Annotated in this window: 435 protein-coding genes, 4 tRNA genes, 5 pseudogenes and 1 riboswitch (2 of these 445 only partly in view); of the genes and pseudogenes, 262 read left to right on the top strand and 182 right to left on the bottom strand. The window is 61.1% G+C overall.

Annotated elements, in window-relative coordinates; all coding sequences use genetic code 11:
• The 4 genes from lon to GFU70_RS05130 all read right to left on the bottom strand — a co-directional run.
• On the bottom strand, window positions 1–3 hold the 5' portion of the coding sequence (gene lon / locus GFU70_RS05115) for an endopeptidase La (RefSeq protein ID WP_058542690.1). The gene continues 2,412 nt to the left of window position 1, outside the view; 3 of the gene's 2,415 nt are visible here — the first part of the coding sequence; it begins with the start codon at window positions 1–3; its stop codon lies off the left edge, out of view.
• Between the two features lie 210 nt (window positions 4–213).
• Window positions 214–1,527: an MFS transporter gene (locus tag GFU70_RS05120; protein WP_058542689.1), complete on the bottom strand. Its 1,314-nt coding sequence runs from the start codon at window positions 1,525–1,527 to the stop codon at window positions 214–216.
• Between the two features lie 465 nt (window positions 1,528–1,992).
• Complete coding sequence (locus GFU70_RS05125; RefSeq protein ID WP_116643108.1) at window positions 1,993–3,234, bottom strand: HlyC/CorC family transporter; 1,242 nt, start codon at window positions 3,232–3,234, stop codon at window positions 1,993–1,995.
• A gap of 12 nt (window positions 3,235–3,246) precedes the next feature.
• Entirely contained in the window at window positions 3,247–4,059 is an 813-nt protein-coding gene (locus GFU70_RS05130) for an inner membrane protein YpjD (protein ID WP_058544502.1), read from the bottom strand.
• Between the two features lie 206 nt (window positions 4,060–4,265).
• On the opposite strand from GFU70_RS05130, the gene ffh reads away from it, so the two are divergent.
• The 12 genes from ffh to GFU70_RS05190 all read left to right on the top strand — a co-directional run bounded on the left by ffh (window position 4,266) and on the right by GFU70_RS05190 (window position 16,701).
• Complete coding sequence (ffh, locus tag GFU70_RS05135; RefSeq protein ID WP_003198085.1) at window positions 4,266–5,642, top strand: signal recognition particle protein; 1,377 nt, start codon at window positions 4,266–4,268, stop codon at window positions 5,640–5,642.
• Window positions 5,643–5,893: 251 nt separating this feature from the next.
• Window positions 5,894–6,145 carry a 30S ribosomal protein S16 gene (gene rpsP, locus GFU70_RS05140; RefSeq protein ID WP_003198088.1) on the top strand — a complete coding sequence of 84 codons (252 nt, stop codon included), beginning with the start codon at window positions 5,894–5,896 and terminating at the stop codon, window positions 6,143–6,145.
• A gap of 5 nt (window positions 6,146–6,150) precedes the next feature.
• Window positions 6,151–6,687, top strand: coding sequence for a ribosome maturation factor RimM (gene rimM / locus GFU70_RS05145; RefSeq protein WP_058544503.1), 537 nt, complete (start codon window positions 6,151–6,153; stop codon window positions 6,685–6,687).
• The gene (gene trmD / locus GFU70_RS05150; RefSeq protein WP_170845966.1) at window positions 6,669–7,442 is read left to right on the top strand and encodes a tRNA (guanosine(37)-N1)-methyltransferase TrmD; all 774 of its coding nucleotides are present in this window, start codon (window positions 6,669–6,671) and stop codon (window positions 7,440–7,442) included. Before rimM ends, trmD begins: the two co-directional genes overlap by 19 nt.
• 45 nt (window positions 7,443–7,487) lie before the next feature.
• Window positions 7,488–7,838: a 50S ribosomal protein L19 gene (rplS, locus tag GFU70_RS05155; RefSeq protein ID WP_003175895.1), complete on the top strand. Its 351-nt coding sequence runs from the start codon at window positions 7,488–7,490 to the stop codon at window positions 7,836–7,838.
• Window positions 7,839–8,411: 573 nt separating this feature from the next.
• Window positions 8,412–9,737, top strand: a complete 1,326-nt coding sequence (ltrA, locus tag GFU70_RS05160) for a group II intron reverse transcriptase/maturase (RefSeq protein WP_116641219.1) — start codon at window positions 8,412–8,414, stop codon at window positions 9,735–9,737.
• Window positions 9,738–9,891: 154 nt separating this feature from the next.
• A complete protein-coding gene (gene xerD, locus GFU70_RS05165) occupies window positions 9,892–10,788 on the top strand; it encodes a site-specific tyrosine recombinase XerD (protein ID WP_003198093.1) in 897 nt (298 codons plus the stop codon).
• Between the two features lie 277 nt (window positions 10,789–11,065).
• Window positions 11,066–11,797: a bifunctional protein-disulfide isomerase/oxidoreductase DsbC gene (gene dsbC / locus GFU70_RS05170; protein WP_153387700.1), complete on the top strand. Its 732-nt coding sequence runs from the start codon at window positions 11,066–11,068 to the stop codon at window positions 11,795–11,797.
• Window positions 11,798–11,929: 132 nt separating this feature from the next.
• The gene (locus GFU70_RS05175; protein ID WP_058544705.1) at window positions 11,930–13,234 is read left to right on the top strand and encodes a homoserine dehydrogenase; all 1,305 of its coding nucleotides are present in this window, start codon (window positions 11,930–11,932) and stop codon (window positions 13,232–13,234) included.
• A 105-nt stretch (window positions 13,235–13,339) separates the two neighbouring features.
• Complete coding sequence (thrC, locus tag GFU70_RS05180) at window positions 13,340–14,749, top strand: threonine synthase (protein ID WP_013692359.1); 1,410 nt, start codon at window positions 13,340–13,342, stop codon at window positions 14,747–14,749.
• Window positions 14,750–14,869: 120 nt separating this feature from the next.
• Complete coding sequence (locus GFU70_RS05185; RefSeq protein ID WP_153387701.1) at window positions 14,870–16,228, top strand: transporter substrate-binding domain-containing protein; 1,359 nt, start codon at window positions 14,870–14,872, stop codon at window positions 16,226–16,228.
• Between the two features lie 185 nt (window positions 16,229–16,413).
• Window positions 16,414–16,701, top strand: coding sequence for a DUF3509 domain-containing protein (locus GFU70_RS05190; RefSeq protein WP_058544707.1), 288 nt, complete (start codon window positions 16,414–16,416; stop codon window positions 16,699–16,701).
• Window positions 16,702–16,997: 296 nt separating this feature from the next.
• On the opposite strand, the gene GFU70_RS05195 is transcribed toward GFU70_RS05190, so the two are convergent.
• Complete coding sequence (locus tag GFU70_RS05195; protein ID WP_153387702.1) at window positions 16,998–18,197, bottom strand: CaiB/BaiF CoA transferase family protein; 1,200 nt, start codon at window positions 18,195–18,197, stop codon at window positions 16,998–17,000.
• Between the two features lie 147 nt (window positions 18,198–18,344).
• On the opposite strand from GFU70_RS05195, the gene GFU70_RS05200 reads away from it, so the two are divergent.
• The 3 genes from GFU70_RS05200 to GFU70_RS05210 all read left to right on the top strand — a co-directional run bounded on the left by GFU70_RS05200 (window position 18,345) and on the right by GFU70_RS05210 (window position 22,434).
• Window positions 18,345–18,887 carry a YaeQ family protein gene (locus GFU70_RS05200; RefSeq protein ID WP_058544709.1) on the top strand — a complete coding sequence of 181 codons (543 nt, stop codon included), beginning with the start codon at window positions 18,345–18,347 and terminating at the stop codon, window positions 18,885–18,887.
• Between the two features lie 274 nt (window positions 18,888–19,161).
• Window positions 19,162–20,871: a single-stranded-DNA-specific exonuclease RecJ gene (recJ, locus tag GFU70_RS05205; protein ID WP_153387703.1), complete on the top strand. Its 1,710-nt coding sequence runs from the start codon at window positions 19,162–19,164 to the stop codon at window positions 20,869–20,871.
• Between the two features lie 456 nt (window positions 20,872–21,327).
• Entirely contained in the window at window positions 21,328–22,434 is a 1,107-nt protein-coding gene (locus tag GFU70_RS05210; RefSeq protein WP_058544711.1) for an NADH:flavin oxidoreductase/NADH oxidase, read from the top strand.
• Between the two features lie 183 nt (window positions 22,435–22,617).
• On the opposite strand, the gene GFU70_RS05215 is transcribed toward GFU70_RS05210, so the two are convergent.
• Complete coding sequence (locus tag GFU70_RS05215; protein ID WP_116643105.1) at window positions 22,618–24,246, bottom strand: glucan biosynthesis protein D; 1,629 nt, start codon at window positions 24,244–24,246, stop codon at window positions 22,618–22,620.
• Between the two features lie 361 nt (window positions 24,247–24,607).
• Between GFU70_RS05215 and GFU70_RS05220 the strand changes: the two genes are divergently transcribed.
• From GFU70_RS05220 to GFU70_RS05230, 3 genes are all read left to right on the top strand, one after another.
• Entirely contained in the window at window positions 24,608–24,793 is a 186-nt protein-coding gene (locus GFU70_RS05220; protein ID WP_058545463.1) for a hypothetical protein, read from the top strand.
• Between the two features lie 160 nt (window positions 24,794–24,953).
• Complete coding sequence (locus GFU70_RS05225; protein ID WP_058545464.1) at window positions 24,954–25,199, top strand: AbrB/MazE/SpoVT family DNA-binding domain-containing protein; 246 nt, start codon at window positions 24,954–24,956, stop codon at window positions 25,197–25,199.
• Window positions 25,199–25,600 carry a type II toxin-antitoxin system VapC family toxin gene (locus tag GFU70_RS05230; RefSeq protein WP_058545465.1) on the top strand — a complete coding sequence of 134 codons (402 nt, stop codon included), beginning with the start codon at window positions 25,199–25,201 and terminating at the stop codon, window positions 25,598–25,600. The genes GFU70_RS05225 and GFU70_RS05230 overlap by 1 nt, the downstream gene beginning before the upstream one ends.
• A 63-nt stretch (window positions 25,601–25,663) precedes the next feature.
• Here GFU70_RS05230 and GFU70_RS05235 read toward each other — a convergent pair whose 3' ends face one another.
• The 7 genes from GFU70_RS05235 to GFU70_RS05265 form a co-directional block, all read right to left on the bottom strand.
• Window positions 25,664–27,088, bottom strand: coding sequence for a gamma-aminobutyraldehyde dehydrogenase (locus GFU70_RS05235; protein WP_058545466.1), 1,425 nt, complete (start codon window positions 27,086–27,088; stop codon window positions 25,664–25,666).
• A gap of 72 nt (window positions 27,089–27,160) precedes the next feature.
• Window positions 27,161–27,979 carry an ABC transporter permease gene (locus tag GFU70_RS05240; protein WP_058545467.1) on the bottom strand — a complete coding sequence of 273 codons (819 nt, stop codon included), beginning with the start codon at window positions 27,977–27,979 and terminating at the stop codon, window positions 27,161–27,163.
• On the bottom strand, window positions 27,969–28,916 hold the full coding sequence (locus GFU70_RS05245; RefSeq protein ID WP_058545468.1) for an ABC transporter permease: 948 nt from the start codon (window positions 28,914–28,916) through the stop codon (window positions 27,969–27,971). Before GFU70_RS05245 ends, GFU70_RS05240 begins: the two co-directional genes overlap by 11 nt.
• Before the next feature lies 1 nt (window position 28,917).
• Window positions 28,918–29,955, bottom strand: coding sequence for an ABC transporter ATP-binding protein (locus tag GFU70_RS05250; RefSeq protein ID WP_058545469.1), 1,038 nt, complete (start codon window positions 29,953–29,955; stop codon window positions 28,918–28,920).
• A 236-nt stretch (window positions 29,956–30,191) separates the two neighbouring features.
• Window positions 30,192–31,343, bottom strand: coding sequence for a putative ABC transporter substrate-binding protein YdcS (gene ydcS, locus GFU70_RS05255; RefSeq protein ID WP_116643103.1), 1,152 nt, complete (start codon window positions 31,341–31,343; stop codon window positions 30,192–30,194).
• Window positions 31,344–31,433: 90 nt separating this feature from the next.
• Entirely contained in the window at window positions 31,434–32,891 is a 1,458-nt protein-coding gene (locus GFU70_RS05260) for a gamma-aminobutyraldehyde dehydrogenase (protein ID WP_058542947.1), read from the bottom strand.
• Window positions 32,892–33,021: 130 nt separating this feature from the next.
• The gene (locus GFU70_RS05265) at window positions 33,022–33,936 is read right to left on the bottom strand and encodes a LysR family transcriptional regulator (RefSeq protein WP_058542948.1); all 915 of its coding nucleotides are present in this window, start codon (window positions 33,934–33,936) and stop codon (window positions 33,022–33,024) included.
• Between the two features lie 182 nt (window positions 33,937–34,118).
• Here GFU70_RS05265 and GFU70_RS05270 point away from each other — a divergent pair, with 182 nt between their 5' ends.
• The 15 genes from GFU70_RS05270 (at window position 34,119) to GFU70_RS05340 (ending at window position 50,642) form a co-directional block, all read left to right on the top strand.
• Window positions 34,119–34,826, top strand: coding sequence for a tellurite resistance TerB family protein (locus GFU70_RS05270; protein ID WP_153387704.1), 708 nt, complete (start codon window positions 34,119–34,121; stop codon window positions 34,824–34,826).
• 295 nt (window positions 34,827–35,121) lie between these two features.
• Window positions 35,122–36,684 (top strand): methyl-accepting chemotaxis protein, encoded by a 1,563-nt coding sequence (locus tag GFU70_RS05275; protein ID WP_254704440.1) that lies wholly within the window; start codon window positions 35,122–35,124, stop codon window positions 36,682–36,684.
• The gene (locus GFU70_RS05280) at window positions 36,684–37,220 is read left to right on the top strand and encodes a chemotaxis protein CheW (protein ID WP_116643102.1); all 537 of its coding nucleotides are present in this window, start codon (window positions 36,684–36,686) and stop codon (window positions 37,218–37,220) included. Before GFU70_RS05275 ends, GFU70_RS05280 begins: the two co-directional genes overlap by 1 nt.
• Window positions 37,217–38,482 (top strand): CheR family methyltransferase, encoded by a 1,266-nt coding sequence (locus GFU70_RS05285; RefSeq protein ID WP_116643101.1) that lies wholly within the window; start codon window positions 37,217–37,219, stop codon window positions 38,480–38,482. Before GFU70_RS05280 ends, GFU70_RS05285 begins: the two co-directional genes overlap by 4 nt.
• Window positions 38,479–39,150 (top strand): chemotaxis protein CheW, encoded by a 672-nt coding sequence (locus tag GFU70_RS05290; protein WP_116643100.1) that lies wholly within the window; start codon window positions 38,479–38,481, stop codon window positions 39,148–39,150. Before GFU70_RS05285 ends, GFU70_RS05290 begins: the two co-directional genes overlap by 4 nt.
• Window positions 39,147–41,411, top strand: a complete 2,265-nt coding sequence (locus GFU70_RS05295) for a hybrid sensor histidine kinase/response regulator (protein WP_153387705.1) — start codon at window positions 39,147–39,149, stop codon at window positions 41,409–41,411. The genes GFU70_RS05290 and GFU70_RS05295 overlap by 4 nt, the downstream gene beginning before the upstream one ends.
• Complete coding sequence (locus GFU70_RS05300) at window positions 41,408–42,418, top strand: chemotaxis response regulator protein-glutamate methylesterase (RefSeq protein WP_058545987.1); 1,011 nt, start codon at window positions 41,408–41,410, stop codon at window positions 42,416–42,418. Before GFU70_RS05295 ends, GFU70_RS05300 begins: the two co-directional genes overlap by 4 nt.
• A 45-nt stretch (window positions 42,419–42,463) precedes the next feature.
• Window positions 42,464–43,465 carry a diguanylate cyclase domain-containing protein gene (locus GFU70_RS05305; protein WP_116643098.1) on the top strand — a complete coding sequence of 334 codons (1,002 nt, stop codon included), beginning with the start codon at window positions 42,464–42,466 and terminating at the stop codon, window positions 43,463–43,465.
• A gap of 308 nt (window positions 43,466–43,773) precedes the next feature.
• Window positions 43,774–44,869, top strand: a protein-coding gene (gene prfB / locus GFU70_RS05310; RefSeq protein WP_095963568.1) for a peptide chain release factor 2 whose coding sequence is annotated in 2 segments (ribosomal slippage) — window positions 43,774–43,845 and window positions 43,847–44,869 — 1,095 coding nt in all. Because the reading frame shifts where the segments join, the coding sequence is not laid out codon by codon here.
• 110 nt (window positions 44,870–44,979) lie between these two features.
• Window positions 44,980–46,482 (top strand): lysine--tRNA ligase, encoded by a 1,503-nt coding sequence (gene lysS, locus GFU70_RS05315; RefSeq protein ID WP_153387706.1) that lies wholly within the window; start codon window positions 44,980–44,982, stop codon window positions 46,480–46,482.
• Window positions 46,483–46,583: 101 nt separating this feature from the next.
• Complete coding sequence (locus GFU70_RS05320; RefSeq protein WP_153387707.1) at window positions 46,584–47,300, top strand: TetR/AcrR family transcriptional regulator; 717 nt, start codon at window positions 46,584–46,586, stop codon at window positions 47,298–47,300.
• Between the two features lie 98 nt (window positions 47,301–47,398).
• Window positions 47,399–47,953, top strand: a complete 555-nt coding sequence (locus GFU70_RS05325; RefSeq protein ID WP_058545984.1) for a hypothetical protein — start codon at window positions 47,399–47,401, stop codon at window positions 47,951–47,953.
• Between the two features lie 36 nt (window positions 47,954–47,989).
• Window positions 47,990–49,267, top strand: a complete 1,278-nt coding sequence (locus GFU70_RS05330) for a flavohemoglobin expression-modulating QEGLA motif protein (protein WP_058545983.1) — start codon at window positions 47,990–47,992, stop codon at window positions 49,265–49,267.
• 143 nt (window positions 49,268–49,410) lie between these two features.
• Window positions 49,411–50,316, top strand: coding sequence for an alpha/beta hydrolase (locus GFU70_RS05335; RefSeq protein WP_058545982.1), 906 nt, complete (start codon window positions 49,411–49,413; stop codon window positions 50,314–50,316).
• Complete coding sequence (locus tag GFU70_RS05340; protein WP_058545981.1) at window positions 50,313–50,642, top strand: hypothetical protein; 330 nt, start codon at window positions 50,313–50,315, stop codon at window positions 50,640–50,642. Before GFU70_RS05335 ends, GFU70_RS05340 begins: the two co-directional genes overlap by 4 nt.
• A gap of 136 nt (window positions 50,643–50,778) precedes the next feature.
• Here the strand turns inward: GFU70_RS05340 and GFU70_RS05345 are convergent, their stop codons facing one another.
• The 3 genes from GFU70_RS05345 to GFU70_RS05355 all read right to left on the bottom strand — a co-directional run bounded on the left by GFU70_RS05345 (window position 50,779) and on the right by GFU70_RS05355 (window position 52,755).
• Window positions 50,779–51,567, bottom strand: a complete 789-nt coding sequence (locus tag GFU70_RS05345; RefSeq protein ID WP_058545990.1) for an OmpA family protein — start codon at window positions 51,565–51,567, stop codon at window positions 50,779–50,781.
• Window positions 51,568–51,618: 51 nt separating this feature from the next.
• Window positions 51,619–52,032 (bottom strand): DUF4398 domain-containing protein, encoded by a 414-nt coding sequence (locus tag GFU70_RS05350; protein WP_058545980.1) that lies wholly within the window; start codon window positions 52,030–52,032, stop codon window positions 51,619–51,621.
• A 378-nt stretch (window positions 52,033–52,410) separates the two neighbouring features.
• A complete protein-coding gene (locus tag GFU70_RS05355; protein WP_058545979.1) occupies window positions 52,411–52,755 on the bottom strand; it encodes a hypothetical protein in 345 nt (114 codons plus the stop codon).
• A 180-nt stretch (window positions 52,756–52,935) separates the two neighbouring features.
• Here GFU70_RS05355 and ppc point away from each other — a divergent pair, with 180 nt between their 5' ends.
• From ppc to GFU70_RS05390, 7 genes are all read left to right on the top strand, one after another.
• Entirely contained in the window at window positions 52,936–55,566 is a 2,631-nt protein-coding gene (gene ppc, locus GFU70_RS05360) for a phosphoenolpyruvate carboxylase (protein WP_153387708.1), read from the top strand.
• 291 nt (window positions 55,567–55,857) lie between these two features.
• Window positions 55,858–56,505 (top strand): adenylate kinase, encoded by a 648-nt coding sequence (adk, locus tag GFU70_RS05365; protein WP_058545978.1) that lies wholly within the window; start codon window positions 55,858–55,860, stop codon window positions 56,503–56,505.
• Window positions 56,506–56,598: 93 nt separating this feature from the next.
• Window positions 56,599–57,276, top strand: a complete 678-nt coding sequence (gene tsaB / locus GFU70_RS05370; protein WP_153387709.1) for a tRNA (adenosine(37)-N6)-threonylcarbamoyltransferase complex dimerization subunit type 1 TsaB — start codon at window positions 56,599–56,601, stop codon at window positions 57,274–57,276.
• Window positions 57,277–57,610: 334 nt separating this feature from the next.
• Window positions 57,611–57,919: a hypothetical protein gene (locus tag GFU70_RS05375; protein WP_058545976.1), complete on the top strand. Its 309-nt coding sequence runs from the start codon at window positions 57,611–57,613 to the stop codon at window positions 57,917–57,919.
• Entirely contained in the window at window positions 57,919–58,779 is an 861-nt protein-coding gene (locus GFU70_RS05380) for a DUF72 domain-containing protein (protein WP_153387710.1), read from the top strand. Before GFU70_RS05375 ends, GFU70_RS05380 begins: the two co-directional genes overlap by 1 nt.
• A gap of 33 nt (window positions 58,780–58,812) precedes the next feature.
• Complete coding sequence (locus GFU70_RS05385) at window positions 58,813–59,634, top strand: isocitrate lyase/PEP mutase family protein (RefSeq protein ID WP_058545974.1); 822 nt, start codon at window positions 58,813–58,815, stop codon at window positions 59,632–59,634.
• A 16-nt stretch (window positions 59,635–59,650) separates the two neighbouring features.
• A complete protein-coding gene (locus GFU70_RS05390; protein WP_058545973.1) occupies window positions 59,651–60,349 on the top strand; it encodes an extensin family protein in 699 nt (232 codons plus the stop codon).
• Between the two features lie 13 nt (window positions 60,350–60,362).
• On the opposite strand, the gene GFU70_RS05395 is transcribed toward GFU70_RS05390, so the two are convergent.
• Window positions 60,363–60,983, bottom strand: a complete 621-nt coding sequence (locus GFU70_RS05395) for a hypothetical protein (RefSeq protein ID WP_058545972.1) — start codon at window positions 60,981–60,983, stop codon at window positions 60,363–60,365.
• 92 nt (window positions 60,984–61,075) lie between these two features.
• Here GFU70_RS05395 and GFU70_RS05400 point away from each other — a divergent pair, with 92 nt between their 5' ends.
• The gene (locus tag GFU70_RS05400) at window positions 61,076–61,858 is read left to right on the top strand and encodes a class I SAM-dependent methyltransferase (RefSeq protein ID WP_116643092.1); all 783 of its coding nucleotides are present in this window, start codon (window positions 61,076–61,078) and stop codon (window positions 61,856–61,858) included.
• A gap of 194 nt (window positions 61,859–62,052) precedes the next feature.
• Here the strand turns inward: GFU70_RS05400 and GFU70_RS05405 are convergent, their stop codons facing one another.
• Window positions 62,053–62,688 carry a TetR/AcrR family transcriptional regulator gene (locus GFU70_RS05405; RefSeq protein WP_058545970.1) on the bottom strand — a complete coding sequence of 212 codons (636 nt, stop codon included), beginning with the start codon at window positions 62,686–62,688 and terminating at the stop codon, window positions 62,053–62,055.
• A 94-nt stretch (window positions 62,689–62,782) separates the two neighbouring features.
• Here GFU70_RS05405 and GFU70_RS05410 point away from each other — a divergent pair, with 94 nt between their 5' ends.
• Window positions 62,783–63,883 (top strand): efflux RND transporter periplasmic adaptor subunit, encoded by a 1,101-nt coding sequence (locus tag GFU70_RS05410; RefSeq protein WP_058545969.1) that lies wholly within the window; start codon window positions 62,783–62,785, stop codon window positions 63,881–63,883.
• Window positions 63,884–63,889: 6 nt separating this feature from the next.
• On the top strand, window positions 63,890–66,955 hold the full coding sequence (locus GFU70_RS05415; RefSeq protein ID WP_064107099.1) for an efflux RND transporter permease subunit: 3,066 nt from the start codon (window positions 63,890–63,892) through the stop codon (window positions 66,953–66,955).
• Window positions 66,956–67,089: 134 nt separating this feature from the next.
• Here GFU70_RS05415 and GFU70_RS05420 read toward each other — a convergent pair whose 3' ends face one another.
• From GFU70_RS05420 to plsB, 4 genes are all read right to left on the bottom strand, one after another.
• Window positions 67,090–67,779 carry a DUF4197 domain-containing protein gene (locus tag GFU70_RS05420; protein ID WP_058543204.1) on the bottom strand — a complete coding sequence of 230 codons (690 nt, stop codon included), beginning with the start codon at window positions 67,777–67,779 and terminating at the stop codon, window positions 67,090–67,092.
• Between the two features lie 33 nt (window positions 67,780–67,812).
• Window positions 67,813–68,217, bottom strand: a complete 405-nt coding sequence (locus GFU70_RS05425) for a YbaY family lipoprotein (protein ID WP_058543203.1) — start codon at window positions 68,215–68,217, stop codon at window positions 67,813–67,815.
• A gap of 93 nt (window positions 68,218–68,310) precedes the next feature.
• Window positions 68,311–68,685, bottom strand: a complete 375-nt coding sequence (locus tag GFU70_RS05430; protein ID WP_058543202.1) for a hypothetical protein — start codon at window positions 68,683–68,685, stop codon at window positions 68,311–68,313.
• Window positions 68,686–68,874: 189 nt separating this feature from the next.
• Window positions 68,875–71,373: a glycerol-3-phosphate 1-O-acyltransferase PlsB gene (gene plsB, locus GFU70_RS05435; protein ID WP_058543201.1), complete on the bottom strand. Its 2,499-nt coding sequence runs from the start codon at window positions 71,371–71,373 to the stop codon at window positions 68,875–68,877.
• A gap of 241 nt (window positions 71,374–71,614) precedes the next feature.
• Here plsB and GFU70_RS05440 point away from each other — a divergent pair, with 241 nt between their 5' ends.
• Window positions 71,615–71,824: a cold shock domain-containing protein gene (locus GFU70_RS05440; RefSeq protein ID WP_058543200.1), complete on the top strand. Its 210-nt coding sequence runs from the start codon at window positions 71,615–71,617 to the stop codon at window positions 71,822–71,824.
• Between the two features lie 164 nt (window positions 71,825–71,988).
• Here GFU70_RS05440 and GFU70_RS05445 read toward each other — a convergent pair whose 3' ends face one another.
• The 3 genes from GFU70_RS05445 to dapE form a co-directional block, all read right to left on the bottom strand.
• The gene (locus GFU70_RS05445) at window positions 71,989–72,366 is read right to left on the bottom strand and encodes a hypothetical protein (RefSeq protein ID WP_053182357.1); all 378 of its coding nucleotides are present in this window, start codon (window positions 72,364–72,366) and stop codon (window positions 71,989–71,991) included.
• Window positions 72,367–72,448: 82 nt separating this feature from the next.
• Complete coding sequence (locus tag GFU70_RS05450) at window positions 72,449–73,258, bottom strand: putative RNA methyltransferase (RefSeq protein ID WP_153387711.1); 810 nt, start codon at window positions 73,256–73,258, stop codon at window positions 72,449–72,451.
• Window positions 73,258–74,409, bottom strand: a complete 1,152-nt coding sequence (gene dapE, locus GFU70_RS05455) for a succinyl-diaminopimelate desuccinylase (RefSeq protein ID WP_058543198.1) — start codon at window positions 74,407–74,409, stop codon at window positions 73,258–73,260. The genes GFU70_RS05450 and dapE overlap by 1 nt, the downstream gene beginning before the upstream one ends.
• A 301-nt stretch (window positions 74,410–74,710) precedes the next feature.
• Between dapE and tcdA the strand changes: the two genes are divergently transcribed.
• Window positions 74,711–75,529: a tRNA cyclic N6-threonylcarbamoyladenosine(37) synthase TcdA gene (tcdA, locus tag GFU70_RS05460; protein WP_025212102.1), complete on the top strand. Its 819-nt coding sequence runs from the start codon at window positions 74,711–74,713 to the stop codon at window positions 75,527–75,529.
• A gap of 187 nt (window positions 75,530–75,716) precedes the next feature.
• Here tcdA and GFU70_RS05465 read toward each other — a convergent pair whose 3' ends face one another.
• From GFU70_RS05465 to GFU70_RS05480, 4 genes are all read right to left on the bottom strand, one after another.
• Entirely contained in the window at window positions 75,717–76,121 is a 405-nt protein-coding gene (locus tag GFU70_RS05465; RefSeq protein WP_116643088.1) for a SufE family protein, read from the bottom strand.
• Window positions 76,118–77,323, bottom strand: coding sequence for an aminotransferase class V-fold PLP-dependent enzyme (locus GFU70_RS05470; protein WP_116643087.1), 1,206 nt, complete (start codon window positions 77,321–77,323; stop codon window positions 76,118–76,120). The genes GFU70_RS05465 and GFU70_RS05470 overlap by 4 nt, the downstream gene beginning before the upstream one ends.
• Before the next feature lie 73 nt (window positions 77,324–77,396).
• Window positions 77,397–78,431 carry a 2,3,4,5-tetrahydropyridine-2,6-dicarboxylate N-succinyltransferase gene (dapD, locus tag GFU70_RS05475; RefSeq protein WP_058543194.1) on the bottom strand — a complete coding sequence of 345 codons (1,035 nt, stop codon included), beginning with the start codon at window positions 78,429–78,431 and terminating at the stop codon, window positions 77,397–77,399.
• A 32-nt stretch (window positions 78,432–78,463) separates the two neighbouring features.
• Window positions 78,464–78,826, bottom strand: a complete 363-nt coding sequence (locus GFU70_RS05480; RefSeq protein ID WP_153387712.1) for an ArsC family reductase — start codon at window positions 78,824–78,826, stop codon at window positions 78,464–78,466.
• Between the two features lie 321 nt (window positions 78,827–79,147).
• Between GFU70_RS05480 and GFU70_RS05485 the strand changes: the two genes are divergently transcribed.
• Entirely contained in the window at window positions 79,148–80,794 is a 1,647-nt protein-coding gene (locus tag GFU70_RS05485) for a Na+/H+ antiporter (RefSeq protein WP_153387713.1), read from the top strand.
• Window positions 80,795–80,802: 8 nt separating this feature from the next.
• Here GFU70_RS05485 and GFU70_RS05490 read toward each other — a convergent pair whose 3' ends face one another.
• A complete protein-coding gene (locus GFU70_RS05490) occupies window positions 80,803–81,198 on the bottom strand; it encodes a type II toxin-antitoxin system PemK/MazF family toxin (protein ID WP_058543422.1) in 396 nt (131 codons plus the stop codon).
• Between the two features lie 482 nt (window positions 81,199–81,680).
• Between GFU70_RS05490 and GFU70_RS05495 the strand changes: the two genes are divergently transcribed.
• Entirely contained in the window at window positions 81,681–82,040 is a 360-nt protein-coding gene (locus GFU70_RS05495; RefSeq protein WP_116643084.1) for a DUF6124 family protein, read from the top strand.
• Window positions 82,041–82,354: 314 nt separating this feature from the next.
• On the opposite strand, the pseudogene GFU70_RS05500 reads toward GFU70_RS05495, so the two are convergent.
• The 4 genes and pseudogenes from GFU70_RS05500 to map form a co-directional block, all read right to left on the bottom strand.
• Window positions 82,355–82,495: pseudogene (locus GFU70_RS05500) on the bottom strand (Fis family transcriptional regulator); the annotation flags it as partial.
• 319 nt (window positions 82,496–82,814) lie between these two features.
• On the bottom strand, window positions 82,815–84,014 hold the full coding sequence (gene dapC / locus GFU70_RS05505; RefSeq protein WP_003198225.1) for a succinyldiaminopimelate transaminase: 1,200 nt from the start codon (window positions 84,012–84,014) through the stop codon (window positions 82,815–82,817).
• A gap of 137 nt (window positions 84,015–84,151) precedes the next feature.
• Entirely contained in the window at window positions 84,152–86,854 is a 2,703-nt protein-coding gene (locus tag GFU70_RS05510) for a [protein-PII] uridylyltransferase (protein ID WP_153387714.1), read from the bottom strand.
• Window positions 86,855–86,898: 44 nt separating this feature from the next.
• Window positions 86,899–87,681 (bottom strand): type I methionyl aminopeptidase, encoded by a 783-nt coding sequence (gene map / locus GFU70_RS05515; protein ID WP_003198229.1) that lies wholly within the window; start codon window positions 87,679–87,681, stop codon window positions 86,899–86,901.
• A gap of 532 nt (window positions 87,682–88,213) precedes the next feature.
• Here map and rpsB point away from each other — a divergent pair.
• The 23 genes from rpsB (at window position 88,214) to ispD (ending at window position 114,572) form a co-directional block, all read left to right on the top strand.
• Window positions 88,214–88,951, top strand: a complete 738-nt coding sequence (gene rpsB / locus GFU70_RS05520; RefSeq protein WP_003198231.1) for a 30S ribosomal protein S2 — start codon at window positions 88,214–88,216, stop codon at window positions 88,949–88,951.
• A 194-nt stretch (window positions 88,952–89,145) separates the two neighbouring features.
• Window positions 89,146–90,012, top strand: coding sequence for a translation elongation factor Ts (tsf, locus tag GFU70_RS05525; protein ID WP_058543419.1), 867 nt, complete (start codon window positions 89,146–89,148; stop codon window positions 90,010–90,012).
• 213 nt (window positions 90,013–90,225) lie between these two features.
• Window positions 90,226–90,969: a UMP kinase gene (pyrH, locus tag GFU70_RS05530; protein WP_003198235.1), complete on the top strand. Its 744-nt coding sequence runs from the start codon at window positions 90,226–90,228 to the stop codon at window positions 90,967–90,969.
• Entirely contained in the window at window positions 90,966–91,523 is a 558-nt protein-coding gene (gene frr, locus GFU70_RS05535; RefSeq protein WP_058543418.1) for a ribosome recycling factor, read from the top strand. Before pyrH ends, frr begins: the two co-directional genes overlap by 4 nt.
• 13 nt (window positions 91,524–91,536) lie before the next feature.
• The gene (gene uppS / locus GFU70_RS05540) at window positions 91,537–92,292 is read left to right on the top strand and encodes a polyprenyl diphosphate synthase (RefSeq protein WP_058543417.1); all 756 of its coding nucleotides are present in this window, start codon (window positions 91,537–91,539) and stop codon (window positions 92,290–92,292) included.
• Complete coding sequence (locus tag GFU70_RS05545; RefSeq protein WP_058543416.1) at window positions 92,292–93,098, top strand: phosphatidate cytidylyltransferase; 807 nt, start codon at window positions 92,292–92,294, stop codon at window positions 93,096–93,098. Before uppS ends, GFU70_RS05545 begins: the two co-directional genes overlap by 1 nt.
• Complete coding sequence (gene ispC / locus GFU70_RS05550; RefSeq protein WP_058543423.1) at window positions 93,095–94,285, top strand: 1-deoxy-D-xylulose-5-phosphate reductoisomerase; 1,191 nt, start codon at window positions 93,095–93,097, stop codon at window positions 94,283–94,285. Before GFU70_RS05545 ends, ispC begins: the two co-directional genes overlap by 4 nt.
• Before the next feature lie 52 nt (window positions 94,286–94,337).
• On the top strand, window positions 94,338–95,690 hold the full coding sequence (gene rseP / locus GFU70_RS05555; protein ID WP_116643083.1) for an RIP metalloprotease RseP: 1,353 nt from the start codon (window positions 94,338–94,340) through the stop codon (window positions 95,688–95,690).
• A 74-nt stretch (window positions 95,691–95,764) separates the two neighbouring features.
• Window positions 95,765–98,140 (top strand): outer membrane protein assembly factor BamA, encoded by a 2,376-nt coding sequence (bamA, locus tag GFU70_RS05560; protein ID WP_153387715.1) that lies wholly within the window; start codon window positions 95,765–95,767, stop codon window positions 98,138–98,140.
• Window positions 98,141–98,185: 45 nt separating this feature from the next.
• Entirely contained in the window at window positions 98,186–98,689 is a 504-nt protein-coding gene (locus GFU70_RS05565; protein ID WP_058545768.1) for an OmpH family outer membrane protein, read from the top strand.
• Between the two features lie 3 nt (window positions 98,690–98,692).
• A complete protein-coding gene (lpxD, locus tag GFU70_RS05570; RefSeq protein WP_116643081.1) occupies window positions 98,693–99,748 on the top strand; it encodes a UDP-3-O-(3-hydroxymyristoyl)glucosamine N-acyltransferase in 1,056 nt (351 codons plus the stop codon).
• A 105-nt stretch (window positions 99,749–99,853) separates the two neighbouring features.
• Window positions 99,854–100,294 carry a 3-hydroxyacyl-ACP dehydratase FabZ gene (gene fabZ, locus GFU70_RS05575; protein WP_003184897.1) on the top strand — a complete coding sequence of 147 codons (441 nt, stop codon included), beginning with the start codon at window positions 99,854–99,856 and terminating at the stop codon, window positions 100,292–100,294.
• Window positions 100,291–101,067 (top strand): acyl-ACP--UDP-N-acetylglucosamine O-acyltransferase, encoded by a 777-nt coding sequence (gene lpxA / locus GFU70_RS05580; RefSeq protein WP_053118863.1) that lies wholly within the window; start codon window positions 100,291–100,293, stop codon window positions 101,065–101,067. The genes fabZ and lpxA overlap by 4 nt, the downstream gene beginning before the upstream one ends.
• A 2-nt stretch (window positions 101,068–101,069) precedes the next feature.
• On the top strand, window positions 101,070–102,200 hold the full coding sequence (gene lpxB, locus GFU70_RS05585) for a lipid-A-disaccharide synthase (protein WP_064107119.1): 1,131 nt from the start codon (window positions 101,070–101,072) through the stop codon (window positions 102,198–102,200).
• A complete protein-coding gene (gene rnhB / locus GFU70_RS05590) occupies window positions 102,197–102,841 on the top strand; it encodes a ribonuclease HII (RefSeq protein ID WP_165826048.1) in 645 nt (214 codons plus the stop codon). The genes lpxB and rnhB overlap by 4 nt, the downstream gene beginning before the upstream one ends.
• Before the next feature lie 183 nt (window positions 102,842–103,024).
• Window positions 103,025–106,546 (top strand): DNA polymerase III subunit alpha, encoded by a 3,522-nt coding sequence (gene dnaE, locus GFU70_RS05595; protein ID WP_116643078.1) that lies wholly within the window; start codon window positions 103,025–103,027, stop codon window positions 106,544–106,546.
• Between the two features lie 150 nt (window positions 106,547–106,696).
• Complete coding sequence (locus GFU70_RS05600) at window positions 106,697–107,644, top strand: acetyl-CoA carboxylase carboxyltransferase subunit alpha (protein ID WP_003198261.1); 948 nt, start codon at window positions 106,697–106,699, stop codon at window positions 107,642–107,644.
• A gap of 150 nt (window positions 107,645–107,794) precedes the next feature.
• Window positions 107,795–109,120, top strand: coding sequence for a tRNA lysidine(34) synthetase TilS (tilS, locus tag GFU70_RS05605; RefSeq protein ID WP_116643077.1), 1,326 nt, complete (start codon window positions 107,795–107,797; stop codon window positions 109,118–109,120).
• 274 nt (window positions 109,121–109,394) lie between these two features.
• A complete protein-coding gene (locus GFU70_RS05610; RefSeq protein ID WP_058542194.1) occupies window positions 109,395–111,026 on the top strand; it encodes a CTP synthase in 1,632 nt (543 codons plus the stop codon).
• 4 nt (window positions 111,027–111,030) lie between these two features.
• Window positions 111,031–111,876, top strand: a complete 846-nt coding sequence (gene kdsA, locus GFU70_RS05615) for a 3-deoxy-8-phosphooctulonate synthase (protein ID WP_047227577.1) — start codon at window positions 111,031–111,033, stop codon at window positions 111,874–111,876.
• A 252-nt stretch (window positions 111,877–112,128) separates the two neighbouring features.
• Window positions 112,129–113,418 (top strand): phosphopyruvate hydratase, encoded by a 1,290-nt coding sequence (gene eno, locus GFU70_RS05620; RefSeq protein WP_058542192.1) that lies wholly within the window; start codon window positions 112,129–112,131, stop codon window positions 113,416–113,418.
• A 171-nt stretch (window positions 113,419–113,589) separates the two neighbouring features.
• Window positions 113,590–113,868, top strand: coding sequence for a cell division protein FtsB (ftsB, locus tag GFU70_RS05625; RefSeq protein WP_003184873.1), 279 nt, complete (start codon window positions 113,590–113,592; stop codon window positions 113,866–113,868).
• Window positions 113,865–114,572 carry a 2-C-methyl-D-erythritol 4-phosphate cytidylyltransferase gene (gene ispD, locus GFU70_RS05630; RefSeq protein WP_058542191.1) on the top strand — a complete coding sequence of 236 codons (708 nt, stop codon included), beginning with the start codon at window positions 113,865–113,867 and terminating at the stop codon, window positions 114,570–114,572. Before ftsB ends, ispD begins: the two co-directional genes overlap by 4 nt.
• A gap of 96 nt (window positions 114,573–114,668) precedes the next feature.
• Here the strand turns inward: ispD and GFU70_RS05635 are convergent, their stop codons facing one another.
• Window positions 114,669–115,565 (bottom strand): LysR substrate-binding domain-containing protein, encoded by an 897-nt coding sequence (locus GFU70_RS05635; RefSeq protein WP_058542190.1) that lies wholly within the window; start codon window positions 115,563–115,565, stop codon window positions 114,669–114,671.
• 107 nt (window positions 115,566–115,672) lie between these two features.
• Between GFU70_RS05635 and GFU70_RS05640 the strand changes: the two genes are divergently transcribed.
• The 8 genes from GFU70_RS05640 (at window position 115,673) to rpoS (ending at window position 122,796) form a co-directional block, all read left to right on the top strand.
• Complete coding sequence (locus GFU70_RS05640; RefSeq protein WP_058542189.1) at window positions 115,673–116,785, top strand: S-(hydroxymethyl)glutathione dehydrogenase/class III alcohol dehydrogenase; 1,113 nt, start codon at window positions 115,673–115,675, stop codon at window positions 116,783–116,785.
• Window positions 116,786–116,793: 8 nt separating this feature from the next.
• Entirely contained in the window at window positions 116,794–117,639 is an 846-nt protein-coding gene (fghA, locus tag GFU70_RS05645) for an S-formylglutathione hydrolase (protein ID WP_153387716.1), read from the top strand.
• A gap of 43 nt (window positions 117,640–117,682) precedes the next feature.
• On the top strand, window positions 117,683–118,156 hold the full coding sequence (gene ispF, locus GFU70_RS05650; RefSeq protein WP_003184863.1) for a 2-C-methyl-D-erythritol 2,4-cyclodiphosphate synthase: 474 nt from the start codon (window positions 117,683–117,685) through the stop codon (window positions 118,154–118,156).
• Window positions 118,153–119,211: a tRNA pseudouridine(13) synthase TruD gene (gene truD, locus GFU70_RS05655; protein ID WP_058542187.1), complete on the top strand. Its 1,059-nt coding sequence runs from the start codon at window positions 118,153–118,155 to the stop codon at window positions 119,209–119,211. The genes ispF and truD overlap by 4 nt, the downstream gene beginning before the upstream one ends.
• On the top strand, window positions 119,199–119,948 hold the full coding sequence (surE, locus tag GFU70_RS05660) for a 5'/3'-nucleotidase SurE (RefSeq protein ID WP_058542186.1): 750 nt from the start codon (window positions 119,199–119,201) through the stop codon (window positions 119,946–119,948). The genes truD and surE overlap by 13 nt, the downstream gene beginning before the upstream one ends.
• 41 nt (window positions 119,949–119,989) lie before the next feature.
• Window positions 119,990–120,625: a protein-L-isoaspartate(D-aspartate) O-methyltransferase gene (locus GFU70_RS05665; RefSeq protein ID WP_170862085.1), complete on the top strand. Its 636-nt coding sequence runs from the start codon at window positions 119,990–119,992 to the stop codon at window positions 120,623–120,625.
• Window positions 120,626–120,836: 211 nt separating this feature from the next.
• Window positions 120,837–121,682: a peptidoglycan DD-metalloendopeptidase family protein gene (locus GFU70_RS05670; RefSeq protein WP_116643075.1), complete on the top strand. Its 846-nt coding sequence runs from the start codon at window positions 120,837–120,839 to the stop codon at window positions 121,680–121,682.
• 106 nt (window positions 121,683–121,788) lie between these two features.
• On the top strand, window positions 121,789–122,796 hold the full coding sequence (gene rpoS, locus GFU70_RS05675) for an RNA polymerase sigma factor RpoS (protein ID WP_058542184.1): 1,008 nt from the start codon (window positions 121,789–121,791) through the stop codon (window positions 122,794–122,796).
• A gap of 449 nt (window positions 122,797–123,245) precedes the next feature.
• Here the strand turns inward: rpoS and GFU70_RS05680 are convergent, their stop codons facing one another.
• The 4 genes from GFU70_RS05680 to GFU70_RS05695 form a co-directional block, all read right to left on the bottom strand.
• The gene (locus GFU70_RS05680; protein WP_116641313.1) at window positions 123,246–124,676 is read right to left on the bottom strand and encodes an IS1182 family transposase; all 1,431 of its coding nucleotides are present in this window, start codon (window positions 124,674–124,676) and stop codon (window positions 123,246–123,248) included.
• Between the two features lie 829 nt (window positions 124,677–125,505).
• The gene (fdxA, locus tag GFU70_RS05685; protein ID WP_003198291.1) at window positions 125,506–125,829 is read right to left on the bottom strand and encodes a ferredoxin FdxA; all 324 of its coding nucleotides are present in this window, start codon (window positions 125,827–125,829) and stop codon (window positions 125,506–125,508) included.
• A 142-nt stretch (window positions 125,830–125,971) separates the two neighbouring features.
• Window positions 125,972–128,539, bottom strand: coding sequence for a DNA mismatch repair protein MutS (gene mutS, locus GFU70_RS05690; RefSeq protein ID WP_193034299.1), 2,568 nt, complete (start codon window positions 128,537–128,539; stop codon window positions 125,972–125,974).
• A 583-nt stretch (window positions 128,540–129,122) separates the two neighbouring features.
• Window positions 129,123–129,476: a DUF6124 family protein gene (locus tag GFU70_RS05695; RefSeq protein WP_153387718.1), complete on the bottom strand. Its 354-nt coding sequence runs from the start codon at window positions 129,474–129,476 to the stop codon at window positions 129,123–129,125.
• A 572-nt stretch (window positions 129,477–130,048) separates the two neighbouring features.
• On the opposite strand from GFU70_RS05695, the gene GFU70_RS05700 reads away from it, so the two are divergent.
• The 40 genes from GFU70_RS05700 to recX all read left to right on the top strand — a co-directional run bounded on the left by GFU70_RS05700 (window position 130,049) and on the right by recX (window position 161,479).
• A complete protein-coding gene (locus GFU70_RS05700; protein ID WP_058542523.1) occupies window positions 130,049–130,783 on the top strand; it encodes a helix-turn-helix transcriptional regulator in 735 nt (244 codons plus the stop codon).
• Between the two features lie 554 nt (window positions 130,784–131,337).
• A complete protein-coding gene (locus tag GFU70_RS05705) occupies window positions 131,338–131,688 on the top strand; it encodes a phage holin family protein (protein ID WP_058542520.1) in 351 nt (116 codons plus the stop codon).
• Window positions 131,689–131,724: 36 nt separating this feature from the next.
• Window positions 131,725–132,237 carry a hypothetical protein gene (locus GFU70_RS05710; RefSeq protein WP_116643073.1) on the top strand — a complete coding sequence of 171 codons (513 nt, stop codon included), beginning with the start codon at window positions 131,725–131,727 and terminating at the stop codon, window positions 132,235–132,237.
• Between the two features lie 3 nt (window positions 132,238–132,240).
• Window positions 132,241–132,852, top strand: coding sequence for a phage baseplate assembly protein V (locus GFU70_RS05715; RefSeq protein WP_116643072.1), 612 nt, complete (start codon window positions 132,241–132,243; stop codon window positions 132,850–132,852).
• Window positions 132,853–132,863: 11 nt separating this feature from the next.
• On the top strand, window positions 132,864–133,196 hold the full coding sequence (locus tag GFU70_RS05720) for a phage baseplate protein (protein WP_116643071.1): 333 nt from the start codon (window positions 132,864–132,866) through the stop codon (window positions 133,194–133,196).
• Window positions 133,193–134,188 (top strand): baseplate J/gp47 family protein, encoded by a 996-nt coding sequence (locus GFU70_RS05725; protein ID WP_058542516.1) that lies wholly within the window; start codon window positions 133,193–133,195, stop codon window positions 134,186–134,188. Before GFU70_RS05720 ends, GFU70_RS05725 begins: the two co-directional genes overlap by 4 nt.
• Window positions 134,185–134,820, top strand: a complete 636-nt coding sequence (locus GFU70_RS05730; protein ID WP_153387719.1) for a phage tail protein I — start codon at window positions 134,185–134,187, stop codon at window positions 134,818–134,820. Before GFU70_RS05725 ends, GFU70_RS05730 begins: the two co-directional genes overlap by 4 nt.
• Entirely contained in the window at window positions 134,821–136,710 is a 1,890-nt protein-coding gene (locus GFU70_RS28660; protein ID WP_226921044.1) for a phage tail protein, read from the top strand. It abuts the gene before it with no gap.
• A gap of 8 nt (window positions 136,711–136,718) precedes the next feature.
• On the top strand, window positions 136,719–137,141 hold the full coding sequence (locus GFU70_RS05740; RefSeq protein WP_193034277.1) for a phage tail protein: 423 nt from the start codon (window positions 136,719–136,721) through the stop codon (window positions 137,139–137,141).
• Window positions 137,142–137,242: 101 nt separating this feature from the next.
• Complete coding sequence (locus tag GFU70_RS05745) at window positions 137,243–137,452, top strand: hypothetical protein (RefSeq protein ID WP_153387720.1); 210 nt, start codon at window positions 137,243–137,245, stop codon at window positions 137,450–137,452.
• Window positions 137,453–137,454: 2 nt separating this feature from the next.
• Complete coding sequence (locus tag GFU70_RS05750; RefSeq protein ID WP_058542794.1) at window positions 137,455–138,621, top strand: hypothetical protein; 1,167 nt, start codon at window positions 137,455–137,457, stop codon at window positions 138,619–138,621.
• Entirely contained in the window at window positions 138,621–139,127 is a 507-nt protein-coding gene (locus GFU70_RS05755; RefSeq protein WP_058542795.1) for a phage major tail tube protein, read from the top strand. Before GFU70_RS05750 ends, GFU70_RS05755 begins: the two co-directional genes overlap by 1 nt.
• A 139-nt stretch (window positions 139,128–139,266) precedes the next feature.
• Complete coding sequence (locus GFU70_RS05760) at window positions 139,267–139,833, top strand: phage tail assembly protein (protein WP_058542796.1); 567 nt, start codon at window positions 139,267–139,269, stop codon at window positions 139,831–139,833.
• Between the two features lie 128 nt (window positions 139,834–139,961).
• A complete protein-coding gene (locus GFU70_RS05765; RefSeq protein ID WP_153387721.1) occupies window positions 139,962–142,013 on the top strand; it encodes a phage tail tape measure protein in 2,052 nt (683 codons plus the stop codon).
• Entirely contained in the window at window positions 142,013–142,396 is a 384-nt protein-coding gene (locus GFU70_RS05770) for a phage tail protein (protein WP_038857206.1), read from the top strand. The genes GFU70_RS05765 and GFU70_RS05770 overlap by 1 nt, the downstream gene beginning before the upstream one ends.
• On the top strand, window positions 142,389–142,601 hold the full coding sequence (locus GFU70_RS05775; RefSeq protein WP_058542798.1) for a tail protein X: 213 nt from the start codon (window positions 142,389–142,391) through the stop codon (window positions 142,599–142,601). The genes GFU70_RS05770 and GFU70_RS05775 overlap by 8 nt, the downstream gene beginning before the upstream one ends.
• A gap of 9 nt (window positions 142,602–142,610) precedes the next feature.
• The gene (locus GFU70_RS05780) at window positions 142,611–143,627 is read left to right on the top strand and encodes a contractile injection system protein, VgrG/Pvc8 family (protein ID WP_153387722.1); all 1,017 of its coding nucleotides are present in this window, start codon (window positions 142,611–142,613) and stop codon (window positions 143,625–143,627) included.
• 137 nt (window positions 143,628–143,764) lie between these two features.
• Window positions 143,765–144,349 carry a hypothetical protein gene (locus GFU70_RS05785; RefSeq protein ID WP_153387723.1) on the top strand — a complete coding sequence of 195 codons (585 nt, stop codon included), beginning with the start codon at window positions 143,765–143,767 and terminating at the stop codon, window positions 144,347–144,349.
• A complete protein-coding gene (locus GFU70_RS05790; protein ID WP_003198311.1) occupies window positions 144,346–144,528 on the top strand; it encodes a DUF2635 domain-containing protein in 183 nt (60 codons plus the stop codon). Before GFU70_RS05785 ends, GFU70_RS05790 begins: the two co-directional genes overlap by 4 nt.
• Window positions 144,528–146,024, top strand: coding sequence for a phage tail sheath subtilisin-like domain-containing protein (locus GFU70_RS05795; protein ID WP_116643060.1), 1,497 nt, complete (start codon window positions 144,528–144,530; stop codon window positions 146,022–146,024). Before GFU70_RS05790 ends, GFU70_RS05795 begins: the two co-directional genes overlap by 1 nt.
• Before the next feature lie 66 nt (window positions 146,025–146,090).
• Entirely contained in the window at window positions 146,091–146,438 is a 348-nt protein-coding gene (locus tag GFU70_RS05800; protein WP_003198314.1) for a phage tail tube protein, read from the top strand.
• Window positions 146,435–146,731, top strand: coding sequence for a phage tail assembly protein (locus tag GFU70_RS05805; RefSeq protein ID WP_003198316.1), 297 nt, complete (start codon window positions 146,435–146,437; stop codon window positions 146,729–146,731). The genes GFU70_RS05800 and GFU70_RS05805 overlap by 4 nt, the downstream gene beginning before the upstream one ends.
• Window positions 146,732–146,861: 130 nt before the next feature.
• Window positions 146,862–148,436 (top strand): phage tail protein, encoded by a 1,575-nt coding sequence (locus tag GFU70_RS05810; RefSeq protein ID WP_153387724.1) that lies wholly within the window; start codon window positions 146,862–146,864, stop codon window positions 148,434–148,436.
• Entirely contained in the window at window positions 148,423–149,661 is a 1,239-nt protein-coding gene (locus GFU70_RS05815; protein ID WP_116643057.1) for a DNA circularization protein, read from the top strand. The genes GFU70_RS05810 and GFU70_RS05815 overlap by 14 nt, the downstream gene beginning before the upstream one ends.
• A gap of 3 nt (window positions 149,662–149,664) precedes the next feature.
• Window positions 149,665–150,705, top strand: a complete 1,041-nt coding sequence (locus GFU70_RS05820) for a phage baseplate assembly protein (RefSeq protein ID WP_058543732.1) — start codon at window positions 149,665–149,667, stop codon at window positions 150,703–150,705.
• 130 nt (window positions 150,706–150,835) lie between these two features.
• Window positions 150,836–151,345, top strand: a complete 510-nt coding sequence (locus GFU70_RS05825) for a phage baseplate assembly protein V (RefSeq protein WP_058543733.1) — start codon at window positions 150,836–150,838, stop codon at window positions 151,343–151,345.
• Entirely contained in the window at window positions 151,345–151,743 is a 399-nt protein-coding gene (locus GFU70_RS05830; protein ID WP_153387725.1) for a phage GP46 family protein, read from the top strand. Before GFU70_RS05825 ends, GFU70_RS05830 begins: the two co-directional genes overlap by 1 nt.
• Window positions 151,733–152,773, top strand: a complete 1,041-nt coding sequence (locus GFU70_RS05835) for a baseplate J/gp47 family protein (protein WP_058543735.1) — start codon at window positions 151,733–151,735, stop codon at window positions 152,771–152,773. The genes GFU70_RS05830 and GFU70_RS05835 overlap by 11 nt, the downstream gene beginning before the upstream one ends.
• Window positions 152,761–153,360, top strand: a complete 600-nt coding sequence (locus GFU70_RS05840) for a YmfQ family protein (RefSeq protein ID WP_024617650.1) — start codon at window positions 152,761–152,763, stop codon at window positions 153,358–153,360. The genes GFU70_RS05835 and GFU70_RS05840 overlap by 13 nt, the downstream gene beginning before the upstream one ends.
• An 11-nt stretch (window positions 153,361–153,371) precedes the next feature.
• Window positions 153,372–154,526: a phage tail protein gene (locus GFU70_RS05845; protein ID WP_153387726.1), complete on the top strand. Its 1,155-nt coding sequence runs from the start codon at window positions 153,372–153,374 to the stop codon at window positions 154,524–154,526.
• Window positions 154,523–155,032, top strand: coding sequence for a hypothetical protein (locus GFU70_RS05850; RefSeq protein WP_058543737.1), 510 nt, complete (start codon window positions 154,523–154,525; stop codon window positions 155,030–155,032). Before GFU70_RS05845 ends, GFU70_RS05850 begins: the two co-directional genes overlap by 4 nt.
• Window positions 155,033–155,059: 27 nt before the next feature.
• On the top strand, window positions 155,060–156,154 hold the full coding sequence (locus tag GFU70_RS05855) for a phage tail protein (protein WP_153387727.1): 1,095 nt from the start codon (window positions 155,060–155,062) through the stop codon (window positions 156,152–156,154).
• Window positions 156,155–156,161: 7 nt separating this feature from the next.
• Window positions 156,162–156,722 (top strand): tail fiber assembly protein, encoded by a 561-nt coding sequence (locus GFU70_RS05860; protein WP_153387728.1) that lies wholly within the window; start codon window positions 156,162–156,164, stop codon window positions 156,720–156,722.
• A gap of 111 nt (window positions 156,723–156,833) precedes the next feature.
• Window positions 156,834–157,745, top strand: coding sequence for a phage tail protein (locus GFU70_RS05865; protein ID WP_153387729.1), 912 nt, complete (start codon window positions 156,834–156,836; stop codon window positions 157,743–157,745).
• Window positions 157,746–157,758: 13 nt separating this feature from the next.
• Window positions 157,759–158,190, top strand: coding sequence for a phage tail assembly chaperone (locus GFU70_RS05870; protein ID WP_058543741.1), 432 nt, complete (start codon window positions 157,759–157,761; stop codon window positions 158,188–158,190).
• 24 nt (window positions 158,191–158,214) lie between these two features.
• Window positions 158,215–158,778, top strand: a complete 564-nt coding sequence (locus tag GFU70_RS05875; protein ID WP_153387730.1) for a glycoside hydrolase family 19 protein — start codon at window positions 158,215–158,217, stop codon at window positions 158,776–158,778.
• A complete protein-coding gene (locus tag GFU70_RS05880; protein WP_153387731.1) occupies window positions 158,760–159,296 on the top strand; it encodes a lysis system i-spanin subunit Rz in 537 nt (178 codons plus the stop codon). Before GFU70_RS05875 ends, GFU70_RS05880 begins: the two co-directional genes overlap by 19 nt.
• A gap of 70 nt (window positions 159,297–159,366) precedes the next feature.
• Window positions 159,367–159,867: a CinA family protein gene (locus GFU70_RS05885; RefSeq protein ID WP_116643051.1), complete on the top strand. Its 501-nt coding sequence runs from the start codon at window positions 159,367–159,369 to the stop codon at window positions 159,865–159,867.
• Between the two features lie 83 nt (window positions 159,868–159,950).
• A complete protein-coding gene (gene recA / locus GFU70_RS05890; RefSeq protein ID WP_003198351.1) occupies window positions 159,951–161,003 on the top strand; it encodes a recombinase RecA in 1,053 nt (350 codons plus the stop codon).
• An 8-nt stretch (window positions 161,004–161,011) separates the two neighbouring features.
• On the top strand, window positions 161,012–161,479 hold the full coding sequence (recX, locus tag GFU70_RS05895) for a recombination regulator RecX (protein ID WP_058546690.1): 468 nt from the start codon (window positions 161,012–161,014) through the stop codon (window positions 161,477–161,479).
• A gap of 46 nt (window positions 161,480–161,525) precedes the next feature.
• Here recX and GFU70_RS05900 read toward each other — a convergent pair whose 3' ends face one another.
• Window positions 161,526–162,644, bottom strand: coding sequence for a TIGR00730 family Rossman fold protein (locus GFU70_RS05900; protein WP_058546691.1), 1,119 nt, complete (start codon window positions 162,642–162,644; stop codon window positions 161,526–161,528).
• Window positions 162,645–163,109: 465 nt separating this feature from the next.
• On the opposite strand from GFU70_RS05900, the gene GFU70_RS05905 reads away from it, so the two are divergent.
• Window positions 163,110–163,304, top strand: a complete 195-nt coding sequence (locus GFU70_RS05905) for a hypothetical protein (RefSeq protein WP_058546692.1) — start codon at window positions 163,110–163,112, stop codon at window positions 163,302–163,304.
• Here GFU70_RS05905 and GFU70_RS05910 read toward each other — a convergent pair whose 3' ends face one another.
• A complete protein-coding gene (locus tag GFU70_RS05910; protein ID WP_153387732.1) occupies window positions 163,305–163,727 on the bottom strand; it encodes a quorum-sensing-regulated virulence factor family protein in 423 nt (140 codons plus the stop codon).
• A gap of 184 nt (window positions 163,728–163,911) precedes the next feature.
• On the opposite strand from GFU70_RS05910, the gene GFU70_RS05915 reads away from it, so the two are divergent.
• From GFU70_RS05915 to GFU70_RS05925, 3 genes are all read left to right on the top strand, one after another.
• Complete coding sequence (locus tag GFU70_RS05915) at window positions 163,912–164,658, top strand: tRNA-uridine aminocarboxypropyltransferase (RefSeq protein ID WP_058546694.1); 747 nt, start codon at window positions 163,912–163,914, stop codon at window positions 164,656–164,658.
• Between the two features lie 213 nt (window positions 164,659–164,871).
• Entirely contained in the window at window positions 164,872–165,525 is a 654-nt protein-coding gene (gene erdR / locus GFU70_RS05920; protein WP_058546695.1) for a response regulator transcription factor ErdR, read from the top strand.
• A gap of 72 nt (window positions 165,526–165,597) precedes the next feature.
• A complete protein-coding gene (locus GFU70_RS05925) occupies window positions 165,598–165,960 on the top strand; it encodes a diacylglycerol kinase (protein ID WP_003184792.1) in 363 nt (120 codons plus the stop codon).
• 4 nt (window positions 165,961–165,964) lie between these two features.
• Here the strand turns inward: GFU70_RS05925 and GFU70_RS05930 are convergent, their stop codons facing one another.
• Window positions 165,965–166,891 (bottom strand): LysR family transcriptional regulator, encoded by a 927-nt coding sequence (locus GFU70_RS05930; RefSeq protein WP_058546697.1) that lies wholly within the window; start codon window positions 166,889–166,891, stop codon window positions 165,965–165,967.
• 121 nt (window positions 166,892–167,012) lie between these two features.
• Between GFU70_RS05930 and fpr the strand changes: the two genes are divergently transcribed.
• On the top strand, window positions 167,013–167,792 hold the full coding sequence (gene fpr, locus GFU70_RS05935) for a ferredoxin-NADP reductase (protein ID WP_003198368.1): 780 nt from the start codon (window positions 167,013–167,015) through the stop codon (window positions 167,790–167,792).
• Window positions 167,793–167,891: 99 nt separating this feature from the next.
• Here the strand turns inward: fpr and tsaA are convergent, their stop codons facing one another.
• The 5 genes from tsaA to rimO form a co-directional block, all read right to left on the bottom strand.
• Entirely contained in the window at window positions 167,892–168,590 is a 699-nt protein-coding gene (gene tsaA, locus GFU70_RS05940; RefSeq protein ID WP_153387733.1) for a tRNA (N6-threonylcarbamoyladenosine(37)-N6)-methyltransferase TrmO, read from the bottom strand.
• A gap of 33 nt (window positions 168,591–168,623) precedes the next feature.
• Window positions 168,624–169,085, bottom strand: coding sequence for a DUF1456 family protein (locus tag GFU70_RS05945; RefSeq protein WP_053182473.1), 462 nt, complete (start codon window positions 169,083–169,085; stop codon window positions 168,624–168,626).
• Between the two features lie 57 nt (window positions 169,086–169,142).
• Window positions 169,143–169,853 (bottom strand): rRNA pseudouridine synthase, encoded by a 711-nt coding sequence (locus GFU70_RS05950; protein WP_024617635.1) that lies wholly within the window; start codon window positions 169,851–169,853, stop codon window positions 169,143–169,145.
• Window positions 169,854–169,936: 83 nt separating this feature from the next.
• Window positions 169,937–170,410 (bottom strand): GNAT family N-acetyltransferase, encoded by a 474-nt coding sequence (locus GFU70_RS05955; RefSeq protein WP_058546700.1) that lies wholly within the window; start codon window positions 170,408–170,410, stop codon window positions 169,937–169,939.
• 228 nt (window positions 170,411–170,638) lie between these two features.
• Window positions 170,639–171,979 (bottom strand): 30S ribosomal protein S12 methylthiotransferase RimO, encoded by a 1,341-nt coding sequence (gene rimO / locus GFU70_RS05960; RefSeq protein WP_014336847.1) that lies wholly within the window; start codon window positions 171,977–171,979, stop codon window positions 170,639–170,641.
• Window positions 171,980–172,311: 332 nt separating this feature from the next.
• On the opposite strand from rimO, the gene GFU70_RS05965 reads away from it, so the two are divergent.
• Window positions 172,312–174,153, top strand: a complete 1,842-nt coding sequence (locus tag GFU70_RS05965; RefSeq protein WP_413468851.1) for a potassium transporter Kup — start codon at window positions 172,312–172,314, stop codon at window positions 174,151–174,153.
• Between the two features lie 62 nt (window positions 174,154–174,215).
• On the opposite strand, the gene GFU70_RS05970 is transcribed toward GFU70_RS05965, so the two are convergent.
• The 4 genes from GFU70_RS05970 to GFU70_RS05985 all read right to left on the bottom strand — a co-directional run bounded on the left by GFU70_RS05970 (window position 174,216) and on the right by GFU70_RS05985 (window position 178,684).
• Entirely contained in the window at window positions 174,216–175,505 is a 1,290-nt protein-coding gene (locus GFU70_RS05970; protein WP_058546702.1) for a virulence factor family protein, read from the bottom strand.
• A complete protein-coding gene (mprF, locus tag GFU70_RS05975; RefSeq protein ID WP_116643048.1) occupies window positions 175,505–178,147 on the bottom strand; it encodes a bifunctional lysylphosphatidylglycerol flippase/synthetase MprF in 2,643 nt (880 codons plus the stop codon). The genes GFU70_RS05970 and mprF overlap by 1 nt, the downstream gene beginning before the upstream one ends.
• A 152-nt stretch (window positions 178,148–178,299) precedes the next feature.
• Window positions 178,300–178,376 (bottom strand) — tRNA-Met (locus GFU70_RS05980).
• Window positions 178,377–178,607: 231 nt separating this feature from the next.
• Window positions 178,608–178,684 (bottom strand) — tRNA-Met (locus GFU70_RS05985).
• A gap of 286 nt (window positions 178,685–178,970) precedes the next feature.
• On the opposite strand from GFU70_RS05985, the gene dinB reads away from it, so the two are divergent.
• On the top strand, window positions 178,971–180,032 hold the full coding sequence (gene dinB, locus GFU70_RS05990; RefSeq protein WP_058546704.1) for a DNA polymerase IV: 1,062 nt from the start codon (window positions 178,971–178,973) through the stop codon (window positions 180,030–180,032).
• A gap of 180 nt (window positions 180,033–180,212) precedes the next feature.
• Here dinB and GFU70_RS05995 read toward each other — a convergent pair whose 3' ends face one another.
• The 4 genes from GFU70_RS05995 to GFU70_RS06010 all read right to left on the bottom strand — a co-directional run bounded on the left by GFU70_RS05995 (window position 180,213) and on the right by GFU70_RS06010 (window position 184,986).
• Window positions 180,213–181,166: a hypothetical protein gene (locus GFU70_RS05995; RefSeq protein ID WP_058546705.1), complete on the bottom strand. Its 954-nt coding sequence runs from the start codon at window positions 181,164–181,166 to the stop codon at window positions 180,213–180,215.
• 17 nt (window positions 181,167–181,183) lie between these two features.
• Window positions 181,184–182,899 (bottom strand): proline--tRNA ligase, encoded by a 1,716-nt coding sequence (locus tag GFU70_RS06000; protein ID WP_058546706.1) that lies wholly within the window; start codon window positions 182,897–182,899, stop codon window positions 181,184–181,186.
• A 129-nt stretch (window positions 182,900–183,028) separates the two neighbouring features.
• The gene (locus GFU70_RS06005; RefSeq protein WP_058546707.1) at window positions 183,029–184,588 is read right to left on the bottom strand and encodes an AmpG family muropeptide MFS transporter; all 1,560 of its coding nucleotides are present in this window, start codon (window positions 184,586–184,588) and stop codon (window positions 183,029–183,031) included.
• A gap of 44 nt (window positions 184,589–184,632) precedes the next feature.
• A complete protein-coding gene (locus GFU70_RS06010) occupies window positions 184,633–184,986 on the bottom strand; it encodes an MGMT family protein (protein ID WP_058546708.1) in 354 nt (117 codons plus the stop codon).
• Window positions 184,987–185,153: 167 nt separating this feature from the next.
• Here GFU70_RS06010 and GFU70_RS06015 point away from each other — a divergent pair, with 167 nt between their 5' ends.
• Window positions 185,154–186,161 carry a DUF481 domain-containing protein gene (locus GFU70_RS06015; RefSeq protein WP_058546709.1) on the top strand — a complete coding sequence of 336 codons (1,008 nt, stop codon included), beginning with the start codon at window positions 185,154–185,156 and terminating at the stop codon, window positions 186,159–186,161.
• Window positions 186,162–186,346: 185 nt separating this feature from the next.
• Here the strand turns inward: GFU70_RS06015 and GFU70_RS06020 are convergent, their stop codons facing one another.
• Window positions 186,347–187,795 (bottom strand): toxin-antitoxin system YwqK family antitoxin, encoded by a 1,449-nt coding sequence (locus GFU70_RS06020; protein ID WP_153387734.1) that lies wholly within the window; start codon window positions 187,793–187,795, stop codon window positions 186,347–186,349.
• Between the two features lie 131 nt (window positions 187,796–187,926).
• Window positions 187,927–188,136: a cold-shock protein gene (locus tag GFU70_RS06025; RefSeq protein WP_002554837.1), complete on the bottom strand. Its 210-nt coding sequence runs from the start codon at window positions 188,134–188,136 to the stop codon at window positions 187,927–187,929.
• 354 nt (window positions 188,137–188,490) lie between these two features.
• On the opposite strand from GFU70_RS06025, the gene dcd reads away from it, so the two are divergent.
• Window positions 188,491–189,057 carry a dCTP deaminase gene (gene dcd, locus GFU70_RS06030; protein WP_003184751.1) on the top strand — a complete coding sequence of 189 codons (567 nt, stop codon included), beginning with the start codon at window positions 188,491–188,493 and terminating at the stop codon, window positions 189,055–189,057.
• A 98-nt stretch (window positions 189,058–189,155) separates the two neighbouring features.
• Window positions 189,156–189,362 carry a hypothetical protein gene (locus GFU70_RS06035; protein WP_003184748.1) on the top strand — a complete coding sequence of 69 codons (207 nt, stop codon included), beginning with the start codon at window positions 189,156–189,158 and terminating at the stop codon, window positions 189,360–189,362.
• A gap of 36 nt (window positions 189,363–189,398) precedes the next feature.
• Here the strand turns inward: GFU70_RS06035 and pdeM are convergent, their stop codons facing one another.
• From pdeM to GFU70_RS06085, 10 genes are all read right to left on the bottom strand, one after another.
• The gene (gene pdeM / locus GFU70_RS06040) at window positions 189,399–190,055 is read right to left on the bottom strand and encodes a ligase-associated DNA damage response endonuclease PdeM (RefSeq protein WP_058546711.1); all 657 of its coding nucleotides are present in this window, start codon (window positions 190,053–190,055) and stop codon (window positions 189,399–189,401) included.
• Window positions 190,055–192,541, bottom strand: coding sequence for a ligase-associated DNA damage response DEXH box helicase (locus GFU70_RS06045; protein ID WP_153387735.1), 2,487 nt, complete (start codon window positions 192,539–192,541; stop codon window positions 190,055–190,057). The genes pdeM and GFU70_RS06045 overlap by 1 nt, the downstream gene beginning before the upstream one ends.
• A gap of 351 nt (window positions 192,542–192,892) precedes the next feature.
• Window positions 192,893–193,657: an ABC transporter ATP-binding protein gene (locus GFU70_RS06050; RefSeq protein WP_116643044.1), complete on the bottom strand. Its 765-nt coding sequence runs from the start codon at window positions 193,655–193,657 to the stop codon at window positions 192,893–192,895.
• Between the two features lie 13 nt (window positions 193,658–193,670).
• On the bottom strand, window positions 193,671–194,789 hold the full coding sequence (locus GFU70_RS06055) for a succinylglutamate desuccinylase/aspartoacylase family protein (RefSeq protein WP_116643043.1): 1,119 nt from the start codon (window positions 194,787–194,789) through the stop codon (window positions 193,671–193,673).
• Window positions 194,790–194,816: 27 nt separating this feature from the next.
• Window positions 194,817–195,527, bottom strand: coding sequence for an ABC transporter permease (locus GFU70_RS06060; protein WP_058546715.1), 711 nt, complete (start codon window positions 195,525–195,527; stop codon window positions 194,817–194,819).
• A complete protein-coding gene (locus tag GFU70_RS06065; RefSeq protein ID WP_058546717.1) occupies window positions 195,524–196,252 on the bottom strand; it encodes an ABC transporter permease in 729 nt (242 codons plus the stop codon). Before GFU70_RS06065 ends, GFU70_RS06060 begins: the two co-directional genes overlap by 4 nt.
• 57 nt (window positions 196,253–196,309) lie before the next feature.
• Window positions 196,310–197,092 carry a transporter substrate-binding domain-containing protein gene (locus tag GFU70_RS06070; protein WP_058546716.1) on the bottom strand — a complete coding sequence of 261 codons (783 nt, stop codon included), beginning with the start codon at window positions 197,090–197,092 and terminating at the stop codon, window positions 196,310–196,312.
• 360 nt (window positions 197,093–197,452) lie between these two features.
• Complete coding sequence (locus GFU70_RS06075) at window positions 197,453–199,141, bottom strand: ATP-dependent DNA ligase (protein WP_058546178.1); 1,689 nt, start codon at window positions 199,139–199,141, stop codon at window positions 197,453–197,455.
• Window positions 199,138–200,169: a ligase-associated DNA damage response exonuclease gene (locus GFU70_RS06080; RefSeq protein ID WP_153387736.1), complete on the bottom strand. Its 1,032-nt coding sequence runs from the start codon at window positions 200,167–200,169 to the stop codon at window positions 199,138–199,140. The genes GFU70_RS06075 and GFU70_RS06080 overlap by 4 nt, the downstream gene beginning before the upstream one ends.
• A 356-nt stretch (window positions 200,170–200,525) precedes the next feature.
• On the bottom strand, window positions 200,526–202,976 hold the full coding sequence (locus GFU70_RS06085; protein ID WP_153387737.1) for a penicillin acylase family protein: 2,451 nt from the start codon (window positions 202,974–202,976) through the stop codon (window positions 200,526–200,528).
• 206 nt (window positions 202,977–203,182) lie between these two features.
• On the opposite strand from GFU70_RS06085, the gene GFU70_RS06090 reads away from it, so the two are divergent.
• Window positions 203,183–203,740, top strand: coding sequence for a cysteine hydrolase family protein (locus GFU70_RS06090; RefSeq protein WP_153389150.1), 558 nt, complete (start codon window positions 203,183–203,185; stop codon window positions 203,738–203,740).
• Window positions 203,741–204,015: 275 nt separating this feature from the next.
• Here GFU70_RS06090 and GFU70_RS06095 read toward each other — a convergent pair whose 3' ends face one another.
• From GFU70_RS06095 to GFU70_RS06110, 4 genes are all read right to left on the bottom strand, one after another.
• Window positions 204,016–204,219 carry an SEC-C metal-binding domain-containing protein gene (locus GFU70_RS06095; RefSeq protein WP_034154967.1) on the bottom strand — a complete coding sequence of 68 codons (204 nt, stop codon included), beginning with the start codon at window positions 204,217–204,219 and terminating at the stop codon, window positions 204,016–204,018.
• A gap of 5 nt (window positions 204,220–204,224) precedes the next feature.
• Window positions 204,225–204,710 (bottom strand): LEA type 2 family protein, encoded by a 486-nt coding sequence (locus tag GFU70_RS06100; RefSeq protein WP_058542236.1) that lies wholly within the window; start codon window positions 204,708–204,710, stop codon window positions 204,225–204,227.
• Between the two features lie 70 nt (window positions 204,711–204,780).
• Window positions 204,781–205,269, bottom strand: a complete 489-nt coding sequence (locus GFU70_RS06105) for a YchJ family protein (RefSeq protein WP_175360611.1) — start codon at window positions 205,267–205,269, stop codon at window positions 204,781–204,783.
• A gap of 2 nt (window positions 205,270–205,271) precedes the next feature.
• Complete coding sequence (locus GFU70_RS06110) at window positions 205,272–205,769, bottom strand: DUF6231 family protein (protein ID WP_058542237.1); 498 nt, start codon at window positions 205,767–205,769, stop codon at window positions 205,272–205,274.
• 191 nt (window positions 205,770–205,960) lie between these two features.
• Between GFU70_RS06110 and GFU70_RS06115 the strand changes: the two genes are divergently transcribed.
• From GFU70_RS06115 to GFU70_RS06130, 4 genes are all read left to right on the top strand, one after another.
• On the top strand, window positions 205,961–206,656 hold the full coding sequence (locus GFU70_RS06115; RefSeq protein ID WP_058542238.1) for an OmpA family protein: 696 nt from the start codon (window positions 205,961–205,963) through the stop codon (window positions 206,654–206,656).
• 90 nt (window positions 206,657–206,746) lie between these two features.
• Window positions 206,747–207,472, top strand: a complete 726-nt coding sequence (locus tag GFU70_RS06120; protein ID WP_153387738.1) for an OmpA family protein — start codon at window positions 206,747–206,749, stop codon at window positions 207,470–207,472.
• Between the two features lie 144 nt (window positions 207,473–207,616).
• Complete coding sequence (locus tag GFU70_RS06125) at window positions 207,617–207,889, top strand: DUF1145 domain-containing protein (RefSeq protein WP_058542240.1); 273 nt, start codon at window positions 207,617–207,619, stop codon at window positions 207,887–207,889.
• Window positions 207,882–208,640 carry a collagen-like protein gene (locus GFU70_RS06130; RefSeq protein ID WP_116643039.1) on the top strand — a complete coding sequence of 253 codons (759 nt, stop codon included), beginning with the start codon at window positions 207,882–207,884 and terminating at the stop codon, window positions 208,638–208,640. Before GFU70_RS06125 ends, GFU70_RS06130 begins: the two co-directional genes overlap by 8 nt.
• A 62-nt stretch (window positions 208,641–208,702) precedes the next feature.
• Here GFU70_RS06130 and GFU70_RS06135 read toward each other — a convergent pair whose 3' ends face one another.
• The gene (locus GFU70_RS06135; RefSeq protein WP_153387739.1) at window positions 208,703–209,167 is read right to left on the bottom strand and encodes a CopD family protein; all 465 of its coding nucleotides are present in this window, start codon (window positions 209,165–209,167) and stop codon (window positions 208,703–208,705) included.
• Between the two features lie 99 nt (window positions 209,168–209,266).
• Between GFU70_RS06135 and dinG the strand changes: the two genes are divergently transcribed.
• The 4 genes from dinG (at window position 209,267) to pdxH (ending at window position 214,734) form a co-directional block, all read left to right on the top strand.
• Window positions 209,267–211,411 carry an ATP-dependent DNA helicase DinG gene (dinG, locus tag GFU70_RS06140; RefSeq protein WP_116643038.1) on the top strand — a complete coding sequence of 715 codons (2,145 nt, stop codon included), beginning with the start codon at window positions 209,267–209,269 and terminating at the stop codon, window positions 211,409–211,411.
• A 274-nt stretch (window positions 211,412–211,685) separates the two neighbouring features.
• Window positions 211,686–212,831 (top strand): serine hydrolase domain-containing protein, encoded by a 1,146-nt coding sequence (locus GFU70_RS06145; protein WP_058544241.1) that lies wholly within the window; start codon window positions 211,686–211,688, stop codon window positions 212,829–212,831.
• Window positions 212,832–212,949: 118 nt separating this feature from the next.
• Entirely contained in the window at window positions 212,950–214,062 is a 1,113-nt protein-coding gene (locus GFU70_RS06150; RefSeq protein ID WP_058544240.1) for an OmpA family protein, read from the top strand.
• 24 nt (window positions 214,063–214,086) lie between these two features.
• Window positions 214,087–214,734, top strand: coding sequence for a pyridoxamine 5'-phosphate oxidase (gene pdxH, locus GFU70_RS06155; RefSeq protein ID WP_116643036.1), 648 nt, complete (start codon window positions 214,087–214,089; stop codon window positions 214,732–214,734).
• Here pdxH and GFU70_RS06160 read toward each other — a convergent pair.
• Complete coding sequence (locus tag GFU70_RS06160) at window positions 214,682–214,966, bottom strand: hypothetical protein (protein ID WP_058544238.1); 285 nt, start codon at window positions 214,964–214,966, stop codon at window positions 214,682–214,684. The genes pdxH and GFU70_RS06160 overlap by 53 nt on opposite strands.
• A 170-nt stretch (window positions 214,967–215,136) precedes the next feature.
• Here GFU70_RS06160 and GFU70_RS06165 point away from each other — a divergent pair, with 170 nt between their 5' ends.
• Window positions 215,137–215,601: a glycine zipper 2TM domain-containing protein gene (locus GFU70_RS06165; protein WP_047228399.1), complete on the top strand. Its 465-nt coding sequence runs from the start codon at window positions 215,137–215,139 to the stop codon at window positions 215,599–215,601.
• Window positions 215,602–215,784: 183 nt separating this feature from the next.
• On the opposite strand, the gene nhaA is transcribed toward GFU70_RS06165, so the two are convergent.
• The gene (nhaA, locus tag GFU70_RS06170; protein ID WP_058544237.1) at window positions 215,785–216,972 is read right to left on the bottom strand and encodes a Na+/H+ antiporter NhaA; all 1,188 of its coding nucleotides are present in this window, start codon (window positions 216,970–216,972) and stop codon (window positions 215,785–215,787) included.
• Window positions 216,973–217,237: 265 nt separating this feature from the next.
• Between nhaA and GFU70_RS06175 the strand changes: the two genes are divergently transcribed.
• Window positions 217,238–218,332: a PLP-dependent cysteine synthase family protein gene (locus tag GFU70_RS06175; protein WP_153387740.1), complete on the top strand. Its 1,095-nt coding sequence runs from the start codon at window positions 217,238–217,240 to the stop codon at window positions 218,330–218,332.
• Window positions 218,333–218,485: 153 nt separating this feature from the next.
• Here GFU70_RS06175 and GFU70_RS06180 read toward each other — a convergent pair whose 3' ends face one another.
• The 3 genes from GFU70_RS06180 to GFU70_RS06190 all read right to left on the bottom strand — a co-directional run bounded on the left by GFU70_RS06180 (window position 218,486) and on the right by GFU70_RS06190 (window position 221,673).
• Entirely contained in the window at window positions 218,486–220,099 is a 1,614-nt protein-coding gene (locus tag GFU70_RS06180) for an NAD(P)/FAD-dependent oxidoreductase (protein WP_003198458.1), read from the bottom strand.
• Window positions 220,100–220,172: 73 nt separating this feature from the next.
• Entirely contained in the window at window positions 220,173–220,847 is a 675-nt protein-coding gene (locus tag GFU70_RS06185) for a COG3650 family protein (protein WP_058544242.1), read from the bottom strand.
• Between the two features lie 226 nt (window positions 220,848–221,073).
• The gene (locus GFU70_RS06190; protein ID WP_153387741.1) at window positions 221,074–221,673 is read right to left on the bottom strand and encodes a short chain dehydrogenase; all 600 of its coding nucleotides are present in this window, start codon (window positions 221,671–221,673) and stop codon (window positions 221,074–221,076) included.
• Between the two features lie 104 nt (window positions 221,674–221,777).
• On the opposite strand from GFU70_RS06190, the gene GFU70_RS06195 reads away from it, so the two are divergent.
• The gene (locus GFU70_RS06195) at window positions 221,778–222,692 is read left to right on the top strand and encodes a LysR family transcriptional regulator (protein WP_153387742.1); all 915 of its coding nucleotides are present in this window, start codon (window positions 221,778–221,780) and stop codon (window positions 222,690–222,692) included.
• Between the two features lie 37 nt (window positions 222,693–222,729).
• On the opposite strand, the gene GFU70_RS06200 is transcribed toward GFU70_RS06195, so the two are convergent.
• From GFU70_RS06200 to GFU70_RS06240, 9 genes are all read right to left on the bottom strand, one after another.
• Window positions 222,730–223,206 (bottom strand): DoxX family protein, encoded by a 477-nt coding sequence (locus tag GFU70_RS06200; RefSeq protein ID WP_058544232.1) that lies wholly within the window; start codon window positions 223,204–223,206, stop codon window positions 222,730–222,732.
• A complete protein-coding gene (locus GFU70_RS06205; protein ID WP_153387743.1) occupies window positions 223,203–223,961 on the bottom strand; it encodes a DUF2063 domain-containing protein in 759 nt (252 codons plus the stop codon). The genes GFU70_RS06200 and GFU70_RS06205 overlap by 4 nt, the downstream gene beginning before the upstream one ends.
• On the bottom strand, window positions 223,958–224,827 hold the full coding sequence (locus tag GFU70_RS06210) for a DUF692 domain-containing protein (protein WP_058544230.1): 870 nt from the start codon (window positions 224,825–224,827) through the stop codon (window positions 223,958–223,960). Before GFU70_RS06210 ends, GFU70_RS06205 begins: the two co-directional genes overlap by 4 nt.
• 25 nt (window positions 224,828–224,852) lie before the next feature.
• Window positions 224,853–225,158 (bottom strand): DUF2282 domain-containing protein, encoded by a 306-nt coding sequence (locus tag GFU70_RS06215; protein WP_058544229.1) that lies wholly within the window; start codon window positions 225,156–225,158, stop codon window positions 224,853–224,855.
• 314 nt (window positions 225,159–225,472) lie between these two features.
• Window positions 225,473–226,174, bottom strand: coding sequence for an ABC transporter ATP-binding protein (locus tag GFU70_RS06220; RefSeq protein ID WP_003198474.1), 702 nt, complete (start codon window positions 226,172–226,174; stop codon window positions 225,473–225,475).
• Window positions 226,175–226,942 (bottom strand): high-affinity branched-chain amino acid ABC transporter ATP-binding protein LivG, encoded by a 768-nt coding sequence (livG, locus tag GFU70_RS06225; protein ID WP_058544228.1) that lies wholly within the window; start codon window positions 226,940–226,942, stop codon window positions 226,175–226,177.
• Entirely contained in the window at window positions 226,939–228,195 is a 1,257-nt protein-coding gene (locus tag GFU70_RS06230) for a high-affinity branched-chain amino acid ABC transporter permease LivM (protein ID WP_058544227.1), read from the bottom strand. The genes livG and GFU70_RS06230 overlap by 4 nt, the downstream gene beginning before the upstream one ends.
• Window positions 228,192–229,115, bottom strand: a complete 924-nt coding sequence (livH, locus tag GFU70_RS06235; protein WP_058544226.1) for a high-affinity branched-chain amino acid ABC transporter permease LivH — start codon at window positions 229,113–229,115, stop codon at window positions 228,192–228,194. The genes GFU70_RS06230 and livH overlap by 4 nt, the downstream gene beginning before the upstream one ends.
• A gap of 230 nt (window positions 229,116–229,345) precedes the next feature.
• The gene (locus tag GFU70_RS06240; RefSeq protein ID WP_153387744.1) at window positions 229,346–230,473 is read right to left on the bottom strand and encodes a branched-chain amino acid ABC transporter substrate-binding protein; all 1,128 of its coding nucleotides are present in this window, start codon (window positions 230,471–230,473) and stop codon (window positions 229,346–229,348) included.
• Window positions 230,474–230,813: 340 nt separating this feature from the next.
• Here GFU70_RS06240 and GFU70_RS06245 point away from each other — a divergent pair, with 340 nt between their 5' ends.
• Window positions 230,814–231,119: a DUF2288 domain-containing protein gene (locus tag GFU70_RS06245; protein WP_046065429.1), complete on the top strand. Its 306-nt coding sequence runs from the start codon at window positions 230,814–230,816 to the stop codon at window positions 231,117–231,119.
• Between the two features lie 297 nt (window positions 231,120–231,416).
• On the opposite strand, the gene GFU70_RS06250 is transcribed toward GFU70_RS06245, so the two are convergent.
• Window positions 231,417–233,594: a hypothetical protein gene (locus GFU70_RS06250; RefSeq protein WP_058544224.1), complete on the bottom strand. Its 2,178-nt coding sequence runs from the start codon at window positions 233,592–233,594 to the stop codon at window positions 231,417–231,419.
• Between the two features lie 359 nt (window positions 233,595–233,953).
• On the opposite strand from GFU70_RS06250, the gene GFU70_RS06255 reads away from it, so the two are divergent.
• Window positions 233,954–235,303 (top strand): spinster family MFS transporter, encoded by a 1,350-nt coding sequence (locus GFU70_RS06255; RefSeq protein ID WP_058544223.1) that lies wholly within the window; start codon window positions 233,954–233,956, stop codon window positions 235,301–235,303.
• 184 nt (window positions 235,304–235,487) lie between these two features.
• Here the strand turns inward: GFU70_RS06255 and GFU70_RS06260 are convergent, their stop codons facing one another.
• Together GFU70_RS06260 and pobA are read right to left on the bottom strand one after the other, a co-directional pair.
• Complete coding sequence (locus GFU70_RS06260; RefSeq protein WP_153387745.1) at window positions 235,488–237,023, bottom strand: MDR family MFS transporter; 1,536 nt, start codon at window positions 237,021–237,023, stop codon at window positions 235,488–235,490.
• A 52-nt stretch (window positions 237,024–237,075) separates the two neighbouring features.
• A complete protein-coding gene (gene pobA / locus GFU70_RS06265) occupies window positions 237,076–238,266 on the bottom strand; it encodes a 4-hydroxybenzoate 3-monooxygenase (protein WP_153387746.1) in 1,191 nt (396 codons plus the stop codon).
• Between the two features lie 175 nt (window positions 238,267–238,441).
• Between pobA and GFU70_RS06270 the strand changes: the two genes are divergently transcribed.
• Window positions 238,442–239,335, top strand: a complete 894-nt coding sequence (locus GFU70_RS06270) for a helix-turn-helix domain-containing protein (protein ID WP_003198494.1) — start codon at window positions 238,442–238,444, stop codon at window positions 239,333–239,335.
• A gap of 7 nt (window positions 239,336–239,342) precedes the next feature.
• Here the strand turns inward: GFU70_RS06270 and GFU70_RS06275 are convergent, their stop codons facing one another.
• The 10 genes and pseudogenes from GFU70_RS06275 to gap all read right to left on the bottom strand — a co-directional run bounded on the left by GFU70_RS06275 (window position 239,343) and on the right by gap (window position 248,657).
• On the bottom strand, window positions 239,343–239,519 hold the full coding sequence (locus GFU70_RS06275) for a hypothetical protein (RefSeq protein WP_165826046.1): 177 nt from the start codon (window positions 239,517–239,519) through the stop codon (window positions 239,343–239,345).
• A gap of 130 nt (window positions 239,520–239,649) precedes the next feature.
• Entirely contained in the window at window positions 239,650–240,009 is a 360-nt protein-coding gene (locus tag GFU70_RS06280) for a DUF5064 family protein (protein WP_058543973.1), read from the bottom strand.
• Between the two features lie 65 nt (window positions 240,010–240,074).
• A pseudogene (locus tag GFU70_RS06285) lies at window positions 240,075–240,587 on the bottom strand (carbamate kinase); the annotation flags it as partial.
• Window positions 240,571–241,917, bottom strand: a complete 1,347-nt coding sequence (locus GFU70_RS06290; protein WP_153387747.1) for a CoA transferase — start codon at window positions 241,915–241,917, stop codon at window positions 240,571–240,573. The pseudogene GFU70_RS06285 and the gene GFU70_RS06290, both read right to left, overlap by 17 nt.
• 34 nt (window positions 241,918–241,951) lie before the next feature.
• Window positions 241,952–242,377: a YbaN family protein gene (locus tag GFU70_RS06295; protein WP_153387748.1), complete on the bottom strand. Its 426-nt coding sequence runs from the start codon at window positions 242,375–242,377 to the stop codon at window positions 241,952–241,954.
• 46 nt (window positions 242,378–242,423) lie between these two features.
• Window positions 242,424–243,014 (bottom strand): biliverdin-producing heme oxygenase, encoded by a 591-nt coding sequence (locus GFU70_RS06300; protein WP_058543976.1) that lies wholly within the window; start codon window positions 243,012–243,014, stop codon window positions 242,424–242,426.
• A gap of 168 nt (window positions 243,015–243,182) precedes the next feature.
• Window positions 243,183–245,777 (bottom strand): TonB-dependent receptor, encoded by a 2,595-nt coding sequence (locus GFU70_RS06305; RefSeq protein WP_116643028.1) that lies wholly within the window; start codon window positions 245,775–245,777, stop codon window positions 243,183–243,185.
• 119 nt (window positions 245,778–245,896) lie between these two features.
• A complete protein-coding gene (locus GFU70_RS06310; RefSeq protein ID WP_058543978.1) occupies window positions 245,897–246,859 on the bottom strand; it encodes a FecR family protein in 963 nt (320 codons plus the stop codon).
• Between the two features lie 98 nt (window positions 246,860–246,957).
• Entirely contained in the window at window positions 246,958–247,479 is a 522-nt protein-coding gene (locus GFU70_RS06315) for an RNA polymerase sigma factor (RefSeq protein ID WP_116643027.1), read from the bottom strand.
• 176 nt (window positions 247,480–247,655) lie between these two features.
• On the bottom strand, window positions 247,656–248,657 hold the full coding sequence (gene gap, locus GFU70_RS06320) for a type I glyceraldehyde-3-phosphate dehydrogenase (protein WP_003184623.1): 1,002 nt from the start codon (window positions 248,655–248,657) through the stop codon (window positions 247,656–247,658).
• Between the two features lie 230 nt (window positions 248,658–248,887).
• On the opposite strand from gap, the gene edd reads away from it, so the two are divergent.
• From edd to GFU70_RS06375, 11 genes are all read left to right on the top strand, one after another.
• Window positions 248,888–250,714, top strand: a complete 1,827-nt coding sequence (gene edd / locus GFU70_RS06325) for a phosphogluconate dehydratase (RefSeq protein WP_058543980.1) — start codon at window positions 248,888–248,890, stop codon at window positions 250,712–250,714.
• A complete protein-coding gene (locus tag GFU70_RS06330; RefSeq protein ID WP_058543981.1) occupies window positions 250,711–251,661 on the top strand; it encodes a glucokinase in 951 nt (316 codons plus the stop codon). Before edd ends, GFU70_RS06330 begins: the two co-directional genes overlap by 4 nt.
• A gap of 169 nt (window positions 251,662–251,830) precedes the next feature.
• On the top strand, window positions 251,831–252,562 hold the full coding sequence (locus GFU70_RS06335; RefSeq protein ID WP_058543982.1) for a response regulator: 732 nt from the start codon (window positions 251,831–251,833) through the stop codon (window positions 252,560–252,562).
• Window positions 252,552–254,021 carry an ATP-binding protein gene (locus tag GFU70_RS06340; RefSeq protein ID WP_064107044.1) on the top strand — a complete coding sequence of 490 codons (1,470 nt, stop codon included), beginning with the start codon at window positions 252,552–252,554 and terminating at the stop codon, window positions 254,019–254,021. Before GFU70_RS06335 ends, GFU70_RS06340 begins: the two co-directional genes overlap by 11 nt.
• Before the next feature lie 228 nt (window positions 254,022–254,249).
• Complete coding sequence (locus GFU70_RS06345; RefSeq protein WP_153387749.1) at window positions 254,250–255,509, top strand: AGE family epimerase/isomerase; 1,260 nt, start codon at window positions 254,250–254,252, stop codon at window positions 255,507–255,509.
• Between the two features lie 116 nt (window positions 255,510–255,625).
• Window positions 255,626–256,927, top strand: coding sequence for an ABC transporter substrate-binding protein (locus GFU70_RS06350; protein WP_058545749.1), 1,302 nt, complete (start codon window positions 255,626–255,628; stop codon window positions 256,925–256,927).
• 181 nt (window positions 256,928–257,108) lie between these two features.
• Window positions 257,109–258,017 (top strand): carbohydrate ABC transporter permease, encoded by a 909-nt coding sequence (locus GFU70_RS06355; protein ID WP_058545748.1) that lies wholly within the window; start codon window positions 257,109–257,111, stop codon window positions 258,015–258,017.
• A complete protein-coding gene (locus GFU70_RS06360) occupies window positions 258,010–258,855 on the top strand; it encodes a carbohydrate ABC transporter permease (protein WP_003198539.1) in 846 nt (281 codons plus the stop codon). The genes GFU70_RS06355 and GFU70_RS06360 overlap by 8 nt, the downstream gene beginning before the upstream one ends.
• 2 nt (window positions 258,856–258,857) lie before the next feature.
• Window positions 258,858–260,018 (top strand): ABC transporter ATP-binding protein, encoded by a 1,161-nt coding sequence (locus GFU70_RS06365; RefSeq protein WP_058545747.1) that lies wholly within the window; start codon window positions 258,858–258,860, stop codon window positions 260,016–260,018.
• 128 nt (window positions 260,019–260,146) lie between these two features.
• Window positions 260,147–261,493, top strand: a complete 1,347-nt coding sequence (locus tag GFU70_RS06370) for a carbohydrate porin (RefSeq protein WP_116643024.1) — start codon at window positions 260,147–260,149, stop codon at window positions 261,491–261,493.
• 261 nt (window positions 261,494–261,754) lie between these two features.
• Window positions 261,755–262,609 (top strand): D-hexose-6-phosphate mutarotase, encoded by an 855-nt coding sequence (locus GFU70_RS06375; protein ID WP_058545745.1) that lies wholly within the window; start codon window positions 261,755–261,757, stop codon window positions 262,607–262,609.
• A 47-nt stretch (window positions 262,610–262,656) separates the two neighbouring features.
• On the opposite strand, the gene GFU70_RS06380 is transcribed toward GFU70_RS06375, so the two are convergent.
• Window positions 262,657–263,517 (bottom strand): MurR/RpiR family transcriptional regulator, encoded by an 861-nt coding sequence (locus GFU70_RS06380; protein WP_175360356.1) that lies wholly within the window; start codon window positions 263,515–263,517, stop codon window positions 262,657–262,659.
• Window positions 263,518–263,713: 196 nt separating this feature from the next.
• Between GFU70_RS06380 and zwf the strand changes: the two genes are divergently transcribed.
• The 3 genes from zwf to GFU70_RS06395 are packed head-to-tail and all read left to right on the top strand — an operon-like array spanning window position 263,714 to window position 266,566.
• Window positions 263,714–265,183 (top strand): glucose-6-phosphate dehydrogenase, encoded by a 1,470-nt coding sequence (gene zwf / locus GFU70_RS06385; protein WP_058545743.1) that lies wholly within the window; start codon window positions 263,714–263,716, stop codon window positions 265,181–265,183.
• Window positions 265,170–265,883 (top strand): 6-phosphogluconolactonase, encoded by a 714-nt coding sequence (gene pgl / locus GFU70_RS06390; protein WP_058545742.1) that lies wholly within the window; start codon window positions 265,170–265,172, stop codon window positions 265,881–265,883. Before zwf ends, pgl begins: the two co-directional genes overlap by 14 nt.
• 17 nt (window positions 265,884–265,900) lie before the next feature.
• Window positions 265,901–266,566, top strand: coding sequence for a bifunctional 4-hydroxy-2-oxoglutarate aldolase/2-dehydro-3-deoxy-phosphogluconate aldolase (locus GFU70_RS06395; protein ID WP_058545741.1), 666 nt, complete (start codon window positions 265,901–265,903; stop codon window positions 266,564–266,566).
• A gap of 294 nt (window positions 266,567–266,860) precedes the next feature.
• On the opposite strand, the gene GFU70_RS06400 is transcribed toward GFU70_RS06395, so the two are convergent.
• The gene (locus tag GFU70_RS06400; protein WP_153387750.1) at window positions 266,861–268,048 is read right to left on the bottom strand and encodes an aminotransferase class V-fold PLP-dependent enzyme; all 1,188 of its coding nucleotides are present in this window, start codon (window positions 268,046–268,048) and stop codon (window positions 266,861–266,863) included.
• Window positions 268,049–268,065: 17 nt separating this feature from the next.
• Entirely contained in the window at window positions 268,066–268,302 is a 237-nt protein-coding gene (locus GFU70_RS06405) for a DUF3820 family protein (protein WP_058545751.1), read from the bottom strand.
• Between the two features lie 204 nt (window positions 268,303–268,506).
• Between GFU70_RS06405 and GFU70_RS06410 the strand changes: the two genes are divergently transcribed.
• The 4 genes from GFU70_RS06410 (at window position 268,507) to GFU70_RS06425 (ending at window position 272,436) form a co-directional block, all read left to right on the top strand.
• Entirely contained in the window at window positions 268,507–268,974 is a 468-nt protein-coding gene (locus tag GFU70_RS06410) for a PA2169 family four-helix-bundle protein (protein WP_058545739.1), read from the top strand.
• Between the two features lie 395 nt (window positions 268,975–269,369).
• Window positions 269,370–271,370, top strand: a complete 2,001-nt coding sequence (locus tag GFU70_RS06415; protein WP_153387751.1) for an FUSC family protein — start codon at window positions 269,370–269,372, stop codon at window positions 271,368–271,370.
• Window positions 271,357–271,563 (top strand): DUF1656 domain-containing protein, encoded by a 207-nt coding sequence (locus GFU70_RS06420; protein WP_003198565.1) that lies wholly within the window; start codon window positions 271,357–271,359, stop codon window positions 271,561–271,563. Before GFU70_RS06415 ends, GFU70_RS06420 begins: the two co-directional genes overlap by 14 nt.
• A 9-nt stretch (window positions 271,564–271,572) precedes the next feature.
• The gene (locus GFU70_RS06425) at window positions 271,573–272,436 is read left to right on the top strand and encodes an HlyD family secretion protein (protein WP_058545737.1); all 864 of its coding nucleotides are present in this window, start codon (window positions 271,573–271,575) and stop codon (window positions 272,434–272,436) included.
• A 131-nt stretch (window positions 272,437–272,567) separates the two neighbouring features.
• Here GFU70_RS06425 and GFU70_RS06430 read toward each other — a convergent pair whose 3' ends face one another.
• Both GFU70_RS06430 and GFU70_RS06435 read right to left on the bottom strand, forming a co-directional pair.
• On the bottom strand, window positions 272,568–273,038 hold the full coding sequence (locus tag GFU70_RS06430; RefSeq protein ID WP_153387752.1) for a MaoC family dehydratase: 471 nt from the start codon (window positions 273,036–273,038) through the stop codon (window positions 272,568–272,570).
• A gap of 44 nt (window positions 273,039–273,082) precedes the next feature.
• Entirely contained in the window at window positions 273,083–274,027 is a 945-nt protein-coding gene (locus GFU70_RS06435) for an alpha/beta hydrolase (RefSeq protein ID WP_058545736.1), read from the bottom strand.
• Window positions 274,028–274,251: 224 nt separating this feature from the next.
• Here GFU70_RS06435 and fadD2 point away from each other — a divergent pair, with 224 nt between their 5' ends.
• The gene (fadD2, locus tag GFU70_RS06440) at window positions 274,252–275,940 is read left to right on the top strand and encodes a long-chain-fatty-acid--CoA ligase FadD2 (RefSeq protein ID WP_058545735.1); all 1,689 of its coding nucleotides are present in this window, start codon (window positions 274,252–274,254) and stop codon (window positions 275,938–275,940) included.
• Between the two features lie 369 nt (window positions 275,941–276,309).
• Complete coding sequence (gene fadD1, locus GFU70_RS06445) at window positions 276,310–278,001, top strand: long-chain-fatty-acid--CoA ligase FadD1 (protein WP_058545734.1); 1,692 nt, start codon at window positions 276,310–276,312, stop codon at window positions 277,999–278,001.
• A gap of 261 nt (window positions 278,002–278,262) precedes the next feature.
• On the opposite strand, the gene GFU70_RS06450 is transcribed toward fadD1, so the two are convergent.
• The gene (locus GFU70_RS06450) at window positions 278,263–278,640 is read right to left on the bottom strand and encodes a hypothetical protein (protein WP_030139341.1); all 378 of its coding nucleotides are present in this window, start codon (window positions 278,638–278,640) and stop codon (window positions 278,263–278,265) included.
• Between the two features lie 196 nt (window positions 278,641–278,836).
• Between GFU70_RS06450 and GFU70_RS06455 the strand changes: the two genes are divergently transcribed.
• The 3 genes from GFU70_RS06455 to def all read left to right on the top strand — a co-directional run bounded on the left by GFU70_RS06455 (window position 278,837) and on the right by def (window position 280,691).
• Complete coding sequence (locus GFU70_RS06455) at window positions 278,837–279,028, top strand: CsbD family protein (protein WP_058545733.1); 192 nt, start codon at window positions 278,837–278,839, stop codon at window positions 279,026–279,028.
• 176 nt (window positions 279,029–279,204) lie between these two features.
• Window positions 279,205–280,155, top strand: a complete 951-nt coding sequence (locus tag GFU70_RS06460; RefSeq protein ID WP_058545732.1) for a YihY/virulence factor BrkB family protein — start codon at window positions 279,205–279,207, stop codon at window positions 280,153–280,155.
• Complete coding sequence (def, locus tag GFU70_RS06465; protein WP_058545731.1) at window positions 280,152–280,691, top strand: peptide deformylase; 540 nt, start codon at window positions 280,152–280,154, stop codon at window positions 280,689–280,691. Before GFU70_RS06460 ends, def begins: the two co-directional genes overlap by 4 nt.
• A gap of 39 nt (window positions 280,692–280,730) precedes the next feature.
• On the opposite strand, the gene GFU70_RS06470 is transcribed toward def, so the two are convergent.
• The 3 genes from GFU70_RS06470 to GFU70_RS06480 all read right to left on the bottom strand — a co-directional run bounded on the left by GFU70_RS06470 (window position 280,731) and on the right by GFU70_RS06480 (window position 283,191).
• The gene (locus GFU70_RS06470) at window positions 280,731–281,150 is read right to left on the bottom strand and encodes a GNAT family N-acetyltransferase (RefSeq protein ID WP_153387753.1); all 420 of its coding nucleotides are present in this window, start codon (window positions 281,148–281,150) and stop codon (window positions 280,731–280,733) included.
• A 292-nt stretch (window positions 281,151–281,442) separates the two neighbouring features.
• Window positions 281,443–281,997, bottom strand: coding sequence for a hypothetical protein (locus GFU70_RS06475; protein WP_058545729.1), 555 nt, complete (start codon window positions 281,995–281,997; stop codon window positions 281,443–281,445).
• 162 nt (window positions 281,998–282,159) lie between these two features.
• Window positions 282,160–283,191, bottom strand: coding sequence for a LacI family DNA-binding transcriptional regulator (locus GFU70_RS06480; RefSeq protein WP_153387754.1), 1,032 nt, complete (start codon window positions 283,189–283,191; stop codon window positions 282,160–282,162).
• 215 nt (window positions 283,192–283,406) lie between these two features.
• Here GFU70_RS06480 and GFU70_RS06485 point away from each other — a divergent pair, with 215 nt between their 5' ends.
• Entirely contained in the window at window positions 283,407–283,940 is a 534-nt protein-coding gene (locus tag GFU70_RS06485; RefSeq protein WP_058545727.1) for a gluconokinase, read from the top strand.
• 92 nt (window positions 283,941–284,032) lie between these two features.
• On the top strand, window positions 284,033–285,385 hold the full coding sequence (locus GFU70_RS06490) for a GntP family permease (protein WP_058545726.1): 1,353 nt from the start codon (window positions 284,033–284,035) through the stop codon (window positions 285,383–285,385).
• Between the two features lie 152 nt (window positions 285,386–285,537).
• Here GFU70_RS06490 and alaC read toward each other — a convergent pair whose 3' ends face one another.
• Window positions 285,538–286,755, bottom strand: a complete 1,218-nt coding sequence (gene alaC / locus GFU70_RS06495; RefSeq protein ID WP_153387755.1) for an alanine transaminase — start codon at window positions 286,753–286,755, stop codon at window positions 285,538–285,540.
• Between the two features lie 207 nt (window positions 286,756–286,962).
• Between alaC and GFU70_RS06500 the strand changes: the two genes are divergently transcribed.
• Window positions 286,963–287,625 carry a LysE family translocator gene (locus GFU70_RS06500; RefSeq protein WP_116643018.1) on the top strand — a complete coding sequence of 221 codons (663 nt, stop codon included), beginning with the start codon at window positions 286,963–286,965 and terminating at the stop codon, window positions 287,623–287,625.
• A 79-nt stretch (window positions 287,626–287,704) separates the two neighbouring features.
• Window positions 287,705–288,193: a GyrI-like domain-containing protein gene (locus tag GFU70_RS06505; RefSeq protein WP_116643017.1), complete on the top strand. Its 489-nt coding sequence runs from the start codon at window positions 287,705–287,707 to the stop codon at window positions 288,191–288,193.
• 11 nt (window positions 288,194–288,204) lie between these two features.
• Here the strand turns inward: GFU70_RS06505 and GFU70_RS06510 are convergent, their stop codons facing one another.
• Together GFU70_RS06510 and GFU70_RS06515 are read right to left on the bottom strand one after the other, a co-directional pair.
• A complete protein-coding gene (locus tag GFU70_RS06510; RefSeq protein ID WP_116643804.1) occupies window positions 288,205–288,810 on the bottom strand; it encodes a pyridoxamine 5'-phosphate oxidase family protein in 606 nt (201 codons plus the stop codon).
• Window positions 288,811–288,845: 35 nt separating this feature from the next.
• Complete coding sequence (locus GFU70_RS06515) at window positions 288,846–289,331, bottom strand: GNAT family N-acetyltransferase (RefSeq protein ID WP_058545722.1); 486 nt, start codon at window positions 289,329–289,331, stop codon at window positions 288,846–288,848.
• Between the two features lie 142 nt (window positions 289,332–289,473).
• On the opposite strand from GFU70_RS06515, the gene GFU70_RS06520 reads away from it, so the two are divergent.
• From GFU70_RS06520 to GFU70_RS28890, 4 genes are all read left to right on the top strand, one after another.
• Window positions 289,474–289,908, top strand: a complete 435-nt coding sequence (locus tag GFU70_RS06520) for a YybH family protein (RefSeq protein WP_058545721.1) — start codon at window positions 289,474–289,476, stop codon at window positions 289,906–289,908.
• A gap of 67 nt (window positions 289,909–289,975) precedes the next feature.
• Window positions 289,976–290,320: a YciI family protein gene (locus GFU70_RS06525; protein ID WP_058545720.1), complete on the top strand. Its 345-nt coding sequence runs from the start codon at window positions 289,976–289,978 to the stop codon at window positions 290,318–290,320.
• A 27-nt stretch (window positions 290,321–290,347) separates the two neighbouring features.
• The gene (locus GFU70_RS06530) at window positions 290,348–290,824 is read left to right on the top strand and encodes an SRPBCC family protein (protein WP_058545719.1); all 477 of its coding nucleotides are present in this window, start codon (window positions 290,348–290,350) and stop codon (window positions 290,822–290,824) included.
• The gene (locus GFU70_RS28890; protein ID WP_058545718.1) at window positions 290,824–292,059 is read left to right on the top strand and encodes an RNA polymerase sigma factor; all 1,236 of its coding nucleotides are present in this window, start codon (window positions 290,824–290,826) and stop codon (window positions 292,057–292,059) included. Before GFU70_RS06530 ends, GFU70_RS28890 begins: the two co-directional genes overlap by 1 nt.
• Before the next feature lie 238 nt (window positions 292,060–292,297).
• Here the strand turns inward: GFU70_RS28890 and GFU70_RS06540 are convergent, their stop codons facing one another.
• From GFU70_RS06540 to GFU70_RS06555, 4 genes are all read right to left on the bottom strand, one after another.
• Window positions 292,298–293,641 (bottom strand): imelysin family protein, encoded by a 1,344-nt coding sequence (locus GFU70_RS06540; RefSeq protein ID WP_153387756.1) that lies wholly within the window; start codon window positions 293,639–293,641, stop codon window positions 292,298–292,300.
• A 269-nt stretch (window positions 293,642–293,910) separates the two neighbouring features.
• The gene (locus tag GFU70_RS06545; protein WP_058545716.1) at window positions 293,911–295,962 is read right to left on the bottom strand and encodes a putative bifunctional diguanylate cyclase/phosphodiesterase; all 2,052 of its coding nucleotides are present in this window, start codon (window positions 295,960–295,962) and stop codon (window positions 293,911–293,913) included.
• Window positions 295,963–296,255: 293 nt separating this feature from the next.
• Complete coding sequence (locus GFU70_RS06550) at window positions 296,256–296,852, bottom strand: superoxide dismutase (RefSeq protein ID WP_058545715.1); 597 nt, start codon at window positions 296,850–296,852, stop codon at window positions 296,256–296,258.
• 175 nt (window positions 296,853–297,027) lie between these two features.
• Entirely contained in the window at window positions 297,028–297,630 is a 603-nt protein-coding gene (locus GFU70_RS06555; protein ID WP_058545714.1) for a LysE/ArgO family amino acid transporter, read from the bottom strand.
• A 97-nt stretch (window positions 297,631–297,727) separates the two neighbouring features.
• On the opposite strand from GFU70_RS06555, the gene GFU70_RS06560 reads away from it, so the two are divergent.
• From GFU70_RS06560 to GFU70_RS06575, 4 genes are all read left to right on the top strand, one after another.
• A complete protein-coding gene (locus GFU70_RS06560) occupies window positions 297,728–298,627 on the top strand; it encodes a LysR family transcriptional regulator ArgP (RefSeq protein WP_058545713.1) in 900 nt (299 codons plus the stop codon).
• Between the two features lie 85 nt (window positions 298,628–298,712).
• Window positions 298,713–299,705 (top strand): NAD-dependent epimerase/dehydratase family protein, encoded by a 993-nt coding sequence (locus tag GFU70_RS06565; protein ID WP_058545712.1) that lies wholly within the window; start codon window positions 298,713–298,715, stop codon window positions 299,703–299,705.
• A gap of 159 nt (window positions 299,706–299,864) precedes the next feature.
• The gene (locus GFU70_RS06570; RefSeq protein WP_153387757.1) at window positions 299,865–300,737 is read left to right on the top strand and encodes an ATPase; all 873 of its coding nucleotides are present in this window, start codon (window positions 299,865–299,867) and stop codon (window positions 300,735–300,737) included.
• Window positions 300,738–300,925: 188 nt separating this feature from the next.
• On the top strand, window positions 300,926–301,768 hold the full coding sequence (locus tag GFU70_RS06575) for a cache domain-containing protein (protein ID WP_058545710.1): 843 nt from the start codon (window positions 300,926–300,928) through the stop codon (window positions 301,766–301,768).
• Between the two features lie 97 nt (window positions 301,769–301,865).
• On the opposite strand, the gene rapA is transcribed toward GFU70_RS06575, so the two are convergent.
• Window positions 301,866–304,712, bottom strand: a complete 2,847-nt coding sequence (gene rapA, locus GFU70_RS06580) for an RNA polymerase-associated protein RapA (protein ID WP_058545709.1) — start codon at window positions 304,710–304,712, stop codon at window positions 301,866–301,868.
• 228 nt (window positions 304,713–304,940) lie between these two features.
• Between rapA and GFU70_RS06585 the strand changes: the two genes are divergently transcribed.
• The 3 genes from GFU70_RS06585 to ccoM all read left to right on the top strand — a co-directional run bounded on the left by GFU70_RS06585 (window position 304,941) and on the right by ccoM (window position 305,800).
• On the top strand, window positions 304,941–305,282 hold the full coding sequence (locus GFU70_RS06585; protein ID WP_058545708.1) for a hypothetical protein: 342 nt from the start codon (window positions 304,941–304,943) through the stop codon (window positions 305,280–305,282).
• 94 nt (window positions 305,283–305,376) lie between these two features.
• Complete coding sequence (locus GFU70_RS06590; RefSeq protein ID WP_165826045.1) at window positions 305,377–305,538, top strand: hypothetical protein; 162 nt, start codon at window positions 305,377–305,379, stop codon at window positions 305,536–305,538.
• 145 nt (window positions 305,539–305,683) lie between these two features.
• Complete coding sequence (gene ccoM / locus GFU70_RS28925; protein ID WP_058545707.1) at window positions 305,684–305,800, top strand: cytochrome c oxidase subunit CcoM; 117 nt, start codon at window positions 305,684–305,686, stop codon at window positions 305,798–305,800.
• 159 nt (window positions 305,801–305,959) lie between these two features.
• On the opposite strand, the gene GFU70_RS06595 is transcribed toward ccoM, so the two are convergent.
• Both GFU70_RS06595 and GFU70_RS06600 read right to left on the bottom strand, forming a co-directional pair.
• Window positions 305,960–307,435, bottom strand: coding sequence for an inorganic phosphate transporter (locus GFU70_RS06595; RefSeq protein WP_058545706.1), 1,476 nt, complete (start codon window positions 307,433–307,435; stop codon window positions 305,960–305,962).
• A gap of 362 nt (window positions 307,436–307,797) precedes the next feature.
• Entirely contained in the window at window positions 307,798–307,998 is a 201-nt protein-coding gene (locus GFU70_RS06600; RefSeq protein ID WP_003198635.1) for a hypothetical protein, read from the bottom strand.
• A gap of 577 nt (window positions 307,999–308,575) precedes the next feature.
• On the opposite strand from GFU70_RS06600, the gene pcaR reads away from it, so the two are divergent.
• The 11 genes from pcaR (at window position 308,576) to pcaC (ending at window position 319,671) form a co-directional block, all read left to right on the top strand.
• Window positions 308,576–309,418 carry a pca regulon transcriptional regulator PcaR gene (gene pcaR, locus GFU70_RS06605; protein WP_116643015.1) on the top strand — a complete coding sequence of 281 codons (843 nt, stop codon included), beginning with the start codon at window positions 308,576–308,578 and terminating at the stop codon, window positions 309,416–309,418.
• Between the two features lie 140 nt (window positions 309,419–309,558).
• The gene (locus GFU70_RS06610; RefSeq protein WP_058545705.1) at window positions 309,559–310,905 is read left to right on the top strand and encodes an MFS transporter; all 1,347 of its coding nucleotides are present in this window, start codon (window positions 309,559–309,561) and stop codon (window positions 310,903–310,905) included.
• Between the two features lie 248 nt (window positions 310,906–311,153).
• On the top strand, window positions 311,154–312,014 hold the full coding sequence (locus GFU70_RS06615; RefSeq protein WP_003198638.1) for a CoA transferase subunit A: 861 nt from the start codon (window positions 311,154–311,156) through the stop codon (window positions 312,012–312,014).
• Window positions 312,011–312,790 carry a CoA-transferase subunit beta gene (locus GFU70_RS06620; protein WP_053178376.1) on the top strand — a complete coding sequence of 260 codons (780 nt, stop codon included), beginning with the start codon at window positions 312,011–312,013 and terminating at the stop codon, window positions 312,788–312,790. Before GFU70_RS06615 ends, GFU70_RS06620 begins: the two co-directional genes overlap by 4 nt.
• On the top strand, window positions 312,787–313,992 hold the full coding sequence (pcaF, locus tag GFU70_RS06625) for a 3-oxoadipyl-CoA thiolase (protein ID WP_193034300.1): 1,206 nt from the start codon (window positions 312,787–312,789) through the stop codon (window positions 313,990–313,992). The genes GFU70_RS06620 and pcaF overlap by 4 nt, the downstream gene beginning before the upstream one ends.
• A gap of 37 nt (window positions 313,993–314,029) precedes the next feature.
• Window positions 314,030–314,734 carry a protocatechuate 3,4-dioxygenase subunit beta gene (gene pcaH, locus GFU70_RS06630; RefSeq protein ID WP_153387759.1) on the top strand — a complete coding sequence of 235 codons (705 nt, stop codon included), beginning with the start codon at window positions 314,030–314,032 and terminating at the stop codon, window positions 314,732–314,734.
• A 1-nt stretch (window position 314,735) separates the two neighbouring features.
• Window positions 314,736–315,302, top strand: a complete 567-nt coding sequence (gene pcaG, locus GFU70_RS06635) for a protocatechuate 3,4-dioxygenase subunit alpha (protein WP_058545702.1) — start codon at window positions 314,736–314,738, stop codon at window positions 315,300–315,302.
• Between the two features lie 246 nt (window positions 315,303–315,548).
• The gene (locus GFU70_RS06640; RefSeq protein WP_058545701.1) at window positions 315,549–316,844 is read left to right on the top strand and encodes an MFS family transporter; all 1,296 of its coding nucleotides are present in this window, start codon (window positions 315,549–315,551) and stop codon (window positions 316,842–316,844) included.
• A 246-nt stretch (window positions 316,845–317,090) separates the two neighbouring features.
• Window positions 317,091–318,455 carry a 3-carboxy-cis,cis-muconate cycloisomerase gene (locus GFU70_RS06645; RefSeq protein WP_058545700.1) on the top strand — a complete coding sequence of 455 codons (1,365 nt, stop codon included), beginning with the start codon at window positions 317,091–317,093 and terminating at the stop codon, window positions 318,453–318,455.
• 12 nt (window positions 318,456–318,467) lie between these two features.
• Entirely contained in the window at window positions 318,468–319,268 is an 801-nt protein-coding gene (gene pcaD, locus GFU70_RS06650) for a 3-oxoadipate enol-lactonase (protein WP_153387760.1), read from the top strand.
• 10 nt (window positions 319,269–319,278) lie between these two features.
• Window positions 319,279–319,671: a 4-carboxymuconolactone decarboxylase gene (gene pcaC, locus GFU70_RS06655; RefSeq protein WP_025212299.1), complete on the top strand. Its 393-nt coding sequence runs from the start codon at window positions 319,279–319,281 to the stop codon at window positions 319,669–319,671.
• 203 nt (window positions 319,672–319,874) lie between these two features.
• Here the strand turns inward: pcaC and GFU70_RS06660 are convergent, their stop codons facing one another.
• On the bottom strand, window positions 319,875–321,128 hold the full coding sequence (locus GFU70_RS06660; RefSeq protein WP_116643011.1) for an OprD family porin: 1,254 nt from the start codon (window positions 321,126–321,128) through the stop codon (window positions 319,875–319,877).
• A gap of 394 nt (window positions 321,129–321,522) precedes the next feature.
• Between GFU70_RS06660 and GFU70_RS06665 the strand changes: the two genes are divergently transcribed.
• Window positions 321,523–321,723, top strand: a complete 201-nt coding sequence (locus tag GFU70_RS06665; protein WP_153387761.1) for a nucleoid-structuring protein H-NS — start codon at window positions 321,523–321,525, stop codon at window positions 321,721–321,723.
• Window positions 321,724–322,519: 796 nt separating this feature from the next.
• Complete coding sequence (locus GFU70_RS06670) at window positions 322,520–322,870, top strand: DUF6124 family protein (RefSeq protein ID WP_058545934.1); 351 nt, start codon at window positions 322,520–322,522, stop codon at window positions 322,868–322,870.
• Window positions 322,871–323,081: 211 nt separating this feature from the next.
• Here GFU70_RS06670 and adeC read toward each other — a convergent pair whose 3' ends face one another.
• From adeC to GFU70_RS06685, 3 genes are read right to left on the bottom strand one after another with little or no spacing between them, the layout of a single operon-like run.
• On the bottom strand, window positions 323,082–324,539 hold the full coding sequence (gene adeC / locus GFU70_RS06675; protein ID WP_153387762.1) for an AdeC/AdeK/OprM family multidrug efflux complex outer membrane factor: 1,458 nt from the start codon (window positions 324,537–324,539) through the stop codon (window positions 323,082–323,084).
• Complete coding sequence (gene emhB / locus GFU70_RS06680; protein ID WP_058545935.1) at window positions 324,536–327,700, bottom strand: efflux RND transporter permease subunit EmhB; 3,165 nt, start codon at window positions 327,698–327,700, stop codon at window positions 324,536–324,538. The genes adeC and emhB overlap by 4 nt, the downstream gene beginning before the upstream one ends.
• A 3-nt stretch (window positions 327,701–327,703) precedes the next feature.
• Entirely contained in the window at window positions 327,704–328,861 is a 1,158-nt protein-coding gene (locus GFU70_RS06685) for an efflux RND transporter periplasmic adaptor subunit (protein WP_058545936.1), read from the bottom strand.
• A 264-nt stretch (window positions 328,862–329,125) separates the two neighbouring features.
• Here GFU70_RS06685 and GFU70_RS06690 point away from each other — a divergent pair, with 264 nt between their 5' ends.
• The gene (locus tag GFU70_RS06690; RefSeq protein WP_058545937.1) at window positions 329,126–329,758 is read left to right on the top strand and encodes a TetR family transcriptional regulator; all 633 of its coding nucleotides are present in this window, start codon (window positions 329,126–329,128) and stop codon (window positions 329,756–329,758) included.
• A gap of 191 nt (window positions 329,759–329,949) precedes the next feature.
• On the opposite strand, the gene GFU70_RS06695 is transcribed toward GFU70_RS06690, so the two are convergent.
• The 4 genes from GFU70_RS06695 to GFU70_RS06710 form a co-directional block, all read right to left on the bottom strand.
• Complete coding sequence (locus GFU70_RS06695) at window positions 329,950–330,456, bottom strand: hypothetical protein (protein ID WP_116643009.1); 507 nt, start codon at window positions 330,454–330,456, stop codon at window positions 329,950–329,952.
• A 289-nt stretch (window positions 330,457–330,745) separates the two neighbouring features.
• Entirely contained in the window at window positions 330,746–331,795 is a 1,050-nt protein-coding gene (locus tag GFU70_RS06700; protein WP_058545939.1) for an alkene reductase, read from the bottom strand.
• Window positions 331,796–331,828: 33 nt separating this feature from the next.
• A complete protein-coding gene (locus tag GFU70_RS06705) occupies window positions 331,829–332,995 on the bottom strand; it encodes an MFS transporter (protein WP_153387763.1) in 1,167 nt (388 codons plus the stop codon).
• A gap of 17 nt (window positions 332,996–333,012) precedes the next feature.
• Window positions 333,013–333,315 carry an ArsR/SmtB family transcription factor gene (locus GFU70_RS06710; RefSeq protein ID WP_014336977.1) on the bottom strand — a complete coding sequence of 101 codons (303 nt, stop codon included), beginning with the start codon at window positions 333,313–333,315 and terminating at the stop codon, window positions 333,013–333,015.
• A 154-nt stretch (window positions 333,316–333,469) separates the two neighbouring features.
• On the opposite strand from GFU70_RS06710, the gene GFU70_RS06715 reads away from it, so the two are divergent.
• Window positions 333,470–334,054: an ACP phosphodiesterase gene (locus GFU70_RS06715; RefSeq protein ID WP_153387764.1), complete on the top strand. Its 585-nt coding sequence runs from the start codon at window positions 333,470–333,472 to the stop codon at window positions 334,052–334,054.
• A gap of 52 nt (window positions 334,055–334,106) precedes the next feature.
• Here GFU70_RS06715 and GFU70_RS06720 read toward each other — a convergent pair whose 3' ends face one another.
• Window positions 334,107–334,901, bottom strand: a complete 795-nt coding sequence (locus tag GFU70_RS06720; RefSeq protein ID WP_058545941.1) for a lysophospholipid acyltransferase family protein — start codon at window positions 334,899–334,901, stop codon at window positions 334,107–334,109.
• Entirely contained in the window at window positions 334,901–335,656 is a 756-nt protein-coding gene (gene olsB, locus GFU70_RS06725) for an L-ornithine N(alpha)-acyltransferase (RefSeq protein ID WP_153387765.1), read from the bottom strand. Before olsB ends, GFU70_RS06720 begins: the two co-directional genes overlap by 1 nt.
• 153 nt (window positions 335,657–335,809) lie before the next feature.
• Here olsB and GFU70_RS06730 point away from each other — a divergent pair, with 153 nt between their 5' ends.
• The 5 genes from GFU70_RS06730 to GFU70_RS06750 all read left to right on the top strand — a co-directional run bounded on the left by GFU70_RS06730 (window position 335,810) and on the right by GFU70_RS06750 (window position 340,649).
• Complete coding sequence (locus GFU70_RS06730; protein ID WP_116643008.1) at window positions 335,810–336,694, top strand: acyl-CoA dehydrogenase; 885 nt, start codon at window positions 335,810–335,812, stop codon at window positions 336,692–336,694.
• A 580-nt stretch (window positions 336,695–337,274) separates the two neighbouring features.
• Window positions 337,275–338,369 carry a serine hydrolase domain-containing protein gene (locus GFU70_RS06735; RefSeq protein ID WP_058544295.1) on the top strand — a complete coding sequence of 365 codons (1,095 nt, stop codon included), beginning with the start codon at window positions 337,275–337,277 and terminating at the stop codon, window positions 338,367–338,369.
• Entirely contained in the window at window positions 338,366–338,677 is a 312-nt protein-coding gene (locus tag GFU70_RS06740; protein WP_058544296.1) for a hypothetical protein, read from the top strand. Before GFU70_RS06735 ends, GFU70_RS06740 begins: the two co-directional genes overlap by 4 nt.
• A 222-nt stretch (window positions 338,678–338,899) precedes the next feature.
• Window positions 338,900–339,490: a YceI family protein gene (locus tag GFU70_RS06745; protein ID WP_058544297.1), complete on the top strand. Its 591-nt coding sequence runs from the start codon at window positions 338,900–338,902 to the stop codon at window positions 339,488–339,490.
• Between the two features lies 1 nt (window position 339,491).
• Window positions 339,492–340,649, top strand: coding sequence for a phospholipase D-like domain-containing protein (locus GFU70_RS06750; RefSeq protein WP_058544298.1), 1,158 nt, complete (start codon window positions 339,492–339,494; stop codon window positions 340,647–340,649).
• 122 nt (window positions 340,650–340,771) lie between these two features.
• On the opposite strand, the gene bglX is transcribed toward GFU70_RS06750, so the two are convergent.
• The gene (gene bglX / locus GFU70_RS06755) at window positions 340,772–343,063 is read right to left on the bottom strand and encodes a beta-glucosidase BglX (protein ID WP_153387766.1); all 2,292 of its coding nucleotides are present in this window, start codon (window positions 343,061–343,063) and stop codon (window positions 340,772–340,774) included.
• A 250-nt stretch (window positions 343,064–343,313) separates the two neighbouring features.
• On the opposite strand from bglX, the gene GFU70_RS06760 reads away from it, so the two are divergent.
• The 6 genes from GFU70_RS06760 (at window position 343,314) to GFU70_RS06785 (ending at window position 347,971) form a co-directional block, all read left to right on the top strand.
• Window positions 343,314–343,922 (top strand): LemA family protein, encoded by a 609-nt coding sequence (locus tag GFU70_RS06760; RefSeq protein ID WP_153387767.1) that lies wholly within the window; start codon window positions 343,314–343,316, stop codon window positions 343,920–343,922.
• 41 nt (window positions 343,923–343,963) lie between these two features.
• Window positions 343,964–344,722 carry a TPM domain-containing protein gene (locus tag GFU70_RS06765; RefSeq protein ID WP_058544301.1) on the top strand — a complete coding sequence of 253 codons (759 nt, stop codon included), beginning with the start codon at window positions 343,964–343,966 and terminating at the stop codon, window positions 344,720–344,722.
• A gap of 28 nt (window positions 344,723–344,750) precedes the next feature.
• Window positions 344,751–345,368, top strand: a complete 618-nt coding sequence (locus tag GFU70_RS06770) for a TPM domain-containing protein (protein WP_058544302.1) — start codon at window positions 344,751–344,753, stop codon at window positions 345,366–345,368.
• A gap of 211 nt (window positions 345,369–345,579) precedes the next feature.
• Entirely contained in the window at window positions 345,580–346,797 is a 1,218-nt protein-coding gene (locus tag GFU70_RS06775; RefSeq protein ID WP_116643006.1) for a class I SAM-dependent methyltransferase, read from the top strand.
• A gap of 165 nt (window positions 346,798–346,962) precedes the next feature.
• Window positions 346,963–347,544: a DJ-1/PfpI family protein gene (locus GFU70_RS06780; RefSeq protein WP_064107051.1), complete on the top strand. Its 582-nt coding sequence runs from the start codon at window positions 346,963–346,965 to the stop codon at window positions 347,542–347,544.
• An 82-nt stretch (window positions 347,545–347,626) separates the two neighbouring features.
• Window positions 347,627–347,971, top strand: coding sequence for a YegP family protein (locus GFU70_RS06785; RefSeq protein ID WP_153387768.1), 345 nt, complete (start codon window positions 347,627–347,629; stop codon window positions 347,969–347,971).
• 169 nt (window positions 347,972–348,140) lie between these two features.
• Here the strand turns inward: GFU70_RS06785 and GFU70_RS06790 are convergent, their stop codons facing one another.
• The gene (locus GFU70_RS06790) at window positions 348,141–349,160 is read right to left on the bottom strand and encodes a DUF4917 family protein (protein ID WP_058543068.1); all 1,020 of its coding nucleotides are present in this window, start codon (window positions 349,158–349,160) and stop codon (window positions 348,141–348,143) included.
• A 140-nt stretch (window positions 349,161–349,300) separates the two neighbouring features.
• Here GFU70_RS06790 and yiaY point away from each other — a divergent pair, with 140 nt between their 5' ends.
• A complete protein-coding gene (yiaY, locus tag GFU70_RS06795) occupies window positions 349,301–350,449 on the top strand; it encodes an L-threonine dehydrogenase (RefSeq protein WP_058543067.1) in 1,149 nt (382 codons plus the stop codon).
• Here the strand turns inward: yiaY and GFU70_RS06800 are convergent.
• Together GFU70_RS06800 and GFU70_RS06805 are read right to left on the bottom strand one after the other, a co-directional pair.
• Window positions 350,446–351,609: an MFS transporter gene (locus GFU70_RS06800; RefSeq protein WP_058543066.1), complete on the bottom strand. Its 1,164-nt coding sequence runs from the start codon at window positions 351,607–351,609 to the stop codon at window positions 350,446–350,448. The two genes, yiaY and GFU70_RS06800, sit on opposite strands and share 4 nt — an antisense overlap.
• 13 nt (window positions 351,610–351,622) lie before the next feature.
• Window positions 351,623–352,858, bottom strand: a complete 1,236-nt coding sequence (locus GFU70_RS06805; RefSeq protein WP_058543065.1) for an aminotransferase class I/II-fold pyridoxal phosphate-dependent enzyme — start codon at window positions 352,856–352,858, stop codon at window positions 351,623–351,625.
• Window positions 352,859–353,115: 257 nt separating this feature from the next.
• Here GFU70_RS06805 and fos point away from each other — a divergent pair, with 257 nt between their 5' ends.
• The 3 genes from fos (at window position 353,116) to GFU70_RS06820 (ending at window position 355,850) form a co-directional block, all read left to right on the top strand.
• Window positions 353,116–353,532: a fosfomycin resistance glutathione transferase gene (fos, locus tag GFU70_RS06810; RefSeq protein ID WP_058543064.1), complete on the top strand. Its 417-nt coding sequence runs from the start codon at window positions 353,116–353,118 to the stop codon at window positions 353,530–353,532.
• 176 nt (window positions 353,533–353,708) lie between these two features.
• The gene (locus tag GFU70_RS06815) at window positions 353,709–355,061 is read left to right on the top strand and encodes a GGDEF domain-containing protein (RefSeq protein ID WP_058543063.1); all 1,353 of its coding nucleotides are present in this window, start codon (window positions 353,709–353,711) and stop codon (window positions 355,059–355,061) included.
• 285 nt (window positions 355,062–355,346) lie between these two features.
• Window positions 355,347–355,850, top strand: a complete 504-nt coding sequence (locus tag GFU70_RS06820) for a DUF4142 domain-containing protein (RefSeq protein WP_058543062.1) — start codon at window positions 355,347–355,349, stop codon at window positions 355,848–355,850.
• 89 nt (window positions 355,851–355,939) lie between these two features.
• Here the strand turns inward: GFU70_RS06820 and GFU70_RS06825 are convergent, their stop codons facing one another.
• Window positions 355,940–356,344, bottom strand: a complete 405-nt coding sequence (locus tag GFU70_RS06825) for a low affinity iron permease family protein (protein WP_057449713.1) — start codon at window positions 356,342–356,344, stop codon at window positions 355,940–355,942.
• A gap of 176 nt (window positions 356,345–356,520) precedes the next feature.
• Here GFU70_RS06825 and GFU70_RS06830 point away from each other — a divergent pair, with 176 nt between their 5' ends.
• Window positions 356,521–356,667, top strand: coding sequence for a hypothetical protein (locus tag GFU70_RS06830; protein ID WP_165826044.1), 147 nt, complete (start codon window positions 356,521–356,523; stop codon window positions 356,665–356,667).
• Between the two features lie 116 nt (window positions 356,668–356,783).
• On the opposite strand, the gene GFU70_RS06835 is transcribed toward GFU70_RS06830, so the two are convergent.
• The 3 genes and pseudogenes from GFU70_RS06835 to GFU70_RS06845 form a co-directional block, all read right to left on the bottom strand.
• The gene (locus GFU70_RS06835) at window positions 356,784–357,194 is read right to left on the bottom strand and encodes a type II toxin-antitoxin system HicB family antitoxin (protein WP_058543061.1); all 411 of its coding nucleotides are present in this window, start codon (window positions 357,192–357,194) and stop codon (window positions 356,784–356,786) included.
• A 40-nt stretch (window positions 357,195–357,234) separates the two neighbouring features.
• A pseudogene (locus GFU70_RS06840) lies at window positions 357,235–357,411 on the bottom strand (type II toxin-antitoxin system HicA family toxin); the annotation flags it as partial.
• Window positions 357,412–357,690: 279 nt separating this feature from the next.
• Window positions 357,691–358,320 carry a LysE family translocator gene (locus GFU70_RS06845; protein ID WP_153387769.1) on the bottom strand — a complete coding sequence of 210 codons (630 nt, stop codon included), beginning with the start codon at window positions 358,318–358,320 and terminating at the stop codon, window positions 357,691–357,693.
• A gap of 144 nt (window positions 358,321–358,464) precedes the next feature.
• Between GFU70_RS06845 and GFU70_RS06850 the strand changes: the two genes are divergently transcribed.
• Complete coding sequence (locus tag GFU70_RS06850; protein ID WP_003198732.1) at window positions 358,465–358,944, top strand: Lrp/AsnC family transcriptional regulator; 480 nt, start codon at window positions 358,465–358,467, stop codon at window positions 358,942–358,944.
• A gap of 16 nt (window positions 358,945–358,960) precedes the next feature.
• Here the strand turns inward: GFU70_RS06850 and GFU70_RS06855 are convergent, their stop codons facing one another.
• The 17 genes and pseudogenes from GFU70_RS06855 to GFU70_RS06935 all read right to left on the bottom strand — a co-directional run bounded on the left by GFU70_RS06855 (window position 358,961) and on the right by GFU70_RS06935 (window position 375,131).
• A complete protein-coding gene (locus tag GFU70_RS06855) occupies window positions 358,961–359,128 on the bottom strand; it encodes a type II toxin-antitoxin system ParD family antitoxin (RefSeq protein ID WP_116643002.1) in 168 nt (55 codons plus the stop codon).
• Window positions 359,129–359,243: 115 nt separating this feature from the next.
• The gene (locus GFU70_RS06860) at window positions 359,244–359,543 is read right to left on the bottom strand and encodes a DUF3077 domain-containing protein (RefSeq protein ID WP_014337003.1); all 300 of its coding nucleotides are present in this window, start codon (window positions 359,541–359,543) and stop codon (window positions 359,244–359,246) included.
• A 727-nt stretch (window positions 359,544–360,270) separates the two neighbouring features.
• Window positions 360,271–360,438, bottom strand: coding sequence for a hypothetical protein (locus GFU70_RS06865; RefSeq protein ID WP_165826043.1), 168 nt, complete (start codon window positions 360,436–360,438; stop codon window positions 360,271–360,273).
• Window positions 360,426–361,160: a zeta toxin family protein gene (locus tag GFU70_RS06870; RefSeq protein ID WP_058543059.1), complete on the bottom strand. Its 735-nt coding sequence runs from the start codon at window positions 361,158–361,160 to the stop codon at window positions 360,426–360,428. Before GFU70_RS06870 ends, GFU70_RS06865 begins: the two co-directional genes overlap by 13 nt.
• Before the next feature lie 315 nt (window positions 361,161–361,475).
• Complete coding sequence (locus GFU70_RS06875) at window positions 361,476–362,036, bottom strand: hypothetical protein (RefSeq protein ID WP_058543070.1); 561 nt, start codon at window positions 362,034–362,036, stop codon at window positions 361,476–361,478.
• A gap of 128 nt (window positions 362,037–362,164) precedes the next feature.
• A tRNA-Gly gene (locus tag GFU70_RS06880) sits at window positions 362,165–362,238 on the bottom strand.
• A gap of 160 nt (window positions 362,239–362,398) precedes the next feature.
• The gene (locus GFU70_RS06885; protein ID WP_058543058.1) at window positions 362,399–363,283 is read right to left on the bottom strand and encodes an alpha/beta fold hydrolase; all 885 of its coding nucleotides are present in this window, start codon (window positions 363,281–363,283) and stop codon (window positions 362,399–362,401) included.
• Between the two features lie 311 nt (window positions 363,284–363,594).
• Window positions 363,595–364,287, bottom strand: a complete 693-nt coding sequence (locus GFU70_RS06890) for a pseudouridine synthase (RefSeq protein ID WP_153387770.1) — start codon at window positions 364,285–364,287, stop codon at window positions 363,595–363,597.
• Between the two features lie 35 nt (window positions 364,288–364,322).
• The gene (locus GFU70_RS06895; protein ID WP_153387771.1) at window positions 364,323–364,541 is read right to left on the bottom strand and encodes a cysteine-rich CWC family protein; all 219 of its coding nucleotides are present in this window, start codon (window positions 364,539–364,541) and stop codon (window positions 364,323–364,325) included.
• A pseudogene (locus GFU70_RS06900) lies at window positions 364,534–365,142 on the bottom strand (GGDEF domain-containing protein); the annotation flags it as partial. The gene GFU70_RS06895 and the pseudogene GFU70_RS06900, both read right to left, overlap by 8 nt.
• Window positions 365,143–365,402: 260 nt before the next feature.
• A complete protein-coding gene (gene atzF, locus GFU70_RS06905; protein WP_153387773.1) occupies window positions 365,403–367,181 on the bottom strand; it encodes an allophanate hydrolase in 1,779 nt (592 codons plus the stop codon).
• A gap of 22 nt (window positions 367,182–367,203) precedes the next feature.
• A complete protein-coding gene (gene uca / locus GFU70_RS06910) occupies window positions 367,204–370,845 on the bottom strand; it encodes an urea carboxylase (protein WP_153387774.1) in 3,642 nt (1,213 codons plus the stop codon).
• Between the two features lie 209 nt (window positions 370,846–371,054).
• A complete protein-coding gene (locus GFU70_RS06915; RefSeq protein ID WP_058543863.1) occupies window positions 371,055–371,696 on the bottom strand; it encodes an urea amidolyase associated protein UAAP2 in 642 nt (213 codons plus the stop codon).
• 11 nt (window positions 371,697–371,707) lie between these two features.
• Window positions 371,708–372,433: an urea amidolyase associated protein UAAP1 gene (locus tag GFU70_RS06920; protein ID WP_058543862.1), complete on the bottom strand. Its 726-nt coding sequence runs from the start codon at window positions 372,431–372,433 to the stop codon at window positions 371,708–371,710.
• A gap of 14 nt (window positions 372,434–372,447) precedes the next feature.
• Entirely contained in the window at window positions 372,448–373,236 is a 789-nt protein-coding gene (locus GFU70_RS06925; protein ID WP_058543861.1) for an ABC transporter ATP-binding protein, read from the bottom strand.
• The gene (locus GFU70_RS06930; protein WP_153387775.1) at window positions 373,233–374,048 is read right to left on the bottom strand and encodes an ABC transporter permease; all 816 of its coding nucleotides are present in this window, start codon (window positions 374,046–374,048) and stop codon (window positions 373,233–373,235) included. The genes GFU70_RS06925 and GFU70_RS06930 overlap by 4 nt, the downstream gene beginning before the upstream one ends.
• Before the next feature lie 15 nt (window positions 374,049–374,063).
• Complete coding sequence (locus GFU70_RS06935) at window positions 374,064–375,131, bottom strand: putative urea ABC transporter substrate-binding protein (protein ID WP_116642991.1); 1,068 nt, start codon at window positions 375,129–375,131, stop codon at window positions 374,064–374,066.
• Between the two features lie 60 nt (window positions 375,132–375,191).
• A riboswitch (guanidine-I (ykkC/yxkD leader) is annotated at window positions 375,192–375,293 on the bottom strand.
• 305 nt (window positions 375,294–375,598) lie between these two features.
• On the opposite strand from GFU70_RS06935, the gene GFU70_RS06940 reads away from it, so the two are divergent.
• Window positions 375,599–376,012 (top strand): hypothetical protein, encoded by a 414-nt coding sequence (locus GFU70_RS06940; RefSeq protein ID WP_081264505.1) that lies wholly within the window; start codon window positions 375,599–375,601, stop codon window positions 376,010–376,012.
• Window positions 376,013–376,226: 214 nt separating this feature from the next.
• Here the strand turns inward: GFU70_RS06940 and GFU70_RS06945 are convergent, their stop codons facing one another.
• Window positions 376,227–377,339, bottom strand: coding sequence for an enoyl-CoA hydratase/isomerase family protein (locus tag GFU70_RS06945; protein ID WP_058543858.1), 1,113 nt, complete (start codon window positions 377,337–377,339; stop codon window positions 376,227–376,229).
• Window positions 377,340–377,470: 131 nt separating this feature from the next.
• Between GFU70_RS06945 and ung the strand changes: the two genes are divergently transcribed.
• Complete coding sequence (gene ung, locus GFU70_RS06950; protein WP_058543857.1) at window positions 377,471–378,163, top strand: uracil-DNA glycosylase; 693 nt, start codon at window positions 377,471–377,473, stop codon at window positions 378,161–378,163.
• A gap of 86 nt (window positions 378,164–378,249) precedes the next feature.
• Here ung and GFU70_RS06955 read toward each other — a convergent pair whose 3' ends face one another.
• Genes GFU70_RS06955 through GFU70_RS06970 form a run of 4 tightly spaced genes read right to left on the bottom strand, consistent with a single transcriptional unit; the run spans window position 378,250 to window position 382,290 of the window.
• The gene (locus GFU70_RS06955; protein WP_153387776.1) at window positions 378,250–379,272 is read right to left on the bottom strand and encodes an AbrB family transcriptional regulator; all 1,023 of its coding nucleotides are present in this window, start codon (window positions 379,270–379,272) and stop codon (window positions 378,250–378,252) included.
• The gene (locus tag GFU70_RS06960) at window positions 379,265–380,779 is read right to left on the bottom strand and encodes a tripartite tricarboxylate transporter permease (protein ID WP_058543855.1); all 1,515 of its coding nucleotides are present in this window, start codon (window positions 380,777–380,779) and stop codon (window positions 379,265–379,267) included. The genes GFU70_RS06955 and GFU70_RS06960 overlap by 8 nt, the downstream gene beginning before the upstream one ends.
• A 1-nt stretch (window position 380,780) precedes the next feature.
• Window positions 380,781–381,242, bottom strand: a complete 462-nt coding sequence (locus tag GFU70_RS06965; protein WP_058543854.1) for a tripartite tricarboxylate transporter TctB family protein — start codon at window positions 381,240–381,242, stop codon at window positions 380,781–380,783.
• A 55-nt stretch (window positions 381,243–381,297) separates the two neighbouring features.
• Window positions 381,298–382,290: a Bug family tripartite tricarboxylate transporter substrate binding protein gene (locus tag GFU70_RS06970; RefSeq protein ID WP_058543853.1), complete on the bottom strand. Its 993-nt coding sequence runs from the start codon at window positions 382,288–382,290 to the stop codon at window positions 381,298–381,300.
• Window positions 382,291–382,717: 427 nt separating this feature from the next.
• Here GFU70_RS06970 and GFU70_RS06975 point away from each other — a divergent pair, with 427 nt between their 5' ends.
• Both GFU70_RS06975 and GFU70_RS06980 read left to right on the top strand, forming a co-directional pair.
• On the top strand, window positions 382,718–383,389 hold the full coding sequence (locus GFU70_RS06975; protein ID WP_003198779.1) for a response regulator: 672 nt from the start codon (window positions 382,718–382,720) through the stop codon (window positions 383,387–383,389).
• Window positions 383,382–384,773, top strand: a complete 1,392-nt coding sequence (locus GFU70_RS06980) for a sensor histidine kinase (protein WP_153387777.1) — start codon at window positions 383,382–383,384, stop codon at window positions 384,771–384,773. Before GFU70_RS06975 ends, GFU70_RS06980 begins: the two co-directional genes overlap by 8 nt.
• Before the next feature lie 174 nt (window positions 384,774–384,947).
• Here GFU70_RS06980 and GFU70_RS06985 read toward each other — a convergent pair whose 3' ends face one another.
• Both GFU70_RS06985 and GFU70_RS06990 read right to left on the bottom strand, forming a co-directional pair.
• Window positions 384,948–385,769: an HDOD domain-containing protein gene (locus tag GFU70_RS06985; protein WP_058543851.1), complete on the bottom strand. Its 822-nt coding sequence runs from the start codon at window positions 385,767–385,769 to the stop codon at window positions 384,948–384,950.
• Between the two features lie 35 nt (window positions 385,770–385,804).
• Complete coding sequence (locus GFU70_RS06990; protein WP_153387778.1) at window positions 385,805–386,746, bottom strand: YgfZ/GcvT domain-containing protein; 942 nt, start codon at window positions 386,744–386,746, stop codon at window positions 385,805–385,807.
• A gap of 149 nt (window positions 386,747–386,895) precedes the next feature.
• On the opposite strand from GFU70_RS06990, the gene GFU70_RS06995 reads away from it, so the two are divergent.
• Window positions 386,896–387,150, top strand: a complete 255-nt coding sequence (locus GFU70_RS06995; protein ID WP_003184348.1) for a succinate dehydrogenase assembly factor 2 — start codon at window positions 386,896–386,898, stop codon at window positions 387,148–387,150.
• Window positions 387,134–387,586 carry a protein YgfX gene (locus GFU70_RS07000; RefSeq protein WP_153387779.1) on the top strand — a complete coding sequence of 151 codons (453 nt, stop codon included), beginning with the start codon at window positions 387,134–387,136 and terminating at the stop codon, window positions 387,584–387,586. The genes GFU70_RS06995 and GFU70_RS07000 overlap by 17 nt, the downstream gene beginning before the upstream one ends.
• Here the strand turns inward: GFU70_RS07000 and nadB are convergent.
• Window positions 387,555–389,171, bottom strand: a complete 1,617-nt coding sequence (nadB, locus tag GFU70_RS07005) for an L-aspartate oxidase (protein ID WP_153387780.1) — start codon at window positions 389,169–389,171, stop codon at window positions 387,555–387,557. The genes GFU70_RS07000 and nadB overlap by 32 nt on opposite strands.
• Before the next feature lie 558 nt (window positions 389,172–389,729).
• Between nadB and rpoE the strand changes: the two genes are divergently transcribed.
• The 4 genes from rpoE to GFU70_RS07025 all read left to right on the top strand — a co-directional run bounded on the left by rpoE (window position 389,730) and on the right by GFU70_RS07025 (window position 393,556).
• Window positions 389,730–390,311 (top strand): RNA polymerase sigma factor RpoE, encoded by a 582-nt coding sequence (gene rpoE / locus GFU70_RS07010; RefSeq protein ID WP_003172477.1) that lies wholly within the window; start codon window positions 389,730–389,732, stop codon window positions 390,309–390,311.
• A 31-nt stretch (window positions 390,312–390,342) separates the two neighbouring features.
• Window positions 390,343–390,930: a sigma-E factor negative regulatory protein gene (locus GFU70_RS07015; protein ID WP_058543847.1), complete on the top strand. Its 588-nt coding sequence runs from the start codon at window positions 390,343–390,345 to the stop codon at window positions 390,928–390,930.
• Between the two features lie 12 nt (window positions 390,931–390,942).
• A complete protein-coding gene (locus GFU70_RS07020; protein ID WP_116642986.1) occupies window positions 390,943–391,890 on the top strand; it encodes a MucB/RseB C-terminal domain-containing protein in 948 nt (315 codons plus the stop codon).
• Between the two features lie 235 nt (window positions 391,891–392,125).
• A complete protein-coding gene (locus tag GFU70_RS07025; protein ID WP_058543845.1) occupies window positions 392,126–393,556 on the top strand; it encodes a DegQ family serine endoprotease in 1,431 nt (476 codons plus the stop codon).
• Window positions 393,557–393,618: 62 nt separating this feature from the next.
• Here GFU70_RS07025 and GFU70_RS07030 read toward each other — a convergent pair whose 3' ends face one another.
• Window positions 393,619–395,052 carry a M48 family metalloprotease gene (locus GFU70_RS07030; protein ID WP_153387781.1) on the bottom strand — a complete coding sequence of 478 codons (1,434 nt, stop codon included), beginning with the start codon at window positions 395,050–395,052 and terminating at the stop codon, window positions 393,619–393,621.
• Between the two features lie 98 nt (window positions 395,053–395,150).
• Between GFU70_RS07030 and GFU70_RS07035 the strand changes: the two genes are divergently transcribed.
• Together GFU70_RS07035 and GFU70_RS07040 are read left to right on the top strand one after the other, a co-directional pair.
• Window positions 395,151–395,390 (top strand): sulfurtransferase TusA family protein, encoded by a 240-nt coding sequence (locus tag GFU70_RS07035; protein ID WP_014337032.1) that lies wholly within the window; start codon window positions 395,151–395,153, stop codon window positions 395,388–395,390.
• A 29-nt stretch (window positions 395,391–395,419) separates the two neighbouring features.
• A complete protein-coding gene (locus GFU70_RS07040) occupies window positions 395,420–396,490 on the top strand; it encodes an AI-2E family transporter (protein WP_058543843.1) in 1,071 nt (356 codons plus the stop codon).
• Between the two features lie 138 nt (window positions 396,491–396,628).
• On the opposite strand, the gene GFU70_RS07045 is transcribed toward GFU70_RS07040, so the two are convergent.
• Window positions 396,629–397,102: a peroxiredoxin gene (locus GFU70_RS07045; RefSeq protein WP_014337034.1), complete on the bottom strand. Its 474-nt coding sequence runs from the start codon at window positions 397,100–397,102 to the stop codon at window positions 396,629–396,631.
• A 10-nt stretch (window positions 397,103–397,112) separates the two neighbouring features.
• The gene (locus GFU70_RS07050) at window positions 397,113–397,673 is read right to left on the bottom strand and encodes a glycine cleavage system protein R (protein ID WP_003184325.1); all 561 of its coding nucleotides are present in this window, start codon (window positions 397,671–397,673) and stop codon (window positions 397,113–397,115) included.
• A 315-nt stretch (window positions 397,674–397,988) separates the two neighbouring features.
• Here GFU70_RS07050 and dapA point away from each other — a divergent pair, with 315 nt between their 5' ends.
• From dapA to GFU70_RS07085, 7 genes are all read left to right on the top strand, one after another.
• The gene (dapA, locus tag GFU70_RS07055) at window positions 397,989–398,867 is read left to right on the top strand and encodes a 4-hydroxy-tetrahydrodipicolinate synthase (protein ID WP_058543842.1); all 879 of its coding nucleotides are present in this window, start codon (window positions 397,989–397,991) and stop codon (window positions 398,865–398,867) included.
• A 17-nt stretch (window positions 398,868–398,884) separates the two neighbouring features.
• Window positions 398,885–400,000 (top strand): outer membrane protein assembly factor BamC, encoded by a 1,116-nt coding sequence (bamC, locus tag GFU70_RS07060; RefSeq protein ID WP_058543841.1) that lies wholly within the window; start codon window positions 398,885–398,887, stop codon window positions 399,998–400,000.
• 4 nt (window positions 400,001–400,004) lie between these two features.
• On the top strand, window positions 400,005–400,763 hold the full coding sequence (locus tag GFU70_RS07065) for an MBL fold metallo-hydrolase (protein ID WP_003198811.1): 759 nt from the start codon (window positions 400,005–400,007) through the stop codon (window positions 400,761–400,763).
• 27 nt (window positions 400,764–400,790) lie between these two features.
• A complete protein-coding gene (gene purC / locus GFU70_RS07070; protein WP_058543840.1) occupies window positions 400,791–401,504 on the top strand; it encodes a phosphoribosylaminoimidazolesuccinocarboxamide synthase in 714 nt (237 codons plus the stop codon).
• An 83-nt stretch (window positions 401,505–401,587) separates the two neighbouring features.
• Window positions 401,588–401,677, top strand: a tRNA-Ser gene (locus tag GFU70_RS07075).
• Between the two features lie 219 nt (window positions 401,678–401,896).
• Window positions 401,897–402,946 (top strand): AAA family ATPase, encoded by a 1,050-nt coding sequence (locus GFU70_RS07080; RefSeq protein ID WP_193034278.1) that lies wholly within the window; start codon window positions 401,897–401,899, stop codon window positions 402,944–402,946.
• Complete coding sequence (locus tag GFU70_RS07085) at window positions 402,939–403,538, top strand: HEPN domain-containing protein (RefSeq protein WP_153387783.1); 600 nt, start codon at window positions 402,939–402,941, stop codon at window positions 403,536–403,538. Before GFU70_RS07080 ends, GFU70_RS07085 begins: the two co-directional genes overlap by 8 nt.
• Window positions 403,539–404,213: 675 nt before the next feature.
• Here GFU70_RS07085 and GFU70_RS07090 read toward each other — a convergent pair.
• Window positions 404,214–404,480, bottom strand: coding sequence for a hypothetical protein (locus GFU70_RS07090; RefSeq protein WP_013692484.1), 267 nt, complete (start codon window positions 404,478–404,480; stop codon window positions 404,214–404,216).
• 340 nt (window positions 404,481–404,820) lie between these two features.
• On the opposite strand from GFU70_RS07090, the pseudogene GFU70_RS29025 reads away from it, so the two are divergent.
• From GFU70_RS29025 to GFU70_RS07100, 3 genes and pseudogenes are all read left to right on the top strand, one after another.
• A pseudogene (locus GFU70_RS29025) lies at window positions 404,821–405,597 on the top strand (MCP four helix bundle domain-containing protein); the annotation flags it as partial.
• A 78-nt stretch (window positions 405,598–405,675) separates the two neighbouring features.
• Window positions 405,676–406,455, top strand: a complete 780-nt coding sequence (locus tag GFU70_RS29030; RefSeq protein ID WP_373419643.1) for a methyl-accepting chemotaxis protein — start codon at window positions 405,676–405,678, stop codon at window positions 406,453–406,455.
• A 13-nt stretch (window positions 406,456–406,468) separates the two neighbouring features.
• Window positions 406,469–407,215 (top strand): phytanoyl-CoA dioxygenase family protein, encoded by a 747-nt coding sequence (locus GFU70_RS07100; protein ID WP_153387785.1) that lies wholly within the window; start codon window positions 406,469–406,471, stop codon window positions 407,213–407,215.
• Window positions 407,216–407,226: 11 nt separating this feature from the next.
• Here the strand turns inward: GFU70_RS07100 and GFU70_RS07105 are convergent, their stop codons facing one another.
• The 3 genes from GFU70_RS07105 to GFU70_RS07115 all read right to left on the bottom strand — a co-directional run bounded on the left by GFU70_RS07105 (window position 407,227) and on the right by GFU70_RS07115 (window position 408,866).
• Window positions 407,227–407,595 (bottom strand): cupin domain-containing protein, encoded by a 369-nt coding sequence (locus GFU70_RS07105; RefSeq protein WP_058543836.1) that lies wholly within the window; start codon window positions 407,593–407,595, stop codon window positions 407,227–407,229.
• A 102-nt stretch (window positions 407,596–407,697) separates the two neighbouring features.
• Window positions 407,698–408,504 (bottom strand): AraC family transcriptional regulator, encoded by an 807-nt coding sequence (locus tag GFU70_RS07110; protein ID WP_116642977.1) that lies wholly within the window; start codon window positions 408,502–408,504, stop codon window positions 407,698–407,700.
• A 170-nt stretch (window positions 408,505–408,674) separates the two neighbouring features.
• A complete protein-coding gene (locus tag GFU70_RS07115) occupies window positions 408,675–408,866 on the bottom strand; it encodes a YegP family protein (protein WP_058543834.1) in 192 nt (63 codons plus the stop codon).
• A gap of 284 nt (window positions 408,867–409,150) precedes the next feature.
• Here GFU70_RS07115 and GFU70_RS07120 point away from each other — a divergent pair, with 284 nt between their 5' ends.
• Together GFU70_RS07120 and GFU70_RS07125 are read left to right on the top strand one after the other, a co-directional pair.
• Entirely contained in the window at window positions 409,151–410,074 is a 924-nt protein-coding gene (locus GFU70_RS07120) for a LysR family transcriptional regulator (protein WP_058543833.1), read from the top strand.
• 103 nt (window positions 410,075–410,177) lie between these two features.
• Window positions 410,178–410,543 (top strand): 5-carboxymethyl-2-hydroxymuconate Delta-isomerase, encoded by a 366-nt coding sequence (locus GFU70_RS07125; RefSeq protein ID WP_058543832.1) that lies wholly within the window; start codon window positions 410,178–410,180, stop codon window positions 410,541–410,543.
• Between the two features lie 3 nt (window positions 410,544–410,546).
• Here GFU70_RS07125 and GFU70_RS07130 read toward each other — a convergent pair whose 3' ends face one another.
• Window positions 410,547–411,479 carry a LysR family transcriptional regulator gene (locus GFU70_RS07130; RefSeq protein ID WP_058543831.1) on the bottom strand — a complete coding sequence of 311 codons (933 nt, stop codon included), beginning with the start codon at window positions 411,477–411,479 and terminating at the stop codon, window positions 410,547–410,549.
• Between the two features lie 521 nt (window positions 411,480–412,000).
• Here GFU70_RS07130 and GFU70_RS07135 point away from each other — a divergent pair.
• The 6 genes from GFU70_RS07135 to GFU70_RS07160 all read left to right on the top strand — a co-directional run bounded on the left by GFU70_RS07135 (window position 412,001) and on the right by GFU70_RS07160 (window position 418,513).
• Window positions 412,001–413,383 carry a glutamine synthetase family protein gene (locus GFU70_RS07135; protein ID WP_116642975.1) on the top strand — a complete coding sequence of 461 codons (1,383 nt, stop codon included), beginning with the start codon at window positions 412,001–412,003 and terminating at the stop codon, window positions 413,381–413,383.
• 166 nt (window positions 413,384–413,549) lie between these two features.
• Window positions 413,550–415,199 (top strand): phosphoethanolamine transferase, encoded by a 1,650-nt coding sequence (locus tag GFU70_RS07140; protein WP_058543829.1) that lies wholly within the window; start codon window positions 413,550–413,552, stop codon window positions 415,197–415,199.
• A 66-nt stretch (window positions 415,200–415,265) separates the two neighbouring features.
• Complete coding sequence (locus GFU70_RS07145; RefSeq protein ID WP_116642974.1) at window positions 415,266–415,907, top strand: class I SAM-dependent methyltransferase; 642 nt, start codon at window positions 415,266–415,268, stop codon at window positions 415,905–415,907.
• Between the two features lie 121 nt (window positions 415,908–416,028).
• Window positions 416,029–417,162, top strand: coding sequence for a ribonuclease D (gene rnd / locus GFU70_RS07150; protein WP_058543827.1), 1,134 nt, complete (start codon window positions 416,029–416,031; stop codon window positions 417,160–417,162).
• On the top strand, window positions 417,159–417,452 hold the full coding sequence (locus GFU70_RS07155; RefSeq protein WP_003198853.1) for a YcgL domain-containing protein: 294 nt from the start codon (window positions 417,159–417,161) through the stop codon (window positions 417,450–417,452). Before rnd ends, GFU70_RS07155 begins: the two co-directional genes overlap by 4 nt.
• Window positions 417,453–417,580: 128 nt before the next feature.
• Complete coding sequence (locus GFU70_RS07160) at window positions 417,581–418,513, top strand: D-2-hydroxyacid dehydrogenase (protein ID WP_116642972.1); 933 nt, start codon at window positions 417,581–417,583, stop codon at window positions 418,511–418,513.
• A gap of 247 nt (window positions 418,514–418,760) precedes the next feature.
• Here the strand turns inward: GFU70_RS07160 and GFU70_RS07165 are convergent, their stop codons facing one another.
• Window positions 418,761–419,354, bottom strand: coding sequence for a nitroreductase family protein (locus tag GFU70_RS07165; protein WP_153387786.1), 594 nt, complete (start codon window positions 419,352–419,354; stop codon window positions 418,761–418,763).
• 160 nt (window positions 419,355–419,514) lie between these two features.
• Between GFU70_RS07165 and GFU70_RS07170 the strand changes: the two genes are divergently transcribed.
• Together GFU70_RS07170 and GFU70_RS07175 are read left to right on the top strand one after the other, a co-directional pair.
• Complete coding sequence (locus GFU70_RS07170) at window positions 419,515–419,964, top strand: YcgN family cysteine cluster protein (RefSeq protein ID WP_018607524.1); 450 nt, start codon at window positions 419,515–419,517, stop codon at window positions 419,962–419,964.
• Window positions 419,965–419,995: 31 nt separating this feature from the next.
• Entirely contained in the window at window positions 419,996–421,225 is a 1,230-nt protein-coding gene (locus tag GFU70_RS07175) for a hypothetical protein (RefSeq protein ID WP_058543824.1), read from the top strand.
• Window positions 421,226–421,349: 124 nt separating this feature from the next.
• On the opposite strand, the gene GFU70_RS07180 is transcribed toward GFU70_RS07175, so the two are convergent.
• The 6 genes from GFU70_RS07180 to GFU70_RS07205 all read right to left on the bottom strand — a co-directional run bounded on the left by GFU70_RS07180 (window position 421,350) and on the right by GFU70_RS07205 (window position 426,112).
• A complete protein-coding gene (locus GFU70_RS07180; RefSeq protein WP_003198860.1) occupies window positions 421,350–421,727 on the bottom strand; it encodes a DUF2892 domain-containing protein in 378 nt (125 codons plus the stop codon).
• 77 nt (window positions 421,728–421,804) lie between these two features.
• Entirely contained in the window at window positions 421,805–422,275 is a 471-nt protein-coding gene (locus GFU70_RS07185) for an RNA methyltransferase (RefSeq protein ID WP_003198862.1), read from the bottom strand.
• Between the two features lie 132 nt (window positions 422,276–422,407).
• Window positions 422,408–424,513 (bottom strand): copper-transporting P-type ATPase, encoded by a 2,106-nt coding sequence (locus GFU70_RS07190; protein ID WP_226921052.1) that lies wholly within the window; start codon window positions 424,511–424,513, stop codon window positions 422,408–422,410.
• Complete coding sequence (locus tag GFU70_RS07195; protein ID WP_058543822.1) at window positions 424,503–424,712, bottom strand: DUF2933 domain-containing protein; 210 nt, start codon at window positions 424,710–424,712, stop codon at window positions 424,503–424,505. Before GFU70_RS07195 ends, GFU70_RS07190 begins: the two co-directional genes overlap by 11 nt.
• Before the next feature lie 290 nt (window positions 424,713–425,002).
• Window positions 425,003–425,377 carry a YajD family HNH nuclease gene (locus tag GFU70_RS07200; RefSeq protein ID WP_003184246.1) on the bottom strand — a complete coding sequence of 125 codons (375 nt, stop codon included), beginning with the start codon at window positions 425,375–425,377 and terminating at the stop codon, window positions 425,003–425,005.
• A 48-nt stretch (window positions 425,378–425,425) separates the two neighbouring features.
• Window positions 425,426–426,112, bottom strand: a complete 687-nt coding sequence (locus GFU70_RS07205; protein WP_064107057.1) for a spermidine synthase — start codon at window positions 426,110–426,112, stop codon at window positions 425,426–425,428.
• Between the two features lie 75 nt (window positions 426,113–426,187).
• Between GFU70_RS07205 and GFU70_RS07210 the strand changes: the two genes are divergently transcribed.
• Window positions 426,188–426,475, top strand: a complete 288-nt coding sequence (locus tag GFU70_RS07210; protein ID WP_153387788.1) for a hypothetical protein — start codon at window positions 426,188–426,190, stop codon at window positions 426,473–426,475.
• Window positions 426,476–426,659: 184 nt separating this feature from the next.
• On the opposite strand, the gene GFU70_RS07215 is transcribed toward GFU70_RS07210, so the two are convergent.
• Window positions 426,660–427,133: a cyclic nucleotide-binding domain-containing protein gene (locus tag GFU70_RS07215; RefSeq protein WP_003184242.1), complete on the bottom strand. Its 474-nt coding sequence runs from the start codon at window positions 427,131–427,133 to the stop codon at window positions 426,660–426,662.
• Window positions 427,134–427,296: 163 nt separating this feature from the next.
• Window positions 427,297–429,351, bottom strand: coding sequence for a S9 family peptidase (locus GFU70_RS07220; protein WP_116642970.1), 2,055 nt, complete (start codon window positions 429,349–429,351; stop codon window positions 427,297–427,299).
• Window positions 429,352–429,486: 135 nt separating this feature from the next.
• Between GFU70_RS07220 and GFU70_RS07225 the strand changes: the two genes are divergently transcribed.
• From GFU70_RS07225 to GFU70_RS07255, 7 genes are all read left to right on the top strand, one after another.
• Window positions 429,487–429,984, top strand: coding sequence for a hypothetical protein (locus GFU70_RS07225; RefSeq protein ID WP_058545956.1), 498 nt, complete (start codon window positions 429,487–429,489; stop codon window positions 429,982–429,984).
• Between the two features lie 32 nt (window positions 429,985–430,016).
• Window positions 430,017–430,793: a class II glutamine amidotransferase gene (locus tag GFU70_RS07230; RefSeq protein WP_058545957.1), complete on the top strand. Its 777-nt coding sequence runs from the start codon at window positions 430,017–430,019 to the stop codon at window positions 430,791–430,793.
• Window positions 430,794–430,805: 12 nt separating this feature from the next.
• On the top strand, window positions 430,806–431,348 hold the full coding sequence (locus GFU70_RS07235; RefSeq protein WP_057449800.1) for a DUF2937 family protein: 543 nt from the start codon (window positions 430,806–430,808) through the stop codon (window positions 431,346–431,348).
• A gap of 467 nt (window positions 431,349–431,815) precedes the next feature.
• Window positions 431,816–433,102: an MFS transporter gene (locus GFU70_RS07240; RefSeq protein WP_058545958.1), complete on the top strand. Its 1,287-nt coding sequence runs from the start codon at window positions 431,816–431,818 to the stop codon at window positions 433,100–433,102.
• Between the two features lie 60 nt (window positions 433,103–433,162).
• On the top strand, window positions 433,163–433,915 hold the full coding sequence (locus GFU70_RS07245) for a 5-oxoprolinase subunit PxpA (RefSeq protein ID WP_153387789.1): 753 nt from the start codon (window positions 433,163–433,165) through the stop codon (window positions 433,913–433,915).
• Window positions 433,912–434,616, top strand: coding sequence for a 5-oxoprolinase subunit PxpB (gene pxpB / locus GFU70_RS07250; RefSeq protein ID WP_058545959.1), 705 nt, complete (start codon window positions 433,912–433,914; stop codon window positions 434,614–434,616). Before GFU70_RS07245 ends, pxpB begins: the two co-directional genes overlap by 4 nt.
• Complete coding sequence (locus GFU70_RS07255) at window positions 434,613–435,533, top strand: biotin-dependent carboxyltransferase family protein (RefSeq protein WP_153387790.1); 921 nt, start codon at window positions 434,613–434,615, stop codon at window positions 435,531–435,533. Before pxpB ends, GFU70_RS07255 begins: the two co-directional genes overlap by 4 nt.
• Window positions 435,534–435,625: 92 nt before the next feature.
• Here the strand turns inward: GFU70_RS07255 and GFU70_RS07260 are convergent, their stop codons facing one another.
• The 3 genes from GFU70_RS07260 to GFU70_RS07270 form a co-directional block, all read right to left on the bottom strand.
• Complete coding sequence (locus tag GFU70_RS07260) at window positions 435,626–436,804, bottom strand: vWA domain-containing protein (protein WP_047701733.1); 1,179 nt, start codon at window positions 436,802–436,804, stop codon at window positions 435,626–435,628.
• Between the two features lie 34 nt (window positions 436,805–436,838).
• Window positions 436,839–437,684, bottom strand: coding sequence for an AAA family ATPase (locus GFU70_RS07265; protein ID WP_153387791.1), 846 nt, complete (start codon window positions 437,682–437,684; stop codon window positions 436,839–436,841).
• 286 nt (window positions 437,685–437,970) lie between these two features.
• A complete protein-coding gene (locus GFU70_RS07270) occupies window positions 437,971–439,047 on the bottom strand; it encodes a DUF748 domain-containing protein (protein WP_058545961.1) in 1,077 nt (358 codons plus the stop codon).
• Window positions 439,048–439,194: 147 nt separating this feature from the next.
• Here GFU70_RS07270 and cysK point away from each other — a divergent pair, with 147 nt between their 5' ends.
• The 3 genes from cysK (at window position 439,195) to GFU70_RS07285 (ending at window position 442,789) form a co-directional block, all read left to right on the top strand.
• A complete protein-coding gene (cysK, locus tag GFU70_RS07275) occupies window positions 439,195–440,169 on the top strand; it encodes a cysteine synthase A (protein ID WP_058545962.1) in 975 nt (324 codons plus the stop codon).
• A gap of 478 nt (window positions 440,170–440,647) precedes the next feature.
• On the top strand, window positions 440,648–441,586 hold the full coding sequence (locus GFU70_RS07280; RefSeq protein ID WP_058546181.1) for an aspartyl/asparaginyl beta-hydroxylase domain-containing protein: 939 nt from the start codon (window positions 440,648–440,650) through the stop codon (window positions 441,584–441,586).
• A 339-nt stretch (window positions 441,587–441,925) separates the two neighbouring features.
• On the top strand, window positions 441,926–442,789 hold the full coding sequence (locus GFU70_RS07285; RefSeq protein WP_058546182.1) for a DMT family transporter: 864 nt from the start codon (window positions 441,926–441,928) through the stop codon (window positions 442,787–442,789).
• Window positions 442,790–442,976: 187 nt separating this feature from the next.
• On the opposite strand, the gene GFU70_RS07290 is transcribed toward GFU70_RS07285, so the two are convergent.
• Window positions 442,977–443,885 carry a DMT family transporter gene (locus tag GFU70_RS07290; RefSeq protein WP_153387792.1) on the bottom strand — a complete coding sequence of 303 codons (909 nt, stop codon included), beginning with the start codon at window positions 443,883–443,885 and terminating at the stop codon, window positions 442,977–442,979.
• 130 nt (window positions 443,886–444,015) lie between these two features.
• On the opposite strand from GFU70_RS07290, the gene aceK reads away from it, so the two are divergent.
• The 6 genes from aceK to GFU70_RS07320 all read left to right on the top strand — a co-directional run.
• Window positions 444,016–445,737: a bifunctional isocitrate dehydrogenase kinase/phosphatase gene (gene aceK / locus GFU70_RS07295; protein ID WP_058546184.1), complete on the top strand. Its 1,722-nt coding sequence runs from the start codon at window positions 444,016–444,018 to the stop codon at window positions 445,735–445,737.
• A 168-nt stretch (window positions 445,738–445,905) separates the two neighbouring features.
• Window positions 445,906–449,817: an ATP-dependent RNA helicase HrpA gene (gene hrpA / locus GFU70_RS07300; protein ID WP_116642967.1), complete on the top strand. Its 3,912-nt coding sequence runs from the start codon at window positions 445,906–445,908 to the stop codon at window positions 449,815–449,817.
• A 327-nt stretch (window positions 449,818–450,144) separates the two neighbouring features.
• Window positions 450,145–451,266, top strand: coding sequence for a beta-ketoacyl-ACP synthase III (locus tag GFU70_RS07305; RefSeq protein ID WP_116642966.1), 1,122 nt, complete (start codon window positions 450,145–450,147; stop codon window positions 451,264–451,266).
• A gap of 232 nt (window positions 451,267–451,498) precedes the next feature.
• Window positions 451,499–452,110 carry an RNA polymerase sigma factor gene (locus GFU70_RS07310; RefSeq protein WP_058546187.1) on the top strand — a complete coding sequence of 204 codons (612 nt, stop codon included), beginning with the start codon at window positions 451,499–451,501 and terminating at the stop codon, window positions 452,108–452,110.
• Window positions 452,104–452,340, top strand: coding sequence for an anti-sigma factor family protein (locus tag GFU70_RS07315; RefSeq protein ID WP_116642965.1), 237 nt, complete (start codon window positions 452,104–452,106; stop codon window positions 452,338–452,340). The genes GFU70_RS07310 and GFU70_RS07315 overlap by 7 nt, the downstream gene beginning before the upstream one ends.
• 277 nt (window positions 452,341–452,617) lie before the next feature.
• Window positions 452,618–452,896, top strand: partial view of an OprO/OprP family phosphate-selective porin gene (locus GFU70_RS07320; RefSeq protein WP_058546189.1) — the 5' portion only. The gene runs 1,032 nt beyond the window's last position; the window shows 279 of its 1,311 coding nt (coding positions 1–279); it begins with the start codon at window positions 452,618–452,620; its stop codon lies beyond the right edge, outside the window.

The raw sequence follows: 452,896 nt of genomic DNA on the forward strand, positions 1-452,896 counted from the left end.
CATGGGGCACCTGCGCAATGGGGTATGGGTCTTAGATGGGGCAGGTGGGGGGCGGTTTCAATGGCGGGTGATTGTTAGCGGCTATTTCATTGGCCGGTTTTGCCCCTGTAGGAGCTGCCGAGCGAAGCGAGGCTGCGATCTTACCCCTGACGCTTGAGTCTCAAGTGAAAGATCAAAAGATCGCAGCCTCCGGCAGCTCCTACGGGAGGCGCGTCAGGCAACCCGGTTCAAGTCGTTATGACGCGTTTCTTTCAGGCACAGTACGGCGATCACGCTGAGCAGCGCGGCCGCTGACACATAGCCCCCGACATAACTCAAACCACCCATCGCCACCAATTTCTGGGCGAAGAACGGCGCGGCCGAGGCGCCGACGATGCCGCCCAGGTTGTAAGCCGCCGAGGCGCCGGTATAGCGCACGTGGGTCGGGAACAGTTCCGGCAGCAAGGCACCCATGGGAGCGAAGGTCACCCCCATCAGGAACAGCTCGATGCACAGGAACAGCGCCACGCCGCCGGTCGAGCCGTGGGTCAGCAGCGGTTCCATGAGGAAACCCGAGGCAATTGCCAGCACACCGCCGACGATCAGCACCGGCTTGCGGCCGTAGCGGTCGCTGGCCCAGGCCGACAGGGGCGTAGCGGCGGCCATGAACAGCACGGCAACGCACAGCAGGCCCAGGAAGGTCTCGCGGCTGTAGCCCAGGGTGGACACGCCGTAGCTCAGGGAGAACACCGTCGAGATATAGAACAGCGCGTAACACACCACCATCGCCGCGGCGCCCAGCAAGGTTGGCGCCCAGTACTGGCTGAACAGCTCGACCAACGGCACCTTCACCCGCTCCTGGCGGGCCATGGCATTGGCGAACACCGGGGTTTCATGGAGCTTGAGCCGAACATAGAGACCAACGATCACCAGCACGGCGCTGAGCAGGAACGGAATCCGCCAGCCCCAGGCGCGAAATTGCTCATCGTCCAGGCTCATGGCCAGGGTCAGGAACAGCCCGTTGGCTGCCAGGAAGCCGATAGAGGGCCCCAGTTGGGGGAACATGCCGAACCAGGCACGTTTGCCTTTAGGCGCGTTCTCGGTGGCAAGCAGCGCCGCGCCGCCCCATTCACCGCCCAACCCCAGGCCCTGGCCGAAGCGCAGCACGCACAGCAGGATCGGCGCCCAGGCGCCGATGCTGGCGTAGCCGGGCAGCACGCCGATGAGGGTGGTGCACACGCCCATCAGCAGCAGGGACGCCACCAGCGTCGACTTGCGCCCGATCCGGTCGCCGAAATGGCCGAACAGCGCAGAGCCCAGCGGACGGGCAAGGAAGGCGATGCCGAACGTCAGGAAGGACGACAGCATCTGTGCCGTGCCTGAGGTTTGCGGGAAGAACACCGGCCCGATCACCAGGGCCGCAGCCGTGGCGTAGACGTAGAAGTCGTAGAACTCGATGGCGGTGCCGATGAAACTCGCGGTGGCCACGCGGGTGGTCGAGTTTGTCGGCCGGGTCGGCACAGCCTCGTTGCAGGTAGCGGTCGTCATGCAGTTATCCCTGACAGTCATGGGCTCCGTTGGAGCGAATTATTATGGTCGAACACCCAGGGATGTGGGCGGGTATCCTTTCGCTGTTTCGGGTAGGAACAGTCGCAGGGCTGATGCGGATTTTGCCGATGGTCGGGCCGGAACCGGCTGGGTGCGGGTAAGCACCGGGTTCGGGCGGGGCTGGGTAAGCGGGTTGAGTATAGGAAGGAGGCTAACGATTCAACAAGGTAGCTTGCACACAATATCGGAGCGTGTGATGAGCTTTTGTGGCGAGGGGATTTATCCCCGCTGAACGGCGCTGCAGGAGCCGTGTAGGAGCTGTGTAGGAGCTGTCGAGTGCAACGAGGCTGCGATCTTGTTCCAGACAATTGAGTCACAAGTGAAAGATCAAAATCAAAAGATCGCAGCCTTCGGCAGCTCCTGCAGCGCCGTTCAGCGAGAGCCAAGCTCCCTTTCCAGGGGATGTCAGGAAACGGCAGGCACCGAACTGTTATGCCACGCCAGCACCTGGCTGACACGGTTGTCCACGGTTTCGATGATTTCCAGTCGGTAACGGCCAATCTTCAGGCACACCGGGCTTTCGGGGATGGTTTCCAGGGCTTCGGTCACCAGCCCGTTGAGGGTCTTGGGACCGTCGCAAGGCAGATGCCAGCCCAGGGTCCTGTTCAACTCGCGGATCGACGCGGCGCCATCGATCATCAGGCGACCATCAGGTTGGGGATGGACGTGGGGGTTGTCGAGGCTGTGCTCGCTTTCGAATTCGCCGACGATTTCTTCGAGGATGTCTTCCAGGGTGACGATGCCCAGCACTTCGCCGTATTCGTCCACCACCATGCCCAGGCGCCGCTGCTGCTTGTGGAAATTCAGCAGTTGCAGTTGCAGTGGCGTGCTTTCGGGGACGAAGTAAGGCTCGTGGGAGGCGGCCAGCAGCGCTTCCTGGGTCAGGCTCGCATCCGCCAGCAAATGACGGATCTGGCGCGTGTTGAGCACCGCTTCGACCTGGTTGATGTCGCTGTGGAACACCGGCAGGCGGGTGCGACGGTTCAGGCGCAGTTGTTCGATGATTTCGCCGATGGGGTCGTCGAGATTGATCCCGTCGACCTCGCTGCGGGGCACGAGGATATCGTTGACGGTGATGTTGTCCAGGGCGTGGATGCCGGAAACCGGGTGCAATCGGCCGCTGCTGTGCTCAGGTTCATGCTCGCTGCGCGGTGGCGCGGGCATTTCGTCGTCGCTCTGTTGCACCATGCTGGCCTTGCGCGCGAATGGACGCAGCAAGAACTGGCTGGTGCCATTCAACAGCCAGGCAAGCGGATAGAGGATCTTCAACGGTATGCCAAGCAAGGCGTTGCCCAGCGCCAGCACCGCGTCGGGCTGGCGGGTGGCCAAGGTGCGCGGCAGGTAGTCGGCGAACACCAGCAGGGCGGCGCTGGTGCCGAGCCAGGCCACCCAAGGGCCGTTTTCCAGCCAGGTAAAAATCGCCAGCAAGGTGCCGATGACCACGGCCAGGGTGCGACAGAGGGTATTGCACAGGATCAGGCTGGCCAGCGGGAATGTCAGCGTTGCCAGCGGTTTGTCACTGGCGCGCGAGGCTGTGCGCTGGGCCAGCAAATGCTGCTGGGCGGCTTCGATGGCGGTGAACAGGGCCGACCAGAGGATCAGCACCACCAGCACGGCAAACAGCGGCGCCACGGGCAACGTATCCATCAGGGCCTTCCGTCACACATGCAGGATGTATTCGCGGACCAGCTTGCTGCCGAAGTACGCGAGCATCAGCAGGCAGAAACCGGCCAGGGTCCAGCGAATCGCCTTGTGGCCGCGCCAGCCGAGGCGGTTGCGCCCCCACAGCAGCACGCTGAAGACGATCCACGCCAGGCAGGCCAGCAGGGTCTTGTGCACCAGGTGCTGGGCGAACAGGTTCTCGACGAACAACCAGCCGGAGATCAGCGACAGCGACAGCAGGCTCCAGCCAGCCCAGAGGAAGCCGAACAACAGGCTCTCCATGGTTTGCAGTGGCGGGAAGTTGCGGATCAGCCCGGACGGGTGCTTGTGCTTGAGCTGGTGGTCCTGCACCAGTAGCAGCAAGGCCTGGAACACCGCGATGGTGAACAGGCCATAGGCGAGGACCGACAGCAGGATGTGGGCAAGGATGCCCGGCTCTTCGTCGATGATCTGCACCGTGCCCGACGGCGCGAACTGCGCCAGCAGCACCGTGGCCAGCCCCAGCGGGAACAGCAGCACCAGCAGGTTTTCCACCGGGATGCGCGAGCAGGCCAGCAGCGTCAGGGCGATCACGGCGACGGCGATCAGGCTGGCGGCGTTGAAAAAATCCAGGCCCAGGCCGATCGGCGTCATCAGGTGGGTATAAAGGCTGGCCGCGTGGCCGAGCACCGCCAGCACGCCAAGCGTGACCAGCAGGCGTTTGTTCGCCTTGGCGCCGTTGGCCAGGCGGGTGCCTTGATAGAGGGTCGCAGCGGCATAAAGGCAAGCGGCGGCGAGCGTGGCAAGCAAGCTGGGTGACAAGGGGAGCATAAATCCTGTTAGGCAAGCCCGAAAGGCGCTGAGTTTGGCATAGAACCCCCTCCGCACGAAAGACCACAGCAACTGACAGCAAGGTGTACGTTGCCCGCTTCTTCGCTATAATCCGCGACCTGCCCACGCCGCAGGCTCGCCGAGCACATTTTTCACGGTCTGGGCCGCCATTATCCCGGTCTCATCTGGGCCTGAAAGGATCGCGCATGTTTGAAAACCTAACCGACCGTCTCTCGCAGACGCTGCGCCATGTCACCGGCAAGGCGAAACTGACCGAGGACAACATCAAAGACACCCTGCGCGAAGTGCGCATGGCGTTGCTCGAAGCCGACGTCGCCCTGCCGGTGGTCAAGGACTTCGTCAATTCGGTCAAGGAACGTGCCGTCGGCACCGAGGTGTCGCGCAGCCTGACACCGGGCCAGGCGTTCGTGAAGATCGTCCAGGCTGAACTCGAAAGCCTGATGGGCGCCGCCAACGAAGACCTGAACCTGAGCGCCGTACCGCCAGCTGTGGTGCTGATGGCTGGTCTGCAAGGCGCGGGCAAGACCACGACGGCCGGCAAGCTGGCGCGCTTCCTTAAAGAGCGCAAGAAAAAGTCGGTGATGGTGGTCTCGGCGGACATCTACCGTCCGGCGGCTATCAAGCAACTGGAAACCCTGGCCAACGACATCGGCGTGACGTTCTTCCCGTCCGACCTGAGCCAGAAGCCGGTGGACATCGCCCAAGCGGCTATTAAAGAAGCAAAACTGAAATTCATCGACGTGGTCATCGTCGATACCGCCGGTCGCCTGCACATCGATGAAGAGATGATGGGCGAGATCAAGGCGCTGCATGCCGCGATCAACCCGGTGGAAACCCTGTTCGTGGTCGATGCCATGACCGGCCAGGACGCGGCCAACACCGCCAAGGCGTTCGGTGATGCACTGCCGCTGACCGGCGTGATCCTGACCAAGGTCGACGGTGACGCCCGTGGCGGTGCCGCGCTGTCGGTACGCGCCATCACCGGCAAACCGATCAAGTTCATCGGTATGGGCGAGAAGAGCGAAGCGCTCGAGCCGTTCCACCCCGAGCGTATCGCTTCGCGCATCCTCGGCATGGGCGACGTGCTCAGCCTGATCGAGCAGGCCGAACAGACCCTCGACAAGGACAAGGCCGACAAACTGGCCAAGAAGCTGAAGAAGGGCAAGGGCTTCGACCTCGAAGACTTCCGCGACCAGCTGCAACAGATGAAAAACATGGGCGGCCTGGGCGGCCTCATGGACAAGCTGCCGAACATCGGTGGTGTGAACCTGGCGCAGATGGGCAATGCCCAGGGCGCGGCTGAAAAGCAATTCAAGCAGATGGAAGCCATCATCAACTCCATGACTCCGGCCGAGCGCCGCGACCCTGAGCTGATCAGCGGTTCGCGCAAACGCCGCATCGCCATGGGTTCCGGCACCCAGGTGCAGGACATCGGTCGCTTGATCAAGCAGCACAAGCAGATGCAGAAGATGATGAAGAAATTCTCCGCCAAGGGCGGGATGGCCAAGATGATGCGCGGCATGGGCGGTATGTTGCCCGGCGGCGGCATGCCGAAAATGTAAAGAATCTGCGCCGGCTGTCATGTCGGCGTTGCCCCGCACGGATGCGGGGATCTCCAGCAAACCCGCGCTACGCGGGAGCTGACTTGCCGTTTTTCATGACGGCTCTATGGCAAATCTTGATCGCATGGCGCCAGGCGCCGGAAAAAGACATTTGCAAAAGTCCGGATATTCCTTAGAATATGCGGCCTTTCGGGCACCTATGCCCGCTGTGCATTTAGATTTGCAGCACCGACTACAGGAACGATGTTCACATGCTAACAATCCGTCTTGCCCTTGGCGGCTCCAAAAAGCGCCCGTTTTACCACCTGACCGTAACCGACAGCCGCAACCCGCGTGACGGTTCCCACAAGGAGCAGGTTGGTTTCTTCAACCCTGTTGCCCGTGGTCAGGAAGTTCGTCTGTCCGTGAACCAAGAGCGCGTAGCCTACTGGCTGAGCGTTGGTGCACAACCTTCTGAGCGCGTTGCTCAGTTGTTGAAGGAATCGGCTAAGGCTGCGGCCTGAGCAATATGAACGCGACGCCAAAAGATGCTGATGATTTGATCGTTGTCGGCAAGATCTATTCTGTACATGGCGTTCGCGGCGAAGTGAAGGTGTATTCCTTTACTGATCCGATCAAGAACCTGTTGGACTACAAAACCTGGACGCTCAAGCGCGAAGGTAGCGTGAAACAGGTGGAGCTGGTCAGCGGACGTGGGAACGACAAGTTCCTGGTCGCAAAGCTCAAGGGTCTCGATGATCGTGAAGAAGCGCGTCTTCTGGCCGGTTATGAGATCTGCGTGCCGCGCAACCTGTTCCCTGAACTGACCGACGGCGAGTACTACTGGTACCAGCTGGTGGGTCTGAAGGTCATCGACCACCTCGGGCAATTGCTCGGGAAAATCGATCACCTGCTCGAGACCGGTTCGAACGATGTCATGGTGGTCAAGCCTTGCGTCGGCAGCCTGGATGATCGCGAACGCCTGTTGCCCTATACCGAGCAATGCGTGTTGGCCGTCGACCTTGCGGCAGGCGAGATGAAGGTGGAATGGGATGCGGATTTCTAAACGTGGCTAACTTGCGCGTTGAAGTCATCACATTGTTTCCCGAGATGTTTTCCGCCATCAGCGAGTACGGCATAACCAGCCGCGCGGTGAAACAGGAGCTGTTGCAGCTCACCTGTTGGAATCCGCGGGACTACACCACGGATCGACATCACACTGTGGACGATCGCCCGTTTGGTGGTGGTCCGGGCATGGTGATGAAGATCAAGCCCCTGGAAGATGCGCTGGTTCAGGCCAGGACGGCAGCCGGGGAGGGTGCGAAGGTGATCTACCTGTCGCCCCAAGGCCGCCAGCTGACTCAGTCGGCGGTACGCGAGCTGGCGAATTCGGATGCATTGATCCTGATTGCCGGCCGTTATGAAGGCATTGACGAGCGTTTCATTGAAGCTCATGTCGATGAAGAGTGGTCGATTGGCGACTATGTACTGTCTGGCGGCGAGCTGCCGGCGATGGTCCTGATCGATGCGGTTACACGACTGCTGCCTGGAGCTTTAGGGCATGCAGATTCCGCTGAGGAAGATTCCTTTACGGATGGTCTGCTGGATTGCCCGCACTACACCCGACCGGAGGTGTATGCGGATCAGCGTGTTCCCGACGTGTTGCTAAGTGGCAACCACGCGCACATCCGGCGTTGGCGTTTACAGCAGTCCCTTGGTCGGACCTATGAACGACGCGCCGATCTTCTGGAAAGCCGCTCGCTTTCTGGAGAAGAGAAGAAGCTGCTCGAGGAATACATCCGCGAGCGGGACGATAGTTAACAACGTATCGATGGTGAGTCCGACGACTCGCCTTAGGAGCACAGCATGACTAACAAAATCATCCTTGCACTCGAAGCAGAGCAGATGACCAAAGAAATCCCTACCTTTGCCCCAGGCGACACCATTGTCGTTCAGGTGAAAGTGAAGGAAGGCGACCGTTCCCGTCTGCAAGCGTTCGAAGGCGTCGTTATCGCCAAGCGTAACCGTGGCGTGAACAGTGCATTCACCGTTCGTAAAATCTCCAACGGTGTCGGCGTAGAGCGTACTTTCCAGACCTACAGCCCGCAAATCGACAGCATGGCTGTCAAGCGTCGCGGTGACGTGCGTAAAGCCAAGCTGTACTACCTGCGTGACCTGTCGGGTAAAGCAGCTCGCATCAAGGAAAAACTGGCTTAAGTCCAGCTTCCGATGCAAAAAAAGCAGCCTGCGGGCTGCTTTTTTGTTGGTGCGCCAGGCATGGCGCGTTGCGCGTAAGCGCAACCAGCTTGGCTGTGGTGGCCACGCTGGTGACTTGGAGGTGCAAGTCCTCTACACACCCGGCAAGGGGAAGTGTTAGCCAGAGGCAAGGGTGTCGCGGGTGACTGCGAATCTGAAGGAAGCCCGAGGCAAAAATGCTGGCCTGACGAACAGGAAGCGGATAGAGGCGGCGCAGCGGGGGTAAGAAGGCCAACATCTTCAAAGCCCAATACTTGCACGGAACGCTGTGACGTAGATCCGACAGGCATAAGCAGGAAGGTCGCGCGAATTACCCTGGGAGATCTGCAGGCTTGCCACTGTGCTACCGAGCGTCGAGAGGCGACGGGATGAGCGTGCAGAAGTCAGCTGAAGCCGTAGTAATCGCCGAAACCGGGGCGATGAAGGGCCGAACAGGTTATGCCGCCAGTAGGCGTCAGAGTCTCGTCGAATGTTGAAGTGTGGAATATTCTCTAAGAGAAGACTGCTACCCCAAGCTCCGGACGGTATCCGAGGGTGACGACTGGCAGGGCACAAACATCGGCGGCGTCTGTGACGTGGACGAACGCGGAGCCGGACACGCTGATGGAGCGGGTGCTTGCGCCCGCCAACCTGCGGCGTGCGTACCAACGCGTGGTCAGCAACAAGGGCGCACCGGGTGCCGATGGCATGACGGTGGAGCAATTGGCGGACTACACGAATCAGTATTGGCCGATCCTCAAGGCTCGGCTGCTGGCCGGCGAGTATCACCCGCAAGGTGTGCGCGCCGTCGAAATCCCCAAACCCAAAGGTGGAACACGGCAGTTGGGCATTCCCAACGTCGTGGATCGTCTGATCCAACAGGCCTTGCTGCAACAGCTCACGCCGATTTTCGACCCTCTGTTCTCGGACTACAGCTACGGCTTTCGCCCGGGCAGAAGCGCTCATCAAGCCATCGAAACAGCCCGCACCCATGTGGCGGCGGGCCACCGCTGGTGCGTGGAGCTCGATCTGGAGAAGTTCTTTGATCGGGTCAACCACGATGTCTTGATGGCCTACGTCGAGCGTCAAGTCGAAGACAAGCGGGTGCTCAGGCTGATCCGTCGTTACCTCGAAGCTGGAGTCATGTCGGGTGGGGTCGTCAGCCGCCGGCAGGAGGGGGCGCCGCAAGGCGGCCCGCTCTCGCCGCTGCTGTCGAACATCCTGCTCAACGAACTCGACCGCGAATTGGAACGGCGGGGCCATCGCTTCGTGCGTTATGCCGATGATGCGAACATTTATGTGCGCAGTCGTCGTGCTGGCGAACGGGTGTTGGCCGGGGTTGAGCGCTTCCTGAGCCGGCGACTGAAACTAGCGCTGAATCGGGAAAAGAGCCGTGTGGCGCGGCCCTGGGTCTGTGACTACCTGGGTTATGGGATGAGTTGGCATAAACAGCCGAAGCTGAAAGTGGCGACGCTGAGCCTAGGGCGCTTGCGCGACCGGCTCAGAGCGCTGTTGCGTGGGGCACGTGGTCACAAGATGGCGGATGTCATTGACCGGATAAACCCCGTGCTGCTTGGCTGGGCGGGCTACTTCAAGCGCAGTCAGAACAAGCGAGCCCTTGAGGAACTGGACGGTTGGGTACGACGTAAGCTTCGATGTGTCATCTGGCGCCAATGGAAGCAGCCCTCGACGAGGGCGCGCAACCTGATACGCCTAGGCCTTAGCGAAGCGCGAGCCTGTACATCAGCATTCAACGGGCGAGGCCCATGGTGGAACTCGGGAGCGTCACATATGAATCAGGCGCTACCGAAGAAACTGTGGAATCAGCTCGGATTGCTCTCGATACTGGATACGATAAACCGGCTTAGCCGTGTAACCTGAACCGCCGTATACGGAACCGTACGTACGGTGGTGTGAGAGGACGGCGGCTGTAAGGCCGCCTCCTACTCGATCCTGCGATTTGCGCTTTGAGCACCCTGCATAGCTTCATTTGCCATTTCGATGCCGTGTGTGCCCGCATCCTTCAAGAGTTCTTATGCCAGCCATCGATCATCCGCTGATAGACCAGTTTCTCGATGCCCTGTGGCTGGAGAAGGGCCTGTCCGATAACACCCGCGACGCCTATCGCAGTGACCTGGCGCTGTTCAACGGTTGGTTGCAGGAAAACCACCTGGAACTGATCAACGCCGGCCGGGAATTGATCCTCGATCACTTGGCGTGGCGCCTGGAGCAGAACTACAAACCGCGCTCGACCGCGCGGTTTCTCTCTGGCTTGCGTGGGTTCTATCGCTATTTGCTCCGGGAAAAGCTGATTGCGGTGGACCCGACCTTGCGCGTGGAAATGCCGCAATTGGGGCGGCCATTGCCCAAGTCCCTCTCGGAAGCCGATGTGGAGGCGCTGCTGGCGGCACCCGACCTCAGCGAAGCCATCGGCCAGCGCGACCGGGCGATGCTGGAGGTCTTGTACGCCTGCGGCCTGCGTGTCACCGAGTTGATCAGCTTGACGCTGGAGCAGGTCAACTTGCGCCAGGGCGTGCTGCGGGTGATGGGTAAAGGCAGCAAGGAGCGCCTGGTGCCGATGGGCGAAGAGGCTATCGTCTGGGTCGAGCGCTACATGCGCGATGCCCGCCATGAACTGCTGGGCGGGCGCCCCAGCGACGTGCTGTTCCCCAGCCTGCGCGGCGAGCAGATGACCCGCCAGACCTTCTGGCACCGCATCAAGCACCAGGCCAAGGTGGCCGGGATCAACAAATCCCTCTCGCCCCATACTTTGCGCCATGCCTTCGCCACACACCTGCTCAACCACGGCGCCGACTTGCGGGTGGTGCAGATGCTGCTCGGCCACAGCGACCTGTCCACCACCCAGATCTACACCCACGTCGCCCGGGCGCGGTTGCAGGACCTGCATGCCAAACACCATCCTCGTGGCTGAATTAAGCCCCTTGTGGGAGCAAGCTTGTGGGAGCAAGGCTTGCCCGCGATGAACGATAACGCGGTTCAGTTGTTACACCGCGGCGCGGCCATCGCGGGCAAGCCTTGCTCCCACAAGCCCGCTAACCACAGGAAAGCCTCCATCAACGTCTTGCGTCAGCGGCATTCGGTCACGCGGGCCTTATGTGGTAGGCTTTGCCGGTTTGCACAGTGGGCGGTTGGAACCCGAATCTGCGGGTCGGCGTTTCCCGTCTCATTTGTTCGCCTCAGGAGTCCCCATGCGTTTGATCCAGATGTTCACCGCCGCCGCCATCGCGCTGGCCAGTACCTTTGCCATCGCCGACGACGCGGCTGACAAGGCTATCCGCAAGAGTCTGGAAAACCTTCAGCTCGAAGTGCCGATCGAAACCATCTCGGCCAGTCCCATGGCCGGCCTGTATGAGGTCAAGCTCAAGGGCAGCCGCGTGCTTTACGCCAGCGCCGACGGTCAGTACATCGTCCAGGGCAACCTGTTCGAGCTCAAGGGCGGCAAGCCGGTCAATCTCACCGAGCTGACCGAGCGCCAGGGCATTTCCAAGTTGATCAACGGTATTCCAGTCGCTGAAACCGTGGTTTATCCGGCGATTGGCGAAACCAAGTCCCACATCACCGTGTTCACCGACACCACCTGCCCGTACTGCCACAAGCTGCACGCCGAAGTGCCGGAGCTGAACAAGCGCGGCATCGAAGTGCGCTATGTTGCGTTCCCGCGCCAGGGCCTTGGCTCGCCGGGCGACGAGCAGTTGCAGGCGGTCTGGTGCTCCAAGGACAAGAAAGCGGCCATGGACAAGATGGTCGATGGCAAGGAAATCAAGGCCGCCAAGTGCGAGAACCCGGTTTCCAAGCAGTTCGCCCTTGGCCAGTCCATTGGTGTGAACGGCACGCCGGCCATCGTTTTGGCTGACGGCCAGGTGATTCCGGGCTACCAGCCGGCGCCACAAGTCGCCAAACTGGCCCTGGGCGCGAAATGATCACGGGCGATCCGCTTCTGAAGATCACGGCTCGGCGAAAACCTTCGTCGGGCCGTTAAACACAAAGTCGCGTTGCTGCGCGGCTGTATTTCACGGCCGACCTTGCGTCGGCCGTTTCATGGGGAGTCAAGAGTGAATCCGGTCAAAGTAGGCATCTGTGGGTTAGGTACCGTCGGTGGCGGCACCTTCAACGTACTTCAGCGCAACGCCGAGGAAATTGCTCGTCGTGCCGGGCGTGGGATCGAAGTGGCACAAATTGCCACGCGCACGCCAAAGCCTCAGTTCCAGACGACCGGTATTGCGATTACCAACGATGTCTTCGAAGTGGCCACGAACCCTGAGATCGACATCGTCATAGAGCTGGTCGGCGGCTACACCGTTGCCCGTGAGCTGGTACTCAAGGCCATCGAGAATGGCAAGCATGTGGTCACCGCGAACAAGGCGCTTATCGCTGTTCACGGTAATGAGATTTTCGCCAAGGCCCGCGAGAAGGGCGTGATCGTGGCGTTCGAAGCCGCCGTGGCCGGTGGTATCCCGGTGATCAAGGCGATCCGCGAGGGCCTGTCGGCCAACCGCATCAACTGGGTCGCGGGGATCATCAACGGCACCGGCAACTTCATCCTCACCGAGATGCGCGAGAAGGGTCGCACCTTCGAAGACGTGCTCGCCGAAGCCCAGGCCCTGGGTTACGCAGAGGCTGATCCGACGTTCGACGTGGAAGGCATCGACGCAGCGCACAAGCTGACGATCCTGGCCTCCATTGCATTCGGCATTCCGTTGCAGTTCGACAAGGCCTACACCGAAGGCATCACCAAGCTGACCACCGCTGATGTGAACTACGCCGAAGCCTTGGGCTATCGCATCAAGCACCTGGGCGTGGCGCGTAGCACTGCCAACGGCATCGAGCTGCGCGTGCACCCGACCTTGATCCCGGCCGACCGCCTGATCGCCAACGTCAACGGCGTGATGAACGCGGTGATGGTCAACGGCGACGCCTCCGGCTCGACGCTGTTCTACGGCGCCGGTGCGGGCATGGAACCGACGGCCTCTTCGGTAATTGCCGACCTGGTGGACGTGGTTCGTGCCATGACCTCGGACCCGGAAAACCGTGTGCCGCACCTGGCCTTCCAGCCAGACTCGCTGTCGGCTCACCCGATTCTTCCGATCGAGGCCTGCGAAAGCGCCTACTACCTACGCATCCAGGCCAAGGACCATCCGGGTGTGCTGGCCCAAGTGGCGAGTATCCTCTCGGAACGCGGCATCAACATCGAGTCGATCATGCAGAAGGAAGTCGAGGAACACGACGGCCTGGTGCCGATGATCCTGCTGACCCATCGTGTGGTCGAGCAGCGCATCAACGACGCGATTGCGGCGTTGGAAGCGCTCCAGGGTGTCGTTGGCCCGGTGGTCCGTATCCGCGTCGAACATTTGAATTAATTTAGCGGCAAGCGGTAAGTTGCAGGCTGCGAACGAAGGCAAACTGGCCTTTGAATGTGTCGCTTGCAGCTTCAACGCTTGAAGCCCAAACCGAAGGTTTGCCCCATGCGCTATATCAGTACCCGCGGCCAGGCACCGGCCCTGAATTTCGAAGATGTCCTCCTGGCCGGCCTGGCCACGGACGGCGGTCTCTATGTGCCGGAAAACCTGCCGCGCTTCACCCAGGAAGAAATCGCTTCCTGGGCCGGCCTGCCGTATCACGAGCTGGCGTTCCGGGTCATGCGCCCGTTCGTCACCGGCAGCATCCCGGACGCCGATTTCAAGAAAATCCTGGAAGAGACCTATGGCGTCTTTTCTCACAACGCCATCGCACCGCTGCGTCAGCTCAACGGTAACGAATGGGTCATGGAGCTGTTCCACGGCCCCACCCTGGCGTTCAAGGACTTCGCCCTGCAATTGCTCGGTCGCCTGCTGGACTACGTGCTGCAAAAGCGTGGCGAGCGCGTGGTGATCGTCGGTGCTACCTCTGGCGACACCGGTTCGGCGGCCATCGAAGGCTGCAAGCACTGCGAGAACGTCGACATTTTCATCCTGCACCCGCACAACCGGGTTTCGGAAGTGCAGCGTCGGCAGATGACGACGATTTTCGGCGATAACATCCACAACATCGCCATCGAAGGCAACTTCGATGACTGCCAGGAGATGGTCAAGGCCAGTTTCGCCGACCAGAGCTTCCTCAAGGGCACGCGGCTGGTGGCGGTGAACTCGATCAACTGGGCGCGGATCATGGCCCAGATCGTTTATTACTTCCACGCGGCCCTGCAATTGGGCGGCCCGGCCCGCTCGGTGTCGTTCTCGGTGCCGACCGGCAACTTCGGCGATATCTTCGCCGGCTACCTGGCGCGCAACATGGGCCTGCCGATCAATCAATTGATCGTCGCCACCAACCGCAACGACATCCTGCACCGCTTCATGAGCGGCAACCAGTACGTCAAGGAAACCCTGCACGCCACGCTGTCGCCTTCGATGGACATCATGGTGTCGTCGAACTTCGAACGCCTGCTGTTCGACCTGCATGGTCGCAACGGTGCGGCGATTGCCGGGCTGATGGACAGCTTCCGCCAGGGTGGCGGTTTCAGCGTCGAGCCTGAGCGCTGGACCGAAGCCCGCAAGTTGTTCGACTCACTGGCCGTGGACGATGAGCAGACTTGCGAAACCATCGCCGAGGTGTTCGAGCAGAGCGGTGAGTTGCTCGATCCGCACACGGCCATCGGCGTCAGGGCCGCTCGCGAGTGCCGTCGCAGCCTGGATATCCCGATGGTGATCCTGGGCACGGCACACCCGGTCAAGTTCCCGGAAGCCGTGGAGAAAGCCGGTGTAGGAAAAGCGCTCGAACTGCCTGCGCATCTTTCTGATTTGTTTGAGCGAGATGAGCGTTGCACCGTGTTGCCCAACGACTTGAAAGCCGTGCAGGCCTTTGTCAGTCAGCATGGCAACCGCGGCAAGCCGCTCTGACCGCGTAGACCTGTCACATTTTGAAGCCCGTCTCCTGACGGGCTTTCTTGTTTCTGCATGCCAAACTGGTCGGGTTTTCGCCCTTGGAGGGACGGGCGAGTCATCTCGAAGGAAATGCAGATGTCGTTTTTTATCAAAGGCAAGCCAGCCCTGGGCTGGGTCATGGGGCTGGCCCTGATGTACTGGGCGCAGGGGGGCAGTGCGGCGCAGTTGGCGGCTTTCGAAACGCCGCCGTTCAATCCTGGCGTACGGGTGGTGCTGGATGCGCAGGAACTGAAGTGGATCAAGGAGAACCCCCGAGTCATCGTGGCCACGATGCAGTTTCCGTTGTACCTGTTCAAGAATGAATTGGGGCAGTGGAACGGCCTGAACCACGACATTCTCCAGCGCATTGCGCAAATGACGGGCCTTGAGTTCGTGCATCGCGAATCGTTCTCCCCCGGCGAGATGCTGACGATGCTGGAGAACAGCGAAGCTGACATGACAACCCTCTTGGCGATGAATGACGAACGTAAGGATTTCCTGAGTTTCAGCCATGCATTTGGTGGCTCGGGCTGGGTATTTGTTGGCCGTGATGGAGAGTCGATCCTCCATTCGCTGGAACAGTTGGAAGGCAAGGTCCTGGCGTTGCCGGCGCGGCATGCATTGGAGGCGGAGATCAGGCGCGACTACCCGGCCATCAAATTGCACACGACCAAGACCTATGGCGAGGCGCGGGCGTTGGTCGAGAGCCGGGAAGCCTATGCCACCATCGAAAATGAAACCGGGGTGCACCTTTATCCGGCGGGACAATTGCAGGTAGGCAGGGGCCTTGAGGGCAAGTGGGAACCCGACTACCTGGCGGTACGCCAAGACCTGAGCGTGCTGCTGAGTATCTTGAATAAAGCCCTGGAAGCCTTCCCGGCCGAGGACATGCGCGCGCTGCGTTCCAAATGGATGGCCGGCACCACTCCCCTCCAGGCGCCATCGATCTGGGAGCGGGTGTCCCGCTGGGGGTACTGGTGCGTGACCGTGGTCGTGGGTTTCGGCCTCCTGTCCCTGCTGTGGAACCGTCGCCTGCAGATACAGATCGACCAGCGCCTCAAGGCCGAGGCGATCCTCAAGGACCAACTGATGCTCCAACGGGCCTTGATGGATGCCATTCCCGACCCGATTTTCATCCGGGACCTGGAAGGGCGCCTGATCATGTGCAACAAAAGCTTCGAAGACCAGGTTGCGACCCGCTTCGAAAAGCTGCGGGGCACGCGGTTGACGGATTCGGCGGCATTCCCGCCGGCCACCGCCGAGTTGCTCCATGGGGAGGTGATGGAGCAATTGCGCACCGGCCAGTCTCGGTTCGTCGACCGACAATTGATGTTCAGCAGCGGATTGCGGGAAATCTATCATTGGTCGGTGCCCTTCTATGGGGCCGACGGGCAGTTGCGCGGCATTCTGGGAGGCTGGACCGATGCCGGGCGTTGCGACAGGTTGATGGCCTGACGCCGACCGTCACCACGCCAAAGGCTTCAAGAGCAGGCTGTTGTTTGCCTGTCATATTGGGCGCGCATGCTCGGTTGAACAGGTTGAAGGCGTGCCGGTTCGGTGCGCTGACGAACTTTCTGCTGCTGCCCACGGTCACTTACTGTGAACATGCAGTTGTTTTCGGACTATTGAAGGGTGAGCGAATGGAAAGTATCAGCCTATTGCTGGGTGAGGCTTTGAGCCCGTATCAAGTCACGCTGACTCCCTCCGGCGCCAAGGGCGAATGCCTGGTGACGCTGAAGAATGCCTCCGGGGCCATCATGGTCGAGCGAGTGTTCAATCGGGCCCAATTGACCGACAAGCGTCAGTTGACGGATGTGGTCGATGGTCTGCATCGCGATGTGCTGATTGCCGAGGGCCGCCTGGAGCCCTGCGTGATTGCGGCGCTGCGCAATCTGGCGCGCGACAAGGTCATGGTCGCGGCGAATTGACTGGGGTTTTGTGGGAACCTTCCTACACTTTGGTGAGTCAGATTCTTTACCAACAAGAGCGAGCATTGTGCTCCGGTGCTTGTCGCTTGTTGTACGGACCTTGAAGGGTCACGTTTAACCCCGAGTTGTCTCCCCACTTCTCGGGGTTTCTTTTTGCCTGGCTTTTACGTTTTTAGCGCGTTCTGTCAGGCGCTGGCGCCGTTGTGGGAGCAAAGCTTGCTCGCGAGGCGGCCTTACAGCCGGCCTGGTTCTCCCGCTCCCACAGTTTGATCTTCAGTGACTGCCCCTGTGGCGCGTCAAATGGCCCCGTCGGCGCGCAGCTCGGCGATCTGCTGCGCATCGTAGCCAAGCTCGCCGAGCACTTGTGCGTTGTGTTCACCCAGCGCCGGCCCGACCCATTCGGATGTGCCCGGGGTGTCGGAGAGTTTCGGCACGATCCCTGGCATCTTGAACGCCTTGCCGTCCGGCAGCTTGGCCTGCAGGAACATTTCTCGGGCCAGGAATTGCGGATCGCTGAACATATCCTCAGCGCTGAAGATCCGACTGGCCGGCACTCCGGCCTGGTTCAATTGGTCGATAACGCTATCGAGCGGCAGCGAGTTGACCCAGCGATCGATGACGCCGTACAGCTCGTCGCGGCGGCTGTCACGGCCATCGTTGCTGGCCAGTTGCGGGTCATTGGCCAAGTCGTCACGGCCGATGATCTGCATGAAGCGCTTGAAGATCGCGTCGCCGTTGGCACCAATCTGCACGTGTTTGCCGTCAGCGCTGGTGTGGATGGACGAGGGGGTGATGCCGGGCATGATGTTGCCGGTGCGCTCGCGGATGAACCCGAACACGTCGAACTCCGGCACCATGCTTTCCATCATGGCGAAAATCGCCTCGTACAAGGCCACATCCACCACTTGCCCGGTTCCGCCATTGATCTCGCGGTGACGCAGGGCCATCAATGCGCCAATCACGCCCCAGAGGGCGGCGATGGAGTCGCCGATGGAAATCCCGGTGCGCACCGGCGGACGGTCCTCGAACCCGGTGATGTATCGCAGCCCGCCCATGGACTCGCCCACGGCGCCAAACCCTGGCTGATCTTTCATCGGCCCGGTCTGGCCGAAGCCCGAAAGTCGCACCATCACCAGTTTCGGGTTCAGTGCGTGCAGGATATCCCAGCCCAGGCCGAGCTTTTCCAGTACGCCGGGGCGAAAATTCTCGATCAGGATATCGGCTTCGCCAATCAGTTTTTTCAGGATCGTCAGTCCTTCAGGGTGCTTGAGGTTCAAGGTCAGGGACTTCTTGTTGCGTGCCTGGACGAACCACCACAGCGAGGTGCCTTCGTACAGCTTGCGCCACTTGCGCAGGGGGTCACCGCCGTCGGGCGATTCGACCTTGATGACCTCGGCACCGAATTCGCCGCAGATGCGTGAGGCGAAGGGCCCGGCGATCAAGGTGCCGAGTTCGATGACTTTGACGCCGGCAAGGGGTTTGGCAGTAAGCGACATGACAGATCCTGTAGGACAAAGGCAGAACGAATAGAGCGTTTTATCATAGGCCAAGGTCAGTCGCCGCAGGTTGATGGTCGGCAATTCGTGGATTGCCCGCGTCATCGGTTAGACTTGCCGCCTTTCCTCGTATCAAGAAGCCCGTTCATGGCCCAGCCGTCCACGACCTATAAGTTTGAACTGAACCTCACCGACCTCGACCGCAATGTGTACGAGAATGTGAAGCAGACCATCGCCCGCCACCCTTCGGAAACCGAAGAGCGCATGACCGTGCGCCTGCTGGCCTACGCGTTCTGGTACAACGAGCTGCTGGCGTTTGGTCGTGGTCTGTCAGACGTCGACGAGCCTGCACTGTGGGAAAAAAGCCTGGATGACCGTGTGCTGCACTGGATCGAAGTCGGCCAGCCGGATGCCGATCGCCTGACCTGGTGCTCGCGCCGGACCGAGCGCACCAGCCTGCTGGCCTACGGCAGCCTGCGGGTCTGGGAAAACAAGGTGATCCCGGCGGTCAAGAACCTGAAAAACGTCAACATCGCCGCCGTGCCCCAGGACGTGCTCGAAACCCTGGCCCAAGACATGCCCCGGGTGATCAAGTGGGACGTGATGATCAGCGAGGGCACGATTTTCGTGACCGACGACCGTGGCCAGCATGAAGTCCAGCTGCAATGGTTGCTGGGCGAGCGTGGTTGAGCCCGCCGGGCCCTGTAGGAGCTGTGTAGGAGCTGTCGAGTGCAACGAGGCTGCGATCTTTCCCCTGACGCTTGAGTCTCAAGCGAAAGATCAAAAGATCAAAAGATCAAAAGATCAAAAGATCAAAAGATCAAAAGATCAAAAGATCAAAAGATCAAAAGATCAAAAGATCAAAAGATCGCAGCCTTCGGCAGCTCCTACAGTGCAACCCAAGCGGGAGCAAGCTCCCTCGCCACCCGGATTTTCACCATTAAAGAGAAGTTTTCGTCCCCCCATGCGTATAGAACCCCGCCAACTGCCCGCCACCCTGCCATTTCTCGGTGACCTGCCGCCCCTGTTGACCCGCCTCTACGCAGCGCGTGGCGTGCAGTCCGAGGCTGAACTGGACAAGAGCCTGGCGCGCTTGATTCCCTTCCAGCAGCTCAAGGGGATCGACGCCGCGGTGGATCTGCTGGTGACGGCGCTGGAGCAACGCCAGCGCATCCTGGTCGTGGGCGACTTCGATGCCGATGGCGCGACCGCCAGCACCGTGGGCATGCTGGGGTTGCGCCTGCTCGGTGCGGCCCATGTCGATTACCTGGTGCCCAATCGCTTCGAATATGGCTACGGGCTGACCCCGGAAATCGTCGAAGTCGCCCTGGCTCGCGAACCGCAGTTGCTGATCACCGTGGATAACGGTATTTCGAGCGTGGAAGGTGTGGCGGCGGCGAAAGCGGCGGGGCTCAAGGTGCTGGTCACCGACCACCACTTGCCCGGCCTCGAACTGCCGGCGGCCGATGCCATCGTCAATCCGAACCAGCCGGGCTGCGAGTTTCCGAGCAAGGCCCTGGCCGGTGTCGGCGTCATTTTTTATGTGCTGATGGCGCTGCGGGCGCGTCTGCGCAGCTTGGGGTGGTATGCCAGTACACCCCAGCCGAACATCGGTGAATTGCTCGACCTGGTGGCCTTGGGCAGCGTGGCCGACGTGGTGCCGCTGGACGCGAATAACCGGATCCTGGTGCACCAGGGCCTGGAGCGGATTCGCGCCGGACGCGCCCGGCCCGGCATCAAGGCCATCCTGGAAGTGGCCAAGCGCGATGCTTCACGGATTACCTCCACCGACCTCGGCTTTATCCTCGGGCCGCGTCTGAACGCGGCGGGGCGCCTGGATGACATGAGCCTGGGCATCGAATGCCTGCTCACCGACGACCCGGCCCTGGCACGGGAGATGGCGGCGCAACTGGACGGCATGAACCAGGACCGCAAGTCCATCGAGCAGGGCATGCAGCGTGAAGCCCTGGCCCAACTCAAGGACCTGCCGGTGGAGTCGATGCCATTCGGTTTGTGCCTGTTCGATCCGCAGTGGCACCAAGGGGTCATCGGCATCCTCGCCTCGCGGATGAAAGAACGCTATTTCCGTCCGACCATCGCCTTTGCCGATGCTGGGGACGGCTTGCTCAAGGGCTCGGGTCGCTCGGTGCCGGGCTTTCACATTCGCGATGCGCTGAGCGTGGTGGCGGCGCAGCATCCTACCCTGATCAGCAAGTACGGCGGTCACGCCATGGCGGCGGGGCTGACGCTGCCGGAGGCGAATTTTCCGTTGTTTGCCGAGGCGTTCGATGCGGAGGTGCGCCGGCAGTTGCGCGAAGAAGACCTGACCGGCCGGCTGCTGTCGGACGGCACCCTGGCGGTGGAGGAGTTCCACCTGGAACTGGCCCGGGCACTGCGCCACGCCGGTCCTTGGGGCCAGCATTTTCCCGAGCCGATGTTCCATGGCGTGTTCCAATTGGTCGAACAGCGCGTGGTGGGCGAACGGCACCTGAAGGTCATCCTCAAGAGCGAATGCGGCTCGGTGAAACTCGATGGCATCGCCTTTGGCATCGACCGCGAGATCTGGCCCAACCCTACGGTGCGCTGGGTGGAACTGGCCTACAAACTCGACCTCAACGAGTTCCGCGGTCAGGAAACGGTGCAGTTGATGATTGCCCATATCGAGCCGCGGTAGGCACAGCCCTTATCTGGCGCCCGGGCGCTGGGTTCTGTAGGAGCTGGCGAAGCCTGCGATCTTTTGATCTTTTGATCTTTTGGTCTTTGATCTTTTGATCTTTCGCTTGAGACTCTGGTGGGTGGGGAAAGATCGCAGCCTCGTTGCACTCGACAGCTCCTACACAGCTCCTACACAGCTCCTACACAGCTCCTACACCGCTACACCGCTACACCGTTCAGAGTCGAACGGGATTTGGGTTCGCCTTGAGTGGAGAGCATTGCGCCACACCGTCGGTTTTTAAGTTCTGAACCCTCCGTCCTTGCAGGTTGTCGACTAGGCTCTAAGCACTGCTTGATAGCCCTTGTGACGTCTTGTCGAATTTTTTGCCCGCGGGGGCGGGTGTTGCACCTTTTGTCACTCGTCGACTTTTCAAACAGAACCCTGGAGCCTGCCCACTGATTCGAGAGGTGCCCCATGAGTCTGCTGCTGGAACCCTATACCCTTCGCCAATTGACCCTGCCCAATCGCATCGCGGTATCGCCAATGTGCCAGTATTCGAGCACCGATGGCCTGGCCAACGATTGGCACCTGGTGCATTTGGGCAGCCGTGCCGTGGGCGGTGCCGGCCTGGTGTTCACCGAAGCCACCGCCGTCACCGCCGAAGGTCGTATCACTGCCCAGGATTTGGGGCTGTGGAATGATGAACAGATCGAACCCTTGCAACGCATCACCCGTTTCATCACCGCCCAAGGGGCCGTGCCAGGCATACAACTGGCCCATGCCGGACGCAAGGCCAGCACCTGGCGACCCTGGCTGGGCAAGCATGGCAGCGTAAAACCGGCGGATGGCGGCTGGGTTCCAGTCGGCCCGTCACCGATTGCCTTCGATCCGCAACACACCCAGCCGGTGCAATTGGATGAAGGGCAAATCGCCGGCGTGATCCAGGCCTTCGTGGATTCGGCCAAGCGCGCGCTCACGGCCGGCTTCAAAGTGGTCGAGGTCCACGCGGCCCATGGTTATCTGCTGCATCAATTCCTGTCGCCCTTGAGCAATCAGCGACGTGATCAATACGGCGGCTCGTTCGAGAACCGCATCCGCTTGGTGCTGCAAGTCACTGAGGCGATCCGGGCCGTATGGCCTGAAGAGTTGCCGGTATTCGTTCGTGTCTCTGCCACCGATTGGGTCGAGGACGGTTGGAACCCGGATGAAACCGTGGAACTGGCGCGGCGATTCAGGGCCCTGGGGGTGGACTTGATCGATGTCTCATCGGGCGGCACCGCAGCCAATGCGGAAATTCCCACCGGCCCGGGTTACCAGACACGCTTTGCCGAGCGGGTGCGCAAGGAGTCGGAAATCGCCACCGGTACAGTCGGCATGATCACCGAACCGGCCCAGGCCGAACACATCCTGCGCACCTGCCAGGCCGACATCATCTTCCTGGCCCGCGAATTGTTGCGCGATCCGTACTGGGCCCTGCATGCCGATGATGACCTGGGCGGCCGCAAGGCCACGTGGCCGGCGCAGTACCAGCGGGCTACGCATCGGGACCAGCCGATTCATGAGTCGGATCTGCGCGATTGAGTGCTTGGTAAAACAAAAAGCCCCGGTCGTCATTGGCCGGGGCTTTTTGCTTATCTGGAGTCGTGGATGTTTGTACTGCCGTCTTCGCGAGCAAGCTCGCTCCCACAGGGGCTGTGTGAACAACACAAAGCTACTGTGGGAGCGGGCTTGCTCGCGAAGGCGTCATTCCTGACGCTGCCAGGCTCAGGGATACTTGCGCTTATCCGGCGCCGGCGGGAAGTACTGGTATAACCAGGTCTCGCTCAAGGTGCGGTCCTTGGTGCGAATGAACAGACGCATCTGCACCGGTTCCACACTGTCGTCGGTCGGGTACCAGTCGAAGGTGATGCGGTAGCCCTTGATTGCATCTATCACCAGCACGTTGAAGTCCTTCACTTCACCATGGGAGCAGGTCACCACCGGTTCGATGCCGGTGCCTGGCGGCAGTTGGTCGAGGCCGCCGCCGCTGAAGTCCACGGCAAAGCGACGGGCCCAGACGGTCGGGTAATGCTCGCCCGGAGCCCAGCCTTCGATGAAGCCGCCCATGCCTGAGCGGGTCGCGTCGACGCGGGCCAGGTCCGTGCTCACCGGCGGCAGCGCGCTCCAGTAGAGTTTGTAGCCATAGTTCAGAGAGTCACCGGCGGCCACCGGTTTTTTCGGTGTCCAGAACGCAACAATGTTGTCCAGGGTTTCGCCAGTGGTAGGAATCTCCAGCAAGTCGACCGAGCCTTCGCCCCAGGCCGTCGTCGGCTCGACCCACAGGCTTGGGCGCTTGCTGTACCAGTCCACGGTGTCCTGGTAGCTGGCAAAGTCGTGGTCGGTCTGCACCAGGCCGAAGCCTTTGGGGTCCTTGTCGGCGAAGGCGTTGAATTGCAGGGTGGCAGGGTTGTTCAGCGGACGGCACACCCACTCGCCGTTGCCGCGCCACATGGCCAGCCGGTCGGAGTCGTGGATTTGCGGGTGAATGGTGTCGCACATGCGCCGTTCGACGGTGCCACAGCTGAACATGCTGGTCATCGGCGCGATCCCCAGTTGCTCGATGGCGGTTCGGGCATTGATGTGCGCGTCGATCTCCATCACCACCCGGGTCGGTTGGCAATCGATATCAAACCGATAGGCACCGGTGGCGCTGGGTGAGTCGAGCAGGGCGTAGACCACGAACCGGGTGCTGTTCTTTTCCGGGGTTTCGAACCAGAACTTGGTGAAGTCCGGGAACTCCTCACGCTTCTTCGCATAGGTGTCGATGGCCAGGCCGCGGGCCGACAGCCCGTACTGGCCGCTGGCGTCCACGGCGCGGAAGTAGCTGGCCCCCAGAAACGAAACGATGTCGTGCCGGTCCAGCTCCGGTGCCTTGAAGACGCGAAAGCCGGCGAAGCCCAGGTCACCCTTCAGTTGCGCGGTGTTGACCGTGGTTTTCTCATAGTTGAACAGTTCCGGGCGAAAGTGCACCTCACGGGCCATACGCGTCTTCGGATCGACGCTGTACATGCGCACCGGCTGCTTGAAGCCCATGCCGACGTGGAAGAACTGCGCGTCCAGTTGCCGCCCGTCCAAGTCATTCCACAGGGAGTGGTTGGCGTCGTACTGGATGGCGTTGAACTGCAGCGGCGACATCAGGGCCAGGGTTTCTGGCAGCACCTGCTTGGTGTCGACGTAGCGGCTCTTGGCCAGCTGTCGGGCCTGATCCTTCAATCCGTTGAAATCGAAGGGACGGGCTTGGCCGTCGGCAGTCTGATCGCCGGCCCAGGCGCGTGCGGCCATGAGCCCGGAGGCCGACAGCCCGGTGTAGGCGGCGAAGGCCATGGAGGCCTTGAGCAGATTCCTGCGGTGCATAAATACAACCTTTCTCGAAACAATCCCGAGCCGATCCTGGCAACAGAGACTGATAAGGGAGTTCGGACATGCCTTTGGCCAAACGCGACGAACGTTAGAACAGATGCCTGAGAGCTGGATCGGTTCACCGAGGCGAAAAATCATAGGGGAAATGCGGGCTTCGAGAGAAAAGAAAGCGTGGCTTGGTCAAACTTTCTTACAGTTATTTCTTTTTTTATGTCGATTTCGACTTTTTTTGACTAATTACTCTAATTCCCCCTTTCCACGCTTTGAATCCTCCCTATTCTTTAGCGTGAAGACGATCTAACCCGGATCCAGACGGTGCTATCAGGTCAAACCTCGACGTAAAGAAGGACAGTTCATGACAAAAATACAGGGCATTGCCGAAATGCTGGGGATCTTTCCAGGCCTGACCAACCCGCGCAAAACACGCCGGCTCAGCCTGGAAGAGTTAAGGCTGGTGGAGCGCTATCGGGAGTTGTCGGAAAACGACCGCATCGCCATGCGCTATCTGGTGGATGCGATGCGCAGTGTTTCGCGGTTTTGACCAGAGACCCTGCAGTCTTTAAATGGCCTCTCAGTTTTCCTACCAGCGAGTGGGAGTTTTCAAACGAGGCCAAGCACATCGGCCTACCGTCAGCGGCGGTTGCAGGCCTGGGCGCGAAGTATTACTTTTCTATGCAAAGTAATACTTCGAGGAGAATACAATGCCGACGACGATGACCAGTAAAGGACAAGTCACCATTCCCAAACCCATCCGCGACGCGCTGCACTTGATTCCTGGCTGTGCGGTAGAGTTCAGCATCAATGCACAGGGCGAGGTAGTGCTGCATGCAGGTAAATCTGGAACAGCCGAGGCTGCCATTAGTGATCGTTTTGAAGCTGTCCGTGGCAGGGCGGATATCAAATGGCGCACAGACGATCTTATGGCCCTGTTGCGTGGTGAAGACTGATGATATTGGTCGATACCAACGTGTTGATCGATGTGCTGGAGGATGATCCGGTTTGGGCTGATTGGTCCATCGAGCAGATGCGTGCCCAATCCAAAATTCACAATTTGGTAATCAATCCAGTTATTTATGCTGAACTGTCCCAGACATTTTCTACCTTCGAAGCGTTGGATGAGGTTGTCGAAGAGATGGGGCTGCTAATGCAGGAGGTACCTCGTCCGGCGTTGTTTTTGGCAGGGAAGGCTTTTGTGCGTTATCGAAAGGTAGGCGGTGGCAAAAATAATGTGCTTGCCGATTTTTTCATCGGTGCCCATGCGGCTGTCAAGCGTCTTCCTTTGCTTACACGTGACCCGAAGCGCTACCGAAATTATTTTCCTTCGGTGCAGTTGGTGGTGCCATCGTGAGGTGCGCTTCACCACGACCAATATCGTCCCCTTGGTCGTGGTGTAATCGCAATTGGCATTGGCTCAATGCTTGAACATCACATGCCGCACCACCGTGTAATCCTCCAGCCCATACATGGACATGTCCTTGCCGTAGCCGGAACGTTTCTGACCGCCATGGGGCATTTCGCTGACGAGCATGAAGTGGGTGTTCACCCAGGTGCAGCCGTATTGCAGGCGTGCCGATAGGCGATGGGCGCGGCCGATGTCGGCGGTCCACACCGATGAGGCCAGGCCGTAGTCCGAATCGTTGGCCCAGGCCAGCACTTGTGCTTCGTCGACGAAGGGCGTGACGGACACCACCGGGCCGAAGACTTCCCGACGGACGATTTCGTCGTCCTGCTGGGCGTCGGCCAATACTGTCGGTTCGAAGAAGAACCCGTTGCCCTCCACCGCCTTGCCACCGGTGATCAGGCGGATATGCGGCTGGGCGATGGCCCGTTCGACGAATCCGGCCACGCGGTCGCGGTGCTGGGCGGTGATCAGCGGGCCCATCTCGGTGTCTGGCGCCGTTTGCAGGCCATACATGATGCTGCTCACCGCAGCGCCGAGCTTCTCGACAAACTGCTCGTAGATGCCTTGCTGGGCATAGATGCGGCAGGCGGCGGTGCAGTCCTGGCCGGCGTTGTAGAAACCGAAGGTGCGGATGCCTTCCACGGCCGCGTCAATGTCGGCGTCGTCGAAAATGATCACCGGGGCCTTGCCGCCCAGTTCCATGTGCATGCGCTTGACGCTGTCGGCGGTGCTGGAAATGATGTTCGAACCGGTGGCGATGGAGCCGGTCAGCGACACCATGCGCACTTTCGGGTGAGTGACCAGCGGGTTGCCGACTGTTTGCCCACGACCAAAGATCACGTTGAGCACGCCGGCCGGGAAAATCTCCGACGCCAGCTCTGCCAGGCGCAACGCGGTCAGTGGGGTCTGCTCTGACGGCTTGAGCACCACGGTATTACCGGCGGCCAGGGCCGGGGCGATTTTCCAGGCGACCATCATCAGCGGGTAGTTCCACGGCGCGATGGAGGCGATGACGCCCACCGGGTCGCGGCGGATCATCGAGGTGTGTCCCGGCAGGTATTCGCCGCCCGCCGAACCACTCATGCAGCGGCTGGCGCCGGCAAAGAAGCGGAACACGTCGGCAATCGCCGGGATCTCGTCATTCAGCGCGGCGCTCAAGGGCTTGCCGCAGTTGTCCGACTCCAGTTTTGCCAGTTCTTCGCCGTGGGCTTCGATGGCGTCGGCCAGCTTGAGCAGCAACAGGGAACGGTCCTTGGGCGGTACTTGCGACCAGGACTCGAAGGCCGCGTCGGCGGCGCGCACGGCGGCATCGACCTGGGCCTCGCTGGCTTCATTGATCTCCACCAGCACCCGGCCCAGCGCCGGGTTGAACACAGCCTGGCCAGGGCCTTCGCCGTTCACCAGGTGGCCGTTGATCAGCAGTTTGGTTTGCATAGCATTGTCCTCATCGAAACAGTTCTGTGTCTGCTGGAACCGATCCCACAAAAAACTCTGTGGGAAAAGGGCTTACTTCCCGCCGCTCCCGGCCACGCTCTCACCACCGCGGGTCAGGTAATACGCGCCCAATATCGGCAACATCGTGACCATCATCACCAGCATTGCCACCACGTTGGTCACCGGCACATCGCGCGGGCGGCTGAGTTGGTTGAGCAGCCACAGCGGCAAGGTGCGTTCGTGGCCGGCGGTAAAGGTGGTGACGATGATTTCGTCGAACGACAGCGCGAAGGCCAGCATCCCGCCGGCCAGCAGTGCCGACCCCAGGTTAGGCAAGATGATGTAGCGAAAGGTCTGCCAGCCGTCGGCGCCCAGGTCCATCGACGCCTCGATCAGGCTGTGGGAGGTGCGGCGCAGGCGGGCGATGACGTTGTTGTAGACGATCACCACGCAAAAGGTGGCATGGCCGACGACGATGGTGAACATGCCCGGCTCGATACCCAGGGTCTTGAAGGTCGCCAGCAGCGCAATGCCGGTGATGATGCCCGGCAAGGCAATCGGCAGGATCAGCATCAGCGAAATGCCCTGTTTGCCGAAGAAATCGCGCCGGTACAGCGCCGCCGAGGCCAGGGTGCCGAGCACCATGGCGATCAGCGTGGCGATGGCCGCGACCTGCAACGACAGCTTGATCGCCTCCAGCACATCCGGGCGCGAGAAAGCGATGCTGAACCACTTCAGGGTCAGGCCCTTGGGCGGAAAGCTGAACGCTGCGTCCTCGGTATTGAAGGCGTAGAGGAAGATGATCAGGATCGGGAAATGCAGGAACACCAGCCCGCCCCACGCCGCGATCCGCAAGCCCCACGAGGCCCGGTCTTGAGAGTCAGAGTGCATCGAATGCTCCCAGTCGCTTGACGATGGATAAGTAGAGGGCGATCAGCACGATGGGCACCAGGGTGAACGCCGCGGCCATGGGCATGTTGCCGATGGCGCCTTGCTGGGCGTAGACCATGCTGCCGACGAAGTAGCCCGGCGGGCCCACCAGTTGCGGCACGATGAAATCCCCCAGGGTCAGTGAGAAAGTGAAGATCGAACCGGCGGCAATGCCCGGGATCGACAGCGGCAGGATCACCTGCATGAACGTCTGGTGTGGCCTGGCGCCCAGGTCGGCCGAGGCTTGCAGCAGCGACGGCGGCAGACGCTCCAGGGACGCCTGGATCGGCAGGATCATGAACGGCAGCCAGATGTAGACGAATACCAGAAAACGCCCCAGGTGAGAGGTGGACAAGGTACTGCCGCCTACGCCCGGGATCCCCAGCACGAACTGCAACACCGGCCCCAGGCCCAGGTGCTGGACGAACCACTGCGCCACGCCACCCTTGGCCAGCAGCAGCGTCCAGGCATAGGCCTTGACGATATAGCTGGCCCACATCGGCAGCATCACCGCGATGTAGAAGAACGCCTTGGTCTTGCCGCGAGTGTAGCGCGCCATGTAGTAGGCGATCGGGAACGCGACGATGGCGCTGGCGATGGACACCGCTATCGCCATGCTCAGGGTGCGCAAAATGATGTCGAAATTGGAGGGTTGGAACAGCGCCGCGAAATTCGTCAGGGTCAGGTCCGGCGTGACCGTCATGGTGAAGTCGTCGAAGGTATAGAAACCCTGCCACAGCAAGGTCAGCAGCGAGCCCAGGTAGATCGCGCCGAACCAGATCAGCGGCGGCACCAGCAACATCGACAGGTACAGGTTGGGCCGTCGGTACAGCAGGTTGGAAAACCGTCGCAACGGTGAGCCGGACGTGGGCTTTGGAGTGATGGCCAAGCTGCTCATCTCACACCTCGCCACTGACGGTGTCGTGCAGTGCGACCATCGCCTCCCGCGCCCAGCGTACGCTCAGGTGCTGGCCGGTCTGGTGCTGGGCCGTGTCGTCGAGCCACTGGGTGTTGGCCTGGCTGAGGTTCAGGGTCTGGCCGTTGGCAAGTTTCAACTCGTAGCGCGTGGCGCTGCCCTGGTACTGGATGTCGTGCAGCAGGCCGTGGACTTCGATCTCACCACTGGCCAACGGGCCCTCGGCGAAACGCACATGTTCCGGGCGGATCGAGAACGGTTGTGGATGACCGCTCAGTTCTCGGGCCAGCTCGCCACGAATCACGTTGGAGGTGCCGACGAATTCGGCGACGAAGGTGGTTGCCGGTTTCATGTACAAGTTGCGTGGGGTGTCGACTTGTTCGATACGGCCCTTGTTGAACACGGCCACGCGGTCGGACATCGACAGTGCTTCGGTCTGGTCGTGGGTGACGAAAATGAAGGTAATGCCTAGCTGGCGTTGCAGCTTTTTCAATTCGCCCTGCATCTGTTCGCGCAGCTTCAGGTCGAGGGCGCCCAGGGGTTCATCGAGCAGCAATACCCGTGGACGATTGACCAGCGCTCGGGCCAGGGCCACGCGTTGGCGCTGGCCGCCGGAGAGCTGCACCGGCTTGCGTTCGCCGTAGCCGCCCAGGGCGACCATCTCCAGCGCTTCGTCGGCGCGCTGGATGCGCTCGGACTTGGCGACACCTTTGACTTTCAGGCCGTAGGCCACGTTGTCGCGCACGTTCATATGGGGGAAGAGGGCGTAATCCTGGAACACTGTGTTGACGTCCCGCTGGTACGGCGCAAGCCCGGTGGCCTCTTCGCCGTGGATGCGGATCGAGCCGGCACTGGGTTGCTCGAACCCGGCGATCAGCCGCAGGCAGGTGGTCTTGCCCGAGCCGGACGGGCCCAGCATGGAAAAGAACTCGCCGTCCTGAATGTCGATGCAAACCCGGTCAACGGCCTTCACATCGCCGAACTGACGGGATACCTGGATGAATTGGACTGCAAGCGTCATGGTGCGGGGCTCCAAAAAGCGCGACTTCTATTGGATGGAGGGTGGGTGGGTGGGGCACCAAACTGTGGCGAGGGGATTTATCCCCGCTGGGGCGCGAAGCGCCCCCAAACTGAAGACTCTGACTATCAGGCAGATTGAGTCGCCTGTTTTGGGGCTGCTTCGCAGCCCAGCGGGGATAAATCCCCTCGCCACAAGAGCAGATTTTCATCTGCTGTGTTCATGCCGGCTGATTGGCCTTAACGCCCGCCCATGATCGCAATGTAGTCCTGGGTCCAGCGGCTGTACGGCACGAACTTGCCGCCCTCGGCCTGTGGGGTTTTCCAGAAGGCGATCTTGTCGAACTGATCGAAACCGTTGGTCTTGCAGCCCTCGGCGCCCAGCAGTTCGCTGGCCTTGCACGCCGCCGGTACCGCCGGCAACGAGCCGAACCACGCGGCGACGTCACCCTGGACTTTCGGTTGCAGCGACCAGTCCATCCACTTGTAGGCGCAGTTGGGGTGCTTGGCTTCGGCGTGCAACATCGTGGTGTCGGCCCAGCCGGTGGCGCCTTCTTTTGGAATGGTCGAGGCGATCGGTTGCTTCTCGTTCATCAACCCGTTGACCTGATACGGCCAGGCGCCGGAGGCCACCACGCCTTCGTTCTTGAAGTCGCTCATCTGCACGGTGGTGTCGTGCCAGTAGCGGTGGATCAGCGGTTGCTGGGCCCGCAGCAGTTCCAGCACGGCCTTGTACTGGGCTTCGTCGAGTTGGTAGGGGTCCTTGATGCCCAGCTCAGGCTTGGCGGTCTTGAGGTACAGCGCCGCGTCGGCGATGTAGATCGGGCCATCGTAGGCTTGCACGCGGCCTTTGTTCGGCTTGCCGTCGGGCAGGTTCTGGGCGCTGAACAGCACGCTCCAACTGGTAGGCGCCTGCTTGAACACCTCGGTGTTGTACATCAGCACGTTCGGGCCCCACTGGTATGGGGTGCCGTAGGTCTGCTGGTTGACCACGTACCACGGTGCATCCTTGAGACGCGGGTCGAGGCTTTTCCAGTTGGGGATCAGCGCGGTGTTGATCGGCTGTACGCGCTTGCCGGCAATCAGCCGTAGCGAGGCGTCGCCCGAGGCGGTGACCAGGTCGTAGCCACCCTTGGCCATCAGGCTGACCATTTCGTCGGACGTCGCGGCGGTTTTCACATTGACCTTGCAACCGGTTTCCTTCTCGAAACCCGTGACCCAATCGTAGGCCTTGTCGCTTTCGCCGCGTTCGATGTAACCCGGCCAGGCGACGATATCCAGTTGGCCCTCACCGGCGCCGACGGCCTTGAGCGGTTCGGCGGCCTGGAGGCTGACGCTGGTCAGCAGCGCCGTGGTGATTGCACTGAGCAATACGGTCTTGTGCGCGTACATGGAAATCCCTCTTGCTTTAATTATGGTCGGGGCAGTGTTCGAACAGGGTGAAGCGCCATGGATGGCCTGTTATTAGAGTAGTGCTGTTATCTACAGATGCTGGCCGTGGCGAGCCATGATGTGGCGCACCACGCTGTAGTCCTGTAGCGAATCGCTGGACAGGTCCTTCCCATAGCCCGAACGTTTCAGGCCGCCGTGGGGCATTTCGCTGACCAGCATGAAATGACTGTTGATCCAGGTGCAGCCGTATTGCAGCCGCGCCGCCACTTGCATGGCCTTGTCCAGGTTCTGGGTCCATACCGAGGACGCCAGGCCGTATTCGGAATCGTTGGCCCAGTCCACCGCCTGGCTGAGTTCGTCGAAGCGGGTCACGGTGACGACCGGGCCGAACACTTCGCGCTGGACGATTTCATCGCTTTGCTTGCAGCCGGCCAGCAGCGTGGGCTGGTAGTAGAAACCGGCGCCGGAATGCACCGCTGCGCCGGTAATGCGTTCGATGTGTGGCTGGCCGAGGGCGCGCTCGACGAAACTGGCGACCCGGTCGCGCTGGCGAGTGCTGATCAGCGGGCCGATCTCATTGTCGGCGTCGCGCTTGCCGGCAAAGCGCAGGCTGCTGACCGCCGCGCCGAGTTCGGCCACCAGGCGGTCGTGGATCCCGTCCTGGGCGTAGATCCGGCAGGCCGCGGTGCAATCCTGCCCCGCGTTGTAATAACCGTAGGTGCGCACGCCTTCGACCACGGCCTGGATGTCGGCGTCGTTGCACACGATTACGGGCGCCTTGCCACCCAGCTCCAGGTGCGTGCGCTTGAGGGTTTTGGCCGCAGCCTGGAGGATCTTCTGCCCCGTGACGATATCGCCGGTCAGCGAGACCATGCGCACTTTGGGATGGCTGACCAGATGGCTGCCCACACCTTCGCCGCCTCCGCAGAGGATGTTGATCACGCCCCGTGGCAGGAGCTGGGCCAGCGTCGGCGCCAAGGCCAGGATCGACAGCGGTGTGTGTTCCGACGGCTTGAACACCAGCGTATTGCCGGCGGCCAGGGCCGGGGCGATTTTCCAGGCGGCCATCATGATCGGGTAGTTCCACGGCGCAATGGACGCCACCACGCCGATCGGGTCGCGACGCACCATGCTGGTGTAGCCGGGCAGGTATTCGCCACTGAGCTGGCCGGTCTGGCAGCGCACCGCGCCGGCGAAGAAACGGAATACATCCACCGTGGCGCTGAGGTCATCCTGGCGCGCCAGGTGCAGCGGCTTGCCGCAGTTCAAGGATTCGAGGCGCGCCAGCTCATCGGCGTTCTTTTCGATGGCGCTGGCGATGTCCAGCAGCAGGTTCGAGCGTTGTTGTGGCGTGGTGCGCGACCAGCCGTCGAAGGCCTGATGGGCGGCGAGGATCGCGGCTTCGACCTGCTCGGCACTGGCCTCGGCGATGTGAGCCAGCACTTCGCCGCTGGCCGGGTTGAGGATCGGCTCGACAATGCCTTCGCCGGGAACCAGTTCCCCGTCGATTAGCAACGCGGTGCACAACGGGGCTTGCGTACCAGCCATGTTCGCCTTCTCTTTTAAGGGTGATGACTACTGCCAGTTAAAAAAAGAACCCACAGCAAGAGAGTGGTGCAGTCAGATTAGTGCTCGGATCCGAGGACAACAAATTCGAAATACTCAAGGCTGCGTTCGATTAAATAGATAGCCTGCGCCCGCCATGGGGCTGTTCCCGGGCGACGGCCAGGAACGGGTCGACCGACGCCGGGCGCGCCGTGCCCCGGCGCCAAGCCAGGCCGACGTCGAGGGTCTGGTTGAGGTCGGCAATCGGTCGCGCTTCGATGATGTCGCCTTCCAGCGACCATGGGCGGTACGTCATGTCCGGTTGGATCGACACCCCCAAACCTGCCGCCACCAGGCTGCGCACCGCTTCGGTCGAGGCAGTACGCAGGGTGATCCTCGGTTGCAGGCCGGCACCGCGCCACAAGCGTTGGGCGTTGCGGTCCATTTCATCGACGTTCAGCTGAATCAGCGGCTCGCGGGCCACGTCGGCCAGGCTGATGCTGTCGTGTTCCAGCAGCGGGTGCTGCGCCGGCAGCCACAAACGGTGTGGCGAATGCGTCAGGACTTCGGTCTGCAAGGCGTGACGGTCTTCCAGGTTGGACAGGATCAACACCCCGACGTCGATTTCGCCGCTGACCAGCAAATGCTCGATATACGGCCGCTCGTCCTCCATTACGCGGATGTCCACGTTGGGATAGGCGCGCTGGAAACGGGTCAGCAGGTCCGCCAGGTAATACCCTGCGACCAGGCTGGTGACGCCAATGGTGACTTGGCCGGCGATCTGGTCGGTGCTCTGTTGCAGGCTGCGCTTGGCGTTGTCGACGGTGGCCAGGATCAGGTGGGCCTGGCGCAGGAATTGATGCCCCTGGTGTGTCAGGGTCATGCCCTTGGCGTGGCGGTTGAACAGGCTGACGCCGATTTCCTGCTCCAGTTGCTGGATGGCCAGGGTCAAGGTGGACTGGGAAATGAATGCCGTTTGCGCAGCGGCAGAGATGGAGCCGGTTTCGGCCACGGCGATGAAATGGCGGATCTGACGCAGGGTCATCATGGTCGAATACCCGATGGGCGGTTTTATCGATGTGCTTGAGTGTATATCGTTTTTTTAGAAGGGCAGGTGAGCGCTTCGCTGAAAACGTCAGGCAACATCTGGAAGCAATCTCGCCCGAGGCGCCGGGGCACTTTCGATCTAGGCTGGTGGCCTCAAGTTGACCCAATAGGTGGAGGCAACAAATGAACACCCGTGGATTGCTCGATCAGCTTCTCAAGTCCGGCCAGCAAATGTTGCAGAACAAGGCTGGCTCCCAGGGCAAGTCGTCCGGCGGCCTGGGCGGGTTGCTCGGCGGCTCCGGCAACCTGGGCGGGATGCTTTCCGGCGCGGGCGGCGGAGCGCTGGCCGCCGGGGCCATGGGCCTGTTGCTGGGCAACAAGAAAGCCCGCAGCTTCGGCGGCAAGGCCCTGGCCTATGGTGGCCTCGCGGCCTTGGGCGTGATCGCCTACAAGGCCTACGGCAACTGGCAGGCCCAGCAGGGCGGCGCGCCGAAAACCGAACCGCAGACCCTCGACCGCGTGCCCCCGGCTCAGGTCGAGCAGCATAGCCAGGCGATCCTCAAGGCGCTGGTGGCGGCGGCCAAGGCCGACGGCCATGTGGACGAGCGCGAGCGGCAGTTGATCGAAGGTGAATTCACCAAGCTGGACAACGACCAGGAACTGCAACACTGGCTGCACGCCGAGCTCAACAAGCCCCTGGACCCCACCGACGTCGCCCGCGCCGCCAGCACCCCGGAAATGGCGGCGGAAATGTACATCGCCAGCGTGATGCTGGTGGACGAGGAAAACTTCATGGAGAAGTCCTACCTCGATGAACTGGCGCGCCAACTCAAGCTTGAGCCGGGGCTGAAGGCTGAACTGGAAAAGCAGGTGCGCCAGGCGACTGTATAGAACACTCCCAACCTATCCCTGTGGGAGCGAGCTTGCTCGCGATGGGGCCCAGTCAGTTATAGCTTCGTTGCCTGACGCCCCGCTATCGCGAGCAAGCTCGCTCCCACAGAGGCATTGCTCATCTTGAGAAAACTACAAGCCTCGCCTTCGTCAAAATCCCCTCATACCGCCATACAGGCCCGACGCCGCCCTCGGCTATACTCCCCAGCATTTTCAAGTGCCCCGAGGTTTGACTGTGAAGAATTGGACATTGCGCCAACGCATCCTGGCGAGTTTTGCAGTGATCATCGCCATCATGCTGTTGATGGTGGTTGTCTCCTATTCACGGTTGTTGAAGATCCAGGACAGTGAAGAAAACGTCCGGGTCGATGCGGTGCCAGGGGTGTATTACAGCTCCATGATTCGCGGTGGCTGGGTCGACAGCTACGTCTTGACCCAACAGATCGTCGGCCTTTCAGGTAACCGGGAAGTCACCGCCGAGGACAAGGCCCGTTACCAGGGCTTCGAGCGGCACCTGCGCGAAGAAATACAGAACTATCAAAAACTGATCCAGAACCCGGCCGACCAAGCCTCTTTCGACGAATTCGAGGCCAATCACCTGGCGTTCAACCAGGCCATGGCCAAGGTCCTGGACTTGTACCAGCGCAAGGATTACGAAGGTGCGCGGCAGGCCTTGGACAAAGAGCTGACGCCAGCATGGATCGGCGGCCGTGGGCATTTGGATCACATCATCGAGCGCAATCGCGAGCTGGCGGAAAACGCCACCCAGACCATTGGTGATGCGGTGACGGCAGCCAAGGTCGCCATGGGCCTGTCGTTACTGGTCGCGCTGATCGTCGCCGCACTCTGTGGCCTGTTGCTGATGCGGGCGATCATGGGGCCGATGAACCGCATCGTCGAAATCCTCGAGATCATGCGCAGCGGCGACCTGAGCGGGCGCTTGAACCTGGCGCGCAAAGACGAATTCGGCGCCGTGGAAACCGGCTTCAACGACATGATGGCCGAGCTGACCTCACTGGTGTCCCAGGCCCAACGCTCTTCGGTGCAGGTCACCACTTCGGTGACCGAGATCGCCGCCACCTCGCGCCAGCAACAGGCCACGGCCACCGAAACTGCCGCCACCACCACCGAGATCGGCGCGACGTCCCGGGAAATCGCCGCCACCTCCCGAGACCTGGTGCGCACCATGACCGAAGTGTCCAGCGCCGCCGACCAGGCCTCGGTGGCCGCCGGCTCCGGCCAGCAAGGCCTGGCGCGCATGGAGGAAACCATGCATTCGGTGATGGGCGCCGCCGACCTGGTGAACGCCAAGCTGGCGATCCTCAACGAGAAGGCCGGCAACATCAACCAGGTGGTGGTGACCATCGTCAAAGTGGCCGACCAGACCAACCTGTTGTCCCTCAACGCGGCCATCGAGGCCGAAAAGGCTGGCGAGTACGGTCGCGGGTTTGCCGTGGTTGCCACTGAAGTACGACGCCTGGCTGACCAGACTGCCGTGGCGACCTATGACATCGAGCAGATGGTGCGCGAGATCCAGTCCGCGGTGTCGGCCGGGGTGATGGGCATGGACAAGTTCTCCGAAGAGGTGCGCCGGGGCATGGCCGAGGTGCAGCAGGTCGGTGAGCAACTGTCGCAGATCATTCATCAGGTCCAGGCCCTGGCGCCGCGGGTGTTGATGGTCAACGAAGGCATGCAGGCCCAGGCCACCGGTGCCGAGCAGATCAACCACGCCCTGGTGCAACTGGGCGATGCCAGCAGCCAGACGGTGGAGTCCCTGCGCCAGGCCAGTTCCGCCATCGACGAACTGAGCCAGGTAGCCGTAGGGCTGCGCAGCGGCGTCTCGCGTTTCAAAGTCTGATGGGCGAACTCGAGACCCGGCGTGGCACCGCGCCGACGGCCCGCCAGACGTTGTTCCTGGTGTTCTGCATCGGCCACGAACGCTACGCCCTGCAGGCCATCGATGTGGTGGAAGTGCTGCCGCGCCTGCCCCTCAAGCCGATCGCCCAGGCGCCGTCCTGGGTGGCGGGGGTGTTTGCCTGGCGTGGCACGGTAGTGCCGGTGATCGACCTGTGCGCCCTGACCTTTGGCCACAGCGCCAAGGCCCGGACCAGTACGCGACTGGTGCTGGTGCGCTATCAGGGCGACACGCAACAAACGGGACAGGTGCTGGGCCTGATCCTGGAACAGGCGACCGACACCGTGCGCTGTGACCCGGCCGATTTCAAACCCTATGGGCTGGACAACCGGCAGGCGCCGTACCTCGGCCCGGTGCGCGAAGATGCCAAGGGGTTACTGCAATGGGTGCGGGTCAATGACCTGCTCGATGAATCCGTTCGGGCGCTGCTGTTTCCTGCGCCGCCGCTGAACCTCGACGACCTCGAGACAACGCCATGAATAACGACCAGCGTTTTTTCGATTTCCTCAAGGAGCGCATCGGCCTGGATGTGACCTCCGTCGGCACCGCGATCATCGAGCGGGCCGTGCGCCAGCGCATCGGTGCCGTGCCCGGGCGAACCGCCGATGAATATTGGCAGGGCCTGCAGCATTCGTCCCCGGAGCAGCAGGCGCTGATCGAAGCGGTGATCGTTCCGGAGACCTGGTTCTTCCGCTACCCCGAATCCTTCGCGACCCTCGCCAGGCTGGCCGTCAAGCGCCTGGCCGAGATCAAGCACCTGCGCGCGCTGCGCATCCTCAGCTTGCCGTGTTCCACCGGCGAAGAACCTTATTCCATTGCCATGGCCTTGCTCGACGCAGGCCTGGGGCCACATCAGTTCAAGGTGGACGGCCTGGACGTCAGCCCGCTGTCGGTGGCGCGGGCCAAGGAGGCGCGCTACGGCAGGAATTCCTTCCGTGGCGCAGAGTTGGGTTTTCGCGAGCGGCACTTCGACGCCGAAGCCGAAGGCTACCGCCTCAGCGAGCGGGTGCGCGAGCAGGTGCGCTTGCAGGTGGGCAACCTGCTGGATCCGGCCTTGCTGGTAAACGAGGCTCCTTACGACTTTGTGTTCTGTCGCAACCTGTTGATCTATTTCGATCAGCCGACCCAGCAGCAGGTGTTCGAGGTGCTCAAGCGCCTGACCCATCAGGACGGTGTGCTGTTTATCGGTCCCGCCGAGGGCAGCTTGTTGGGGCGGCTGGGCATGCGCTCGATCGGGATCGCCCAATCGTTCGCCTTCAGCCGCCAGGGGGCTGCCGAGCCCCAACCGCTGCCGGCCTTGATGCCGACCCCGCTGCCGGTTCGTCAACCTGCGCCTCGCGTTGTCCCGCCGCTGATTCGGCCGCGGCCGTTTGCGGCGAACGTGACGCCGATTGTCGAGCCCAAAAGCAGCGACGCCACGACCTTGCTGGCCAATATCGCCGCCCTGGCCAACGGTGGCAAAAGCGCCGAGGCCCGCGTGGCTTGCGAAGCCTACTTGCGCAGCCACGCGCCAAACGCCCAGGTGTTCTATTGGTTGGGCCTGCTCAGCGACATGGCTGGCAGCGCGCTTGAGGCCCAGGGTTTTTATCGCAAGGCGCTTTATCTTGAACCGCAACACGCCGAGGCCCTGGTGCATCTGGCGGCGCTGCTGGCTTCCCAGGGAGACGCGGCCGGAGCCCGTCGATTGCAGGAACGCGCCGCCCGTAGCGGGCGCGCAGCAGACAGTGAGCACAAACGATGAGCGGTTCGGCTTCTTACACCGTTACCCATGACGATGCCCAGGCAATCGACGACTGCTGGAATCGCATCGGGGTGCATGGCGACAAATCCTGTCCGTTGTTGGTCGAGCATATCCACTGCCGCAATTGCTCGGTGTATTCGGCGGCCGCCACCCGGCTGCTCGATCGTTATGCCTTGCCCCAGGATCAGCGGGATCTGTCCCTGGCCCCCGCAGACACCGAGGTGGTCACGCGCTCGCTGCTGATGTTCCGCCTCGGCGAGGAATGGCTGGGCCTGACGACGCGCAGCCTGGTGGAAGTGGCGCCGTTGCAGCCGATCCATTCCTTGCCCCACCAGCGCTCACGGGCCTTGCTGGGCGTGGCGAATGTACGCGGGGCGCTGGTGGCCTGTCTGTCGCTGGTGGAGCTGTTGGACCTGGAGCCCGGCGTGGCGGCGGTTTCCGGCGCACGGGTCATGCCGCGCATGTTGATTGTCGCGGCCAAGGGCGGGCCGGTGGTGGTGCCGGTGGATGAAGTGGACGGCATCCATGCCATCGATGAGCGCATCCTGACGAGTGCTTCGCAATCGGCGGGCAAATATACCCGTGGCGTTCTGCCCTTTAAGGGCCGCAGCCTGCGCTGGCTGGATGAAGAACAGTTGCTGTCCGCCGTGGCTCGGAGCCTGTCATGACCCCAGATCAGATGCGCGACGCCTCGTTGCTGGAGCTGTTCAGCCTGGAAGCCGAAGCCCAGGTCCAGGTGCTGAGCGCCGGTTTGCTGGCCCTGGAGCGCGATCCGACCCAGGCCGATTATCTGGAATCGTGCATGCGCGCGGCGCATTCGCTCAAGGGCGCGGCGCGCATTGTCGGGGTGGACGCTGGCGTCAGCGTGGCTCACGTGATGGAAGATTGCCTGGTCAGCGCCCAGGCGCGGCGCCTGGTGTTGGGCGCCGAGCACATCGATGCCTTGCTGCAAGGCACAGACCTGCTGACGCGCATCGCCACCCCCGGCAATAGCGTCGGTGCCCCGGACATCGACGCCTATGTGGCGTTGATGGGGCGGCTGCTTGATCCCAACGCGCCACAGGCTCCGGCAGCGGCGTTGCCGAGCATCGAGACGCCGATCGAGCCGCTACGCGTCGAGCTGCCGCAAGTGCAACCGGCCGCGGCAGCGGAGCCGGCCCCCAAGCGCAAACGGGTCACCGAAGGCGGCGAGCGGGTCTTGCGGGTCACGGCCGAACGCCTCAACAGCTTGCTTGATCTGTCGAGCAAGTCCCTGGTGGAGACCCAGCGCCTCAAGCCCTGGCTGGCGACGCTACAACGGCTCAAGCGCCAGCAAAGCACCGGCCTGCGCGCCCTTGAAGAACTGAATGTGCACCTCAAGGACCACGCCCTGAGCCTGCAAGCCCAGGAAGCCCTTGGCGATGCTCGGCGCTTGCTCGCCGAAACCCAGCAATTGCTGGCGCAGAAAACCGCCGAGCTGGATGAATTCGCCTGGCAGGCCAGTCAGCGGGCGCAGGTGCTGTACGACACGGCGCTGGCCTGCCGCATGCGGCCGTTCGCCGATGTGCTTTCGGGCCAGGCGCGAATGGTCCGTGACCTGGGTCGCAGCCTGGGCAAACAGGTGCGCCTGGAGATTGAAGGCGAGAAAACCCAGGTCGACCGCGATGTGCTGGAACAGCTCGAAGCGCCGTTGACCCATTTGCTGCGCAACGCCGTGGACCATGGCATCGAGCCCCCGGAGCAACGAGTACTGGCCGGCAAGCCCGCCGAAGGCCTGATCCGCCTGCGGGCTTCCCATCAGGCCGGTCTGCTGGTGTTGGAGCTGGCGGACGACGGCGCCGGGGTGGACCTGGAACGGGTGCGCCGCAGCATCGTCGAGCGCGGCCTTTCCCCTGAGCAAACCGCCGCCAGCCTGAGCGAAGAGGAGCTGCTGACCTTCCTGTTCCTGCCCGGTTTCAGCCTGCGCGACAAGGTCACCGAAGTGTCCGGACGCGGCGTCGGCCTGGACGCGGTCCAGCACATGGTCCGGCAACTGCGCGGCGCGGTGGTGCTGGAGCAGACGGCGGGCCAGGGCAGTCGTTTCCATCTTGAGGTGCCGCTGACGCTGTCGGTGGTGCGCAGCCTGGTGGTGGAAGTCGGCGATGAAGCCTACGCCTTTCCCCTGGCCCACATTGAACGCATGTGCGACCTGGCGCCGGAGGACATCGTCCAGGTCGAAGGCCGCCAGCATTTCTGGCACGAAGGCCGGCATATCGGGTTGGTGGCCGCCAGCCAATTGCTCAATCGCCCGGCGCCGCAAAACAGTAGCCAGACCCTCAAGGTCGTGGTGATCCGCGAGCGCGAGACGATCTACGGCGTGGCGGTGGAGCGCTTCATTGGCGAGCGGACCCTGGTGGTGCTGCCCCTGGACGAACGCCTGGGCAAGGTCCAGGACATTTCTGCCGGGGCCTTGCTCGACGATGGCTCAGTGGTGTTGATTGTCGATGTCGAAGACCTGCTGCGTTCGGTGGACAAGTTGCTCGATACCGGACGCTTGGAGCGTATCGCCCGGCAGAACCAGGCCCAGGCCCCGCGCAAGCGGATCCTGGTGGTGGACGATTCCCTGACCGTGCGCGAGCTGCAACGCAAGTTGTTGCTCAATCGCGGCTACGACGTGGCAGTAGCCGTGGACGGGATGGACGGCTGGAACGCCCTGCGCTCGGAGGATTTCGACCTGCTGATCACCGACATCGACATGCCGCGCATGGACGGCATCGAGTTGGTGTCGCTGTTGCGGCGCGACAACCGCTTGCAATCGCTGCCGGTGATGGTGGTGTCCTACAAGGACCGCGAAGAGGATCGCCGCCGTGGCCTGGACGCCGGCGCCGACTATTATCTGGCCAAGGCGAGTTTCCACGACGACGCCTTGCTCGATGCCGTGGTCGAATTGATCGGAGGGGCGCGCGCTTGAAGATCGCCATCGTCAATGACATGCCCCTGGCAGTCGAAGCGCTGCGCCGTGCCCTGGCGTTCGAGCCGGCGCATCAACTGGTCTGGGTGGCCGCCAACGGGGCCGAGGCGGTGCAGCGTTGTGCCGAATACACCCCCGACCTGATCCTCATGGACTTGCTCATGCCGGTCATGGACGGCGTGGAGGCCACTCGGCGGATCATGGCCGGCAGCCCCTGCGCTATCGTGATCGTTACCGGTGATAGCCAGCAGAACGTCCACCGGGTGTTCGAGGCCATGGGCCATGGCGCGCTGGATGTGGTCGATACCCCGGCCTTGGGCGTCGGTAACCCGGCAGATGCGGCGGCGCCGCTGCTGCGCAAGATCACCAACATCGGCTGGCTGATTGGTGAGCGCAACAAGCGTGAACGACCGGCACCGGCGGCGCAGCGTGCGGCGGTGTCGCCCAAGAGCCTGGTGGCCATCGGGTCGTCGGCGGGCGGGCCGGCGGCGCTGGAGGTGCTGCTCAAGGCGCTGCCGCGCAACTTTACCCCGGCCATCGTGCTGGTCCAACATGTGGACGAGGTGTTCGCCGCCGGCATGGCCCAGTGGCTGGGCAGTGTCTCGGGCCACACGGTGCGCCTGGCCCGGGCCGGCGAGACGCCGCAAAGTGGCACGGTGTTGCTGGCCGGGACCAACCATCATCTGCGTTTGTTGAAAGACGGCACCCTGGCCTACACCGCCGAGCCAGTGAACGAGATCTACCGGCCCTCCATCGACGTGTTTTTTGAAAGTGTCGCCCAGTACTGGAGCGGCGACGCGGTGGGCGTATTGCTCACCGGCATGGGCCGCGATGGTGCACAAGGGCTTAAACTCATGCGCCAACAGGGCTATGTGACCATTGCTCAGGACCAGCGCAGCAGTGCGGTGTACGGGATGCCCAAAGCGGCGGCCGCCATCGACGCCGCCGCCCATATTCTCGCCCTGGACGCTATCGCGCCACGGCTGTTGGAGCTTTTTACCCCATGAACAACCCCGCCAGCGTTACCCCAGGCCGTACTCAGGTAAGTCACCATGAATGATCTGCAACTCGACGATTTCAAGCGCGATGAGAACGCCGCCATGGTCTTGCTCATCGACGACCAGGCGATGATCGGCGAGGCGGTGCGGCGCGGGCTGTCGAACGAAGACAACATCGACTTCCACTTCTGCTCCGATCCTCACCAGGCCATCGCCCAGGCTGTTCGCATCAAGCCGACAGTCATTCTCCAGGATTTGGTGATGCCCGGCCTGGATGGCCTGAGCCTGGTGCGCGAGTACCGTAACCATCCCGCCACCCGCGATATCCCGATCATTGTCCTGTCCACCAAGGAGGACCCGCTGGTCAAGAGCGCGGCGTTCGCCGCCGGGGCCAACGACTACCTGGTCAAGTTGCCGGACAACATCGAACTGGTGGCGCGCATCCGCTATCACTCGCGCTCCTACATGATGCTGTTGCAGCGCGACGCGGCCTATCGGGCACTGCGGGTCAGCCAGCAGCAACTGCTCGACGCCAACCTGGTGCTGCAACGCTTGATGAACTCCGATGGCCTGACCGGCCTGTCCAATCGCCGGCATTTCGACGAGTACCTGGAGCTGGAATGGCGCAGGGCGATGCGTGACCAGAGTCAACTGTCGCTGCTGATGATCGATGTGGACTACTTCAAGGCCTACAACGACAACTTCGGCCACCTGGAGGGCGACGAAGCCCTGCGCAAGGTCGCCACGGCGATCCGCGAGGCGTGCAGTCGTCCGTCCGATTTGCCGGCCCGCTACGGCGGCGAGGAGTTCGCCCTGGTCCTGCCCGGTACCTCGCCGGGCGGTGCCCGGCTGATGGCCGAGAAACTGCGCCAGGGCGTCGTCGCCCTGAAAATCCCCCACACCATGCCTGACAGTGGCGGGAACCTGACCGTCAGCATCGGCGTCTCGACCTTCACCCCCCAGCAGGGTAGCGACAGCCGGCAACTGATCTCGGCGGCGGACAAGGGGTTGTACATGGCCAAGCACAATGGGCGTAATCGGGTGGGTGTTGAATAGGCCCTGGACAGGGCGCTTGCTTCCGCCGGACTGTGTCTGTAGGCGCTATCTAGGAACTGCGTAGGCGCTGCGTAGGAGCTGCGTAGGAGCTGTCGAGTGCAACGAGGCTGCGATCTTTCCCCAGACAATTGAGCCCTGAGCGAAAGATCAAGATCAAAAGATCGCAGGCTTCGCCAGCTCCTACAGGGCCAGCGCGAGCTGGCATATAAGGAATTGGTGTTCCTAAAGCCGCCAGGCGGGCTGCCGCTGGCGCTTGATTACGTTATACTCGCCGGCTTTCAAAAGTTCGCCAACGAGTGCTGCCCGCCATGGAAATCAACCCGATCCTTAACACCATCAAGGACCTGTCCGAGCGCTCCGAAACTATTCGGGGGTATCTTTGACTACGATCAAAAGCATGAGCGTCTGACCGAAGTCAATCGCGAGCTTGAAGATCCGAATGTCTGGAACAACCCTTCGTACGCCCAGGAGCTGGGCCGCGAGCGTTCTGCGCTGGCGCAGATCGTCGAGACCCTGGACGAGTTGTCCAGCGGCCTGGCCGATTGCCGCGACCTGCTGGACATGGCTGTCGAGGAAAACGATGAAGGCGCGGTCGGCGATGTCGTCGCCGAGCTGACACGCCTGGACGAGAACCTCGCCAAGCTGGAATTCCGTCGCATGTTCAGCGGCGAGATGGACATGAACAACGCCTACCTGGACATCCAGGCCGGTTCCGGCGGCACCGAAGCCCAGGACTGGGCCAACATCCTGCTGCGCATGTACCTGCGCTGGGCCGACAAACGCGGTTTCGACGCCACCATCATGGAACTGTCGGCCGGTGAAGTCGCCGGGATCAAGGGCGCCACCGTGCACATCAAGGGCGAATACGCCTTTGGCTGGCTACGGACCGAGATCGGCGTGCACCGCCTGGTGCGCAAGAGCCCGTTCGACTCCGGCAACCGCCGCCACACCTCGTTCTCGGCCGTGTTCGTCTCGCCGGAAATCGATGACAACATCGAGATCGAGATCAACCCGGCGGACTTGCGCATCGACACCTACCGTTCCTCCGGGGCCGGTGGCCAGCACGTCAACACCACCGACTCGGCCGTACGGATTACCCACGTACCGACCAACACCGTGGTCAGTTGCCAGAACGAGCGCTCCCAGCACGCCAACAAAGACACCGCGATGAAGATGCTCCGGGCCCGCCTGTACGAGCAGGAAGTGCAGAAGCGCAACGCGGCGTCCCAGGCACTGGAAGACACCAAGTCGGATATCGGCTGGGGTCACCAGATCCGTTCGTACGTGCTCGACGCCTCGCGGATCAAGGATCTGCGGACCAGCATCGAACGCAGCGATTGCGACAAGGTGCTCGATGGCGATATCGATGAATACCTGATCGCCAGCCTCAAACAAGGGCTGTAACGCGACACCCATGCGGCGGGCCGGCCACGCTTGCGCCAAGGAGCGCGACTGGCCCGCAAACTCCGGCCCGGGGCCGGGGGCAACGAACCTGTGATGGAATCCTTAAAGACATGAGCGACCTAGAACTCGACCCGCAAGCCCTGCAACAGGAAGAAAACTCCCTGATCGCCCTGCGCAAGGAAAAGCTTGCTGCCGAGCGCGTCAAGGGCCAGGCCTTCCCCAACGACTTCCGCCGCGACGCCTACTGCGACGTCTTGCAGAAGCAGTATGCGGACAAGACCAAGGAAGAGCTGGCCGAGGCAGCGATTCCAGTCAAGGTGGCCGGTCGTATCATGCTCGATCGTGGTTCGTTCATGGTGATCCAGGACATGACCGGGCGTATCCAGGTCTACGTCAACCGCAAGACCCTGCCGGAAGAAACCCTGGCCGCCGTCAAGACCTGGGACCTGGGCGACATCATTGCCGCCGAAGGCACCCTGGCCCGTTCCGGCAAGGGCGACCTGTATGTCGAGATGACCAGCGTGCGCCTGCTGACCAAGTCCCTGCGCCCGCTGCCGGACAAGCACCACGGCCTGACCGACACCGAGCAACGCTATCGCCAGCGCTACGTCGACCTGATCGTCAACGAAGACGTGCGCCAGACGTTCCGCGTGCGCTCGCAAGTCATCGCCCACATCCGCAGCTTCCTGATGAAGCGTGACTTCCTGGAAGTCGAGACGCCGATGCTGCAGACCATCCCCGGCGGTGCGGCGGCCAAGCCGTTCGAAACCCACCACAACGCCCTGGACATGGAAATGTTCTTGCGCATTGCGCCGGAGCTGTACCTCAAGCGGCTTGTTGTGGGTGGGTTTGAAAAAGTGTTCGAGATCAACCGCAACTTCCGTAACGAAGGCGTTTCGACTCGGCACAACCCCGAGTTCACCATGCTCGAGTTCTACCAGGCCTACGCCGACTACGAAGACAACATGGACCTGACCGAGGAACTGTTCCGCGAACTGGCGCAGCTTGTTCTCGGGACTACCGACGTGCCGTACGGCGACAAGGTGTTCCACTTCGGCGAGCCGTTCGTGCGCCTGTCGGTGTTCGACTCGATCCTCAAGTACAACCCTGAACTGACGGCCGATGACCTGAACGACATCGAGAAGGCCCGCGCCATCGCCAAGAAGGCCGGTGCCAAGGTGCTCGGCTTCGAAGGCCTGGGCAAGCTGCAAGTGATGATTTTCGAAGAGCTGGTCGAGCACAAGCTGGAACAGCCGCACTTCATCACCCAGTACCCGTTCGAAGTGTCGCCGCTGGCCCGTCGCAACGACGAGAACCCAAGCGTGACCGACCGTTTCGAGCTGTTCATCGGTGGCCGTGAAATCGCCAACGCCTACTCCGAGCTCAACGATGCAGAAGACCAGGCCGAGCGTTTCATGGCCCAGGTGGCTGACAAGGACGCCGGCGACGACGAAGCCATGCACTACGATGCCGACTTCGTGCGAGCCCTGGAGTACGGCATGCCGCCGACCGCTGGCGAAGGCATCGGCATCGATCGCCTGGTGATGTTGCTGACCAACTCACCGTCGATCCGGGACGTGATTCTTTTCCCGCACATGCGGCCTCAAGCGTAAGTGTTTCAACTAAAAAGCCGCCTGGAAGGGCGGCTTTTTATTGCCTGTCTGGTACAAACGTATCAATTGGTTACTTTTGAGAACAAGAGGGAAGACCTGTCGTGAATCGTGCAATGGCTTCAGAAGGTGCAGCGGGCGTCGCCACGGCTGTCGCTGAAAGTGTTCAGTACCAGGGCCGCAAGGCCAGCCGACAGGGCAGTGAGCAGCGTCGCCAGGATATTCTCGACGCGGCGATGCGCATTGTGGTGCGTGATGGCGTGCGCGCCGTGCGTCACCGCGCCGTGGCCGCCGAAGCGGGCGTGCCGCTGTCGGCCACCACGTATTATTTCAAGGACATCGATGACTTGCTCACCGATACCTTCGCCCAGTATGTGGAACGCAGCGCGGCGTTCATGGCCAAGCTGTGGGCCAACAACGAAGGCCTGCTGCGGGAAATGGTCGCTTACGGTGACGGCAGCGCCCAATCGCGCTCGCAACTGGCGGACGACATTGCCCGGATGACCGCCGACTACGTGCAGCACCAGTTGGACAGTCGCCGCGAATACCTGATGGCCGAGCAGGCCTTTCGCCAGGAAGCGCTGCTCAACCCGCGCCTGGCGGTGTTGGTACGTTCCCACCAGCAGATTTTGCTGCACGGCACCTGTCAGTTTTTCCAGGTATTGGGCTCCCGCGAGCCGCAACAGGATGCCAAAGTGTTGACGGCGATTATCGGACGGATGGAATATCAGGGCTTGCTCAATGGCGCCGAGCCGGTAGCCGATGAAGATATGCTCGGCATCCTGACTCGCTACATGCACTTGGTACTGGCGTCGGTGTAACCCCTTATGGGAGTAGGCTATGTGGGAGCAAGCTTTGCTCCCACACACACACCTGCTCCCATATGTAGGGACGAGGCGCCGTGCCATAGGGAGTTCAAATGAAAGCCTGGCGTGCCGTTGTACTGGCCGTGTCGTTGCTGCTGCTCAGTGGCTGCCTGGTGTCGTTCAAGACGCCGTTGCCTGACAGCGAAGCCGCGCCTAAGGGCCTGCTCGGTCACTGGACCAGCACCAATGCCTGGGGCGAACCGTTGAACCTGGAGCTGACGAAGGTCGGCAAGCACCGCTACCAGGCCATCAGCTACTTCAGGGCCAGGCCCCATGAGCGCGAAGCCATCCCGCTGACTGTTTCCCGTCATGGCAGCCGCTGGTACGTGTCGGCCAAGGTGCCGGCGCGGTTTGGCGGCCACTATTTGATCGCCGGTTTCGAGTTGACCGACAAGCAAGAGCTGGTGGTCTACAACCTGGACCTGGATCAGATCAGCCAGGCCATCGGCCAACAGATTCTCAGCGGCCAACCGAACCAGAGCGAGGAAGGTGACGGGGTGCTGGTGGACAGCGACATGGACAAGGTTTTCCGCTACCTCGACGACCCGGCCAATTCCGATGTGTTCTCGGAGGCCGTGCGCTACCAACGGCTGGTCAAATCCCAATAACAGCAACAAGCGGACGTTTTTTCACAGGAGTTCCGGGTGGACGATTACCAGCAGACGATACGCACCTTGTCCGATCGCATTGTGCTGGCGCAAACGCCGATTCGCATCCTTGACGCGGTGAAGTGGGACGAGAGCATCCGCAAGGGGTTTCTCAAGGCCAAGGGCAAGGAAATGCCCGCGGTGGATCGCGACTATTACCTCAACCGGCCACTGTCCTTCGATTCGAGCAAGGTGAAGCTGGAGTTCCAGAACATCGAGCGTGACATCACTCGCCAGCTCGGACAGTTCAACCCGGTTGGCCAGATCATGCGCCGCATGTGCAAGGAATACCGCATGGTGGTACGCATGCTCGAGGCGCGTGGCACCGAGGATTTCGGGCTGATCTCCCAGGAGCTCTATGGCGCCGCCTCCGATGCCTTCCACGCCGGCGACCCGACCCTGGCCGACCTGGGCCTGATGCTCTCCGATTACCTGAACAACATCGATGGCCGTGGCGACCTCAAGGACGAGCCCAAGACGCTGGTCGCCAAGGAGGCCGTCAGCCTGCTGCAACACCGCCTCAACCGAGTGTTCGGCGAAGCCGAGGAAACCATCCGGGTGTTCGAGTCCGATGGTATCGTGGCCGACGCGGCGGCGGGTGCGGACTACATCAAGATCCGCGCCGATGCGATGTTCAACGAGCGTGACGTGCGAGCCTTGGAGGTCCACGAAGGCCTGGTGCACGTCGGCACCACGCTCAACGGCCTCAACCAGCCGATCTGCACCTTCCTGTCCAAGGGCCCGCCCTCGTCCACGGTGACCCAGGAAGGCCTGGCGATCCTGATGGAAATCATTACCTTTGCGTCCTACCCCAGTCGCTTGCGCAAACTGACCAACCGTACCCGAGCCATTCACATGGTGGAGGAGGGGGCCGATTTCCTGCAGATCTTCGAGTTCTTCCGCGAGCAGGGCTTTGAAATGGCCGAGAGCTACGGCAACGCCAGTCGGGTTTTTCGTGGGTCGGTGCCGACGGGTCTGCCATTCACCAAAGACTTGTCCTACCTCAAAGGCTTCATCATGGTTTACAACTACATTCAGTTGGCCGTGCGCAAGGGCAAGCTGGAACAGGTGCCGCTGCTGTTCTGCGGCAAGACCACCCTCGAGGACATGCGCACGTTGCGGCAACTGGTGGACGAAGGCCTAGTCGTACCGCCCAAGTACCTGCCCGAGCAGTTCCGCGACATGAACGCCCTGTCGGCCTGGATGTGTTTCTCCAACTTCCTGAACCACCTGAGCCTGGACCGGATCGAAGCGGATTATTCCAATATTCTTTAATCGCACCACTAATCCCTGTGAGCGAGCTTGCTCGCGATAGCGTCAGCACAGTCAGTACGGCTGTGACTGACCCGCCGCTATCGCGAGCAAGCTCGCTCCCACAGGGGGGCTGCGTTTACTTCTGACTTGCGAGGTTTCACCGGATGCGAACCCTCGGCATCATTTGCCTGTTGCTGGCCCTGAGCGGTTGCAGTTCCCTGTTGTTCTACCCCGAGCACGGCCTGCCGTTCACCCCGGAGCGAGCCAGGCTCGAATACCGCGACGTCACCCTGACCACCGCCGACGGTCTCAAGCTCCACGGCTGGTGGCTACCCGTCAAACCGGGTGTGCAGGTCAAGGGCACGGTGCTGCATTTGCACGGCAACGGCGGCAACCTGGCCTGGCACCTGGGCGGGAGCTGGTGGTTGCCGGAACAGGGTTACCAGGTGTTGATGGTCGACTACCGGGGTTATGGCCTGTCCGAAGGCGAGCCGAGCCTGCCGGCGATCTATCAGGACATCGATGCTGCGTTCCAATGGCTCGACCAGGCGCCCGAGGTGCAGGGCAAGCCGCTGGTGCTGCTCGGCCAGAGCCTGGGCGGCGCGCTGGCGGTGCATTACCTGGTCGAGCACCCGCAGCGCCAACGGCAGCTCAAGGCCCTGGTGCTCGATGGTGTGCCCGCCAGTTACCGCGACGTCGGCCGTTTTGCCCTGAGTACGTCCTGGCTGACCTGGCCGTTCCAGGTGCCGTTGTCCTGGTTGGTACCGGACGGTGACAGCGCGATCAGTTCCGTGGCGCAATTGAATGGCGTGCCGAAATTGATCTACCACAGCCTGGACGACCCCATCGTGCCCCTTTCCAACGGCATCCGGCTGTATCAAGCTGCGCCGCCGCCCCGGGTCTTGCAACTGACCCGTGGCGGACATGTGCAGACGTTCGCCGACCCAACCTGGCGCACCGTGATGCTGCGCTACCTCGAAGACCCCCAGCATTTTGACGGCCTGCGCCGCCTGGGCGAGGTCCCGAATTACCCTAAATCACCCGTTGAATCACCAGAGAGTCCGCAATGAGCGAAGAACGTAACGCCATCCCCCTGATCATCACCGGTATCTGCAGCATCCTCGGCACCGTCGGGGTGCTCTGGTATTACGGCTACCTGCACTTCGCCAAGCCTGAGGACGCGTTGCTGCTCAACCAATTCACCATGCTCAAGACCGTGCCCGGCGAGGACTACAAGGTTTCCCTGGAACCGGCCCCCCAGGTCGCCCAATGCATCGACGGCGTACTGGTGCTGTTCGACACCGAGCAGAAAGGCCTGACCGGCGTGCTGATCAACGAAAAGAAACGCGCGGTGCGCTGCATGGGCCAGGACACGCCGCAGAAGCTTCAGCCGTAATCTCCTTAGCGACACCACAACTCCGCTGTGGGAGCAATCTCGCTCCCACAGGGATTGTGTACAGCCAAACCTCTTTGGCAATAAAAAGCCCCGCCTGACGAAATCAGGCGGGGCTTTTTCAGTTGCACTCAGCCGATCAATTGGCGCTCATGGTCGAACGCGGGGCCACTGGCTGGTTGTCGTTGGAAATGGTCACTTCCACGCGACGGTTCATGGCACGGCCCGAGACGCTGTTGTTATCGGCCACCGGGAATTCCTTGCCGTAGCCTTGGGTCACGATGCGGGCCGGGTCCACGCCCATTTTCACCAGGGCGGTGCGCACCGAGCTGGCACGGCGTTCGGAGAGCGACTGGTTGTAGGAGTCTGAGCCGGTGCTGTCGGTGTAGCCTTCGATGATCACCTTGCGGTCCGGGTTTTCCTGGAGGAACTGCGCCAGTTTGCCCACATTGGTCATGCCGCTGGCGCGCAGGTCGGACTTGTTGGTGGCGAACAGCACGTCGCCAAAGGTCACCAGCGTACCGCGTTCGGTCTGCTTGGCGTTGAGGCTGTCCTGCAGCTGCTTGATCTGTGCGTTGCGCGCTTCGAGCAAGGCACGAGCACGTTCGTCACCGGCATTTTTCAGCTCGGCCTCGGCCTTGCGCAGGGCGATGGTCTGCTTGGCCACTTCAACGCGTTGGTTGGTCAGGTAAGCCAACTGGTCGACCTTGGCTTCGTCTTCCTTGTCCATATAGGCCTTGTCAGCCTTGGCCAGGAAGTCGGCGGCATCCTTGGTTTCCAATGCAGCCACTTTGGTCGCCGCCGGGTCAGCCTGCAGGCCGTTGTAGTTGGTCCGCGCCTGTTCCAGGTTCGCGTTTGGATCGTGGGAGCAAGCGGCCAGGGCTACGCAGGCAGCGAGCAGGGCGGGCATCATCAAGTGTTTGTGCATCATAGTCTGTCGTCCTTTTATCAATGAGAAGTACGTCGTGGCGTGAACGGCTTACTGAACCTTCTTCATGCCTTCCTGACGCAGTTCCTGAACCCCTTTCTGAGAATCCTTGAGTGCTTGTTCGGCCTTGGCGGCCTGGGCCTTGCGCTCGGCGACGCGGGCATCCCACTCGGCCTGTTCGGCCAGTCGCTTGGCTTCTTCGTAGTTCTTGTCATGCATGGCGATTTCGGCCTGCTTGAGCTTGTCCTGGGCCGACTTCATTTCCACAGCAGCGAATTCGGTACCGCCGGCGCTGACAGCGCTGTTGACCGCCGATTCGGTCACCGCGTACTGCTCCGAAGGTGGATTACCGGCGCAACCGGCGAGAATGAAGCTGCTACCGATCGCCAGGGCAGCCAACTTCAAGCCGCGCAGGCCAGTGGATGAGGGTTTGGCAGTGCAGGTATTCATAGGCTTCAACTCCATTGGAAAACTCCTGAAAAAACTACAAATCCATGCTGGAACCGAGGCCGTGACGTCTGATTTGGCGCTAGCGCCAAGGCGCGGTTATTTAAACGACCGTTCCAGTATGGTTACTCGGTGTGACCCGAGGCGTTTTTCAAAAGTTCAGCGAAGATGGCCATTCGCCAAAAGAATTGCTGACTGATCGGTCAGTGGTAGAAAAGCTGAACTTTCAAGGCGCGCAGCGGTATTCCCGGTGTAGGGAGCGTGTGTTTTTTGTGGCGGGCGCGCGTGTAGGAGCTGCCGAAGGCTGCGATCTTTTGATCTTTTGATCTTTCGCTTGGGACTCAAGCGTCAGGGGAAAGATCGCAGCCTCGCTTCGCTCGTCAGCTCCTACAGGAGTCAGTGCTTGGATTTATCGTTCTGCGAGGAAAGTTCGTGCAGATGCCGACGGGACAACGCGAGAAATCGCGGGGTCGGGCCTACGTCTTCATAAAGCGGGTCGCCTTCTTCATCGGTGGCGACGACTTGCGTGCCCTTGATGTAGGGGAAGCTTGCTTCCAGCTCCTCCAGTGCCGCCCCGATCAGTTCGCCCAGCAGCTCCTCGGGATGGCGCTTGGGGTACATGTCGCAGATCGCTGCCAGCCGGGCGGCGGCTTCCACGTCCAGATGAATCGTGTAGCCAGTCTGGGTCAGACGGCCCTTGGCGTTTTCTTCCCAATGCTGGGCAAGCTCACGAATTTTCATGATGACCTCAATAAGCCTGCTCGTGGCAGGCGCGGTGAGTGACAAGCCGTTGTGTGGCTTAATCATGAGACTAGCTTTGTCCCACAAGGTTTAAAGTCCCTTCGTCGCTTGTCAGAAACGGTGGGCATCGGCACTCTCTAATCCAAGAGCTGTCCGGACTTTTTTGCTGGAGAAATGCTGATGACCGATATCGATGCACGCTTGCGCGAAGACGTTCACCTGCTCGGTGAGCTATTGGGCAACACCATCCGCGAACAATACGGGGACACGTTTCTCGACAAGATCGAGCAGATCCGCAAGGGCGCCAAGGCTGACCGACGCGGCTCCGTGGACGCCGAACTCAGCGCCAGCCTCAATCAATTGAGCGAGGACGAACTGCTGCCAGTGGCGCGGGCGTTCAACCAGTTCCTCAACCTGGCCAACATCGCCGAGCAATACCAACTTATCCACCGCCGCGAAGAGTCGGAGCCGGAACCCTTCGAGGCGCGGGTATTGCCCGAGCTGCTCGCCCGGCTGCGGGCCGAGGGCCATGGCGCCGAGTCCCTGGCCCGGCAATTGGGGCGGTTGGAGATCGAACTGGTCCTCACCGCTCACCCCACGGAAGTGGCTCGCCGTACCCTGATCCAGAAATACGACGCCATCGCCGCGCAACTGGCCGCCCAGGATCACCGCGACCTGACCCGCGCCGAGCGCGCACAGATTCACGAACGCCTGCAACGGTTGATCGCCGAAGCCTGGCACACCGAAGAAATCCGCCGCACCCGGCCGACCCCAGTGGACGAGGCCAAGTGGGGTTTTGCGGTGATCGAGCACTCGTTGTGGCAGGCCATTCCCAATTACCTGCGCAAGGCCGACCAGGCCCTGCATGCCGCCACCGGCTTGCGCCTGCCGCTGGAGGCCGCGCCAATCCGTTTTGCCTCGTGGATGGGCGGCGACCGTGACGGCAACCCGAATGTTACCGCCACAGTGACCCGCGAGGTGCTGTTGCTCGCGCGGTGGATGGCGGCGGACCTGTACCTGCGCGACATCGATCAACTGGCCGCCGAGCTGTCGATGCAACACGCCAGCGAGGCTTTGCGTGCCCAGGCCGGCGAGAGCGCCGAACCTTATCGCGCCGTGCTCAAGCAACTGCGCGAACGCTTGCGTGCCACCCGCAACTGGGCCCACGCCTCCCTGAGCGCCGCCACGCCGCCAAGCGCCGAGGTGTTGCAGCACAACCGCGAGCTGCTGGACCCCTTGGAGCTGTGCTATCACTCCCTGCATGAGTGCGGCATGGGCGTGATTGCCGACGGGCCGCTGCTCGATTGCCTGCGCCGGGCGGTGACCTTCGGCCTGTTCCTGGTGCGCCTCGATGTACGCCAGGACTCGACGCGCCATACCGCCGCCATGACGGAGATAACCGACTACCTGGGCCTGGGTCGCTACGAAGACTGGAACGAGGAGCAACGCATCAGCTTCTTGCTGGCGGAACTGAGCAACCGGCGTCCGCTGCTGCCGGCCCATTTCAAACCGTCGGCCGACACGGCGGAGGTGTTGGCGACGTGCCGGGAAGTGGCCGCGGCACCGGCGGCGTCCCTGGGTTCCTACGTCATCTCCATGGCCGGGGCGGCGTCCGATGTCCTCGCCGTGCAGCTGTTATTGAAGGACGCTGGCGTGTTGCGACCGATGCGCGTGGTGCCGCTGTTCGAGACCCTGGCCGACCTGGACAACGCCGGGCCGGTGATCGAGCGGCTGTTGCTGTTGCCCGGTTATCGCTCGCGGTTGCAAGGTCCCCAGGAAGTGATGATCGGCTATTCCGATTCGGCCAAGGACGCCGGGACCACGGCGGCGGCCTGGGCGCAGTATCGGGCCCAGGAACGGCTGGTGGACATCTGCCGCGAGCAGCAAGTCGAATTGCTGTTGTTCCACGGTCGCGGCGGCACCGTGGGCCGTGGTGGTGGTCCGGCGCACGCGGCGATCCTGTCCCAGCCGCCAGGTTCGGTGGCCGGGCGTTTCCGCACCACAGAGCAAGGCGAAATGATTCGTTTCAAATTCGGCCTGCCGGACATCGCCGAACAGAACCTCAACCTTTATCTCGCCGCAGTGCTTGAAGCGACGCTGCTGCCACCGCCGCCGCCCACGCCGCAGTGGCGACACCTGATGGACGAACTGGCGGCCGATGGCGTCAGGGCCTACCGCGCCGTGGTGCGGGAAAACCCGCAATTCGTCGAGTACTTCCGCCAGTCCACCCCCGAACAGGAATTGGGGCGCCTGCCCCTGGGCAGCCGTCCGGCCAAGCGTCGGGCCGGCGGCATCGAAAGCCTGCGGGCGATCCCGTGGATCTTCGGCTGGACCCAGACCCGCCTGATGCTGCCGGCCTGGCTCGGCTGGGAAACCGCACTGAGCAAGGCCCTGGAGCGTGGCGAAGGAGAGTTGCTGGGACAGATGCGTGAGCAATGGCCGTTCTTCCGGACCCGCATCGATATGCTGGAGATGGTGCTGGCCAAGGCCGATGCCGATATCGCCCGCTCTTACGACGAGCGTTTGGTGGAACCTGGGCTGCTGCCTTTGGGTGCGCATTTACGCGACCTATTGTCGCAGGCCTGCTCGGTGGTCCTTGGGTTGACCGGTCAGTCGCAGCTACTGGCACATAGCCCAGCCACGCTGGAATTCATTCGCCTGCGCAACACGTACCTCGACCCGCTGCACCTGTTGCAGGCCGAACTGTTGGCGCGCTCGCGGCGGCAGGATGTGGCCCAGGGCAGCCCCGTGGAACAGGCGTTGCTGGTGTCTGTGGCGGGGATTGCCGCCGGTTTGCGCAATACCGGCTAAGATCAGGCAGCGCACCGAAACGGCTCGCCCGGCGTTCCCGGGCGTTGTCCGTCGACGGAGGAAACAGGTCGATCAGGCGACAGTTCGTTGCCCGGTTGCGACGATCGCCACCCCCTCCGAAGGTCGTATCGGGCGCGGGTTCCTCCGACTTTCGGCGGCTTGTGTGGGTCGGGCCTGCTGTGTATCTTGATCAGCCTTTGGCCGTTTGGGCGGTCACGATCCTGTTTTTCGAAGATTGGCCCCACGAGGCGAATCCGAGCGTTTTACATAAAAAAATTGAGGAGCACATCGATGCGCGTCATTCTGCTGGGAGCTCCCGGGGCCGGTAAAGGTACTCAGGCAAAGTTCATCACCGAAAAATTCGGTATCCCGCAAATTTCCACTGGCGACATGCTGCGTGCCGCAGTCAAGGCGGGCACCGAGCTGGGCATCAAGGCCAAGAGCATCATGGATGCCGGCGGCCTGGTGTCGGATGACCTGATCATCGCCCTGGTCAAGGATCGTATCGCTCAAGCCGACTGCGCCAATGGCTTCCTGTTCGACGGCTTCCCACGCACCATTCCCCAGGCCGAAGCCTTGGTGACTGCGGGTGTCGAGCTGGATGCGGTCGTTGAAATTGCCGTCGAGGACGAGGAAATCGTCCAACGCATTGCCGGTCGACGCGTTCATGAGCCTTCCGGTCGCGTTTACCATACCGTCTACAATCCTCCGAAAACCGAAGGCAAGGACGACGTGACGGGTGAAGACCTGGTGCAACGCAAGGACGACACCGAAGAAACCGTGCGTCATCGCCTGTCGGTCTACCATTCCCAGACCAAGCCGCTGGTGGATTTCTACCAGAAGCTGTCGGCGGCCAATGGCAAGCCGAAGTACAGCCATATCGAAGGCGTCGGCTCGGTTGAAGCGATCACTGCCAAGGTGCTTGCAGCCTTGAGCTGAAAAGTCTGATCAGTTGCATCATCTACGGCCCGCTTGCGGGTCGTAGTTGTTTATACTGGCGCACTTTTTTCCACCTGATCTACGGACACATCGATGAGCACCTTGCTGGCCCTGGACACCGCGACTGAAGCTTGCTCCGTTGCCTTGCTGCACGACGGCAAGGTCACGAGCCATTACGAGGTGATCCCGCGCCTGCATGCGCAGAAACTCTTGCCGATGATCCAGAAACTGCTGAGCGATGCCGGGACGACCTTGCAGGCAGTGGACGCGATTGCCTTTGGCCGTGGGCCGGGGGCTTTTACGGGGGTGCGCATCGCCATCGGCGTCGTACAAGGGCTGGCCTTTGCCCTGGAGCGGCCGGTGTTGCCGGTGTCGAACCTGGCGGTGCTGGCCCAGCGTGCCTTGCGCGAACAGGGCGCCCGCCAAGTCGCAGCGGCCATCGATGCGCGCATGGACGAGGTGTATTGGGGCTGCTATCGCGAAACCGACGGCGAGATGCGCCTGGTCGGTGCTGAAGCGGTGTTGCCGCCCGAAGCGGCGGCATTGCCAAGTGACGCCAGCGGCGATTGGTTCGGTGCCGGCACCGGTTGGGGTTACGGCGAGCGCATCGCCGTCAGCCCGAGCGGCCAGAACGCCACCCTGCTGCCTCACGCCGAAGACCTGCTGGCCCTGGCACGCTTCGCCTGGGCCCGTGGTGAAGCCATTCCAGCCGATGATGCCCAGCCGGTGTACTTGCGGGACAAGGTCGCCACGCCCAAGTCCGAGCGCTGAAAAACATCACGTCATTCTCAAGCGGGCACCGTTGTAGGAGCTGCCGAAGGCTGCGATCTTTCCAGCGACACTTGAATCCCAAGTGAAAAAGTCAAAGATCAAAAGATCGCAGGCTTCGCCAGCTCCTACACCCAGCGGGGATAAATCCCCTCGCCACAAAATCACAGCACAAAGCCATTCCCCCACCCAAAAGTCACCCCCGACATTGCCAGTCGTCACTTTTTCGGCCCGTTTTTAAACCTTTTTGACTTTATGTGCTCTAGTTATCACTTGCGCATTTGCGCGGCTGCGAAAGTGCCGCTAAATTGCCATCATTGATACCGAGCATTCTGTTATGCGTATAGACGGCGTTTCATCCCAGTCCTATCCCATCAAGCGCAAGCCTCGTCCAGGCAAAATCGCTGAGCAAGAGTCCTTCGATGACATCGATGGCGACCTGGAATTTCCGTCTGAAGAGCAATTGGCTGCCCGTGCCGCCAAAGCCTCCGCGCAACGCCTGAGCAATCTCCCTGCCCGTCAGCAAGACATGCTTTACCACCGTGCGATGAGCCGCAGTGTCGCCACGGCCCTGGCGAGCTACCTGAGCACCGCCGGTTTCGTCGATTGGGATATGGAAGTGCTGGGACTCGATCTCTACATCTGATGGTCTTGCCTTACTACCTGGGCTGCCCCTCCTGGAGCGAAAACGCCTGGCGCGATTACCTTTATCCCCAGGACGCCAAAAGCACCGACTTCCTGAAGCTCTATTCCCAAGTCTTCAATGCCGTGGAAGGCAATACGACCTTCTATGCCAGCCCCTCTGCTGCCACGGTCCAGCGCTGGGCCGAAATCATGCCCGAGCACTTTCGCTTCACCGCCAAGTTTCCCGGTGACATCAGTCACAATGGCGACTTGCGCGAGCGCCTGACGGCCACCGAAACCTTCCTGCAATTGCTCAGCCCCCTGGGCGGGCGTGTCGCGCCGTACTGGCTGCAACTGTCCAAGGCCTTCACCCCGAATCGGTTGCCGGAGCTGGCGGGGTTCATCGACGCCTTGCAGCGCCCCTTGGCCGTGGAGGTTCGTCACGATGAGTTCTTTGCCAAGGGCGACGCTGAAAGGCGCCTCAATCGCCTGTTGCTCGATCGCGGCGTCGAACGTATCTGCCTCGATCCTCGGGCGCTGTTCAGTTGCACCTGGCTTGATCCTGCCGTGCTTCACGCGCAATCGAAAAAGCCCCGCGTGCCGCCCCGGCCTGCGGCGTTCACCCAATGTCCGCAAGTGCGCTTCATCGGTCACCCGGTACTGGAAGCCAACGAGCCGTTCCTGACGCCGTGGGTGGAGAAAATCGCCGGCTGGATCGAAGAGGGGCGCACGCCCTATATCTTCCTGCACACCGCCGACAACCTGCTGGCGGCCAAACTCGCGCAACGTTTCCACACTCGCCTGATGAGTCGTTTGCCTGGCTTGCCGGCCCTGCCTGAGCTATATAGAGAGCCCGCCGCCGAGCAACTGGGTTTGCTCTGAGGCCCACTCCCTCTCTGCTCAGGAGCGAACTACATGGATGCGCAAATTCGTCGAGCCCAGGCGTTCAAGGCCTTGCACGAACGTGAAGGGGCTTTTGTCATTCCCAACCCGTGGGATGCCGGTTCGGCCAAGATGCTGGCCAGCCTCGGCTTTGAAGCCCTGGCGACCACCAGTGCCGGCCACGCTTTTTCCTTGGGCCGGCCCGATGGCGCGCTGGGCCTGGAGGACACACTGGCCAATGTGCGGGCGATTGTGGCGGCCACCGACCTGCCCGTGGCCGTGGACCTGGAAAACGGTTTTGCCGACGCCCCCGACGAGTGCGCGCGTAACCTGCTCCGTGCGGCGCAGGCCGGTGCGGTGGGTGGTTCGATCGAGGACGCCACGGGGCGTGAAGACAGCCCGATCTATTGCTTCGACCATGCCGTGGCGCGGGTCAAGGCGGCCGCCGACGCGGTGCGTAGCCTGCCGTATCCCTTCCTGCTGACGGCCCGGGCGGAGAACTTCCTGCACGGCAATCCGGATCTGGACGACACCATCCGCCGCTTGAAGGCTTTCGCAGACGCAGGTGCCGACGTGTTGTACGCCCCGGGGCTGAGCAGCGCCGAGCAAGTGCTTGCGGTGGTGCGGGCCGTGGCGCCGAAACCGGTGAACGTGCTGATGTCCGGGGCGCTGGACCTGACCGTCGCGCAGTTGAGCGAGTTGGGCGTCAAGCGCATCAGCGTCGGATCGGCGTTGGCCCTGGCCGCGCTTGGCGAGTTCTTCCGCGCCGCCGAAGAAATCCAGCAGCAGGGCACGTTCACCTTCACGCGCCGCTCGATGCCGTTCAAGCAGGCCAACCAATTATTCAAGGGTTGATGCCCGAGGCAACGTCGTGCGGTTTTTGAAAGTTCTTGCCGTCGTGGCACTGCTCGTTGGCGTCGCAGTGCTGGGGGTATGGCGTGGCTGGGTGGCGTTGCCGCCCCAATGGAATCCCTGGGCGCCCCTGGACGTCAACCGTGCGCCCAACCTGCTGACCCGCTTCAAGCTCATGGCCCTGCGCAACGACCCGCAGCTGTGCGACCAGGCCCTCGCCACCTCGGGCCTGCGCACCGCGCGCCAGGCGGACAGCGGTGTCAATTCGACGTGCCCGCTGACCAATGTGCTCAGGGTGCAGGGCGGTGAAGTGGCGCTGAGCAGCAGTTTCCTCGCCAGTTGCCCGCTGGCCGTGGCCTTCGCCCTGTTCGAGCGTCATGCGTTGCAGCCGGCGGCAGCGGCGGTCTACGGGCAGAAAGTGACGCGGGTCGATCACCTCGGCAGTTTTGCCTGTCGCAACATGTACGGTCGTGAGAGCGGGTCGCGCAGTCAGCACGCCACTGCCAGTGCGCTGGACATCGCCGGATTTCGCCTGGCCGATGGGCGCACGGTCAGCGTGCTCAAGGACTGGCCCAAGGACAATGCCGACGCGCAGTTCCTGCGCCAGGTGCGCGACGGTTCCTGTGACATGTTCAGTGTGGTCTTGAGCCCGGACTACAACGCAGCGCACCGCAACCATTTTCATCTGGACGTGGGGCCTTGGTGGATCTGTCGCTAAGGTCCGGAGAGGGTCAGGCGGCGATACGCAGGTTCTGCAGCACGATCGGACGTGCCCAGCGGACGTCGAAATCCAGTTGTTTCTGCTGCGCCACCAGTTCCTCTTCCGGGAAGGGCGGGAACGGCTTGTCCAGCAAATCGAGTTCGAACTCGGCGATCGGCAGGTGCAATGGGCGCGGTTGCGGTGCCGGGCCGGGCTCCGGCAGCGGTTGGCCGGCGGTGAGGACGAGCGGGCGAACCCAGTTGCTTTCGAAGGTCTGTTGTTTTTGCTGGGCAGCGATTTCTTCGGCTGGGAAGGGCGGGAAGGGCTTGTCCAGCAGGTCGAGTTCGAATTCGGCGATCGGCAGGAACAACGGTTCAGGCGGCTTGACCGGTGTTTCGGTCACTTCGCAGGTGCGCTGGCTGACGATGTGCTCCAGCAACTCGGCGCCGAGGGTCGGTTCGACCGCTTCATCGAGGGCCACTGGCTGGTAGCTGCCAGGTGCCGGTGCGTTATCACCCAGTTGATCGGCCAGGGCCCGGGCAAAAAAATCCTGCCACAGGTGACTGACGCCGCTCAGTGCTTGGGTGTTACGCAGGCTGTAATCGCCGTAAGGGGAGATAACGCCTATCGATGTGGATTGAATGTCTGACATTTTTCTCGGTCGACGCTCAGCTCTGGCAAAATGCCGTTCACCGTTGTTATCGGCCGTTTTTGCCGATCCTTAATTTTTTGGGCGTGTTTTCCATGAGTGAGCAACCTGCGGCCTGCCGCATCCATGTCGAGGCCCTGGCCCCGGCCTTCCAACCGCAGGCCGAGCACTGGGCCGAGCGGCTTGGCCTGCCTTTGCAAGTGGACGATGGCGAGTTTGCCTTGCAGGTCGGCGAGCAGGGGTTGCAGTTGCAGCAACTGGGCCCGGACGCGCCAGGACCGGTGCGGGTGGACTTCGTCGAGGGCGGCGCGGCCCATCGGCGCTTGTACGGCGGTGGCAGCGGCCAGATGATCGCCAAGGCGGTCGGCATTGCCCAAGGTGTGCGTCCGCGGGTGCTGGATGCCACGGCCGGGTTGGGCAAGGATGCGTTTGTGTTGGCCAGCCTGGGCTGCGAAATGAGCCTGATCGAGCGTCAACCGCTGATTGGGGCTCTGCTGGAGGATGGCCTGGCTCGCGCGGCGCAGGACTTCGACGTGGCGCCGATCGTGGCGCGCATGCGTTTGCTCAAGGGCAACTCCATCGAGGTGATGCGCGGCTGGGAAGGCGAGCCACCCCAGGTGATCTACCTCGACCCGATGTTTCCCCATCGGGAGAAAACCGCCCTGGTGAAGAAGGAAATGCGCCTGTTCCGCCCCCTGGTGGGCGATGACCCGGACGCCCCGGCGCTGCTCGCCGCCGCCCTGGCCCTGGCGACTCACCGAGTGGTGGTCAAGCGCCCGCGCAAGGCACCGTGTATCGAAGGGCCGAAGCCGAGCCATGGGCTCGACGGCAAATCCAGTCGCTACGATATCTACCCCAAGAAAGCGCTCAAGCCCTGATCTGTGGGAAAAGGTGTTCTGTCGCAGAAGAATGATCTGTGGGAGCAAAGCTTGCTCGCGACGAACGATGACGCGGTCTTCTGAGAGATCGCGCCGCCGCCATCGCGAGCAAGCTTTGCTCCCACAGGTCCACCTCAGTCAGCGAAACCTTTGCTCCCACAGGCCCACCCCAGTCAGAAAAAACTTTGGCAGGCCTAAGGCCGATAAGCCCGCACGAACAACCCCACCACTTCCTGCACATGGGCCTCGGCCGCTTGAGGTTCCAGTGGCGCGCCGCAGCCGTACAACAGGCGGAAGTTCGCCGCGCCCTTGATCAGGCAGAAGAAATGCTCGGCGGCGTTGCGCGGTTTGTCGATGCTCAGGGCACCGCTCTGGTTGACCTTGGTCAGCAGGCGTTCCATGCCTGAGAGCATCCGCTGCGGGCCGGCTTCGAAGAAAATCGACGAGAGCTTCGGATCCTGACTGCCCAGGGCCATGATCACCCGATGCAGGTTCACCGATTCCTCGCTGCTGATGAGTTGGTGAAAGCCACGGGCGATGTTCAGCAGCACGTGCTCGATCGCAACGCCCTCCGGCCATTCGAAAAACAGCGGCGGCACCTGCTCTTCGCATTTGGCGATCACCGCCGCGGAGAACAGCGTCTCCTTGTCGTTGAAGTGGCTGTAGACCGTCAGCTTGGAGACCCCAGCCTCGGTAGCGACGGCGTCCATGCTGGTACTGGCATAACCCATGCTCACGAACAGGCGCTTCGCCGCGTCGAGAATGGCCTGGCGCTTGGCCAAGTCCTTGGGACGGCCGGGGCCGGAGGGGATTGGAGGATTGTTCGACATTTCTTCGCTTTAATACTGGACTGGTGAGTTTGCTATTAATAACATACTCGCCAGTATAATTATTCCAAGCACCATTAGCGAAAGGTCACTCGCCATGTTCCGCTATGCCTTGCCCCTCGCCGTGCCAGTCACCCTGGCTTTTTTATTGTCTGCGTGCGGTCATGACGAGCCGGTGCCCGCCGCCGTGCGCCCCGCCATGGTGGTCAAACCACGGCCTTCAGCCCAGGCGATGGACAGTTATCCCGGTGAAGTGCGAGCACGGTTCGAACCTGACCTGGCCTTTCGCATTGGCGGCAAGGTGAGCCGACGACTGGTCGAAGAGGGCCAGCGGGTCAAGGCCAATCAACCCTTGGCCGAACTCGATCCCGAAGATGTGCGCCTGCAACTGGAAGCGACCCGTGCCCAGGTCGCCGCCGCCGAGGCCAACCTGAACCTGGTGCGCGCCGAGCGTGACCGCTACAAGACCTTGATGGAACGGCAGATGGTCAGCCGCTCCCAATACGACAACGCCGAGAACCTTTACCGCTCCGGCGCCGCGCGACTCAAGCAGATCAAGGCCGAGTTCGATGTCGCCAACAACCAGGCCAGCTATTCGGTGCTGCGTGCGCCCCAGGATGGCGTGGTTGCCCGGCGATCGGTGGAAGTCGGGCAGGTGGTGTCAGCCGGGCAGACCGTCTTCACCCTGGCCACCGACGGCGAGCGTGAAGTGCTGATCAGCCTGCCGGAACAAGGTTTTGGCCGGTTCAAGATTGGCCAGCCGGTTTCGGTCGAACTGTGGAGCCAGCCTGGCCAGCGTTTCAGTGGACGCATTCGCGAACTGTCGCCGGCCGCCGACCCCAAGTCCCGCACCTTTGCCGCCCGTGTGGCCTTCACCGCCGGCAGCGTGCCGGCCGAACTGGGCCAGAGCGCCCGGGTGTTTATCCAGACCGCCGAAAAGGTGCCGCTGTCGGTGCCCTTGTCGGCCCTGACGGCTGAAAACGGTGCGACGTACGTCTGGGTGGTCAACGCCAACAACACCCTGAAAAAAGTCCCGGTGCGGGTCGGCGCCTTCGGTGAAAAGACCGTTCCGGTGCTCGAAGGCCTCAGCCCCGATGACTGGGTGGTGGCGGCCGGCGTGCATGTGCTCCTCGACGGCCAGCAAGTGCGGCCGGTGGATCGCTCCAACCGCGTGGTCAACCTGACGGCCAAGGAGTAATCCCCGATGGGTTTCAATCTTTCCGAATGGGCGCTGCGCAACCGCCAGATCGTACTGTTCCTGATGCTGTTGCTGGCCATCGTCGGCGCACTTTCCTACACCAAGCTCGGCCAGAGTGAGGACCCGCCGTTCACCTTCAAGGCCATGGTCATCCGCACCAACTGGCCGGGCGCCACGGCCGAGGAAGTCTCGCGACAGGTCACTGAACGCATCGAAAAGAAGCTGATGGAAACCGGCGATTACGAAAGAATCGTCTCGTTCTCCCGTCCGGGCGAGTCCCAGGTGACCTTCGTGGCCCGCGACTCCCTGCATTCGGTGCAGATCCCCGAGCTGTGGTACCAGATCCGCAAGAAGATCAGTGACATCCGCCACACTTTGCCGCCGGGTATTCAAGGGCCATTTTTCAACGATGAATTCGGCACCACCTTCGGCAATATTTATGCGCTGACCGGTGACGGCTTCGACTACGCGGTGCTCAAGGACTACGCCGACCGCATCCAGATCCAGCTGCAACGGGTCAAGGACGTGGGCAAGGTCGAACTGCTCGGTTTACAAGACGAGAAGATCTGGATCGAGCTGTCCAACGTGAAGCTGGCGACTCTAGGCTTGCCCTTGGCGGCGGTCCAGCAGGCCCTTGAGGAGCAGAACGCGGTATCGACCGCCGGCTTCTTCGAAACCGGCAGCGAGCGGGTGCAGCTACGGGTGTCCGGTAATTTCCAGAGCGTGGACGAGATCCGCAACTTCCCGATCCGGGTCGCCGATCGTACGTTCCGTATCAGTGATGTGGCGGATGTGCGCCGTGGTTTCAACGATCCACCGGCGCCACGCATGCGTTTCATGGGCGAAGACGCCATCGGCCTGGCTGTGGCGATGAAGGACGGCGGAGACATCCTGGTACTGGGCAAGGCCCTTGAGATCGAGTTTGCCCGTATCCAGAACACGCTCCCGGCCGGCATGCAATTGCGCAAGGTGTCGGACCAGCCAGCGGCGGTGAAGACCGGAGTGGGTGAGTTCGTCCAGGTGCTGGTGGAAGCGCTGACGATTGTGTTGCTGGTGAGCTTCTTTTCCTTGGGGCTGCGCACCGGGATGGTGGTGGCCCTGGCGATCCCGCTGGTGTTGGCGATGACCTTCGCCGCGATGTACTACCTGGGCATCGGCCTGCACAAGATTTCCCTCGGCGCGCTGGTATTGGCGCTGGGGTTGCTGGTGGACGACGCGATCATCGCGGTGGAGATGATGGCGATCAAGATGGAGCAGGGCTTCGACCGGATCAAGGCCGCCAGTTTTGCGTGGACCAGCACGGCGTTCCCGATGCTCACCGGTACGTTGATCACCGCGGCCGGCTTCCTGCCGATCGCCACCGCGCAATCGGGCACCGGCGAATACACCCGTTCGATTTTCCAGGTCGTGACCCTGGCGTTGCTGGCGTCCTGGGTGGCTGCCGTGGTGTTTGTGCCGTACCTGGGGGAAAAGCTCCTGCCGGACCTGGCGAAAATTCACGCGGCCAAACATGGCACGGCCGACGGCCAGACCGACCCTTACGGCACGCCGTTTTATCAGCGTGTCCGGCGGATGGTGGAGTGGTGCGTGCGTCGCCGCAAAACCGTCATCATCCTGACCGTGCTGTTGTTCGTCGGCTCGGTGGTGTTGTTCCGTTTCGTGCCGCAGCAGTTCTTCCCGGCATCGGGGCGGCTGGAACTGATGGTCGACCTGAAGCTGCAGGAAGGCGCCTCCCTGAGCAACACCGCCGAGCAGGTCAAGCGCCTTGAAGCGCTGCTCAAGGACCACGCCGGCATCGACAATTACGTGGCCTACGTTGGCACCGGCTCACCGCGGTTCTACTTGCCGCTGGATCAACAATTGCCGGCGTCCAGCTTCGCCCAGTTCGTGGTGCTGGCCAAGACCATCGAAGACCGCGAGCCTTTGCGCAGTTGGTTGATCGCGACCCTGAACGAACAGTTCCCAACCCTGCGCTCGCGGGTCACCCGCCTGGAAAACGGCCCGCCGGTCGGCTACCCGGTGCAGTTCCGCGTCACGGGCGAGCACATCGAAGAGGTCCGCGCCCTGGCGCGCAAAGTGGCGGCGAAAGTTCGCGAAAATCCCTACGTGACCAATGTGCACCTGGACTGGGAAGAGCCGAGCAAGGTGGTGTACCTGAACGTCGACCAGGACCGTGCTCGAGCCCTGGGCGTGAGCACCGCCAACCTGGCGAGTTTCCTGCGCAGCTCCCTCACGGGCTCCAGCGTCAGCCAGTATCGGGAAGACAACGAACTGATCGAAATCCTGCTGCGCGGCACGGTGCATGAGCGCACCGAGTTGTCGTTGCTGCCGAGCCTGGCGGTGCCGACCGACAATGGCAGGAGCGTTGCCCTGTCGCAGATCGCAACCCTGGAATACGGCTTCGAAGAGGGCGTGATCTGGCACCGCAACCGCCTGCCGAGCGTGACCGTACGGGCCGATATCTATGGCAAGGAGCAACCGGCGACCCTGGTGCAGCAGATCTTCCCGACCCTGGAACCCATTCGTGCGCAACTGCCGGACGGTTACCTGCTGGAGGTGGGTGGTACGGTGGAGGATTCGGCTCGCGGCCAGAAATCGGTGAATGCCGGTGTGCCGTTGTTCATCGTCGTGGTGTTGACGCTGCTGATGCTGCAACTGCGCAGTTTCTCACGCACGGTCATGGTGTTTCTCACCGCGCCGCTGGGGTTGATCGGTGTCACCCTGTTCTTGCTGGTGTTCCGCCAGCCGTTTGGTTTCGTCGCCATGCTCGGTACGATCGCGCTGTCGGGGATGATCATGCGCAACTCGGTGATCCTGGTGGACCAGATCGAACAGGACATCAAGGCGGGGCTGGCCCCGTGGCAGGCGATCATCGAAGCGACAGTACGCCGCTTCCGTCCGATTGTGCTCACTGCACTGGCGGCGGTGCTGGCGATGATCCCGCTGTCGCGCAGCCTGTTCTTCGGACCGATGGCCGTGGCGATCATGGGCGGCTTGATCGTGGCGACGGCGTTGACACTGTTGTTCCTGCCTGCGTTGTATGCGGCGTGGTTCAGGGTCAAGAAGACCTGAGCCGTTCAGAGACCAGAACAGATCCAATGTGGGAGCGAGCTTGCTCGCGATAGCGGTGTAACAGTCAACGAAGATGTTGAAGCCAATACCGCCATCGCGAGCAAGCTCGCTCCCACAGTTGTTTTGGATTGGGGCTAGAGAGTGCCGAAAACCTTCTTCGCCAAACTGGTCGCCGCAGCCGCCGGGTTCTGGCGAATGGTGGCTTCCTGCTTGCCGATCATCTCGAACAACCCATCCAGCGCCTGCTCGGTCACGTAGTTTTCGATGTTGGCGCTCTTGGCGTCCAGCACGCCAAAGGTCGCGGCCTGGCCGGCGAAAGCGTTGTATTTCTGCGCCAGGCCGACCTTGTCGGTGGCTTGCTTGACGATGGGCAGGAACTTGGCGCGGATCTGCTCGCGGCTGCTCTTGTTCAGGTATTGCGTGGCCGAGTCGTTGCCGCCGCTCAAGATCCCCTTGGCATCACTCACGCTCATGTTCTTCACGGCGTTGACCAGGATCGGCTGGGCCTGGACCACCGCGGCTTCGGCGGCCTGGTTCATGCTGGTTTCCAGTTGTTCGACCTGCTCCCCCATGCCGAAGGCTTTCATCTTGCTGGCGACTTTGCCGAGCTTGCCTGGCAGTTCGATCTTCACATCCGGGTTGTTGCTGAAGCCGCCGGGTGTGCCCAGTTGCTTGACCGCCACCTGCGCACCTTGGATCAAGGCGTCCTTGAGACCGCCCGTGGCATCCTTTTGCGACAGGTCGCCCAAGGACAGGGCCATGGCATTGGCACAGATCAGCAGGCCTGCGCACAGGCCGGTGAAACGGAGGGTTGAGCGAAGCATGATGGGGTCCTTGAAGAAAGTTTGAAAAAGCAATCAGCGTGCGGCGTTGACGCGGATCTTCAACGGCTGCGGATCCTTGCCATCGAGTTGCACGGCGTGTTGTTCAGTGGTGATGAACATCAACTGGCCGTCCACTTCGATGCGGGCGCTCACGGCATAACGATGGCCGGGCTTGACCTGGGCCGGATCATAACTGAGGTGGAACGGCAGCGGGACCTGGCCTTTGACCGGGCCGCTCTGTTGATCGAGTACCACGGCAGGGGCGTCGGCCAGGGAAACGTCTTGCAGGCTCACGCTCAAGGTAGCGTTGGGCGGCAGGGCGATGCGTTGCAGATAGAAGACTTCGCCATCGAGGCTCGCGACGGAGGCGGCGGGTGGCGTTGATGATTGGCACGCGGCCAGCAGTGAAGTGAATGCAAGCAGAAGAAATTTTTTCATGTGGAAGTACCTTTCCTTTGACGCCAGCAACACGCTGGCGCCAAAGAGAATCTGGAGGATTCGGCACCAAAAATCCAGCCGGAACGTAACGACTCAGACGTTGGGTGCGATCAGATGATCAGTTTCAATGGCCGACGATGGCGCGAGGTTCAGATCAATGTCTACATCTTGATCGCCTCCATTCCAAATGAAGGCGTGTTCGTTATCTGCTAGAAGGTCAGTGCCTTCATGGTTGATTTGCATCTTCACCGAAAACTCGTCCCCTGCGACAGCCGGGTCGAAATCGGGAACGATGTGGAAGGAAAAGACCAGGGGTGATCCCACCGGAAGTACGTTGGAGCTGATGCCAGGATAGGAGCCTGGCAGGCCGGTAGTTTTTTCGATGGAAATTGCATAATCACCTGCGCCTGTTTGTGGAACTTGATAATCATCTGGCAGACGCAGTGTTACGTTGATTGCGTGTTTCATGAATGAATTCCTTTTCAATACGTCGACATTGACGTGGGCTCATCCTAGAGGCCTGGCCCAAGTTTCTCTGTAGGTCTTTTCTTGGTTTGACGCCGCCTTAGCCGCTGCGCAGCGTCAGAGTAAGCTGGTCGATTGTCCCATCAACTCACCGCAAGCGTTCCATGCTTCTCGGTGAGTGATCGACAACCTTCAACTGTCGGGGCTGATGGCGACTTCCGCGGCATCTTCACTGCGATGCAGCGCCACCTGGCGGATCGACAGGCGAATTTCCGCCGGCAGCACCCGCTTGGCCGCGCCTTCGGCCAGTTCGCCCAGCAGCTCGTGGTAGCTGAGTTTGCCAGCCTCGTCGCGGCGCAGTACGTCGAGGTCCAGCATGGTCTGGATGAAGTGGCGGAACAGGCTTTTGTCGAAGAACTCCGGCGCATTCAGGCCATGCAGGATCGACAGGCGTTGGGCCATGACGGTGCAGAGGTCTTCCAGTTCTTCGGCGCTGATGGTGTTCTGGCCGCTGTTGAGCAGCAGCGAAACGGTCATGTAGAAGCGCTGCAAGGTCTGGGCGATGCTTTTTGACAGCAAGGTCAGCAGCACGAAATGCCGCGAACTCGGCGCCGGACGCAGGTACAGGTCATTTTCGAAACGCAGCAGGCCCTGTTCGACGAATGCTTCGAGCCACTGGTCGACTACCCCGTCCAACTCTTCCAGCGACCAGCGAATGAACAGCTCCGATTGCAGGTACGGGTACAGCGCATGGGTGTAGCGCAGGATCTGCTCGCGGCTCATGCGCGAGCTGCTCTGGAAGAAGCTCGCCAGCAACGCCGGCAGGGCGAAGATGTGCAGGACGTTGTTGCGGTAGTAGGTCATCAGTACCGCGTTCTGCTCATCCAGGTACAGAATCTTGCCCAGGGCATCGCTCTGTTCCGACAGCAGGTCCATGCCTTTCACATGTTCGATCAGCGCTCGACCATCGCCTTCGGGCAGCGTGGTGTGGGGCGAGTACGGGACTTTGCGCAACAACGCCAGGTACAGGTCGAGCACCCGGGCCATGGCGCGGTCGTCCAGGGCCAGGCGGCTGGTGGACAGCAGCGCCAGGGCGACGAGGTTGACCGGGTTGATCGCCGCGGCTTCGTTCAGGTGACGGGCCACGCGTTCGCCGAGGCGGTGGGTGGTCGCGTTGAGCCAGGCCGGTTTGAATTGCGGGCCCAGTTCCTGTTGGCGCCAGCCTGGCTGTTCGCCGTCGAGGAATTCCGCCAGTTTGATCGGTTCGCCGAAATTCACCGCCACCTGGCCGAAGCGTTGCTTGAGGGCGCCGATGACTTTGAAGATGTCGAAGATCGATTCTTTTTTCTTGCTGGCCCCGCGCAATTCGCCCAAGTAGGTGCGGCCTTCCAGTACCCGCTCATAACCGATGTAGACCGGCACGAACACGATGGGCATGCGCGACGAGCGCAGGAAGCTGCGCAGGGTGATGGCGAGCATGCCGGTCTTGGGTTGCAGCATGCGCCCGGTGCGCGAACGTCCGCCTTCGACGAAGTACTCCACCGGAAAACCTTTGGTGAACAGCGTATGCAGGTATTCGTTGAACACGGCGGTGTAGAGCGGGTTGCCCTTGAAGGTGCGACGCATGAAGAACGCCCCGCCACGGCGCAGCAGCCCGCCGATCACCGGCATGTTGAGGTTGATGCCGGCAGCGATGTGCGGTGGCGTCAGGCCGTTGCGAAACAGCAGGTACGACAGCAGCAGGTAGTCGATGTGGCTGCGGTGGCACGGCACGTAGATGACTTCGTGGCCCTGGGCGACGTTCTGCACGCCTTCGATATGGTTGACCTTGATGCCGTCGTAGATCTTGTTCCAGAACCAGCTCAGCACCACTTCCAGGAAACGGATCGCGGTGTAGGTGTAGTCCGAGGCAATCTCGTTGCCGTAGCGCAGGGCCTGGGCCTTGGCTTTTTCCGGGGAGATTTTTTCCCGCTCGGCCTCGTCGGCAATCGCCTGTTTGACCAGCGGCTGGTTCAACAGGCCCTTGACCAGGTTGCGTCGGTGGGAGATGTCGGGGCCGATGACCGCTGCTTTCAAATTGCGGAAGTGCACCCGCAGGATCCGCTGGGCCATGCGCACGGTGCGTTCGTGGCCCTTGTCGTGTTCGATCAGCTCGCGCAGGTGGATCGGCGCGGAGAATTGCACGCGGGTCTTGCGCCCCAGGATCATGATGCTCAACAGGCGGCGCAGGCGCCCGGTGACGGCCCAACTGTCGGCGAACAACAGCTTCCAGGGGCTGGATTCGCTGTCGGGCGACTGCCCCCAGAACACGCTGACCGGAATGATCTGGGCGTCTTCGGCGGCATCGTGGGTCAGGGCGTCGACCAGTCGCGTCAGGGTCGGCGGCGCACCGCGCTTGTCCTGGCGGCCGAGCCAGTCCGGCGCTGGCGTCAGGTAGAAAAACGCCGCCGGCTCCAAAAGGTTGCCCACCGAGACCGGCAGCACCGGACGAGGCAGGCCGGCCTTGGTGCATTCGGTGTCGAGCACCGCCAGGTCAGTAAGTGAAGGATCTTGCAGGACGTAGAACACCGGACGACTGCGGTCGAGGTTGAGGGTGAAGGACGACTGGTTGATCGTCTCGGAGCGAACCCAGAGGTACAACAGTCGGCGCAGGGTGCCAAACACAAGACGGCGGAACGGGGAGCGGGTCATACGGCTTCTGCATGAGTGAATGGAATAGAGCGGGCGCCAGTGTGCCGGATTCGCCGAAAATCGGCAAAAAAGCGCCGAAGTAAAGTCAGTTGAGAGTTTTCTCGGGTGTCATATACTCGGCCAGTGACTGCCGCGGCCTCCCTTGTGGAGAGCCGGATGGTGGCTAAAGTTCGTACGGCTTTGCCTTTTGTGGTTGGGCGGGAAAAGCCGACTCAAAAAAATAAAAATGGGAGTGAGCATCATGGCAGTACGGGAAACCGGCAGTGTGAAGTGGTTCAACGACGCGAAGGGCTACGGCTTCATCCAGCGTGAAGGCGGGGCGGATGTGTTCGTGCATTACCGCGCCATCCGCGGCGAAGGCCACCGTTCACTGACCGAAGGCCAGCAGGTCGAGTACGCGGTCGTGGAAGGGCAGAAGGGCTTGCAGGCTGAGGATGTGGTGGGGTTGTAACCCCACTCTTGAAGCCGTGGTAGATCCCTGTGGGAGCAAAGCTTGCTCGCGATCGTGGTAGGTCAGCCTGCATCGATGTTGAATGTACCTTCGCCATCGCGAGCAAGCTTTGCTCCCACAGCGCTCCCGCATTGGGATCTGCTTTCACATGGGGGTTGGCTGTATCACGCGGTCTTCCAGGTAATCTCTTCTTCCCCATCGGCGCTGATACGTATCCAGCGATCGGCCGACTCTTCACCTTCTTCTTCCACCCACGAGCCAGGCGCGCAGCGCACTTCGACGTTCAGCGCGGCAAAGGCTGCGCGGGCGCAGGCGATGTCGTCTTCCCACGGGGTCTGGTCACTTTCCAGGTACAGGCTGTTCCATTTGCCCACGGCCTTGGGCAGCCAGGTCACGGGGATGCTGCCGGCCTTGCACTTGTAGGTCTGGCCTTTCTGGACCCAGTCGCTGCACGGGCCCAGGGCCTGGCCGAGCCAGGCGGCGATGGCCTTGTGGTCGACGTCGGCGTCTTTGAGGTAAATCTCGATATCGGGTTGGCGCATGGATGTCCTCGCTGCGGTCTTGAAAAATCCATTCGCGGATTTAACGGGGCCCGAGCGGTTGCCCGGGACCGGAATCAAAAGGTTATTGAAGAACGAAATAATCGTAGCGCATCGACACCGTGACCTGGAACGGCTCGGCCTGTTCGATCACGCTGGCACGGCGTTCGGCACTGGCGCGCCAGCCGTGGGGCGTCATGGCCAGCAGGTTGGCGCGGTCCTGGCCGTTGTCGAGGGTCAGCTTGAATTCGAGGGTTTCGCTGTGATCCAGCACCATGCCCGGCGGCACCAGGGCCAGGTGCTTGTCGTCGGTGTATTCGCGCACTTCGTCGTACAGGCGCTCGCGCAACTCCATCAGGTGGCCGGCGGTGGGGCCGACTTTCATCAGGCCGCCGCCGGGGCTGAGCAAGCGCTTGGCCTCCTGCCAGTCCAGGGGGCTGAACACGCTGGCCAGGAACTGGCAGCAGCCGTCCGCCAACGGCACCCGGGCCATGCTGGCGATCAACCAGGTCAGCTGCGGGTTGCGTTTGCAGGCGCGCTTGACGGCCTCGCGGGAAATGTCCAGGGCATAACCATCAGCGTTGGGCAACGCCTCGGCGATCTGCGCGGTGTAGTAACCCTCGCCACAGCCGATGTCCAGCCAGCGCCCGGGCGTGCGTTCGGCAGCCAGTTCCGCCAGGCGCCGGGCGACCGGGGCGTAATGCCCGGCGTTGAGGAAGTCGCGCCGGGCTTCGACCATTGCCTGGTTGTCACCGGGTTCGCGGCTGTTCTTGTGCTGCACCGGCAACAGGTTCAGGTAACCCTGCCGCGCGCGGTCGAAGCGGTGGCCGGCCGGGCACACCACACCGTTGTCCACCGCGTTCAGCGGTTCACTGCAGATCGGGCAGGCGAGCATCAGGCGAGCAACCTGATCAGCGTCTTGTAGTAGATCTCGGTCAGCACATCGAGATCGGCCGCCAGCACGCGTTCGTTGACCTGGTGGATGGTCGCGTTGACCGGCCCCAGTTCCACCACTTGCGTACCCATGGTGGCGATGAAGCGACCGTCGGACGTGCCGCCGCTGGTGGACGCCTGGGTTTCGCGCCCGGTGACGTCCTTGATGCTCGATGAGACCGCGTCGAGCAGCGCGCCTGGTTCGGTGAGGAACGGCAGGCCGGACAGCGCCCAGTCGATGTGCCAGTCCAGTTGATGCTTGTCGAGAATGTCGGCGACGCGCTGTTGCAGGCCTTCGACGGTGGATTCGGTGGAGAAGCGGAAGTTGAACACCGCCACCAGGTCACCCGGAATCACATTGGTCGCGCCGGTGCCGGCGTTGAGGTTGGAGATCTGGAAACTGGTCGGCGGGAAGAAGTCATTGCCGTGGTCCCAATGCTCGGCGGCCAATTCGGCCAACGCCGGGGCAGCCAGGTGGATCGGGTTCTTCGCCAGGTGTGGATAAGCCACGTGGCCTTGCTTGCCGCGCACGGTCAACTTCGCGCCGAGGGAACCGCGCCGGCCATTCTTGACCACATCGCCCACCAAGGTGGTGCTCGACGGCTCGCCGACGATGCACCAGTCCAGTCGTTCCTGGCGGGCCTTGAGGCGTTCGACCACGGCTTTGGTGCCGTGGTGGGCCGGGCCTTCTTCATCGCTGGTGATCAGGAAGGTCAGCGAGCCCTTGTGGTCCGGGTAGTCGGCAACGAACCGTTCGGCCGCCACGACCATCGCCGCCAGGCTGCCTTTCATGTCCGCCGCGCCACGGCCGCAGAGCATGCCCTGTTCATCGATGACCGCATCGAACGGGTCGAGCTGCCAGGCCTGCACCGGACCGGTCGGCACCACATCGGTGTGCCCGGCGAAGCACAGCACCGGACCGTCATGCTTGCCATGGCTGGCCCAGAAGTTATCCACATCCTCGATGCGCATCGGCTCGAGCGTAAAGCCTGCGTTGCCCAGGCGCTGCATCATCAGTTTCTGGCAATCGGCATCCACTGGCGTCACGGACGGACGGCGGATCAGGTCGCAGGCGAGTTGCAGGGTCGGCGAGAGGTCGGCGTGGGCCGTCATGAAAGCTCCGGGAATATAGTGTGAACGCAAGGCTTGTGCAGGCGCGGGCTGGCTCGCGCAAAATGGCGGTTATCTTATAGCAAAACGACCATCATGGGCCCCTGGTGCGGGACAGGTGGAACACAAAACCTGTGGGAGCGAGCCTGCTCGCGATGGCGTCGTATCTGCCGCATCAATGTTGACTGAGGCATCGCTATCGCGAGCAGGCTCGCTCCCACAAGGAGGATTTGGTGGGATTCAATTCGCGAACGGCTCGAATTGCCACGGCAAAGCCCTATAATGCGCGCCGGTTTTTGGGGTAATGGTCATGAGTACAGAAGATCCACGGTTTGCCGGCATCGCCCGTTTGTATGGCATCGACGGCCTGGAGCGCCTGCGGGCGGCCCATGTGGCGATTGTCGGCGTCGGTGGTGTCGGTTCCTGGGCGGCGGAAGCCATCGCCCGTTGCGGCGTGGGCGAAATCTCGTTGTTCGACCTGGACGATGTTTGCGTCAGCAACGCCAACCGTCAGTTGCACGCCCTGGACAGCACCGTCGGCAAACCCAAGGTCGAGGTGATGGCCGAGCGGCTGCGTGGGATCAACCCCGACTGCACCGTGCACGCGGTGGCCGACTTCGTCACCCGCGACACCATGGCCGAGTACATCACGCCGAACATCGACTGTGTGATCGACTGCATTGACAGCGTCAACGCCAAGGCTGCGCTGATCGCCTGGTGCAAGCGCCGCAAGATCCAGATCATCACCACCGGCGGCGCAGGCGGGCAGATCGACCCGACGCTGATCCAGGTCTGCGACTTGAACCGCACGTTCAACGACCCACTGGCCTCCAAGGTGCGCTCCACCTTGCGCCGCGACTACGGTTTTTCCCGCACCGTGACCCGCCACTACAGCGTGCCTTGCGTGTTCTCCACCGAACAACTGCGCTATCCGAAACCGGACGGCAGCATTTGCTTGCAGAAGAGTTTTGTCGGCGACGGCGTCAAGCTCGACTGCGCCGGTGGGTTCGGCGCGGTGATGATGGTGACGGCGACGTTCGGCATGGTCGCGGCGACCAAGGCTGTGGATAAGATCGTGGCGGGTGTGCGGCGGCCGGCAGACAGGGTCAAGCCCGGACAGTGACCGCTCTTGTGGTGAGGGCGCTTGCTCGCGCTGGGCTCTGTAGGAGCTGCCGAAGGCTGCGATCTTTTGATTTTGATCTTTGGCTTGAGATTCAAGTGTCAGGGGAAAAGATCGCAGCCTCGTTGCACTCGACAGCTACACAGCTCCTACGGGCGCAGTCCAGCGGGAGCAAGCTCCCTCGCCACGGTTACTGCGTCAATTCGCGCATCCGCTGTAGTACCGCATTCAACCCATTGCTACGCGACGGCGACAACTGCCGCGACAATCCCAACTGATTGAACCAGTCCGGCAAGTCCACCTGTTGTAGCTCAACGGCGGACAGCCCATTGACCCGCGCCAACAACAACGCCACCAGCCCACGGATCAACCGCGCATCGCTGCTGGCGCAAAACTGCCAGTGCCCATCGTGCAACTGTCCCACCAGCCACACCTGACTTTCACAACCGTGGACCAGATTGGCCTCGCACTTGTCCTCGTCGCTCAGCGGCGGTAGGCGCTCGCCCCATTGCATCAGCAGTCGGGCGCGTTGCTCCCAACCTGACGCGTCCTGGAAAATCTGCAGCGCTGCGGCGGCCTCGGCGGGCAGGTTCATCGCAGCATCTCCAGGGCCTGGTCCAGGGCTTCGAAGAAGCGTTCGATGTCGGCGGAGTCGTTGTACAGCGCCAGCGACACCCGGATCGCCCCGGACAGCTGCAAATGCTTGAACAACGGCATCGCGCAATGATGCCCGGCGCGCACGGCGATGCCTTGCTCGGTCAGCAGGTGGGCCAGGTCGGCGTTGTGGATGCCTTCGACCACGAAGCTGACCAAGGCCAGGCGCGGGTTGCCCACCAGGCGCACGCCGTTGCGGGCCCGCAGGCCATGGAGCAGGTAGTCGTGCAGCGCCGCCTCGTGGTCGATGATCGCCTGCGGATCGAGGTCGGACAGGTAATCCAGGGTTGCCCCCAGGCCGATCACGCTGGCAATCGGCGGCGTGCCGGCTTCGAAGCCCAGCGGCGCCGGACGGAAGGTGGCGCTGTGGTAATCGGCCTGTTGCACCATTTCGCCGCCGAACTGCCAATGACGCAGGTTGCCAAGGGCCTCGGTACGGCCAAACAGCACGCCCAGCCCGTCGGGGCCGTAGAGTTTGTGGCTGGAAAATACATAAAAGTCGCAGCCCAGCGCCTCCACGTCATGGCGACCATGGACCACGCCTTGGGCGCCGTCGATCACCGTCAACGCGCCTTGGGCCTTGGCCAGCGCCAGCAGCGCCGGCACCGGCTGCCAGGCCCCCAGCACATTGGATAACTGGCTCACCGCCAGCAAGCGCGTACGCGGGCCGATCAGTTCAGCGGCTGCGCCAGAATCGATCACCCCGTCGACATCCAGCGGCAACACCACCAGTGTCAACGAACGACGCTCGGCCAGTTGCTGCCACGGCAGCAGGTTGGCGTGGTGTTCCAGGGCGCTGATGACGATCTCGTCGCCCGGGTTGAATAAATGTTCCAGCCCATAGGCCAGTAGGTTCAGCGCCGAAGTGGCGCCGTGGGTGAAGACGACTTGCCCGCAGTTTCCGGCATTGAGCCATTGCGAGACCTTGAGGCGGCTGTCCTCGAACGCCTGGGTGGCATGGGCCCCCGGCAAATGCTGTGCACGGTGCACGTTGGCCGCGCCATTGGCGTAGTAATGCGCCAGGGCGTCCAGCAGTGCTTGGGGTTTTTGCGTGGTGGCGGCGCTGTCCAGATAGGTCTGGCCTTGCCGTTGCAGGGCGGCGATGGCCGGGAAGTCGGTGCGCCAGGGGGAGGGAATCAACATGCTTTCGGGCCCTGCTGGAATGACGCCGGACCCTGTGGGAGCAAGGGCGCTCCCACAGGTGATGGTGTGAAGCTTAGTTGTGAGCGTGCAGTGCTTCGTTCAGCTCGATGGCCGACTTATGCGTCTTGCATTCCACCGCGCCGGTCTCGGAATTGCGGCGGAACAACAGGTCGGGCTGGCCGGCCAGGTCGCGGGCCTTGACCACTTTGACCAGTTGGTTGTTTTCGTCCAGCAGCTTCACTTTGGTGCCGGCGGTCACGTACAGGCCCGACTCCACGGTGTTGCGGTCGCCCAGCGGGATACCGATGCCGGCGTTGGCGCCGATCAGGCAACCTTCGCCGACCTTGATCACGATGTTGCCGCCGCCCGACAGGGTGCCCATGGTCGAGCATCCGCCGCCCAGGTCCGAACCCTTGCCGACGAACACGCCCGCCGAGACACGGCCTTCGATCATGCCTGGGCCTTCGGTGCCGGCGTTGAAGTTGACGAAACCTTCGTGCATCACGGTGGTGCCTTCGCCCACATAGGCGCCCAGGCGGATCCGCGCGGCATCGGCGATACGCACACCGGCCGGGACCACGTAGTCGGTCATTTTCGGGAACTTGTCCACCGAGAACACTTCCAGCAGCTCGCCACGCAGGCGGGCTTCGAGCTGGTGCTCGGCCAGTTCGGCCAGGTCGATCGCGCCCTGGCTGGTCCAGGCCACGTTCGGCAGCAGGGGGAAGATGCCGGCCAGGTTCAGGCCGTGGGGCTTGACCAGGCGATGGGACAGCAGGTGCAGCTTGAGGTAAGCCTCAGGGGTGGAGCTCAGTTGGGCATCTTCGGCCAGCAGCGTGGCGACCAGCGGCTTGTGGCTTTCGGCCAGGCGGGTCAGCAGCGCGGCTTGGGCGCTATCGACGCCACGGAGTGCGTCTGCCAGTTGCGAAGCCTGGGCGGTGGTGAAGGTGATGGCCTGGTTGCCCTCGCTGTAGCCGAGAATCGGCGCGATGGCAGCAACGATCTCAGCCGACGGCTTGAGCAGCGGTTGGGCGTAGAACACTTCCAGCCAGGCGCCTTCACGGTTTTGAGTGCCGACACCAAAGGCCAGGCTGAACAGGGTAGTGGACATGGAATTACCTCTACAAAATGGACTGGGCAGGATTACTTGATCGCTGCCGCATAAATATCTGGCTTGAAGCCAATCAGGGTTCGGTCACCGAGATCGAGCACCGGGCGCTTGATCATCGAGGGTTGGGCGAGCATCAGTTCGATGGCTTTCGTCTGGTCGAGATCGGCTTTGCGTTCGTCGTCGAGTTTGCGAAAGGTCGTACCCGCACGGTTCAACACCACTTGCCAGCCATGCTCGTTGCACCATTGGGTCAGGTGCTCACGGTCGATGCCGGCAGTTTTGTAATCGTGATAGTCGTAGTGCACAGCGTGATCATCGAGCCAGGTACGCGCTTTTTTCATCGTATCGCAGGCTTTGATGCCGAAAAGGTGCAACGTTTTGCTTGAATCGGTCAAGGAACTGCCCCCTTTGCAGGTGCTGAAAGTAAAAGGTGAAGGATTATGCCATGACCGGACGGTTTCGCGGCGGCCCAGATCGGCTTGCCTCCAAACCCGTGGGCGAGCCTGTGGGAGCTTAGCTTGCTCGCGATACAGGCGACACGGTTCAACTGCAAGACTGCGCCATCGTTCATCGCGAGCAAGCTAAGTTCCCACAGGCTCATTCCACAGGGCGGACTGCGACATTGGTACAACGGCCAGACCCATGCTAAGCGGCTAATATGGCACTTCAACGGCAAGCTGTTGCCGGATGTGTATCGCTGTAGTTGGAAAACCGTCATGCAAAGCGCCTATACCGTCCTGATCCTGTTGATGCTGGTGGGCGTTTCGCGCCTGATCGGGCGGTTGATCCCGCTGCCGTTGCCCCTGGTGCAGATCGGCGCCGGTGCCTTACTGGCCTGGCCGTCCCTGGGCCTGCATGTGGTGCTCAATCCCGAGTTGTTCCTGTTTCTCTTCTTGCCACCTTTGCTGTTCTCCGATGGCTGGCGCATGCCCAAGCGCGAATTGTGGCGCCTGCGCGGACCGATCCTGACGCTGGCGGTGGGTTTGGTGTTGTTCACGGTGGTGGGCGCCGGCTATTTCATTCACTGGCTCTTGCCGAGCATCCCACTGGCTGTGGCTTTCGCCTTGGCAGCAGTGTTGTCGCCGACCGACGCGGTGGCGGTGTCGGCGATAGCCCGTGACCGCCTGCCGGCGCCGTTGATGCACATGCTCCAGGGCGAGGCGCTGATGAATGATGCGTCGGGTCTGGTGACCTTCAAGTTCGCCTTGGCAGCGGCGATCACCGGCGTGTTTTCCCTGGCGAATGCCAGCCTGACCTTCGTCCTGGTGGCGGTTGGCGGCCTGTTGGTGGGCGTGGGCTTGAGTTGGCTGGTGGGGCGTCTGCGGGCCTGGATGATTGCCCGGGGCTGGGACGATCCGGCCACCCACGTGGTGTTCATGTTGCTGCTGCCGTTCGCGGCCTATGTGTTGGCCGAACGCTTGGGCGCCTCGGGCATTCTCTCGGCGGTGGCGGCGGGGATGATGCAGAGCTGGCTTGACCTGCTGCCGCGCCAGACCGGCACGCGGCTGCTCAATCGCAGTGTCTGGTCGCTGTTGGAATTCGCCTTCAACGGCTTGATCTTCCTGCTGCTGGGCCTGCAATTGCCGGACATCATCAAGGCGGTGGCCAGCCACGAAGCCACGCTTTGGCCGACGTTGCTCTACCGTTGCCTGGATTTGGTGGCGATTTTCCTGGTGTTGCTGGTGCTGCGGTTTGTCTGGGTGCAAAGCATCTGGCGCTTGTCCGGGCTGCTGCGGCGCTGGCGCGGCAAGGGCGAGTTGACCTTGGTGCCGGACGCGCGCTCCTGCTGGCTGCTCACCTTTGGCGGCGTGCGCGGGGCGGTAACACTGGCGGGCGTACTGTCGGTGCCATTGTTGTTGGCCGCAGGCGAGCCGTTTCCCGAGCGAGATCTGCTGATCTTCATTGCTGCTGGGGTGATTCTGTTGTCGTTGATAGCGGCCTGCATCGCCTTGCCATTGCTGCTGCGGGGCATCGAGAGGAGCCCCGACGACAAACGTCGTACCGAAGTGCGTGATGCCTGGCGCAAAACCGCTGAAGCGGCGATTCATGCGCTGGAAGTGGAGGAGCCGGCTGAAACGACCAGTACGCCGGATGCGGCCCAGGCGGCACTGGCGACCGAGGTCAAGGCGCGGCTGATGTCTGAGTATCGCCATCAGTTGGAGGTGTTCAACGACTCCGCCGAAGCCCAGGCGTTGGCGTTGGAGATGGACCTGCTGGAACGCCGGCTGCGCTTGAAGGCCTACCGGGCGCAGCGGTTGGAGTTGTATCGCCTCAGCCGCCATCACCAGATTGGCGATGACGTGTTGCGTGAGGTGCTGGGGGAGTTGGATTTGGCGGAGGCTAATTTGGGGTTGGGTAAATAACGGCAGGGTCAGAGCGGAAGGTAGGCCTTCACACCGGCGATCACGCCTTGCATGTCTTCAGAGCCCAGGCGAGGAACGAAGTACTCTCGACCCTTGGATCGAGTCTTTCTGTGCAGCTTGTCCAGACGTTCAAAACTCACGGTATAGATCATGTCGCACTTTACCCACAGTTCTTTGTAGCCATCGGACTGGAGGGGATTGGTGCGGAGCAGGTGGTGCCAGTCCTGCTGAGTCTGTGGCGTTGTGGAGGAGATCGGCACCACGGTACAGAGCTTGCGACTGTGTGTGGCAGTAGGGGAGATCACCACCACCTTGCGGATCTTCAGCATTTCAGGCGCAACAAAGCCCCGCGTGAAGTCACAAAGAAGAACATCGCCTTGCTTGGGATGGTAATAAAGAGGCATTCCTTATCCTCATAAAAAAGCAAAGCCGCCCGAAGGCGGCTTCAATCGACACGCAGTTGAGCTTGCTTCGCCCTTTCTGCGCCGCTGGGTCAACCCCGAGAGGGACCCAGACTCCTGCCAGCTTTCGCTGGTGACAGGGTCGATTATGGCTACCGGCGATAGCGAATTCAAGCCAGCTTGAACCCTCGTAACAGGGTTGAATGAGATATGTCGGTGTACAAAGTAAGCGAAATCAATGGTTTGGCGTTCGCGGTATGTTTTATGTCTTTTCTTGTCTGAGTAGACAGATCGTGGTCTGTCAGACGCACCGAAGTTTCCGACAAGTTTTTAAGGTTGTCCGTCGGAAGCGAGGGCTCTAGCCTCTGGGTGTCGCTGCCAATTCAGCGACCGGACGTGAGAATCCGAACATCTCTAGGAGCACGGGCTTCTGCACAATCCAAGTGCAGGGTTTACATCTTCAGCTCTAGGGAGCAAGCAATTCGATGATTAAAGAACCCCAAAATCCACCAAAACCTGCCTCCACTTTCCCCTACGGCGACTACGCCCCGGAAAAGCTGCAAGAGGCCGCTGACCGTGTGCTGGATCAATACCTCAAACCTGACGACAGCAAGTCAGAACCCAAGCCCTCAGTGCAGTTATTCACTGTGGCTGACGGTATCGACACCGAAGTGTTGCTGGCCAACCTCAGTGAAACCCTGGCTTCGGCCAATGCAATGCTCAACGACCTTGCCTTCGATCAGGACGGCTCGCGACGACATGTAGCGTTGGGAGTGGCCCAGATGATTGAGTTGGGGATGTTGTTGGCGAACAAGTGCCTGGATCGGGTAGAGCTTCGGGTGTGAGGTAATAAGTGCTGGCCTCATCGCGAGCAAGCTTTGCTCCCACAAGATCTGGTGTCGATCACAAGCTCTGTGAACGACACCAAACCACTGTGGGAGCAAAGCTTGCTCGCGATGAATCGAAAGGCAATTACAAAAATACCAGTGAAGCACTGAACCTGTGGCGAGGGGATTTATCCCCGCAGGGGCGCGAAGCGGCCCCAAAACCAGGCGACGCGGTTCTATCAGGCAAATTGAGTTGACTTGCTGGGGGCTGCTTCGCAGTCCAACGGGGCGGTGCGACGTTTCGCTAAATCCCCTCGCCACAACAGCGCCTCTGCGTGAGCCTCTTCCTGCTCAGGCACCAACCGTACTTCCACCCTCTGACCCAATGCACGTGCTGCGCTGGCAAGCGTCGCCAGCGTCATTCCCGCATCGTTCTGATCCAACGCACGATCAACAGCAGTGCGACTGGTGTGAGGCAATAAGTGCCGGCCTCATCGCGAGCAAGCTTTGCTCCCACAAGATCTGGTGTCGATCACAGGTTTTGTGAGCCACACAAATCCACTGTGGGAGCAAAGCTTGCTCGCGATAAATCGAAAGGCAAATACACAAATACCTGTGAAGCACTGAACCTGTGGCGAGGGGATTTATCCCCGCAGGGCGCGAAGCGGCCCTGAAACCGGACAACGCGATACGTCAGGCAGATTGAGTTGACTGCTTTGGGGCCGCTGCGCAGCCCAGCGGGAGCAAGCTCCCTCGCCACAACAGCGGTCCGCTTCAGCGCGATACAGCCAATTAACCCCGACGCTGGATGAACGCGCGAATCCGCTCCGCCGCTTCCACGCATTCGGCCAATGGCGCAACCAGGGCCATGCGCACGCGCCCGGCGCCCGGGTTGACGCCATCCACATCGCGGGACAGGTACGAGCCTGGGACGACCGTCACGTGTTCCTGTTCGAACAGGTCCCGGCAGAACGCCGCGTCATCGCCCGCTACGTTCGGCCACAGGTAGAAGCTGCCATCGGGGCGCTGTACATCCAGCACCGGGCTGAGGATCTCCAGCACCGCGTCGAATTTCTCCCGGTACAGCGCGCGGTTGGCGCGTACGTGCACTTCGTCGTTCCACGCCGCGATGCTCGCCAGTTGGGTCTGAACCGGCATCGCGCAGCCGTGGTAGGTGCGGTACAGCAGGAAACCCTTGAGGATGTCCGCGTCGCCAGCGACGAAACCGGAGCGCAGGCCGGGCAGGTTGGAGCGTTTGGACAGGCTGTGGAACACTACGCAGCGCTTGAAATCCTTGCGACCGAGTTCGACGCAGGCGCTGAGCAGCCCCGGCGGCGGGGTTTGTTCGTCGAAGTACAGTTCGCTGTAGCACTCGTCGGCGGCGATGACGAAGTCATATTCGTCAGCCAGCGCGATGAGTTTCTTCAGCACGTCCACCGGGATCAGTGCGCCGGTCGGGTTGCCAGGGGAGCACAGGAACAGGATCTGGCAGCGTTTCCAGATGTCCGGCGAGACGGCATCGAAATCCGGGTTGAAGCCGTTCGCGTCCAGGCACGGCAGGTAGTGCGGCTTGGCCCCGGCCAGGAACGCCGCGCCTTCGTAGATCTGATAGAACGGGTTCGGGCTGACCACCAGGGCGTCATCGCCACGGTTGACCACCGTCTGGGTGAAGGCGAACAGGGCTTCGCGGGTGCCATTGACCGGCAGCACATGGCGCGCTGGGTCCAACCAGCCGTTCGGCACGTTGAAACGGCGCTCGCACCAGCCGGTAATGGCTTCACGCAACTCCGGAATGCCGAGAGTGGTCGGGTACACCGCCATCTTTTCCAGATTGCTGGCCAGGGCTTCAGCCACGAAGCTGGGCGAGCGATGCTTGGGTTCGCCGATGGACAGGGCGATCGGGCGTTTGTCCGGGTTGGGTGTGACGCTGCCAAGCAAGGCGCGGAGCTTTTCGAACGGGTAGGGCTGGAGCTGGTTCAGAGCGTTGTTCATCGAGGGCCTCGTCAATGTGGGCGCGGTCCTTGTGGGAGCCGAGCTTGCTCGCGATGGCGGTGAGTCAGGCAACATCAATGCTGGATGTTCCGTCGCTATCGCGAGCAAGCTCGCTCCCACAGAGGGGGATTGTTCGTTCAGATGCTGATACGTGTCAGGTGAGCATCGGGTTCCTGGTTGACGCTCAAGTGCTGCACGATCGCTTCCTGCAGGCGGCTGCACAGCTGCGGATCGGACAGCGGCTGGTTATGCGCGTCGGTGATGAAGAAGACGTCTTCCACCCGTTCGCCGAGGGTGGCGATCTTGGCGTTTTGCAGCGACAGGTCGAACTCCAGGAAGATATGACCGATCCGCGCCAGCAGGCCCGGGCGGTCCGGGGCGCTGAGTTCCAGTACGGTGACCTGGCGCTGGGCGTCGTTGTGGATCGTCACCTGGGGCGCGAAGGCGAAATGCTTGAGCTGGCGCGGCACCCGGCGCTGGATGATGGTCGGGTAGTCCGCCGGGTTGCGCAGGGCTTCGGTCAGGCCGTCGCGAATCTGCTTGACCCGCGCCGGGTTGTCGCCAATCGAGTCGCCATCGGTGTCGAGCACGATGTAGGTGTCGAGGGTGAACTGGCTGCTGGAGGTAATGACCCGTGCGTCATGGATGTTGAGGTTGAGCTGGTCCATCGCTGCCACGGTCACGGCGAAGAAGTCGTGCTGGTCCGGGGCGTAGATGAAAATCTGCGTGCCACCCTCGAACTCGCGCTGGGTGGTTTCCTTGATCAGCACCAACGGCCCGCCATCGGCCGGTTGCTGCAGGATCGCATCGCTGTGCCAGGCCACGTCGCCGGCGGTGTGCCGCAGGAAATAGTCATCGCCCAATTGCGACCAGAGCTGCTCGACGTCGTCCGGGTCGGTGCCACCGCGCACCAGGATGTCCAGGGCGGCACTTTGGGTGCGGCGGATCTGCTCTTCGCGGTCCACCGGGTTTTCCAGGCCACGGCGCAAGGCGCGCTTGGTCTCGGTGTAGAGCTGGCGCAACAGGCTGGCGCGCCAGGAGTTCCACAGGGTCGGGTTGGTCGCGTTGATGTCGGCCACGGTCAGCACGTAGAGGTAATCCAGGCGCGTTTCATCGCCGACGATCTGGGCGAAGTCGTGGATCACCTGCGGGTCGGACAAGTCCTTGCGCTGGGCGGTGGTGGACATGACCAGGTGGTTCTGCACCAGCCAGACGATCAGCCGGCTGTCCCAGAGGGGCAGTTGATGGCGCTGGCAGAATGCCTCGGCATCCACCGCGCCGATCTCGGAGTGGTCGCCCTGGCGGCCCTTGCCGATGTCGTGATACAGCCCGGCCATGTAGATCAGTTCAGGCTTGGGCAACTTGCCCATGAGCTTGCTGGCCAGCGGGAATTTCTCCGACACCTGGGTGTACTGGAGCTTACGCAGGTGCTTGATCAGGTTCAGGGTGTGGGCATCGACCGTATAGATGTGGAACAGGTCGTGCTGCATTTGCCCGACGATGAAACCGAACTCCGGCAGATAGCGCCCGAGGATCCCGTAGCGGTTCATGCGCCGCAGGTTGCGGTGCACGCCGATCTTGCACTTGAACAACTCGATGAACAGGCTGGTGTTGCGGATGTCGTGGCGGAAATCGTCATCGATCAGGTGACGGTTTTCCCGCAGCAGGCGAATGGTATCGGCACGTACACCCTTGATTTCCGGCTGCTGGGCCATGAGTACGAAGATTTCCAGCATGGCGAAGGGCGTGCGGCGGAACACATTGGCGTTGCGCGCCTCGATGTAGCCATCGTGCAGTTGGAAACGAGAGTTGACCGGCTGCGGCGGTTCTTCGTCTTCGGGGGCGAGGATGACTTCCTCGAAGTGCTGGATGATCAGTTCGCTGAGCTGGGCGATGCTCATCACCACGCGGTAGTACTGCTGCATGAAGTTTTCGATGGATTGCTTGGCGTCCTGGCCCTCGAAACCCAACAGGCTCGCAATGGAGCGCTGGTGATCGAACAGCAGGCGGTCCTCGGCGCGCCCGGCCAGCATGTGCAGGGCGTAGCGGACCTTCCACAGGAATTCCTGGGACGAGGCCAGCAAGGCGTTTTCGCTTTCCACCAGGAAACCTTCGCCGGCCAGGGCGCGCAGGTTCAGCGTGCCGTACTGGCGCCGGGCGACCCAGAGGATCGTCTGGATGTCCCGCAGCCCGCCGGGCGAGCCCTTGACGTTGGGCTCCAGGTTGTATTCGGTGTCGTTGTACTTGTGGTGGCGGGCCTTCTGCTCGGCGCGCTTGGCCAGGAAAAAGTCCTTGCTGGGCCACATGTGCTCTGTGCTGGTGACATCGAGCATGCGCTGGCGCAGGTGCTCGGGGCCGGCGATGGTACGGCTTTCCATCATGTTGGTGATCACCGTCAGGTCGGCGCGGGCCTCGTCGGCGCATTCCTGCACCGAGCGCACGCTCTGGCCGACTTCCAGGCCAATGTCCCACAACAGCGTCAGGAACCGCTCGATGGAGTCGCGAAAAACCTCGTGATCGGCGCTGTCCAGCAGGATCAACAGGTCGATGTCGGAGTAGGGGTGCAGCTCGCCGCGCCCATAACCGCCCACCGCCACCAGGGCGATGTCGGCATCTTCGCTCCAGTCGAACTGCTCCCAGGCCTTTTGCAGGATGTTATCGACGAACCAGGCACGGTCCTCGATCAGCCGCCGAATGTCCCGGCCATTGCGAAAACGCTGGTCGAGCACTTCGTGGGCCTGGCGGATCGCCTTCTTGAACGCCGAGATGGGGCTTGCCTTCAAGGCCAGTTCAGCCTGGAACTGGCCGCGGTCGAAGAGTTCGGGATCCACCTGCGGCATTGAATGGCTTTCCTTTCTATCTATAGCTATAGGCTGGGTTCGGATCAGGCGGAAACGCGAGGGATGGTGTCATCGCTGCGCAGGGTGAAGATCTCGTATCCGGTCTCGGTGACCAGCAAGGTATGTTCCCACTGGGCCGACAGCTTGCGATCCTTGGTGATGGCAGTCCAGCCGTCGCCCAGCACCTTGGTGTCGGCGCGGCCCTGGTTGATCATCGGCTCGATGGTGAAGGTCATGCCCGCCTGCAGCTCCATGCCCGTGCCGGCACGACCGTAGTGCAGGATCTGCGGTTCTTCGTGGAACACCTTGCCGATGCCATGGCCGCAGAACTCACGCACCACCGAGAAGCCGTTCTTTTGCGCGTGCTTCTGGATCACCTCGCCGATGTCTCCCAGGCGGCAGCCGGGCTTCACCAGTTCGATGGCCATGTACATGCATTCCTGGGTGACCTTGGACAGGCGCTGGGCCCACTCCGGTACGTTGCCGACATGGAACATGCGGCTGGTGTCGCCGTGAAAGCCGTCCTTGATGACGGTGACGTCGATGTTCAGGGTGTCGCCATCCTTCAACGGTTTTTCGTTGGGGATACCGTGGCAGACCACGTGGTTGATCGAGGTGCAGATCGACTTCGGGAAGCCTTTGTAGTTGAGCGGGGCCGGGATGGCCTTCTGCTCGTTGACGATGTAGTCGTGGCAGATGCGGTCCAGCTCTTCGGTGGTCACGCCAGGCTTGACGTAGTCGGCGATCATCTCCAGCACATCGGCGGCGAGCTTGCCGGCGACACGCATTTTGGCGATGTCCTCGGGGGTCTTGAGGGTAACGGTCATACAGGCTCTCTCTGCGCCCGACGGCGCTGTTCAAAGCGAAATGGGCGGCGGATGATGATTCACGTGGCCCTGTAAAGAGCCGATTCTAACAGACGATCGGCACAAAGAGCTCCCCAGCCCGAACTCTGTGGCAAGGGGAACCCCGCTGGCACGCGCCCGCAGATCCCCGTAAGAGCTGTGTAGGAGCTGTGTAGGAGCTGTGTAGGAGCTGTCGAGTGCAACGAGGCTGCGATCTTTCCCCAGGCACTTGAGTCTCAAGCGAAAGATCAAAAGATCGCAGGCTTCGCCAGCTCCTACAAAGTCCAGCGGGCGGTGCGACGTTTCGCTAAACCCCCTCGCCACAGAGGATTTCAGAATCCGTGTTCCGTTTTCGCCCTTGCTGTGGTATAAAATGCGCCGCTTTCCGGGGATGACCCCGTAAGCTTAAATCCACACACGTGTCGACACGATGACCTGGGTGCCTTTGGCTATATAGCCGCTGGTTGGTCATTGGGATACGTGGAGGCCAAACCCGACTTATCAAGGAACTATCATGTCCCAAGTCAATATGCGCGATATGCTGAAGGCCGGTGTGCACTTCGGTCACCAGACCCGTTACTGGAACCCGAAAATGGGCAAGTACATTTTCGGCGCGCGTAACAAGATCCACATCATCAACCTTGAAAAAACCCTGCCGATGTTCAACGAAGCACTGACCTTCGTAGAGCGCCTGGCCCAGGGCAAAAACAAGATTCTGTTCGTCGGCACCAAGCGTTCCGCTGGCAAGATCGTTGCTGAAGAAGCAGCACGTTGCGGTTCGCCGTACGTCGATCACCGCTGGTTGGGCGGCATGCTGACCAACTTCAAGACCATTCGCGCTTCCATCAAGCGTCTGCGTGACCTTGAAGTCCAGTCCGAAGACGGTACTTTCGCCAAGCTGACCAAGAAAGAAGCGCTGATGCGCACTCGCGATCTTGAGAAGCTGGACCGCTCCCTGGGCGGTATCAAGGACATGGGCGGTCTGCCTGACGCACTGTTCGTGATCGACGTTGACCACGAGCGCATCGCGATCACCGAAGCCAACAAGCTGGGTATCCCGGTCATCGGCGTTGTCGATACCAACAGCAGCCCGGAAGGCGTTGACTACATCATCCCAGGCAACGATGACGCCATCCGCGCCATCCAGCTGTACATGGGTTCGATGGCTGACGCTGTTATCCGTGGTCGCAACAACGTGAATGGCGGCACCGAAGTCTTCGCTGAAGAAGCTCCGGCAGCAGCCGCTGAGTAATTGACGCCCTGGCGTTGACTCAGTAAGCAAAAAGGGGGCTTGGCCCCCTTTTTGCCACCTCGAAAACCATTTGCCGCCAGCGCAGTGATTTGTTTGTAACCTGCCGCGGCCTATAAGCAGTGGTTTTCCAGGAAGAATTGATCGCCCGTTCGATCGGGTGGAATGGTTGAAAACCTATCCAAGAGGATTTTGAAATGGCAGAGATTACTGCAGCGTTGGTCAAAGAACTGCGCGAGCGTACCGGCGAAGGCATGATGGACTGCAAGAAAGCCTTGACCAAGGCTGGCGGCGACATCGAAAAAGCCATTGATGACATGCGTGCTTCGGGCGCCATCAAGGCTGCCAAGAAAGCGGGCAACGTCGCCGCTGAAGGCGCCATCGCCATCAAGGACGACGGCAAGGCTGCCGTCCTGCTGGAAGTTAACTCCCAGACCGACTTCCTGGCTCTGCAGGATGACTTCAAGGCATTCGTCGCTGCCAGCGTCGACAAAGCCTTCGCTGACAAACTGACCGACGCAGCTCCGCTGATCGAAGCTCAGGAAGAAGCGCGCCTGGTCCTGGTTGGCAAGACCGGCGAGAACGTCAACATCCGCCGTCTGGTTCGCGTTGAAGGCGACGTGGTCGGTACTTACCTGCACGGCAACAAGATCGGTGTTGCGGTTGTCCTGAAGGGCGGCGATACCGACCTGGCGAAAGACATCGCCATGCACGTGGCTGCAACCAACCCTGAGTTCCTGCTGCCTTCGGACGTTTCGGCTGAAGCGATCGAGCGCGAGAAGGGCGTCTTCCTGCAGTTGAACGAAGAGAAGCTCAAAGGCAAGCCTGCTGAAATCGCAGAAAAAATGGTCAGCGGCCGTATCGCCAAGTTCCTGGCCGAAGCCAGCCTGGTTGAGCAGGCTTTCGTCAAGAACCCGGAAGTCAAAGTTGGCGACCTGGCGAAGAAAGCCGGTGCTGAAATCGTTTCTTTCACCTACTTCAAAGTGGGCGAAGGTATCGAGAAGCCGGTCGACAACTTCGCTGAAGAAGTTGCTGCCCAGGTAGCTGCTGCCAGCAAGCAATAAGACGGTTTCACGACTGTCGCCCAGAAGAGGCTGCCCGCTTAACGCGCGCAGCCTCTTTTTGGATGGGGATGCCGATTTATATTGGTTTCCTGTCGGAACTGGCTTACAAAGCCGTGTTCCGATGACGCTGTGTCAGCGTCAAGCTAGAGTGAACGCAGGCTGCAAACAGCTGCAGAGAATTTTTTGACAAATACGCCGCAGGAGAGATTCGCAATGGCTCAGCAGGGCAGTGGTTATCAGGCTCGCTATAAACGCATTCTACTCAAGCTTAGCGGCGAGGCCCTGATGGGCTCGGAAGAGTTCGGGATCGATCCGAAAGTGCTGGATCGAATGGCCCTGGAAGTCGGCCAGTTGGTCGGGATCGGCGTTCAGGTCGGCCTGGTCATAGGCGGCGGCAACCTGTTCCGCGGCGCAGCGCTGAGCGCGGCCGGCATGGATCGGGTCACGGGCGACCACATGGGCATGCTGGCCACTGTGATGAACGCCCTGGCTATGCGTGACGCGCTGGAGCGTGCCAATATCTCGGCCATCGTGATGTCGGCCATTTCCATGGTTGGCGTAACCGATCACTACGACCGCCGCAAAGCCATGCGCCACCTCAATTCCAAGGAAGTGGTGATTTTTGCCGCCGGTACCGGTAATCCGTTCTTCACCACGGATTCGGCCGCCTGCCTGCGAGCGATCGAGATCGATGCCGATGTCGTGCTCAAGGCAACCAAGGTCGATGGCGTGTATACCGCTGACCCGTTCAAGGACCCGCATGCCGAGAAGTTCGATCATCTGACCTACGATGAAGTGCTGGATCGCAAGCTGGGTGTCATGGACCTGACGGCTATCTGCCTGTGCCGCGACCACAAGATGCCGCTGCGCGTCTTTAACATGAACAAGCCCGGTGCCCTGCTCAATATCGTCCATGGCGGCGCCGAAGGAACACTGATCGAGGAAGTTCAACAATGATCAACGAAATCAAGAAAGACGCCGAACAGCGCATGCAGAAATCCGTGGAATCGCTGGCGCACAACTTCGGTCGCATCCGTACCGGCCAGGCGCACCCAAGCATCCTCGAAGGTGTGATGGTGCCGTACTACGGCTCCGATACCCCGATCAAGCAAGTGGCCAACATCACCGTCAAGGACGCGCGTACCCTGCAGGTCGTGGCCTTCGAGCGCAACATGCTGGCCGCGGTCGACAAGGCTATCGGCAGTGCCGGTCTGAACCTGAACCCGACCAACCTGGGTGAACTGCTGCTGATCTCCATGCCGGCCCTGACCGAGGAAACCCGCAAGGGCTTCACCAAGCAGGCCCGTGATGTGGCTGAAGACGCCCGTGTTGCCGTGCGCAACATCCGTCGCGATGCCAACAGTCAGCTCAAGGACTTGGTCAAGGAAAAGGAAATCAGCGAAGACGAAGAGCGTCGTGCCACTGGCGAGATCGACGAGTTGACCAAGAAGTACGTGGCACAGATCGACGCGAATCTGGCGCAGAAAGAAAAAGACCTGATGGCCGTATAAGGGTCTCGTTTTCATGGAAAAGACCAAGCAGGCTGTGCCGTTCGCGGTGCCGCGCCACGTGGCGATCATCATGGACGGCAACAACCGCTGGGCCAAGAAACGCTTTATGCCTGGCGTCGCCGGGCACAAGGCGGGGGTTGATGCGGTTCGTGCGGTCATCGAGGTGTGCGCCGAGGCCGGGGTCGAAGTGCTGACCCTGTTCGCCTTCTCCAGCGAGAACTGGCAGCGTCCGGCCGATGAAGTCAGTGCCTTGATGGACTTGTTCCTCAAGGCCCTGCGTCGCGAGGCCAAGCGCCTCAACGAAAACAGGATCAGCCTGCGGATCATCGGTGATCGCTCGCGTTTCCATCCTGAGTTGCAGGCTGCGATGCGCGAGGCCGAGGCCGCGACGACGGGCGCCGATCGGTTTGTCCTGCAGATCGCCGCCAACTATGGCGGCCAGTGGGACATCGCCCAGGCTGCCCAGCGGCTGGCGCGAGAAGTCCAGGCCGGGCATTTGCGCCCGGAAGACATCACGCCGGAACTGCTGCAGACCTGCCTGGCGACCGGCGACCTGCCGTTGCCGGACCTGTGCATCCGTACCGGTGGCGAACATCGCATCAGCAACTTCCTGCTCTGGCAGTTGGCTTATGCCGAGTTGTACTTCTCCGACCTGTTCTGGCCGGACTTCAAACACGAAGCCATGCGCACCGCACTGGCCGATTTCGCTTCCCGTCAGCGTCGCTTCGGTAAAACGAGCGAGCAGATCGAAGCTGGAGCCCGGGTTTAATGCTTAAACAACGAATCATCACCGCCTTGATCCTGTTGCCCATCGCCCTGGGTGGTTTCTTCCTGCTCGAAGGCGCCAGTTTTGCGCTGTTCATTGGGCTGGTCGTGACCTTGGGGGCGTGGGAGTGGGCGCGGCTGGCGGGTTTTCCTGCGCAGTCGGCGCGGGTGGCCTACGCAGCGGCCGTGGCGGCCATGCTGTTGATCATGTACGTGGTACCCGGCCTCGCGCCTTGGGTGCTGGGTGCCGCGGTGCTGTGGTGGGCGACAGCGACCTTCCTGGTCCTGACCTATCCGCAGACTACCCATCATTGGGCCAACGCGGCGACCAAGCTGGTGATCGGCCTGTTGATCCTGCTGCCGGCCTGGCAGGGGCTGATCTGGATCAAGCAAGGCCCGCTGGGCAACTGGCAGATCATGGCCGTGATGGTGCTGGTCTGGGGCGCCGACGTCGGCGCCTATTTTTCCGGCAAGGCCTTCGGCAAGCGCAAGCTGGCGCCGAAGGTCAGCCCGGGCAAGAGCTGGGAAGGGGTCTATGGTGGCCTGGCCTTGAGCCTGGTGATCACCACTGTGGTCGGCTTCGTGCGGGACTGGACCGTCGCGCAGCTGTTGATGGGCCTTATTGGTGCCGCCCTGATCGTATTTGTGTCCGTGGTCGGCGACCTGACCGAAAGCATGTTCAAGCGTCAATCGGGGATCAAGGACAGCAGTAACCTGCTGCCCGGTCACGGTGGCGTGCTCGATCGCATCGACAGCCTTACCGCCGCGATTCCAGTCTTTGCCGTGCTGTTGTGGGTGGCGGCATCGTGAGTCGCCCCCAGCAGATTACAGTCCTTGGCGCGACCGGTTCGATCGGCCTGAGTACGCTCGATGTCATCGGCCGGCACCCGGAGCGGTACCAGGTGTTCGCCCTCAGTGGCTTCACGCGCTTGAGTGAATTGCTGGCATTGTGCATACGCCACACGCCGAGGTTTGCCGTGGTGCCTGAGGCCGATGCGGCGCGGGCATTGCAGGACGATCTGCGCGCCGCTGGCCTGCAAACCCGTGTGCTGGTGGGGGAGGAGGGGCTCTGCCAAGTGGCGTCCGACCCCGAGGTCGACGCCGTGATGGCGGCAATTGTCGGTGCGGCAGGCTTGCGTCCGACGCTGGCGGCGGTGGAGGCCGGCAAGAAGATCCTGCTGGCCAACAAAGAAGCGCTGGTGATGTCCGGCGCGCTCTTCATGCAGGCTGTGCGTAAAAGTGGCTCGGTGTTGCTGCCCATCGACAGCGAGCACAATGCGATTTTTCAATGCATGCCGCAGGATTTTTCCCGAGGCCTCGGCGCGGTAGGGGTTCGGCGGATTTTGCTGACAGCCTCCGGTGGTCCGTTCCGGCAGACACCGCTGGAAGAATTGGTGCATGTTTCACCCGAGCAGGCCTGTGCGCACCCGAACTGGTCCATGGGGCGCAAGATTTCCGTGGATTCGGCCAGCATGATGAACAAGGGGTTGGAGCTGATCGAGGCCTGCTGGCTGTTCGATGCCAAGCCATCCCAGGTCGAGGTGGTGATTCATCCCCAGAGCGTGATTCACTCCCTGGTGGACTACGTCGACGGTTCGGTGCTGGCCCAGTTGGGCAATCCGGACATGCGCACGCCGATCGCCAATGCCCTGGCCTGGCCGGAGCGCATCGATTCGGGCGTTGCGCCGCTGGACCTGTTCGCCATCGCTCGCCTGGATTTCCAGGCGCCCGATGAGCAGCGCTTCCCCTGCCTGCGCCTGGCGCGCCAGGCGGCCGAGGCGGGCAACAGTGCCCCGGCCATGCTTAACGCCGCCAACGAAGTGGCGGTTGCAGCGTTTCTCGATGGACGTGTCCGTTACCTCGAGATCGCGAGTATCATCGAGGAAGTCTTGAATCTCGAGGCCGTGGTTTCGGTCAATGACCTCGATACGGTGTTTACGGCCGATGCCAGGGCTCGTGAGTTGGCGGGCCAATGGCTGCAGCGCCACGGGCGTTGAAGCTGCGATACGTTAGCCAGGGTTGCCCTGGACAGGATTGCGGAGAAAACAGATGAGCGCGCTCTATATGATTGTCGGCACCCTGGTTGCCTTGGGGGTGTTGGTCACATTTCACGAATTCGGTCATTTCTGGGTCGCGCGTCGCTGTGGCGTCAAGGTCCTGCGTTTTTCCGTGGGCTTTGGCATGCCATTGCTGCGCTGGCACGACAAGAAAGGCACCGAGTTCGTCGTAGCGGCCATCCCGCTGGGCGGCTACGTCAAGATGCTCGACGAGCGCGAAGGCGAAGTCCCGGCCGATCAGCTCGATCAATCCTTCAATCGCAAGACCGTCCGTCAGCGTATCGCCATCGTCGCGGCGGGGCCAATCGCCAACTTCCTGCTGGCCATGGTGTTTTTCTGGGGCCTGGCGATGCTGGGCAGCGAGCAGGTGCGTCCGGTCATCGGTGCGGTGGAATCGGGTAGCATTGCCGCCCGTGCCGGGCTGGGTGCCGGGCAGGAAATCGTGGCGATCGATGGAGAGCCGACGACGGGCTGGGCGGCGGTCAATCTGCAACTGGTGCGTCGCCTGGGTGAGAGCGGCTCGTTGCAATTGATGGTGCGCGAGCAGGGCTCCACGGTGGATTCACCTCGCGAACTGGCCTTGGACAACTGGCTCAAGGGCGCCGACGAGCCGGATCCGATCCGGTCCCTGGGGATCCGGCCATGGCGTCCGGCGATGCCGCCAATACTTGCCGAGCTCGATCCGAAAGGCCCGGCCCATGCTGCCGGCCTGAAGACCGGCGATCGGTTGCTGGCACTCGACGGCCAGCCGGTCGGTGACTGGCAACAGGTGGTCGATTCAGTTCGCGTACGTCCCGATAGCAAGATTGTGCTGCGCGTCGAGCGCGACGGTGCTCCAATCGATGTCCCGGTGACCCTGGCCGCCCGTGGCGAGAGCAAGGCGCCGACCGGTTACCTGGGGGCGGGCGTCAAGGCAGTGGACTGGCCGCCGGAAATGATTCGCGAGGTCAGTTTCGGCCCCGTGGCGGCGATTGGCGAGGGTGCGCGTCGTACCTGGACCATGAGTGTCCTGACGCTGGACTCGCTCAAGAAAATGTTGTTCGGCGAGCTCTCGGTAAAAAACTTGAGTGGACCGATAACCATTGCTAAAGTGGCGGGCGCTTCTGCCCAGTCGGGCGTCGCTGATTTCCTGAATTTCCTTGCTTATCTGAGCATTAGCCTGGGGGTTCTGAATTTGCTGCCCATCCCGGTACTGGATGGGGGGCATCTGCTGTTTTATCTGATCGAGTGGGCGCGTGGTCGTCCCTTGTCGGATCGGGTGCAGGGTTGGGGGATACAGATCGGTATCAGCTTGGTGGTCGGGGTCATGTTGCTTGCCCTCGTCAACGATCTGGGCCGTCTGTAACGCTTCGCTGAATTGCGAATCTGCCGCATTTTGCGGCAGTTTGTTTATTGCCAGTTGGAATAAGAAAGGACTTCATGAAACGTCTGCTGCTAACTGCGGTTCTCACCGTATTGATGATCGCCGAAGTTCACGCCGAGTCCTTCACTATCTCTGATATTCGCGTCAATGGCCTCCAGCGGGTCTCCGCGGGTAGCGTCTTTGGTGCCTTGCCGTTGAACGTCGGCGAGCAGGCGGATGATCGGCGCCTGGTGGAATCCACGCGTGCGCTGTTCAAGACCGGCTTCTTTCAAGATATCCAACTGGGCCGTGACGGCAATGTCCTGGTCATCACCGTGGTCGAGCGTCCGTCGGTCGCCAGTATCGAGATCGAAGGCAACAAGGCGATCTCCACCGAAGACCTGATGAAGGGCCTCAAGCAATCCGGCCTGGCCGAAGGCGAGATCTTCCAGCGCGCCACCCTCGAGGGTGTGCGTAACGAACTGCAACGCCAGTACGTTGCCCAGGGCCGCTACTCGGCCACCGTCGACACCGAAGTGGTGCCGCAACCGCGCAACCGCGTCGGCCTGAAGGTCAATATCAACGAAGGCACCGTGGCGGCCATCCAGCACATCAACGTGGTGGGCAACACGGTTTTCCCTGACGAAGACCTGATGGACCTGTTCGAGCTCAAGACCACCAACTGGCTGTCGTTCTTCAAGAACGACGACAAGTACGCCCGTGAAAAACTCTCCGGTGACCTGGAGCGCCTGCGTTCCTACTACCTGGACCGTGGCTACATCAACATGGACATCGCCTCGACCCAGGTGTCCATCACTCCGGACAAGAAGCACGTCTACATCACCGTCAACGTCAACGAAGGCGAGAAATACACCGTCGGTGACGTCAAGCTCAGCGGTGACCTGAAAGTGCCTGAAGACCAGGTCAAGTCGCTGCTGCTGGTGCAGAAGGGCCAGGTGTTCTCGCGCAAGCTGATGACCACCACGTCCGAGCTGATCACCCGTCGCCTGGGTAACGAGGGCTACACCTTCGCCAACGTCAACGGCGTGCCACAGCCGCACGATGAAGACCATACCGTCGACATCACCTTCGCCGTCGACCCGGGCAAGCGCGCCTACGTCAACCGCATCAACTTCCGTGGCAACACCAAGTCCGAAGACGAAGTGCTGCGCCGGGAAATGCGCCAGATGGAAGGTGGCTGGGCCTCGACCTACCTGATCGACCAGTCCAAGACCCGCCTGGAGCGCCTGGGCTTCTTCAAGGAAGTCAACGTCGAGACCCCGGCCGTGCCGGGCGTCGATGACCAGGTCGATGTGAACTACAGCGTCGAAGAGCAGGCTTCCGGCTCGATCACCGCCAGTGTCGGTTTTGCCCAGAGCGCCGGTTTGATCCTCGGTGGTTCGATCACCCAGAACAACTTCCTGGGTACCGGTAACAGGGTCAGCGTCGGCTTGACCCGCAGCGAGTACCAGACCCGCTACAACTTCGGTTATGTGGACCCGTACTGGACCGCTGATGGTGTGAGCCTGGGCTACAACGCCTTCTATCGCACCACCGACTATGACGAGCTCGATTCCGATATCTCCAGCTATGCTGTGGACAGCTACGGTGTCGGTGCCAACGTGGGTTACCCGATCAGCGAGACTTCGCGCCTGACCTTCGGCCTCACCGCCCAACAGGACAAGATCAACACGGGCAAGTACACCGTTGACGAGATCTTTGACTTCGTTAACAAGGAAGGTGATAGCTACCTGAACTTCAAGGCGTCTGCCGGTTGGTCCGAGTCGACCCTGAACAAGGGCGTACTAGCGACCCGTGGTCATTCCCAGAGCCTGGTTCTGGAAACGACTACGCCAGGCAGTGACCTGTCGTTCTTCAAACTTGACTATCGTGGCCAGCTGTTCCAGCCGTTGACCGACAACTACACCATGCGCCTGCACACCGAACTGGGCTATGGCGACGGCTACGGTTCGACCGATGGCCTGCCGTTCTACGAGAACTACTACGCCGGTGGTTTCAACTCGGTGCGTGGCTTCAAGGACAGTACCTTGGGCCCGCGCAGTACGCCGAGCCGGGGCACCAACCCGGGGACCATTGAAGACCCGGACCAGGATCCACTGCCATTCGGTGGCAACGTCCTCATCCAGGGCGGTGCCGAGATCCTGTTCCCGATGCCGTTCGTCAAGGATCAACGCTCCCTGCGTACCTCGGTATTCTGGGACGTGGGTAACGTTTTCGACTCCAGTTGCAGCGACACCACCAACGCCAACGGCACCAAGTCCAACACAAAGTGCAACGACATCAGCCTGAGCAACCTGGCCAGTTCCGTGGGTGTGGGCGTGACCTGGGTCACCGCACTGGGCCCCTTGAGCTTCGCATTGGCGATGCCGATCAAGAAACCGGATGACGCTGAAACCCAAGTGTTCCAATTCTCCCTCGGCCAGACGTTCTAAGCGTCTGACCCAAGATAACGACAATGGATTTTGTAGGAGTACATCGTGCGTAAGTTGACTCAATTGGTTCTCCTGGCGACCTTACTGGTCGCAGGTCCGGCTTTTGCCGACATGAAGATCGCCGTGCTGAATTATCAGATGGCCCTGCTGGAATCCGACGCGGCGAAGAAATATGCCGTGGATGCGGAGAAGAAATTCGGCCCGCAACTGACCAAGCTCAAGGGCCTGGAAAGCAGCGCCAAGGGCATTCAGGATCGTCTGGTAGCCGGTGGCGACAAGATGGCCCAGGGTGAGCGCGAGCGTCTGGAGCTTGAATTCAAGCAAAAGGCCCGTGACTTCCAGTTCCAGTCCAAGGAGCTGAACGAAGCGAAAGCTGTTGCCGACCGCGAGATGCTCAAGCAACTCAAGCCTAAACTCGACCGAGCCGTGGAAGAAGTCATCAAGAAAGGTGGTTTTGACCTGGTGTTCGAGCGTGGCGCTGTGATCGATGTCAAGCCTCAATACGACATCACGCGCCAGGTGATCGAGCGCATGAATCAGCTGAAGTAATCCATGACAGCGACTATCAAGCTCGGCCAGTTGGCCGAGTTCCTCGGCGCCACCCTGCGTGGCGACCCGGAGAAGGCAATTACTGGGCTAGCCACTTTGCAAGAGGCTGGCCCAGCTCAGTTGAGCTTTCTGGCAAATCCTCAATACCGCAAATACCTGGCCGACAGCCGGGCAGCCGCGCTATTGCTCAAGGCCGCTGACGCCGATGGGTTTGCCGGCGATGCCCTGATCGTGCCCGATCCGTACCTGGCGTATGCCCGCGTTTCCCATCTGTTCGATCCCAAGCCGAAATCGGTTGCCGGTATTCACCCCAGCGCAGTGATCGCGGCAGATGCCGTGGTTGACCCCACGGCCAGCGTCGGCCCGTTCGTGGTCATCGAAAGCGCGGCACGAATCGGTGCCGGCGTCACGCTGGGTGCCCATTGTGTCATTGGTGCGCGCAGCGAGATCGGCGAAGGTGGCTGGCTGGCACCACGGGTCACCCTGTATCACGATGTGCGCGTCGGCAAGCGGGTCGTGATTCAGTCCGGCGCAGTGCTGGGCGGCGAAGGGTTCGGTTTTGCCAACGAGAAAGGCATCTGGCAGAAAATTGCCCAGGTCGGCGGCGTCACCATTGGCGATGACGTGGAGATTGGCGTCAACACCGCGATCGACCGCGGTGCCCTGGCCGACACGGTCATCGGCAATGGCGTCAAGCTCGACAACCAGATCCAGATCGCCCACAACGTCCAGGTCGGTGACCACACCGCCATGGCCGCCTGCGTGGGCATCTCCGGCAGCACCAAGATCGGCAAGCACTGCATGCTCGCCGGTGGCGTGGGGCTGGTGGGTCATATCGATATCTGTGACAACGTGTTCCTGACCGGGATGACCATGGTGACTCACTCGATTACCGAGCCGGGTGCCTATTCTTCCGGTACGGCGATGCAGCCAGCAGCCGAATGGCGCAAGAGCGCGGCCCGTATCCGTCAGCTCGACGACATCGCGCGACGTCTGAAGCAGGTGGAAAAGCGTGTAGGGGACGTGACCCCTGGCGGTAATGCTTCATCAGATGGCTGATACCATTTCCATATCAAGTGTGCACAGCCGTTAGGGCTTCTTGATTTGCTAGCGGAGTGCGCGTCACTCGTGCGCTTCCAATCTTTACATAGGCTTCCCCCCGAAATGATGGACATCAACGAGATTCGCGAATACCTGCCTCACCGTTACCCGTTCCTGCTGGTGGATCGGGTGGTGGACCTGGACGTTGAAGGCAAGCGCATTCGCGCCTACAAGAATGTCAGCATCAACGAGCCGTTCTTCAATGGTCACTTCCCCGCGCATCCAATCATGCCGGGCGTATTGATCATCGAGGCGATGGCTCAGGCTGCCGGGATCCTTGGTTTCAAAATGCTCGACGTAAAGCCTGCCGACGGCACGCTCTATTACTTCGTCGGTTCCGACAAACTGCGCTTCCGTCAACCGGTCACCCCGGGCGATCAGTTGATCCTCGAAGCCAAGTTCATCAGTTGCAAGCGCCAGATCTGGAAGTTCGAATGCCAGGCTTCGGTCGACGGCAAGCCAGTCTGCTCCGCTGAAATCATCTGTGCGGAACGCAAGCTATGAGTTTGATTGACCCTCGCGCAATCATCGATCCGACGGCCGTTTTGGCCGCCGATGTCGAGGTCGGCCCGTGGTCGATTGTCGGCGCAGGTGTGGAAATCGGCGAGGGTACGGTGATCGGTCCCCACGTAATTCTCAAGGGACCGACCCGGATTGGTCGGCACAATCGCATCTACCAGTTTTCTTCGGTAGGCGAGGACACGCCCGATCTCAAGTACAAAGGTGAAGAAACCCGTTTGGTCATCGGCGATCACAACGTGATCCGCGAAGGTGTGACGATTCACCGTGGCACCGTTCAGGATCGTTCCGAAACGACCCTGGGCGACCACAACCTGATCATGGCCTATGCGCACATCGGCCATGACAGCGTGATTGGCAACCATTGCATCCTGGTCAACAACACTGCGCTGGCCGGCCATGTGCATGTGGATGATTGGGCGATCCTGTCCGGGTTCACCCTGGTGCACCAGTATTGCCATATCGGCGCCCATAGCTTCTCTGGCATGGGCACTGCCATCGGCAAGGACGTCCCGGCCTATGTCACGGTGTTCGGCAACCCGGCCGAAGCCCGCAGCATGAACTTCGAAGGCATGCGCCGTCGTGGTTTCAGCGAAGAGGCGATTACGGCGCTGCGTCGTGCCTACAAGGTCGTGTATCGCCAGGGCCTGACGGTCGAGCAAGCACTCGCCGAACTGGCCGAGGCTTCGGCGCAATACCCGGAAGTCGCGATCTTCCGCGACTCCATCCAGTCTTCGACCCGCGGCATCACTCGCTGACCATGGCTAACTTGCGTATTGCACTGGTGGCGGGAGAGGCTTCCGGTGACATTCTGGGCGCCGGTTTGATGCGCGCGCTCAAGGCGCAGCATCCCGCTGTCGAATTCATTGGCGTTGGCGGGCCGTTGATGGAGGCCGAGGGCCTGACGTCCTACTTCCCGATGGAACGCCTGTCGGTGATGGGCCTGGTGGAAGTGCTCGGTCGTCTGCGCGAGCTGCTGGCCCGGCGCAAGAAACTGATCCAGACCCTGATCGACGAAAAACCGGATGTGTTCATCGGCATCGATGCGCCGGATTTCACCCTCAATATCGAACTCAAGTTGCGTCAGGCCGGTATCAAGACCGTGCATTACGTCAGCCCGTCGGTCTGGGCCTGGCGGCAGAAGCGGGTGCTGAAGATTCGCGAAGGTTGCGACCTGATGCTGACGCTGCTGCCGTTCGAAGCCCGGTTCTACGAAGAGAAGGGTGTGCCGGTGCGGTTTGTCGGTCACACCCTGGCCGATACTATTCCCCTGGAAGCCGACCGCGACGCGGCCCGCCAGGCGTTGGGCTTGCCCGAGGGACCGCTGGTGGCCTTGATGCCCGGCAGCCGGGGCGGCGAAGTGAGTCGCCTGGGCGGCCTGTTTTTCGACGCCGCCGAGCGACTTCGGGCGCTGCGCCCCGGTGTACGTTTTGTCCTGCCGTGTGCCAGCGCGCAGCGTCGCGCCCAGTTGGAAGCGTTGCTGGTCGGTCGCGATTTGCCGGTGACGCTGCTCGACGGTCGTTCCCATGAGGCGTTGGCGGCTTGCGATGCCGTGTTGATTGCCTCCGGCACTGCTACCCTTGAAGCGCTGTTGTATAAACGCCCGATGGTGGTCGCCTATCGCCTGGCACCGCTGACGTTCTGGATTCTCAAGCGCATGGTCAAGAGTCCCTACGTGTCGTTGCCGAACCTGTTGGCCCAGCGCTTGTTGGTGCCGGAACTGCTGCAGGACGAGGCGAGCGCCGATGCGCTGGCCACCACGCTGTTGCCCTTGATTGATGGCGGCGAGGAACAGACCCGGGGCTTTGACGAAATCCACCGTACCTTGCGTCGTGATGCTTCCAACCAGGCAGCTGACGCGGTACTGACCCTGATTGGCGCAAAACCATGAGCAACCCAAAGCTACAGATGGGCCTGGATTTCAACCTGGTCGCCGAAGTGGAAGAACTGGTGGCCGGTGTCGATGAAGTGGGGCGTGGCCCGTTGTGCGGCGCGGTGGTGACGGCGGCGGTGATTCTCGACCCGAAGCGGCCGATCCTGGGCCTCAACGATTCGAAGAAGCTCACTGAAGCCCGTCGCGAAAAGCTCTACGACGAGATCTGCGAGAAAGCCCTGAGCTGGTGCATCGCCCGGGCCGAAGTCGAAGAAATCGATGAACTCAATATCCTGCACGCCACCATGCTTGCCATGCAGCGTGCCGTGCAGGGCCTGCACATCACGCCGAAATTGGCGATGATCGATGGCAATCGCTGCCCGAAATTGTCGATGCGCGCCGAAGCGGTGATCCAGGGCGACGGCAAGGTGCCAGCGATCGCAGCAGCCTCGATTCTGGCGAAGGTCAGCCGTGACCGGGAAATGAGCGCCTTCGAGTTGATCTACCCGGGCTATGGCATCGGCAGCCACAAGGGCTACCCGACTCCCGTTCATCTGGAGGCCCTGGCGCGCCTTGGGCCAACGCCGATCCATAGGCGTTCGTTCGCCCCGGTGCGGCTGGCTTATGAAGCCCGTGATGGCTTGATCGAAAGGATATGACGAAAGCGTCGCAATGCCCTGCCATGCCCTGTAGGAGCTGTCGAGCGAAGCGAGGCTGCGATCTTTCCGCTGCCGATTGAGTCGAGAGTGAAAGATCGCAGGCTTCGACAGCTCCTACATGTTTTACCCAAGGCCCGGTACAATCCGGGCCTTGTTGTTTTCATGACTTAACGCAGGATCACTATGCCGGCTTCATTCGTTCATCTACGCCTGCACACTGAATACTCCCTGGTCGACGGTCTGGTGCGGATCAAGCCCCTGGTCAAGACCCTGGTGGGCATGAACATGCCTGCCGTGGCGGTCACCGACCAGAACAACATGTGTTCGCTGGTCAAGTTCTACAAGGCCGCCATGGGCGCCGGGATCAAGCCGATCTGTGGCGCCGACCTGTGGCTGTCGAACAAGGACCCGGACGCCCCGCTGAGCCGTATCAGCCTGTTGGTGATGAACGCCCTGGGCTATCGCAACCTCACCGAACTGATCTCCCGTGGTTTTATCGACGGCCAGCGCAACGGCTCGATCATCATCGAGCGCGAGTGGGTGGCCGAGGCCAGCGAAGGGCTGATCATGCTGTCGGCGGCCAAGGAGGGTGAAATCGGCCTGGCCCTGCTCAGCGGCAACCCTGAAGAAGCCGAGACGCTGGCCCGCGACTGGATGGCGGTGTTCCCGGATCGCTTCTACATCGAAGTGCAGCGCACCAACCGTCCCAATGACGAAGAGCACCTGCACGCCGCCGTCGCCCTGGCCGACAGGATCGGCGCGCCGCTGGTGGCGACCAACGATGTGCGCTTCATCAAGCAGGAAGATTTCGAAGCCCACGAGACCCGCGTCTGCATCGGTGAGGGCCGGGCCCTCGATGACCCGCGCCGTTCGAAGAACTACAGCGACCAGCAATACCTCAAGAGCGCCGAGGAAATGGCCGAGCTGTTCAGCGACCTGCCCGAGGCGCTGGAAAACACGGTCGAGATCGCCAAGCGCTGCAACATCGAAGTGAAACTGGGCAAACACTTCCTGCCCAACTTCCCGATTCCCGATGGCATGACCATCGACGAGTATTTCCGCAAGGTGTCCTTCGACGGCCTTGAGGATCGCCTCAGTGTCCTGCTGCCCAAGGACACCACCGAAGATTACGAAGCCAAGCGCCAGGTCTATGTCGATCGGTTGAATTTCGAGCTGGATATCATCATCCAGATGGGCTTCCCCGGTTACTTCCTGATCGTGATGGACTTTATCCAGTGGGCCAAGAACAACGGCGTGCCGGTGGGCCCTGGCCGTGGATCGGGTGCCGGGTCGCTGGTGGCCTACGTGCAGAAGATCACCGACCTCGACCCGTTGGAATACGACCTGCTGTTCGAACGTTTCCTCAACCCGGAACGGGTGTCGATGCCCGACTTCGACGTCGACTTCTGCATGGACGGTCGCGACCGGGTGATTGACTACGTGGCCGAGAAATATGGCCGCAACGCGGTGAGCCAGATCATCACGTTCGGTTCCATGGCCGCCAAGGCGGTGGTACGCGACGTGGCGCGGGTGCAGGGCAAGTCCTACGGTTTGGCGGATCGTCTGTCGAAGATGATTCCGTTCGAAGTCGGCATGACCCTGGAAAAAGCCTACGAGCAGGAAGAAATCCTGCGGGACTTCATCAAGGTCGACGAAGAAGCCGCAGAGATCTGGGAAATGGCCCGCAAGCTCGAAGGCGTGGTGCGTAACGTCGGCAAGCACGCCGGGGGCGTGGTAATCGCACCGACCAAGCTGACTGACTTCTCGCCGATCTATTGCGATGAAGAGGGCGACGGCCTGGTGACCCAGTTCGACAAGGATGACGTCGAGGCGGCGGGGCTGGTGAAGTTCGACTTCCTCGGTCTGCGGACCCTGACCATCATCGACTGGGCGCTGAAAACCATCAACCGTGACCGGGCCAAGGTCGGCGAAGCACCGCTGGACATTGCCTTCATCCCGCTGGATGACAAACCGACTTACAACCTGCTGCAAAAAGCCGAAACCACGGCGGTGTTCCAGCTTGAATCCCGGGGCATGAAGGAGCTGATCAAAAAGCTCAAGCCCGACTGCCTGGAAGACCTGATCGCATTGGTGGCCCTGTTCCGTCCGGGCCCTTTGCAATCGGGCATGGTGGATGACTTCATCAACCGTAAGCACGGTCGCGCCGAGCTGGCATACCCGCACTCCGATTATCAGTACGAAGGCTTGAAACCGGTGCTGGCACCGACCTACGGCATCATCCTGTATCAGGAACAGGTGATGCAGATTGCCCAGGTCATGGCCGGTTATACCCTCGGCGGTGCGGACATGCTGCGCCGGGCCATGGGTAAGAAAAAGCCCGAGGAGATGGCCAAGCAACGCGGCGGTTTCATTGAGGGGTGCGCCACCAACGGCATCGACCCTGACCTGGCCGGTAACATTTTCGACCTGGTGGAAAAGTTCGCCGGCTACGGCTTCAACAAATCCCACTCCGCCGCCTATGGCCTGGTGTCGTACCAGACCGCCTGGCTGAAGGCGCACTACCCGGCGCCGTTCATGGCTGCCGTGCTGTCGGCGGATATGCACAACACCGACAAGGTCGTGACCTTGATCGAAGAAGTGCGGACCATGAAGTTGCGCCTCGACGCACCGGACGTGAACGCTTCGGAGTTCAAGTTCACGGTGAACGACGAAGGCCGCATCATCTATGGCCTGGGCGCGATCAAGGGCGTGGGCGAGGGGCCGGTGGAGGCCATTACCGAAGCGCGCCAGGACGGGCCGTTCAAGGACCTGTTCGATTTCTGCGCCCGGGTTGACCTCAAGCGCATCAACAAGCGCACCCTCGACGGTTTGATCCGCAGTGGCGCGTTGGACCGCTTGGGCCCTTACTTCCAGGATGAGCCCAAGGCCTACCAGGCCAACATCGACCGCAACCGCGCGGTGTTGCTGGCGGCGATGGAGGAGGCGATCAAGGCCGCCGAACAGACTGCCCGCACCCATGACAGCGGCCACGCCGACCTGTTTGGCGGGCTGTTCGTCGAGGAAGACGCCGATGTCTACGGCAACCATCGCAAGGCCAAGGAACTGACCCTCAAGGAACGCCTCAAGGGTGAGAAAGACACCTTGGGCCTGTACCTCACCGGTCACCCGATCGACGAATACGAAGGCGAGATCCGCCGCTTCGCTCGCCAGCGCATCATCGACCTCAAGCCGGCGCGCGACACCCAAACCGTCGCCGGCATGATCATCGCCCTGCGGGTGATGAAGAACAAAAAGGGCGACAAGATGGGCTTCATCACCCTCGACGACCGCTCCGGGCGCATCGAGGCCTCATTGTTCGCCGATGCGTTCCACTCGGCGCAGTCGCTGTTGCAGACCGACGCGATGGTGGTGGTGGAAGGCGAGGTCAGCAACGATGACTTTTCCGGTGGCCTGCGCCTGCGGGTCAAGCGGGTGATGAGCATGGAGGATGCCCGTACCAACCTGGCCGAAAGCCTGCGCCTGAAGTTGCAGACCCAGGACCTCAAGGGTGATCAGCTACGCTGGTTGGGCGAATTGTTCAAGCGCCATCGCGGTGCTTGCCCAATCACCATGGAGTACGTGCGCCCCGACGCCAAGGCTGTGCTGCAGTTCGGCGAAGGCTGGCGGATCGATCCGGCGGACGCGTTGATTCAAGCCTTGCGTGACCAGTTCGGCAAAGACAACGTCTTCCTCCAATACCGTTGACGGCCAGGGGCCATTCTTGAAACCGGAATGCCTCCTGATCTCGACCCGAATTTTTAATCTCGACCTGAACGCGCCTCTCCCTTAAGGTAGGCGCGAATAGACAACCGGCCGGCCCAAGCTCTCTTGGACGTCGACCCAAGACGGACGCCTATGAACCCGAATTTTCTAGATTTCGAACAGCCGATCGCCGACCTGCAAGCCAAGATCGAAGAGTTGCGCTTGGTCGGTAATGACAATTCGCTGAATATCGGCGATGAAATCTCTCGTCTGCAGGACAAAAGCCGCACGCTGACCGAAGACATCTTCGGCAAGCTGACCAGTTGGCAGATCGCCCGCCTGGCGCGTCATCCACGTCGTCCCTATACCCTGGACTACATCGACCACATCTTCACCGAGTTCGATGAGCTGCATGGCGACCGTCACTTCTCCGACGACGCCGCGATCGTCGGCGGTGTCGCCCGCCTGGACGACCAGCCGGTGATGGTTATCGGCCACCAGAAAGGCCGCGAAGTGCGCGAGAAGGTGCGCCGCAACTTCGGCATGCCGCGTCCGGAAGGCTACCGCAAGGCATGCCGCCTGATGGAAATGGCCGAGCGCTTCAAGATGCCGATCCTGACCTTCATCGACACGCCGGGCGCCTACCCGGGCATCGACGCCGAAGAGCGCAACCAGAGCGAAGCGATTGCCTGGAACCTGCGCGTCATGGCGCGCCTGAAAACCCCGATCATCGCCACTGTAATTGGCGAAGGTGGTTCCGGCGGTGCGCTGGCCATCGGTGTCTGCGACCAGTTGAACATGCTGCAATATTCCACCTATGCCGTGATCTCGCCGGAAGGCTGCGCCTCGATCCTGTGGAAAACCGCCGAGAAGGCGCCGGATGCCGCTGAGGCCATGGGCATTACCGCCGAGCGTCTCAAAGGCCTGGGCATCGTGGACAAAGTGATTAACGAGCCAGTCGGCGGCGCTCACCGCGACCCGGCTGCGGCAGCGGCGCTGATTCGTGCCGAGCTGAGCTCGCAACTGTCGATGCTCAAGAAGTTCGACAACGAAGCGCTGCTGGCTCGTCGCTACGAGCGGTTGATGAGCTACGGTCTCTGATCTGACCAGGCTTCCAGCTGTTGTGGGGAGCCAATGTGGGAGCGGGCTTGCTCGCGAAAGCGGTTTAACATTCAACCCATGTGTTGACTGATTCACCGCCTTCGCGAGCAAGCCCGCTCCCACATTTGATTTGTGCCAAGGCTGAAACCCATGAACACAAGCAACGATCTGCCCGCCCGCCTGCTCACCCAACTCTCTCCCTGGCGCAACGCCGTCACCTGGCGCATCGCCTTCTCCGGCGGCCTCGACTCCACCGTCCTGCTGCACCTGCTCGCAACCCTTGCGAAAACCCATCCCCTGCCAGCGCTAAGCGCCCTCCACATCCATCATGGCCTTCAGGCTGTGGCTGATGCATGGCCGGACCATTGTCGCTCGGTCTGCGAGGGCCTTGGGGTGCCGTTGCAAGTGATTAATGTGCAAGTCCGGCCCGGTGCCAGCGTCGAACGTGCCGCCCGGGAGGCGCGCTATGAAGCCTTTGTGGCGGCACTGCACGGCAATGAAGTGCTGCTCACGGCCCAGCACCGCGACGATCAGGCCGAAACCCTGCTGTTTCGCCTGCTAAGGGGGGCAGGGGTGAGGGGGTTGGCGGCGATGCCGCGCCAGCGTCCTTTGGGCCTGGGGCATTTGCTGCGACCCTTGCTCGATGTGTCCCGTGCCGAGCTGGAGGCCTATGCGACACAACAGGGCTTGCGCTGGATCGAAGACCCGTCCAACGACGACCACCGCTACGCGCGCAACTACCTGCGCCAGCGGGTTTTGCCAGTGCTGGCCGAGCAATGGCCCCAAGCCTCGACGACCTTGGCGCGCAGCGCTGCGCACATGGGGCAAGCCCAAGGTTTGCTGGACGATTTGGCACGAATCGACCTGGCCCAGGCCGCGACTCCGGGCGCGTTCGACTGGCTCGGGCTGCAATCCCTGGCGCTGGCGCCTCTGCGGGCGTTGTCGCCGGCCCGTCAGCGCAATGCCTTGAGCCACTGGTTGGCACCGATGACCCTGCTGCCCGACACCGATCACTGGTCGGGCTGGGACGCGTTGCGCGATGCCGCCGACGATGCCCGGCCGATCTGGCGCCTGGCCGGTGGCGAGCTGCACCGGGCCGCCGGGCGGGTCTGGTGGTTATCCGACCACTGGCTATGTTCGCTGCCAGGCGCCGTCGACTGGGCCGATCCGGCGGTTGCATTGCGCTTGCCGGACAATGGCCGGGTGGTGCTCGACGGCACGCCGCCTGCGGGGCCGCTTAGCGTGCGCTATCGTCAAGGCGGCGAGGTGATGGCGTTAGCGGGGCGTGGTCACCGTGACCTCAAGCGTTTGCTCAATGAAAAGGCGGTGCCGGCGTTCGTTCGCGGTCGATTGCCGCTGCTCTATCAGGGCGAGCAATTGCTGGCGGTGGCCAACCTGGCTGGGCTCGATGCACAGGCTGATGGCAGTTGGCAATTGATCTGGACGCCAGGAAGCCAAGATCTGGGTTTGAGCTGAAAGGGGCTTTCCGGTAGACTACGCTCCCTTCTTGATACAACTTCTGTGGATTCGCCTGAATTGCAGGAGTTGCCGATTACCAAGCAGTCTTTGCTGGGCGATTCCAAAAAATGTGTAGCGAGCAACGTACCGGTGATTTCACTTCCGGTCTGTCCCAACGCGGCGGTTTTTTTGAAAGGTGCACTGTGATTAATGCAGGTGATCGGGGGCTTCGGCCTTCCTTCGCTTTCCCCGGCGGCTCGGACCGCTTTAACGCAGACTTCTAGGGTTTTTCATGACGCGCTACATATTCGTCACGGGCGGTGTTGTTTCTTCATTGGGGAAAGGCATTGCCTCGGCTTCATTGGCGGCCATCCTGGAGGCGCGGGGACTTAAGGTCACCATGCTCAAGCTGGACCCGTACATCAACGTTGACCCGGGCACCATGAGCCCGTTCCAGCACGGTGAAGTGTTCGTCACCCACGACGGCGCCGAGACCGACCTGGACCTGGGCCACTACGAGCGGTTCATCCGCACGACCATGACCCAGAACAACAACTTCACCACCGGCCGTGTCTACGAACACGTGCTGCGCAAGGAGCGTCGCGGTGACTACCTGGGCGCGACCATCCAGGTCATCCCGCACATCACCGACGAAATCAAGCGCCGCATCATCAAGGGTGCTGGCGATGCCGACGTGGCGATGGTCGAAATCGGCGGTACCGTGGGCGACATCGAGTCCCAACCGTTCCTCGAGGCGATCCGCCAGTTGCGTTTCGAAATCGGCGCCAAGCGCGCGATGCTGATGCACCTGACACTGGTGCCGTACATCGCCACCGCCGGTGAAACCAAGACCAAGCCCACCCAGCACTCGGTCAAGGAACTGCGCTCCATCGGCCTGCAGCCAGACGTGCTGATCTGCCGCTCCGATCACCCGATCGACATCTCGTCGCGTCGCAAGATCGCCCAGTTCACCAACGTTGAAGAGCGCGCGGTCATCGGCCTGGAAGACGCCGACACCATCTACAAGATCCCGGGCATCCTGCACTCCCAGGGCCTGGACGACTTCGTCGTCGAGCGCTTCGGCCTGCAATGCGCCAGTGCCGACCTGTCCGAGTGGGACGCCGTGGTCGATGCCAAGCTCAACCCGGAGCACGAAGTCACCATCGCCATGGTCGGCAAGTACATGGAACTGCTGGACGCCTACAAGTCGCTGATCGAGGCGATGAGTCACGCCGGCATCAGCAACCGCACCAAGGTCAACCTGCGCTACATCGATTCCGAAGACATCGAGAACCAGGGCACCGGCCTGCTCGAAGGCGCCGATGCGATCCTCGTGCCGGGCGGCTTCGGCCTGCGGGGCGTGGAAGGCAAGATCACTGCCGTGCAATACGCTCGCGAAAACAAGGTGCCTTACCTGGGTATCTGCCTGGGCATGCAGGTGGCGGTCATCGAGTTCGCTCGTAACGTGCTGGGCTGGAAAGACGCCAACTCCACCGAGTTCGATCGCGCCAGCGGCCATCCGGTCGTGGGTCTGATCACCGAGTGGGAAGATGCCACCGGCGCGGTGGAAGTGCGTACCGAAAGTTCGGACCTGGGCGGCACCATGCGTCTCGGTGCCCAGGAGTGCCTGCTGGAAGCCGGCTCCAAGGTGCACGATTGCTACGCCAAGGATGTGATCGTCGAGCGTCACCGTCATCGCTATGAAGTGAACAACAACCTGCTGCCGCAGTTGATCGAAGCCGGCCTGAAAATCTCCGGTCGTTCCGGTGACGGCGCGCTGGTCGAAGTGGTCGAGTCCCCGGATCACCCATGGTTCGTCGCTTGCCAATTCCACCCCGAGTTCACCTCGACGCCACGGGACGGTCATCCGCTGTTCAGCGGTTTCGTGAAGGCCGCTTTGGCTCAACACCAGAAAAAGGCATAAGACGATGGCCCAGAAGATCATTCGTGTCGGCGACATCGAGATTGCCAACGACAAGCCCATGGTGCTGTTTGGCGGCATGAACGTGCTGGAAAGCCGCGACATGGCGATGCAGGTCTGCGAAGAGTACGTGAAGGTCACCCAGAAGCTGGGGATTCCTTACGTGTTCAAGGCCAGCTTCGACAAGGCCAACCGTTCGTCCGTGACCTCCTACCGTGGCCCGGGCCTGGAAGAAGGCATGCGGATCTTCCAGGACATCAAGCAAGCCTTTGGCGTGCCGATCATCACCGACGTCCACGAGCCTGCCCAGGCCGCGGTCGTCGCCGAGGTCTGCGACATCATCCAGTTGCCGGCCTTCCTGTCGCGCCAGACCGACCTGGTGGTCGCGATGGCCAAGACCGGTGCGGTGATCAACATCAAGAAAGCCCAGTTCCTCGCGCCCCAGGAAATGAAACACATCCTGAGCAAGTGCGAAGAGGCTGGAAATGACCAGTTGATCCTCTGCGAGCGTGGTTCGAGCTTCGGCTACAACAACCTGGTGGTGGACATGCTCGGCTTCGGCATCATGAAGCAGTTCGAATACCCGGTGTTCTTCGACGTGACCCACGCCTTGCAGATGCCCGGTGGTCGTTCCGACTCCGCCGGCGGTCGTCGCGCCCAGGTCACCGATCTGGCCAAGGCGGGCATGAGCCAGTCCCTGGCCGGTCTGTTCCTCGAGGCCCACCCCGATCCAGACAACGCCAAGTGCGATGGCCCTTGTGCCTTGCGTTTGAACAAGCTGGAACCCTTCCTGTCTCAGCTCAAGGCGTTGGACGAACTGGTCAAGAGTTTTCCGACGATAGAAACCGCGTAACGCGGTTTTCTCCGGTAAAGTATCGCTCGATTATCGCTCTGGCCCGCTGGCCGCACTGCTCTTGCGGGAGCATGGCTTGCCAGCGATGGCGTCCTTGAGGGCCCCATCGCCGGCAAGCCGTGCTCTTGTGGCGAGGGAGCTTGCTCCCGCTGGCGTGCGAAGCGCTCCCATTCGGTCTCTTTTGGCTGAATCGCAGCTGAGGGTGAGCAAGTTTTCTGCAACGTTCTAGTCAACTTTGGAGTGTTTACAACAATGGCAAAAATCGTCGACATCAAAGGTCGTGAAGTTCTCGACTCCCGTGGCAACCCCACTGTTGAAGCGGACGTGCTTCTCGACAACGGTATCATCGGCAGCGCCTGCGCGCCGTCCGGTGCTTCCACTGGCTCGCGCGAAGCGCTGGAGCTGCGTGATGGCGACAAGAGCCGTTACCTGGGCAAGGGCGTGCTCAAAGCCGTCGCCAATATCAACGGTCCGATCCGCGACCTGTTGCTGGGCAAGGATCCTGCCGACCAGAAAGCCCTCGATCACGCGATGATCAAGCTCGACGGTACCGAAAACAAAGCCACCCTGGGCGCCAACGCGATCCTCGCCGTGTCCCTGGCCGCTGCCAAGGCTGCCGCCCAGGACCAGGACCTGCCGCTGTACGCCCACATCGCCAACCTCAACGGTACCCCGGGTGTCTACTCGATGCCGGTGCCGATGATGAACATCATCAACGGCGGCGAGCACGCCGATAACAACGTCGACATCCAGGAATTCATGGTGCAGCCGGTTGGCGCCAAGACCTTCTCCGAAGGCCTGCGCATGGGCACCGAGATTTTCCATCACCTCAAAGCCGTGTTGAAGGCTCGTGGCCTGAGCACCGCGGTTGGCGACGAAGGCGGTTTCGCACCGAACCTGGCGTCCAACGAAGATGCGCTGAAAGTGATCTCCGAAGCCGTGGCCAACGCCGGTTACACGCTGGGCACCGATGTGACCCTGGCCCTGGACTGCGCCGCCAGTGAGTTCTATGAAGACGGCAAGTACAACCTGTCCGGCGAAGGCCAGGTGTTCACCGCCGAAGGTTTCGCCGACTACCTCAAGGGCCTGACCGAACGCTATCCGATCATCTCCATCGAAGACGGCCTGGACGAGTCCGACTGGGCCGGCTGGAAAATCCTCACCGACAAGATCGGCGAGAAAACCCAGTTGGTGGGTGACGACCTGTTCGTGACCAACACCAAGATCCTGAAAGAAGGCATCGACAAGAAGATCGCCAACTCGATCCTGATCAAGTTCAACCAGATCGGCACCCTGACCGAAACCCTGGAAGCCATCCAGATGGCCAAGGCTGCCGGCTACACCGCCGTGATCTCCCACCGCTCCGGCGAAACCGAAGATTCGACCATCGCCGACCTGGCCGTGGGCACTGCGGCGGGCCAGATCAAGACCGGTTCACTGTGCCGTTCCGACCGTGTTTCCAAGTACAACCAACTGCTGCGTATCGAAGAGCAATTGAATGGCAAGGCCAAGTACAACGGTCGCGCCGAGTTTCGTGGTTAAGCGGTAAATGGTAAAAAGACAGCGGATTAGGTCGCAAAAGTCGCCATGGCGACGGTTTTGCCTCTAATCTGATGCCTTATCAAGCACAAGCCTGGGTTTTCCAGGCTTCGTGCTATCAGACGCTTCAAAGTTTGGCATGGCGGTCTTTTTTCACTGGATACCTGATATTCGATGCGCAGTCCCAATTGGTTGTTTCTTGTCTTGCTCCTGTTGCTGGCCGGCCTGCAGTACCGCCTGTGGGTGGGCAATGGTAGCTTGGCGCAAGTGGCCGACCTGACTCAGCAGATTGCCGACCAACACGCCGAAAACGAGGCGCTGCTGGAGCGTAATCGGGTGATGGACGCCGAAGTGACAGAACTGAAAAAAGGCATGGAGACCGTTGAAGAGCGGGCTCGACATGAGCTGGGCATGGTCAAGGAGGGCGAAACCCTCTACCAGTTGGCCCAATGAGTATCCGTTTGCCGGCCTTCTGGGCCGTGATTCCTGCCGCGGGCGTTGGCGCCCGTATGGCCGCGGACCGTCCCAAGCAATACCTGCAGTTGGGCGGACGCACAATTCTTGAACACAGCCTCGGCTGTTTCCTCGATCATCCCACCGTCAAGGGCGTGGTGGTCAGCCTTGCACACGATGATCCTTACTGGCCGACCCTGGCCTGCGCCAGTGACACCCGCATCCAGCGCGTCGACGGCGGCGAGCAACGTTCGGATTCAGTGCTCAATGCCTTGCTGTACCTGCACGAACAAGGCGCCGACGATCATGACTGGGTGCTGGTGCATGACGCTGCCCGGCCCAACCTGGCCCGTGACGACCTGGACACACTGCTCCGCGAGTTGGCGACCGATCCGGTCGGCGGGCTGCTGGCTGTCCCGGCGCGCGACACCCTCAAGCGTGTCGACAAACACGGCCGCGTGCTGGAAACCGTTGACCGCAGTGTGATCTGGCAAGCCTACACACCACAGATGTTCCGTCTCGGCGCCTTGCATCGGGCCTTGGCCGACAGCCTGGTAGCAGACGCGGTGATTACCGACGAAGCGTCCGCCATGGAGTGGGCCGGGCAGGCACCGCGGTTGATTGAAGGGCGAGCGGATAACATCAAGGTCACCCGGCCGGAAGACCTGGAGTGGTTGCGCCAGCGGTGGGCGAATCGGCATTAAACCGGATCTGTTTCCTCGTTAGATCGTCATCGTCTGGGCCGGCGCCATCGCGAGCAAGCTCGCGATGGCGTCACCCCAGACGACAAAAAACCGCTGTCACCCCCGATACTCCGGCCGCCCAGCCAACCCCTCCTTCAAGTAATCCACCAACTTGCGCACTTTCGGCGACAGGTGCCGCTGCTGCGGGTACAACGCCCACACCGCCGTATTCGGCGGCTGATGAGCCTCCAGCAGCGAGATCAATGCACCACTGTGCAAATGTTCCAGCACGTAGTAATCCGGTAACTGACACAACCCCACCCCTTGCAACGCCGCATCAAGCACCGCTTGCCCACTGTTGCAGCGCCAGTTTCCCTGTACCCGCTGGGAAAATTCCCGCCCGTTCTGCTCCAGTTGCCAGATGTCGGAGCTGCCGATCAGGCAATTGTGGCGGCTCAGTTCCGACAAACTATGGGGCCGTCCGTAGCGTTCCAGGTAAGAGGGTGAAGCGCACAGGTACATGCGCCGCGGTGCCAGGCGCGTGGCGACCAGGCGGGAGTCTTGCAAGCGACCCAGGCGAATCGCCAGGTCGAGGCCGTCGTGCACCAGGTCCAGAGGGCGATTGCTCAGCTCGATGTCCACCCGCAATTGCGGGTAAAGCCCCATGAATCGCGTCACCAGCGGCACGATAAATCGCTCGCCATAGGCCACGGCGCAGGTCATGCGCAGCATGCCCTTGGGTTCGCTGGCCAGGTCGCCGACGGCTCGCAGTGCTTCCTCGCGTCCGTCCTGCAGGCGCTGGCAATGCTGCAAAAAGGTTTGTCCGGCTTCGGTCAGTGTTACCCGGCGGGTACTGCGGTACAGCAAGCGTGTCTGTAGGCGCTCTTCAAGCCGTACGATTTGTCGACTGATATGGGAAGACGAAACCCCGAGACGTTCGGCAGCAGCGGTGAATTGGCTACATTCGGCCACGGCCACAAACTCATCGATACCTTCCCAGCGGTTCTCAGGCATGAAGGATTATCCCTGTGCAGCAATAATGTTTTGCTTTTGGTTGGATTATTCATTGTTCGGCGGAGGATTACACTCCCGGTCTTGTTTTTATTTGCTGGAGAATCCGGATGATCAAGTCGCGCGCTGCCGTTGCCTTCGAGGCCAAGAAACCCCTGGAAATCGTTGAAGTCGACGTCGCCATGCCCAAGGCGGGCGAAGTGCTGTTGCGCGTGGTGGCTTCCGGTGTCTGCCACACTGACGCCTACACCTTGTCGGGCGCCGACCCGGAAGGGATCTTCCCGTCGATCCTGGGCCATGAAGGCGGCGCCATTGTCGAAGCCATCGGCGAAGGCGTGACCTCTGTCGCGGTGGGTGACCATGTGATCCCGCTGTACACGCCGGAGTGCGGCCAGTGCAAATTCTGTAAGTCGGGCAAGACCAACCTCTGCCAGGCGATTCGCGCCACCCAGGGCAAAGGCCTGATGCCGGATGGCACTTCGCGCTTTTCCTACAAGGGCGAGACGATTTTCCACTACATGGGTACCTCGACGTTCTCTGAGTACACCGTGCTGCCGGAAATCTCCGTCGCGAAGATTCAAAAAGAAGCCCCGCTGGAAAAAGTCTGCCTGCTGGGTTGCGGCGTCACTACCGGTATCGGCGCGGTACTCAACACCGCCAAGGTCAAGCCGGGTGACACCGTGGCGATCTTCGGCCTGGGCGGCATCGGCCTGTCGGCGGTGATTGGTGCGGTGAAGGCCAAGGCCTCGCGCATCATTGCCATCGACATCAACCCGGCCAAGTTCGAAATCGCCAAGCAACTGGGCGCCACCGATTGCGTCAACCCGAAAGACTTCGACCGCCCGATCCAGGAAGTCATCGTGGACATGACTGACGGCGGAGTGGACTTTTCCTTCGAGTGCATCGGCAATGTCCAGTTGATGCGTGCCGCGCTGGAGTGCTGCCACAAGGGTTGGGGCGAATCGGTGATCATCGGCGTGGCCGGCGCCGGCCAGGAAATCGCCACCCGTCCTTTCCAATTGGTCACCGGGCGCGTCTGGCGCGGTTCGGCCTTTGGCGGCGTGCGCGGTCGCAGCGAATTGCCAAGCTACGTGGAAATGGCCGAGAAGGGCGAAATCCCGCTGGATACCTTCATCACCCACACCATGGGCCTGGAAGATATCAACAAGGCGTTCGACCTGATGCATGAAGGCAAGAGCATCCGCACCGTTATCCATTTCTGAGGTCGGTCATGAGTCTGGAAAACATCTCCTGCCAGAAAAGCTTCGGCGGCTGGCACAAACGTTACCGGCACCGTTCCGACGTGCTCGGTTGTGACATGGTGTTTGCCGTGTACCTGCCGCCGCAAGCCGAGCAGGGCGGCAAATTGCCTGTGCTGTACTGGTTGTCCGGGCTGACCTGCACCGACGAGAATTTCATGCAAAAGGCCGGTGCCCAGCGCATGGCCGCCGAGCTGGGCTTGATCATCGTTGCGCCGGACACCAGCCCCCGTGGCGCCGATGTGCCGGGCGATCCGGACGGTGCCTGGGACTTCGGCCTGGGGGCGGGCTTTTATCTGAACGCCACGCAGGATCCATGGGCGCGGCACTATCGGATGCATGACTACGTGGTGCAGGAATTGCCGACACTCGTCGAAGCGCATTTCCCTGCCTCGGACAGGCGCGGCATCAGTGGTCACTCCATGGGCGGCCATGGCGCGCTGGTCTGCGCCTTGCGCAACCCGGGGCGTTACCGCTCGGTGTCGGCGTTTTCGCCAATCAACAATCCGATGGATTGCCCATGGGGCCAGAAGGCTTTCTCTCGTTACCTGGGAGAGGACCGCTCGAAATGGCGGGAATGGGATGCCTGTGCATTGATTGCCGAGGCGCAGGAGAAGCTGCCACTGCTGGTGGACCAAGGCGATCGCGATGATTTCCTGGCCAACCAGCTCAAGCCCGAAGCCTTGCAACAGGCGACCAAGGCTGCCGACCATCCGTTGGAATTGCGTCTGCAGCCGGGCTACGACCACAGCTATTTCTTCATCGCCAGCTTCATTGACGACCACTTGCAGCATCATGCGCGCGCTCTAAACGACTAATGCAGGTAGAATCACGCCCTGACAAAAATCGGGGCGTTTTTTTATGCGTATTGGCCACGGCTACGATGTTCACCGTTTCGCTGAAGGCGACTTCATTACTCTGGGCGGCGTGCGGATCGCACACGGCTTCGGGCTGCTCGCGCATTCTGACGGTGATGTCCTGCTGCACGCCTTGAGCGATGCACTGCTCGGCGCGGCTGCCCTGGGTGACATCGGCAAGCACTTCCCCGACACCGATCCGCAATTCAAGGGCGCCGACAGCCGCGTGTTGCTGCGTCATGTGGTCTCGCTGATCCACGCCAAGGGCTGGAAAGTCGGCAATGTCGACAACACCATCGTTGCCCAGGCCCCCAAGATGGCGCCGCATATCGAAGCGATGCGCCAATTGATTGCCGAGGATCTTCAAGTTGAGTTGGACCAAGTGAACGTGAAAGCCACCACCACCGAGAAGCTGGGCTTCGTCGGTCGCGAAGAGGGCATTGCCGTCCACTCCGTTGCGTTGTTGCTGCGCCCATGACCGAACTGGAACTGTTGGGGCCGCGGGCCTACGGCGAGTCGTTGGGCAGCGCGGTACTCAAGGCCAGCGCTGAAGATTTCCAGGTCGATGAAGTGCTCGACATTCCGTTGACCGGCGATGGCGAGCATTTGTGGATCTGGGTTGAAAAACGTGGCTTGAACACCGAAGAAGCCGCGCGGCGAATCGCCAAGGCTGCCGGCGTGCCGTTGCGCACCGTCAGCTACGCCGGGCTCAAGGATCGTCAGGCCCTGACCCGCCAGTGGTTCAGCGTCCAATTGCCGGGCAAGGCCGATCCGGACTTGTCGGCGGCAGAGAACGACACGCTGAAGATCCTCAAGACCGCACGCCACAGGCGCAAGCTGCAACGCGGCGCGCACTCGGCCAATGGCTTTACCTTGCGCCTGACCCAATTCAAGGGTGACACGGCGGCGATCGATGCGCGCCTGCAAGAGATTGTCCGCCAAGGCATCCCCAACTATTTTGGCGCCCAGCGTTTCGGCCATGACGGCGGCAATGTCGTCGATGCCCGGTCCTGGGCGGCACGCAAGGCCTTGCCGGAACAGCGCAATGTGCGCTCACGGCTGTTGTCCACCGCCCGCAGCTTTCTGTTCAACCGGGTGCTGGCGGCGCGGGTCGCCGACGGTACCTGGCAGAAAGCACAGGTGGGCGATTTGCTCGCCTTCACCGACAGCCGCAGTTTTTTCCCGGCCGGCGAGGCTGAGTGCAGCGACCCGCGCCTGGCCATTCTCGACTTGCACCCGACCGGGCCGCAGTGGGGCGAGGGACCTTCGCCCGCCGCCGGCGCGACGTTCGAGCTCGAACAAGCCATCGCTGCGGGCGAGGCCGATTTGCGGGACTGGTTGATAAACGCGGGAATGAGTCACGAACGTCGCATCCTGCGACTGCCCATTGGCGGGCTGTCGTGGCATTATCCCGAGTCTGACATTCTGCAACTGGAATTCGTCCTGCCGGCCGGATGTTTCGCCACTGTCTTGGTGCGCGAACTCGTCGATCTGGTGCCGGTGGGGCAGACGGACAGCCCATGCGTATTCTGATTTCTAACGACGACGGGGTGACTGCACCCGGTCTTGCCGCGCTTTATGCTGCGCTGGCGGATTTTGCCGAGTGCGTGGTCATCGCCCCGGACCAGGACAAAAGCGGCGCCAGCAGCTCGCTGACGCTCGACCGTCCGTTGCACCCCTGCTATCTGGATAACGGTTTCATCAGCCTCAATGGCACCCCGACCGATTGCGTGCACCTGGGCCTCAACGGCTTGCTGGAGCGTGAGCCGGACATGGTGGCGTCGGGTATCAACCTGGGGGCCAACCTGGGGGACGATGTGTTGTATTCCGGCACGGTTGCCGCCGCCTTGGAAGGTCGCTTCCTGGAAAAGCCATCGTTTGCCTTTTCGTTCGTTTCACGGCAGGTCGATAACTTGCCGACCGCCGCCTATTTCGCCCGCAAACTGATCGAAGCCCATGGCGAGCTGGACCTGCCGCCACGCACGGTGCTGAACGTGAATATCCCCAACCTGCCGCTCGACCACATCCGTGGCATCCAACTGACTCGCCTGGGCCACCGGGCCCGCGCGGCCAAGCCGATGCATGTCGTCGACCCGCGCGGCAAGGCCGGTTACTGGATCGCCGCTGCCGGTGATGCCGAGGACGGCGGGCCGGGCACTGACTTCCATGCGGTGATGCAAGGTTATGTCTCGATCACGCCGTTGCAACTGGACCGCACCTTCAACGACGCCTTTCGGACGCTCGATGGCTGGCTGGAGGGTCTGCGCTGATGGCTCGTGAGCAAGACGATATGCTACGCCGCGGAATCGGCATGACCTCCCAGCGCACCCGTGAACGACTGATCCAGCGCCTCTACGAAGAAGGCCTGTCCAATGCCCAGGTGCTGGAGGTGATTCGCCGCACGCCGCGCCATTTGTTCGTCGATGAAGCCCTGGCCCATCGCGCTTATGAAGACACGGCGTTGCCGATCGGCCACAACCAGACCATTTCCCAGCCTTACATGGTGGCCCGCATGAGCGAGTTGCTGCTGGAGGCGGGGCCGCTGGACAAGGTGATGGAGATCGGTACTGGCTCGGGTTACCAGACGGCGGTGTTGTCGCAACTGGTCGAGCGGGTGTTTTCCGTAGAGCGGATCAAGGTTTTGCAGGATCGCGCCAAGGAACGCCTGGTGGAGTTGAACCTGCGCAACGTGGTGTTTCGCTGGGGTGATGGCTGGGAAGGTTGGCCGGCCCTGGCGCCGTACAACGGTATCATTGTGACCGCGGTGGCTACCGATGTACCCCAGGCCCTGCTGGATCAGCTCGCCCCCGGTGGACGACTGGTCATTCCGGTGGGCGCCGGTGAAGTCCAGCAACTGATGCTGATCGTGCGTGAAGAACACGGCTTTTCACGACACGTCCTGGGGGCGGTGCGGTTCGTGCCGTTACTCAATGGGCCGTTGGCCTGAGCATTTATAAACAGACGCTGAATTCCGTGGCCGGGCCTGTGTCTTACAGCAGCACCGATTTGCTGAACAGAGTCCAACGGCGTCGAGCAAACGTGTGCGGCGACACATTGCGCTTCATTAATAGAGGGGCAATCGTTGCCAGCTATATTTGTATGAGTTCTGCCTGGACAGGCAGTTTCCAATTTTTCAGCCACCACAAAGGGAGCGGCGGGTGAGTCTCACAGTCATTGCGCAGCGTATGGGTATCACAAGCTTTCAGCGCCTGGTGACTGGCCTTGTCTTGAGCACTTTGCTGGTCGGATGTTCCAGTACGCCTTCGGGTAATGTCCGGGTTGTCGATCGCAACAGTGCGGCGCCTCACCGTCCTACAGTTACGACCGGCCAATATGTAGTCCGTCGCGGCGATACGCTGTATTCCATCGCTTTTCGCTACGGCTGGGACTACAAAGCCCTCGCGGCGCGCAACAACATTCCTGCGCCTTATACGATTCACCCCGGTCAGACGATTCGCTTCGATGGCCGTAGCGGTTCAACGCCTACGGCAGTGGTGACGCGGTCGGGTTCGACGGCTTCTTCGTCGAGTAAAACCACGGTTATTCGCCGGCCGACGGGGGCACGGACGGCGACAGTACCGTCCGTCGCGAGCAAATCGACACCCGCTCCGACGCCTTCCGCAGGCCCTGCCCCGACAGGCTGGGGATGGCCTTCTAATGGCGTTCTCATTGGAAAATTCTCTTCAAACGGTAGTTTGAATAAAGGAATTGATATCGCCGGGGATTTGGGACAGCCTGTTTTAGCCGCGTCTGATGGCACGGTTGTGTACGCCGGGAGTGGTTTGAGGGGCTACGGCGAACTCGTGATCATCAAACACAGCGATACCTACGTCAGTGCCTACGGTCACAACCGCAGGCTGTTGGTTCGGGAGGGGCAGCAGGTCAAAGTCGGACAGACAATTGCCGAAATGGGATCAACGGGAACGGACCGGGTGAAACTGCATTTTGAGATTCGCCGGCAAGGTAAACCAGTCGATCCGCTGCAATTCCTGCCACGACGTTGATTTGATTGTCAGCCTGTTCCGTCACGTAGAGGGAACAGGCTCCAGCGTTGCCAAGGATAAAGGCGTCGCTTGAGCTTGAGGTCGAACTCACCAAAGGACTATAACAATGGCTCTCAGTAAAGAAGTGCCGGAGTTTGACATCGACGATGAGGTTCTCCTTATGGAGACCGGCATCGCTACGGATTCGATGTCGAATGATGAAGGGGCGACTCCACCTTCCGTTCGTGCCAAATCCAGACACTCCGCTTCGCTTAAACAACATAAGTACATCGATTACACCCGGGCGCTGGACGCCACTCAGCTGTACCTCAACGAAATCGGTTTCTCGCCACTGCTCTCCCCCGAGGAAGAAGTTCATTTTGCGCGGCTGTCGCAAAGTGGCGACCCGGCCGGCCGAAAACGCATGATTGAAAGCAACCTGCGCCTGGTGGTGAAAATCGCCCGACGTTATGTCAATCGTGGGCTTTCGCTGCTGGACCTGATCGAAGAGGGCAACCTGGGCCTGATTCGCGCTGTCGAGAAATTCGACCCTGAGCGCGGCTTCCGTTTCTCGACCTATGCCACCTGGTGGATCCGCCAGACCATCGAACGGGCGATCATGAACCAGACCCGGACTATCCGGTTGCCGATTCATGTGGTCAAGGAACTGAACGTCTACCTGCGGGCTGCCCGTGAGTTGACTCAGAAACTCGATCATGAACCTTCACCTGAAGAAATCGCCAACCTGTTGGAAAAACCGGTAGGTGAGGTCAAGCGCATGCTTGGGCTCAACGAGCGGGTTTCCTCGGTGGACGTTTCCCTGGGGCCGGACTCGGATAAAACCTTGCTCGACACCCTCACCGATGATCGTCCGACCGATCCGTGCGAGTTGCTCCAGGACGATGACTTGTCCCAGAGCATTGACCAGTGGCTTTCGGAGCTGACCGACAAGCAACGGGAAGTGGTGATTCGCCGCTTCGGCTTGCGCGGCCATGAAAGCAGCACGCTTGAAGATGTAGGCTTGGAGATTGGTTTGACCCGTGAGCGGGTGAGGCAGATCCAGGTTGAAGGTCTCAAGCGTTTGCGAGAGATCCTGGAGAAGAACGGCTTGTCGAGCGAGTCGTTGTTTCAATAACACCAGTGCAGCAGCGAATGCCTCCGCATCAGGGGTAATGCTGTTTACTTAGAGAAAATGGCGCTTCTTTCAGAAATGGGAAGTGCCGTTTTTTTTGGCTTGGGTTTGGGTGTATATCCGTTTCTTCGGTCACGGCTACTTATGGTTCCGCCCCAACGGCGGGTCACTTTTGGAGAGAGAGCGCCAAAAGTAACCAAAAACGCTCTGCCCCACCACTCGGCACCTCGCCTAGGCTCGGTGTACCCTCACTCCGGCATTGCTCCGTGGGCCGCCGCGAAGGGCCATCCATGGCCCAGAGTGTGTAAAAACAAATAAAACATCGTCGGCACGTAGTGCCGACAGGTGTTGGCCAATTGATTAAAACCTAAAGCGCTCTTGTAGCTCCAAACGGCCCCTACAAGCGCTAGCAAGGCTCCGTAGGCTTGATTAACGGGGCAAAACGGCAGGCTTCAGGCCGCCAGCGCTTTCATCAGACCCTGCGCACCAAGGATTTTCATCACCCTTTTCCAATTGTAAGCGAGCACATTCAAGCTCATTTCGGTGCTCACCCCAGCCAGCCGCCGCGTCAAAAAATGCGTCGCCCCCATCCATTGCTTCAGCGTCCCGAAGGGGTGTTCGACCGTTCGCTTGCGGATGCTCATCATCTGCGGCTCATTGTTCAGGCGGACCTGCATTTCCTCCAGTACCGCCTCATGTTCCCAGCGCCGAATCTTTCGCTCTCTGGCCGGCGTGCATTGCGCCTTTATCGAACAGGCCTGGCAGTTGGAGTGCCAGTAAACGTCCAGCTTCTTGCCCTTGTCGACATAAGAGTTGCGCCAGATCAGCACTTGCTTGGCGGGGCAGACGTACACATTTTTGTCCGCGTCGTAAATAAACTCGTCATTACCGAAACGGCCATCAAATTTGGCCCGCGAACTCAGCGTTTTCGGCACATAAGCGGTGATCCCTGCCTCGTGACAGGCCAGGATTTCTCTGCTTTTGTAATACCCTCGGTCCGCTACCACCGACAACGATTCGATTTGCATCGCCTCACGGGCCTGCTGGGCCATCGAGCTAAGCTGATCACGGTCGTGACCGACATTGGTCACCTCGTGCGCGACAATCAAATGGTGTTTGGTATCGACTGCTGTCTGCACGTTGTAGCCCACGATGCCATGACCGCTCGTCATCATCATCGAGCGCGCGTCCGGGTCGGTCAGCGAGATCTGTTTGTCCGGCGATGCTTCAAGCTGTATTTCAATCGCCTGGAGCGCCTTCATCTGCTCCTTCAATTTGGCGATCTTCTCTTCCAGGCCGCCTTTGGGCCCTGAAGACTTGGGCTCTTGCCGATCAGCCTCATCCAGCGCCTTCAGATAACGGGCAATGCTTGATTCGATCTCTTCCATCCGGCGCTTCAGCTTGGCGCTGGTGAAGTTGCGGTCGCGGTGGTTCACCGCCTTGAATTTACTGCCATCGATGGCAACGAAATGTTCCGAGAAAAGCCCCAGTTGTTGACACAGCACGACGAACTGCCGACAGACTCCTCGAATGGCCTTTGAGTTGTCTTTGCGGAAGTTGGCGATGGTCTTGAAATCCGGCATCAGGCGACCGGTCAGCCACATCAACTCGACGTTGCGCTGCGCCTCGCACTCAAGACGCCGGCTTGACTGGATACGGTTGAGATAGCCGTAGATGTAGATTTTCAGCATGACTGCAGGGTGATAAGCCGGTCGGCCCGTTTTAGCGGGGACAGCGCTTTCAAAACCCAAGGTGATCAGGTCGAGTTCATCCACGAAGACATCGACAACGCGCACCGGATTGGTATCGCTGACGTAGTCGTCCAAGCTCTCGGGGAGCAAGGTAGTTTGATCTCGATGTTCACCTTGGATGAAGCGTTTCATGGGCAGCCCTTGCAATGAAGTCCTGGGGAAATCATAGCAAGGGTTGGCTTCAGGGTTTTGACACACTCTGGGCCCAGCGCGGCTACCTCGGCATCCATGCCGAGGTGCCCACTGCGCAATGCCTACGTTCGGCCATCGTGGTTAACGGGGCGCCCCAGATCAGAAGCAAAAACGAGGCGGCCTCACGGAGCAATGCCTTCGTTCAGGCACACCGAGCCTAGGCGAGGTGCCGAGTGGTGGGGCATGAGCGTTTTGCTTACTGTTGCGCTTGTCAAAAGTGAGCCGCTGTAGAGCGGAACCATAAGCCGCCGTTACGCCAAAAACGGATATACACACCACCCCTGAACCCCCCACCCGTGAACGATAGAACATCACGACTGGTTCAAAGCTTTCCGAAGGGGCGTTTCCCCAGTTCCGCTCTATTTGTAGGTTCAGCTTGTAAGCCTTTGCCTAGTCTTACGTAAGCGATCAGTTCCTAATCGGCGGGATAGACCGCTATAAACGCCGTGATATTTTTGTATTGCGCTGATTTATAACGAAAATTTGTTGATGAACGTAGTGTGACAGAGCAAGCCACCTGTATCAGTCGCGTTGCACTCGCCTGGGAAAATACTAATATCAGTCCTGTGTCGACGGACAGACACACCTGTCACGGACGATGGGAAGGAAGGATATCGCAGGACGCGATTCATCAGGATGATGAAAAGGATTAAAGGGATTAGGGAAAAAATGTGGGCGGGTCAAACCGCCCCTTTTTTTTGCCTGCGATTTCTTGGTCCGAAAAAGCAAAAAGGCCCGCAAGGGGCCTTTTTCACGGAAGCAGCAACGATCAGCGTTCCAGATCCTTGAGCTTGCCTTCCTTGCCATCCCACTCTTCAGCGTCCGGCAGCGCATCTTTCTTCTCGGTAATGTTCGGCCAGATGTCCGCCAGTTCGGCGTTCAGCTCGATGAAGTTCTCCATGCCGGCCGGCACTTCGTCTTCCGAGAAAATGGCATTCGCCGGGCATTCCGGTTCACACAGGGCGCAGTCGATGCACTCGTCCGGGTGAATGACCAGGAAATTCGGCCCTTCGTAAAAGCAGTCCACCGGACACACTTCTACGCAGTCGGTGTACTTGCACTTGATGCAGTTGTCGGTGACGACGAAGGTCATTTCTAATTCTCTCCTCAGGCGGCGGCAGCGAAGCCCCTTCACGGTGGGGTCGCCAGGTTCGGGAGCGATAGTCTGCGAACCAGGCTAATAGTTCGCAGCATCCCAAACCGCGCGCGATTCTAACAGCTTGAAAGCCTGTGTGTTAGATCCGTGTCTTCAATGTATAGAGTAAATCCAGTGCCCGACGTGGTGTCAGGTCGTCCAGATCGAGCTTGGCCAGTTCATCGAGTACCGGATGCGGCAGGCTGGCGAACAGGTCGCTTTGCTGAGGTGCGGCCGGTTTGCCTTTGGTCGGGCGCGGTGTTTCATGAGGCAGGCTGGTGGTTTCCAGGCGGCTCAGGTGCTCGCGAGCACGGGTAATGACCTCACTTGGCACGCCGGCCAGTTGTGCGACTGCCAAGCCGTAGCTCTGGCTGGCCGGGCCGGGCAGCACGTGGTGCAGGAACACGATGCGTTCATTGTGCTCGGTGGCATTGAGGTGGACATTCGCCACCAAAGGCTGGCTTTCCGGCAACACGGTGAGTTCGAAGTAATGGGTGGCGAACAGCGTGTAGGCCCGCAGGTGCGCGAGGCGCTCGGCCGCTGCCCAGGCCAGGGACAAACCGTCGAAGGTGCTGGTACCGCGTCCGACTTCGTCCATCAGCACCAGACTGCGTTCGGTGGCGTTGTGCAGGATGTTCGCGGTTTCGCTCATTTCCACCATGAACGTCGAACGTCCACCGGCCAGGTCGTCGCTGGAGCCGATGCGGGTGAAGATCCGGTCCACCAGGGACAATTCGCAACTGGCCGCCGGAACGAAACTGCCAATGTGGGCCAGCAGCACGATCAACGCGGTTTGGCGCATGTAGGTGGATTTACCGCCCATGTTCGGGCCGGTGATTACCAACATGCGGGTGTTGTCGTCCAGGCTCAGGTCGTTGGCCACGAACGGCGTGGTCAGTACTTGCTCGACCACTGGGTGACGACCCTGGCTGATGCGCATGCACGGCTCGCTGACGAAGCGCGGGCAGTTGAGGTCCAGGTTCAGTGCGCGTTCGGCCAGGTTGCTCAGCACGTCCAGTTCCGCCAAGGCGCCGGCAGTGTCCTGTAACGGCGGCAATTGGCTGATCAGGTCTTCGAGCAACGCTTCATAGAGCATCTTTTCCCGGGCGAGGGCGCGGCTCTTGGCCGACAGCGCCTTGTCTTCGAACGCCTTGAGTTCCGGGGTGATGAAACGCTCGGCGCCCTTGAGGGTCTGGCGGCGGATGTAGTCGGCCGGGGCCTGTTCGGCCTGCTTGCTTGGCAATTCGATGAAATAACCGTGGATGCGGTTGTAGCCGACTTTGAGGTTGGCCAACCCCGTACGGGCTTTTTCCCGGGCTTCGAGGTCGATCAGGAACTGGCCGGCGTTCTCGCTCAGCGATTGCAGCTCGTCGAGTTCGGCATCGTAGCCGGTCTTCAGCACGCCACCGTCACGGATCACCGCCGGCGGGTTATCGATAATGGCTTTTTCCAGCAGCGCGGCCAGCTCAGGGTAGGTGCTGGTGGTGCGCGCCAGTTGCTGCAGGTGCGGCGCTTCGAGGTCGGTCATCGCCACTTGCAGTTCGGGCAAGGCGCCGAGGGCATCGCGCAGGCGCGCCAGGTCGCGGGGACGGGCGTTGCGCAAGCCGATACGGGCGAGGATTCGCTCGATGTCGCCGATTTCCTTGAGCTGCGGTTGCAACTGCTCGAAGCGATAACGATCCAGCAGGCAGGTAATGGAGGTTTGACGCGCCAGCAGCACGGTCAGGTCTCGCAGCGGACGGTTCAACCAGCGGGTCAGCAGGCGGCTGCCCATGGCGGTCTGGCAGCGATCGACCACCGATTGCAGGGTATTGTCGCGCCCGCCGGCGAGGTTGGTGTCCAGCTCCAGGTTGCGACGACTTGCGCCGTCCAGTACCACGGTGTCATCCAGGCGTTCGTGCCGCAGGCTGCGCAAGTGGGGCAGGGCGGTGCGCTGGGTTTCCTTGGCGTAGGCCAGCAGGCACCCGGCAGCGCCGATGGCCAGGGTCAGGTTTTCGCAACCGAAGCCCTTGAGGTCTTGGGTGGAAAACTGCTGGCAGAGACTTTTCAGCGCCGAATCACGCTCAAAATCCCACGGCGCTCGGCGCCGCACGCCACGGCGTTTTTCTGCCGGCAGGTCTTTGGGCCAGTCATCCGGGATCAACAGCTCCACCGGATTGACTCGCTCCAGTTCTGCCAGCAGGTTTTCCCAGCCCTTGATTTCCAGCACCGAGAAGTTACCGCTGGTGATGTCCAGCACCGCCAGGCCGAACAGGCGTTCATCGCCCAGCACGGCGGCGATCAGGTTGTCCCGGCGTTCATCCAGCAAGGCTTCGTCACTGACCGTGCCTGGGGTGATGATCCGTACGACTTGGCGTTCCACCGGCCCTTTGCTGGTGGCCGGGTCGCCGACTTGCTCGCAGATCACCACGGACTCGCCGAGTTTGACCAGCTTGGCCAGGTAACCTTCTGCCGCGTGGTAAGGAATCCCACACATCGGAATGGCCATGCCCGCCGATTGCCCACGTGCCGTCAGGGTGATGTCCAACAGCTTGGCGGCCTTCTTCGCGTCCTCGTAGAAGATCTCGTAGAAGTCGCCCATGCGATAGAACATCAGCTGATCGGGGTGCTGGTTCTTCAGGCGCCAGTATTGCTGCATCATCGGCGTGTGGCTGGAGAGGTCGTTCACGGCGGTATTCATGGGTGTCAGGCAAGCTCGTTGAAAGGTGTAGGGCAAAAGGAGGGGCATTGGCCCGGCTTTTCCGCGATGGGCGCAAGGTTAACATGGGTGGTCGGGGGGGACCCAGGCGTGAGTGGTTTTTGGGATTGGGGGCTTATCCGTTTTTTCGGTAACGGCTGCTTAGGGTTCCGCCCTGACGGCGGCTCACTTTTGAAGAGCCCGGAAGCCGGCCCAGTCAAAAGTAAGCAAAACGCTTTTGCCCCACCACTCGGTGCCTCGCCTAGGCTCGGCATGCCTGAACGAAGGCATCGTGGTTAACGGGGCGCCCCAGATCAAAAACAAAATCGAGGCGGCCTAATAGCCGACCTGGTTCTCCCGGTCGTACACCCATCATATCTGTGGGAGCAAAGCTTGCTCGCGAGGCGGCCTGACAGCCGACCTATCTCTCAGGCTGTACCCCGATCCAATGTGGGAGCTTGCTCGCGATGACGGCAGCCAATACAACTTAGTTGTAACTGAACTACCGCTATCGCGAGCAAGCTCACAGTGATTACTCGGGCTTCTCTTAGGTCTCGGCTTGCATCATGGATGGCTACCTCACCTCGACCACATCCAACGCCCGATTCGCCAGCAACTGGCTCAGCTCGATCATTTGCTGGACCCCTAGCGCGATATTCCGTCGCGAGCCCTTCAGGTCGAATGCCAGGTCGCTGACCATGGCGTTGGCCGAGGCCAGGGTTTCGCTGAGGTTGGCGAGCAGGCATTCGGCGTCGATGTTAGGCGCGATGATGAAAAGGGTGTCGGGTGTGTCGGCGGTGTCTTTGTCGGCTTTCGGCTTGAGGTAATAGTCCAGGGCGCGAGTGGCCGCGTCGTCGAGTTTCTTGGCGTTGGCCGATTGGCTGCGGGAGACGTGATCGTCTGGGGGATTTGGAGTGTTCTTCGGCATTCTATGGATCCTTGAAGTTGAGCCACCGCTCACTCGCGACTAAACGAGGGGCGGCAGCTGTACGCAGGTTAGTCGACCGGGGATCCAAGGAACCGGCGCGCCCGAGGGCGCCCTGCGCACAGCTACCATCAAGTGCAGGAATAAAAGTACCTGACTGAATGGAACAATGAGCACCTTGGAATACCGAGCGACTAAACCCGATCACTGATGGGCAGTGACAGGATCAAAAGTACCGACGGGCCCCAAGGCGCACAAGCCGGCGGATTCTGGCGTAGTTGTAGGCAGAGGCGCAAGGAAACGTAGCCTTGCGTCACACATTTGAAGGACGGGTTTGGAGTCTTTTCTTGGGGACGTGTAGGGCAAATCCCGGGTGGGAGAGTTTGGCTTTTGTAGGAGCTGGCGAAGCCTGCGATCTTTTGATCTTTTGATCTTTTGATCTTTTGATCTTTCGCTTGAGATTCAAGTGTCTGGGGAAAGATCGCAGCCTCGTTGCACTCGACAGCTCCTACACATTGCATATTTATGCGAAACAGCATTTGTCTTCTGCGAAAAGAACAAGCACTATGCGCGTTATGCAAAAACGCAACGTTTCTACCGTATTAAGAGCATTGCTCGATCAGCACGGGATCTCCCCCACGGAGCTTCACCGGCGTACCGGCGTGCCTCAGTCCACCCTCTCGCGGATCCTCAGCGGCAAGATCGTCGACCCTTCGGATAAACACATCTCGAAGATCGCCGAATATTTTGCCGTGAGCACCGATCAGTTGCGCGGGCGCGCGGACGTTGTGCCCGCTGGCAATACTCGCCGTGACGAGCCGCATTCCGAACTCAAGGACATAAGCCTGTGGGACGACGAAACACCCGTCGAAGAAGACGAAGTGTCGGTCCCTTTTCTGCGCGAGGTTGAATTGGCTGCTGGATCAGGAAGATTCGTCATCGAGGAAAGCGAGCGCTCAAGCCTGCGCTTCGGCAAGCGCAGCCTGCGCCACAACGGCGTGCAGTTCGACCAGGCCAAGTGCGTGACGGTGCGCGGCAATAGCATGTTGCCGGTGCTGCGCGACGGGGCCACGGTTGGGGTGAACGCAGGCAAGTGTGGGATCGGCGACATCGTCGACGGCGACCTCTACGCCATCAACCACAACGGCCAACTGCGGGTGAAGCAGCTTTATCGCCTACCCACCGGCATCCGTCTGCGCAGCTTCAACCGCGATGAACATCCGGACGAGGACTACACCTTCCAGGAAATGCAGGACGAGCAAATCGTCATCCTTGGCCACGTCTTCTGGTGGGGCATGTACGCCCGTTAACCCCTGCGCTGTCAGATAAAACCCGCCGCCGTGCGGGTTTTTTTTCGCCTCCTGAAAACCCGCAACCCCCGTGTTCCCAAGGGCTTCATGCATTTGCGCATTCTTCATGCATAAATAAATGCATTTACGCATTGACTGTATATGCATCCATGCATATTCTGTGTCCAAGCCGCTCGACAAAGCGGCTGGCAACGAAGCTCTTTAGTTCCACCAACAGGCAGCGATGAACCGGCCTTAACGGTTCAGAGGGTTGGCAACTGACCCGGGTGTGCAGCGTAAAGCACCAGAAGCAGTTATCCGGCGGGCAGGGACCGCGGCCGGAGGAACAATTTGAATGGATCCGTACCGCGCCAGTCGCGCCGAAAGATCAAGCGCATTACTGAAAAGCCTGGGCGACCGGGCTTTTTGGAATGCCTGTGCCGTGAGGTACTTCAAACCGCTGTCAAGGGAGAGGTCGCCAAAGGTATTTAGCCAATGACTTGGCGCCATCCCATCTTCTTATCCGGAAAAGATCCCGGTCCTACCCATTCATCAATCACCCCAGGAGGCGTGACATGACAAACGAGCAACAAGCGTTGCTGGACATGCCGATCTGGCTGGTCATCGTGCTCGCCCTGGTGGGCGGGGTGTCCGGCGAGATGTGGCGCGCCGACAAGGAGGGCGCCCGTGGCTGGCCGTTGCTGCGCCGCGTGGTTCTGCGCTCCGGTGCCTGCGTGGTCTGCGGCGTATCGGCAACCATGCTGTTGTACGCCCTCGGCATGTCGATCTGGAGCGCCTGCGCCTTGGGTTGTCTGACCGCCATGGCCGGTGCCGATGTGGCGATCGGTCTTTACGAGCGCTGGGTCGCCAAGCGGATCGGCGTCTGCGACGTGCCACCGCGGGACCTTCCTCCCGACCAGCACTGAGTCGGCAGCGCTGATTCATACAAAAGGAGGCGATCAATGCCAGCCCTCATCGAAAAACCGTCGCAGTTGTTCTCGGCCATTGCCCAGACATTGCGCGCTACTTATCCCGCCCTGAAAGTCGGCAGCCCCCAGGAGTTCGATGGCACCGACGACCAACCCTGGGTGCTGATTGCTCTTGAGCGTGATGCGCCCGGCCACCGCGCCAACGACGGGCGCATCGCTCATCTCCTGACGGTTTCCCTGCAAGTGGTCATGGCCGTGCCGGGGTGGGAGGCCTGCGACTTGGCCGCTGAGCTGAAACACCTGGTCATGGATAACCGTTGGGGGCTGTCGGGCGATCAATGCGACCTGCCCACGGAGCTCGATGGCCTGCCGTCCACGTTCATCAACCCGGCACGGCAATACACCGCCTGGACCCTTTCCTTCAACCAAACCCTGTACCTCGGCCCGACGCTGCTTGAGGACCCGCTGGGCATCCCGAAGTTTGCCCGTACCTGGGAAGTGTCGAACATCGACGACCCGGACCAATACACCGCACTCGAGGGCTGAGCCATGTTTGATGCGCTGTTACGGATGCATCTGGGGCCGATCATCGAGCGTCTGGCGCAGATGGAAACCGAGCTGGAAGACTTGCACCGGCGAGCGGAGAGTTTCTGCCGCATCGGCGTTTGCCAGGAAGTCGATGCGGCCCGCAACACCTGCAAGGTCAGTCATGGCGGACTGCTGACCCCAGCGATCCGTTTTTTCAACCCGAGCGCCGGCGCCCAGAGCGAGTCGCGGATTCCGTCCGTGGGCGAGCAATGCCTGTTGCTGAACCATGGCGGCGGCGAAGGCGGCGGGCAGGCGGTGGCGTTGTTTGGTCTCAACGGCGGTCAGTTCCCGCCCGTCTCGACCCAGGCCTCGTTGACCCGACGCCTCTATCAGGACGGTACGGAAAACGGCTACGACCATGCCAGCCATGTCCTGCACTGGCAAAACGGCCCCGCGGCGTTCAGCGGTTCTCGTGATGCCCTGCAGTTGAACATTGGCCCGTCGCGGCTGGCGATGACGCCCGAGACCATCGAATTGCAAGTCGGCGCCGTCGGCATTCGTCTCGACGCCTCCGGCGTGCACCTGAGCGGCCCGGTGGTGGATCACCAGGGACGCGTCATCAGTACCGCATAAGAGATTTCCTCATGATTGGAATCGATCGAAACACCGGCGCCACGGTCGACGACTGGCTGCAGTTTGTGCAGCGCGCCACCCGTGCACTGACCACGCCGTTGGGCACTCGCCAGAAGCGTCCGTTGTATGGCTGCGCACTCACGCAGCTGCTGGGGCAGAACCTCGGTGACGACCTGCTGATCCTTGCCCAGAGCCACGCGGCCCAAGCGTTCTACAACCCGGACAACGGCATCGATGATTTCGAGCCAGGGGTCATTGTCGCCAGCCGACAGGGTGCCGGCTTGTTGTTGCGTTTTGCCGGCACCTGGAAAAACCGCAAACAGACTTTCGAGGTGGTGACATGAGCATGCTGATACCCGGCCAGAACCAACTGGCCGAACCGGCCATCGTCACCGTCGAAGCGTTCGAGGACTTGCTCGCAGAGTTCAAGACCTTCGTGGTCGAGTATGTCGGCGCACGCTCTTCCGCCAGCGCGGCGAAGCTGGTGGACAGCCTCGAAAACGAAAGCGAACTGCTGACCCTGGCCCTCGAGGCGTTCTGTGTCCGGCTGCAAACCCACGAACGCAAATACAACGCCCGCATCAAGCAGATGTTGGCGTGGTGGGCCACGGGCACCAATCTCGACGCTCGCCTCGCGGACATGGGCCTTGAACGCCAGTTGCTCGATCCGGGCGACCCGGCGGCCTTCCCGCCCATTCCTCCGGTCTACGAGAGCGATGACGATGCCCGGTTACGCTATTACCTGGCGCCCCATGCCCCGGCGGCAGGCTCGCGTATGCAGTATCGGCGGGAGATCTTCACCCTTGGCGAACGGCCAGCGGTGAAGGTGGAAAACGCCTCGGCGGGCGTGGTGACCGTCACCTACACCTTCGACCCCGACGGTCATGCGGCGCAGGTCAAGGACGGCAACGGACGCCGCACCGCGCCGGGCGAAGTCACGGTCACGGTGCTGTCCCGTGACGGCGACGGCACGCCGACCGAGGCACTGCTCGACGGTGTTCGCCAACATTTCGCCCGGCCTGATGTACGACCGGAAACGGACTTGGTCATCGTGCAGGCCGCGCAGATCAAACCCTACAAAATCCGCGTCGTGGCGAAGATCAATGCCGGCCCGGATTCAGGGCTGACCCAGGTTGCCGCCGAGCAGCAGTTACAGGCATACGCCGAGGCGTGTCATCGCCTGGAAGGGCGGGTGGATCCGAGCTGGATCGACTACACGCTGCACAGCGCCGGCGCGGTTCAGCTGCAGATTCTCGAACCGCTTGCACCGATTGTGACAACGGCTTTCCAAGCCCCGTACTGCACGGGCATCGAGGTCGAGGTGGATACGTTATGAGTGACGACACACCTCGCCCGAGCTTGCTGCCGGCCAACAGTTCACCGTTGGAAAGGGCACTGGATCTGGGGTTCGCTCGGCTGCTCGAACGCATCGATCCGCCGTTTCCCGAGCTGATGAACCCTGCGACCACGCCCTTGGCGTTCCTGCCGTATCTCGCGGCGGATCGTGGGGTCAACGAGTGGAGCTCCGCGGCGCCCGAAGCTGAAAAGCGCCTGACCGTTGAACTCGCCTGGCCCACCACCCGGCAGGCCGGGACGCGAAAGGCGCTGGAAAATGCCGCCAAAGGTTTGCAACTGATGCCTGAAGTGCGCGCCTGGTATGAGCAAACACCGCCTGGCCCGCCCTACAGTTTTTCCGTCAGGGCATTTACCGAGCAGCCCTACAGCGAAGAAATCGACGCCCGTCTCGACCGCCGCCTGGCCGATGCCAAAAGCGAGCGCGACACCTTGAGGGTGTCTGTCGGCTTGAGTGCATTCGGCCGTCACGTCATCGGCGCCGCCACGTTGTGCGGCGAGCTGACCACGGTTTATCCGATTGTCATCGAAGGGCTGGAAGCCTCGGGCCAGGCCTTCATGGCCGCCGGGCTCTACACCGTCGAAACCTCCACTATTTATCCACAGGGGTCCTAAATGGCCGACTACTACACCCTGCTCACCGATGCGGGGATCGCCTACGAAACTGCCTGCAAGGCGGCGGGCACACCGATCAAGCTGTCGCAGATTTCCGTCGGTGACGGCGGCGGCACGCAATACAACCCGGCCGCAACCGCGACGGCACTCAAGCGTGAAGTCTGGCGCGGGCCGCTCAATGCGCTGTTCCAGGATGAAAACAACCCGAGCTGGCTGCTGGCCGAGGTCACCATTCCGTCCGACGTGGGCGGTTGGTATGTGCGTGAGGCCGGGATCTGGACCGATACCGGGATTCTGTACGCGATTGTCAAATACCCGGAGTCGTTCAAGCCGGTGTTGGCGACGTCCGGCTCGGGCAAAGAGTTCTACATCCGGTCGATTTTCGAGACCAGCAATGCTGAGTTGGTGACGCTGCTGATTGATGACACGGTGGTCAAGGCGACGCGGGCTTGGGTTGCAAGTTACGTCGCTGATGAGCTTGCCAAGCTCGACAGGAAGCAGTCGGTCCGAGTGGCGACGACAGCCAACATTGTCTTGAGTGGCGCGCAGGCGATCGATGGTGTTGCGGTGATCGCCGGGAATCGGGTCCTGGTCAAGTCCCAGACCTTGGCGAAAGACAACGGTATTTACGTGGCCGCGAACGGCGCTTGGGTTCGGGCAAAGGATGCCGATGCGAGTGTCGAAGTGACTTCGGGATTGATTGTCTCGGTGGAGGAGGGCGCGACGCTTGCCAACACGATCTGGCAGTTGATTACCGATGGTGCGATTGTGCTGGGCACTACGGGGTTGGCGTTTCAGAACGTGACGCAAGGGTTTGCGGCGATTAACTCGCCGGTGCTGGTTAATCCGACGGCAAATACGCCACCGATTTTCGATAGCAGCAAGTTGCTGGCCACTACCGAGTTTGTAGAGCGCGCGAAAGGGAACTATCGAGGATTCCTTAAAGCAACATCCAATACGACGCTGGTAGCTTCTACGGCGTTCGGTTCTATGGTGTCCTGCCTTGGGACGTTTAACGTCACTCTACCTGCTGCCAACAGCGGCGGTGCAGGCGGAACGGTAAGCCTTCGAAACCGGGGGACGGGGGTAGTAACCATTCTTTGTCCAGGTTCAGACAACATTAAGTCGGGCAGTCTTACTAAGACGACGATGGTTATGCCCGCGGGTTCCACGCTGGATCTTACTACTGACGGCGCCAGCGGGTGGTGGGCATCAGGCTCTGCCCAAATTGTGGATTCGACAGCCATCAACTCCTTAATTGGCAATTATTCGGGCATAAAGATCATTACTGCGTCGACTGCGCTGACGGTAAACGATACTGGATGTCTAATTATCGGATCTGTTGGGTTGGCTGGTTTAGATGTCACGTTGCCAAAACTATCAACGACAACACCCGGCCAATCAATCATTATTTCCGCAGGCGCAGGAAGTTTCAATTTGCAAGCCTTTGCGGACGATCTGATATCTATCGGATTATCTGTTCTCTCCGCTGTTCCTATTGATGTCTTCGAAAGCATCATATTGGTTTCCCATCATGGTGGATGGAGGGTGGTTTCGGGGACCGTATTGACTAAATATTCCAAGATGTTTGCCGCAGTTCTTGGATATGACTCCAGCCAGGCTTTACCCAGCGGGTGGCTATGTAAAACCGGGCACGGCTCGACCAATGGCACTGCTGGAGTAGTGTCGATCACGTTTCCCGTCGCATTTCCTACTGCGTGCATGGCTGTGGTAGCCAATTATGGCGGTGCCTCTTCAGCACAAAACCCTTCACTTTGTCAGATCGGAAACCCTACCCGTACGGGCTTCACGGGATATCTCACGAGTGTGATCAGCAATGCCGGTGCGGTGACAACGGGTGGTTTTAATTGGGTGGCGATCGGGTACTAGGGGGAAATATGTACGCTAAATGGATTGAAGAAGATGGTCGTTTTGCCTTCGAACGCGTTGATAACGGAGGTATTGTGATTACAGATGATGAACACGGGGCGCTTTTTGAGCCGGACAGGGGATCTAAAGTCATCGTGCTTGGGTCTGATGGTCGTCCAGCGTTGCAGGAACCGCCGTTGCCCACATCGGATGAGCTTGCGCTTGTTGAGCGCACGTGGAGAGACAAGCAGCTCGCAGTGACTGACGGGGTTGTTACACGCCATCGCGACGAAATAGAGGACGGTATCGTAACTACACTGACCTCCGATCAATACGGGGCGTTGCAGACCTACCGACGTGCCTTGCGCAATTGGCCGGAGGCCGGCGAATTTCCGCTGATTGACCATCGGCCGCCAGCGCCCGATTGGCTAGCTATGCAACACCCTCAATAAACGCCCCGCACCGACGGGGCGTTTTCTTTCCCGCAACACATCACAAAAACCTGACAACGGCCCCGCATACACGGGGCTTTTTCATATCTGGAGAAACACAAATGGCACCACGCCAAACCTACACCGTGCTCCTCCCATTCCCCACCGGGGGTGGTCACTGGTCGAGCGTCGGCCAGGAACTTGACCTGCTCGACGTCGAGGCCAATGCCTTGCGCAGCGCCGGTCGCCTGGCACTGAAAAAAACCGAAGTCGTCGAACCGGCTTCTGCATCCACCCCGGCCAAAAAGGCCACCACCAAAAAGGCTGAATAACCATGGCTGAGGTTTTGAACTTCGAGCACAACGGCATTACCGTCAATGCCACTGAATCTCCCGAGGCCATGGGTGGCCTGGGGGACAACGTCATCGGGCTGGTCGGCACCGCGCCGAATGCCAACGCGCTGATTCCGAAAAACACCCCGTTCCGCATCAACAGCTTCACCACCCAGGCCCAGTTGGACCCGAGTGGAGCCGAGGCGGGGACGTTGTTCCACGCCGTCTACCAGATCCTCAAAGTGGTCAAGGTGCCGGTGTACGTGGTCATCGTCGAAGAGGGCGCGACGCTGGCCGACACGCAGAATAATGTGATCGGCGGTATCGAAGCGCAGACCGGCCGTAAGCTGGGCCTGGCCGCGTTGAGTGGGGTTGCCGAAGACCTGACCATCATCGGCGCGCCGGGCTTCACCGGCACCAAGGCGGTGGCCAGCGAGTTCGCTTCGTTCGGCAAACGCATCAAGGCCCGTGTGGTGCTCGATGGCAAGGACGCCTCGGTCGCCGATCAAGTGACCTACAGCCAGGAACTGGGCGGCGCGGACCTCGGGTTCGACCGTTGCCTGGTGGTGCACAACATGCCGGCGGTGTACTCCAAGGCCGCGAAGAAAAACGTTTTCCTGGCCCCGTCGAGCCTGGCCATCGCCGCCCTCGCCAAGGTCAAGCAATGGGAGAGCCCGGGCAACCAGGTGACCTACGCCGAAGACGTCTCGCGCACCGTCGAATACAACATCCTCGACACCTCCACCGAAGGCGATCTGCTCAACCGCTACGGCGTCAGCTATTACGCCCGGACCATCCTCGGCGGCTTCTCGCTGCTGGGCAACCGTTCCATCACCGGCAAGTTCATCAGCTACGTCGGCCTGGAAGATGCCATCAGCCGCAAGCTGGTGAAGGCCGGCCAGAAGGCCATGGCCAAGAACCTGACCAAGTCGTTCATGGACCAGGAGGTCAAGCGCATCAACGACTGGCTGCAAACCCTGGTCGCCGACGAAACCATCCCTGGCGGCAGCGTGTACCTGCACCCGGAATTGAACAGCGTCGAGAAGTACAAGAACGGCACCTGGTACGTGGTCATCGACTACGGCCGCTACGCGCCGAACGAACACATGATTTATCAACTCAATGCCCGCGATGAAATCATCGAGCAGTTCCTGGAGGACGTTCTCTAATGTTTACCAACCGCGTAAGACAGGCCATCGCGGCCACCCTGCAAGGCTTGCCGTTGTCGGCGACCGTGGAAGATTTCACCCCGCCGAAAATCGAATTCGAAATGGAAGAGATGCGCGGCGGCCGTTTCATTGGCGAGGAAATGGCCAAGGGCGGCAAAGTGCTGACGGCCAAGCTGACGCTGCAAGGTCTCGGCCCGGAAGTCATGCTGGCGCTGGGCGTGAGCGTGGGCGACGACATTCTGCTGAACGTGCGTGAAGCCGGCCAGGACCAGGACGGCAACACTTGGTTCACCTACCACACGGTGGGCGGCAAGTTGAAATCCCTTGAGGAAACCGCCCTGAAAATGAACGAGAAGCCCAAGACCATCCTCGACCTGTCCTGCCGCACCTACAACCGCCTGGAAAACGGCGTCCCGGTGATCGACATCGACGTGCGCACCCAGAAATTCGTGCTCAACGGCGTCGACATTCTCGGTGATGCCCGCCGTGCGGTGTTGTTGCCTTAAAGGTGCAGTCCCTGTGGGAGCGGGCTTGCTCGCGAAGAGGCCATCAGCTTCAACATGAATTTGACTGACCCACCGCTTTCGCGAGCAAGCCCGCTCCCACAGGGTGCTCGTTCTCCCTGTTCATCAAGGAATTCACTTCATGCCCTGGACACCTCCCGTTCACGTATTGCTGTCGCCGATCATTGGTGACGACGATTCGCAGATCGAACAGCTCCCACTCAAACCCCTCTTCTACGCCGCGCAGAAAGAAGCCCTGGCCCGCGCCGGTGATGACGAAGACGACCAGTTCTTCGAGCTGGCCAAACTGGCCACCGGCCTGTCGGTCAAGGAGCTGGATCAGCTCAAGCGCCCGGACTACGTCAGCATTGCCCAGTACGTGCACGAAATGTCCACGCGCCCGGCGTCGTATTTTCTGGAGGAGCCACAGGCCGATCCCGACCAAGTGCAACTGCTGCAACCGCTCGACGTCGCGGGCCGTAGCCTGACTGCGCTGACCCTGGAAATGCCGGTGCTGCGTGCCACCAAGGCGATGAAAAAACTGAAGACGGCCAAGGAACGCGCCGAGTTCATCACCGCCCATTGCACCGGCCTGATGATTCCCGATCTCGATCGGCTGACCGTGCCCGACTGGACACAACTGCAGGTACGCATCGACGATTTTTTAAACAAACCGGCGGACTTCTTTCGGAGCGCGACATCGAAGTGATCCTCGATGTGGTGCCGCTCATTTACTCGGTAAGTGAGGCGGAAATCCTGGAGTGGGACGCCGGCAAGGCCTTGCGCCGATACGACATCGCGATCACTCGCCTTGGCGTGAAACAGGAGTAGAGCGGGATGGCAGACAGCAAGTATTCGCTGTCCGGTGCAGCGAGCATTGGCAGCGTATCTGAAACGTCGGGTCTGAACCTTGCATTGACCACAGCCAGTCTCGACATCCGTCTGCTGGTATCGGAGCAGGTCAAACTGCGGGAAACGCTAACATTGTTGAACGTTGCCCTGTCACAGCAGCAGTCGCTGCTCAAGACAAATGGCTCGACGGCGGCTTCAGGCAGTGAACCGAAGTCCAAGCTAAAGGCCGAGGTTGAACAAAGCGTACCACCTGATCGACGCAAGTCTTCCATGGCCCTGGAGTTGGCGATGGTTGAGCTCAATCTGGTGGCGAACCTGAGCAAGGATCAGCTCTCCGGCATGGCGATTGCCAATCTGAAGATGGCCAGCGAAAGGCAGGTGGCCCCCAGTGGGGCGACTGCCGTGCAGTTGACTCAGGTCGAACTGGCAGCGGCTAAAGCGGGTATCGGAAGCGGCCTCGACCCAGCCAAAAAACAGGACGAGTTGCTGAACTTCGCCCGCGATAGCGCGGTAATGGCGTCGGCGTTCAATCTCGATGTCAAGGCCGCCAGCGAGATGTTGTTGGGCTGGCGCACCGGGTTGGAGCTGGACCGGGCACAAAGCCTGCGCCTGGCGGATGCGACCAACCACCTTGGCAACAGCGGCTTGAATGTCAAAGCGGCCGATATTGGCTCAGTAGTGCAACGCGGTGGCGAGGCTGGCATTGCCGCGGGAATGACCCCGGAGCAAGTGGCGGCCCTCGCGGCGGCGTTCCTGAACAGCGGCGTGGACAAGGCTGGTGCCGGTGAGGCTTTGAAAGGTTTCACCACGGTGTTGGCCAAGGGGGACGCGGCTTCACCGCAGCAGCGTCAGGCTTGGACGGCGCTGGACCCCGGATTCAATCCAGCGATGCTAGCCGACGGCCTTCGTACGGACGCACCGGGGACCATCAATCTGGTGCTTGAAGCACTGAAGAAAAAACCTGCCGAAGAACAGCAGTCGCTGACCAAGGTTCTGTTTGGCGATAACACGGCGATTCTTGAGCTGCTGAAAAAACCGCAAGACACCCAGAAGGCGTTTCTGCTGGTGTCCGAGCGGACCACCGACGGGGCGTTGCCGAAATACGACGGCTCCGTAGCCAAAACCGCTGAAACGCTTGGGGGGACCTCACAAGGACGGTGGAATGCTCATGATGCGAGTCAGACCCGTCTGTCTTCGGCTGTTGGCAATGCGCTAATGCCGGTGAATGACGGTTTGACGGCCTCCCTCGATACGGTGACGGGAGGTTTGAGTTCGCTGGCAGAAGACTCCCCGAAGGCCGCGGCGGGAGTTGCGCTTGCAGTCGCGGCCGTCGGATCTCTACTGACCCTGCTTGGCAGCGCCGTGTTGTCGGAGGGGCTTTCGAGAGTGGGCAAGAAAGTCCTTGATCAGACGGCCGCGCGCCTGCCCGATAGTGTGGGGGATGTGATTGCCGATGTTGATGAGGGTGCCCGCAAGGGTAAGAACGGCAAACAAGGAAACCACCGTGCAACCAGAGCCAAACCTGCAGGCGTGGCGAGTCGTTTGATGGGGGCCGTGGCCAAGGCCGAACCTTTGGTCAGTAAAGCGGCGGCACCGCTGATGGTGCTTAGTGCCGGATACGATGCATACAAAGGATTGCGCGACGGGGACGACAAGGCTGTTGGAGGTGCAGTCGGCGAGATGACCGGAACGGTCGTGGGGGCAGCGATCGGGTCGTTTTTACTGCCGGGTATTGGTACGGCAATCGGCGGTCTTGTTGGTGGCATGGCCGGTTCGTGGTTGGGTGAGCAACTGGCATCTCCTTCCGATCAGCTCATGGCTCCGGAGGCGGTGACTAAAGACCTGGCTAGCGCCCAGACAACCACGCAACAGAACACCATGACCGCCAACATCTACATCAACGGCCAGGACCAGGCCAGCGCGAGTCAGTTGGCCAACCTGGTCGTGCAGCAGCTCTCGGGCCAATTCGGCTTAACGACCATGCCCAACTCACTCGCCATGCGCAGTGACGCGGCGCTGACCGACGGAGGTACGTGATGCGTCAGCAAATGGCACTCGGCAGTTTCATTTTCGGTCTGTCGAGAAACTTTGCGTACCACAGCCTGGTACGCACCTCGGACGGTGGCTGGAAGAGCATCGACATCCTCACCAGCAAACCCAAGTCCAGCCAGGTCGGCCAAGGCCTGCAAGGGCTGACGATCACCGGCAAGTCGATGTACGCGACCGCCATGGATCGCCTCGATGAGTTGCGCGCCTTGCAGGCGCAGCGCGTGCCTGTGCCGTTGGTCGATGGCATCGGCCGCAACTGGGGCCTGTGGCAGATCAACAAGGTGACGGAAACCCAGACCGAGATCATTGATGACGGTACGGCGATGGTGGTCGGCTGGGTGGTTGAATTGACGGAGTTCGCCAATGCGTAGGGTTCGAAGTATCGCCGGTGATTCGGTGAATCTGTTGCTGTACCGCGAGCTTGAGCGTTGTGACGATATCGTCGAGGAGGCGCTCTGGCTGCTCAATCCGGGCTTGGCTGAATGGGGCCCGGTATTGCCTGCAGGCGTATGGGTGGTCTTGCCGGAAGTGGACCTCAAGCCCGTGGCAACCCCACCGGTTTCGGCCTGGGATTAAGGAGGCAACATGTCACTGGGTTTCACGCCTGCGGTGGAAATTTATGGTGCGAACGCTGCACTGCTCAACGAACGCCTGCTCAAGTGGGAGCATGTCGACGCGGCGGGCATCGAGTCCGATCAGCTGACGCTCACCATTAGCCTGGACGGGCTCGAAGGGTTGCCCAGCCTTGGCGGCAAGATTGGCCTGCGGGTCGGTTATCTGGAGTCGGGGCTGGTGGATAAAGGCGAGTTCGTCATCACCCGGCGCACGCCGTTCCTGTTTCCCCTGCAACTCGTGCTGGTGGCCATGGCCGCACCCTTCAGTGCCGCGGACCAGACCGGGTTCAAGCAACGCCGATCCGTCAGTTATGGCCCGACCACCCTGGGGACGCTGTTTCGGCAATTGACCTCCAGGCACGGTTTTTCCCCGCGGGTGGCGCCGGACCTGTCGCTGATCAAAATCGAGCATGTCGACCAGACCAACGAAACCGACATGGGTTTCCTCACGCGTCTGGCCCACCGTTATGACGCTGTCGCCAAGCCGATCAACGAGTTGTATGTGCTGGCTCGGCGCGGTCAGGCGAAGTCATTGTCGGGCAAGGTCTTGCCCGAGATGAAACTCTCGGTGACCACCAACAACCGCCCGGGCGACCACGCTTTTACCTCGGCCAAGCTGGATGAAACCGCCCGGGCGAAATATCAGGGCTGCAAGACCCGTTGGTGGGATGCGGCGGCCGGCAAACTGCAGGTCGAGGAGAGCGGCCTCGCGCCGTTCAAGACCCTGCGCCAACGTTTCCAGAGCGCAGACGATGCCCGCGCCGCCGGTGAAGGCGAGGTGCGCCGGATGATGCGCGAAGCCCTCAAGGTGAGCATCGAATGCCCCGGCAACCCGGGACTCTCCGCCGAGGGCATCGTACTGCTGGACCCGACCTGGCCGGATTTCATGCGCGGTCGCTGGTCGATCGACAAGGTCACCGCCAGTGGTGATCGGGAAAAAAGCTATCGCTGCTTGATTCATGCAACCTGCCTGGATGCCAAGGCCTGACCCCAATCCCCTGTGGGAGCGAGCTTGCTCGCGAAGACGCCAGCACATCCAACATCAGAGTTGCCTGACCTACCGCTTTCGCGAGCAAGCCCGCTCCCACAGGGTTGACTCGCACCTTCAGATACTGGAGTCCCCCCATGAAGATCACACCGATCCTCACGCAGTTGCGTGAGCAATGTCCGACGCTCGCCCAGCGCGTGGCCGCAGGCTTCGACCTCGCCACGCTGCAAGCCGAGACCCCGCTGCAAACACCCTGTGCCTATGTCCTGCCAACCGCCGACATTGCCAGCAAGAACGCGGCTCAGAACGTCACGCTGCAAGCGGTACGTGATCGCTTCGATGCCGTGCTGGTGCTCGACGCCACTGACCCGACAAAAGCGCTGGATCTGTTGCACGACCTGCGGGCCGAACTGTGGCGCGCGCTGGTGGGGTTCAAGCCGGGCGCCGAGTACACCGGCATTGAATACGACGGCAGCGAACTGGTTTCCATCAACAGCAGCCGCGTGTTGTACCGGCTGCGCTTTTTCGCCGAGTTCCAGCTGGGCCGCAATCTGGCGAGCCAGCCTGCCGAAAGCTGGCACGAGCGTGAACTGGACGGCTTGTCGTCCTTTACCGGGGCCACCGTGCGGGTCGATGCCATCGACCCGGCGGACCCCAACCTGAAACGTCCCGGCCCCGACGGGCGCGTGGAACTGACTTTCTCTGGAGACGTAACCCCATGAGCAAACGCATCACCGTGCTGCCGGCCCCGGGCCGTGCCGTACCGGACCCGGAAGCGGGCGATCTGTTGCCCCTCGAAGGCCGTGAAGTGCCGGACAACGCCTGGTGGCGTCGACGTCTGGCCGATGGCGATATCACTACCAAAGCCGTGAAAGCGGCAAAACCACAGGGAGCCAAATAATGGCGATCGGATTCAGCAACATTCCCGCGGACATTCGTGTACCGCTGTTTTACGCCGAAATGGACAACTCGGCCGCCAATAGCGCGTCATCGGCCATGCGCCGGTTGATCGTCGCCCAGGTCAACGACAACGTCGCCCCGGCCGAGGTCGGCAAACTGGTGCTGGTGTCCAGCGTCGCGCTGGCCAAGAACATCGGCGGGCAGGGCTCGATGCTCGCCTCGATGTACGAGACCTGGCGCAAGACCGACCCACTCGGTGAAATCTGGTGCCTGCCGCTGCACAACGTCGAAGGCGCCATCGCCCAGGGCGTGCTGACCCTCACCGGCGCCGCGACTGAAAGCGGTGTGCTCAACCTGTACGTCGGCGGTGTGCGCGTCCAGGCCGCCATCGTCAACGGTGCCACGGCGGCGCAGGCCGCCACTGCGCTGGCCTTGAAAATCAACGCAGCCGCCGACCTGCCGGTGACCGCTGCGGCCGCCGAAGGTGTGGTGACCCTCAGCGCCAAATGGACCGGTGACAGCGGCAACGACATCAGCCTGCAATTCAATCGCCTGGGCAAGAGCAATGGCGAAAACACCCCGGCGGGGCTGACCACCGCCATCACCACGATGACCGGCGGCGCCGGTGTGCCGGACCAGACCGCTGCGGTCGCGGCCCTGGGCGACGAGCCGTTCGAGTTCATCGCCATGCCCTGGTCCGATGTGGCGAGCCTCAACACCTGGCAAGCGGTCATGGACGACAGCACTGGTCGCTGGTCCTGGGCCAAGCAGTTGTTCGGCCACGTCTATAGCGCCAAGCGCGGCACCCTCGGCACCCTGGTCGCCGCCGGTCAGGCGCGCAACGACCAGCACATGACCATCCAGGCCCTGGAGCTGGGCGTACCGCAACCGTTCTGGGTCCAGGCCGCTGCGTTGGCTGCGCGCACGGCGGTGTTCATCTCCGCCGACGCCAGCCGTCCGACCCAGAGCGGCAGCTTGCCAGGCCTGGACCCGGCACCGGCCAGCGAACGTTTCACCCTGACCGAGCGCCAGTCGCTGCTCAATTACGGCATCGCGACCGCGTATTACGAAGGTGGCTACGTGCGCATCCAGCGTTCCATCACCACGTATCAGAAGAATGCCTTCGGCCAGGCTGACAACTCCTACCTGGACAGCGAAACCATGCACCAGTCGGCGTTCATCGTCCGTCGCCTGCAAAGCGTGATCACCAGCAAGTACGGTCGCCACAAACTGGCCGCCGACGGCACCCGTTTCGGCGCCGGCCAGCCCATCGTGACTCCGAGCACGATTCGCGGTGAGTTGATCGCCCAGTACGCCAAGCTCGAACTGGAAGGCCACGTGGAAAACGCCGAGCTGTTCGCCGAGCACCTTGTTGTCGAGCGTGACAGTCAGGACCCGAGCCGGGTCAATGTGCTGTTCCCGCCGGATTACATCAATGGCCTGCGGGTGTTCGCGCTGCTCAACCAGTTCCGCCTGCAATACGACGCCGCCGCCTGAAGGTCGCGTTCAATCGCATGAATTCAGCCCACCTCGCGTGGGCTTTTTATTGAAGGGAGAAACACCATGGGTCAACTGATTGCGGGCACCTGCTACGTCAAAGTGGACGGCGCTCAACTGACCATCAACGGTGGCTGCGAAGCGCCACTGATGTTCACCAAACGCGAAACCGTCGTACCGGGTTTCTACAAGGAAACCGACATTGCCCCGTCCTTCAAGGTGACGGCGCTGCACACCGCGGACTTCCCGCTCAAGCAACTGGTTGCCGGCACCGACATGACCGTCACCTGCGAATTCAACAACGGCAAGGTCTACGTGCTGGCCGGCGCCTACCTGGTGGAAGAGCCTGTGTCCAAGGGTGACGACGCCACCATCGAGCTGAAATTCGAAGGCATCAAGGGGACCTGGCAATGAGCGATGTCGTGACGCTGCGCGTGGCCATCGAGGCCCACGGCGAGCCTGTGAGCGAACTGACCCTGCGCCGTCCGACGGTGCAGGAAGTCCGGGCGATCAAGGCGCTGCCGTACAAGATCGACAAGAGTGAGGAGGTGAGCCTGGACATGGACGTCGCGGCCAAATACATCGCGGTGTGCGCCGGCATCCCGCCGTCGTCGGTCAACCAGTTGGACCTGGCTGATCTCAACGCGCTGAGCTGGGCTGTCGCGAGTTTTTTCATGAGTGCGGCGTCGCAACCATCGGCGACCTGATCGCCGCCGCCTATGACCTGGCCTGGTTCTGGAAGGTTGATCCCGAACAGATGATGGCCAGGCCACTGGATGTGCTCCGCGAATCCCTGGAGCACGCGCAACGGATCAATGCGATGCAGCAGGTGCAGTGATGGCAGACACACAAACGGTAGAGAAAAAAGCGGTGCTGCTGACCGGCATCGATGAGCTGTCACCCAAGCTCGCCGGGCTTCGTGCGAAGGTCGCGAGTTTCAAGCAGAACCTCGACGCCACGGGCCTGGGCAGCCTGGATATTTCCGGTCTGCTGCCCAGCGGCGGCCTGGCCCAACCATTTATGGACGGGCTCAAGTCGGCGCTGGCTTTCAAGGACGAAGCGGGCGCAGCGAGCTCGGCGGCCAGCGCCGTCCAGGCGCCTGAAGCGCCTCGTGTAGCGGCACAGAACCTGGATGGATTGAAGACTTCCATCAGCAACGTGTCGGTGCAGTTCGGCTCGGCCTTGGGGCCTGCGGTCAATGCGGTGGCGGTCAGTTTGCAGCCCATGGTCAGCGGCGTGGCCCAGGTGCTGCAGGACAACCCGCAACTGGTACAGGGCCTGGCGAATAGCGTCGTGGCGTTCAACGCGATCCAGACGGCGGTCAGTGGCGCGAGCCAGGCAATGGAAGTGGTCAACCTGGCCTTGAAGATGAATCCAATCGGCTTGATTGCCATGGGCATCGCCTTGGCGGCAGGGATGATCATTGCCTACTGGACGCCGATTTCGGCGTTCTTCGCCGGACTCTGGCAGCGGCTTGCGCCGATCGTCTTGCCGATGGTCGAGTTCTTCAAGACGATGTTCGCCTTCACCCCGATGGGGCTGGTGATCAGCAACTGGGGCCCGATCAGCAGCTTTTTTGGCGCGCTCTGGAATGTAATCGTGGCGGCGGCAACGCCGGTCATCGGTTTCATGCAGACGCTGTTCGCCTGGTCACCCCTGGGTTTGATCGTTGCCAATTGGACGCCCCTGACCGGGTTATTCGCGGCGATCTGGGATCTGCTCAAGGCCTTGACCGTGCCGGTGATGGATGCCCTGAAAGGCCTGTTCGATTGGACGCCCTTGGGACTGATCATGGCCAACTGGGGCACGATCGGAGAAGTCTTCGCCGGGATCTGGGAGGGCGTGCGCAACCAGGCGTCGATCATGCTGGCGGTATTGAGCGGCCTGTTCGACTGGTCACCCATCGAGGGCCTCACCCAACAGTGGGGGCCGGTGGGCGAGTGGTTCAGCCAGTGGTGGGACAAGCTGCAGGGCGTGATTGCACCGATCAAGGCGTTTTTCAATGGCGGCTTCGGTGAACTCATCACCACGTTCACCGGCAAGGTCGAAGGCCTGACCGAGGCGCAGCGACAGACCAACGCCGAAGGCAAGGGTGAGCTGGCGCCGGCGTTTTTTGGTGGGGCCAGCGAACAGCCTCCGGGGCTGTCTTCGAGCCTGGCGCCGGCGTCCGCCAACGTGCCAGCCAAAACCGCGCTGGCACCGGGTGCGTTGCCGCAAACCTCCAGTGCCTTGGTGCAACAAAGCGCCGCCAACAACCGCACGCAACTCGAAGGCGGCCTGACCGTGCGCTTCGAAAACGCGCCGGCCGGGTTGCGCGCCGATCCGCCACAGACCAATCAACCGGCCCTGGCGGTGAGTTCGCGCATTGGCTATCGCTCACTTTCCACAGGAGGTTCCAATGAGCTGGCGTGATCGTTTGTTGCCGGCGTCGTTTCGTGGCGTCGGGTTCTGGGTCGATCAGGCGAAAACCCCGGTCGGCCACAAGGGCCAGCTGCATGAATATCCCCAACGCGACCAGCCGTTTTTCGAAGGGCTTGGCCAGCAGGCGAAGATTCATGAGCTGACCGCGTTCATCGTCGGCCCTGACTGCCTGGAGCAGCGTGACAAGCTGCTCAAGGCTTTGGAACAGGGCAGCGGCGAGCTGGTGCATCCATGGCTGGGACGCATGCAGGTCAAGGTCGGCGAATGCGACATGACCCAGACCCGCCAGGACGGCGGGCTGGTGACGTTCGCCCTGAAGTTCTACCCCGACCAGCCGCTGCAATTTCCCTCGGCCACGATCAACAGCCAGAAACTGCTGCTGGTCTCGGCCGACAGCTTCCTCGGTTCGACGGTGCGGCGCTTCGAAGACGCCATGGCCGTGATCAAAGCTGCACGGATCGGCATCGCGGACCTGCGCAACAGCCTCAAGGATGTCTACGCGGTGATCGAGCAGGAGCTCAAGCCGTTGATCGAGACCTATCGGCAACTCAGCGACCTGGTCAAGGCGGTGAAAGCGTTGCCCAAGGACGTGGTGGCCGAGTTCAAGGGATTGCTGGGCGACATCCGCGAGCTGAAGGACTTTGCCCGTGACGGCTATCGCGGCGTGATTGCCAGCGTGTCGCAACAGGTGGAAGCCATTCGCAAGGCCGACGCGCCCAAACTCACCACCGGCAAGGACACCACGGCCGCTGCCCAGGCCGTGGCCGATCTGGTGCAGGACACACTGCTGGTGCAGGCCGCGCAATGGATTGCGGCGATGCCGGTGGCAGCGCCTGTGGTCAAGTTGGACGCCACGCCGTCGGTGGCGCAACAGGCCGTGCAACCGGTCCAGCGCCGGGACGTACCGGTGGCCGACGATGTGTTGGCCCTGCGCGACGCGCTTAACGATGCGATCTGGCAGGCTTCCCTCAAGGCTGATCCGGAGCACTACCAGGCGATGAATAACCTGCGCCAGCAAATGGCCGCGCACCTGACGGCAGTGGCGTCGTCGGGTGTCAGGCTGATCAACCTGTCGTTCAAGCAAAGCCTGCCGGCGCTGGTGGTGGCGTATCAGCAATTTGCCGATGCCACCCGGGTGACTGAAGTGACCCAGCGTAACGGCGTAGCCCATCCTGGTTTCCTGCCGCCCAATGACCTGAAAGTCTCGGGGGAGTAAGTCATGAACGAGCTCGACAACGCTGTCTCGCTTACCGTCGGTGGGTTGGATTACGGCGGCTGGAAAAGTGTGGAAATCAGTGCGGACCTGGAGCGCCAGTTTCGCACCTTCAAACTCGACATTACCTGGCAATGGCCGGGGCAGACCCAAGCAGTGCCGATCCGCCCGGGCGATGAATGCCAAGTGCGCATTGGTGCCGACCTGGTCCTCAGCGGTTATGTGTTCAAGGCGCCGGTCAGCTATGACGGTCGGCAGATCAGCCTGAGCATTGAAGGCGGTTCCAAGACCCAGGATCTGGTGGACTGCGCGGCGATCAACCGTCCGACTCAATGGCGCGGGCAAACGGTGTTGAGCATCGTCCAGGCCCTGGCCTCGCAATACGGCGTGGCGGTCATCAGTGAGATTCCTGAAACCGCGCGGTTGAGCGAACACAGCATCGTGCCGGGGGAAACGGTCTTTCAATCCATCGACCGTTTGCTGACGTTGTTCCGGGTGTTTTCCACCGATGACGCGCAAGGCCGCGTGCTACTGGCCAAACCCGGCAGTGGCGGACGGGCCAGTGACGCGTTGGAGTTGGGCAAGAACATCTTGTCGGGCAATGCACCGATGGACTACAGCCAGGTGTTCTCTGAATACCGGGTCATCGGCCAGCACAAGGGCAGTGATCAGCAGAGCGGGGCGGCGGTGAGCGAAGTCTCTGGCTCCGCCGCCGACTTGAGCTTCAAGCGCAAGCGGGTGACGGTGATCAGCGAGAGCGCGCAGTTGACCTTCGAACTGGCCCAGCAACGGGCCGATTGGGAAAGCGCCATCCGCACCGGCAAGGCCCTGACCACCACTTACCGCGTGCAGGGCTGGCGCCAGGCCAATGGCGACTTGTGGCGGCACAACACCTTGGTACGGGTGATCGATCCGGTGCTGGGGTTCGACGGTGACATGCTGATTTCCAAAGTCACGTACTCGCTGTCGGCACAAGGCTCCGTCACCACCCTGCAAGTCGCACCGCCGCATACCTTTGACGCGAACCCGGTGCCGCCCAAAACCTGAGCCCGGCGCCGATGCCTGCTCACCACCGACCCCCTGTGGGAGCGAGCTTGCTCGCGATGACGACAGCCCAGCCAATAGAGATGTAGATCCGAACACCGCGTTCAAGTCCACGATTCTCAAGGAAACTTCAATGAGCCTACTGACCCGCCTTCTGGCGCGCGGCACTGTCGTGCTCGCCAATTCGGCCACCAAGCTGCAGTCGCTGCAAATGCGCCTCACCGCTGGCGAAGTGAACGACGACATGGAGCACTTCGAACCCTACGGCTTCACCAGCAACCCGTTGGCCGGTGCCGAGGGCATTGCCACGTTCCTGGGGGGTGACCGTTCCCATGCCGTGGTCCTGGTGGTCGCCGATCGCCGCTTCCGCCTCCAGGCCCTGGCCCCTGGCGAAGTGGCGCTCTACACCGACGAAGGCGACAAGCTCCACTTCAAGCGTGGTCGTGTCATCGACATCCAGACCGCGACCCTGAACATCCGCGCCAGCAGCGCGGTAAACATTGACAGCCCGGTCATCAACCACACCGGCAAGATCGTTTCCCAGGGCGACCAGATCGCCAGTGGCATCAGCCAGATCAAACACGTGCATGTCGGTGTACAGGCCGGCAACGGCCAGACCGGTGCACCAGCGGGAGGCCAGTGATGTTCATCAGCCAGAACTTGCACGCCGCGCTGACGCGCTCGGTGCTGATCAGCCTGTTCACCTGGCGCCGCGCTGCCGATGACGATGCCGTCGATGACGAGGAACGTTTCGGCTGGTGGGGCGACACCTTTCCGACCGTGGCCGACGACCGCATCGGCTCGCGGCTGTGGCTGTTGCGACGGGTCAAGTTGACTCGCCAGACCCAGATCGACGCCGAATTTTATGCCCGCGAAGCCTTGCAATGGCTGATCGACGACGGCCATTGCAAGGCCATCGACATCATCAGCGAACGCCTCGACGCCCAGCGCCTGAACCTGCGCACGGTCCTGACCCTGGCCGACGGCGAGCGCCTGGACATCAACCCCGATAACTGTTGGCAGGTGACCTATGCCGTTTGAAACCCCTTCGCTGCCGGTGCTGATCAAGCGCGCCCAAAGCGACCTGGCCAGCGATTCGCTGCGCCAGTCCGATGCCCAAGTGCTGGCCCGCACCCTCGGTGGCGCTGCCTATGGCCTGTATGGCTACCTGGACTGGATCGCCGAGCAGATCCTGCCGGACAAGGCCGATGAATCCACCCTGGAACGCATCGCTGCCCTGCGCCTGAACCAGGCGCGCAAAGCGGCTCAAGTGGCCAGCGGCAGTGTCAGTTTCACTGCCACCGCTGGCGCGGTACTGGATGTCGACACGCTGTTGCAATCCACCGATGGCCGCACATTCAAAGTGACCACCGCCCGCACCACCAGCAATGGCCTGAACACCGCCGCCATCGCCGCGTTGGACGCCGGCAGCCTGGGCAACGCCGACGCCGGCCTGGTGTTGACGCCAGTCCAACCGATCCTCGGCATTGGCAGCAGCTTCACGGTGCTGGCGCCGGGGCTGACTGGCGGCGTTGCTCGGGAAAGCCTCGAATCCCTGCGAGCGCGGGTGATCCGCTCCTACCGCATCATCCCCCACGGTGGCTCGGCCCAGGACTATGAAACCTGGGCCCTGGAGTGCCCTGGCATTACCCGCGCGTGGTGTCGTGGCAGCTACCTGGGACCGGGCACTGTCGGCCTTTTCGTGATGCGGGACGACGATCCTCAACCGATCCCCAACGCCGAGCAATTGGAAGAGGTGCGGACCTACATCGAGCCCTTGCGTCCGGTGACCGCCGAGCTGCACGTACTGGCGCCGACGCAGGTGCCGGTGACCTACCGGCTGCGCATCACCCCGGATACCAGCGCCGTGCGTGCGGCCATCGAGGCGCAACTGCGCGACCTGCACAACCGCGAAGCCGGCCTCGGCGAAACCCTGCTGCTGACCCACATCGCCGAAGCCATCAGCAGCGCCACGGGCGAAACCGACCACAAGCTCACTGCGCCGAGCGCCGATGTGGTGGCGGCCAGCAATCAGTTGCTGACGTTCGGAGGCTGCGTATGGCAGGCATAAGAACCGCTGAACAGTACCAGGCCCAACTGCGCAGCCTGCTGCCCAGCGGTCCGGCGTGGGACCCGGAGCGCGTGCCGGAACTGGACGAAGTGCTGCAAGGCATCGCCCAGGAACTGGCTCGCCTCGACGCCCGTGCCGCCGACTTGCTCAATGAGATGGACCCGGCGGGCGTGAGTGAGCTGGTGCCGGATTGGGAGCGGGTGATGAACCTGCCTGATCCGTGTTTGGGGGCTACGCCGTTGTATGACGATCGTCGCTTGGCGGTGCGTCGACGGTTGTTGGCAGTGGGCAGCCAGGCCATTGCCTATTACGTGGAAATCGCCAAGAGCCAGGGCTATCCCAACGCCACCATCACCGAACTCAAGGCGCCGCGCATGGGCCGCGCACGGTTCGGCGAGGCTCACTTTGGCACCTGGCAGGCGCAGTTCATGTGGACCCTCAACACCGGCGGCCGGTTGCTGCTGGGGCGGCGTTTCGGTGCGAGCTATTGGGGGGAGCGGTTTGGCGTCAATCCGGGGTCGGCTCTGGAGTGCCTGATTCATCGCAGTGCGCCGGCGCATACCAAGGTTCACATCAATTATGACTAGGGAGTAAACGGATGGATTATCCGAAGAGTGTGCCCAGCGCCGGCTTGGTGAATGGGAAGTTCGTGGATGAAAATCCACTGACCGGGACGCCGGGGTCGTTGATTCCGGCAGCTTGGGGAAATGGAGTCACGCAAGAGATTGTGAATGTCATCAAGGCGGGGAATCTGACGCCAGATGAAACTCAAAACGATCAACTGCTCGAGGCCATTCAGTCTGTCAGCGCCAAGGGCTGGAACCAGGATCTCGCGCTTCCGATCGCCGCTTTGCCGTTGCCAACGATTGCAACGGCAGACGCCCGTTTGGCAGTCACTTCAACGCCACTATCAACCAGCGGCGGTCGCGTCTCGATTCCGGCGGGTGTGTACATCAGCATTGGACAGGAGGTAGTGAGTGGGCGGTTGGGGCGATCGCGTACTTACGTGACGACGGCCTGGAGCAGCGCCGATTTGTTGCCCAGCGCCAGCTATTTTCTTAGAGCGCAGGTCATAGGCGGCGCGCTGACGTTCTATATGCAGCGTGGAAGCCTGTATGACCTCTCGCCGGAATCCTTGAAGGGGACTGTCAACGGAGCGTCCGGCGGCGGCTTTGCGTCCACTCCCCTGGACATATGCCTGGCCTGGGTGACGACCGGGGCGCCGGGCTCCTTGCCGACGATTCGAACGATCTACAACCGTGCTCAATTGACCTGGACCCAAACTGTGAATGGCACGGGGGTGGTTTATCTACCGCTGGATCCGCATGCGCGTGCGGCGCGGCTTGTGGCGGGCAATCCAACACCCTCTCCGAGTGCCGTGACTTCGCTGGCGTTTGTTCAGACCGGGTGGGTTGGGGGCAACTACAGCTACCTGTCGCCCGCCTTACAAAGTATCGGTAACCAAGCGGGGGGCTGGAGCAGCCCATACATGTGTGTGCTGTTCTCTAATAACGTTGTCAACGACGTAACGGTTTCTACTGTCACAGCCAGTTTTGATCATTCTCAATCTCGCTCGCTTTGGCAGTGCTTTCAGGCGGAGCACACATTGGGGTCGACCAATGCTGAGAGTGATGAACTGTTGCTGAGCATGGGTATCAAGGGGCACCAGGCTCTGACTGACTACAGCGTGGGTATCGCCGTCAACTTTACCAATGCGATCAATGTTCACCTGTCCTGGGAGCTGATCCGATGAAAGTCATTCAAGAACTGCACCAGTACGAAGATGGACTTCGCCCGCCTTCACCTTCTTCCGCCCATACCTGGGAGGACGGTACATGGGTCCTCACAGAAGAGAATGCTGCTGAGCTGTTGCGCCAGGAAGCCGAACGCTTGTGCACCAAGGTCGATGCCGCTGCCGACAGCGTCCGTCGTACGTTGGCCGGTGACCCACTACGTGCCCTGGAATACCAACAAGCCGCCCTGGAGGCGCAGGCCTTCAAGGATCAGGGCTACCCGAAAAAAGCCGTTCCACTGGCCGTTTCGGCGTGGGTTGTCAAAGGGCGCACAGCCAGGCAGGCGGCGGATCAGATTCTCGCCAAGGCCGCCGAGTTTGAAGCAAACCTGCTGGCGCTTCGCGAACTGCGCCTCAAGGCCAAGACACAGATTCGTGCGCACATCGCCAAAGGCAAGGCGGATCTTGCGACTCAAACCGCTGATGACGTGCTCGCAGCCCTCCGGGCGCTACCTCTTCACGCTTGAGTCCCGCCTCACAGAGAGAAATAAAACATGGATTATCCAAAAAGTGTTCCCAGCGTCGGGCTGGTGAACGGTCGGTTTGTGGATGAAAACCCGCTGGCGGGTACGCCTGGGTCGTTGATCCCGGCGGTATGGGGAAACAGTGTCACTCAGGAAATCCTGGGTGTGATTTCTGGCGCCGATATGGCGCCCTCCGAAGCGGACACCGATCAGCTTTTCAAGGCCGTTCAGAAAATTATTGGTACGACCACCCCTGTGCGTTCGGTCATCACGCGACTGGCCTTTTCGAAAGTGCTAACGGCAAATGAGCTTGGTCTCGTATTGATTGATGCCAATGCTGGCGCCACCACGATCGGGTTGCCCTCATCCAACGTCGGGCTGGGTGTTCGAGACGTCATTATCCGGCGCCTGGACAATAGTGGTAATCGTCTTGTGGTTCAGGCCGCCGGCGCGGATCGAATCAAGTTCCACACCCATCTCTCAGCTGTCGGCTATCCGTTTCTCGTATTGATGGGCAGTGGTGACTGGTGGCATTTGCGCAGTGACGGTGCCGGTAGTTGGTGGCCCATGGGAAGGTTTGACAACACGCCTTTAGGTCGCCCGTTTTTTGAGACGACTATCCAACTGAGCCCGGGAGGTTACGGTGCGCTAAATGGCACAGTCATGAAGCGTATTGAATGGCCTTGGCTCTGGGATCACGCCCAACAGTCTGGAATGCTCGGCACCGAGGCGACTCGGGAGGGCAATGAAGGTAAATGGAGTTCCGGTGATGGTGCACTCACTTTTCGTGCGCCGGAAGGAAGGGGAGAGTTCCTGCGAGTCTTGGACGAAGGGCGCTCTGTGGATCCCGGACGGGCAATGGGGAGCTTTCAACCCGGCACCGTTCACTCCCATGCGCTAGGGGCTCAAGGGGCTGGTGCGGTTGGATCAAGGTGGTCCGATAGTCTTACCGGATTCGGTGCCAATACCCGCGAAGAAATCAAAATCATCGGAGACTTGGTAAATGGCGGCCCGACTTTCCCTGCCGGAACCACTTACCAGATGGATGCGGCCAATACGCTGCTCTACTCCTTCAAGTCCCGCCCACGCAACGTCGCCTATCCTGCGCGTATAAAACTGATCTGAGGTGTCTGTGTTTTATTATCTATTCGATAAAGCCGGCGCATTGTCCGGGCCTGTGGAGTTTTCCGTAACGCCAGGTATTGGTGTTCAGATCCCCAGTAATGCTGTTGAAATTTCCTTTGAACTCCCCCCGCCTGAAAAGGGCCGTACGTGGGCACTGGTGAATGATGTTCCTCGAGAGGTGGTTGATCATCGCGGTTTGGTTTATCGCAAGGAGGATGGCGGCCAGCAGATATGGAGTGAACTTGGGGAGTTGCCGGCAGCATTCACAATTGAACCCTGGCCGGGTAATTACCATATCTGGAGAAACAATACCTGGCAGTTTGACGCTGAGTCACAGCTGAGCGACCTCAAGGCCCAGGTTTTGGTTCAGCGGGATGCTCTTCTTCGTGAGGCAGTTCTGCGTATAGCCCCCCTGCAATACGCTGAAGACATCGGCGACGCCAGCGACCAGGAACAACTGGCGCTGATGGAGTGGAAACTCTATAGCGTTGAATTGAATCGCATCCAGCATCAGATCGGTTTTCCTACCGACATCAACTGGCCTGTGATGCCTGAGCCGGCAGCTTAAGCAACCCACGGCAGAACATCAAAACTTCCTTAATTTATCGTGCCACTGCGCATTAACGGTGAGGCTTTATATCGCCTTCATTTTGATCGCTGGTCAGTCAGGAGCGAAAAAATGGACTATCCAAAAAGTGTGCCCAGTGCAGGTCTGTCGAACGGCAGGTTCGTGGATGAGGATCCGTTGGCGGGTACGCCGGGTTCCTTGATTCCCGCCAGTTGGGGCAATGGTGTGACGCAGGAATTACTCAACGTCATTCAAGCGGCGGGGATAGCGCCGTCTGAAGCCCTCTATAACCAATTGCTCACAGCCTTGCGTGGCAGCGGATTGTTTCTTACCGCGCCGCTATTCGATAACAGCAGGGCCGTTGCAACGACTGAATACGTACTCCGCAGCGGGATGCAGTATGGCGGATTCGATGTTTACAGCACCGGGGCGACATTGACCCTATCGGATGTTGGCGGAGTTGTCAGTTTCGCCAGTAATACACCGGTTGCCGCGAGGCTGCCGGCTACAGCCGAAATCATACATGCCGCCACAGTAACAATTGTCAACGCGGGATCGGGCATCGTTACCGTTTCGACGGCATCCGCTGTTGATGTGCTGTGCGCTTCGAATGGTGCGCAGGGAACAATCACTATCGGTCTGGGCGAAACGGCGGAGTTCATTAAGCTCAATAATCAATGGCGTCTTATTGGCGGTACGGTGGCGTTGAAATATACGGCTATGTCCACTTCGTCATTGCAGCCCAATGGCTGGAAGCGGACGCCTGATACAACGAGTCCGACGGGATATGTTATTGAGCAGTGGGGTGTTTCTTCCAGCGGTGTGGATGCCAACGGCGTTATCGTAACGTTTCCTATGTCCTTCCCTAACGCTGTTAGAAACATCGTAGTGACCGATGGAGGCTCCACCTGTGCGTCTTTTGGAGTCTCCACAGGCTCGCTGAGCCAGTTCAGACTTTATGGGCGGGATTACAATGGTGCCTATTCAAATTGGACTGGACTATGGCGAGCGATAGGTTATTGAAGGGGAGGTAAATATGTTGATTTATTACGCTCAATCCACAGGCGGGTTCTACAACTCTATCGATCACTCGGGCAATCTTCCTGAAGACGCGATCAAGATCACCGATGAAGAATATCGAACCTTATTTGCCGCCCCCTTCCTGAACAAACGTATCGAGTCGGACGCCAAAGGTCGTCCGGTGCTCCTGGAGCAGTCCGTTAATGAACTCACGGTACGAATGGCCAGTGAAAAGAATTGGCGTGATGCATCGCTCACAGCAACCGACTGCCTCATAGCAAGGGATCGCGACGAAATGGACGACGGCGGCGGTACGACGCTGGACCAAACACAGTACACACAGCTTCAGGCTTATCGCCGGGCTCTGAGGGATTGGCCGCAGGATGAGCACTTTCCAGCCACTGAATATCGTCCGGTTGCGCCGTCCTGGCTGGCCGGACATCTTTGATCATGCACTTGCGATGACCTGAACATGGACCTTACGCAGCAGCAACTCATCAACATCATGCCCAACGCCCGCACCCAAGCGGGCGTTTTTATTTTCGCGCTGAACACCGCCATGCCCCACTATCGTATCGACACGCCCAAACGCATGGCCGCGTTCCTGGCCCAGGTCGGTCATGAGTCGGGCCAACTGCGTTATGTGCGCGAGCTAGGCAGCGAGCAATACCTGAGCAAATACGATACCGGAACCCTGGCCGTTCGCCTGGGCAACTCGCCCCAGGCCGACGGTGACGGCCAGAAGTATCGCGGCCGAGGGCTGATCCAGATTACCGGTCGTGACAATTACCGTCGTTGCAGTCAGGGGCTGTTCGGCGACGAACGCCTGCTGGCCTTGCCTGAGCTTCTTGAGCAACCGCAATGGGCCGCCGAGTCCGCTGCGTGGTTCTGGGAGCAGAACGGCTTGAACGAACTGGCCGACCGCGATCAGTTCAACAACATTACCCGCCGTATCAACGGCGGTTTGAACGGCTTGGAGGAGCGCCTGCAGCTCTGGGCTCGGGCGAGGGCGGTGTTATGCAAACCTTCGGCCTGATGCCTTTTTCGTCTCGCGCCCTGGGCGTTGTTGTGTTGCTCGCGCTGCTGGCCGGCGGCTCGGCGATGCTCGCGTGGCGGTTCCAGGACTGGCGTTACGGACAGCAGTTGGCCCGACTCGCACAGTCCCAGGCCGAGACGCTTAATCAAATGACCCAAGCGGCCGCGACGCAGCAAAAGGCCGAGCAAGACAAACGCCTGGCCCTGGAGCAGCAGCTCGCCGCCAGCGAACAAACCCATTACCGAGCCTTGAGCGATGCCCAACGTGATCAGGATCGCCTGCGCGATCGCCTTGCTACTGCCGATGTCCGGCTGTCAGTCCTCCTCGACGCCGACGATGTTGCCGCCGGTTGTGCAGTGCCTGCCGCCACCGGCGCCGGCGGCGTGGATCATGGCGCCCCACGCGCCCGACTTGACCCGGCGCATGCTCAACGAATTATCGCCATCACCGACGCCGGTGATCGCGGACTGATTGCCTTGCAGGCCTGTCAGGCCTATATCAGAGCGCTGGGTCGGTAATCCGACGAGCCTTGCATGCTTCGAACGCTCGTGTACGGTAGGCCTCATTGCGTCGAATCAGGAGAGCATCATGGACGACATTACCGAACTGGCTGCTGAACTGGGCCGGCGCCTGCAGTTGCTCAATGCCCACGTCACCACGGCCGAGTCCTGCACTGGCGGCGGGATTGCCGAAGCGATCACCCGGATTCCCGGGAGTTCGGCCTGGTTCGAAGCCGGTTTTGTCACCTATTCCAATCGCCAGAAGACCCAGCAGTTGGATGTCCCGACCGAGTTGTTCGAGAAGGTGGGGGCGGTCAGCCGCGAGGTGGTCGAAGCCATGGTTCGAGGCGCGCAGCAAAAAAGCCTAGCGCGTTTCGCCGTGGCGGTCAGCGGCGTGGCCGGGCCGGACGGGGGCTCGCCGAGCAAGCCGGTGGGCACGGTATGGCTGGCCTGGGGCGTTGGCGAGGCGGTGATCAGCGAGCAGCGATTCTTTGCGGGCAACCGTGACGAGGTCCGCCGACAAACGGTGAAGGCCGCGCTAGAGGGGCTGTTGCAACATGCCGCTGTAGAAATCTCAAATCAGGGGTAGGCGATCCTCAATCGCTGTGGAATAATACTGGCTACTTATACAGGTGTTGGCCGTCAGGCCTTATTGATTACGTGAGGACTTTAATGGACGACAACAAGAAGAAAGCCTTGGCTGCGGCCTTGGGTCAGATCGAACGTCAATTCGGCAAGGGTGCCGTAATGCGTATGGGCGATCAGGACCGTCAGGCTATTCCTTCCATCTCCACCGGCTCCCTGGGCCTGGACATTGCGCTTGGCATCGGCGGTCTGCCAAAAGGCCGAATCGTTGAAATCTACGGTCCTGAATCTTCCGGTAAAACCACGCTGACCCTGTCCGTGATCGCCCAGGCCCAAAAAGCCGGCGCGACCTGTGCCTTCGTCGACGCTGAACACGCCCTGGACCCGGAATACGCCGGCAAACTGGGGGTCAACGTCGACGACCTGCTGGTTTCCCAGCCGGATACCGGTGAGCAGGCCCTGGAAATCACCGACATGCTGGTGCGTTCCAACGCGGTTGACGTGATCATCGTCGACTCCGTGGCGGCACTGGTACCAAAGGCTGAAATCGAAGGTGAAATGGGCGACATGCACGTGGGCCTCCAGGCTCGCCTGATGTCCCAGGCGCTGCGCAAGATCACCGGTAACATCAAGAACGCCAACTGCCTGGTGATTTTCATCAACCAGATCCGCATGAAGATCGGCGTGATGTTCGGCAGCCCGGAAACCACCACCGGTGGTAACGCGCTGAAGTTCTACGCCTCGGTCCGCCTGGACATCCGTCGTACCGGTGCGGTGAAAGAAGGTGATGAGGTTGTCGGCAGCGAAACCCGCGTCAAGGTCGTGAAGAACAAGGTGGCTTCGCCGTTCCGTCAGGCCGAGTTCCAGATTCTTTACGGCAAGGGCATCTACCTCAACGGCGAGATGATCGACCTGGGTGTATTGCACGGTTTCGTCGAGAAGTCGGGTGCCTGGTATGCCTACAACGGCACCAAGATCGGTCAGGGCAAGGCCAACTCGGCCAAGTTCCTGGCTGACAACCCGGAAGTCGCCGCCGCCCTTGAGAAGCAACTGCGTGACAAGCTGCTGAGCCCGGTTGCAGACGTCAAGTCCGTGGCTAATCGCGAGACCGCTGACGACCTGGCTGACGCTGACATCTGATCGATCCGATGACCGTCGTACTCGATACTCTCGTCGCGGTGCGGCGAACCGCGATGGACCTGCTCGCCAGGCGCGAGCACGGTCGCGTCGAGCTGACGCGTAAATTGCGTCAGCGCGGTGCTCCCGATGAGTTGATCGACACGGCCCTCGACCGTTTGACCGAAGAGGGTCTGCTGTCGGAGTCCCGTTATCTGGAAAGCTTTGTCTCTTATCGCGCTCGCTCCGGTTATGGTCCTTTGCGAATTCGTGAGGAACTGGGCCAGCGTGGTTTGCAACGCCCGGATATCGAACTTGCCTTGCGCGAAAGTGGTATCGATTGGCAGGAGCAACTGACGGACACCTGGCGCCGAAAGTTTTCAGGACATTTGCCCATCGATGCACGGGAACGAGCCAAACAAGGGCGTTTCCTGGCGTATCGAGGCTACTCCATGGAAATGATCAACCGCTTGTTCAGCGGTCGCGGTACGGATGACTAAACAAAAACGGCCTGCTATTTCGATAGCGGGCCGTTTTTTTATGGGCTCAGGTTACCTTGATGGGTTCCCAGGTGAGGGAATGGGGTTTTTGGGCGGGCTGGGCCCAGTTTTCCGGCAGGTTGATGTAATCCACCAGTTCCCTCAAGCGACCGTGATCCCGGGCGTTAAAGGTAAACGCCAGTCGCGTCAGATGGCTGAACTGGGCTTCGTCTTGCTCTTCACCGCTGTAGTCATGTTGATGAAAACAGTCGTTCAGGCACAAATCGGCGAATTCTCCCTGCATCTGCTGCAGCGCCTGTTCGTTTAGCTTGTGATTCATGCGGATCACGAACTGATGCTTGAGCCAGCGGCTGGAGTGGAAGTTGCGGTAGAACTGGTTGATCTCTTCCACGGCCTCGTCGGCGTTGTACACCAGGCGCATCAGCTTCATGTCGGTGGGCAGGATGTAGCGGTTTTCCTCCAATTGCTCGCGGATGAAGTCCAGGGCACCTTGCCAGAACTTGCCTCCCGGGACATCCAGCAGGACCACCGGCACCAGCGGGCTCTTGCCTGTCTGCACCAGTGTCAGGACTTCCAGCGCTTCATCAAGCGTGCCGAAACCGCCGGGGCAGAGCACCAGTGCATCGGCCTCTTTGACGAAAAACAGTTTACGGGTGAAGAAAAAGTGGAACGGCAGCAGGTTCGGCGTGCCTTCAACGGTCGGGTTTGCATGCTGCTCGAAAGGCAGGGTGATATTGAATCCCAGGCTGTGTTCGCGCCCTGCACCTTCATGGGCTGCGGCCATGATGCCACCGCCGGCGCCTGTGATGACCATCATGTCTGAACGGGCCAATGCAGCCCCCAGTTCTCGGGCCAGGCCATACAACGGATGTTCGATGGGGGTTCGGGCCGAGCCGAAGACCGTGACCTTGCGCCGGCCCTTGAACTGTTCGAGTGTACGGAAGGCGTGTTCCAGTTCCCTCAGGGCTTGCAGCGTGATCTTGGCATTCCAGCGGTTGTGATCCTCCTGGGCCATGCGCAGCACGGTCAGGATCATGTCTCGGTAAATGGGGAGGTTGGGGCTGTTGGGGGATACCAGGTTGAGTTGCTCGTCAACCTTGCGGGTGAGGTCGTGGCCGTGGTTCTCAAAATGACGACTGAGCAGGTCATTCGGTTTGTAAGGCATTCAGCTTCTCCTTCTTAACAGAACCCCGGCCCGGACGAGAGATTCATCGGGGCCACGACACTCCGTGTGTCGTTGTCAGCCCAGGCATCGGCCTGGAGGGTGACCTGGCTTGACGCGGTCTGCAGCAAGGCGACCAAGCCATCCAGCGGTTCTGCTTTTCCCTTTGATAAAAAACAGTCGCACGCGAAGGTGTTAGCCGGGCAGCCTCTTTCTGCCCGATGAAAATACTATGGATACTTCTGAATCTAGACCGTCATGCCGATTTTTGCTGCTCTGATCATGGCGCGCAAAAGTGACCGTTGGCAACCGCTGATGCATGCGCTGAACGATCGCGCCGCTCGTCAGATTGCCGGCCGGGTGCGTGCCGCTCTGATTTACTGATAATAAGCGTGCCTATGTAATTTGACGCCCAAGGTTGGGTGCCACGTGATGGATTGAAGCGGATCGGGCATGGAGGCAGGAGAAATGACCAGGGTCACTCTGGAACTCGACAGGCAGTTGTACTTGATGTTGTTGGAATCGGCACAGGCCAATCGGGTGAGTCTTGAGGAAGAATGCTGTCGTCGGCTGGGAGGGCGAGCGTGGCGCTCGCGTTACTTGCAGGCACTGGTGGCGGAGTTGCGCGCCGACGATGAGCAGCGGCGCGCAAGCACAGGTTGATTACTTCTTCGTCTTGGCGGGTTTCGGGCAATCCGATTCCTGGAAGCGCTCGGTCGCGACCGGACGGTTGGTCTTAATCTCGGTGAACTCGTAGCGCATTGTTGCGCCCTTGGCCATCAACTTGCGCAAACCCGGATTGGTACACACTGTAGAGCCCAACTGGAAATACACGGCCTTGGGATCTGCGCGCATTTTCTGGGCGTGGCTGCTTTGCACGCTGAGATGGTTGATCAGCTCGGTGCCTTCGACAGTATAGCCCTGGTCGAGAATGTCGTCGTTGATCGCCCGCGGCGTACCGACGCTACTTTCCTTGGCGACGTTCTGCAGCATCTTGTTCAGTTCGAGTTCTTTCAGCGAAGCAGCCTGAGCGCTGAAGGACGTCGCCAGCAGAACGGCAACGGTAGGGACGATAAGGCGCAGCATGAAACTCTCCTGGTTCAGTGACTGGTGGTTCGACCGATCACATGACTGTGCGTTCAGTGGCCGGGAATTATAGGGGAGCCTGGGTGGACGGTACAGGCGCGTGCGCTCTGGTAGACTGCCGGCCTTTATTGCCCTGCTGAGTGTCGTTCGTGTCGAGTTTTCCTGTCTGCCGGCGTTGCCCACGATGATTCACGCCCCTAACGCCGTAGCCCGTCTGCGCGACCAGCGCATCGATGAAGGGATCAGGCCGATTCAGGCCCGTGGCTGGCGCGCGCCCCGTTGCAGCGCCTGCCGAGTGATCGAGAGCCATTGTCTATGCGCCTGGCGTCCGAGTGTCGAGACCCGATCCGGGGTCTGCCTGATCATGACCAGCAAGGAAGTGTTCAAACCGAGCAACACCGGTTGGCTGATTGCCGATGTGGTGCGCGACAATCACGCGTTCATCTGGTCGCGCACCGACGTCGACGAGCAGCTGCTGGCGCTGCTGAACGATCCGCAATGGCAACCATACCTGGTATTTCCGGGCGAATACGTCGAGCCATCGCGCGTTACCCACACGGTTGACTTCGATCATTCCAAGCGCCCGCTGTTCATTCTGCTGGATGCGACCTGGACCGAGGCGCGGAAGATTTTTCGTAAGAGTCCGTATTTCGACCGACTGCCGATCCTGAGCCTGCTGCCCGACAGACTGTCGCGTTACCGCCTGCGCCGTTCGACCCGCAGCGAGCACCTGTGCACCGCCGAAGTGGCGGCATTGTGCCTGGAACTGGCGGGGGACAGCGATGCCGCTTCGGCCCTGGACGCCTATTTCGATGTGTTCAGCCAGCATTACCTGGGCGCCAAGGGCCAACAGGAAGTGAACGTATCTACCCCGGCCCACGCCGAGTTGCAAGCCTTTATCCGTACGACGCAAGCAGTATTGGCCCAATAGTGGCCCATACTGGACACTGTGGCGGCCGTGCTGCTTGACCACCCCGGCTTCGCTGGGCATGCTTGGCGCCGACCAGGGCGCCGCCAAACTTTGAAACGCCGTGTTTGGCGTTGCATGTGCCCCTGTAGATGCCGCTGCATGGCGGTGTCTTGAGTTGTCTTGGCGAGGCGCGAATGCATCGGGCCTGCCATTAAAAACAGGATCATTTGAAAAATGGCCACATACGAAATCCTGATTGCCGATGATCACCCGCTCTTTCGCAGCGCGTTGCATCAGGCTGTGACCCTGGGCCTTGGCCCGGCTGTCCGGTTGACGGAGGTGGCCAGTATCGCGGAACTGGAGGTCCAGTTGACGGCGAAGGCCGATTGGGACCTGGTGTTGCTGGACCTGAACATGCCCGGCGCCTATGGTTTTTCAGGGCTGGTGCTGTTGCGGGGCCAATACCCGCAGATCCCCGTGGTCATGGTCTCGGCCCAGGAAGAAGCCTCGGTGATGGTCAAGGCCCGGGAGTTCGGCGCCAGCGGATTCATACCCAAGTCCAGTTCCCTTGAGATGATTCAGAAGGCCGTGAAGGCGGTCCTGGACGGCGATGTCTGCTGGCCGCCCCAGGCGTTCGAAGCGGTGAGCGTGTCTGAGGAAGCCAAGGCCGCCAGCGAGGGGCTGGCCAGTCTCACGCCGCAGCAGTTCCGGGTGTTGACCATGGTCTGCGAAGGCTTGTTGAACAAGCAGATTGCCTACGAACTGAACGTTTCGGAAGCCACCATCAAGGCCCACGTCACGGCGATCTTTCGTAAACTGAACGTGCGCACCCGGACCCAGGCGGCCTTGCTGCTGCAACAACTTGAGTCAATTTCGCCGCAGTCATAGTGTTCCAGTTCACGCTTTTTTGACCGGGTATGAATTAGCTTCTCCACTCCTTTTCGATCAGTTGCCCACACTATGTCACCTTTTAAAGGCCAGACCGGCCTGAAACGCATCCTCAACGCCTCTGGCTATTCCTTGGACGGGCTGCGTGCGGCTTTTGTCGGCGAAGCGGCTTTCCGTCAGTTGGTGCTGCTCAACGTCGTGTTGATTCCGTTGTCATTCTTCCTGAACGTCAGTCGTGTCGAGCAGGCGCTGCTGATTGCCGTGTGCCTGTTGGCATTGATCGTGGAATTGCTCAACTCGGCGGTGGAGGCGGCCATCGACCGCATCTCCCTGGAGCTGCACCCGTTGTCAAAAAACGCCAAGGACATGGGCAGCGCTGCCCAGTTCGTTGCCCTGACGATGATCGCGTTGGTGTGGGGCGTGGTGCTGCTGTAACGGCTCAGGCAATGGTCGGCAACACGATTTCGTCGCTGCGCTGGGCCCCGGCGGTGAAAGCCCGGCACAGCTCGAGGAATTCGCGCATGGCCGAGGTCTGGTACTTCTGTTTATGCCAGATGAAATAGAACTGCCGCGCCAGGTCCATGTCCGGGGTTTCCACTGCGACGAGACTGCCGCGGCGGAAGGCATCGCGCAGGGCCAGGCGTGATATGCAGCCAATGCCCAGGCCGGACTCCACGGCGCGCTTGATCGCTTCGGTGTGTTCCAGTTCCAGGCGGATATTCAGCGCGCTACGGTGGTGACGCATGGCCTGGTCGAAGGTCAAGCGTGTGCCGGAACCCTGTTCCCGTAGAATCCACGCTTCATGGGTCAGTTCCTCCATGGTCGCCAGGCCGCGCTTGGCCAGCGGGTGTTGAGGTGCGCAGAACACCACCAGTTCGTCCTCGACCCAGCTCTGTACCTCGATGTCCGGATGGCTGCAGTCGCCTTCGATTAGACCCAGATCAATTTCATAGTGAGCAACCTGGTGCACGATATTGGCAGTGTTCTGCACATGCAGCTTCACCTGGCTTTCTGGATGGCGTTGCATGAATCCGCCGATCAGCAAGGTCGCCAGGTAATTGCCGATGGTCAGCGTGGCACCGACCGCCAGTGAGCCAAAACCGGACTTGCCGTTGAGCAGGTCTTCGATTTCCTTGGCCTGGTCCAGCAGCGCCACTGCCTGGGGCAGCAGTTGTTTGCCCAGGGCGTTGAGGCTCAGGCGCTTGCCGGCACGGTCGAACAATTGGCAGCTCGATTGCCGCTCCAGTTCGGTGATGGAGGTGCTGGCCGCCGACTGCGACAAATTGAGTTGGCCCGCAGCGCGAGACACGCTTTCCTGCTGGGCGACGGCGACGAAGACTTGAAGTTGACGGAGAGTAAATCGCATATCTATATAACCGATAACCCTTATCTTAATAATCCATTTAACAGATATTGTCGCCGCCATTAGAATGCGATGCAATTGCGCAGATTATCGGCGCAGGCATTATTCCCAGGAGTCCCCGTACATGAGCAACATGAACCACGAGCGTGTCCTCAGTGTTCATCACTGGAACGACACTCTGTTCAGCTTCAAGTGCACCCGCGATCCGGGCCTGCGCTTCGAGAACGGTCAGTTCGTGATGATCGGCCTGCAACAGCCCAATGGCCGCCCGCTTATGCGCGCTTACTCGATTGCCAGCCCGAACTGGGAAGAGCATCTCGAATTCTTCAGCATCAAGGTGCCTGATGGTCCACTGACCTCCCAGTTGCAGCACCTGAAGGAAGGCGACGAGATCATCATCAGCAAGAAACCCACCGGCACCCTCGTGCTGGACGATCTCAAGCCTGGCAAGCATTTGTACCTGCTCAGCACCGGTACTGGTCTGGCGCCGTTCATGAGCGTCATCCAGGATCCGGAAACCTATGAGCGTTTCGAAAAAGTGATCCTGTGCCACGGCGTGCGTTACGTCAATGAAGTCGCTTACCGCGAGTTCATCACCGAACATTTGCCGCAGAACGAGTTCTTCGGCGAAGCGCTGCGTGAAAAGCTGATCTACTACCCGACCGTGACGCGCGAGCCGTTCGAGAACGAAGGCCGCCTGACCGACCTGATGCGCAGCGGCAAGCTGTTCCGCGACATCGGCCTGCCACCGATCAACCCGCAGGACGACCGTGCCATGTTGTGCGGCAGCCCGAGCATGCTCGACGAGACCAGCGAAGTGCTCAACAGCTTTGGCCTGACCGTTTCGCCGCGCATGCGCGAGCCGGGTGATTACCTGATCGAGCGGGCGTTTGTAGAGAAGTAACCCTCGGTTTATACGGTGGCAGCGACTCGATCTAACAGTTGCCCACAAAAAAGCCCGCGTCGCCTGATGAAGGCAGCGCGGGCTTTTTCGTTCTGGTGGTTACGGTTTCGCTGGAATCACTTCCAGTACCCGAATCAACCCCGCCTGCGGATAATGCCAGCGAACGTCCAGGTCCCAGAACTGCGCGCCATATTCCCGTTCGGCGGTAGGAACCTGGTACGCCGGGCGTGGGTCTTGGGCCAGGCACTGTTCAATGAGCGCCACCAAGGGCTCTCCCAGGCGCGTGGCATGTTCGCGGGCTTGAAGCAGGGCAGTGTCCGCCCATTGCACCGGAATCAATTCAGGCGCTGCGCTGGCGATGCTGTTGGAGGCCGAGTCGATGATGTCGGCGTAGGGCATGTAGGGCTTGATGTCGAGCACTGGCGTGCCGTCCAGCAAGTCGATACCCGAGATCCACAGGCGCCCGGCTTCGACCCGATCCAGCTTCACCACCGACTGGCCGATGCCGTTGGGGCGGTGGGTGGCGCGGGTGGCGAATACACCCATGGACTTGTTACCGCCCAGGCGCGGCGGACGGACCTTCAACCGTGGCTTGTCTTCCAGGGACTGATGAAACAGGAACAACAGCCAGACATGGCTGACCTGCTCCAGCCCCTGCACCGCCTCGCCCTGATCGAACGGCGCCACCAGCTCCAGCACACCACGCGCGGCCGGGGCCAGTTGCGGCTGGCGGGGGATGGCGAACTTCTCCTTGAAGCAGGAGCGGACGAAGCCGATGGGGGAGACGCTGTAAGTCATGGGTTGGGAACGATCAGGGCGACCATGGGGGTGTCAGCCGCGCACGCGCAGGGTCAGGCCCTTGAGGAAGTTGCGCAGCAGCTGGTCGCCACACGGACGGTAGTTGGTGTGGCCGAACTTGCGGAACAGCGCGCTCAGTTCCGGCTTGGACACCGGGAACTCGGCGGCCTTGAGGATCGCGTGCATGTCGTCTTCCTTCAGCTCGAAGGCCACTCGCAGTTTCTTGAGGATGATGTTGTTGGTCACCGGCACTTCGATCGGCTGTGGTGGACGGCTTTCGTCCTTGCCACGCTTGAAGATCACCAGGCCATCGAGAAAATGCGCCATGACCTCGTCAGGGCAGAACACGAAGCCTTCTTCCTCGTCTTTCTTGAGGTAGCCCGCCAGGTCCGCCAGGGAGACGTCCAGGCCGCCCAGCTTGATGATCTCGATGACTTTCTTGTCGCTGATGTCGAGCATGTAGCGCACGCTGCGCAGTACGTCGTTGTGAATCATGTGTGCAGTCCTGATCAATCGGCAGTGGGCGCCCCGGTTCGGTGCGGCGCCGGAAAGTTAGAATTTCTCTTTGGCAGACAGGTAGCGCCACTGGCCCAGCGGCACCTTGCCGATGGACACGCCGCCGATGCGAATGCGGCGAATGGCGACGACCTTGAGCCCAACCGCCTGGCAAAACAGAGCGATCACGCCGGGCTGCGGGTTCTTCATGGCAAAGCGCAGGCGGTTCTCGTTCTGCCAGCTGGCCTTGACCGCCGGCAGCTCTTTGCCCTTGTAGGTCAAGCCATGGTTCAGGCGATTGAGGCCATGGGCGACCATCTCGCCTTCGACTTCCACCACGTATTCCTGCTCGATCTTGGCGGCGTCGGCGGTGAGCTTGCGCAAGATCTTCCAGTCCTGGGTGAACACCAGCAGCCCGCTGGCGTTGGCCTGCAGGTCGGCGCTGGCGGTCAGGCGCAGGAAATGACCCTTGAGCGGCCGCTTGCCGAAGCGATGTTCTTCACTCAGGGTTTGCGGTCCAAGGGAAGCCATGGCGGTGTCTACATCCATGCCAGCAGGCGCATTCAGCAGGAGCGTTACGGGCTCCGGCGCGGTGGCCTTGGCCTCGGGGTCGAGTTCGACCTTCTGGGTGGTGACCTTGAACTGCGGCTCATCGATCACTTCGCCATCCACGGTGACCCAGCCGCCCTCGATGAACAACTCAGCCTCCCGACGGGAACAGCCGACGAGTTCGATGAGGCGTTTGGAGAGACGAATCGGGTCAGTCATGACGGGGGCCGTAACAAAAAGAGGGTGGGCATTGTACCTGCCTGGCGCCGGTTAATCGCGGGTCCATTTGCCTCATGCCGTTTTTAGCCGCGCCCAGCCTTCAGGTCGGGTTGCTTGTAGCGCATGTGCAGCAGTGGGTAGGGCTGGTTCATGCCATCTTTTGCCGAGCGCCCGACCACCTCGAAACCTTGCTTGAGATAAAAGCCCAGGGCTTGCGGGTTCTGCTCGTTGACGTCCAGTTGATCGGCATTCAGGTGTTCCATGGCGTAGCGCAGCAGCTGCTTGCCCAAGCCTTGGCCTCGGTGTTGCGGGGCAATGAAGAGCATCTCGATCTTGCCCGCCGCGACGCCGGCGAAACCGGTGATCCGCTGGCGCGCGTCCCGGGTGCAAATGAGCATCACCGCATCCAGGTAACGGGTGAGCACCAGGTTCTTCAGCAGCTCGATGTAGCTGTCCGGCAGGAAGTCGTGGGTGGCGCGTACCGAAGCCTCCCACACCTGGGTCAGTTCCTGGTAATCGCTCGGTTTGGGTGTGTGGATGACCGAATGCTGACGCATGCCCGCCTGTTCCTTGCGCTGGATATCTCCATACGATAGCTGCAAAAAAGCCCCGTATCTTGTGGCAAGAGCGGGGCTTTTCAATTTTTTACCGAGTTTCGCAAGAGCCTGTGGGAGCACAGCTTGCTCGCGATGGCGGAGCATCAGTCAACATTTGCAGTGGCTGACACTGGGCTATCGCGAGCAAGCTTTGCTCCCGCAGGCCAACCGATCTGCTCAGTTCACAAATCAACCGATCTGCTCAGCCCACAAATCATACTCATCGGCGTCGGTCACCTTGCACCAGACCTTGTCGCCCGGCTTGAGGTTGCTGCCATTGTCGATGAAGACGTTGCCGTCGATTTCCGGGGCGTCGAAGAAGCAGCGGCCCACGGCGCCTTGTTCGTCCACTTCATCTACCAGCACTTCGATTTCACGGCCGATGCGCATTTGCAGGCGCGCCGAGCTGATGGCCTGCTGGTGCGCCATGAAGCGCTCCCAACGGTCCTGCTTGACGTCGTCCGGCACCACGTCCAGGTCCAGGTCGTTGGCCGGTGCGCCTTCGACAGGGGAATACTGGAAGCAGCCGACGCGGTCGAGCTGGGCTTCGGTCAGCCAGTCCAAGAGGTACTGGAAGTCTTCTTCGGTTTCACCGGGGAAGCCGACGATGAAGGTCGAACGGATGATCAGGTCCGGGCAGATTTCGCGCCAGTTCTTGATGCGGGCCAGGGTCTTGTCTTCGAACGCCGGGCGCTTCATGGCCTTGAGGACTTTCGGGCTGGCGTGCTGGAACGGGATGTCCAGGTACGGCAGGATCTTGCCGGCCGCCATCAGTGGGATCAGTTCGTCGACGTGCGGATACGGGTAGACGTAGTGCAGGCGGACCCAGACGCCGAGAGTGCTGAGGGCTTCGCACAGTTCGGTCATGCGGGTTTTCACCGGGGCGCCATTCCAGAAACCGGTGCGGTATTTCACGTCGACACCGTAGGCGCTGGTGTCCTGGGAGATCACCAGCAGTTCCTTGACGCCGGCCTTGACCAGGCGCTGGGCCTCGTCGAGCACATCGCCCACCGGACGGCTCACCAGCTTGCCGCGCATCGACGGGATGATGCAGAAGCTGCAGCTGTGGTTGCAGCCTTCGGAAATCTTCAGGTAGGCGTAGTGGCGCGGGGTCAGCTTGATCCCTTGTGGCGGCACCAGGTCGATCAGCGGGTTGTGGTCCTGGCGCGGTGGTACCACTTCGTGCACGGCGTTGACCACTTGCTCGTATTGCTGTGGACCGGTCACGGACAAGACGCTTGGGTGCACGTTGCGGATGTTGCCTTCTTCCACGCCCATGCAGCCGGTGACGATGACCTTGCCGTTTTCCTTGATGGCTTCGCCGATCACTTCCAGGGATTCAGCCTTGGCCGAGTCGATGAAGCCGCAGGTGTTGACCACGACCACGTCGGCGTCCTGATACGTAGACACAACATCATAGCCTTCCATGCGCAGCTGGGTCAGGATGCGCTCGGAGTCGACCAGAGCCTTCGGGCAACCCAGGGATACGAAGCCAACCTTCGGATTGGCTGGCGCGGTAGTGGTGGACATGTCTAACCTCGGTGTAAGGGGGATCGTCTCTTGCCGAGACAGGGCGCCTGGCGCGCCTCTGATCAAAAAGTGCGCAATTCTATCTGTGGCCGGGCTGCTTGACCAGCTTTATACCGGGAAATGCGACGAGTGCTGCGCTATGCTTCGCGCCTTTGCTACCCGGTGAATCTTTACCGTTAAGCGATTGGTTGTAGCGGCAGTTACAGGAGTGCCGGCTGGGATAAGCCTTGTGCTTCTTATTAGAACGGTGGATCAGGCAGTAGGGGTATTGAATGGCGCATGCAAACAGCCAAACGGCAACAACTGGGCATTCAACTGCCAAACCGGTGAGCATGCTAGTGGCGGCGGCAGGGGTGGTTTATGGCGATATCGGTACCAGTCCGCTTTACACCATCAAGGAGGTCTTCTCCGGTCAATATGGCGTGCAGGTTAGCCATGACGGCGTACTGGGTATCCTGGCATTGATTTTCTGGTCGCTGGTCTGGGTCGTTTCGATCAAATACGTGCTGTTCATTCTGCGAGCGGATAACCAGGGTGAGGGGGGCATTATGTCGTTGACGGCATTGGCCCGTCGCGCATCGGCGCCTTATCCCAAGTTACGCACGGTGTTGGTGACGCTCGGGCTGATCGGTGCCTCCCTGTTTTACGGCGATAGCATGATCACCCCGGCGATTTCCGTGTTATCTGCCGTGGAAGGTCTGGAGGTGGCCTTCAACGGCTTGGAGCACTGGGTAGTGCCTATGGCGCTGGTGATCCTGATTGCACTGTTTTTGATCCAGAAACACGGCACCGATCGGATCGGTAAATTGTTCGGCCCGGTCATGGTGCTGTGGTTTGTGGTCCTCGGTGGGCTGGGTATTCATGGCATCGTTCAGCAACCGCAAGTGCTTGAGGCGTTGAACCCGGCATGGGGGGTGCGATTTTTCATGGTTCATCCAGGCGTTGGCCTGGCAATCCTTGGTGCTGTGGTGCTGGCGCTGACCGGTGCCGAGGCCTTGTACGCCGACATGGGGCATTTCGGCCGTAAACCAATTGCCCGTGCCTGGTTTCTCCTGGTATTGCCGGGATTGGTGCTCAATTACTTCGGTCAGGGGGCCTTGCTGCTGGAGAACCCGGAAGCTGCACGCAACCCGTTCTATTTGTTGGCTCCGGGATGGGCCCTGGTGCCATTGGTGGTGCTCTCGACGCTGGCCACTGTCATTGCCTCGCAAGCGGTGATTTCCGGTGCATTCTCGCTGACTCGCCAGGCTATCCAGCTCGGTTATATCCCGCGCATGCATATCCAGCATACCTCCAGTGCCGAGCAAGGGCAGATATACATTGGTGCTGTGAACTGGGCACTGATGGTGGGCGTGATTCTGCTGGTGCTGGGCTTCGAGTCGTCGGGAGCGCTGGCATCGGCCTACGGCGTAGCCGTGACGGGGACCATGTTGATCACCAGTATTCTGGTTTCGGCGGTGGCTCTGCTGCTGTGGAAGTGGCCGCCGCTGTTCACCGTACCATTGCTGCTCGGTTTCCTCGTGGTAGACGGCCTGTACTTTGCGGCTAACGTTCCAAAGATCGTTCAGGGGGGGGCATTTCCGGTGCTGGCGGGGATCGTGCTGTTTATCCTCATGACGACGTGGAAGCGCGGCAAGGAGTTGCTCGTCGGGCGCATTGATGAAAGCGGATTACCGCTGCCGATTTTCATCAGCAGCATCCGCGTACAACCGCCCCACCGGGTGCGGGGAACTGCGGTGTTCCTCTCGGCACGCCCGGACGCCGTGCCCCATGCGCTATTGCACAACCTGCTGCACAACCAGGTGTTGCATGAACAAGTGGTGCTGCTGACGGTGGTCTACGAAGACATCCCCCGTGTACCGCCGCAGCGGCGCTTCGAGGTCGATGCCTACGGCGAAGGGTTCTTTCGGGTGATCCTGCACTTCGGCTTCACCGACGAGCCGGACGTCCCGCAGGCGCTCAAGCTCTGTCATCTCGATGACCTGGACTTCAGTCCGATGCGCACCACCTACTTCCTCAGCCGCGAGACCGTCATTGCTTCCAAGCTCGAGGGCATGGCTCGCTGGCGCGAGGCGTTGTTCGCCTTCATGTTGAAGAACGCCAATGGCAATCTGCGCTTCTTCAATCTGCCGTTGAACCGGGTGATTGAACTGGGGACGCAGGTCGAGATGTAAGCCCACAAAAAAGCCCCTGCAGCCGTAACGCAGCAGGGGCTGGGTGTCATGCGTGTTTCAGATCACTGCTCGACTGTCTTGTTCTGCCGCTTGTTGATCTCATCGATCAAGCGCTTGGCCAGGGCCGGGTAATTTTCGTCGAAGTGGTGGCCGCCAGGCAGCTTGATGACTTCGCCCACGACGGTTTTGTCGGTGCAGCCGCTTTCATCGGCTTCTTCAGCGCCGTAGATGCACACCACCTTGTCGGCTGGCAGCTTGGCCATTTCCGGGCCGGTGGCGGCTTCGGTGCCGGCGTTGCCGAGCCAACCTTCGACTTCGATCTCGAAGCTGCCGGTGCGGGCAAAAGCCAGCAGTATGATCGCATCGACCCGCTGCTGTTCGGTGGCCGGCAGGCGATTGTAGATGGCTGGCAACACGTCGGCGCCGAAGGAGTAGCCGGTCAGGATGAAGCGCTTGGTGCCCCAGATCTGGCGGTAGTGCTGCATCAGTTCACTCAGATCCGCCGCGCTTTGCTCCGGGCTCTTGTGCTGCCAGTAGTAGCGCAGGGTGTCGATGCCGACCACGGGGTAGCCAATCTTGGCCATTTCATCGGCCACGTCGCGGTCCAGGTCACGCCAGCCGCCGTCCCCGGAGAGAAACAGGGTCACGGTATCCCGCGCCTGGCTGGCTGGGACTTCCACCACCGGGATGCTCAGTCCGCCCTTGGCCTTGTCGGTGCCCACCAGGATCTTGCGCAGCTCGTTGTTCAGTACCTGCGGCAGGTTGATGTCGTAGTCGCTGATGCTGGTTTCGGCATTCGGCTGATCGCGTACGAAACCGGCACTGGTGTCGTCGGGGTTATCGTTCCAGGCCACCAGCCAGTGGCCATGGGCTGCGCTTTTGGGCAGCAAGTGCGTGCAGCCGGGTTTTTCCAGGGCCAGGTCCACCGAAACGGCCTTGGCCTTGTCATCCTTCTGCTCAGCCAGCCAGCGCCAGGCCAGCACGGCGCCCGGACCGATGCCGCTGACCAGTGTGGCAGGCCCCTGGAGCTGGCGCAGGCCAGCCTGCAGGGCGCGACCTTGCAACATGCAGTCCTTGGGCAGGATCACTTGGACGATCTGCGCCGAGCCGCTGCCGCTGAGGGTCGTCAGCTGTGTGTCGCTGAGCTTCTGCTCTTCATTGACCGCCACCAGCACCTGGGCGCGCGGCTTGGTGCCGGGGATGACCCGGGTCATCGCTACGCCATCGGCGGGCGCGAGCTGTTCCAGGGTGGGTTGTGGGGCCGGGCGGTTCCAGTACCAATAACCGCCACCGAGAATCACCGCCAGCACCAGCAGGGCGGCCACTACGTATCGCCAGGAGCGTTGCATCATCAGCGTTTCACCAATCCAGTCAGGCCGCCTGCTATCAGGGCGGCGGTATCAGCCAGTGCCACCAGCGGATCGAGTCCGGCGGGCACGGCCATGTAACGAGGTTCCCAGTCAGGCTGGAATTTATCTTTGAAGCGGCGCAGCCCCTGGAAATTGTAGAGCTGCTCGCCACGGCGAAACACCATCGAGCCCAGGCGTTGGGTCAAGGGTGCGCCGCGACGCGGTTGCAGGCCCGACAGCGGGACCATGCCGAGGCTGAAGCGGGCGTAGTCATGGTTTTTATAATGCTGGATGAGGCCGACCATCATGAATTCCATGGTCAGTTTCGGGGCCTCGGGGTGGGCGCGCATCAGGTCGAGGCTGGCCAGTTCGTGGCTGTGGGTTTCCAGCAGGTTGGCGAACGCCACCGGCCGGCCCTCGAAACGAATCACCGCGATGCGGAAATGCTTGAGGTAGTCATCGCTGAAACGGCCCAGGGAGAAACCTTTCTCACGCACGCTCTTGCCGGTCAGCCAGGCGTCGGAAATGACCTTGAGCTCATCCATCGGTGCCTGGCCCGGTTCGTGGATCTCCAGCGACAGGCCGTCACGGGTGCCGCGGTTCCAGGTGTAGCGCAAGTCCTTCATCTCTTTGCCCTTGGCTTCGAGATCGAAACGCTTGAGGTCGACCCGTGCTTCCTCGCCCAGCTTGATGGCTGTCAGGCCGATGTCCATGTAGTACGGCAGGTTCTCGGCACGTACCTGATAGAACACGGGGCGGGCATGGTGGGTGTCACACAGGTCGCGGAACTGCCAGATCATTTCAGCCCGCTGCAGGGGCGGCCCGATCGGGTCGTACAACGCCACCAGGCTGCGGCCGCGGCGGGCGTACATCAGGAACGCCTCGTCGTTGGGGTGAAACAGCAATGCCTTGTCACCGGTCAAGGCCAGGCCACCGTCGGGTTGCGACGAGGTCATGAGGATCGTCTTGGCTCGCTCCAGTTCTTCGGCCGTCGGCAGATGGATCACCGGCCGTGCGGTGCGCAGCAACCAGGTCAGGGACACCACCATCAGCAGCACCGCGGCCCCCAGCAGGGAGCGCAGGCCGCGAGGAGCGTCGGCATCGAGGGTGAACTGCCACCACAGTTGATGGCTGTAGGGCACGTCCTGGTAGGCAAACAGCAGCAGCCAGGTCGACGCACCGAGCACGCAGAGGCTGGCGATCAGGAACAACGGGGAAAAGGGCAGTTCCGTCAGGCGGCTTGGACGATAAAAGGAGCGTCGGAATATCGCCAGCAGGGCGGCCGTCAGGGTCAGCAGCGTGGCTTCTTCCCAGTCGAAACCCTTGAGCAGCGAGAGCAGGGCGCCCACCAGGAGCAGAACCGTGGTCAGCATCCAGGCGGCTGACAGGCGACGGCGCAAGCCTTGGGCGAGCAACAGGCACAGCACGCCCACCAGGCTGGCGCCCAAGTGCGAAGCGTCGACCAGCCGATGAGGGATCAGGAAGCCGATGTGCTCCAGGCGGGTGTCGATTTCCGGTGTCACTCCGGAAAACAACAGCACCACACCCGAGAGGAACACCAGCACCGCCAGGATCGGCGCGGCGAAACCCGATGCCGCCCGCAGGGTCTGGCGCGTCTGGAACAGTCGTTGTGCCTCATTGATCAGCAGCAGTACGCAGGCCATCAGCATCGGCAGCAGGACGTAGATCAAGCGATACAGCAACAGTGCGGCGGCCAGCGGTGCGGCGCCGAGCTTGTCGGCAAACGCGGCCAGCAGGATCGCCTCGAATACCCCGACGCCGCCCGGTACATGGCTGAGCACCCCAGCGGCCAGCGCCAGCAGGTACACCAGCAGGAAAGCACCGAATGGCGGTGCCTCAGGCAGCAATAGATACAACACGGTCGCGGCGGCGGCGACATCCAGCGCGGTGATCACCAGTTGCAGGAGTGTCAGGCGTCGGCCTGGCAGGCGCAGCGTGCGGCGCCCGACTTTTACCAGGAGGCTGTCCCGATGAGGCTGTTCCGGCAGGCGTCGGCGGTAAATACCGATGGCCAACACGCTGGCGAGCAGCAGCACCACCACGGAAATTGCCCCTAGCAAAGTCGCAGGCAGGTGCAGCGCGGCGGATGCGGCGGGCAGGTCGCTGAGCGTCGCCAGGGCCGCCAACGGCGGCAATGCGCAGCCCAGGGACAGGCTGGCGAACAACGTCATGCGGGCGACATCCGGTGCCCCCAGGCCATGACGTGCATACAGGCGGTAGCGAACCGAGCCGCCCGACAGCAGTGACAGGCCAATGGCATTGCCGATGGCGAACGCGGTGAACCCGCCCAGGACCATGGTTTGTGGCGGCAGCGTCACTCCGGCATAACGGCTGGCGGACCATTCGTAGCCCAAAAGAATGATGAAGCCGGCTACCGTGGCAGCGATCGCGCCAAGCAGGGCTGGCTGGGGCACCTCCAGAATCGAGTCGTGCAGGGCGTACAGATCGAGTTCGCTCAGCAGGTGGCGGCAGGCAATCAATGCAATCGCAAACAGCAGCAGCGTGACAGCAAGGCCAATAGGCTGGCGGTACTGGCTGATCCGATCCAGCCAACGCAGTCGCTGGGCCTTGATCGGTTGTGTCGCAGTAACGGAGTCTTGCGGGTCAGACGAGTGGGCGCGCATCAATCACCTCTTGAGCTATGCGCGACAGGATGGGGGTATGCAGCCAAGTTACCAATCCCCGCGGTAAAAAATAATTACAAAATATTTGTAATGAGACCTTTTTTCACCAGACACAAAAAAGGCCACTCTTTCGAGTAGCCTTTCTTGATATTTGGTTGCGGGAGCCGGATTTGAACCGACGACCTTCGGGTTATGAGCCCGACGAGCTACCAGACTGCTCCATCCCGCGTCTGTGTGGCGGCATTCTACAGGCGAATGCCTGAGTGTCAACCGTTAAAAGGCAATGGGCTCAAATAAACGGTCGATCCGCCCCTTGCCTTCCTAAACGCTCGGAATTTAAAGGAAATTGTCCTACAAGTGGTTGCCTGTAGGGTGTCGCAGGCGGTGACGCTCTGATCAGACGGTCAAAAAACGGCACGCACAAAAAAGGCCACTCTTTCGAGTAGCCTTTTTTGATGTTTGGTTGCGGGAGCCGGATTTGAACCGACGACCTTCGGGTTATGAGCCCGACGAGCTACCAGACTGCTCCATCCCGCGTCTGTGTGGCGGCATTCTACAGAGGATCGCGCTGTTGTCAACCCTGGCTTCATAAAAACCTGTTCCGCTTCAAGTGCTTAGCCTTGGGGAAAGGCATTGTGACAGCGCTGTGACGCAGGCCTGGCAAGGGCTGAAGCTCTATTGGAGGGGGTGTTGCGATTGAAGAAGTAAATTTGTGTAGGCTCTTTCGGGCCTCAACGAAGGATCTTTCAAACTACTGGTGCTATATACAGGTGCCGGTGCGATACTGGTGGCCCGATTCGTCGCACACTCTGCTTCTTTATTTATGACGCAACGTAAGATCATCCACGTCGACTGTGACTGTTTCTATGCCGCCATCGAGATGCGCGATGACCCGCGGCTAGCCGGCAAGCCCTTGGCGGTGGGAGGCTCGGCGGATCGGCGGGGCGTGATTGCCACCTGTAACTACGAAGCGCGTGCCTACGGGGTGCGCTCGGCCATGTCCTCCGGCCACGCCTTGAAGCTTTGCCCGGACCTCACCATCGTCAAACCACGGATGGATGCCTACCGGGAAGCGTCGAAGGAAATTCATACGATTTTCAGCGATTACACGGACCTGATCGAGCCGCTGTCGCTGGACGAGGCCTACCTGGATGTCTCCGCCAGCGCCCATTTCGGTGGCAGCGCCACCCGCATCGCCCAGGACATTCGCCGACGGGTTTCCAACCAGTTGCACATCACCGTGTCCGCCGGCGTCGCGCCGAACAAGTTCCTGGCCAAGATCGCCAGTGACTGGAAAAAGCCCAACGGGCTGTTCGTCATCACCCCCGACCAGGTCGATGATTTTGTCTCGGCCCTGCCGGTCAGCAAGCTCCACGGTGTTGGAAAGGTCACCGCCGATAAGCTGAGCCGGCTCGGCATCGTCGATTGCCTGCAGTTGCGTCAATGGGACAAGTTGGCACTGGTGCGCGAATTCGGCAGTTTTGGTGAGCGGCTCTGGAGCCTGGCCCGTGGGATTGATGAGCGGCTGGTGCACAACGACAGCCGACGGCAGTCCATCAGTGTGGAGAACACCTACGATGTCGACCTGCCCGACCTGGTGAGCTGCCTCGACAAACTGCCGGAACTGATGGAAACCCTCAACGGGCGCATGGCACGGATCGACAGCAGTTATCGACCGGGCAAGCCGTTCGTCAAAGTGAAGTTCCATGATTTCACCCAGACCACGCTGGAGCAGGCCGGGGCAGGGCGGGACTTGGGCAGCTACCAGTTGCTGTTGACCCAGGCGTTCAATCGGGGCGGCAAGCCGGTGCGGTTATTAGGGATAGGGGTGCGGCTGGAGGATTTGCGCGGTGGGTTCGAGCAGTTGGAGTTGTTTGAGCGGTGAGTGCGCGACGCGGTCCATGTGGCGAGGGGATTTATCCCCGTTGGGCTGCGAAGCAGCCCCAAAAGCCGATAATTCAATTTGCCTGACACCGCGCGTTGTCAGGTTCTAGGGCTGCTACGCAGCCCAGCGGGGATAAATCCCCTCGCCACAGAGGGTGCGATAAGACTCGCAAGTCTTATTTCAATTCGCGCCAGGATCCGCCACCAAGCGTCCGCCATCCTTGGTCAGCGCTTTCATGAACTCGCTCTGCAACTCCGGATCATTGCGCGTCAGTTCGATCAGGCTCTGTTCCAGTTCGCTGGCCTCTTCTTCTAGTCCCAGCTCCGACAGGCGCTTGACTCGATGCACCCACTGGCTCACCTCGTCGTCTTCCAAGTCGTCGTAAATCAACGCGTGGGCTTCCAGCAGCTTGCTGCGCAAGGTGCTGCTGATGCTCAGGGATGAGTCGGTGTGCACTTCGTCCAGGGCATCCGTCACGCTGATCTGCAATTTGCCGAATTGGCTCAGGTCCTGCTCGGCGAACGGGCTTTCCAGCAGGTTCAAGCGCAGCACGCCGTTACGGTCGGTGCTCAGCTCGAAGGTCTGCCGGGCGGCCTTGACTTCCACCGGGCGTTCGCTCCAGGGCAGGCTCGAGTGTTCCGTGCGCTTGTCGCGCTGGACTTCGTCAATGCCCGCCAGGTTCTGCTGGGCACGGCCATGGGAAGGGACGTTCATGAACGGGTTGAGCCCGGCGAAACCGTAGCTGATCCAGTCACGGGTCACGGTGTCCGGCAGGTTGCCGAGGGCGAACACATTGACCACGTTCGCGCCGACACCGGCCACCACGGCCACCGCGCCCAAGGGGATCTCGTAAATCTCCCGCCAGGGTTGGTATGGCGTGTAGCGATCGTAATGGCGAGTGACCTCGAATTCAGTGACTTCGAAGGTCTTCTGCTCATTGATCCGCACCCGACGCTGCGGCAGGTCGAGCACCTTGGGTTCGCCTACGTCGATCTGCAGGCTGTGGTCGAGCAATTTTCGCTCGACCCGCTCTTCGTGCTCGCTGCGCTGCGACATTTGGTTGGCACAGCCGCTGACCAGCAGGGCGCCGCACAGGGCGGCGCCACCGAGGCCTAAGGTGTTTCGCTTGAACATGACGTCTCTATCTGGTGTCAGCGGCGGATACGGGCCTGGAGGAACGACAGCACGTCGGCGACCGGCAGCGCTTGCGGCTCGGCCTCGGTGCGGCTCTTGTATTCCAGGTTGCCTTCGGCCAGGCCACGGTCACTGACGACGATCCGATGCGGGATGCCGATCAGTTCCATGTCCGCGAACTTGATGCCGGGGCTGGTTTTCTTGTCGCGGTCGTCCAGCAGCACTTCGAAGCCGGCGGCCGTCAATTCGGCGTAGAGCTTGTCGGTGGCTTCGCGCACCAGGTCGGTTTCATAGCGCAGCGGCACCAGGGCGATCTGGAAAGGCGCCAGTGTGTCGCTCCAGATGATCCCCTTCTCGTCGTTATTCTGCTCGATGGCGGCAGCCACCACGCGGGAAACGCCGATGCCGTAGCAACCCATTTCCAGGGTAACCGGCTTGCCGTTCTCACCCAGCACTTCGCACTTCATCGCCTTGCTGTACTTGTTGCCCAGCTGGAAAATGTGCCCGACTTCGATGCCCCGCTTGATTTCCAGGGTGCCCTTGCCGTCCGGGCTCGGATCGCCGGCCACGACGTTGCGCAGGTCCGCGACGGTTGGAACCGGCAGGTCGCGTTCCCAGTTCACGCCGAAATAGTGCTTGTCGTCGAGGTTGGCGCCGATGGCGAAATCGCTCATCAACTCCACCGAGCGGTCGATAATGATCGGCAGTGGCAGGTTCAACGGGCCGAGGGAGCCGGCACCGGCGCCGATGGCGTCGCGCAGTTCGGCTTCGGTAGCCATGACCAGCGGGCTGGCGACGCCTGGCTGGTTGGCGGCCTTGATTTCATTGAGTTCGTGGTCGCCACGGACGATCAGGGCGATCAGCTTGCCGGCTTCTTCTGCATGCACGATCAGGGTCTTGATGGTGCGCTCGATCGGCAGGTTGTAGCCCTCCACCAACTGGGCAATGGTCTTGGCGTTTGGCGTGTCCACCAGGCGCAACTCTTCAGTCGGCGCGGCGCGGGAGGTTTCCCGTGGCACGGCTTCGGCTTTCTCGATGTTGGCGGCGTAGTCGGAGCCATTGCTGAAGACGATGTCGTCTTCGCCGGACTCGGCCAGGACGTGGAATTCGTGGGAGCCGGCGCCGCCGATAGAGCCGTTGTCGGCTTCAACCGGACGGAATTTCAGGCCCAGGCGGGTGAACACGTTGCAATACGCCTGGTGCATGCGGTCGTAGGTGACTTGCAGCGAGGCCAGGTCGGTGTGGAACGAGTAGGCGTCCTTCATGATGAATTCGCGACCGCGCATCAGGCCGAAGCGTGGACGGATTTCGTCACGGAATTTGGTCTGGATCTGATACAGGTTGATCGGCAGCTGCTTGTAGCTGCTCAACTCGTTGCGCATGAGGTCGGTGATCACTTCTTCGTGAGTCGGGCCTGCACAGAAGTCGCGACCGTGACGGTCTTTGATGCGCAGCAGCTCAGGGCCGTATTCTTCCCAGCGCCCCGATTCCTGCCACAGCTCGGCCGGTTGGGTGCTCGGCATCAACACTTCCAGGGAGCCGGCAGCGTCCATCTCTTCGCGAACGATGGCTTCCACCTTGCGCATGACCCGCAGGCCCATCGGCAGCCAGGTGTACAGGCCCGAGGCGAGTTTGCGGATCATGCCGGCACGCAGCATCAACTGATGGCTGATCACGACGGCGTCGGAAGGCGTTTCTTTCTGTGTGGCGAGCAAATATTGACTGGTGCGCATGGTTGGCCGTTGTCGGTTGCTGATGACGAGAAGTGACGGAGCATTGTACGGGCGAGATGCCCTGGCGTACAGGCGCGTGGCCGGTCGCCCGGTGCGAACGCCGGTTTCCCCGGCGTTTTCTGAAGTTTCCTACGATTCTTCCGCGGGCCGGGTGGCCGTCGGTTCCTCGGTGGGCATCGAGCCCTGGCGACGGTTCTCCTGGAACCAGTGCAAGGCGATCAGCAGCAGGGTTGGAACGCCCAGCAGCGCGGTGATCAGGAAAAAGTCGTGATAGCCGAATTTCTCCACCATCACGCCCGAATAGCCACCGATCAGGCGCGGCAGCAACAGCATGATCGAGCTGAGCAGGGCGTATTGGGTGGCGGAGAACTTCAGGTTGGTCAGGCTCGATAGATAGGCGACGAAGGCCGAAGTGGCCAGGCCGGAGCTGAAGTTGTCCAGGGAAATGGTGACAATCAACATCTGCAGATTGGCGCCCATGTCGGCGAGCATCAGGAAGAGGATATTGGTGCCGGCCGAGGCGACACCGCCGATGAACAGGATGGGCAGGATGCCGAAACGTACGATCAGCAGGCCGCCCATGCCGGCCCCGACGAGGGTCATGATCAACCCGAAAATCTTGCTGACGCTGGCGATCTGGTCCTTGGTGAAGCCCTGGTCGATGTAGAACACGTTGGCCATGACCCCCATGACCGTGTCGGACATCCGATAGGTCGCGATCAGCCCGAGCAGCAGGAGGGCCTGCCAGCGGTAACGCAGGATGAAATCGTTGACCGGCGTCAGCACCGGCGCCAACCCGCGGCGACCCACGGCCGAGAGGCACAGGGCGGTCAGGATGATATAGAGGATGGCCCGCAGGAACGCGCGGTCTTCGAGCAGCAGGTCGAGCAGGCTGACGCCCTCGAACAACACGCTGGCGAAGTCGGTGTTGTAGAGCTGGGTGAACATCGCCGGGACAGACACCAGCAGCACGATCAGTACGAACACCGACGCCAGTTGATGGGCGAACGAGTAGCGCCCGGCCTGCAATTGGGTGCGCAGCGGCACCGGTGGTTCGCGCATGAACAGTGAGGTGAGTAGCGCCGGGACCATCAATACGCCGAACAGCAGGTAAGTGCCGGCCCAGGCCGAGTGTTTGTAGCTGAAGCCGGTGGAGCCAAACCCTTCGGCGAAGAACAGGGCGCCAGCGGTAGCCAGCAGTGCGGCGATGCGGTAGCCGGACATGTAGCTGGCGGCGAGGGCGGCCTGGCGGGTGTCGTCGGCGATTTCCAGGCGATAGGCGTCGACGGCGATGTCCTGCGTCGCAGAGGCGAAGGCTACGATGACGGCGATGGCGATCAACCATGACAGGTGTTTCTGTGGGTCGCAGAAACCCATGCCGATCAGGCCGAGGATCACCAGGCCCTGGGAGAGCACCAGCCATGAACGTCGACGCCCGAGCTTACCCAGCAGTGGCAGGCGCCATTGGTCGAGCAGCGGCGACCAGACCCATTTGAAGGCATACGCCAGGCCGATCAGGCTCGCGTAGCCGATGGTTTCGCGGGCCACACCGGCTTCGCGCAACCAGACCGAAAGCGTGGAGAACACCAGCATGTACGGCAAGCCGGCGGCGAAGCCAAGCAGCAACAGCACGAGCGTCGAGGGACTGGCATAGGCGGCGAGGGCGGCGCGCCAGGTTTTACGGGGCATGGGCTGGAGTCTGCCTCAAAAATTGCGAAAACAAAGCGCGCACTCTAACCGCTGTGCTCTACCGGGCGCCAGCCATGGCGCTGAATATCAACACGATTGTTCAGGACACTGATCCCTTCCATGCGCAGGCGTGCGCGCTGTTCATCCCCTGAGGCGCTGCCCGCGGGCAGGCTGATCCGACCGCCGGCACCCAATACCCGATGCCAGGGCAGTTTCGTGTCGTTCGGCAACTGGCTGAGGGTCCGCCCGACCCAGCGTGCGGCACGGCCCAGGCCGGCCATTTCAGCGAGTTGGCCATAGGTGACCACCTTGCCCGCTGGCACCTGTGCCAGGGTCAGGTAAAGGGTGGTACGGCGGATTTGGGCGGCATTCTCGGTATTCAGGGATGCATCAGTCACGTTCAGGCGTCCGAAATAAAGAGGGTGTATGGCCGTTTGTAGGTTAAGTCCTGTAAAGCTGGTTGAGAAATGAACTCATTACAAATACGTTGGTCAGTCCTTGCTGAGGTGTCGTCCCGGGGGATAATGCCGCCTTTTCACCGCGAACTTGAGCTCTTTATACGCTTATGTTGTCTAGAACCCTGCTTTGCCTGGCTGTTGCCAGTGCCTCCATGCCCTTGCTTGCCGACACAGTCTGGTTGAAGAATGGGGACAAACTCAGTGGCAAGATTACCGTTTTCGATGGCGGCAAGTTACTGATCCAGACCGACTACGCCGGTGCGATTCCCATCGACTGGAAGCAGGTCAAGACCCTGGAGAGTGACCAGCAGCTCTTGGTCAAGCAGGACGCCTATACCGGTGAGAAAGCCAAGGCGCTGCAGGCGGCCGAGGATGGCAAGGTCACCTTGGCCAACGGTGATGCGCCCAAGACCGTTGAGCTGGCCAGTATCCAGCAGATCCTCAAGCCCAAGCCGGTGGTCGAGGACTTGGTGTGGAAGGGCAACATCGATGCCGCGCTGGATTACCAGCGTGCGGAAAAAGACACCGACGATTACGACGTCGACTTCAAGACCTCGGCACGTCATGGCAGATGGCGGCACACTGCCGAAGGCGAATACAACCGTGAATTCCAGGATGACGTGGTTTCCACCGATAACTGGCGCCTGGAATATTCCCTCGACCGGTTCTTGACGGACAAATGGTTCTGGCAAGGCCGCCTGAATTACAAGCGTGACAAAGTCGAAGATCTGGCGCGCCAGCGTGTGGTCGGTACCGGTCCGGGTTATCAGTTCTGGGATGATGAGCTGGGCGCGTTCTCGCTGGGTTCGCTGTTGAACCGCACCGATTATGAATACCGCGACGGCGGCAAGGACAACTTCTACTCCGTCGCCATGAAGTGGGACTACAACCGCTACCTGATTGGCAAGCGCGTCGAGTTCTTCACCAACGGCGAAGTGGGCAAGCCGCTGTCCGGCGTGGCGGAGTACGCCTATGACGCCGAAATGGGGCTGCGCTACAAGGTCACCGACTGGGCCTCGCTCAACCTCAAGGCCGAGAAGGATGTCATCGAGGGCACCGAAGACAGCGACTTGAGCAAGACGCGCTACACGGCTGGGTTTGGCGTGACCTGGTAATCCCGGCTAACCAAAAAACCAATGTGGGGGCAACTGTCTTGGATGGTTTATTTAGCCATCCTTTCCAGGGACAGCAAGACTCCCACAGTTTTTTGTGCGCGGGTAAAACTGGGACTCGTTATCAAAAATGCCCTGTCGGCTGATTCGGTTACAGAGCTTTTTGGTAAGCAATGATGATGGGCGGTTCAGTTAGTCGGGCTGGGTCTTTGTCCGCGTTGACATTCCTGCTCGCGTACACCATCGGTGTATTTGCAGTCTTCCACTAGCTTTCCATCGTCAGTCCAGTATTGGCTGGTGCCGTGGCGTTTGTTATCCCGATAGTGAATGGATGAGCGCAGCTGACCGTTTTTCGCCCAGTTTTTGACGTGACTCTGAAGCTGCCCATCTTTGTAAATTTTGTGCTCCTTGAGTTGGCCATTTTCATGCCATTGCTTGAAATCTCCCTGCTCGCGCTTATATTCGTCCCACTGCCATTCGATTGTTTGGGTACCCTGCTCGTTCCAGAGAGCGTAGCTGCGCTGAGTCCCGCGCTGATGGGACTCCTTTCTTTTGGTCTTGCCATTGGGAAAGTATTCGACCACCCAGCCATCAGGCTTACCGTTGAGCAAGTTCCGAGACAGCTGGAGCGCGCCATTTTCAAAATAGATGGGGCTGAAGCCTTGAGCTTTGCCACGAACGAAGAATGTGCGGCTTCTTAGCTTACCGTTCGGGTAGTAAGCCAGGGCAGGCCCGTCCCACACGCCAGCCTTATAGCTGGTTCGGCCAATCACCCTTTGGTTTTCGCCATATTCAAGATACTCACCGTCCTCCAGCGTGCCTTGATGCCACTTGAAGGATTCAGCGATGTTGCCGTTGTCGTGATAGGTGGTTTGCCAACCGTCCAGCTCATTGTTCAGGTGATTTTGTCGCTGGATGATCACGCCATCTTGGGAGTAGGTCAGCGACTCTCCCTGGCGTAGGCCATCCCCATCATTTTGGTAGAGATGGTGTAGCTGCCCGTTTGGATAATAGGCTTTGGCTTCGAATACGGGGCGGCTTGAAGCGAAATCTTCCGCATTTACGAAGTAGTCGTAGCGCAGAGCTCGGGAGTTGACGTAAAAAACTTTCGCCCGCCATGCCTGGCGTTTGCTGTCGTAAGGCATAGGCATTTCCAGGTAATAAGCCGCGAGACTTTTTCCCGTTGGTTTATAGTCCTTGTCCAGAAAAAGTTTTCCGTCGACCAGCGTAGCGGTCAACTCGCCGCATTCTTCGGGGGTACAGGGGCGGACTTTTTCAAGAAAAGCGCGTTTGCGTTCGCAGTTTGAAAGCGTCAAGAGAAGAGGGATTTTCTGGTCTATCAGATCCTGAACTTCGCCAAGTGCTCGCCGAAACGATTCATCTGGCACCCCTATGGATTCAGGGGTGAGGTAAACCTCGTTGCTCCCGCAGGAGTGAGGTGTAGAGAGGGTCAGGCGTGCTGCGGCTCTTAACTGTATTGCGGAGTGGCCGTTAACCTCTGGACCTTTCGCCAGGTACGTGGCGCGAGGATTCATCGCTGTTATGACCGAAGGGTGATCAGGTCGTGATTCTGCATTGAGGGGAGGGGCAAAAACGAGTAGTGCTGCGTGGAGCGCCTTCCAGGAAATGAACTGCATCCTGCTTCTTCCATGTGATTTTCAGGGTGCGAATCATATAGAGCGGAAGCGGGGCTGAGGGCTGGTAAAACACACGGACACAAAAAAGCCCCGCTTTTGAGGGCGGGGCTTTTTACTAAAGCAAGGACAAGTTAGATAACTTGAACTTCTTCAGCTTGCATGCCTTTCTGACCGCGGGTAGCGATGAAAGAAACCTGTTGGCCTTCTTTCAGGCTTTTGAAGCCGTCGGATTGGATAGCTTTGAAGTGAACGAACAGGTCGTCACCGGATTGTGGGGTGATGAAGCCGAAGCCTTTTTCATCGTTGAACCACTTAACGGTACCGGTTTGGCGATTAGACATGGTGTAACTCCTTGAACAAAGATAACTGCGACTCAGGAAGAACCCTGGCCGAGACTGAGTGCAAAGAGCAGGAAAAATTCTTGTAGATGGTTGGATCGAAATTCAACATATCGTGTAGAGATTCTCAGTGACACAAGCAACACAGTGGCGCCACCTTAACCCTTTTTCCAGAATGTGCCAATGGTCTTTGCGAAGGTTTCTCTTATTTGGTGACTGACGGCGCGGGCGATGGCCGGCAGGACCCGGAAATCAAGGCGGATCGGCGAGATTTGCGTACCGCGCTTTGAACCCGGCCCCGCGCCCCGGTAAGATGCCGGACGTATTTTTTCCACCTCGCTATTTCAGGAAACCGCCATGAGCATCAAATCGGACAAGTGGATTCGCCGCATGGCGCAAGAGCACGGCATGATCGAGCCCTTCGTCGAACGCCAGATGCGTGGCGAAGGCGCCGACCGGCTGATCTCCTTCGGTGTCTCCAGCTACGGCTACGACGTGCGCTGCGCCGACGAATTCAAGGTGTTCACCAATATCAATTCGGCCACCGTCGACCCGAAGAACTTCGACGAGAAGAGCTTCGTCGACGTCAAGAGCGACGTTTGCATCATCCCGCCGAACTCCTTCGCCCTGGCCCGCACTGTCGAGTACTTCCGCATTCCGCGCAATGTACTGACCATCTGCCTGGGCAAGAGCACCTACGCCCGTTGCGGCATCATCGTCAACGTCACGCCGCTGGAACCCGAGTGGGAAGGCCACGTGACCCTGGAATTCTCCAACACCACGACCCTGCCGGCGAAAATCTACGCCAACGAGGGTGTGGCGCAGATGCTGTTCCTGGAATCCGATGAAGAGTGCGAAGTTTCCTACAAGGATCGTGGCGGCAAGTACCAGGGCCAGCGCGGTGTAACGCTACCGCGCACCTGATTCTGACGAACAGTTGGAATTCCTGGGCGGGCAGACACTCTATTGCGTGTACTGCCCGTTTTTGCGTCAGCGCAACGGGCTTCGCCCAGGAGTGCTCTATGAAGATCGATCCGCGAATCAGTGCCGAACTGGCAAGGCTTGAGCCCAATCAGATCGGCGTCATGGCCTGGTCATTGCTGGCCCATCCTGTCGAAGCGGCGGGCGGCATCCCTGGCCAGCCCGATCCCGATACCCCCAACGAACAACCCACCGAACCCGGCGAACCCACCCTGCCGGACGAGCCGCCTCCTGCGCCTGTTGCCTGACGAGACGATGGCCCGCCTGCGATAGCACAGCGTGCTTCAACTGACGGGCCATACTTCGTTATCGCCGATGACAAAAATTTTGCAATCGTTGTCCTGCCCGACCCGGTAGCCGCCCGTGAACGCACCGAAGGCCGGTAGCAGGCTGATGTCACTGCCCAGCCGGAAGCAAGCCAGGCGCAGGTGTTGCCGGCCCTTGCCGCTCAGGTGATAGACCGGGTGCACGTGACCGGCCAACACATGGCGGCTGGGATGTGGGGCAGGCTCGTGTTGCACGGCGAAAGGGCCCAGAAGCAACGGCTCCGGTACGACGCGAATGTTCAGCGCTGGCGGTGGGTCACCGGCGCGTTTGTCGTGGTTGCCACGAATCAGCGTCATGGCCAGGAGCGAATGTCGCTCACGCCAATCGGAAAGTGCCCGCAAGGTGCCGGGCGCATGAGAACCGGGGCCGTGGAGAAAATCCCCGAGAAAAATCAACTGTCGGCACGGCAGGCTTTCCAATAATGCATCCAGTACGGCGATGTTGCTGGCGGTGGTGCCGTGGGGCACCGGTTGCCCGAGGCTGCGGTAGGCGGCGGCCTTGCCGAAATGAACATCGGCCACCATCAGGGTTTCCTGGGCGGGCCAGTACAAGGCTTTTTCCGGGAGCAACCAGAGTTCTTCGCCGGCCAGGCTGACGGGATAAGGCGCTGGCATCAGGCGTCACCGCGATCGGCAGTTTTTTCCAGTTCGCTGACCATCCGTCGGATGCGGTCGGCGAGCTTTTCCGAGCTCATGCTTTCCCGGAACCGCTCCACCAGCAGCGGAAACCCGAGCGGGGTGGGGCGCTTGATCATGTGCAGGTCCAGTTTCAGGGTATTGAGACGTTGCAAGGTCTGCTCCAGTCGACGGATATCCAATTCTTCACGCAAGACTTCCTCCCCGGCCTGGGCCAGCAAGAGATTGTCGGCGTCGTATTGCTTGAACACCTGGAAGAACAACCCGCTGGACGCCTGTACTTGCCGGGTGCTTTTCGGCGCACCGGGATAGCCGGCGAAGACCAGCCCGGCGATCCGGGCGATTTCGCGAAAGCGCCTGAGGGCCAATTCCCCGGCGTTCAGGCTCGCGAGCACGTCGGTCAGCAGGTGATCGACGCTCAGCAGGCCCGGGGTCAGGTATTGCGACCAGTCCACTGCCGTGGCACTGAGCAGTTCCAGGCCGTAGTCGTTGACCGCAATGGAAAACGTCAGCGGCTGTTGCCGGCTGACACGCCAAGCCAGCAGGCTGGCCAGGCCCAGATGAACCTGGCGTCCGGCAAACGGGTAGAGGAATAGGTGCCAACCTTCCCGGGACTTGAGGGCTTCGGCCAGCAATGTGTTTTGCGTGGGCAAACCGGACCAGCGTTGTTGGGTAGACAGCAGGGGGTGGACAGCGTGCATCTCCGGGCCCTCGAAGTGGCCCGCGGCGGCTTCGCTCAAACGGGCCACGACGGCGGCGGCCAGTTCGCTGGAGAGCGGCATGCGTCCGCCGTTCCAGCGCGGCACAGCGGCCTTCTTGGCCTGGCTGCGTCGCACGTAGGCGGTCATGTCTTCGACCCGGACCAATTCCAGCAACCGCCCGGCGAACAGGAAACCGTCACCGGGACGCAGGCGGGCGATGAAGCCTTCCTCTACGCTGCCCAGGGTCTTGCCGCCGCCGCCCTTGCTCCAGAACTTCAATTGCAGGCTGGCATCGCTGACGATGGTGCCGATGCTCATGCGGTGACGCCGGGCCAAGCGTGCGTCAGGCACTCGCCAGATCCCGTGTTCGTCCGGTTCGACGCGTCGGTAATCGGGGTAGGCGGTCAATGACAGGCCGCCATGGCGCACAAAAGCCAGGGCCCAGGCCCATTCGGCCGGGTTGAGGTCGCGGTAGGCCCAGGCACTGCGCACTTGCTCGAACAGTTGCTCGGGAACGAAGCCGCCACCCAGGGCCATGCTCACCAAGTGCTGCACCAGGACATCCAGCGGCTTGTGGGGCGATTCGCGCGGTTCGATGCGCCGTTGGGCCACGGCGTCCTGCGCGGCGGCAGCCTCGACCAACTCCAGGCTGTGGGTCGGCACCAGCGTCACCCGCGAGGCCCGGCCCGGTGCGTGGCCGGAGCGCCCGGCGCGTTGCATCAGCCGTGCTACGCCCTTGGCCGAGCCGATCTGCAGCACTCGCTCCACCGGCAGGAAATCCACCCCCAGGTCCAGGCTGGACGTGCAGACCACCGCTTTGAGCTGGCCGTTCTTCAATGCCTGTTCCACCCAATCCCGGGTGTCACGCGAGAGCGAGCTATGGTGCAGGGCGATCAGCCCGGCCCAATCGGGCCTTGCCTCAAGAAGCGCCTGATACCAGATTTCCGATTGTGCCCGGGTATTGGTGAACACCAGGCAACTGCTGCTGGCGTCGATTTCGGCAACGACCTGGGGCAACATCTTCAGGCCGATGTGCCCGGCCCATGGGAAACGTTCAAGGGCCGGGGGTAATAGCGTGTCGACCCGCAGTGCCTTGCCATCGGCCCCCTGCACGCTGATCCCGTCGCCTTGCGGGATCAATACCTGCTCGGCGTGGGCCTGGTTGCCCAGGGTCGCGGACACGCCCCAGACGATGAGGTCGGGATGCCAGTGCCGCAAGCGCGCCAGGGCCAGTTGCAATTGCACGCCACGTTTGTTGCCGAGTAACTCGTGCCATTCATCCACCACGACCATGCGCAGGGTCGAGACGGCGGTGTGCGCATCGGCCCGGGCGAGGATCAGGGTCAGGCTTTCGGGGGTGGTGATCAGCGCAGTAGGCAGGCGTCGGCCCTGGCGGGCGCGTTCGCTGGCGCTGGTATCGCCGGTGCGCAGGCCGACGCTCCACGGCAGGTGCAGGTCTGTCAGGGGCGCTTCGAGGGCTTTGCCGGTGTCTGCAGCCAGTGCGCGCATCGGCGTGATCCACAGGACGGTCAGCGGTTCGGCCGACGGCTTGCGTTTGCGCGGTTTATCCGGCGCCGGTGCTGGCCGGGCGAAACGGTTGAGGGCGGCAAACCAGACGGCGTAGGTCTTGCCGGCACCGGTACTGGCATGCAACAGCCCGGACTCCCCTCGCTTGACCGCGGCCCATACTTGCTTCTGAAAGGCGAACGGCTTCCAGCCGCGGGCATCGAACCACTGTTTCGCGAAATTGTTGGATGTCGCCATGCCTGTCGCGTGCGCCCTGAACGTCTTCTTTCAGTGACCACGGCGAGAGATGAAAGGTTTAATGAACAACATCGCGGCGAGGGCGCATGCTCTCGCGGGTCGTAGGAGCTGCCGAAGGCTGCGATCTCTTGATCTTGATCTTGATCTTGATCTTGATCTTGATCTTGATCTTGATCTTGATCTTGATCTTGATCTTGATCTTGATCTTGATCTTGATCTTTCGCTTGAGATTCAAGTGTCTGGGGAAAGATCGCAGCCTCGTTGCACTCGACAGCTCCTACACAGCTACAACGTACCCCTGCGCGAACTTGTTCCCTCGCTACAAAAAGCAGGCTGTCAGGTATGCCGGGCTTATTTCAGGTTGCCGCTGAGAAACTGCTTGAGCCGTTCACTCGTAGGATTGCCCAGCACGTCTTCCGGCCTGCCTTCTTCTTCCACCAAGCCCTGGTGCAGGAACAATACCTGGTTCGAGACTTTGCGAGCGAAGCTCATTTCGTGGGTCACCATGATCATGGTCCGGCCTTCCTCGGCCAGCCCCTGTATCACCTTCAGCACTTCGCCCACCAGCTCCGGGTCCAGGGCCGAGGTGGGTTCGTCGAACAGCATCACCTCCGGCTCCATCGCCAGGGCGCGGGCAATGGCCACGCGTTGTTGCTGGCCGCCGGAGAGAAACGCCGGGTATTGCTCGGCGACCCGTGCCGGCAGGCCGACCTTGTCGAGATAGCGACGGGCGCGGTCGTCGGCTTCCTGCTTGCTGACCCCCAGCACCCGGCGCGGCGCCATGGTGATGTTTTCCAGCACGGTCATGTGGCTCCACAGGTTGAAATGCTGGAACACCATGGCCAGGCGCGTGCGGATGCGTTGCAGTTCGTCGGCATCGGCCACGTGCATGCCGTGGTGGTCCTTGATCATCTGGATCGGCTGGCCGTCCAGGCTCATGGCGCCGTCGTTGGGTTGTTCCAGGAAGTTGATGCAGCGCAAAAAGGTACTTTTGCCTGAGCCGCTGGCGCCGATGAGGCTGATGACGTCGCCGGTCTTGGCCTTGAGCGAAACGCCCCTGAGTACTTTATGTTCGCCATAGCTTTTGTGCAGGCCTTCGATGGTCAGTTTGTACATGGAGCTTGCATCCTCAAGGCGAAAGTAGGTAGCCGCTGCGATAGGCTTCGGTGCCGGCGACATGGGCGATCACCATGCCGGCCGTGGCCATGCGGCGCAGCGAACGGGCGTATAGCAGCCCGGCGTTACGGCAATGAACAGGGGTGACGGTGTCGTTGACCGGGTCGATGACTTCTGCGATCAGTTGCCCCGCCTCCAGGTATTCGCCGGGCAGGGCGCTGAAGACCAGCAGCCCACCCACGGGCGTGGTCACCGGCTCGACAGCGGCCAGTGGCGTGGCCGGGTAGGGCAGCTTGGGCATTGGCATCGGTTCGCCGTCGATGGCGCCGAAGCGGATCAGGTAGTTGATCAAGGCTTGGCAGTCGAGGCTCGCCAGCCCGTGGTTGACGTCACCCTGGCCACGCAATTCCACGGTGACCGAAAAGCTGCCCAGGGGAATCTCGAAGCGGTCGCCGAAGCGTTCCTTGAGTTGCCACCAGAGCAGGGTGAAGCATTCGTCGAACGACTGGCCGCCCGAATCGGTCGCCAGCAGGCTGGCTCCGGCACCGATGTAGCGTGCCAGCGGTTCGACCTGCGGCCAGGCTTCGGGTGTGGTGTAGAGGTGGGCGACGGCTTCGAAGTCGCAATGCAGGTCCAGCACCATGTCGGCGTCGCAGGCCAGCCGTTGCAGGGCCAGGCGCAGGGATTGCAATTGCGTGCCTGGGGTCTGCCGGGCAAGGGCGTCGCGCAGGCTGGTGCGGATCAGCATCAGGTTGTGCTGCGGATCGTCGGTGAGCAGGTCCTGGATTTCGTTGCCGATCTCTTCGCTCAGGTCGAGGAAGCGGCGGTTGAAGTTCTGCCCGCTCTCGGTTTCGTAGCGACCCAGGGGCACGTCCATCAGCACTTGTTCGAGGCCGATAGGATTGGCGACGGGCACCAGTACGATCTCGTGCCGCAGGCGGCCCGACGCTTCGAGTTCGGCCAGGCGCTGCTTGAGGTGCCAGGCGACCAGCATGCCGGGCAGTTCATCGGCGTGCAGGGACGACTGGATATAGATTTTGCCAACGGCGTTTTCCGGGCCGAAGTGGAAGCTGTGAATCTTGCGTGCGGTCCCCGGTACCGGGGACCGCAGGTCATGGATCTGGTGGCGCATTTGCGTGTGTGTCCTGGAACAAAAGCCCTAGTGGGTCGGCCCGAGAAAGGCCAGCCAGCGGCGTTCGGCGAGGCGGAAGAGGCCCACCAGTGCAAAGGTGACGGTCAGGTAGATCAGTGCGGCGATCCCGAACGACTGAAACGTCAGGAACGTCGCCGAGTTGGCGTCCCGGGCGACTTTCAGCACGTCTGGAACGGTAGCGGTGAACGCCACGGTCGTCGAGTGCAGCATCAAGATGACTTCGTTGCTGTAATACGGCAGCGAGCGTCGCAGCGCCGAGGGCATGATCACGTAGGTGTACAGCTTCCAACCGGTCAAGCCGTAGGCCTTGGCCGCTTCGACTTCGCCATGGTTCATGCTGCGAATCGCCCCGGCGAAAATTTCCGTGGTGTAGGCGCAGGTGTTCAAGGCGAAGGCCAGGATCGTGCAGTTCATCGCGTCGCGAAAGAAACTGTCGAGTATGGGTTGGGCGCGCACCGCCTCGATGCTGTAGATGCCGGTGTAGCAGATCAGCAACTGGATATAGAGCGGCGTGCCACGGAACAGGTAGGTGTAGAACTGCACCGGCCAGCGGACGTAGACCTTGGGCGACACCCGGGCGATGGACAGCGGAATGGATACCACAAAGCCGATCAGCAGCGAGGCGCTGAGCAGCCACAGGGTCATGGCCAGGCCCGTGACGTTGACGCCATCGCTGTAGAGGAACGGTCGCCAGTATTCTTGCAGAAGTTCGATCATCGCACCGCCTCCCGTGCTCCGGCGGCGTACCGGCGTTCAAGCCAGCGCAGGATGATATTGGAGGCGCTGGTGATCAGCAGATAGATCAATGCCGCCAGCACCAGGAAGTAAAACAGCTGGTAGGTGCTCTTGCCCGCATCCTGGGCTGCCTTGACCAGGTCGGCCAGGCCGATGATCGACACCAGCGCGGTGGCCTTGAGCATCACCATCCAGTTGTTGCCGATACCCGGCAGGGCAAAGCGCATCATTTGTGGAAACACCACGAAGCGGAAGCGCTGGCCACGCTTGAGGCCATAGGCCGTGGCGGCTTCGACCTGGCCCCGGGGAACCGCGAGGATCGCGCCGCGAAAGGTTTCGGTGAAGTACGCGCCATAGATGAAGCCCAGGGTGATCACCCCGGCGCCGAATGGGTTGATCTCGATGTATTCCCATTCCATGAAGTCGGTAAACGAGGTCAGCCAGGTTTGCAGGCTGTAGAAGATCAGCAGCATCAGCACCAGGTCGGGCACGCCGCGGATCAGCGTGGTGTAGAGCTGGGCAGGGATTCGTAGCAGCTTGACGCTGGACAGCTTGGCGCTGGCGCCCAACAGGCCGAGCAAGACGCTCAACAACAGGGACAGGGCCGACAGCTTGATGGTCATCCAGGTGCCTTGCATCAGCAGCGGGCCAAAGCCCTGCAGGCTGAAGGCGGAGAGCCCCAGATTTTGTAGGAGTTGTTCGAACATGAAAGAGGCCTTTGGCAGAAAAAAAGCGCCCATCCGAGACCGGATGGGCGCCGCGCATTATTTGCCGCTGTACAGATTCAGATCGCCAAAGTGTTTTTTCTGGATTTCGGCGTACTTGCCGTCGTCGTGTAACGCTTTGATACCTTTATCCAAAAGTGCCTTCAGCTCTTTGTTACCTTTCTTGATACCGATCGCAGTCTTGGATGGCAGCAGTTCGCTGTCCACCGGTTTGCTGACTTCGTAGCCTTCGCCTTTTGGCGACTTCAGGAAGCCCAGCTCTGCCTGGAGCATGTCCTGGATCGCGGCATCGAGGCGGCCGGAGGTCAGGTCGGCATAAACCTGGTCCTGGTTCTGGTAGGCCTGGGTCTTGACGCCGGCCTTGTCCAGCACGGCCTTGGCGTAGGCTTCCTGGATGGTGCCTTGCTCGTAGCCGACGGTCTTGCCTTTGAGCGAAGCAACGTCTTCGCTCAGGCCCGAGCCCTTCTTGAAGACATAGGCCGTTGGGCCGGAGAACAGCTCGCTGGAGAAGTCGATGGCTTTTTCGCGGGCCGGGGTCACGGTCATGGAGGAGATCACGCCGTCGAACTTATTAGCCTTGAGGCCCGGGATCATGCCGTCGAAATCGCTTTCGACCCACCTGCATTTAACTTTCAGTTCCGCGCAGATCGCATTGCCCAGGTCGATGTCGAAACCGACCAGGCTGCCATCGGCGGCCTTGGATTCAAACGGGGCGTAGGACGGGTCGACACCAAAACGCAGTTCCTTGTATTCCTTGGCCGTGGCGACGCCAGCAGCCATGCACAACGCCAGTGCAGAAAGGGTCAGCAGTGCTTTTTTCATTATTCAATCCCTAAAACCAATATGAGCGCGTATGGCGCGTAAGTATTGTTACCGGTGAAGGTGAGAACGGTCTGACGGCATAAAGGTAGCAATTTCCGAACCAGAGTGCCGAACAAGTGTTTTAAAAGCTTCGGCGGCAGGTAACGGAATGCGATGGTGCGCGGGGATGAGCGTACATCAAAAGTTGCACCAGGATGGAGCGAACTCCTGTTGGGCTCTGTAGGAGCTGCCGAAGGTTGCGATCCTTTGATCTTGATCTTTTGCTCTCGATTTAATCGCCTTGGAAAGATCGCAGCCTCGCTTCGCTCGACAGCTACACAGCTCCTACACAGCTCCTGCAACGCGCCCGGCGGGAGCAAGTTATTTCAGCAGATCCTGCAGCGTCGCCAGTGTGTCGGCCTCGTCGACGTGCTTGTCCTGGCGCCAGCGCAACATCCGTGGAAAGCGTACGGCGATCCCGCTCTTGTGGCGATTGGACAGGGCGATGCCTTCGAACCCCAGTTCGAACACCAGGGTGGGCGTGACGCTGCTCACCGGGCCGAACTTCTCCACGGTGGTCTTGCGCACGATGCTGTCGACCTGGCGCATCTCAGCATCGGTCAACCCTGAATAAGCCTTGGCAAACGGCACCAGTGTGCGCTCGCGACTGTCCGGCGGGTTGTCCCACACAGCGAAGGTGTAGTCGCTGTACAGGCTGGCGCGCCGGCCGTGGCCGCGCTGGGCATAGATCAGCACCGCGTCGACGCTGAAGGGGTCGATCTTCCATTTCCACCACACGCCCATGTCCTTGGTGCGACCGACGCCGTACAGCGCATTGCGGGCCTTGAGCATCATGCCTTCGACACCGAGGCGACGAGAGTCTTCGCGTTGCCGGGCGAGGTCGAACCAGTCCTGGCCGGTAATTGTCGGCGACGGCAACAGCACCGGGCTGTGAACTCGGGCTATCAGCGCCTCCAGCCGTTCGCGGCGTTCGGCCTGAGGGCGGCTGCGCCAGTCCTCGCCTTGCCATTCCAACAGGTCATAGGCCATCACCACCACCGGGGCATCATCGAGGATTTTCTTGCCCAGGGTCTTGCGACCGATGCGCTGCTGCAACAGCGCGAAGGGTTGCACCGCTGGTTGCAGCGGCGTGTCCGGGTCGAAGGCATCATCGGTCACCGGCCGGGCGGTTTTCCACACTACGATTTCGCCATCGATCACGGTACCGTCAGGCAATACCTGCGCCAGGGCGTGCAGTTCGGGGAAGCGCTCAGTGACCAGTTCTTCGCCTCGGGACCAGACCCATAAATGGCCATCGCGCTTGATCACCTGGGAACGGATGCCGTCCCATTTCCATTCCACCTGCCAGTCGCTGGCCGGCCCCAGCAGGGCGTCGAATTGCTCCACCGGGGCAGACAAGGCATGGGCCAGGAAAAACGGATAAGGCTGGCCGCCGCGCTGGGCATGTTCATCGTCGGTTTCGGCCGCGATCAGCTTGAGGTAACTGGCAGCCGTCGGACGATGGGACAGGTCGGTGTAGCCCACCAGGCGCTGGGCCACCCGCTTGCTGTCCAGGTTGGCCATGCCGGCCAGGGCCCGGGTTACCAGCAGTTTGGACACGCCGACGCGAAAGCTGCCGGTGATGAGCTTGATGCACAGCATCAGGCTCGGCCGGTCCAGTTGTGCCCACAGCGTTGGTAATCGCAGCGCCAGCACCTCGGGCGATTCGCCACGCAATGGCAGCAATTTTTCCTCGATCCACAGCGCCAGGCCCTCGTCGGAGCGGTGGGGCGACTCCGGCAGCACCAACGAGATGGTTTCGGCCAAATCGCCCACGGCCTGGTAGCTCTCTTCGAACAGCCACGCAGACAGCCCGGACACCTGCACGGCCAACTCCCGCAGGATTTTTACCGGCACCAGTTGCCGTGGACGCCCGCCGGACAGGAAATACACGGCCCATGCCGCGTCCTGGGGCGGGGCCTTGGTGAAATAAGCCTGCATGGCGGCAAGCTTGGCATTGCTGGAGGTGGTGGCGTCCAGTTCGGCGTACAGCTCGGCGAAGGCTTTCATGGCGCCTCCTCACCGCTGTCGGTGGCCGTGGCGAGGTCTTCTTCGTTGTCGCCGTATTCGGTGCTGAACCCTTGGGCATCGAGGCCTTGCTCGCAGAGGTGGCGCACCAGCACGCTTACCGAACCGTGGGTGACCATCACCCGCTCGGCGCCGGTCTGTTCGATGGCCCAGAGCAGGCCTGGCCAATCGGCGTGGTCGGACAGCACAAAGCCCCGGTCCACGCCGCGCCGCCGCCGCGTACCGCGCAGGCGCATCCAGCCGCTGGCGAAGGCGTCGCTGTAGTCGCCGAAGCGACGCATCCAACTGCTGCCCCCGGCAGAGGGCGGGGCGATCACCAGCGCCTGGCCCATGATCGGGTCGTTCTTGTTGATGTCGCTGGCATAAATTGTCGGCGGCAGGTGAACGCCGGCCTCACGATAGACCCGGTTCAGCGGCTCCACCGCACCGTGGGCCAGGATCGGGCCGAGGCTTTCATCGATGCCGTGAAGAATCCGCTGGGCCTTGCCGAAGGAATAGCAGAACAACACGCTGGCTCGGCCGGCGGCGATGTTTGCGCGCCACCACTGGTTGATCTCGTCGAAGACCTGCGCCTGGGGCTGCCAGCGGTAGATGGGCAGGCCGAAGGTCGATTCGGTGATGAAGGTATGGCATTTCACCGGCTCGAACGGGGTGCAGGTGCCGTCAGGCTCGACTTTGTAATCCCCCGACGCCACCCAGACCTCACCCTGGTATTCCAGCCGCACCTGGGCCGAGCCCAGCACATGGCCGGCGGGGTGAAAGCTCAAGGTTACGCCATGGTGCGACAGGCGTTCGCCGTAGGACAGGGTTTGCAGGTTGATGTCCTGGCCCAGGCGTGAGCGCAGAATGCCTTCGCCGGGGGCCGCTGCCAGGTAGTGTTGGTTGCCGCTGCGGGCATGGTCGCCGTGGGCATGGGTGATGACCGAACGTTCTACTGCACGCCACGGGTCGATGTAGAAATCCCCGGGCGGGCAGTACAAGCCTTCGGGGCGGGCAATGACAAGATCCATGCAGTCACCGGAGCGATGGGCTTGTCAGGTAGAGGCGAGGGTGAGGGGAGAAGTTCTATCGGATTTTCGGGGGGCAGGATCGGGTGACGGGATGGACAGATGTGGCGAGAAATCTAGCAAAACGTCGCCCCGCCGGCCTGTAGGCGCTGTAGGAACTGTAGGAGCCGTAGGAGCCGTAGGAGCTGACGAGTGCAACGAGGCTGCGATCTTTCCCCTGACGCTTGAATCTCAAGCGAAAGATCAAAAGATCAAAAGATCAAAAGATCAAAAGATCAAAAGATCAAAAGATCAAAAGATCAAAAGATCAAAAGATCGCAGCCTTCGGCAGCTCCTACAGGGCAATGAGCAGCTTGCAGTTATTTGCCAGGCACCAGCGTCAACCGCCTCTTGCCATACGCCCGATCGAAATTCGGCGGTTGCAACGGCAGGCTCTGGTACTGCCCCTTGATCCACGGATCGATGCCATTGGCATAGTTCGGGCTGACCGGGTTGCCGGACTGTCCGGCACCGTCCTGGATCATCAACGGTTCAGGCTGGCCGAAGTCGACGATAAAGCGCATGGCGGGCGCCAGGGTGGTGTTGAAATCCAGCCCGCCAGCGAATGCTGCGGTGTTGAGCGTGGTGGCGTCGCCCCCGGCCGGCAGCGGGCCGCGTACGATCTGGCCGTTGCTGTTCTTCCACGCGTAGCGATGCAACTGACCCCACTGCCAAGCCTTGTGGTCACCGCCCAACTGGCTGTCGCCGACGCTGATGGCGGCGGCCAGGCTGCGGGCGAGGATGACGGCCTTGTCTTCTTTCTGGGGCGTGCGCACATCGTCCCAGAACGGGCTGTCTTCACGCCCCAACAGATGATCGGCCTGGGCCGAGTAGGACAATTGGCCATTGGCGACCAGCGCCTTCCACGCCGGGCTGCTGTCCGGGCCTAGCTCGTCGAGGAAAATCTGCTTCATGCTTTCCTGCAGGAACAGCTCATAGATCGCGGCGTCGGTGGAGGTCGGGCTGAGCCGACCATCGAATGCCATCAGGCGGGTGTAGGCTTCGCGAGCCTTGGCCCGGTCAGTCACCGGCAGGTCTTCGATCGCCTGTTTGAGCGGCTGGGCCATGCCCGGGGCTTCGAAAACTTTCTTGAGCTTGGCCGCGAACGTCGTGCCCTGGTCGTACTGCATGGCGATCAGGCTGCGGGTGTCGTGCTTGCCCGTGCCGGCCAGTTCGGCCATGCGTTCGCCACGCTCTGGCGAAGCCCAGGAATTGGACAGCTGCATGCCGTAGCCGTGGGGAATGACCCGTTGGTTGGATGTGCCGAGCCAGCCCTGGGCTGGGTCCTGATCGTAGGGGTGCAGCATGGGGTCGGCGTAACCGTCCCAATCGTAGCGACCGTCCCAGCCCGGCGACGGCAACAAGCCTTCGCCTTCACGGCGGTTTGGATAGCGACCGGTGACTTGCCAGCCGATATGGCTGGCATCGGCAAATACCAGGTTCACGGCAATGGCGCGGATTTCCCGGCTGGCGTCAGAGGCTTTCTCGACGTTCTGCGCCCGAGACAGGTCGAAGAAGGCATCCAGGGTCTTGTCGTCGCCCAGGCTCGGCGTCTGCAAGGCCAGGCCAAAGCCGTTGGCCATGGCCGGGCCCTGGGCGCTGTTGAGCAACGGGCCGTGACGGGTCTCGAACACCGCTTCACGAATCGGCCGCTGGCCTTTGATGAAATAGGTTTCGTTGCGCACGATCGCTGGCTGCCATCTGCCGTTGACCTCGTAGGACAGGCCGTTGCCCTGGCGTCGGATTTTTTCCAGGAACAGGTCTTGGTTGTCCCCCAGGACGCTGGTCATGCTCCAGGCCACTTTACCGTTGAACCCGGCCAGGATCATCGGGATCCCCGCCACGGAAACCCCGGCCGCCTGGTACTTGGGTGCGCGGATCTGTACGGGGCTCCACAGCCCCGGCATGCCCAGCGGCCCATGGCTGTCGCTGGCCAGCAGGCTTTTGCCGCTGCGGCTGCGTGGCGGCGCGATGGCCCAGTTGCTCGAAGACGCAGCGCTCAAAAGGTTCAGCTCGGCCAACTGGCGGGTGGCCTTGCCGATCTCGTTCAAGCCCGGAATCTGGCCGTTGAGCCGCAAGCCCTGGAGTTTGTCGGCCTCGGCCACGGGCAGAGGTTCGTCCGGGTAGGAGGGGCTCAGCCAGGCGAGCTTGTCGTTGGTGACGGTCTGGGCCAGTACCAGGCTGGCGATTTCTTCCGGCAGGTTGGCCGACTGGCTGAAATTCAGCAGGCAGAACATCAGCGCCGAGTCTTCCGGTTTCCAGTATTCGGGTTTGTAGCCGGTGGCGGCCAGGTCCGACGGCAACTTGTCGCGGTAGCGGAACAGGTAGGCGTTGACGCCGCGGGCATAGACCTCGAAGAAGCGCTTGAGCCGTGGCGAAGACGCCTTGTACAGCTCGTCGGCGTTTTTCCTCAGGTTGACGGCGCGCATGTAGCGGTCGATGTCCAGACGTTCGGCACCAGACATCTCTGCCAGCCGCCCCTGGGCCAGCAGGCGCAGGGTGACCATCTGGGTGATGCGATCGCTGGCGTGGACGTAGCCGAGGGTGAACAGGGCGTCATGGAAGCTGTTGCTTTCGATCAGCGGCATGCCCGTGGCATTGCGCCGGACCGAGACGTTCTGCGCCAGCCCCTTGAGCGGTTGCACGCCGGAAGTCGGTGGCACGGTGTCCTGGGCATTCCAGGTCTGGCATCCGCTCAAACCGAGCACACTGGCCACTGCGGCGGCAACGCCGAGTCGGGGGATAAGGGAAATAGAGGCTGGCGAGGCCATGGCAAAGCTCCTGCGGGAGGGGGGGCACCAATAAAGGCGCTACGTTAGTGAGCAGGAGGGGGCCGCGCAAGCGGGGGCGAGGGTTATTTGTTGGTTTGGCGATGAAACCCCGGGGCCGGGGTCATCGCTTTTGCTCGAAGGCTTGCCTGTAGGAAGAGGTGATGCTCAAGTGTGGAAAATTCAATGACCGAGAAGAGAAAACCGGCATGGAGCTACAGAACCAGGCAGCGCTGATCCTCATCGATCAACAAAAAGGCATCCTTCACCCCAGGCTCGGCCCTCGTAACAACCCTGAGGCAGAGCTGTGCATGCTGGAGCTACTGGCGTTATGGCGACACACGGCGCGACCGGTGATTCACGTCCATCACTTGTCCCGCTCGCCGGACTCAGTGTTCTGGCCAGGGCAGTCGGGTGTGGAGGTCCAGCCACGGTTCGAGCCGCTGGCGGGGGAATGGCTGGTGCAAAAACAGGTGCCGGATGCGTTCAGTGGCACGCACCTGGAGGAAGACCTGCGCAGGGCGGGCATCGGGCAACTGGTGATCGTCGGCGTGGCGACGCACAACTCGGTAGAGTCTACGGCCCGTACGGCCGGCAACCTGGGATTCGACACGTGGGTGGTCGAGGATGCCTGCTTCACCTTCGACAAGAGCGATTACTTCGGTAACGCCCGTTCGGCGGCCGACGTACATGCCATGTCCCTGGGCAACTTGCATGGCGAGTATGCGACGGTGGTCGCTGTGAAGCAGATTCTGGAGGCGGGCTGATACATAAACAGCTGTAGGAGCTGCCGAAGGCTGCGATCTCTTGATCTTGATCTTGATCTTTCGCTTGCGACTCAATTGTCTGGGGACAAGATCGCAGCCTCGTTGCACTCGACAGCTCCTACAGCGCAACCGAGCACCGTCATCCCCTCGCCACAAAAAGCTTCCAGCTCTCACACCATCGATTGGTCAATGGCATCACTGTGGGAGCGAGCTTGCTCCGTGCTGCGATCCGACGATGACGACTCAACAGGCGAAGATAATCTTCGCCCGGACCCTCAAGCCCCGTGGCACTTCTTGAATTTCTTGCCATTGCCGCACGGGCAAGGGTCGTTGCGGCCGACATCCTTCAGGGCGTTGCGCACGGGTTCCTGGTGTGCGTGGCCGCAGTTCGGGCCGTGGACGTGGCCGTGGTCATGCTCGTGATGATGGTCGTGATCGTGGTTGCAATCAGGGCCGTGGACGTGGGGTTGTTGGGTCATCGGGGTTACTCCGCAATAAAATCGGCGGCGATTATCACGCCATTGCGTTCCAGGTGCACGTAGTGAGCGATGAATAATCCGGTTTCCAGCTCACCTTCCAGACGATAGGGGATCTGTTCCCGGGGTTTCTCCAGCAACTTCACCACGTGCCGCACCTGCGGCCACAGGTTGGTGCGGATCGGCACCTTGAAGTAGGCGCTGTGCCGGGGGCGAACGGTGAACCAGTGTTCATGCTCACCTTCGGTCAGCAACAGGTCGCCCAGATGGATGCGGTAGGTCAGGCCGCGAACGGTCAGGTCGCTGTCGCCGGGGTTATCGACGCGAAAGTGCAGCATGAACTTCTGTTCCAGTAGCCGGGCCCGCACCACCTCGACCTTGACCAGATGCACCTGCGGTTCAGGCGCATCGTCACTTCGCCAGGACGCGCAACCGCCGAGCCCGACGAACAGCAGCAGGCAGGTGATGCGTAGCAAAAGTGATGTAGGGGTCATGTCCGAGCCTCTGGTTTACCCACAGTCTAGCCCTCTGGGTCGATGGAAGAGCGTCGGACGTTTACGAAAATCAGTGACTGAAGTAGCCGGCACAGCACTTCTTGAATTTATGCCCGCTGCCGCACGGACAGCTGTCGTTGCGGCCCGCCTTGACCGGGACGGTCGGGTCGATGAAATACCAGCGCCCGTCGTTCTGCACGAACGAGGACTGTTCACGGTGGCTATGCTCGCCCTGGCCGTCGTGCCAGCGTGCCGTGAACGTGACAAAGGCGTGCTCCGGTTGACCACCGAGCACTTCGCTGCTTTCCACTTCCAGCCCCAACCAGGTGCTGTTGGCGCTCCACTCGCTGATCGACTGGCGATCGAGGCCTGGCTGCTGGGCGGGCAGGGTGGTGGCGACCAGATAATCCACCAGGCCCAGCACATAGGCGCTGTAGCGCGAGCGCATCAAGGCTTCGGCGCAGGGCGCCGGATGACCATCGTGGTAGTGGCCGCAGCAGGCGTCCAGTGAGTTGCCACTGCCACAGGGGCAAATGGGTGTGTGCGAGCTTGTGTTCACGGTTACCACCAATATTTTCCAAAATTTTCCGGGTTGGCCCAAAAGCGCGAGTTGAGCCAGTCGGGGACTTGTTTGTATTCAAGCAGATCGTAGGTGAACAGGGTCAGCACCTGATCTTCGCGCTGGAATCGCTCGCTGGCTTGCAGGGCCAGGGAAAAAAAGTCCGTCTCTTGCCAGCCGCAGGCGTTGAGGTCTGCCAGCACGGCGATGCGGCTGGCATTGAGATTGCGGATGCCACCCAACAGGTTCAGACCCTCGCGCTTGGGCAAATGCTCCAGGCAATCGAGTGCCAGGGCCAGGTCAAAACGCCGCGCCGCCACGTCTGCCGGCAGCGCGCCGGGGCCGGCATGGACCACTTCGGTGTCGGGATGGGCCTGCTGGAATGCTTCGAGCGCGGGAAAGCCGCTGGCACCGATCAATAGCAGTTTTTGCGGGGTATAGCGATCAAGCACGGCGGCCAGGGCTTGCTGGGGTGTGCGCGAAGAAATGGCAACGGTCATCGAAGTTCCTCAGTCAGAACCATCACGATAGCCTGCCTGGACAGCATGGCCTAGAGCGGTTTGTCCCTGAATGTGCGCAAACGTCGCAAACACGGGGCGAAAACCCGCGATTGCTCAGGCTGGCGCAGATTCGAAGACGGGTCTTTACTCACCTGAATCGGCGCTAGGCCGATCCCCCTAGGAGAAACCCGATGAGCATAGTTCGGACAGCGTTACCCCTGGTTCTGCTAACCAGTGTGTTGACTGGTTGCGCAGGTTTGCAGAAAACCGACTGGCCGACCTGTGCCGCCGTCGGCGGTGTGATCGGTGCAGGCTTGGGCGCCACTGAAAGTACCTCCTGGGCCGGCGGCGGAGCGCTGTTCGTCGGCACCATGGCGGCGGCTTATTGCTGGGTGCACGGCGACGGCGATGAAGACGGCGATGGCGTGCCGGACAGCCGCGACAAGTGCCCGGGCACACCGAAGGGCGTGCAGGTCGATGCTGATGGCTGCCCGCCGCCTGTCCCAGCGCCAATGGTTGAAGAGGCCGTGGTGGTCCAGGAAGAAACCATCGTGATCCGCGATGTGCACTTTGAGTTCAACAAAGCCACGCTGACCCCGGGCGACAAGGATGTGCTGAGCACGATCGCCACCCGGCTGAAACAGGAAACATCCACCGCACAACTGCGGGTCACCGGCCATACCGACAGTGTTGGCAGCGATGCCTATAACCAGCGGTTGTCGGAGAAACGGGCCAATTCGGTGGTGCAATACCTGGTCGAAAACGGCGTTCCGCGTGCCAGTTTTGTCTCGGTGTCCGGCGCCGGAGAGAGCCAGCCGGTGGCTGATAACAAGACCGCCGACGGTCGCGCGATGAACCGTCGTACGGAAATCAAGATCAACCGCTGAAACCCTTGCCATCCGCGGCTTGTAGAGTTGCGGATGCGGGTCTTTACTCCTGTGTGACCGGTATGGGCCGGTGACACAGGAGCCTTCACCATGAACGTTCTAATCAGGGTTGCCTTACCGGTACTGCTGGCCAGCAGTCTGTTGTCCGGTTGCGCCACTCACAGCGACGGTAGCGCACCTCTCAATCAACGCACCTGGCCAATCTGTAGCCTGATCGGCGGTCTGGTCGGCGGCGGGTTGGGGGCCATTGAAAGCAGTGGCTGGGCCGCCGGTGGCGCCGCGCTGGGGCTACTGGGCGGTGGTTTGATCTGTTACGCCCAGGATGGCGATGAAGACGACGACGGTGTGTTCGACCGCCGCGACCGTTGTCCCGATACGCCGGCCAATACCTCTGTCGAGCATCACGGCTGCCCGGTGCCGCAATACCCGGCCAGCGCCACACCCGTGGAGCCTGAAGCACCGGCGAGCGAGGTCATCACCCTCAACGACGCCGGCAAGGTACTGTTCGATTTCGACAAATCCGACCTCACTGCCGAAGCTCGAAGCCAGCTCGACGGGCTGATGGGCAAGCTCAGCCATGCCAATGTCGCCAGCATCCGGGTAGTGGGCCACACCGACAGTGTCGGCAGTGACGCCTATAACCAGGGACTGTCCGAACGTCGGGCCAGCAGCGTCGTGGAGTATTTGCTGACCCAGGGGCTGGCCCCCGACAAACTCACCAGCGAAGGCAAGGGCGAAAGCGAACCGGTGGCCGACAACGAGACCGACGAAGGGCGGGCGCAGAACCGTCGGGTTGAGCTGCATATCCAGCGTTGAGGCCCGGGCCAGGGCTACCGGGTCGTCGGGAGGGCGATCCGGGGGCCGGGGCTCGGTTAGATTAAATTTGCCTGGCCCTCTGGCTTATCCTGCGCGCAAGCCGTTACTGTGCGCGCAAAGAATAATGCTCGATCAGGGGGCCGTATGAAGGTGTTTTGGGGGCTGGGGCGCTTGCTGACCCTGCTGTTCTGGCTGGTGGTGCTGGTCAATCTGGTCGTACCGTTCGTCCATCCGCTGCATCTACTGGTCAATTTCGCCGGCGTTTTTTTGCTGGCGCTCCATCTGCTGGAACTGCTGCTGTTCAGGGCCAGTTTCCGTGGCCGCCCCGCGCCTGGTCGCGATCGCCTCAGAGTGCTGCTGTTCGGTATCTTCCACTTGCAAACCCTCCCGACCGCGCCAGAGGCTTCCCATGCGTAAATTGTGTCTGCTCGCCGCACTCGTATGTCCATGGGCCTCGGCCCAGGTGGTCCAGGTCGAAAGCCATTCGTTGATGCGCCTGCCCAACACCACCAGCACCCTGACCCTGGAACGGCTGGACGTGGCCGACTACGGCACACTGCTGGTGCCGTCCAATGTCACTGAACTGACCATCGACCAATTGCACCTGGGACGTGAGGCGCGGATCGCCATCGTGCCGGCGCAGCAGGTATTGGAAATGAAAGTGGCCCAGGCCGAGCTGGCCGAGGGCAGCCAGATCACTTCACGCGGCGCGCGGGGTACTTACGCCAGGGTGGCGCGGCCGGGGCGCGATCTCAACCTGCAGTTCAAGGTCTTGAACGCACCGTTGTTGTCGGTGGACGCCCGTGGCGGCACGGGTGCCCCAGGTTACGTCGGTCTTGACGGTGCCAATGGCCAGGCGCCGGGTTGCACCTGGGGTTCGGCCGGTCGCGGGGCCGACGGCAGCAATGGCAGTGATGGCCAGCCGGGTGCGGCCGGTGCGCGGGTACGCCTTGAGCTGCCCCGCGCCTATCCTGCCGAGCAGATCAAGGTGACGGTGGACGGCGGTGCGGGTGGCGCGGCCGGGCGCGGTGGCAAACCCGGGGCGGGAGGCAAGGCCAAGGGCTGTCTGATCTATACCGCTGATGGCGGCAAAAGCGGCCGTCCTGGCGCCGATGGCCAGCCAGGGCCTGCCGGAGCGGCGGGCACGGTGACGGTGCAGCGGTTCTAAGCGTATGACGACCCCTAGTGGGGGCGCGAGCAAGCTCGCTCCCACAGGGTTTTATGTGATTTTCAGAACATCGGTCGCGCCGCGCCAATCGCCACCACCAGCAACCCGATCAACAGGTTGATCCCAACCAGCCTGCGAATCTTCCCCAGCACCGCCGCACCCGCTGGCCAGTCCTGTGCCGTCACGGCGCTACGCAATGCCGGCAGTTGCAGGCCCTGGATGCGGATAAACAGCGCTGTCATCACCACATACAACCCCATCATGACCTGCACATGCCGTGGCGCGGTTTCGAAACCGGCGAAGCGCACGTGGATCAGGCCTACACCGCTGATCGGTAAAAGCACCACCGCCACCCAGACCCAGACGAAAAAACGCTGAAACACTTCTACCCACAACTTGAGCCGGGCAGGGCCCTCAAGCGCCGTCATTGCGGCGGGACGCAGGATCATCCAGGCGAAGAACATGCCGCCGACCCAGACCAGGGCCGCCAGTAAATGCAGGGTGTAGACGAGGGCAAAGGGTGTCATTGGGTTACTCCGTTCTGCGCAGGATTCATTAGCGGGGTATGATAGCCGCCGATCCGAACCACTGAAAATTTATCCAGCGTTTTTAGCGCCCGACCATTCATGATCAGCACCGAACTCAAAACCACGATCCAGGGCGCCTATTCGCGTTTTCTCGAAGCCAAGAGCCTCAAGCCGCGATATGGCCAGCGCCTGATGATTGCCGAAGTGGCAAAAGTCCTGGGTGACATCGACACCGACGACGAAGGCCGGCGCAGCGGCGAGCCTGCCGTCGTGGCGGTGGAGGCGGGCACGGGTACCGGCAAGACCGTGGCCTACAGCCTGGCGGCGATTCCCACTGCCAAGGCCGCGGGCAAACGCCTGGTGATCGCCACGGCCACCGTCGCCCTGCAGGAGCAGATCGTCTACAAGGACCTGCCCGACCTGATGCGCAACAGCGGGCTGAACTTCACGTTCGCCCTGGCCAAGGGGCGCGGGCGCTACATGTGCCTGTCCAAGCTCGACATGTTGCTCCAGGAAGGCCACGCGCAGACCGCCACGGCCCAGTTGTTCGAAGAAGAAGGCTTCAAGATCGAGGTCGATGAGGCCAGCCAGAAGCTGTTTACCAGCATGATCGAGAAGCTGGCCGGCAATAAATGGGACGGTGACCGCGACAGCTGGTCCACGGCCCTGGAAGACGCCGACTGGTCCCGCCTGACGACCGACCATAGCCAGTGCACCAACCGCCATTGCCCGAACTTCGGCCAGTGCGCCTTCTACAAGGCCCGCGAGGGCATGGGCAAGGTCGACGTCATCGTCACCAACCACGACATGGTGCTGGCCGACCTGGCCCTGGGCGGTGGTGCGGTGTTGCCGGACCCGCGCGACACGATCTACGTGTTCGACGAAGGCCACCACCTACCGGATAAGGCCATCGGCCATTTCGCCCATTACACCCGGCTGCGTTCCACCGCCGACTGGCTGGAAACCACCGCCAAGAACCTCACCAAACTGTTGGCCCAGCATCCGTTGCCGGGTGACCTGGGCAAGTTCATCGAGCAAGTGCCGGAGCTGGCGCGGGAAATCAAGACGAACCAGCAGTTCATGTTCACCGCGTGCGAGCAAGTGGCCGACTTCAAGCCCGGCGAAGACGTCGAGGGCCGCGAGCGGCCACGCCACCGGTTTGTCGGCGGGGTGATCCCCGAGCACATGCGCGAAATGGGCATTGAGCTCAAGAAAGGTTTCGCACGCCTGACCGACCTGTTCACGCGCCTGACCGACCTGCTCAAGGAAGGCATGGATGGCGAGGTCAATATCGGTATCGCCAGCAACCAGGCCGAGGAATGGTACCCGCTGTTCGGCAGCCTGTTGTCCCGCTCCCAGGGCAACTGGGAGCTGTGGACGGCCTTCACCGCCGAAGACCCGCAAGACAACCCGCCAATGGCGCGGTGGCTGACCCTGGCCGAAAGCGGTTCGCTGTTTGATATCGAGGTCAATGCCAGCCCGATCCTGGCGGCGGAAATGCTGCGCCGCAACCTGTGGAACGTGGCCTACGGCGCACTGGTAACCTCCGCCACGCTGACCGCCCTGGGCACGTTTGACCGCTTCCGCATGCGTGCCGGCCTGCCGAAAAAAGCCGTGACCGCCGTGGTCCCGAGCCCCTTCCATCACGCCGACGCCGGTGTGCTGCGAGTGCCGGACCTCAAGGCCGACCCACGGGATGCCGCCGGCCATACCGCGGCGATCATCCGCGACCTGCCGGAACTGGTGGAAGGCTCACGGGGCACCCTGGTGCTGTTTTCCTCGCGCAAACAGATGCAGGACGTGTTCGATGGCCTTGACCGTGACTGGCGCAAGCAGGTGTTCATCCAGGGCAACCTGTCTAAACAGGAGACCCTGAACAAGCACAAGGCGCGGGTCGACGGCGGCGACTCCAGCGTGCTGTTCGGCTTGGCGAGTTTTGCCGAAGGCGTGGACTTGCCGGGTGCCTATTGCGAGCACGTGGTGATTGCCAAGATTCCGTTCTCGGTCCCCGATGACCCGGTGGAGGCTGCGCTGGCCGAGTGGATCGAGGCCCGTGGCGGCAACCCGTTCATGGAAATCTCCGTACCGGACGCATCGCTGAAGCTGGTCCAGGCGTGTGGTCGCTTGCTGCGCACCGAAGAAGACCGCGGCACCATCACCTTGCTCGACCGCAGGCTGGTAACCCAGCGCTATGGCAAGGCGATCCTTAATGCGCTGCCGCCGTTTCGACGCGAGATTTCCTGATACGTGCAATGACTTGCTGTGGCGAGGGCGCTTGCTCCCGCTGGGCTCTGTAGGCGCTGGCGAAGCCTGCGATCTTTTGATCCTGATCTTTCACTCTCGACTCAATGGGCTGTGGAAAGATCGCAGCCTCGCTTCGCTCGACAGCTCCTACGTAACCCAGCCGCCACAGGGGTTGGTTTCAGGCTAACCAGCCGTCCCATGGCGGTTCCCAAAAGCCTGAATGACTGAAACAATGCCAGCCACCTTAAAAGTGTTTGTTTCAAGGGAGTTACGGGTGCAGATTCAAGGCCATTATGAACTTCAGTTCGAGGCGGTGCGTGAAGCGTTCGCGGCGATGTTCGATGATCCCCAGGAGCGCGGCGCGGCGTTGTGCATCCAGGTGGGTGGGCGCACGGTGATCGATCTGTGGGCCGGTACCGCCGACAAGGATGGCCATGACGCCTGGCACAGCGACACCATCGCCAACCTGTTTTCCTGCACCAAGACCTTCACCGCCGTCACCGCCCTGCAACTGGTGGCCGAAGGCAAGTTGCAGCTGGATGCCCCGGTAGCCCGCTATTGGCCCGAGTTTGCCGCAGCCGGCAAGCAATCCATCACCCTGCGCCAGTTGCTCTGCCATCAGGCCGGGCTGCCGGCGCTACGTGAACTGCTGCCGCCCGAAGCGCTTTATGACTGGCAAACCATGGTCGATGCCCTGGCCACCGAAACACCGTGGTGGACGCCGGGCGAGGGCCACGGTTATGCCGCGATCACCTACGGCTGGCTGATCGGCGAGCTGCTGCGCAGGGCCGATGGGCGTGGCCCGGGTGAGTCCATCGTGGCCCGTGTCGCCAAGCCGTTGGGCCTGGATTTTCACGTTGGCCTGGCCGATGACGAGTTTCATCGCGTGGCCCACATCGCCCGTGGCAAAGGCAACGTTGGCGATGCCGCGGCCCAACGCCTGCTGCAGGTGACAATGCGCGAGCCTACGGCCATGACCACCCGGGCCTTCACCAATCCTCCGTCGATCATGACCAGCACCAACAAACCGGAGTGGCGACGCATGCAGCAACCGGCGGCCAACGGCCACGGCAACGCCCGCAGCCTGGCCGGGTTTTATGCGGGGCTGCTGGACGGCAGCCTGCTGGAAGGTGAAATGCTCGACGAACTGACTCGCCAGCACAGCTTTGGCGAGGACAAGACTTTATTGACCCAGACGCGTTTCGGCCTGGGTTGCATGCTCGACCAGCCGGATGTGCCGAATGCGACCTACGGCCTCGGCCCGCGGGCGTTCGGTCATCCGGGGGCCGGGGGCTCCATGGGGTTTGCCGACCCGGAACATGATGTGGCTTTTGGCTTCGTGACCAACACGCTCGGGCCTTACGTATTGATGGACCCTCGCGCGCAGAACCTTGCGAGGGTACTTGCCACTTGTCTATAAAGCGCCATTGAAGGCGGCGGGCACCGGAACCTCGTGGCCTTTTCAGTTTCCAAGCGACTGTTTATGCGGCCAAAACATGGCCTTTTATTTTCAATTTTCATCATTTTGTGGATATCCAATGTCATCGAATAAAACCCTCGCTCTGGCGCTGTGCTTCGCTATCACCGGTTGCGCACAAACCCCACAAAATGATGCCGAGGGCGGCGGTCACTGGTGGTCGTTCGGCTCTTCCGACAAGGTGGTGGCCAAGGAAACGGCGCCAGCGGCGCCTCTGAAACCGGCCGCCGTCGTACCGCAAGCCAAGGCCGAGAGCGCCACCCACTGGTGGTGGCCATTCGCTTCCGATGATGCTGCCGACGTTGCGAAGAAAGATGACGTCAAGCCCCAAGGCAAGCCAGAAGCCAAGGCGCCGGCCGTTGCCAAGGCCGAAGCCGAAAGCAACGGCAAGTGGTGGTGGCCGTTCGGCGGCAAGGATCAGGAAACCGCCAAGGCAGTGCCGATGCCCGATCCGAAAATCACCCAGGCCTGGCTCGACGACTACGAGCCGAAGCTGCGCATAGCCATCAAGGACAGCAAGCTCGAACTCGAGCGCCGCGACAACGTGCTGGTGGTCACCGCGCCCGTGGACGGCTCCTTCAACCCGGACCGTCCAGCCATGCTGCTGCCCGTGACCCTTGGGCCGTTCACTCGCGTGGCGAAGATCCTTGAAGCCGACCCGAAGAGCGCCGTGTTGATCCTCGGCCACGCCGACACCTCGGGCGCCGCACCAGCGAACCTGAAGCTCAGCCAGGAGCGTGCCCAGTCCGTGGCGGCGATTTTCCGCCTCAGCGGCCTTCAACGTGATCGCCTGATGCTGCGCGGCATGGGCGCAGTGGCGCCACGTGCGGCCAACGACAGTGTGCAAGGGCGTGCCCTGAACCGTCGCGTGGAACTGCTGGTCACGCCGGCCAACACCATGGTTGCGCTGCTGAGCAAATACAACATGCCGGCCCCCGCGCCAGTGACGCTGGTGGCGGCCCAGGACGTGAAGCCCGTGGCCCCGGCCCCAGCGCCTGCGGCGAAAAAAGCCGTGACCCCGACCACCAAAAAAGCACCGGCTAAAAAGGCCACAGCCAAGGCGTCTGCCAAGAAAGCCCCAGCCAAGGCCACTACCCCGGCGAAGAAAACCAAACCGGCCAAAGCCGCCACCGATACCAAGAAAGTTGCGGCCGCCAATACCCCCAAGCAGTGATGGGCTAACCACAAGGAACGCGCCATGACCCAACCGCTGGCTGATATGCGCCGCGACTACACCCGCGATGGCTTGACCGAGGCACAAGCCCCGGCCGAGCCGTTTGCACTGTTCCACCAATGGTTCGCCGACGCAGTGAAAACCGAACAGGCTCCAGTGGAGGCCAACGCCATGACCCTGGCGACGGTGGATGCGCAAGGGCGCCCGCACTGCCGGATCCTGCTGCTCAAGGGCCTGGATGCCCTGGGTTTCACGTTCTTCACCAACTACGACAGCGCCAAGGGCCAGCAACTGGCCGCGAATCCATTCGCGGCCATGACGTTTTTCTGGCCGGCTCTGGAGCGCCAGGTGCGCATCGAGGGCAAAGTGGTGAAGGTCTCCGCGCAGGAGTCGGACGACTATTATCAGGTTCGCCCGCTAGGCAGCCGCCTCGGCGCCTGGGCTTCACCCCAGAGCCGAGTGATTTCAGGGCGCGCTGAGCTGGACGACTTGCTCAAGGCCACCGAACAACGCTTCAGCGATAGCCAACCGCATTGCCCCGAGCATTGGGGCGGTTATCGTTTGCTGCCCGAGCGCATCGAGTTCTGGCAGGGCCGTCCGAGCCGCCTTCACGATCGCCTCAACTACCGCCTGCAAGGGGCGAACTGGCTGCGCGAGCGCCTGGCGCCTTAGCGTCGGGGTAACCTGCCGCAGCGGTTTTAAGCCACTGCGGCAAGTCCCGGCGCTTGACCCCTTGCTCCCGGGCGCGGGCCAATTGTTGCAGCATGTAGATCTTTTTCTGCTCATCCTGCCCCGCCAGGGACAGCGCCAAGTCGCGGTCCATCCAGCGTTTGATCCGTACGTACAGCCACCAGTGGAAGTACAAACCGGCCACGGTGACCGCGACGATGATGAAATAATCCATGAAAAAATCCCGGGTTGATGACGCAGGTTTCGGAAATTGGCGCTACTGTTTGGTGAATTTTTCGGGTGCGCCTGTATCCCACCTGAATGAAAACAATTTTATCCCGGCGAGGCCGTGACAGGCGTCAAGCTGCGGAGTTTAATGAATCCCTGTCTTTTGGAGTTGATGCTATGCGTAAGTCTGTTTTGCTGGTTGCTTCCTTTTCCACGATGGCGATGTTGCTCACTGGTTGTCAGTCGAGCCTGACCGGTGACTCCTACTCCCGTGACGAAGCGCGTCGCGTGCAGACGATTCGCATGGGGACCATCGAAGCTCTGCGTCCGGTCAAGATCGAAGGCACCAAGACCCCGATCGGCGGTGCGGCCGGTGCGGTGGTCGGTGGTGTCGGCGGCAGCGCTATCGGTGGTGGCCGTGGTAGCATCGTCGCCGCTGTGATCGGCGCGGTGGCCGGTGGCCTGATCGGTTCCGCTACTGAAGAAGGTCTGACCCGTACCCAAGGCGTGGAAATCACCGTTCGTGAAGATGACGGTAGCATGCGTGCCTATGTACAGCAGGTTCAGGAGAACGAGGTGTTCCGTGTGGGTGAGCGGGTTCGTATTTCCACTGTGGATGGTACGAGTCGCGTATCGCACTAAGCTTGAGTCGGTAAGAGAAAACGGCGCTTATTCCGGGAATGGACAGCGCCGTTTTTTTTGGGGGGGCTGGTTGGGTGGTGTGTATATCCGTTTCTTCGGTAGCGGCTACTTATGGTTCCGCCAGCAGCCGTTACCGAAGAAATGGATATACACCCCCCTCCTGATCTATCCGGCAGCCAGGAATCAGCCAGGCAATGCAGGCTGCTTGCGACTGGCCGCTGCCGTCACCATATAACCCAGCACGGCCGCCAGGATCGAACCTGTGAGAATCCCCATCCGGTCCATGCCCGCGTAGTCACTTACGCCAGGCTCGAACGCCAGGGAGCCAACGAACAGGCTCATCGTGAACCCGATACCGCACAGGATCGCCACACCCAGTACCTGGCCCCAATTGGCGCCGCTGGGCAGGCTGGCGATGCCGATTTTCACGGCCAGCCAGGTCAGGCCGAAGACGCCGACGGTCTTGCCCAGCAACAGGCCAATGGCGATGCCCATCGGCACGTGATGGGTGAAGCTTTCGACGGTGACGCCGCTCAGGGACAGGCCGGCGTTGGCGAAGGCGAACAGAGGCAGGATGCCATAAGCCACCCAGGGGTGCAGGGCGTGTTCCAGGGTCAGCAACGGCGAGGTCTCGGCGTTTTTCGTGCGCAGCGGGATGCAGAACGCCAGGGTCACGCCCGCGAGGGTGGCATGGACACCGCTCTTGAGCACGCAGACCCACAGAATCAGGCCGACAACCATGTAGGGCCCGAGCTTGACCACGCCCATCCGATTCAACGCCACCAGCGCGGCGATGCAGGCTGCCGCCAGTATGAGCGACAGGCTGGACAGGGCGCCGGAGTAGAAGATCGCGATGATGATGATAGCGCCCAGGTCGTCGATGATCGCCAGGGTCATCAGGAACAGCTTGAGCGACACCGGCACCCGCTTGCCCAGCAAGGCGAGCACGCCGAGGGCGAACGCAATGTCGGTGGCCGTCGGAATTGCCCAGCCGCCCAGGGCGGGGGGATTGTCGCGGTTGAGGAACCAGTAGATCAGCGCCGGCACCACCATGCCGCCAATCGCCGCCGCACCCGGCAAGACGATTTGCGACGGTTTCGACAGTTGCCCGCCGAGAACTTCTCGCTTGACTTCGAGGCCGATGAGCAGGAAGAACATCGCCATCAAGCCGTCGTTGATCCACAGTAACAAGGGTTTAGCGATTTTCAACACACCGACCTGGACCACCACCGGCGTGTCCAGCAGGCCGTTGTACAGCCAGGAAAGGGGCGAGTTATTGATGACCAGGGCAAGCAGGGCGGCGGCGATCAACAATAGGCCGCTGGCAGCCTCCAGCTGGAAAAAACGGGTCAGAGAATTGCGTAGAGCCACGATCGCTCTCCATTCATTGAATCAAGAAGATGGCACACCCTAACTCGTACTGTAAGTTGTTAAAACAAAAGTTATATTCTTTTTTGTTATATATCGTTACAACGTCTGCGCCACGCAGCCGGGCAGTTATGGGTCATATTGGACCTTAGCTGTACCTGTGCGCGATGTCGGTTTTTTCCTAAGCTTGCCGCTGGTTTTTCCGAGACCAAGTTGCGCCTGCATGACCAGGTTTCCCCGCGTCAAACCGAGCCAGTGAGAAAACACCATGAACGATCACCGCCAGTGGGCGCGAGAAGCGATCCGCATCATCGAGGCTGACTTCCAGCGCAGCGCCGATACCCACCTGATTCCACTGCCGCTGCCTGGCCTGCCGGGCATCGAACTGTATTTCAAGGACGAGTCCAGCCACCCCACTGGCAGCCTCAAGCACCGACTGGCGCGTTCGCTGTTTCTCTACGCATTGTGTAACGGTTGGCTCAAGCCCGGTGCGCCAGTGATCGAGGCCTCCAGCGGCTCGACGGCAATTTCCGAGGCCTATTTCGCCAGGTTGTTGGGCCTGCCGTTCATTGCGGTGATGCCGTCGACCACCTCCAGGGAAAAAATCGCACAGATCGCTTTCTATGGCGGCCAGAGCCATCTGGTGGATGATCCTACGCAGATCTACGCCGAATCCGAACGCCTGGCCCGCGAGCATGACGGGCATTTCATCGATCAATTCACTTACGCCGAGCGTGCCACGGACTGGCGGGCCAATAACAATATTGCCGAATCGATCTTCCATCAGATGCGCTTCGAGCGGCACCCGGAGCCGAGCTGGTTGATTTCCAGCCCCGGCACCGGCGGCACCACCGCCACACTGGGACGCTACGTCCGTTATCGCCAGCACGGCACCCGGGTGCTATGTGCCGACGCCGAGCGCTCGGTGTTCTTTGACTACTACCGCAGTGGTGATGCCAGCCTGCGCCTGGATTGCGGTTCACGCATCGAAGGTATCGGCCGGCCACGGGTCGAAGCGTCGTTCTTGCCCAAAGTCATCGATGCGATGGTCAAGGTCCCGGACGCCTTGTCATTGGCGGCCATGCACTACCTGGCCCAGCGCTTGGGCCGGCGGGTCGGCGGGTCCAGCGGCACCAATCTGATCGGCGCCCTCATGGCGGCCCGGCAGATGGTGGATGCGGGAGAGTCGGGGTCGATCGTGGCGATTTTGTGTGACGGTGGCGAGCGCTACGCCACGACCTATTACGACCCGGTCTGGCTCGAGGCCCAGGGGTATGAGTTGAGCGGTCTGATGGACACCGTGGCGGCCTGTGTGGAACGGGGCGAGGCGCTGCCGGAGAGCGTGTTGCGGGCCAATATCTGACCCTGAAAACAATGAGGTCTTTTGTGGAAGCGGGCTTGTGTGGGCGCTGGGCTTGCCCGCGACAGCATCACCTCGGTTCACCTGATAGACCGAGTTGTCTGCATCGCGGGCAAGCCCAGCTTCCCACAAAGGCTCTCCCACAGGGGGACGGGGTCAGGCCTCGAGACCGAGGATATCCCGCGCCACCGCCTCGGCAATCCGGATCCCGTCCACGCCCGCCGACAGGATCCCGCCGGCATAACCGGCGCCTTCACCGGCCGGGAACAGGCCCTTGACGTTCAGGCTCTGCAGCGATTCGTTGCGGGTGATGCGCAGGGGCGATGAGGTGCGGGTTTCGATGCCGGTCAGCACGGCGTCGTGCAGCGAGTAACCGCGAATCTGTTTCTCGAACGCTGGCAGGGCCTCGCGGATCGCTTCGATGGCGAAATCCGGCAGGGCCAAGGCCAAATCGCCCAAGGACACCCCAGGCTTGTAGGAAGGTTCGACGCTGCCCAGTGCCGTAGACGGCTTGCCGGCGATGAAATCGCCCACCAGTTGCGCCGGGGCCTCGTAGTTGCTGCCACCGAGTACGTACGCGTGGGATTCCAGGCGTTCCTGCAACTCGATCCCGGCCAGCGGGCCACCGGGATAATCCACTTCCGGGGTGATGCCGACGACGATGCCGGAGTTGGCGTTACGCTCGTTGCGCGAATACTGGCTCATGCCGTTGGTCACGACGCGGTTCGGCTCGGAGGTCGCGGCCACCACGGTGCCGCCCGGGCACATGCAGAAGCTGTACACCGAACGACCATTCTTGGCGTGGTGCACCAGTTTGTAGTCGGCGGCGCCAAGTTTCGGGTGACCGGCGTACTTGCCCAGGCGCGCGCTGTCGATCAGCGATTGCGGGTGTTCGATACGGAAACCCACCGAGAACGGCTTGGCTTCCATGTACACGCCGCGGCTGTGGAGCATGCGGAAGGTGTCTCGGGCGCTGTGGCCCAGGGCCAGGATCACATGTTTCGAATGAATCTGTTCGCCGCTGGCCAGTTCGACGCCGACCAGTTGGCCGTCCTCGATCAGCACATCGGTGACCCGCTGCTGGAAGCGCACTTCACCGCCCAGGGCGCGAATCTGCTCACGCATGGTTTCCACCACGCCTGTCAGGCGGAACGTACCGATGTGCGGCTTGCTGACGTAGAGAATTTCTTCCGGCGCCCCGGCCTTGACGAACTCGTGCAAAACCTTGCGGCCAAGGAATTTCGGATCCTTGATCTGGCTGTAGAGCTTGCCGTCGGAAAACGTCCCGGCGCCGCCTTCACCGAACTGCACATTGGATTCGGGGTTGAGCACGCTTTTGCGCCACAGGCCCCAGGTGTCCTTGGTCCGTTGGCGTACTTCCGGGCCACGTTCGAGGATGATCGGCTTGAAGCCCATTTGCGCCAGCAACAGGGCGGCGAAGATCCCGCACGGGCCGAAGCCGACCACAATCGGGCGCTCGCTCAGGTCGGCCGGTGCCTGGCCCACCACTTTGTAGCTGACATCCGGCGCCTCGTTGACGTTACGGTCATCGGCGAACTTGCGCAGCAGGCTGGCTTCGTCGCGCACCGTCAAGTCGATGGTGTAGATGAAGCACAGTTCGGAGGATTTCTTGCGCGCGTCGTAGCTGCGCTTGAACAAGGTGAAGTCGAGCAGGTCATCGCTGGCGATGCCCAGGCGCTGCACGATGGCCGGGCGCAGGTCTTCTTCGGGGTGGTCGATCGGCAGCTTGAGTTCGGTGATTCGTAACATGGTGGGATCCGGTTCGCGGGATGCACAACTGCACCAGGGCGTGAACCGGCGATTATAAGCCAAAACCGGCGAATCAGTCGTTGCGCGCGCCACCGAAATAGGCGCAGCCACGCTGGACCTGGCCGTTGACCCGCAGTTCGGCGCTCATGTGTTGCACGCTACCGCTGACGTTGTCGACGCAGCGCTGGGGGGCGACCCAGAGCTCGACCTTCTGGCCATTGGCTTCGGTGCTAAGGTTGAAGCGCCCGTCACCCAGTTGCTCCTCCATGTAAGGCACCGCCAGGGGCGGCTGGCCCTCGCGTTCGAGCACCAGGCCCTTGCCGCTGGCCTTGAGGCTCCACTCGGGGCCATGGCCGGCGGCGCGCAGGATCAACAGTCTGAAGTTTCCATCATCACAAGCGGTGCCTGAGCGTTCCAGGCGATACAACTGCTCCAGGTCCAGCTGGCTGTCGGTGCCGGCCGCTGCGCTGGAGACGATACGGCCGCGCACATCGGCAAACAGCTTGCCCTGGTCATCGGCCAGGCTGGCAGCCTGCTGCAGCACACTGGTACCACCGCTGTCGTTGACGATGTAGCGGCGCTGTTCCTGGCACGGCTGGAACACCAGCTTGCCATCGGCCGCCGTGAGCTCGCCCTGCATGCGCGTCTGGCCGGCGTGGGGGGCGCTCTGACGTGGGGCATCGAGCAATTGGCAGCCGGGCAAGAGCGGCAGGAGGGCGACAAACAGCAGGGAGCGGGTGGCACGCATCATTGGGTCTCCAGACAAGTGCCGCCACGTTACTCAGACTGATCCCACACCACAACCCGTAGGCGCTGTGCAGGAGCTGTGTAGGCGCTATGTCGGAGCTGTGTAGGAGCTGTCGAGTGCAACGAGGCTGCGATCTTTCCCCTGGCAATTGAGTCTCGAGTGAAAGATCAAAGATCAAAGATCAAAAGATCGCAGCCTGCGGCAGCTCCTACGGTTAGAACGTCGGTTAGCCCACGTGAAAGGTCTGACCGGTTTGCAGGCCTTCGACACTCTTGGCGTAGGCCAACGCGACATCGGCGGCCGGGACGGGTTTGTAGCCGCGAAAGTATGGGGCGTACTTGTCCATGGCTTCGAGCAACACAGTCGGGCTCACCGAGTTGACCCGCAAGCCCCGTGGCAACTCGATTGCCGCGGCGCGCACGAAACTGTCCAGGGCACCGTTGACCAGGGCCGCCGAAGCACTGCTCTTGATCGGGTCGTGGCTGAGCACGCCGGTGGTGAAGGTGAAGGACGCACCGTCGTTGGCGAATTCGCGGCCGATCAGCAGCAGGTTGACCTGGCCCATCAGCTTGTCTTTCAAGCCCAGGGCAAAGCTCTCTTCGCTCATGTCGTCCAAGAGGGCAAAGGTGACGTTGCCAGCGGCGCAGACCAGGGCATCAAAACGGCCGGTCTTTGCGAACAGCGCGCGGATCGAGGCGCTGTCGCTGATATCCACCTGCAATTCGCCGCTGCGACGACCGATCCGAACGATTTCGTGGCGCGGCGACAGTTCGTTGTCAATGGCCGAACCGATGGTGCCGTTGGCGCCGATCAACAGGATTTTCATGAGCTGTTCCTCAAGGGGTTGAATGAGTTTTCAGTCTAGAGAGGTTCTTTCCATTGATAATCATGCTAATAGGCAACCTTTGGTTTTCAATTGGAAACAATCCAATGAGTGAAATGGATGACCTGGCAGCGTTTGCCGTGTTGATGGAGGCCGGCAGCTTCACTCTGGCGGCCCAGCAGTTGGGGTGCAGCAAGGGTCAGTTGTCCAAGCGCATCAGTCTGTTGGAGAGGCGGTTTTCGGTGGTGTTGCTGCAACGCACCACGCGGCGCCTGAGCCTCACGGCGGCAGGGGCGGCGTTGCTGCCCCAGGCCCAGGCGTTGCTGGTTCAGGTGCAAAGGGCGCGTCAGGCATTGGCCAGGTTGAAGGACGACATTTGCGGACCGGTACGTATGACGGTTCCGGTTTCGTTGGGCGAAACGTTCTTCGAAGGCTTGCTGATGGAGTTCGCTGGCACGTATCCCAACGTGCAGATCGAACTGGAGCTCAACAACGGTTACCGTGACCTGACCCGCGATGGTTTCGACCTGGCGATCCGTTCCGACGCCGCCATCGATGAGCGGCTGGTGGCCCGGCCGTTGTTGGCGTGGCACGAAATGACCTGCGCCAGCCCGGCCTACCTCGATCAATACGGCGAACCCGAGACGCCCCTGGCCCTGGCCGAGCACCGTTGTCTGCTCAACAGCCACTACAGCGGTCGGGAAGAATGGCTTTACCACCAGCGACACGAACTTCTACGAGTGCGAGTGTCGGGGCCGTTCGCCAGTAATCACTACAGCCTGCTGAAAAAAGCTGCCCTGGCCGGCGCCGGAATCGCCCGGCTGCCGTCGTACCTGCTGCATGAAGAATTGGCCGACGGACGCTTGCGCTGGCTGCTGCGCGACTACCTGACCCGGCGCATGCCGATGTACCTGGTGCACCCGTACCAGGGTGGATTGCCCAAGCGCACCCAGGTGCTGGCTGACTATTTGATTGATTGGTTCAAGCGCAGTGGCGAGGCCCTGGATCGGCTGCAACGATAACCCCAGCCACTGGCTCCCACAGGCGTCCTGGGTTCTGTCAGCGGGCGTAGCGCTTGGCAATCAGGTGATCGATCGACAACACCCCCGGCCCACGGGCCATCAGGTAGAGCAATACCGCCGCCCAAGTGCCATGGGTCGGGTAGGCGTCCGGGTAGACGAACAGTTGAATGGTCAAGGTCATCCCCAGCAAGGCCAGCGCTGAAAAGCGTGTCGCCAGACCAAGCAGGATCAGGACCGGGAACACATGTTCGGCGGTAGCTGCCAGGTGCGCAGCCAGTTCTGGCGAGAGCAACGGCAGGGCGTATTCACTTTTGAACAGGGGAATGGTCGAGTCCGCCAGCCGCGGCAGGCCGATCTGGAAGGTGCCGTCGAACAGGTCGATGGCCAGGCCTTCGATTTTGGTCTGGCCGGATTTCCAGAACACTGCGGCAATCGAGAATCGTGCGATGAAGGCGATCAGGCTGTGGGGAATTTTCTCCAGCCATTGAATGGAGCCGGCAATCAGGGTGGTCATTGGGATACCTGTTCAGCTAGGAGGTGAGTGATAGCCTGGTGGCGGATGAGCCCCGCCAGGGTCTGTTCCAGGTCGAGGTCGATCGAGGCTTCAATGGCGGCGGTCAGGGTCAGCCCCTGTTGCAGGGCGGTGATGAACCCATGGGCTGCGTGATTGATCGCGAACACCTGCACGTCGAGGCCGTTGCGCAGCACCAAGGCGTTCTGTGCAGCAAATGCCTCGAACGGCACGGGTGTCTCGTGCTGATGGGCGGCCCAGATCGTCACCACGGCGAAGGGCGATTGCAGCAGCCGCAGTGACGGGTGCAGGCCGATCTTCAGGTGCCTTGTCTGTGTGGGGGACGACAGCGCTTCGACGATCCGTTCTGCGGCCATGGGCTCGGCGTCGGCGGCATGCCAGGCTTGCACGTGCAGTCGCTCCAGCCGGGCGACATCCGCCAGGTACGGTACGCAGGCGGCGGGTTCGAAGCGTTCGACGAACCCGGCAAAATCATCCCCATAGTCGCTCATCACCGGGTTTCGCGGCGGTGCAGACTGGATGTAGACCCCAGCCATGCCTCGGAAAAATTCCTCGCCCACCAGTTGCGCCACCACCGGGTAATTGTCGGCCAGGACGTTGATCAATGAGCTGAGCACGTTGTTGCGGTAAACCGCGAAGCGGCTCTGCGGGTCGGCGCCGTTGGCGCTGACCAGGCCGGGGGGGCACGCCTTGCGCGGGTCGAGCAGGGCGGCGGCGAATACGCGCTGGCCGCTCATGACCGGGCTCCCACGGCATTTAAAAGTTGATCGGCCTGGCGCGCTTCGGCCAGCAGCACCTCCCATGGCGGGATGTGGTTGTCGCGCTCGATCAAGGTGGCTACCGGCCCGGTCTGCGCCAGAACCCTGAGGTACAGTTGCCAGACTGCGTTGTCGATTGGCGCACCGTGGTCGTCTATCAACAGACGCTCGCCAAGGCTGTCGGTGTCTTCGGCAAAGCCGGCCAGGTGAATTTCACCGGTCGCTTGCAGGGGCAGGGCATCGAGGTAGGCCAGTGGATCGCGGCAGTGGTTGACGCATGAAACGTAGACGTTGTTTACATCCAGCAGCAGGCCGCAGCCAGTGCGACGAATGACTTCGCTAATGAAGTATGGCTCGTCGAGTGTCGAGGCTTCGAACGCCAGGTAGGTGGCCGGGTTTTCCAGCAACAGCGTACGTTTGAGGCTGGACTGCACCTGGTCGACGTGTTCGCAGACACGGTCGAGGGTCGCTTCGTCGTAGGCCAGGGGGAGCAGGTCATTGAGAAACACCGGGCCGTGGCTGGACCAGGCCAGGTGTTCGGAAAAGGACTGGGGCTGATAGCGTTCGATCAATGCGGCCAGGCGCTGCAAATGCACGACATCCAGCGGCCCCTCCCCACCGATCGACAGGCCGACGCCGTGCAGCGACAGCGGGTACTGTTCGCGTACCCGCCCCAGGAAGTGATGAAGCGGCCCGCCGGCCACCATGTAGTTTTCCGCGTGCACTTCGAAAAAGCCCAGGTCCGGTCGGGTCTGGAGCACCTCACGAAAATGCTCGCTCTTGAGCCCCAACCCTGCCCTTGGCGGCAGCCGGCTATCAGTGGCGAGGGATGGGGTGTTCAACATGGTGACGGGCCTCAGGCAGATGCGATCAGGACTTGGCTTTGAACGCTTCGAGCTGGCCGAAACCAGTCGGGGAGGTTTTGCTTTCCATGGTGGTGCAAGTGCCTTTTGGGACCGATTTCCAGGCGTTGCCCTGATAGTCCATTTTGGCCGTACCGGCGCAGGTGGTGCCGGCGCCGGCGGCGCAGTCGTTCTTGCCTTTGAGGGCAACGCCGAAGCATTTTTCCATGGTGTCGTCGGCTGCGTGGACGGTCGAGACGGCTGTCATGCTCAGGGCAGAACCCAGGGCCAGGACCAGGGCGGTGGCGGACAGGGTGCGGGTCGAAGCAGTCATGGTGATTCTCCAGTCATTAGGGAAATGAACCGGCGTTAGCGCCGGTCTGCTGAACTAGAGAGGGGAGGTGGGAAAGCGTTACAGCGTCTGCAGATTTTTTTCGGTTATCCCCAAACCCGTGATGAGGGAGCAAGCTCGCGCTGAGACCTGTAGGCGCTGGCGAAGGCTCGGGCCGCGTTCGGACGATCTTTTGATCTTGATTTTTTGCTTTAGACTCAATTGTCCGGGACAAGATCGCAGCCTCGCTTTGCTCGACAGCTCCTACATTGGGCAAAAAAAAACGGCCCGAAGGCCGTTTTTTTATTGCAGCAGACTCAACCGCCCAGGTACGCCTCGCGCACTTTCGGGTCGGTCAGCAGGGCTTCACCGGTGCCTTGCATCACCACGCGACCGTTCTCCAACACGTAAGCCCGGTCGGCGATTTTCAGCGCCTGGTTGGCGTTCTGTTCCACCAGGAACACCGTCACGCCATCCTTGCGCAGTTGTTCGATGATGTCGAAGATCTGCTGGATGATGATCGGTGCCAGGCCCAGGGAGGGCTCGTCGAGCAGCAGCAGCTTGGGCTTGCTCATCAGCGCACGGCCGATGGCGAGCATTTGCTGTTCACCGCCGGACATGGTGCCGCCGCGCTGGGTAAAGCGTTCTTTCAGGCGTGGGAAAAGGTGCAGGACCTTGTCCATTTGTTCCTGATAGTCGCCCTTGTCGGTGAAGAACCCGCCCATGGCGAGGTTCTCTTCCACGGTCAGCCGGGCAAATACCCGACGACCTTCCGGCACCACCGCGATGCTCTTGCGCATGATCCGTGACGAGTCCTGGCCCACCAGTTCCTCACCCATGTAGCGGATGCTGCCGCTGTGGGCCTGGGGCGAACCGCAGAGCGTCATCAGCAGGGTGGATTTGCCGGCGCCGTTGGCACCGATCAGCGTCACGATTTCGCCCTGGCGGACTTCGACGTTGACGCTGTGCAAGGCCTGGATCTTGCCGTAGAAGGTGGAAACGTTTTCGAATTGCAGCATTTACGCTTCCCCCAGGTAGGCTTTGATCACTTCAGGATTGTCGCGGATCTGTTCCGGCGAACCGTCGGCCAGCGGCGTGCCCTGGTTGATCACGACGATATGGTCGGAAATGCTCATGACCAGCTTCATGTCGTGCTCGATCAGCAGCACGGTGACATCGTGCTCCTCGCGCAGCACGCCGATCAGCGCTTTGAGGTCTTCGGTTTCCTTCGGGTTCAGGCCGGCGGCCGGCTCGTCGAGCATGAGGATCCGCGGACGGGTCATCATGCAGCGGGCGATTTCCAGGCGTCGTTGCTGACCGTAGGCCAGGGTCCCGGCGGTACGGTTGGCGAACTCCTTGAGGTTGACCTTGTCCAGCCAGTACTCGGCGTACTCCATGGCCTCGCGTTCGCTTTTGCGGAACGCCGGGGTCTTGAACAGGCCGGCAAAGAAGTTGGTGTTCAGGTGACGATGCTGGGCGATCAACAGGTTCTCGACCGCCGTCATGTCCTTGAACAGCCGCACGTTCTGGAAGGTACGCACCACACCCTTGCGGGCGATCTGGTGGCCGGGCAGGCCCTGGATCGGCTCGCCGTCCAGCAGGATGGTGCCGCCGGTGGGCTGGTAGAAGCCGGTCAGGCAGTTGAACACGGTGGTCTTGCCCGCGCCGTTGGGCCCAATCAGGGCAACCACCTGTTTTTCTTTTACGGTCAGGGCCACGCCGTTGACCGCCAGCAAGCCGCCGAAGCGCATGCTTAAATTTTCAACCTTGAGGATCTCGCGGCTCATTTGCGCAGCTCCATGTGGGGGCGTTGCATAGGCAGCAGACCTTGAGGACGCCAGATCATCATCAGCACCATCAAGGCGCCGAACATCAACATGCGGTATTCGCTGAATTCACGCATCATTTCCGGCAGCAGGATCATCACGATCGCTGCCAGGATCACACCCAACTGCGAGCCCATCCCGCCCAGCACGACGATGGCGAGGATGATCGCCGACTCGATGAAGGTGAAGGATTCCGGCGTCACCAGGCCTTGGCGTGCGGCGAAGAAACTGCCGGCGAAACCGGCGAACGCAGCACCGAGGGTGAAGGCCGACAGCTTGATGATCGTCGGGTTGAGACCCAGGGCGCGGCAGGCGATTTCGTCTTCACGCAATGCCTCCCAGGCGCGGCCGATCGGCATGCGCAGCAGGCGGTTGATGACGAACAGCGCAGCCAGGGCCAGCAACAGGGCAACCAGGTAAAGGAAGATCACCTTGTTGATCGAGCTGTACTGCAGACCGAAGTACTCATGGAAGGTCTGCAGGCCTTCGGCGGCTTTACGTTCGAAGGTCAGGCCGAAGAACGTCGGTTTCTCGATGTTGCTGATGCCGTTCGGACCGCCGGTGATGTCGGTCAGGTTGCGCAGGAACAGACGGATGATCTCGCCAAAACCCAGGGTCACGATGGCCAGGTAGTCGCCGCGCAAGCGCAGGACCGGGAAGCCCAGCAGGAAACCGAAGGTGGCGGCCATCATCCCGGCGATCGGCAGGCAGATCCAGAAGCTCAGGCCGTAGTAATGCGACAGCAGCGCGTAGCTGTAGGCCCCGACGGCATAAAAGCCGACGTAGCCCAGGTCCAACAGACCGGCCAGGCCTACCACGATGTTCAGGCCCAGGCCGAGCATCACGTAGATCAGGATCAGCGTGGCGATGTCCACCGCACCGCGCGAACCGAAGAACGGCCAGACCAGCGCCACGACGATCAGGGACAGCACGATCCAGCGCTGGGTGGTCGGCAGGGTCAGGAAGTTGCTGGCCTTGGCCGGGATCACCGGCAGGCCGGGCGAGGACTTCCACGCGGCGCTGATCTGCGTGCTGAACAACACCCGCAAAAACATCAGTACGGAACACACGGCGATGGTCGCCAGGATGGCCGGGCTGGTGCCGTGCACTTCCAGGTTGATGCCGACGATGGTCAGTTTAAGACCCAGTACCGGGTAGGCCACGGCCCAGACCAGCAGGGCGCTGAAAAGCGCCGATTTGAGATGCCTAGTCATACTTTCTCAACCTCCGGACGGCCCAGGATGCCGGTCGGCCGGAATAACAGAACCAGAACCAACAAGCCGAATGCCACGACGTCCTTGTACTGGTCGCCGAAGATGTCGGCGCCAAAGGCTTCCGCCACGCCCAGCACCAACCCGCCGAGCATTGCGCCGGGAATGCTGCCGATGCCGCCCAGGACCGCGGCGGTGAAGGCTTTCAGCCCGACGAGGAAGCCGGCGTTGGGGTTGATCACACCGTATTGCATGCTCAACAGCACCGCAGCGACGGCCGCCAGGGCCGCACCGATGACGAAGGTCAGGGCGATGATGTTGTTGGTGTTGATGCCCAGCAGGTTGGCCATCTTGATGTCCTCGGCGCAGGCGCGGCAGGCGCGGCCGAGGCGGGAACGGGAGATGAACAGCGTCAGGCCGAGCATGGCGACCAGGGTCACCACGAACACCACGATTTGCATGTAGGAAATCAGCACTTCATGTGCCCCACCTGGCCCGAAGGCAATATTGCCGGGGATCAGGTTGGGAATGGATTTGTCCTTGGAGTCTTGCGAGAGCAGTACCGTGTTCTGCAGGAAGATCGACATGCCGATGGCGGAAATCAGCGGGATCAGACGGTTGCTGCCGCGCAGGGGGCGGTAGGCGATCCGTTCGATGCTGTAGCCATAGGAGCTGGTGACGACGATGCTCGCGATGAAAGCCGCGGTCATCAACAGCGGGACACTGTCGAGTCCCATCATGCTCAGCCCGGCGATGGCGATGAACGCCACGTAGGAGCCGATCATGTACACCTCGCCGTGGGCGAAGTTGATCATTCCAATGATGCCGTAAACCATCGTATAGCCGATGGCGATCAGGGCATACGTGCTGCCAACGGTCAGGCCGTTAACCAGCTGCTGGAAGAAGTGATAGATGTCAGGCATTACAGCGCTCCTAAAAACCTGATACGCATTTCACTGGTGGAGTCATTTTCCCGCCCGGGTCCCGTGGATCTGCATCCACTTCGAACACGAGGTTTGCCAGCGAACCGCTGATGACGGTTTTGAGATTTTCAGGTGGGGAGGCTGGCGGATCACGCCAGCGCGGCCCAATACATTTAAAACAAAGCCCACGGCACGCCGTGGGCTTTATTGGCAGTCAGTCAGGCCAGGCCTTACTGAGGCGAAGCTTCGGTTTTAGGTTTGCCGAAATGCCACTCGTAGACCACGAACTTGAAGTCCTTCAGGTCGCCTTTTTCGTCGAAGCTCAGGTCGCCGGTTGGGGTCTTGAAGGTGCCTTTGTGGATGGCTTCAGCCACTTTGGTCGTGTCTTCGCTCTTGGCGGCTTCGATACCACCGGCAATCACCTGGACAGCGGAGTAGGACGGGAACACGAACGGACCGCTCGGGTCTTCTTTCTTGGCCTTGAAGGCATCGGCCAGGGCGATGTTGGCAGGGTCCTGGTCGAAGGATTTCGGCAGGGTCACCAGCAGGCCTTCGGAAGCTTCCTTGGCGATTTGCGAGATGGAGTCGTTACCCACGCCTTCCGGACCCATGAACTTGGCCTTCAGGCCTTTTTCCTGGGATTGACGCAGGATCAGGCCCAGCTCCGGGTGGTAGCCGCCGTAGTAGACGAAGTCGACGTTGGCTTGCTTGAGCTTGGCGATCATCGAGGAGAAGTCTTTGTCGCCAGCGTTCACGCCTTCGAAGACGGCCACTTTCACGCCTTTCTTCTCGAGGGTCGTTTTCACGGCGCTGGCGATGCCTTCACCGTACTGCTGCTTGTCGTGCAGGACCGCAACGATTTTCGGCTTGACGTAGTCGGCGATGTAGTTGCCGGCCGCCGGGCCCTGGGCGCTGTCCAGGCCGATGGTGCGGAAGATCATCTTGTAGCCGCGAGTGGTGATGTCCGGGCTGGTAGCCGCCGGGGTGATCATGATCACGCCTTCGTCTTCGTAGATGTCCGAAGCCGGCTGGGTGGAGCTGGAGCACAGGTGGCCGATCACGAACTTGACGCCGTCATTGACGACCTTGTTCGCGACCGCGACCGCTTGTTTTGGATCACAGGCATCATCGTATTCAACGGCTTCGAGTTTCTTGCCATCGACGCCGCCCTTGGCGTTGATTTGTTCAATGGCCATTTTCGCACCACTGAACTGCATGTCGCCGTATTGGGCTACAGGGCCGGTTTTTGGGCCGGCGATGCCGATCTTGATGGTGTCGGCGGCAAACGAATGGCTGGCAACCCCGGCCAGAACCATAGCGGCAAACAGTTTGGAAATCTGCTTAGTAGCCTTAGTCATAGTGCTCCACTCATGCTGTTGTAGTTTTTATAGTCCTGGCGCCGTAGCAGCAGAACCGGGTCAGATATCTTGGATACCCTCGCGGAAAATGCCCCCGGCAACTGTACCGGTACAGTGTAGAGCGCCGATTGTTGGCAAGGGAAGCTGGCGCTTGGGGGCAAAACCTGAGGGTGTCGCTTAATTGAAAGAAAAAGACAGAATGGCGGCGGTGGTTGTCCGGTCATGTCGGCAATCCTTGGCTTTCCTGCGCTTTTCAATCGGTACTGCAATTTGCTACCGGGTTTTTCTGCCAGACCACCGACGTTATCATTCGCGCCGATTTCTTTTCCGGACAGGTCCCATGAATCAAGAACCTAGCACCCTCTATGCCAAGCTGCTTGGTGAAACCGCATCCATCACCTGGAAAGAGCTGGAGCCGTTCTTTGCCAAGGGTGCCCTATTGTGGGTCGATCCGGCACTGGATTTGATCGCCGCCGCCGAGGCCGTCGCCCAGGACGAAGGTACCAAAGTCGCCGCCTGGCTGGCCGCCGAGCAGCTCGCCAAGCTGTCTGAAACGCGGGCGCTGGATTTTCTGGAACGCGATCCGCAGCTTTGGGCAGTGGTGGTTTCGCCCTGGATTATGATCCAGGAAAGGGCGTCGAACTGATCGGTGCACCAAGTTGGTTCGTGTTTGGGTGAGCAAGAAAGTGTGTAGGTGAGTAGCGTGATGGCGTCCTGCCGTGGCGAAACGCCACATGAAAGGGTGACGTATACGTAACGGGAACAGTTTATTGGGCAGCCTTTGGGCTGCTCAATTGTTTCTGGATGTTGTCTCGGTGGTGTATTCAGGCCGCCTTCGCGAGCAAGCCCGCTCCCACATGGAACCGCGTTTCTTCAGAACGAATGCGGTCCACTGTGGGCGCGGGCTTGCTCGCGAAAGGGGCGACGCGGTGTTGCGCCTGCATCAATAAGTCTTGCCCGTATGGTTATTCAGCGAAATAACCTTGGTCTTGCCAATGCGATGACGGTAGATCTCGCGCAGGTACTTGATGGATTTTTTCACGCAGTCGCGGGACAGGCGGATGTCGTTGATCGAGACGAACTTGTCCTTGTCGTTGATCAGCTCGCGGTACTTCTTCTCGTACATCGGCTTGATCGCGTACCAGTTGGTGTCGAGGATCTTCGCCGGGTTTTCGAATTCGTTAAGCAGGTCGTCGATGCGTGCTTCGTCGAAGTCTTCATTGATGATGAAGTCCAGGATCGAGTTGTCCAGGGTGTCGTCGAAGCGGTACGGGGTGCGGGCGAAGCAGCGTTTGATGAAGGCCACGATCAGGGTCAGGAAGTCGTCCGACAGGCACGGGCTCTTGGCGATCAGGGTGGTCAGCGACAGGTTGGCCGACGCGCCGATCACCAACGCGTACCGCTTGAGGGTGGTGTTGGGGAACAGGCTGTTGAGGTGGGTCTTGAGCCGGTTCAGGTCCATGTAGGACAGCTTGTAGTCCTTGGGCAAGGAGACGATGGACACCACCGACGAGCAGTTCTTGAAGAAGTGCAGGTCATGCAGGGCCGCGGCGTCGTAGCCGGAGTTCTTGTACTGCTCAAGCGACGCTCGGTAGCGCTTGGATTCGATCGGCAGCAGGCTGATGCCTTCGATGGCCTGGGTGACTTTGTTGAAGTGCGGCAGGTCGATGGAGCGGAAGAACAGGTCATCGATGTTCAGGCGCGGCGGTTCTTTCTCGAACACCTTGAACTTGTCGCCGCTGGGTGCCGGGGTTTCCGGGACGACGGACTCGGCGTAGGCAATCGCCACCGGGCCGGCCAGGCTCATGAACAGGTCGTTGGCGTCCAGGCGAATGGTTTCGCCAATGTCGATGCCGGCACGGCGGAAGTAGTTCTGGTCGTAGTCGGTGGTGACCGCCTGGGCCGTCAGGATGTTGAAGATCTGTTGGGAGATGTACTGGTTGGCGTGCTTCTCCATGGCATTGACATCGATGTTCTGGATGTTGCCGTCATCGCTTTCTTCGGCGTAGCGCATGATGTCGTTGGAGATCAGCATCATCGCGTTCCAGGGGCGGATACGGCCCATCACGCTGGCTTCGCTGCTGTCTTCGTTGGCGAAGTTGTACGAGAAATCCCATTCTTCCGACAGGTACTTGCACAACAGGCGTCCGGCGTTGATGTGCAACGCCTCGGACATTTCGCTGCGGTGGTCGGAAATGTTCGGCAGCACGCAGATACCGCTGGTGAAAATCGGCTCGAAGACGAAGGAATGACCGCTCTTGCTGTCGTGTTCGTCCATCGGCTTGGTGTCGAACGTCTTGTTCATGTACGAGTATTGCTGGGCCAGGCCGAATTCCGAGGCCATGCCCGAACCAGTACCACCGCCGGCGCTGAAGATCGAGAAGTACAGGCGCGACTGGTTGGCCTTGATGCCGCAGCTGTCGATCAGGTACGAGTGGATCATTTTCCAGTCGGGGCTGGAGAAGCGCTGGGTGTCCTTGTTCAGGATGATCTTGGCCAGGTACTGGCCCAGGATCGGCGCGTTACCGGCGCCCCCGGCATGGACTTCCGAGAGGTCCATGATTTTCATCTTGCTGTAGTCGCGCAAAAAGCCGCTTTTCTCGCCCTTGCGCGAGAAACGGATGCGCCCGGCGATGTCCTTGTCCAAGTCACCCAGCATCACCAGCGGTTCCACCAGGAACACCGGTTTGCTGGCCTTGCTGGTGCCCAGGCGCAGGTTGTTGCGGATCCACTGCGCGGGGCTGTAGCCCTTGTCGCTGTAGGCCTTGTCTTCGGCGTTGAATTCGTTGAGGTAGAACTTGCGGGCGTTGTACACCAGCTCTGCCACGTCCAGGGCGATGTTGGAGCCGCAGCGCCCGAGGCCGATCAGGCACACCGACGGGAATTCCTGCTGGGCGCGGTCGCTCTCGTCTTCCACCAGATGGGGCGGTCGCGGGAACACCGCGTCGCGCAGGCCATCGAGGTTGTCGAGGATCCGGTCGGTGTTGGTTTCGGTGAAATACAGATACTGCTGAGTCGAAAGGGGACGCGAGCTGCTCGATGGTTTCGAGGCTTCAGGGCCATTGGCGGCCGGGCTCAGGGTCAGATCGGATACCGCAGTGGCTGTTTTTTTGGAAGTCATTGTGCGCCATATGCCTGAACTGGTTGGTTCGACGAGCGCTGTCATCGAACCATCGCGGATGGGAGCTCGCGTCCTGGGATGGCGCGAAGGTCGGCCCGAGCGTCCAGGGCTACAGCCTGGGCGCCGCTCGAGAGATTCTTTCCTGATAGGTTGAATCGGCCACCGGGAGACGATCTTTAATCACGAATGGGCGAAATGATGGCAATTGTTACAGGGAGTTGACCGTTATCAAGAAACGCGCTGCTCGCCATGGTCGGGTATCAGCCTTGCGAATGATTGGAGACAGCGCCCGTGCCGCTGTCTAGATTGCATATCCAGGCCACGGATCGTTGGCCCATAACAATAAAAGAGACGGACCCATGCAGAACTCGACCCAAGCGGCGAATGCCTGGCGCATTCTGTTCCTGTTGTTCCTGGCCAATCTGTTCAACTTCTTCGACCGCACCATCCCGGCGATCATCATCGAGCCGATCCGTATGGAGTGGAGCCTCAGCGACTTCCAGATCGGCATCATCGGCACCGCCTTCACCATCGTCTACGCCATTGCCGGCTTGCCATTGGGACGCATGGCCGATACCGGTTCGCGCAGCAAGTTGATGGGCTGGGGCCTGGCGACCTGGAGCGCGCTGACGGCGGTCAACGGCCTGGTGGGCAGTTTCTGGGCGTTCCTGGTGGTGCGCATGGGCATCGGGATAGGCGAAGCCAGCTACGCGCCGGCAGCCAACTCGCTGATCGGCGATCTGTTCCCGGCTCATCGCCGGGCGCGGGCGATGGGTATCTTCATGCTAGGCCTGCCGATCGGCCTGTTGCTGGCGTTCTTCACCATCGGGGCGATGGTCAAGGCCTTCGACAGCTGGCGCGCGCCATTCTTTATCGCGGCGGTGCCAGGCTTGGTGCTGGCGTTGTTCATGTTCTTCATCAAGGAGCCCAAGCGCGGGGCGGCGGAAACCGTGCAGGTTTCCCAGGAAAAGGTCGACCGGCCGATTCGTCGGGTGTTGGCGATTCCTACCTTCCTGTGGCTGGTGCTGGCCGGGTTGTGCTTCAACTTCGCGACCTATGCTTGCAACTCCTTCCTGGTGCCGATGCTGCAACGCTACTTCCTGATGCCGTTGCACGAGGCGGCGGTTGCCACCGGGATCATGGTGGGCGTGACCGGGTTGTTCGGCTTGACCCTCGGCGGCTGGATCGCCGACAAGATTCATCAGCGCGTGCCCAGTGGCCGCTTGCTGTTCGCCGCGTTCAGCCTGGTGATCTCGACGCTCACCACCGCCTGGGCATTGCATGCCGGGCGGATTGAAATCGGCGTGTTCGTCGCGGTGTTCAGTGTCGGCTGGTTGTTCGCCTATACCTTTTATACCTGCGTGTACACGGCGATCCAGGACGTGGTCGAGCCGCGCTTGCGGGCCACGGCGATGGCGCTGTTCTTCGCCGGCCTGTACTTGCTCGGCGGTGGCCTGGGGCCGGTGGTGGTGGGCGGCTTGTCCGACTACTTCGCCCGCACGGCCATGGCGGCCGCGGGTGTCGAGCAAATGAGCGAAGCGTTCAAGGCCATCGGCTTGCACGACGCCATGTACCTGATCCCGGTCGCGTTGTTCCTGACCATGGTGTTCCTGTTCCTGGCGTCACGTTGCTTCGTGCGCGACGCCAAGCGGATGAAGGATGGGATGAGCGCCGTGGTGGTGCCCGAAGGTGTCGTGGCGACGGCCTGACAACGCCATATTCAAGTCCGTGACGAGCGAGCTTTTGTGGCGAGGGGATTTATCCCCGCTGGGCTGCGCAGCAGCCCTAAAGCTGACGCCACGGTGTGTCAGATTAAATGGAGTGCTTTTATGAGGGGCTGCTGCGCAGCCCAGCGGGGATAAATCCCCTCGCCACAAGGGCTAGGCATAAGATCTACCGAGCCTTCTCATCCCGCCCACGCAGCAAGCGATTGGGCATCGCCAGCGCCGCGGCCAACCCCAGCAGCGACACCGCCGCGCTGATCAACAGCAAATGCCGGAATGTCGCCTGCAATTCCTGGCGCAAGGCATTCTGCGTCTCGCCCGGGGCGGCGTTCAGGCCGTCCAGCAAGACGCTGCCGGAGTGCCCTTCACCGATCAGCGATGAGCTGGCGAGTCGGGCGAAACTTGAATCCTGCAGCAAGGCCAGCAGCAACGCTGACATCAGTGCCACGCCCACCGCGCCGCCGAGGGAGCGGAACAGGTTGGTGGTGCTGGTGGCGACGCCGATGTCCTGTTGGTGTACGGAGTTTTGCGATCCCACAAGCGAGGTGGGGAACTGCATGCCGGAGGCGATGCCGCTGAGCAGCATGAACAGGCTGCTGAGCCAGAACGCGGCGGGTGGAGTGAAGGCCATGCCGAGGATGGCGAACGGGAAGAGCAGGGCACCGCTCAGGATCATCGGCTTGTAGCGCCCCGTGACTGAAGTCCGGCGCCCGGCGAAATACGCGCCGATCGGCAACCCCATCGCCAGCGGCAACAAGTGCAACGCCGCGCTATCGGCGCCCGCGCCGGTCACGCTCTGGAAGCGCAACGGTACCAGCACCGTCAGGGAAATCGCCTGGAAGCTGGTGAAGAACACCGTGCACCAACACAGCACCGCGTCGCGGTTGGCGAACAGGTGCATCGGTAGCAATGGCTCCCGCGCCCGGCGCTCGTGCCAGGCGAACATCCCCAGCGCTGCTCCTGCGCAACCCAGCAATCCCAGCACTTCACGGCTGTGCCAGGCATGGCCCTGGCCGACCTGGGTGACCCCCAGCAGCAGCGTCGTCAGGCCGATGATCAGCAACACGGTGCCCAGGTAATCGATGATCGGCGTGCGTTGCGGCACCGGCAGCCCGACCAGGCTGCGTCGGGCCACCCACCAGGCCGCCAGGCCCAGCGGCAGGTTGATCCAGAACACCCAGCGCCATGACAGGTACTCGGTCATGTAGCCGCCGAGCACCGGCCCGGCCACGCTGGCCACCGCGTACATGCTGCTGAAATAACCCTGGTAGCGACCGCGTTCACGGGGCGCGATGATGTCGCCGATGATCGCCTGGCTCACCGAAATCATCCCGCCGGCGCCGATGCCCTGGAGAATCCGCGCCAGCACCAGTTGCTCCATGTTTTGTGCCAGGCCACAAAACAGCGAGGCCAGGGTGAACAGGCCCATGCCGAACAGCATCAGCGGCCGGCGACCGTAGAGGTCACCGAGCTTGCCGTAGATCGGCACCGCTACGGTCATGGCGACCATGTAGCCGGAAATCACCCAGGCCAGCAGGCTGACGTCGGCAAATTGTGCGGAGATGGCCGGCATCGAGACGGCGACGATGGTCTGGTCCAGCGCACCCAGGAAAATCGCCAGCATCAGGGCCACCAGCACGCTGCGGATGGCCGGTTTTGGGGCTTGGAGCGTGTTGAACTGAGTCACGACAGAACCTGCGGGCATTACGCCGGAGAGGCAAAATGAGACGAAGCCCGCAGTTTAAGTCGATAGGCCGCTATTCGATAGCCTCGTAAGGAAGTCCGACGTAATTTTCCGCGATGGTCTTGCGACCGGCCTCGGAGTCGACGAAATATTCCAGCTCGGCTTCGCTGATGCGCTGGTTGAAGGCATCGTCGTCGAAGCGGTGCAGCATCGAGGTCATCCACCAGGAGAAGCGCTCGGCTTTCCAGACGCGCCGCAGGCAGATGGCCGAATACTTTTCCAGCAAATCCACACGGCCGTCGCGATAGACCTTGAGCAGGATGTTGAACAGCGTGCTGACATCGCTGGCCGCCAGGTTAAGACCCTTGGCGCCAGTGGGCGGGACGATATGGGCCGCATCGCCCACCAGGAACATCCGCCCATACTGCATCGGCTCGACCACGAAGCTGCGCAGCGGGGCGATGCTTTTCTCGATGGACGGGCCGGTCACCAGGGCTTCGGCCAGGTCGGCGGGCAGGCGGTTTTTCAGTTCATCCCAGAAACGCTCGTCCGGCCAGTCGGCGACTTGTTCCTCGGCGGGCACTTGCAGGTAATAACGGGTGCGGGTCTTGGAGCGCATGCTGCACAAGGCAAAACCGCGCGCGTGGCGAGCGTAGACCAGTTCTTCGTGAACCGGCGGGGTGTCGGCGAGCACGCCGAGCCAGCCAAACGGGTAGACCCGTTCGAAGACCTTGAGTTTTTCCGCAGGAATGGACTGTCGCGCCACGCCATGGAAACCGTCGCAACCGGCAATGTAGTCGCAGTCCAGGCGCCAGGTTTCCCCCTGGTGCTCGAAGGTCACGAAGGGCTGCTCGGTTTGCATGTCGTGGGGTTGGGCATTGCTGGCCAGGTACAGCGTCCGGGCGCCGGCGGCTTGGCGGGCGGCCATCAGGTCCCGGGTCACTTCGGTCTGGCCGTAGACCATGACGTTTTTACCACCGGTCAGGCCCTTGAGGTCGATGTGCACCCGCCGATCATTGAGCACCAGCTCAAAGCCGTCATGGGGCAGGCCTTCGGCGTCCATGCGCTGGCCAACCCCGGCCTGGCGCAGCAGTTCGACCATGCCTTGCTCCAGCACTCCGGCGCGGATGCGGCTCAGGACGTATTCCGGGGTCTGGCGTTCGAGGATGACAGTGTCGATCCCGGCGTTGTGCAGCAACTGGCCGAGCAGCAGGCCAGAGGGGCCTGCACCGATAATGGCGACTTGGGTCTTGAGGGTTTTCATTGTTCTTATGACTCGCACGAAGCACGCGACCAGGGTCGGTGTTGATTATTAGAAATCGAGTGCCTACATTTTTCGCTTGCGGACCTGTCAGTTGAAGGGGAAAACTGAGCCGATACCTGTTCTTTTTGCCAATTGGTGCGATTATCGCCCGCAACCCCTGGCCCGGATCCACGTTATGAAAAAACCCGACCTGCCTTCGATTCCGGTGTTCAAGCTCTACGGCGAGAGCCAGGAATGGCCAACACCGGACCTGTTGCACTGCGAGACCATTTCCAAGCGCAGCCGCGAGCATCAGTGGGAAATCAAACCCCACCGGCATGCCGATCTGTGCCAGTTGCTGTTTGTGTTCAAGGGCCAGGCGGAATTGGAAATCGAAGGCCGACGCACGCTACTCACCGAGCCGGCCGTGCAGATCCTGCCGCCGCTGTCGGTCCATGGCTTTCGTTTTTCCGAGGATGTGGAAGGTTACGTGGTGACTCTGGCGGCGCCGCTGGTTACGCACCTGCAAGCGCAACTGGGGCATTCGGTCAACGTCCTGGCCCAGGCCGAAAGCTACCCCGCCCTTGAGAATGCCGAGTACCTCAATAGCCTGTTCAGCGCCTTGCAGAATGAGTACGTGGGGCATCAACCAGCCCGGGAAATGCTGATGCATGCGCTGGTCAGCGTGATCATGGTCTGGGTCAGCCGCCAGGTGATGCAGCGCCATACCCAGGCCCAGCGCCCGCAACGGGCCCGGGAATACCTCAACGGCTTCATTCAGTTGGTGGAAGAAACCTATCGCGAGCACGTCAAGGTCGAGGACCTGGCCCACCGCCTGGGCATTTCCGTGTCGCACCTCAACGGCACCTGTCGGGAACTGGCCGGGCAACCGGCGTTGCAGATCATGCATGAGCGCCAGTTGCTGGAAGCCAAGCGCCTGCTGACCTACACCGGCATGACCATCTACGAGATTTCCGAAATGCTCGGGTTTTCCGACCCGACCAACTTCACCCGGCTGTTCCGCCGGCGTGTCGGCATTTCACCCAAGGCGTTCCGGGACCGGCTCAAGACCGATCAGCAGGACGACTGACCACGCCTCAGCGCAGGGCGTTCAGGGTTGCGCTGTGGGGGATGCACCGTTCGAAGTTGCAACTGGCGTATTCACGGGGCAGTTGCCTGGCCTGCTCGACCCGATAGGCCGCAGTGCCATACAACGCAAGCGTGGCGGTGCAGGTGACGAAAATGGCGAGGCGTCTTCTTGTTTTGATGTTCATGGCGGTGACCTCTGAACGAATACCCGGGGGTACTCCTTTCAGAATAGGTCAGCTGTAGCGAGTTGCCAGCCAGGCAGACCTTGCTCCCACAGGTCTGCTCCCACAAACAGGGGGTGGGGCTTTCGGGGGGTTATGCCAGGTGTTCCGGCTTCATCGGGTCCCCCGGCTTGACGTCCAGTTGCTTGCGCACGTCTTCGAACATTTCATCGTAGTACTTGTGCATCGAGCCGATGCTGGCGGTCTTGGGCAAGCCATATTTCTGGGCGATGCGCGTGGCATGGCGGGCGAAGTCGAAGGCCTGGTCCTTGGCCAGGAAGAACGTCTCGTCCAGGGGCTTTTCTTCGACGGTGCCATGCACCCGGAACGACATGCCCGTGCCTTCCTTGCCGTCCTGGTCGACCTTGTAGTCGATGCACAGGTTGTAGCTGAAATCTTCCTTGTTCAGCGCGTGGCGCTCCATGTGCAGGTGCCCGGGTTCGAATTTGGCCATAAGCAACTCTCCTTTGACGGCATGGGGAGTAGGGCAGACCCTGGATCCGCCCCGCAAGTTTCCTGTTATCGATAAGCGATGCCAGGTGTCGCCGTGCTGATGCGGGTGCCGGCGATGCCCTGGACGATGGCCTCGATGTCCGAGAGTGAACCGATCACCGCGACCTTGCCAGTGTTGCGCGCGAACTCGCAGGCCGCCTGGACCTTCGGCCCCATGGAACCGGCGACGAAGCCGAGCTTTTCCATTTCGTCGGGGTGGGCCTGGGCGACGGCTTTCTGGGTCGGCTTGCCGAAGTCGATGAACGTGGCGTTGACGTCGGTGGCGATCACCAGCAGGTCGCTTTCCAGCTGTTCGGCCAGCAACGCCGAGCACAGGTCCTTGTCGATCACCGCTTCCACGCCTTGCAGCTTGCCGTTGGCGTCGTACATCGTCGGGATGCCGCCACCGCCGGCACAGATCACGATGCTGCCTTTTTCCAGCAGCCATTTGATCGGGCGGATTTCAAAGATGCGCTTGGGCCTGGGGCTTGCGACCACGCGGCGGAACCACAATGGACGGCCGTCACCACCGTGCCCGATGCGCGCCCAGTTCCGCCGCCGGCAAGGTCCATTGCAGCGGCGTCCCGGTGATTTTCAAGGGTACATGCAGGCGATGGGCCGGTCCCCACGGCGTCTGTTCGACCACCAGTCCCTGATCATCCTCAGCCTCGGCTCGCAATGGGCTCGGGTCCCCGGCGCCACGTTCGATCAATAGCTTCGCCGTACGTGCCAGTGACAAGCGTGCCGAGCCGCCGTGACCGCTTGCCAGGCGTCGGGACAACAACACCAGGGCGCTGGCCGCCAGCAGGTAGCCGGTGCCGTGATCCAGCGCTTGCACCGGCAGCGGTGTCGGTTTGTCGGTGCGTTTGCAGCCCATGCCGGCTTCGGCAATGCCGCTGCTCATCTGCACCAGGCTGTCGAAGCCGCGCCGGTTCTGCCACGGGCCGCTCCAGCCGTAGGCATTGAGGCTGACGTCGATCAGGCCCGGGGCCATCTGCCGGCGCTGCTCGGCGCCGTAGCCCAGGTGTTCCAGGGCGTCGGCACGGTAGCCGTGCAGGAGGATGTCGGTGTCCTGGAGCAGCGCCTCGAACGCGGCGCGATCTTCGGCCCGATGCAGGTCGAGGCGGGCGCAGCGTTTGCCCAGGGTGACTTCCGGCACCACGCCGGGTTCGTTCCAGGTGGGTGGGTCGATACGCAGCACGTCGGCCCCCAGGCCGGCGAGAAAGCGGCTGGCGACCGGGCCGGCCAGTACGCGGGTCAGGTCCAGCACCTTGAGGCCCGCCAATGGCTGGGTCACGGAGCCGAGCCAGGGTTTGCGCTGCTCTGCAGTCGTTTGACTCAGGTGCACCAGCGGCTCGGCATTCACCGCCAGGCCTTGGGGGTGGGCCTGCCACGCTTGCCACGAGCGCATCTCGGCGGCGCAACCGCCTGCGTCGACCACGGCCTGCTCCAGCTCGGCCTTGTTCCATCGGGCCACCCTGGCCGCCATGTCGGAGCGGTCGGTGCAGGTGCCGAGGACTTTTTCCGCTGCCAGGCGATGATGCGGTGCGTTGGTGTGCAGGCGAATCCAGCCGTCGGCGCTGGCGTAGTCGCCGGCCACCGGGTCCCACATCGGCGGCACGCTCCAGCCGATAGGGCGCAGGGAGGTGGAGAACCAGAACGACGCCAGGCGTCGGTCGACCTCGACAGGCGGCAGGCGACCGGTTTGTTGCTGGATGAGTTCGGCGATCGCCTGGCCGGCCACGGCGATGCTGGCGCTGGCCAACTCCGTGACGGCGAAGGCCGAGGGCAGGGCACCGTCGCCGGTGAAGGTGATCGGGGTCGTGGGCAAGCCGAGCGCGGTTTGCATGGACGTGAGCAGATCTGACATCGAAAGCCCTCCAGTACGAGAAGGCGATCATAGATCAAAAATCCGTTGGGGGCCGCTGCGCGTTCCAGCGGGAGCAAGCACCTTGCACCTGTTCCGGGCGCGACCAGATCCACAGGTTGCCCAGGCCCATGCCCGCGAGCGCCAGGTAAACCGGCCAGCTGTGGTCGAGCAGCACCAGCATCAAGCCTGCGCAGAGCAGCATGCTGGCGGTGGCACCGACCTTGGCCCGGCGCCGGATAACTTTGCCGTTGCGCCAGTTGTGCAGCATCGGGCCGAACAGTCGATGGTTCTCCAACCAGGCGCTCAGGCGCGGCGAACTGCGGGTCGCGGCCCAGGCGGCCAGCAGGATGAACTCAGTGGTCGGCAGGCCGGGCACGACGATGGCGACCAGGCCGATGCCCAGGCTGGTGTAGGCGAGCAGGGCGAAGAGCAGTTGGGTGAGTTTTGAGGGGCGGTTCATCAGCGTTTTTCAGTCATGCACCATCCCTGTGGGATGGCGGTGATTTTCAGGCCAACTCGGCCGCATAGGCCTGTTCCAGCAGCACCGTAAAGCGGTTGAAGGCGTCCAGTGCGCCTTGGTCTGCCTCGGCTTCCTGTTGTTCGGTGAAGGCCAGGCCGTCGAGGGTGCGGGTGAAGGTTTTCCAGCCTTCGGCGCGCCCGCCGGCAGGTTCTGCCAGGTGCCGGGCGCCGAAGGTTTCGCTCAGTCCCAAGCCCACGGCACGCTTGATCAAGAACGCGGCGCCGAGCTTGGAGCCCTCGGAGACGAACAGCCAGCCCAAGGCCTCAGCCTGGGTCGGGTTTTTCACCGCACCGGCCACTGGCGCGGGTACTTCGGTGTCCAGGTCGGCCAGGTCCGCCTTGGCCGCTTCTGCCCGGCACCGGGCCGGCAGGTCGGGGATCAGGTTGGACAGTTCGGCGTCGTTGTACAGCGCCACCAGTTCCGACTGGAACAGATACTGGGCGACGACGAAACGGGCAAAGCTGGCCGGGGTTTCGAACGGGGCGTGGGCCTTGACCAGCGCGTCGAGCTTGCTATGGGGCTCGTGGGTGATCTGGTTCAGGCGTTGGGAGCGTGAAGCGGGGCGTTGTGTGGTCATATGAATTCCTTCGAATGTAAGCATTGTGGCGAGGGGCTGTGGGAGCAAAGCTTGCTCGCGAAACAGGCGCCTCGATCTCTGAAAGACCGCATCGCCTTCATCGCGGGCAAGCCTTGCTCCCACATGACTCTCCTCGCCACGGGTATTTGTTTTGCCAGGGCAACCGAGTCAGATATCCCAGATCAGGTTCACCCCGAAGTTACGCCCTGGCGCCGTCAGGCGATCGAGGTTGGCAGGGTTCAGCACCGCCGCTTCGCCGACGCTGTCGTAGCCGCGCACGTCGTCCCACAGCCAGTACTTCTTGTCGGTGAGGTTGTAGAGGCCGCCACTGACGGTGACGTCGTCGGTCACCTTGTAGAAACCGCTCAGGTCGAGGATGCCGAAGCCCGGCGTCTTGAACTGGCTGTTCACGCCATCGGGCGAGTTGAAGTTGCTGTCGTCGACGCGGTCCTTTTTCTTGACCAAGGTCCAACTGAGCAAAGTGCCGTAGCGGTCCTGGTCGTAGCCCAGGCCGAATACGCCGGTCAGCGGATTGATGCTGTTGAGCGGCTCGCCCGTGTCGTTGTTGCGACCATAGAGGTAGGCCACCGAGCCTTGGGTGTAGAGGCCCTTTGGCGCGCCAAACACCTCCAGCTCCAGGCGTCCCCTGGCCTCGGCGCCCTTGATGGTGGCGTGCTTGATGTTGTTGCTCTGGAAGGTCAACTGATCGGCGCCAGGGGTGATGGCATCCTCGTTGATGAAGTCGCGGTACTTGTTGTAGAACACCGCCACGTCGAACGAGCCGGAATCGAAACGGCCACGCAGGCCAGTCTCGTAGCTCTTGCTTTTTTCCGGTTCCAGGTCGGGGTTGGGTTCCACGCTGTAGCCGGCATCGGGGTTGTCGAAACGACCGTACAGGGCCTTGGCGGTCGGGGTGCGGAAGCCTTCGGCGTACTGGCCGTACCAGGTGTATTCATCGCTCAGGGCATAGGTCACGCCGAACTTGGGCGAGACGCGATGCCAGGTCTTGTTCTTGTCGTTGACTGCACCGCCGCCGGTAGGGTCCACGGCGTTGAGGAATTGCTCGGTCAGATGCGGTTTGAGCCGGGTGTAGTCGTAGCGCAGGCCCGGCGTGAAGGTCCAGCGGTCCCAACCGATCTGGTCCTGGGCGAACAGGCTGTAGGTGTTGATGGTCGGGTCAGGGAAATCACTGACCTTTGCCAGCACGTCCCGGGTGCTGATGGCGCCCACGGCGGAGCAACCGACGCCAACCGCCAGGCACACGCCATTGCCGCTGCGCGAGCCAGTGACTTTCTGCTGCTTGAGGGTGGTGCCGTACGTCAGCGCGTGATCGGTGTCGGCGACGCTGAAGGCCTTGTCCAGTTGCGCGTCGAAGACCCACTGTTTCTCTTCGTAGAGGGTCTCCCGGGTGCGCAGGACCTGGCGGGTGATGGGGAAGTAGAATTCGGCGGTGCTCTGGTCGGTCTTGGCGACCTGGTGATTCAGGCTCCACTTCATGTGATCGGCCAGCAGGCTGTCCAGGGCGAAGCTGTGCTCCAGGCCGAAACGCTCGCGGGTGATGGTGTCGTTGCCAGTGCGCCACTGGTACATGCCGCCGGGCAGCACAGAGGCGGGAATGGCCGGCTGGCCGTTGGCGTAGGGACCGCCGTAGGCGCTTTTCAGGTCGCTGTCGCGGTCGTCCTTGTATTTTTCGTAGACCAGGCCAAGGCGTCCGTCATCGCTGTAGTTCCAGCCGAGCTTGGCCAGCACGTTGTTGGCGCGCACATCTGCGGGGTTGGCGGAGGTGCGGTCCAGGCCGGTGCCGTTGTGGCTGCCGTAGGATTCGGTTTCGTGACCGTCGCGCTGGCTGTAGTGCAACAGGCCGTCGAACGGCCCGCTGCGGCCGGCGACCGTGGCGGACTTGAGCCAGCTCTCGTCGGCGGAGCTGTAGCCGGTCTTCAGGCGGGCGCCAACGTCCTGGCCCGGCTTGATGATGTCGTCCGGATCGAGGGTGAAGTAGCTGACGGCACCGCCTATGGCATTGCTGCCGTACAGCACCGAGGCCGGGCCGCGAAGGATTTCCACGCGCTTGATGATTTCCGGGTCGACGTAGTTGCGCTGGGTCTTGGCGTAGGGGCCGTTGAAGAAGCCGCCGGGGATCTCTACGCCGTCGACCTGGGTCAGGATCCGGTTACCGTCGATGCCACGGATGTTGTAGCCGCTGATACCGCCGCGCTGGCCCGCGCCACCCACCGATACGCCCGGCTCATAGCGCACCAGGTCCTTGAGGGTATTGATGTTGTTGCGGTCCAGTTCCTGGCGGTCGTGGACGGTGACCGTGCTTGGCACGCTGGTGATGTCCTGTTCCTGGCGGGTGGCGCTGATGGTCACCTGTTGCAACTCCAGCGCGCTGCCGGCACTGCGTTTTTCCAGGATGATGCTGTTGTCGCCCAGCTTGCGGTAGCTCAGGTTGGTCCCCACCAACAGGCGCGCCAGGGCCTTTTCGGGTGACAGCGAGCCGTTCACCCCTGGCGATGCGACGCCTGCGGCCAGTTCCGCCGGCATCCCGACTTGCCAGCCGGTGACCGCAGTGAATGCATTCAGGGCCGAGACCAGGGGCTGTCGGGCAATGGCAAAGGTGTAGTCGCCCATGTTGCGTGCAGGAGGGGGCACGGTGGTGGCGGCCAGGGCGAGCGGCGCGGTGCCGGCCATCAAGAGGGCGGCGGTGAGCAGTGACAGCGTGCAGGAGGGGGCAAGAAACCGGCAAGTAAGGCGAGAGGACATCGATAGCGCTCCGTGTCGCATCTGTTATAGGTGCAGATTCACATCGATGGATGCGAATCAATTGCATTGGCTATAACGAGACGAATCAGCAGAGCCTATCGAGTAAAAATAATTCTCATTTAGTTCAAGATCACCAGCGCCGGGAACTCCTGGAGCTGCGCCGAGGTGATATGGGCCAGCGAACGGACCACGTCCAGCGGTTGGTCGAGGCGATAATTGCCGGTCACGGCAACATTGGCCAACTGTTCGTTACCGTTGATGATCCAGCCAGGGTAGTAGCGTTGCAGCTCGGCCAGTACCTGGCTCAGTGGGCGGTTTTCGAACACCAGCCGACCCTGGACCCAGGCCAGGTCCGTGTTGGCATCGAGCCGGGCCGGGCGGTCGAAGCCGTTGGGGCCGATGCGGATGCTTTCGCCGGCTGACAGCCGCACATGGGTGTCGTTGCGAGTGGCCCGCAGGTCCACGTCACCGCGCTGCACCTGGACCTGGGCCACGCCGTCGAGGTAACGCACGGCGAACGTGGTGTCGCTGACGCTGGCCGTGACCGGGCCGGCGTCGATTTCCAGCGGTAGGTTGCGGTTGCCCGGGATTTCGAAAAACGCCTCGCCCTTGTACAGGCGGGCCACATGTCGCTGTTCGTTGAACGTGCTGGAGAAGGCCGAATCGGTGTTGAGCAGGACCTTGGAGCCGTCCTCCAACTGCAGGCGCTGGCGCTCACCGACCACGGTCAGGTGATCGGCCTGCAAGCGCAGGGGCAGGTCGCTGAAGTTGAACAGGCCGAGCAACAGCACGGCGGCGGTGGCCAGGGGTTTCCAATGGGCACGCAGGCGCGACAGCGCGGTGACCTTGGGCGTGGCTTCAAGTCGGCGGGCGCTTTCCATCACCTGCGGGCCGTTCCAGATCGCCTGGGCCCGGGCGAACGCCTCGCCGTGGCGTGGATCGGCCGCCAGCCAGGCGTGGAACTGCCGTGTCTGTTCCTCGCTAGGGTTGTCCAGCAGGATCAGCCAGTCCAGCGCTTGCTCCATCGCATGGGCGGTTTCCGGCGTCGCAGTGGGCTCGGCAGAGCGGTGATTGTCCGTCACAGTGGGTTCCCGGTATTTAGCGGCACGGGCTCAAGCTACAAGCTGTACGCAGCAAGTGGCAAGCGTGTACGCAGCTTTTGGCCTGAGGCGTGGGCGAGTCACTGCTCGCCGTGGCTACGTTCAGCCACACCCACACAGATCGCCATGATCAGTTTCAGTTCCTTCTGCACAGTGCTCAGCGACACGTCCAGGCGTTCGGCGATTTGCTGGTAACTATGGCCATGCAGGCGGCTGAGGATGAAGATCTGCTGCTGTCGCCAGCTCAGGGCCTGGAGGCTGACGTTCAGGCGCTCGAGCAGTTGTTGGGCATGGGCGGCGTCCTCGGCACTGCTCTGGGGGGCGACGACGTTGTGGACGACCTCCGACGGTATGTCATCCAGCAAGGTCCGCGACTGAATACGCCGGGCACGCAGATGGTCCCGCGCCAGGTTGCGGGCGGTCTGGAAGACAAAGGGTTCGAGGTGCTCGACCGTGCGTTCGCCCAGCGCGCGGGTGACGCGCAGGTAGGTTTCTTGAAGCAGGTCTTCGGCGGTACTGGGGTTGCTGACCATGCGCTCGAGGGTGCGCAGCAGCGGCGTGCGCTGGGCGAGGAAAACGTGATGAAAGCGCGATTGACTCACGGTAGGGCCCGATCCGGTTCGAGTAGATGATAATGCTTATCATCTACTCTTTTGGTCAAGCGCTGATTCTCGTAGGCGCTGCCGCAGGCTGCGATCTTTTGATCTTGATGTCTGGCTCGCGATTCAATTGAGCCGGAAAAGATCGCAGCCTGCGGCAGCTCCTACGGTGCCGAACATTATTCGGCGTTACACAACGCCAGGCAGTTATCCAGCATGCGGTTGGAGAAGCCCCATTCGTTGTCATACCAGGCCAGTACCTTGAGCAGCTTGCCGCTGGCCTTGGTGTGGTTGGCGTCGAAGATCGACGACAGCGGATTGTGGTTGAAGTCACTGGAGACCAGCGGCAGGGTGTTGTAGCCGAGGATCTTCGAATGCTGGCTGGCATGGCGCAGCAGTTCGTTGACTTCTTCGGCCGACGCCTCGCGCTTGAGCTGCACGGTCAGGTCCACCAGGGACACGTTGATCACCGGTACACGCACCGCCATGCCGGTCAACTTGCCCGCCAGTTCCGGCAGCACCAGGCCCACCGCTTCGGCGGCGCCGGTCTTGCTCGGGATCATGTTCTGGGTGGCTGAGCGGGCGCGGTACGGGTCGCTGTGGTAGACGTCGGTCAGGTTCTGGTCGTTGGTGTAGGCATGGATGGTGGTCATCAGGCCACTTTCGATGCCCAGCTCGCGGTGCAGCACCTGGGCCACCGGGGCCAGGCAGTTGGTGGTGCACGAAGCGTTGGAGATGATCTGGTGGGACTGGCGCAGGATGTCGTGGTTCACGCCATACACGACGGTGGCATCGGCACCCTTGGCCGGGGCCGAGATGATCACCTTGCGGGCACCGGCGCTGATATGCGCGGCAGCCTTGGCACGGTCGGTAAACAGGCCAGTGCATTCGAACACGACGTCGATCTTCTCGGCTGCCCAGGGCAGTTCGGCCGGGTTGCGAATGGCGCTGACCGAGATGCGGTCGCCATTGACCGTCAGGCTTTCGTGATCATGCTGCACATCAGCATCGAACGTGCCGTGCACGGTGTCGAACTTGAGCAGATGGGCATTGATGGCACTGTCACCCAGGTCGTTGATGGCGACGATCTGCAGGTCGCGACGATAGCCTTGGGTATACAGTGCACGGAGGACGTTGCGGCCGATGCGGCCAAAACCATTGATTGCGATTCGAAGAGTCATTAACTGCGCCGCCGTCGATTTGTTGTTGGAATTACAAGATTATTCGCATAAAAATAGAAAACAAGCCTTTTTAGTGGCAATATTTTGTTTTATCTACAACGAGTGACCTGAATCAACTGGTCCGAATGGTCAGAAACCGTCTGTCGCCTCGCCCTTCACACAGCGTGCAGCGGGCTTTTGACCAGCATAGACAATCAGGTCGCCACACCCGTTAGCCTGGAGTTCTACACATGCATCCCCGCGTCCTTGAGGTCACCGAACGGCTTATCGCCCGCAGCCGCGCCACGCGTCAGGCTTACCTTGCATTGATCCACGGTGCAGCCAGCGACGGTCCGATGCGCGGCAAGCTGCAGTGCGCCAACTTCGCGCACGGCGTAGCTGGTTGCGGCACCGAAGACAAGCATCACCTGCGGATGATGAACGCCGCCAACATCGCCATCGTGTCGTCCTATAACGACATGCTTTCGGCCCACCAGCCCTACGAAACCTTCCCGGAACAGATCAAGAAAGCCCTGCGCGAGATCGGCTCGGTCGGTCAGTTCGCCGGTGGCACGCCCGCGATGTGCGACGGGGTGACCCAGGGCGAGGCGGGGATGGAACTGAGCCTGCCGAGCCGTGAAGTGATCGCGCTCTCCACGGCGGTGGCGCTGTCCCACAACATGTTCGACGGCGCACTGATGCTCGGCATCTGCGACAAGATCGTGCCGGGCCTGATGATGGGCGCGCTACGTTTCGGCCACTTGCCGACGATCTTCGTGCCGGGCGGGCCGATGGTCTCGGGCATTTCCAACAAGGAAAAAGCCGACGTGCGTCAGCGCTATGCCGAAGGCAAGGCCACCCGCGAAGAGTTGCTGGAATCGGAGATGAAGTCCTACCACAGCCCCGGCACCTGTACCTTCTACGGCACCGCCAACACCAACCAGTTGTTGATGGAAGTGATGGGCCTGCACTTGCCGGGCGCCTCGTTTGTCAATCCGAACACGCCGTTGCGCGATGCCCTGACCCGTGAGGCGGCGTTCCAGGTCACGCGCATGACCAAGCAAAGCGGCAACTTCATGCCCATCGGCGAAATCGTCGATGAGCGCTCGCTGGTCAATTCCATCGTCGCGTTGCATGCCACTGGCGGCTCCACCAATCACACCCTGCACATGCCGGCCATCGCCATGGCGGCGGGTATCCAGTTGACCTGGCAGGACATGGCCGACCTCTCCGAGGTGGTGCCGACCCTGAGTCACGTCTACCCGAACGGCAAGGCCGACATCAACCACTTCCAGGCGGCGGGCGGCATGTCGTTCCTGATTCGCGAGTTGTTGGAAGCCGGTTTGCTTCACGAAAACGTCAACACCGTGCTCGGCCACGGCCTGAGCCGCTACACCCAGGAACCGTTCCTCGAGGACGGCGAGCTGGTATGGCGGGACGGCCCGATCGAAAGCCTCGACGAAAATATCCTGCGCCCGGTGGCTCGTGCGTTCTCGTCTGAAGGCGGCCTGCGGGTGATGGAAGGCAACCTGGGCCGTGGGGTGATGAAGGTCTCCGCCGTGGCCTTGGAAAACCAGGTTGTCGAAGCCCCGGCCATGGTCTTCCAGGATCAGCAGGATTTGGCGGACGCGTTCAAGGCCGGCCTGCTGGAAAAAGATTTTGTCGCGGTGATGCGCTTCCAGGGGCCGCGCTCCAATGGCATGCCCGAGCTGCACAAGATGACGCCGTTCCTCGGCGTATTGCAGGACCGTGGCTTCAAAGTGGCGCTGGTGACTGACGGGCGCATGTCCGGCGCGTCAGGGAAAATCCCGGCGGCCATTCATGTCAGCCCCGAGGCTTATGTCGGCGGTGCGTTGGCCCGGGTGCAGGAGGGCGATATCATCCGTGTCGATGGCGTCAAAGGCACCTTGGAATTGAAGGTGGACGCCGAGGAATTCGCCGCGCGCGAGCCTGCCAAGGGCCTGTTGGGCAACAACATCGGCACCGGTCGCGAGCTGTTCGGTTTCATGCGCATGGCCTTCAGCTCGGCGGAGCAGGGCGCCAGCGCCTTCACTTCTGCCCTGGAGACGATTAATTGAAACTGGCTTTGGTCGGTGACATCGGTGGGACCAACGCACGCTTTGCGTTGTGGAAAAACCACACCCCGGAAAACATCCAGGTGCTGGCAACGGCGGATTATGCCTGCCCGGAAGATGCCATTCAGGTGTACCTGAGCGGCCTGGGCCTGAAGCCGGGCGCCATCGGTTCGGTGTGCCTGTCGGTGGCCGGTCCCGTGAGTGGCGATGAGTTTCGCTTCACCAACAATCACTGGCGCCTGAGCAACCTGGCGTTCTGCCAGACCTTGCAGGTGGAAAAGCTGTTGCTGGTCAACGATTTCTCGGCCATGGCCCTGGGCATGACCCGTCTGCGTCCCGATGAATACCGGGTCGTGTGCGAAGGCACCCCGGAGCCGTTGCGTCCGGCGGTGGTGATAGGGCCGGGCACCGGGCTGGGCGTCGGTACGCTTTTGGATTTGGGCGAAGGCCGTTTCGCGGCATTGCCGGGGGAGGGCGGTCATGTCGACCTGCCTATGAGCAGCCCGCGGGAAACCCAGTTGTGGCAGCACATCTACAACGAAATCGGCCACGTCAGCGCCGAAACCGCCCTGAGCGGCAGCGGTTTGCCTCGAGTGTACCGGGCCATTTGCGCGGTGGACGGCCATGTGCCGGTGCTCGACACCCCCGAATCCATCACCGCCGCTGGCCTGGCTGGCGACCCGATTGCCCTGGAAGTGCTCGAGCAGTTCTGCCGCTGGCTGGGACGCGTGGCCGGCAACAATGTGTTGACGCTGGGCGCGCGCGGCGGTGTCTACATCGTCGGTGGCGTGGTCCCGCGGTTTGCCGACTTCTTCCTCGAAAGTGGTTTTGCCCGCTGCTTCGCCGACAAGGGCTGCATGAGCGATTACTTCAAGGGCATTCCGGTCTGGCTGGTGACCGCGCCGTACTCGGGCCTGATGGGCGCGGGTGTGGCGTTGGAGCAAAGTTAAGACCGCGTCGCTTGCATCGCGGGCAAGCCTTGCTCCCACAAGATCTGTTTGATCTTGTGGGGAGTACTGTGGGAGCAAAGCTTGCTCGCGATAAGGTCCGAACAGGCGATAAAAAACTCGATGCCCATCAGGCATAATCGCTCCCATTCAAACAACAAGGACGAGGCCCGTGAGTTCAGTGAACAAATCGATTTTGTTGGTCGACGACGACCAGGAGATTCGCGAACTGCTGGACACTTACCTCAGCCGTGCGGGTTTCCAGGTGCGGACCACGCCCGACGGCGCGGGCTTTCGTCAGGCACTGAACGATGCGCCGAGCGACCTGGTGATCCTTGATGTGATGTTGCCCGACGAAGACGGCTTCAGTCTTTGCCGCTGGGTTCGCCAGCACCCGCGCCAGGCTCATGTGCCGATCATCATGCTCACCGCCAGTTCCGACGAGGCCGACCGGGTCATTGGTCTTGAGCTGGGCGCCGATGATTATCTGGGCAAGCCGTTCAGCCCGCGTGAATTACAGGCGCGCATCAAGGCACTGCTGCGTCGGGCGCAATTCGGCCAGGAACGCGCCGGCGGCGAAGTTCTGGCTTTCGATGAATGGCGGCTGGACATGGTCAGCCATCGGCTGTTTCACACCGACGGTGAAGAAGTGATTCTCTCCGGTGCCGACTTCGCCTTGCTCAAGTTGTTTCTCGACCATCCCCAGGAAATCCTCGACCGCGACACCATCGGCAATGCGACCCGTGGTCGTGAGTTGATGCCCCTGGACCGGATCGTCGACATGGCGGTCAGTCGTCTGCGCCAGCGCCTGCGCGACACCGAGAAGCCGCCGCGGCTGATTCGAACGGTGCGCGGCAGCGGGTATCAACTGGCGGCCAGTGTGGTTGCCAGCAATGGTCATTGACTGGATCAAGCGAGTAGCCCGACGGGTGCCGGTACCGCGCTCGTTGCTCGGGCGGATGCTGTTGCTGACCTTGCTGGTGGTGCTATTCGCCCAGACTCTCTCCAGCCTGATCTGGGTCGCGCAACTGCGCGCCACCCAGCTCGAAGGCCTGGTCACCAGCGCCCGCAGCCTGGCCCATTCGATGACCGCCAGCGTCAGTTATTTGCGTTCGCTGCCGGTGGCGTACCGGCCATTGGTGCTGGACCAGTTGCGCAGCATGGGCGGTACGCGGTTTGTCGTCACCCTCAACGATAAGCCCCTGGGCATGGACGTGCTGCCAGTCACGCCGCGCAAGCTGGCGGTGCTCAAGGCAGTGGACGATGTGCTGCGCCGTTCGTTGGGCAATAGCGCCGATATCTCGGTGAATTTTGTCAGCCCCGACGACCTGCGAATTTTCAACGCCGGGCTCAAGCTCGATGAGTTGCCCCGTTCATGGGCTCACTACGCCTTGACCCTGGAGCCGGTGAACCCGCCGGTGCTGGTCACGCAGATCCAGATGGCGCCGGGAGAATGGCTGTACATCGCCTCGTTGCTGCCCGAACCCTACACCAGCCTTGAAGAGCAAGACCTGCCCAAGCAACAGGTCGGTTTCATCGTGCTCACCAGCAGCCTGTTGCTGCTGTTCATCGGCTTGCTGGTGCACTGGCAGAGCCGGCCTCTCAAGCGTTTGGCCCGGGCCGCGCGGGACATGTCCCTGGGCGCCGAAGTGGAGCCGGTGGCCGAGGGCGGCGGCAGCGAAGTGGTGGAGGTGGGGCGGGCGTTCAATGCCATGCGCGAACGCATCAGCCGTTACCTGACTGAACGCAGCCAGTTGTTCAGCGCGATCTCCCACGACTTGCGCACGCCGATCACCCGCTTGCGGTTGCGGGTCGAGCTGCTGGAGGACGAAAACCTGCAGGCCAAGTTCGGCCGCGACCTGGATGAACTGGAGCTGCTGGTCAAAGGCGCGCTGCAATGCGTCAAGGACACCGACATCCACGAAAACATCGAGCCGGTGGACCTCAACCATGTACTCGATTGCCTGGTCGAACCTTACCTGGCGCCCAACGGCAACGGCCGTGTGACCCAGGATGGCCGGGCGCTGGCGCCGTATCCCGGCAAGCCGCTGGCCCTCAAGCGCTGCATCGGCAACCTGATCGACAACGCCTTGAAATACGGACAGAACGCCCACCTGCACATCGATGACGATGAAACCGCGTTCATCCTGCACGTCGACGATGAAGGCCCCGGCGTGCCGGAACAGCGCCTGGAGCAAGTCTTCGAACCACACTTCCGCCTCGCCGGGCAGCAGCAAGGCTATGGCCTGGGCCTGGGCATCGCCCGCAACATCGCCCACAGCCATGGCGGGGAAGTGAGCCTGCAGAACCTGCGTGAAGGGGGGTTGCGGGTGACATTGCAGTTGCCGCGCAGTGTGGATTGATCAGACCGCGTTATCGTTCTTCGCGAGCAAGCCCGCTCCCACACTGGATCTTCGGCGCCTCACGACACCCTGTGGGAGCGAGCTTGCTCGCGATGGCGCCAGTAGCCTCAACGCCTCCCTCAGGTAAATGTCACAACTCGGTGACATAACTCGCCCCTTTCGTTACCTGCCCCTCGCCATCCCTTGTTTAGACTCCCTGCGTCAAAACAACAAAAAAGGTACCACCCAATGGACACCTTCCAACCGGCCTTCAGCAGTTGGCTGAACGCCCCTGCCCACCAGCAATGGCTTGCCGATGAAGGCTTGCGGTTGCTGGCGTTCGCCAAGGCGTCGAAGCTGGCGGACGGCTTTGGCAACCTGGACGAGTGCGGCCACCTGCCGGCCGATGCTCGGGCCGAGACCATGAACACTGCGCGCATGACGCACAGCTTTGCCATGGCCCACATCCAGGGCCTGCCGGGGTTTGCCGAGCTGGTGGACCACGGCGTCCAGGCGCTGAGCGGTCCCTTGCGCGACGCCGAGCACGGTGGCTGGTTTGCCACGACGCGGCCTGATGAAGACGGCGCGGGCAAGGCGGCCTACCTGCATGCATTCGTTGCCCTGGCGGCCAGTTCCGCAGTAGTGGCCCAGCGCCCCGGCGCCCAGGCATTGCTGGACGAAGCGGTGCGGATCATCGATGAGCATTTCTGGAGCGAAGAAGAGGGTGCGCTACGCGAATCCTTCAACCGCGACTGGAGCGAGGAAGAGGCCTATCGCGGCGCCAACAGCAACATGCACGCCACCGAAGCCTTCCTCGCCCTGGCCGATGCCACCAACGACCCACGCTGGCTGGCCCGCGCCCTGCACATCGTCGAACGGGTGATCCATCACCATGCCGCCGCCAACGACTACCTGGTGGTGGAGCATTTTGACCGTCACTGGCAGCCGTTGCGCGAATACAACCAGGACAATCCTGCCGATGGTTTTCGCCCCTATGGCACCACCCCTGGCCACGGCTTCGAATGGGCGCGGCTGCTGCTGCACCTCGAAGCCGCACGGGTCCAGATCGGCATGCTGACCCCAGGTTGGCTGGCCCAGGACGCGCAAAAACTCTTCGACCAGAACTGCCGCCACGGCTGGGACGTCGATGGTGCGCCGGGCATTGTCTACACCCTGGATTGGGACAACCGCGCCGTGGTTCGCCATCGCCTGCATTGGGTCCACGCCGAAGCGGCGGCCGCTGCCAGCGCCTTGCTCAAGCGCACCGACGAGGCGAAGTACGAAGCTTGGTACCGGCGATTCTGGGAGTTCTGTGACAAGCATTTCATCGACCGCTGCAACGGCAGCTGGCATCACGAACTCGATCCGCAAAATTGCCCCAGCGCCGACATCTGGCCGGGCAAGCCGGACCTGTATCACGCCTGGCAGGCGGTCTTGATTCCGCGCCTGCCCCTGGCACCGAGCATGGCGTCAGCCCTGGCGCGGTTATCCAGTCCTTCACCTGTGTAACCATGTCGTGACATTTGCACGTCCCTTCGTTACCTGCGAAGGGATTCCCTCTGATTAGAATCCATGCAGCGCAAGCACCAGACTTGCATGCATAACAACAAGAAAGGTACTTCTAGATGAATGCGATTTCTCGCCTCGCTACTGTCATTTCTCTTGCTTCCCTGCTTCCCGTCGCAGCATTCCCTGTCACCACCTTGGCCGCTGAATCCAAAGGTTCCGTGGAAGTCGTCCACTGGTGGACGTCGGGTGGCGAAAAAGCCGCGGTCGATGTGCTCAAGGCCCAGGTAGAAAAAGACGGCTTTACCTGGAAGGACGGCGCTGTTGCCGGTGGCGGCGGTTCCACTGCCATGACCGTACTCAAGAGCCGTGCCGTGGCCGGCAACCCACCGGGCGTCGCCCAGATCAAGGGCCCGGACATCCAGGAATGGGCGTCCACCGGGCTGCTCGACACCGACATCCTCAAAGACGTTGCCAAGGCCGAGAAGTGGGACAGCCTGCTCGACAAGAAAGTCTCCGATACCGTGAAGTACGAAGGTGACTACGTCGCCGTGCCGGTGAACATCCACCGCGTCAACTGGCTGTGGATCAACCCGGAAGTCTTCAAGAAAGCCGGCATCACCAAGAACCCGACCACCCTCGAAGAATTCTACGCAGCCGGCGACAAGCTCAAGGCCGCGGGCTTTATTGCGCTCGCCCACGGTGGCCAGCCTTGGCAGGACAGCACCGTGTTCGAAGCCGTGGTGCTCTCGGTCATGGGCGCTGATGGCTACAAGAAAGCCCTGGTCGACCTGGACAACAAGGCCCTGACCGGTCCGGAAATGGTCAAGGCGCTGACCGAGCTGAAGAAAGTCGCGACCTACATGGACGTCGACGGCAAGGGCCAGGACTGGAACCTGGAAGCAGCCAAGGTCATCAACGGCAAGGCCGGCATGCAGATCATGGGTGACTGGGCCAAGAGCGAGTGGACCGCGGCGAAGAAAGTCGCCGGCAAGGACTACGAGTGCGTTGCCTTCCCGGGCACCGACAAGGCCTTCACCTACAACATCGACTCCCTGGCGGTGTTCAAGCAGAAAGACAAGGGCACTGCGGCTGGCCAGCAGGACATCGCCAAGGTCGTGTTGGGCGAGAACTTCCAGAAAGTCTTCAGCATCAACAAGGGCTCGATCCCGGTGCGTAACGACATGCTCGGCGACATGGCCAAGTACGGCTTCGATTCCTGCGCCCAGACCGCTGCCAAGGACTTCCTGGCGGACGCCAAGTCCGGCGGCCTGCAGCCAAGCATGGCGCACAACATGGCGACCACGCTGGCGGTACAGGGGGCGTTCTTCGATGTGGTGACCAACTACATCAACGACCCGAAAGCCGACCCTGCCGATGCTGCCAAGAAACTGGGCGCAGCGGTCCAGTCAGCGAAGTAACTGTTAGCTGCGCAGGCCCCTGTGGGTAAGCCTGTGGGAGCAAGGCTCGCTCGCGATGAACGATAACGCGGTCACTCGAAAGACCGAGGCGCCTTCATCGCGAGCAAGCTCAGCTCCCACACAAGCTCGCTCCCACACAGGGAATGTTTTGTAGTCTTTTTCTCTTGTACTGGATCTTCCCATGAGTTCTGTTGCTGTGTTCAGCAAGGCCTCGCCGTTCGATGCGTTGCAGCGCTGGCTACCAAAGTTGGTGCTGGCGCCGAGCATGTTCATCGTTCTGGTGGGCTTCTATGGCTATATCTTGTGGACGTTCGTCCTGTCGTTCACCACTTCGACGTTCTTGCCCAACTACAAATGGGCAGGCCTGGCGCAATACGCCCGGCTATGGGACAACGACCGCTGGTGGGTGGCAAGCAAGAACCTGGCGCTGTTCGGCGGCCTGTTCATCGGTATTACCCTGGTGATCGGCGTGTTGCTGGCGGTGTTCCTCGACCAGCGCATTCGTCGCGAAGGTTTCATCCGCACCGTTTACCTGTACCCGATGGCGCTCTCGATGATCGTCACCGGTACGGCCTGGAAATGGCTGCTCAACCCGGGCATGGGCCTGGACAAATTGTTGCGTGACTGGGGGTGGGAAGGCTTCCGACTGGATTGGCTGATCGACCCGGATCGCGTGGTGTACTGCCTGGTGATCGCGGCCGTGTGGCAGGCCTCGGGCTTCATCATGGCGATGTTCCTGGCCGGCCTGCGGGGTGTTGATCAATCGATCATTCGTGCCGCGCAGATCGACGGCGCAAGCATGCCGCGCATCTACTGGAAAGTGGTGCTGCCGAGCCTGCGTCCGGTGTTCTTCAGCGCCGTGATGATCCTGGCGCACATCGCGATCAAGAGCTTCGACCTGGTGGCCGCGATGACGGCCGGCGGCCCGGGTTATTCCTCCGACCTGCCTGCCATGTTCATGTATTCCTTCACGTTCAGTCGCGGCCAGATGGGCATGGGCTCGGCCAGTGCAATCCTGATGCTCGGTGCGATTCTCGCAATCATCGTGCCTTACCTGTACTCCGAGCTGAGGACCAAGCGTCATGACTAGTCTCGCTGCCAAACCTTCCATCAGCCTGAGTCGTATCGCGATCTACGCGGTGCTGATCCTCGCCGTATTGCTTTACCTGGTGCCGTTGGTGGTCATGCTGTTGACCAGCTTCAAGACGCCGGAAGACATCAGCACCGGCAACCTGCTGAGCTGGCCGACCGTGGTCAGCGGCATCGGCTGGGTCAAGGCCTGGGCCACCGTCGACGGCTACTTCTGGAACTCGATCAAGATCACCGTCCCGGCGGTGCTGATCTCTACCGCCATCGGTGCCTTGAACGGCTACGTGTTGTCGATGTGGCGTTTTCGCGGTTCGCAGTTGTTCTTCGGCCTGTTGCTGTTCGGTTGCTTCCTGCCGTTCCAGACCGTCCTGCTGCCGGCCTCGTTCACCCTCGGCAAGATGGGCCTGGCCAGTACCACCACGGGCCTGGTGTTCGTGCACGTGGTCTACGGCCTGGCATTCACCACGCTGTTCTTTCGCAACTACTACGTCAGCATTCCCGATGCACTGGTGAAAGCTGCGCGACTGGACGGTGCAGGGTTCTTCACCATCTTCCGGCGGATCATCCTGCCGATGTCCACCCCGATCATCATGGTCTGCCTGATCTGGCAGTTCACGCAGATCTGGAACGACTTCCTGTTCGGCGTGGTGTTCTCCAGCGGTGATTCGCAGCCTATCACGGTGGCGCTGAACAACTTGGTCAACACCAGTACCGGGGCCAAGGAATACAACGTGGACATGGCGGCGGCGATGATCGCCGGACTGCCGACCCTGCTGGTCTATGTGGTCGCAGGCAAGTATTTCGTGCGCGGTCTGACGGCCGGCGCAGTCAAGGGGTAATCATGGCAACGCTCGAACTTCGCAACGTAAACAAGACCTATGGTGCCGGCCTGCCGGACACCCTGAAGAACATTGAGTTGTCGATCAAGGACGGTGAGTTCCTGATCCTCGTCGGGCCTTCGGGCTGCGGCAAGTCGACGCTGATGAACTGCATCGCGGGCCTTGAGACCATCACCGGTGGCGCGATCATGATCGGCGACCAGGATGTCAGCGGCATGAGCCCGAAGGATCGCGACATCGCCATGGTGTTCCAGTCCTACGCGCTGTACCCGACCATGAGCGTGCGCGAGAACATCGAGTTCGGCCTGAAAATCCGCAAGATGAACCAGGCCGCCATCGACGAAGAAGTCACCCGCGTGGCCAAGCTGCTGCAAATCGAACACCTGCTCAATCGCAAGCCCGGCCAGCTTTCCGGTGGCCAGCAACAGCGCGTGGCCATGGGTCGGGCACTGGCGCGGCGGCCGAAGATCTACCTGTTCGACGAACCGCTGTCCAACCTCGACGCCAAACTGCGGGTCGAGATGCGTACCGAAATGAAACTGATGCACCAGCGCCTGAAGACCACCACGGTCTACGTGACCCACGACCAGATCGAAGCCATGACCCTGGGCGACAAAGTGGCGGTGATGAAGGACGGGATCATCCAGCAGTTCGGTACGCCGAAAGACATCTACACCAACCCGGCCAACCTGTTCGTGGCGAGCTTCATCGGTTCGCCACCGATGAACTTCATCCCGCTGCGCCTGCAACGCAAGGATGGTCGCCTGCTGGCACTGCTCGACAGCGGCCAGGCCCGTTGCGAACTGCCGATGGACATGCAGGACGCCGGCCTGGAAGACCGCGAAGTGATCCTGGGCATGCGCCCGGAGCAGATCATGCTGGCGGGCAGCGAGCCCAATGGCTTGCCGACCATTCGCGCCGAAGTCCAGGTCACCGAACCCACCGGGCCGGACACCCTGGTGTTCGTCAACCTCAATGACACCAAGGTCTGCTGCCGCCTGGCGCCGGACTTGGCGCCGCAAGTCGGGGAGACCCTGACGTTGCAATTCGATCCATCGAAAGTGCTGTTGTTCGACGCCAAGTCCGGCGAACGCCTGGGCGTGGCCGGCCAGCCGCAAACAGATGCCCGGACGGCCAACGTGGCGCAGTTCAAAGGCCGGTGAAGAACAGGTGTGGGAGAGGGCTTTGCTCCCCCCAAAAAGAGTATGCGGTGGATGGGGACATCCGCCGCAATCGTTGTAAACCGCGTTAGATAAAAACAGTTAATAACAATAAAGACGAGGATGTAGGGATGAAGAAGAAAAACAACGCCCAGCTTATCTGCCAGTTGTCAGCCGTTGCGGCGATGATGCTGGCCGGTAGCGCACACGCTGCCGACGCGTTCAGCGCCGATTCGCAGTGGATGACGGGTGACTGGGGCGGCGAGCGGACCAAACTGATCGAACAAGGTATCGATATCAAGGCTGACTACGTCGGTGAGGTGGGCGGCAACCTGCACGGTGGCTACAACAACGATAAGACGGCGCGTTACGCCGACCAGTTCGGTCTGGGCGTCGCGCTGGACCTGGAAAAACTGTGGGGCTGGGATAACACCCAGGCCAAGATCCAGCTCACCAATCGTAACGGTGAAAACATTTCCAATGACCGTGTGGGCGACCCGCGTGCGGGTACCTTGAGTTCCTCCCAGGAAGTCTACGGCCGTGGCCACATGGTCCGTCTGACCCAGTTGTGGATCAAGCACCAGTTCCTCGACGGCAAGCTGGACGTCAAGGCCGGTTATTTCGGTGAAGGCGAAGACTTCAACACCTTCCCTTGCGAGTTCCAGAATCTGGCGTTCTGCGGTTCCCAGGTGGGTAACTGGGCAACCAACATCTGGTACAACTGGCCGGTCATGCAGGCCGCGATCCGTGTGAAGTACAACCTCACGCCTGAGTTCTACGCGCAGATCGGTGCGTACAACCAGAACCCATCGCAACTCGAGCATGGCAATGGCTTCAAGCTCAGCGGCAGTGGTACCAAGGGTACTGTCATTCCAGTCGAGTTGGTCTGGTCGCCGAAGGTCAACAACCTGCCGGGCGAATACCGTGTCGGTTACTACAAGAGCACGGCCGATGCCAATGACGTCCGTGAAGACGACAATGGCGATGACGCCGCGACCACCCGCAACGCCTATCGCAGTCACAACAGCAAGCACGGCTACTGGTTCGTCGCGCAACAACAACTCACCACTCACAACGGTGACGCTTCCCGTGGCCTGAACATCGCGGCGAATGCGACCTTCCACGACAAGGACACCAACGTCGTCGACAACTACCAGTCGCTGATGTTCGTGTACAAGGGGCCGTTCGATGCGCGTCCGAAGGATGACATCGGGATCGGTTTCTCCCGTATCCACGTCAACGAAGACGTGAAGAAAAACGCCGAGCTGACCAACGCTGCCAATGGTGTTTCCGACTACAACGATCCGCTGTTCGCGCCGTTGCGGGACACTGAGTACAACTACGAACTCAACTACGGGATCCATGTAACCAACTGGCTGACCGTACGTCCCAACCTGCAATACATCACTCACCCTGGTGGTGTGGATGAAGTCGACAACGCGCTGGTGGCCGGCCTGAAAATTCAGTCGGTGTTCTAACGCTGTTGCGATAAGCTCCTCTCTATGTGCGCATATTTGCGGACGGCCAAGGCTGTCCGCTTTTTTTTGCAAGGTGGCTGGCACAGAACCTGTGGCGAGGGGATTTATCCCCGCTGGGCCGCGCAGCGGCCCTAAAACAGGCGCCTGGGTGTTTCAGTCACTGCTTTGGGACTGCTTCGCAGTCCAGCGGGGATAAATCCCCTCGCCACAATCAGTGTCGCAGACAGATCGGTAACTCAGTGATTTCCAGGACCGCGGCCCATGCATGAGCATCCGCTACAACGCTTTTTCAGATCCTTGCGCGAACGCCCGGTGTTCGCGTGGGAGCGCTATCAGCAGCGCGACGTGTTGGTGATCGATCACCCGTTGTGCCAAGCGGTGTTCAGTCGTCAGGGCGCACAGTTGCTGCATTTTCAACCCAAAGGCCAGAAGCCCTGGTTGTGGTGCGCGGCCAAGTGGCCGCAAGTCGGTGCGATACGCGGCGGGGTGCCGGTGTGCTGGCCTTGGTATGGCCGTCATCCCAGTGAAAACGCCTGGCCGTCCCACGGTTGGGCGCGGTTGATCGACTGGAAACTGCTCGACAGCCGCAGCGATGAAGACGGTGTGCATTTGCACTGGCAACTGCAGTTGTGCGACTGGCAAGTGGACCTGCATGCAGACCTGGGTGAGCGCATGGAGCTGCGCTTGAGCACCGAGCATCAGGACAGCCTGCCGTGCCAGTTGAGCCAGGCCTTGCACGCCTATTGGCGCATTGGTGATGTTGGTGAGGTAGCGCTGTCTGGGCTCGAAGGCGCTCAAGGTTACGACCAGTTGAGCCGTGCGGTTTGCCAGCAGGAAGGCGAATTGCGGGTCGAGGGTGGCTGTCAGCGGGTGTTCCAGCATGAGGGGGAGTTGCAGCTCAAGGACCACGCCTGGAAGCGCGAGTTGTGCATCGACACCGGCGACAGCGCCGACACTGTGGTCTGGCATCCCGGCGCACGGCCTTTGTTAGGTGTGAGTTGGGATGAAGTCAGCGAATTCGTCTGCGTCGAAGCGGCCAGTGGCGGCACCGACAGCCTGTGCCTGGCGCCGGGGGAGCGGGCGCATCTGAGTTTGCAGGCGTGGGTGGGGGGTTAGCTCTGGATGATCGTTCCCACGCAGAGCGTGGGAGCGATCAGGATGGATCAGTTGAACTCATCCCCCACCGGATACCGGCTGGCATTCAAGCTTTCCTTGATCTTGCGCAGATGCGGCTGGAAATCCACGCCCCGACGCAGGGTCATGCCGGTGGCGAGTACGTCCAGCACGGTGAGCTGGATGATCCGCGAGGTCATCGGCATATAGATATCAGTGTCTTCGGGCAGTGGAATGTTCAGGCTCAGGGTGCTGGCCTTGGCCAGTGGCGAGTTTTCGGCAGTCAAGCCCAGCACCGATGCGCCGTTTTCCCGGGCGATGCGCGCCACTTCCACCAGTTCACGGGTGCGGCCGGTGTAGGAAATGATCACGAACAGCTCACCGGTATGGGCCACCGACGCGATCATGCGCTGCATCAGCACGTCGGCGTGCGCGGTCACCGCCAGGTTGAAGCGGAAAAACTTGTGCTGGGCATCCAGGGCCACCGGGGCGGAGGCGCCGAGGCCGAAGAAGTGGATCTGCCGGGCCTGGATCAGCAGGTCCACGGCGCGACTGATCAAATTGGGATCAAGGGCTTGGCAGGCGCTGTCCAATGAGGCAATGGCACTGCCAAAGATCTTCCGGGTATAGGCTTCCGGGTTGTCGTCGGCTTCTACCGCACGGCTGACATAAGCAGCGCCACTGGCCAGGCTTTGGGCCAGTTGCAGCTTTAGTTCCGGGTAACCGCTGACGCCGAACGAGCGGCAGAAACGGTTGACGGTCGGTTCGCTGACCGAAGCCGCCTGGGCGAGGGCGGCGATGCTGAAGCGGGTCGCCTGCTGTGGGTTTTGCAGGATGATCTCGGCCACCTTGCGTTCTGCCTTGTTCAGGTCTTCAAGGCGACTCTGGATCTGTTCCAGTAAATTTCGCACGCGGTCCATACAAGATTCCTAGAAAGACGGGTCTTTGATACGACCCTTTGCGGTGGCCTATCCTACTGATGGCTCCAGCGGACCACCACTCGGAATCGGTATTTTCGAAAAATGTTGTGGTTATTACTACATTTTTCCTTGAGTGATACCTTGAAAAAAGGTATTTGTAGCTTAACTTGATAAAAGAACAAACATCATGCCTTCGATTACGGTTGAACCGTGCACCTTTGCCTTGTTCGGCGCGTTGGGCGATCTGGCCTTGCGCAAGCTCTTTCCTGCCCTGTATCAGCTCGATGGCGCCCAATTGTTGCACGAGGACACGCGAATCATTGCGCTGGCCCGTGAACCCGGCAGCGAGCAGCAGCACCTGGCATTCATCGCCGCCGAGTTGCGTCGCTACGTCGGTGAAAAAGACCTGGACCAAGCCGTGCTCGAGCGCTTCCTGGCACGCTTGACCTACCTGCACGTGGATTTCCTCAAGGCCGACGATTACGTCGCCTTGGCCGAAGCGGCCGGTTCGACCCAGCAGGTCATTGCCTATTTCGCCACCCCAGCGGCGGTGTATGGGGCAATCTGTGAAAACCTGGCGAAGGTTGGCCTGAGCGAAAACACCCGTGTCGTGCTGGAGAAGCCCATCGGCTCGGACCTGGAGTCTTCGCGCAAGGTCAACGACGCCGTGGCGCAGTTCTTCCCGGAAAACCGTACCTATCGCATCGACCATTACCTGGGCAAAGAGACGGTACAGAACCTGATCGCGCTGCGGTTCGCCAACAGCCTGTTCGAAACCCAGTGGAACCAGAACTACATTTCCCATGTGGAAATCACCGTGGCCGAGAAGGTCGGTATCGAAGGCCGCTGGGGCTATTTCGACAAGGCCGGGCAACTGCGGGACATGATCCAGAACCACCTGTTGCAGCTGCTGTGCCTGATCGCCATGGACCCACCGGCCGACTTGTCCGCCGACAGCATCCGTGACGAGAAGGTCAAGGTGCTCAAGGCCCTGGCGCCGATCAGCCCGGAAGGCCTGACGACCCAGGTGGTGCGTGGCCAGTACATTGCCGGCCACAGCGAGGGCAAGGCGGTGCCGGGCTACCTCGAAGAACCCAATTCCAACACCCAGAGCGACACCGAGACCTTCGTTGCCCTGCGTGCCGACATCCGCAACTGGCGTTGGGCCGGGGTGCCGTTTTACCTGCGTACCGGCAAGCGCATGCCGCAGAAGCTGTCGCAGATCGTCATCCACTTCAAGGAACCGTCCCACTACATCTTCGCGCCCGAGCAGCGTTTGCAGATCAGCAACAAGCTGATCATCCGCCTGCAGCCGGACGAAGGGATTTCCTTGCGGGTGATGACCAAGGAGCAGGGCCTGGACAAGGGCATGCAACTGCGCAGCGGTCCGTTGCAACTCAACTTCTCCGACACCTATCGCAGCGCACGGATTCCCGATGCCTACGAGCGGTTGTTGCTGGAAGTCATGAACGGCAATCAGAACCTGTTTGTCCGTAAAGATGAAATTGAAGCCGCGTGGACGTGGTGTGACCAGTTGATCGCCGGGTGGAAGAAATCCGGTGATGCGCCCAAGCCGTATGCGGCCGGGTCCTGGGGGCCGATGAGCTCCATTGCACTGATCACGCGGGATGGGAGGTCATGGTATGGCGATATCTGAATTGAAACTGCCGCAGGGCGTTAGCGCCCATGAATTCAAGAACCCGGTGGTGCTGGCCGAAGGCCTGGCGCTGAAGGTGGCCGAGCAGTTGCGCAGCGCGATCGACGCGCGCGGTGCGGCGACCCTGGTGGTTTCCGGCGGTCGCAGCCCGGTGGCGTTTTTCCAGCACCTGGCCAAGCAGGCGCTGGATTGGTCCAACGTGGTGGTCAGCCTGGCCGACGAGCGCTGGGTACCGGTTGAACACGCCGACAGCAATGCCGGCCTGCTCAAGCGTTACCTGCTGCAAGGCGCGGCGGCCAAGGCCCAGTTCCTGAGCCTCTACAGCGCCAGCACCAACCTGGAAGCGGCTGCCGAGCAGGCCGATCGTCTGCTGGCCGAGCTGCCGCCGATCGACGTGCTGGTATTGGGCATGGGCGATGACGGGCACACCGCCTCGCTGTTCCCCGGCAGTCCGAACCTGGCCCAGGCCCTGGACGCCAATGGCACACGCCGCTGCTGGCCGATGCTGGCGCCAACCGTGCCGCACCAGCGCTTGACCATGAGCCGCGCCTTGCTGGCTTCGGCCCAACACAAAGTGCTGTCGATTTCCGGTCAGTCGAAATTGACCACCCTGAACGCTGCGGTAGCGGGTGACGATGTCGCCGAAATGCCGATCCGCGCGTTTTTGCAACCTACGTTAGAGATTTACTGGTGCCCATGAACCAAGGATCAGCCGCTATGACAAACCCATCCCCGACCGTTTCCATGGCGGACAAAGTTGCCCTGATCGACAGCCTCTGCGCCAAGGCGCGGATCCTGCCGGTGATCACCATCGCCCGTGAACAGGACATCCTGCCGCTGGCCGATGCCCTGGCGGCCGGTGGCCTGACGGCGCTGGAAGTGACGCTGCGTTCCCAATACGGCCTCAAGGCCATCCAGGTGCTGCGCGAGCAGCGTCCGGAACTGGTGACCGGTGCCGGTACGGTGCTCGACCGCCACATGCTGGCCGCCGCCGAGGCTGCCGGTTCGCAGTTCATCGTCACTCCGGGCATCACCCGTGATCTGCTCGAGGCCAGCGTCTACAGCCCTGTGCCCTTATTGCCAGGCATCAGCAACGCCTCGGGCATCATGGAAGGCTACAGCCTGGGTTATCGCCGTTTCAAACTGTTCCCGGCCGAAGTCAGCGGTGGCGTTGCGGCCATCAAGGCCTTGGGTGGCCCGTTCGGCGAAGTGAAATTCTGCCCGACCGGCGGTGTGAGCCCGGCCAACATCAAGAGCTACATGGCGTTGAAAAACGTGATGTGCGTGGGCGGTAGCTGGATGCTTGATCCTGAGTGGATCAAGAACGGCGACTGGGCCCGCATCCAGGAATGTACCGCCGAGGCCTTGGCGCTGCTGGACTGATTGTTTTACCGAACCTCGTTGGGTGTTCTACGGTTTTACGGTGCGCTTGGTCGGCGCGCCGTTTTTTTTTGCCTGGTTTTTTATGGCAGCACAAATTTCCTGTGGCGAGGGAGCTTGCTCCCGCTGGGCTGCGTGTAGGAGCTGTGTAGGAGCTGACGAGTGCAACGAGGCTGCGATCTTTCCACTGACAATTGAGTCGAGAGCGAAAGATCAAGATCAAGATCAAGATCAAGATCAAAATCAAAAGATCGCAGGCTTCGCCAGCTCCTACAGGGTCCAGCGGGAGCAAGGGGGCTAGGTACCGCTCAGTTCGGTCAGCGCTCGGGTCAACCGCTGAATGTCGCTCGCCAGGGTGACCAGGCCGGGTGTGATGCGGATGCATGGCCCAACGCTCGTGTTGCGTACCACGGTGAAGATCCCATAGTCATTGAGCAATCGATCGGCCATTGCCTGCTGGTCTGTATGGGCGGTGAAGCGCATCGCGGTGATCCCGCAATAGAGGCGCCGGTCATCCGGGGTCATGACTTCGATGCCCGGCACATCGCGCACGGCGCTCACCCATAGATCACGCAGGTAACAGAGTCGCGCGCCTTTGGCTGAAGCGCCACCCAGGGCCTGGTGTTCTTCGAAGACCAGCGGCAGGGTGAGCAAGGCAGGGATGTTGGGCGTGCTGTGAGGCGTGCGTGAGCGGACGTCGGTGGCGGGGTAGCTGTCTTCGTCCATGTCCGGGTCGATGTCGGCCAACCGCTGCGGGGCGATGTACAGGAAGCCCTGGGAGAGGGGCCCGCCGATCCACTTCTGCAGGTTGAAACCGGCGAATTCGATCCCGAGCTTCTTCAGGTCGAAATCGATCTGGCCCAGGGCGTGGGCACCGTCGAGGATGATATCGACGGCAAATTCCTGGGCACTCTCGGCAATGGCCTGGACCGGCATCACCAGCCCGGTGAGGTGGTTGACGTAGGTCAGCGCCATCACCTTGAGGCGCGGGTAGCGAATGAACGCTTGGCGATAAGTGCCCACCAGGCTTTCGAAACTGGCGGGGTGCTGGTGGACGATTTCGATCACCTCCACGCCACGCTGGCGGGCCAGCCAGCGCATGGCGCTTTTGACCGAGGCATATTCCAGATCACAGATCAGCACTTGATCGCCAGGCTTGAGGCCGTTGTAGTTGCGAATCAGCGTCTGCAAGGCATCCACGGCGCTGCCGGCCAACCCCACGCTCTGGGGTGAAGCGTGGATCAGCCGGGCCACCTGCCGCCGAATGGCTTCGCCGTGTTCACGGTCGAAATGCTGGCGCACGTACACCGAGTTGCCCCGGTTGATGAATTCGATGTTGCGCTGGTACTCCTCCACCACGGTACGGGACATGCGCCCGAAGTAACCGTTTTCCAGATTGAGTGGCCCGGCGGGATCGACGTCGTAGCGGCCGACAAACGTCTGCCAGAAAGCTTCATCGTGGGCGCGTAGCGTGTTTTCGGGCATGACGGGGGCTCAACTGGTCAGGGGCGAGGCTTGGGCTTGCCGTGTTTGGCGCGCAATGGATCGAGCAGGTCCGACAGCCCGTTATGATCGATTTCCTGCATCAGTGCCAGCAAACCACCCAGTTCACCGTGAGGAAAACCCTCGCGGGCGAACCAGTTCAGGTACTGACCGGGCAGGTCAGCGAGGATTCGACCCTTGTATTTGCCGAACGGCATTTGACGCGTGATGAGCAATTCGAGCTTTTGCGGGTTCATGGCGATCGTCTGATTCAAATCTGCCTCGAAAATACAGGCATTCTGCATGCAGGCCAAATGACAGATCATGCAAATAGCGCGGATACAGATTTTAGCGTTATTGTTAACTAATTGATTTTTAAATGATTTATTGAAATTGGTGGCTGGCATGGCCGATGCAATATCCCTTGCAGGTTTTTTATTCACCAGCAAAGGAACTGAAAAATGACTGACATCAATAAAGAATCCATCTCTGTCTTGAACGACCTGATCGAGACCAGCAAGGATGGCCAGGAAGGCTTCAAGACCTGCGCTGAAGACATCAAGCACCCAGAACTCAAGGCGCTGTTCGTCAAGCGCGCCGCCGATTGCGCGACCGCTGCGGCCGAACTTCAAGCGGCGGTTCGCTCCCTGGGCGGCGATCCTGAAACCTCCACCAGCGTCGCAGGTGACCTGCACCGTCGTTGGGTGGACGTGAAATCCATGTTCACCGGCAAGGATGAAGAAGCGGTGCTCAACGAAGCCGAGCGTGGCGAAGACCATGCGCTCAAGGCCTACAGGGAAGCGATCGAGAAAATCAACAAGCACAACCTGGTCGGTATCCGTGACCTGGTCGAGCGTCAGTACCACGGCGTGCAACGCAACCATGACCAGGTCAAGGCACTGCGTAACCAGGCGCGCGCCAACAGTTAAACACGCGGTCAACGCCAAAAAAACGCCAGCATGCCTGGCGTTTTTTTTGTCGACAGCGATCACCTCACTGGGCCCATAGGCGCTGTGTAGGACTGTGGACGAGCTACGTAGGAGCTATGTAGGAGCGGTGTAGGAGCTGTCGAGTGCAACGAGGCTGCGATCTTTCCCCAGACACTTGAATCTCAAGCGAAAGATCAAAAGACCAAAAGATCAAAAGATCGCAGGCTTCGCCAGCTCCTACAGGTCCTGGCGGGAGCAATCTGCGACCGCCAAAGCGTTTGCATGATTGGGCGACAAACAACTCTGGACTAGAATAGATAGCTAGCTAATAATTGCGTCGCCTATCCCCTTGCATTGCATCTATCGTTACTGGCGTCCCCCAAAGAGTTTTTCGCGTGCCCATAACCTTCCAGGCCTTGTTTGCCCCCGACCGCCTCGCTTTGCAGTTCGCCATCAAGACCGTGCTTGGCGCTGGGCTGGCGTTGTGGCTGGCGCTGCGCTGGGGGCTGGAGCAACCGTCATGGGCGCTGATGACCGCGATCATCGTCGCCCAGCCCCTGTCCGGGATGGTGGTGCAGAAGGGGTTGGCGCGATTGGTTGGCACGCTGGTGGGCACCGTCATGTCGGTGGTGTTCATGGGCCTGTTCGCCCAGGCGCCCTGGTTGTTCCTGCTGGCCTTGGCGCTCTGGCTGGGGTTGTGCACGGCCTGTTCGACGCTGCTGCGCAGTGCCTGGTCGTATTCATTCGTTCTGGCCGGTTACACGGTGGCGATCATTGCCCTGCCGACCATTTCCCATCCGCTGAGTGTGTTCGATCAGGCGGTGGCCCGTTGCACCGAGATCAGCCTGGGCATCGTCTGCGCCACGGCGGCCAGTGCCTTGCTCTGGCCGTTGCGGGTCGAGCGGCAACTGGCCGGTCAGGCCCTTGCGGCGTGGCAGAGCGGCATGCAGGCCGCCCGTGCGACCCTGGCTGGCGATGTCCAGGCCCGAAAAGGGTTGCTGGAAATTCTGGGCAGGATCGTCGCGGTGGATGCCCAGCGCGAACATGCCTGGTTCGAGGGCCGCCGTGGCCGACAGCGAGCCCGGGCCATCAGCGGCTTGAGCCAGAAATTGCTGATGCTGCTGCGCCTTTCGCGCTCGGTGCGACGGCAGTGGAAACAGCTCGATCCCGAGGAGGCCGAGGCCCTTCAGCCGTGGATGGACGAGGTACAGCAGGCCCTCGACGCCGACAGCGCGACCCTGCAAGCCTTGCGCCCTCGGGTATGGGATGCGTCTCACGATCCGCAGATCAGCTCGGCGCAGAGCTACTGCCTGGCGCGGTTCGCCTTGTTGCTCGATACCGCCCTGGCCGCCTGCGCTGCCTTGGCGGCGGTACAGGAGGGCAGGGAGGCGGCGGATCCACCGCGAACCCTGGCGCCTCATCGTGATTTGTCCCTGGCCATGGTCTTTGGTGCGCGCAGCGCCTTGGCATTCCTGACGGTTGCCTGTTTCTGGCTGGCGACCGCCTGGCCCGCCGCATCGGGGGCAATGCTGCTGACGTGCGTGGTGTGCAGCCTGTTCGCCAGTCGCGAAAATGGCGCGCAGATCGGCATGAGTTTTCTGCGGGGCATCCTGTTGGCCGTGCCGACGGCGTTCGTGATCGGTGAGCTCGTTCTCCCGCAATGGAGCAGTTTTGCGATGCTGTGCATGGCCATGGGCGTGCCGTTGTTTTTCGGCGCGCTGGGTATGGCCAAGCCGCAGATTTTTGCCACGGCGACGTCGTTCTGCCTGCATTTCGTGGTGTTGATTTCACCACTCAATGCCATGAAGTACGACGTCGCGGCGTTCTTCAATAACGCCCAGGCCATGATGATTGGTGTGGGCGCGGCGGTGCTGGCCTTCAATCTGCTGATTTTGCGCAACCCGGCCTGGCACAGCCGCCGTCTGCTGGCCGCGACCCTCCACGACCTGGTGCGCCTGACCCATCGCAGCCTGCGTGGCGCCGAGAGCTGGTTCGGCGGGCGCATGGCTGACCGGCTGTTGCAGTTGGCGCGGCATTACCCTGAGTTGCCGGTGCAGGCGCGCAGCCGTTGGGATGATGGTTTGCTTGGCCTGGACATTGGCGATGAATTGTTGCATTTGCGTCTTAGCCTGGCCGTCGCCCAAGTGCCTGATAGCCGGGCGCAGCGTCGCTATTTCGAAGCGCTGGAGCAGGTGCTCGAACATGGCCCGGCCGGTGACAAGGCCGATGCGCTGGCCTCGGCAAGCGCCGAGTTCCTGAACGTGTTGTCGACCCAGCCGCCCGGTGACGCATTGAAGCTGGCCCAGGGCGCGGTGGTGCAATTGCAAAACAGCTGGCGCGCCTGGTGCCACCAGCACGAACCTGAACGACGGGAGCACAGCCATGGGCTTGCGTGAGTGGTCGATTGGCGGGGTGTTGCTCAGCCCGTTCCTGATTTATGTGGTGCTGGCGTTGCTGGTGACCGGTGCGTTGCGCCTGCTGCTCAGCCTGGTGCCGGCCGGGCGTTGGATATGGCATGAAGCCTTGTTCGACTGCGCCCTGTATGTCTGTGTCCTGACCGTTATTACCGTGGTCCTCGGGCCGCTATAGGAGTTGAACATGCGTACATCCGTACGTGTCGCCGTCACGCTGTGCATGGTGGCCGTGGCGATTTTCGCCGGGTTTCACTTGTGGCAGTACTACATGCTCACACCTTGGACCCGCGATGCGCGGATTCGCGCCGACGTGGTGGTGATTGCACCCGACGTGTCGGGTTGGGTGCGCGAGCTCAAGGCGGTGGATAACCAGCAGGTCAAGGCCGGCGATGTGCTGCTGAGTATCGACCGTGAGCGGTTCGAGGCGGCGCTGGAGAAGGCCCGGGCCGTGGTCCAGACGCGCCAGCAGCAACTGAGCCTGCGCGAACACGAAGCCAGCCGCCGCGCGGCTCTTGGGCCCCAGGCCATCAGCGCCGAACTGCGGGAAAATGCCCAGATCAACGCCGGCATCGCCCGAGGCGAACTGCGCGAAGCCCAGGCAGAGGCCAAGGTGGCCGAGCTCAACCTGGCCCGCAGCCAGGTCCTGGCCCCGCGTAACGGCCACATCACCAACCTGCGCCTGGCCGAAGGCAACTACGTGAATGCCGGGCAGCCGGTGATGGCGCTGATCGATGACTCGACGTTCTATGTGCAGGCCTATTTCGAAGAGACCAAGTTGCCGAGGATCCGCGTGGGCGATCCGGTCAAGATCTGGCTGATGAGCGCCGGCCATGCGCTGGAGGGCCATGTCGAGAGCATCAGCCGTGGCATTACCGACCGCAACACCAACCCCGATGCGCAGTTGCTGGCGGAGGTCGAGCCGACCTTCAACTGGGTGCGCCTGGCCCAGCGGATACCGGTGCGGATCAAGTTGGACAAGGTGCCGGAGGGGGTGAACCTGAGCGCCGGGATGACGGCGAGCGTGCAGGTGCGCGAAGACTTGCCTTGAATGTGGGAGCAAGGCTTGCCCGCGATGAAGATAACTCGGTCTCTCAGGGAACCGAGGCGCCTGCATCGCGAGCAAGCTTTGCTCCCACACAATGGCTTGCCACAAAGTCACTCACAGTAGGCGCCTGTGAGTCAGCCCACAGTGATCGCCGGCAACGTCGGCAAGGTCACGGTCTGCTGCTTGCGCGGTGCGAGGATTTCGGCCTCGCCGTCCACCACCAGCTCTTCGCGTTGGTTGAACACGCGCGTGGCGATGCGCACACGGAACTTCGGCAGTTTCTCCAGGATTTCCAGGCGCACGGTCAGGGTGTCGCCGATTTTCACCGGTTTCTGGAAACTCATCTGCTGGCCGATATAGATGGTGCCCGGCCCCGGCAACTCGCAGGCCACTGCCGCGCTGATCAGCGCACCGCTGAACATGCCATGGGCGATGCGCTCTTTGAACATGCTCGCGGCGGCGAACTCGGCATCCAGGTGCACCGGGTTGTGATCGCCGGACATCGCCGCGAACAGCTGGATATCACGCTCTTCGACGGTCTTGCTGTAGCTGGCGGTCTGGCCGATTTCGAGGGCTTCGTAAGGGGTGTTGGTAACCTGGGTCATCTGTTTCAAATCCTGTGAAGGAGTAAAGGAAAAACGCTGCAAGCCTACTCGCTGCGTGGCGGCCGCTTGTGGCTCAAGGCTTGGGCAATCCAGGCCAGCACGTCGGCGGTCACTTCATCGCGGTTGGTTTCATTGAACAGTTCGTGACGGGCCTGCGGGTAAATCGTCAATTGCAGGTGCCGGATGCCGGCGTCACGCAGGGTGTCGGCCAGATCCTTCAGACGCTTGCCTTCGCTCACCGGATCACATTCACCACCGATCACCAGCAGGGGCAGGCCCGGATCGATCTGGGCGAGATTGGACGCTTTGCTGATTTGCTGCAAGCCACCGAGCAGGTCGACCCACAGTTGATTGGTGCAGCGAAAGCCACACAGCGGGTCTTGGGCGTACTTGTCGACTTCGGCCGGGTCGCGGCTGAGCCAGTCGAAAGGGGTACGCGTGGGTTTGAATTTCTTGTTGAAACTGCCGAACGACAGCCACTCGATCAACGCGCTGCGCCCGGTGGCTCCCTGGCGCCAGCGTTCGAAGCGGGCGATCAGGCGAGCGCAGCGGTAGAGCGTCACCGGCTGAAAGTTCGAGCCGCTGAGAATCGCCCCGTGCAGGCTGGCGCTGTGATGCAACAAATAACCCTGGGCGATGTAGCTGCCCATGCTGTGGCCTAGCAACACGATGGGGGTTTCGGGATGTTGTTGACCGATGTGCTGGTTGAGGCTGGCCAGGTCGCCCACGACCTTGGTCCAGCCGTCCTCGTCGGCAAAGTGGCCGAGAATCGCTTCCTCGCCGGTCTTGCCATGGCCGCGCAAGTCCATGGCGCAGACACCGTAGCCTTCGTCGCACAACGCCTGGGCCAGGCGTGCGTAGCGGCCGCTGTGTTCGGCCATGCCATGGGCCAGCATGATCACCGCCAAAGGGGCGGTTTCGGGCAGCCATTGGTTGACGAACAGGCGGCTATGGTCGGTCGCGGTCAGCCAGAACGTTTGGTGGATCATGGCGATTCCTTTGCACAAAGTCAGACGCAGCCTCGCTGCATTGTATAGCGCATCCGTTGCGTCTCGCCTGATCAGCCTTCGTCGTGGCAAGAAGATTCACACAATCTATGACGCAGGTTGCCATATTTGCCTGATTGGCCATAGCTGCTAGTGTCCCAAGAGCTCCGCGTCTGCAAGCGATGCAGACGCGGCCCGGACATGCTCAGGTAAAGAGGACAAAAACAATGCAGCCTGATTTCTGGAATGACAAACGCCCGGCCGGCGTGCCCCTGGATGTTGATCTGGGGGCCTACAAGTCGGTAATCGAGGTGTTCGAGCGTTCCTGCAAGAAATTTGCCGACCGTCCGGCGTTCAGCAACATGGGGGTGACCCTCACCTATGCCGAGCTCGAGCGCTACAGCGCGGCTTTCGCCGGCTACCTGCAAGCCCATACCGACCTGGCACCGGGCGATCGTATCGCAGTACAGATGCCTAACATCCTGCAGTACCCGATCGCCGTGTTCGGTGCCTTGCGCGCCGGGCTGATCGTGGTCAACACCAACCCGCTGTACACCGCGCGGGAAATGCGTCATCAGTTCAAGGACTCCGGTGCCCGGGCGCTGGTGTACCTGAATATGTTCGGGCAAAAAGTCCAGGAGGTGTTGCCCGATACGGACCTGCAGTACCTGATCGAAGCGAAGATGGGTGACCTGATGCCCACCGCCAAGGGCTGGCTGGTCAATACCATGGTGAGCAAGGTCAAGAAAATGGTGCCGGCCTATTCGCTGCCCCAGGCCATCGCCTTCAAGAGCGCCTTGCGCCTGGGACGTGGCCAGGGCATCAAGCCGCTGAAAGTCAGCCTCGACGACATTGCGGTGTTGCAATACACCGGCGGCACCACCGGGTTGGCGAAGGGCGCAATGCTGACCCACGGCAACCTGGTGGCCAACATGCAACAGGCCCGGGCCTGCCTGGGGCAGCTCGGTGATGACGGTCATCCACTGTTGCGCGAAGGCCAGGAGGTCATGATCGCGCCGTTGCCGCTCTACCATATCTATGCGTTCACGGCGAACTGCATGTGCATGATGGTGACCGGCAACCACAACGTGCTGATCACCAACCCGCGGGACATCGGTGGTTTCATCAAGGAACTGAAGAACTGGCGTTTCTCGCTGCTGCTGGGGCTCAACACATTGTTCGTGGCATTGATGGACCATCCGGATTTCAAGACCCTGGATTTTTCCAACCTCAAGGTCACCAATTCGGGCGGCACGGCGCTGATCAAGGCCACCGCCGAGCGCTGGGAACAGATCACCGGTTGCGGCATCACCGAAGGATATGGCCTGACCGAGACCTCGCCAGTGGCCAGTGCCAATCCTTATGGGGGCAAGTCCCGGTTGGGCACGGTGGGGATGCCGGTGCCGGGCACGCTGATGAAAGTGATCAACGACGATGGCGTCGAGCAGTCCCTGGGCGAGCGCGGCGAGCTGTGCATCAAGGGTCCGCAGATCATGAAAGGCTACTGGAACAAGCCTGAGGCCACGGCCGAAGTGCTGGACCACGAGGGCTGGTTCAAATCCGGCGATATCGCGGTAATCGATCCGGACGGTTTCGTGCGCATCGTCGACCGCAAGAAGGACATGATCATCGTCTCGGGCTTCAATGTGTACCCCAACGAGATCGAAGACGTGGTGATGGCCCATCCCAAGGTGGCCAACTGCGCGGTCATCGGCGTGCCGGACGAACGTTCGGGGGAGGCGGTGAAGCTGTTTGTGGTGGCACGCGAAGCCGGGGTCAGCCTTGAAGAACTCAAGGCCTACTGCAAGGAGAACTTCACCGGCTACAAGGTACCCAAGCACATCGTGCTGCGGGAATCGTTGCCAATGACTCCGGTGGGCAAGATCTTGCGGCGGGAGCTGCGGGATATCGCCTGAGGCCAGAGAAGTCCAGTAGAAACCCTGTGGGAGCGAGTTTGCTCGCGATGGCGGTGTATCAGCTAAATCCAATTCAGCTGGTCCACCGCCATCGCGAGCAAGCTCGCTCCCTCAGTTTTTTGGCTATTCAGAGCGATTTAAACGAGGCTTAGAATTTTTACTCTAAAAGTGACCATAAAATATTCATGAGTCATGTTTGTGACTGTAGGGGCTGCTTTTGGCTCTAGGCGGCCCTTGGCAAAGCTGCTACTCTCGGCGCGCTTTTGTGACTTCTCGGCCTTGATTCAAGCCAGATTCACCAATAAACACACACCAATAATAATCGCATCAAATGCGGTGAGAATTCGCGTTGCTGAGGAGTGGGCTTCCATGATCGAAGACTTTTGGAAGGATAAGTACCCAGCTGGGATTGCTGCCGACATCAATCCAGACGAGTATCCGAATATTCAGGCGGTGTTGAAGCAGTCCTGCCAACGCTTTGCCAACAAGCCGGCATTCAGCAACCTCGGCAAGACGATCACCTACGGTGAACTCTACGAGTTGTCCGGTGCCTTTGCCGCGTACCTGCAACAGCATACCGATTTACAGCCGGGCGATCGAATCGCCGTGCAGCTGCCCAACGTTCTCCAGTACCCGGTGGCTGTGTTCGGTGCGATCCGCGCCGGGCTGATCGTGGTCAACACCAACCCGCTGTACACCGCGCGGGAAATGGAACACCAGTTCAACGACTCCGGGGCCAAGGCACTGGTATGCCTGGCGAACATGGCACACCTGGCCGAGACCGTGGTACCCAAGACAGGCGTCAAGCACGTCATCGTCACCGAAGTTGCCGATCTGCTGCCGCCGCTCAAGCGCCTGTTGATCAACAGCGTGATCAAGTACGTCAAGAAGATGGTCCCGGCCTATCACTTGCCCAAGGCCGTCAAGTTCAACGACGTGCTGAGCAAAGGCCACGGCCAACCCGTGAACGAAGCCAACCCCACCAGCGACGATGTGGCCGTGCTGCAATACACCGGCGGCACCACTGGCGTGGCCAAGGGCGCGATGCTCACTCATCGCAACCTGGTGGCGAACATGTTGCAGTGCAAGGCGCTGATGGGCTCCAACCTCAATGAAGGTTGCGAGATTCTGATCACGCCGCTGCCGCTGTACCACATCTATGCCTTCACCTTCCATTGCATGGCGATGATGCTGATCGGCAACCACAACATCCTGATCAGCAACCCGCGTGACCTGCCGGCGATGGTCAAGGAGTTGTCGAAGTGGAAGTTCAGCGGCTTCGTCGGCCTCAATACGCTGTTCGTGGCCCTGTGCAACAACGAAGCCTTCCGCAAGCTCGATTTCTCTGCCCTCAAAGTCACCCTGTCCGGCGGCATGGCCTTGCAACTGGCAGCAGCCGAGCGCTGGAAAGCGGTGACCGGCTGCCCGATCTGCGAAGGCTATGGCATGACCGAGACCAGCCCGGTGGCTACCGTCAACCCGATCCAGAAGATCCAGGTCGGTACCATCGGCATTCCGGTGCCATCGACGCTGTGCAAGGTGATCAATGACGCGGGCGTCGAACAGCCATTGGGTGAAATCGGCGAATTGTGTGTGAAAGGTCCGCAGGTCATGAAGGGTTACTGGCAGCGTCAGGAAGCCACTGACGAGATCCTCGACAGCGAAGGCTGGCTCAAGACCGGTGACATTGCGCTGATCCAGCCGGACGGCTACATGCGCATCGTCGATCGCAAGAAAGACATGATCCTGATCTCCGGTTTCAACGTGTACCCCAACGAACTGGAAGATGTGCTGGCAACCCTGCCGGGCGTGCTGCAATGCGCGGCCATCGGCATACCGGACGAGAAGTCTGGTGAGGCGATCAAGATCTTCATCGTCGCTCGACCGGGTGTCACGTTGACCAAGGAACAGGTGATGGAACACATGCGTGCCAACGTCACCGGCTACAAGGTGCCCAAGGCCGTGGAGTTCCGCGATGCCTTGCCGACGACCAACGTGGGCAAGATTCTGCGGCGCGAGTTGCGGGATGAAGAGCTCAGGAAGTTGGGGCTGAAGAAATAATACCGTTGCCAATAAAAAGCCCCGTTGATGCGGTGATGCTCTTCACTTAAAGAAACGGCGCTTTTCCGAAGGAGGGAAAGCGCCGTTTTCTTTTGGGCTTGGTTTTGGGTGTATATCCGTTTTTTTTATAACGGCGGCTTATGGTTCCGCTCTTACAGCGGCTCACTTTTGAAGAGCGCAAAAGTGAGCCGCTGTCAGGGCGGAACCCTAAGTGGCTGTTACCGCAGCAACGGATATACACACCAAAGCTAGGAAATCGCGTTACAACCTGAACTGCGCAAAATCCAGATTGGTGCCACCCGGCCGCATGTCCTGAAGATAGGAATCCTTGTCAGCGCTCAGTTCCAGGCTCAGGGCCGCCTTGCGCTTGCCCTGGTTGCGCACTTCCAAGCCTTCCATTTTCTCGCGCAGGAACACGGTCGGCACCTTCAGGTGCAGCAGCTCATCGGTCGCTGGCGTGTGCAGCAGCAGGTGAATCCATTCGTATTGACCGATGGCCAGGCGCGCCACCGGGATATCGAACCAGAAGATGTTGCGGTTACGGTTCAATTCGCTGAAGTGGCAGTTGTTGACGCCCAGTACGGCGCCGCCCAGTTCCTGGTTTCTGCGGGCGATGGCCTGCTTTTTATCGAGTTTCATAACGTTCCTACGAGATTGAAGCTTCAGGCCGCAGCCTGAATACGTGGGGCATTCTCGGGTGTGGATCGGCAAACATAAAGCGCAACCTGCATCTGACGATGAAATGCGCTGCTGAAAAAATGAAACTCCCCGCAAACGGACTCGGTCAACCCTTATGTAATGACTTTTCGTACAGTTGTTAACAGGGAGAGACATCATGGGTAGCACGAGCGATAAAGTGAAGGGCGTTGCCAACGAAGCCGTCGGCAACATCAAACAAGGCGTCGGCAAGGCCACCGACAATGACCGCATGCGCGCCGAGGGCGTGGTCCAGGAGAAAAAAGGTGAGGCCCAGCAAACCGTGGGCAAGGCCAAGGATGCAGTCAAGAAAGGCGTTGACGAGGCATAACCGGTGTGTTGAAAAAGCGATTGGAACGGCCATCCGCGGGTGGCCGTTTTCGTGTCGGCTCGAACTTGCTCCGGGGAAATTGTTCCAAAGTCGCCAAACAGGTTACTTTTGTCTTGGATAGCAACCCCGTGAGTCGCCAAGCGACCAGCCTTTATTTGCGGCGAAAGGAGACGCACATGATGTTCCCGGCCTTGAAAGGCTTGCCTTTGCATCGTGTGATGATGCGCACCGTGACTGAGTTTCTCGACGACGAGATGTCGACCTATGCCTCGGCATTGGCGTACCAAATGCTGTTTTCGCTATTTCCTTTCATTCTCTTTTTGATCGCGTTGATCGGCTTCCTGCACCTGCCGGACTTTTTCTCCTGGCTGCGCCTGCAATCGGAGCTGGTGCTGCCGCCCCAGGCCCTGGAGCAGGTCAATCCGGTGATCGACCAGCTCCAGCAATCCAAGGGCGGATTGTTGTCGGTGGGTATCGTCATTGCGTTGTGGACCGCCTCGGCGGGCGTGCGGCTGATGATGAGCGCGATGAATGCCGCCTATGATGTGGTGGAAGGCCGCCCGGCCTGGAAGCGCTTTCCGCTGTCGATCTTCTACACCATCGGCATCGCGGGCATGTTGCTGGCCGCTGCGGCGCTGATGGTGCTCGGACCGCAGGTGATGGGCTGGATTGCGGCCCAGGTCGGCCTGGAGGCGTTCATCGTCACGCTCTGGACGATCGTGCGCTGGCCGGTGATCGTGATCTTGCTGATGGTGGCTGTGGCGCTGATCTATTACGTGATGCCCGACGTCAAGCAGGAGTTTCGCTTCATCACCCCGGGGTCGGTGCTGGCGGTGGTGGTGTGGATCATCGCCTCCCTGGGCTTCGCGTTTTACGTCAAGACCTTTGCCAACTACAACGCCATGTATGGCAGCATCGGTGCGATCATCGTGTTGTTGCTGTATTTCTATATTTCTTCGGCGGTGCTGTTGCTCGGTGCGGAGATGAATGCGGTGATCGAGCACATGTCCACCGAGGGCAAGAACCCGGGCGAAAAGAGCGCGGGCGAGCACGAAAAACAGCATGTGTCGGGCCTGGGCCGCGACCATTCCATCCCTCACCCCCACCCTGACGAAGCCCGACCATGATCCGTGACATCCTGAAAATGGGCGACGAACGCCTGCTGCGCATCGCCCCGCCGGTGCCCGCCGACATGTTCGACAGCCCAGAATTGTGGCAATTGATCGACGACATGTTCCAGACCATGGAAAGCGTCGGTGGTGTCGGCCTGGCGGCGCCACAGATCGGCGTGGACCTGCAACTGGTGATCTTCGGCTTCGAGCACAGCGAGCGTTACCCCGACGCCGAGGCAGTGCCCCAGACCATCCTGATCAACCCGCTGATCACCCCGCTGGGCCCGCAGAGGGAAGAGGGCTTCGAAGGTTGCCTGTCGGTGCCGGGCCTGCGCGGGGCGGTCGAGCGCTACCAGCACATCCGCTACGAAGGCTTCGATCCCAAGGGTGAGCCGATCGTGCGTTACGCGTCGGGCTTTCATGCGCGGGTGGTGCAGCATGAATGCGATCACCTGATCGGGCGTTTGTACCCGTCGCGCATCAGTGATTTCAGCAAGTTCGGGTTTACCGAGGTGATGTTCCCGGATCTGGACCCGGCTGCAGACGATTGATCCCCCACCCCCGCTCCCACATTGGATCTGTAGTGCACTTCAGGATTTTGCAGGCGCAAGCCCCATCGCAATCATCGGCTTGCTGCGCGCATACCGGCTCAGGCGTTCGGCCATCGCATAGGGCAGTTCGGGGTCGAAGCTGAAACCACGCCGCTCATAAAACCCGCGCAAATCCGGGTGGCAGAACAGCCACACCGGCTCATTCACACCGTTCAACGCTTCGGCGATCAACCGTGCGGCGATGCCTTGTCCGCGGTACGCCGAGTCGACGAACAACCCTGTCAACCAATGCCCGCCCGACACTGGTCGCAGGCACAGGGCGGCGACGATCTCATCGCGTCGCGCCACCCAAAGCTGCGCGTCACGCACGGCTTTCATGGAGGATTGGTGGGCGCGATAGAACTTGTTCATCAGCGGCCAAAGCGATGCTTCGAGCGCTGCGTAATGGATTTCGGACATGGCAGGGTCGTGGGCGATAAGGGGAGGGCGATTATAAAAGAACGCAGGTGCGGCGATAGGTGTATACCTGACTTCACATCCCGTATGAGTGGAGTACGTATCATGGCCAAAGGCATGGATTCAAAAAAAGCGGCAAAGAAAAAACCGGCGAAGACTGCCGATGAAAAACGCGCCGACAAAAAAACCAAGAAGGTGAACCTGTTCGGTCATTGAACCGATAACGCTTCGGTTGGCCTCAGGATTGAGCTGGGGCGCCAACCCCCAGCTCAACCGCTGCGCCATGTGCCGAGGCTTAAAGCGAGGCGAGAAACATGTCCGTGGCCGAGGTTTTGTCGTCGGTGCGGCTCTCCTGGGCCTTTTCCACTTGTGCCATCGCCGACTTGTCCTGCATGCGCTGGGCAATCTCCTGGCTGACCGCCATCTGCTTCTCGGGCGGCATCGCCTCGAACTCTTCCTCAGAAATGCCCATCTCTTCGAGAATGCTGTCGCGCAGGCGCTCTTCGGGCGTCTTGCTCATGTAGTCCTTGAATTCTGCCGTCGCGGAGCCGCCAAGCGCCGTGGTTTCTTCCGACGCTGGTGAAGCGGCGGTCTGCAATTGCACGCGGGTCTTGGCGAACGCCTCGTCCACCTTGTCGCTGATGGCGGTGGCGGCGTTGACCTGTTGCGTGGCTTGTCGGGTGAAGGAATCCTGGACTTGGGCGGCGCCCTGGCTGGCCTGGGTCTGGACGTTATCGCGCAAGGCCTGCAACGCGGCGCTTTGCAGGCCGCTGGCGGCTTCGGCGGTGGGATCTTCGCCCGGGCGTTTGAGCGGCAAGACCATCGATTGCTGTTTTGCACTGACCAACATGATGAGCACCTGGAGGTAATGACTGAGCGATGGGCAGGAGCAATTCCCATGCCGTCGTCCCAAGGCCTCTATTCCAAGGGTTGTGGGCAGGCGCGGCGAGCGGGGCGGCCAACCCTTGCCGGTGGACGGCATGGATCGACCGCACCAGTGCAGAGGATCGGCTCAGGTGCTTTCGCGGACCTTGAGCTCAAAGCCCATGTCCACCACCGGCTGTGCGATGCGGTTGCCGGCCATCAACGTCAGCATCTGTTCGGCGGCGCGTCGGCCGATGGCTTCCCGTGGGGTGCTGATGCTGCTCAGGCGCGGCACCATGTGGGCCGAGGCGGGCAGGTCGTTGAAACCCAGGACCGAGACCTGCTCGGGGATCTTGATACCGCAGCGCAGCGCCTCCAACAAGGCGCCGTGGGCCAGGTCGTCGTTGCCGAAGAAGATCGCATCGACATCCGGGTGGTTGTCCAGCAATTGCAGGAACAATTCACCGCCCAGGCCTACCGATGACGGGCGCGGGGTCAGCAGTTCCAGGTCCGGGTCATACAGACCGGCTTTCTGCAGGGCGCGGCGAAAACCTTCGCCACGCAGCAGGGTGCGTTGGTCCAGTTGCGCGCCGATGTAGGCCAGGCGCTTGCGGCCTTTGGAAATCAGGTGCTCGGCCGCCGTTTCGCCGGCCTTGAGCTGGGAAAAACCGACGCAGTTGAGCCCGGCGCCGGGGTCCAGCTCCATCATGTACACGCACGGAATGTTGCTGGCCTCGATCATGCGGCGGGCGCTTTCGGTACGGTCGAAACCGGTCAGCAACAAGCCACGCGGCTGATAGGCCATGTAGTTGCGCAGCAGGTCTTCTTCCTCGTCCCGGGAGTAGTGGTAGTTGCCGATCACCACTTCGAAACCCTTGGGCCGCAGCACCCGATGAATGGCTTCCAGGGTGTCGATGAACAACAAGTTGGACAACGACGGCACCAGCACCACCACCGAATGGCTCTGGGCCGAAGCCAGGGCGCGGGCGGCGGGGTTGACGACGTAGTTGAGCTCCACGGCGGCCTGGCGGACTTTTTCCACCAGATCGATGGCTACGGTGCTGACGCCGCGCAAGGCACGGGAGGCGGTGATGGGGCTGACACCGGCCAGGCGTGCGACTTCGTTGAGCGTAGGGCGACCGGTGGTACGAGTATTCTTATCGTTTTTAGGGGCGGTCATCAGGGTGGCTTGCCAAACAAAAATCAAGGCACTAAGGTAGCGCTGTCTCGACGCGGCTGCAAATGCGTAAGTGGGGTTTGCCTGATCCCCGTGTGCTGGTGTCGTGAACGAACATGCTGCAACCACAAAAATGACAAGAAGGCGTCGGCAACTTCTGCTTTTGCTGCGGTGTCATAACTGGCAAAGGTAGCGCTGTCTGCGCGCTGAGGTGTTACATGAATAATCCCATCACCGCCCTGGTCATCATGGGCGTTGCCGGTTGCGGCAAAACTTGCGTCAGCCAGGCGCTGTGCCAGTTGAGCGGCGCCACCGCCATCGAAGGCGACACTTTCCACCCTGCGGCCAACATCCAGAAGATGAGCGCCGGTATTCCCTTGAACGACGACGACCGTGCCGGCTGGCTCGACAGCCTGTGCGATGAGTTGCGCCGTGTCGACGCCACGGGCGAGCGCCCGGTGCTGACCTGCTCGGCCCTCAAGCACAGTTACCGCGAGCGTCTGCGCAGCGCCTTGCCAGGCCTGGGCTTCATATTCCTTGAATTGACCCCCGAAGTGGCCGCCGACCGCGTTTCCCATCGTCCTGGCCATTTCATGCCGTCGACCCTGATCGACAGCCAGTTTGCCACCCTTCAATCCCCTGTCGGCGAGCCCCTGACCCTGGCTCTGGATGCGTCCAGCCATAGCGTTGAGGAACTGGCGCATCAGGCTTACGTCTGGTGGTTGGACCATGGTTTGAAGCTTGCCGGCTGAGTTTCAAAAAATTTGCGTCAGAAAGATAGCGCTACCCCGACGGCTAACCAATAACTGCTTCAATAACAACAACAAATCAGGAGACACCTCCCATGTTCGGCATGTCCCACGAGACGTTCCTGCTGCTTGATGCAGTGGTCACGGTGATCGGACTCATCATCCTCATCACCAAGTTCAAATTCCACCCGTTCATTGCACTGACCATCGCCGCCGCATTCCTCGGCCTGACGTCGGGCATGCCGACCGGCACCATCCTCAAGGCGTTCCAGGACGGCTTCGGTGGCGTGCTGGGTTTTGTCGGCATCATCCTGGCGCTGGGCACGATGCTTGGCAAAATGATGGCCGAGTCGGGCGGGGCCGATCAGATCGCCCAGACCCTGATCCGCGCCTTCGGCAAGGACAAGGTGCAGTGGGCCATGATGTTCGCCGCGTTCCTGGTGGGCATCCCGCTGTTCTTCGAAATCGGCTTCGTGCTGCTGATCCCACTGGTGTTCATCGTCGCGCGCCGCACCGGCGTGTCGATCATCAAGATCGGTATCCCGCTGCTGGCCGGTCTTTCCGCCGTCCACGGCCTGGTGCCGCCGCACCCGGGGCCGCTGCTGGCGATCGGGGTGTTTGGTGCCGACATCGGCAAGACCATTCTCTATGGCCTGATCGTGGCGCTGCCAACGGCCATCATTGCCGGGCCGATCTTCGGTACGTTCATTGCCAAGCACATCCCTGGCCATCCGAACCAGGAACTGGTGGACCAACTGGCCCGCGAGACGAGCTCCACCGAACTGCCAAGCTTCAGCATCACCCTGATCACCGTGCTGTCGCCGGTATTCCTGATGCTGCTCAAGACCTTCGCTGACGTGGCGCTGCCCGATGGCAACCTCTTCCGCGCCTGGATGGACATGATCGGCCACCCGATCTCGGCCTTGCTGCTGGCGCTGTTGCTGTCGCTGTACACCTTCGGCTACAAGCAGGGCATCGGTTCCAACCAGATGCTCAAATGGCTGGACGCCAGCCTTGCGCCGACCGCCGCGATCATCCTGATCATCGGTGCCGGTGGTGGCTTCAAGCAGATGCTGGTGACCAGTGGTGTGGGCGATGTGATCGGTCACATGGCGGTAAGTGCACAGATTTCCCCGATCCTGCTGGCGTGGCTGGTGGCTGCGGTGATCCGCATTGCCACAGGCTCGGCGACGGTAGCGACCATTACCGGTGCCGGGATCGTGGTGCCGGTGGTGGGGATGATGCCGGGTGTGAACCGTGAGCTGCTGGTGCTGGCGACCGGTGCCGGTTCGTTGATCCTGTCCCACGTCAACGACGCAGGCTTCTGGCTGGTCAAGCAGTACTTCAACATGACCGTGGCCGAAACCTTCAAGACCTGGACCGCGATGGAAACCATCCTGTCCGTGGTGGGGTTGATCTTTATCCTGCTGTTGTCGCTGGTGGTCTAAACCTGTGGGAGCGAGCTTGCTCGCGATGGCGGACTGACAATCGACTCTTTCGTTGACTGTTATGCCGCTATCGCGAGCAGGCTCGCTCCCACACTGGTTTCTGGTGATCAGAAGATCCAGGGTGGGAGCAAACTCCCACCGTTGGTTTTGAGTCAGGCGCCAGGTTTGTGTATCAACCCATCCGCCCGGAACATCCCGCGTATACCGCGCACCGCCTGGCGAATCCGGTCCTGGTTTTCGATCAGCGCGAAGCGCACGTGATCATCCCCATATTCCCCGAACCCCACCCCCGGCGAGACGCAGACCTTGGCTTCGGCCAGCAGCTTCTTGGCGAATTCCAGTGAGCCCAGGTGGGCATAGGCTTCGGGAATCTTGGCCCAGACGTACATCGACGCCTTGGGGTTTTCCACCATCCAGCCCAGTTCATGCAGGCCCTTGACCAGTACGTTGCGGCGTTGGCGGTACTGCTCGGCGATGTCGCGCACGCATTGCTGGTCGCCTTCGAGGGCGGCGATGGCGGCCACTTGCAGCGGGGTGAAGGTGCCGTAGTCGTGGTAGCTCTTGATTCGCGCCAGGGCGTTGACCAGTTCCGGGTTGCCCACCATGAAACCGATGCGCCAGCCGGCCATGTTGTAGCTCTTGGACAGGGTGAAGAACTCCACCGCGATGTCTTTCGCACCGGGCACCTGCATGATCGACGGGGCTTTCCAGCCGTCGTACACGATGTCGGCGTAGGCCAGGTCGTGGATCACCAATACGTCGTACTGCTTGGCCAGGGCGATGACCCGTTCGAAGAAATCCAGCTCCACGCACTGGGCGGTGGGGTTGGATGGGAAGCCGAGGATCATCATCTTCGGCTTGGGAATCGAGCCGCGGATGGCCCGCTCCAGTTCATCGAAGAAATCCACCCCTGGCACCAGCGGCACCGAACGCACCTGGGCGCCGGCGATCACGGCACCGTAGATGTGGATCGGATAGCTGGGGTTGGGCACCAGCACTGTGTCGCCCTGGTCCAGGGTCGCCAGCATCAGGTGGGCCAGGCCTTCCTTGGAACCGATGGTGACAATGGCTTCGGTTTCCGGGTCGATGTCCACCTCATAGCGGTCCTTGTACCAGCGCGAAATGGCGCGGCGCAGGCGCGGGATGCCTTTGGAGGTGGAATAGCCGTGGGTGTCTTCACGCTGGGCGACGGTGACCAGCTTTTCCACGATGTGCGGGGGTGTGGCGCCGTCGGGGTTACCCATGCTCAAGTCGATGATGTCTTCGCCGCGCCGACGCGCAGCCATCTTCAGCTCGGCAGTGATATTGAATACGTACGGGGGGAGTCGATCGATGCGCGCAAAGCGGCGCGGCGAACCTTGGTCGGCCATTGTTGCCTCGAGATACGTGAGCGCCCGGAACCGTCCGAGCGACGTTGGCCACTGCGGTGGCCTGCGGCGCAAGATAATCGGGCGGATATCGGATTGTCCAGTAGCGGTGCGCAACTATTTTCGACGACACTGTCGACCTCGCCACGCAGCCATCAACGCCGGCTGCGGGCAGTTGAATTCGCTGTACCCAATCGAACGGAATGAATGATGGAATTTTCCAGCGGTTTCCTGCTGAGTCTCTCCCTGTGCCTGGACATTGGCGTGGCCAATATCGCGATGATCACCCTGGCGATGCAGCGCGGTTATTTCCAGGGTTTCGCCCTGGGCCTGGGCACCTGCGTGGGCGACCTGGTCTACGCCGTCCTGGCCCTGGCGGGCATGACGGTCCTGCTGCAATACGAAGCGGTGCGCTGGGTGCTGTGGCTGGGTGGCTCGGTGCTGTTGCTGTATTTCGCGGCGAAGATGATCCATTCGGCGATCTATCACAGCGCCGTGCTCGCCGAGGCCAGCGAGGTGCAGGGCAACTCCTCGCGCCAGGAGTTCTTTCGCGGGATTTTCCTGGCCATGTCATCGCCCAGTGCCATCCTCTGGTTTGCTGCGGTGGGCGGTACGCTGATCGCGCGTTCGGGCGGCGGAACCTTGCTCAGCTCGGCGCTGTTCCTCAGCGGTTTTCTCTGCGCCGGGCTGTTGTGGTGCGCGGCCCTGTGCCTGGCGGCGACCCAGGGCGGCAAACTGTTGGGGGATAAACTGTTGCGTTACTCCTATTGGGCATCCGCGGCGATCTTCTGTTATTTCGCGGTGTACGTGATTGTTTCTGGGTACAACGAGTTCGTCGCAAAGGCCGTCGCCGGCGTCTTGCCGGGCATTTGACCAGCGAAACGACCCTGGCAATTACGGTTTGGCTTCTATACTGCCAAGCCCGACTTCACGTTTGCTGGAGTGTTGCCGCATGGAAAAGCACAAACGCGATTACACCGCCGAACCACGCTTTGAACAGGGACGTTTTCAGCTCATCGCCGGCTTTGGTGCCCGGTTTACCCAGGACACAGCCCAAGATATCCCTTTGCTCTGGGAAAAGTTCCTGCCCTGGCTCGGCAAAGTGCCAGGGCAGAAAGATGAAGTGACCTACGGGGTGTGTTGCAACCCAGACGGGAAGGGTGGGTTCGAATACATCGCCGGCGTGGAGATAGGCCGGCTCGACGATCTGCCGGAACAATACCGCTGGATCGAAATCCAGCCTGGGTATTACGCCGTCTTCGAACACAAGGGGCCGTTGAAACTACTACCGGACACGTTCCAATACATCTGGAACGAGTGGCTGCCGCATTCCGGCCATACCGCGGCGCAATTACCAGAGTTCGAGCGCTACAGCGAGGACTTCAATCCCAGGACCGGCGAAGGCACCCTGGAGATCTGGATACCGCTCAAGCCGAGCTGATCGTCGCTGCTTCAGTACAAGCTGGCCTGCACCCGCGCAGTTGCTTCACGGTCATAAGTCTCGGCATCGAATTGCCCATCATTCAAGCGCTTGTGGATCGCCCCGGCGCTGGGTAGGGCCGAGCGCTCGAGGTGGCGATGCGGGTTCCACAGGTCTGAGCGCACCATGGCTTTGGAACAATGGAAAAACGCCGCTTCGACCGCCACCAGCAGTACGGTGCGAGCCGGCTTGCCATTGACGGCAAAACGCTCCAGCAGTGCGGGTTCGGCGCTGATCCGGGCAGTACCGTTGACCCGCAAGGTCTCGCCAATTCCGGGAATGAGGAACAGCAGCGATACCCGCGGATCGTGCAGGACGTTGCGCAGGGTGTCGATGCGGTTGTTGCCGGGGCGATCCGGCAAGGCCAGGGTGCGCTCGTCGAGGACCTGCACGAAACCCGGCACATCGCCCCGGGGCGAGCTATCAAGTCCGTCGGGCCCTGCCGAACCGATGACCACCAGGGGTGAGGCCCGGACCATCGCCTGATAATCCTCGTTCAGGAAGGGGATCTGTTTGCGCACTGCCCGTTCGTGGGGCAGGCCATAAAGGGCTTCCAACTGTTCAATCGACGTCAACATCATCCATTCATCCCGAGTCTATGGGTCAAGGTCCATCAAAACACCAACCCCATCCGCCGCTCATAACCGATGCGGCCCTTGTAGGCTTCGCCAATGTCGACCCAGCCCAGCCGGGTGTACAGGCCGATGGCCGAGTCGTTATCGGCGTCAACCGAGAGCTCCAGCCCGCGGATTTCCGGCCAGGCGGCTCGCGCCACGGCGGGCAGCGCCTGCAGGCAGGCCTTGCCATAACCTTTGCCCTGGGCCCGATGGTCAACTTGCAGGGCATGCAGGGTGGCACTGTGTTCATTGGCCCAGGCGGGCAATACCGGCGGGCGCTTGAGCAGCAGGAAGGCCACCGGCACCTCTTCAGCCAAGAGCGCATACCCTTTGACCCCGGGGCTGGGCTTGGACAGCAGCGTGTGCAGGGCACCGTGGATATCGCCGGCGAACTTGATCTGTCCGGGATGGATTTCGATGGCGCTGACCTGTTCGCGTTGAAGCGGAGTCAGGTCTTCGTAGGGGACGAGCTGAGCGGTCACAAAAACGTCCGTTGTTTGCCAGCAGAATAGGATCTGGATTCTAACGAATTTTTTTCTTTGAATTATTTTTGTTGGGTTGTCGATTCGCGGTTTCTCCAAACGACAAAGGGTGTCTTCAACAAAAAACCTGCGGAGAATCACCATGAATACCCAAGCCACTGAAACTGAAATCCAGGCCCTGATCGACACCTATCGCCAAGCCGTCATGGCCAAGGACGTTGAAAAGGTCATGGCGCTCTATGACGAAGACATCGTCTCGTTCGATGCCATCCAGGCCTTGCAATTCAAGGGCAAGGCCGCTTACCGGGCCCATTGGCAAGCCTGCATGGAAATGTGCCCCGGCCCGCACAAGTTCGACTTCCATCAGGTCAAGATTACCCCGGCCGAGAACATCGCCTTCGCCCATTGGCTGGCCTATTGCGGCGGCACCAACGACAAAGGCGAGGAGCAGGCCTGCTGGATGCGCGTGACGGCCTGCTACCAGCGTGTAGCCGGGCAATGGCGGATCGTCCATGAACATTGGTCTGCGCCGTTCGACCCGATGGCGGGTACGACGCTGTTCGACCTGCAACCCTGATCGTCGGTTTTTTTGCCGAGCCTCATTCTGCCGTCCATAGTTGATCAGTCCTCTTACGGAGCCTTCCATGAAGTACCTATGCCTGGTGTATAGCAACGAACACACGCTGCACAACTCGCCCGACAGCCCGGAGGACGCCGAGTGCATGGCCTATGCCGAATCGATCCAGGGCAGTGGGCGCATGCTGGCCGCCGAAGCCCTGGAGTCGGTGCAGACCGCCACCACGGTGCGCATGCGCGCCGGCAAGCTGTCGATCACCGATGGCCCGTTCGCCGAAACCAAGGAGCAACTGGCGGGCTTCTACCTGATCGATGCCAAGGACCTCAACGAAGCCATCCAGGTCGCCGGCAATATCCCGGCGGCCCGGGTCGGCTGCGTCGAAGTGCGACCGGTACGCCAACTGAACCCCTGAACAACAAGCACAAACAGGATTTCATTCATGAACCTTGCAGCTGCCACTTACGCGTTATCCATCAGCCGAATGATCGACGCCCCGCGTCAGAAAATTTTCCGCGCCTGGACCGAGCCAGCCTTGCTGGTCCAATGGTGGGGGCCCCATGGCATGACCACGCCTGAGTGTGAAATGGACCTGTGGGTCGGCGGTCAATTTCGCACCCTGATGCGCGCGCCCGACGGCAGTGAATACCCGACCATGGGCGTGTTCCTGGAAATCCTCGCCCCGCAGCGCCTGGTGTTCACTGACGCGTTCGTGCCTGGCTGGATTCCCTCCGGCAAGGCCTTCATGACCGCTGAGGTACTGCTCGAGGAGGTGGACGGTAAAACCCGTTACACCGCCCGTGCCCTGCATTGGAGCGAGGAGGATCGTCAGGCACACGAAGCCATGGGCTTCCATGAGGGGTGGGGCCAGAGCCTGGACCGGCTTGAAGCATTGGTTACCCAAGGCATGCCCGACTGATGTCGGCCGAAACGGTCAAGGCGCGGGTCGAGCAGGTTTATCGGCAAGACTCGCGGCGGATCCTGGCGACACTGATTCGCCTGCTGGGAGACTTCGACCTCGCCGAAGAAGCTTTGCATGAGGCCTTCTTCATTGCGGTCGAGCGCTGGCAGCGCGACGGGGTGCCGGACAACCCGCGAGCCTGGCTGGTGTCTGCCGGGCGTTTCAAGGCCATCGACGGTTTGCGCCGGCGCGCGCGTTTTGCCGCGTCCCGTCCGCTGTTGATCGCCCAACTCGAGGAGCTGGAGCAGGCCGATTGGAGTGATGAGGACGTGGAAGACGATCGTCTGCGGCTGATTTTCACCTGTTGCCATCCGGCCCTGGCCGCCGATGCCCAGGTGCCCCTGACGCTGCGGGAAGTCTGTGACTTGACCACCGAGCAAATCGCCCGGGCTTTCCTCGCCGCCCCGGCGGCCATTGCCCAGCGCATCGTGCGGGCCAAGGCGAAAATTCGCGATGCCAGGATCCCCTACCAGGTGCCGTCCCGCGCGGAGCTGCCGGAACGGCTGGACAGCGTGCTGCGGGTGATCTATCTGGTGTTCAACGAAGGTTATTCGGCCTCGATGGGTGCAGAGCTGACCCGCGAGGACCTGACGCGCGAAGCCATCCGCCTCGGGCGCCTGCTGATGGAGTTGCTGCCCGAGGCCGAGGTCATGGGATTGCTGGCGTTGATGCTGCTGCACGAATCCCGGCGCCCGGCACGAACGTCATCGACCGGTGAACTGATCCTGCTGGATGAACAGGTGCGATCCTTGTGGGACGCCGAGCTGATCACCGAGGGCTGTGCGTTGGTGGAAGCCGCGCTGAAGACCCGCCGGTTCGGGCCGTATTGCCTGCAAGCGGCGATTGCGGCGGTGCATGCCGAAGCGCCGGCGGCAGAGCAGACCGATTGGCCGCAGATCGTCGGGCTTTATGATGTGCTGCTGCGCGCGGTGCCGTCGCCGGTGATCGAACTCAACCGTGCCGCCGCCCTGGCCAAGCGCGATGGGCCAGAGGCTGGCTTGCGCCTGGTCGAGGCGATCCTGGGGCGTGGGGAGTTACTCGACTATCACTTGGCCTACTCGGCGCAGGCGGAATTCTGTCGTCAACTGGGACGATTGGACGAGGCGAGGGCGGCGTATCGACGCGCGCTTGAGTTGACGCAGCAATTGCCGGAGCGGCGGTTTATCGAAGGGCGGCTTGCGGGGTTGCAGTGATGACTCACCAAGGGCCAGCAAGCACCGAAATCTGTGGCGAGGGGATTTATCCCCGTTGGATTGCGAAGCAATCCTGAAATTCTGTGTAGCGCCGACGGTTGTTGGCGAGCGCTGCGCACTCGGGCGGGGATAAATCCCCTCGCCACAAGAACGGTTTTCGGCTCTATTTCTCCTGAGTGACGGGCATCAGACAAAAAAAGGCGACCCGAAGGTCGCCTTTTTTAGTCGCCGATGTTGATCAGAACTCGTGATCAGCGCTGTCCGGGTTCAGGTCGCTGATGCCCAGCTTGCCCGCAGCCTGTTCGATCGCACCGGTCTGCTTGACCAGTGCGGCGATGGCATCGCGCACGATCTGGTTGCCGGCAGTGTTGCCGGCGGCGATCAGTTGGTCGTAGTGCTCGCCTTTGTTGGCGTGATCGACCATGACCTGGATCTTGGCCTCGGTGTCGGCCAGGTCGGCCTTGAGCGCGGTGTCCGCGGCCGGATCGGCCTTGGCGATCAGGGACGACAGGCTCGCGCCGGTCATCTTGGTGCCGTCGACGCGAGTGTATTCGCCCAGGTACACGTTACGTACGCCCTTGGCATCGTAGAAGTGCGAGTTATGGGTGTTGTCGCTGAAGCAATCCTGCTCGTCTTCTGGCGAGTTGGCTTCCAGGGACACCTTCATGCGCTCGCCCGCCAGTTCACCCAGGGACAGGCTGCCCATGCCGAACAGCATCTTGCGCAGGCCGCTTTCGGCGGGTTCGGCTTCCAGGGTGGCGCGGTAGTTGTCGGCCACGTTCGGCTTCCAGTTGCCGACCATCTCTTCCAGGTCGTTGACCAGCAATTGGGTCACGGACTTGAGGTAGGCACGACGCCGGTCGTTGTGGCCACCGGTGGCGCCGGCACCTTCCAGGTAGTCGGACGCCGGGCGGTTGCCGGCACCCGGGCCGGTGCCGTTGAGGTCTTGGCCCCACAGCAGGAATTCGATGGCGTGGTAGCCGGTGGCGACGTTGGCCTCGGAACCACCCAGCTCGTTCAGGCCGGCGAGTTTTTCCGGGGTGATGTCTTTCACGTCGACCTTGTCTTCGCCGACCTGTACTTCGGTGTTGGCGATGATGTTGGCGGAGGCGCCCGGGTTACCCAAGGCGTGCTCGTAGGATTTGTCGACGTAGTCGATCAGGCCCTCGTCCAGGGGCCAGGCGTTCACTTGGCCTTCCCAGTCGTCGATGATGGTGTTGCCGAAGCGGAACACTTCGCTTTGCAGGTAAGGCACGCGTGCGGCGACCCAGGCAGCCTTGGCGGCGTTCAGGGTCTCGGCGTTCGGCTTGGCCAGGAACGCGTCGACGGCGGTTTGCAGGGTTTTTGCCGTGGATTCGGCATCGCTGTAGACGGCGTAGACGATGTCGGCATAGTGCGCGACAACGGCCTTGGCGGCAGCTTCGTCGATTTTGCCGGCAGCAGCAGGGGCGACCGGTGCCGTGGTGCTGGCGGCAGGCGTTGGCGCTTGCGGCGCGGCGGCCTTGTCTTTGCCTTCGCCGCAACCGGCGAGGGAAATAGCGATGGCCAGCAGACTGGCGGTAGCCAGGGGCATACGAATCATGGCGAACATCCTGCTTCGGTAATGGATGGGACAGGCGCGAGGGTGCGCAAAACTGCGACATAATGCGAAAGATTTGCATTATGTGTAAAGGGTGCAGGTGTAAATATTTCTTATTTGATGATACGAGATGGCGCCTGCAGGCACGTCCGTAGGAGCTGTCGAGCGAAGCGAGGCTGCGATCTATGCGCTGACGCTTGAATCCCAAGCGAACAAACCAAAGATCGCAGGCTTCGCCAGCGCCTACAAAGGCCTGGCGCCCGGGGGAGAAATCAGATGATGGAAACCTTGCTACGCTCGGCCTGCTTCAGATAAGCGCCCAGTTCCCGTGCCGGCAGCGGTTTGCTGTAGTAATAGCCCTGACCTTCGTGGCAGCCTTCGGCGATGATGTAGGCTTCCTGCTCGACCGTTTCGACGCCCTCGGCAATGACCTGCATCCCCAGGCTCTTGCCCAACTGGATGATGGCCCGGACGATGGTTGCATCGTCCTCGTCGTCGAGCAGGTCCTGGACGAAGCTCTTGTCGATCTTGATCTTGTCCAGCGGCAGGCTCTTGAGGTAGCTCAGGGACGAATAGCCGGTCCCGAAGTCATCGATGGCAATCAGCGCCCCGGAGCGGCGCAGGCTCAGCAAGTGCTGGGCAGCGGTGGTGATGTCTTCCATCAGGCCGGTCTCGGTGACCTCCAGCTCCAGGCTGCGCGGCGGCAGCCGGTACATCTGCAGGAGATTGTTCACCACCCGCGGCAGTTCGGCGTGGTGCAGTTGCACCGTCGACAGGTTGACCGCCATGCGCAGGTCGAGGAAGCCCTGGTCGTGCCATTCGCGCAACTGCCTGCAAGCCTGGTCCAATACCCATTCACCGATGGCGATAATGGTGCCGTTCTGCTCGGCCAGGGGAATGAACAAGTCCGGCGGCACCAGGCCGTGCTCGGGATGGTGCCAGCGGATCAGGGCTTCGGTGCCCACCACCCGTAGGTCGCGGTAGCTGATCTGCGGCTGGTACACCAGGCTGAACTGCTCGAGGGCCAGGGCCTCGCGCAGGTCTTTCTCCAGTTCGCGACGGCGGCGCATCTCACTGTCGACGCTGGCAATGTAGAACTGGTAGCGATTGCGCGAGCGGCTCTTGGCCAGGGTCATAGTCTGTTCGGCTTTCTGCAACAGTTTCTCGGTGCTGTCGCCGTCTTCGGGGAACAGAGTGATGCCGATGGTGGCCCGCAGGCGGATTTGCTGATCGTCGATGACGAATGGTGCTTCCAGGTCATCAAGGATGCTCTGGGCCAGTTCAGCGGCCTCGTAAGGCTGCTCGATGTCGGCCTGGACCAGGGCGAACTGGTCGCCCCCCAGCCGTGCCAGTGCGCCGAGCCGACCACTGTGGGCTCGCAGCCGATCGGCCAGGGCCAACAGCAGTTGGTCGCCGGTCTGATAGCTGAACTGTTCGTTGATGCCCTTGAAATCATCCAGCCCCACACACAACACCGCCACCCGGCGTTGCAGGCGCCCGGCATCTACCAGGATCTTGTCCAGTTGCTGTTGCAACTGCTGGCGGTTGGGCAGGCCGGTGAGGAAGTCGTACTGGGCCATGCGCAACAGGCTGTTTTCCGCTTCGTGGCGCAGGTGCGTGTTGCGCTCGATGGATTCGAGCAGTTGGTTGGCCGTATTGATCCACAGGCCCAGCTCGTTTTGCTCGTGGCCGCGCAACTGCGGGATCTTGTGCGCGCTGGGGCGATCAGGGTTGATTTCGGTCAGGTGCTCGATGATCCGCGACAACGGTTTGGTCAGCAGCCAGTGATAGACCAGGTACAACACCAGGCCCATGGCCAGGGCCCGTAGCATCCCGGAAATGAAAATGATCACCGAACTGATGATGAAGCCCTCGCCGTAGGTGGCGGTGTCGAGGGTAATGCTCAGGTCGCCGTAATATTCGCTGTAGGGCCCGCGTCCCACCAGTTGTGTGGTGAAGGTGCGCTCCTTGCCCAGGATCAGGTCGGTCAGCCAGCGGCTCTCGGAGTGCTGCAAGGGCCGGGTTTTTTCGGCGAGCATGGTTTCGCGGGGATGGCCGATGGAAGCCATGCGTACGGCTTCGTCCTGGAACAGGCCCTCGATCACCTGCATGCCCATCTCCCGGTCCAGGCTGTAGACGGCCTGGGTCGAAGGATCGCGGAACATGTCGAGGATCCGCTGGGCGTCACTGGCGACGGCCTGGTTGGTTTTGTAGGCATCGAACACGATCTGGGCGCAGCTCAAGACCATGCCAACGATCAATGCCGAGAGGAGCACGACCCGGAGCAACTTCACAGACAAGCTGTTCTTGAGTTCCAGCTTCAAAGAGTGGTTCCTTGTTCCGTGCGGGTAGCGTCAAGTTGCCATGAGTATTGGCAATCCTGTGATGTCAGTCAAAGGGACAATCAAACACAAGGGTTTTCGCTTGAAACCTGACCGATGTACGTTTTTTCCAGAGTGATTGCTCTACGACCATTGTGTCGGTTGGAAGGGGCCGCAACTTGAGGCCTCCAGGGATTTTTTCTTGGGTTCCAGGCCCTGGGTATTTGCCTGCGGTCATTTTTGCCCGGCAAAAAAAACCCGGCACGATGCCGGGTTCTCTTGTCTGGCATCGGCGCTTAGGCGGTGAAGGCTTTGCCTTCGAACTGCTCGGCGACGAATTTCCAGTTGACCAGGTTCCAGAACGCTTCGACGTATTTCGGACGAACGTTGCGGTAGTCGATGTAGTAGGCGTGTTCCCAAACGTCGCAGGTCAGCAGCGGAGTGTCGCCGCTGGTCAGCGGGTTGCCGGCGCCGATGGTGCTGGCCAGGGCCAGGGAACCGTCAGCCTTTTTCACCAGCCAGCCCCAGCCGGAACCGAAGGTGCCGATGGACGTCTTGCTGAATTCTTCCTTGAACTTGTCGAACGAACCGAAGGCCTTGTCGATGGCTTCAGCCAGTGCGCCGGTTGGTTGACCGCCGGCGTTTGGCGCCAGGCAGTTCCAGTAGAAAGTGTGGTTCCAGACCTGAGCGGCGTTGTTGAAGATACCGCCCGAGGAAGTCTTGACGATTTCTTCCAGGGTCTTGCCTTCGAACTCGGTGCCAGGCACCAGGTTGTTCAGGTTCACGACATAGGTGTTGTGGTGCTTGTCGTGGTGGTATTCCAGAGTCTCTTTGGAGATGTGCGGCTGCAGTGCATCGTGTGGATAGGGCAGCGGCGGCAATTCGAAAGCCATGGTGATTCTCCTAATCAGGTCAGTTGCGGTGAGCGCAAGGCCGATCACGGGCGGCCAGACTAGCGCCGGGGAGTTTGTACTCTTTGCGGCGCAGGAGTCGGATCATAGCACCGGGGGTGCGGCATAACCACGCAACAACTGTGTGGAATAGAGGTTCCAGAGCGGTTTGGAATAATCAGCCGTTGACGATCAATTGCACCGCCACGGTAAACATCATCACCGCCACCAGCAGGTCGAGAATCCGCCAGGTGCTTGGCCGAGCCAACCAGGGGGCCAGCCACGCCGCGCCGAAGGCCAGGGTGAAGAACCACAGCAGCGAGGCACTGGCCGCGCCCACGACATAGGCGCCGGGCACGCTCTGCTGGGCACCGAGGGAACCGATCAGCAGCACGGTGTCGAGGTAGACGTGGGGGTTGAGCAGCGTCACCGCCAGCGCACTGAGCAGCACCGCCCGCAGCGAGCGCACGGCCTGGTTTTCGCCCTGTTGCAGGCTTTGCTTCGAGCAGGCCCGGCGCAGGGCCAGGCTGGCGTACCAGAGCAGGAACGCCGCGCCTCCCCAGCGGGCTATCGACAGCAGCAACGGACTCTGGGCCAGCAAGGTCGCCAAGCCGAAAACCCCGGCGGCGACCAGCAGCGCATCGAACGTGACGCACAGCGCCGCCACGGGTAGATGATGTTCGCGGCGCAGGCTCTGGGCCAGCACAAATGCGTTCTGGGCGCCGATGGCCATGATCAGCCCGAGGGCCACCAGCAGGCCGTTCATATAACTTTGCCACATAGGTTTGATCCCCGGTTTGTGTACGAATGCTGGCCATTCTCCTGTGAAGAGTTGTATAAGAAAAACCAATCCTGCTGATCGCTCATTAGGAAAACTGATGTTCGACTACAAATTGCTCTCCGCCCTGGCTGCCGTCGTCGAGCAGGCCGGTTTCGAGCGCGCGGCCCAGGTATTGGGTTTGTCGCAATCGGCCATTTCCCAACGGATCAAACTGCTGGAAGCGCGCGTCGGCCAGCCCGTGCTGGTACGTGCCACGCCGCCGGCACCCACGGAGATCGGCCGCCGGCTGCTCAATCACGTGCAACAGGTGCGCCTGCTTGAGCGCGACCTGCAAAGCCTGGTGCCGGCCCTGGATGAAGAGGGCCTGCCGGAGCGTTTGCGCATCGCCTTGAACGCCGACAGCCTGGCAACCTGGTGGGCGGCGGCCGTGGGCGATTTCTGCGCCGAGCATCACCTGCTGCTTGACCTGGTGGTGGAGGACCAGACCGTTGGCCTCAAGCGCATGCGCGCCGGTGAGGTGGCGGCGTGTGTCTGCGCCAGCGAACGTCCGGTGGCGGGCGCCCGTAGTGTTTTGCTGGGGGCGATGCGCTACCGGGCGCTGGCCAGCCCGGCATTCATCGCCCGGCATTTCCCCGGCGGGGTGCGGGCCGATCAACTGGCCCGTGCGCCGGCATTGGTGTTTGGCCCGGATGATTTCCTGCAGCATCGCTACCTCGCGTCCGTGGGCGTGGAGGGCGGTTTCGAGCATCATCTGTGCCCCTCGTCCGAAGGTTTCATACGTCTTGCTGAAATCGGACTGGGCTGGGGGCTCGTGCCGGAACTGCAAGCGCGCGAACAGCTGGAGCGAGGCGTGCTGGTGGAGTTGCTGGCAGATAAACCGATCGATGTGCCGCTGTACTGGCATCATTGGCGCAATGGCGGGCAGTTGCTCGGCTTGTTGACCGAGCAGTTGATCCGCTCCTCCCGGCAGTGGCTGGTGCCTTGGGAGGCGCCGTAGACGTCAAGCTGCAGGTAAAAGCGGCGCACAGATAAATTTGCAGGTTGTAGCGCGAGGCTCGTAACCGCATTTCTTAGGAGTATTCATGAAAATTCTGGTCACCGGCGCGAGCGGCTTCATTGGCGGACGCTTTGCGCGTTTCGCCCTGGAGCAAGGCCTGGATGTGCGGGTCAATGGTCGCCGGGCCGAGAGTGTGGAACACCTGGTGCGTCGCGGTGCACAGTTTGTCCAAGGGGATCTGAGCGACCCGTTGCTGGCCCGCGATTTGTGCCTGGATGTCGAGGCCGTGGTGCATTGCGCCGGCTCCGTGGGGCTCTGGGGCCGCTACCAGGATTTCCACCAGGGCAATGTCCAGGTCACGGAAAATGTCGTCGAGGCCTGCCTCAAGCAAAGGGTTCGCCGCCTGGTTCATCTGTCCTCGCCGTCCATCTATTTCGACGGTCGTGACCACCTCGGGTTGACCGAAGAGCAAGTGCCCAAGCGCTTCAAGCACCCTTACGCCGCCACCAAATACCTGGCTGAGCAGAAAGTCTTCGGCGCCCAGGAGTTCGGCCTCGAAGTGCTGGCCCTGCGCCCGCGCTTCGTGACTGGCGCCGGTGACATGAGCATTTTTCCGCGCCTGTTGAAAATGCAGCGCAAGGGGCGCCTGGCGATTGTCGGCAACGGGCTGAACAAAGTGGATTTCACCAGCGTGCAAAACCTCAACGAAGCGCTACTCAGCAGCCTGCTGGCTACCGACTCAGCGTTGGGCAAGGCCTACAACATCAGCAATGGGGCACCGGTTCCGCTGTGGGATGTGGTCAATTATGTGATGCGCCAGATGGAAGTCCCACAGGTCCGGCGTTATCGTTCCTACGGCTTGGCTTACAGTGTCGCGGCGCTGAACGAAGGTTTCTGCAAATTGTGGCCGGGGCGCCCCGAACCGACGCTGTCGCGCCTGGGCATGCAGGTCATGAACAAAAACTTCACCTTGGACATCAGCCGGGCCCGGCATTATCTCGATTACGATCCGCAGGTCAGCCTGTGGGCCGCCCTCGATGAATTTTGTGCCTGGTGGAAGGGGCAGTGGCCTGTATGACTAGTTCTGTTAGCTCAACTTCGGCGCCATACAGGCCACCGAACGCCCGCTGATCGCCCCGTCATGAACCGAGTGCCAGGTTCGGGGTCAATCGGTGCGGCGGGTGAGGGGGTTATACTCACCGCAATAAGCCATCACCGGTTTCCCAAAGGTTGAACCATGCCCATGCGTAACGATGCCAACGACGACTTCGATGATGTACCGAGCCTGCGGATGCGGGCCGACATTCCCGATGACGATGATTTCCTGCCCAACCGCCAGCCTCACGTGCAAGCGCGCCCGGTGCCCGTTGCCGCGGCCAAGGTCAAGGGGCCCAGCACCGGGCCGCTGTGGGCATTGGTCGGCGCGCTGCTGTGTGCGTTCGGTTTCCTGGCCTGGTGGAGCTTCCAGCAGATTTCCCTGATGGAGCAGCAACTGGTGGCGACTCAGGAGAGCTTCGCGCGGATCAGTGAGGATGCGGCGGGGCGTTTGCAGGACATTTCCGGCAAGGTGGTCGCTGGCCAGTCCAATGTGATGAGCGACAGTGAGGCCTTGAAGCTGCAGCTCAAGCAGTTGGAAAGCAAGCTGCAGGATCAGGGCAAGCAATTCGACAGCAAGTTGCAGGAGCAATACAGACTGCAGCAAGCCACGTTCGGTCCGTCCGCCGACCTGGACAAGGAACTGGCCCAGCTCATTGCCCAGGCCACTGAACAGCAGAACACCAACACTCAGTTGCAAGCTTCCAACAAGGAGCTCCAAGCCCAGGTCAAGACGCTGGCGGCTGAAGTTACCGCCCTGAAAAACCAAGGCGAGGGTGGTGCCCTGGATGCCCAGCTCAAGAGCATCGGTGCCGACATCACCGCCCTGAAAAGAGCCACCTCCAATTCTGCCATCGATCGCCTGGAGCAGGACGTGCTCGTACTCAAGAGCCAGCAGGATAAGGGCAGCAGCACTGCCGAGTTCGACGCCTTCCGCGGCCAGGTCACCCGTAACATCAACACCCTGCAGGCGCAGATCCAGCATTTGCAGCAGCAACTTAGCGCTCGGCAATAAGCCTGAGTGCACCTGATGTTCGGCCCGCGCCTACCCCTGTAGGAGCTGCCGAAGGCTGCGATCTTTTGATCTTTCGCTCAAGACTCAATTGTCTGGGAAAAGATCGCAGCCTCGTTGCACTCGTCAGCTCCTACTTACCCCACGCCGTCTACGCTCTTGAAACACCAACAAGAACGAGGCGCGCGCATATGGTTTTTTTTCACAGGATGGTCTGGCTGGGCGCAATGCTTGTGCTGGGGCTGGCACCGGTTCATGCCGCGACACCGGATGACGGCCAGGCGGCCCGGGCGCTGCTGGAAAAGGCCTTGGCCTATTACCACGACAACGGCGACAAAGCCTTCGCCGCCTTCAGTCGCCAGGGGGAATTCGTCGACAAGGATCGCTACGTATTCGTGGTGGATACCCAGGGTGTGATGCTCGCCAGCGGCGGGCCTTCCTCGGCGCTGATCGGGCGGGATGTTTCAGAAGTGCTGGGCCCGGACCTGCGCAAAGCCTTCAAGGACGCCTTGAAAACGCCCGAGGCCAGCGGCATCCAGCAGGCCGAATACCGCTGGCAGAACTGGGCGGACGGCAAGGTCGAGCGCAAGCATGTGTATTTCCAGCGCGTCGGCGAGCGAATCCTGGCTGTCGGCTACTACCTGCCACGGGCCTCCGCCGAACAGGCCAGGGCGTTGCTGGACAAGGCCTCCAGCGACCTGCTGAAAAACGAGAAAGCCACGCTGACGGCGATCAATTCCCTCAAGGGCGGGTATTTGCAGGATGACTTGTATGTCTTTGTCGTTGACCTCGATACCCGACGGTATGTCGGCCACGGCACCAACCTGCGCTTGATCAATACCGATTTCGCCAAGGTCAAGGACCCCGATGGCAAGCCGGTGGGGGAACCGATTCTGGCCATGATCGGCAAGCAGGATGTGGGGGAGTATGAATATCGCTGGAAGAACCCGGTGACTGGCAAGGTCGAGGACAAGCATGCTTACCTGAAGAAGGTTGGGCATTTTCTGGTGGCGGTGGGGTATTACAGTCCTTGAGGGGGGGCGTTTGGGGTGTATATCCGTTACCGCAGCAACGGATATACACCCGATAAAACCACCACAGCGGGGACCCATATCGGGACCCCCGCCAAACTCAGCCCGCTACCAACACCCGAATCGCCTCCAAACGCAACGCCGCCTTCTCAAGCATCGCCAGGCCTTGCTCGCGCTGTTGGCGCAAGGCCACCAGTTCGCTGTCGCGTACGGTCGGGTTGACCGCTTGCAGGGCGGTCAGGCGGGCCAGTTCCTCGTCGGTATCGGCGGCCAGGCGCCGCTGGGCTTCGGCCACGCGTTCGGCGTGCCGCGGGGCGATCTTTTCTTCGCCGGCATTGATCCTTGGCGTGAGCTGGTCGCGCTGGGCCTGGATGAACTTGTTGGCGCTGGCGCGGGGCACGCTTTCGAGCTGGTCGTTCAAGGTTTCGAACGAGACCCGGGCGGCCAGGTCGTTGCCGTTGGCGTCCAGCAGGCAGCGCAGGGCGGCCGGCGGCAGGTAGCGGCCCAGTTGCAGCGAGCGCGGGGCCACCACTTCGCTGACGTAGAGCAGTTCCAGCAACACGGTGCCGGGCTTGAGGGCCTTGTTCTTGATCAGCGCCACGGCGGTGTTGCCCATGGAGCCGGACAGCACCAGGTCCATACCGCCTTGCACCATCGGGTGCTCCCAGGTGATGAACTGCATGTCTTCGCGCGACAGCGCCTGGTTGCGGTCGTAGGTGATGGTCACGCCTTCGTCGTCGCCCAGCGGGAAGCTGGCGTCGAGCATTTTTTCGCTCGGCTTGAGGATCAGCGCGTTTTCCGAATGGTCCTCGCTGTCGATCCCAAAGGCGTCGAACAGGGTTTCCATGTAGATCGGCAGGGCAAACTGATCGTCTTGTTCGAGAATGGCTTCCACCAGTGCATCGCCTTCACCGGCGCCGCCGGAGTTGAGCTCCAGCAAACGGTCGCGACCGGTGTGCAGCTCGGCCTCCAGTCGCTCGCGTTCGGCGCGGGCCTCGTCGATCAGCGCTTGCCACTGGCCATCGTCGGCTTCTTCCAGCAATGGCAGCAGGCGCGGGCCGAACTGGTGTTGCAGGGCGTTGCCGGTCGGGCAGGTATTGAGGAATGCATTCAAGGCTTCGTGATACCACTGGAACAGCCGCGCCTGCGGGCTGGTTTCCAGATACGGCGCATGCAGCTCGATGGTGTGCTTCTGGCCGATCCGGTCCAGACGACCGATACGTTGCTCGAGCAGGTCCGGATGCGCCGGCAGATCGAACAGCACCAGGTGATGGGCGAACTGGAAGTTGCGACCCTCGCTGCCGATTTCCGAACAGATCAGTACCTGGGCACCAAACTCTTCGTCGGCGAAATAGGCCGCCGCGCGGTCGCGCTCCAGGATATTCATGCCTTCGTGGAACACCGTGGCCGGGATGCCGGAGCGCACGCGCAGGGCGTCTTCCAGGTCCATGGCGGTTTCGGCGTGGGCACAGATCACCAGCACTTTGGTGCGCTTGAGCATCTTCAGGGTGTCGATCAGCCACTCGACCCGCGGGTCGAAACGCCACCAGCGTTCTTCTTCGCTGGCGTCCGGCTGGGCCTGGAAGCTGACTTCCGGGTACAGCTCGGGGTGATCGCCCAAGGGCAGCTCGAGGTACTCGTCCGGGCACGGCAGCGGGTAAGCATGCAGCTTGCGCTCGGGGAAGCCCTGCACAGCGGCGCGGGTGTTGCGAAACAGCACGCGGCCGGTGCCGTGGCGGTCCAGCAGTTCGCGCACCAGGCGGGCACTGGCTTCGACATCGCCATCATTGACCGCGGTCAGCAGCGCTTCGCCTTCATTGCCCAGGAAGCCTTGGATGGTCTTGTGGGCCTCAGGCGAGAGACGGCCTTTGTCCAACAGCTCCTGCACGGCTTCGGCCACCGGGCGATAGTTTTCGCTCTCGGCGCGGAAGGCCTTGAGGTCGTGGAAGCGATTTGGGTCCAGAAGGCGCAGGCGAGCGAAGTGGCTGTCCTGGCCCAGTTGTTCCGGGGTCGCGGTCAGCAGCAGCACGCCCGGGATCGTCTCGGCGAGTTGTTCGACCAGGGCGTATTGCGGGCTGACCTGATCTTCGTGCCACACCAGGTGATGGGCCTCGTCGACCACCATCAGGTCCCAGCCAGCGGCGAACAGCGCGTCCTGGGCCTTCTCATCGTCCACCAGCCACTCCAGCGCCACCAGGGCCAGTTGAGTGTCTTCAAACGGGTTGCTGGCATCGCTTTCAATGAAGCGTTCTTCGTCGAACAGCGCGACCTGCAGGTTGAAGCGCCGACGCATTTCCACCAGCCACTGGTGCTGGAGGTTTTCCGGCACCAGGATCAGGACGCGGTTGGCGCGGCCGGACAGCAGTTGACGGTGGATGACCAGGCCGGCTTCGATGGTCTTGCCCAGGCCCACTTCGTCCGCCAGCAATACCCGCGGCGCGATGCGGTCGGCCACTTCACGGGCAATGTGCAATTGGTGGGCGATAGGCTGGGCACGGACGCCGCCCAGGCCCCAAAGCGAAGACTGCAACTGGCGGCTGGTGTGTTCCAGGGTGTGGTAGCGCAGGGAGAACCAGGCCAGCGGGTCGATCTGGCCGGCGAACAGACGGTCGCTCGCCAGGCGGAACTGGATAAAGTTCGACAGTTGGGTTTCGGGCAGGGTGACGACTTCGTTCTGCCCGTTGAGGCCGTGGTAGACCAGCAGCCCATCGACGTCATCGACTTCGCGCACGGTCATTTTCCAGCCTTCGAAGTGAGTGATCACATCGCCCGGCGAAAACCGTACACGAGTGAGCGGCGCATTCCGTAGCGCGTACTGGCGAGTGTCGCCAGTGGCCGGATAGAGCACGGTCAACAAGCGGCCGTCCTGTGCCAGAACGGTGCCTAAACCCAGCTCGGCTTCGCTGTCACTGATCCAGCGTTGCCCCGGTTGATACTGCTGCGCCATGCTGCCTGACTCCCGCCTTGAAAAAGCCGGTTATCTTAACGGAAGGATCCTTCAGACCAAAGGATTTACGTACGCTGATTCGTTACCGACGACAGGGAACTTAAGCTTGGCCAGCGATCAAACAAGCTCGACCCTGGGATTGTTGCAATGCCAACTGGGTCACAAGTTTCGGACCGGCGGTTCAAGCTGCCATTTTCCCAGCCGACAACCTGAAGACAGGAGATCTTTATGTTGCCACCCATGCTCCCTTTGAGCGCCGTACCCATCACCGCTCAACAGGATCCGGTTCGCCAACGACCGGACATACCGCCCGTGGTCCCGGTGCAGCAAAGCTCCAACGAAAGCACCATCGACCTGCAAAAACGCGACCCGGAAGAGGCCGCGCTGCTGTTGCGCGAGGAACAGCGTCGCCAGCAGGAACGCGACAGGCGCCGCCGCGAGGCCGATGAAGACCCTGAAGAACACCTGGCCGTGCCGGGTACCGAACTCAATGCCGACAATACTGTGCCGGTGGCGCCGCTGATAGACGAAGAGTCGCGCCAGGGTCTGTGGGTCGATATCCAGATCTGATTCAGGCGTTTGCCGACGTACGCAGGCTGGTCAACGCCGCCAACAGCCCGCATCATGGGCGCATCCGCAATTCACTGCACGATGCCCACACGCCATGAGCCAAGACGACAAGCTGATCGACCTCAGTGCCGAGCGCGCCAAGCGCGTTCACGACCTCAACGAAAAACGCCTCAATGAAGTCCGCCAGGCTTTCGAGCAGGCCATGCCGTTGGGAAAAACCAAGAAAAAGCCGAAAAACAAACCGAAAAAGCGCTAAGCCCCCCTCGATCCATTGATGCAGATCAGTTATTTCCCCACCTTTGCGCCCCGTTGCGGGCGTTATTGACCCCGGTCAATTTTCATCCAGGCCTGATTGGTTAACTTGAACCCATCGCAACAGGGGCAAGACCAGGAGGCCAGTCATGTTTTTCGATAATGTGGTGTTTGCCGGAGTGCTGACGGTTGGCCTCATGGTCGTATTTTTCGCAGGCTTTGGATTCTTCATCTGGAAAGACGCACATAAGCGGAAAAAACCGTAGGTCTTTCTGGCTACAACGAGCACGCAAGGCATTTTGGGCGACTTCGGTCGCCCTTTTTTTTGCGCGCGTTTCTGAGGCAGCGCTCCCACAAGTTGTTCAGTGTTGGCATAAAAAAGGTGCGAACCGCAAGGATCGCACCTTTTTTCTAAGCCGTTGGTATCAACTGCCCAGGGCCTTGGACGCCAGCCAGAACAGCCCGGCCGACAGCGCCACCGTTGCCGGCAGGGTCAACACCCAGGCCAGCAGGATATTGCGCACGGTGCCACCTTGCAGGCCGCTCTTGTTAGCGACCATGGTGCCAGCCACGCCCGAGGACAGTACGTGGGTGGTGGAAACCGGCAGGCTGAAGATGTTCGCCATGCCGATCATGCACGCAGTGGTGATCTGCGCCGACATACCCTGGGCATAGGTCATGCCTTGCTTGCCGATCTTCTCGCCGATGGTCAGTACCACACGCTTCCAGCCGACCATGGTACCCAGGCCCAGCGCCAGGGCGACCGCCAGGATCACCCAGAACGGGGCGTACTCGGTGGTGGCGGTCAGGTCCTTGCGCAGCTTGTTCAGGTCGTCTTTCTCACGGGCTGCCAGGCCCGGCAACTTGCCAACTTTCTTCGCCGTGTCGTCCAGGCAGAGCAGGTAGCGACGAACCTCGATGCGTCGTTCCGACGGCAACGAATGGTAGTCCGCCACGCCTTTGAGCGTGTCGAGCAGGGCATTGATGGTCGGCTCGGTCTGCTGCGGGTTGCAGCGGAATTTCTCCGGCAGATCGCCCTTCACGCTTTTGCCCAGCGCCAGGTATTCACCCAGGGACTCGTTGTTGCGTTGATAGAACTGGCTCAGGTGCAGGGTCGCGTCACGGGTCCGTTCGATCTGATAGGTGGTGCTGCCCAGGTCGAGTACGAACTGCGCCGGCACGATACCGATCAGCACCAGCATGATCAGGCCGATACCTTTCTGACCATCGTTGGAACCATGGACAAAGCTGACAGCCATGGCCGAGATCACCAGTACCAGGCGATTCCAGAACGGCGGATGCTTCTTGTCGTCGATCTTGCGGCGCTGTTCCGGTGTCTTGTGCATCTTCGACAGCGGACGCCACCATTTCAAGCCGATCAGCAGCAGGGCGGCGATCAGGAAACCGGCCATGGGCGAGAACACCAGGGAGGCGCCGATATCGATCGCCTTCTGCCAGTTCACGCCGTCGGCCAGCGGGATATCGTTGATCAACGCGTTGGCCAGGCCTACGCCGAGGATCGAGCCGATCAATGTGTGGGAGCTGGATGCCGGGATACCGAAGTACCACGTGCCCAGGTTCCAGGTAATGGCCGCTGCGAGCAGCGAAAACACCATGGCCAGCCCGTGTCCGGTATTCACATTGATCAGCAGCTCCACGGGCAGCAGGTGAACGATGGCATACGCCACCCCCACACCGCCCAGTAGCACGCCGAGGAAATTGAACACCCCGGAAAAGAACACCGCCAGATGAGGCGGCATGGCTTTGGTGTAGATAACAGTGGCAACCGCGTTAGCGGTGTCATGAAAGCCGTTGATGAACTCGAAGGCGAGGACAAAAGCCAGGGCGAGCAAGAGGCTCACAAGCACCCAAGCATCCAGTCCGCTGAATAAATCGATCATGAAGGTTTTCTGACCCGGTCATAAGGGGGCGCGATTATGCCAGAAAACCTTGGCAATCGATGCATTGCCTGCTCATCGGTAACATTCTTCAACGAAATAATTTGTAGGAAGGCCTTTGGCGCGAGGTTTTTCGCGGGGTACGTAACCCCTTGATTCATTGGCGCAAAGCGTACCGCACAGGGTCGCCGCCGCTGTAAGGCGCCTTGAGCGGTTGTATGAAATATCTGAAAAGAAGGTCGCCATGACCCTCCTCGACTGTCGGAGGTGTGCGGATGGCGGCCCGCTCATGGCGGGCGTGCGCTGCGGTTTCCGGCCTGGGTGGCGGCCGGAGACCTCTTCACAAGAACATCAGGCCCAGAGCGTCACTGCTCTTCGGCTTTGAGTTCTTTTTCCATTTTCTGGAGTTCCTGGGTGAAGGCCTGATCCTGAACGGTGGCGCGCTTACGCCAGGGTTTGCGTTCCGGTTCAGGTTGCGCGGCGTAGGTGGTGATTTCCCCGCCGTAAACTTCCTTGTAACGTTGTTCCTGGCGCTCAAGTTCCGCGCGCAGTTCGTCTTTCGTCACAGTTTTACCTAATTAATTGAAATTGAATCTGGTGATACGCACTGCATGCAGACATGCAGACGGCCACGGCACCAGAGCTGACAGCTGACGTAGCATCAGGGCTTCGTGTTGTTGCCAATACAGGGGAAGCGACCTTAAAGGTGCTTCGGGCGCCACGGTGTTAACCAAGGTGCCTGCGTACGGGAGCGGACGATTGGCCGTACCGTCGCTGAATTGCATTATAGCGGTCCTGCGGAATAACACTATCGGGAAAAACTTAAAGGGCCTGTTGTTGTGTGAATTGATGTTTATATGTGCAAACTTGTGTCAAGCAGGTTTCAGAAGAGGTTTGATAGTGCCGATATCCTGATACCGTTCAAGGCGACAAGTTCAATATCGCCCACACCTTCACCTCAAATTGCTTGTCACTCACGTTCAACTTGTTATCGAACGTTCGATGGTGAGTAAATTCATGCTGCCCGGCAGGATTGCGATTATCGGTTGCTGGTTCGATAATCGAACGCTGTTGACGGTCCGACCCTTGTCTGTCGTCGGACAGCCGCTTGTAATAGCCGTCATTCCCGGGGAAGGACCAGACATGAACGACCAATTGCGCAATGCCTTCACTTCAGTCGCGCCACCGATCGTCGCTTCGCCGGCCAAGCGGATCCAGGCCCTGACCGGCGATCCTGATTTCATGACCTCCCTGGCCCGCGGATTGGCCGTGGTCCAGGCTTTCCAGGAGCGCAAGCGGCACCTGACCATCGCGCAGATCAGCCATCGCACGGAAATCCCTCGCGCCGCCGTCAGACGTTGCCTGCATACCTTGATCAAGCTTGGCTACGCCACCACGGACGGACGCACCTATTCGCTGCTGCCCAAAGTACTGACCCTGGGTCACGCCTATCTGTCCTCGACGCCCCTGGCCGTTTCTGCCCAGCCGTACCTGGACCGCATGAGCGAACAATTGCACGAAGCCTGCAACATGGCGACGCTCGAAGGCGACGACATCCTCTATATCGCCCGGTCAGCCACCACCCAGCGCCTGATTTCGGTCGATCTGTCGGTCGGCGGGCGCCTGCCGGCGTATTGCACCTCGATGGGCAGGATTCTCCTGGCGGCCCTGGATGATGCTTCGTTGCGCGACTACCTTGACCATGCCGACCTGCAAGCCAAGACCAGCCGCACCTTGCACACCCCCGCGGCATTGCTTGAATGCCTGGAGCAGGTGCGGCAGCAAGGCTGGTGCATCGTCGACCAGGAACTGGAACAGGGCCTGCGGTCGATTGCCGTGCCGGTGTACGACGCTTCCGGCCAGGTGGTGGCCGCGCTCAACGTCAGTACCCATGCCGGGCGAGTCAGCCGCAATGAGCTGGAACAGCGCTTCCTGCCAGGCCTGCTGGGGGCCAGTCGCGACCTGAGCGCGCAGTTGTTCACTTAAGCTGTTCGATAAACGCACACAGTCGACGGCGATGAATTGACGGTATTTGCCTGCCCTCATTAATGTCGCGCAGCGTCATCCGGCGTGTTTCGCCGGTCCCTGATCGTTTGCCTGCGTTTATCGCTTGGAATAAAAATAAAATGAACCAGCCCCAGACCTCCGTCGGCAACTGCCTCGATGTGCAGTCCTTCATCAACGCCCAACCCATTTCGCGCTATCAGTGGCGGGTGGTAATTCTCTGTTTCCTGATCGTTTTCCTCGACGGCCTCGATACGGCGGCCATGGGCTTCATTGCCCCGGCGCTGTCCCAGGACTGGGGCATCGATCGCGCCAGCCTTGGCCCGGTGATGAGTGCCGCGCTGATCGGCATGGTATTCGGCGCACTGGGCTCAGGGCCGCTGGCTGACCGCTTCGGGCGAAAAGTCGTACTGGTGGGCGCGGTCCTGCTGTTCGGCGCGTTCAGCCTGGCGTCGGCCTACAGCACCAACGTCGATCAGTTGTTGGTATTGCGTTTCCTGACCGGCCTGGGTTTGGGCGCCGGGATGCCAAACGCCACCACCTTGCTCTCGGAATACACCCCGGAGCGCAAGAAATCCCTGCTGGTAACCAGTATGTTCTGCGGCTTCAACCTGGGCATGGCTGGCGGCGGGTTCATCTCCGCCAAGCTGATACCGGCGTTCGGCTGGCACAGCCTGCTGCTGATTGGCGGGATCCTGCCGTTGATCCTGGCGGTGGTATTGCTGTTCTGGCTGCCGGAGTCGGCGCGTTACCTGGTGGTACGCAACCGCGGCACCGATAAGGTGCGCAAGACCTTGGCGCCGATCGAACCGAACGCGGTTGCCCAAGCGGCGAGCTTCAGTGTGCCGGAACAGAAAACCGTGAAAGCCCGGAACGTGCTGGCGGTGATTTTCTCCGGCACCTACAGCACAGGCACCTTGCTGCTGTGGCTGACCTATTTCATGGGCCTGGTGATCGTCTACCTGCTGACCAGTTGGCTGCCGACCCTGATGCGCGACAGCGGCGCGAGCATGGAACGGGCAGCGTTTATCGGTGCGTTGTTCCAGTTCGGCGGCGTGTTGAGCGCTGTTGGGGTGGGTTGGGCGATGGACCGGTTCAATCCGCACAAGGTCATCGGCCTTTTCTACCTGATGGCCGGGTTGTTTGCCTACGCGGTGGGGCAGAGCCTGGGCAACATCACTTTGCTTGCCACCCTGGTGCTGGTGGCCGGCATGTGTGTCAACGGCGCGCAATCGGCGATGCCTTCCCTGGCCGCGCGTTTCTACCCGACCCAGGGCCGGGCCACCGGTGTCTCGTGGATGCTGGGCATTGGTCGCTTCGGCGCGATCCTCGGCGCCTGGATGGGCGCAACCCTATTGGGCCTGGGCTGGAACTTCGAACAGGTCCTGACCGCCCTGGTGATCCCGGCAGCCCTGGCGACCACGGCGGTGGTGATCAAGGGCATGGTCAGCCATGCGGATGCGACCTGAGCCCACGGCATAACCCTTGTGGGAAGACAGATCTGAGGGCAAGCCCGGCTCCCACAGGGGCCTCTCCCATAGGGTCTCTGTGTACTTGAATAAATCGATAGCCAAACAACAATCTGTTCGATAAACGAACACTCAGTCGATTATCGGATTGTTTGGCTTTTCCCCCAGGCTTAATCTTCAGTCACTCCGGCGCTTAACCTCGCGCCTTTTTCTTCATGTCGGTCTACTGGAAAACGGGAGCCTGCCCCATGGCTGAAATCCTTTCGCTGCACGACGCGGTGAAGCAATTCGTCAACGACGGCGATACCGTCGCGCTCGAAGGCTTCACTCACCTGATTCCTACGGCGGCGGGTCATGAAATCATTCGTCAGGGAAAGAAAGATCTGACCCTGGTGCGCATGACACCTGACCTGATCTATGACCAGTTGATCGGCGCCGGTTGTGCTCGCAAGTTGATTTTCTCCTGGGGTGGTAACCCTGGCGTAGGATCGTTGCACCGCTTGCGCGATGCCGTGGAGAAACAATGGCCGCACCCGCTGGAGATCGAAGAACACAGCCACGCCGACCTGGCCAACGCCTACGTCGCTGGCGCCTCCGGCCTGCCGTTCGCGGTGCTGCGGGCCTACGCCGGTTCCGACCTGCCGAAGGTCAACCCGCTGATCAAGAGTGTGACCTGTCCCTTCACCGGTGAAGTATTGGCCGCTGTGCCTTCGGTGCGCCCGGACATCACGGTGATCCACGCCCAGAAAGCCGACCGCAAGGGCAACGTGCTGCTGTGGGGCATCCTCGGTGTGCAGAAGGAAGCGGCCCTGGCCGCCAAGCGTTGCATCGTCACTGTGGAAGAAATCGTTGACGACCTGAACGCACCGATGAACGCCTGCGTGTTGCCGACCTGGGCATTGAGCGCCGTGTGCCTGGTACCGGGTGGCGCCCATCCGTCCTACGCCCACGGCTACACCGAGCGTGACAACCGTTTCTACCAGGCGTGGGATCCGATCGCCCGGGACCGTGAGACCTTTACCGCATGGATCAACGAATACATCCATGGCACTAAAGACTTCAGTGAATTCCAGGCCAGACTGGCAGCCGCTTCGCAGGTGAAACCATGACCTACTCCACCAACGAAATGATGACCGTCGCCGCGGCGCGTCGCTTGAAAAACAATGCCGTGTGCTTCGTCGGCATTGGCCTGCCGTCGAAAGCGGCCAACCTGGCGCGGCTGACTTCGTCGCCAGACGTGGTGCTGATCTACGAATCCGGCCCGATCGGTGCCAAGCCCAGCGTACTGCCGCTGTCCATCGGCGATGGTGAACTGGCGGAAACCGCCGATACTGTCGTACCGACCGGTGAGATTTTTCGCTACTGGCTGCAGGGCGGACGCATCGACGTCGGTTTCCTCGGCGCAGCCCAGGTCGACCGTTTCGGCAACATCAACACCACGGTGGTGGGCGACTACCATCAGCCGAAAGTCCGCCTGCCGGGTGCCGGTGGCGCGCCGGAAATCGCCGGCTCGGCCAAGAGCGTGTTGATCATCCTCAAGCAGTCGGCTCGCTCGTTTGTCGACAAGCTGGATTTCATCACTTCGGTCGGCCACGGTGAAGGTGGCGATTCGCGCAAGCGCCTGGGCCTGCCGGGCGCCGGTCCCGTGGGCATCATCACCGACCTGTGCATCATGGAACCGGAAGCCGGCACCCATGAGTTCGTGGTTACTGCGTTGCACCCCGGCGTGACCCGTGAGCAAGTCATTGCGGCCACCGGGTGGGCGATCCGTTTCGCCGACCAGGTGCAAACCACCGCCGAGCCGACCGAGGTGGAGCTGCGCGCACTGCGTGACCTGGAAGCTCGTACCGCGGCGGCCCACGGCCAAGCACCGGGAGAAGCCTGATGCGCGACGTTTATATCTGTGATGCGATTCGAACCCCTATCGGTCGGTTTGGCGGCGGTTTGTCCGCCGTGCGTGCCGATGACTTGGCGGCCGTGCCGATCAAGGCGCTGATGGAGCGCAACCCCTCGGTGGATTGGAATGCCGTGGATGAGGTGTTCCTCGGCTGCGCCAACCAGGCCGGCGAAGACAACCGCAATGTGGCGCGCATGGCGCTGCTGCTGGCGGGCCTGCCGGAAAGCATTCCCGGCGTGACCCTCAACCGCCTTTGCGCCTCGGGCATGGACGCCATCGGCACGGCGTTCCGCGCGATCGCCAGCGGCGAAATGGAACTGGCGATTGCCGGTGGGGTGGAGTCGATGTCCCGTGCGCCGTTCGTGATGGGCAAGGCCGACACCGCGTTCTCCCGCAACATGAAGCTGGAAGACACCACCATCGGCTGGCGTTTCATCAACCCGTTGATGAAAGCCCAGTACGGTGTGGACGCGATGCCGCAGACCGCTGATAACGTGGCTGATGACTACGCCGTGTCCCGCGCCGACCAGGACGCTTTCGCCTTGCGCAGCCAACAGCGCACGGCAGCGGCCCAGGCGGCAGGTTTTTTCTCCGAAGAAATCGTGCCGGTGCGCATCACCCATAAAAAAGGCGAAACCGTGGTCGAGCAGGACGAACATCCGCGCGCCGACACCACGCTGGAAACCTTGAGCAAACTCAAACCGATCAACGGCCCGGACAAGACCGTTACTGCCGGCAACGCCTCGGGTGTCAACGATGGCGCGGCGGCGTTGATCCTGGCGTCGGCCGAAGCCGTGAAAAAACATGGCCTGACACCCCGCGGCAAAGTGCTGGGCATGGCCAGTGCCGGCGTGGCACCGCGGGTGATGGGCGTCGGCCCGGTACCAGCGGTGCGCAAGCTCACTGAACGCCTGGGCCTGGCGGTCGCGGATTTCGATGTGATCGAACTCAATGAAGCGTTTGCCAGCCAGGGCCTGGCGGTGTTGCGCGACCTCGGTCTGGCGGACGATGCGCCCCAGGTCAACCCGAACGGCGGTGCCATCGCCCTCGGTCATCCCCTGGGCATGAGCGGGGCGCGTCTGGTGCTGACGGCGTTGCACCACCTGGAAAAGACCGGCGGCAAAAAAGGCCTGGCGACCATGTGCGTCGGCGTCGGCCAAGGGCTGGCGCTGGCGATCGAACGCGTCTGACGCGTCGTTCTACTAATAAGAAACCGAGGAACGCTGCATGACTGACAAGCCTGGTTATCGTCGCCCCCAAGCGGGCACCCAGCCGGAGTATCTGCACCCGCCGTACCAGTCCACCAACCTGCGCTCGCCGTCCAAGCCGTTGGTGTTTCTACCGCATTCGCTGTCGGAAATTACCGGCCCGATTGTCGGTGCCGACCGTGTGCAAGAGAAGGACCACGACCTGACCGCCCAGCATGCCGGCGAGCCGCTGGGGGAACGGATCATCATTCACGGGCGCGTGCTGGACGAGCATGGCCAGCCGGTGCCGGGCATCCTGGTGGAGATCTGGCAGGCCAACGCCGCCGGTCGCTACAACCATGACCGCGACAACCACGACGCGCCGCTGGACCCGAACTTCACCGGCACCGGGCGCACCGTCACCGACGCCGACGGCTGGTATCAGTTCCAGACCATCAAGCCTGGCGCCTATCCGTGGGGTAATCACCACAACGCCTGGCGCCCGGCGCACATCCATTTCTCACTGTTCGGGCCGAGCATTCTGACGCGCCTGGTGACGCAGATGTATTTTCCTGGCGATCCGTTGCTGGAATACGACCCGATCTACAACTGCGTGCCGGACACCCGCGCCAAGGAACGTCTGATCGCTCGTTTCGACCTGGAAAAAACCGTCCCTCACTACGCCCTCGGTTACCGCTGGGACATCGTCTTGCGCGGCCGCGATGCCACGCCGATGGAGAAATAAGATGACGCTCACCGCCACCACGTCCCACACCGTTGGCCCTTACTACCACATCGGCCTGACCTGGCTGAACCGCGAAGACCTGACCGTCACCGAAACCCTCGGCCAGCGCGTGGCGATTACCGGGCAGGTAGTCGACGGCAATGGCCAGTTCGTCAACGACGCGATGCTGGAAGTCTGGCAGGCCAACGCCGCCGGTAAATACGCTCACCCGGAAGACGACCAGGACAAACCCCTGGACCCGCATTTCGAAGGCTTCGGCCGGGTGCCGGTGGATGCCGAAGGGCGCTTCCGATTCACCACTATCAAGCCGGGCACTGTGCCAGGGTTGAAGGGGACGACCCAGGCACCGCACTTGGTGGTACTGGTGTTTGCCCGCGGGCTGGTCAAGCATTTGCTGACGCGCATCTACTTCGACGGCGAACAGGCCAACGAAACCGACCCGCTGCTGGCCTGCGTACCTGAGGAGCGTCGCGCCACGATCGTAAGCAAGCCCGATGCGTCGGGTGTGTATCAGTGGAACGTGGTCTTGCAGGGCACGGATGCCGAGACGGTGTTCTTCGATTATTGAGTGAAACCCTGTGGCGAGGGAGCTTGCTCCCGCTGGCTTTGTAGGAGCTGGCGAAGCCTGCGATCTTTTGATCTTTCACTTGAAACTCAAGTGTCTGGGGCAAGATCGCAGCCTCGCTTCGCTCGGCAGCTCCTACGGGAGCAAGGCTTGCCCGCGAAAGCGTCAGTCCAGGCAATGCAATATTGTGGAACGTGGGTGTTACAAAGTGTGTCTAGAGTTGTTCAGTCCCCAACAAGTGAGTAACCCATGACCATCCCAATCAGTCACTACACCGGTGAAGAACGCAGCAAGCGTATCTTCGCCATCGTCGGTGCCTCATCCGGCAATCTGGTCGAATGGTTCGACTTCTACGTCTATGCGTTCTGCGCGATTTATTTTGCGCCGGCGTTCTTCCCGTCGGACAACCCCACGGTGCAACTGGTCAACACCGCGGGTGTGTTCGCCGCCGGGTTCCTGATGCGGCCCATCGGCGGCTGGATTTTCGGCCGGGTGGCGGACCGTCACGGGCGCAAGAATTCGATGATGATCTCGGTGCTGATGATGTGCTTCGGCTCGTTGCTCATCGCCTGCCTGCCCACCTACAAGGACATCGGCGTCTGGGCGCCGCTGTTGCTGTTGCTCGCGCGCTTGTTGCAGGGCCTGTCGGTGGGTGGCGAATACGGCACCACCGCCACCTACATGAGCGAAGTCGCCTTGAAGGGCCAACGCGGCTTCTTCGCTTCGTTCCAGTACGTGACGCTGATCGGTGGGCAACTGCTGGCGGTGTCGCTGGTGGTAATACTGCAACAGTTCCTCAACGAAGACGAACTGCGCGCCTACGGCTGGCGGATTCCTTTCGTGGTGGGTGCGGTGGCGGCGTTGATTTCCCTGCTCCTGCGGCGCTCCCTGAAGGAAACCAGCAGCAAGGAAATGCGCGAGAACAAGGACGCCGGCAGCATCGCGGCGCTGTTTCGCAATCACAAGGCCGCGTTCATCACCGTGCTGGGCTACACCGCCGGTGGTTCGCTGATTTTCTACACCTTCACCACCTACATGCAGAAATACCTGGTGAACACTGCCGGTCTGCACGCCAAGACCGCCAGCTACATCATGACCGGCGCGCTGTTCCTCTATATGTGCATGCAGCCGCTGTTCGGCATGCTGGCGGACAAGATTGGCCGGCGTAATTCCATGCTCTGGTTCGGTGGCCTGGGGGCGTTGTGCACGGTGCCGATCCTGTTGACCCTCAAAAGCATCAGCAGCCCGTTCCTGGCGTTTGTCCTGATTACGTTGGCGCTGGCGATCGTCAGTTTCTATACCTCCATCAGCGGCCTGGTGAAAGCGGAAATGTTTCCACCTGAAGTGCGGGCACTGGGAGTAGGGTTGGCTTACGCGGTGGCCAATGCGATTTTTGGCGGCTCGGCCGAGTACGTTGCCTTGAGCCTGAAGGCCCAGGGTATGGAGAACACCTTTTACTGGTATGTCACGGTGATGATGGTGGTGGCGTTCCTGTTCAGCCTGCGCCTGCCCAAGCAGCCGGCGTATTTGCACCACGACCTTTAAGGCTTGTTTGATTCATTGTGGCCAGCGATTGCACCGCCGGGCCCTGTAGGAGCTGGCGGAGCCTGCGATCTTTTGATCTTTTGATCTTTCGCTTGAGACTCAAGTGGATGGGGAAAGATCGCAGCCTCGTTGCACTCGACAGCTCCTACACAGCTCCTACACAGCTCCTACACAGCTTCTGCGGGGGTAAAAGCCAGCAGGAGCTATCTCTGGCCACAAAGGTATCCATTTTCCGAAGGATTGTTTATGAGCGAACGACCGGGCAATCAGCTGTTCGATGCCTACTTCACGGCCCGCGACATGCGCGAGGTGTTCTGCGATGCTGGGCGGGTCCAGGCCATGCTGGATGTCGAGGCCGCGCTGGCCCGGGCCGAGGCGCGGGTAGGGGTGATCCCCCAGGACGTGGTGGCGTCGATCGAGAACGCTTGCCGCGCCCAGCTGTACGATTTTTCCGCGTTGAGCGAAGCGATTGCCAGTGCCGGTAATTCGGCGATCCCGTTGGTCAAGGCACTGGGCAAGCGCATCGCCACCGAGCGCGCCGAGGCTGAGCGCTATGTGCACCTGGGGGCAACCAGCCAGGACGTGATGGACAGCGGGCTGGTGCTGCAACTGCGCCAGGCATTGGGCTTGATCGAGGCGGAGCTGGCGCAACTGGCCGGCACCCTGGCCCGACAAGCCGAACGCTACGCAGCCACGCCTTTGGCCGGACGCACCTGGCTGCAGCACGCCACGCCGGTGACCCTGGGCATGAAAATCGCCGGTTGGCTTGGGGCGATCACCCGCAGTCGCCAACGCTTGCGAGAACTCAAGCCCCGCTTGCTGGTGCTGCAATTCGGCGGTGCCTCCGGGACGCTCGCCGCCTTGGGCGATCAGGCGCTGCCGGTCGCCGAAGCCCTGGCCGCCGAGCTGCAACTGAACCTGCCGGAACAGCCGTGGCACACCCAGCGCGATCGCTTGGTGGAGTTCGGTGCGGTGCTGGGTTTGATCGCCGGCAGCCTCGGCAAGCTGGGCCGCGACATCAGCCTGTTGATGCAGACCGAGGCCGGCGAAGCGTTCGAGCCGTCGGCGCCGGGCAAGGGCGGTTCGTCGACCATGCCGCACAAGCGCAACCCGGTGGGCGCGGCGGTGCTGATCGGCGCGGCGACGCGAGTGCCTGGCTTGTTGTCGACGCTGTTCAGCGCCATGCCCCAGGAACATGAGCGCAGCCTGGGCCTGTGGCACGCCGAATGGGAGACCCTGCCGGAGATCTGCTGCCTGGTATCGGGTGCCTTGCAACAGGCGCGGCTGCTGGCCGAAGGCCTGGAAGTGGACGCGGCGCGCATGGCCCGCAACCTGGAACTGACCCAGGGGCTGGTGCTGGCCGAAGCGGTGAGCATCGTCCTGGCCCAGCGTGTCGGGCGCGACACGGCGCACCATCTGCTGGAGCAATGCTGCAAGCGCGCGGTGGCCGAGCAACGGCATTTGCGGGATGTGTTGGGGGACGAACCCCAAGTCACCGCGCAGCTATCCGCGACCGAGCTTGATCATCTGCTCGACCCGGCGCACTACCTCGGACAAGCCCAGACCTGGGTCGCCCGGGCCGTGGCCGAACACCTTGCCTTGAACGCCTGAAAGGAGATTGTTGTGGGATTCGTCAAACTCGCCGAAGGCGATCTGAACTATCGTTTTGATGGGCCGCAAGACGCCCCGGTGTTGGTGCTCTCCAATTCCCTGGGCACCGACCTGCACATGTGGGACGCACAGGTCGCGGCCTTCAGCGAACACTTTCGCGTGTTGCGCTTCGACACGCGCGGCCATGGCCAGTCGCTGGTCACCGAAGGGCCGTACAGCATCGAACAACTGGGCCGCGATGTATTGTCGATGCTGGATCAGTTGAACCTGGACAAGGTGCATTTCTGTGGCTTGTCCATGGGCGGGTTGATCGGCCAGTGGCTGGGGATCAATGCCGGCGAGCGCCTGCACAAACTGGTGGTGTGCAACACCGCCGCCAAGATCGGCGACCCGTCGGTGTGGAACCCGCGCATCGAAACCGTGCTGCGTGACGGCAAGGCGGCGATGGTGGCGTTGCGTGATGCCTCGATTGCCCGTTGGTTTACCCCCGACTTTGCCGAGGCCCAGCCTGCGACGGCAAAAAAAATCACCGACATGCTCGCCGCCACGTCGCCTCAGGGTTATGCCGCCAACTGTGCGGCGGTGCGTGATGCCGATTTCCGCGAGCAATTGTCGTCGATTCGCGTACCGCTGCTGGTGATCGCCGGCACCGAGGATGCTGTGACGCCGCCGTCCGGTGGGCACTTTATCCAAGAGCGGGTCGCTGGGGCCGAGTACGCCGATTTCTACGCCGCGCACCTGTCCAACGTCCAGGCCGGCGCCGCGTTCAGCGCGCGGGTACTGGATTTCCTGCTTGATTCTGGCCGTGCCTGAGGAGTTTTTTGTGGACGAGAAACAACGTTACGACGAAGGCATGCAAGTACGCCGCGCGGTGCTGGGCGATGCCCATGTTGACCGCAGCCTCAATGCCCTGACCGAGTTCAACAGCGAGTTCCAGGAGATGATCACCCGCCACGCCTGGGGCGACATCTGGACCCGCCCGGGCCTGCCGCGTCATACCCGCAGCCTGATCACCCTCGCCATGCTGATCGGTATGAACCGCAACGAAGAACTCAAACTGCACCTGCGCGCCGCCGCCAACAACGGCGTGAGCCGCAGCGAGATCAAGGAAGTGATCATGCAGAGCGCCATCTACTGCGGCATCCCGGCGGCCAACGCCACCTTCCACCTGGCCGAGTCGGTATGGGATGAGCTGGGTGTCGAATCGCGGGCTTAAGAACCACCGCTAATCCCCTACGGGAATCAATACTGTGGGAGCAAAGCTTGCTCGCGATGCAATGCCACACTCACCAGAAATGCCACTGACCCACCGCCATCGCGAGCAAGCTTTGCTCCCACACTGGATCTTCAGTGAGCACAGATTCCCTGTGGGGAGCCTGCTCGCGATGACGGTGGTACAGCCTCCCTCCATGTTGATTTTTACAGCAGGCTGATCGGATAGCTGACGATCAACCGGTTCTCATCGAACTCATTGGTGCTGTAATCCCGACGCATCGTCGAGTTGCGCCATTTCACATTGAGGCTCTTCAGCGCACCGCTCTGCACGGTATAGGCCAACTCACTTTCGCGGCCCCATTCCTTGCCGTCATCAACCGTAGCGGTGTGCACGTTGTCGCCGCTGATGTAGCGGTTCATCAACGTCAGGCCCGGCACGCCGACGGCGGCGAAGTTGAAGTCGTGGCGCACTTGCCAGGATTTTTCCTGGGCGTTGTCGTAGCTGGAGTTGTAGCTGTCGTTGGCCAGGGTGCCGCCGCTGGTGCCGTTGACGCGCATCCAGGCGTCGTCGCCGCTGAGTTTTTGCAGGCCGACGTAGAAGGTGTTGCCGCCGTATTTGGCCGAGAGCATGGCGAACGCGGTTTTGTTGTCCAGGTCGCCGGCCAGGGCGCTGCCGTCTTCCTTGCCGATGAAGTAGCCGAGGTTGGCACCCAGGGTCCAGTCACCGATGGGCTGGCTGTGGGTCAGGTTGAAATATTTTTGCTGGTAGATGTCGGACAGTTCCGAGTACCAGACGCCGACCTGGGTGCGTTTGTCGTTGAAGGCATATTCGCCGCCGCCGAAGTTGAAACGGTCGGAGGTGAACGCGCCGCGGCCGTTCATCGACATGTCTTCCATGCTCGCGTCGTTGCGCGGGCTGTTGGCGCGGAACTGGCCGCCGTAGAGGCTCAGGCCGTTGATTTCAGTGGAGGTCACCTGGCCGCCACGGAAGGTCTGCGGCAGGGAACGGCCATCGTCGGAACGCAGGATCGGCAGCACCGGCATCCATTCACCGACCTTCAGTTCGGTTTTCGATACCTTGGCCTTGAGGGCCACGCCCAGGCGGCCGAAGTCGTCGGCGGGGCGACCGTCGTCATGAACCGGCAACAAGGCAGTGTTCGCAGTGCCACGGCCGCCGTCGAGCTTGACCGAGTACATCCCCAGCACGTCCATGCCGAAACCGACCGTGCCTTGGGTGAAACCGGACTTGGCGTCGAGAATGAAGCTCTGGGTCCATTCCTCGGCTTTGCCCTGGGCGTTGTTCGGGTTGGTGAAGTTGCGGTTGATGTAGAAGTTGCGCAGGTTGAGATTGACCTTGGCGTCCTCGACAAACCCCGATTCCGCGGCCAGGACGGGCAGGGCGGTGCTGGTCAGGGCGACGGCGATGAGGCTGGGGAGAAGGTGCTGTGTGGGCTTCATGGGCGTTGTCTCTATTTTTTGTGGACGAAGCGAGTTGTTGCCGCATTTTTGAGGTGCAGGCGGTAAGGGTGGACCTGGGTCGTCAGGGCGATTGGGGATCAGCCGGGTGAGGCGGGGCGTCGGGGCATGGCGTCGAACCTGTTGTTATTGGTTTTGTGCGAGCGATGGTGAAGGGCTGCACGGGATCGGTTCAATTGGCGTTTGCGGGTTTTGGGCGATTATCGAACGGCAAAACGATCGATTGGATGGACGCATTCCACTGTGGGAGCTTGCTCGCGATGGCGGCCTGTCAGCCTTGGCTGAGTACATATCCATTGCTGCGGTAACGGCTACTTAGGGTTCCGCTCTTACAGCGGCTCACTTTTGAGAAGCGCAAAAGTAAGCAAAACGCTATATGCCCCACCCCTTGGTGCCTCGCCTAGGCTCGGCATGCCCTCACTCCGGCATTGCTCCGTGGGCCCGCCGCGAAGGGCCATCCATGGCCCAGCGCGGCTATCCCGGCATCCATGCCGGGATGCCCACTCCACAATACCTGCGTTCGGCCATCGTGGTTAACGGGGCGCCTGAGATCAACGTCCACCACGAGGCGGCCTAGTAGCCGACCTGGTTCTTGATGGGGACCGCGTTCCTCCTGTGGGAGCGGGCTTGCTCGCGAAGAGGCCGGCAAATTCAACATCTCCACCGACTGTGACACCGCCTTCGCGAGCAAGCTCGCTCCCACACTTGGATTGAAGTACAGCCGCCAAAGCTAGGTCGGCTGTCAGGCCGCCTCGCGAGCAAGCTTTGCTCCCACAGATCTGACAGGTGTACGACCAGGAGAGCCAGGTCGGCTACTAGGCCGCCTCGTGGTGGACGTTGATCTCAGGCGCCCCGTTAACCACGCTGGCCGAACGCAGGCATTGTGGAGTGGGCATCCCGGCATGGATGCCGGGATAGCCGCGCTGGGCCATGGATGGCCCTTCGCGGCGGGCCCACGGAGCAATGCCTTCGTTCGGGCATGCCGAGCCTAGGCGAGGCACCGAGTGGTGGGGCAGGAGCGTTTTGCTTACTTTTGACTGGGCCGGCTTCCGGGCTCTTCAAAAGTGAGCCGCCGTAAGGGCGGAACCCTAAGCAGCCGTTACCGCAGCAATGGATATGTACCCGATCAACAAAATCTTGGCCAGCCGTAAGGCCGCCATCGTGGGCAAGCCTTGCTCCCACAGGATTTGTGGCCGGTCTGACAGACGCGGCGATTTTTCCGACGAGGTTTTAAGGTTGCTGCTCGGAAGCGGTATCTCTAGCTTGTACGTGTCGCTGCCAATCCAGCGACCGGGACTGCAAGCCCGCCAAATTCGTTAGGCGCCAGCGCCCGGACCCACGTCTCGGGCTCCAATTGATGCAGGAGCGCCGTTATGAAAAAACATCATCCTTCTTCGCCATCAGAGAGCACCTTCCCCTACAACGACCCCGATCCGGAAAAGCTCCAAGAGGCCGCAGACCGAGCACTCGATTACCATCTGGGCACCCACCCTGATCCCAAACCCAAAACCTCAACTCAAGTGTTCACCGTCATCGATACCCTCGACACCGAATGCCTGCTAGCAAATCTCAGCGAAACCCTGGCCTCAGCCAGTGCCATGGTCAACGACCTGGCGTTCGATCTGGAAGGCTCGCGGCGGCATGTCGCGCTCGGTGTGGCGCAGATGATTGACTTGAGTGAGCTGTTGGCCAATCGAGCGCTGGATATCGTCGACCCGCGTTAACCAAGTTTGGCGAGGGGATTTAGCGAAACGTCGTATCGCCCCGCTGGGCTGTGGGAGTAAAGCTTGCTCGCGAAACAGGCGCCTCGGTTCCTGAAAGACCGCATCGCCTCCATCGCGGGCAAGCCTTGCTCCCACATAGGCTGGCATTAAAGCGCGCACAAACAAAAAGCCCACCTTTCGGTGGGCTTCATGTTCAGCGTTCAAACATCAATCAGAACAGCTTCATCTTCGGCGCTTCTTCTTTCACCGGTTCGTTCTTGCCCGTCTCGGCATTCCAACCACCGCCCAGTGCCTTGTACAAATTGACCTCACTGGTCAGTTGCGCAAGACGGTCAGTGATCAGCGATTGTTGCGCGCTGAACAACTGGCGTTGGGCATCGAGGAAGGTCAGGTTGCTGTCGACGCCGATGCGGTAGCGACGCTCGGCCAGGCGGTAGTAGTCCTGGTTGGCGGTGACGAAGTCGGTCTGGGCCTGCAACTGTTCGTTGTAGGTCTGGCGCGCGGCCAGGCCGTCGGAGACTTCCTGGAACGCTGTCTGAATCGACTTCTCATACTGCGCGACGTTGATGTCTTTCTGGATCTTGGCGTAGTCCAGGCTCGCACGCAGGCTGCCGGCGTTGAAGATCGGCAGGTTGATTTGCGGCGCGAAGGTCCAGGTGCCCGAGCCGCCCTTGAACAGGCCGGACAGGTCCGGGCTCAAGGTGCCGGCGTTGGCCGTCAGGCTGATGCTCGGGAAGAACGCGGCCCGTGCGGCGCCGATGTTGGCGTTGGCGGCCAGCAGGTTGCGTTCGGCCTGGAGGATGTCCGGACGACGTTGCAGCAGGTCCGACGGCAGCCCGGCCGGCACTTCGCTGAGCAGGTCATCGCTCAGCGGTTGCGAGTTCAGGTTGGCCGGCAGCCCGGTGCCCAGCAGCAGGGTCAGGCTGTTTTCGTCCTGGGCGACCTGGCGGGTGTAGCGCGCCAGTTGCACACGGGCGTTTTCCACGGCGGTGCGCGCCTGGCTCAGGTCCAGGGCCGAGGCCACGCCGACTTCGGCACTGCGCGAGGTCAGCTTCAAGCTTTGCTCGTAGGTTCCAAGGGTTTCCTGGGTCAGCTTGAGCAGTTCCTTGTCGGCCTGCCAGGTCAGATAGGCATTGGCGACGTTGGCTACCAGGCTGATCTGCGTACTGCGACGGGCTTCTTCGGTGGCGAAGTAGCTTTGCAGCGCTTGCTCGCTCAGGCTGCGAACCCGACCGAACAGGTCCAGTTCATAGGCGCTGATGCCCAAGGTCGCCGAGTACGAACTGCTGATGGCCGCTTCACCGGTTTGCGAAGCCCGTGCCGGTACCCGCTGACGGCTGCCGGAGCCGGTGGCCGAGACCGCCGGGAACAGGTCAGCGCGCTGGATGCGGTATTGCGCGGCGTAGGCATCGATGTTCAGCGCCGCGACGCGCAGGTCGCGGTTGTTTTCCAAGGCGACCTGGATCAGCTGTTGCAACGCCGGGTCATGGAAAAACTGTTTCCAGCCTTGCTCGGCGGCGGCCTGGCCAGGCGCATTGGCCGACTCGTAGGCCGGGCCTTGCGGGTATTGCGCCGCGACCGGTGCGTCGGGCCGCTGATAGTCGGGGATCAGCGAGCAGCCGCTGAGCACGACGGCGGCGATGGTCAGGGAGAGTAGCGACTTGCTCATTGGCCAGCCTCTTTAGAAGTTTCAGGAGTGTCGTCCTGGTCGATAGGTTTGCGACGACCCATTGACGACACCGTCACGAAGAACAATGGCACCCAGAAGATTGCCAGGATGGTAGCGGTGAGCATACCGCCAATCACGCCGGTACCGATGGCGTGCTGGCTGCCCGAGCCGGCGCCGGTGGAGATGGCCAGCGGGACTACCCCGAGGACGAATGCCAGGGACGTCATGATGATTGGCCGCAGACGCATCCTGCAGGCTTCGATGGCGGCTTCCACCAGTGTGCGGCCCTGCTCATGAAGTTCCTTGGCAAACTCGACGATCAGAATGGCGTTTTTCGCCGCCAGGCCGATGGTTGTCAACAGGCCAACCTGGAAGTAAACGTCGTTGGACAGGCCGCGCAGGCTGGTCGCCATCAGGGCACCGATGATCCCCAGGGGGACCACGAGCATGACCGCGATCGGAATCGACCAGCTCTCATACAGCGCTGCCAGGCACAAGAACACCATCAGCAGCGACAAGGCGTACAACGCTGGCGCCTGGGAGCCCGATAGACGTTCCTCGTAGGACAGGCCCGTCCAGGAAATACCAACACCGGCCGGCAGCTTCTTGGCGATGGCTTCGACTTCGGCCATGGCTTCGCCAGTGGAATAACCCGGGGCGGGGGCGCCCAGTATTTCCATCGCTTCCACGCCGTTGTATCGGGCCAGTTTGGGCGAGCCATAGACCCACTCGCCCTTGGCGAACGCGGTGAACGGCACCATGGTCCCGGCGCTGTTGCGCACGTACCATTTCTTCAGGTCCTCCGGGCTCATGCGAGAGCTGGGTTGACCCTGCACATACACCTTCTTCACCCGACCACGGTCGATGAAGTCGTTCACGTAGCTACTGCCCAGGGCAATCGACAGGGTGTTGTTGATGTCCGACAAGGTGATGCCCAGCGCGCTGGCCTTCTCGTCATCGATTTCCAGTTGGTACTGCGGCTCGTCGTTCAGGCCGTTTGGACGCACCTGGGACAGGATCTTGCTCTGCGAAGCCATCCCCAGGAACTGGTTGCGTGCCTCCATCAGCTTGTCGTGGCCAATGCCGGCACGGTCCTGCAGGAACACGTCGAAACCGGTGGCGTTACCCAGCTCCAATACCGCTGGCGGAGCAAAGGCGAACACCATGGCATCACGGAACGTGAAGAAGTGCTGTTGGGCGCGGGCGGCGAGCTTGAACACGCTGTTGTCGGCGTTACGCTCGTCCCACGGCTTGAGCATGATGAACGCCATGCCGGAGCTCTGGCCGCGACCGGCGAAGTTGAAGCCAGTCACGGTAAATACCGAGGCCACGGCATCGCCTTCACCGCCGTCCTTGCTGGGACGCAGCAGGAACTCACGCATCTTGTCCACCACAACCTGGGTACGCTCGGCACTGGAGCCCGCCGGCGTTTGTACCTGGGCAAACAGTACGCCCTGGTCTTCTTCCGGCAGGAACGCCGTCGGGATGCGGGTGAACAGCCAGATCATGCCAACCACGATGAGCACGTAGGCCAGCAGGTATGGGGCCTTGTGCTTGAGCATATTGCCCACACCGCGCTCGTAGCTGCGTACGCCACGGTCGAAGTTGCGGTTGAACCAGCCGAAGAAACCGCGTTTCGGTGTGCCATGCTCACCCTTGGGGATCGCCTTGAGCATGGTGGCGCACAGGGCCGGGGTGAAGATCAAAGCCACCATGACCGATAGGGCCATGGCCGAGACGATGGTGATGGAGAACTGCTTGTAGATCACCCCGGTGGAACCGCTGAAGAACGCCATCGGCAGCAGTACCGCCGAAAGCACCAGGGCGATACCCACCAGGGCGCCCTGGATCTGGCCCATGGATTTCTTGGTGGCTTCCTTGGGTGACAGGCCTTCTTCGCTCATCACCCGTTCGACGTTTTCCACCACGACGATGGCGTCGTCCACCAGCAAGCCGATAGCCAGCACCATGCCGAACATGGTCAGGGTGTTGATGCTGAAGCCGAATGCCGCGAGGATCCCGAAAGTACCCAGCAGTACTACCGGCACGGTCATCGTGGTGATGATGGTGGCGCGGAAGTTCTGCAGGAACAGGAACATCACCAGGAACACCAGCACGACCGCTTCGACCAGGGTTTCAACCACACCCTTGATCGACTCGCTCACCACCGGCGTGGTGTCGTAGGGGAACACCACTTCCATGCCCTGCGGGAAGAATGGCTTGAGGTCGTCGATGGTCTTGCGCAGGGCCTTGGCCGTGTCGAGGGCATTGGCGCCGTTGGCCAGCTTTACCGCCAGGCCCGACGCCGGGGCGCCGTTGAACTGGGCGCTGACGCTGTAGTTCTCACCACCCAGGCCCACATCGGCAACATCGCCGACGCGTACTTGCGAACCGTCCGGGTTGACCTTGAGCAGGATCGCCTTGAACTGCTCGGCGGTCTGCAGACGAGTCTTGCCGATGATGGTGGCGTTCAGTTGCTGGCCGGGCAGGGCAGGCAAGCCGCCGAGCTGGCCGGACGAGACCTGGACGTTTTGCGCGGCAATGGCGTTTTTCACGTCCACCGGCGTCAGGTTGAAATTGTTCAGCTTGGCCGGGTCGAGCCAGATCCGCATGGCGTACTGGGCACCGAAGACCTGGAAGTCACCGACACCGGCGGTACGCGAGATAGGGTCTTGCAGGTTGGACACGATGTAGTTGGCCAAGTCGTCCTTGGTCATGCTGCCATCGCGCGACACCACGCCGATCACCATCAGGAAGTTCTTCACGGCCTTGGTCACGCGGATACCCTGCTGCTGCACCTCTTGCGGCAGCAGCGGGGTGGCCAGGTTCAGCTTGTTCTGGACCTGGACCTGCGCGGTATCGGAGTTGGTGCCCTGCTCGAAGGTCGCGGTGATGGTCATGCTGCCGTCGGAGTTACTTTCCGACGAGACATAACGCAGGTTGTCGATACCGTTGAGCTGCTGCTCGATCACCTGCACCACGGTGTCCTGCACGGTTTGCGCGGACGCACCCGGATAGGTCACCTGGATCGCAATGGCCGGTGGCGCGATACTCGGGTACTGGTTGATCGGCAATTTGAGGATCGATAGAGCCCCGACCAGCATGATCACCAGGGCAATCACCCAGGCGAAAATCGGACGGTCGATAAAAAATTTCGACATGGTTTACTCCCCTTTGCCGCCGGCTGCTTTATCAGCTGCCTGAGCGGGGGCCGGGTTCTTGGTATCGACGTTGGTGGCTTCGGTGGCTTTGACTTCCACCCCCGGCCGTACGTATTGCAACCCTTCGGTGATCAGGCGGTCGCCGGCCTTGAGCCCGTCTTCTATCAGCCACTGGCTGCCGACAGTGCGGCTGGCCTTGAGCTGACGCAACTCGACCTTGTTGTCCGGGCCTACCACCAGGGCAGTTGGCATGCCTTTGAGGTCGCGGGTCACGCCTTGCTGCGGGGCGAGGATCGCTGCGCTGTTCACGCCGGCCTGCAGTTGTGCATGGACGAACATGCCCGGCAGCAGCGTGTGGTCCGGGTTCGGGAACACGGCGCGCAAGGTCACCGAACCGGTGGTCTGGTCGACCGACACTTCGGAGAATTCCAGCTTGCCTTCGTGTGGGTATTGGCTGCCGTCTTCCAGGGTCAGCTTGACCATGGCGGCATTGTCACCGGCCTTCTGCAAACGACCACTCTTCAGCTCACGGCGCAGTTGCAGCAACTCGACCGAACTCTGTGTCACGTCGACGTAGATCGGGTCCAGTTGCTGGATGGTTGCCAGGGCGTCGGCCTGACCATTGCTCACCAACGCGCCCTCGGTCACCGAGGAACGACCGATACGGCCGGAGATCGGCGCGTAGACCTTGGTGTAGCGCACGTTGATCCGGGCTGTCTGCAGGTTGGCTTCCGACTCCAGGCGGTTGGCCACGGCGGTGTCGTATTCCTGACGGCTCACCGCCTGTTCATCCACCAGTTGCTTGTAGCGGTCGGCAATCGACTTGGTGGAGCGCAGGTTGGCCTCGGCACTCTTGAGGTTCGCTTCATAGACGGCCGGGTCGATCTGGTACAACTGCTGGCCGGCCTTGACGTCAGCGCCTTCCTTGAACAGGCGCTTGAGAATGATGCCGTTGACCTGTGGCCGTACTTCCGCGATGCGGAATGCGCTGGTGCGCCCCGGAAGCTCCGACGTCAGGGTGAAGGGCTGGGTCTTGAGGGTTACGACGCCAACCTGAGGCGGCGGAGGAGCAGGTGCAGCCTCTTCCTTTTTGCATCCGCTGAGCAGCGATGCCAGGGCGATGGCGGTAACCAGGGCAGTAACAGCTGGCTTGAATTGCATGGAAATCCTCGGGTCCAGGCGCGCAACTGGCGCACTCGAAAGGTGGAAAGGTAAAAGGCGCACTATTTCAATTAGTAGGATGCTAAGAAATATACTTACGTACATGGTTGTTTGTAAACAGCCCAATTGCGTAACATCCGTATTTACAAAAGCCTGACAAAGGCCTGTATAGATCAGAGGCGCGCTCCAAGAGACGTCGCCTCATATTTTGTTCAGCTGATTCTTACGCATTGCTGACGCATCCTGCTTGAGGTGTTTACTGCCATGGTCCGTCGTACCAAAGAGGAAGCCCAGGAGACTCGCAGCCAGATACTTGAAGCCGCCGAAAAGGCGTTTTTCGAGCGAGGCGTGGCGCGCACGACCCTGGCCGATATCGCGACACTGGCTGGTGTGACGCGTGGTGCCATCTATTGGCATTTCAGCAACAAGGCGGACCTGCTCCAGGCCATGCTCGATACCCTGCACGAGCCGCTCGATGAGTTGGCCCGTGCCAGTGAGAGTGAAGAGGAGCTTGATCCGCTGGGCTGTATTCGCAAGCTGTTGGTCCGGTTGTTCCAGCAAGTGGCCCTTGACCCGAAAACCCGACGCATTAATGAGATCCTGTTCCATAAGTGTGAATTCACCGATGAAATGTGCGATTTGCGACAGCAGCGACGCGAGGTGAGTCTCGACTGCAATGTGCGCATCGCCCTGTCGTTGCGCAATGCGATGAAACGCGGCCAGTTGCCGGATGATCTGGATCCCGAAAGGGCGGCAGTTGCCATGCATGCCTACATCGACGGCATCTTGTACCAGTGGCTACTGGCCCCGGACAGTTTTGCCCTGGCGGCTGAGGCCGAGCGCTGGGTGGAGATCGGGCTGGACATGCTGCACTTGAGCCCCAGCCTGCGCAAATGAAACAAAATGGGTGATTGCGTCGGTTTGTGTCAATAGCCGATCCAGAGGTACCTCGCTGGGCACTCATCCCGGCGGGGTACTTTATATAGGCACCGCAGCGTCTTTGACAGGCGGCGAATCGGCTATTTTGTAGGGAAATTGTTGCGTATTGGTTAAGTCGCGTCTCGGTCACCCTCCCTAGGTGAGTCTGATCAGGTCGGGTTGTTTTCGTCGATCGTCAGATTAACGGTGTAGCTGAACGGCACTTCAGACATTTTTTGGGAAATGACGGCTTTGCAACTGTAGTTGTTATTACCAGAGGAGTTGACTGTTTTGCTCCAGTGAGGGCTGTAGCTGGGCTCCGACCAACCAGGAATAATGGAAACTTCGAGTTGAGTGGCAAGTTGGCAGATATGGCCGTTGACTTCATAAGTCAGGTTGAGCTGGATGGGCGATATTCTTCTTAGTGTGGGTTGCCAGCCGGACGCTGGGTAAGTGAATCCCCTTTGGAAGGGGATGTTTATATTCCGTAACTTTTTCGGCGATACGTCATAATCTGAGATTGGGTAATCGGGTGGGAGGACCGAGAGGTGTTTCAGCTTCAAAGTATCTGAAGTGTTGTTCGTGACCTGAACGAGCACGGCTGTGTCCGCCATGGCGCTGGTGATAAATGCCGGAGCCAATGCAGCAGCCAGGATAAAACGCTTAATGTGGGTCATGATGGGCTCTTCCGTGAGCGCAGATATGTTTGGGTCTGCATGATATGTTTGATTTTAATATTGTCAGGTGGTTGCCAGCGACATGGTTTTATATTTGTCGCTGTTCAGCGTTTCTATTATTGGCGTGATTAGAGGTGTCAATCTATAGTGCCGACCTTTCGGGTTGTTTTTTTATGTGTCGCAACGTTGGTGGTGAGTTTTTGTTGTCGGTTTACTCCGTTTTTTAAACATAAAAAAGCCCCGGCGTTTTTTGATGCCGAGGCTTTCTTCATATAAGGCAGCGGAGCACTTACATTACCGGGTAATCAATGTAGCCTACCGGTCCCTTGCCATAGAACGTTTCCGGATGCGCCTCGTTCAGCGGTGCATCGGCTTTCAAGCGTGCCGGCAGGTCCGGGTTGGCAATGAACGGCACTCCGAAGGCAACGGCATCGGCCTTGCCCTCGGCCAGCCAGGCATTGGCGCTGTCCTTGGTGAAGCGTTCATTGGCGATGTACGGGCCGCCGAAAGCCTGCTTGAGTTGCGGGCCGATGCTGTCATCGCCTTCTTTCTCACGGGAGCAGATAAAGGCGATGCCACGCTTGCCCAGCTCGCGAGCCACGTAGCTGAAAGTTTCCAGGCGGTTCTCGTCACCCATGTCATGGGAGTCGGCGCGTGGCGCCAGGTGCACGCCAACCCGGCCGGCACCCCAGACTTCAATGGCCGCGTCGGTCACTTCCAGCAGCAGGCGGGCACGGTTTTCCAGGGAGCCGCCGTAGTTGTCGGTGCGCTGGTTGGTGCTGCTTTGCAGGAACTGATCGAGCAGGTAGCCGTTGGCGCCGTGGATTTCCACGCCGTCGAAACCGGCGGCCTTGGCATTCTCGGCACCGACGCGGTACGCATCGACGATGTCGGCGATTTCAGCGGTTTCCAGTGCGCGTGGGGTCGGGTAGTCGGCCAGCGGACGGACCAGGCTTACGTGGCCCTTGGGCTGGATCGCGCTGGGCGCCACCGGGGTTTCGCCGTTCAGGTACGACGGGTGGGAGATCCGGCCCACATGCCACAGTTGCAGGAAGATCTTGCCGCCGGCGCCGTGGATCGCCTTGGTGACGTTGGACCAGCCGCGCACCTGGTCGTTGGACCAGATGCCCGGGGTGTCCGGATAGCCTACGCCCATCGGTGTGACCGAGGTTGCTTCGCTGAGGATCAGGCCGGCGGATGCGCGTTGCACGTAGTACTCGGCCATCAGCGCGTTGGGCACGCGGCCTGCATCGGCGCGGCAGCGGGTGAGCGGGGCCATGATGATGCGGTTCTTCAGCTCGATGTCGCCGAGTTTGATGGGGTCGAAAATAGTCGCCATGAAATACAACCTCGAAAGTGGAAGGATTAAAAGTCAGTGAGTTGCCGGTGCCAGGTCGGCATTGCCGCCCTGGCGGAAAGTGATCAGGGTGACCAGCAGCGCCAGCACGGCCAGCGCGCCGGCGGCCAGGGGCACGGAGGTCAGGCCCAGGCCATGGTCGATGACACTGCCGCCGACCCAGGCGCCCAGGGCGTTGCCAATGTTGAAGGCGCCGATGTTCAGGGTGGACACCAGGTTGGGCGCATCTTTGCCGAAGGTCACCACGTTGACTTGCAGGGCCGGCACGGCGGCGAAGCAGGCAGTGGCCCAGAGGAACAGGGTGATTTCGCTGGGGATCAACGCCACGCTGGTCCAACTCAGTACGGTGGACACCACGGCCATGGTGAGGAAGACGCCCATCAGCGTGTTCGCCAGGCTCTTGTCCGCCAGTTTGCCGCCGATGATGTTGCCCAGGGTCAGGCCCAGGCCGATCAGCACCAGGGTCCAGGTCACGCCTCGGGGCGATACGCCGGTCACTTCACCCAGCAGCGGGGCGACATAGGTGAACAGGGTGAACACCGAGGCGGAGAACAGCGCGGTCATGCTCAGGGACAGCCACAGGCCGGTCCCTTTGAGCGCCACCAGTTCCGAGCGCATGTCGAGTGTTTCTTCATCGCGCTTGGCCGGCAGGAAGCGGATCAGGCCGATCAGCGCAATTACGCCAATGACAGTCACTGCCCAGAAAGTCGAACGCCAGCCGGCTTCCTGGCCCAGTGCGGTGCCCAGTGGTACGCCGAGCACGTTGGCCAGGGTCAGGCCGGTGAACATCAAGGCCACGGCCGAGGCGCGCTTGTTGGGCGCCACCAGGCCGGCAGCCACCACCGAACCGATACCGAAGAACGCGCCGTGGCACAGGGCCGTGACGACCCGGGCGAACATCAGCACGTTGTAGTCGCTGGCGATGGCGCAGAGCAGGTTGCCGACGATGAAAATCCCCATCAACACCACGAGGGCAGCCTTGCGCGGCAGCCGCGCGGTGGCCAGGGCCATGAACGGCGCACCGATGGCCACGCCCAGGGCGTAGCCGGTCACCAGCCAGCCGGCGCCAGGAATCGACACGCCCAGGTCGGCCGCCACGTCGGGCAGCAGGCCCATGATGACGAACTCGGTGGTGCCGATGGCGAAGGCGCTCAGGGCCAGGATCAGGAGTGAGAGGGGCATGATGGGTCCTTGTCGGGTCAGAGCTCTTGGCTCATTTGCTTGAGGAACTGCTGGATCACGTCCTCGTTGCGTTTGAAGAAGTGCCATTGACCGACCTTCTGGCTGGTGATCAGCCCCGCCCGTTGCAACACCGCCAAGTGCGCAGACACCGTGGATTGCGACAGGCCGCAACGCTGGTCGATCTGCCCGGCGCAAATGCCGAATTCGTGGTTGTGCAACTGTTCAGGGAACTGGACCTTGGGGTCTTTGAGCCAGTTGAGGATGTCTCGCCGTACTGGGTGTGCCAGGGCTTTTATTATTTCGTCGAGGTCGAGGGTCATGGTGGCAGCTCGGAGTGAGTAAAACGCTATATCGCGATGGAGCGAACCTTAAATCGTTATTTTGCGATATACCAATATGGATTTGATCTGAATATCGAACAAATCGCTATATCGGGTTATAACGATATTGGCGTGGTGGTGCTAAGCTGCGGCCATGAACTATCTCGCGCACCTGCACCTCGGCGGCCCTGGCCGGGAACAACTGCTCGGCAGCCTCTACGGCGACTTCGTCAAGGGCCCGCTGCAAGGGCTCTATGACTCACGAATCGAAGCGGCGATTGCCCTGCATCGGCGCATCGACATGTACACCGACCGCCATCCCTTGGTGGACATCGCCCTGTCGCGCTTTTCCACGGTGCGACGGCGCTATGCCGGGATCGTGCTCGACGTGTTTTTCGACCACTGCCTGGCCCGGGACTGGCCGTTGTACGGTGAAGGGCCGCTGTTGGACTTCACTTCCCGGGTGTACCAGGTACTCGGCACCGAACCGCAGCTGCCGGGACGCCTGGCGCACATCGCGCCGTTTATGGCGGCGGATGACTGGCTGGGGTCTTATCGGGAGTTCGAGGTGCTTGGGCAGGTACTGCGCGGCATTTCCCGCCGCCTGTCCCGCCCCGATGAGCTGGCCGGAGCGATGCCGGAGTTGATCAGGCTCTATGAGCCGTTGAGCGAAGACTTTCGGTTGTTCTACCCGCAACTGCAGGATTTTGCTCAAAACCAAGTCACACCGCAGGAATAAATGTGGGAGCGAGCAAGCTCGCTCCCACAGGGGGCTCCACGGAGATCCAGGATCAGGCCGCAATCGCAGCAGGTCGCATCGGCGCTTGCTGTTTCTCTGGAAGTGCCCCGAACAAAGCCTTGTGCACCGCCTGCTGCGCCTGGAAGGCCAGTGCCGCGCGTTCCTGGCCGTGGCAGGCAATCGGTTCCAGCAGATGGATTTCCACCTCGCCCCGATCATTGGCAAACAAGCGCATCAGGTGCGACAGCAAATCATCATCGCCAATGAACGGCGCCAGTGAATCCGGTTCACCGTTGCGCAGGTAACGGATCGCCACCGGCTGCAACGCGACATCGGCATCGATGGCCGCCGACAACAAGCGACCGTGGAAGGTGCGCAAGGTACGGCCATCGGTGGTAGTGCCTTCCGGAAACATCAACAGCGGATGGGCCTGTTCCAGGTGGCGGCTCATTTGCTTGCGGATCAACTGGCTGTCACCCGAACCGCGCCGGATAAACAGGCTGCCGGCCTTGGCTGCCAACCATCCGGCCACCGGCCAGGTGCGCACTTCGGCCTTGGACAGGAACGACAGCGGCGTGAGCATCCCCAGCAACGGGATGTCGGTCCAGGACACATGGTTGCTGACCCACAGCATCGGCCGATGCGGCAGTTGACCGTGGACGGTGACTGAAAAGGGCAGGGCACGGCTCAGCCGTGCCATGAAGAACCGCGACCAGCGCTGGCGACGGACCATCGAGTGGGCGATCCCAGCACGTTCGAACAGGCCGAACACGCTGGCCATGCTCAGGCCCAGCGCCACCACCAGCAATACTCGCGCGATTCGCGCGTACACCCGCAGCCGGCTCATCAGACCGCTGCCTTGAAGTGGCGGGCGTAGCGCGGGCAGAGCTCGTCGCGCTTGAGCAGGATGAACACGTCGGCCACCTGGAAATCCTCGTCCCAGCACGGCTCGCCGCAAATCTTCGCGCCCAGGCGCATGTAGGCCTTGAGCAGCGGCGGCATCTCGGCGATGACGTTGGACGGCACGTCCAGGGTCGGCAAGGGTTTTTTCGGTACGGCTTGCAGGTGTTCGGTGCACAGGTAGCGTTCGCGCAGGCGTTGCATGATCGCCTGGGCCTGGATACCGCCGTCCTGCATCGGAATGCTCGCGCAGCCCATCAGGTAGCTGTAGCCGCCTTCGTTCAGGACTTCGGCCAGTTCGCCCCAGAGCACGGCGATGGTGCCGCCGTTGCGGTAGGCGGGGTCGACGCAGGTACGGCCGATTTCCAGGATCGGGCCCTTGAGATGGACCAGGCCGTGGAGGCTGAATTCTTCTTCGCTGTAGAACCGGCCCAGGCTGCTGGCGGCCTGGTGGTCGAGCAGGCGAGTGGTCGCCACGAGGCGGCCGGTGTTCAGGTCGCGTACGCCAATGTGGGCGCAGTGAACATCATAGTCATCCATGTCCAGACCCATCTCCGCGCCCTTGAGCTTGGCGTTGAATTCGCCGCTGAAGACGTTGAAACGCAGGGCCTGTGCTTCTTGCAAGGCTTGGCCGCCGATCAGGCGTTCGGCTTGCAGGCGGCGTTCATTGCCGGTGTCGCTGATGCGGGCGATCTGGGTCATAGCGAATCTCCGTGCGGGATGTGCTCCCGTCTTGGGTTGAGCCAATCGACTTTCTTTATGCAGCCATGTTGTGCAAAGTCAGGCTATGTAGCCCCGGTGTCATCGCCATGAAGCTTTGGTGATGCTTATATGACAGCCCTCGAGGAGCCCCCCATGCCCTGGCACACCCTGATCGAACGCGGCGAGCGCCTGCCCGCCCATCCGGACCTGGCCGAAGGATATTCAGCGTTGTTGCAACGCTTGGGGCCGGTAACGCCGTTCGAACTGGCCGTCACCGGGGCGCGGTTGATGGCGACACCGGGCCTGGCGTTCCTGGTGGGTTACCAGGCGGCGCTGCGGGTGCTGTGGCCCAGCGCGCCCCAGAGCCTCGGCGCCTTGTGTGCCACCGAACAGCGCAGCCTGCGCCCGGCGGACATGCAAACCCGTCTCGACGATTTGCGCCTGAGCGGACGCAAGGATTTCGTCACCGCCGGCGACGCCGCCGAGTGGCTGCTGATTGCCGCTCGCTGCGAAGCACCCGGTGAAACGCCACGGCTGAACCTGGCAGTGGCCTATGCGGGTGAGCCCGGCGTGACCCTGCAAAAACTGCCCGCCATTGCCCTGATGCCGGACATCAGCCATGGCCGCGTCCTACTTGACGGCGCGCTGTGCGAGTTGCTGGCGGGCGACGGGTGGGACGCCTACGTCAAACCGTTCCGCACCCTGGAAGACCTTTATGTGCTCAGTGCGATGACCGCCTGGTTGTATGGCGTCGGGCAGGAATGTGCCTGGCCCCAGGCGTTGCAATTGCGCCTGCTGGCGTTGCTCGCCGGCTGCGCGGAGGTGAGTCGGCATAACCCTTCCAGTGCGGTCGGGCATGTGCTGCTGGGCGGGTTGTTCGCTCAATTCCAGGGGCTCGATGGTGAGCTGAACGATGCGTTGAACGCTGGGCCTGCGGCGTGGCGCGAGATGTGGACGCGGGACAAAGGAGTGATGGAGATTGGGGCGGGGGCGCGGGCCAAGCGGTTGGCCAAGGCGTTGGGATCCTCATTGATTTGAAGGCCCTCATCGCGGGCAAGCCTTGCTCCCACAGGTCTACAACAGTCTGTCATTTGGCATTGAGCCTGTGGGAGCAGGCCTTGCTCCCACAGGTCTACAACAGTCTGTCATTTGGCACTGAGCCTGTGGGAGCAGGCCTTGCTCCCACAGGTCTACACCAGTCTGTCATTTGGCACTGAGCCTGTGGGAGCAGGCCTTGCTCCCACAGGTCTACAACAGTCTGTCATTTGGCACTGAGCCTGTGGGAGCAGGCCTTGCTCCCACAGGTCTACACCAGTCTGTCATTTGGCACTGAGCCTGTGGGAGCAGGCCTTGCTCCCACAGGTCTACACCAGTCTGTCATTTGGCACTGAGCCTGTGGGAGCAGGCCTTGCTCCCACAGGTCTACAACAGACTGTCATTTGGCACTGAGCCTGTGGGAGCAGGCCTTGCTCCCACAGGTCTACAACAGACTGTCATTTGGCATTGCACCTGTGGGAGCAAGGCTTGCCCGCGATGGCGTTGGTACTGTCGATACAAGCCTCGAAACTGTCATCAAGTCTGAATAGGCTCTGAAGGTTCAATCCTGCGAGCCTCAAGCATGTCCAAAGGCTGGTTCCTGATCCCGCTGCTGTTGCTCAACCTGAGCGCCCACGCCGAAGATTGGCCCGGCGAGCAATGGCCCATTGGCCCGACCCCGAGCGGGCCGGCCATCGAAGCCTTGGAGCAATACGCCTTCCCACCCCGGGACGATGCGAGCCGCGAGGGCATCCGCACCGATGCGCTGCTGGTGATCCAGGACGGTCGGCTGGCCTATGAACGTTACGCCGGGCCGACCACTGCCCAGACTCCGCACCTGACCTGGTCCATCAGCAAAAGCCTGCTGGCAACAGTGTTTGGCGTGGCCTACGGGGAAAAGCGCTTTGCCCTGGATGATCCGGCAGCCAAGTACTACCCGCCACTGAGCCGGCACCCGGGCCTGACCCTGGCCGATCTTTTCCACTGGGCCTCAGGCCTGGACTGGCAGGAGGACTACGAATACGCGCCGCTCAACTCTTCGGTGGTGGCGATGCTCTATACCCGTGGGCGTCATGACATGGCGGCGTTCACTGCGCAGCATGAAAGCGCCAGCCCGCCGGGGCAGGCGTTCCGTTATTCCAGCGGTGACAGCAACCTGCTGGCGGCGGCCTTGAGAACCATCGTCGGCCCGGCGCGCTACCCCGACTATCCCTGGACGGCATTGTTCGACCCCCTGGGCATCCACCACGCCACCTGGGAAACCGATGCCAGCGGCACGTTCGTTGGATCGTCCTATGCCTACCTCACCGCGCGAGACCTGGCGCGTGTCGGGTTGTTGATGCAGCGGGACGGTCGCTGGGGCGAACGGCAACTGATCCCCAAGGCTTGGGTCGCGTTCAATCGCCAGCCGTTCGCCTACTTTCAGGCTGGCCAGGACGAAGCCGTGCCCGGCGGGCATTGGTGGCTCAACCGCGCCGCCGATCCGGCAATCCATCCCTGGCCCGATGCGCCGCCGGATACCTTTGCCGCGCTGGGCCATTGGGGCCAGGCGCTGTACGTCATCCCCAGCGCCAAACTGGTGATCGTGCGCTATGGCGACGACCGCGACGGCAGCTATCGCCATAACGAATTGCTCAAGCGCACCATGGCGGCGTTCGCCGGGGCGGTGCAGCCATGAAGCGCAAAGTGTTGCTCAGCCTGCTGTCGGTGCTGCTCGTTGCCCTGTTCAGTTGGGTTTGGCTGGAGCGGGTGGCATTGCGGGCTTTCCCCGACATCATCAGTGCCTACACCGCCAAGGAGTACTGCTCGTGCCGCTACGTGATGGAGCAATCGGCGGACTACTGCCGTGGCTATGTGAAGCAGTCGGTGCCCATCAGCGATTTTCTCGAGACCGCTGAAGCCAAACGCATCACCGTCAGCGGGTTGGGGCGTAGCAACAGTGCGCGGTGGATGGGGGAGCGGCAGGGGTGTCGGTTGGAGCCCTGAGCTAACTGTTGGGAACAAGGCCTGACGCCGATCCTAGTGTGGGAGCAAGGCTTGCCCGCGATGGCGATTCCGAGAACGCCATCGCGGGCAAGCCTTGCTCCCACAAATGAGTCCCTTGACCACAGGTTCTGTGTCTTCCTGGCCGTTGTTGCACCAGACAGTTTGCAAGCGCCCTCGGCCCGGTTAAGGTTCGCCACAGGTTTATCTACCCTCCGAGTGTGTATGTTCAAGCGGTTTTTCCCTCACGCTGCCGCCAGCTTGCTGCTGGCCTGCGCCGCGCTGCCGGCCCAGGCTGACTGGTACCTGGACAGCGAATCGTCGCGGCTGTCATTCATCAGCAGCAAAAACGGCAATGTCTCCGAGGTCCAGCGTTTCCTGGTGTTGCACGGTCAAGTCCAGCCCGAGGGCTTGGCGCGCCTGGAAGTGGAACTGGAATCCATCAACAGCGGCATTCCCCTGCGCGATGAGCGCATGCGGGCCGAGTTGTTCGAGATCAAGCAATTTGCCGAAGCCACTGTCACCGCAAAGATCGACCTGGTGCCGATCCAGGATCTGGCCAACGGCGCGCAGTTGGAATTGCGCCTGCCACTGACGGTGGACCTGCACGGCAAGCAGCATGAGTACCCGGTCGAACTGCTGGCCACGCGCCTGGACGAGCGACGTTTCCAAGTGGTGACCCTGGAACCGGTGGTGCTCAACGCGGCGGATTTCGATCTGGCACCGGGGCTGGAAAAGCTGCGAAACCTGGCTGGGTTATCAGCCATCAGCCTCTCGGTGCCGGTGAGTGCGGTGCTGATTTTCACGGCGCGCTGACATGAGCGGCCCGGTATTTCCCTGGCGTGAAGGCAATCGCTTCGAGCTGTTGGTCGATGGCCCGCAGTTCTTCCCGCGCATGCTGGTGGAAATCGCCCGAGCCCTGGAACAGGTCGAGCTGGAACTCTATCTGGTGGAGGCAGGCACTTGCGCCGAGGCGATGGTCCAGGCACTGGTCCAGGCCGCCGAGCGTGGTGTTCGCGTGCGGTGCCTGTTCGATGACTACGGCAGCCTGGCGTTTACCCTGGCCCTGCGCAAGCGTCTGACCGACGCCGGGGTGGAGTTGCGTTTCTACAATCGCCTGAGCTGGCGCCGCTGGGTGCGCAACCTCTATCGGGATCACCGCAAGCTGCTGCTGGTGGACCAACGCCTGGCCGTGGTCGGCGGCACCGGGGTGACCGATGAATTCTGGAACCCCCTCGACGACCGCAGTGAGTGGCACGAAGTGATGGTGGAAATCGTCGGCCCGCTGGTGCTCGACTGGCAGTTGCTGTTCGACCGCCAATGGCTCGCCAACCGCCATCGGCGAGCCTGGAAACCGGCGTCCAACTTCGGCTTGCCACGCCTGCCGCGCGTACCGCCGGTGGGCGAGGGCATGGGCCGGGTGGCGTATGCCGACGCCCGCCAGCATCGCGACATCCTGCAATCGCTGTCGCGGGCATTGAACAGCGGCCAGAAACGCATCTGGATGGCGACACCGTATTTCCTGCCGACCTGGAACGTGCGCCGTTCCTTGCGCAAGGCCGCCGCCCGCGGCATCGACGTGCGCCTGCTGCTGACCGGCCCGCGCACCGATCACCCGTCCGTGCGCTACGCCGGGCACCGTTACTACCCGCGACTGCTCAAGGCTGGCGTGAAAATCTTCGAATACCAGCCGTGTTTCCTGCACCTGAAGATGGTGCTGGTGGACGACTGGGTCAGCATCGGCTCCTGCAACTTCGATCACTGGAACCTGCGTTTCAACCTGGAGGCCAACCTCGAAGCCCTGGACTCCAGGCTCAGCAGTGCAGTGGCGGCCAGTTTCGAGCGGGACTTCACCCAGAGCCTGCAAGTCAGCCTCGACGCCTGGCAGCGCCGGCCGTTGTGGAAGCGCTTCAAGCAGCGGGTGTGGGGGTTGGTGGATCGGTTGGTGGTGAACTTGCTGGATCGCCGGGGCTAGCCCGAACACCCAGATACAACTGTGGGAGCTTGCTCGCGATGGCGGAGTGTCAGTCGATATCAATGTGACTGATCTGACGCTATCGCGAGCAAGCTCCCACATGGGTTTTGTGTTGCCTGGGGTCAGAGCAACTCAAAACTCTGCTGCTTCACATTCTGGGAATCCAGGCCGATCTGTACGTTGAACTTGCCCGGCTCCGCAGCGTACTGGAGCTGGGCATTGAAGAACTTCAGGTCGTCTTCGGTGATGGTGAAGTGGATGACTTTCTTCTCGCCGGCCTTGAGCATCACCTTGCGGAAGTTCTTCAGTTCCTTCACCGGGCGAATGACCGAGCCGGTCACGTCCTGGATGTACAACTGCACCACGGTTTCGCCGTCACGCTTGCCAGTGTTTTCCAGCGTCACGCTGGCATCGAGCTTGCCGGTCTTGTTCAGCGTGGTCGACGACAGGACCATGTCCGACAGGCTGAACTCGGTGTAGCTCAGGCCGTAGCCGAACGGATAGAGCGGGCCGGTGGTGTCATCGAAGTACTGCGAGGTGTAGTTGCCCGGCTTACCCGGGGTGAATGGCCGGCCGATGCTCAGGTGGTTGTAGTAGGTCGGAATCTGCCCCACCGAGCGTGGGAAGGTGATCGGCAGTTTGCCCGATGGGTTGTAGTCGCCGAACAGCACATCAGCGATGGCGTTGCCGCCTTCGGTGCCGCTGAACCAGGTTTCCAGGATCGCATCGGCCTGCTGCTTTTCTTCCAGCAACGACAGCGGCCGGCCATTCATCAGCACCAGCACCAGCGGCTTGCCGGTGGCCTTCAGGGCCTTGATCAGCTCGCGTTGGCTGGCCGGAATGTTCAGGTCGGTACGGCTCGACGATTCATGGGACATGCCACGGGACTCGCCCACGGCGGCCACCACCACATCGGCGTCCTTGGCGGCGTTTACCGCTTCGTCGATCAGCACTTGGGCCGGGCGCGGGTCGTCCACCACTTCCGGGGCATCGAAGTTGAGGAAGTTCAGGTAGTCGAGCACCTTCTTGTCGTCGGTGATATTGGCGCCACGGGCGTAGATCAGCTTCGAGTCAGCGCCCAGGACGCGGGTCATGCCGTCGAACAGGGTGACCGATTGTGCAGGACGCCCGGCGGCGGCCCAACTGCCCATCATGTCGATCGGTGCCTTGGCCAGCGGGCCGACCAGGGCGATCTTCGCCGTCTTCTTCAGGGGCAGGGTCTGGTTGCGGTTTTCCAGCAGGACCAGGCTGCGGCGCGCCACGTCACGGGCGTCGGCGCGGTGCAGGCGGCTTTCGGCGTAGGTGTCGGTCGGATCATCCTCGGCCTTGCCGATGCGCAGGTACGGATCCTTGAACAGGCCCATGTCATATTTCGCCGCGAGCACTTCGCGCACCGCGTTGTCGATGTCGCTCTGCTCGATTTCACCGGCCTTGAGCAAGCCTGGCAGTTCCTTGCCATAGAGCGAGTCGTTCATGCTCATGTCGATGCCGGCCTTGATCGCCAGTTTCGCCGCTTCGCGACCGTCCTTGGCTACGCCGTGGTTGATCAGTTCGAAGATCGCGCCGTGATCACTGACAGCCAGGCCCTTGAAGCCCCATTCCTTGCGCAGCAGGTCATTCATCAGCCAGGTGTTGGCCGTGGCTGGTACGCCGTTGATGGAGTTCAACGCGACCATCACCCCGCCGGCACCGGCGTCGATGGCGGCGCGGTAGGGTGGCAGGTAGTCCTGGTACATTTTCAACGGACTCATGTCCACGATGTTGTAGTCCCGGCCGCCTTCCACCGCGCCGTACAGGGCGAAGTGCTTGACGCTGGCCATGATGCTGTCGGCCGCGTTGGCGCCGTTGCCCTGGAACGCCTTGACCATCACCCCGGCGATGCGCGACACCAGGTAGGTGTCCTCGCCGAAACCTTCGGAGGTTCGGCCCCAGCGTGGGTCGCGGGAAATGTCGACCATCGGCGCGAAGGTGATGTCCAGGCTGTCGGCGGCCGCTTCCTTGGCCGCGATGCGGCCGGAGTGGTAGATCGCGTCCATGTCCCAGCTCGAGGCCAGTGCCAGGGGGATCGGGAAAATCGTGCGGTGGCCGTGGATCACGTCATAGGCGAAGAACATCGGGATCTTCAACCGGCTGCGCATGGCCGCGTCCTGCATCGGACGGTTTTCAGCGCGCGTGATGGAGTTGAACGTGCCACCGATGTTGCCGGCGGCGATTTCCTTGCGAATCATCTCCCGGGGCATTTCCGGGCCGATGCTGATCAGGCGCAATTGGCCGATCTTCTCTTCGAGGGTCATCTGCTTCATCAGGTTGCTGATGAACGCGTCCTTGTTCTCTATGGGGGCTGGCAGGTTGTCGGCAAATACGGATTGACTGGCCAGACTGATAAACAGGCCCAGCATACACAGCTTCTTCATGAATAATTTTCTCGCAAGCCTAAAGGGCGGGGATCACACCACGCCGGTCAGCCAAAATGTGAGGAGCGGCTATTGTTGTTCAGTTAAATGCAGCACACTTTCGAACCCATTGGGCTGAACTTAGTTTCGCACTGCGCATCTTTTAGCCCATCGACCCGTTTCAATCCAGTGCGGCGGCAAATTATGCCCCAGGCGCCGGTGAGATAGGTGGCCGTGTTTTTCCATGTCATGCAAGGGAGAGTTCCACCCGATGAATCCACGACTGAACCACCTTCGCAGCCTGCCGATGCTGGTCCTGATGCTGCTCACCACGTTGCTGGCCGGTTGCGGCATCAATAACATCCCGACCCTGGACGAACAGGCCAAGGCTGCCTGGGGCCAGGTGCAGAACCAGTACCAGCGGCGCGCCGACCTGATTCCCAACCTGGTGGAAACCGTCAAGGGCTACGCCCAGCACGAGCAGGAAACCCTCACCGCTGTGATTGAAGCGCGGGCCAAGGCGACGTCGATCCAGGTCGACGCCAGCACCCTGGACAATCCCGAAAGACTCAAGCAGTTCCAGCAGGCCCAGGACCAGTTGAGCGGCGCGTTGAGCCGGCTGATGGTGGTGGTCGAGCGTTATCCGGACCTCAAGGCCAACCAGAATTTCCTGGCGTTGCAATCGCAGCTCGAAGGCACCGAGAACCGCATCGCCGTGGCCCGCCGCGACTTCATCCTGGCCGTGCAGAAATACAACACCGAGATCCGCACGTTCCCGGGACGCCTGTGGCACAGCGTGCTGTACAGCGACCTGCCGATCCGCGAAACCTTCGAGGCCACCAGCCCCAATGCCGAAAAAGCCCCTGAAGTGAAGTTCTGAACAAACTGTGGGAGCGAGCTCGCTCCCACACTGGAGTTCCAATGCGCGTGTTGAAATTTGGCCTGGTGCTGTTGCTCTGGGTGTTTGCCATCACGGCCCAGGCCGAGCTGAAGTTTCCGGCATTGACCGGGCGGGTGGTGGACGCCGCCCAGATGCTTGAGCCATCGGTACGCACGCAACTGCAAGCGCAGCTCAAGGCCCATGAACAGGCCACCGGCGAACAGGTCGTGGTGGTCACGCTGGCGGACCTGCAGGGCAGCAGCATCGAAGACTTCGGCTATCAACTGGGGCGCCACTGGGGCATCGGGCAGAAGGATAAAAACAACGGCGCGCTGCTGATTGTCGCCCGGGATGACCGTAAACTGCGCATCGAGGTGGGCTATGGCCTGGAAGATCGCCTGACCGACGCGCAGAGTTCGGTGATCATCAACCAGGTGATTACCCCGGCCTTCAAGACCGGCAACTTCAACAAAGGCATCAGCGACGGCGTCGCGGCGATGCTGGTGGTGCTGGGCGGCAGCCCGTTGGATGAGCCGGCGCCGGCATACAGTGCCGATGGGCAGCAGGAGCAGGGCGATTATGTCGAGCGCCATCCAGGGCTGTTCGTCTTCCTGGTGATCCTGTTTATTTTGACGGTATTGGTCTGTCAGATGCTCGGTATCCTGCCGACCGGAAGCGGCGGCTCCCGCGGCTCGCGCGGTTCCGGTGGTTTCGGTGGAGGCTTCGGTGGCGGAGGCGGCGGGGGCTTCAGCGGTGGTGGTGGCAGTTTCGGGGGCGGCGGTTCGTCGGGCGGCTGGTGACAATAATAATGAGCAGGCACTTTTAACCATGGCACTACTGACTGAACACGAACAACGCAAGGTAGCCGAGGCCATCGCCCGGGTCGAGCGGTATACCGACGCTGAACTGGTCACGGTGCTGGCCGCCCGCGCCGACGACTACGCCTATATCCCGCTGCTATGGGCCAGCCTGCTGGCCCTGGTGGTGCCCGGCGTGGTCCATTACCTCACCGGCTGGCTGGCCATGCACAGCCTGTTGCTGGTGCAGTGGGTCAGCTTCATCGTGTTATGCCTGGTGTTTCGCATCCCCAGGATCACCACACACCTGATCCCTCGTTCCGTTCGTCACTGGCGGGCCTCCAACCTGGCGCGCCGGCAATTCCTCGAACAGAACCTGCACCACACCGTGGGCAGCACAGGCGTGCTGATTTTTGTCTGCGAGGCTGAGCGCTACGTGGAAATCCTGGTCGATGAAGGCATTTCCAAGCGCCTGGACAACAAATGCTGGGATGCCATCGTCGCAACGTTCACCCAGCAGGTTCGCCAGGGCCAGACCTTGCAGGGTTTCGTGACCTGCATCGAAGCTTGCGGCGAATTGCTCAAGGAGCACGTGCCGGTGACCCAAGAGCGCAATGAACTGCCCAATCGATTGGTGGTGCTGGGCTGAAAATCTCCTGCCAGCACAAGCCTGTGGGAGCAAAGCTTGCTCGCGATGAACAATGGCTCGGTTTAGCCTGCTGAATCGCGATGTATTCATCGCGGGCAAGCCTTGCTCCCACAGAGGCTACTGGTCGCCAAACGAACTTTTCCGTGCCCTCGCTGCCCATCCCCCCTAAAATACCGCCATTCCCGATTCGCCGCCCCGAGGCCGTTTTTTCATGTCTGCCACCGCAACGCCCGTCCGTCCCGCGCCGGATCACCACGCCCAGTTCATCGAGCTGCTGCGCACCAGCCTCGAGCAGAACGGCTTCATCAAACTGGTGCTGGCCAAGTACGTGGGTGACGAAGCAGACCTCCAGCGGCTGATCATCAAGCAACTGACGGTCAAGGACCAGCCGTGCCTGTCCTTCGTCTACCGCTACAAGACCCGCGATATCACCAAGAATTTCCCGCTGGCCGAAGGGGTGCAAACCATTGCCGCGCTGTTGCCGGCATCGTTCAAGAACGCGCATTTGCTGGCGGTCACCGACGAGGCGCAACTGGAGTACAGCAAGAAGGGCAAGAGCTCGCTGTTCAAGAGCAAGCCCCAGCAACTGCGGGAAGTGCCATCGGCCGAGCACAACCGTGAGAAGAATCGCTTCCTCGACCTGAGCCGGCCATTTTTGGCCGACCTGGGCGTGACCAACCACAAGCACGAGCTGATTCCGGCGATGTCGCGCAAGTGGAAGCAGATCAACAAGTTCATCGAAGTCTTCAGCCATGCGCTGACATCCTCGCCGCTGGCCCTGGATAAACCAGTGCGGGTCTCGGATTTCGGTTCGGGCAAAGGCTACCTGACGTTCGCCATCCACGATTACCTGCGCAACACCTTGCAGGCCGAAGGCGTGGTGACCGGTGTCGAGCTGCGCGAAGACATGGTCAAGCTGTGCAACGAAGCCGCCGCGCGGCTGGAACACCCGGGCCTGAGCTTCCAGCACGGTGACGTGCGCAGCGTGGCGCCAAGCGCGGTGGATGTGATGATCGCCTTGCACGCCTGCGATATCGCCACCGACTACGCGATCCACATGGGCATACGCTCGGGCGCCTCGATCATCATGTGCTCGCCGTGCTGCCACAAGCAGATCCGCTTGCAGATCCAGAGCCCGGCCTTGCTCAAGCCCATGCTGCAATACGGCCTGCACCTGGGCCAGCAGGCGGAAATGGTCACCGACAGCTTGCGGGCGCTGTTCCTGGAAGCTTGCGGCTACGAGACCAAGGTCTTCGAGTTCATCTCACTGGACCACACCAACAAGAACAAGATGATCCTGGCCGTCAAACGCGCCGAACCGGTGGACCCCACCGAGCTGCTGGCCAAGATCCAGGAACTCAAGGCCTTCTACCACATCACCGAGCACTGCCTCGAAACGCTGCTGCGGGCGGATGGATACCTCGCCTGAAGCAGCTATACCGAACGCTGTGGGAGCAAGCTTTGCTCCCACAGGGGAATTTGTATCTTTGGGTATGCATCCCGTCAGGTAATCAGCGGTTATCGCTCGCCTGCCAACACTCCGGTCTACCTTTAATGCGTTAACCATTCACGCATCCCCAAAGGAGCCCTTCCCATGGCTGCCAAGAAAATCCTCATGCTGGTCGGCGATTACGTCGAAGATTATGAAGTCATGGTGCCGTTCCAGGCTTTGCAGATGGTCGGTCACACCGTGCACGCCGTGTGCCCGGACAAAACCGCCGGGCAGACGGTGCGCACAGCGATTCACGACTTTGAAGGCGACCAGACCTACAGTGAAAAGCCGGGGCACTTGTTTGCCCTCAACCATGACTTCGCCAACGTCCAGGCCGCCGACTACGACGCGCTGCTGGTGCCGGGTGGACGAGCGCCGGAATACCTGCGCCTGAATGAAACCGTCTTGCAGTTGGTGCGCGATTTCGATCTGGCGGGCAAGCCGATTGCCGCGGTGTGCCACGGTGCACAATTGCTGGCGGCGGCGGGCATCCTCGAAGGGCGTGAATGCAGCGCCTACCCGGCATGTGCCCCGGAAGTACGGCTGGCGGGCGGGACCTACATCGACATTCCCGTGACCCAAGGCCATGTGCAGGGCAACTTGGCGACCGCACCGGCCTGGCCTGCGCACCCGAACTGGCTGGCGGGGTTCCTGACGCTGCTGGGCACGGCCATCACTTTGTAATAACGCTGCACACCAGACTGGCAGGGCAAGCGCAGCGGGTCTTTACTCTCGGGGCATGTTTTCATTGCCAGGAGAAAAAATCATGTCCGGATGGTACGAAATCAGCAAAAGCAGCAGCGGCCAGTTTCGGTTTGTGCTCAAGGCAGCCAACGCCGAGACAATCTTGACCAGTGAGCTGTACACCACCCGCAGCGGTGCCGACAGCGGCATTGCTTCGGTGCAGAAAAACAGTCCGTTGGCCGAGCGCTATGAACTCAAGAGCACCAAGGACGGCCATCCGTACTTCAACCTCAAGGCTGCCAACCATGAGGTGATTGGCAGCAGTGAAGCTTATTCATCGGGCGCGGCCCGGGACAAAGGCATCGCCAGCGTCAAGGCCAATGGACCGACGACGGTCATCAAGGACAAGACCGTGGCTGCGCTCTGAAGGCACAGCAATAAGGGCGCCCAGCCTGTGGACGAGAAATCATGTGTGGGAGCAAAGCTTGCTCGCGATGCAGGCGCTGCGGTTGTGCAGGCTAACCGAGTCATCGTTCATCGCGAGCAAGCTTTGCTCCCACACATAGATCCCCTCGCCACGCGTTTTTAACCTGCCTTTAAACCTCCACCGGCACCGACAACTTCGGATCGCCCAGCGGATGGCTCTTGGCATCGAAGAAGCGCAATTGCACCTTCAGCCCCTGGAACACCTTGGCGTAATGCCGCTTCTGATGCTGGATGAACGCCTGGCTACGGGGGTAGATCGAAATCGCCACGGTTTTCGGTGCGGCCAGGCGCAGGGCTCGCACGATGTGGTGGTCCTGCTCGCCCAGGGCGTGGCCGAACAGGCACAGGTTGTCGCCGTGCTGCAGCAACTGGTCGTAGCAGAACGACAGGTAATCGCTGCTGCGGATGGTCTTGAGCTTGTCCTGGCTCGGGCCTTCATTGACGAATAAAGGCACGTCGTCGAGGGTCTTGATCGTGTTGTTGATGGCGAAACTGCCCAACAAGGTGCCTTCGGTGGAGGTGAGCTTGCGCGCCGTGCCGTCCTGGTTGCGCACCAGGTGCAGGCCGCCGTGCAGGTACAGCAGGCGCGGTTTGTCTGTGGTCGCCTGGCTCAGGTCGAAACTGTGGTCTTCACCGAAGAACAGGTCGCTGATGGTCTCGGGCGCCTGCTGGATCGCCCAGTAGTTGAGCAGGTCGTAGTTGGTGGTGAACACCGTGCGGTAGCGGCTCAGCTCCTGGTTGAGCGTCGCCAGGGTCGCCGGTTGCACCAGGCGCCACGGGATGTGCACCGCATGCACGGTGTTGATCAGCGCTTCCTTGATCGCGTAATAGCGATTGCGTGGCGCGGCGGAGCTGACGGCCAGGGCCTTGTTGACCCGGCTGGTGGTTTTCAGCGCCGCGAGCACCTGTTCGAAACTGCGCGTCTGCATCGCGTCGAACACGCTCAGTTCCGACGGTGTCAGGGGTTTTTCCTCGACGGTACGGGCGTTTTCGAACAGCGAGTCATAGCCGAAATCGTCCCACACCGCGCGGCTGGCCCCATTGCCCACCAGCAGGCCGCTGAAGGCGGTGTCGGCGCGCACGGCCTCCCAGTCTTCAAGCCGGCTGTCGTATTCCTGGAAATCGGTCATCGCAAGGATCATCTCAAAACGTGGCAAAGGCAGGGCGCGACTTTATCACGACCCAGTCTTGAGCCAGATCAAGATGCGTCATGACTACTCGGTCATTCTGTAGGCCCTGCCGATCCGGCCTCAACCAGGAGCGTGACCCCATGAGCAGCACTTTTTTCATTCCCGCCGTGAACATCATGGGGCTGGGCTGCCTCGATGAAGCGATGACCGCTATTCGCAACTACGGCTTTCGCAAAGCCCTGATCGTCACCGACGCGGGGCTGGCCAAGGCCGGCGTCGCCAACATGGTGACCGAGCAACTGGCGCTGCAGGACATCGATTCCGTGATTTTCGACGGTGCCAAGCCCAACCCAAGCATTGCCAATGTCGAGCTCGGGCTGGGGCTGTTGAAGGAGAGCCGGTGCGATTTCATCGTGTCGCTGGGCGGCGGTTCGCCCCACGATTGCGCCAAGGGCATCGCGCTGTGCGCCACCAACGGCGGGCAGATTCGCGACTATGAAGGCGTCGACCGTTCGAGCAAGCCGCAATTGCCGTTGATCGCCATCAACACCACGGCAGGCACTGCCAGCGAAATGACCCGTTTTTGCATCATCACCGACGAGACACGCCACGTGAAAATGGCGATTGTCGATCGCAACGTGACCCCATTGATGTCGGTGAACGACCCGGCGCTGATGGTGGCGATGCCCAAGGGCCTGACGGCCGCCACCGGCATGGATGCACTGACCCACGCGATCGAGGCTTATGTCTCCACCGCCGCCAACCCCATCACCGATGCCTGCGCCCTGAAGGCCATCACCCTGATCAGCAACAACCTGCGCCTGGCCGTGCGTGACGGCAATGACCTGACGGCGCGGGAGAACATGGCCTACGCGCAGTTTCTCGCGGGGATGGCGTTCAACAATGCATCATTAGGTTTCGTGCACGCGATGGCGCATCAGCTGGGTGGCTTCTACGACCTGCCTCACGGGGTGTGCAACGCGGTGCTGTTGCCTCACGTGCAGAGCTTCAACGCTTTGGTGTGCGCCGTTCGCCTGACCGACGTGGCCCATGCCATGGGCGCCGATACGCGCGGCTTCAGCCCGGAAGAGGGGGCCCGGGACGCCATTGCGGCGATCCGCAAACTGGCCCATGACGTGAACATTCCGACCGGCTTGCGCGAGCTGGGCGTACGCCTCAACGACGTGCCGGTGCTGGCTGCCAATGCCTTGAAAGACGCCTGCGGCCTGACCAACCCACGGGCAGCGGACCAGCGGCAGATCGAAGAGATTTTCCGCAGCGCGTTCTAAGCGACCCGGGGCGGCACGAACCTCACACAGAGCATCGCCGCCGCGCCCAGCAGCGCACACAATGCCGCCAGCGGCCAGGCCTGTTGGCTCAACAACAGGCTGGCCATGGCGCCGATTACCGAGGCCATCAGTTGGTGCAGGAACCCACTCAACGCCATGGCATAAGCGCCGGCCACCGGTGAGCCTTCGTTGGCCAGGGACAGGCTGATGGGGTAGATCAACGACTGGCCAAACACCGCGAAGCAATACGGCAGCCAGAAGAGCAACGCGATGCCGCTCAAGGTGAGGCTGCCTGCCAGCATGGTCATGCACCCGCCCAGTACCAGGACGATGCCCCAACCCATCATTCGCCGTTGACCGGTACGCAGTACAAAAGCGTTCACCACCAGCGCCCCAAGCAAATACGCCGCACTGACTGGCCAGCCCAGCAGGCCGTATTCAATGGGCGACCAGTGGAAGCTCTCCTGCAGGATCAGCGGCGCTGCGGTATTGAAGGCGACGATCACGCCGTAACCCAGCCCACCGGCCAAGGCTGGCAGCAGGAACGCCCGTTGTTGGAGTATTTGCCCGTAGATACCCCATGCCGATTGCCCATTGCCGGCTTGCACCAGCACCGGGAACCTGGCCCGGGACACCGCCGCAGCCATGGTCAGGCTGACGGCACCCAAGCCTTGGAAAATCGCCTCCCACCCGAAAGCAGCCTGGATCAGCGAGCCCAGGTACTGGCCGATACCTAGGGCAATCACAAAGGCGATCGATATCCATGACAGCGCCTTGGCCAACAAGTCGCCGCTGAAGCTGTCACGAATCAAGACCCGTGCCATCACCGAGATTCCGCTGGCACCGATGCCTTGGATCAACCTGAGTGTCAGGAACGCCTCCACTGTCGTGCCCAGCGGCAGGGCCAGGTTGCCCAGGCCATACAGCCCCAGAGCCGCCAGCAAGACCGGCTTGCGCCCCAGGCGCTGGCTCAGGCTGCCCCAGAGCAACATGGGCAGCGCCATGCCGATCAGGTACACCGACAAGCCCCAGGAAACCCGGCCCGCATCGGCGCCCAGATCCCGGGCGATATCGGGCAGGGCCGGCAAGTAAATGCTCATGCCCAGTTGGGCCAGGAAGACGGTGGTGCAGGTGACGATCAGGGTTGTACGATTTTTCATCAAGCGTCCCGTCTCAAGGGCGGATGTCACGCCCGTGGCTCAGCAGCAGTTCGGTGACCTTTTCGCAAAACGAGCGAATTACTTTCGACTCCATGTCGGCGCGCAGGGTAATGCGAATAGCGGCCTTGCCTTGCGGCAACACGGGGAAAAAAACCGCCGAGGTGAAATACCCCAGTTCGGCCAGTTCGACGGCCAGGCTGTTGGCCAGCGTCGCTTCACCGCAGGGCACCATACGGATTGCCATGGGACTGCCGCGCTGTTCGGTGCGCACGAGGCTGTCGAAGAAGCGGATGTTAGCCTGCAAACGCTCCTGCAAGGCGCTGAATTCTCGGCTGCGGTGAAGGCGGATCGAGGCCATGCCGGCGCCGATGGCCGCAGCGTTCAGGCTCTGGGACCAATTGCTCGGCCCACCGTAACGCTGCACCAGCGCTTTGTGCCGTTCACTGCCAAACATGACCAGCCCGCCACTGGCGCCGAATGACTTGGCCAGTGAAGCAACGATAAGGGTGCGCTCGTCCACGGCAGGGATGCGCGAACGGACCAGGCCTGCGCCGGACTCCCCGACCGTAGACAGTGCGTGGGAGTCATCCAGATAGAGAAACAGGCCATAGCGCTGCTTGAGATACATCAGGCTGTCCAGGTCCGCCAATCCGCCCATGCTGTAGGCACTGTCGGCTACGTAAGCCACGCTGCGCTGGCGTTTGCACAAGTCTTCAATGAAATCCATGTCGTTGTGCGGGCAGGTGATGACCTGGGTTTCATCGGCGCAGGCGGCCTTGCTGTGGTTCATCGAGTAATGGGCGTGTTTGTCGAACACCATGACCGGCGAACACTGGTTGGTGAACGCGCCGCTGGCCAGCAGCGGCAGGATTCCGGCGCTTGCAGCACTGCACGACAGGGCACTGAGGCAACTGGCGCCAAACAGTTCCGACAATTGGGTTTCGTACTGGTCCAGGATCGCCAGCTTGCAGCGATTTCTTGAGTTGGCGACCCGCAGGGTGCCGGTTTCCCACAGGGCAGTCATGGCGCCGTCCAGCAACGCGGGGTGATAGTCCAGGCCCAGGTAGGACGTGGTACAGAAGTGATGAAAGGTGCGGCCGTATTGATCGACCAGCACATTGGGTGTCTTGACCTCGACATTCAGGCCTGAGATTTTTCCGGCTTCGGTGCCCTGCCAGTTCTGGTCTGCGAGGGAAATCATCTTGCGGTAGTGGGTGAAGTGATGGGGCGCTTGAGCCGTCTGGTTCATGGTGCGATTACATTCCTTGGTGAGTGGTTCTGTCCGTGGGCTGTTTCGATAGCGGTGTGTTTCCAGACTTTACAGATTGTTGTGCAGGGCTTTGAATCGGCCGTTTCCGGTGTGTTTGAGCGTTACGGGAGAGTTCTGTGTAGGACTTTGCCTAGGGCCTTGGACGGGGAATCCATCGGCGATGTCGGAGCTTGGGAATACCAGGGGTTTGCCCCAAGCCCGCTGGGCTATCACTCTTTTCTGAAGGTTGCTCACTCATGCTCACAGGCCTCAATCACCTGACCCTTGCTGTCACCGAGCTGGATCGCAGTGTGGCTTTTTATAACGAGCTATTGCAGCTGCGTCTTGAAGCCAAGTGGAACAGCGGGGCCTATTTATCGCTGCCGGGTTTGTGGTTGTGCCTGTCTCTCGACCCATTGCGCAGGCCCGAGCCGGCGGCGGACTACACTCATTATGCTTTGAGCATCGATGCCGAGGATTTCCCGGTGCTGGTGGCGCGGCTGAACGCGGCCCGGGTGTCATCGTGGCGAGACAACCGTAGCGAGGGTGATTCGTTCTACTTTCTCGACCCGGACGGGCACAAGTTCGAAGTCCATGTGGGCGACCTGGCGTCGCGGTTGAAGGCCTGTCGGCAGGCACCGTATGTCGGCATGGTGTTTTTTACCGAGCCGTGATGGGGCAGCGTCGGATCGAGTTGCTGCGCCTACTGGGCGTTTCATTCCCTACAGTTGATCGCCTACGCTATCCTCATCGGTACTGGGGGCGTCAGTCTCGCTCGTTGTATCGGCGTCACGAACTGACGATTACCCGCTTCGTTTACCGCTGCATTATCCGGATGACCTCCAGCCCCATGGACACTCGAAGTTCCGCGCCGCTGGCCAGCTACATCGACCTTCTGCTGGACGCGGTGTGTGCCGTCGACGGCCAAGGGCGTTTCGTGTTTGTCAGCGCTGCCTGTGAAGAAATTTTTGGCTACACCCCGCAGGAACTGATCGGCCAGCCGATGATCGATCTGGTGCACCCTGCCGACCGCCAGCGGACCCTTGAGGCGGCGCGGGAGATCATGGATGGCGAGCCCAAGCTCAATTTCGAGAACCGTTACCTGCGCAAGGACGGTCGAGTGGTGCACATCCTGTGGTCGGCGCGCTGGTCGCCGGCGGACCAACTGCGCATCGCCGTGGCTCGGGACATCACCGAACGCAAGCAGGCGGAGTCCCGGCAGGCGGCGTTGTATGCGATTTCCGAGGCGGCCCATGCCGCGGCGGACCTGATGGCCCTGTTCAAGCGCATCCACCTGATTATTGGCGAGTGGTTGCCGGCGCTGAATTTTTCGGTGGCGCTGTATGACGAACAATGTTCGCAGCTTAACTTCCCCTATCACGTCGATGACCGGGAAAGGCAGCCCGAATTGCCGGGCACGGTCACCGGGCGTTTGTGCGCCGAGGTGATTCGCAGTGGCCAGCCTATCCTGCTGACGCCCGGTGGCAGTCACTTGCCGCCGGGGTTCGACGACCTTGTGGCACAGCCAGACGCGCCTTGTTGGCTGGGCGTGCCGCTGAACTCGCAGAGTGGCACGATTGGCGCGCTGATCGTCAAGAGTGCGCCGAACAACGTGCGTTACACCGAGCAGGACAAGGAGCTGCTGCAATACGTCTGCGTCCAGATCACCGTCGCCATCGAGCGCAAGCAGTTGCATGCCCGGTTGCAGCATATGGCTCAGTACGATCAACTGACCCAGGTGCCCAACCGCGAATTACTTCGTGAACGGTTCAAGTGCGCACTGACCACCGCCCGTGCTGCGTCCGGGCGCATGGCCTTGCTGTACATCGACCTGGACCGTTTCAAGCAGGTCAACGACACCTATGGCCACGGGGTTGGCGACATGTTGCTACAAGCGGTGGCCAAGCGTCTCAAGGGCTGTATCCGCGACACTGACACCGTGGCACGTATTGGCGGGGACGAGTTCGTGGTCCTGCTGCACAGCATCCATGCCTTGGAGGATGCCCAAAGCGTACAGGAGAAAATCCGCCATGCACTGGCCCAGCCGCTGCGTCTGGACGGGCACTGCCTGAGCATCGAGCCGAGCATCGGTGTGGCCTGTTTCCCCGATCATGGCACTGAAGATGTTGCCCTGTTCCGCCACGCCGACGAGGCGATGTATGCCGCCAAACGCCGGAATCACAGGGTGTTGGATATCGGATAGCGCGCCACCGTTCGTCGTGGTGCTGGACGTTTTTTCAACCTTTCGGGCTTTGCTCGTTTCAAATGTCAGGTGAGGCCCGCTCGCCGGAAACATCACTCACGATCGAACGAAGGTGTCTGCAGCGGGTCGCAGAAGTGGGAGAACCACCCTCGCGGCTGTCGACAGATGCCCGGCGAAAGCCGGAACTGGCCGCAACGGGGTCAGGCGTTTCGCCTGATCATTTGGGGTGGTTCTGATTCAGAGGCGGAGAACCCGCCAGAATTTTCATCAGAGGAGGGCGCGACCATGAGCCGTATGGCCAGCTTTTTTCGCATCACCAGTGTCGTCGTGCTGATGGGCCTGGGTGCCAACAGTGCCTGGGCCCAATCGCCTGCCGAATTCATCAACGATGCTTCAGCCAAAGGCATGGCCGACATCGAGACAAGTCGCATGGCCCACGGGAAAGCCGAATCCAGGGAGGTCAAGGACTACACCATCATGGTGATCAACGACCGCACCACGGCCAATCAACACCTGGCGAAGATCGCCAAGAAGCTTGACTTGCCCGTCGCTCCCCGGGAAGAAGTGGCTGACAAGGCCAAGGCCCTGATGCCGCAAGTCAAGGAAGGCGAGTCGTTCGAGGCTGCGTATGCCGCCAGCCAGGTCAAGGCCACCGAGGAGGCCATTGCGCAGATCCAGCAGGAGGCCCAGACCACCGAAGTGCCGGAGATCAAGGCCTTCGCCGATGAAACCCTGCCTAAACTGCAGACCCACCTCGAGATGGCCAGGGCGCTGCAGGCCAGCCGTTGATCTGCTGCGTTTTTGTATTCAGGGCCGGGACGTTCGCGTCCCGGCTGATTTTTGCCCGCCAGAAGGAGAGCGCTTCCAGCGCGTCTGCGTCAGCACTGGTTCAGGTCTACCTTGTTCTTTTCTTCCAGCCCTTCAAGACTCTTGGCTTCGCCCTGGCCCATGGCCTGGTAATGCTTTCTCAGCGCTTCCAGTTGCTTGAGGTCCAGCGACTCAAGGCCGAGCATCGCATTCTGTGCCTCCTTGGTCGCGCGCAATAACTCATCGACCTTGAGGTGCAAGATGTCGGTATCGCGGTTCTGCGTGTTTTGAATCAGGAACACCATCAGGAAGGTAATGATCGTCGTTGATGTATTGATGATCAGTTGCCATGTGTCATTGAAGTCGAAAAGAGGTCCGCTGAGGGCCCAGAGCGCCAACAAGACGATGGCGCCCAGGAATGTCTTGGGGCTCCCCGCCCAGAGGGCCAGTTTTTGAGCGATTTTTGCGAACGTCATTGCTGTGTTTCCTTATGGGATGCACCTGTCTGGTGTGACAGCAACGAGATGGTGAAAATTCTACTTACATTTCAGTTGCAAGCATCCGTCGACGTTCATCGTCCGGCGCGATGACAGTCGCAACCATTGCCACGCTCGCAGGTCTCTGCTTAAAGCCCTCAGCATCGGAATACATCATGAATTTCGCCCGCACTTTTTACCTCGCCTGCGCTTTGTTCGCCCTGCAAGGCTGTTTCGACAACTCGGATAACGAGACCAAGGACAACACCGACGGCACCAAGTCTTCGGTGCAGATGCAAGAGTCTGGAACTGAAAACAAATAGTCGTCTAGCTCAACCCTGTGGGAGCGAGCTTGCTCGCGATGGCGTCGGCTCAGCGATATCATGGGTGCCTGACACACCGCTATCGCGAGCAAGCTCGCACAGTTGGTGGTGGCGTCTCAGCGCCCTTGTTGCAACACCTTCAGCGCCGCCGAAGCCAGGAAGCCGGAACGGCTCTTCTCTTCAGGATGGTGCAACACATATTCATCAATACGATTGAGCAGGTAGCCGGGCAACGTGATGTTGAGTTTCTGCGCCTTGCCCAGGTACTTGGTCACATCGATGTCCACCAGTGCCCAGGTGCAGCCAGCATATTTCGGATTGGCTGCGTGCAGCGTCACAGTATTGGCCGGCGGAATCGGCGAGCCGTCTTCAGCCAGAATCTCGAAGTGACCCTCGATGGCCTCACGCGCCATCGCCATGGCCTCGTCCAGGTCGTCGCCTGCGGAAAAACAACCGGGGATATCCGGCACTTCAACACCCCAGGCGTGCTTGTCATCGCCCATGGAAATCGCAATCGGGTAAAGCATATTCATCGTCCTCCGGGAACGTCGCGCAACGGGCCGGCTGAAGCAGCGCCTGTTGCAAAATACTGATGGCCGTTTTCTTGAGCAGGTCCTTCTTCGGATGAGGAACCGTGACCAACCCCGGTTTGGTCGGGTGCTTGAAATGATGGTGGCTGCCCCGAACCCGCACCAGATACCAACCGTCTGCAATGATCTGGCTTATCAAAAATCGGCTATTCACAACACCTCCGTGTGGTGTGCTTGGTGGGTACTATACCTACTGAGAATGAATGATCAACACTATAACCACCAAGTTCGACATCGGTGGACTCGCGTGGTCACTGCAACGAAGTCTAGAAGCGGCGTGGTACAAGGGCGGCAGAGGGGCGGGGTGGGTTTATTTCGGGATGTGAAGCCGGACGAAAATACTTGTGTGGTGAGGGAGCTTGCTCCCGCTGGGTTGAAGCAGCCCTGGATTTACAGCTCAAATACCAGGGGCCACTTCGCGAAACTTCGGTCGCTATGACTGCTGCACAAACGTCAGCCGCACCGCAAACCCAATCAAAAGACTCCCAAACAACCACTGCTGCACGCGCTGGGCCGAAGGGGAACGCTGAAGCCAGCGACCCAGTGCAACACCCACCAACGCATAGGCGCTATCGAACAGCAGGCCGACGCCGACCAGTACCACGCCCAGGGTCGCAAACTGCCCCAGCACCGGCCCGCCTTGTGGATCGATGAACTGCGGCAACAGCACCGAGCAAAACAGCAACGCTTTGGGATTGAGTAGATTGGTCAGCAGCCCACGTCGAATCGCCTGGTGCCAACGGCGCTTTCCGGCCTCGACAGTGGCGTGTTCAAAGCTCGGCAACAACGTGGTCCGCAGGCATTGAAATCCGATCCATAACAAATAGGCTGCCCCGGCCAGGCGCACCACATCAAAGGTCCATGGCGCGGTCTTGAACAAGGCCGAAAGCCCCAACGCCGCCAATGCAACATGACACCCCCGAGCAATCCCCAGGCCCACCGCCGTTGCCAGCGCCGCGCTCTTGCCCTGACGGGCACCGGTTTGCAGCAGCAGAATCATGTCCGGCCCGGGCAACAGATACGCCACCGTCAACGCCATCAAAAACAACCCGAGCTCTGCCATGCCACACCCCTTCATCAACGATTCGCAAGTGCCCAGTCTATGGCGGAGGGGCGGGGCAGGTGGTTGCGAAGTCAGCTTCTAAAGCTTCGGGAATTGGCATAATCTGCCACGTATCTGCATCATCCAATCGGAAAATGCCAACTTATGAAACTGGACGCCTTCGACCGCAAAATCCTCGTCGCGCTGCAACGCGACGGCCGCCTGAGCAACGTGCAACTGGCCGAAGAAATCGGCCTGTCCCCGTCGCCCTGCTTGCGCCGCGTGCGAATGCTCGAAGAGGCGGGGGTGATTCGTGGTTACCAAGCCGTCCTGGACCGCGACGAAGTGGGCCTCGGGCTGACGATCTTCGTCGGCGTCAAGGTCGAACGGCACAACGACGAGCGAGCCGAAGCATTTCGCCAGGCAGTGACGGCATTGCCCGAAGTGATCTCGGCGTTCCTGGTATCGGGCGAGTCGGATTTTCTACTGCAAGTCGTGGTGCCGGACCTGCGGGCTTATGATCGTTTTGTCACGGGGCATTTGTTGAAATTGCCCGGCATCAGCGATATCCGGAGTAACTTTGCGATTAATACGGTGAAGACGCCGGGGGCGTTGCCGTTGGGGCATTTGCCTGGGGCTGAATAGTTTTTACGATGGGGATTTATCCACGTCCTAATAACATTCGCTGTTTGAATGCGTCGGGATTGAATGGGCGAGGGGGGCCGCTGGACTCACCGTCTTCAAGGGCCGAGCGGATATCCTTCAGTTCGGCATTACGTTCCTGAGCGCGCTGATTGGCAACGGTTATAGTTTTTCGAACGCTTCCCATGCTTGAGCCTCTAGGGACGTCGGTATTGCTAAGCCCCGCTGCGAAAGAAGCAGGGCTTAGCGCTGTCTGTCGGATGGGGTTCCCTATGTCCCCATGCTCAGGACTTACTGTCGATCTACTGCGCCTCGGATTTTTTCTTGGACTCAGCTGCTGGTCTTGGCGTAATGACTTTCACAACGTCATCAATCACCGCCTTGCTCATCTCCAACAAAAAGTGCGCAGCCCAGGCGTATCGGTCGGTGCTCTTTTCAAACGCCGCGTCTTCGGCAAGCCGGTGAGCGAGATGCAAAAGGTCCGATGCCCGCTCCAATGCTTCTTGGATGGGGACGCCGCCGTTGACACGGAACAGCGCTCGATCAGCGGAATAGTTGAAGGGGGTGTAGCCGATGGTTTTTAGCTCAGTGTTTTCGTTCATGGCCTGCCTCCGAAGGACGGAAGGTCGTTGGCCCCAAGCTGAGGCTTGGTTCGGTCAGCGTGGAAATAAGATGGAATTACGTTTCGCATAGTTTCACTCCTTGACTTGAGAAACCGCCGCCATCCTTTCCTAGATTCGGGTGGCGGCCGTACGTGGGCTAGGAACCGGGAATCAAGGCACCCGGCACACCCGAGGGTGTCCCACGCACAGCCGCCATAAAACATCATCGCAAACACAAAAAACGCCTGCAATTTTATGGGCGCTGTGCGCCTTGAATTCAACGGGTTCCTAGGCCCGGTCGCTGAATTTGCAGCGACGTCTGGAGAGTAGCCATCGAAGGACAAGGGCAACAAGGCGAAAACTCGCCGAAAAGCAACGTAAGCGCACCCCCTACGCAATTCTCGGATTTTGCCTACAAATATCCCGGGGCCATGCAATACGTGGCGAGGGAGCTTGCTCCCGCTGGGCTGCGCAGTGGCCCCTCTTGTGAGCGCTTCGCACTCAAGCGGGAGCAAGCTCCCTCGCCACGGGACTCATTTTTTCTCAGGACTATTGTCTATCTTTCCTTAACGGTCCCGTTGTTGAGGTGCGCAACGTCTCGTTGGGCGTAGTCGGCTTTCCAAAGATTGCCGGCGAGCCTGTAGGCGCCAGAGCGCGAAAAGCAGGGTGACGACAGAATGAAAAAGCCCGGCGTTCGGCCGGGCAGTTTTGGAATCCAGTAACGTAATCAGGCTTGCTTTTCACGCGCCGCCAGCATCACTTCATTCTGTTTTTTGGTGGCTTCGGTCAGCACTTCACTGTAGACGCGTTTTTTTTCTTCCGATTTCGCATTACGAATGAAGTCTGCGAATGGACTCGTGGACTCCTTTGTGGATCCGAGTTTCATGGTAAACATGGGGTTGCTCCGTCATTTATCCCAAGCATGGCCATCAGTTCGTGTCGCGTATGCTTCTCGGGGATATGGTAGTCGATCTTGTCAACGCCAGCCTTGTAGAGGCGTCCAGAATTATCAATGTGCTTCACAAGCAGATCGACATGTAGATCCTTGCCAAACTCTAGCTTAAGCGTGTTTACCGCGTCACGTGCTGCAAAGTATTGGTCGACGAAATGCTCAGGTCGAATCCTCCGTCCTTCGGCTTCCTCACGGGCCGTTACAAAGGCCCAAGCAAGCCTAGGATCTTGATAGACGTAGAGTATTTGTACAAATCTCCCCTTGTCGAGGCACCGCTGCACATTTTTCCTCGCGATATCTATATTTGAAAGAGTCCCATCCAGCAGAAAAGATTGCTTTCGATCTAGGGCGAGGTCAATCAGCTTCTCAACAAGAATTGAAACGGCACCTTGGAAAAGCCAGGCATTGCCACCTTGGTACGCTTCAAATTCGTTTCTGAGTTCGTCTGGATCAATTCGTAGGATGGGCGTATCACAGAAAAGGTTCAGCAGCGCTAAGGATGCTTCTGTTTTGCCAGCACCCGGCGATCCAGCCATGAAAACCGAAACAGGTTCTTTTTCGGGTGGATACTTGGTCTGATCCGTGAGCCGCTTGCCAATAGCCTTCTTGTTTGATCGGGAAAACCTGATCGCGTCATCCCAGATGGCCTGCTCTTCTCTCGTCATTCCAAGCCTTTTGTCTTCTTGCACTGGATGCGAACCCTCTTCGAGTGACTGGTGATTTGCCGTTTGTGCTCCGGGTTTTACCGTACCGCATGCGACACCTGGGAGGGGAAATTACGGCGTAATCCGCCGCGTTGACCTTGTCCAAGTGTTTCTAACCTAGAGGTGGCAAGGCCCCATTGGCCGGTGCGCTTCGCATAGCTGGTAGGTGATGAATCGAGATGTGCGTCACATGACATGACGCAGAGATCCGCCTCAGTCAATGGCTCAATTTTGAGCGTCTCTTGGTGACAACAGATCTGTATTGCGATGAAGAATTTAAAAAGCGCCTGCTGCACAACGCCTCGCAATAGCTTTGAGCATGCGTCGACGGATAAGCCCGCTGACCGGGCGAATCAAATACCAATACGACGTAAAACTTCGCAACGCATCCGCGTCGAGGCAATGCACCCGCGTTTGCGTGGTGACCCTCGTCAAGCCCGGTCGCAGCAACTGGCAGCTGAAACTGATGACCAGTTTCACATTCCCCGGTTCATTGAATAGCTCGAACGCTTCGGCATCCGCGACAACGACTTGGCCGTAGTCGGCTTTCCACAGTTTGCCGGCGAGCCCGTAAGCGACCTCTACGTCGCCGTTGCGCTGAAGCAACGTGAAATTATCCATGCCGAATGAAGCGCGTTGATCAGCGCCTGCATGCCGAGATCGACCCAACAGGCGCATGGGGAGTTCGCGAAGCTTGATTGCATACCGAAAAAAACGGTCGTCTTCGGGGCGGTGGGCGAGGATTGCCGCCATGGCATGGGAAGGCTCTACGGGGATGTCCACGGTATGCAATTCACTAAACTGATACGTAGGCAGATATGAGTCAATCAGGTGCATCCTTGCTCTCCTCCATAGGTACTCGGGCGCAAATCCCACCAGATTCCAGACCAAAAAAAAACCGGCCACCAAGAGCCGGTTTTTTAATCCCTCGCCAAAAAACATACGACGCAGGACCAGAATTCGATTGGAGCGGGTGAAGGGAATCGAACCCTCGTTATCAGCTTGGGAAGCTGGAGTAATGCCATTATACGACACCCGCTCAGAGCGGCTGACTTTGTACCAGATGTGGGCACGGATTTGAAGTTTTTCTTCATGCAACGTGCGGTCAGTCGTCTATGCGAGCCTCAAACCAGAGCGGTCACTGGCGGGCAGGCCCCGTTGCTGAAGGCGCAAAGGGGCTTGCTCGCCAGGACTCGGTTTCAGATGGCCAGTGCATGATGGCCCTGCACGTAGCTATAGCGCGGTCGGCTTTCGTGGTGTTCCGGTGTGAGGAAACCCATCAAGGCGTTACGGCTGTCGCGGCAGGCGGCTTTGTGTTCCATGTCCAGGAAGTGCCCGGTGGCTTGCAGCGTGCTGAAGCTGCTGTGCTGCACGTGATCGGCAAAGAGCCTGGCGTCGTCGGCCGCGGTGTATTCGTCCCATTCGCCGTTCAGGAACAACACCGGTACATTGATTTTTTTCGCGGCGTTGACATAGCACAACTGATCGCTGTGGAGCACATCGCTGATGTGGAAGTGCATCTGCCCGTACTCGTGCTCGGCCAAACTGCTGACGTGGCGATAGTTGAAGCGCTTGAACAGCGGCGGCAAGTGCTTGCCGATGGTGCTGTTGACCAGGTGCCCGACACGGTCGCCGTCCAGGCTGCCCAGATAATCCACACCGCGTTCCAGGTAGTCGCGCATTGGCGCATTGAGTACCGGCGAGAACGAGCTGATCACCGCTTTTTCGATGCGCCGTGGCTGCTGCGCCAAGGCGGTCAGCGTGGCGGCGCCGCCCCAGGAAAACGACAGCACATGCTCGGCGGCGAAGTGGTCGATCAGTTCCAGGAGAATCTGGCCCTCGATCTCTTTCGTCAGCATTTGCTCATGTCGGTTGTGAGCTTTTGACTTGCCCGCGTAGGGTTGGTCGTACAGCACAACATTGAATTGCGGGTAGAGGTTTTTGGCGGTCTGTGCAAACGACGCGGTGGTGGCCATTGAGCCGTTGACCAGAATGATGGTCTTTTGTGCGGCGTCTGCGCGATAGAACTCCGTGTAAACCCGATACTGACCCTGTATATCCAGCACAGCGATTTCTGGCCTCATGTCATAAGACTCCTGGCAAGCGGGTATGCGCGCAATGAGATTGCACGGGCAATGTGACAGGTAGGCATACGCCTGGAAGATAAAGCCCATGTCGATCCAAAAAAAACGGTCGACGGGTGTTGTTATAGGCGGGCAGTTTGCCGGCGGGACAAGGCGGAACCTGAGGGTTCCAGCCGGCAAAAGGTTTCTTGGAAGTATGTTGTGACTCATCGGTCACATTTCGGCCGACGGTTTGATTCAAGCAGGGGGGCGACCGTTGCGCAAGTACCTATCGGAAAATTGTTCGACACTTCTGCCCAGCGGTAGCGGGCTCAGATGAGACGGACTTCTTCAAGGCTCAAGGCGCGGTATTGGCCCGGCTCGAGATGGGCGTCCAACGTCAGCGGGCCCATGCGTTCGCGGTGCAGGCGCAGCACCTTGTTGTTGAAGTGACCGAACATGCGCTTGACCTGATGATAGCGCCCTTCAACGATGCTCAAACGCGCCGATCTGGGCCCCAGCAGCGTCAGCTCGGCTGGCTGGGTGGTGAGGTCCTCGAAGGCAAAGTACAGGCCCCGGGCGAAGGTGTCGGCGTATTCGGCCGTGATGATTTGCTCGGTTTCGACGTAGTAGACCTTGGGCAGTTTGGTCTGCGGTTGGGTCAGGCGCCGCGACCAGCTGCCGTCATTGGTGATCAGCATCAGTCCGGTGGTGTTGAAGTCCAGGCGCCCGGCGATGTGCAGGTCGTCCTTGTCCGGTTCGTCCAGCCAATCGAGGACGGTGGGGTGTTGCGGATCGCGGGTCGCACTGACACAGCCGGGCGGCTTGTGCAGCATGAAATAGCGCGCCGGTCGGCCTGCTTGCAGCACTTGGTCGTCGACTTCAACGCGACTGAACTCTCGGACTTGGGCATGGGGATCGCAGACAGTCTGGCCGTCGATCCGCACCCGGCGTTCCACCAGCAGCAGGCGCACTTGTTGGCGATTGAATCGCGGCAGATTACTGAGGAAACGGTCGACGCGCATGGGCAGTTCAGGCAAGGCAGCGGAGGGCGGGCATCTTACGCGATCGGCTGGGGCTTGGCGCGTAACTGGGCTTCGACCTGGGCGCAGCGTGGGCACAGGCAGGACCGGTCACGCAGCTCGGCCGGCAATGCTTCAAGCACGGCCGAGTCGATGCTCACGCCGTAACACCAGCAGGCCCGGTCGGCGGTTCGAGGGTCGGCCAGGGTGCAGTCGTTGGCACCGCCGCAGGCCGGGCAAAGGTCGGGTTTATTCATAACTGGAGTGAGGCATTTCCACGCAGGTTCGATTGCACCCGGTCTGCCGGGCGCGTTGCAGCGCATGATCGGTCCGCGACAGCAGGCTGTGCAAGGTGTCTTCGTCCTGCAAGGTGGTGAGGCCGAGGCTGGCGGTGACCTGCAATTGTTTTCCACTGCAGAAATAGCGCTGCTTTTCGATGTGCTGGCGAATTTTCTCAGCGATTTTCAGACCGGTCTGTCCGTCGGTGTCTTTGAGCAGGACGACAAAGGCTTCAGTGCTCCAGCGACACACGATGTCCGAATGTCGCAGGCTTTGCGTCAGGTCGCGGGCGAACCCGGTCAGCAGTTGATCGGTGGCGATATGACCATGGGTGGTGTCCAGCCGCTTGAAATCGTCCAGTTCCACCAGCAACGCAGTCAAGGGTTTGGGCTCGCGCTGGGCTTCATGCAGGGCTTGCACCGCCAGCAGGTCGAAGCCACGGCGATTTGGCAATTCGGTCAGGCTGTCGAGGGTGGCCTGGGCGTCGATGCGTTGTTGGTAGCTGTTGATCAACCGATAAAGGATTGCCAGGACCGCCAGCGTCACGAGCACCCCGATCAGCAGGTTCAAATACAGCGTCTTGAGGAGGTTATCGCGTACCGAGGCATGGGCTGCGTAATAGCCCAGCAACGCAATGATCAGGAAACCTGTACCGAGCAGCGCCACTACGGCCAGGAGCGGCCTGCGCTGGGAATACAACGGCGAACGGAGCGACATGGCGATTCCCTTGGCGCAGACCCAATGAAGTCAGTTTAGTGGCCTTGTGGGAAAAGACATTCGGATTTGCAGGTTTGTAGGACCATGGTGAGGGAACAGGCTCCCTCACCACGGGTTCGGCCTTATTCCAGGCTACGCAGATAAGCCCGCCATCCGCCCAGGTGACTGATGTCCCGTGCGCCTTCCAGGCCATAGGACTCGCAGATGAATCCGCTTTCCCAGCGACCATCGGCCAGTTGCACCTTGCCCAGCCCCAACGGTGCGGGGATGCCGGTCAGGAATGAACCCAGTTCGCTGCTCGGCAGTTCCCAGACCTCCACCTCGATTGCCACGCCGCCTTCACTGACCCGAAGCATGCCGGGGCGCAGGGGTGGGCCGCCGGCCAAGGCATGGAGGCGGTAGTCCGGTGAGCTTTGGGTGGCCTCGATCAGCCGCGCACCGCGTTGCTTGAGCTGCCCGTTCAGCGCCAACCCGTCCAGGTGTGCGCCACACACGACCAGCCGCGCCCGGTCGTGTCGTGCCGGGTGGGCGGGCGCTGGTAAAGTCGTGTCCTGTTGACGCTGCAAGGCATCGGCCACGCTCAAGAGGTATTGATCGGTGAAGGCTCGACCGAACAGCGTCACGCCCCAGGGCAAGCCGTTGGCCATGAACGCACTGGGAACGGCGACGGCGGCGTAGTCCAGCAGGTTCATGAAATTGGTGTAGTACCCCAGCTCGGAGTTGCGCAGCACTGGTTCGGCGGCCAGTTCGGCGAGGGTCACCGGCCGGCCGATGGTCGGGGTGAGGACGCAATCGAGCGCGTCCATGGCCCGGTCGCACTGGGCCTTGAGGGCTTGTAAACGGTAACGGGCACGGAAGGTTTGTACGCCATCCACCGTAGGCGCTTTCGCCAGGACGGCGCGGATGACCGGCAGTACGGCCCCCGGCTCGCGTTCCATCAAGGGGCCGGCAACGCTGTAGCGTTCGGCCACCCAGGGGCCTTCATAAAGCAGCCGCGCTGCTTCCAGGAACGGCGACAAGTCCAGTTCCACGGCTTCACCGCCCAGGCGTTCGAGTCGCTCGATGGCTTCCTGAAACAGCTGCGGACCTTCCTGGCAGCCGAAAAATTCCAAGTCCTGTTGGCGCGGGACGCCGAAACGAAAGCGCCGGGGCGCGCCGAACGCGGCGCCGTCGTTCCACTGCGGGTTGTGGCGGCTGTAGTCGTCACGAGGGTCTGGACGGGCCGTCAGCGCCAATAGCTGGCTAGCCTCCTTGGCCGTCGCCGTGAAGGTGGTGACGCAGTCCAGCGTGCGACAGGCCGGGACCACGCCCGCCGTGGAGATCAACCCCAGGGTGGCCTTCAACCCCACCAGATTGTTCAGCGCCGCGGGCACCCGACCGGAGCCAGCGGTATCAGTGCCCAAGGCAAAACTGGCCACGCCCAGGGCCACGGCCAGCGACGAGCCGGCACTCGAACCGCCAGCCGGATAGTCGGGCAGCACGCTGTTGCGGCAGGCGCCGTAGGGCGAGCGAGTGCCGTTGAGTCCGGTGGCGAATTGGTCGAGGTTGGTCTTGCCCAGGGGGATCGCGCCCAGTGCCAGCAACTGCTCGACAATGGTCGCCGAGCGTGGCGGCACGTAGGCAAATGCCGGACAGGCGGCGGTGGTTGGAATGCCGGCCAGGTCGATGTTGTCCTTGATGGCAAAAGGTACGCCGTACAGCGGCAGGCTCTCCAGGTCGCGGCTTTCCAATGCGGCCAGGTAGGGTTCCAGTTCTTCGGCCGTCAGCAGGTGGATGAACAGGTGATAGTCCGGGTTCAGCGCCGCAGCTTTTTCCCGCAGGCCCAGCAGCAATTGGCGTGGCGTCAGTTCGCCGCTGCGGTAGGTGTTACGCAGGTCGTCCAAGCGAAGAGAGAAGTTCATGGTGTTAATCCTTTGATTGAGTTCAGTCACGGTCCAGCACCACGACGCGCTGTCCGGCGCGCACCGCAGAACCTGGCTGGACGCGCACCTCGCGCACCACGCCGGCCGAGGGCGCAAGCAGCGGGATTTCCATTTTCATCGACTCCAGAATGACCAGCACATCACCGGCGGCGACCCGTGCGCCAACGTCTACCTGCACCTGCCAGAGGTTGCCGGCGATGTGGCTGTCGACACTCAGTTGACCGTCAGTCAGCGGCGAATCTTCGCTCGGTGCGATGGCCGGTTCCTCACTGTCGAAATGCGCCTGGCCACTGGCGATCCAACGCTCGCGCTCGGCGTCGAAGGCGCCTTGTTGCCGTTGGCGGAACGCGGCGATGCCGTCGGCTTCCTGCATCAGGAAACGCTGGTAGTCAGCGAGGTTGAGCTGGCTGTGCTCGATCTCCAGATCGAAGCGGCCCAGGGGGAAGTCCCGACGGATGCGCAGCAGTTCGTCGGCGCTGACCGGGTAGAAGCGGATCTGGTCGAAGAACCGCAGCAGCCAGGGCTTGCCGTCGAAGGCGGCAACGTCCCGATAACGGTTCCACATCTGCAACGTGCGCCCGACGAACTGATAGCCGCCAGGACCTTCCATGCCGTACACGCACATGTAGGCGCCGCCGATGCCCACCGAGTTTTCCGCGGTCCAGGTTCGGGCCGGGTTGTATTTGGTGGTCACCAGTCGATGGCGTGGGTCGAGCGGCGTGGCGACCGGTGCGCCGAGGTAGACGTCCCCCAGGCCCATCACCAGGTAGCTGGCATCAAACACCGTGCGTTGCACTTCATCGAGGTTGGGCAGGTCGTTGATGCGTCGGATGAACTCCAGGTTGCTCGGGCACCACGGCGCGTCCTTGCGCACCGTGGTCATGTATTTTTCGATGGCCAACTGACAGGCCGGATCATCCCAGGACAGCGGCAGGTGGACGATGCGCGACGGCACTTGCAGGTCCTGCGCGGCGCACACCGCGTCCCATTCACCGACGATGAGGGGCAGCAGGTCGGCCAGGGGCATTAGCTCGGGTTGATAGTGCACTTGCAGCGAGCGAATGCCTGGCGTGAGGTCGATCACGCCGGGCAGGTGTTTGTGTTCCAACGCCTGCATCAAGGCATGGGCGCGAAAGCGCAGCACCAGGTCCAATTCGGGGGCGCCGATTTCCAGCAGCAGGTGGGTGTCGCCGGCCAATCTCGCCACCAGGCGGGTGTCGTCCTGGCCGATATCCAACACCACAGGCGACACAATCACCTGTGGGAGCGGGCTTGCTCGCGAAAGCGGCGGGACATCCAAAATCGATGGGACTGACAGACCGCTATCGCGAGCAAGCTCGTTCCCACAGGGGGGCCATTGCAGGGCCAGTGATCGGGCGGTGGAGATATCCACCGGCACGAACCGCACCTTGTCCCCCGCCTTGAGCTGCCCCAACTGCCACAGGTCCGCTTCTATCACCGTCACCGGGCAGACGAAACCGCCCAGGCTCGGGCCGTCGGGGCCGAGGATGACGGGCATGTCGCCGGTGAAGTCCACGGCGCCGATGGCGTAGGGGTTGTCATGGATGTTGGAAGGGTGCAGCCCGGCCTCGCCGCCGTCGGCGCGGACCCATTCGGGTTTCGGCCCGATCAGGCGCACGCCAGTGCGGCTGGAGTTGAAGTGCACTTCCCAGGCCGTGTCGAAGAAGGTCTGGATGTAGCGCTCGGTGAAATATTCCGGCGCGCCGTGGGGACCGTAGATCACGCGGATCTGCCGCACGCTTGGCAGTTCCAGGATCGGCGCGCTCGTTGGCGGCAGCGTCATGTGCGCGTCCAGCGGCGCCAGGTGCAATACGTCACCGGTGCACAACGCGCGTCCGCCGTGGCCGCCAAACTGACCGAGGGTGAAGGTGCTTTTACTGCCCAGGTAATCCGGTACTTGCACGCCACCTTGCAGGCACAGGTAGCTGCGCGCCCCGGCGCCAGAGATGTTGCCGATCGCCAGGGTGGCACCAGTAGCAATCGACAACGGTGTGTTCATCGGCACCGCTTCGCCGTCGAGCGTGAGGGCAATCGCCGCACCGGTCACCGCCACCCGGGCATTGCAGTTGAAACGCAGCAGCGGCCCGTTCATGGTGATTTCCAATGCCGGCGCACCTTCTTCGTTGCCCAAGAGGCGATTGCCCAGGCGCAGCGAACGGCTGTCCATCGGCCCCGACGGCGGCACCCCCACCGCCCAATAACCGAGGCGGCCGGGATAGTCCTGAACGCTGGTCTGGGTGCCGGGGCTGAGCACTTCAACGGTGTTGGCGCGATAGACCAACGCTTCCAGGCAGCGGGTCCAGGGCTGGCCACTGGCAAACGGTGTGTCGAGAAGAATTTGTTGCAGGTATTGGCGGTTGGTCTCCACCCCATACAGCAGGCTTTCCTCCAGCGCCTGATGCAAGCCCAGCCGTGCCTGCTCGCGGGTTGGCGCCCAACGAATGACCTTGGCGATCATCGGGTCGAAGTAGGGCGGGATCTGGCAACCGGCCTCGACCCAGGTGTCGATGCGCAACTGTTTGCCATCGGCCTGCGGGAATCTCACGGCGCTCAGCAGCCCCGGGCTTGGCTGGAAATCCCGGCCTGGGTCTTCGGCATACAGGCGCGCCTGGATTGCGTGGCCCTCGGCCTTCAAACCCTGGCTCAACTCGTTCAGTGGCGGCAAATCACCGGCCGCCAGTTGTACCATCCAGCGCACCAGGTCCACGCCCCACACCTGTTCGGTGACGCCGTGTTCCACTTGCAGGCGGGTGTTCACTTCCAGGAAGTAGAAGCGCCCCGCGTCGCTGTCGAACACGAACTCCACGGTGCCGGCGCTGCGATAGTTCACGGCCTGGGCCAGTTGGATCGCCGCTGCGCAGAGTTCGTCGGCCATGCCCTCGGGCAGGTTCGGCGCCGGGGTTTCTTCGAGGACTTTCTGGTTGCGCCGTTGCACCGAGCAGTCGCGCACGCCCAGGGCGATCACCTGTCCCAGGCCGTCGCCGAAGACCTGCACTTCCAGATGCCGCGCGCGTTCGATGTATTTTTCGATGAACACTCCGGCGTCGCTGAAGTTGTTCTGACCCAGGCGCTTGACCGCTTCGAAGGATTCGCTCAGGTCGGCGGCGCTGCGACACACGCGCATGCCGATACCGCCGCCGCCCGCGGTACTTTTGAGCATCACCGGATAGCCGAGCTGTGTGCCCGCCAATAGCGCGGCGTCGAGGCTGTCGAGCAGTTCAGTGCCTTCGAGCAGTGGCACGCCGTGTCGGCGGGCCAGGTCGCGGGCGGTGTGCTTGAGGCCGAACACGCGCAGTTGCTCTGGCGTCGGACCGATGAAGGCAATACCGGCAGCTTCGCACGCTTGCGCGAAGGCAGCGTTTTCCGAGAGAAAGCCGTAGCCGGGATGGATCGCGGTCGCGCCGCTGCTTTTGGCAATGGCCAAAAGCTTGTCCACCGCCAGATAAGTACCGGCCGCCGGGCCTTCGCCCAGGCAGTGGGCTTCATCGGCCTGGAGGATATGCAAGCTGGCGGCGTCGGCCTGGGAATACACCGCAACGCCCTCGACCTTCAGCTCACGCAAGGTCCGCAGGATGCGGCAGGCGATGGCGCCACGGTTGGCGATCAGGATTTTTTCGAACATGGCATTGGCCCCTCAGGCATGCGTACTGCCTGAACTGGGATGCGGGCCGTCCCGCAGTTTTCGATGGCCAACGGGGTCGTCCCCGTGAGCGAAATAATCAACCTTACAAACACCGCTGAACCCTGGGGGGGGGGGTTAGTGCTATTTGATGCACTGCCCCGACCGGCTCTGGCACAACACAAACAACCAGCGCCGCAGGCGGGTAAGTTTCAGTTCCATATCAAGAGCTCCGCTGGCGTGGGGTTGTAGGCGTTGCACGGGTTGTTCAGTTGCGGACAGTTGGAGATCAACACGATCACGTCCATCTCGGCCCGCAGGTCGACGTATTTGCCGGGCGCCGAGATCCCGTCTTCGAAGGTCAGGCCGCCATCGGCGGTGACCGGCACGTTCATGAAGAAGTTGATGTTCGGCCCGATGTCGCCCTTGCCCAGCCGACCGTCGTGGGCGCAGGCCCGCAGGTAGTTGTCGCGGCAGCTGTGCATGTAGCGTTTTTCCAGGGCGTAGCGCACGGTGTTGCTTTCCTGGGCGCAGGCGCCGCCGAGGGTGTCGTGGCGTCCGCAAGTGTCTTCGACGATGGTCAGCATCGGCTGGCCTAGGTTGGAATACAGCACGCTGCCGGTGCTCAGGTACACGCTGTTCTGCCGGCGCAGGGTGCGCTGCACGTCGTAGCGTTCCTTGGGGTTGGCCAGGCTGTAGAACAGCGTATCGACCGCCTGGTTGCCTTCCAGGTCGAGAATGCGCAGGGTCTGGCCTGCCTTGACCTCCACCAGCCATGGTTCCCCGGCGGGGATGGTGGCGCGATAGATGGCGGCGTCAGGCAGCTTTTGTACGGTGGCGATGGCGAGTGACATGGCAGCGATCCTCAGGCGAACAGGCGGTCGGTGTTGATGAAGCCGCGCTGGTTTTCCGGGCGCGAATGGCGACAGTGCTCGGCGACGCTGGCGTCCGCGTTCATCCAACTGAGCTTGAGCGGTTGCGGGGCGTAGTGCGGGTTCGGGTCCATCGGGTGTTGCAGCGCGGTCAGCACCACCAGAGTGTCCATCGGCGCGTACAGCTCGATGTAGTCGCCGGCCCGGGAGTTGCCTTCAACGAAGTGAAAGCCTCCGGCCTCATCGACATCGACCCGGCTGAACAGGTTGAGGGTCATCAGCAGATCGGACAGGCCCAGCCCCCACTTGCCCAGTTCCACCAGCAGGTTGTCGGTGCCGTTGCGAAAGAAGCCGTTGCGCAGTTCCTGATAACGGCCCTGACCGTATTTTTCAGCGACTTCCTCGGCGCAGAGCACGCCGCCCAGGCTGTCGCTCCAGCCGCAGGTGTCGGCGGTGATGGCCGCCAGCACCCGGCCCATGTCGGAGTAGAGGCAATGGCCGGCGGTGAGCTTGGCGGTGTGTTGGCATTTGAGGCTGTCGGGCAGGTTCAGGCGTTCGGTTTTCTCGTTGGCGTTGAGCAGCGTCAGGCTCACGTTGGCCCCGCCGCGCAGGTCGGTCAGGCGCAGCAGTTGGCCGCGCTTGAGCACGAAGGAACGGTGGCCGCCACCGGGCAGCAGTTCTTCGGCGAAAGGTGCAAACAATTGGGTCGAGTCGGTCATGGAAAAAACTCCTTTCAAGCGATACGCAACGTGCCGGCCAGTTCGGCGGGCAGGGCGTCGACGGCGGCACGGGCGGTGCGGCGGTCGCTGTTCAATGGAATGTCGTAGGTAATGCGCGCGCCATAGGCGCCGGGGGCGTGCGGGTCGACACGGACCTTGTCGAACACCAGCAGGCGCGTGCCGAGGCTGAAACCTTCGGACAGGTCATGGGTGACCATGAACACCGTCAGCCGGGTTTCGCGCCACAGCTCCAGCAACAAGGCATGCATGTCTTTGCGAATGCCCGGGTCGAGGGCGCCGAAGGGCTCGTCCAGCAGCAGGACACGCGGCTTCATGATCAGTGCCTGGGCGATCGCCAGCCGCTGTTGCATGCCGCCGGACAGTTGCGCCGGGTATTTGTCCAGCGCATGGCCGAGGCCGACCTTGTCCAGCAGTTGCGCGGCTTCTTCGCGGGCCTGGCGCTTGGCGCTGCCAAACAGCCGTCCCAACAGCGGTGAGCGCGGCAACTCCAGGCCCAGGGTCACGTTGTCCAGCACGCTCAGGTGCGGGAACACCGAGTAACGCTGGAACACCACACCGCGGCTGGCATCCGGTTCGCCGGCCAAGGGTTCGCCGTCCAGGAGAATGTGCCCGCGACTGGCGCGTTCCTGGCCCAGCAGCAACCGCAGGAAGGTCGACTTGCCGCAACCCGAGGCCCCCACCAGCGTACAGAACTCGCCCTCAGAGACGCTCAGGTTCAAACGCTCCAGCACCACCTGATCGGCATACTGTTGCCAGATGTTGTTCACTGTAATGAAGCTCATGCCTTCGCCCCCTCGTACCAGGGGAACGCTCGGCGGGTCAGGCGCTTGAGGCCCCAGTCCATCAGCCAGGCGAGCAGGGTGATCCACACCACATACGGCAAGATCACGTCCATCGCCAGGTAACGTCGCACCAGGAAAATCCGATAGCCCAGCCCATCCGTAGAGGCGATGGCTTCGGCGGCGATCAGAAACAGCCAGGCCGAACCCAGCATCAGCCGCAGGGAAATCAACAGGCGCGGCAGCAGTTGCGGCAGCACCACCCGCAGCAGCAGGGTCCAGGTCGAAGCGCCGAGGGTCTGGGCCTTGATCAGCTGCTCGGGCGGAATCTCCCGGGCGCGCTGTTCCAGGTCGCGGGCCAGGCACGGGGTGATGCCAATCACAATCAGCATCACTTTCGACAGTTCTCCCAGGCCGAAGACGATGAACAGGATCGGCAGGATGGCCAGCGGCGGCACCATCGACACTACGGTGAGCAACGGCGACAGCGGTGCGCCAAACAGCGGCAACGTACCGGCGGCTATGCCCAGGCACAGCCCGGCCAGGGCGCTGATGCCCAGGCCGATGGCCAACCGACGCAGGCTCGAGGCGGTGTCTTGCCAGAGCAAGTAATCGCCACTGCGGGCGTCGGCGGTGAAGGCCAGGCGTTTCACCGCATCGGCCATCTGCACGGCACTGGGCAGCAGTTTGTCGTTGGGGTTGTCCGTCAACCGTTCGGCCGAGCCCATGAAGTAGGCGAACAACACCAGCGCGAATGGCAGGATCACCAGCAACAAGCGGCTGGGACGATCCGGGTAGCGGTTGATCAGGCGCATGCCAGGTCCTCCGGTTTACAGCTTGGCGTCGGCGGCCAGCTGTACGTAGGTCGGGTCAAAGCGCAGCTTGAGGTTGGCCTTGTCGCCGCGGGTCACGCCATTGGCGAACGTCATGCCGACCGCGTCGGTGCTCTTGGCGCCTTCGCCCAGCAAGCCGTGCTGGAACGAGAACTCGGCCACCTTGCCCATGGTGGCGGGCAGTTGTTCACTGGTGGCGAAACTCAGGGCTTCCTTGGGCGTGGCGAACAGCTTGGTGGTGTCCAGTTGTGCCTGGAAACCTTTGAGGTCGGTGCCCGACGCTTTGGCCATGTGCTCCAGCGCTGCCTTGCTGCTCGCGTTTTTTGCGTTCATCAGGGCCACCACCTCAAACCAGGCGCCGGTCAACGCTTTGCCCAAGGCTGGGTTGTCCTGGAGGGTCTGGGTGTTGACCACCATCATGTCCATGATTTCGCCGGGAACCTGGCTGGAATTGAACACTTCGCTCACGCCTGGCTGGGCCTTGATGTCCGAGAGCATCGGGTTCCAGGTGGTGACGGCCTTGACCTGGTCGGTGTTGAAGGCGGCGGAGATGTCGGCGTCGGAGGTGTTGACGACTTTCAGGTCTTTCTCGGCAAGGCCAACCGAATCGAGGGCGCGGGCCAGCAGATAATGGGACACCGACAGTTCCACCAGGTTGACGTCCATGCCCTTGAGGTCGGCCACTTGCTTGCCCTCGCCCTTGAGGACGATGCCGTCGTTGCCGTTGGAGAAATCGCTGACGATCAGCGCGGTGCTGTCCACGCCACCGGCAGCGGGAATGGTCAGGGCGTCCATGTTGGTCATGGTGCAGCCGTCGAACTGACCGGCGGTGTACTGGTTGATGGATTCGACGTAATCGTTGAGCTGCACGACATCGATCTTGATGCCGTATTTTTTCGCCCATTTATCGACGATGCCTTGGCTACCGGCGTATTCCCAGGGCATCCAGCCGGCGTAAATGGTCCAGCAGACGCTGAAGTGGTCTTTTTGCGCGGCGACGGACGAGAGGCTCGCGAGGGCCGAGAGGGCGGCGAGGAGCAGGGCGGACAGACGAAGCTTGAGCATGGTGGTTCTCCAGTTGATCAAGGGCGGACAGGAGCAACGCGGCACCGCGAACGGTGGCTTGTCTCCCGGGCTTTTGTCCCGCCGTGTAACCTCAACTGGAGGTCGCCAACTCTCGGACCAGCCACTCGCCAGAAGCGAGCCGGAACCCTAGTCAGCCATTGCAAATTGTGGTGCCGCGAACCTGTGATGACTCCTGCACGGAATTTGTTAAAGCGAGAGCCGTGCCAATTCGGGCAAAGGCCCGGACCAGAGAGGGTCAGTGTTGGGGAGGGATGAGCGGTGAGCCGATTTGTGCTTGCTTGTGGTGCCGTCGCGCACCGGAAGAGGGCGACGAGCGACATGTTTCTAGTTATTGCCCCATCGCACCAGATTCCGATTTCGCTGTCTGAGTAGTTGTCAGTCACACAACGTTGACTGCCGCCCATCAGCGTCGCTGATGTGGCCCATTCGCGGTCCAGGAGGCCGCCATGTATCGACGACTGCTGCTCATTGCGTTTCTCGGTTTGACTCTTTCGGCATGCGTGCCTTATTACGACGCAGACTCGAGCTACTACCGTTCCGAGGTCTACACCTCACCGGCGCCGGTCTATTACAGCGGTGGCGGGAGTTACTATTCGGCACCGCGTGGCTATTACGCTCCGCGGTATTACCAACCGGCGCCGCGCTATTACTCGGCACCGCGTTACTACCAACAAGGCCCACGCTACTACTCGCCACCGCGAGCAGCGTACCGGTCTTATCCGAATCGGGGTGGCTGGGACGGCCATAACCGGGGCGGCTGGAATGATGACCGGCGTGGTCGAGGCGGACGTGATCATTGGGGACGCGGCGATCGCGATCGTGGACGTGGCGATCGCGATGGACGCAACAGCCACCGCTGATACCAGGGCAGAAAAAAGCGGCGCATTGAGCGCCGCTTTTTTTGTGCCTGCAATAAACCCGATGGGATAACACTGTGGGAGCAAAGCTTGCTCGCGATGAGAGGGGAGCAGACGGCTTCCCTGTGAGTGACAGACCGCTATCGCGAGCAAGCTTTGCTCCCACAGATGTCACATCCCACAGATGTCACTCTCACAGAATGTCACGCCAGGGGCGTTACTCATTGGACAAGTCCGCCAATGGATGCCGCCCCTCCCATGCTTTGTGAAAATGCGCCTCGACCGTCGCTTCGGGCACATGGTTGATGTCCGGCCAGTGCCAATGGGGTTTGTGGTCCTTGTCGATCAGCCGCGCGCGCACGCCTTCACTGAATTCCGGATGGCGGCAGCAGTTGAGGCTCAGGGTGTATTCCATCCTGAACACGCCGGCCAAGGACAAATGCCGGGCCCGGGCGATCTGTTCCCAGACCAGGTAAGCGGTCAGCGGCGAGCCTTCGGTCATGGTCTTGGCCGCCCGGGCGATCAACGGATCCGGGTTGTCCACCAGCAGGCTGAGGGCTTTCCAGGCGCAGCGCACATCGCTGACATCCAGCCATTCATCGATTTTCTGTCGACGTGGCAGCCATTGGGCTTCGGGCATCTGGCCGACCGCTTCCTGCTGCAGGGCCTTGAGCAGGCTGTTGAGCTGCATCTCGGTCTGTTCCTGCCAATTGAGTTGCAGCAGGCCTTCGATCAGGTCGTCCTGTTGTTCATCCAGCAAAAAGCGGTCGGCCAGGCCCAGGTCAATGGCGTCCCGGGCATTCATGTGGGCGCCGGTCAGGCCGAGAAACAGGCCGAGCTTGCCGGGCAGGCGCGACAGGAACCAGCTGGCGCCGACATCCGGGTACAGGCCGATGCTGATCTCTGGCATTGCCAGGCGACTGCTTGGTGTGACGATGCGGGTACTGGCGCCTTGCAACAGCCCCATGCCGCCGCCCAGTACATAGCCGTGGCCCCAACACAGCAGGGGTTTGGGGTAGGTGTGCAGGTTGAAGTCCAAGCGGTATTCCGCCGCGAAGAATTGTGCAGCCAGCGGTGGCACTTCGCCGGGATGGGCACGGCAGGCCTCCACCAGGCTGCGCACTTCACCGCCGGCGCAAAATGCCTTGGCGCCATTGCCGCGCAATAAGACACAGACGACCTGCGGCTCCCGGGCCCAGGCATCGAGACGATCACGCAAGGCGTTGATCATCGGCAGGGACAGGGCATTCAGGGATTTTTCGGCGTCCAGGGTGGCGATGCCGATACGGGCACCGTCGATGCCGGTGAGCTCTTCGAAGTGCAGATTCATCGTGACCTCGATCAGAAATTTGAATAATCAGTATGACCGCTGCGTGGGAAAGTGCCGGTTCTGTGTCAGATCAATTGACAAGCCATGTAGCCTTTCCTAGGGTGCGCCCATTGTTTTTACCGGATGCAACCATGACTGCCGACGACCGTATCAAACTCGAACCGAGCTGGAAGCAGGCACTGCGTGCCGAGTTCGACCAGCCCTACATGGCAGAGTTGCGCGAATTCCTGCGCAGTGAATACGCCGCCGGCAAGGAGATTTACCCACCGGCACCGCTGATTTTCAATGCCCTCAATTCCACGCCGCTGGATAAGGTCAAGGTGGTGATCCTCGGCCAGGACCCGTACCACGGCCCGGGCCAGGCCCATGGCTTGTGCTTTTCGGTACAACCGGGTGTGCCAGCGCCGCCGTCGCTGGTGAACATCTACAAGGAATTGAAGCGCGACCTGAACATCGATATTCCCAACCATGGCTATCTGCAAAGCTGGGCCGACCAAGGCGTGTTGCTGCTCAACACCACCATGACCGTGGAGCGTGCCAACGCCAATGCCCACGCAGGCAAGGGCTGGCAGCATTTCACCGACCGGGTCATCGAAGTGGTCAGCGAACACCAGCCGAACCTGGTCTTCCTGCTGTGGGGCGCCCATGCCCAGAGCAAACAGAAGCTGATCGACGCCACCAAGCATTTGGTGCTGACCTCGGTCCACCCGTCGCCGTTGTCGGCTTATCGTGGTTTTTTGGGGTGCGGGCATTTCAGTCGGACCAACAAGTTCCTCGAGCAACATGGCGAGGCGCCTATCGATTGGCGGTTGCCGCCGCTGTAGGCGCTGGCGAAGCCTGCGATCTTTTCACTGCCTGTTGAATCCCAAGCGAAAGATAAAGATCAAAAGATCGCAGCCTTCGGCAGCTCCTACCGGTTCCAGTACCTGAACAACGGCTCCGCCAGAAACAGCACGAACAGCAATCGCATCACCTGCAACGCCGTCACCAATGGCACCGACAGTTGCAACGTCTCGGCCGTCAGGCTCATTTCCGCGATACCGCCGGGCATCATGCCGAGGGTCAGTGAGCGCAGGTCCAGGTGGGTCAAGGTGCTCAGGCCCAAGGCCGCCAGGGTGGCGATCAGCATCGTCAACACCGTACCCACCAAGGTGCGGCCCATGAACGATGGCGCCCGACGAAAGAACTGCCGGTTGAAATGACAACCCAATCCGCTGCCGATCAACCACTGGCCGACTTGGCTGGCGCCGTTGGGCAGGCCGATGTGCAGGTCCCAACCGACGCTTACCGCCGCACTGACCAGCAATGGCCCGAACAGCCAGGGATTGGGTTGGCGCAAGCGCCCCCAGACCCAGGCGAGCAGGGCACCAGCCGGAAACAGGAGTGCCAGCCACAGCCAGTCCACCGTCGTGGCGTGTTGCACCGGCGCGCCTTCGCCCAACAGGTACTTGAAGGCGGCCGGTACGCACAGCACCACCACCAGCACCCGCAGGCTCTGGCCCGCCGCAACACGACTGAGGTCCGCACCGTTGCGGGCGCCGAGGTTGACCATTTCGCCGGAACCGCCCGGCATGCTCGAGAAGAACGCGGTGGCGCGGTCCTCGCCGGTGCGACGCATCAGCCAGACACTCACCACACTGGACACGCTGGTGATCAGCGCGCCGAAGAAGATCAGGCCGAAGTGGCTCAGTACCTGCTCCATCACCACGGGGGTGAAGTGCAGGCCGATGCCGATGCCCACTACCCATTGGCCGCATTTACGGCCGCCGGGGATTTCCATCAATTGCCACGGCGTGAGACAGCGCACCAGGATGATCGCCAGCAACGAGCCGACCATCCAGGGCAAAGGCCAGCCGATCAGGCTGGCCAGGTAACCGCCGGCGAGGCCGACCAGCGGTGTTCCCCACCACTGTCTGAAGGTTGCCTCAGACATTGGCCAGGGCGCGACGTTGCGCACTGCGGCGACGCCAGATCCGCACCACTGGCATCAACAGCATGATCACCGTCAGGATCCAGCAACCGAGGGTGATCGGGCTCGACCAGAGGATTTCCAGTGCACCATTGGAAATCGACAGCGCACGGCGCAGGTTCTGCTCCATCAGGCCACCGAGGATGAAGCCCAGCAGCACCGGCGACAGCGGGAATTCCAACTTGCGCAGGATGTAACCGAAGATACCGATGCCGATCATCAGGAACAGGTCGAACGTGGTGGCATGCACCGCATAGACACCGATGCCGGTGATGATCGCGATGACCGGTACCAATGCCCAGTTCGGCACGGCCAGGATGCGGGTGAAGACGCGGATCATCGGGATGTTGAGGACCACCAGCATGACGTTGGCGACGAACAACGACGCGATCAGGCCCCAGACGATGTCCGGCTGTTGCTGGAACAGCAGCGGGCCAGGGGTGATGTTGTACAGCGACAGGGCGCCGATCATCACCGCAGTGGTGCCCGAGCCGGGAACGCCGAGGGTCAGCATCGGCACCAGCGCACCGCAGGCCGCGCCGCCGATGGCGGTTTCCGGGGCGGCGAGGCCGCGCTTGTCACCCTGGCCGAACGTGCCGCTCGTGCCGGCAATGCGTTTTTCAGTCATGTAGGCCACGGCACTGGCCAGCGTCGCACCAGCACCCGGCAGCACGCCCATGATGAAACCGAGCACGCCGCAGCGCAGGTTCACGGTGAAGACCGACGCCGCTTCCTTGAAGTTGAACATCATCCGCCCGGTGGCCTTTACCGCTTCCTGGCCGCGATGGGTTTTTTCCAGCAGCAACAGGATTTCGCTGATGGAGAACAGGCCCAGGACCAGCACGACGAACTGGATGCCGTCGGTCAGGTGGATGTTGTCACCGGTGAAGCGGTACACGCCGCTGTTGGCATCGATCCCGACGCAAGACAGGAACAAGCCGATCAGCGCCGCGATAAACGTCTTGAGCGGCCGGTCGCCGGCCATGCCGCCGAGGCAGACAATGGCGAACACCATCAGGACGAAATATTCCGCCGGCCCGAAGGCGATCGCCCATTTGGCCAACAGCGGTGCGAACAACACCATGCCGCAGGTGGCGATGAACGCGCCGATGAACGAACTCCACGCCGACAGCGACAACGCTACGCCGGCCAGGCCCTGGCGGGCCATCGGGTAGCCGTCGAGGGTGGTCATCACGGTAGAGGCTTCACCGGGGATGTTGAGCAGGATCGAGCTGATACGTCCGCCGTACTCGCAACCCAAGTACACCGCGGCCAGCAGGATCAGCGCCGATTCCGGCGGCAGCCCCAGGGCAAAGGCAATCGGGATCAGCAGCGCCACGCCGTTGATCGGGCCCAGGCCCGGCAGCAGGCCGACCACGGTGCCGATCAGGGTGCCGGTCAATGCCGTGACCAGGTTGTAGGGGGTCAGTGCAACGCCAAAACCCTGGCCGAGATAATTCAGGGTATCCATATCAATTCTCCAGGACGTCGAGCAGGCCCAGGGGCAGCGGCACGTCCATCAGCTTGTCGAACAACAGATAAAGACCGATGGCCATCAGGCTGATGATCACCACGCTCGGCACCCAACGACCGCCGTAAAGGCGCGCCATCGGCACACCGGTCAGGATGCTGGCAAGGATGAAGCCCAGGGGTTCGAAGGTCCCGGCGAATACCAGCAGCAATGCCACGCAGATGCCGATTTTCTGCAGGGTTTCGCGGTCCAGTTGCGGATCGTCATCGCTGTGCACGATGGGCGTCGGGCGAAACAGCATGTACAGCAATGCCAGCCCCATCAGCCCGATCATCAGCAAGGGAAAGGCGCGGGGACCGACCGGTTCGTAGGAAAAGGCGGCTTGATAGGGCCAAGCCATCAGCGCCAGGCCGATACAGACCAGTAGCAACACCGCGGCAAAAATACGTTGGATGGTGAGCATGACTAACTCCTGGGCGGCGCCGGCAGGGCCAGCGCCGCCGCGAGAACAGAGACGATTACTGAATCAGGCCGAACTCTTTGGCCAGCACCTTGTAATCAGCCACTTGCTTCTTCACGTAGGTGTCCAGTTCCGGGCCGGTCATGGCAAACGGGAACAGCTCGCGCTGGTCACGCAGCTTGGCGAACTCTTCGGAAGCCAGCAGTTTGTCGAAAGCGTTTTTCCACCAGGCGTAGTCTTCGTCGCTGACCTTTGGCCCGAGGTAGAAGCCACGCACCACCGGCCAGAGGATGTCGTAGCCTTGCTCGCGAGCGGTCGGGATGTCCTTCATTTCCGGTTGCTCCAGGCGCTTCTCGGCGAACACGGCCAGCAGGCGCATGTCGCCGCTCATGATGTGCGGCATGGAGTCGGAGATGTCGGTACTGCCCACCTGGATATGGCCACCGAGCAGGGCAGTGGCGATTTCACCGCCGCCTTCGAGGGCTACGTAGCGCAGTTTGCGCGGGTCGATACCGGCGGCCTTGGCGATCAGGGCGGTTTGCATCCAGTCCTGGCTGCCGACGGTACCGCCGGAGCCGATCACCACCGAGCCTGGATCTTTCTTCAGGGCCTTTACCAGGTCGTCGAGGTTCTTGTAGGGCGAATCGCTCTTCACCGCGATGGCACCGTAGCTGGTACCAACGGCCGCCAGCCAGCGCACGGCGTTTTCATCGAAACGACCGAACTTGCCTTGCGCCAGGTTCAACAGCGAACCGCTGGACCAGGCCACCAGCGTACCGGCGTCGGCCGGACGCTGGGCGACCACTGCGTTGTAGGCCACCGCGCCGACACCGCCGGGCATGTAGGTCACCCGCATGGGTTTGGTCAGCAGTTTCTCGTTGACCAGCGCGCTTTGCGCCAGTTTGCATGTCAGGTCGAAACCGCCGCCCGGTGCCGCCGGGGCGATGCACTCGGGACGCTTGGGCTCTTTGGCTGGATCAGCGGCGAGCAACTGCCCGGCGAACATCAGGCATCCGGCGGCCAGGGCTACTTTACGCAGTGATAGGTTCATTGTTGTCTCCACAGGATTGTTGTTGTGTGTGGTGAAAATTTGTCGTTGACGGATCCCGCCCAAGTCATCGCTGATGGCGCGCGCAGGTCGTTTCCGGGATTGAATACAGGGCGACATCGCCCAAGGCGGTCTGGTTGAAGCGAGGAGGGCGAGCAGGCGCTGGGGCCTGGAGCTGCATGGACAGCATGGTGAATACTCCGCTTTTATTTTTCTTATTCAGGATGAAAACGCTTCGTGGCATTTTTCATTCGCGATCAGGCGTCGCGGCGGTCAGTCGAAACTATCCCGTAAAGGCACTCTAATGGCCCAACCTTTCGCTAACCTTTCAAAAGCTTTCAGCGTGTTTTTTGGCTTCACAGTGGCGGATGCGGCTGTAAACTCCGCGCCAAAGAATGGCGTCGGCCATCCCTGAACCGAGGAATAACCCATGCGTGTCCTGCTCGTCGAAGACCATTTGCAGCTCGCCGAAAGCGTTGCCCAGGCGCTCAAGAGCACGGGTTTGACTGTGGACGTGCTGCACGACGGTGTCGCGGCCGACCTGGCCTTGAGCAGCGAGGAATACGCCGTGGCGGTGCTTGATGTCGGGCTGCCGCGCATGGACGGTTTCGAGGTGCTGGCGCGTTTGCGGGCCCGTGGCAAGACTTTGCCGGTACTGATGTTGACCGCCCGCAGCGACGTCAAGGACCGCGTCCATGGCCTGAACCTCGGTGCCGACGATTACCTGGCCAAGCCATTCGAGCTCACTGAACTGGAGGCCCGGGTCAAGGCACTGTTGCGCCGTAGCGTGCTGGGCGGCGAACGCCAGCAGCGCTGTGGCGGACTGGTCTATGACCTGGATACCCGCCGCTTCACCCTTGACGATGAACTGTTGACCCTGACGTCCCGTGAGCAAGCCGTGCTGGAGGCGTTGATCGCCCGGCCGGGGCGGGTGATGAGCAAGGAGCAACTGGCGGCCCAGGTGTTCGGCCTGGACGAAGAGGCCAGCCCCGACGCCATCGAAATCTATGTCCATCGCTTGCGCAAGAAACTCGATGGTCACGCGGTGGCGATCGTGACGTTCCGCGGCCTGGGCTACCTGCTGGAAAATCGCAATGCATAAGCCCGACAGCCTGCGCTGGCGGCTGCTTCGCAACCTCGCATTGCTGCTGGTGGTACTGATGCTCGCCAGCGGCTTGAGCGCCTACTGGAATGGTCGCGAGGCTGCCGACACTGCCTACGATCGAACCCTGCTGGCCTCGGCCCGGACCATCGCCGCGGGCCTTTCGGCGCGTGACGGCAGCCTCAGCGCAGATGTGCCCTACGTGGCCCTGGACACTTTCGCCTACGACAGCGCCGGACGCATTTATTACCAGGTCAATGACATCAACAAGAAGCTGATTTCCGGCTACGAAAACCTCCCCGGCCCGCCGCCCGGGACGCCCCGCACGGACGATTACCCAGCCCTGGCGCGCTTTTACAACGCTCGCTATCAGGGCCAGGACGTGCGGGTGGTGAGCCTGCTCAAGGCCGTGAGCGAGCCGAACATGAACGGCATGGCGGAAATACGCGTGGCGGAGACTGAAGAGGCGCGGGTCAGGATGGCCCGCGGGTTGATGGCCGACACGCTGTTGCGCCTGGGCATGCTGGCCGTGGGCGCGCTGTTGTTGGTGTGGTTTGCGGTCAGCGCGGCATTGCGCCCGTTGGAGCGCCTGCGCACGGCGGTGGAGGAACGCCAGCCGGATGATCTGCGGCCGTTGCCGCTGGTGGAAGTGCAGCACGAATTATGGCCGCTGGTGCGGGCCCTCAACCATTTCACCGAGCGTCTGCGCTGGCAGTTCGAGCGTCAGGCGCAGTTCATCGCCGATGCCGCCCATGAGCTGCGCACGCCCTTGGCCGCGCTCAAGGCGCGTCTTGAGCTGGGCTTGCGTGCCAGTGAACCGGCGACCTGGCGTGAAACCTTGGAAGCGGCGGCCCAGGGCACTGACCGGCTAACCCACCTGGCCAACCAACTGCTGTCCTTGGCGCGTGTGGAAAACGGCGCCCGGGCCATTGCCGAGGGCGGTGCGCAACTGCTTGATCTCACTCAGTTGGCCCGTGAGTTGGGCATGGCCATGGCTCCACTGGCCCATGCCCGGGGGGTGGCACTGGCCCTGGAAGCCGACGAGCCGGTATGGCTGCGGGGCGAGCCGACCTTGTTGAACGAGTTATTGAGCAACCTGGTGGACAACGCCCTGGCCCATACCCCATCGGGCGGCAATGTGATCCTGCGGGTTTCTGCGCCGGCCGTGCTGGAAGTCGAGGACGATGGCCCAGGCATTCCACTGCACGAACGGGACCGGGTGTTCGAGCGCTTCTATCGACGCAACCAGCAAGTGGCCGGTTCGGGGCTGGGATTGGCGATCGTCGGTGAAATCTGCCGTGCGCACTTGGCGCAGATCACCTTGCACGACGGGCAGGAGCACGGGTTGAAGGTGCGGGTGAGTTTTATCCCAGGCGCAGACTGATCCAGAGCTGGCTCTTTTGTGGCGAGGGGATTTATCCCCGCTGGGTCGCGAAGCGGCCCCCTACGACTCGGCTGAGATACCGCGGTGACAGATAAATCCGGGGGCTGCTTCGCAGCTCAGCGGGGATAAATCCCCTCGCCACAGGTTGAGTGCCTGGCTCAAATTCATTGGTTGTTAATAGAACATCGACCGCGCTTCTTCGATATCCGCACACCGGGCCTTGTTCTCCGGGTCGATGCCCAGTTTCTTGAAGGCCGGAACCCCAAACACGTCAATCTTGCTCAGGGGATGATCGGTGTCCTTGTAGCAATACAGCGCTGCGACCTGCACCAGGTCGACATAATCGATTTGCGTGGAGTCCCGGGTGAAATCCAGATACAGCCCTGGCAGTTTCACCAATCGCTCCGGAAACTCCCAGACACTGAGTAATTTGTCCCCCAGCACCGGGTGAATCGTTTCGATGACATGGTTGAGGCTGACCGGGTCCGACAGCAGTTCATTGTTGTCTTGTGCATAGGTCAGGATCGGCAGCACGCCGATCTGGTGCACCAGCCCACCCAGCGCGGCCTGGTCGGGCTTGAGTTGGGTATAACCGCGACACAGTGCATAGCTGACGCCGGCGATCTCCAGGCTCTTGCGCCAGACTTCGCGCATCTTCAATTCCACCACCTCGGAGCGGGCGTGGAAAATCTGCTCCATGACCAGGCCGATGGCCAGGTTGCTGCTGTAGTTGACGCCCAGTCGGGTGATGGCCGTGTGCAAGTCGGTGACTTCCTGGGTGGCGCGCAACAACGGGCTGTTGACCACTTTTATCAGGCGTGCCGAGAGGGCCGTATCGCGACCGATCACTTTGCTCAGGTTGCTGACGCTGATTTCCGGGTCTTCGGCGGCCCGGCGAATCTGCAGGGCCACTTCCGGTAATGTTGGCAGAACCAAGTCATCGTTATCGATGGCCTGCACCAAATCCCGTTGGACCTTATCCGCCAAATCGCTCATTTCGGTTCTCTAGGGTGTTGCGACAAATGCTGCGATCAACGCTGGATTTCGCGGTCGCGGTCCAGTTCGTAAGGCAGGTCAAGCAACTGCAACGCTGGGCCTTCCAAAGCACCGAGGTGAATGTCGCCCTCTACTGCTGCTTCGGCCTGCAAGACCGCTAGCAGTTCAATGTATCGCTCGGATCGAGCGGCAATCACCACTTCGCCGATGGAACTGCCGTGAGTGGGGGAGAACAGCGCTGTGCCGGGTTCTGGCAGTTCGCTGGCGTCCAGCTGCAGGCGATACAGGCGTCGCTTGAGCTTGCCCAGGTATTGCATGCGGGCGACGATTTCCTGGCCGGTGTAGCAGCCTTTCTTGAAACTGACGCCGCCGACGGCTTGCAGGTTGAGCATCTGTGGGATGAACAGTTCGCGGGTGGCCGGCATGACCTGGCCGATCCCGGCGCGAATCTGGCCCAGCAGCCAGGGGTTGAGGTCCGCCTCGGTCAGTTCTGCGCCCAGGCGGGTTTGCAATGTCTGTGACTGTTCGGCGGGGACCCACAGTTCAGCGCGGCCGGGAGATACGCGGATGGCGATCAAGGCGTCATGGCGTGCCACGCTGTCGGTGTCGCTCGGTAGTTCGAGGCCCAGGCCGGCCAGCGCCTTGTCGGCGTTTTCCAGGCCGAAGCGAACCCAGGCCGCGCTTTCGTCGGTGAGCTTGGATTTGGAGAACACGGCATATTTTTTCAGGTCGGCCAGTTGCGGTTCGAGCAGTTCGGTGGCCATGGCCATCAACACGCCGTCGCCTTGGAGCAGGATGCGGAAGCTCGATTGCATCCGGCCTTTCTGGGTGCAGCGGGCGCCGAGGCTGGCCCGGCTGTCGCTCAGGTAGTCGAGGTTGCAGGTCAATTGGCCTTGCAGGAATTTGCCGGCATCCACGCCGCGGACCGCGAGAACGCCTTCGTGGGACAGGGTGCAGAAAAAAGCGGAATCAGCCATGGGTCATCGCAGGATAAAAAGTCTGGCAGACATCATAAGGGGACGCCCTTGAAATGGGTAGTTCACAAAGGATCGGTGGTGCCCGACCAAAGCTGTCTGTTGCGCGGCAGCGGGGCCTGTATACTTGCGCTCTATTTGAGGAGCGCTCCATGGTCGAAGATGTAGAACTGAATCGCCTCTACTGGCACAGCCGCCGCGGCATGCTTGAGCTGGACGTGTTGCTGGTGCCATTCGTCAAAGAGGTTTATCCCCATCTCAATGAAGTCGACCGTGCGTGCTATGTCCGCCTGCTCGAATGCGAGGATCAGGACATGTTTGGCTGGTTCATGGAGCGCAGCGAATCCGAAGACCCTGAGCTGCAGCGCATGGTCCGGATGATCCTGGACCGTGTCCAGCCCAAGTAATCGCTTCGAATGCCGCTGGCAGGCCTCCGGGCAACTGCTGGCGGCCTATCTGCTGGCCCAGGTGTTTGCCCTGGGGGCATTGTTCCTGTTGTCCGCCCCCTCCTGGGTCGTGGCGCTTGGCGTTGTATTGTGCCTGGCCCATGGCGCCTGGGTGATCCCCCGATATGTAGTGCTGACCCATCGTCGGGCTTTCTGCGGGTTGCGTCGTAATAACGCTGGCTGGCAACTCTGGAGCCGGGCCGATGGGTGGCGGCCTGTGCAGCTGCGCCCCGATAGCTTGGCGCTGCCGATGATCATCGTGCTGCGTTTTCGCTTGCAGGGTGAGTGGCGGGTCCGCTCGCTGTGCGTGCCGCGCGACGCGCTGGCGCCGGATATTCATCGGCGCCTGCGGGTGCGGCTCAGGTTCAGTCGGCGTAGGTGGGCGGCACCAGGATAGTGTCCAGTGCCTCGGGCAGCAGGTCCGGGTAGTCCAAGGTGTAATGCAGCCCCCGGCTTTCCTTGCGCGCCATGGCCGAGCGAATCATCAGTTCGGCCACCTGGGCCAGGTTGCGCAGCTCGATCAGGTCGCGACTGACTTTATAGTTGCTGTAGAACTCGTCGATTTCATCCAGCAGCAAGCGCACCCGATGTTGGGCCCGTTGCAGGCGCTTGTTGGTGCGCACGATGCCCACATAGTCCCACATGAATCGCCGCAGTTCGTCCCAGTTGTGGGCGATGATCACATCTTCGTCCGAGTCGGTGACCTGGCTGGCGTCCCACGAGGGCAGGGCGGCAGGAATGGCGATCTGCGGCAATTGCGCCAGGATGTCTGCCGCCGCCGAGCGGGCGTAGACGAAACATTCCAGCAGCGAGTTGCTGGCCATGCGGTTGGCGCCGTGCAGGCCGGTGAAGCTGGTTTCGCCAATGGCATACAGCCCGGGTACGTCGGTGCGGCCCTGTTGGTCGACCATCACGCCACCGCAGGTGTAGTGCGCGGCTGGCACCACCGGGATCGGTTGCTTGGTGATGTCGATGGAAAACTCCAGGCAGCGTTCGTACACCGTCGGGAAGTGGCTCTTGATGAACGCTTCGGGCTTGTGGCTGATGTCCAGGTAAACGCAATCGATACCCAGGCGCTTCATTTCATGGTCGATGGCCCGGGCGACGATGTCCCGCGGGGCCAGTTCGGCGCGCGGATCGAAGCGCTGCATGAAGCGTTCGCCGTTGGGGAGCTTCAAGAGGGCCCCTTCGCCACGCAGGGCTTCGGTCACCAGGAAGCTCTTGGCCAGTGGGTGATAGAGGCAGGTCGGGTGGAACTGGTTGAACTCCAGGTTCGCCACCCGGCAACCCGAACGCCAGGCCATGGCGATGCCATCGCCGCAGGCACCGTCGGGGTTGCTGGTATAAAGGTAGACTTTCGCTGCGCCGCCAGACGCCAGGATGACGAAGCGCGCGCCGTAGGTGTCGACTTCGCCAGTGCCGCGATTGAGCACGTAGGCACCGAGGCAGCGATCACCGTCCAGGCCCAGGCGTTTTTCGGTGATCAGGTCGACCGCGACGCGCTGTTCCAGCAATTCGATGTTTGGCCGTTGTCGCGCCTGGGCGAGCAGGGTCTTGAAGATCGCTGCGCCAGTGGCGTCGGCCGCGTGGATAATGCGCCGATGGCTGTGACCGCCTTCGCGCGTCAGGTGAAACTCGAAACCGCCGTCTTCGGTCCCCGATTGTTCGTCACGGGTAAACGGCACGCCCTGGTCGATCAGCCACTGGATCGCTTCCCGGCTGTGTTCCACGGTGAAACGCACCGCTTGGGGATTGCAAAGGCCACCGCCGGCGTTGAGGGTGTCGTTGACATGGGATTCAATGGTGTCGGTATCGTCCAGCACGGCTGCGACGCCGCCCTGGGCCCAGAAGGTCGAACCGTTGGCCAGGTCACCCTTGCTCAGCACTGCAATGCGCAAATGCCCAGGCAAGGTCAGTGCAAGGCTCAATCCAGCGGCTCCGCTGCCGATTACCAGAACATCGTGTTGAAATTGTTGGCTCATTCGAATGGTTTCCGCTCAAGGCGACCCGGGTCGGGGTTGGCGCAAGACACCGCTTCAGCAGGTCAGGCAGCCACGCAGCCCACTAGTATATAGAGGGGGGGATCGGCACAATAGCCGGGCATTCATGGCAATGTGAAACCAGCGTGACAGAAAAGCGACACGCTTCGTCGGATCGCCGGTTTTGGTACAAAGTCGATAAGGCCACCGTTTCGAGGACGAACGTTGTTTATCTCGTCACGGTTGGCTGATATTGAGTGGACAACGCAATAAATAGAGGGAACTTTTGCCAAGCGCCTACGTTCAATAGACGGTTGTCTGCAAAAGGGAGCAGCGTCGGGTTGGTGCAAGATTTCGATTGGAGTCTCTGCCGTCAGGCCCGGTGACAGATTATTCGCGCAGCCGGGGAATCTCCTGCTGCGTTTTTCGTGCGTGCCGAGATCAGAGCGCGCCGGAAACTTGCTTGGAAGGGGGAGAACTTTTGCGAAAAGCCCGAGTCTATGGTTGCAAGCCCGGTCAATTAGTAATGCAAGCCTCCTTCGAGCTTATCGAGGAGTGTTCATGCTAACCCAGGAAGAGGATCAGCAGCTGGTCGAGCGCGTCCAACGCGGCGACAAGCGAGCTTTCGATCTGCTAGTGCTGAAATACCAGCACAAAATTCTCGGGTTGATCGTGCGTTTCGTGCACGACACCCATGAAGCGCAGGATGTCGCTCAGGAAGCCTTCATCAAGGCCTACCGCGCACTTGGTAATTTTCGCGGGGACAGCGCGTTTTACACGTGGCTTTACCGCATCGCCATCAACACGGCGAAAAACTATCTGGTTTCACGCGGCCGCCGGCCGCCGGATAGCGATGTAAGTTCTGAAGATGCCGAGTTCTATGATGGCGATCATGGCCTCAAGGATCTCGAGTCACCAGAACGCGCGTTGCTGCGGGATGAGATTGAAGGCACTGTCCATCGAACCATCCAGCAATTGCCCGAAGATTTGCGTACGGCTTTAACTTTACGTGAATTCGACGGTCTGAGTTACGAAGACATTGCGAGCGTCATGCAATGTCCTGTGGGCACCGTGCGCTCCCGGATTTTCCGCGCTCGGGAGGCCATTGATAAAGCCCTGCAACCGTTGTTGCAGGAAAACTAGAGACAGCGGCGACAGCCAAGAGAGGAACGCCATGAGTCGTGAAGCCCTGCAGGAATCGCTGTCCGCAGTGATGGATAACGAAGCGGACGAACTGGAGTTACGTCGGGTATTGAATGCCTTCGACGATGTTGAAACCCGTGAGACCTGGGCTCGTTACCAGATCGCCCGGGCTGTGATGCACAAGGACTTGTTGCTTCCACGCCTGGACATCGCTGCGGCCGTTTCTGCTGCATTGGCTGACGAAGCCGTACCGGCTAAAGCTTCACGCGGACCATGGCGCAGCCTGGGTCGCCTGGCGGTAGCCGCTTCGGTCACCGTGGCTGTACTGGCCGGTGTGCGCCTGTACAATCAGGATGAGATTGCCGGCGTGCAAATGGCGCAGCAGTCCACCCAACCAGGTCTGACGGCTCCACAGGTCAAGGGCCCAGCGGTATTGGCCGGTTACAGCGAAGGTTCGGAAACCGCAGGCCCGATGGTCAACGGTGTTCTGCAAGGCCAACCTGGCTGGCATGATCAGCGTCTGCCAAACTACCTGCGTCAGCATGCTCAGCAAGCTGCCCTGAAAGGTACTGAAAGCGCGCTGCCTTACGCCCGTGCAGCCAGCCTGGAAAACCGTTAATAAGGAAAACCATTGCGCGCCATACCTCTATTCACGCTTCTGCTTGGTGGCTGGTGTGCGATTCCAGCCCATGCCGATGAGGCTCAGGATTGGTTGAATCGCCTGAGTCAAGCCGAGCAGCAGCAGAGCTTCCAGGGCACTTTCGTTTACGAGCGCAACGGTAGTTTTTCTACCCATAACATCTGGCATCGCGTCCAGGATGGAAAAGTCCGCGAGCGGTTACTCCAACTCGACGGCTCGGCACAGGAAGTCCTGCGCATTGATGGGCATACTCAATGCGTCAGTGGCTCCTTGATCGCGGGGCTGGGCAATACGCCTGACGGCACCTCACGTACGCTTGATCCGCAAAAACTCAAGAATTGGTATGACCTGGCCGTCATTGGCAAGTCGCGTGTGGCCGGGCGTCAAGCGGTCATTGTGGCGTTGACGCCCAAGGACCAGCATCGCTATGGCTTCGAGCTGCACCTGGACAAAGAGACCGGCCTGCCGCTCAAGTCCCTGTTGCTCAATGACAAGGGCCAGTTGCTCGAACGTTTCCAGTTCACCCGCTTGAATGTCGCCGCGCCGACAGACGGTGATCTGCAAGCCAGCGCCGAATGCAAGGCTGTCGCGCAGGATTCCGGCAAGGCCGTCGCGGTGAAAACCGCCTGGCACTCGGATTGGCTTCCGCCTGGCTTCGAGCTGACCAGCAGTGCTGTGCGCAAGGACCCGGACACCCATGTCCAAGTCAGCAGCTTGATGTACGACGATGGCTTGGCGCGTTTCTCGGTGTTCCTGGAACCGTTGAACGGCGCCACCGCCACCGATACCCGTACTCAGCTCGGCCCGACGGCTGCCGTCTCCCGCAGGCTCACGACGCCCCAGGGCGAAATGATGGTCACGGTGGTCGGTGAGATTCCTATCGGTACGGCGGAACGGATCGCACTTTCCATGCGCTCCGACGTCACGGCGACCCAATAGCCTGCTTGATTGGATGGGTGGTTCGATTGCGCGAGAGGCTGATAATGCCAGGGCTTGATCGAAATTCCGACACTTCCTGTCAGTATTTTCATTTGCCAAAACTCAGTTTTTTTTCTATAGGTCAGAGCCGCTCGGCCCTGGCCTTGTCTGTTTCCGGAACAAAAATACCGGCGTATCTTTTCCTGGTATTCCTTGCTCCATATCGCTTAACCATGCTCGTCGTAACGGGAGCCGTATGTCGATACCACGCTTGAAAACCTATCTTTCCATCCTTGCCACCGTGCTTGTGCTCGGCCAGGCCGTTCCTGCCGTGGCGGTCGAGTTGCCCGACTTTACGCAATTGGTCGAACAGGCTTCGCCCGCCGTGGTGAACATCAGCACGACCCAGAAACTGCCGGACCGTCGCGTATCGGACCAGCAAATGCCGGACCTGGAAGGCCTGCCGCCGATGCTGCGTGAGTTCTTCGAGCGCGGCATGCCGCAACAACCCCGTTCGCCCGGCGGTGGTCGCCAGCGCGAAGCGCAATCCCTGGGTTCAGGTTTCATTATTTCGCCTGACGGCTACATCCTGACCAATAACCATGTGATCGCCGATGCCGACGAAATCCTGGTACGCCTGGCCGATCGCAGCGAGCTCAAGGCCAAGCTGGTCGGCACCGATCCACGTTCCGACGTGGCGCTGTTGAAAATCGAAGGCAAGGATCTGCCCGTGCTCAAGCTGGGCAAATCCCAGGACCTGAAAGCCGGCCAATGGGTCGTGGCCATCGGTTCGCCGTTCGGCTTCGACCACACCGTGACCCAGGGTATTGTCAGCGCCATCGGTCGCAGCCTGCCGAACGAAAACTATGTGCCGTTCATCCAGACCGACGTGCCGATCAACCCGGGTAACTCCGGTGGCCCGCTGTTCAACCTCGCGGGTGAAGTCGTCGGCATCAACTCCCAGATATATACCCGTTCGGGCGGCTTCATGGGGGTGTCCTTCGCGATTCCGATCGACGTTGCCATGGACGTGTCCAATCAACTGAAAAACGAAGGCAAGGTCAGCCGGGGCTGGTTGGGCGTGGTCATCCAGGAAGTGAACAAGGACCTGGCCGAGTCGTTCGGGCTGGAGAAACCCGCCGGTGCGCTGGTGGCGCAGATCCAGGAAGGCGGTCCGGCTGCGAAGGGCGGCCTGCAAGTGGGTGACGTGATCCTGAGCATGAATGGTCAGCCGATCATCATGTCTGCCGACCTGCCGCATTTGGTCGGTGCCCTCAAGGCCGGTGCCAAGGCCAATCTGGAGGTGATTCGCGAAGGCAAGCGCAAGAACGTCGAATTGACCGTCGGCGCCATTCCTGAAGAGGGCAAGGAGTTGGATTCGCTGCCCAAGTCTGGCGTGGAGCGCAGCAGCAACCGTCTGGGTGTGGCTGTGGTCGAGCTGACCGACGAGCAGAAGCGCACCCTGGAGCTGCAGGGCGGGGTGGTGATCAAGGAAGTGCAGGATGGTCCTGCCGCCATGATCGGCCTGCAACCAGGCGACATCATCACTCACTTGAACAACCAGGCAATCGGTTCGGCCAAGGAGTTCACCGACATCGCCAAGGCGCTGCCGAAGAATCGTTCGGTCTCGATGCGGGTCCTGCGCCAGGGGCGTGCAAGCTTCATCACCTTCAAGCTGGCCGAATGATCGGTTAGCGGCTCAAAAAAAACCGCCTCGATAGAGGCGGTTTTTTATTGTCTGGCAAATGCTCAGCCCATCATGTCCTTGACCATGCGTTCCTGCTCCATGAGTTCCCGCTGCCGGGCATCGATGCGTGACGACAGGGGGAAATTGGTACCGGCGCGCCGTTTGGCGAAGTCCAATTGTTGAATGGCTTGCCGGTAGTCGCCCACCAGTGCGAAGTACTCGGCACGAGCCTGATGCAGGCCAATGATGTTGCCTGACAGCCCGCGTGTCTCGGCCACCATGTACCAGACGTCCGGATCATCCGGACGGGTCTTGAGCAAGCTCTCCAGGGCCTTCTCGGCATCGGCGGGACGGTTCTGCTTGAGCAGTAGATCGACACGTACCTGGTTGAGCGGATAGTTGCCCGGGTATTGGCTCAGCATTCGGTCGACGCGCGATTGAGCGTCGGCCAGTTTGTTGCTGGTGATGTCCAGGTCCACCTGGGCGAGGTTGTAGATGATCTCGTTGGGCGATTTGGCCAGCAGCGCCTTGAGGTTCTCCCGTGCTTCATTCAACTGGCCGCCCTTGATCTGCGCGATCGCCAGGCCATAGCGTGCCACGTCGTTCTTCGGGTTCTCATCCAGCTGTGCCCGGAAGCGCTTGGCGCCCAGGCCGGGGGTTTGCTCATAGATCAACTGCACCCGTGCTCGAATCAGTTGATAGCGCACACTGTCCTCGATGCCGCCCGGCTTGGCCTGTTCGGCGCGGTTGCGGGTGTCGGCGATCCGGGATTCGGTCACCGGGTGAGTCAGCAGGAATTCCGGGGGCTTGGCGTCGAACCGGTACTGGCGCATCAGACGTTCGAACATGGTCGGCATGGACCGCGGATCGTAGCCGGCCTTTTCCAGGTTCTGAATGCCGATGCGGTCGGCTTCCTGTTCGTTCTGGCGAGAAAAGCGCCGTTGTTCCTGGATAGCGGCGGCCTGGGTCCCGGCGATGGCCGCGATCCCGGCGTCACCGCCACCGGCGGCGGCGATCACGATGCCGGCCAGCAGCGCGGCCATCATTGGCACCTGCATGCGCTGCTGGGCCTCGACGCCGCGGGCGAAGTGGCGTTGTGACAAGTGCGCCAGTTCGTGGGCCATGACCGAGGCGTATTCGCCTTCGGTCTGTGCGTTGAGGAACAGGCCGCCGTTGACCCCGACAATTCCGCCAGGCGCGGCGAAGGCGTTGAGCTGCGGGCTGTTGATCAGGATGAATTCCAGGCGCCGGTCGTTGACCTGGCTGGTTTCCACCAGTTTATAGACGCTGGATTCGACGTAGTCCTTGAGCTGCGGGTCGTTGAGCTGTGAAACCTGGCTGCGCAGCAGGGCCAGCCAGGCGCGGCCCAGTTGGTGCTCCTGCTCTGGCGAGACGATGGCAGAACTGGCATCGCCAAGTGACGGCAAGTCGTCGGCGAAGCCCGGTGAGGCAAGCAGGCAAGCAAGCGTCAGCAGGGTGGGGCGCAGAAATGTCATGCACGAGGCCTTCGTTGACAAAGACCCTACTGTAGCCGGACACCGGGCCCGGGACCAGATATTCTAGGCCGCTCAACGATCTGCCGCGGAGTGAACCCATGACTGATGCTGTAGCCCACGATGCCGAACTGGACGCCAGCGGCCTGAACTGTCCGTTGCCGTTGCTCAAGGCCAAGCTGGAACTCAATCGCCTGGCCAGCGGCAGTGTGCTCAAGGTGATCGCCACGGATGCGGGCTCCCAACGTGATTTTCGCACCTTCGCCCGATTGGCCGGTCATACGCTGCTGCGTGAAGAAGACGATAACGGCGTCTACCGTTACTGGCTGAAAAAGGCCTGAAAACCGACAGCGTCTCTTAAGGATTTTTAATGTTCAAAGTGTTACGCGACTGGATTCAGCGCTACTTCTCCGATGAAGAAGCGGTGGTCCTGGCAGTGCTGCTTTTCCTGGCCTTTACCGCCGTGCTCACCCTGGGCGGCATGCTGGCGCCGGTGCTGGCGGGGATGGTGCTGGCGTACCTGATGCAAGGGTTGGTCACGACGCTGGAGCGCATGCGATTGCCGGGTGCGGTGGCGGTGGGCTTGGTGTTCGCCCTGTTCATGGGCTTGTTGTTGGTGTTCATAATCGTGATCGTGCCGCTGCTCTGGCACCAGTTGGTGACGCTTTTCAACGAGTTGCCGGGGATGCTTGCCAAATGGCAGTCCGTGCTGTTGCTGTTGCCCGAGCGTTATCCGCACCTGGTGTCCGACGAGCAAGTGTTGCAAGCCATTGAAGTCGTGCGCGGCCAGATCGGCAAGTTCGGCCAGTGGGCGCTGACATTCTCGCTGTCCAGTCTGCCGCTCCTGGTGAACATCATGATCTACCTGGTGCTGGTGCCGATCCTGGTGTTTTTCTTCCTCAAGGACCGGGAAATGATCGGCCGTTGGGTCCGCGGCTACCTGCCGCGTGAGCGGACGCTGATTACCCACGTGGCCCAGGAGATGAATCGACAGATCGCCAATTACATTCGCGGCAAAGTCATCGAGATTTTCATCTGCGGCGGCGTGACCTACATCGGTTTCGTGACCATGGGGCTCAATTACGCCGCCTTGCTGGCGCTGCTGGTGGGCATCTCAGTGGTGGTGCCTTATGTCGGCACCGTGGTGGTGACCGTGCCGGTGGCCTTGATTGCGCTGTTCCAGTGGGGCTGGAGCGATCAGTTCATCTACCTGATGGCGGTCTACGGGATCATCCAGACGCTGGACGGCAACGTGCTGGTCCCGCTGCTGTTCTCCGAGGCGGTGAACCTGCATCCGGTGGCGATCATCTGTGCGGTGCTGCTGTTTGGCGGGCTGTGGGGGTTCTGGGGCGTGTTCTTCGCGATTCCCCTGGCGACGCTGTTCAAGGCGGTGCTGGATGCGTGGCCGAGCAAGGAGCCGGTGGTGGCGCCGTTGTTGTAGCTTGATAAATCAGGTGATGCTGATGACCCCTTCGCGAGCAAGCCCGCTCCCACATTGGATCTGCGGTGACTTGGTCAACACAGAACCCCTGTGGGAGCGGGCTTGCTCGCGAAGGGCCTGGACAGGCCCAAGGTAAAGTCAGGCCTTGTTGAGGGCCTGAGCCGCCGCCAGCACCGCATCCACATGCCCTGGCACCTTCACGCCCCGCCATTCCTGGCGCAGCACGCCGTTCTTGTCGATCAGGAAGGTGCTGCGATCAACGCCCAGGTATTCCTTGCCGTAGAGTTTTTTCAGCTTGATCACGTCGAACAGCTGGCAGACGGCCTCGTCCTTGTCACTGATCAGCTCGAACGGGAACTCCTGTTTGCACTTGAAGTTCTCGTGGGACTTGAGGCTGTCCCGCGAGACGCCGAACACTTCGGTGTTGGCGGCCTGGAACTGCGCGTACTGATCGCGAAAACCCTGGCCTTCGGTGGTGCAGCCCGGGGTGCTGTCCTTGGGGTAGAAGTAGATCACCACCTGCTTGCCCTTGAGGGCGGCGAGGCTGATGGTCTGCCCGCTGGTGGCGGGTGCCTGGAAATCGGTAACCGGCTGGTCGACGGCAACGGCCATGAACGTTTCCTTACATTGGGTTTTGTGGGCGCCACGGTTCGATCAAGGCATCCAGGTTCATCGCATCGGCGAAATCCAGGAACTGATCGCGCAGCCAACTGATCTGGGTGCCGGCCGGCAGGGTCACGGTGAACGTGGCATTGAGCATGGTGCCGCCGGTCTGTGGAGCCTGGTAGGTGTCGCAGGTCAGGTTTTCCAGCTCGACGTGATGGTCCATGAAGAACTGGCACAGCTCGTTGATGATGTCCGGGCGGTAGGCCGAGCTCACGTAGGCCACGTAGGGCAGGGCCTGGGGACGGTTCTCCAGCGCGGCGCTACGCACCACGTTGACGGTGAAGGCATGCTTCTTGGCCAGCACCGGCAGGCTGCCTTCCAGGCGAGCCAGGGCGTCCCAGCTGCCGGAGATCTCGAGCACGAGTGCACTGCATTCGCCATGACGGGTCAGGCGTGAGGTCACGACGGCGCAGCGATTTTCATGGCTGGCGCGGCACAGGACGTTAGTCAGCTCCATGGGGTTGGCGCCAAGGGCACTGATAACAAGGAATTGTTCGCGGACTGTGGGGGTGGACATGCAGCATTCCTAAAGCGATGAGCGGTCGGTACTTTTGCCGCTCGACACAGCGCCAGGCCCGGAAAAACGAACGGCTCAAGCCTTGTGCCCGGAGTTGCGCTGCATTCCACGAAAGCAGGAATGCACCGGGACAAACCCGGGATCGGGGCTTGCGGCGACGAAAACGGAGGCTGGAAACCGGCGTATGAGCTTGTCGGTACCGATCAAAGCCTGAAGGGTAGCGAAAACCATCGCCAAGGGGAATGGTAGTTCGCTTGTACAAGCATCTTGGCGCCAGTACCATTACCGCTCTCTTTTTCCGGCAGGAGCGGTTTCATGATTGCGGGCAGTATGGTGGCACTGGTCACACCCATGGATGCACAAGGGCATCTTGACTGGGCCAGCCTCAGCAAACTCGTGGACTTCCACCTTGAGAACGGCACCCATGCCATTGTCGCCGTCGGTACCACCGGCGAGTCGGCAACCCTCGACGTCAATGAGCACATCGAAGTCATCCGTGCCGTGGTCAAGCAGGTCAACGGTCGCATTCCCGTCATCGCCGGCACCGGCGCCAACTCGACCCGCGAGGCCGTCGAGCTGACCCGCAACGCCAAGGAGGCCGGTGCCGACGCCTGCCTGCTGGTCGTCCCGTATTACAACAAGCCGACCCAGGAAGGCTTGTACCAGCACTTCAAGCACATTGCCGAAGCCGTCGACATCCCGCAGATCCTCTATAACGTTCCCGGCCGCACCTCCTGCGACATGCAGGCCGAGACCGTGATCCGCCTGTCCACCGTGCCGAACATCATCGGCATCAAGGAAGCCACCGGCGACATGACGCGCGCCAAGGCCATCCTCGATGGCGTGAGCAAGGACTTCATCGTGCTGTCCGGCGATGATCCGACAGCGGTCGAGCTGATCCTGCTGGGTGGCAAGGGCAACATCTCCGTCACCGCCAACGTTGCCCCGCGCGAAATGGCCGACCTGTGCGAGGCCGCGCTCAAGGGCGACGCCGAGACTGCACGGGCAATCAACGAAAAACTGATGCCGTTGCACAAGGACCTGTTCATCGAGGCCAACCCGATTCCGGTGAAGTGGGCCTTGGTTGAAATGGGCCTGATGCACGAAGGCATCCGCCTGCCACTGACCTGGCTGAGCACCCCCTGTCAAGAACCGCTGCGGCAGGCCATGCGCCAGTCCGGCGTCCTGGTTTAATTGAGGAAGTACAACGCATGAAGCGAATGGCCGGACTTTCCGCACTTGCCTTGATTATCTCCAGCACCAGCGGCTGCGGATGGATCTGGGGGCCGGAAGGTTACTTCCGCGACCGTGGTAGCGATTACCTGCAGGCGCAACAGACTGCACCGATGCAACTGCCACAAGACGTCAATGTTGCCAAGCGCCTGGATCCGCTGCTGCCGATCCCGCGCAACGTAGCTGACGACAGCGTCAAGGGCGAATACATCGTCCCACGTCCACAGCCGCTGTCGGCCGTGGCCGATGCGAGCGACTACACGCTGCAGAAGAGCGGCGACTCCAGCTGGGTCATGGGCCAGCATCCACCGGCCGAAGTCTGGCCTGTGGCGATCCAGTTCTTCCAGGACAACGGTTTCCGCCTGGACGAGCAGCGCCCGCAAACCGGCGAGTTCACCACCACTTGGCAGCGCTCCGATGAACTGTCCGCGAGCATGGCCAAGCGCATGAGCGCCGCCGGTGTCGCGGCCGACAGCGAAACCCGTGTGCGGGTGCGTATCGAGCCGGGCGTGCAGCGCAATACCAGCGAAGTCTATGTGGTCAGCGCCGAGCGGCCTGCCGGCAGCACCGCCGACGTGGCCTTTACCAACCGTTCGGTCAATACCGGTCTCGACGCTGCGCTGGTGGACGACATGCTTGCCAGCATGAGCCGTACCGCAGAGCAGGGCGGTTCGGTCTCGATGCTGGCGTCCAAGGAGTTCGATGCGCCGAGCCGCGTCAGCCTGAACGAAGACGGCAGCGGCAACCCGGTGCTAAACGTCGGCTCCGACCTGGACCGTGCCTGGTCGAGCGTTGGTCGTGCGCTGGAGCAGGGTGAGTGGCGCGTTGAAGACATCAACCGCAGCCTGGGCCTGTACTACATCAACCTCGCTGAAAAGGCCGAGAGGAAAGACGAGAAGCCTGGCTTCTTCAGTGGCCTGTTCGGCAGCAAGCCGGACAAGGAAGAAATCGAAGCCCGCGCCGAGCGTTACCAGGTTCGCCTGAGCAAGGTCGGCGACAACGTCCAGGTCACCGTCGAGAAGAACATCAACACCGTGGCGCCGGCCGATGTGGCCCGCAAGGTGTTGGGCGTGATTCAGGACAACCTGGGCTGATCCGATGCGTTTTGCCGTTCTCGGCAGCGGTAGCCAGGGGAACGGCACGCTGGTAGCCAGCGCCGGCACGTATGTGTTGGTTGATTGTGGTTTCTCCCTGCGGGAAACCGAGAAGCGCCTGTTGCGCCTGGGCGTGCACCCGGCGCAACTGAGCGCGATACTCGTGACCCACGAACATGCCGACCACGTGCATGGCGTGGGTTTGCTGTCTCGGCGCTACAATCTGCCGGTGTACCTGAGCCGCGGAACACTGGAAGGCCTGCGCAAACCCATCGAGCCGGCGGGTTTTGTGGCCGGTGGCGAGCAATTGCGCATCGGTTGCCTGGACATCAGCGTGGTCAGCGTGGCGCACGATGCCCGGGAACCCACGCAATATGTGTTCAGCGACGGCGAGCGGCGCTTTGGGCTGCTGACCGACCTTGGGTCATATTGCGACCGAGTGATGGACAGTTACCGGGACCTCGATGCGTTGATGATCGAGTCCAACCACTGCCGCGACATGTTGGCGCGTGGTTACTACCCGTACTTCCTCAAGCAGCGGGTAGGCGGGGAGCACGGACATTTGAACAACCACCAGGCAGCGTTCCTGGTGGCCGAGTTGGGCTGGCAAGGCCTGCAACACCTGGTCCTGGCCCATCTGAGCAGCAAGAACAACCTGCCGCAGCTGGCCCGGCAATGTTTTGTCGACACCCTCGGGTGCGACCCGGACTGGCTGCAACTGGCCGATCAAGATTCAGGGCTCGACTGGCGACATATCGCCTAGCCCACTACTTAGCAAGCGGAGCCCATCATGGAAAAACGTGAAGAACTCTACCGCGGCAAAGCCAAGTCGGTTTACAAGACCGACGACGCTGACCGCTTGATCCTGCTGTTTCGCAACGACACCTCGGCGTTCGACGGCAAGCGCATCGAACAGCTGGACCGCAAGGGCATGGTGAACAACAAGTTCAACGCCTTCATCATGCAAAAGCTCGAAGCCGCCGGCGTGCCGACCCAGTTCGACAAGCTGCTGGGCGACAACGAATGCCTGGTCAAGAAGCTGGACATGATCCCGGTCGAATGCGTCGTGCGTAACTACGCCGCCGGCAGCCTGGTCAAGCGCCTGGGCGTGGAAGAGGGCATGAAGCTCAACCCTTACACCTTCGAGCTGTTCCTGAAGGACGACGCCAAGGGCGACCCGTTCATCAACGAATCCCACGTCGTGGCATTCGGTTGGGGCACCGCCGAGCAACTGGCCCGCATGAAGGAATTGTCCCTCAAGGTCAACGAAGTGCTGACCAAGCTGTTCGACGACGCCGGCCTGCTGCTGGTGGACTTCAAGCTTGAATTCGGTGTGTTCAGCGACGGTTCCATCGTCCTGGGCGACGAATTCAGCCCGGACGGCTGCCGCCTCTGGGACAAGGACACCAAGAAGAAGATGGACAAGGACCGCTTCCGCCAGGGCCTCGGTGACGTCATCGAAGCCTACGAAGAAGTCGCCAAGCGTCTGGGTGTACCGCTGTAATCGACGCAAGCATCTGATAGCACGGAAAAAATTTCGCTCGGGGGTTCGCTTCTGGCGAATGTGCTGGTATGATGCGCGCCACTGGAGAGATGCCGGAGTGGCCGAACGGGACGGATTCGAAATCCGTTGTACTGGCGACAGTACCTAGGGTTCAAATCCCTATCTCTCCGCCATATATAGAAAAGCCCTGTAGATTAACGTCTCGGGGCTTTTTTTTGTCTTCAGATTTTATTTGGAAATTGTACGTAGCTGGTGGACTTCATTTCCAGTGGACGTGGAGGTGGCGCTTTGATAGCTTCACTTGGTTGGTCGGTTTCCGGTTCGAAGCCAGTATTCTCGGAGCCGGTGTCTCAGACTTTTACCTTTCCCAATTCCGCAAGGAGCGACATCCATTGGCTCTTCAAATATCGCTGTTCAACCACAAAGGTGGTGTAAGTAAGACCACCACCGCATTTAACTTGGGTTGGATGCTGGCTAAAAAGGGTAAAAAAGTCTTATTGGCTGACTGCGATCCGCAGTGTAACCTCACTGGAATGGTGCTAGGGTTCAAGGGCAGCGATGACTTCGCTGAGATATATAACTCAGGGGGGGTTAGAAATATTCGTGATGGATTAGCACCAGCGTTCGAGTCCAGGCCTGCCCCAATCCAGCCGGTAAAGTGTGAGGCTATTGCGGGTCAGGATAATTTGCATCTAATCCCAGGGCATATTGGACTGGCTGAATATGAAGTTACCTTGGGTATTGCCCAGGAATTGTCAGGCTCCCTAGTTACTCTTCAAAATCTTCCTGGTTCGTTTAGTCATCTGTTTCAGTTGACTGCAAAAGAGTACGATTGTGATTACATTATCGTAGACATGAGTCCGAGCCTGGGACCTATAAATCAAAACTTGTTGATGACAAGTGACTTCTTCTTAGTCCCGATGAGCCCTGATTACTTCTCTGTTATGGCCACTGACTCGTTGGCAAATGTACTTCCAAAATGGAAGGCCTGGGCAAGTACTGCTCACTCTACTCAAGTGTTGCAGAAGGCTACTTATCCCTTTCCAGTAGTTGATACTAAGTTTCTCGGAACTGTTGTGCAGAAGTACCGTGTCCGTGAGGGGACAACCGCTTCGGCGGCCTTCCAAAAATGGATTGACGAAATTGAAGCAGGTGTAAAGTCTAAGCTTGTACCGGCATTAGAGGCCTGTGGAATGATGATGGCACCGGAAGCTTATGCTTCGATCGGTGTAGAGCCAGGTGAGCCGCTTCTCCAGATGTCTGATTTCAATGGTTTGATAGCTCTCTCTCAAAAGCATAAGGTCCCAGTGTATGCGTTGAGCGATGAGCAGTTGGAGCAGACGGGTATCGTGCTTGAGCGAACTAAGAAGTCGATGGAAAAATTTGGCGCCCTTTTCTCGGAGGCTGCGGATCGAATCATCGCGTTGACAGAACATGCTTAAATCGCTTGAGGCTGCTCGTGAGAGCCTCCTTAGAGTCGAACATTTAGGTGGTCTTTACAGCGCGCTACAATCATTGACAACGTCAGCTATAGATTCAAGTGATTTGCTTAGGGCTCAGGTAGTATTGGCTGTCAGTGCGCTGGATTTCTATATCCATGAAGTCACGGTGGCAGGTATGTTGGATGTGATAAAGGGTAATCGCCCTTCAACGCCAGCATTCGATAGGTACCGTGTTTCAGTTGGAGCCATGCTGGGGGGAGTGCAGTCGCAAACATATGATTGGTTTGAGGCTGATGTAAGGGAACGACATAGTTTCTTGTCGTTTCAGCAGCCGGAAAAAATTGCCGATGCTGTTCGGCTGTTTTCGGAGGTTAGGTTGTGGGAGATAATTGCTGAGAAGATAGGAGACAAAGACGTAAAGGATCGGCTTCGGTTAATAGTAGATAGGCGGAACAAAATTGCTCACGAGGCTGACATTTCGCCTAGCTATCCAGGAGAACGATGGCCCATCACGCAGTCTGATGTTGCGGAGATTCGCGTATTCATTGGACGTATCGTAGAGGCTATACATGAGAGCGTAGTTTCAACATGACTATGCAGAAACATATCTCCTAAGGGAAACGGGGACGGACCACGATTATGAGGCGAAGAGATTACAAGTGAACTCAAAATCGTGGTCTGTCCTCCGTTTCCTCTCGATTTTTTCCGTGGCGTTGGGGAGCCGGGTTGTTCTTGAAGCGGCAGCGGTTCGAGCAGGTTGGCTGAGGGGACAGGGATTCATCGCTAGTTGATAGGAAGCTTGCCAGTGATTACAAATTTATCGAACACCTTCTGACCATCACATGCAGCTTGCCGAACATCAAGAAATGTCAGTTCATTGGGAGCGACTTTTTTGGGGGGCTTATCGACTTTTTTTATAATGGTCATCGGAGCCTCCGAGGTGTGATTAATCGAGTCAGGGCAAACCGGAAGGAGAGGGTTTCAGCGCCGTGGATTTATGCTCGTCTCCGACGAAATGGGCCCCGTGAGAGATAATGCCAGCCAGTTAAGAGCGATCGAGTCAGGCACTGAATTTGTGGTAAGGGGATTTAGCGAAACGTCGCACCGCCTCGTTGGGCTGCGAAGCGGCCCCAACACCAACTCATTCAACCAGACACACAGGGTGTCTGGCTTTTAGGGCTGCTTCACAGCCCAGCGGGGATAAATCCCCTCGCCACAGGGGCTGCATCGATTAGCTGATCGGCATCACCTTGTTGAGCCCTTTGAACTAGGCCGGCTCCGCATCCAATCGTCGGGCTATGACATCGAGTACGTCGCAACCGTCCCTCAATGGAATGCAGCACAGCTGTGCGAAGTCCTGAAGGACCACTGAGTCGCTCGGAATGTCTCCTCGCATGGCGAGGTTCTCTAAAAGCTGGGTGACCGCGCGGATTCTATAGCCCGCCGTGTCGAGCAGGATGTGCAAAGGTGCAGAGGTATCGACGAAGAGGGGTTGATCGTCGGCATTGCTGGTAAGAGCCATGTATCTATTCATTTCAAACTCCGCTTGATCGAGGGCTTTCTTACCATTTGTCATTGAGTCGCCAAACCCAAGCCGCTCTTACGAACGACACTTGGACTATAGAGCCCTTCTGGAGAAATCATCAATCAGATGATGAGTCAGAAAATTCCCTAAATTATGTGGGCGAGAAATGTCAGAAAAATCCCCGCTGCAATTGCCTCCCCCGCCTTTTTTATCCCGCACAACCCCCTCCGCGACCTGCATCACCTCGGTGTCTGCCAGACCCAAAGCTTTGTAACAATTAGACTAATGGTCTATAGCTCAAGACAAGGCTGCCGATAGGCAGGTATTCCCCCGTGTAAGGAGTGACACCATGCTGCGGTTTTTTGCCGATCTGGGCTTTCGCTGGAAAATCACCCTTCCGATCGCATTCCTGGCTGTGTTGTTGGTGCTGATGGGGTGGTCGGGCATGCGTGGTATCGGTCAGGTGACCGAATCGAGCACGCAACTGACCAAGCGTTATCTGCCGGCGATCAGCCTGTTGCTCAACGCCGACCGTGATCTTTATCAGGCTTTCGTCGCCGAGCGCAGTCTGCTTGATGGTCATGCAAGCGAGCATCTGAAAGCGCTGAGCGCCAGTCATGGCGAGAATGCGAAGCAGGCTTATGACCGCGTGCAAAAATATGCCGCGATGCAATCCGGTGCCGAAGCACAGGCATTGGTCAGTCAGTTCAATGACAGCTTCGGGAAATGGATGCAGGTGTCGCGACGGGTCCTCGAGCTGTCTGTGGGCGATCCGCAGGGTGCCAGCGCGCTGAGTTTTGGTGACAGTGAGCGCCTGTTCGAAACCATGCGCGACTCCATCGACAAGCTGGGTGAGCTGGAAGATGCGGCGTCGCATCGCGAAGGCGACGCCGCGATCAATAACGGCAAGGCAGTTGGGATGCAACAGGGTGCGATTCTGCTGGTCGGCCTGCTCAGTTGCGTCCTGGTGCTTTTCGTTCTGCCACTTGTGGTGCTGAGCCCAATGCGTCGACTGCTGCACCGCGTCGAGCAGATTGCCGAGGGTGGTGGCGATTTGAAAGGGCGTCTGGAGGTACGTTCGGCCGATGAATTGGGTCAGCTCAGCGGTGCCTTCAACCGTTTTCTCGACAAGCTGCAACCGTTGATTGCCGAGGTTGGGCGGGTCACCGGGGAGGTCGACTCCGCAGCGCGCGCCATGGCTGATATGGCCGCCACGAATGACCGGTTGATCAGCAGCGAGCATGCGGCGCTCGATCAGGTCAGTACCGCCGCCACCCAGATGAGCGCGGCGGTGCACGAAGTGGCGCATAACGCGGCGAACGCCTCGGGCGCCGCGCAACAGGCGAGCAGTCAGTCTCGTGACGGCGCCGAGGTGGTCAGCAGCACCATCGAGTCGATCCGCCAGTTGGCCCAGGAAGTGGAGAGCGCTTCGGGCACGATCGAGGCATTGGCCCAGGAAACTTCCAGCATTGGTGCCGTGCTCGAGGTGATACGTGGCATCGCCGAACAGACTAACTTGTTGGCGCTGAACGCTGCCATCGAAGCCGCACGGGCCGGTGAGCAGGGCCGTGGTTTTGCCGTGGTGGCCGACGAAGTGAGGGCGCTTGCGGCGCGCACACAGGATTCGACCAAGGACATCCAGGTTCGCATCGAGCGGTTGCAGAGCGGTGTCGCCAAGGCTGTTCAAGCCATGCATGTGGGCAGTAGCAAGGCCCGGGACAGTGTCGAGCGTGCAGCGGGTGTCGATCAGGTGCTCAGCGGTACCGGCGGTTCGATCCAGCGGATCAACGACATGGCCGCGCAAATCGCCAGTGCATGTGAGGAACAGAGCAGCGTCACTGAGGAAATAGCCCGCAATATTTCTGACATCCGTGATCTGTCCAACGAGGCGGCATCCAACTCTGCCCAGAGCATGCAGGCCAGCCAACAGCTGTCCAGCCTGTCGAGAAACCTGGCAGAACTGACCGGCCGCTTCCGCACCTGAAGCAGGGGGTGTCGTGTCCACTGACGAGCAGCTGCAAGCCCTGCATCAGGACGGGTTCGTCCTGATGCCCGGCGTGTTGAATGCCCGGCAGATCGCCGACCTGCGCCATGCCATTGACCAGTTGAAGCCCCAGCATTGGGACTACAGCGGCGTCATCGATCATTACAAATGTGTGTTCAATCGCGATCCGTTCTGGCTGGCCTTCCTGGATGTGGCCGGGGTGATCGAACTGGCCGAGGCGGCTCTGGGCGATGATTGCCATGTCATCGGCCAAACGGCCTGGCGCTGCCATCCCGGTTTTGTGGGGGCACCGTTGCACCTGGATTACCTGGCGATGGCGTTGCCGCCAACGCTGTTGGCCGACCCTGCCTTTGAACTGCCGATGCAAGTTTTTACCGCGCAGTTTTACCTGGATGACATCGACGCCGACTTGAGCCCGACACAGGTCATTGCCGGCAGTCACAAGGCCGGCCGGGCGCCGGTGAAGGGCGAAACGCAGTGGCAAGGGCGCCCCGCGCAGCCGGTGCTGTGCCGGGCGGGCGATGTGCTGATACTGCGCAGTGAGTTATGGCACGCCGGCAGCGACAACCGGACCGCCGACCGCACGCGTTACATGCTCCAGGTGCACTATGGCCGGCGGATGGTCGCGCAGAAGTTCTCACCCTATCTGCATTGGCAGTTCAACCCCGTGGTCTTGGCCGCCGCGACACCTCGTCAGCGGCGGTTGTTGGGCGATCACCAGGAAGCTGAATACGATTGAGCCCAGCTCAGTCAGATCCACACATCATTGACCGCCGTTCGCTCATTGGTTTGTTCGCCGGTATTGATGACGCCGCGAGGCTCGATCAACAGCAGTTTCACTTCCTGGGCGGCGCTGGGCTTATGTTCGACACCTTTTTTGACCACGTACATCTCGCCCGGGCCAATCGTCACTGCACCATCGCGAAAGTCGATACGCAGCTCGCCCTCCAGCACGATGAAGGTTTCATCCGTATCGGCGTGGACGTGCCAGATGAATTCGCCTTCGAGCCGGGCGATCTTGAATTGGTAGTCATTCATTTCGGCCACGACTTTCGGTGTCCACTGTTCCTGGAACAGGGTGTATTTCTGGGCGAAGTTGATGGGGGCGTAACGGTTCATCGAGGCATGCTCCTTGGTGGGTGGTGCGTCCTACTTTATTGTTCGAGCCGATGCTGCGTATTGGATGATCGTGCAACTTTTTTGCGGCGCGCAGTCGCTATCTTAGCGCAGCATGTTCAGCCAGCGTGCCGGTGAAATACCGAAGACCTGGGTATGCAACCGGGTCATGTGGCTCTGATCGAAAAAACCACAGGCCAGGGCCACTTCGCTCAATGGCGTACCGTGGAAGGCCAGGCGTCGGGCTTCGCTCAAGCGACGCTGGATGATGTAGCGATAGGGGCTGGTGCCGTACAGCGCCCGGAAATCCCGGGAGAGGCTCCATCGATCGCGACCGCTGGCCTGCACCAGGTCTTCGAGGGTGATCGACTGGTGGAGGGCATCGTGGATGAACAGGCGGGCTCGCTCCGCCGCCGGGTAGTCGATCAGCCGCCGTCCACGTCGACTGCCGGCCGCCAGGTCGAGTGCCTGGGCCACGTCGTAGATGGCATCCTCTTCCTCCAGCGGATCGAGGGGATGATCCAGGCCGTTCAAGAGTCGGCGGGTCGCGATGTTGAGGCGAGGGTCGCTGGACAACCCTCCTTCAATGAAGGGCAATGGCTTGCCCCCCAGTACTTGCTGGATCAACGACGGTTCTATGTAGAACATCCTGTAGCGGAAACCCTCACTCGTCCCGGCTTCGCCATCGTGCACCTCGTCCGGGTGCAGGACGATGGTGCCGCCGGGCTGGCTGTGGCGTTTGCTGTGGCGATAGTTGAAGCTCTGCACGCCGGAGAGCGTGATGCCGATGGCGTAGGTGTCATGGCGATGGGTGGTGTAGCCATGCCCGCTGAAATAAGCTTCGATGCGCTCCATTTTCCTCGACTCGGGCGCCCGCACCAGCCAGTCGCGATTATGGATGGATCGAGTCATTGCACCGGCCTCCTGCTTTTGTCCGCCTACCCTACCGCAAAAAAAGCTGAACTGGCGTAGGAGCTGTCGAGTGCAACGAGGCTGCGATCTTTCCCCTGACGCTTGAATCTCAAGCGAAAGATCAAGAGATCGCAGGCTTCGCCAGCTCCTACAGAGCCCACGCGGCGCTGTTAGATCTCCTTTACGGGCGTTTCGCCCTGGACATTCTTGATCAACCCGATGACATGAAGGCAGTCACTCTTGTTCACATAGGACTCGCCACTGGCGATCGTTTCGTGGTTGCCGGCTCTCAAGCGCCAGCGCCATTGGCCTTTTCCAGTATTCGGGGTGCCTCGGGTCTGTCGATAGATTTCAAAATACATCGGTTCGCTCCCTGCGATTCATTCAGTCAAGACATGCGTTGGACATGTGGCTGCCAGCCTAGCCAAGTGGGTGGTTTTGGCTACAGGAAATTCGTTTCCATTGGTTATCAAATATTGCTGACATGAGTCTGGATCGAACATGCGACCGTTTATGTCCTTGCTTTGCCTTGACCGAAAGAGCCCAGGGACTGAGACCCATGGCCGTGAAGTGAGTCTTTTTGCGCATAGACGCACAACCCCTGGCGTTTCTACACTGCATCCAATCAACGGATCGAGGGCAGTGGATGAACCGCAACGAATTGCGCAAGGCCGATATCAACCTGATGGTGGTTTTCGAAACGCTGATGCTGGAGCGTAACGTGACACGGGTGGCGGAAAAACTGTTCCTGGGTCAACCGACCATCAGCTCGGCCCTCAATCGTTTGCGCAAGATGTTCAACGACCCATTGTTCATTCGCGTTGGCCACCGCATGGAACCGACGGCCCGGGCTGAAGAAATCATCCGGCATCTATCACCGGCGCTCGATTCGCTGTCGGTGGCCTTGAGCCTGACCCACGATTTCGACCCCACCAGCAGCACCATGACGTTTCGCATCGGCCTGTCGGATGACGTCGAGTTCGGCCTGTTGCCGCCCCTGTTGAGTAGCCTGCGGCAAGAAGCGCCGCAAATCGTGTTCGTGGTCCAGCACGTCGATTACTGGCGCATTCCCGATTTGCTGGCATCGGGCGACATCACCGTGGGCATCAGCCAGACCCGCGGTCTACCGGCCAACGCCAAGCGCAAATTGTTGCGGCACATCGAGCCCCGCGTGTTGCGTGCCGATGTGTCGGACACGCCGCTGACGCTGGACGAGTATTGCGCGCGGCCTCATGTGTTGGTGTCCCATACCGCGAACGTCGCCGGGTTTGCCGATGAATGGCTGGCCGAGATCGGACGCACGCGTCAGGTCGTGCTGTCGGTGCCGCAATACAGCGCATTGCCGGCGTTGCTGGCCGGCACGGACCTGATCGCCAGCCTGCCGGACTATACCGCCGCCGCCATGGCGGCCTCGGGGCAACTGTTCAACGAACCCTTTCCTTTCAAGACCCCGACCCTGGATTTGTCCATGGTCTGGTTGAGCCATGTCGACAGTGACCCGGCCGAGCGCTGGTTGCGCTCTCGGCTGGAGGCGTTTATGGGTGAGCGCGTTGTCTCGGCGCAAGCTTGAGCGCGTGAAACGAGGAAACAAAACCTGCCCCAAAGTTTAAAGTCGAGGTAAGGTTGTGGCGGCTGAAATCCCCTCGTCATATTTTCGAATCGGAGTCGAACACATGCCTCACCTGCACATGGAGTACACCGCCAACCTGCCCGAGCTGAAGGCCGATGTCGCATTGCTGCGCCTGAACAATGCGCTGGTGGCCTCTGGCCAATTTGCCGCCGAGCTGGACATCAAGAGCCGGGCCGTGAAGCTCGAGACTTTCCGGGTGGGCACGGGGTTGGGCGAGCGGGGTTTCGTGCACGTGAAGCTGGCCTTGCTGAGCGGTCGCTCGCTGGAGGTCAAGAAACAACTGGCCGATAGCCTGCTGGCCGTGATCCAGGAGCTGGGGCCATGGCCGGCCGACGTTAGCGTGCAACTGTGCGTGGAAATCCTCGACATCGATCGAGGCCCGTATGCCAAGGCCTTGATCGGTCAATGACGATCAGGTGTCGCGGGCGGCGCAGGCCTTTATGATCTGTTCGCGCAGCCAGGCGTTGGCACTGTCCTGATCGACGGCCAGGCTCCACTGCATGTTCAGGGTGAACCCCGGCAGGCCCTGGGGCACTTCGTGGTGATTGAAGATCGCCTCGTTGGCCAGCAATTTCTGGATGCGGCGGGGCAGGGTCAGGATGAAGTCGGTGCCGGTGATCATCTTCAGTGCAGCACTGTAGCTGTTGGCGCGAGCGGCAATCTGGCGTTGATGCGCCTGCTGCGACAGCCAGCCGTCCACCATGTTGGTGGCTGACGACCAGGGTGTCGGAAATACGTGTCGGCGCCGTACGAAAGACTGAAGGCTCAGTTGCGGTTCGAGTGGCGTCGCTCGTTTATCCACGACACAAACCAGGTCTTCCTCCAGCAACTGCCGGGATTTGAAATCGGCATGGTTGCTGTGGAAGTTCGGGCCGAAGCAGATCACCAGGTCCAGGCTGCCGTCGCGCAATTCTTCGGCGGGAATGTCGGCTTCGAGCTTGTGCACGTTCACCACCACCGGCAGATTGGCGTAATCGAAGCCTTGCAGCAGTTGCGGCAGGATCAGCTGTTCGAAATATTCCGGTGCGCAAATATTGAAGGTAATGGCTTGCCGGGTCGGATCGAAGGTGGGCGTACCGGCATGGCACAGGTTGATGCTTTGCAAAATGGCGCGCACATGGTCGTACATGCCCTCGGCCTTGTAGGTGGGGCGCATGCCGGTGCGGGTGTTGATGAATAGCTCGTCTTCGAAACAGGTTCGCAGTTTCTTGAGGCAATAACTGACAGTTGACTGACTGACGCACAATGCCTCGGACACGCCAGTGACACTGCTTTGCTCGTACACGGCGCTAAACACCATGAGGTCCTGCATGTCGAGCTTTCTGAGGGAGTTACTGTTCAGCATCCGTTCTGTCTCTCGCTGTGCTCCTTGCGCGGATTTTGCGCAAACCAGGCTGACGATCCTAACGGAACGATGGTGCCAAGAGAATGCCGGGCAGGCGCTTTCATGGTCGGGAACGGGACAGATAATGTAGCGAACACGACGTGTCGATCAACGACTGTTTGGTTTGCCTATGTTTAGCTCGCTGCGATCCAAGCTCCATCAAATCCAGGTTTAACCGCCCAGGGTACCGTGGGACGCTTGCCCGATGTATTTCCTGTGATGCGCTCATGGACGGTTGGCCCCTGGCATTCCAATACGCTTCATCTGCCGCGGTCGATCCGCTGGGCCGGTTCACGCCTGCCATGGCCCCAACCCTCAGTGCGTTGCCCTCCGAGCTGGCTTTTTGGGCGCTCTGGCATTGCCGTCACGCTCGTCCTCCAGATACGCGTATTTCCTGTTGATCATTCACGGTGCTCGCTCAATGGCGAGCACAGACTGACGGTGCCTTGTCCCCCGTCCGACATGGAAATACGAGCCTTCTCATGAGCCTTGCCAAGTTTTCTTTCGCACCCGTGCAACACGCCCAGGCGTTCCTTGCGCAGAACCCTGATATCGAACTGTTCGAGCTGTTCATTCTCGACAACAACGGCGTGCCCCGGGGCAAGTTGTTGCATCGGGAAGAGTTGCTGGCGGTCTTCGAAAGTGGCCGGCCACTGCCCAGTACGATTCTCGGGCTGACCATCAATGGCGATGATGTGGAAAACTCGGGACTGGTGTGGGACGTCGGTGACATCGATTGCCGTGCCTATCCCCTCAGCGGCAGCTTGCAGCGCATGCCATGGCGGCTGATTCCCACGGCTGCCGTGCAGGTCAGCATGCATCCCCAGGAAGGCATGCCGGCGACCATCGCCGATCCGCGTTATTTGCTCAGCCAAGTGATCGAGGCCTTGCAGGCCGACGGTTATTACCCGGTGATGGCGGCGGAGCTGGAGTTTTATCTGCTGGACGCGCAACGCGACAGCCAAGGCCGGCCACAACCGGCGCGGGATGCCGACGGTGGCCGGCCGCGCGCGACCCAGGTCTACGGTTTGCGCGAGCTGGAGCAGATCGAGCCGTTCCTGGCCGACCTGTACACCGCGTGCAAGCTGCAAGGCATTGCGGCCCGGACCGCCATTTCCGAATACGCACCGGGACAAGTGGAGATCACCCTTGAACATCGCAGCGATGCCTTGCAAGCCATGGATGAAGCGGTGCGCTACAAGCGACTGGTCAAGGGCGTGGCCCACAAGCACGGCATGCAGGCCTGTTTCATGGCCAAGCCGTTCGATCACTTGGCGGGCTCCGGCATGCACATGCATGTCAGCCTGGCGGACCGCGATGGCCACAATTTGTTTGCCAGTGAAGCCGCCGACGGCACGCCGCTGTTGCGCCAGGCAGTGGGAGGGATGCTCGACACCTTGCTCGATTCGCTGTTGATGTTTTGTCCGAACGCCAACTCCTACCGGCGATTCCAAAGCAACAGCTACGCACCGCTGGCGGCGACCTGGGGCGTGGACAACCGCACCGTGAGCTTGAGGGTGCCGGGCGGCCCGGCGTTCTCGCGGCACATCGAGCATCGTATCTGCGGCGCCGATGCCAACCCTTACCTGGCAGCGGCGGCGATATTGGCCGGCATTCATCGCGGCCTGCGTGAACAGTGCGATCCCGGGAAACCTGTGGAAGGCAACGGCTACGCCCAGGCCACCGAGTTGCTGCCCACCGATTGGCTCACCACCCTGCGTGCCCTTGAAGCATCGGCCTGGGCGCGGGAGGCGTTTGGCGATGAGTTTCTTGGCGTTTATCTGGCGGTCAAGCGCGCGGAATACCGTCAATTCATGGGGGAAGTCGGGGAGCAGGACTGGCGCTGGTATCTGAATCAGGCTTGAAAGCGGTTGGCCGCCTGTTCCTTAAATAATTATTTAGTGGCAAGTTTTTCACGAAAAATTGATGGTGAGCTACCTAAAGTTTGTGCTGCCGTAGGAAATGAAATTTTCACATTTTCCTGCGGCACTTCTTTTTAAAAGAGCAACTTTCAGGAAACCGTCATCCATTATGCTGACTATTAAAGCCGTGCGCCCCGAGTGGGTGACGCTGGTCGCCAGTGCCTTTTTATTAATGGGCTTTAACATCGTTCTCTGGCAACACTTGCTGGCGATCACCACGGCTGACGCTCGGGGCCTGCTGATGTGCGTGGCGTTTGGCCTGATGATTATCTGCGCGTTCAACCTGGTGTTGACGCTCGTGGCCTTCCGTCCGCTGCTCAAGCCCGTACTGATGCTGTTGTTCCTGATCAGCGCCGGCGTTGCGTATTTCATGGGCCAATACGGCGTATTGATCGACACCGGCATGTTGCGCAACTTTGCTGAAACCAATGCCACGGAAGTTCGCGACCTGTTGTCGCTGAAGTTGTTTGTTTATATCGGATTGTTGGGGGTATTGCCTTGCTGGTTGTTGTTCAAGACACCGATCAACTACCGTCGCTGGCCCAAAGAGTTATTAAGTAAGTTGCTGGTCGGTGTGGCCTCGGTCGCGGTGATTGGCGTGGTCGCCCTGGCCAACTACCAAGGCCTGTCTTCATTGTTTCGCAACCACCACGAGTTGCGCTTGATGGTCGTGCCGAGCAATTACATCGGTGCCTCGTTCGGCTACTTGCGTGAGCAGGTCGCGTCGGCCAAGCAGCCGTTCACCAAGTTGGGCGAGGACGCGAGCCGCAACCCCATCTGGCAAACCCACGGCCGCAAATCCCTGACTGTACTGGTGGTGGGCGAAAGTGCCCGGGCCGAGAACTTCGGCATTCTCGGCTATAACCGCGATACCACGCCGACACTGAACAAAGAGGCCGGCCTGATCGCTTTCACCGACGTGCAATCCTGCGGCACTGAAACCGCCGTGTCGGTGCCTTGCATGTTCTCCAACATGGGGCGCAAGAACTACGACGCCAGTATCGCCAAGAATGAAGAGGGTTTGCTGGATGTGCTCAAGCGCGCCGGGCTGGAGGTGATCTGGCGGGACAACCAGTCCGGCTGCAAGGGCACTTGCGACCGGGTCACCGTGCAGGATATGAGCAATCTGAAGGATCCAGCCCTGTGTGCGAGCAGCGAGTGCCGTGACGAAATCCTGCTCCAGGGTTTGCAGCATTTCATCGACACGCTCGACAAGGACACCGTGCTGGTGCTGCACCAGATGGGCAGCCACGGGCCGGAATACTTCAAGCGCTATCCCAAGGAGTACGAGCATTTCACCCCGGTGTGCGAAAGCAACGCGCTGAACAATTGCAGTCGCGAGAGCATCGTCAACGGCTACGACAACACGCTGGTGTACACCGATCATGTGCTTTCGACCCTGATCGATCTGCTGCGGGCCAACCAGGACAAGGTCGACACGGCCATGCTGTACTTGTCGGACCATGGCGAGTCCCTGGGCGAATACAACCTGTTTCTCCATGGCACGCCCTACATGCTCGCCCCGGAGCAACAGAAACATGTGGCGATGCTTGCCTGGTTCTCTGACAGCTATCAGAAGGCTTTTTCGGTCGACACCCATTGCCTGCAACTGAGTCGGGAAAAGCCCTTGAGCCAGGACAACCTGTTTCACTCGATGCTCGGGCTGCTGGAAGTCAACAGCCAGGTCTACAACCGCGACCTGGACCTGTTTGCCAACTGTCGCGGCGCGGTGATTGACGGTGTCCTGGCGCGCCAGTGATGGCGTGACTTTTTTTTCACGCGGTGTTGGTTAACCTGTCATCCAATCTTTCCAAGAGCCGTTCGTATGTCCGGGCTACCCCCTTCCACCGTCGAGCTTGAGTTTGCCAGGCAGCATGACCAGGAACATGCGCAGGTCTGCTGTCGGCCGGCGCCTCGACGATTGCGTCTGGCGTTCTGGCGCGACGAACACATGGTACGCAACGCCCTGAAGGTGGCGGGCGAGCCCGGTTTGGTGCTGGATGTGGCCTGTGGCGCAGGACGGTTCTGGCCGGTGCTGGCCGAGCATGCCAACCGGGTGATCCTGGCGGCGGACCCGTCGCCGGACATGCTTGAACATGCGCTCACTCACCATGGCGGCGCGTTGCTCCAACGGGTCAAGACCTTCCCGAGTTCAGCGTTTACCATCGGGCTGTCGGCCAACGCGGTGGATTGTATTTGTTGTCTGCAACTGTTTCGCCACGTCGGCGCCAGCGAGCATCGCCTGGCGCTGTTGCGCGAGTTCCATCGGGTCAGTCGCGACACGGTGATCGTTTCGGTGCAAATCGAAGGACGCCTCAAGATCGGCCAGGCGCCACGACGAAGCCTGGCCGACAAGGCCGATGTCGAAGCCGAGTTTCGCCAGGCCGGTTTCAGCGTGCTCTGGTATCAGGATTTCCTGCCCGGTTTTGCGCTGACGCGTGTTTATGTATTGCGTAAGACCGGTTAAGTCCCGATGTAGGACTATTCTTGCTTTTTCGCAGGCGATTTCTCTTAGGCTGCTGCTCTATGGATGCTCGCAATCGCCAGCGGCGATATATACTGCGCGCCATTCTTCAAGGGAGAGCCGTGTGGCCATCGATATTCACTGGATTCGCGACAACGATAGCCTCGGTCAGTTTTGCGCCGAGTGGCAGCAGTTGCCATTCGTCGCCCTCGATACCGAATTCATGCGGGTCGACACCTTTTACCCTATTGCCGGTTTATTGCAGATCGGCGACGGCAAGCGTGCCTACCTGATCGACCCCTTGACCATCGACAATTGGCAGCCCTTGGCCGCACTGCTGGAAAACCCGGCGGTGCTCAAGGTATTACACGCCTGCAGCGAAGACCTTGAAGTGCTGCTGCGCTTGACCGGCAGCCTGCCTGCGCCGCTGTTCGATACTCAACTGGCCGCCGCCTACCTGAACCTGGGCTTCTCCATGGGCTATTCGCGGCTGGTGCAGGAAGTGCTGGGTATCGAGTTGCCCAAGGGTGAGACCCGTTCCGACTGGTTGCAACGGCCCCTGTCCGAGACGCAGATCAGCTATGCGGCAGAGGATGCCGTGCACCTGGCGGAAGTTTTCGTACTGCTGCGTCCAAAACTTTGCGACGAAAAATACCGTTGGGTCCTGGAGGACGGCGCCGAACTGGTGGCCAACCTGCGTCGCGAAGTCGACCCATACGAGGTCTACCGCGAGGCCAAGCTCGCCTGGAAACTGTCCCGCGCCCAATTGGCCGTGCTGCGCGAGCTGTGCGCCTGGCGCGAACGCGAGGCGCGGGCTCGTGACCTGCCGCGCAATCGCATCATTCGCGAGCATTCGCTATGGCCCCTGGCCCGTACCCAGCCGGATAACCTCGGCGCGTTGGCGAAGATCGAAGACATGCACCCGCGCACCGTGCGCCAGGACGGCCAGTTTCTGCTGGACCTGATCCAGCGCGCCGCCAGCGTGCCGCCCGAGCAATGGCCGCCGGCCGTGGCCGAGCCTCTGCCCATCGAGGCCTCGGCCTTGGTCAAGCGTCTGCGGGCGCTGGGGCAGGCTGAAGCCGAGCGCCTGGAGATTGCTCCGGAGCTGATGCTGCGCAAGAAAACCCTCGAAGCGCTGATCAAGAGCGGCTTTCCCGAGGGCCCTTACCAATTGCCTGATTCGCTGCGTGGCTGGCGCCGCGAATTGATGGGCCAGGCGCTGCTCGACAGCCTGGCCACTGCCGGAGAACAGCCTTGAAACGTATCTGCTCCATCTACCGAAGCTCGAAGAAAAACGAGATGTACCTGTATGTGCTCAAGAGCGATGCCCTGGAGCGTGTACCTGAGCCGCTGATGGCCGCCTTTGGCAAGGCGATCCATGCCTTCGACCTGGTGCTGAGCCCTGAGCGGGCGCTGTCTCGGGAAGACATCAACAAGGTGCTGGAAAACCTCGACACCCAGGGCTATCACTTGCAAATGCCGCCGGCCGAAGACGAGTACATCGAGCATTTGCCCGAAGAGTTGTTGCGCCGCAACGACCCGGTCTGACGGTCTCTGAGGCACCTGTTCTGGGTGCCTCTGGAAAAACATTGGAATGGTTTATTGACGACGATCGCATGGATGGAGCGACACACTCTATCGGCGGTTGTCTGCACTGTTTTTGAAAGGTTTGATTCATGCGCGTTCTGATTGCCGAACACGACCACCCGGTGTACGCCCAGCTTCTGCGTCAGGCGGCACCCGATATCGAAGTCCTGACCAGCGGCGACTCTGCCGAACTGTCGCGACTGGCCACCGATTGTCCGGTCTGGCTCGGCCAGCCTGATCTGCTGGCTACCCTGTTGCGCCAAGGCCATAGACCCAACTGGCTGCAATCGACCTGGGCGGGCATCACGCCGTTGCTGGCCGAGGGCTTGACGCGCAATTACCGCCTGACCCGTGCGGTGGGTATTTTCGGCCAGGTGATGGCTGAGTACGTGCTGGCTTACATGCTCGGTCATGAGCGCGAGGTGCTGGCGCGATTGGTCAGCCAGGTCGAGCGCAAGTGGGACAACCGCCAGGGGCAAAGCCTGGCCGGGCGCAAGGTGTTGATCGTCGGGACCGGGGATATCGGCCAGCGTGTGGCGCAGTTCCTCGTGCCGTTTGGTGTGCAGTTGTACGGCGTTGCCCGCGAAGCGCGGGCGTTGGCGCCGTTCATCGAGGTCGGGGCGCTGAAGGACCTGCCGCGCCTGGTGGGCGAGGTCGATTACGTGATCAACCTGCTACCCAACACTCCCGACACCCATGATGTGTACGACGCGGCGCTGTTCAAGCAATTCAAGCCGACCGGGTTGTTCATCAACGTCGGTCGCGGCGTGGCGGTGGTGGATGCGGACCTGGTGCAAGCCCTGAAGGACGGGCACCTGGCCGGCGCGGTGATCGACGTCTGCCGCCAGGAGCCGCTGCCGCAGCGCCACCCGTTCTGGACCGCCTGGGGCCTGCTGCTGACCGGCCACAGCTCGGCACCGACCTCGCCACCGATGATGGTGCAGTTGTTCCTGGAAAACCTGCGGGCCTATCAGGCGGGCGACGCGCTGCGCGGGGAAGTGGATTTCAGCAGGGGCTACTGACTTGGCGATGCACATGCTCCGCCCGGCCCTGTAGGAGCTGGCGAAGCCTGCGATCTTTTGATCTTTTGATCTTTCGCTCGAGACTCAAGTGTCTGGGGAAAGATCGCAGCCTCGTTGCCCTGTAGGAGCTGGCGAAGCCTGCGATCTTTTGATCTTTTGATCTTTAGCTCGAGACTCAAGTGTCTGAGGAAAGATCGCAGCCTCGTTGCACTCGACAGCTCACAACGTGGGGGGGCAGTGTTTGGGGTTACAGGCTGAAATCGCCTTCTGCCACCAGTTCGCTCAACGGCCGGCGCGGGCTCGGGGTTTCGCGGGCCTGGAGATACTCGGCCAGTGTCGATTTGTCCCCCAGCTTGCCAATCGCCACGGCCGCGTGCAGGGCGTAGCCTTGCGGGATCTTCAGTTCCTTGCGGGTCAACTCATGGTCGAAACCGGCCATGCCATGGGTGTGCCAGCCGCTGAGGCTGGCTTGCAGCGCCAGGTGGCCCCAGGCCGCGCCTGTGTCGAAGGTGTGGGACTGCGCTGGCGTCTCTTCGGTGGCGCCGGGCACAGCGAAGGTGGTTTTCGACACAATGATCACCAGTGCCGAAGCGTGTTGCGCCCAGCCGCGGTTGAATTCATTGAGCAGGCCCAGGAAACGCTCCCAATTCGGCGTGTCGCGGCGCGCATACAGGAAACGCCACGGCTGGGAGTTGTACGCCGACGGCGCCCAGCGTGCAGCTTCGAAGAAGCCCAGCAGGGTTTCTTCGGCAATGGCCTGGCCGTTAAAGGCGCGGGGCGACCAGCGTTCGATGAATTGAGGGTGAATCGCGTAATCGGCAATGCGGGGATTGGCGCTCATGGGCTTACCTGGCTGGGGTTTGGAAAGTCAATGAAGCAACCTACGTCCCGCCGCCCGGCCTGACAAGCCCCTGCCTACCGACAGTCGCCAATGCTTGGCCTGAAGAGGCCCGGGCACTAGACTGTCGGCCTTTTCACCACCTGATGTTGATGCTTGAGCCATGGCCGCCAAAGTCGAACCGTTCTGGAAACGCAAAACCCTCGATCAGCTCGATCTGCAGGAATGGGAATCGCTGTGCGACGGCTGCGGCCTGTGCTGCCTGCAAAAACTCGAAGACGAAGACGACAACAGCGTCTACTACACGCGCATCGCCTGCAAACTGCTGGACCTGAAAACCTGCCAGTGCACCGACTATCCCAACCGCCGCGACTTTGTCCCCGACTGCATCCAGCTCACGCCGGGCAAGGCCGATGAGTTCAAATGGCTGCCGCCGACCTGCGGTTATCGGCTGGTCAGCGAGGGCAAGGACTTGCCGTTGTGGCACCACTTGGTCTGCGGTGATCGCGATGCCGTGCACCACGAACGCATTTCCCAGTCCGGGCGTATGTTGGCCGAAGGCAGCGTGCCGGAAGACGATTGGGAAGATCATCTGATTTTCCGCGCCGGCTGAGCCGCCGGACGGCGCGCCCCAGGGAGAACCCATGGCAGCAGGATTGAAACGGACGCTGGCCGCCGGACTGCTGGCGATGGGCGGGCCGCTGTGGGCGGCGCAGAAAGTCGATCTGGATTATCACGTGCACCTGTTGCCGCAGAGCGATCAGGCCGAAGTGCGTCTGACGCTGGCCCGGGGTTCGGCGGTGCGCAGCCTGGATTTCGACCTCGGCGACGGCAGTCGCTACAGCGATTTCAAGGCCGACGGCCAATGGCAACTCACCCCCGGCAAGGAGGTGCGAGGTGTCTGGCGTCCAGCAGCCAACAAGGCCAGCCTGAGCTACCGCGTGCGCATCAGCCATGCTCGCAAGAACGCCACCTTCGAAACCCGCATGACCCCGATGTGGGCGTTGCTGCGCGGTGACGACCTGGTACCGTCGGCCAAGCTCGACCAGCAGGACGGCGTCGAACTGGTGGCCCGTCTGGACGTTGAATTGCCCGCCGGCTGGAAAAGCATCGAGACGCCCTGGCCGCGCATCGGCAAGCAACGCTTTCGCATCGACAACCCCTCGCGCCTGTTCGACCGCCCCACGGGCTGGATGCTCGCCGGCAAACTGGGCAGCCGCCGCACACGCCTGGGCGAAACCGAAGTGACGGTGGCCTCGCCCCAGCGCCAGGGCATGCGCCGGATGGATGTGCTGACGCTGCTGACGTTCGTCTGGCCGCAGGTGCAAGCGCTGGTGCCGCGCCATCCTTCCAAGTTGCTGATTGTCGGCGGCGGTGATCCGTTGTGGCGTGGCGCCCAGGCCGGCCACGACTCGATCTATTTGCACAGCCGTCCGCCGCTGGTCAGCGAGCGGGGCAGTAGCCCGTTGTTGCGCGAGTTGGTGCAGGCACTGGCCCGGGTCAATGATCAGGATCGCAGCGACTGGATCAGCGAGGGGCTGACCGAGTACTACGCCATCGAACTGCTGCGCCGCGCTGGCGGCCTGAGCGATGAGCGCTATCAGACCCTCAATGACCGGCTCGCCCGCGACAGCAAGGGCGTCACCACCTTGCGTGGCGAACAGATCAGCACCGCGGCAGTGGCCAAGGCGGTATTGCTGCTGCAGGAACTGGACCGCGAGATTCGCTTGAAAACCCACAACAAGCGTTCACTGGATGATGTGTTGCAGGGGGCGATGCGGCTGGAGACGGTCGATACCCAGGAGTTTGTGCAACTCAGTGAAAGTGTGCTGGGTGGGGGCTCCAGCGTTCTGGATACCCAGTTACTTCAGTAATACCGCTATCGCGGGCAAGCCTTGCTCCCACACTGAATCTTCGCCGGATGAAATATTGGGTACGACTCGATCCTGTGGGAGCAAGGCTTGCCCGCGATGAGGCCATCAGCCTCACCGCAAAGAATCAAAGCCCAACTTTGGGCGAATCCAACGAATCATTCCCCGTCACCGTAGCCGTGCCAGTCGCCGCCTCGGCATTGGCCTTCAGGCGGCTCAGCTCATCACCGGCCTGTTCGATACGGGCACGGGCGTTGCTGAGGTTCTGCCGGTTCTTTTCCAACAAGGCCTTGGCCGAACAATGCCCGGTGATCCCCCGCGCCAGCGCCATGCCGCCGATCGCCAGTTGAGCCAGGCCGAGCACACCGCCACGGCGCAAGCCCTTGCCCATCATCAGCACACCGCCGGCCAGTGAGCCAATGCGTTCCCAGCCATGCACGTTTTGTGGCGGATGGGATTGGAAAGGGGTGGTCTCGATCGGCTCGAACGGATTGTTGTCGCTCATGATCTGTCTCCAGTGTGGGGATTGGTATAAAGCTGACTGCCCGAGCGATTGCCTTGTTCAATCGAATGTTGCACCGATCAGCGGAATTGCGGCCCCGAACGGGTGTTGTTGCCTTTGGCCATGCGGTCATACAGCACGACGTTGACGGTAGCGGCCAGGTTCATGCAGCCGGTGGTGGGGATGTACACCACGTCCTCGCACCAATCGCGGATGTCCTTGTCCAGGGAGCCATCTTCCGGGCCAAAAATGTACAGCGCCCGGTCCGGGTGCGTGTATTCGGGCAGAGGGCGGGCACCTTCCACCAGTTCCACGGCCACTGGCACACAGCCCAAGGGCAGGATTTTCTTCAGGTCGTCGATACCGATCAGCGGGATGTCGTAGTGGACTTTCTTGGTGTCGGTGACGAAGTCGGCGGCGCGCTCATAGCGCTTGCCGGTGTAGAACACCGACGCCACGCCGTAGCAGCCGGCGGCACGCATGACCGAGCCGACGTTTTCCGGTGACTTGGGGTTGAACAGACCGATGCAGCTGTAGCGTTTGTTGGCCACGGGCGGGGTGCCTTTGGGGAAAAGGCGCGATTATACGGGATTGAGCCTGGTTGTTCAGTGTGGCGATCGAGGGTGGGCTGCCCAGTCGATAGACGCGAACCGATCGCGCCACTTTTTTAGCCCGCCCTGGGTTTACTCTACCGAGGCGTTGCGCAGCCTCAAGGCATTGAACACCACCGACGCCGAACTCACGCTCATGGCGATGGCGGCGATCATGGGCGAGAGCAGGTGACCGGTCAGGGGATACAGCAGGCCGGCAGCCAGCGGAATCCCCATCGAGTTATAGAGGAAGGCAAAGCCGAGGTTCTGGCGCATGTTTCTAACGGTTGCCACCGAAAGGGTGCGGGCCCGCAAGATCCCCATCAAATCGCCTTTTACCAAGGTCAGTTGGGCGCTGTTCATCGCCACGTCCGTACCCGTACCCATGGCAATGCCTACGTCCGCCCGAGCCAGGGCGGGAGCATCGTTTATTCCGTCACCCGCCATCGCGACCTGGCGGCCATCGCGCTGCAGGTCCGCTACCAGGCGCTCCTTGTCCTCGGGTTTGACTTCGCCATGGACCTCTTCGATGCCCATCTCCCTGGCCACGGCGCGTGCAGTGGTGAGGCCGTCGCCGGTGGCCATGATGATCTTTATGTCGTGAGCCTTGAGCCGGTTGACCGCTTCCCGGGAGGTCGGCTTGATCGGGTCCGAGACGGCCAGCAGCCCGGCCAGCACACCGTCGACCGCCATGTAGATAATGCTGATGCCTTGCGCGCGTAGCTGCTCGGCCTGTTGTTGCAGTGGGCTGACGCTGATATGGGCGGCGTTCATCAGGGCGGTATTGCCCAAGTGGACCTGCTTGCCGTCCACCTGGCCACTGACACCGATGCCGCTGCCGGATTCAAATGAAGCCGGCTTGATCAATTCAAGCTGCTCGGAGCGTGCGTGATCGACGATGGCGTGGGCCAGGGGATGTTCGCTGCCCTGGTCGAGGCTGGTGGCCAATAGCAGCACCTGGCGGTCGTCGAAGCCCTGGGTGGCTTCCACGCTGTGAAAGGCCGGGCGCCCTTCGGTCAGGGTGCCGGTCTTATCGACGATCAGCGTGTCGATCTTGCACAAGTTCTCGATGGCGCTGGCGTCCCGGAAAAGCACGCCCAGGCTGGCAGCCTTGCCGGTGGACACCATGATCGACATGGGGGTTGCGAGCCCCAGCGCACAGGGGCAGGCAATGATCAGCACGGCGACGGCGTTGATCAGCCCGAAGACCCAGCCAGGCTCGGGACCTAACAGCCCCCAGCCGAAAAAAGTCAGTACGGCGATGGCAATCACGCCCATGACGAAATAGCCAGCGATCACGTCGGCCATCCGCTGCATAGGGGCTTTGGAGCGCTGGGCCCGGGCGACCATCTGAACAATTTGCGCCAGGACGGTCTCGGCGCCGACCTTCTGCGCCGTCATCACCAAGCTACCGTGGGTATTGATCGTGGCGCCGATCAGGCTGTCCCCGGCGCGTTTGATCACCGAAACCGGCTCGCCGGTGAGCATCGACTCGTCAACGGCACTTTCACCTTCGAGTACCGCACCATCGACCGGGACCTTTTCACCGGGCCTGATCCTCAGGCGGTCACCCTGATGGACATGGGCCAGGGGGATGTCCTGTTCCTGGCCATCGGCGTTGATCCGGCGCGCGGTCTTGGGTGACAGCCCCAGCAGCGACTTGATGGCGGCCGATGTCTGCGAGCGTGCCTTGAGCTCCAGCATCTGCCCCAGCAAGGTGAGGGAGATGATCACCGCGGCGGCTTCAAAGTAGACGCCGATCCGCCCCTCTTGCAGGAACGTGGCGGGAAACCCTCCAGGCCAGAACGTGGCTGCGACACTGTAGAGATAGGCCGCCGCGGTGCCCAGGCCAATCAGGGTCCACATGTTCGGGCTACGTTGGCGAACAGAGACCACTGCTCGCACAAAAAACGGCCAGCCTGCCCACAGGACCACGGGTGTCGCCAGGAAAAACTCGACGAAATTTTGCATTTCACCGTGAAACAGCGACAAGGCGTGCCCCGCCATGGCGAGCACGGTCACGATGACCGTCAACGGCAAGGACCACCAGAAGCGGCGGGTGAAGTCCTTGAGTTCTGGGTTGTCCTCTTCTTCCAGCGCGGGCATCACCGGCTCCAGCGTCATGCCGCACTTGGGGCAGGTGCCGGGGCCGGGTTGGCGTATTTCCGGGTGCATGGGGCAGGTGTATTCAGTCGCCATGTCGTCCGTGTCCGTGCCCGAAGACATGCATCAAGGGGCATATCAGGAGAATCAGGTACGGCCAATTCGCCGTGATGTGGCTGAAGTGTTCTCGCACCAGATAGAAGAGGCCAATGACCAGCAACATGATCAATACAATGCCGGTCTTGCCCCGCCAGAATGACGTTGCGCCAGCAACTGGGGGTTGATGAGTGTTCATGGTATCGCTCCTTCAGGCCGGGCGAGCCATCGCCACCGATAAACACAGCATAGGCAGGGAGCGCCTTGGGGGATTGATATTCATCAACCTTGGCTTACTCCCCCGCAAATGAGGGATGTGGCAGGCATGCTAAAGGTACGAAGCTGTCAGCGATCTGACGGGGACATTGCAGATTTGTCAGCGGGGCCATGCAAGCGGCTCAGGCCGCCGCTCCACAGTCGAGTGAGGGGATTGGATCTGTGGAGCAACACTTTGCAGCGCAAGATAAACCCGCTCGCCACAACGGCTGATTACTCGTCCTTCTTCATCAACCCGGCCAGTGCGGCGAAGGGGTTGTGGGTTGCCTTGGCGATTTTCGGAGTGCTCAGGGAGCCGTCGCCGAAATATTGCTGGTCGGTGTAGCGCGAGTGTTCGTTGTCGTGGCAGTACAGGCACAGCAGTTCCCAGTTGGAACCGTCCTGCGGGTTGTTGTCGTGGTTGTGGTCGCGGTGGTGAACGGTCAGTTCGCTCAGGCGCTTGCCGGAAAACTCACGGGCGCAGCGGCCACAGACATGGGGGTACATTTTCAGGGCTTTGTCGCGGTAGCCCATCTCTCGGTCGCGCTGGGCATCGGCGAGGATACGGTCCAGCTTGGCGGTGTTGGACGGTGGCGTTGACGAACTCATGGGTTCACCTTTGTAAACAGGACGGATGACGGTTGGACAGAGTTTAGCTCAGCCCTTGAGCTTCTCGGCAATCCAGATGGTGTGGCGGGTGCCTTTGTTGCCATGGGCGAACACTTGCACCTCTTCGGCCTTGAAGCCGGCCTTCTTCAGCTTGTCGGAAAACTGCCGGTCAGCGCTGGCCGACCACACCGCCAGCACGCCCTTGGGCCGCAGGGCCTTGGCGCAGGCGGCCAGGCCTCCAGCCGAATACAGCCAACTGTTGGCTTTCTGGGTCAGGCCTTCCGGGCCGTTGTCGACATCGAGCATGATCGCGTCGAAACCCTGGGGTTCGGCTTGCAGCACCTTGGCCACGTCTTCCATGCGGATTACCGTGCGCGGGTCCGACAGCGGCCGCCCGGCCTTTTCACCCAGGGGGCCACGGTTCCACTCCACCACGCCGGGCACCAGTTCGGCCACCACCACTTCGGCGGTCTTGCCCAGATGCTTGAGGGCCGAGGCGAGGGTGAACCCCATGCCCAGGCCGCCGATCAGCACGCGCGAGCCGGGACGACCGGCCACCTTGCGGCAAGGAATCTCTGCCAGGGCATCTTCGGAACCGTGCATGCGGGTGTTCATCAACTGCCCGCCGTCACCGCCCTGGATCTTGATGACGAAGTCGTCACCGTACTCGAACAGGCACAGTGCACCGCCGTTATCAGGGATGGGCGTGGTATCGAGCAGAACGAAACGTTTCATGGAAATCTCATGAGAAGGGGCAAACCGACGCGGTAAGGACTAGCCTGAAGGCAGACAATAGCCACGGAGCCATTGATGAAGTGCCTCATTCTAACGGCCATTGGCCTGGCGGCGCTCTCGTTAAGTTGCGCGCAGGCCCAGCAGCCGACGATTCCGGTCAACCCGCCGAGCATTCCCGGCTCGCCAGGCACTGCCACTCCCATGCCCTATCCGCCGGTCACGCCCAACAGTGTGCCCAAGGCTGGCCCCGGAAGCGGCGGGCCGCCGTTGCTGCCCCCCATCGAAATGCCCAAGCCACCCAAGGACCAGCCGATACCGGGCATGGAGCCCAAGCCGGTGAAGGCCAAGTCGCCGGGGGGGTAGACATCAAGACTGTTGGTGAAACAACTGGATGATAAAAACCTGTGGGTTCGGGCATTGCGGTGAACTCTGTGGGAGCAAAGCTTGCTCGCGATGACGTCGGCATATGCAACACCGCTATCGCGAGCAAGCTTTGCTCCCACAGGCTCGCTCCCACAGGTTCTGTTTTTCAACTGACAGAGGGAGGTCAGACCTGCTGCGACAACAACTGCCCATCAGCCATGCGCAGGCGCTTGGACAGGGAGACGGCGAGGGCGCGGATGATCTTGGCGGCGATCTTGGGGGCGTCGTTGAGCATTTTTTCCAGGGAGTCCTTGCCCAGGTTCAGCAACTGGCAATTGCTGGCGGCGATGCAACTGGCCGAGCGCCGTTCGCCGTCGAGCACAGCCATTTCGCCGAATGCCCGGCCACTGCGCAGCGTGGCGATGGTTACAGGTTGGCCGTCGGGGCCGGTTTTCTGCACGGCCACCTGGCCGGTGTGGATGATGCACATGAAGCTACCGGCATCGCCCTCGCGGAAAATCGCCTCGCCCTCGGCAATGGCGCTGATGCTGAAATAGCCCGATGCCGCGGCGAAGTCGACAGGCAGCAACTGGTCGAACAGACCGCAGTCCATCAGCCAGTCGCGGATTTCTTTGTTCAGTAAGGTCGGTTCTGACATGTTGGCACGGTCTTTTTTCTTGTGTTTGTTACAGGTTCGGGCTGGCCTGGGTGTAAGAGATCCCTGGGACAGGCCTTGCTCCCACAAAGCCTTTCCCACATTGGGCTGGGTTAAATCAGGGCCTTGCGCATGGAGCTAAGACCCGGCCATCCCACAGAGTTCCTCAGACCAGCCCCAAAACCTTCAAGACAAATGCATATTCGAGCGCTACGTCACGCAATCCCTGGTAGCGCCCGCTCATCCCGCCATGTCCGGCGCCCAGTTCGGTCTTGAGCAGCAGGGGGTTGTCATTGGTCTTGGTGGCCCGCAATTTCGCCACCCACTTGGCCGCTTCCCAGTACTGCACTCGGCTGTCGTTGTAACCGGCGATCACCAGCAGCGCCGGGTAGGCCTGGGCGCGGACGTTTTCGTACGGGGCGTAGGCCCGGATCCGATCATAAACCTGCGGTTCCTCTGGATTGCCCCATTCGTCGTATTCGGTGACGGTCAGTGGCAAGTCCGGGTCGAGCATGGTGTTGAGCACGTCGACGAACGGCACCTCGGCAATCGCAACCTTGAACAGCTCCGGGCGTTGATTGAGCACCGCGCCAATCAGCAGGCCACCGGCGCTGCCGCCGCTGATTGCCAGCTGTTCGGCGCTGGTGAAACCGTTGGCGATCAAATGTTCGGCGCAAGCGATGAAGTCGCTGAACGTGTTGTGCTTGTGTTCCTGCTTGCCGGCGCGATACCAGGCTTCCCCCAGCTCGCCGCCGCCGCGCACATGGGCGATGGCAAACGCTACGCCGCGGTCAAGCAGGCTCAGCCGCGAATGGGAAAACCACGGGTCGAGGCTTTCGCCATAAGCACCGTAGCCATACAGGTACAGCGGTACCGGCCGGCCGAGGGCTTCGCGCTTGACCACCAGGCTGATGGGCACCTGGGTGCCGTCCGGTGCTGTAGCCCAAAGCCGCTGGCTGACGTAGGCATCGGCGTCGAACGGCCCCAGTACCGGGGTTTGCTTGAGCACGACCTGTGCGCCGCTGGCCAGGTCCAACTGACGGATCTGCGCCGGACGGTTCAGGGCCTCGTAGCGCAGGCGGATGCGATCGCTGACGAATTCCAGGCTGTTTTGCACATGCAGGCTGTAGGCCGCATCCGGCAGTTGCACCCGATACGCCGGCAAGCCTTGCGGGTGAACTTCGATGATCGGCAGGCCGCCTTCGCGCAGGCTCAAGGTCATCGCCCCGGCATTCAGGCTCAAGCCGTCGATCATCACCGTGTCGCTGTGGGGGATCAGGTTCTGCCAGTCGGCCTCGGTCGGCGCTACGCCCGTGTCGGCGGCCTGATACAACGCGAAGTTGATTCCGTCGCGGTTGCTGCGGATCAACCAGGTCCATTGGCCATCGAGCAGGCCGTGGTCGACGTCGTATTCATGGTTTTCCACACGGGGCGCCAGGCAGGTAAAGGGGCGCTGCGGTTGCGCGGCGTCCAGCACCCAGACTTCGCTGGTGGTCTTGCTGCCCAAGGACAGGATCAACTGCTTTTCCGAACTCGAACGATAGCAATGCAGGAAGAAACGTCCGTCCTGCTCATGGAACACCTCTTCAGCGGCCGTGCCGTCCAGGCGATAGCGCCAGAGCCTGTGGGGGCGGTGGGTGTCGTCCAACTCGCCAAAAAACAGCGTCAGACTGTCGTTGGCCCAGGTCATGCTGCCGTCGCAATTATCGAAGGACAATTCACTGACCTTGTCGTTGGACAATTCCTTCACGAACAGGGTGTAGATCTCGTCGCCCGTGGTGTCCAGGCTGTAGGCCAGGCGCTGGTGGTCGGGGCTGATGCTGAAGGCGCCCAGGGCAAAGAAACCGCCGCCCGCCAACGCGTTCGGGTCCAGCAGCAGTTGTTCACGGCTTTCATCCACAGTCAGGCTGTCATCGGCCGGGCGCGGGCAGCGGTAGTGGCGTGGGTATTCGTCCCCGGCCGTGGTACGGGTGTAATACAGGTAGGGGCCCCAGGGCGAGGGCAGCGACAGGTCGGTCTCGAGGATCCGGCCCTTGATCTCCTGGAACAGGGTTTCGCGCAGATCGGCCTGGTCGGCGAGTTGCGCCTCCTGATAGCTGTTTTCCGCCTTGAGGTAGTCGAGCACGGCGTCGGTGTCGCGTTCCTGCAGCCAGGCGTATGGGTCAACACCGGCGTCCCTGCGGGCAATCGGGGCGTTGGAAACGTGGGCAGATAGGGACATGAAAGGCTCTCGAACGTTGTACGAAAAGGGACACGTGGCCTGGACAGAACCAACCAAACAGGCCATTCGCCAGACGCCGGGGCAGCCTGACGAGCGAAAAGCCGTTACTATAAGCGTCTCTTTGCCTGCCTTGCCATGGACACCATGACCGAGAATGACTATCTGATCGCCTGGGGCCTCTACGCCTTCGCCGCCCTGGGCTGCCTGTTGGTATGGATGCGCATGACCCGCTGGATGTGGCGCTGGTTGCGCGAACCGCTGCGGTTGCTGATGGCGGTGTTGCTGTTTTGCCCTACCATCGTTGATCCGGTGAAGGACAAGGTCGCCCCGGCCCTGGCCATTGTTGCCCTGGACGTGCTGTTCAAAGTCGGCAACAACGTCTGGCGGGCGGCTTCCGATCTGCTCATGTACAGCATGATCGCCTTCGGTATCTACTTGATTTTCGTGTTGATCCGCTTCCCCATCGAGCGTGCCGCCAACGCTCGCAAGGAACGGGCCGCCGCCGCAAAAGCCGCCGCCGTGGCCGATGAGCCGGAGGACGTGCCGCCGTTTGGCGTGGCCGGTGATGACCGTTACGGTCGCCCGCCCGTGCCGAGCAACCCCCAGCGTTCGCGAATCGAACCGCGCCTGTAACCGGGCCTGCCCCTTGAAGCGAGAGTTCGAGCATGTGTGAGTTACTGGGCATGAGCGCCAATGTGCCGACCGACATCGTGTTCAGCTTCACCGGGCTGATGCAGCGCGGCGGTAAGACCGGGCCGCACCGGGACGGCTGGGGCATCGCGTTCTATGAAGGCCGTGGCCTGCGCCTGTTCCAGGACCCGGCGGCCAGCAGCGAGTCGGAAGTGGCGAACCTGGTGCAGCGCTATCCGATCAAGAGCGAAGTGGTGATCGGGCACATTCGCCAGGCCAACGTCGGCAAGGTCTGCCTGTCCAACACCCATCCGTTCGTGCGTGAGTTGTGGGGCCGCAACTGGTGTTTCGCCCACAACGGCCAGCTCGCCAATTTCCAGCCGGGCGTGAGCTTCTACCGCCCGGTAGGCGATACCGACAGCGAAGCGGCTTTCTGCGATCTGCTCAACCGCGTGCGCCAGGCCTTCCCCGAGCCGGTGGAGGTGGAGCAATTGCTATCGACGTTGATCGAAGCCTGCACCGAATACCGCAGCAAAGGCGTGTTCAACTGCCTGCTCAGCGATGGCGACTGGCTGTTCTGCTATTGCTCGACCAAACTGGCTCAGATCACCCGTCGCGCTCCGTTCGGCCCGGCGCGCCTCAAGGATGTGGATGTGATTGTCGATTTCCAGGCTGAAACCACGCCCAACGACGTGGTCACGGTGATCGCCACCGAGCCCTTGACCGAAAACGAAACCTGGACCCGCTACGAACCGGGCCAATGGAGCCTGTGGCGACGCGGCGAATGCGTCCGCCACGGCCGGACCGAATAAGGACGTCACGCTATGTTGCTCAGTTATCTACGGCTGGTGTTGTTCGCGGTGGGCCTGTTGGTTGGGGTCCAGGTGCCGGGCTTCATCAATGATTACGCCAAGCGGGTCGAGGCGCACCTGATCGAGGCGCAGACCGGCCTGCAAGGGTTCCAGGGCACCGCCAACCAGTTCTTCAAGGGCGACATGCAGGCCCTGGTGGCCCATTACCGCGCCAGCGAAGACCCGATCTTTCGCAGCGACGCCGACAGCCTGAACACCTTGCTCGTGCGCCAGCAGGCCCTGGACAAGCAATTCCAGGCGATGCAAGGCCCGTGGTACATCCGCTTGCTGCAAGTGGCCCTGGCTGCCGATCCGGACATTCGCAAGGAAACCTGGAACGGCTACAGCTACCAGATCCTGTTGACCCCCGAGGCCATGATCTGGGGCATCAGCGGTGCGTTGTTGCTGTCGTTCGGCCTGGAATGCCTGTTCCGTCTGATCGACTGGGTGGTGCTGGGTGGCAAGCGCCTGCGCCAGGGGCGGCCGATTGAAGAGCGCGATTTGCGCGGGCTGTAGCGCCACAGCGCGTTCTTGTGGCGAGAGCGCTTGCTCCCGCTGTTCTGTGCCCGTAGAAGCTGCGTAGAAGCTATGTAGAAGCTATGTAGAAGCTATGTAGAAGCTATGGAGCTGTGTAGGAGCTGTCGAGTGCAACGAGGCTGCGATCTTTCCCCAGACACTTGAATCTCAAGCGAAAGATCAAAAGATCAAAAGATCAAAAGATCAAAAGATCAAAAGATCAAAAGATCAAAAGATCAAAAGATCGCAGGCTTCGCCAGCTCCTACAGGGACCAGCGGGAGCAAGCTCCCTCACCACAAAAGCGGTCCGCCTGTCCTGGCGATGTTCTGCCCAATCAAGTTTTTCTTATGACCCAGCCAAGGTTTTATTCGTTGGACGGGATCGGCCGTGCGTTCAAGAATCGGGGCAACGGTCTCCACGTCAGCGTCGTCGAGACTCAAAAACAATAAAACCGTGGAGAACCACCATGAGTGCACCCGACACGCTCGGCGTCCCCCAAACCCAGGCCCGTTCCGGCCCGTTCGATTGGTATCGCAACATCAACCAGCAGGAGCGTCGCACCTTCTGGAGCTGCAAGATCGGCTACGCCCTGGATGGCATGGACACGCAGATGCTCAGCTTCGTGGTGCCGACCCTGATCGCGATGTGGGGCATTACCACCGGACAGGCAGGGCTGATTCACACCAGCACCTTGATCGCTTCGGCCCTTGGTGGCTGGGTGGCCGGCATTCTTTCCGACCGCATCGGTCGAGTGCGCACGTTGCAACTGACAGTGCTGTGGTTCGCGTTCTTCACTTTCCTGTGCGGCTTTGCCCAGAACTACGAACAACTGTTGATCGCCCGTACGCTGATGGGTTTTGGCTTCGGCGGCGAGTGGACTGCCGGCGCGGTGTTGATGGGCGAGGTGATCCGCGCCAAGGACCGCGGCAAGGCGGTGGGCATGGTGCAGTCGGGTTGGGCCCTGGGCTGGGGCATGACGGCGATCCTGTATGCGCTGCTGTTCTCGGTATTGCCGCCGGAAGACGCCTGGCGCGCCTTGTTTATCCTGGGCATTGTCCCTGCGGTATTCGTGATATTCGTCCGGCGCCTGGTCAAGGATCCGGAAGTCTATAGCCAGGCCAAGGCCCGGCAAACACCGAGCAACCCGGCGAAGTTCTACGAGATATTCGCCCCCGGCATCCTCTTCACCACCCTTCGGGCCTCGTTGCTGACCACCGGTGCCTTGGGCGGTTACTACGCCATCACCTCCTGGTTGCCAACGTTCCTGAAGAACGAGCGTGGCTTGAGCGTATTGAGCACCGGGGGCTATCTGGCGATGGTCATCGTCGGTTCCTATGTGGGTTACGTCATCAGCGCGTACCTGTCGGACATCCTGGGTCGGAAAAAGAACTTCGTCCTGTATGCCGTCGGCTCCTTCACCATCGTGCTGTTGTATACCCAACTGCACGTGAGCAATAACGTGATGCTCTGGCTGGGCTTTCCCCTGGGGTTCTTCGCGTCGGGCATGTTCAGCGGCATGGGGTCATTCCTCACTGAGCTGTTCCCGACCCGCATTCGGGGTTCGGGCCAGGGTTTTTGCTACAACATCGGTCGGGCGTTGGCGGCAACGTTCCCGCTGTTGATCGGCCTGCTGAGCCAGAAAGTGCCGCTGAGCGTGGGTATCGGTGCGTTTGCAGCGGTGTCCTATGGCGTGGTGATCCTGGCGGCCCTGAGCCTGCCGGAAACCCAAGGCAAGCAGTTGGAAGCTGAGTAACTGATAACCTGCGGGCATGTCCCACAGTTAACGAAGAAAGAACCTACAGGAGCGTTCACCGTGAGCCGCCTGCTATTGAATTGCGACATCGGCGAGAGCTTCGGCAGTTGGACCATGGGTCTGGACGCCGAGGTCATGCCCTTCATCGATTGCGCCAACATCGCCTGCGGCTTTCATGCCGGCGACCCGAGCATCATGCGCAAGACCGTCAGCCTGGCCCTGAGCCACGGCGTGCGAATCGGCGCGCACCCAGCCTATCAGGACCTGGCGGGCTTCGGCCGACGCTCCATGGCCTATGGCGCCCAGGAATTGCAGGACCTGCTGCACTACCAGATCGGCGCCCTCGACGGCATCTGCCGGGCGCAAGGTGGGCGGGTCAGCTACGTCAAGCCCCACGGCGCGATGTACAACGACATGATGGCCAATCCGGCGCAACTGCGTGCGGTGATCCAGGCCGTTGCGGCCTATGATCGGCAACTGCCGCTGATGCTCATGGCGACCCGGGACAACAGCGCCGCCCAGGCCCTGGGCGACGAGTACGGCCTGACCCTGTGGTTCGAAGCCTTTGCCGACCGCGCCTATGACAGTGCTGGTCGCCTGGTTTCGCGGCAAGCGCCGGGCGCGGTGCACTACGATCCCGAGGTGATTATCGGGCAGGCCCTGACCATCGCCCGCGGCGATGCGTTGACCGCCAGTGACGGCAGCGCCTTGCACCTTATGGCCAACACCTTGTGCGTACACGGCGACAACGCCAGCTCCGTGGCGGCCGTGCAACGCATCCGCGAAGCCCTGGACCGGCAGAGTGCGCCATGAGACCACGCTTGGAAGTGGTGGCGGTGGACTGCTTGATGGTGCGCCTGTTCGATGAGATCGCCGAGGCCAACATGCCCTGGATGCTCGCCGCCAGCGAACGCCTGCGCGCGGTGTTTGCCGAACATCTGATCGACCTGGTGCCGTCCTACACCACGTTGATGGTGCACTACGATTTGCTCGCCCTGAACCCGGTGCAAGCTCGCGAATTGATCGACGAGGCGTTGAATAACCTTTCACCGGATGCCCGGTCCGCCGGCCAATGCCACGTCCTGCCGGTGTGGTACGACCTCCGTGTCGGGCCGGAGCTGGAGCGGCTGGCAGGCCGCAGCGGGCTGACGGTCGCCCAGGTGATCCGCCGCCACAGCGAGCGCGAGTACCAGGTGTTTGCCCTGGGCTTCGCTCCTGGCTTCGCCTTCATGGGGCTGGTGGACGAGGAACTGGCCGCACCGCGCCTCGACACGCCGCGCAAGCGCGTGGCAGCGGGCAGCGTCGGCATTGCCGAGCGCCAGACCGCGGCGTATCCGGTGGTGTCGCCCGGAGGCTGGAACCTGATCGGTCGCACCCCGACCAAACTCTTCGATCGCGAGCGTGACGGCTACAGCCTGATGCAGCCGGGGGACACGGTGCGTTTTGCCCCCGTGGACCATGCCGAATTCATCGCGCTGGGTGGCGACGACACACCGTTGGAGGCCCAGGCATGAGCCGGTTGTTGATCGAGGCCAGCACCCCGCTGTGCCTGTTGCAGGATACCGGCCGTTTCGGCGTCAGGCATTTGGGCGTGACTCAGGGCGGCGCGGCGGACTGGTTGTCGATGGCCTGGGCCAACTGGATGTTAGGCAACCACCCGGACGCGGCGGTGGTGGAAATTACCCTTGGCGGTTTCACGGTGGTGGCCGAAGACGATTGCGTGCTGGCCCTGGCCGGGGCGGACCTGGGGGCGCGGATAGACGGCCAGGGGGTGGCGTCGTGGCGCTTCTTCAGCTTGCGCAAGGACCAGGTGCTGGCGCTCACCCAGCCGGTGCTCGGTGCCCGGGCCTACCTGGCGGCCCCCGGTGGTTTCAATGCGCCTGCGGTATTGGGCAGCCGGGCAACGGTGGTGCGTGAGGAACTCGGTGGCCTGGATGGGCGTGGGCGGGCGCTGAGTCGCGGCGCACACTTGAGCTATTCGGGCACGCCGACGCCTCGGCCCATGCCGCACGTGCGGATTCCGGATTTTCAGCAAGCGCAGCCGCTGGACTTGATCCTGGGGGCGCAGAACGGAGCGTTCAGTGGGCAGAGCCTGTTCGATGCGTTCAACACCCCATGGACCCTGGACAGTCGCGCCGACCGCATGGGCATTCGTTTGCTGGGCACGGCGTTGGAATATCAGGGACCGGCGATGATTTCCGAGGGCATCCCGCTCGGCGCCGTGCAGGTGCCGCCGGACGGCCAGCCAATTGTGCTGCTCAACGACCGGCAAACCATTGGCGGCTACCCACGGCTGGGCGCCTTGACTCCGTTGGCCCTGGCCCGGCTGGCGCAATGCCTGCCGGGGGCGCAGGTGCGGTTGCGGCCGGTGGTGCAGGAGGTTGCACATCGGCAGCAGGTTGAGTGTTTACAGGTGTTTTTGAAAAGCTGAAAAGCTTCGCGAGCAAGCCCGCTCCCACAGGAAACCGCGTGTCAATGTGGGAGCGAGCTTGCTCGCGATGAGGCCCTAAAGGGCACCAAAGATCACTTGGAAAGAAACCGCATCCCTTCCTCCAACCCCCGCAAGGTCAGCGGATACATCCGGTCTTCCACCAACTCGCGCACGATGTTGGTCGAGGCGGTATAACCCCAGGTGTCCTTGGGGTACGGATTGATCCAGATGAGCTTCTTGTACTTCTCCATGAAGCGCTGCATCCACACATAACCGGCTTCTTCGTTCCAGTGTTCGACGCTGCCGCCGGCCTGGGTAATTTCATAAGGCGCCATGGCGGCATCGCCGATGAAGATCACTTTGTAGTCGGCGCCGTACTTGTGCAGCAGGTCCTGGGTCGAAGTGCGCTCCGAAGTGCGGCGAAGGTTGTTCTTCCACACCGATTCGTAGACGAAGTTGTGGAAGTAGAAGTACTCCAGGTGCTTGAACTCGGTCTTGCAGGCCGAGAACAGTTCTTCGCAGATTTTCACGTGGGCATCCATCGAGCCGCCGATGTCGAACAGCAGCAACAGCTTCACGGTGTTGCGTCGTTCCGGGCGCATCTGGATGTTCAAAAGGCCGGCGTCGCGGGCGGTGTGGTCGATGGTGCCGTCGATGTCCAACTCTTCGGCCGCACCCTGGCGGGCGAACTTGCGCAAGCGACGCAGGGCGATCTTGATGTTGCGGGTGCCCAATTCCACCTGGTCGTCGAGGTTCTTGTACTCGCGCTGGTCCCAGACCTTCACGGCCTTGCCCTGGCGCTTGCCGGCGTCGCCGACCCGGATGCCTTCGGGGTTGAAGCCGCCGGAGCCGAACGGGCTGGTGCCGCCGGTGCCGATCCACTTGTTGCCGCCGGCATGGCGTTCCTTCTGTTCTTCCAGGCGTTTCTTGAATTCTTCGATCAGCTTGTCCAGGCCACCGAGGGACTGGATCTGCGCCCGCTCTTCGTCGCTCAGCGAACGCTCGAACTCCTTGCGCAACCAGTCTTCGGGAATCAGCGCCTGGAGGTGATCGTCGAGTTTCTCCAGGCCGTTGAAGTAAGCGGCGAACGCTCGGTCGAACTTGTCGAAATGCCGTTCGTCCTTCACCAGGATCGCCCGGGACAGGTAATAGAACTCGTCCATGTCGGCGAAGATCACCCGCTGTTTCAGCGCGTTGATCAGGTCCAGCAGTTCACGCACCGACACGGGCACCTTGGCGGCGCGCATCTCATTGAACAGGTTAAGCAGCATGGCAATCGCCCTCGCTCTTGTTGGACGAAGAGGCTCAGCGAGTGCCGCGACGGCTCATGAACGCCAGGCGTTCAAGCAATTGCACGTCCTGTTCGTTCTTGACCAGGGCGCCGGCCAGCGGCGGGATGGCTTTGGTCGGATCACGTTCGCGCAGTACCGCTTCGCCGATGTTGTCGGCCATCAGCAGCTTGAGCCAGTCCACCAGTTCGGAAGTGGAAGGCTTTTTCTTCAGGCCCGGCACCTTGCGCACGTCGAAGAACACGTCCAGCGCTTCGCTGACCAGGTCCTTCTTGATGTCCGGGTAATGCACATCGACAATTTTCTGCAGGGTGACGCGGTCGGGGAAGGCGATGTAGTGGAAGAAGCAGCGGCGCAGGAACGCGTCCGGCAGTTCCTTTTCGTTGTTGGAGGTAATGATGATGATCGGCCGTTGCTTGGCCTTGATGGTTTCATCGGTCTCGTAGACGTAGAACTCCATCTTGTCGAGTTCTTGCAGCAGGTCGTTGGGGAACTCGATGTCGGCCTTGTCGATTTCGTCGATCAGCAGGATCACCCGCTCCTGGGACTCGAACGCTTCCCAGAGCTTGCCTTTCTTCAGGTAGTTGCGCACGTCGTGGACCTTGTCCACGCCCAACTGCGAGTCCCGCAGGCGGCTGACCGCATCGTACTCGTACAAGCCCTGGTGGGCCTTGGTGGTGGACTTGATGTGCCAAGTGATCAGGCGCGCGCCGAAGGACTCGGCCAGTTGTTCGGCCAGCATGGTCTTGCCGGTGCCCGGTTCGCCCTTGACCAGCAATGGCCGCTCCAGGGTGATAGCGGCGTTCACGGCCAGTTTCAGGTCATCGGTGGCCACGTAGGCGCTGGTGCCTTCGAACTTCATCTGCAATTCCTCGAACGGTGTCGCCGGCCCGGCGAGGCGGGGCGCGCGAAATAAATATCGTGCCCGACTATAACGCGGCGCCCCGCCGACTGTGAACGCAGACGCTGTATTCAGTCTCTGAATGGGGCGTCACATGTTGACTCAGTCTCGGCTATCACCTTATGGGGCATCACCCCTGTGGCGAGGGAGCTTGCTCCCGCTGGGCTGCGAAGCAGCCCCAAAAAACCTGCAAGTGCTGCGCACTTGAGCGGGAGCAAGCTCCCTCGCCACAAAAAAGCCGCAAGCCCTAATCGGCCGACGGCGGTGGCTGTTCATAACGGGCATTGAAGGCCTGGATGAAACCGTTGCGCAGGATCTGCAGGAAGGCTTCGAAGGCGCTGATGTCCTGCTGGTGAACATTGCCGCTGAGCTCCACCCGGGTGGCGAACTGGTTCTTGCGCTGGTTCTTGAGGGCCGTTTCGCCTGTGCCGACCAGCGCTTCCCAGACCGAGCGGAAGATGTTCTTGTTCTTGTCTTCCACGTCCTGCTGCCAGTCGAACACATCGACATCGTGCAGCAATGGCTTGATGTAGCCGCTGAGCTTGGCGTTATCGGCTTCGGCCTCGATCACCAGATCGCCATGGCCGGCATTGAAATCGAATTTGCCATAAGCCGCGGCAAAATCGTTCAGGCGCTTGAGCTCGATGTTCCTGGCCCGCAGGCGGAAATCGAAATCCTCGAAGTTGCTCAACGGGTCGAAGGTGGCCTGCATTTCCAACGGCGCATGTCCGGCCACCCGGGCCTTGCCTTCGAAACGGGCGTCGCGCTTGCCTTCGGTGTCGACCACGTTGGTCAGGTTGTAGAAGCTGGCGTTGACGTCGGTGGCCCGCAGGTTGACCGGTGGCTTGGAGTTGAAGTTGCGAAAGGTGACCTTGCCGTCCCTGATGCGCACTTCGTTGAAAGTGATGGGCAGCAGTTTTTCCAGTTGCTCGCGCCAGTTGGTGCCCCGGCCGGTCTGGGAGTTCTGGCGGTCGGCGCCGCCGTCGACGAAGTTCACTTCCGGGCGGGCGAATTCAACCTCGGCGACCACCGCATGGTCATACCAAAGCGAATGCCAGCTCACAGACAGGTCCACCAGCGGCGCGCTGACGAACGGCACCGGGACCTTGCCATCGACCTTGACGATTTCCAGGCCGTTGATCCGGTAGGCACCGCGCCACAGGGCCAGGTCCACGTCGGTGATCTGGCCGCGATAATCGCCCATGTCGGCCAGTTTGTCGTTCAGGTAGTCGCGTACCAGGTAAGGCAAGGTGAAATGCAGGGCCACCAGCACCGCGGCGATGGCGGCGAAAACCCACAATGGCCAACGGTATCGACGCTTCATGTCAGTCAGTCTCCAGCGTTTGTTGAGGGAGCGCCTTCTAATGCCATTGACTGTCGCAACAACGGGAACGTTCGGTGCAACTGGACGCCCATGGGCAACAAGCATACCTTTAAAGGCTTACATTCCCGCTGCATCAAGGACCCAGCCATGAGCCGTATATTCGCTGACAACGCCCATTCCATCGGTAATACGCCGCTGGTGCAGATCAACCGCATTGCCCCGCGCGGTGTGACCATCCTGGCCAAGATCGAGGGGCGTAACCCAGGGTATTCGGTCAAGTGCCGGATCGGCGCGAACATGATCTGGGACGCTGAAAGCTCGGGCAAACTCAAGCCGGGCATGACCATCGTCGAACCGACTTCGGGCAACACCGGGATCGGCCTGGCGTTTGTCGCTGCCGCCCGTGGCTACAAGCTGATGCTGACCATGCCCGCCTCCATGAGCATCGAGCGGCGCAAGGTGCTCAAGGCCCTGGGCGCGGAACTGGTGCTCACCGAACCGGCGAAGGGGATGAAGGGGGCGATCGACAAAGCCACCGAGATCATGGCCAGCGATCCAGCCAAATACTTCATGCCGCAGCAGTTCGATAACCCGGCGAACCCGGCGATCCACGAAAAAACCACCGGCCCGGAAATCTGGAACGATACCGACGGTGCGGTGGACGTGCTGGTAGCGGGCGTGGGCACTGGCGGAACCATTACCGGGGTTTCGCGGTACATCAAGAACGTTTGTGGCAAACCGATCCTGTCGGTGGCGGTCGAGCCCGAGGTTTCGCCGGTGATTACCCAAGCGATGGCGGGCCAGGAGATCAAGCCCAGCCCTCACAAGATCCAGGGGATCGGTGCCGGGTTCGTGCCGAAGAACCTCGATCTGTCGATCGTTGACCTGGTCGAGCGGGTCACTGACGACGAATCCAAGGCCATGGCCCTGCGCTTGATGCAGGAGGAGGGCATCCTCTGCGGGATCTCTTGTGGCGCGGCGATGGCCGTGGCCGTGCGCCTGGCGGAAAAACCGGAAATGCAGGGCAAAACCATCGTCGTGATCCTGCCGGATTCGGGCGAGCGGTACTTGTCGAGCATGTTGTTCAGTGATCTGTTTACCGACCAGGAGATCCAGCAGTAACCGCCTGCGGAACATGGCAAGGCCGCCAGCTCCTGCTGGGCCCTGTAGGAGCTGGCGAAGCCTGCGATCTTTTGATCTTGATCTTGATCTTGATCTTGATCTTGATCTTGATCTTGATCTTTCGCTTGGGATTCAAGTGTCTTTGGAAAGATCGCAGCCTCGTTGCACTCGACAGCTCCTACACAGCTCCTACACAGCTCCTACACAGCTCCTACACAGTTCCCATACGGCTCCTGCATAGTTCCTACACGGTTCAGCGGTCGCCACAAGAGGCTGTTCAAGCGCATTCGAGAAAGTCGTTGACGGGCGTCAGCCAAGGTTCAGGTCGCGGATGTTAAATAAGGACATTGTTGCGTAATCCTCAACAGTGAATGTTGCGCCAGACGGTTTCCGGGCCATGCCACGGTCTATAACATGGCCGCGCGCAGCGCCGGGCTGATGGCGTTGCGTCAGTTGTTCTTGGACAAGGAGTTGTAAAATGACCGTTTCGTTTGCCGCCAAGGCCTCGGTGTTGCTGCTGTTTTTGGGCAGTACGCTTTATGTGCATTTGCGTGGCAAGGCACGTCTGCCGGTGTTGCGCCAGTTCGTCAACCACTCGGCGCTGTTCGCCCCCTATAACGCCTTGATGTACCTGTTCTCCGGCGTGCCCTCCAAGCCTTACCTAGATCGCAGCAAGTTCCCTGAACTGGATGTGCTCAAGGACAATTGGCAAGTCATTCGCGACGAGGCCATGCACCTGTTCGACGAGGGCTACATTCGCGCAGCCGAGAAGAACAACGACGCGGGTTTCGGCTCGTTCTTCAAGAAGGGCTGGAAGCGTTTCTACCTCAAGTGGTACGACAAACCGCTGCCCTCGGCTGAGCTGCTGTGTCCCAGGACGGTCGCGCTGGTCAGCCAGATCCCCAATGTCCGGGGCGCCATGTTTGCCCTGCTGCCGGGTGACAGCCACTTGAATCCGCACCGAGACCCCTTCGCCGGTTCGTTGCGTTATCACCTGGGGCTGTCCACCCCCAATTCCGACGACTGCCGGATCTTCGTCGACGGCCAGATCTACGCCTGGCGCGACGGCGAAGATGTCATGTTCGATGAAACCTATGTGCACTGGGTCAAGAACGAAACCCCACAGACCCGCGTGATCCTGTTCTGTGATGTCGAGCGGCCCTTGAAAAGCCGGTTGATGACCCGCCTCAACCGCACCATCAGTGCGTTCCTCGGTCGCGCCACGGCGCCACAGAACCTGGATGATGAACACGTCGGTGGCATCAACCGGGCTTATGCCTGGAGCAAATCGTTCAGCGATGGCATCAGTGGCCGGGTCAAGCAATTCAAGCGCAAGTATCCCAAGGCCTACCGGGTGATGCGGCCCGTGTTGGCAGTGGTGGTGCTGACGGCGCTTGGCTATTGGTTGTTCGTTTAAACATTGCGTAGTCCATCGGGCGCTGGTTATAGTCAGCGCTCTTCGGGTTTCGAACCCGCTCCTTCAAGAGATCGGCTCATGCCTGCATCCCCTGTCATCGCGGTCGTGGTTCCAGCGTTCAACGCTGGCGTCGTGCCGTGTGGGAGCCAGCAGCCTGCGCAGATCGGTCAATACCCTCCACCTGTCCGTAGCTCATCGGTGTACGCCGTCGTATCACCGCCGGGTGTTGGCATTCAGGGCTGATCGGCAACGGTTGCCATCTCCTGTGCCCGCCTGAAAAAAACTACTGGACTTCAGCCTCGGCTGAGTTGGCTTTTTGCCTGACTACAGGTGGTATCCATGTTTTCCCTTTCCAGAAACGCCTTGTTGGCGGCGGCTTCCACGAGCCTGTTCGTTTTGCTGTGGAGCAGCGGGGCGATCTTTTCCAAGCTGGGCCTGGCCCACGCTTCCCCCTTCGCCTTTTTGTTGATCCGTTTTGCCATCGCGCTGTCGGCGCTGGTGCTGTTGATTCCGTTGCTCAAGTTCAAACGGCCCAAGACCGGCAAGCCGATGCTCTACGCGGCGACCACCGGGCTCGTGCTGTTGGGGGCCTATCAGATTTTTTATCTGCTGGCGCTGCAAATGAGTGTCACGCCTGGGGTCATGGCGACCTTGATGGGCGTGCAACCGATCCTGACCGTGGTGCTCATGGAACGGCAGCGTTCCTGGTCGCGGATGTTCGGCCTGATGCTGGGATTGGTCGGGTTGGTCATGGTGGTGTACCAAGGCATCGGCCTGGCCGGCATGTCCCTGGCCGGGATGCTCTGCGGGTTGCTGGCACTGGTGAGCATGACGGCCGGTTCCATCATGCAGAAGCGCATTACCGACAACCCACTGGGCACGCTGCCGGTGCAGTACCTGGCCGGGCTGGTGTTGTGCGCGGTGTTCGTGCCGTTCCAGCCGTTCCATTTCGAATACAGCGCAGGGTTCTTCGTGCCGGTGTTGTGGATGGGGCTGGTGGTGTCGGTGCTGGCGACGTTGCTGCTGTACCGTTTGATTGCCCGCGGCAACCTGGTAAATGTCACCAGTCTGTTCTACCTGGTGCCGGCGGTGACGGCCATCATGGATTACCTGGTGTTTGGCAACCGGCTGGCGTTGTTGAGCTTGCTGGGGATGGTGCTGATCATCGTGGGGTTGGTGTTTGTGTTTCGTAAAAGTCGCTGAGCTTTGGCTGCTCGTTGACTGAACAACCGCCATCGTGGGCAAGCCTTGCTCCCACAGATTATGTACAAGCCTCTGCTTCCGCAGGTGAGCGAGGCCTTGTGGGAGCAAGGCTTGCTCTTACAGGTTATGTGTAGTCCTTGTGGGAGCAAGGCTTGCCTGCGATGGCATCATGCGCTACGCCGATGAACTACCGGACAGACGCTTCAGCCGATTTCGCTACCGAAGGCTTCAACACCAGCAACAACGCCGCCGCAATCAAAACCCCGCCATACACATGCGCCATCCCCAACGGCTCATCCAGCAGCAACGCCCCCCATAGCACGCCGAACGGCGGGATCAGGAACGTCACGGTCATGGACTTGACCGGGCCGATGGAGCTGAGCAGGCGGAAGTAAAGGATGTACGCCAGCGCGGTACACACCAGCCCCAGCCCCAGCAGTGACAACCAGACGCTCCAGCCACCCCAACTGGCCGGTGGTTGGCTGATGACGCTGTAGCCGAACAACGGCAGCAAGAACACCGTGGCGCCGAACATGCTGCCCAAGGCCGAGAGACGGCTGTCCAAGCCCCCCTGCTGATCGAGCCAGCGACGGGTGAGGAAACCGGCAAAGCCATAGCAGGTCGTGGCCAGCAGGCAGGCAAGGGCGCCCATCAGCAATTGCAAGTCGAACGCCACCGGGCCGGCGCGGGTCAGGATGCCGACCCCGAACAGCCCCAGGCAGACACCGCTGACCTTGGCAGGGGTGAGTTTTTCGCTGAAGAACAAGCCGCCGATCAACACCCCCATCAATGGCGTGGTGGCGTTGAAGATCGCCGAGTAACCGGCCGGCAGCACCTGGGCCGCCAACGAATAGAACGTTGCCGGAATGCCCGAGTTGATCAGGCCCAGCCCCATCACGACTTTGAGCTTGCCGCGAAAATTCCAGTCGACGCGCATCAGGGCCAGGATCACCAGCAGCCCGACGAAGGCGATGGACACGCGAAAAAAGGCCGTGGGGATTGTGCCAATGACGGGGGCGATAATGCGCATGAACAGGAAACTGGCGCCCCAGATAGCGGCCAGCGACAGTAAACGCAGGATATCGACGAGGTTCACGAGTCATTCCTTCCTTGATTGGGCGGCAAGTGTCGCCGCCCTCAATAGCGATGGCAATGGTTGCGTTGCCGCGTGATTGGCCTCTAAGCTCAGGCGCCCATAACAAGCATGACCCGCCGAGGTTTACCCTATGCCGCAGCCATGGCCCGCCATCGAAATCGCCCGTTCGATCCTCGACGGCTTCGACGATTATCGTGAGCATTTCCGGCAGATCACCGACGGCGCCCGCGCCCGGTTCGAGCAGGCACTGTGGCTCGAAGCGCAAGCGGCTTCGGCGGCGCGCATCAACTTGTATGAAGAAAAAGTCTTCGAAACCGTCGCCAGGCTGCACCAGGCCTTCGATGACGAAACACTGATGGACGTGAGCTGCTGGCCGCTGGTCAAGAGCGCCTACATCAGCCTGATCGACCTGCGCTTTGACGATGAACTGTCGGAAACCTGGTACAACTCGATCTTCTGCGGGCTGTTCAGTCACGACCTGATCAGCGACGGCACCATGTTCATCCACACCACCCGGCCCAGCCTGCGCCGGGCCCGCGCCGCCCAGACCCGCATCTACAAGCCCCAGGGGCAGTTGGACCGGATGCTGGCGAGTGTGTTCGCCGATTACCGTTTCAGCGAGGACTACGCCGATCTGCCGGGCGACCTGACACGCCTCGAAGCGCAGTTGCGCGAGAACCTGCCGGACTGGGTCTGCAAGGACCCGGAGCTGACGGTGGAATTGTTTTCTTCGGTGCTCTATCGCAACAAGGGCGCCTACCTGGTGGGCCGGATCTACACCCGCGACGACCAATGGCCGCTGGTGATCCCGCTGTTGCACCGCGAGGGCCGGGGGATCCAGATCGATGCGCTGATCACCGATGAGGCGCAGGTGTCGATCATCTTCTCGTTCACCCGCTCGTACTTCATGGTGGACGTGCCGGTGCCGGCGGAATTCATCGGCTTTCTCAAGCGTATCCTGCCGGGCAAGCACATCGCCGAGTTGTACACCTCCATCGGTTTCTACAAGCACGGCAAGTCCGAGTTCTATCGAGCGTTGATCAACCACCTGGCGAACACCGACGACCAGTTCATCATGGCCCCGGGTGTGCGTGGCATGGTCATGAGCGTGTTCACCCTGCCGGGCTTCAACACGGTGTTCAAGATCATCAAGGACCGCTTCTCGCCGTCGAAAAACGTCGACCGCGCCACGGTGATCGAGAAGTACCGCCTGGTGAAAAGTGTCGACCGGGTCGGGCGCATGGCCGATACCCAGGAGTTCGCTGATTTTCGCTTTCCCCTGAGCAAGTTCGAACCGACGTGCCTGGAGGAACTGCTGGAAGTGGCGCCGTCCACAGTGTCGGTGGAAGGCGACACGGTGCTGATTCGTCACTGCTGGACCGAACGGCGCATGACACCGCTGAACCTGTACCTGGAAAACGCCAACCAGGACCAGGTGCGTGAGGCGCTGGAAGACTATGGCATGGCCATCAAGCAACTGGCGGCGGCCAATATCTTCCCCGGCGACATGCTGCTCAAGAACTTCGGCGTGACTCGCCACGGCCGGGTGGTGTTCTACGACTACGATGAAATCTGCTTCCTGACCGAAGCCAACTTCCGTCACATCCCGCAGCCCCGCACCCCAGAAGACGAAATGGCTTCCGAGCCCTGGTATTCCATCGGCCCGCTGGACGTCTTCCCCGAAGAATTCCCGCCGTTCCTGTTCGCCGACGCGGGGCAGCGCAAGCTGTTCGACCAGTTGCACGGCGAGCTGTACAACGCCGACTACTGGAAAGGCCTGCAAGAGGCGATCCGAGCGGGGAAAGTGATCGATGTGTTCCCGTATCGGCGCAAGGACCTCGATAACGAATAACCCGACAAGACCCCTCAAAAACCTGTGGGAGCAAAGCTTGCTCGCGATACAGGCGCCTCGGTCTCCCGGGAGACCGCGTCATCTTCATCGCGGGCAAGCCTTGCTCCCACATGTGCGCAAATCTGCGACAATCGCCCCCTGCTCAAACCGACGACCCTTGCGTACCTGATGACTGACCAAGCCCCCGCTATCGACAAGCTGCTGAAAAACCTCGACCACGCCATGCTCGCCGACCGTCACCGGTTGCGGCGCCAGTTGCTCGAGTTGCGCAAGAAACCCGACGAGGCCAAGTTGGCCCAGTGGGTGACGCGCATGCAGGCGTCGTGCGATCAGGTGTTGGCGCGCAAGGCGAGCCTGCCGGTGATCCGCTACGACGACAACTTGCCGATTGCCGCCAAGCGCGACGAAATCAAGGACGCGCTGCTCAAGCACCAGGTGCTGATCATTGCCGGCGAGACCGGCTCGGGCAAAACCACGCAATTGCCGAAGATCTGCCTGGAAATCGGCCGCGGCCAGCATGGCTTGATCGGCCACACCCAGCCGCGCCGGATCGCCGCGCGCAGCGTCGCAAGCCGTGTAGCCGAGGAACTGGCCACGCCGTTGGGCGCGCTGGTGGGCTATCAGGTGCGGTTCGAGGACCAGAGCGACGCCAACACCCTAATCAAGCTGATGACCGACGGCATCCTGCTGGCCGAGACCCAGAATGACCGCTACCTCGAGCGCTACGACACGATCATCGTCGACGAAGCCCACGAACGCAGCCTGAACATCGACTTCCTGCTCGGCTACCTCAAGACCCTGTTGCCACGTCGCCCGGACCTCAAAGTCATCATCACCTCGGCGACCATCGACCTGGAGCGTTTCTCCAAACACTTCGATGACGCGCCGATCGTGGAAGTCTCGGGTCGCACCTTCCCGGTGGAAACCTGGTATCGCCCGCTGACCCTGGAGCAGGACGAGGAGGGCAACCGGGTCGAGGACGACTTGACCGTCGACCAGGCGATCCTCGCCACCCTCGATGAAATCGCCGCCTACGAGCGCAGCGAGCGCCGCAGCCCTGGGGATGTGCTGGTGTTCCTGCCGGGCGAGCGGGAGATTCGCGACGCGGCGGAGATGCTGCGCAAGGCCCAGCTCAAGCACACCGAGATTCTGCCGCTGTATGCGCGACTGTCGCCGGCCGAGCAGCAGCGGATCTTCCAGTCTCACCCGGGTCGTCGCGTGGTGCTGGCGACCAACGTCGCCGAAACCTCGCTGACCGTGCCGGGCATCCGCTACGTGATCGACAGCGGCACCGCGCGCATCAGCCGCTACAGCTATCGGGCCAAGGTCCAGCGCCTGCCCATCGAAGCCATTTCCCAGGCCAGTGCCAACCAGCGCAAGGGTCGTTGCGGGCGGGTCGAGCCGGGGATTTGCGTGCGGCTGTACAGCGAAGAAGATTTTCTTGGACGGCCGGAATTCACCGACCCGGAGATCCTGCGCACCAACCTGGCGGCGGTGATCCTGCAGATGCTGCACCTGCGTCTCGGCGAGATCACCGATTTCCCGTTCATCGAACCGCCGGATGGCAAGGCCATCAGTGACGGTTTCAACCTGCTGCAAGAATTGTCGGCGGTGGACCGCAACAGCCAGTTGACCCCGCTCGGTCGCCAGTTGGCGCGCCTGCCGGTGGACCCGCGCATGGGCCGCATGCTGTTGGAAGCGGCGAAGCTGGGCAGTTTGCAGGAAGTGCTGATCGTCGCCAGTGCCATGTCGATCCAGGACCCGCGCGAGCGGCCGCCGGAGCGTCAACAGGCCGCTGACCAGGCCCACGCCCAGTGGAAGGACGCGGACTCGGACTTCGCCGGGCTGGTCAACCTGTGGCGCGGTTTCGAAGAGCAGCGCCAAGCCCTGACCGCCAGCCCGCTGCGCAATTGGTGCCGCAAGAACTTCCTCAATTATCTGCGCCTGCGCGAGTGGCGTGATTCCCATCGCCAGTTGAGCCTGATCTGCCGTGACATGCAGTTGAGCCTCAACAAAGAACCGGCCGACTTCCCGAAATTGCACAAGGCGGTGCTCTCGGGCCTGTTGAGCCAGATCGGCCAGAAAACCGAAGACGGCGATTACCTCGGCGCTCGCCAGCGACGGTTCTGGGTCCACCCCTCGTCGGGCCTGGGCAAGAAGCGCCCGCAATGGCTGATGACCGCCGAATTGGTGGAAACCACCAAGCTGTATGCGCGCATGGTGGCCAAGATCGAACCGGACTGGATCGAACCGCTGGCCGGGCACCTGATCAAGAAAAACCACTTCGAACCCCATTGGGAGAAGAAGCGCGGACAAGTGGTGGCTTATGAGCAAATCACCCTGTTCGGGCTCATCGTCGTTGGTCGCCGGCCAGTGCATTACGGGCCGGTGGACCCGGTGGTCTCCCGTGAACTGTTCATCCGCGAGGCGCTGGTGCGCGGCGAGATCCAGTCCAAGGCCAAGTGCCTGAGTGCCAATACCCGCTTGCTGGAACAACTCGACGAGCTGGAAGCCAAGGCCCGTCGCCGCGACATCCTGGCGGACGAGGAAACCCTGTTTGCCTTCTACGACGCGCGCTTGCCGGCCGAGATCCACCAGACCGCGACGTTCGACAGCTGGTACCGGATCAACAGCCAGAAAGATCCGCAACTGTTGATCATGCGCGAAGAAGACGTGCTGGCCCGCGAAGCCAGCGAAGTCACCGCCGCGCACTACCCGGACACCTTGCGCGTCGGTGACCTGACCTTGCCGCTGAGCTATCACTTCGAGCCCAACCATCCCCGCGATGGCGTGACCCTGCGAGTGCCGGCACCGCTGCTGCCGATGCTGCCGCCGGAACGCCTGGAATGGCTGGTGCCGGGGGTGATCGAAGCCAAGTGCATTGCCCTGGTGCGCAACCTGCCCAAGGCCTTGCGCAAGAACTTCGTGCCGGTGCCGGATTTCGTCAAGGCGGCATTGCAACGCATCACCTTCGCCGAGGGCTCGTTGCCGCAGTCCCTGGGTCGTGAGCTGCTGCGCATGACCGGGGCGCGGGTCAGCGACGAAGCCTGGGCCGAAGCCGCCCAGCAGGTGGAAAGTCACCTGCGCATGAACCTGGAAATCGTCGACGGCCAAGGCAAGTTCCTCGGCGAGGGCCGCGACCTGGCCGAGTTGACGGCGCGCTTTGCCGAAGCCAGCCAGGCCGCCCTGGCCGTACCGCAAACGGCGAAAAGCCAGGCACCGGTGGAGGCGAAGGTCTTCGCGCCGGTGGCCGAGAAAACCCAACAGAAGATCGCCGGGCTGTCGATGACGGTCTACCCGGCGCTGGTGGAAGAGGGCGGTGTGGTCAAGGAAGGGCGTTTCCCAACCCCGGCCGAAGCCGAGTTCCAGCATCGCCGTGCCTTGCAGCGCTTGCTGATGCAGCAATTGGCCGAGTCGGCCAAGTTCCTGCGCGGCAAGCTGCCGGGGCTGACTGAACTGGGCCTGCTGTACCGCGACCTGGGGCGCATCGACAGCCTGGTGGAAGACATCCTGCTCGCCAGCCTCGACAGCTGTGTGCTCGAAGGCGAAGCGAGCCTGCCCCGTGACGGCGCCGCGCTGGCCTCCCTGGCCGAGCGCAAGCGCGGCGGCTGGACCGAGCACGCCGAACGCCTGGCGAAGCTGACCCTGGACATCCTCAAGCTCTGGCATGGCCTGCAAAAACGCTTCAAGGGCAAGATCGACCTGGCCCAGGCCGTGGCGCTGAACGATATCAAGCAGCAGCTCAGCCACCTGGTGTACCCGGGCTTCGTCCGCGAAACCCCGCATCAATGGCTCAAGGAACTGCCGCGCTACCTCAAGGCCATCGAGCAACGTTTCGAGAAGCTCGGTAGCCAGGTGCAGAAAGACCGGGTCTGGAGCGGCGAGCTGTCGAACCTCTGGGCCCAATACCAGGCCCGCGCCAGCAAACACGCCCAGGAGGGCAAGCGCGATCCGCAACTGGAGCTGTACCGCTGGTGGTTGGAGGAGTACCGGGTGTCATTGTTCGCCCAGCAACTGGGAACCAAGGTGCCGATCTCGGACAAGCGCCTGGGCAAGCAGTGGGGGTTGGTGGAGGGGTGATGGCAAAGCCCCTCTAACCCCTGTGGGAGCGAGCTTGCTCGCGATAGCGGTGTATCAGTCAACATCAATGCAGGCTGAACCACCGCTATCGCGAGCAAGCTCGCTCCCACATGTATGGTGTTGTAGTGAAGGGAGAATGGGCCAAACCCCAGCGTTTATGGCAAACTTCGCGGCTATAAATGCCGGTCCCGTGGTTTTGAGCTTCAATGCCCCGGGCGGATCGGAATAAAGCGATGCCAGGGCTGCTTCCCCGGATGGGAAAAGTCCCTTTGTGTATTGGTACGTCGGTGCCAATGCTTTCTGCCTGAACAGATCAGAGACACGACCATGCATAACGTCGTCATCAGCGGCACCGGCCTGTATACCCCGGCCAACAGCATCTCCAACGAAGAGCTGGTGCAATCTTTCAATACCTATGTCGCGCAATTCAATGCCGACAACGCTGACGCCATCGCGCGCGGCGAAGTCGAGGCCTTGACCGAATCCAACGCCGCGTTCATCGAAAAGGCCTCCGGCATCAAGAGCCGCTTTGTCATGGACAAGGAGGGCATCCTCGATCCGCAGCGCATGACCCCACGCCTGCCCGAGCGCTCCAACGATGAGTGGTCGGTGCTGTGCGAAATGGCCATTGGCGCCGCCAAGCAGGCCCTGGAGCGCGCCGGCCGTACCGTCGCCGACATCGATGGGGTGATCGTCGCCTGTTCCAACCTGCAGCGTCCGTACCCGGCCATCGCCATCGAAGTCCAGGAAGCCCTGGGCATCGAGGGTTTTGGTTTCGACATGAACGTGGCCTGCTCCTCGGCAACCTTCGGCATCCAGGCCGCGGCCAACAGCGTGCAACTGGGCCAGGCCCGGGCGATCCTGATGGTCAACCCGGAAGTGTGCACCGGTCACCTGAACTTCCGCGATCGCGACAGCCACTTCATCTTCGGCGACGCGGCCACCGCCGTGATCATCGAACGGGCGGACCAGGCAACCTCGCCGTATCAGTTCGACGTGGTCAGCACCAAGCTACTCACCAAGTTCTCCAACAACATCCGCAACAACTTCGGCTTCCTCAACCGTGCCGGGGAAGAGGGTATCGGCAGTCGTGACAAGCTGTTCGTCCAGGAAGGCCGCAAAGTTTTCCGCGATGTCTGCCCGATGGTGGCCGAGTTGATCGGCGTCCACCTGCAAGAAAACCAACTGAACGTTGGCGAGGTGAAGCGCTTCTGGCTGCACCAGGCCAACTTGAGCATGAACCACCTGATCGTGCGCAAACTGCTGGGACGCGAAGCCACCGAAGAGGAAGCACCGGTGATCCTCGACCGCTACGCCAATACCAGTTCGGCCGGTTCGGTGATTGCGTTCCACAAATACCAGGATGACCTGCCCAGCGGCTCGGTTGCCGTACTCAGCTCGTTCGGCGCCGGTTATTCGATTGGCAGCGTGATTTTGCGCAAGCGCTGATCCACTTTGGCGGCCAGAGGATTTATTCTTGCTGGCCTGTGGTCTGTGTGACCTATGTGACCTATGTGACCTATGTGACCTATGTGACCTGTGGGAGCAAAGCTTGCTCGCGATGCAGACGCCTCGGTTTCCCGGGAGACCGCGTCACCTTCATCGCGGGCAAGCCTTGCTCCCACAAGCCTTGCTCCCACAAGCTGCAACAACCGCGATCTATCCAGCAATAGGACGTTGAATGACGGTCACCGACGACACCCTCCTGCTCCAACGCCTACTGGCCGGTGAGCAACAAGCCTACAGGGAGCTGGTCAGCGCCTACCAGAGCCCGATGCGCGCCGTGGCCTACGCCATCGTGGGCAGTCGTCATGCCGACGAAGTTGTACAGGATGCCTGGCTGTCAGTGGTGCGCAACCTCAATGGCTTCCAGGGACGCTCCAGCCTCAAGACCTGGCTGCTGACCATCACCGCCAACGCTGCCAAAGGGCGCTACAAACAGAACCGTCGGGAGGTGTTGCTCGACGATCTGCCGTCACCCCATGGCACCCTGGGCGATGATCGTTTCGCCGCCGATGGTCATTGGCTGCTGGCGCCGTTCGCCTGGCATCAGGACACGCCTGAGGCGCTGCTCACGATGGACGAATTACGCGATTGCCTGGAGCACACATTGCTCAGCCTGTCGCAACTGCAAGGCAGCGTGCTGACCCTGCGGGAACGCCAGGGGTTGGAGCTGGAAGAAATCTGTAATCTTCTGGATATCTCGCTCTCCAATGTGCGAGTGCTGTTGCATCGCGCCCGGCTGAAAGTCTTCGCGACCGTTGAACATTTCGAGGAAACCGGCGAATGCTGACCTGCAAGGAACAAGTGGCGCGCTCCAGCGACTACCTCGACGGGCAACTGAGCTTTCGTGAACGCCTGATGGTGCGTCATCACCTGATGTTCTGCCCCAAGTGCCGGCGTTTTATCCGCCAGATGCGCCTGATGCAGGCAACCCTCAGGAAACTGCCGCAACCGCCGGTCCCTGACCTGGATCACCTCGCCGAAAAACTCGCCGCCGAGCGCCGCAAAAACATCCGCTAAGCGCTGTAGGAACTGTAGGAACTGTAGGAGCTGTCGAGTGCAACGAGGCTGCGATCTTTCCCCCGCCAATTGAATCTCAAGCGAACGATCAAAAGATCGCAGGCTTCGCCAGCGCTTACGGTTATTCCTATTCGAAGTAAAAAGTTCCGCTGTCATAAAATCTTTATCTGATAGCAACTGCGCTGACACAACCCATCGCCAAGATCCCCTCCAACACCAGCGGGCTCAGTTCCGCGTGTTTTCTAACGGCATAGACTACCAACAGGGGAATTCTTCGATGATCCGCAAGCACTTCGCAGGTGTTGCCGCCAGCGCACTGGCCATGGCAGTAACCGCCCAGGCTTTCGCTGGCACCGTCACCACCGACGGCGCCGATATCGTGGTCAAAACCAAGGGCGGCCTTGAGGTCGCTACCACTGACAAAGAGTTCAGCTTCAAGCTCGGTGGTCGTTTGCAAGCTGACTACAGCCAGTTCGATGGTATCTACACCGATAATGGCAATTCGGCCGATGCCGCTTACTTCCGTCGTGCCTTCCTGGAATTGTCCGGCGTGCTG

The sequence above is a fragment of the Pseudomonas brassicacearum genome (assembly GCF_009601685.2).
Classification (GTDB): Bacteria; Pseudomonadota; Gammaproteobacteria; order Pseudomonadales; family Pseudomonadaceae; genus Aquipseudomonas; species Aquipseudomonas kilonensis_B.

Coding starts and splice junctions, on each gene's coding strand:
- GFU70_RS05120 (WP_058542689.1), bottom strand. CDS start 1,527: ATGACGACCGCTACCTGCAACGAGGCTGTGCCGACCCGGCCGACAAAC.
- GFU70_RS05125 (WP_116643108.1), bottom strand. CDS start 3,234: ATGGATACGTTGCCCGTGGCGCCGCTGTTTGCCGTGCTGGTGGTGCTG.
- GFU70_RS05130 (WP_058544502.1), bottom strand. CDS start 4,059: ATGCTCCCCTTGTCACCCAGCTTGCTTGCCACGCTCGCCGCCGCTTGC.
- ffh (WP_003198085.1), top strand. CDS start 4,266: ATGTTTGAAAACCTAACCGACCGTCTCTCGCAGACGCTGCGCCATGTC.
- rpsP (WP_003198088.1), top strand. CDS start 5,894: ATGCTAACAATCCGTCTTGCCCTTGGCGGCTCCAAAAAGCGCCCGTTT.
- rimM (WP_058544503.1), top strand. CDS start 6,151: ATGAACGCGACGCCAAAAGATGCTGATGATTTGATCGTTGTCGGCAAG.
- trmD (WP_170845966.1), top strand. CDS start 6,669: ATGGGATGCGGATTTCTAAACGTGGCTAACTTGCGCGTTGAAGTCATC.
- rplS (WP_003175895.1), top strand. CDS start 7,488: ATGACTAACAAAATCATCCTTGCACTCGAAGCAGAGCAGATGACCAAA.
- xerD (WP_003198093.1), top strand. CDS start 9,892: ATGCCAGCCATCGATCATCCGCTGATAGACCAGTTTCTCGATGCCCTG.
- dsbC (WP_153387700.1), top strand. CDS start 11,066: ATGCGTTTGATCCAGATGTTCACCGCCGCCGCCATCGCGCTGGCCAGT.
- thrC (WP_013692359.1), top strand. CDS start 13,340: ATGCGCTATATCAGTACCCGCGGCCAGGCACCGGCCCTGAATTTCGAA.
- GFU70_RS05185 (WP_153387701.1), top strand. CDS start 14,870: ATGTCGTTTTTTATCAAAGGCAAGCCAGCCCTGGGCTGGGTCATGGGG.
- GFU70_RS05190 (WP_058544707.1), top strand. CDS start 16,414: ATGGAAAGTATCAGCCTATTGCTGGGTGAGGCTTTGAGCCCGTATCAA.
- GFU70_RS05195 (WP_153387702.1), bottom strand. CDS start 18,197: ATGTCGCTTACTGCCAAACCCCTTGCCGGCGTCAAAGTCATCGAACTC.
- GFU70_RS05200 (WP_058544709.1), top strand. CDS start 18,345: ATGGCCCAGCCGTCCACGACCTATAAGTTTGAACTGAACCTCACCGAC.
- recJ (WP_153387703.1), top strand. CDS start 19,162: ATGCGTATAGAACCCCGCCAACTGCCCGCCACCCTGCCATTTCTCGGT.
- GFU70_RS05210 (WP_058544711.1), top strand. CDS start 21,328: ATGAGTCTGCTGCTGGAACCCTATACCCTTCGCCAATTGACCCTGCCC.
- GFU70_RS05215 (WP_116643105.1), bottom strand. CDS start 24,246: ATGCACCGCAGGAATCTGCTCAAGGCCTCCATGGCCTTCGCCGCCTAC.
- GFU70_RS05220 (WP_058545463.1), top strand. CDS start 24,608: ATGACAAAAATACAGGGCATTGCCGAAATGCTGGGGATCTTTCCAGGC.
- GFU70_RS05225 (WP_058545464.1), top strand. CDS start 24,954: ATGCCGACGACGATGACCAGTAAAGGACAAGTCACCATTCCCAAACCC.
- GFU70_RS05230 (WP_058545465.1), top strand. CDS start 25,199: ATGATATTGGTCGATACCAACGTGTTGATCGATGTGCTGGAGGATGAT.
- GFU70_RS05235 (WP_058545466.1), bottom strand. CDS start 27,088: ATGCAAACCAAACTGCTGATCAACGGCCACCTGGTGAACGGCGAAGGC.
- GFU70_RS05240 (WP_058545467.1), bottom strand. CDS start 27,979: ATGCACTCTGACTCTCAAGACCGGGCCTCGTGGGGCTTGCGGATCGCG.
- GFU70_RS05245 (WP_058545468.1), bottom strand. CDS start 28,916: ATGAGCAGCTTGGCCATCACTCCAAAGCCCACGTCCGGCTCACCGTTG.
- GFU70_RS05250 (WP_058545469.1), bottom strand. CDS start 29,955: ATGACGCTTGCAGTCCAATTCATCCAGGTATCCCGTCAGTTCGGCGAT.
- ydcS (WP_116643103.1), bottom strand. CDS start 31,343: ATGTACGCGCACAAGACCGTATTGCTCAGTGCAATCACCACGGCGCTG.
- GFU70_RS05260 (WP_058542947.1), bottom strand. CDS start 32,891: ATGGCTGGTACGCAAGCCCCGTTGTGCACCGCGTTGCTAATCGACGGG.
- GFU70_RS05265 (WP_058542948.1), bottom strand. CDS start 33,936: ATGATGACCCTGCGTCAGATCCGCCATTTCATCGCCGTGGCCGAAACC.
- GFU70_RS05270 (WP_153387704.1), top strand. CDS start 34,119: ATGAACACCCGTGGATTGCTCGATCAGCTTCTCAAGTCCGGCCAGCAA.
- GFU70_RS05275 (WP_254704440.1), top strand. CDS start 35,122: ATGCTGTTGATGGTGGTTGTCTCCTATTCACGGTTGTTGAAGATCCAG.
- GFU70_RS05280 (WP_116643102.1), top strand. CDS start 36,684: ATGGGCGAACTCGAGACCCGGCGTGGCACCGCGCCGACGGCCCGCCAG.
- GFU70_RS05285 (WP_116643101.1), top strand. CDS start 37,217: ATGAATAACGACCAGCGTTTTTTCGATTTCCTCAAGGAGCGCATCGGC.
- GFU70_RS05290 (WP_116643100.1), top strand. CDS start 38,479: ATGAGCGGTTCGGCTTCTTACACCGTTACCCATGACGATGCCCAGGCA.
- GFU70_RS05295 (WP_153387705.1), top strand. CDS start 39,147: ATGACCCCAGATCAGATGCGCGACGCCTCGTTGCTGGAGCTGTTCAGC.
- GFU70_RS05305 (WP_116643098.1), top strand. CDS start 42,464: ATGAATGATCTGCAACTCGACGATTTCAAGCGCGATGAGAACGCCGCC.
- lysS (WP_153387706.1), top strand. CDS start 44,980: ATGAGCGACCTAGAACTCGACCCGCAAGCCCTGCAACAGGAAGAAAAC.
- GFU70_RS05325 (WP_058545984.1), top strand. CDS start 47,399: ATGAAAGCCTGGCGTGCCGTTGTACTGGCCGTGTCGTTGCTGCTGCTC.
- GFU70_RS05335 (WP_058545982.1), top strand. CDS start 49,411: ATGCGAACCCTCGGCATCATTTGCCTGTTGCTGGCCCTGAGCGGTTGC.
- GFU70_RS05340 (WP_058545981.1), top strand. CDS start 50,313: ATGAGCGAAGAACGTAACGCCATCCCCCTGATCATCACCGGTATCTGC.
- GFU70_RS05345 (WP_058545990.1), bottom strand. CDS start 51,567: ATGCACAAACACTTGATGATGCCCGCCCTGCTCGCTGCCTGCGTAGCC.
- GFU70_RS05350 (WP_058545980.1), bottom strand. CDS start 52,032: ATGGAGTTGAAGCCTATGAATACCTGCACTGCCAAACCCTCATCCACT.
- GFU70_RS05355 (WP_058545979.1), bottom strand. CDS start 52,755: ATGAAAATTCGTGAGCTTGCCCAGCATTGGGAAGAAAACGCCAAGGGC.
- ppc (WP_153387708.1), top strand. CDS start 52,936: ATGACCGATATCGATGCACGCTTGCGCGAAGACGTTCACCTGCTCGGT.
- adk (WP_058545978.1), top strand. CDS start 55,858: ATGCGCGTCATTCTGCTGGGAGCTCCCGGGGCCGGTAAAGGTACTCAG.
- tsaB (WP_153387709.1), top strand. CDS start 56,599: ATGAGCACCTTGCTGGCCCTGGACACCGCGACTGAAGCTTGCTCCGTT.
- GFU70_RS05375 (WP_058545976.1), top strand. CDS start 57,611: ATGCGTATAGACGGCGTTTCATCCCAGTCCTATCCCATCAAGCGCAAG.
- GFU70_RS05380 (WP_153387710.1), top strand. CDS start 57,919: ATGGTCTTGCCTTACTACCTGGGCTGCCCCTCCTGGAGCGAAAACGCC.
- GFU70_RS05385 (WP_058545974.1), top strand. CDS start 58,813: ATGGATGCGCAAATTCGTCGAGCCCAGGCGTTCAAGGCCTTGCACGAA.
- GFU70_RS05395 (WP_058545972.1), bottom strand. CDS start 60,983: ATGTCAGACATTCAATCCACATCGATAGGCGTTATCTCCCCTTACGGC.
- GFU70_RS05400 (WP_116643092.1), top strand. CDS start 61,076: ATGAGTGAGCAACCTGCGGCCTGCCGCATCCATGTCGAGGCCCTGGCC.
- GFU70_RS05405 (WP_058545970.1), bottom strand. CDS start 62,688: ATGTCGAACAATCCTCCAATCCCCTCCGGCCCCGGCCGTCCCAAGGAC.
- GFU70_RS05410 (WP_058545969.1), top strand. CDS start 62,783: ATGTTCCGCTATGCCTTGCCCCTCGCCGTGCCAGTCACCCTGGCTTTT.
- GFU70_RS05415 (WP_064107099.1), top strand. CDS start 63,890: ATGGGTTTCAATCTTTCCGAATGGGCGCTGCGCAACCGCCAGATCGTA.
- GFU70_RS05420 (WP_058543204.1), bottom strand. CDS start 67,779: ATGCTTCGCTCAACCCTCCGTTTCACCGGCCTGTGCGCAGGCCTGCTG.
- GFU70_RS05425 (WP_058543203.1), bottom strand. CDS start 68,217: ATGAAAAAATTTCTTCTGCTTGCATTCACTTCACTGCTGGCCGCGTGC.
- GFU70_RS05430 (WP_058543202.1), bottom strand. CDS start 68,685: ATGAAACACGCAATCAACGTAACACTGCGTCTGCCAGATGATTATCAA.
- plsB (WP_058543201.1), bottom strand. CDS start 71,373: ATGACCCGCTCCCCGTTCCGCCGTCTTGTGTTTGGCACCCTGCGCCGA.
- GFU70_RS05440 (WP_058543200.1), top strand. CDS start 71,615: ATGGCAGTACGGGAAACCGGCAGTGTGAAGTGGTTCAACGACGCGAAG.
- GFU70_RS05445 (WP_053182357.1), bottom strand. CDS start 72,366: ATGCGCCAACCCGATATCGAGATTTACCTCAAAGACGCCGACGTCGAC.
- GFU70_RS05450 (WP_153387711.1), bottom strand. CDS start 73,258: ATGCTCGCCTGCCCGATCTGCAGTGAACCGCTGAACGCGGTGGACAAC.
- dapE (WP_058543198.1), bottom strand. CDS start 74,409: ATGACGGCCCACGCCGACCTCTCGCCGACCCTGCAACTCGCCTGCGAC.
- tcdA (WP_025212102.1), top strand. CDS start 74,711: ATGGTCATGAGTACAGAAGATCCACGGTTTGCCGGCATCGCCCGTTTG.
- GFU70_RS05465 (WP_116643088.1), bottom strand. CDS start 76,121: ATGAACCTGCCCGCCGAGGCCGCCGCAGCGCTGCAGATTTTCCAGGAC.
- GFU70_RS05470 (WP_116643087.1), bottom strand. CDS start 77,323: ATGTTGATTCCCTCCCCCTGGCGCACCGACTTCCCGGCCATCGCCGCC.
- dapD (WP_058543194.1), bottom strand. CDS start 78,431: ATGTCCACTACCCTGTTCAGCCTGGCCTTTGGTGTCGGCACTCAAAAC.
- GFU70_RS05485 (WP_153387713.1), top strand. CDS start 79,148: ATGCAAAGCGCCTATACCGTCCTGATCCTGTTGATGCTGGTGGGCGTT.
- GFU70_RS05490 (WP_058543422.1), bottom strand. CDS start 81,198: ATGCCTCTTTATTACCATCCCAAGCAAGGCGATGTTCTTCTTTGTGAC.
- GFU70_RS05495 (WP_116643084.1), top strand. CDS start 81,681: ATGATTAAAGAACCCCAAAATCCACCAAAACCTGCCTCCACTTTCCCC.
- dapC (WP_003198225.1), bottom strand. CDS start 84,014: ATGAACAACGCTCTGAACCAGCTCCAGCCCTACCCGTTCGAAAAGCTC.
- GFU70_RS05510 (WP_153387714.1), bottom strand. CDS start 86,854: ATGCCGCAGGTGGATCCCGAACTCTTCGACCGCGGCCAGTTCCAGGCT.
- map (WP_003198229.1), bottom strand. CDS start 87,681: ATGACCGTTACCCTCAAGACCCCCGAGGACATCGCCAAAATGCGTGTC.
- rpsB (WP_003198231.1), top strand. CDS start 88,214: ATGTCCCAAGTCAATATGCGCGATATGCTGAAGGCCGGTGTGCACTTC.
- tsf (WP_058543419.1), top strand. CDS start 89,146: ATGGCAGAGATTACTGCAGCGTTGGTCAAAGAACTGCGCGAGCGTACC.
- pyrH (WP_003198235.1), top strand. CDS start 90,226: ATGGCTCAGCAGGGCAGTGGTTATCAGGCTCGCTATAAACGCATTCTA.
- frr (WP_058543418.1), top strand. CDS start 90,966: ATGATCAACGAAATCAAGAAAGACGCCGAACAGCGCATGCAGAAATCC.
- uppS (WP_058543417.1), top strand. CDS start 91,537: ATGGAAAAGACCAAGCAGGCTGTGCCGTTCGCGGTGCCGCGCCACGTG.
- GFU70_RS05545 (WP_058543416.1), top strand. CDS start 92,292: ATGCTTAAACAACGAATCATCACCGCCTTGATCCTGTTGCCCATCGCC.
- rseP (WP_116643083.1), top strand. CDS start 94,338: ATGAGCGCGCTCTATATGATTGTCGGCACCCTGGTTGCCTTGGGGGTG.
- bamA (WP_153387715.1), top strand. CDS start 95,765: ATGAAACGTCTGCTGCTAACTGCGGTTCTCACCGTATTGATGATCGCC.
- lpxD (WP_116643081.1), top strand. CDS start 98,693: ATGACAGCGACTATCAAGCTCGGCCAGTTGGCCGAGTTCCTCGGCGCC.
- fabZ (WP_003184897.1), top strand. CDS start 99,854: ATGATGGACATCAACGAGATTCGCGAATACCTGCCTCACCGTTACCCG.
- lpxA (WP_053118863.1), top strand. CDS start 100,291: ATGAGTTTGATTGACCCTCGCGCAATCATCGATCCGACGGCCGTTTTG.
- lpxB (WP_064107119.1), top strand. CDS start 101,070: ATGGCTAACTTGCGTATTGCACTGGTGGCGGGAGAGGCTTCCGGTGAC.
- rnhB (WP_165826048.1), top strand. CDS start 102,197: ATGAGCAACCCAAAGCTACAGATGGGCCTGGATTTCAACCTGGTCGCC.
- dnaE (WP_116643078.1), top strand. CDS start 103,025: ATGCCGGCTTCATTCGTTCATCTACGCCTGCACACTGAATACTCCCTG.
- GFU70_RS05600 (WP_003198261.1), top strand. CDS start 106,697: ATGAACCCGAATTTTCTAGATTTCGAACAGCCGATCGCCGACCTGCAA.
- tilS (WP_116643077.1), top strand. CDS start 107,795: ATGAACACAAGCAACGATCTGCCCGCCCGCCTGCTCACCCAACTCTCT.
- GFU70_RS05610 (WP_058542194.1), top strand. CDS start 109,395: ATGACGCGCTACATATTCGTCACGGGCGGTGTTGTTTCTTCATTGGGG.
- kdsA (WP_047227577.1), top strand. CDS start 111,031: ATGGCCCAGAAGATCATTCGTGTCGGCGACATCGAGATTGCCAACGAC.
- eno (WP_058542192.1), top strand. CDS start 112,129: ATGGCAAAAATCGTCGACATCAAAGGTCGTGAAGTTCTCGACTCCCGT.
- ftsB (WP_003184873.1), top strand. CDS start 113,590: ATGCGCAGTCCCAATTGGTTGTTTCTTGTCTTGCTCCTGTTGCTGGCC.
- ispD (WP_058542191.1), top strand. CDS start 113,865: ATGAGTATCCGTTTGCCGGCCTTCTGGGCCGTGATTCCTGCCGCGGGC.
- GFU70_RS05635 (WP_058542190.1), bottom strand. CDS start 115,565: ATGCCTGAGAACCGCTGGGAAGGTATCGATGAGTTTGTGGCCGTGGCC.
- GFU70_RS05640 (WP_058542189.1), top strand. CDS start 115,673: ATGATCAAGTCGCGCGCTGCCGTTGCCTTCGAGGCCAAGAAACCCCTG.
- fghA (WP_153387716.1), top strand. CDS start 116,794: ATGAGTCTGGAAAACATCTCCTGCCAGAAAAGCTTCGGCGGCTGGCAC.
- ispF (WP_003184863.1), top strand. CDS start 117,683: ATGCGTATTGGCCACGGCTACGATGTTCACCGTTTCGCTGAAGGCGAC.
- truD (WP_058542187.1), top strand. CDS start 118,153: ATGACCGAACTGGAACTGTTGGGGCCGCGGGCCTACGGCGAGTCGTTG.
- surE (WP_058542186.1), top strand. CDS start 119,199: ATGCGTATTCTGATTTCTAACGACGACGGGGTGACTGCACCCGGTCTT.
- GFU70_RS05665 (WP_170862085.1), top strand. CDS start 119,990: ATGACCTCCCAGCGCACCCGTGAACGACTGATCCAGCGCCTCTACGAA.
- rpoS (WP_058542184.1), top strand. CDS start 121,789: ATGGCTCTCAGTAAAGAAGTGCCGGAGTTTGACATCGACGATGAGGTT.
- GFU70_RS05680 (WP_116641313.1), bottom strand. CDS start 124,676: ATGAAACGCTTCATCCAAGGTGAACATCGAGATCAAACTACCTTGCTC.
- fdxA (WP_003198291.1), bottom strand. CDS start 125,829: ATGACCTTCGTCGTCACCGACAACTGCATCAAGTGCAAGTACACCGAC.
- GFU70_RS05695 (WP_153387718.1), bottom strand. CDS start 129,476: ATGCCGAAGAACACTCCAAATCCCCCAGACGATCACGTCTCCCGCAGC.
- GFU70_RS05700 (WP_058542523.1), top strand. CDS start 130,049: ATGCAAAAACGCAACGTTTCTACCGTATTAAGAGCATTGCTCGATCAG.
- GFU70_RS05705 (WP_058542520.1), top strand. CDS start 131,338: ATGACAAACGAGCAACAAGCGTTGCTGGACATGCCGATCTGGCTGGTC.
- GFU70_RS05710 (WP_116643073.1), top strand. CDS start 131,725: ATGCCAGCCCTCATCGAAAAACCGTCGCAGTTGTTCTCGGCCATTGCC.
- GFU70_RS05715 (WP_116643072.1), top strand. CDS start 132,241: ATGTTTGATGCGCTGTTACGGATGCATCTGGGGCCGATCATCGAGCGT.
- GFU70_RS05720 (WP_116643071.1), top strand. CDS start 132,864: ATGATTGGAATCGATCGAAACACCGGCGCCACGGTCGACGACTGGCTG.
- GFU70_RS05725 (WP_058542516.1), top strand. CDS start 133,193: ATGAGCATGCTGATACCCGGCCAGAACCAACTGGCCGAACCGGCCATC.
- GFU70_RS05730 (WP_153387719.1), top strand. CDS start 134,185: ATGAGTGACGACACACCTCGCCCGAGCTTGCTGCCGGCCAACAGTTCA.
- GFU70_RS28660 (WP_226921044.1), top strand. CDS start 134,821: ATGGCCGACTACTACACCCTGCTCACCGATGCGGGGATCGCCTACGAA.
- GFU70_RS05740 (WP_193034277.1), top strand. CDS start 136,719: ATGTACGCTAAATGGATTGAAGAAGATGGTCGTTTTGCCTTCGAACGC.
- GFU70_RS05745 (WP_153387720.1), top strand. CDS start 137,243: ATGGCACCACGCCAAACCTACACCGTGCTCCTCCCATTCCCCACCGGG.
- GFU70_RS05750 (WP_058542794.1), top strand. CDS start 137,455: ATGGCTGAGGTTTTGAACTTCGAGCACAACGGCATTACCGTCAATGCC.
- GFU70_RS05755 (WP_058542795.1), top strand. CDS start 138,621: ATGTTTACCAACCGCGTAAGACAGGCCATCGCGGCCACCCTGCAAGGC.
- GFU70_RS05760 (WP_058542796.1), top strand. CDS start 139,267: ATGCCCTGGACACCTCCCGTTCACGTATTGCTGTCGCCGATCATTGGT.
- GFU70_RS05765 (WP_153387721.1), top strand. CDS start 139,962: ATGGCAGACAGCAAGTATTCGCTGTCCGGTGCAGCGAGCATTGGCAGC.
- GFU70_RS05770 (WP_038857206.1), top strand. CDS start 142,013: ATGCGTCAGCAAATGGCACTCGGCAGTTTCATTTTCGGTCTGTCGAGA.
- GFU70_RS05775 (WP_058542798.1), top strand. CDS start 142,389: ATGCGTAGGGTTCGAAGTATCGCCGGTGATTCGGTGAATCTGTTGCTG.
- GFU70_RS05780 (WP_153387722.1), top strand. CDS start 142,611: ATGTCACTGGGTTTCACGCCTGCGGTGGAAATTTATGGTGCGAACGCT.
- GFU70_RS05785 (WP_153387723.1), top strand. CDS start 143,765: ATGAAGATCACACCGATCCTCACGCAGTTGCGTGAGCAATGTCCGACG.
- GFU70_RS05790 (WP_003198311.1), top strand. CDS start 144,346: ATGAGCAAACGCATCACCGTGCTGCCGGCCCCGGGCCGTGCCGTACCG.
- GFU70_RS05795 (WP_116643060.1), top strand. CDS start 144,528: ATGGCGATCGGATTCAGCAACATTCCCGCGGACATTCGTGTACCGCTG.
- GFU70_RS05800 (WP_003198314.1), top strand. CDS start 146,091: ATGGGTCAACTGATTGCGGGCACCTGCTACGTCAAAGTGGACGGCGCT.
- GFU70_RS05805 (WP_003198316.1), top strand. CDS start 146,435: ATGAGCGATGTCGTGACGCTGCGCGTGGCCATCGAGGCCCACGGCGAG.
- GFU70_RS05810 (WP_153387724.1), top strand. CDS start 146,862: ATGGCAGACACACAAACGGTAGAGAAAAAAGCGGTGCTGCTGACCGGC.
- GFU70_RS05815 (WP_116643057.1), top strand. CDS start 148,423: ATGAGCTGGCGTGATCGTTTGTTGCCGGCGTCGTTTCGTGGCGTCGGG.
- GFU70_RS05820 (WP_058543732.1), top strand. CDS start 149,665: ATGAACGAGCTCGACAACGCTGTCTCGCTTACCGTCGGTGGGTTGGAT.
- GFU70_RS05825 (WP_058543733.1), top strand. CDS start 150,836: ATGAGCCTACTGACCCGCCTTCTGGCGCGCGGCACTGTCGTGCTCGCC.
- GFU70_RS05830 (WP_153387725.1), top strand. CDS start 151,345: ATGTTCATCAGCCAGAACTTGCACGCCGCGCTGACGCGCTCGGTGCTG.
- GFU70_RS05835 (WP_058543735.1), top strand. CDS start 151,733: ATGCCGTTTGAAACCCCTTCGCTGCCGGTGCTGATCAAGCGCGCCCAA.
- GFU70_RS05840 (WP_024617650.1), top strand. CDS start 152,761: ATGGCAGGCATAAGAACCGCTGAACAGTACCAGGCCCAACTGCGCAGC.
- GFU70_RS05845 (WP_153387726.1), top strand. CDS start 153,372: ATGGATTATCCGAAGAGTGTGCCCAGCGCCGGCTTGGTGAATGGGAAG.
- GFU70_RS05850 (WP_058543737.1), top strand. CDS start 154,523: ATGAAAGTCATTCAAGAACTGCACCAGTACGAAGATGGACTTCGCCCG.
- GFU70_RS05855 (WP_153387727.1), top strand. CDS start 155,060: ATGGATTATCCAAAAAGTGTTCCCAGCGTCGGGCTGGTGAACGGTCGG.
- GFU70_RS05865 (WP_153387729.1), top strand. CDS start 156,834: ATGGACTATCCAAAAAGTGTGCCCAGTGCAGGTCTGTCGAACGGCAGG.
- GFU70_RS05870 (WP_058543741.1), top strand. CDS start 157,759: ATGTTGATTTATTACGCTCAATCCACAGGCGGGTTCTACAACTCTATC.
- GFU70_RS05875 (WP_153387730.1), top strand. CDS start 158,215: ATGGACCTTACGCAGCAGCAACTCATCAACATCATGCCCAACGCCCGC.
- GFU70_RS05880 (WP_153387731.1), top strand. CDS start 158,760: ATGCAAACCTTCGGCCTGATGCCTTTTTCGTCTCGCGCCCTGGGCGTT.
- GFU70_RS05885 (WP_116643051.1), top strand. CDS start 159,367: ATGGACGACATTACCGAACTGGCTGCTGAACTGGGCCGGCGCCTGCAG.
- recA (WP_003198351.1), top strand. CDS start 159,951: ATGGACGACAACAAGAAGAAAGCCTTGGCTGCGGCCTTGGGTCAGATC.
- recX (WP_058546690.1), top strand. CDS start 161,012: ATGACCGTCGTACTCGATACTCTCGTCGCGGTGCGGCGAACCGCGATG.
- GFU70_RS05900 (WP_058546691.1), bottom strand. CDS start 162,644: ATGCCTTACAAACCGAATGACCTGCTCAGTCGTCATTTTGAGAACCAC.
- GFU70_RS05905 (WP_058546692.1), top strand. CDS start 163,110: ATGACCAGGGTCACTCTGGAACTCGACAGGCAGTTGTACTTGATGTTG.
- GFU70_RS05910 (WP_153387732.1), bottom strand. CDS start 163,727: ATGCTGCGCCTTATCGTCCCTACCGTTGCCGTTCTGCTGGCGACGTCC.
- GFU70_RS05915 (WP_058546694.1), top strand. CDS start 163,912: ATGATTCACGCCCCTAACGCCGTAGCCCGTCTGCGCGACCAGCGCATC.
- erdR (WP_058546695.1), top strand. CDS start 164,872: ATGGCCACATACGAAATCCTGATTGCCGATGATCACCCGCTCTTTCGC.
- GFU70_RS05925 (WP_003184792.1), top strand. CDS start 165,598: ATGTCACCTTTTAAAGGCCAGACCGGCCTGAAACGCATCCTCAACGCC.
- GFU70_RS05930 (WP_058546697.1), bottom strand. CDS start 166,891: ATGCGATTTACTCTCCGTCAACTTCAAGTCTTCGTCGCCGTCGCCCAG.
- fpr (WP_003198368.1), top strand. CDS start 167,013: ATGAGCAACATGAACCACGAGCGTGTCCTCAGTGTTCATCACTGGAAC.
- tsaA (WP_153387733.1), bottom strand. CDS start 168,590: ATGACTTACAGCGTCTCCCCCATCGGCTTCGTCCGCTCCTGCTTCAAG.
- GFU70_RS05945 (WP_053182473.1), bottom strand. CDS start 169,085: ATGATTCACAACGACGTACTGCGCAGCGTGCGCTACATGCTCGACATC.
- GFU70_RS05950 (WP_024617635.1), bottom strand. CDS start 169,853: ATGACTGACCCGATTCGTCTCTCCAAACGCCTCATCGAACTCGTCGGC.
- GFU70_RS05955 (WP_058546700.1), bottom strand. CDS start 170,410: ATGCGTCAGCATTCGGTCATCCACACACCCAAACCGAGCGATTACCAG.
- rimO (WP_014336847.1), bottom strand. CDS start 171,979: ATGTCCACCACTACCGCGCCAGCCAATCCGAAGGTTGGCTTCGTATCC.
- GFU70_RS05965 (WP_413468851.1), top strand. CDS start 172,312: ATGCTAGTGGCGGCGGCAGGGGTGGTTTATGGCGATATCGGTACCAGT.
- GFU70_RS05970 (WP_058546702.1), bottom strand. CDS start 175,505: ATGATGCAACGCTCCTGGCGATACGTAGTGGCCGCCCTGCTGGTGCTG.
- mprF (WP_116643048.1), bottom strand. CDS start 178,147: ATGCGCGCCCACTCGTCTGACCCGCAAGACTCCGTTACTGCGACACAA.
- dinB (WP_058546704.1), top strand. CDS start 178,971: ATGACGCAACGTAAGATCATCCACGTCGACTGTGACTGTTTCTATGCC.
- GFU70_RS05995 (WP_058546705.1), bottom strand. CDS start 181,166: ATGTTCAAGCGAAACACCTTAGGCCTCGGTGGCGCCGCCCTGTGCGGC.
- GFU70_RS06000 (WP_058546706.1), bottom strand. CDS start 182,899: ATGCGCACCAGTCAATATTTGCTCGCCACACAGAAAGAAACGCCTTCC.
- GFU70_RS06005 (WP_058546707.1), bottom strand. CDS start 184,588: ATGCCCCGTAAAACCTGGCGCGCCGCCCTCGCCGCCTATGCCAGTCCC.
- GFU70_RS06015 (WP_058546709.1), top strand. CDS start 185,154: ATGTTGTCTAGAACCCTGCTTTGCCTGGCTGTTGCCAGTGCCTCCATG.
- GFU70_RS06020 (WP_153387734.1), bottom strand. CDS start 187,795: ATGCAGTTCATTTCCTGGAAGGCGCTCCACGCAGCACTACTCGTTTTT.
- GFU70_RS06025 (WP_002554837.1), bottom strand. CDS start 188,136: ATGTCTAATCGCCAAACCGGTACCGTTAAGTGGTTCAACGATGAAAAA.
- dcd (WP_003184751.1), top strand. CDS start 188,491: ATGAGCATCAAATCGGACAAGTGGATTCGCCGCATGGCGCAAGAGCAC.
- GFU70_RS06035 (WP_003184748.1), top strand. CDS start 189,156: ATGAAGATCGATCCGCGAATCAGTGCCGAACTGGCAAGGCTTGAGCCC.
- pdeM (WP_058546711.1), bottom strand. CDS start 190,055: ATGCCAGCGCCTTATCCCGTCAGCCTGGCCGGCGAAGAACTCTGGTTG.
- GFU70_RS06045 (WP_153387735.1), bottom strand. CDS start 192,541: ATGGCGACATCCAACAATTTCGCGAAACAGTGGTTCGATGCCCGCGGC.
- GFU70_RS06050 (WP_116643044.1), bottom strand. CDS start 193,657: ATGTACAAACTGACCATCGAAGGCCTGCACAAAAGCTATGGCGAACAT.
- GFU70_RS06055 (WP_116643043.1), bottom strand. CDS start 194,789: ATGCGCCACCAGATCCATGACCTGCGGTCCCCGGTACCGGGGACCGCA.
- GFU70_RS06060 (WP_058546715.1), bottom strand. CDS start 195,527: ATGATCGAACTTCTGCAAGAATACTGGCGACCGTTCCTCTACAGCGAT.
- GFU70_RS06065 (WP_058546717.1), bottom strand. CDS start 196,252: ATGTTCGAACAACTCCTACAAAATCTGGGGCTCTCCGCCTTCAGCCTG.
- GFU70_RS06070 (WP_058546716.1), bottom strand. CDS start 197,092: ATGAAAAAAGCACTGCTGACCCTTTCTGCACTGGCGTTGTGCATGGCT.
- GFU70_RS06075 (WP_058546178.1), bottom strand. CDS start 199,141: ATGAAAGCCTTCGCCGAGCTGTACGCCGAACTGGACGCCACCACCTCC.
- GFU70_RS06080 (WP_153387736.1), bottom strand. CDS start 200,169: ATGGATCTTGTCATTGCCCGCCCCGAAGGCTTGTACTGCCCGCCCGGG.
- GFU70_RS06085 (WP_153387737.1), bottom strand. CDS start 202,976: ATGGCCTCGCCAGCCTCTATTTCCCTTATCCCCCGACTCGGCGTTGCC.
- GFU70_RS06090 (WP_153389150.1), top strand. CDS start 203,183: ATGGAGCTACAGAACCAGGCAGCGCTGATCCTCATCGATCAACAAAAA.
- GFU70_RS06095 (WP_034154967.1), bottom strand. CDS start 204,219: ATGACCCAACAACCCCACGTCCACGGCCCTGATTGCAACCACGATCAC.
- GFU70_RS06100 (WP_058542236.1), bottom strand. CDS start 204,710: ATGACCCCTACATCACTTTTGCTACGCATCACCTGCCTGCTGCTGTTC.
- GFU70_RS06110 (WP_058542237.1), bottom strand. CDS start 205,769: ATGACCGTTGCCATTTCTTCGCGCACACCCCAGCAAGCCCTGGCCGCC.
- GFU70_RS06115 (WP_058542238.1), top strand. CDS start 205,961: ATGAGCATAGTTCGGACAGCGTTACCCCTGGTTCTGCTAACCAGTGTG.
- GFU70_RS06120 (WP_153387738.1), top strand. CDS start 206,747: ATGAACGTTCTAATCAGGGTTGCCTTACCGGTACTGCTGGCCAGCAGT.
- GFU70_RS06125 (WP_058542240.1), top strand. CDS start 207,617: ATGAAGGTGTTTTGGGGGCTGGGGCGCTTGCTGACCCTGCTGTTCTGG.
- GFU70_RS06130 (WP_116643039.1), top strand. CDS start 207,882: ATGCGTAAATTGTGTCTGCTCGCCGCACTCGTATGTCCATGGGCCTCG.
- GFU70_RS06135 (WP_153387739.1), bottom strand. CDS start 209,167: ATGACACCCTTTGCCCTCGTCTACACCCTGCATTTACTGGCGGCCCTG.
- dinG (WP_116643038.1), top strand. CDS start 209,267: ATGATCAGCACCGAACTCAAAACCACGATCCAGGGCGCCTATTCGCGT.
- GFU70_RS06150 (WP_058544240.1), top strand. CDS start 212,950: ATGTCATCGAATAAAACCCTCGCTCTGGCGCTGTGCTTCGCTATCACC.
- pdxH (WP_116643036.1), top strand. CDS start 214,087: ATGACCCAACCGCTGGCTGATATGCGCCGCGACTACACCCGCGATGGC.
- GFU70_RS06160 (WP_058544238.1), bottom strand. CDS start 214,966: ATGGATTATTTCATCATCGTCGCGGTCACCGTGGCCGGTTTGTACTTC.
- GFU70_RS06165 (WP_047228399.1), top strand. CDS start 215,137: ATGCGTAAGTCTGTTTTGCTGGTTGCTTCCTTTTCCACGATGGCGATG.
- GFU70_RS06175 (WP_153387740.1), top strand. CDS start 217,238: ATGAACGATCACCGCCAGTGGGCGCGAGAAGCGATCCGCATCATCGAG.
- GFU70_RS06180 (WP_003198458.1), bottom strand. CDS start 220,099: ATGTTACGAATCACCGAACTCAAGCTGCCGATCGACCACCCCGAAGAA.
- GFU70_RS06185 (WP_058544242.1), bottom strand. CDS start 220,847: ATGCGTGCCACCCGCTCCCTGCTGTTTGTCGCCCTCCTGCCGCTCTTG.
- GFU70_RS06190 (WP_153387741.1), bottom strand. CDS start 221,673: ATGAAAATCCTGTTGATCGGCGCCAACGGCACCATCGGTTCGGCCATT.
- GFU70_RS06195 (WP_153387742.1), top strand. CDS start 221,778: ATGAGTGAAATGGATGACCTGGCAGCGTTTGCCGTGTTGATGGAGGCC.
- GFU70_RS06200 (WP_058544232.1), bottom strand. CDS start 223,206: ATGACCACCCTGATTGCCGGCTCCATTCAATGGCTGGAGAAAATTCCC.
- GFU70_RS06205 (WP_153387743.1), bottom strand. CDS start 223,961: ATGAGCGGCCAGCGCGTATTCGCCGCCGCCCTGCTCGACCCGCGCAAG.
- GFU70_RS06210 (WP_058544230.1), bottom strand. CDS start 224,827: ATGTTGAACACCCCATCCCTCGCCACTGATAGCCGGCTGCCGCCAAGG.
- GFU70_RS06215 (WP_058544229.1), bottom strand. CDS start 225,158: ATGACTGCTTCGACCCGCACCCTGTCCGCCACCGCCCTGGTCCTGGCC.
- GFU70_RS06220 (WP_003198474.1), bottom strand. CDS start 226,174: ATGCTGCAATTCGAAAACGTTTCCACCTTCTACGGCAAGATCCAGGCC.
- livG (WP_058544228.1), bottom strand. CDS start 226,942: ATGAGCCGCGAGATCCTCAAGGTTGAAAATTTAAGCATGCGCTTCGGC.
- GFU70_RS06230 (WP_058544227.1), bottom strand. CDS start 228,195: ATGACTAGGCATCTCAAATCGGCGCTTTTCAGCGCCCTGCTGGTCTGG.
- livH (WP_058544226.1), bottom strand. CDS start 229,115: ATGCCTGACATCTATCACTTCTTCCAGCAGCTGGTTAACGGCCTGACC.
- GFU70_RS06240 (WP_153387744.1), bottom strand. CDS start 230,473: ATGACTAAGGCTACTAAGCAGATTTCCAAACTGTTTGCCGCTATGGTT.
- GFU70_RS06245 (WP_046065429.1), top strand. CDS start 230,814: ATGAATCAAGAACCTAGCACCCTCTATGCCAAGCTGCTTGGTGAAACC.
- GFU70_RS06250 (WP_058544224.1), bottom strand. CDS start 233,594: ATGACTTCCAAAAAAACAGCCACTGCGGTATCCGATCTGACCCTGAGC.
- GFU70_RS06255 (WP_058544223.1), top strand. CDS start 233,954: ATGCAGAACTCGACCCAAGCGGCGAATGCCTGGCGCATTCTGTTCCTG.
- GFU70_RS06260 (WP_153387745.1), bottom strand. CDS start 237,023: ATGCCCGCAGGTTCTGTCGTGACTCAGTTCAACACGCTCCAAGCCCCA.
- pobA (WP_153387746.1), bottom strand. CDS start 238,266: ATGAAAACCCTCAAGACCCAAGTCGCCATTATCGGTGCAGGCCCCTCT.
- GFU70_RS06270 (WP_003198494.1), top strand. CDS start 238,442: ATGAAAAAACCCGACCTGCCTTCGATTCCGGTGTTCAAGCTCTACGGC.
- GFU70_RS06275 (WP_165826046.1), bottom strand. CDS start 239,519: ATGAACATCAAAACAAGAAGACGCCTCGCCATTTTCGTCACCTGCACC.
- GFU70_RS06280 (WP_058543973.1), bottom strand. CDS start 240,009: ATGGCCAAATTCGAACCCGGGCACCTGCACATGGAGCGCCACGCGCTG.
- GFU70_RS06290 (WP_153387747.1), bottom strand. CDS start 241,917: ATGTCAGATCTGCTCACGTCCATGCAAACCGCGCTCGGCTTGCCCACG.
- GFU70_RS06295 (WP_153387748.1), bottom strand. CDS start 242,377: ATGAACCGCCCCTCAAAACTCACCCAACTGCTCTTCGCCCTGCTCGCC.
- GFU70_RS06300 (WP_058543976.1), bottom strand. CDS start 243,014: ATGACCACACAACGCCCCGCTTCACGCTCCCAACGCCTGAACCAGATC.
- GFU70_RS06305 (WP_116643028.1), bottom strand. CDS start 245,777: ATGTCCTCTCGCCTTACTTGCCGGTTTCTTGCCCCCTCCTGCACGCTG.
- gap (WP_003184623.1), bottom strand. CDS start 248,657: ATGACTCTTCGAATCGCAATCAATGGTTTTGGCCGCATCGGCCGCAAC.
- edd (WP_058543980.1), top strand. CDS start 248,888: ATGCATCCCCGCGTCCTTGAGGTCACCGAACGGCTTATCGCCCGCAGC.
- GFU70_RS06340 (WP_064107044.1), top strand. CDS start 252,552: ATGGTCATTGACTGGATCAAGCGAGTAGCCCGACGGGTGCCGGTACCG.
- GFU70_RS06345 (WP_153387749.1), top strand. CDS start 254,250: ATGGACACCTTCCAACCGGCCTTCAGCAGTTGGCTGAACGCCCCTGCC.
- GFU70_RS06350 (WP_058545749.1), top strand. CDS start 255,626: ATGAATGCGATTTCTCGCCTCGCTACTGTCATTTCTCTTGCTTCCCTG.
- GFU70_RS06355 (WP_058545748.1), top strand. CDS start 257,109: ATGAGTTCTGTTGCTGTGTTCAGCAAGGCCTCGCCGTTCGATGCGTTG.
- GFU70_RS06360 (WP_003198539.1), top strand. CDS start 258,010: ATGACTAGTCTCGCTGCCAAACCTTCCATCAGCCTGAGTCGTATCGCG.
- GFU70_RS06365 (WP_058545747.1), top strand. CDS start 258,858: ATGGCAACGCTCGAACTTCGCAACGTAAACAAGACCTATGGTGCCGGC.
- GFU70_RS06370 (WP_116643024.1), top strand. CDS start 260,147: ATGAAGAAGAAAAACAACGCCCAGCTTATCTGCCAGTTGTCAGCCGTT.
- GFU70_RS06375 (WP_058545745.1), top strand. CDS start 261,755: ATGCATGAGCATCCGCTACAACGCTTTTTCAGATCCTTGCGCGAACGC.
- zwf (WP_058545743.1), top strand. CDS start 263,714: ATGCCTTCGATTACGGTTGAACCGTGCACCTTTGCCTTGTTCGGCGCG.
- pgl (WP_058545742.1), top strand. CDS start 265,170: ATGGCGATATCTGAATTGAAACTGCCGCAGGGCGTTAGCGCCCATGAA.
- GFU70_RS06395 (WP_058545741.1), top strand. CDS start 265,901: ATGACAAACCCATCCCCGACCGTTTCCATGGCGGACAAAGTTGCCCTG.
- GFU70_RS06400 (WP_153387750.1), bottom strand. CDS start 268,048: ATGCCCGAAAACACGCTACGCGCCCACGATGAAGCTTTCTGGCAGACG.
- GFU70_RS06405 (WP_058545751.1), bottom strand. CDS start 268,302: ATGAACCCGCAAAAGCTCGAATTGCTCATCACGCGTCAAATGCCGTTC.
- GFU70_RS06410 (WP_058545739.1), top strand. CDS start 268,507: ATGACTGACATCAATAAAGAATCCATCTCTGTCTTGAACGACCTGATC.
- GFU70_RS06420 (WP_003198565.1), top strand. CDS start 271,357: ATGGGCTTGCGTGAGTGGTCGATTGGCGGGGTGTTGCTCAGCCCGTTC.
- GFU70_RS06425 (WP_058545737.1), top strand. CDS start 271,573: ATGCGTACATCCGTACGTGTCGCCGTCACGCTGTGCATGGTGGCCGTG.
- GFU70_RS06430 (WP_153387752.1), bottom strand. CDS start 273,038: ATGACCCAGGTTACCAACACCCCTTACGAAGCCCTCGAAATCGGCCAG.
- GFU70_RS06435 (WP_058545736.1), bottom strand. CDS start 274,027: ATGATCCACCAAACGTTCTGGCTGACCGCGACCGACCATAGCCGCCTG.
- fadD2 (WP_058545735.1), top strand. CDS start 274,252: ATGCAGCCTGATTTCTGGAATGACAAACGCCCGGCCGGCGTGCCCCTG.
- fadD1 (WP_058545734.1), top strand. CDS start 276,310: ATGATCGAAGACTTTTGGAAGGATAAGTACCCAGCTGGGATTGCTGCC.
- GFU70_RS06450 (WP_030139341.1), bottom strand. CDS start 278,640: ATGAAACTCGATAAAAAGCAGGCCATCGCCCGCAGAAACCAGGAACTG.
- GFU70_RS06455 (WP_058545733.1), top strand. CDS start 278,837: ATGGGTAGCACGAGCGATAAAGTGAAGGGCGTTGCCAACGAAGCCGTC.
- GFU70_RS06460 (WP_058545732.1), top strand. CDS start 279,205: ATGATGTTCCCGGCCTTGAAAGGCTTGCCTTTGCATCGTGTGATGATG.
- def (WP_058545731.1), top strand. CDS start 280,152: ATGATCCGTGACATCCTGAAAATGGGCGACGAACGCCTGCTGCGCATC.
- GFU70_RS06470 (WP_153387753.1), bottom strand. CDS start 281,150: ATGTCCGAAATCCATTACGCAGCGCTCGAAGCATCGCTTTGGCCGCTG.
- GFU70_RS06475 (WP_058545729.1), bottom strand. CDS start 281,997: ATGTTGGTCAGTGCAAAACAGCAATCGATGGTCTTGCCGCTCAAACGC.
- GFU70_RS06480 (WP_153387754.1), bottom strand. CDS start 283,191: ATGACCGCCCCTAAAAACGATAAGAATACTCGTACCACCGGTCGCCCT.
- GFU70_RS06485 (WP_058545727.1), top strand. CDS start 283,407: ATGAATAATCCCATCACCGCCCTGGTCATCATGGGCGTTGCCGGTTGC.
- GFU70_RS06490 (WP_058545726.1), top strand. CDS start 284,033: ATGTTCGGCATGTCCCACGAGACGTTCCTGCTGCTTGATGCAGTGGTC.
- alaC (WP_153387755.1), bottom strand. CDS start 286,755: ATGGCCGACCAAGGTTCGCCGCGCCGCTTTGCGCGCATCGATCGACTC.
- GFU70_RS06500 (WP_116643018.1), top strand. CDS start 286,963: ATGGAATTTTCCAGCGGTTTCCTGCTGAGTCTCTCCCTGTGCCTGGAC.
- GFU70_RS06505 (WP_116643017.1), top strand. CDS start 287,705: ATGGAAAAGCACAAACGCGATTACACCGCCGAACCACGCTTTGAACAG.
- GFU70_RS06510 (WP_116643804.1), bottom strand. CDS start 288,810: ATGTTGACGTCGATTGAACAGTTGGAAGCCCTTTATGGCCTGCCCCAC.
- GFU70_RS06520 (WP_058545721.1), top strand. CDS start 289,474: ATGAATACCCAAGCCACTGAAACTGAAATCCAGGCCCTGATCGACACC.
- GFU70_RS06525 (WP_058545720.1), top strand. CDS start 289,976: ATGAAGTACCTATGCCTGGTGTATAGCAACGAACACACGCTGCACAAC.
- GFU70_RS06530 (WP_058545719.1), top strand. CDS start 290,348: ATGAACCTTGCAGCTGCCACTTACGCGTTATCCATCAGCCGAATGATC.
- GFU70_RS28890 (WP_058545718.1), top strand. CDS start 290,824: ATGTCGGCCGAAACGGTCAAGGCGCGGGTCGAGCAGGTTTATCGGCAA.
- GFU70_RS06540 (WP_153387756.1), bottom strand. CDS start 293,641: ATGATTCGTATGCCCCTGGCTACCGCCAGTCTGCTGGCCATCGCTATT.
- GFU70_RS06550 (WP_058545715.1), bottom strand. CDS start 296,852: ATGGCTTTCGAATTGCCGCCGCTGCCCTATCCACACGATGCACTGCAG.
- GFU70_RS06555 (WP_058545714.1), bottom strand. CDS start 297,630: ATGTGGCAAAGTTATATGAACGGCCTGCTGGTGGCCCTCGGGCTGATC.
- GFU70_RS06560 (WP_058545713.1), top strand. CDS start 297,728: ATGTTCGACTACAAATTGCTCTCCGCCCTGGCTGCCGTCGTCGAGCAG.
- GFU70_RS06565 (WP_058545712.1), top strand. CDS start 298,713: ATGAAAATTCTGGTCACCGGCGCGAGCGGCTTCATTGGCGGACGCTTT.
- GFU70_RS06570 (WP_153387757.1), top strand. CDS start 299,865: ATGCCCATGCGTAACGATGCCAACGACGACTTCGATGATGTACCGAGC.
- GFU70_RS06575 (WP_058545710.1), top strand. CDS start 300,926: ATGGTTTTTTTTCACAGGATGGTCTGGCTGGGCGCAATGCTTGTGCTG.
- rapA (WP_058545709.1), bottom strand. CDS start 304,712: ATGGCGCAGCAGTATCAACCGGGGCAACGCTGGATCAGTGACAGCGAA.
- GFU70_RS06585 (WP_058545708.1), top strand. CDS start 304,941: ATGTTGCCACCCATGCTCCCTTTGAGCGCCGTACCCATCACCGCTCAA.
- GFU70_RS06590 (WP_165826045.1), top strand. CDS start 305,377: ATGAGCCAAGACGACAAGCTGATCGACCTCAGTGCCGAGCGCGCCAAG.
- ccoM (WP_058545707.1), top strand. CDS start 305,684: ATGTTTTTCGATAATGTGGTGTTTGCCGGAGTGCTGACGGTTGGCCTC.
- GFU70_RS06595 (WP_058545706.1), bottom strand. CDS start 307,435: ATGATCGATTTATTCAGCGGACTGGATGCTTGGGTGCTTGTGAGCCTC.
- pcaR (WP_116643015.1), top strand. CDS start 308,576: ATGAACGACCAATTGCGCAATGCCTTCACTTCAGTCGCGCCACCGATC.
- GFU70_RS06610 (WP_058545705.1), top strand. CDS start 309,559: ATGAACCAGCCCCAGACCTCCGTCGGCAACTGCCTCGATGTGCAGTCC.
- GFU70_RS06615 (WP_003198638.1), top strand. CDS start 311,154: ATGGCTGAAATCCTTTCGCTGCACGACGCGGTGAAGCAATTCGTCAAC.
- GFU70_RS06620 (WP_053178376.1), top strand. CDS start 312,011: ATGACCTACTCCACCAACGAAATGATGACCGTCGCCGCGGCGCGTCGC.
- pcaH (WP_153387759.1), top strand. CDS start 314,030: ATGACTGACAAGCCTGGTTATCGTCGCCCCCAAGCGGGCACCCAGCCG.
- pcaG (WP_058545702.1), top strand. CDS start 314,736: ATGACGCTCACCGCCACCACGTCCCACACCGTTGGCCCTTACTACCAC.
- GFU70_RS06640 (WP_058545701.1), top strand. CDS start 315,549: ATGACCATCCCAATCAGTCACTACACCGGTGAAGAACGCAGCAAGCGT.
- GFU70_RS06645 (WP_058545700.1), top strand. CDS start 317,091: ATGAGCGAACGACCGGGCAATCAGCTGTTCGATGCCTACTTCACGGCC.
- GFU70_RS06660 (WP_116643011.1), bottom strand. CDS start 321,128: ATGAAGCCCACACAGCACCTTCTCCCCAGCCTCATCGCCGTCGCCCTG.
- GFU70_RS06665 (WP_153387761.1), top strand. CDS start 321,523: ATGCCCCACCCCTTGGTGCCTCGCCTAGGCTCGGCATGCCCTCACTCC.
- GFU70_RS06670 (WP_058545934.1), top strand. CDS start 322,520: ATGAAAAAACATCATCCTTCTTCGCCATCAGAGAGCACCTTCCCCTAC.
- adeC (WP_153387762.1), bottom strand. CDS start 324,539: ATGAGCAAGTCGCTACTCTCCCTGACCATCGCCGCCGTCGTGCTCAGC.
- emhB (WP_058545935.1), bottom strand. CDS start 327,700: ATGTCGAAATTTTTTATCGACCGTCCGATTTTCGCCTGGGTGATTGCC.
- GFU70_RS06685 (WP_058545936.1), bottom strand. CDS start 328,861: ATGCAATTCAAGCCAGCTGTTACTGCCCTGGTTACCGCCATCGCCCTG.
- GFU70_RS06690 (WP_058545937.1), top strand. CDS start 329,126: ATGGTCCGTCGTACCAAAGAGGAAGCCCAGGAGACTCGCAGCCAGATA.
- GFU70_RS06695 (WP_116643009.1), bottom strand. CDS start 330,456: ATGACCCACATTAAGCGTTTTATCCTGGCTGCTGCATTGGCTCCGGCA.
- GFU70_RS06700 (WP_058545939.1), bottom strand. CDS start 331,795: ATGGCGACTATTTTCGACCCCATCAAACTCGGCGACATCGAGCTGAAG.
- GFU70_RS06705 (WP_153387763.1), bottom strand. CDS start 332,995: ATGCCCCTCTCACTCCTGATCCTGGCCCTGAGCGCCTTCGCCATCGGC.
- GFU70_RS06710 (WP_014336977.1), bottom strand. CDS start 333,315: ATGACCCTCGACCTCGACGAAATAATAAAAGCCCTGGCACACCCAGTA.
- GFU70_RS06715 (WP_153387764.1), top strand. CDS start 333,470: ATGAACTATCTCGCGCACCTGCACCTCGGCGGCCCTGGCCGGGAACAA.
- GFU70_RS06720 (WP_058545941.1), bottom strand. CDS start 334,901: ATGAGCCGGCTGCGGGTGTACGCGCGAATCGCGCGAGTATTGCTGGTG.
- olsB (WP_153387765.1), bottom strand. CDS start 335,656: ATGACCCAGATCGCCCGCATCAGCGACACCGGCAATGAACGCCGCCTG.
- GFU70_RS06730 (WP_116643008.1), top strand. CDS start 335,810: ATGCCCTGGCACACCCTGATCGAACGCGGCGAGCGCCTGCCCGCCCAT.
- GFU70_RS06735 (WP_058544295.1), top strand. CDS start 337,275: ATGTCCAAAGGCTGGTTCCTGATCCCGCTGCTGTTGCTCAACCTGAGC.
- GFU70_RS06740 (WP_058544296.1), top strand. CDS start 338,366: ATGAAGCGCAAAGTGTTGCTCAGCCTGCTGTCGGTGCTGCTCGTTGCC.
- GFU70_RS06745 (WP_058544297.1), top strand. CDS start 338,900: ATGTTCAAGCGGTTTTTCCCTCACGCTGCCGCCAGCTTGCTGCTGGCC.
- GFU70_RS06750 (WP_058544298.1), top strand. CDS start 339,492: ATGAGCGGCCCGGTATTTCCCTGGCGTGAAGGCAATCGCTTCGAGCTG.
- bglX (WP_153387766.1), bottom strand. CDS start 343,063: ATGAAGAAGCTGTGTATGCTGGGCCTGTTTATCAGTCTGGCCAGTCAA.
- GFU70_RS06760 (WP_153387767.1), top strand. CDS start 343,314: ATGAATCCACGACTGAACCACCTTCGCAGCCTGCCGATGCTGGTCCTG.
- GFU70_RS06765 (WP_058544301.1), top strand. CDS start 343,964: ATGCGCGTGTTGAAATTTGGCCTGGTGCTGTTGCTCTGGGTGTTTGCC.
- GFU70_RS06770 (WP_058544302.1), top strand. CDS start 344,751: ATGGCACTACTGACTGAACACGAACAACGCAAGGTAGCCGAGGCCATC.
- GFU70_RS06775 (WP_116643006.1), top strand. CDS start 345,580: ATGTCTGCCACCGCAACGCCCGTCCGTCCCGCGCCGGATCACCACGCC.
- GFU70_RS06780 (WP_064107051.1), top strand. CDS start 346,963: ATGGCTGCCAAGAAAATCCTCATGCTGGTCGGCGATTACGTCGAAGAT.
- GFU70_RS06785 (WP_153387768.1), top strand. CDS start 347,627: ATGTCCGGATGGTACGAAATCAGCAAAAGCAGCAGCGGCCAGTTTCGG.
- GFU70_RS06790 (WP_058543068.1), bottom strand. CDS start 349,160: ATGACCGATTTCCAGGAATACGACAGCCGGCTTGAAGACTGGGAGGCC.
- yiaY (WP_058543067.1), top strand. CDS start 349,301: ATGAGCAGCACTTTTTTCATTCCCGCCGTGAACATCATGGGGCTGGGC.
- GFU70_RS06800 (WP_058543066.1), bottom strand. CDS start 351,609: ATGAAAAATCGTACAACCCTGATCGTCACCTGCACCACCGTCTTCCTG.
- GFU70_RS06805 (WP_058543065.1), bottom strand. CDS start 352,858: ATGAACCAGACGGCTCAAGCGCCCCATCACTTCACCCACTACCGCAAG.
- fos (WP_058543064.1), top strand. CDS start 353,116: ATGCTCACAGGCCTCAATCACCTGACCCTTGCTGTCACCGAGCTGGAT.
- GFU70_RS06815 (WP_058543063.1), top strand. CDS start 353,709: ATGGACACTCGAAGTTCCGCGCCGCTGGCCAGCTACATCGACCTTCTG.
- GFU70_RS06820 (WP_058543062.1), top strand. CDS start 355,347: ATGAGCCGTATGGCCAGCTTTTTTCGCATCACCAGTGTCGTCGTGCTG.
- GFU70_RS06825 (WP_057449713.1), bottom strand. CDS start 356,344: ATGACGTTCGCAAAAATCGCTCAAAAACTGGCCCTCTGGGCGGGGAGC.
- GFU70_RS06830 (WP_165826044.1), top strand. CDS start 356,521: ATGAATTTCGCCCGCACTTTTTACCTCGCCTGCGCTTTGTTCGCCCTG.
- GFU70_RS06835 (WP_058543061.1), bottom strand. CDS start 357,194: ATGCTTTACCCGATTGCGATTTCCATGGGCGATGACAAGCACGCCTGG.
- GFU70_RS06845 (WP_153387769.1), bottom strand. CDS start 358,320: ATGGCAGAGCTCGGGTTGTTTTTGATGGCGTTGACGGTGGCGTATCTG.
- GFU70_RS06850 (WP_003198732.1), top strand. CDS start 358,465: ATGAAACTGGACGCCTTCGACCGCAAAATCCTCGTCGCGCTGCAACGC.
- GFU70_RS06855 (WP_116643002.1), bottom strand. CDS start 359,128: ATGGGAAGCGTTCGAAAAACTATAACCGTTGCCAATCAGCGCGCTCAG.
- GFU70_RS06860 (WP_014337003.1), bottom strand. CDS start 359,543: ATGAACGAAAACACTGAGCTAAAAACCATCGGCTACACCCCCTTCAAC.
- GFU70_RS06865 (WP_165826043.1), bottom strand. CDS start 360,438: ATGTTTACCATGAAACTCGGATCCACAAAGGAGTCCACGAGTCCATTC.
- GFU70_RS06870 (WP_058543059.1), bottom strand. CDS start 361,160: ATGACGAGAGAAGAGCAGGCCATCTGGGATGACGCGATCAGGTTTTCC.
- GFU70_RS06875 (WP_058543070.1), bottom strand. CDS start 362,036: ATGCACCTGATTGACTCATATCTGCCTACGTATCAGTTTAGTGAATTG.
- GFU70_RS06885 (WP_058543058.1), bottom strand. CDS start 363,283: ATGAGGCCAGAAATCGCTGTGCTGGATATACAGGGTCAGTATCGGGTT.
- GFU70_RS06890 (WP_153387770.1), bottom strand. CDS start 364,287: ATGCGCGTCGACCGTTTCCTCAGTAATCTGCCGCGATTCAATCGCCAA.
- GFU70_RS06895 (WP_153387771.1), bottom strand. CDS start 364,541: ATGAATAAACCCGACCTTTGCCCGGCCTGCGGCGGTGCCAACGACTGC.
- atzF (WP_153387773.1), bottom strand. CDS start 367,181: ATGAACTTCTCTCTTCGCTTGGACGACCTGCGTAACACCTACCGCAGC.
- uca (WP_153387774.1), bottom strand. CDS start 370,845: ATGTTCGAAAAAATCCTGATCGCCAACCGTGGCGCCATCGCCTGCCGC.
- GFU70_RS06915 (WP_058543863.1), bottom strand. CDS start 371,696: ATGTCACTCGCCATCGCCACCGTACAAAAGCTGCCTGACGCCGCCATC.
- GFU70_RS06920 (WP_058543862.1), bottom strand. CDS start 372,433: ATGACCGACTCGACCCAATTGTTTGCACCTTTCGCCGAAGAACTGCTG.
- GFU70_RS06925 (WP_058543861.1), bottom strand. CDS start 373,236: ATGAGCTTCATTACAGTGAACAACATCTGGCAACAGTATGCCGATCAG.
- GFU70_RS06930 (WP_153387775.1), bottom strand. CDS start 374,048: ATGCGCCTGATCAACCGCTACCCGGATCGTCCCAGCCGCTTGTTGCTG.
- GFU70_RS06935 (WP_116642991.1), bottom strand. CDS start 375,131: ATGCTCAAGCTTCGTCTGTCCGCCCTGCTCCTCGCCGCCCTCTCGGCC.
- GFU70_RS06940 (WP_081264505.1), top strand. CDS start 375,599: ATGTATCGACGACTGCTGCTCATTGCGTTTCTCGGTTTGACTCTTTCG.
- GFU70_RS06945 (WP_058543858.1), bottom strand. CDS start 377,339: ATGAATCTGCACTTCGAAGAGCTCACCGGCATCGACGGTGCCCGTATC.
- ung (WP_058543857.1), top strand. CDS start 377,471: ATGACTGCCGACGACCGTATCAAACTCGAACCGAGCTGGAAGCAGGCA.
- GFU70_RS06955 (WP_153387776.1), bottom strand. CDS start 379,272: ATGTCTGAGGCAACCTTCAGACAGTGGTGGGGAACACCGCTGGTCGGC.
- GFU70_RS06960 (WP_058543855.1), bottom strand. CDS start 380,779: ATGGATACCCTGAATTATCTCGGCCAGGGTTTTGGCGTTGCACTGACC.
- GFU70_RS06965 (WP_058543854.1), bottom strand. CDS start 381,242: ATGCTCACCATCCAACGTATTTTTGCCGCGGTGTTGCTACTGGTCTGT.
- GFU70_RS06970 (WP_058543853.1), bottom strand. CDS start 382,290: ATGAACCTATCACTGCGTAAAGTAGCCCTGGCCGCCGGATGCCTGATG.
- GFU70_RS06975 (WP_003198779.1), top strand. CDS start 382,718: ATGCGTGTCCTGCTCGTCGAAGACCATTTGCAGCTCGCCGAAAGCGTT.
- GFU70_RS06980 (WP_153387777.1), top strand. CDS start 383,382: ATGCATAAGCCCGACAGCCTGCGCTGGCGGCTGCTTCGCAACCTCGCA.
- GFU70_RS06985 (WP_058543851.1), bottom strand. CDS start 385,769: ATGAGCGATTTGGCGGATAAGGTCCAACGGGATTTGGTGCAGGCCATC.
- GFU70_RS06990 (WP_153387778.1), bottom strand. CDS start 386,746: ATGGCTGATTCCGCTTTTTTCTGCACCCTGTCCCACGAAGGCGTTCTC.
- GFU70_RS06995 (WP_003184348.1), top strand. CDS start 386,896: ATGGTCGAAGATGTAGAACTGAATCGCCTCTACTGGCACAGCCGCCGC.
- nadB (WP_153387780.1), bottom strand. CDS start 389,171: ATGAGCCAACAATTTCAACACGATGTTCTGGTAATCGGCAGCGGAGCC.
- rpoE (WP_003172477.1), top strand. CDS start 389,730: ATGCTAACCCAGGAAGAGGATCAGCAGCTGGTCGAGCGCGTCCAACGC.
- GFU70_RS07015 (WP_058543847.1), top strand. CDS start 390,343: ATGAGTCGTGAAGCCCTGCAGGAATCGCTGTCCGCAGTGATGGATAAC.
- GFU70_RS07025 (WP_058543845.1), top strand. CDS start 392,126: ATGTCGATACCACGCTTGAAAACCTATCTTTCCATCCTTGCCACCGTG.
- GFU70_RS07030 (WP_153387781.1), bottom strand. CDS start 395,052: ATGACATTTCTGCGCCCCACCCTGCTGACGCTTGCTTGCCTGCTTGCC.
- GFU70_RS07035 (WP_014337032.1), top strand. CDS start 395,151: ATGACTGATGCTGTAGCCCACGATGCCGAACTGGACGCCAGCGGCCTG.
- GFU70_RS07040 (WP_058543843.1), top strand. CDS start 395,420: ATGTTCAAAGTGTTACGCGACTGGATTCAGCGCTACTTCTCCGATGAA.
- GFU70_RS07045 (WP_014337034.1), bottom strand. CDS start 397,102: ATGGCCGTTGCCGTCGACCAGCCGGTTACCGATTTCCAGGCACCCGCC.
- GFU70_RS07050 (WP_003184325.1), bottom strand. CDS start 397,673: ATGTCCACCCCCACAGTCCGCGAACAATTCCTTGTTATCAGTGCCCTT.
- dapA (WP_058543842.1), top strand. CDS start 397,989: ATGATTGCGGGCAGTATGGTGGCACTGGTCACACCCATGGATGCACAA.
- bamC (WP_058543841.1), top strand. CDS start 398,885: ATGAAGCGAATGGCCGGACTTTCCGCACTTGCCTTGATTATCTCCAGC.
- GFU70_RS07065 (WP_003198811.1), top strand. CDS start 400,005: ATGCGTTTTGCCGTTCTCGGCAGCGGTAGCCAGGGGAACGGCACGCTG.
- purC (WP_058543840.1), top strand. CDS start 400,791: ATGGAAAAACGTGAAGAACTCTACCGCGGCAAAGCCAAGTCGGTTTAC.
- GFU70_RS07085 (WP_153387783.1), top strand. CDS start 402,939: ATGCTTAAATCGCTTGAGGCTGCTCGTGAGAGCCTCCTTAGAGTCGAA.
- GFU70_RS07090 (WP_013692484.1), bottom strand. CDS start 404,480: ATGAATAGATACATGGCTCTTACCAGCAATGCCGACGATCAACCCCTC.
- GFU70_RS29030 (WP_373419643.1), top strand. CDS start 405,676: ATGGCCGCCACGAATGACCGGTTGATCAGCAGCGAGCATGCGGCGCTC.
- GFU70_RS07105 (WP_058543836.1), bottom strand. CDS start 407,595: ATGAACCGTTACGCCCCCATCAACTTCGCCCAGAAATACACCCTGTTC.
- GFU70_RS07110 (WP_116642977.1), bottom strand. CDS start 408,504: ATGACTCGATCCATCCATAATCGCGACTGGCTGGTGCGGGCGCCCGAG.
- GFU70_RS07115 (WP_058543834.1), bottom strand. CDS start 408,866: ATGTATTTTGAAATCTATCGACAGACCCGAGGCACCCCGAATACTGGA.
- GFU70_RS07120 (WP_058543833.1), top strand. CDS start 409,151: ATGAACCGCAACGAATTGCGCAAGGCCGATATCAACCTGATGGTGGTT.
- GFU70_RS07125 (WP_058543832.1), top strand. CDS start 410,178: ATGCCTCACCTGCACATGGAGTACACCGCCAACCTGCCCGAGCTGAAG.
- GFU70_RS07130 (WP_058543831.1), bottom strand. CDS start 411,479: ATGCTGAACAGTAACTCCCTCAGAAAGCTCGACATGCAGGACCTCATG.
- GFU70_RS07135 (WP_116642975.1), top strand. CDS start 412,001: ATGAGCCTTGCCAAGTTTTCTTTCGCACCCGTGCAACACGCCCAGGCG.
- GFU70_RS07140 (WP_058543829.1), top strand. CDS start 413,550: ATGCTGACTATTAAAGCCGTGCGCCCCGAGTGGGTGACGCTGGTCGCC.
- GFU70_RS07145 (WP_116642974.1), top strand. CDS start 415,266: ATGTCCGGGCTACCCCCTTCCACCGTCGAGCTTGAGTTTGCCAGGCAG.
- GFU70_RS07160 (WP_116642972.1), top strand. CDS start 417,581: ATGCGCGTTCTGATTGCCGAACACGACCACCCGGTGTACGCCCAGCTT.
- GFU70_RS07165 (WP_153387786.1), bottom strand. CDS start 419,354: ATGAGCGCCAATCCCCGCATTGCCGATTACGCGATTCACCCTCAATTC.
- GFU70_RS07170 (WP_018607524.1), top strand. CDS start 419,515: ATGGCCGCCAAAGTCGAACCGTTCTGGAAACGCAAAACCCTCGATCAG.
- GFU70_RS07175 (WP_058543824.1), top strand. CDS start 419,996: ATGGCAGCAGGATTGAAACGGACGCTGGCCGCCGGACTGCTGGCGATG.
- GFU70_RS07180 (WP_003198860.1), bottom strand. CDS start 421,727: ATGAGCGACAACAATCCGTTCGAGCCGATCGAGACCACCCCTTTCCAA.
- GFU70_RS07190 (WP_226921052.1), bottom strand. CDS start 424,513: ATGGCGACTGAATACACCTGCCCCATGCACCCGGAAATACGCCAACCC.
- GFU70_RS07195 (WP_058543822.1), bottom strand. CDS start 424,712: ATGAACACTCATCAACCCCCAGTTGCTGGCGCAACGTCATTCTGGCGG.
- GFU70_RS07200 (WP_003184246.1), bottom strand. CDS start 425,377: ATGAGTTCGTCAACGCCACCGTCCAACACCGCCAAGCTGGACCGTATC.
- GFU70_RS07205 (WP_064107057.1), bottom strand. CDS start 426,112: ATGAAACGTTTCGTTCTGCTCGATACCACGCCCATCCCTGATAACGGC.
- GFU70_RS07210 (WP_153387788.1), top strand. CDS start 426,188: ATGAAGTGCCTCATTCTAACGGCCATTGGCCTGGCGGCGCTCTCGTTA.
- GFU70_RS07215 (WP_003184242.1), bottom strand. CDS start 427,133: ATGTCAGAACCGACCTTACTGAACAAAGAAATCCGCGACTGGCTGATG.
- GFU70_RS07220 (WP_116642970.1), bottom strand. CDS start 429,351: ATGTCCCTATCTGCCCACGTTTCCAACGCCCCGATTGCCCGCAGGGAC.
- GFU70_RS07225 (WP_058545956.1), top strand. CDS start 429,487: ATGGACACCATGACCGAGAATGACTATCTGATCGCCTGGGGCCTCTAC.
- GFU70_RS07230 (WP_058545957.1), top strand. CDS start 430,017: ATGTGTGAGTTACTGGGCATGAGCGCCAATGTGCCGACCGACATCGTG.
- GFU70_RS07235 (WP_057449800.1), top strand. CDS start 430,806: ATGTTGCTCAGTTATCTACGGCTGGTGTTGTTCGCGGTGGGCCTGTTG.
- GFU70_RS07240 (WP_058545958.1), top strand. CDS start 431,816: ATGAGTGCACCCGACACGCTCGGCGTCCCCCAAACCCAGGCCCGTTCC.
- pxpB (WP_058545959.1), top strand. CDS start 433,912: ATGAGACCACGCTTGGAAGTGGTGGCGGTGGACTGCTTGATGGTGCGC.
- GFU70_RS07255 (WP_153387790.1), top strand. CDS start 434,613: ATGAGCCGGTTGTTGATCGAGGCCAGCACCCCGCTGTGCCTGTTGCAG.
- GFU70_RS07260 (WP_047701733.1), bottom strand. CDS start 436,804: ATGCTGCTTAACCTGTTCAATGAGATGCGCGCCGCCAAGGTGCCCGTG.
- GFU70_RS07265 (WP_153387791.1), bottom strand. CDS start 437,684: ATGAAGTTCGAAGGCACCAGCGCCTACGTGGCCACCGATGACCTGAAA.
- GFU70_RS07270 (WP_058545961.1), bottom strand. CDS start 439,047: ATGAAGCGTCGATACCGTTGGCCATTGTGGGTTTTCGCCGCCATCGCC.
- cysK (WP_058545962.1), top strand. CDS start 439,195: ATGAGCCGTATATTCGCTGACAACGCCCATTCCATCGGTAATACGCCG.
- GFU70_RS07280 (WP_058546181.1), top strand. CDS start 440,648: ATGACCGTTTCGTTTGCCGCCAAGGCCTCGGTGTTGCTGCTGTTTTTG.
- GFU70_RS07285 (WP_058546182.1), top strand. CDS start 441,926: ATGTTTTCCCTTTCCAGAAACGCCTTGTTGGCGGCGGCTTCCACGAGC.
- aceK (WP_058546184.1), top strand. CDS start 444,016: ATGCCGCAGCCATGGCCCGCCATCGAAATCGCCCGTTCGATCCTCGAC.
- hrpA (WP_116642967.1), top strand. CDS start 445,906: ATGACTGACCAAGCCCCCGCTATCGACAAGCTGCTGAAAAACCTCGAC.
- GFU70_RS07305 (WP_116642966.1), top strand. CDS start 450,145: ATGCATAACGTCGTCATCAGCGGCACCGGCCTGTATACCCCGGCCAAC.
- GFU70_RS07310 (WP_058546187.1), top strand. CDS start 451,499: ATGACGGTCACCGACGACACCCTCCTGCTCCAACGCCTACTGGCCGGT.
- GFU70_RS07315 (WP_116642965.1), top strand. CDS start 452,104: ATGCTGACCTGCAAGGAACAAGTGGCGCGCTCCAGCGACTACCTCGAC.